434 protein-coding genes, 4 tRNA genes, 11 pseudogenes and 2 riboswitches (1 of these 451 only partly in view) are annotated in these 446,256 nt (G+C 68.7%); of the genes and pseudogenes, 193 read left to right on the top strand and 256 right to left on the bottom strand.

Features of this window, described 5'->3' with window-relative positions:
- Window positions 1-166: 166 nt before the first annotated feature.
- Window positions 167-248, bottom strand: a tRNA-Tyr gene (locus tag ACQPWU_RS03370).
- Window positions 249-521: 273 nt separating this feature from the next.
- Here ACQPWU_RS03370 and ACQPWU_RS03365 point away from each other — a divergent pair.
- Window positions 522-1,022, top strand: a complete 501-nt coding sequence (locus ACQPWU_RS03365; RefSeq protein WP_433436847.1) for a YajQ family cyclic di-GMP-binding protein — start codon at window positions 522-524, stop codon at window positions 1,020-1,022.
- A 76-nt stretch (window positions 1,023-1,098) separates the two neighbouring features.
- Window positions 1,099-1,647: an NUDIX hydrolase gene (locus ACQPWU_RS03360; RefSeq protein ID WP_433436846.1), complete on the top strand. Its 549-nt coding sequence runs from the start codon at window positions 1,099-1,101 to the stop codon at window positions 1,645-1,647.
- On the opposite strand, the gene ACQPWU_RS03355 is transcribed toward ACQPWU_RS03360, so the two are convergent.
- The 8 genes and pseudogenes from ACQPWU_RS03355 to ACQPWU_RS03320 form a co-directional block, all read right to left on the bottom strand.
- A complete protein-coding gene (locus ACQPWU_RS03355) occupies window positions 1,622-3,106 on the bottom strand; it encodes a hypothetical protein (RefSeq protein WP_433436845.1) in 1,485 nt (494 codons plus the stop codon). The genes ACQPWU_RS03360 and ACQPWU_RS03355 overlap by 26 nt on opposite strands.
- A gap of 4 nt (window positions 3,107-3,110) precedes the next feature.
- Window positions 3,111-3,962: a zinc metalloprotease HtpX gene (gene htpX, locus ACQPWU_RS03350; protein ID WP_433436844.1), complete on the bottom strand. Its 852-nt coding sequence runs from the start codon at window positions 3,960-3,962 to the stop codon at window positions 3,111-3,113.
- Window positions 3,963-4,154: 192 nt separating this feature from the next.
- A complete protein-coding gene (locus tag ACQPWU_RS03345; protein ID WP_433436843.1) occupies window positions 4,155-5,744 on the bottom strand; it encodes an NADH-quinone oxidoreductase subunit N in 1,590 nt (529 codons plus the stop codon).
- Window positions 5,741-7,558: a complex I subunit 4 family protein gene (locus ACQPWU_RS03340; RefSeq protein WP_433436842.1), complete on the bottom strand. Its 1,818-nt coding sequence runs from the start codon at window positions 7,556-7,558 to the stop codon at window positions 5,741-5,743. Before ACQPWU_RS03340 ends, ACQPWU_RS03345 begins: the two co-directional genes overlap by 4 nt.
- Window positions 7,555-9,450, bottom strand: a complete 1,896-nt coding sequence (locus ACQPWU_RS03335) for an NADH-quinone oxidoreductase subunit 5 family protein (RefSeq protein WP_433436841.1) — start codon at window positions 9,448-9,450, stop codon at window positions 7,555-7,557. Before ACQPWU_RS03335 ends, ACQPWU_RS03340 begins: the two co-directional genes overlap by 4 nt.
- Before the next feature lie 206 nt (window positions 9,451-9,656).
- Window positions 9,657-9,989 (bottom strand): annotated as a pseudogene (gene nuoK / locus ACQPWU_RS03330) (NADH-quinone oxidoreductase subunit NuoK); the annotation flags it as partial.
- Complete coding sequence (locus ACQPWU_RS03325; RefSeq protein WP_433436840.1) at window positions 9,989-10,684, bottom strand: NADH-quinone oxidoreductase subunit J family protein; 696 nt, start codon at window positions 10,682-10,684, stop codon at window positions 9,989-9,991. The pseudogene nuoK (ACQPWU_RS03330) and the gene ACQPWU_RS03325, both read right to left, overlap by 1 nt.
- Entirely contained in the window at window positions 10,681-11,859 is a 1,179-nt protein-coding gene (locus tag ACQPWU_RS03320; protein WP_433445148.1) for a 4Fe-4S binding protein, read from the bottom strand. The genes ACQPWU_RS03325 and ACQPWU_RS03320 overlap by 4 nt, the downstream gene beginning before the upstream one ends.
- A 160-nt stretch (window positions 11,860-12,019) precedes the next feature.
- Between ACQPWU_RS03320 and ACQPWU_RS03315 the strand changes: the two genes are divergently transcribed.
- Window positions 12,020-13,507: a serine/threonine-protein kinase gene (locus tag ACQPWU_RS03315; RefSeq protein ID WP_433436839.1), complete on the top strand. Its 1,488-nt coding sequence runs from the start codon at window positions 12,020-12,022 to the stop codon at window positions 13,505-13,507.
- 1,270 nt (window positions 13,508-14,777) lie between these two features.
- On the opposite strand, the gene nuoH (ACQPWU_RS03310) is transcribed toward ACQPWU_RS03315, so the two are convergent.
- Genes nuoH (ACQPWU_RS03310) through ACQPWU_RS03295 form a run of 4 tightly spaced genes read right to left on the bottom strand, consistent with a single transcriptional unit; the run spans window position 14,778 to window position 17,211 of the window.
- A complete protein-coding gene (gene nuoH, locus ACQPWU_RS03310; protein WP_433436838.1) occupies window positions 14,778-15,719 on the bottom strand; it encodes an NADH-quinone oxidoreductase subunit NuoH in 942 nt (313 codons plus the stop codon).
- Window positions 15,712-16,266, bottom strand: coding sequence for an NADH-quinone oxidoreductase subunit C (locus ACQPWU_RS03305; RefSeq protein ID WP_433436837.1), 555 nt, complete (start codon window positions 16,264-16,266; stop codon window positions 15,712-15,714). The genes nuoH (ACQPWU_RS03310) and ACQPWU_RS03305 overlap by 8 nt, the downstream gene beginning before the upstream one ends.
- Window positions 16,263-16,793, bottom strand: coding sequence for an NADH-quinone oxidoreductase subunit B (locus tag ACQPWU_RS03300; protein WP_425567235.1), 531 nt, complete (start codon window positions 16,791-16,793; stop codon window positions 16,263-16,265). The genes ACQPWU_RS03305 and ACQPWU_RS03300 overlap by 4 nt, the downstream gene beginning before the upstream one ends.
- 46 nt (window positions 16,794-16,839) lie before the next feature.
- The gene (locus ACQPWU_RS03295; RefSeq protein WP_344998413.1) at window positions 16,840-17,211 is read right to left on the bottom strand and encodes an NADH-quinone oxidoreductase subunit A; all 372 of its coding nucleotides are present in this window, start codon (window positions 17,209-17,211) and stop codon (window positions 16,840-16,842) included.
- Window positions 17,212-17,452: 241 nt separating this feature from the next.
- Between ACQPWU_RS03295 and ACQPWU_RS03290 the strand changes: the two genes are divergently transcribed.
- The 6 genes from ACQPWU_RS03290 (at window position 17,453) to ACQPWU_RS03265 (ending at window position 23,918) form a co-directional block, all read left to right on the top strand.
- The gene (locus tag ACQPWU_RS03290) at window positions 17,453-18,943 is read left to right on the top strand and encodes a polysaccharide deacetylase family protein (protein WP_433436836.1); all 1,491 of its coding nucleotides are present in this window, start codon (window positions 17,453-17,455) and stop codon (window positions 18,941-18,943) included.
- A gap of 33 nt (window positions 18,944-18,976) precedes the next feature.
- Window positions 18,977-19,066, top strand: a complete 90-nt coding sequence (locus tag ACQPWU_RS03285) for a putative leader peptide (protein WP_360687077.1) — start codon at window positions 18,977-18,979, stop codon at window positions 19,064-19,066.
- A gap of 191 nt (window positions 19,067-19,257) precedes the next feature.
- Window positions 19,258-21,102, top strand: a complete 1,845-nt coding sequence (locus ACQPWU_RS03280) for a 2-oxoacid:acceptor oxidoreductase subunit alpha (protein WP_433436835.1) — start codon at window positions 19,258-19,260, stop codon at window positions 21,100-21,102.
- Window positions 21,095-22,141 (top strand): 2-oxoacid:ferredoxin oxidoreductase subunit beta, encoded by a 1,047-nt coding sequence (locus ACQPWU_RS03275; protein WP_433436834.1) that lies wholly within the window; start codon window positions 21,095-21,097, stop codon window positions 22,139-22,141. The genes ACQPWU_RS03280 and ACQPWU_RS03275 overlap by 8 nt, the downstream gene beginning before the upstream one ends.
- Before the next feature lie 102 nt (window positions 22,142-22,243).
- Window positions 22,244-23,203 (top strand): NAD-dependent epimerase/dehydratase family protein, encoded by a 960-nt coding sequence (locus tag ACQPWU_RS03270; RefSeq protein WP_433436833.1) that lies wholly within the window; start codon window positions 22,244-22,246, stop codon window positions 23,201-23,203.
- A gap of 58 nt (window positions 23,204-23,261) precedes the next feature.
- Window positions 23,262-23,918, top strand: coding sequence for a hypothetical protein (locus ACQPWU_RS03265; protein WP_433436832.1), 657 nt, complete (start codon window positions 23,262-23,264; stop codon window positions 23,916-23,918).
- Here ACQPWU_RS03265 and ACQPWU_RS03260 read toward each other — a convergent pair.
- The 4 genes from ACQPWU_RS03260 to ACQPWU_RS03245 all read right to left on the bottom strand — a co-directional run bounded on the left by ACQPWU_RS03260 (window position 23,915) and on the right by ACQPWU_RS03245 (window position 27,235).
- Window positions 23,915-24,850, bottom strand: a complete 936-nt coding sequence (locus ACQPWU_RS03260) for a hypothetical protein (protein ID WP_433436831.1) — start codon at window positions 24,848-24,850, stop codon at window positions 23,915-23,917. The two genes, ACQPWU_RS03265 and ACQPWU_RS03260, sit on opposite strands and share 4 nt — an antisense overlap.
- Window positions 24,801-25,097: a hypothetical protein gene (locus ACQPWU_RS03255; protein WP_433436830.1), complete on the bottom strand. Its 297-nt coding sequence runs from the start codon at window positions 25,095-25,097 to the stop codon at window positions 24,801-24,803. Before ACQPWU_RS03255 ends, ACQPWU_RS03260 begins: the two co-directional genes overlap by 50 nt.
- Before the next feature lie 408 nt (window positions 25,098-25,505).
- Window positions 25,506-26,390 (bottom strand): hypothetical protein, encoded by an 885-nt coding sequence (locus ACQPWU_RS03250; RefSeq protein WP_433436829.1) that lies wholly within the window; start codon window positions 26,388-26,390, stop codon window positions 25,506-25,508.
- 29 nt (window positions 26,391-26,419) lie between these two features.
- Window positions 26,420-27,235 carry a 2OG-Fe(II) oxygenase gene (locus ACQPWU_RS03245; protein WP_433436828.1) on the bottom strand — a complete coding sequence of 272 codons (816 nt, stop codon included), beginning with the start codon at window positions 27,233-27,235 and terminating at the stop codon, window positions 26,420-26,422.
- 104 nt (window positions 27,236-27,339) lie between these two features.
- Here ACQPWU_RS03245 and ACQPWU_RS03240 point away from each other — a divergent pair, with 104 nt between their 5' ends.
- A complete protein-coding gene (locus tag ACQPWU_RS03240) occupies window positions 27,340-28,263 on the top strand; it encodes a glycosyltransferase family 2 protein (protein ID WP_433436827.1) in 924 nt (307 codons plus the stop codon).
- A 10-nt stretch (window positions 28,264-28,273) separates the two neighbouring features.
- A complete protein-coding gene (locus tag ACQPWU_RS03235; RefSeq protein WP_433436826.1) occupies window positions 28,274-28,822 on the top strand; it encodes a dTDP-4-dehydrorhamnose 3,5-epimerase family protein in 549 nt (182 codons plus the stop codon).
- On the opposite strand, the gene ACQPWU_RS03230 is transcribed toward ACQPWU_RS03235, so the two are convergent.
- From ACQPWU_RS03230 to ACQPWU_RS03220, 3 genes are read right to left on the bottom strand one after another with little or no spacing between them, the layout of a single operon-like run.
- Window positions 28,711-30,105, bottom strand: coding sequence for an O-antigen ligase family protein (locus ACQPWU_RS03230; protein WP_433436825.1), 1,395 nt, complete (start codon window positions 30,103-30,105; stop codon window positions 28,711-28,713). The genes ACQPWU_RS03235 and ACQPWU_RS03230 overlap by 112 nt on opposite strands.
- A complete protein-coding gene (locus tag ACQPWU_RS03225) occupies window positions 30,102-30,788 on the bottom strand; it encodes a hypothetical protein (RefSeq protein ID WP_433436824.1) in 687 nt (228 codons plus the stop codon). Before ACQPWU_RS03225 ends, ACQPWU_RS03230 begins: the two co-directional genes overlap by 4 nt.
- A gap of 53 nt (window positions 30,789-30,841) precedes the next feature.
- Window positions 30,842-31,606, bottom strand: coding sequence for a hypothetical protein (locus ACQPWU_RS03220; RefSeq protein WP_433436823.1), 765 nt, complete (start codon window positions 31,604-31,606; stop codon window positions 30,842-30,844).
- 218 nt (window positions 31,607-31,824) lie between these two features.
- On the opposite strand from ACQPWU_RS03220, the gene ACQPWU_RS03215 reads away from it, so the two are divergent.
- Window positions 31,825-32,955, top strand: a complete 1,131-nt coding sequence (locus tag ACQPWU_RS03215; protein WP_433436822.1) for an acyltransferase family protein — start codon at window positions 31,825-31,827, stop codon at window positions 32,953-32,955.
- Here ACQPWU_RS03215 and ACQPWU_RS03210 read toward each other — a convergent pair.
- The 10 genes from ACQPWU_RS03210 to ACQPWU_RS03165 form a co-directional block, all read right to left on the bottom strand.
- Window positions 32,948-33,739 (bottom strand): hypothetical protein, encoded by a 792-nt coding sequence (locus ACQPWU_RS03210; RefSeq protein ID WP_433436821.1) that lies wholly within the window; start codon window positions 33,737-33,739, stop codon window positions 32,948-32,950. The two genes, ACQPWU_RS03215 and ACQPWU_RS03210, sit on opposite strands and share 8 nt — an antisense overlap.
- A gap of 176 nt (window positions 33,740-33,915) precedes the next feature.
- Window positions 33,916-34,737, bottom strand: a complete 822-nt coding sequence (locus ACQPWU_RS03205; protein WP_433436820.1) for a hypothetical protein — start codon at window positions 34,735-34,737, stop codon at window positions 33,916-33,918.
- A 7-nt stretch (window positions 34,738-34,744) separates the two neighbouring features.
- Window positions 34,745-35,623: a glycosyltransferase family 2 protein gene (locus ACQPWU_RS03200; protein WP_433436819.1), complete on the bottom strand. Its 879-nt coding sequence runs from the start codon at window positions 35,621-35,623 to the stop codon at window positions 34,745-34,747.
- Between the two features lie 15 nt (window positions 35,624-35,638).
- Entirely contained in the window at window positions 35,639-37,114 is a 1,476-nt protein-coding gene (locus ACQPWU_RS03195) for an oligosaccharide flippase family protein (protein ID WP_433436818.1), read from the bottom strand.
- 6 nt (window positions 37,115-37,120) lie between these two features.
- Window positions 37,121-38,098 carry a hypothetical protein gene (locus ACQPWU_RS03190; RefSeq protein WP_433436817.1) on the bottom strand — a complete coding sequence of 326 codons (978 nt, stop codon included), beginning with the start codon at window positions 38,096-38,098 and terminating at the stop codon, window positions 37,121-37,123.
- The gene (locus tag ACQPWU_RS03185; RefSeq protein WP_433436816.1) at window positions 38,095-39,360 is read right to left on the bottom strand and encodes a DUF4910 domain-containing protein; all 1,266 of its coding nucleotides are present in this window, start codon (window positions 39,358-39,360) and stop codon (window positions 38,095-38,097) included. Before ACQPWU_RS03185 ends, ACQPWU_RS03190 begins: the two co-directional genes overlap by 4 nt.
- Window positions 39,357-40,373, bottom strand: a complete 1,017-nt coding sequence (locus tag ACQPWU_RS03180) for an NAD-dependent epimerase/dehydratase family protein (protein WP_433436815.1) — start codon at window positions 40,371-40,373, stop codon at window positions 39,357-39,359. Before ACQPWU_RS03180 ends, ACQPWU_RS03185 begins: the two co-directional genes overlap by 4 nt.
- Entirely contained in the window at window positions 40,373-41,020 is a 648-nt protein-coding gene (locus tag ACQPWU_RS03175; RefSeq protein ID WP_433436814.1) for a PIG-L deacetylase family protein, read from the bottom strand. Before ACQPWU_RS03175 ends, ACQPWU_RS03180 begins: the two co-directional genes overlap by 1 nt.
- The gene (locus tag ACQPWU_RS03170) at window positions 41,017-41,757 is read right to left on the bottom strand and encodes a glucose-1-phosphate cytidylyltransferase (protein ID WP_433436813.1); all 741 of its coding nucleotides are present in this window, start codon (window positions 41,755-41,757) and stop codon (window positions 41,017-41,019) included. The genes ACQPWU_RS03175 and ACQPWU_RS03170 overlap by 4 nt, the downstream gene beginning before the upstream one ends.
- Before the next feature lie 35 nt (window positions 41,758-41,792).
- Window positions 41,793-43,001 carry a class I SAM-dependent methyltransferase gene (locus ACQPWU_RS03165; protein WP_433445147.1) on the bottom strand — a complete coding sequence of 403 codons (1,209 nt, stop codon included), beginning with the start codon at window positions 42,999-43,001 and terminating at the stop codon, window positions 41,793-41,795.
- Window positions 43,002-43,094: 93 nt separating this feature from the next.
- Here ACQPWU_RS03165 and rfbC point away from each other — a divergent pair, with 93 nt between their 5' ends.
- Both rfbC and ACQPWU_RS03155 read left to right on the top strand, forming a co-directional pair.
- Complete coding sequence (gene rfbC / locus ACQPWU_RS03160; protein WP_433436812.1) at window positions 43,095-43,652, top strand: dTDP-4-dehydrorhamnose 3,5-epimerase; 558 nt, start codon at window positions 43,095-43,097, stop codon at window positions 43,650-43,652.
- Entirely contained in the window at window positions 43,646-44,479 is an 834-nt protein-coding gene (locus ACQPWU_RS03155) for a glycosyltransferase (RefSeq protein ID WP_433436811.1), read from the top strand. Before rfbC ends, ACQPWU_RS03155 begins: the two co-directional genes overlap by 7 nt.
- Here ACQPWU_RS03155 and ACQPWU_RS03150 read toward each other — a convergent pair.
- The 14 genes from ACQPWU_RS03150 to ACQPWU_RS03085 all read right to left on the bottom strand — a co-directional run bounded on the left by ACQPWU_RS03150 (window position 44,472) and on the right by ACQPWU_RS03085 (window position 59,089).
- Entirely contained in the window at window positions 44,472-48,239 is a 3,768-nt protein-coding gene (locus ACQPWU_RS03150) for a LamG-like jellyroll fold domain-containing protein (protein ID WP_433436810.1), read from the bottom strand. The two genes, ACQPWU_RS03155 and ACQPWU_RS03150, sit on opposite strands and share 8 nt — an antisense overlap.
- A 104-nt stretch (window positions 48,240-48,343) precedes the next feature.
- The gene (locus ACQPWU_RS03145) at window positions 48,344-49,459 is read right to left on the bottom strand and encodes a hypothetical protein (RefSeq protein ID WP_433436809.1); all 1,116 of its coding nucleotides are present in this window, start codon (window positions 49,457-49,459) and stop codon (window positions 48,344-48,346) included.
- Entirely contained in the window at window positions 49,456-50,235 is a 780-nt protein-coding gene (locus ACQPWU_RS03140; protein ID WP_433436808.1) for a WecB/TagA/CpsF family glycosyltransferase, read from the bottom strand. The genes ACQPWU_RS03145 and ACQPWU_RS03140 overlap by 4 nt, the downstream gene beginning before the upstream one ends.
- Window positions 50,236-50,287: 52 nt before the next feature.
- Window positions 50,288-51,223 carry an endonuclease/exonuclease/phosphatase family protein gene (locus ACQPWU_RS03135; RefSeq protein WP_433436807.1) on the bottom strand — a complete coding sequence of 312 codons (936 nt, stop codon included), beginning with the start codon at window positions 51,221-51,223 and terminating at the stop codon, window positions 50,288-50,290.
- 8 nt (window positions 51,224-51,231) lie between these two features.
- On the bottom strand, window positions 51,232-52,083 hold the full coding sequence (rfbD, locus tag ACQPWU_RS03130) for a dTDP-4-dehydrorhamnose reductase (RefSeq protein ID WP_433436806.1): 852 nt from the start codon (window positions 52,081-52,083) through the stop codon (window positions 51,232-51,234).
- A 13-nt stretch (window positions 52,084-52,096) separates the two neighbouring features.
- Window positions 52,097-53,023 (bottom strand): dTDP-glucose 4,6-dehydratase, encoded by a 927-nt coding sequence (gene rfbB / locus ACQPWU_RS03125; RefSeq protein WP_433436805.1) that lies wholly within the window; start codon window positions 53,021-53,023, stop codon window positions 52,097-52,099.
- The gene (locus ACQPWU_RS03120; protein ID WP_433436804.1) at window positions 53,020-54,087 is read right to left on the bottom strand and encodes a glucose-1-phosphate thymidylyltransferase; all 1,068 of its coding nucleotides are present in this window, start codon (window positions 54,085-54,087) and stop codon (window positions 53,020-53,022) included. The genes rfbB and ACQPWU_RS03120 overlap by 4 nt, the downstream gene beginning before the upstream one ends.
- Window positions 54,088-54,089: 2 nt before the next feature.
- Window positions 54,090-55,544 (bottom strand): sugar transferase, encoded by a 1,455-nt coding sequence (locus ACQPWU_RS03115; RefSeq protein ID WP_433436803.1) that lies wholly within the window; start codon window positions 55,542-55,544, stop codon window positions 54,090-54,092.
- A 268-nt stretch (window positions 55,545-55,812) separates the two neighbouring features.
- Window positions 55,813-56,163, bottom strand: a complete 351-nt coding sequence (locus tag ACQPWU_RS03110) for a hypothetical protein (RefSeq protein WP_433436802.1) — start codon at window positions 56,161-56,163, stop codon at window positions 55,813-55,815.
- A gap of 68 nt (window positions 56,164-56,231) precedes the next feature.
- Complete coding sequence (locus tag ACQPWU_RS03105) at window positions 56,232-56,855, bottom strand: GntR family transcriptional regulator (RefSeq protein WP_433436801.1); 624 nt, start codon at window positions 56,853-56,855, stop codon at window positions 56,232-56,234.
- On the bottom strand, window positions 56,852-57,739 hold the full coding sequence (locus ACQPWU_RS03100; RefSeq protein ID WP_433436800.1) for a DMT family transporter: 888 nt from the start codon (window positions 57,737-57,739) through the stop codon (window positions 56,852-56,854). The genes ACQPWU_RS03105 and ACQPWU_RS03100 overlap by 4 nt, the downstream gene beginning before the upstream one ends.
- A gap of 19 nt (window positions 57,740-57,758) precedes the next feature.
- Window positions 57,759-58,136, bottom strand: coding sequence for a hypothetical protein (locus ACQPWU_RS03095; protein WP_433436799.1), 378 nt, complete (start codon window positions 58,134-58,136; stop codon window positions 57,759-57,761).
- A 53-nt stretch (window positions 58,137-58,189) separates the two neighbouring features.
- Window positions 58,190-58,696 (bottom strand): GNAT family N-acetyltransferase, encoded by a 507-nt coding sequence (locus ACQPWU_RS03090; protein ID WP_433436798.1) that lies wholly within the window; start codon window positions 58,694-58,696, stop codon window positions 58,190-58,192.
- Window positions 58,697-58,723: 27 nt separating this feature from the next.
- The gene (locus ACQPWU_RS03085; RefSeq protein ID WP_433436797.1) at window positions 58,724-59,089 is read right to left on the bottom strand and encodes an MmcQ/YjbR family DNA-binding protein; all 366 of its coding nucleotides are present in this window, start codon (window positions 59,087-59,089) and stop codon (window positions 58,724-58,726) included.
- Between the two features lie 103 nt (window positions 59,090-59,192).
- On the opposite strand from ACQPWU_RS03085, the gene ACQPWU_RS03080 reads away from it, so the two are divergent.
- Genes ACQPWU_RS03080 through ACQPWU_RS03070 form a run of 3 tightly spaced genes read left to right on the top strand, consistent with a single transcriptional unit; the run spans window position 59,193 to window position 61,127 of the window.
- A complete protein-coding gene (locus ACQPWU_RS03080) occupies window positions 59,193-59,924 on the top strand; it encodes an SRPBCC family protein (RefSeq protein WP_433436796.1) in 732 nt (243 codons plus the stop codon).
- The gene (locus ACQPWU_RS03075) at window positions 59,819-60,487 is read left to right on the top strand and encodes a DUF4166 domain-containing protein (RefSeq protein WP_433436795.1); all 669 of its coding nucleotides are present in this window, start codon (window positions 59,819-59,821) and stop codon (window positions 60,485-60,487) included. Before ACQPWU_RS03080 ends, ACQPWU_RS03075 begins: the two co-directional genes overlap by 106 nt.
- 16 nt (window positions 60,488-60,503) lie before the next feature.
- Window positions 60,504-61,127 carry a TetR/AcrR family transcriptional regulator gene (locus ACQPWU_RS03070; protein ID WP_433436794.1) on the top strand — a complete coding sequence of 208 codons (624 nt, stop codon included), beginning with the start codon at window positions 60,504-60,506 and terminating at the stop codon, window positions 61,125-61,127.
- Here ACQPWU_RS03070 and ACQPWU_RS03065 read toward each other — a convergent pair.
- Window positions 61,118-61,537: a VOC family protein gene (locus ACQPWU_RS03065; protein ID WP_360698743.1), complete on the bottom strand. Its 420-nt coding sequence runs from the start codon at window positions 61,535-61,537 to the stop codon at window positions 61,118-61,120. The genes ACQPWU_RS03070 and ACQPWU_RS03065 overlap by 10 nt on opposite strands.
- Window positions 61,538-61,843: 306 nt before the next feature.
- Here ACQPWU_RS03065 and ACQPWU_RS03060 point away from each other — a divergent pair, with 306 nt between their 5' ends.
- Window positions 61,844-61,987, top strand: coding sequence for a hypothetical protein (locus ACQPWU_RS03060; protein ID WP_433436793.1), 144 nt, complete (start codon window positions 61,844-61,846; stop codon window positions 61,985-61,987).
- Window positions 61,988-62,072: 85 nt separating this feature from the next.
- Here the strand turns inward: ACQPWU_RS03060 and ACQPWU_RS03055 are convergent, their stop codons facing one another.
- From ACQPWU_RS03055 to ACQPWU_RS03025, 7 genes are all read right to left on the bottom strand, one after another.
- Window positions 62,073-62,984, bottom strand: a complete 912-nt coding sequence (locus tag ACQPWU_RS03055; RefSeq protein ID WP_433436792.1) for an RNA polymerase sigma-70 factor — start codon at window positions 62,982-62,984, stop codon at window positions 62,073-62,075.
- 5 nt (window positions 62,985-62,989) lie between these two features.
- Window positions 62,990-64,171 carry an NAD(P)/FAD-dependent oxidoreductase gene (locus tag ACQPWU_RS03050; protein WP_433436791.1) on the bottom strand — a complete coding sequence of 394 codons (1,182 nt, stop codon included), beginning with the start codon at window positions 64,169-64,171 and terminating at the stop codon, window positions 62,990-62,992.
- 115 nt (window positions 64,172-64,286) lie between these two features.
- Window positions 64,287-67,085: an FtsX-like permease family protein gene (locus ACQPWU_RS03045; RefSeq protein WP_433436790.1), complete on the bottom strand. Its 2,799-nt coding sequence runs from the start codon at window positions 67,083-67,085 to the stop codon at window positions 64,287-64,289.
- A gap of 29 nt (window positions 67,086-67,114) precedes the next feature.
- On the bottom strand, window positions 67,115-70,345 hold the full coding sequence (locus ACQPWU_RS03040; RefSeq protein ID WP_433436789.1) for an FtsX-like permease family protein: 3,231 nt from the start codon (window positions 70,343-70,345) through the stop codon (window positions 67,115-67,117).
- Complete coding sequence (locus ACQPWU_RS03035) at window positions 70,339-71,034, bottom strand: ABC transporter ATP-binding protein (RefSeq protein ID WP_433436788.1); 696 nt, start codon at window positions 71,032-71,034, stop codon at window positions 70,339-70,341. The genes ACQPWU_RS03040 and ACQPWU_RS03035 overlap by 7 nt, the downstream gene beginning before the upstream one ends.
- A complete protein-coding gene (locus ACQPWU_RS03030; RefSeq protein ID WP_433436787.1) occupies window positions 71,031-71,963 on the bottom strand; it encodes an ABC transporter ATP-binding protein in 933 nt (310 codons plus the stop codon). The genes ACQPWU_RS03035 and ACQPWU_RS03030 overlap by 4 nt, the downstream gene beginning before the upstream one ends.
- Window positions 71,964-72,241: 278 nt before the next feature.
- Complete coding sequence (locus ACQPWU_RS03025) at window positions 72,242-72,844, bottom strand: TetR/AcrR family transcriptional regulator (protein WP_433436786.1); 603 nt, start codon at window positions 72,842-72,844, stop codon at window positions 72,242-72,244.
- A 164-nt stretch (window positions 72,845-73,008) separates the two neighbouring features.
- On the opposite strand from ACQPWU_RS03025, the gene ACQPWU_RS03020 reads away from it, so the two are divergent.
- Together ACQPWU_RS03020 and ACQPWU_RS03015 are read left to right on the top strand one after the other, a co-directional pair.
- Window positions 73,009-74,460 (top strand): MFS transporter, encoded by a 1,452-nt coding sequence (locus ACQPWU_RS03020; protein ID WP_433436785.1) that lies wholly within the window; start codon window positions 73,009-73,011, stop codon window positions 74,458-74,460.
- 330 nt (window positions 74,461-74,790) lie between these two features.
- The gene (locus ACQPWU_RS03015; RefSeq protein WP_433436784.1) at window positions 74,791-76,026 is read left to right on the top strand and encodes an MFS transporter; all 1,236 of its coding nucleotides are present in this window, start codon (window positions 74,791-74,793) and stop codon (window positions 76,024-76,026) included.
- A 206-nt stretch (window positions 76,027-76,232) separates the two neighbouring features.
- Here the strand turns inward: ACQPWU_RS03015 and ACQPWU_RS03010 are convergent, their stop codons facing one another.
- From ACQPWU_RS03010 to ACQPWU_RS02990, 5 genes are all read right to left on the bottom strand, one after another.
- The gene (locus tag ACQPWU_RS03010; protein ID WP_433436783.1) at window positions 76,233-76,649 is read right to left on the bottom strand and encodes a PIN domain-containing protein; all 417 of its coding nucleotides are present in this window, start codon (window positions 76,647-76,649) and stop codon (window positions 76,233-76,235) included.
- Entirely contained in the window at window positions 76,625-76,936 is a 312-nt protein-coding gene (locus ACQPWU_RS03005; protein ID WP_433436782.1) for a hypothetical protein, read from the bottom strand. Before ACQPWU_RS03005 ends, ACQPWU_RS03010 begins: the two co-directional genes overlap by 25 nt.
- Before the next feature lie 194 nt (window positions 76,937-77,130).
- Window positions 77,131-78,063: a GNAT family N-acetyltransferase gene (locus ACQPWU_RS03000; RefSeq protein WP_433436781.1), complete on the bottom strand. Its 933-nt coding sequence runs from the start codon at window positions 78,061-78,063 to the stop codon at window positions 77,131-77,133.
- A gap of 212 nt (window positions 78,064-78,275) precedes the next feature.
- The gene (locus ACQPWU_RS02995; RefSeq protein ID WP_433436780.1) at window positions 78,276-79,280 is read right to left on the bottom strand and encodes a hypothetical protein; all 1,005 of its coding nucleotides are present in this window, start codon (window positions 79,278-79,280) and stop codon (window positions 78,276-78,278) included.
- Window positions 79,277-79,798, bottom strand: a complete 522-nt coding sequence (locus tag ACQPWU_RS02990) for an RNA polymerase sigma factor (protein ID WP_433436779.1) — start codon at window positions 79,796-79,798, stop codon at window positions 79,277-79,279. The genes ACQPWU_RS02995 and ACQPWU_RS02990 overlap by 4 nt, the downstream gene beginning before the upstream one ends.
- Before the next feature lie 388 nt (window positions 79,799-80,186).
- On the opposite strand from ACQPWU_RS02990, the gene ACQPWU_RS02985 reads away from it, so the two are divergent.
- Window positions 80,187-81,182 carry a methyltransferase gene (locus tag ACQPWU_RS02985; RefSeq protein WP_433436778.1) on the top strand — a complete coding sequence of 332 codons (996 nt, stop codon included), beginning with the start codon at window positions 80,187-80,189 and terminating at the stop codon, window positions 81,180-81,182.
- Between the two features lie 74 nt (window positions 81,183-81,256).
- Here the strand turns inward: ACQPWU_RS02985 and ACQPWU_RS02980 are convergent, their stop codons facing one another.
- The 6 genes and pseudogenes from ACQPWU_RS02980 to ACQPWU_RS02955 all read right to left on the bottom strand — a co-directional run bounded on the left by ACQPWU_RS02980 (window position 81,257) and on the right by ACQPWU_RS02955 (window position 84,124).
- Window positions 81,257-81,559 (bottom strand): hypothetical protein, encoded by a 303-nt coding sequence (locus ACQPWU_RS02980; protein WP_433436777.1) that lies wholly within the window; start codon window positions 81,557-81,559, stop codon window positions 81,257-81,259.
- A 46-nt stretch (window positions 81,560-81,605) separates the two neighbouring features.
- Window positions 81,606-81,881, bottom strand: coding sequence for a hypothetical protein (locus ACQPWU_RS02975; protein WP_433436776.1), 276 nt, complete (start codon window positions 81,879-81,881; stop codon window positions 81,606-81,608).
- Window positions 81,882-81,931: 50 nt separating this feature from the next.
- On the bottom strand, window positions 81,932-82,930 hold the full coding sequence (locus tag ACQPWU_RS02970; protein WP_433436775.1) for a Fic family protein: 999 nt from the start codon (window positions 82,928-82,930) through the stop codon (window positions 81,932-81,934).
- A gap of 338 nt (window positions 82,931-83,268) precedes the next feature.
- Window positions 83,269-83,376, bottom strand: a pseudogene (locus ACQPWU_RS02965) (peptide-methionine (S)-S-oxide reductase MsrA); the annotation flags it as partial.
- A gap of 44 nt (window positions 83,377-83,420) precedes the next feature.
- Window positions 83,421-83,837, bottom strand: coding sequence for a type II toxin-antitoxin system VapC family toxin (locus ACQPWU_RS02960; RefSeq protein ID WP_433436774.1), 417 nt, complete (start codon window positions 83,835-83,837; stop codon window positions 83,421-83,423).
- Window positions 83,813-84,124, bottom strand: a complete 312-nt coding sequence (locus ACQPWU_RS02955; protein ID WP_433436773.1) for a hypothetical protein — start codon at window positions 84,122-84,124, stop codon at window positions 83,813-83,815. The genes ACQPWU_RS02960 and ACQPWU_RS02955 overlap by 25 nt, the downstream gene beginning before the upstream one ends.
- Window positions 84,125-84,756: 632 nt before the next feature.
- On the opposite strand from ACQPWU_RS02955, the gene ACQPWU_RS02950 reads away from it, so the two are divergent.
- From ACQPWU_RS02950 to ACQPWU_RS02940, 3 genes are read left to right on the top strand one after another with little or no spacing between them, the layout of a single operon-like run.
- The gene (locus ACQPWU_RS02950) at window positions 84,757-85,341 is read left to right on the top strand and encodes a TetR family transcriptional regulator (protein ID WP_433436772.1); all 585 of its coding nucleotides are present in this window, start codon (window positions 84,757-84,759) and stop codon (window positions 85,339-85,341) included.
- The gene (locus ACQPWU_RS02945; protein ID WP_433436771.1) at window positions 85,338-85,916 is read left to right on the top strand and encodes a hypothetical protein; all 579 of its coding nucleotides are present in this window, start codon (window positions 85,338-85,340) and stop codon (window positions 85,914-85,916) included. Before ACQPWU_RS02950 ends, ACQPWU_RS02945 begins: the two co-directional genes overlap by 4 nt.
- Window positions 85,909-86,658 carry an alpha/beta fold hydrolase gene (locus ACQPWU_RS02940; RefSeq protein WP_433436770.1) on the top strand — a complete coding sequence of 250 codons (750 nt, stop codon included), beginning with the start codon at window positions 85,909-85,911 and terminating at the stop codon, window positions 86,656-86,658. The genes ACQPWU_RS02945 and ACQPWU_RS02940 overlap by 8 nt, the downstream gene beginning before the upstream one ends.
- Before the next feature lie 49 nt (window positions 86,659-86,707).
- On the opposite strand, the pseudogene msrA reads toward ACQPWU_RS02940, so the two are convergent.
- Window positions 86,708-87,363, bottom strand: a pseudogene (msrA, locus tag ACQPWU_RS02935) (peptide-methionine (S)-S-oxide reductase MsrA).
- Between the two features lie 123 nt (window positions 87,364-87,486).
- On the opposite strand from msrA, the gene rarD reads away from it, so the two are divergent.
- On the top strand, window positions 87,487-88,410 hold the full coding sequence (rarD, locus tag ACQPWU_RS02930) for an EamA family transporter RarD (protein ID WP_433436769.1): 924 nt from the start codon (window positions 87,487-87,489) through the stop codon (window positions 88,408-88,410).
- On the opposite strand, the gene ACQPWU_RS02925 is transcribed toward rarD, so the two are convergent.
- The 17 genes from ACQPWU_RS02925 to ACQPWU_RS02845 form a co-directional block, all read right to left on the bottom strand.
- Complete coding sequence (locus ACQPWU_RS02925) at window positions 88,378-89,367, bottom strand: polyprenyl synthetase family protein (protein ID WP_433436768.1); 990 nt, start codon at window positions 89,365-89,367, stop codon at window positions 88,378-88,380. The genes rarD and ACQPWU_RS02925 overlap by 33 nt on opposite strands.
- An 11-nt stretch (window positions 89,368-89,378) precedes the next feature.
- Window positions 89,379-90,962 carry an NADH-quinone oxidoreductase subunit NuoN gene (nuoN, locus tag ACQPWU_RS02920; protein WP_433436767.1) on the bottom strand — a complete coding sequence of 528 codons (1,584 nt, stop codon included), beginning with the start codon at window positions 90,960-90,962 and terminating at the stop codon, window positions 89,379-89,381.
- Window positions 90,959-92,518: an NADH-quinone oxidoreductase subunit M gene (locus tag ACQPWU_RS02915; RefSeq protein WP_360701337.1), complete on the bottom strand. Its 1,560-nt coding sequence runs from the start codon at window positions 92,516-92,518 to the stop codon at window positions 90,959-90,961. The genes nuoN and ACQPWU_RS02915 overlap by 4 nt, the downstream gene beginning before the upstream one ends.
- Complete coding sequence (gene nuoL, locus ACQPWU_RS02910) at window positions 92,518-94,362, bottom strand: NADH-quinone oxidoreductase subunit L (protein ID WP_433445146.1); 1,845 nt, start codon at window positions 94,360-94,362, stop codon at window positions 92,518-92,520. Before nuoL ends, ACQPWU_RS02915 begins: the two co-directional genes overlap by 1 nt.
- A 73-nt stretch (window positions 94,363-94,435) precedes the next feature.
- Window positions 94,436-94,732, bottom strand: coding sequence for an NADH-quinone oxidoreductase subunit NuoK (gene nuoK / locus ACQPWU_RS02905; RefSeq protein ID WP_344998565.1), 297 nt, complete (start codon window positions 94,730-94,732; stop codon window positions 94,436-94,438).
- Window positions 94,729-95,538, bottom strand: coding sequence for an NADH-quinone oxidoreductase subunit J (locus ACQPWU_RS02900; protein ID WP_360701335.1), 810 nt, complete (start codon window positions 95,536-95,538; stop codon window positions 94,729-94,731). Before ACQPWU_RS02900 ends, nuoK (ACQPWU_RS02905) begins: the two co-directional genes overlap by 4 nt.
- Window positions 95,531-96,046 carry an NADH-quinone oxidoreductase subunit NuoI gene (gene nuoI / locus ACQPWU_RS02895; RefSeq protein ID WP_360701332.1) on the bottom strand — a complete coding sequence of 172 codons (516 nt, stop codon included), beginning with the start codon at window positions 96,044-96,046 and terminating at the stop codon, window positions 95,531-95,533. The genes ACQPWU_RS02900 and nuoI overlap by 8 nt, the downstream gene beginning before the upstream one ends.
- Window positions 96,033-97,334, bottom strand: a complete 1,302-nt coding sequence (gene nuoH, locus ACQPWU_RS02890; protein ID WP_433436766.1) for an NADH-quinone oxidoreductase subunit NuoH — start codon at window positions 97,332-97,334, stop codon at window positions 96,033-96,035. The genes nuoI and nuoH (ACQPWU_RS02890) overlap by 14 nt, the downstream gene beginning before the upstream one ends.
- The gene (locus ACQPWU_RS02885) at window positions 97,331-99,706 is read right to left on the bottom strand and encodes an NADH-quinone oxidoreductase subunit G (RefSeq protein WP_433436765.1); all 2,376 of its coding nucleotides are present in this window, start codon (window positions 99,704-99,706) and stop codon (window positions 97,331-97,333) included. The genes nuoH (ACQPWU_RS02890) and ACQPWU_RS02885 overlap by 4 nt, the downstream gene beginning before the upstream one ends.
- Window positions 99,703-100,992, bottom strand: a complete 1,290-nt coding sequence (gene nuoF, locus ACQPWU_RS02880; RefSeq protein WP_360705144.1) for an NADH-quinone oxidoreductase subunit NuoF — start codon at window positions 100,990-100,992, stop codon at window positions 99,703-99,705. The genes ACQPWU_RS02885 and nuoF overlap by 4 nt, the downstream gene beginning before the upstream one ends.
- Window positions 100,989-101,645 carry an NADH-quinone oxidoreductase subunit NuoE gene (nuoE, locus tag ACQPWU_RS02875; RefSeq protein ID WP_360705147.1) on the bottom strand — a complete coding sequence of 219 codons (657 nt, stop codon included), beginning with the start codon at window positions 101,643-101,645 and terminating at the stop codon, window positions 100,989-100,991. Before nuoE ends, nuoF begins: the two co-directional genes overlap by 4 nt.
- On the bottom strand, window positions 101,642-102,967 hold the full coding sequence (locus ACQPWU_RS02870; protein WP_360705150.1) for an NADH-quinone oxidoreductase subunit D: 1,326 nt from the start codon (window positions 102,965-102,967) through the stop codon (window positions 101,642-101,644). The genes nuoE and ACQPWU_RS02870 overlap by 4 nt, the downstream gene beginning before the upstream one ends.
- A complete protein-coding gene (locus ACQPWU_RS02865) occupies window positions 102,964-103,668 on the bottom strand; it encodes an NADH-quinone oxidoreductase subunit C (protein WP_433436764.1) in 705 nt (234 codons plus the stop codon). The genes ACQPWU_RS02870 and ACQPWU_RS02865 overlap by 4 nt, the downstream gene beginning before the upstream one ends.
- Window positions 103,665-104,216, bottom strand: a complete 552-nt coding sequence (locus ACQPWU_RS02860; RefSeq protein ID WP_344998582.1) for a NuoB/complex I 20 kDa subunit family protein — start codon at window positions 104,214-104,216, stop codon at window positions 103,665-103,667. Before ACQPWU_RS02860 ends, ACQPWU_RS02865 begins: the two co-directional genes overlap by 4 nt.
- 2 nt (window positions 104,217-104,218) lie before the next feature.
- Complete coding sequence (locus ACQPWU_RS02855; RefSeq protein ID WP_360705153.1) at window positions 104,219-104,614, bottom strand: NADH-quinone oxidoreductase subunit A; 396 nt, start codon at window positions 104,612-104,614, stop codon at window positions 104,219-104,221.
- Window positions 104,615-104,678: 64 nt separating this feature from the next.
- Entirely contained in the window at window positions 104,679-105,932 is a 1,254-nt protein-coding gene (locus ACQPWU_RS02850; RefSeq protein ID WP_433436763.1) for a geranylgeranyl reductase family protein, read from the bottom strand.
- Between the two features lie 162 nt (window positions 105,933-106,094).
- The gene (locus ACQPWU_RS02845; protein WP_433436762.1) at window positions 106,095-106,811 is read right to left on the bottom strand and encodes a demethylmenaquinone methyltransferase; all 717 of its coding nucleotides are present in this window, start codon (window positions 106,809-106,811) and stop codon (window positions 106,095-106,097) included.
- Between the two features lie 98 nt (window positions 106,812-106,909).
- Between ACQPWU_RS02845 and ACQPWU_RS02840 the strand changes: the two genes are divergently transcribed.
- Window positions 106,910-108,115, top strand: a complete 1,206-nt coding sequence (locus ACQPWU_RS02840; RefSeq protein ID WP_433436761.1) for a delta-60 repeat domain-containing protein — start codon at window positions 106,910-106,912, stop codon at window positions 108,113-108,115.
- Here the strand turns inward: ACQPWU_RS02840 and ACQPWU_RS02835 are convergent.
- On the bottom strand, window positions 108,112-108,330 hold the full coding sequence (locus ACQPWU_RS02835) for a DUF4229 domain-containing protein (protein ID WP_433436760.1): 219 nt from the start codon (window positions 108,328-108,330) through the stop codon (window positions 108,112-108,114). The genes ACQPWU_RS02840 and ACQPWU_RS02835 overlap by 4 nt on opposite strands.
- 257 nt (window positions 108,331-108,587) lie before the next feature.
- On the opposite strand from ACQPWU_RS02835, the gene ACQPWU_RS02830 reads away from it, so the two are divergent.
- Complete coding sequence (locus tag ACQPWU_RS02830) at window positions 108,588-108,809, top strand: BldC family transcriptional regulator (RefSeq protein WP_026214226.1); 222 nt, start codon at window positions 108,588-108,590, stop codon at window positions 108,807-108,809.
- Window positions 108,810-108,950: 141 nt separating this feature from the next.
- Here ACQPWU_RS02830 and ACQPWU_RS02825 read toward each other — a convergent pair whose 3' ends face one another.
- Together ACQPWU_RS02825 and ACQPWU_RS02820 are read right to left on the bottom strand one after the other, a co-directional pair.
- Window positions 108,951-109,193 (bottom strand): hypothetical protein, encoded by a 243-nt coding sequence (locus ACQPWU_RS02825; protein ID WP_360704608.1) that lies wholly within the window; start codon window positions 109,191-109,193, stop codon window positions 108,951-108,953.
- A gap of 10 nt (window positions 109,194-109,203) precedes the next feature.
- Window positions 109,204-110,235 (bottom strand): hypothetical protein, encoded by a 1,032-nt coding sequence (locus ACQPWU_RS02820; RefSeq protein ID WP_433436759.1) that lies wholly within the window; start codon window positions 110,233-110,235, stop codon window positions 109,204-109,206.
- A gap of 135 nt (window positions 110,236-110,370) precedes the next feature.
- Between ACQPWU_RS02820 and ACQPWU_RS02815 the strand changes: the two genes are divergently transcribed.
- Complete coding sequence (locus ACQPWU_RS02815; protein ID WP_433436758.1) at window positions 110,371-110,679, top strand: PLD nuclease N-terminal domain-containing protein; 309 nt, start codon at window positions 110,371-110,373, stop codon at window positions 110,677-110,679.
- Between the two features lie 5 nt (window positions 110,680-110,684).
- On the opposite strand, the gene ccsB is transcribed toward ACQPWU_RS02815, so the two are convergent.
- The 6 genes from ccsB to ACQPWU_RS02785 all read right to left on the bottom strand — a co-directional run bounded on the left by ccsB (window position 110,685) and on the right by ACQPWU_RS02785 (window position 116,179).
- On the bottom strand, window positions 110,685-111,662 hold the full coding sequence (ccsB, locus tag ACQPWU_RS02810; RefSeq protein WP_433436757.1) for a c-type cytochrome biogenesis protein CcsB: 978 nt from the start codon (window positions 111,660-111,662) through the stop codon (window positions 110,685-110,687).
- Window positions 111,652-113,211, bottom strand: a complete 1,560-nt coding sequence (resB, locus tag ACQPWU_RS02805; RefSeq protein WP_433436756.1) for a cytochrome c biogenesis protein ResB — start codon at window positions 113,209-113,211, stop codon at window positions 111,652-111,654. The genes ccsB and resB overlap by 11 nt, the downstream gene beginning before the upstream one ends.
- Entirely contained in the window at window positions 113,211-113,933 is a 723-nt protein-coding gene (locus ACQPWU_RS02800; RefSeq protein ID WP_360704622.1) for a cytochrome c biogenesis CcdA family protein, read from the bottom strand. Before ACQPWU_RS02800 ends, resB begins: the two co-directional genes overlap by 1 nt.
- Window positions 113,926-114,492, bottom strand: a complete 567-nt coding sequence (locus ACQPWU_RS02795) for a TlpA family protein disulfide reductase (RefSeq protein WP_433436755.1) — start codon at window positions 114,490-114,492, stop codon at window positions 113,926-113,928. The genes ACQPWU_RS02800 and ACQPWU_RS02795 overlap by 8 nt, the downstream gene beginning before the upstream one ends.
- Window positions 114,493-114,563: 71 nt before the next feature.
- Entirely contained in the window at window positions 114,564-115,202 is a 639-nt protein-coding gene (locus ACQPWU_RS02790; protein ID WP_433436754.1) for a histidine phosphatase family protein, read from the bottom strand.
- A 56-nt stretch (window positions 115,203-115,258) separates the two neighbouring features.
- A complete protein-coding gene (locus tag ACQPWU_RS02785; protein WP_433436753.1) occupies window positions 115,259-116,179 on the bottom strand; it encodes a LysR family transcriptional regulator in 921 nt (306 codons plus the stop codon).
- A 184-nt stretch (window positions 116,180-116,363) separates the two neighbouring features.
- Between ACQPWU_RS02785 and ACQPWU_RS02780 the strand changes: the two genes are divergently transcribed.
- On the top strand, window positions 116,364-117,224 hold the full coding sequence (locus ACQPWU_RS02780) for an EamA family transporter (protein WP_433436752.1): 861 nt from the start codon (window positions 116,364-116,366) through the stop codon (window positions 117,222-117,224).
- A gap of 9 nt (window positions 117,225-117,233) precedes the next feature.
- On the opposite strand, the gene hemL is transcribed toward ACQPWU_RS02780, so the two are convergent.
- A complete protein-coding gene (gene hemL / locus ACQPWU_RS02775) occupies window positions 117,234-118,523 on the bottom strand; it encodes a glutamate-1-semialdehyde 2,1-aminomutase (RefSeq protein WP_433436751.1) in 1,290 nt (429 codons plus the stop codon).
- 106 nt (window positions 118,524-118,629) lie between these two features.
- Between hemL and ACQPWU_RS02770 the strand changes: the two genes are divergently transcribed.
- Window positions 118,630-118,863: a type II toxin-antitoxin system VapB family antitoxin gene (locus ACQPWU_RS02770; protein WP_360690456.1), complete on the top strand. Its 234-nt coding sequence runs from the start codon at window positions 118,630-118,632 to the stop codon at window positions 118,861-118,863.
- On the top strand, window positions 118,863-119,270 hold the full coding sequence (locus ACQPWU_RS02765; RefSeq protein WP_433436750.1) for a PIN domain-containing protein: 408 nt from the start codon (window positions 118,863-118,865) through the stop codon (window positions 119,268-119,270). The genes ACQPWU_RS02770 and ACQPWU_RS02765 overlap by 1 nt, the downstream gene beginning before the upstream one ends.
- A 2-nt stretch (window positions 119,271-119,272) precedes the next feature.
- Here the strand turns inward: ACQPWU_RS02765 and ACQPWU_RS02760 are convergent, their stop codons facing one another.
- From ACQPWU_RS02760 to ACQPWU_RS02735, 6 genes are all read right to left on the bottom strand, one after another.
- Complete coding sequence (locus ACQPWU_RS02760) at window positions 119,273-119,902, bottom strand: bifunctional DNA primase/polymerase (RefSeq protein ID WP_433436749.1); 630 nt, start codon at window positions 119,900-119,902, stop codon at window positions 119,273-119,275.
- A 134-nt stretch (window positions 119,903-120,036) separates the two neighbouring features.
- On the bottom strand, window positions 120,037-121,020 hold the full coding sequence (hemB, locus tag ACQPWU_RS02755) for a porphobilinogen synthase (protein WP_433436748.1): 984 nt from the start codon (window positions 121,018-121,020) through the stop codon (window positions 120,037-120,039).
- Window positions 121,017-122,522, bottom strand: coding sequence for a uroporphyrinogen-III synthase (locus ACQPWU_RS02750; RefSeq protein ID WP_433436747.1), 1,506 nt, complete (start codon window positions 122,520-122,522; stop codon window positions 121,017-121,019). Before ACQPWU_RS02750 ends, hemB begins: the two co-directional genes overlap by 4 nt.
- A 35-nt stretch (window positions 122,523-122,557) precedes the next feature.
- The gene (gene hemC / locus ACQPWU_RS02745) at window positions 122,558-123,472 is read right to left on the bottom strand and encodes a hydroxymethylbilane synthase (protein WP_433436746.1); all 915 of its coding nucleotides are present in this window, start codon (window positions 123,470-123,472) and stop codon (window positions 122,558-122,560) included.
- On the bottom strand, window positions 123,469-124,725 hold the full coding sequence (locus ACQPWU_RS02740) for a glutamyl-tRNA reductase (RefSeq protein WP_433436745.1): 1,257 nt from the start codon (window positions 124,723-124,725) through the stop codon (window positions 123,469-123,471). Before ACQPWU_RS02740 ends, hemC begins: the two co-directional genes overlap by 4 nt.
- On the bottom strand, window positions 124,722-125,399 hold the full coding sequence (locus tag ACQPWU_RS02735) for a redox-sensing transcriptional repressor Rex (RefSeq protein WP_433436744.1): 678 nt from the start codon (window positions 125,397-125,399) through the stop codon (window positions 124,722-124,724). The genes ACQPWU_RS02740 and ACQPWU_RS02735 overlap by 4 nt, the downstream gene beginning before the upstream one ends.
- Before the next feature lie 136 nt (window positions 125,400-125,535).
- Between ACQPWU_RS02735 and ACQPWU_RS02730 the strand changes: the two genes are divergently transcribed.
- Window positions 125,536-125,772, top strand: coding sequence for a glutaredoxin family protein (locus ACQPWU_RS02730; RefSeq protein ID WP_360690443.1), 237 nt, complete (start codon window positions 125,536-125,538; stop codon window positions 125,770-125,772).
- Here the strand turns inward: ACQPWU_RS02730 and ACQPWU_RS02725 are convergent.
- Window positions 125,762-127,240, bottom strand: a complete 1,479-nt coding sequence (locus ACQPWU_RS02725) for an antibiotic biosynthesis monooxygenase (RefSeq protein ID WP_433436743.1) — start codon at window positions 127,238-127,240, stop codon at window positions 125,762-125,764. The two genes, ACQPWU_RS02730 and ACQPWU_RS02725, sit on opposite strands and share 11 nt — an antisense overlap.
- Before the next feature lie 178 nt (window positions 127,241-127,418).
- On the opposite strand from ACQPWU_RS02725, the gene ACQPWU_RS02720 reads away from it, so the two are divergent.
- From ACQPWU_RS02720 to ACQPWU_RS02710, 3 genes are read left to right on the top strand one after another with little or no spacing between them, the layout of a single operon-like run.
- Window positions 127,419-128,081: a sigma-70 family RNA polymerase sigma factor gene (locus ACQPWU_RS02720; protein WP_433436742.1), complete on the top strand. Its 663-nt coding sequence runs from the start codon at window positions 127,419-127,421 to the stop codon at window positions 128,079-128,081.
- Between the two features lie 59 nt (window positions 128,082-128,140).
- Complete coding sequence (locus tag ACQPWU_RS02715) at window positions 128,141-128,776, top strand: DUF5667 domain-containing protein (protein WP_433436741.1); 636 nt, start codon at window positions 128,141-128,143, stop codon at window positions 128,774-128,776.
- Between the two features lie 19 nt (window positions 128,777-128,795).
- A complete protein-coding gene (locus tag ACQPWU_RS02710; protein ID WP_433436740.1) occupies window positions 128,796-129,665 on the top strand; it encodes an HAD family hydrolase in 870 nt (289 codons plus the stop codon).
- Between the two features lie 115 nt (window positions 129,666-129,780).
- Here the strand turns inward: ACQPWU_RS02710 and ACQPWU_RS02705 are convergent, their stop codons facing one another.
- From ACQPWU_RS02705 to ACQPWU_RS02665, 9 genes are all read right to left on the bottom strand, one after another.
- Complete coding sequence (locus tag ACQPWU_RS02705) at window positions 129,781-130,788, bottom strand: LCP family protein (protein WP_433436739.1); 1,008 nt, start codon at window positions 130,786-130,788, stop codon at window positions 129,781-129,783.
- A gap of 2 nt (window positions 130,789-130,790) precedes the next feature.
- On the bottom strand, window positions 130,791-131,369 hold the full coding sequence (locus ACQPWU_RS02700) for an RNA polymerase sigma factor (RefSeq protein WP_360690431.1): 579 nt from the start codon (window positions 131,367-131,369) through the stop codon (window positions 130,791-130,793).
- A gap of 72 nt (window positions 131,370-131,441) precedes the next feature.
- A complete protein-coding gene (locus ACQPWU_RS02695; RefSeq protein WP_433436738.1) occupies window positions 131,442-132,236 on the bottom strand; it encodes an SDR family NAD(P)-dependent oxidoreductase in 795 nt (264 codons plus the stop codon).
- A 63-nt stretch (window positions 132,237-132,299) separates the two neighbouring features.
- On the bottom strand, window positions 132,300-133,115 hold the full coding sequence (locus ACQPWU_RS02690) for a lysophospholipid acyltransferase family protein (RefSeq protein ID WP_433445145.1): 816 nt from the start codon (window positions 133,113-133,115) through the stop codon (window positions 132,300-132,302).
- Between the two features lie 77 nt (window positions 133,116-133,192).
- Entirely contained in the window at window positions 133,193-134,188 is a 996-nt protein-coding gene (locus tag ACQPWU_RS02685; RefSeq protein ID WP_433436737.1) for an NAD-dependent epimerase/dehydratase family protein, read from the bottom strand.
- A 24-nt stretch (window positions 134,189-134,212) separates the two neighbouring features.
- Window positions 134,213-134,311, bottom strand: a complete 99-nt coding sequence (locus ACQPWU_RS02680; protein WP_018654693.1) for a 30S ribosomal protein bS22 — start codon at window positions 134,309-134,311, stop codon at window positions 134,213-134,215.
- 175 nt (window positions 134,312-134,486) lie between these two features.
- The gene (locus ACQPWU_RS02675) at window positions 134,487-134,690 is read right to left on the bottom strand and encodes a helix-turn-helix domain-containing protein (RefSeq protein WP_026214222.1); all 204 of its coding nucleotides are present in this window, start codon (window positions 134,688-134,690) and stop codon (window positions 134,487-134,489) included.
- A gap of 312 nt (window positions 134,691-135,002) precedes the next feature.
- Entirely contained in the window at window positions 135,003-135,785 is a 783-nt protein-coding gene (locus ACQPWU_RS02670) for a phosphatase (RefSeq protein ID WP_433436736.1), read from the bottom strand.
- A gap of 13 nt (window positions 135,786-135,798) precedes the next feature.
- Window positions 135,799-136,962 carry an acetoin utilization protein AcuC gene (locus ACQPWU_RS02665; RefSeq protein ID WP_433436735.1) on the bottom strand — a complete coding sequence of 388 codons (1,164 nt, stop codon included), beginning with the start codon at window positions 136,960-136,962 and terminating at the stop codon, window positions 135,799-135,801.
- Window positions 136,963-137,061: 99 nt separating this feature from the next.
- Here ACQPWU_RS02665 and ACQPWU_RS02660 point away from each other — a divergent pair, with 99 nt between their 5' ends.
- The 4 genes from ACQPWU_RS02660 (at window position 137,062) to ACQPWU_RS02645 (ending at window position 140,556) form a co-directional block, all read left to right on the top strand.
- Window positions 137,062-138,183, top strand: coding sequence for a sensor histidine kinase (locus ACQPWU_RS02660; protein WP_433436734.1), 1,122 nt, complete (start codon window positions 137,062-137,064; stop codon window positions 138,181-138,183).
- Entirely contained in the window at window positions 138,180-138,848 is a 669-nt protein-coding gene (locus ACQPWU_RS02655; RefSeq protein ID WP_433436733.1) for a response regulator, read from the top strand. Before ACQPWU_RS02660 ends, ACQPWU_RS02655 begins: the two co-directional genes overlap by 4 nt.
- An 80-nt stretch (window positions 138,849-138,928) precedes the next feature.
- Window positions 138,929-139,819, top strand: coding sequence for an ABC transporter ATP-binding protein (locus ACQPWU_RS02650; protein ID WP_433436732.1), 891 nt, complete (start codon window positions 138,929-138,931; stop codon window positions 139,817-139,819).
- On the top strand, window positions 139,816-140,556 hold the full coding sequence (locus ACQPWU_RS02645; protein WP_433436731.1) for an ABC transporter permease subunit: 741 nt from the start codon (window positions 139,816-139,818) through the stop codon (window positions 140,554-140,556). Before ACQPWU_RS02650 ends, ACQPWU_RS02645 begins: the two co-directional genes overlap by 4 nt.
- A gap of 2 nt (window positions 140,557-140,558) precedes the next feature.
- On the opposite strand, the gene ACQPWU_RS02640 is transcribed toward ACQPWU_RS02645, so the two are convergent.
- Genes ACQPWU_RS02640 through ACQPWU_RS02620 form a run of 5 tightly spaced genes read right to left on the bottom strand, consistent with a single transcriptional unit; the run spans window position 140,559 to window position 145,563 of the window.
- On the bottom strand, window positions 140,559-141,740 hold the full coding sequence (locus ACQPWU_RS02640; protein ID WP_433436730.1) for an ABC transporter permease: 1,182 nt from the start codon (window positions 141,738-141,740) through the stop codon (window positions 140,559-140,561).
- A gap of 4 nt (window positions 141,741-141,744) precedes the next feature.
- On the bottom strand, window positions 141,745-142,446 hold the full coding sequence (locus tag ACQPWU_RS02635; RefSeq protein WP_433436729.1) for an ABC transporter ATP-binding protein: 702 nt from the start codon (window positions 142,444-142,446) through the stop codon (window positions 141,745-141,747).
- A complete protein-coding gene (locus ACQPWU_RS02630; protein ID WP_433436728.1) occupies window positions 142,443-143,792 on the bottom strand; it encodes an efflux RND transporter periplasmic adaptor subunit in 1,350 nt (449 codons plus the stop codon). Before ACQPWU_RS02630 ends, ACQPWU_RS02635 begins: the two co-directional genes overlap by 4 nt.
- Window positions 143,793-143,826: 34 nt before the next feature.
- The gene (proC, locus tag ACQPWU_RS02625) at window positions 143,827-144,621 is read right to left on the bottom strand and encodes a pyrroline-5-carboxylate reductase (protein ID WP_433436727.1); all 795 of its coding nucleotides are present in this window, start codon (window positions 144,619-144,621) and stop codon (window positions 143,827-143,829) included.
- Window positions 144,622-144,681: 60 nt separating this feature from the next.
- On the bottom strand, window positions 144,682-145,563 hold the full coding sequence (locus ACQPWU_RS02620) for a proline dehydrogenase family protein (protein WP_433436726.1): 882 nt from the start codon (window positions 145,561-145,563) through the stop codon (window positions 144,682-144,684).
- Window positions 145,564-145,631: 68 nt separating this feature from the next.
- Between ACQPWU_RS02620 and ACQPWU_RS02615 the strand changes: the two genes are divergently transcribed.
- The 7 genes and pseudogenes from ACQPWU_RS02615 (at window position 145,632) to ACQPWU_RS02585 (ending at window position 153,774) form a co-directional block, all read left to right on the top strand.
- Window positions 145,632-146,075, top strand: a complete 444-nt coding sequence (locus ACQPWU_RS02615; RefSeq protein ID WP_433436725.1) for a hypothetical protein — start codon at window positions 145,632-145,634, stop codon at window positions 146,073-146,075.
- Window positions 146,076-146,326: 251 nt separating this feature from the next.
- Complete coding sequence (gene dnaK / locus ACQPWU_RS02610) at window positions 146,327-148,195, top strand: molecular chaperone DnaK (RefSeq protein ID WP_360690401.1); 1,869 nt, start codon at window positions 146,327-146,329, stop codon at window positions 148,193-148,195.
- Window positions 148,195-148,791, top strand: coding sequence for a nucleotide exchange factor GrpE (grpE, locus tag ACQPWU_RS02605; RefSeq protein WP_433436724.1), 597 nt, complete (start codon window positions 148,195-148,197; stop codon window positions 148,789-148,791). Before dnaK (ACQPWU_RS02610) ends, grpE begins: the two co-directional genes overlap by 1 nt.
- A 21-nt stretch (window positions 148,792-148,812) precedes the next feature.
- Window positions 148,813-149,988, top strand: a complete 1,176-nt coding sequence (gene dnaJ / locus ACQPWU_RS02600; RefSeq protein ID WP_433436723.1) for a molecular chaperone DnaJ — start codon at window positions 148,813-148,815, stop codon at window positions 149,986-149,988.
- A gap of 3 nt (window positions 149,989-149,991) precedes the next feature.
- A pseudogene (locus ACQPWU_RS02595) lies at window positions 149,992-150,315 on the top strand (heat shock protein transcriptional repressor HspR); the annotation flags it as partial.
- A gap of 32 nt (window positions 150,316-150,347) precedes the next feature.
- Window positions 150,348-152,918, top strand: coding sequence for an ATP-dependent chaperone ClpB (gene clpB, locus ACQPWU_RS02590; RefSeq protein WP_433436722.1), 2,571 nt, complete (start codon window positions 150,348-150,350; stop codon window positions 152,916-152,918).
- A gap of 181 nt (window positions 152,919-153,099) precedes the next feature.
- Window positions 153,100-153,774: a hypothetical protein gene (locus ACQPWU_RS02585; protein WP_433436721.1), complete on the top strand. Its 675-nt coding sequence runs from the start codon at window positions 153,100-153,102 to the stop codon at window positions 153,772-153,774.
- Between the two features lie 601 nt (window positions 153,775-154,375).
- Here ACQPWU_RS02585 and ACQPWU_RS02580 read toward each other — a convergent pair.
- Window positions 154,376-154,906: a hypothetical protein gene (locus ACQPWU_RS02580; RefSeq protein WP_433436720.1), complete on the bottom strand. Its 531-nt coding sequence runs from the start codon at window positions 154,904-154,906 to the stop codon at window positions 154,376-154,378.
- A gap of 166 nt (window positions 154,907-155,072) precedes the next feature.
- Here ACQPWU_RS02580 and ACQPWU_RS02575 point away from each other — a divergent pair, with 166 nt between their 5' ends.
- Entirely contained in the window at window positions 155,073-155,396 is a 324-nt protein-coding gene (locus ACQPWU_RS02575; RefSeq protein WP_433436719.1) for a hypothetical protein, read from the top strand.
- On the opposite strand, the gene ACQPWU_RS02570 is transcribed toward ACQPWU_RS02575, so the two are convergent.
- The 4 genes from ACQPWU_RS02570 to ACQPWU_RS02555 form a co-directional block, all read right to left on the bottom strand.
- Window positions 155,393-156,049, bottom strand: coding sequence for a TetR family transcriptional regulator (locus tag ACQPWU_RS02570; protein WP_433436718.1), 657 nt, complete (start codon window positions 156,047-156,049; stop codon window positions 155,393-155,395). The genes ACQPWU_RS02575 and ACQPWU_RS02570 overlap by 4 nt on opposite strands.
- A gap of 29 nt (window positions 156,050-156,078) precedes the next feature.
- Window positions 156,079-156,924 carry an SDR family NAD(P)-dependent oxidoreductase gene (locus tag ACQPWU_RS02565; RefSeq protein ID WP_433436717.1) on the bottom strand — a complete coding sequence of 282 codons (846 nt, stop codon included), beginning with the start codon at window positions 156,922-156,924 and terminating at the stop codon, window positions 156,079-156,081.
- Between the two features lie 42 nt (window positions 156,925-156,966).
- On the bottom strand, window positions 156,967-158,040 hold the full coding sequence (locus tag ACQPWU_RS02560) for a CapA family protein (RefSeq protein WP_433436716.1): 1,074 nt from the start codon (window positions 158,038-158,040) through the stop codon (window positions 156,967-156,969).
- Window positions 158,041-158,116: 76 nt separating this feature from the next.
- Entirely contained in the window at window positions 158,117-158,929 is an 813-nt protein-coding gene (locus ACQPWU_RS02555; RefSeq protein WP_433436714.1) for a helix-turn-helix transcriptional regulator, read from the bottom strand.
- 109 nt (window positions 158,930-159,038) lie between these two features.
- On the opposite strand from ACQPWU_RS02555, the gene ACQPWU_RS02550 reads away from it, so the two are divergent.
- Window positions 159,039-160,454 (top strand): MFS transporter, encoded by a 1,416-nt coding sequence (locus tag ACQPWU_RS02550; RefSeq protein ID WP_433436712.1) that lies wholly within the window; start codon window positions 159,039-159,041, stop codon window positions 160,452-160,454.
- A 96-nt stretch (window positions 160,455-160,550) separates the two neighbouring features.
- Here the strand turns inward: ACQPWU_RS02550 and ACQPWU_RS02545 are convergent, their stop codons facing one another.
- The 3 genes from ACQPWU_RS02545 to ACQPWU_RS02535 all read right to left on the bottom strand — a co-directional run bounded on the left by ACQPWU_RS02545 (window position 160,551) and on the right by ACQPWU_RS02535 (window position 162,456).
- Window positions 160,551-161,036, bottom strand: coding sequence for a hypothetical protein (locus ACQPWU_RS02545; protein WP_433436710.1), 486 nt, complete (start codon window positions 161,034-161,036; stop codon window positions 160,551-160,553).
- 277 nt (window positions 161,037-161,313) lie between these two features.
- Window positions 161,314-161,568, bottom strand: a complete 255-nt coding sequence (locus ACQPWU_RS02540) for a DUF397 domain-containing protein (protein WP_433436708.1) — start codon at window positions 161,566-161,568, stop codon at window positions 161,314-161,316.
- Window positions 161,569-161,592: 24 nt separating this feature from the next.
- Complete coding sequence (locus ACQPWU_RS02535; protein ID WP_433436706.1) at window positions 161,593-162,456, bottom strand: helix-turn-helix domain-containing protein; 864 nt, start codon at window positions 162,454-162,456, stop codon at window positions 161,593-161,595.
- A gap of 865 nt (window positions 162,457-163,321) precedes the next feature.
- On the opposite strand from ACQPWU_RS02535, the gene ACQPWU_RS02530 reads away from it, so the two are divergent.
- From ACQPWU_RS02530 to ACQPWU_RS02510, 5 genes are all read left to right on the top strand, one after another.
- A complete protein-coding gene (locus ACQPWU_RS02530) occupies window positions 163,322-163,969 on the top strand; it encodes a hypothetical protein (protein ID WP_433436704.1) in 648 nt (215 codons plus the stop codon).
- Between the two features lie 124 nt (window positions 163,970-164,093).
- The gene (locus ACQPWU_RS02525) at window positions 164,094-166,274 is read left to right on the top strand and encodes a molybdopterin-dependent oxidoreductase (RefSeq protein WP_433436702.1); all 2,181 of its coding nucleotides are present in this window, start codon (window positions 164,094-164,096) and stop codon (window positions 166,272-166,274) included.
- 1 nt (window position 166,275) lies between these two features.
- A complete protein-coding gene (locus tag ACQPWU_RS02520) occupies window positions 166,276-166,887 on the top strand; it encodes an HD domain-containing protein (RefSeq protein ID WP_433436700.1) in 612 nt (203 codons plus the stop codon).
- Between the two features lie 42 nt (window positions 166,888-166,929).
- A complete protein-coding gene (locus ACQPWU_RS02515; protein ID WP_433436698.1) occupies window positions 166,930-167,829 on the top strand; it encodes a Rieske 2Fe-2S domain-containing protein in 900 nt (299 codons plus the stop codon).
- Window positions 167,830-167,858: 29 nt separating this feature from the next.
- Complete coding sequence (locus tag ACQPWU_RS02510; protein ID WP_433436696.1) at window positions 167,859-168,683, top strand: NAD(P)H-binding protein; 825 nt, start codon at window positions 167,859-167,861, stop codon at window positions 168,681-168,683.
- Here ACQPWU_RS02510 and ACQPWU_RS02505 read toward each other — a convergent pair.
- The 4 genes from ACQPWU_RS02505 to ACQPWU_RS02490 form a co-directional block, all read right to left on the bottom strand.
- The gene (locus tag ACQPWU_RS02505; RefSeq protein WP_349452626.1) at window positions 168,676-168,897 is read right to left on the bottom strand and encodes a hypothetical protein; all 222 of its coding nucleotides are present in this window, start codon (window positions 168,895-168,897) and stop codon (window positions 168,676-168,678) included. The two genes, ACQPWU_RS02510 and ACQPWU_RS02505, sit on opposite strands and share 8 nt — an antisense overlap.
- A 30-nt stretch (window positions 168,898-168,927) precedes the next feature.
- Window positions 168,928-169,683, bottom strand: a complete 756-nt coding sequence (locus ACQPWU_RS02500) for a sulfite exporter TauE/SafE family protein (protein WP_433436694.1) — start codon at window positions 169,681-169,683, stop codon at window positions 168,928-168,930.
- An 11-nt stretch (window positions 169,684-169,694) separates the two neighbouring features.
- Window positions 169,695-170,615 (bottom strand): SPFH domain-containing protein, encoded by a 921-nt coding sequence (locus ACQPWU_RS02495; RefSeq protein ID WP_360694185.1) that lies wholly within the window; start codon window positions 170,613-170,615, stop codon window positions 169,695-169,697.
- A gap of 86 nt (window positions 170,616-170,701) precedes the next feature.
- Entirely contained in the window at window positions 170,702-171,490 is a 789-nt protein-coding gene (locus ACQPWU_RS02490; RefSeq protein WP_433436691.1) for an ABC transporter ATP-binding protein, read from the bottom strand.
- A gap of 68 nt (window positions 171,491-171,558) precedes the next feature.
- On the opposite strand from ACQPWU_RS02490, the gene ACQPWU_RS02485 reads away from it, so the two are divergent.
- Window positions 171,559-172,275 carry a hypothetical protein gene (locus ACQPWU_RS02485; protein WP_360694180.1) on the top strand — a complete coding sequence of 239 codons (717 nt, stop codon included), beginning with the start codon at window positions 171,559-171,561 and terminating at the stop codon, window positions 172,273-172,275.
- Here ACQPWU_RS02485 and ACQPWU_RS02480 read toward each other — a convergent pair.
- Window positions 172,265-174,649 carry a protein kinase domain-containing protein gene (locus ACQPWU_RS02480; protein ID WP_433436689.1) on the bottom strand — a complete coding sequence of 795 codons (2,385 nt, stop codon included), beginning with the start codon at window positions 174,647-174,649 and terminating at the stop codon, window positions 172,265-172,267. The two genes, ACQPWU_RS02485 and ACQPWU_RS02480, sit on opposite strands and share 11 nt — an antisense overlap.
- Window positions 174,650-174,861: 212 nt before the next feature.
- Here ACQPWU_RS02480 and ACQPWU_RS02475 point away from each other — a divergent pair, with 212 nt between their 5' ends.
- A complete protein-coding gene (locus ACQPWU_RS02475) occupies window positions 174,862-175,509 on the top strand; it encodes a hypothetical protein (RefSeq protein ID WP_433436687.1) in 648 nt (215 codons plus the stop codon).
- Window positions 175,510-175,515: 6 nt separating this feature from the next.
- Here ACQPWU_RS02475 and ACQPWU_RS02470 read toward each other — a convergent pair whose 3' ends face one another.
- Both ACQPWU_RS02470 and ACQPWU_RS02465 read right to left on the bottom strand, forming a co-directional pair.
- The gene (locus ACQPWU_RS02470; RefSeq protein WP_360694173.1) at window positions 175,516-176,130 is read right to left on the bottom strand and encodes a response regulator transcription factor; all 615 of its coding nucleotides are present in this window, start codon (window positions 176,128-176,130) and stop codon (window positions 175,516-175,518) included.
- The gene (locus ACQPWU_RS02465) at window positions 176,127-177,242 is read right to left on the bottom strand and encodes a GAF domain-containing protein (RefSeq protein WP_433436685.1); all 1,116 of its coding nucleotides are present in this window, start codon (window positions 177,240-177,242) and stop codon (window positions 176,127-176,129) included. Before ACQPWU_RS02465 ends, ACQPWU_RS02470 begins: the two co-directional genes overlap by 4 nt.
- Window positions 177,243-177,336: 94 nt before the next feature.
- On the opposite strand from ACQPWU_RS02465, the gene ACQPWU_RS02460 reads away from it, so the two are divergent.
- The 4 genes from ACQPWU_RS02460 (at window position 177,337) to serB (ending at window position 181,030) form a co-directional block, all read left to right on the top strand.
- Window positions 177,337-177,993, top strand: a complete 657-nt coding sequence (locus ACQPWU_RS02460) for an SDR family oxidoreductase (protein WP_433436683.1) — start codon at window positions 177,337-177,339, stop codon at window positions 177,991-177,993.
- Complete coding sequence (locus ACQPWU_RS02455; protein WP_433436681.1) at window positions 177,990-179,000, top strand: S-adenosylmethionine:tRNA ribosyltransferase-isomerase; 1,011 nt, start codon at window positions 177,990-177,992, stop codon at window positions 178,998-179,000. Before ACQPWU_RS02460 ends, ACQPWU_RS02455 begins: the two co-directional genes overlap by 4 nt.
- Before the next feature lie 100 nt (window positions 179,001-179,100).
- Window positions 179,101-179,631, top strand: a complete 531-nt coding sequence (locus tag ACQPWU_RS02450) for a hypothetical protein (protein WP_433436679.1) — start codon at window positions 179,101-179,103, stop codon at window positions 179,629-179,631.
- Window positions 179,632-179,812: 181 nt separating this feature from the next.
- Complete coding sequence (gene serB / locus ACQPWU_RS02445; RefSeq protein ID WP_433436677.1) at window positions 179,813-181,030, top strand: phosphoserine phosphatase SerB; 1,218 nt, start codon at window positions 179,813-179,815, stop codon at window positions 181,028-181,030.
- Between the two features lie 9 nt (window positions 181,031-181,039).
- Here the strand turns inward: serB and ACQPWU_RS02440 are convergent, their stop codons facing one another.
- The 4 genes from ACQPWU_RS02440 to ACQPWU_RS02425 form a co-directional block, all read right to left on the bottom strand.
- Window positions 181,040-181,507, bottom strand: a complete 468-nt coding sequence (locus ACQPWU_RS02440; protein WP_433436675.1) for a SixA phosphatase family protein — start codon at window positions 181,505-181,507, stop codon at window positions 181,040-181,042.
- Between the two features lie 419 nt (window positions 181,508-181,926).
- Window positions 181,927-184,245 (bottom strand): sodium-translocating pyrophosphatase, encoded by a 2,319-nt coding sequence (locus tag ACQPWU_RS02435; RefSeq protein WP_433436673.1) that lies wholly within the window; start codon window positions 184,243-184,245, stop codon window positions 181,927-181,929.
- An 893-nt stretch (window positions 184,246-185,138) separates the two neighbouring features.
- Window positions 185,139-185,561, bottom strand: coding sequence for an ATP-binding protein (locus ACQPWU_RS02430; protein ID WP_360694150.1), 423 nt, complete (start codon window positions 185,559-185,561; stop codon window positions 185,139-185,141).
- A gap of 1 nt (window position 185,562) precedes the next feature.
- Window positions 185,563-185,913: an STAS domain-containing protein gene (locus tag ACQPWU_RS02425; protein WP_043629845.1), complete on the bottom strand. Its 351-nt coding sequence runs from the start codon at window positions 185,911-185,913 to the stop codon at window positions 185,563-185,565.
- A 409-nt stretch (window positions 185,914-186,322) separates the two neighbouring features.
- On the opposite strand from ACQPWU_RS02425, the gene ACQPWU_RS02420 reads away from it, so the two are divergent.
- Entirely contained in the window at window positions 186,323-189,013 is a 2,691-nt protein-coding gene (locus tag ACQPWU_RS02420) for a DEAD/DEAH box helicase (protein WP_433445144.1), read from the top strand.
- A gap of 246 nt (window positions 189,014-189,259) precedes the next feature.
- Here ACQPWU_RS02420 and ACQPWU_RS02415 read toward each other — a convergent pair whose 3' ends face one another.
- Complete coding sequence (locus ACQPWU_RS02415) at window positions 189,260-190,918, bottom strand: hypothetical protein (RefSeq protein WP_433436670.1); 1,659 nt, start codon at window positions 190,916-190,918, stop codon at window positions 189,260-189,262.
- Window positions 190,919-191,311: 393 nt separating this feature from the next.
- On the opposite strand from ACQPWU_RS02415, the gene ACQPWU_RS02410 reads away from it, so the two are divergent.
- Window positions 191,312-192,055 carry a class I SAM-dependent DNA methyltransferase gene (locus tag ACQPWU_RS02410; protein WP_433436668.1) on the top strand — a complete coding sequence of 248 codons (744 nt, stop codon included), beginning with the start codon at window positions 191,312-191,314 and terminating at the stop codon, window positions 192,053-192,055.
- Window positions 192,056-192,342: 287 nt separating this feature from the next.
- Here the strand turns inward: ACQPWU_RS02410 and ACQPWU_RS02405 are convergent, their stop codons facing one another.
- The 8 genes from ACQPWU_RS02405 to ACQPWU_RS02370 all read right to left on the bottom strand — a co-directional run bounded on the left by ACQPWU_RS02405 (window position 192,343) and on the right by ACQPWU_RS02370 (window position 200,157).
- The gene (locus tag ACQPWU_RS02405; RefSeq protein ID WP_433436666.1) at window positions 192,343-192,771 is read right to left on the bottom strand and encodes an Rv3654c family TadE-like protein; all 429 of its coding nucleotides are present in this window, start codon (window positions 192,769-192,771) and stop codon (window positions 192,343-192,345) included.
- A gap of 4 nt (window positions 192,772-192,775) precedes the next feature.
- Window positions 192,776-193,138: a TadE family type IV pilus minor pilin gene (locus tag ACQPWU_RS02400; protein WP_433445142.1), complete on the bottom strand. Its 363-nt coding sequence runs from the start codon at window positions 193,136-193,138 to the stop codon at window positions 192,776-192,778.
- Between the two features lie 23 nt (window positions 193,139-193,161).
- Window positions 193,162-193,599, bottom strand: a complete 438-nt coding sequence (locus ACQPWU_RS02395; RefSeq protein WP_433436664.1) for a DUF4244 domain-containing protein — start codon at window positions 193,597-193,599, stop codon at window positions 193,162-193,164.
- A 641-nt stretch (window positions 193,600-194,240) separates the two neighbouring features.
- Entirely contained in the window at window positions 194,241-195,026 is a 786-nt protein-coding gene (locus tag ACQPWU_RS02390; RefSeq protein ID WP_433436662.1) for a type II secretion system F family protein, read from the bottom strand.
- 43 nt (window positions 195,027-195,069) lie between these two features.
- Complete coding sequence (locus tag ACQPWU_RS02385) at window positions 195,070-195,777, bottom strand: type II secretion system F family protein (RefSeq protein WP_433436660.1); 708 nt, start codon at window positions 195,775-195,777, stop codon at window positions 195,070-195,072.
- A 393-nt stretch (window positions 195,778-196,170) separates the two neighbouring features.
- Window positions 196,171-197,349 carry a TadA family conjugal transfer-associated ATPase gene (locus ACQPWU_RS02380; protein WP_433436658.1) on the bottom strand — a complete coding sequence of 393 codons (1,179 nt, stop codon included), beginning with the start codon at window positions 197,347-197,349 and terminating at the stop codon, window positions 196,171-196,173.
- Entirely contained in the window at window positions 197,346-198,386 is a 1,041-nt protein-coding gene (gene ssd / locus ACQPWU_RS02375) for a septum site-determining protein Ssd (RefSeq protein ID WP_433436656.1), read from the bottom strand. Before ssd ends, ACQPWU_RS02380 begins: the two co-directional genes overlap by 4 nt.
- Window positions 198,387-199,377: 991 nt before the next feature.
- Window positions 199,378-200,157, bottom strand: a complete 780-nt coding sequence (locus tag ACQPWU_RS02370) for an oxidoreductase (protein WP_433436654.1) — start codon at window positions 200,155-200,157, stop codon at window positions 199,378-199,380.
- 269 nt (window positions 200,158-200,426) lie between these two features.
- Here ACQPWU_RS02370 and acs point away from each other — a divergent pair, with 269 nt between their 5' ends.
- From acs to ACQPWU_RS02345, 5 genes are all read left to right on the top strand, one after another.
- The gene (gene acs / locus ACQPWU_RS02365; protein WP_433436652.1) at window positions 200,427-202,400 is read left to right on the top strand and encodes an acetate--CoA ligase; all 1,974 of its coding nucleotides are present in this window, start codon (window positions 200,427-200,429) and stop codon (window positions 202,398-202,400) included.
- 124 nt (window positions 202,401-202,524) lie between these two features.
- The gene (gene nhaA / locus ACQPWU_RS02360; RefSeq protein ID WP_433436650.1) at window positions 202,525-203,691 is read left to right on the top strand and encodes a Na+/H+ antiporter NhaA; all 1,167 of its coding nucleotides are present in this window, start codon (window positions 202,525-202,527) and stop codon (window positions 203,689-203,691) included.
- Window positions 203,692-203,722: 31 nt separating this feature from the next.
- Entirely contained in the window at window positions 203,723-204,163 is a 441-nt protein-coding gene (locus tag ACQPWU_RS02355) for a phage holin family protein (RefSeq protein WP_433436648.1), read from the top strand.
- Window positions 204,153-205,073 (top strand): alpha/beta fold hydrolase, encoded by a 921-nt coding sequence (locus ACQPWU_RS02350; protein WP_433436646.1) that lies wholly within the window; start codon window positions 204,153-204,155, stop codon window positions 205,071-205,073. Before ACQPWU_RS02355 ends, ACQPWU_RS02350 begins: the two co-directional genes overlap by 11 nt.
- Complete coding sequence (locus ACQPWU_RS02345; protein WP_433436644.1) at window positions 205,070-205,513, top strand: DUF309 domain-containing protein; 444 nt, start codon at window positions 205,070-205,072, stop codon at window positions 205,511-205,513. Before ACQPWU_RS02350 ends, ACQPWU_RS02345 begins: the two co-directional genes overlap by 4 nt.
- Before the next feature lie 28 nt (window positions 205,514-205,541).
- Here ACQPWU_RS02345 and ACQPWU_RS02340 read toward each other — a convergent pair whose 3' ends face one another.
- Window positions 205,542-206,732: a MarP family serine protease gene (locus ACQPWU_RS02340; RefSeq protein WP_360690830.1), complete on the bottom strand. Its 1,191-nt coding sequence runs from the start codon at window positions 206,730-206,732 to the stop codon at window positions 205,542-205,544.
- An 81-nt stretch (window positions 206,733-206,813) separates the two neighbouring features.
- Between ACQPWU_RS02340 and ACQPWU_RS02335 the strand changes: the two genes are divergently transcribed.
- A complete protein-coding gene (locus ACQPWU_RS02335; protein WP_360690827.1) occupies window positions 206,814-207,326 on the top strand; it encodes a HEAT repeat domain-containing protein in 513 nt (170 codons plus the stop codon).
- On the opposite strand, the gene ACQPWU_RS02330 is transcribed toward ACQPWU_RS02335, so the two are convergent.
- Together ACQPWU_RS02330 and nth are read right to left on the bottom strand one after the other, a co-directional pair.
- Entirely contained in the window at window positions 207,294-207,959 is a 666-nt protein-coding gene (locus ACQPWU_RS02330; protein WP_433436641.1) for an NUDIX hydrolase, read from the bottom strand. The two genes, ACQPWU_RS02335 and ACQPWU_RS02330, sit on opposite strands and share 33 nt — an antisense overlap.
- Window positions 207,960-207,999: 40 nt before the next feature.
- Window positions 208,000-208,722 carry an endonuclease III gene (gene nth, locus ACQPWU_RS02325; protein WP_433436639.1) on the bottom strand — a complete coding sequence of 241 codons (723 nt, stop codon included), beginning with the start codon at window positions 208,720-208,722 and terminating at the stop codon, window positions 208,000-208,002.
- Window positions 208,723-208,807: 85 nt separating this feature from the next.
- Here nth and ACQPWU_RS02320 point away from each other — a divergent pair, with 85 nt between their 5' ends.
- Window positions 208,808-209,248 (top strand): hypothetical protein, encoded by a 441-nt coding sequence (locus tag ACQPWU_RS02320; protein WP_433436637.1) that lies wholly within the window; start codon window positions 208,808-208,810, stop codon window positions 209,246-209,248.
- A 157-nt stretch (window positions 209,249-209,405) separates the two neighbouring features.
- On the top strand, window positions 209,406-210,086 hold the full coding sequence (locus ACQPWU_RS02315) for a Crp/Fnr family transcriptional regulator (protein ID WP_185069893.1): 681 nt from the start codon (window positions 209,406-209,408) through the stop codon (window positions 210,084-210,086).
- Here ACQPWU_RS02315 and ACQPWU_RS02310 read toward each other — a convergent pair.
- From ACQPWU_RS02310 to ACQPWU_RS02295, 4 genes are read right to left on the bottom strand one after another with little or no spacing between them, the layout of a single operon-like run.
- Window positions 210,068-210,856, bottom strand: a complete 789-nt coding sequence (locus tag ACQPWU_RS02310; RefSeq protein WP_433436635.1) for an MBL fold metallo-hydrolase — start codon at window positions 210,854-210,856, stop codon at window positions 210,068-210,070. The two genes, ACQPWU_RS02315 and ACQPWU_RS02310, sit on opposite strands and share 19 nt — an antisense overlap.
- On the bottom strand, window positions 210,853-211,665 hold the full coding sequence (locus ACQPWU_RS02305; protein WP_433436633.1) for an NUDIX hydrolase: 813 nt from the start codon (window positions 211,663-211,665) through the stop codon (window positions 210,853-210,855). Before ACQPWU_RS02305 ends, ACQPWU_RS02310 begins: the two co-directional genes overlap by 4 nt.
- A 6-nt stretch (window positions 211,666-211,671) precedes the next feature.
- Window positions 211,672-212,130 carry a RidA family protein gene (locus ACQPWU_RS02300; RefSeq protein WP_433436631.1) on the bottom strand — a complete coding sequence of 153 codons (459 nt, stop codon included), beginning with the start codon at window positions 212,128-212,130 and terminating at the stop codon, window positions 211,672-211,674.
- Window positions 212,127-212,282 carry a DUF4177 domain-containing protein gene (locus ACQPWU_RS02295; RefSeq protein WP_242374205.1) on the bottom strand — a complete coding sequence of 52 codons (156 nt, stop codon included), beginning with the start codon at window positions 212,280-212,282 and terminating at the stop codon, window positions 212,127-212,129. The genes ACQPWU_RS02300 and ACQPWU_RS02295 overlap by 4 nt, the downstream gene beginning before the upstream one ends.
- Window positions 212,283-212,409: 127 nt before the next feature.
- Here ACQPWU_RS02295 and ACQPWU_RS02290 point away from each other — a divergent pair, with 127 nt between their 5' ends.
- A complete protein-coding gene (locus ACQPWU_RS02290; RefSeq protein ID WP_433436629.1) occupies window positions 212,410-213,411 on the top strand; it encodes an ArsA-related P-loop ATPase in 1,002 nt (333 codons plus the stop codon).
- Window positions 213,408-214,535, top strand: coding sequence for an ArsA family ATPase (locus tag ACQPWU_RS02285; RefSeq protein WP_433436627.1), 1,128 nt, complete (start codon window positions 213,408-213,410; stop codon window positions 214,533-214,535). The genes ACQPWU_RS02290 and ACQPWU_RS02285 overlap by 4 nt, the downstream gene beginning before the upstream one ends.
- A gap of 51 nt (window positions 214,536-214,586) precedes the next feature.
- Here ACQPWU_RS02285 and ACQPWU_RS02280 read toward each other — a convergent pair whose 3' ends face one another.
- Complete coding sequence (locus tag ACQPWU_RS02280) at window positions 214,587-214,883, bottom strand: WhiB family transcriptional regulator (protein ID WP_090771382.1); 297 nt, start codon at window positions 214,881-214,883, stop codon at window positions 214,587-214,589.
- A 244-nt stretch (window positions 214,884-215,127) separates the two neighbouring features.
- On the opposite strand from ACQPWU_RS02280, the gene ACQPWU_RS02275 reads away from it, so the two are divergent.
- Window positions 215,128-217,350 carry a transglycosylase domain-containing protein gene (locus ACQPWU_RS02275; RefSeq protein WP_433436624.1) on the top strand — a complete coding sequence of 741 codons (2,223 nt, stop codon included), beginning with the start codon at window positions 215,128-215,130 and terminating at the stop codon, window positions 217,348-217,350.
- 41 nt (window positions 217,351-217,391) lie between these two features.
- Here ACQPWU_RS02275 and ACQPWU_RS02270 read toward each other — a convergent pair whose 3' ends face one another.
- Window positions 217,392-217,850, bottom strand: coding sequence for a GatB/YqeY domain-containing protein (locus tag ACQPWU_RS02270; RefSeq protein WP_433436622.1), 459 nt, complete (start codon window positions 217,848-217,850; stop codon window positions 217,392-217,394).
- Window positions 217,851-217,949: 99 nt separating this feature from the next.
- Between ACQPWU_RS02270 and ACQPWU_RS02265 the strand changes: the two genes are divergently transcribed.
- The 11 genes from ACQPWU_RS02265 (at window position 217,950) to ACQPWU_RS02215 (ending at window position 226,986) form a co-directional block, all read left to right on the top strand.
- Entirely contained in the window at window positions 217,950-218,813 is an 864-nt protein-coding gene (locus ACQPWU_RS02265; protein WP_433445141.1) for a metallophosphoesterase, read from the top strand.
- A gap of 63 nt (window positions 218,814-218,876) precedes the next feature.
- A tRNA-Pro gene (locus ACQPWU_RS02260) sits at window positions 218,877-218,950 on the top strand.
- A gap of 457 nt (window positions 218,951-219,407) precedes the next feature.
- Window positions 219,408-219,671, top strand: coding sequence for a metal-sensitive transcriptional regulator (locus tag ACQPWU_RS02255; protein WP_433445140.1), 264 nt, complete (start codon window positions 219,408-219,410; stop codon window positions 219,669-219,671).
- Window positions 219,672-219,746: 75 nt separating this feature from the next.
- Window positions 219,747-221,153 carry an MBL fold metallo-hydrolase gene (locus ACQPWU_RS02250; RefSeq protein ID WP_433436620.1) on the top strand — a complete coding sequence of 469 codons (1,407 nt, stop codon included), beginning with the start codon at window positions 219,747-219,749 and terminating at the stop codon, window positions 221,151-221,153.
- Entirely contained in the window at window positions 221,150-221,722 is a 573-nt protein-coding gene (locus ACQPWU_RS02245) for a rhodanese-like domain-containing protein (protein WP_433436618.1), read from the top strand. The genes ACQPWU_RS02250 and ACQPWU_RS02245 overlap by 4 nt, the downstream gene beginning before the upstream one ends.
- Before the next feature lie 43 nt (window positions 221,723-221,765).
- Window positions 221,766-222,548 carry a sulfite exporter TauE/SafE family protein gene (locus ACQPWU_RS02240; protein ID WP_433436616.1) on the top strand — a complete coding sequence of 261 codons (783 nt, stop codon included), beginning with the start codon at window positions 221,766-221,768 and terminating at the stop codon, window positions 222,546-222,548.
- A 335-nt stretch (window positions 222,549-222,883) separates the two neighbouring features.
- Window positions 222,884-223,675 carry a transporter substrate-binding domain-containing protein gene (locus ACQPWU_RS02235; RefSeq protein ID WP_433436614.1) on the top strand — a complete coding sequence of 264 codons (792 nt, stop codon included), beginning with the start codon at window positions 222,884-222,886 and terminating at the stop codon, window positions 223,673-223,675.
- Window positions 223,675-224,322, top strand: coding sequence for an amino acid ABC transporter permease (locus ACQPWU_RS02230; RefSeq protein ID WP_433436612.1), 648 nt, complete (start codon window positions 223,675-223,677; stop codon window positions 224,320-224,322). Before ACQPWU_RS02235 ends, ACQPWU_RS02230 begins: the two co-directional genes overlap by 1 nt.
- Window positions 224,319-225,059 (top strand): amino acid ABC transporter ATP-binding protein, encoded by a 741-nt coding sequence (locus ACQPWU_RS02225; RefSeq protein ID WP_433436610.1) that lies wholly within the window; start codon window positions 224,319-224,321, stop codon window positions 225,057-225,059. Before ACQPWU_RS02230 ends, ACQPWU_RS02225 begins: the two co-directional genes overlap by 4 nt.
- Window positions 225,056-226,225, top strand: coding sequence for an aminotransferase class V-fold PLP-dependent enzyme (locus tag ACQPWU_RS02220; protein ID WP_433436608.1), 1,170 nt, complete (start codon window positions 225,056-225,058; stop codon window positions 226,223-226,225). Before ACQPWU_RS02225 ends, ACQPWU_RS02220 begins: the two co-directional genes overlap by 4 nt.
- A 200-nt stretch (window positions 226,226-226,425) precedes the next feature.
- A complete protein-coding gene (locus ACQPWU_RS02215; RefSeq protein ID WP_433436606.1) occupies window positions 226,426-226,986 on the top strand; it encodes a carboxymuconolactone decarboxylase family protein in 561 nt (186 codons plus the stop codon).
- A gap of 397 nt (window positions 226,987-227,383) precedes the next feature.
- Here ACQPWU_RS02215 and ACQPWU_RS02210 read toward each other — a convergent pair whose 3' ends face one another.
- The gene (locus tag ACQPWU_RS02210) at window positions 227,384-228,664 is read right to left on the bottom strand and encodes a flavin-dependent oxidoreductase (RefSeq protein ID WP_433436604.1); all 1,281 of its coding nucleotides are present in this window, start codon (window positions 228,662-228,664) and stop codon (window positions 227,384-227,386) included.
- Between the two features lie 237 nt (window positions 228,665-228,901).
- Here ACQPWU_RS02210 and ACQPWU_RS02205 point away from each other — a divergent pair, with 237 nt between their 5' ends.
- Entirely contained in the window at window positions 228,902-231,079 is a 2,178-nt protein-coding gene (locus ACQPWU_RS02205) for a copper-translocating P-type ATPase (protein WP_433436602.1), read from the top strand.
- Window positions 231,080-231,218: 139 nt separating this feature from the next.
- On the opposite strand, the gene ACQPWU_RS02200 is transcribed toward ACQPWU_RS02205, so the two are convergent.
- Window positions 231,219-231,869 carry a CHAP domain-containing protein gene (locus ACQPWU_RS02200; protein WP_433436600.1) on the bottom strand — a complete coding sequence of 217 codons (651 nt, stop codon included), beginning with the start codon at window positions 231,867-231,869 and terminating at the stop codon, window positions 231,219-231,221.
- Window positions 231,870-231,881: 12 nt separating this feature from the next.
- Window positions 231,882-232,024: riboswitch (cyclic di-AMP (ydaO/yuaA leader) on the bottom strand.
- 841 nt (window positions 232,025-232,865) lie between these two features.
- Between ACQPWU_RS02200 and ACQPWU_RS02195 the strand changes: the two genes are divergently transcribed.
- From ACQPWU_RS02195 to ACQPWU_RS02180, 4 genes are all read left to right on the top strand, one after another.
- A complete protein-coding gene (locus ACQPWU_RS02195; RefSeq protein WP_433436598.1) occupies window positions 232,866-233,108 on the top strand; it encodes a hypothetical protein in 243 nt (80 codons plus the stop codon).
- Window positions 233,109-233,152: 44 nt separating this feature from the next.
- A complete protein-coding gene (locus ACQPWU_RS02190; protein WP_433436596.1) occupies window positions 233,153-234,814 on the top strand; it encodes a VanW family protein in 1,662 nt (553 codons plus the stop codon).
- Window positions 234,815-235,298: 484 nt separating this feature from the next.
- Entirely contained in the window at window positions 235,299-236,387 is a 1,089-nt protein-coding gene (locus ACQPWU_RS02185; protein ID WP_433436594.1) for a PLP-dependent cysteine synthase family protein, read from the top strand.
- On the top strand, window positions 236,384-237,601 hold the full coding sequence (locus ACQPWU_RS02180; RefSeq protein ID WP_433436592.1) for an MFS transporter: 1,218 nt from the start codon (window positions 236,384-236,386) through the stop codon (window positions 237,599-237,601). The genes ACQPWU_RS02185 and ACQPWU_RS02180 overlap by 4 nt, the downstream gene beginning before the upstream one ends.
- 46 nt (window positions 237,602-237,647) lie before the next feature.
- On the opposite strand, the gene ACQPWU_RS02175 is transcribed toward ACQPWU_RS02180, so the two are convergent.
- Window positions 237,648-238,445: an alpha/beta fold hydrolase gene (locus ACQPWU_RS02175; protein ID WP_433436590.1), complete on the bottom strand. Its 798-nt coding sequence runs from the start codon at window positions 238,443-238,445 to the stop codon at window positions 237,648-237,650.
- Between the two features lie 124 nt (window positions 238,446-238,569).
- Between ACQPWU_RS02175 and ACQPWU_RS02170 the strand changes: the two genes are divergently transcribed.
- On the top strand, window positions 238,570-239,169 hold the full coding sequence (locus tag ACQPWU_RS02170) for a class I SAM-dependent methyltransferase (protein WP_433436588.1): 600 nt from the start codon (window positions 238,570-238,572) through the stop codon (window positions 239,167-239,169).
- Window positions 239,170-239,199: 30 nt separating this feature from the next.
- Window positions 239,200-239,790 (top strand): DUF2218 domain-containing protein, encoded by a 591-nt coding sequence (locus ACQPWU_RS02165; protein ID WP_433436586.1) that lies wholly within the window; start codon window positions 239,200-239,202, stop codon window positions 239,788-239,790.
- Between the two features lie 35 nt (window positions 239,791-239,825).
- On the opposite strand, the gene ACQPWU_RS02160 is transcribed toward ACQPWU_RS02165, so the two are convergent.
- The gene (locus tag ACQPWU_RS02160; RefSeq protein WP_433436584.1) at window positions 239,826-240,404 is read right to left on the bottom strand and encodes a TetR/AcrR family transcriptional regulator; all 579 of its coding nucleotides are present in this window, start codon (window positions 240,402-240,404) and stop codon (window positions 239,826-239,828) included.
- A 732-nt stretch (window positions 240,405-241,136) separates the two neighbouring features.
- On the opposite strand from ACQPWU_RS02160, the gene ACQPWU_RS02155 reads away from it, so the two are divergent.
- Window positions 241,137-242,066, top strand: a complete 930-nt coding sequence (locus ACQPWU_RS02155) for a hypothetical protein (RefSeq protein ID WP_433436582.1) — start codon at window positions 241,137-241,139, stop codon at window positions 242,064-242,066.
- Here the strand turns inward: ACQPWU_RS02155 and ACQPWU_RS02150 are convergent.
- Entirely contained in the window at window positions 242,020-242,229 is a 210-nt protein-coding gene (locus ACQPWU_RS02150) for a heavy-metal-associated domain-containing protein (protein WP_433436580.1), read from the bottom strand. The two genes, ACQPWU_RS02155 and ACQPWU_RS02150, sit on opposite strands and share 47 nt — an antisense overlap.
- 153 nt (window positions 242,230-242,382) lie before the next feature.
- Between ACQPWU_RS02150 and ACQPWU_RS02145 the strand changes: the two genes are divergently transcribed.
- From ACQPWU_RS02145 to ACQPWU_RS02130, 4 genes are read left to right on the top strand one after another with little or no spacing between them, the layout of a single operon-like run.
- On the top strand, window positions 242,383-243,525 hold the full coding sequence (locus tag ACQPWU_RS02145) for an NAD(P)/FAD-dependent oxidoreductase (protein ID WP_433436578.1): 1,143 nt from the start codon (window positions 242,383-242,385) through the stop codon (window positions 243,523-243,525).
- Between the two features lie 26 nt (window positions 243,526-243,551).
- Window positions 243,552-243,926, top strand: a complete 375-nt coding sequence (locus ACQPWU_RS02140) for a BlaI/MecI/CopY family transcriptional regulator (RefSeq protein WP_433436576.1) — start codon at window positions 243,552-243,554, stop codon at window positions 243,924-243,926.
- Window positions 243,923-244,873: a M56 family metallopeptidase gene (locus ACQPWU_RS02135; protein WP_433436574.1), complete on the top strand. Its 951-nt coding sequence runs from the start codon at window positions 243,923-243,925 to the stop codon at window positions 244,871-244,873. The genes ACQPWU_RS02140 and ACQPWU_RS02135 overlap by 4 nt, the downstream gene beginning before the upstream one ends.
- 29 nt (window positions 244,874-244,902) lie before the next feature.
- Window positions 244,903-245,754 carry a F510_1955 family glycosylhydrolase gene (locus tag ACQPWU_RS02130; RefSeq protein ID WP_433436572.1) on the top strand — a complete coding sequence of 284 codons (852 nt, stop codon included), beginning with the start codon at window positions 244,903-244,905 and terminating at the stop codon, window positions 245,752-245,754.
- A gap of 146 nt (window positions 245,755-245,900) precedes the next feature.
- Here ACQPWU_RS02130 and ACQPWU_RS02125 read toward each other — a convergent pair whose 3' ends face one another.
- On the bottom strand, window positions 245,901-246,500 hold the full coding sequence (locus tag ACQPWU_RS02125) for a MarC family protein (RefSeq protein WP_433445139.1): 600 nt from the start codon (window positions 246,498-246,500) through the stop codon (window positions 245,901-245,903).
- An 11-nt stretch (window positions 246,501-246,511) separates the two neighbouring features.
- On the bottom strand, window positions 246,512-247,324 hold the full coding sequence (locus ACQPWU_RS02120; protein ID WP_433436570.1) for a methyltransferase domain-containing protein: 813 nt from the start codon (window positions 247,322-247,324) through the stop codon (window positions 246,512-246,514).
- On the opposite strand from ACQPWU_RS02120, the gene ACQPWU_RS02115 reads away from it, so the two are divergent.
- Window positions 247,317-247,721, top strand: coding sequence for a MerR family transcriptional regulator (locus ACQPWU_RS02115; protein WP_433436568.1), 405 nt, complete (start codon window positions 247,317-247,319; stop codon window positions 247,719-247,721). The two genes, ACQPWU_RS02120 and ACQPWU_RS02115, sit on opposite strands and share 8 nt — an antisense overlap.
- 110 nt (window positions 247,722-247,831) lie before the next feature.
- The gene (locus ACQPWU_RS02110) at window positions 247,832-250,228 is read left to right on the top strand and encodes a heavy metal translocating P-type ATPase (RefSeq protein WP_433436566.1); all 2,397 of its coding nucleotides are present in this window, start codon (window positions 247,832-247,834) and stop codon (window positions 250,226-250,228) included.
- Between the two features lie 50 nt (window positions 250,229-250,278).
- Here the strand turns inward: ACQPWU_RS02110 and ACQPWU_RS02105 are convergent, their stop codons facing one another.
- A complete protein-coding gene (locus ACQPWU_RS02105) occupies window positions 250,279-250,839 on the bottom strand; it encodes a C40 family peptidase (RefSeq protein WP_433436564.1) in 561 nt (186 codons plus the stop codon).
- Between the two features lie 521 nt (window positions 250,840-251,360).
- On the opposite strand from ACQPWU_RS02105, the gene ACQPWU_RS02100 reads away from it, so the two are divergent.
- The 5 genes from ACQPWU_RS02100 (at window position 251,361) to ACQPWU_RS02080 (ending at window position 257,021) form a co-directional block, all read left to right on the top strand.
- Complete coding sequence (locus ACQPWU_RS02100) at window positions 251,361-252,968, top strand: ABC transporter substrate-binding protein (RefSeq protein ID WP_433436562.1); 1,608 nt, start codon at window positions 251,361-251,363, stop codon at window positions 252,966-252,968.
- The gene (locus ACQPWU_RS02095; protein ID WP_433436560.1) at window positions 252,968-253,966 is read left to right on the top strand and encodes an ABC transporter permease; all 999 of its coding nucleotides are present in this window, start codon (window positions 252,968-252,970) and stop codon (window positions 253,964-253,966) included. The genes ACQPWU_RS02100 and ACQPWU_RS02095 overlap by 1 nt, the downstream gene beginning before the upstream one ends.
- Window positions 253,963-254,814: an ABC transporter permease gene (locus ACQPWU_RS02090; RefSeq protein ID WP_433436558.1), complete on the top strand. Its 852-nt coding sequence runs from the start codon at window positions 253,963-253,965 to the stop codon at window positions 254,812-254,814. Before ACQPWU_RS02095 ends, ACQPWU_RS02090 begins: the two co-directional genes overlap by 4 nt.
- Window positions 254,811-256,520, top strand: a complete 1,710-nt coding sequence (locus tag ACQPWU_RS02085) for an ABC transporter ATP-binding protein (protein ID WP_433436556.1) — start codon at window positions 254,811-254,813, stop codon at window positions 256,518-256,520. Before ACQPWU_RS02090 ends, ACQPWU_RS02085 begins: the two co-directional genes overlap by 4 nt.
- Window positions 256,521-256,592: 72 nt before the next feature.
- The gene (locus tag ACQPWU_RS02080; RefSeq protein WP_433436554.1) at window positions 256,593-257,021 is read left to right on the top strand and encodes a hypothetical protein; all 429 of its coding nucleotides are present in this window, start codon (window positions 256,593-256,595) and stop codon (window positions 257,019-257,021) included.
- A gap of 119 nt (window positions 257,022-257,140) precedes the next feature.
- On the opposite strand, the gene ACQPWU_RS02075 is transcribed toward ACQPWU_RS02080, so the two are convergent.
- From ACQPWU_RS02075 to ACQPWU_RS02050, 6 genes are all read right to left on the bottom strand, one after another.
- Window positions 257,141-259,432 (bottom strand): xanthine dehydrogenase family protein molybdopterin-binding subunit, encoded by a 2,292-nt coding sequence (locus ACQPWU_RS02075; RefSeq protein WP_433436552.1) that lies wholly within the window; start codon window positions 259,430-259,432, stop codon window positions 257,141-257,143.
- Window positions 259,429-260,391 carry an FAD binding domain-containing protein gene (locus ACQPWU_RS02070; RefSeq protein ID WP_433436550.1) on the bottom strand — a complete coding sequence of 321 codons (963 nt, stop codon included), beginning with the start codon at window positions 260,389-260,391 and terminating at the stop codon, window positions 259,429-259,431. The genes ACQPWU_RS02075 and ACQPWU_RS02070 overlap by 4 nt, the downstream gene beginning before the upstream one ends.
- Window positions 260,388-260,882 (bottom strand): (2Fe-2S)-binding protein, encoded by a 495-nt coding sequence (locus ACQPWU_RS02065; RefSeq protein WP_433436548.1) that lies wholly within the window; start codon window positions 260,880-260,882, stop codon window positions 260,388-260,390. Before ACQPWU_RS02065 ends, ACQPWU_RS02070 begins: the two co-directional genes overlap by 4 nt.
- Window positions 260,883-261,395: 513 nt before the next feature.
- A complete protein-coding gene (locus ACQPWU_RS02060) occupies window positions 261,396-262,859 on the bottom strand; it encodes a multicopper oxidase family protein (protein WP_433436546.1) in 1,464 nt (487 codons plus the stop codon).
- Window positions 262,860-262,937: 78 nt separating this feature from the next.
- The gene (locus ACQPWU_RS02055) at window positions 262,938-263,312 is read right to left on the bottom strand and encodes a hypothetical protein (RefSeq protein WP_433436544.1); all 375 of its coding nucleotides are present in this window, start codon (window positions 263,310-263,312) and stop codon (window positions 262,938-262,940) included.
- A 141-nt stretch (window positions 263,313-263,453) separates the two neighbouring features.
- A complete protein-coding gene (locus tag ACQPWU_RS02050) occupies window positions 263,454-263,630 on the bottom strand; it encodes a hypothetical protein (protein ID WP_433436542.1) in 177 nt (58 codons plus the stop codon).
- Window positions 263,631-263,708: 78 nt separating this feature from the next.
- On the opposite strand from ACQPWU_RS02050, the gene ACQPWU_RS02045 reads away from it, so the two are divergent.
- Both ACQPWU_RS02045 and ACQPWU_RS02040 read left to right on the top strand, forming a co-directional pair.
- On the top strand, window positions 263,709-264,293 hold the full coding sequence (locus ACQPWU_RS02045; protein WP_433436540.1) for a TetR family transcriptional regulator: 585 nt from the start codon (window positions 263,709-263,711) through the stop codon (window positions 264,291-264,293).
- Window positions 264,294-264,517: 224 nt separating this feature from the next.
- Window positions 264,518-265,270 carry a (2Fe-2S)-binding protein gene (locus ACQPWU_RS02040; RefSeq protein ID WP_433436538.1) on the top strand — a complete coding sequence of 251 codons (753 nt, stop codon included), beginning with the start codon at window positions 264,518-264,520 and terminating at the stop codon, window positions 265,268-265,270.
- Between the two features lie 16 nt (window positions 265,271-265,286).
- Here the strand turns inward: ACQPWU_RS02040 and ACQPWU_RS02035 are convergent, their stop codons facing one another.
- From ACQPWU_RS02035 to ACQPWU_RS02025, 3 genes are all read right to left on the bottom strand, one after another.
- On the bottom strand, window positions 265,287-265,889 hold the full coding sequence (locus ACQPWU_RS02035) for a DUF305 domain-containing protein (RefSeq protein WP_433436536.1): 603 nt from the start codon (window positions 265,887-265,889) through the stop codon (window positions 265,287-265,289).
- 152 nt (window positions 265,890-266,041) lie between these two features.
- Window positions 266,042-266,677 carry a DUF305 domain-containing protein gene (locus tag ACQPWU_RS02030; protein ID WP_433436534.1) on the bottom strand — a complete coding sequence of 212 codons (636 nt, stop codon included), beginning with the start codon at window positions 266,675-266,677 and terminating at the stop codon, window positions 266,042-266,044.
- Window positions 266,678-266,752: 75 nt separating this feature from the next.
- Window positions 266,753-267,181, bottom strand: a complete 429-nt coding sequence (locus tag ACQPWU_RS02025) for a hypothetical protein (RefSeq protein WP_433436532.1) — start codon at window positions 267,179-267,181, stop codon at window positions 266,753-266,755.
- A 423-nt stretch (window positions 267,182-267,604) separates the two neighbouring features.
- Here ACQPWU_RS02025 and ACQPWU_RS02020 point away from each other — a divergent pair, with 423 nt between their 5' ends.
- The 3 genes and pseudogenes from ACQPWU_RS02020 to ACQPWU_RS02010 all read left to right on the top strand — a co-directional run.
- Window positions 267,605-269,035, top strand: coding sequence for an MFS transporter (locus tag ACQPWU_RS02020; protein ID WP_433436530.1), 1,431 nt, complete (start codon window positions 267,605-267,607; stop codon window positions 269,033-269,035).
- 384 nt (window positions 269,036-269,419) lie between these two features.
- Complete coding sequence (locus tag ACQPWU_RS02015; RefSeq protein ID WP_433436528.1) at window positions 269,420-270,340, top strand: NlpC/P60 family protein; 921 nt, start codon at window positions 269,420-269,422, stop codon at window positions 270,338-270,340.
- Window positions 270,341-270,972: 632 nt separating this feature from the next.
- Window positions 270,973-271,470 (top strand): annotated as a pseudogene (locus ACQPWU_RS02010) (hypothetical protein); the annotation flags it as partial.
- Window positions 271,471-271,543: 73 nt separating this feature from the next.
- Here ACQPWU_RS02010 and ACQPWU_RS02005 read toward each other — a convergent pair.
- The 4 genes from ACQPWU_RS02005 to ACQPWU_RS01990 form a co-directional block, all read right to left on the bottom strand.
- Complete coding sequence (locus tag ACQPWU_RS02005) at window positions 271,544-272,050, bottom strand: N-acetyltransferase family protein (protein ID WP_433436526.1); 507 nt, start codon at window positions 272,048-272,050, stop codon at window positions 271,544-271,546.
- A gap of 12 nt (window positions 272,051-272,062) precedes the next feature.
- The gene (locus tag ACQPWU_RS02000; RefSeq protein WP_433436524.1) at window positions 272,063-272,518 is read right to left on the bottom strand and encodes an N-acetyltransferase family protein; all 456 of its coding nucleotides are present in this window, start codon (window positions 272,516-272,518) and stop codon (window positions 272,063-272,065) included.
- Window positions 272,519-272,535: 17 nt separating this feature from the next.
- Window positions 272,536-274,065 carry an MFS transporter gene (locus tag ACQPWU_RS01995; protein WP_433436522.1) on the bottom strand — a complete coding sequence of 510 codons (1,530 nt, stop codon included), beginning with the start codon at window positions 274,063-274,065 and terminating at the stop codon, window positions 272,536-272,538.
- 135 nt (window positions 274,066-274,200) lie between these two features.
- Complete coding sequence (locus tag ACQPWU_RS01990) at window positions 274,201-276,906, bottom strand: AAA family ATPase (RefSeq protein WP_433436520.1); 2,706 nt, start codon at window positions 276,904-276,906, stop codon at window positions 274,201-274,203.
- Window positions 276,907-277,046: 140 nt separating this feature from the next.
- Here ACQPWU_RS01990 and ACQPWU_RS01985 point away from each other — a divergent pair, with 140 nt between their 5' ends.
- Entirely contained in the window at window positions 277,047-277,577 is a 531-nt protein-coding gene (locus ACQPWU_RS01985) for an SDR family NAD(P)-dependent oxidoreductase (protein ID WP_433436518.1), read from the top strand.
- A gap of 80 nt (window positions 277,578-277,657) precedes the next feature.
- Here the strand turns inward: ACQPWU_RS01985 and ACQPWU_RS01980 are convergent, their stop codons facing one another.
- Window positions 277,658-278,176 (bottom strand): carboxymuconolactone decarboxylase family protein, encoded by a 519-nt coding sequence (locus tag ACQPWU_RS01980; protein WP_433436516.1) that lies wholly within the window; start codon window positions 278,174-278,176, stop codon window positions 277,658-277,660.
- A gap of 57 nt (window positions 278,177-278,233) precedes the next feature.
- On the opposite strand from ACQPWU_RS01980, the gene ACQPWU_RS01975 reads away from it, so the two are divergent.
- Window positions 278,234-278,746: a hypothetical protein gene (locus ACQPWU_RS01975; RefSeq protein ID WP_433436514.1), complete on the top strand. Its 513-nt coding sequence runs from the start codon at window positions 278,234-278,236 to the stop codon at window positions 278,744-278,746.
- Window positions 278,747-279,015: 269 nt separating this feature from the next.
- Here ACQPWU_RS01975 and ACQPWU_RS01970 read toward each other — a convergent pair whose 3' ends face one another.
- The gene (locus tag ACQPWU_RS01970) at window positions 279,016-279,867 is read right to left on the bottom strand and encodes a helix-turn-helix transcriptional regulator (protein ID WP_433436512.1); all 852 of its coding nucleotides are present in this window, start codon (window positions 279,865-279,867) and stop codon (window positions 279,016-279,018) included.
- Between the two features lie 86 nt (window positions 279,868-279,953).
- Here ACQPWU_RS01970 and ACQPWU_RS01965 point away from each other — a divergent pair, with 86 nt between their 5' ends.
- Window positions 279,954-280,736, top strand: a complete 783-nt coding sequence (locus tag ACQPWU_RS01965) for an SDR family NAD(P)-dependent oxidoreductase (protein ID WP_433436510.1) — start codon at window positions 279,954-279,956, stop codon at window positions 280,734-280,736.
- A gap of 342 nt (window positions 280,737-281,078) precedes the next feature.
- Here the strand turns inward: ACQPWU_RS01965 and ACQPWU_RS01960 are convergent, their stop codons facing one another.
- Window positions 281,079-281,492 (bottom strand): VOC family protein, encoded by a 414-nt coding sequence (locus tag ACQPWU_RS01960; RefSeq protein WP_433436508.1) that lies wholly within the window; start codon window positions 281,490-281,492, stop codon window positions 281,079-281,081.
- A gap of 348 nt (window positions 281,493-281,840) precedes the next feature.
- Between ACQPWU_RS01960 and ACQPWU_RS01955 the strand changes: the two genes are divergently transcribed.
- Window positions 281,841-283,205, top strand: a complete 1,365-nt coding sequence (locus tag ACQPWU_RS01955; protein WP_433436506.1) for an ankyrin repeat domain-containing protein — start codon at window positions 281,841-281,843, stop codon at window positions 283,203-283,205.
- 155 nt (window positions 283,206-283,360) lie between these two features.
- Here ACQPWU_RS01955 and ACQPWU_RS01950 read toward each other — a convergent pair.
- The 3 genes and pseudogenes from ACQPWU_RS01950 to ACQPWU_RS01940 all read right to left on the bottom strand — a co-directional run.
- Window positions 283,361-283,846: pseudogene (locus ACQPWU_RS01950) on the bottom strand (IS5 family transposase); the annotation flags it as partial.
- Between the two features lie 99 nt (window positions 283,847-283,945).
- A complete protein-coding gene (locus tag ACQPWU_RS01945; protein ID WP_433433055.1) occupies window positions 283,946-285,283 on the bottom strand; it encodes an IS4 family transposase in 1,338 nt (445 codons plus the stop codon).
- 283 nt (window positions 285,284-285,566) lie between these two features.
- Window positions 285,567-286,481 (bottom strand): NmrA family NAD(P)-binding protein, encoded by a 915-nt coding sequence (locus ACQPWU_RS01940; RefSeq protein WP_433436504.1) that lies wholly within the window; start codon window positions 286,479-286,481, stop codon window positions 285,567-285,569.
- A gap of 94 nt (window positions 286,482-286,575) precedes the next feature.
- Here ACQPWU_RS01940 and ACQPWU_RS01935 point away from each other — a divergent pair, with 94 nt between their 5' ends.
- Window positions 286,576-287,010 (top strand): MerR family transcriptional regulator, encoded by a 435-nt coding sequence (locus ACQPWU_RS01935; protein ID WP_433436502.1) that lies wholly within the window; start codon window positions 286,576-286,578, stop codon window positions 287,008-287,010.
- A 303-nt stretch (window positions 287,011-287,313) separates the two neighbouring features.
- On the opposite strand, the gene ACQPWU_RS01930 is transcribed toward ACQPWU_RS01935, so the two are convergent.
- Window positions 287,314-287,559, bottom strand: a complete 246-nt coding sequence (locus ACQPWU_RS01930) for a hypothetical protein (RefSeq protein WP_433436500.1) — start codon at window positions 287,557-287,559, stop codon at window positions 287,314-287,316.
- Between the two features lie 307 nt (window positions 287,560-287,866).
- Between ACQPWU_RS01930 and ACQPWU_RS01925 the strand changes: the two are divergent.
- Window positions 287,867-288,553: pseudogene (locus tag ACQPWU_RS01925) on the top strand (phosphotransferase); the annotation flags it as partial.
- Between the two features lie 427 nt (window positions 288,554-288,980).
- Here ACQPWU_RS01925 and ACQPWU_RS01920 read toward each other — a convergent pair.
- Entirely contained in the window at window positions 288,981-290,801 is a 1,821-nt protein-coding gene (locus ACQPWU_RS01920; protein WP_433436498.1) for a serine/threonine-protein kinase, read from the bottom strand.
- A gap of 163 nt (window positions 290,802-290,964) precedes the next feature.
- Complete coding sequence (locus tag ACQPWU_RS01915; protein WP_433436496.1) at window positions 290,965-293,229, bottom strand: WD40 repeat domain-containing protein; 2,265 nt, start codon at window positions 293,227-293,229, stop codon at window positions 290,965-290,967.
- A 339-nt stretch (window positions 293,230-293,568) separates the two neighbouring features.
- A riboswitch (cyclic di-AMP (ydaO/yuaA leader) is annotated at window positions 293,569-293,711 on the top strand.
- A gap of 12 nt (window positions 293,712-293,723) precedes the next feature.
- Here ACQPWU_RS01915 and ACQPWU_RS01910 point away from each other — a divergent pair.
- Window positions 293,724-294,500 carry a glycoside hydrolase family 25 protein gene (locus ACQPWU_RS01910; protein WP_433436494.1) on the top strand — a complete coding sequence of 259 codons (777 nt, stop codon included), beginning with the start codon at window positions 293,724-293,726 and terminating at the stop codon, window positions 294,498-294,500.
- 57 nt (window positions 294,501-294,557) lie between these two features.
- Here ACQPWU_RS01910 and ACQPWU_RS01905 read toward each other — a convergent pair whose 3' ends face one another.
- Window positions 294,558-295,217: a glycosyltransferase family 2 protein gene (locus ACQPWU_RS01905; protein WP_433436492.1), complete on the bottom strand. Its 660-nt coding sequence runs from the start codon at window positions 295,215-295,217 to the stop codon at window positions 294,558-294,560.
- The gene (locus tag ACQPWU_RS01900) at window positions 295,214-296,185 is read right to left on the bottom strand and encodes an NAD-dependent epimerase/dehydratase family protein (RefSeq protein WP_433445138.1); all 972 of its coding nucleotides are present in this window, start codon (window positions 296,183-296,185) and stop codon (window positions 295,214-295,216) included. Before ACQPWU_RS01900 ends, ACQPWU_RS01905 begins: the two co-directional genes overlap by 4 nt.
- A gap of 138 nt (window positions 296,186-296,323) precedes the next feature.
- Between ACQPWU_RS01900 and ACQPWU_RS01895 the strand changes: the two genes are divergently transcribed.
- The 4 genes from ACQPWU_RS01895 to ACQPWU_RS01880 all read left to right on the top strand — a co-directional run bounded on the left by ACQPWU_RS01895 (window position 296,324) and on the right by ACQPWU_RS01880 (window position 299,799).
- Window positions 296,324-297,646, top strand: a complete 1,323-nt coding sequence (locus ACQPWU_RS01895) for a glycosyltransferase 87 family protein (RefSeq protein WP_433436490.1) — start codon at window positions 296,324-296,326, stop codon at window positions 297,644-297,646.
- Between the two features lie 90 nt (window positions 297,647-297,736).
- Window positions 297,737-298,351 (top strand): TIGR04282 family arsenosugar biosynthesis glycosyltransferase, encoded by a 615-nt coding sequence (locus ACQPWU_RS01890; RefSeq protein WP_433436488.1) that lies wholly within the window; start codon window positions 297,737-297,739, stop codon window positions 298,349-298,351.
- Window positions 298,348-298,959 carry a class I SAM-dependent methyltransferase gene (locus tag ACQPWU_RS01885; protein WP_433436486.1) on the top strand — a complete coding sequence of 204 codons (612 nt, stop codon included), beginning with the start codon at window positions 298,348-298,350 and terminating at the stop codon, window positions 298,957-298,959. The genes ACQPWU_RS01890 and ACQPWU_RS01885 overlap by 4 nt, the downstream gene beginning before the upstream one ends.
- Window positions 298,960-299,016: 57 nt before the next feature.
- Window positions 299,017-299,799, top strand: coding sequence for a glycerophosphodiester phosphodiesterase (locus ACQPWU_RS01880; RefSeq protein ID WP_433436484.1), 783 nt, complete (start codon window positions 299,017-299,019; stop codon window positions 299,797-299,799).
- Between the two features lie 66 nt (window positions 299,800-299,865).
- Here ACQPWU_RS01880 and ACQPWU_RS01875 read toward each other — a convergent pair whose 3' ends face one another.
- Window positions 299,866-300,843 (bottom strand): helix-turn-helix transcriptional regulator, encoded by a 978-nt coding sequence (locus ACQPWU_RS01875; RefSeq protein WP_433436482.1) that lies wholly within the window; start codon window positions 300,841-300,843, stop codon window positions 299,866-299,868.
- 81 nt (window positions 300,844-300,924) lie between these two features.
- Window positions 300,925-301,431 (bottom strand): sulfocyanin-like copper-binding protein, encoded by a 507-nt coding sequence (locus ACQPWU_RS01870; RefSeq protein ID WP_433436480.1) that lies wholly within the window; start codon window positions 301,429-301,431, stop codon window positions 300,925-300,927.
- Between the two features lie 250 nt (window positions 301,432-301,681).
- On the opposite strand from ACQPWU_RS01870, the gene ACQPWU_RS01865 reads away from it, so the two are divergent.
- Window positions 301,682-302,152 (top strand): VOC family protein, encoded by a 471-nt coding sequence (locus ACQPWU_RS01865; protein WP_433436478.1) that lies wholly within the window; start codon window positions 301,682-301,684, stop codon window positions 302,150-302,152.
- Window positions 302,153-302,276: 124 nt separating this feature from the next.
- Window positions 302,277-302,792, top strand: a complete 516-nt coding sequence (locus tag ACQPWU_RS01860; protein WP_433436476.1) for a DinB family protein — start codon at window positions 302,277-302,279, stop codon at window positions 302,790-302,792.
- A 153-nt stretch (window positions 302,793-302,945) separates the two neighbouring features.
- Here ACQPWU_RS01860 and ACQPWU_RS01855 read toward each other — a convergent pair whose 3' ends face one another.
- Window positions 302,946-304,091 (bottom strand): ROK family protein, encoded by a 1,146-nt coding sequence (locus ACQPWU_RS01855; protein WP_433436474.1) that lies wholly within the window; start codon window positions 304,089-304,091, stop codon window positions 302,946-302,948.
- A gap of 57 nt (window positions 304,092-304,148) precedes the next feature.
- Between ACQPWU_RS01855 and xylA (ACQPWU_RS01850) the strand changes: the two genes are divergently transcribed.
- From xylA (ACQPWU_RS01850) to ACQPWU_RS01820, 7 genes are all read left to right on the top strand, one after another.
- Window positions 304,149-305,300: a xylose isomerase gene (gene xylA, locus ACQPWU_RS01850; RefSeq protein WP_433436472.1), complete on the top strand. Its 1,152-nt coding sequence runs from the start codon at window positions 304,149-304,151 to the stop codon at window positions 305,298-305,300.
- Window positions 305,297-306,040, top strand: coding sequence for a sugar phosphate isomerase/epimerase family protein (locus tag ACQPWU_RS01845; protein ID WP_433436470.1), 744 nt, complete (start codon window positions 305,297-305,299; stop codon window positions 306,038-306,040). The genes xylA (ACQPWU_RS01850) and ACQPWU_RS01845 overlap by 4 nt, the downstream gene beginning before the upstream one ends.
- Window positions 306,037-307,137, top strand: a complete 1,101-nt coding sequence (locus ACQPWU_RS01840) for a Gfo/Idh/MocA family protein (protein WP_433436468.1) — start codon at window positions 306,037-306,039, stop codon at window positions 307,135-307,137. Before ACQPWU_RS01845 ends, ACQPWU_RS01840 begins: the two co-directional genes overlap by 4 nt.
- 154 nt (window positions 307,138-307,291) lie before the next feature.
- Window positions 307,292-308,893 (top strand): lysine--tRNA ligase, encoded by a 1,602-nt coding sequence (gene lysS, locus ACQPWU_RS01835; protein ID WP_433436466.1) that lies wholly within the window; start codon window positions 307,292-307,294, stop codon window positions 308,891-308,893.
- Window positions 308,890-309,420 carry an AAA family ATPase gene (locus tag ACQPWU_RS01830; protein ID WP_433436464.1) on the top strand — a complete coding sequence of 177 codons (531 nt, stop codon included), beginning with the start codon at window positions 308,890-308,892 and terminating at the stop codon, window positions 309,418-309,420. The genes lysS and ACQPWU_RS01830 overlap by 4 nt, the downstream gene beginning before the upstream one ends.
- A gap of 61 nt (window positions 309,421-309,481) precedes the next feature.
- A complete protein-coding gene (locus ACQPWU_RS01825; RefSeq protein ID WP_433436462.1) occupies window positions 309,482-310,210 on the top strand; it encodes a glycosyltransferase family 2 protein in 729 nt (242 codons plus the stop codon).
- Window positions 310,211-310,222: 12 nt separating this feature from the next.
- Entirely contained in the window at window positions 310,223-311,185 is a 963-nt protein-coding gene (locus ACQPWU_RS01820; protein WP_433436460.1) for a ketopantoate reductase family protein, read from the top strand.
- Here ACQPWU_RS01820 and ACQPWU_RS01815 read toward each other — a convergent pair.
- Window positions 311,160-311,687, bottom strand: coding sequence for a DUF6886 family protein (locus tag ACQPWU_RS01815; protein WP_433436458.1), 528 nt, complete (start codon window positions 311,685-311,687; stop codon window positions 311,160-311,162). The two genes, ACQPWU_RS01820 and ACQPWU_RS01815, sit on opposite strands and share 26 nt — an antisense overlap.
- A gap of 74 nt (window positions 311,688-311,761) precedes the next feature.
- Between ACQPWU_RS01815 and ACQPWU_RS01810 the strand changes: the two genes are divergently transcribed.
- Complete coding sequence (locus ACQPWU_RS01810; protein WP_433436456.1) at window positions 311,762-312,118, top strand: hypothetical protein; 357 nt, start codon at window positions 311,762-311,764, stop codon at window positions 312,116-312,118.
- A 1-nt stretch (window position 312,119) separates the two neighbouring features.
- On the opposite strand, the gene ACQPWU_RS01805 is transcribed toward ACQPWU_RS01810, so the two are convergent.
- Window positions 312,120-312,533, bottom strand: coding sequence for a hypothetical protein (locus tag ACQPWU_RS01805; RefSeq protein ID WP_360689537.1), 414 nt, complete (start codon window positions 312,531-312,533; stop codon window positions 312,120-312,122).
- Window positions 312,534-312,595: 62 nt separating this feature from the next.
- On the opposite strand from ACQPWU_RS01805, the gene ACQPWU_RS01800 reads away from it, so the two are divergent.
- Window positions 312,596-314,497 carry a sensor histidine kinase gene (locus ACQPWU_RS01800; protein WP_433436454.1) on the top strand — a complete coding sequence of 634 codons (1,902 nt, stop codon included), beginning with the start codon at window positions 312,596-312,598 and terminating at the stop codon, window positions 314,495-314,497.
- A 3-nt stretch (window positions 314,498-314,500) separates the two neighbouring features.
- On the opposite strand, the gene ACQPWU_RS01795 is transcribed toward ACQPWU_RS01800, so the two are convergent.
- The 3 genes from ACQPWU_RS01795 to ACQPWU_RS01785 are packed head-to-tail and all read right to left on the bottom strand — an operon-like array spanning window position 314,501 to window position 316,323.
- Window positions 314,501-315,403: a TolB family protein gene (locus tag ACQPWU_RS01795; protein WP_433436452.1), complete on the bottom strand. Its 903-nt coding sequence runs from the start codon at window positions 315,401-315,403 to the stop codon at window positions 314,501-314,503.
- 2 nt (window positions 315,404-315,405) lie between these two features.
- Window positions 315,406-316,170 (bottom strand): MBL fold metallo-hydrolase, encoded by a 765-nt coding sequence (locus ACQPWU_RS01790; RefSeq protein WP_433436450.1) that lies wholly within the window; start codon window positions 316,168-316,170, stop codon window positions 315,406-315,408.
- A 9-nt stretch (window positions 316,171-316,179) separates the two neighbouring features.
- Window positions 316,180-316,323 carry a hypothetical protein gene (locus tag ACQPWU_RS01785; protein ID WP_433436448.1) on the bottom strand — a complete coding sequence of 48 codons (144 nt, stop codon included), beginning with the start codon at window positions 316,321-316,323 and terminating at the stop codon, window positions 316,180-316,182.
- Window positions 316,324-316,750: 427 nt separating this feature from the next.
- Between ACQPWU_RS01785 and rho the strand changes: the two genes are divergently transcribed.
- The 3 genes from rho to ACQPWU_RS01770 all read left to right on the top strand — a co-directional run bounded on the left by rho (window position 316,751) and on the right by ACQPWU_RS01770 (window position 321,078).
- The gene (rho, locus tag ACQPWU_RS01780; RefSeq protein ID WP_433436446.1) at window positions 316,751-317,821 is read left to right on the top strand and encodes a transcription termination factor Rho; all 1,071 of its coding nucleotides are present in this window, start codon (window positions 316,751-316,753) and stop codon (window positions 317,819-317,821) included.
- A gap of 305 nt (window positions 317,822-318,126) precedes the next feature.
- On the top strand, window positions 318,127-319,149 hold the full coding sequence (locus ACQPWU_RS01775) for a putative RNA methyltransferase (RefSeq protein ID WP_433436444.1): 1,023 nt from the start codon (window positions 318,127-318,129) through the stop codon (window positions 319,147-319,149).
- 162 nt (window positions 319,150-319,311) lie between these two features.
- Complete coding sequence (locus ACQPWU_RS01770; RefSeq protein ID WP_433436442.1) at window positions 319,312-321,078, top strand: S9 family peptidase; 1,767 nt, start codon at window positions 319,312-319,314, stop codon at window positions 321,076-321,078.
- Window positions 321,079-321,186: 108 nt separating this feature from the next.
- Here ACQPWU_RS01770 and ACQPWU_RS01765 read toward each other — a convergent pair whose 3' ends face one another.
- Window positions 321,187-322,380 (bottom strand): PP2C family protein-serine/threonine phosphatase, encoded by a 1,194-nt coding sequence (locus ACQPWU_RS01765; RefSeq protein ID WP_433436440.1) that lies wholly within the window; start codon window positions 322,378-322,380, stop codon window positions 321,187-321,189.
- A gap of 36 nt (window positions 322,381-322,416) precedes the next feature.
- On the opposite strand from ACQPWU_RS01765, the gene ACQPWU_RS01760 reads away from it, so the two are divergent.
- The 3 genes from ACQPWU_RS01760 to ACQPWU_RS01750 all read left to right on the top strand — a co-directional run bounded on the left by ACQPWU_RS01760 (window position 322,417) and on the right by ACQPWU_RS01750 (window position 327,672).
- Window positions 322,417-322,770, top strand: coding sequence for a hypothetical protein (locus tag ACQPWU_RS01760; RefSeq protein ID WP_433436438.1), 354 nt, complete (start codon window positions 322,417-322,419; stop codon window positions 322,768-322,770).
- Window positions 322,771-322,851: 81 nt separating this feature from the next.
- The gene (locus ACQPWU_RS01755) at window positions 322,852-327,039 is read left to right on the top strand and encodes a HAMP domain-containing protein (RefSeq protein WP_433436436.1); all 4,188 of its coding nucleotides are present in this window, start codon (window positions 322,852-322,854) and stop codon (window positions 327,037-327,039) included.
- A 3-nt stretch (window positions 327,040-327,042) separates the two neighbouring features.
- Complete coding sequence (locus tag ACQPWU_RS01750; RefSeq protein ID WP_433436434.1) at window positions 327,043-327,672, top strand: response regulator; 630 nt, start codon at window positions 327,043-327,045, stop codon at window positions 327,670-327,672.
- 616 nt (window positions 327,673-328,288) lie between these two features.
- Here ACQPWU_RS01750 and ACQPWU_RS01745 read toward each other — a convergent pair.
- Window positions 328,289-329,497, bottom strand: coding sequence for an NYN domain-containing protein (locus ACQPWU_RS01745; protein ID WP_433445137.1), 1,209 nt, complete (start codon window positions 329,495-329,497; stop codon window positions 328,289-328,291).
- 186 nt (window positions 329,498-329,683) lie between these two features.
- The gene (locus tag ACQPWU_RS01740; RefSeq protein WP_433436432.1) at window positions 329,684-332,008 is read right to left on the bottom strand and encodes a sigma-70 family RNA polymerase sigma factor; all 2,325 of its coding nucleotides are present in this window, start codon (window positions 332,006-332,008) and stop codon (window positions 329,684-329,686) included.
- A 124-nt stretch (window positions 332,009-332,132) separates the two neighbouring features.
- Here ACQPWU_RS01740 and pyrE point away from each other — a divergent pair, with 124 nt between their 5' ends.
- Window positions 332,133-332,666 carry an orotate phosphoribosyltransferase gene (gene pyrE / locus ACQPWU_RS01735; RefSeq protein WP_433436430.1) on the top strand — a complete coding sequence of 178 codons (534 nt, stop codon included), beginning with the start codon at window positions 332,133-332,135 and terminating at the stop codon, window positions 332,664-332,666.
- Here the strand turns inward: pyrE and ACQPWU_RS01730 are convergent.
- Both ACQPWU_RS01730 and ACQPWU_RS01725 read right to left on the bottom strand, forming a co-directional pair.
- Window positions 332,663-333,070: a hypothetical protein gene (locus tag ACQPWU_RS01730; RefSeq protein WP_433436428.1), complete on the bottom strand. Its 408-nt coding sequence runs from the start codon at window positions 333,068-333,070 to the stop codon at window positions 332,663-332,665. The two genes, pyrE and ACQPWU_RS01730, sit on opposite strands and share 4 nt — an antisense overlap.
- A gap of 61 nt (window positions 333,071-333,131) precedes the next feature.
- Window positions 333,132-333,824 (bottom strand): DedA family protein, encoded by a 693-nt coding sequence (locus tag ACQPWU_RS01725; protein ID WP_433436426.1) that lies wholly within the window; start codon window positions 333,822-333,824, stop codon window positions 333,132-333,134.
- A gap of 108 nt (window positions 333,825-333,932) precedes the next feature.
- Between ACQPWU_RS01725 and fbaA the strand changes: the two genes are divergently transcribed.
- The 5 genes from fbaA to hisC all read left to right on the top strand — a co-directional run bounded on the left by fbaA (window position 333,933) and on the right by hisC (window position 339,508).
- Window positions 333,933-334,955 (top strand): class II fructose-bisphosphate aldolase, encoded by a 1,023-nt coding sequence (fbaA, locus tag ACQPWU_RS01720; RefSeq protein ID WP_433436424.1) that lies wholly within the window; start codon window positions 333,933-333,935, stop codon window positions 334,953-334,955.
- Between the two features lie 34 nt (window positions 334,956-334,989).
- A complete protein-coding gene (locus ACQPWU_RS01715) occupies window positions 334,990-335,400 on the top strand; it encodes a DUF3151 domain-containing protein (RefSeq protein ID WP_433436422.1) in 411 nt (136 codons plus the stop codon).
- Window positions 335,401-335,506: 106 nt separating this feature from the next.
- The gene (locus tag ACQPWU_RS01710; RefSeq protein WP_433436420.1) at window positions 335,507-336,790 is read left to right on the top strand and encodes an adenylosuccinate synthase; all 1,284 of its coding nucleotides are present in this window, start codon (window positions 335,507-335,509) and stop codon (window positions 336,788-336,790) included.
- A gap of 126 nt (window positions 336,791-336,916) precedes the next feature.
- The gene (locus tag ACQPWU_RS01705) at window positions 336,917-338,401 is read left to right on the top strand and encodes a serine/threonine-protein kinase (RefSeq protein ID WP_433436418.1); all 1,485 of its coding nucleotides are present in this window, start codon (window positions 336,917-336,919) and stop codon (window positions 338,399-338,401) included.
- 48 nt (window positions 338,402-338,449) lie between these two features.
- On the top strand, window positions 338,450-339,508 hold the full coding sequence (gene hisC / locus ACQPWU_RS01700; RefSeq protein ID WP_433436416.1) for a histidinol-phosphate transaminase: 1,059 nt from the start codon (window positions 338,450-338,452) through the stop codon (window positions 339,506-339,508).
- Here the strand turns inward: hisC and ACQPWU_RS01695 are convergent, their stop codons facing one another.
- From ACQPWU_RS01695 to ACQPWU_RS01685, 3 genes are read right to left on the bottom strand one after another with little or no spacing between them, the layout of a single operon-like run.
- Window positions 339,509-341,032, bottom strand: a complete 1,524-nt coding sequence (locus ACQPWU_RS01695) for a hypothetical protein (protein WP_433436414.1) — start codon at window positions 341,030-341,032, stop codon at window positions 339,509-339,511.
- A gap of 27 nt (window positions 341,033-341,059) precedes the next feature.
- Window positions 341,060-341,893 (bottom strand): carbohydrate ABC transporter permease, encoded by an 834-nt coding sequence (locus tag ACQPWU_RS01690; RefSeq protein WP_433436412.1) that lies wholly within the window; start codon window positions 341,891-341,893, stop codon window positions 341,060-341,062.
- Window positions 341,890-342,777: a carbohydrate ABC transporter permease gene (locus ACQPWU_RS01685; RefSeq protein WP_433436410.1), complete on the bottom strand. Its 888-nt coding sequence runs from the start codon at window positions 342,775-342,777 to the stop codon at window positions 341,890-341,892. Before ACQPWU_RS01685 ends, ACQPWU_RS01690 begins: the two co-directional genes overlap by 4 nt.
- Window positions 342,778-342,985: 208 nt before the next feature.
- Here ACQPWU_RS01685 and ACQPWU_RS01680 point away from each other — a divergent pair, with 208 nt between their 5' ends.
- Genes ACQPWU_RS01680 through ACQPWU_RS01655 form a run of 6 tightly spaced genes read left to right on the top strand, consistent with a single transcriptional unit; the run spans window position 342,986 to window position 349,677 of the window.
- Entirely contained in the window at window positions 342,986-344,263 is a 1,278-nt protein-coding gene (locus ACQPWU_RS01680) for an ABC transporter substrate-binding protein (protein WP_433445136.1), read from the top strand.
- Complete coding sequence (locus ACQPWU_RS01675) at window positions 344,247-345,248, top strand: Gfo/Idh/MocA family protein (RefSeq protein WP_433436408.1); 1,002 nt, start codon at window positions 344,247-344,249, stop codon at window positions 345,246-345,248. The genes ACQPWU_RS01680 and ACQPWU_RS01675 overlap by 17 nt, the downstream gene beginning before the upstream one ends.
- Before the next feature lie 29 nt (window positions 345,249-345,277).
- Window positions 345,278-346,831, top strand: a complete 1,554-nt coding sequence (locus ACQPWU_RS01670) for a heparinase II/III family protein (RefSeq protein ID WP_433436406.1) — start codon at window positions 345,278-345,280, stop codon at window positions 346,829-346,831.
- Entirely contained in the window at window positions 346,815-347,552 is a 738-nt protein-coding gene (locus ACQPWU_RS01665) for an amidohydrolase family protein (RefSeq protein ID WP_433436404.1), read from the top strand. Before ACQPWU_RS01670 ends, ACQPWU_RS01665 begins: the two co-directional genes overlap by 17 nt.
- A complete protein-coding gene (locus ACQPWU_RS01660; RefSeq protein ID WP_433436402.1) occupies window positions 347,549-348,355 on the top strand; it encodes an amidohydrolase family protein in 807 nt (268 codons plus the stop codon). Before ACQPWU_RS01665 ends, ACQPWU_RS01660 begins: the two co-directional genes overlap by 4 nt.
- Window positions 348,334-349,677 carry a GTP cyclohydrolase IIa gene (locus ACQPWU_RS01655; protein ID WP_433436400.1) on the top strand — a complete coding sequence of 448 codons (1,344 nt, stop codon included), beginning with the start codon at window positions 348,334-348,336 and terminating at the stop codon, window positions 349,675-349,677. Before ACQPWU_RS01660 ends, ACQPWU_RS01655 begins: the two co-directional genes overlap by 22 nt.
- On the opposite strand, the gene ACQPWU_RS01650 is transcribed toward ACQPWU_RS01655, so the two are convergent.
- The gene (locus ACQPWU_RS01650; RefSeq protein WP_433436398.1) at window positions 349,674-350,744 is read right to left on the bottom strand and encodes a helix-turn-helix domain-containing protein; all 1,071 of its coding nucleotides are present in this window, start codon (window positions 350,742-350,744) and stop codon (window positions 349,674-349,676) included. The genes ACQPWU_RS01655 and ACQPWU_RS01650 overlap by 4 nt on opposite strands.
- A 9-nt stretch (window positions 350,745-350,753) precedes the next feature.
- On the bottom strand, window positions 350,754-351,611 hold the full coding sequence (locus tag ACQPWU_RS01645; RefSeq protein ID WP_433436396.1) for a fumarylacetoacetate hydrolase family protein: 858 nt from the start codon (window positions 351,609-351,611) through the stop codon (window positions 350,754-350,756).
- Between ACQPWU_RS01645 and ACQPWU_RS01640 the strand changes: the two are divergent.
- Window positions 351,595-352,956: pseudogene (locus ACQPWU_RS01640) on the top strand (aspartate aminotransferase family protein); the annotation flags it as partial. The gene ACQPWU_RS01645 and the pseudogene ACQPWU_RS01640 overlap by 17 nt on opposite strands.
- Here the strand turns inward: ACQPWU_RS01640 and ACQPWU_RS01635 are convergent.
- The 5 genes from ACQPWU_RS01635 to purD all read right to left on the bottom strand — a co-directional run bounded on the left by ACQPWU_RS01635 (window position 352,891) and on the right by purD (window position 359,673).
- A complete protein-coding gene (locus ACQPWU_RS01635; protein ID WP_433436394.1) occupies window positions 352,891-353,907 on the bottom strand; it encodes an EamA family transporter in 1,017 nt (338 codons plus the stop codon). The pseudogene ACQPWU_RS01640 and the gene ACQPWU_RS01635 overlap by 66 nt on opposite strands.
- A gap of 883 nt (window positions 353,908-354,790) precedes the next feature.
- On the bottom strand, window positions 354,791-356,080 hold the full coding sequence (locus tag ACQPWU_RS01630; RefSeq protein WP_360688524.1) for a GTP cyclohydrolase IIa: 1,290 nt from the start codon (window positions 356,078-356,080) through the stop codon (window positions 354,791-354,793).
- A gap of 201 nt (window positions 356,081-356,281) precedes the next feature.
- Window positions 356,282-357,547 carry a UDP-N-acetylglucosamine 1-carboxyvinyltransferase gene (murA, locus tag ACQPWU_RS01625; RefSeq protein ID WP_433436392.1) on the bottom strand — a complete coding sequence of 422 codons (1,266 nt, stop codon included), beginning with the start codon at window positions 357,545-357,547 and terminating at the stop codon, window positions 356,282-356,284.
- A gap of 78 nt (window positions 357,548-357,625) precedes the next feature.
- A complete protein-coding gene (locus tag ACQPWU_RS01620; protein ID WP_433436390.1) occupies window positions 357,626-358,462 on the bottom strand; it encodes a phosphoribosylaminoimidazolesuccinocarboxamide synthase in 837 nt (278 codons plus the stop codon).
- Window positions 358,459-359,673: a phosphoribosylamine--glycine ligase gene (purD, locus tag ACQPWU_RS01615; protein ID WP_433436388.1), complete on the bottom strand. Its 1,215-nt coding sequence runs from the start codon at window positions 359,671-359,673 to the stop codon at window positions 358,459-358,461. Before purD ends, ACQPWU_RS01620 begins: the two co-directional genes overlap by 4 nt.
- Before the next feature lie 354 nt (window positions 359,674-360,027).
- Here purD and corA point away from each other — a divergent pair, with 354 nt between their 5' ends.
- A complete protein-coding gene (corA, locus tag ACQPWU_RS01610; protein ID WP_433436386.1) occupies window positions 360,028-361,137 on the top strand; it encodes a magnesium/cobalt transporter CorA in 1,110 nt (369 codons plus the stop codon).
- Here corA and ACQPWU_RS01605 read toward each other — a convergent pair.
- Entirely contained in the window at window positions 361,134-362,039 is a 906-nt protein-coding gene (locus ACQPWU_RS01605) for a glycerophosphodiester phosphodiesterase family protein (protein WP_433436384.1), read from the bottom strand. The genes corA and ACQPWU_RS01605 overlap by 4 nt on opposite strands.
- A gap of 109 nt (window positions 362,040-362,148) precedes the next feature.
- Here ACQPWU_RS01605 and ACQPWU_RS01600 point away from each other — a divergent pair, with 109 nt between their 5' ends.
- A complete protein-coding gene (locus ACQPWU_RS01600; protein ID WP_433436382.1) occupies window positions 362,149-362,796 on the top strand; it encodes a GNAT family N-acetyltransferase in 648 nt (215 codons plus the stop codon).
- A gap of 101 nt (window positions 362,797-362,897) precedes the next feature.
- On the opposite strand, the gene ACQPWU_RS01595 is transcribed toward ACQPWU_RS01600, so the two are convergent.
- The 5 genes from ACQPWU_RS01595 to ACQPWU_RS01575 all read right to left on the bottom strand — a co-directional run bounded on the left by ACQPWU_RS01595 (window position 362,898) and on the right by ACQPWU_RS01575 (window position 369,587).
- A complete protein-coding gene (locus ACQPWU_RS01595) occupies window positions 362,898-363,563 on the bottom strand; it encodes an NUDIX hydrolase (protein WP_433436380.1) in 666 nt (221 codons plus the stop codon).
- 53 nt (window positions 363,564-363,616) lie between these two features.
- Window positions 363,617-365,407 carry a DUF4434 domain-containing protein gene (locus ACQPWU_RS01590; RefSeq protein WP_433436378.1) on the bottom strand — a complete coding sequence of 597 codons (1,791 nt, stop codon included), beginning with the start codon at window positions 365,405-365,407 and terminating at the stop codon, window positions 363,617-363,619.
- 20 nt (window positions 365,408-365,427) lie between these two features.
- Entirely contained in the window at window positions 365,428-366,516 is a 1,089-nt protein-coding gene (locus ACQPWU_RS01585; RefSeq protein ID WP_360688495.1) for a glycosyltransferase, read from the bottom strand.
- A gap of 19 nt (window positions 366,517-366,535) precedes the next feature.
- Complete coding sequence (locus ACQPWU_RS01580) at window positions 366,536-367,798, bottom strand: nucleotide sugar dehydrogenase (protein ID WP_433436375.1); 1,263 nt, start codon at window positions 367,796-367,798, stop codon at window positions 366,536-366,538.
- A 121-nt stretch (window positions 367,799-367,919) separates the two neighbouring features.
- Complete coding sequence (locus tag ACQPWU_RS01575) at window positions 367,920-369,587, bottom strand: glycosyltransferase family 4 protein (RefSeq protein ID WP_433436373.1); 1,668 nt, start codon at window positions 369,585-369,587, stop codon at window positions 367,920-367,922.
- A gap of 56 nt (window positions 369,588-369,643) precedes the next feature.
- Between ACQPWU_RS01575 and wecB the strand changes: the two genes are divergently transcribed.
- Both wecB and ACQPWU_RS01565 read left to right on the top strand, forming a co-directional pair.
- A complete protein-coding gene (gene wecB, locus ACQPWU_RS01570) occupies window positions 369,644-370,774 on the top strand; it encodes a non-hydrolyzing UDP-N-acetylglucosamine 2-epimerase (protein ID WP_433436371.1) in 1,131 nt (376 codons plus the stop codon).
- 54 nt (window positions 370,775-370,828) lie between these two features.
- Complete coding sequence (locus tag ACQPWU_RS01565) at window positions 370,829-372,865, top strand: glycosyltransferase family protein (RefSeq protein ID WP_433436369.1); 2,037 nt, start codon at window positions 370,829-370,831, stop codon at window positions 372,863-372,865.
- A gap of 104 nt (window positions 372,866-372,969) precedes the next feature.
- Here ACQPWU_RS01565 and ACQPWU_RS01560 read toward each other — a convergent pair whose 3' ends face one another.
- The 5 genes from ACQPWU_RS01560 to ACQPWU_RS01540 form a co-directional block, all read right to left on the bottom strand.
- Window positions 372,970-374,121 carry an FAD-dependent monooxygenase gene (locus ACQPWU_RS01560; RefSeq protein ID WP_433436368.1) on the bottom strand — a complete coding sequence of 384 codons (1,152 nt, stop codon included), beginning with the start codon at window positions 374,119-374,121 and terminating at the stop codon, window positions 372,970-372,972.
- A gap of 83 nt (window positions 374,122-374,204) precedes the next feature.
- A complete protein-coding gene (locus ACQPWU_RS01555) occupies window positions 374,205-374,855 on the bottom strand; it encodes a hypothetical protein (protein WP_433436367.1) in 651 nt (216 codons plus the stop codon).
- 109 nt (window positions 374,856-374,964) lie between these two features.
- On the bottom strand, window positions 374,965-376,296 hold the full coding sequence (locus ACQPWU_RS01550; protein WP_433436365.1) for a flotillin family protein: 1,332 nt from the start codon (window positions 376,294-376,296) through the stop codon (window positions 374,965-374,967).
- Window positions 376,297-376,374: 78 nt separating this feature from the next.
- Complete coding sequence (locus ACQPWU_RS01545) at window positions 376,375-377,841, bottom strand: SPFH domain-containing protein (RefSeq protein ID WP_433436363.1); 1,467 nt, start codon at window positions 377,839-377,841, stop codon at window positions 376,375-376,377.
- A gap of 13 nt (window positions 377,842-377,854) precedes the next feature.
- Entirely contained in the window at window positions 377,855-378,055 is a 201-nt protein-coding gene (locus ACQPWU_RS01540) for a hypothetical protein (RefSeq protein WP_433436361.1), read from the bottom strand.
- Between the two features lie 133 nt (window positions 378,056-378,188).
- Between ACQPWU_RS01540 and ACQPWU_RS01535 the strand changes: the two genes are divergently transcribed.
- From ACQPWU_RS01535 to ACQPWU_RS01515, 5 genes are all read left to right on the top strand, one after another.
- Window positions 378,189-379,700 carry an NAD(P)-binding protein gene (locus ACQPWU_RS01535; protein ID WP_433436359.1) on the top strand — a complete coding sequence of 504 codons (1,512 nt, stop codon included), beginning with the start codon at window positions 378,189-378,191 and terminating at the stop codon, window positions 379,698-379,700.
- A 249-nt stretch (window positions 379,701-379,949) separates the two neighbouring features.
- Complete coding sequence (locus ACQPWU_RS01530; protein ID WP_433436357.1) at window positions 379,950-382,076, top strand: sensor histidine kinase; 2,127 nt, start codon at window positions 379,950-379,952, stop codon at window positions 382,074-382,076.
- A gap of 13 nt (window positions 382,077-382,089) precedes the next feature.
- On the top strand, window positions 382,090-382,497 hold the full coding sequence (locus ACQPWU_RS01525; RefSeq protein ID WP_360687840.1) for a roadblock/LC7 domain-containing protein: 408 nt from the start codon (window positions 382,090-382,092) through the stop codon (window positions 382,495-382,497).
- Complete coding sequence (locus ACQPWU_RS01520; protein WP_433436354.1) at window positions 382,494-382,856, top strand: DUF742 domain-containing protein; 363 nt, start codon at window positions 382,494-382,496, stop codon at window positions 382,854-382,856. Before ACQPWU_RS01525 ends, ACQPWU_RS01520 begins: the two co-directional genes overlap by 4 nt.
- Window positions 382,837-383,409: a GTP-binding protein gene (locus ACQPWU_RS01515; RefSeq protein WP_360687846.1), complete on the top strand. Its 573-nt coding sequence runs from the start codon at window positions 382,837-382,839 to the stop codon at window positions 383,407-383,409. The genes ACQPWU_RS01520 and ACQPWU_RS01515 overlap by 20 nt, the downstream gene beginning before the upstream one ends.
- Window positions 383,410-383,433: 24 nt before the next feature.
- On the opposite strand, the gene ACQPWU_RS01510 is transcribed toward ACQPWU_RS01515, so the two are convergent.
- The 6 genes from ACQPWU_RS01510 to ACQPWU_RS01485 all read right to left on the bottom strand — a co-directional run bounded on the left by ACQPWU_RS01510 (window position 383,434) and on the right by ACQPWU_RS01485 (window position 389,122).
- Window positions 383,434-383,811, bottom strand: a complete 378-nt coding sequence (locus tag ACQPWU_RS01510) for a DUF742 domain-containing protein (protein ID WP_433436352.1) — start codon at window positions 383,809-383,811, stop codon at window positions 383,434-383,436.
- A complete protein-coding gene (locus ACQPWU_RS01505) occupies window positions 383,808-386,084 on the bottom strand; it encodes a sensor histidine kinase (RefSeq protein WP_433436350.1) in 2,277 nt (758 codons plus the stop codon). The genes ACQPWU_RS01510 and ACQPWU_RS01505 overlap by 4 nt, the downstream gene beginning before the upstream one ends.
- Before the next feature lie 124 nt (window positions 386,085-386,208).
- Window positions 386,209-386,931, bottom strand: a complete 723-nt coding sequence (locus ACQPWU_RS01500; protein ID WP_433436348.1) for a DUF998 domain-containing protein — start codon at window positions 386,929-386,931, stop codon at window positions 386,209-386,211.
- 148 nt (window positions 386,932-387,079) lie between these two features.
- The gene (locus tag ACQPWU_RS01495; RefSeq protein WP_433436346.1) at window positions 387,080-387,448 is read right to left on the bottom strand and encodes a VOC family protein; all 369 of its coding nucleotides are present in this window, start codon (window positions 387,446-387,448) and stop codon (window positions 387,080-387,082) included.
- A 7-nt stretch (window positions 387,449-387,455) separates the two neighbouring features.
- On the bottom strand, window positions 387,456-387,833 hold the full coding sequence (locus ACQPWU_RS01490; RefSeq protein ID WP_360687861.1) for a VOC family protein: 378 nt from the start codon (window positions 387,831-387,833) through the stop codon (window positions 387,456-387,458).
- 161 nt (window positions 387,834-387,994) lie between these two features.
- A complete protein-coding gene (locus ACQPWU_RS01485) occupies window positions 387,995-389,122 on the bottom strand; it encodes a S1 family peptidase (protein WP_433436344.1) in 1,128 nt (375 codons plus the stop codon).
- A 183-nt stretch (window positions 389,123-389,305) separates the two neighbouring features.
- Between ACQPWU_RS01485 and ACQPWU_RS01480 the strand changes: the two genes are divergently transcribed.
- Complete coding sequence (locus ACQPWU_RS01480; RefSeq protein ID WP_433436342.1) at window positions 389,306-389,791, top strand: hypothetical protein; 486 nt, start codon at window positions 389,306-389,308, stop codon at window positions 389,789-389,791.
- Here ACQPWU_RS01480 and ACQPWU_RS01475 read toward each other — a convergent pair.
- Together ACQPWU_RS01475 and ACQPWU_RS01470 are read right to left on the bottom strand one after the other, a co-directional pair.
- Window positions 389,693-390,889, bottom strand: a complete 1,197-nt coding sequence (locus tag ACQPWU_RS01475; RefSeq protein WP_433436340.1) for an MFS transporter — start codon at window positions 390,887-390,889, stop codon at window positions 389,693-389,695. The genes ACQPWU_RS01480 and ACQPWU_RS01475 overlap by 99 nt on opposite strands.
- A gap of 99 nt (window positions 390,890-390,988) precedes the next feature.
- Window positions 390,989-391,456 carry a MarR family winged helix-turn-helix transcriptional regulator gene (locus ACQPWU_RS01470; protein ID WP_433436338.1) on the bottom strand — a complete coding sequence of 156 codons (468 nt, stop codon included), beginning with the start codon at window positions 391,454-391,456 and terminating at the stop codon, window positions 390,989-390,991.
- Between the two features lie 44 nt (window positions 391,457-391,500).
- On the opposite strand from ACQPWU_RS01470, the gene pip reads away from it, so the two are divergent.
- The gene (gene pip / locus ACQPWU_RS01465) at window positions 391,501-392,433 is read left to right on the top strand and encodes a prolyl aminopeptidase (protein ID WP_433436336.1); all 933 of its coding nucleotides are present in this window, start codon (window positions 391,501-391,503) and stop codon (window positions 392,431-392,433) included.
- On the opposite strand, the gene ACQPWU_RS01460 is transcribed toward pip, so the two are convergent.
- On the bottom strand, window positions 392,420-392,752 hold the full coding sequence (locus tag ACQPWU_RS01460; RefSeq protein ID WP_433436334.1) for a winged helix-turn-helix transcriptional regulator: 333 nt from the start codon (window positions 392,750-392,752) through the stop codon (window positions 392,420-392,422). The two genes, pip and ACQPWU_RS01460, sit on opposite strands and share 14 nt — an antisense overlap.
- An 83-nt stretch (window positions 392,753-392,835) precedes the next feature.
- On the opposite strand from ACQPWU_RS01460, the gene ACQPWU_RS01455 reads away from it, so the two are divergent.
- Window positions 392,836-393,408: an NADPH-dependent FMN reductase gene (locus ACQPWU_RS01455; RefSeq protein ID WP_433436332.1), complete on the top strand. Its 573-nt coding sequence runs from the start codon at window positions 392,836-392,838 to the stop codon at window positions 393,406-393,408.
- A gap of 15 nt (window positions 393,409-393,423) precedes the next feature.
- Entirely contained in the window at window positions 393,424-394,704 is a 1,281-nt protein-coding gene (locus ACQPWU_RS01450; RefSeq protein ID WP_433436330.1) for a TIGR04013 family B12-binding domain/radical SAM domain-containing protein, read from the top strand.
- Here ACQPWU_RS01450 and ACQPWU_RS01445 read toward each other — a convergent pair.
- Together ACQPWU_RS01445 and ACQPWU_RS01440 are read right to left on the bottom strand one after the other, a co-directional pair.
- Window positions 394,701-394,931, bottom strand: coding sequence for a hypothetical protein (locus ACQPWU_RS01445; RefSeq protein ID WP_360687885.1), 231 nt, complete (start codon window positions 394,929-394,931; stop codon window positions 394,701-394,703). The genes ACQPWU_RS01450 and ACQPWU_RS01445 overlap by 4 nt on opposite strands.
- Before the next feature lie 44 nt (window positions 394,932-394,975).
- Complete coding sequence (locus ACQPWU_RS01440) at window positions 394,976-395,485, bottom strand: VOC family protein (protein ID WP_433436327.1); 510 nt, start codon at window positions 395,483-395,485, stop codon at window positions 394,976-394,978.
- Window positions 395,486-395,546: 61 nt separating this feature from the next.
- On the opposite strand from ACQPWU_RS01440, the gene ACQPWU_RS01435 reads away from it, so the two are divergent.
- The 8 genes from ACQPWU_RS01435 to ACQPWU_RS01400 all read left to right on the top strand — a co-directional run bounded on the left by ACQPWU_RS01435 (window position 395,547) and on the right by ACQPWU_RS01400 (window position 400,853).
- A complete protein-coding gene (locus tag ACQPWU_RS01435) occupies window positions 395,547-395,996 on the top strand; it encodes a MarR family winged helix-turn-helix transcriptional regulator (protein ID WP_433436325.1) in 450 nt (149 codons plus the stop codon).
- A gap of 59 nt (window positions 395,997-396,055) precedes the next feature.
- Window positions 396,056-396,244 carry a hypothetical protein gene (locus ACQPWU_RS01430; RefSeq protein WP_350732537.1) on the top strand — a complete coding sequence of 63 codons (189 nt, stop codon included), beginning with the start codon at window positions 396,056-396,058 and terminating at the stop codon, window positions 396,242-396,244.
- Between the two features lie 29 nt (window positions 396,245-396,273).
- Window positions 396,274-397,419: a xylose isomerase gene (gene xylA, locus ACQPWU_RS01425; RefSeq protein ID WP_433436323.1), complete on the top strand. Its 1,146-nt coding sequence runs from the start codon at window positions 396,274-396,276 to the stop codon at window positions 397,417-397,419.
- On the top strand, window positions 397,416-398,819 hold the full coding sequence (gene xylB / locus ACQPWU_RS01420) for a xylulokinase (protein ID WP_433436321.1): 1,404 nt from the start codon (window positions 397,416-397,418) through the stop codon (window positions 398,817-398,819). The genes xylA (ACQPWU_RS01425) and xylB overlap by 4 nt, the downstream gene beginning before the upstream one ends.
- A gap of 368 nt (window positions 398,820-399,187) precedes the next feature.
- Window positions 399,188-399,793, top strand: a complete 606-nt coding sequence (locus ACQPWU_RS01415) for a TetR/AcrR family transcriptional regulator (RefSeq protein WP_433436319.1) — start codon at window positions 399,188-399,190, stop codon at window positions 399,791-399,793.
- Window positions 399,790-400,248 carry a GNAT family N-acetyltransferase gene (locus tag ACQPWU_RS01410; RefSeq protein WP_433436317.1) on the top strand — a complete coding sequence of 153 codons (459 nt, stop codon included), beginning with the start codon at window positions 399,790-399,792 and terminating at the stop codon, window positions 400,246-400,248. The genes ACQPWU_RS01415 and ACQPWU_RS01410 overlap by 4 nt, the downstream gene beginning before the upstream one ends.
- Before the next feature lie 141 nt (window positions 400,249-400,389).
- Complete coding sequence (locus ACQPWU_RS01405; RefSeq protein WP_433445605.1) at window positions 400,390-400,626, top strand: hypothetical protein; 237 nt, start codon at window positions 400,390-400,392, stop codon at window positions 400,624-400,626.
- The gene (locus tag ACQPWU_RS01400) at window positions 400,623-400,853 is read left to right on the top strand and encodes a hypothetical protein (protein WP_433436315.1); all 231 of its coding nucleotides are present in this window, start codon (window positions 400,623-400,625) and stop codon (window positions 400,851-400,853) included. Before ACQPWU_RS01405 ends, ACQPWU_RS01400 begins: the two co-directional genes overlap by 4 nt.
- Window positions 400,854-401,488: 635 nt before the next feature.
- Here ACQPWU_RS01400 and ACQPWU_RS01395 read toward each other — a convergent pair.
- On the bottom strand, window positions 401,489-402,043 hold the full coding sequence (locus ACQPWU_RS01395; RefSeq protein ID WP_433445135.1) for a shikimate kinase: 555 nt from the start codon (window positions 402,041-402,043) through the stop codon (window positions 401,489-401,491).
- A gap of 46 nt (window positions 402,044-402,089) precedes the next feature.
- Here ACQPWU_RS01395 and ACQPWU_RS01390 point away from each other — a divergent pair.
- Window positions 402,090-402,250 (top strand): annotated as a pseudogene (locus ACQPWU_RS01390) (IS5/IS1182 family transposase); the annotation flags it as partial.
- A gap of 192 nt (window positions 402,251-402,442) precedes the next feature.
- On the opposite strand, the gene ACQPWU_RS01385 reads toward ACQPWU_RS01390, so the two are convergent.
- Complete coding sequence (locus ACQPWU_RS01385) at window positions 402,443-403,282, bottom strand: SMP-30/gluconolactonase/LRE family protein (RefSeq protein ID WP_433436313.1); 840 nt, start codon at window positions 403,280-403,282, stop codon at window positions 402,443-402,445.
- A 289-nt stretch (window positions 403,283-403,571) separates the two neighbouring features.
- Between ACQPWU_RS01385 and ACQPWU_RS01380 the strand changes: the two genes are divergently transcribed.
- A complete protein-coding gene (locus ACQPWU_RS01380) occupies window positions 403,572-404,135 on the top strand; it encodes a TOPRIM nucleotidyl transferase/hydrolase domain-containing protein (protein WP_433436311.1) in 564 nt (187 codons plus the stop codon).
- 885 nt (window positions 404,136-405,020) lie between these two features.
- Here ACQPWU_RS01380 and ACQPWU_RS01375 read toward each other — a convergent pair.
- On the bottom strand, window positions 405,021-405,992 hold the full coding sequence (locus ACQPWU_RS01375) for an NAD(P)-dependent alcohol dehydrogenase (protein WP_433436309.1): 972 nt from the start codon (window positions 405,990-405,992) through the stop codon (window positions 405,021-405,023).
- 173 nt (window positions 405,993-406,165) lie between these two features.
- Window positions 406,166-406,666, bottom strand: coding sequence for a hypothetical protein (locus ACQPWU_RS01370; protein WP_433436307.1), 501 nt, complete (start codon window positions 406,664-406,666; stop codon window positions 406,166-406,168).
- Between the two features lie 532 nt (window positions 406,667-407,198).
- Here ACQPWU_RS01370 and ACQPWU_RS01365 point away from each other — a divergent pair.
- Window positions 407,199-407,396, top strand: a pseudogene (locus ACQPWU_RS01365) (tyrosine-type recombinase/integrase); the annotation flags it as partial.
- Window positions 407,397-407,714: 318 nt separating this feature from the next.
- Here ACQPWU_RS01365 and ACQPWU_RS01360 read toward each other — a convergent pair.
- Both ACQPWU_RS01360 and ACQPWU_RS01355 read right to left on the bottom strand, forming a co-directional pair.
- A complete protein-coding gene (locus ACQPWU_RS01360) occupies window positions 407,715-409,157 on the bottom strand; it encodes a P-loop ATPase, Sll1717 family (RefSeq protein ID WP_433436305.1) in 1,443 nt (480 codons plus the stop codon).
- A gap of 852 nt (window positions 409,158-410,009) precedes the next feature.
- Complete coding sequence (locus ACQPWU_RS01355) at window positions 410,010-410,591, bottom strand: hypothetical protein (RefSeq protein ID WP_433436303.1); 582 nt, start codon at window positions 410,589-410,591, stop codon at window positions 410,010-410,012.
- A gap of 188 nt (window positions 410,592-410,779) precedes the next feature.
- On the opposite strand from ACQPWU_RS01355, the pseudogene ACQPWU_RS01350 reads away from it, so the two are divergent.
- Together ACQPWU_RS01350 and ACQPWU_RS01345 are read left to right on the top strand one after the other, a co-directional pair.
- Window positions 410,780-411,082 (top strand): annotated as a pseudogene (locus ACQPWU_RS01350) (HNH endonuclease); the annotation flags it as partial.
- Window positions 411,083-411,343: 261 nt separating this feature from the next.
- The gene (locus tag ACQPWU_RS01345; RefSeq protein WP_433445603.1) at window positions 411,344-412,003 is read left to right on the top strand and encodes a hypothetical protein; all 660 of its coding nucleotides are present in this window, start codon (window positions 411,344-411,346) and stop codon (window positions 412,001-412,003) included.
- Between the two features lie 90 nt (window positions 412,004-412,093).
- On the opposite strand, the gene ACQPWU_RS01340 is transcribed toward ACQPWU_RS01345, so the two are convergent.
- A complete protein-coding gene (locus ACQPWU_RS01340) occupies window positions 412,094-413,338 on the bottom strand; it encodes an IS256 family transposase (RefSeq protein WP_433436301.1) in 1,245 nt (414 codons plus the stop codon).
- 239 nt (window positions 413,339-413,577) lie between these two features.
- Here ACQPWU_RS01340 and ACQPWU_RS01335 point away from each other — a divergent pair, with 239 nt between their 5' ends.
- Window positions 413,578-414,141 carry an NUDIX hydrolase gene (locus ACQPWU_RS01335; protein ID WP_433436299.1) on the top strand — a complete coding sequence of 188 codons (564 nt, stop codon included), beginning with the start codon at window positions 413,578-413,580 and terminating at the stop codon, window positions 414,139-414,141.
- Here the strand turns inward: ACQPWU_RS01335 and ACQPWU_RS01330 are convergent.
- Window positions 414,119-414,427, bottom strand: coding sequence for a hypothetical protein (locus tag ACQPWU_RS01330; protein WP_433436297.1), 309 nt, complete (start codon window positions 414,425-414,427; stop codon window positions 414,119-414,121). The two genes, ACQPWU_RS01335 and ACQPWU_RS01330, sit on opposite strands and share 23 nt — an antisense overlap.
- Entirely contained in the window at window positions 414,394-415,071 is a 678-nt protein-coding gene (locus ACQPWU_RS01325) for a hypothetical protein (RefSeq protein ID WP_433436295.1), read from the bottom strand. The genes ACQPWU_RS01330 and ACQPWU_RS01325 overlap by 34 nt, the downstream gene beginning before the upstream one ends.
- 384 nt (window positions 415,072-415,455) lie before the next feature.
- Between ACQPWU_RS01325 and ACQPWU_RS01320 the strand changes: the two genes are divergently transcribed.
- The 12 genes from ACQPWU_RS01320 to ACQPWU_RS01265 all read left to right on the top strand — a co-directional run bounded on the left by ACQPWU_RS01320 (window position 415,456) and on the right by ACQPWU_RS01265 (window position 423,327).
- Complete coding sequence (locus ACQPWU_RS01320; protein WP_433436293.1) at window positions 415,456-415,869, top strand: hypothetical protein; 414 nt, start codon at window positions 415,456-415,458, stop codon at window positions 415,867-415,869.
- Between the two features lie 14 nt (window positions 415,870-415,883).
- Window positions 415,884-416,213: a hypothetical protein gene (locus ACQPWU_RS01315; RefSeq protein ID WP_433436291.1), complete on the top strand. Its 330-nt coding sequence runs from the start codon at window positions 415,884-415,886 to the stop codon at window positions 416,211-416,213.
- A 29-nt stretch (window positions 416,214-416,242) separates the two neighbouring features.
- Entirely contained in the window at window positions 416,243-416,704 is a 462-nt protein-coding gene (locus ACQPWU_RS01310) for a hypothetical protein (RefSeq protein WP_433436289.1), read from the top strand.
- A gap of 64 nt (window positions 416,705-416,768) precedes the next feature.
- Window positions 416,769-417,485, top strand: coding sequence for a GntR family transcriptional regulator (locus ACQPWU_RS01305; protein WP_433436287.1), 717 nt, complete (start codon window positions 416,769-416,771; stop codon window positions 417,483-417,485).
- Between the two features lie 118 nt (window positions 417,486-417,603).
- Window positions 417,604-418,020, top strand: coding sequence for a plasmid replication, integration and excision activator (locus tag ACQPWU_RS01300; RefSeq protein ID WP_433436285.1), 417 nt, complete (start codon window positions 417,604-417,606; stop codon window positions 418,018-418,020).
- Window positions 418,017-418,334 (top strand): hypothetical protein, encoded by a 318-nt coding sequence (locus ACQPWU_RS01295; RefSeq protein ID WP_433436283.1) that lies wholly within the window; start codon window positions 418,017-418,019, stop codon window positions 418,332-418,334. Before ACQPWU_RS01300 ends, ACQPWU_RS01295 begins: the two co-directional genes overlap by 4 nt.
- A gap of 89 nt (window positions 418,335-418,423) precedes the next feature.
- The gene (locus ACQPWU_RS01290) at window positions 418,424-419,848 is read left to right on the top strand and encodes an FtsK/SpoIIIE domain-containing protein (protein ID WP_433436281.1); all 1,425 of its coding nucleotides are present in this window, start codon (window positions 418,424-418,426) and stop codon (window positions 419,846-419,848) included.
- Entirely contained in the window at window positions 419,848-420,048 is a 201-nt protein-coding gene (locus tag ACQPWU_RS01285) for a hypothetical protein (protein ID WP_433436279.1), read from the top strand. Before ACQPWU_RS01290 ends, ACQPWU_RS01285 begins: the two co-directional genes overlap by 1 nt.
- Window positions 420,041-420,193: a hypothetical protein gene (locus ACQPWU_RS01280; RefSeq protein WP_433436277.1), complete on the top strand. Its 153-nt coding sequence runs from the start codon at window positions 420,041-420,043 to the stop codon at window positions 420,191-420,193. Before ACQPWU_RS01285 ends, ACQPWU_RS01280 begins: the two co-directional genes overlap by 8 nt.
- 38 nt (window positions 420,194-420,231) lie before the next feature.
- A complete protein-coding gene (locus tag ACQPWU_RS01275) occupies window positions 420,232-421,797 on the top strand; it encodes a replication initiator (RefSeq protein WP_433445134.1) in 1,566 nt (521 codons plus the stop codon).
- Between the two features lies 1 nt (window position 421,798).
- Entirely contained in the window at window positions 421,799-421,990 is a 192-nt protein-coding gene (locus ACQPWU_RS01270) for a helix-turn-helix domain-containing protein (RefSeq protein ID WP_433436275.1), read from the top strand.
- Window positions 421,990-423,327, top strand: coding sequence for a tyrosine-type recombinase/integrase (locus ACQPWU_RS01265; RefSeq protein WP_433436273.1), 1,338 nt, complete (start codon window positions 421,990-421,992; stop codon window positions 423,325-423,327). Before ACQPWU_RS01270 ends, ACQPWU_RS01265 begins: the two co-directional genes overlap by 1 nt.
- Before the next feature lie 88 nt (window positions 423,328-423,415).
- Here the strand turns inward: ACQPWU_RS01265 and ACQPWU_RS01260 are convergent.
- Together ACQPWU_RS01260 and ACQPWU_RS01255 are read right to left on the bottom strand one after the other, a co-directional pair.
- Window positions 423,416-423,505 (bottom strand) — tRNA-Ser (locus ACQPWU_RS01260).
- A 184-nt stretch (window positions 423,506-423,689) separates the two neighbouring features.
- Window positions 423,690-424,253, bottom strand: a complete 564-nt coding sequence (locus tag ACQPWU_RS01255; RefSeq protein WP_360687921.1) for a YceI family protein — start codon at window positions 424,251-424,253, stop codon at window positions 423,690-423,692.
- 126 nt (window positions 424,254-424,379) lie between these two features.
- Here ACQPWU_RS01255 and ACQPWU_RS01250 point away from each other — a divergent pair, with 126 nt between their 5' ends.
- On the top strand, window positions 424,380-424,856 hold the full coding sequence (locus ACQPWU_RS01250) for a MarR family winged helix-turn-helix transcriptional regulator (protein WP_433436271.1): 477 nt from the start codon (window positions 424,380-424,382) through the stop codon (window positions 424,854-424,856).
- Here the strand turns inward: ACQPWU_RS01250 and ACQPWU_RS01245 are convergent, their stop codons facing one another.
- Complete coding sequence (locus ACQPWU_RS01245; protein ID WP_433436269.1) at window positions 424,857-425,354, bottom strand: SigE family RNA polymerase sigma factor; 498 nt, start codon at window positions 425,352-425,354, stop codon at window positions 424,857-424,859. It lies immediately after the preceding gene.
- Window positions 425,355-425,571: 217 nt separating this feature from the next.
- Here ACQPWU_RS01245 and ACQPWU_RS01240 point away from each other — a divergent pair, with 217 nt between their 5' ends.
- Entirely contained in the window at window positions 425,572-426,516 is a 945-nt protein-coding gene (locus ACQPWU_RS01240) for a hypothetical protein (protein WP_433436267.1), read from the top strand.
- A 7-nt stretch (window positions 426,517-426,523) separates the two neighbouring features.
- On the top strand, window positions 426,524-427,315 hold the full coding sequence (locus tag ACQPWU_RS01235) for a MauE/DoxX family redox-associated membrane protein (protein WP_433436265.1): 792 nt from the start codon (window positions 426,524-426,526) through the stop codon (window positions 427,313-427,315).
- Between the two features lie 103 nt (window positions 427,316-427,418).
- Here the strand turns inward: ACQPWU_RS01235 and ACQPWU_RS01230 are convergent, their stop codons facing one another.
- Complete coding sequence (locus ACQPWU_RS01230; RefSeq protein WP_360687933.1) at window positions 427,419-428,600, bottom strand: ATP-binding protein; 1,182 nt, start codon at window positions 428,598-428,600, stop codon at window positions 427,419-427,421.
- A 332-nt stretch (window positions 428,601-428,932) separates the two neighbouring features.
- Here ACQPWU_RS01230 and ACQPWU_RS01225 point away from each other — a divergent pair, with 332 nt between their 5' ends.
- On the top strand, window positions 428,933-429,391 hold the full coding sequence (locus ACQPWU_RS01225; protein WP_433436263.1) for a MaoC family dehydratase: 459 nt from the start codon (window positions 428,933-428,935) through the stop codon (window positions 429,389-429,391).
- 132 nt (window positions 429,392-429,523) lie between these two features.
- On the opposite strand, the gene ACQPWU_RS01220 is transcribed toward ACQPWU_RS01225, so the two are convergent.
- From ACQPWU_RS01220 to ACQPWU_RS01195, 6 genes are read right to left on the bottom strand one after another with little or no spacing between them, the layout of a single operon-like run.
- The gene (locus tag ACQPWU_RS01220) at window positions 429,524-429,802 is read right to left on the bottom strand and encodes a hypothetical protein (protein WP_433436261.1); all 279 of its coding nucleotides are present in this window, start codon (window positions 429,800-429,802) and stop codon (window positions 429,524-429,526) included.
- Window positions 429,799-431,301: a radical SAM protein gene (locus ACQPWU_RS01215; RefSeq protein WP_433436259.1), complete on the bottom strand. Its 1,503-nt coding sequence runs from the start codon at window positions 431,299-431,301 to the stop codon at window positions 429,799-429,801. Before ACQPWU_RS01215 ends, ACQPWU_RS01220 begins: the two co-directional genes overlap by 4 nt.
- The gene (locus tag ACQPWU_RS01210) at window positions 431,298-432,029 is read right to left on the bottom strand and encodes a prolipoprotein diacylglyceryl transferase (RefSeq protein WP_433436257.1); all 732 of its coding nucleotides are present in this window, start codon (window positions 432,027-432,029) and stop codon (window positions 431,298-431,300) included. The genes ACQPWU_RS01215 and ACQPWU_RS01210 overlap by 4 nt, the downstream gene beginning before the upstream one ends.
- Before the next feature lies 1 nt (window position 432,030).
- Window positions 432,031-432,435: a hypothetical protein gene (locus ACQPWU_RS01205; RefSeq protein ID WP_433436255.1), complete on the bottom strand. Its 405-nt coding sequence runs from the start codon at window positions 432,433-432,435 to the stop codon at window positions 432,031-432,033.
- 18 nt (window positions 432,436-432,453) lie between these two features.
- The gene (locus tag ACQPWU_RS01200; protein WP_433436253.1) at window positions 432,454-433,086 is read right to left on the bottom strand and encodes a response regulator; all 633 of its coding nucleotides are present in this window, start codon (window positions 433,084-433,086) and stop codon (window positions 432,454-432,456) included.
- A gap of 4 nt (window positions 433,087-433,090) precedes the next feature.
- Entirely contained in the window at window positions 433,091-434,326 is a 1,236-nt protein-coding gene (locus ACQPWU_RS01195; RefSeq protein WP_433436251.1) for a sensor histidine kinase, read from the bottom strand.
- Between the two features lie 342 nt (window positions 434,327-434,668).
- On the opposite strand from ACQPWU_RS01195, the gene ACQPWU_RS01190 reads away from it, so the two are divergent.
- Together ACQPWU_RS01190 and ACQPWU_RS01185 are read left to right on the top strand one after the other, a co-directional pair.
- Window positions 434,669-434,741: transfer RNA gene (locus ACQPWU_RS01190), tRNA-Arg, on the top strand.
- A 361-nt stretch (window positions 434,742-435,102) separates the two neighbouring features.
- Window positions 435,103-435,615 (top strand): topology modulation protein, encoded by a 513-nt coding sequence (locus ACQPWU_RS01185; protein ID WP_433436249.1) that lies wholly within the window; start codon window positions 435,103-435,105, stop codon window positions 435,613-435,615.
- Between the two features lie 163 nt (window positions 435,616-435,778).
- Here the strand turns inward: ACQPWU_RS01185 and ACQPWU_RS01180 are convergent, their stop codons facing one another.
- The 11 genes from ACQPWU_RS01180 to ACQPWU_RS01130 form a co-directional block, all read right to left on the bottom strand.
- Window positions 435,779-436,228, bottom strand: coding sequence for a DUF1931 family protein (locus tag ACQPWU_RS01180; protein WP_433436247.1), 450 nt, complete (start codon window positions 436,226-436,228; stop codon window positions 435,779-435,781).
- Window positions 436,229-436,233: 5 nt separating this feature from the next.
- Window positions 436,234-437,901 carry an FAD-dependent oxidoreductase gene (locus ACQPWU_RS01175; protein ID WP_433436245.1) on the bottom strand — a complete coding sequence of 556 codons (1,668 nt, stop codon included), beginning with the start codon at window positions 437,899-437,901 and terminating at the stop codon, window positions 436,234-436,236.
- Entirely contained in the window at window positions 437,898-438,329 is a 432-nt protein-coding gene (gene trxA, locus ACQPWU_RS01170) for a thioredoxin (protein WP_433436243.1), read from the bottom strand. Before trxA ends, ACQPWU_RS01175 begins: the two co-directional genes overlap by 4 nt.
- 1 nt (window position 438,330) lies before the next feature.
- Entirely contained in the window at window positions 438,331-440,934 is a 2,604-nt protein-coding gene (gene clpB, locus ACQPWU_RS01165) for an ATP-dependent chaperone ClpB (protein WP_433445133.1), read from the bottom strand.
- Between the two features lie 24 nt (window positions 440,935-440,958).
- The gene (locus ACQPWU_RS01160) at window positions 440,959-441,249 is read right to left on the bottom strand and encodes a chaperone modulator CbpM (protein WP_192791797.1); all 291 of its coding nucleotides are present in this window, start codon (window positions 441,247-441,249) and stop codon (window positions 440,959-440,961) included.
- The gene (locus tag ACQPWU_RS01155) at window positions 441,246-442,190 is read right to left on the bottom strand and encodes a DnaJ C-terminal domain-containing protein (protein WP_433436241.1); all 945 of its coding nucleotides are present in this window, start codon (window positions 442,188-442,190) and stop codon (window positions 441,246-441,248) included. Before ACQPWU_RS01155 ends, ACQPWU_RS01160 begins: the two co-directional genes overlap by 4 nt.
- On the bottom strand, window positions 442,190-442,693 hold the full coding sequence (locus ACQPWU_RS01150) for a nucleotide exchange factor GrpE (RefSeq protein WP_350740525.1): 504 nt from the start codon (window positions 442,691-442,693) through the stop codon (window positions 442,190-442,192). Before ACQPWU_RS01150 ends, ACQPWU_RS01155 begins: the two co-directional genes overlap by 1 nt.
- Window position 442,694: 1 nt before the next feature.
- Window positions 442,695-444,587 carry a molecular chaperone DnaK gene (gene dnaK, locus ACQPWU_RS01145; protein ID WP_433436238.1) on the bottom strand — a complete coding sequence of 631 codons (1,893 nt, stop codon included), beginning with the start codon at window positions 444,585-444,587 and terminating at the stop codon, window positions 442,695-442,697.
- A gap of 19 nt (window positions 444,588-444,606) precedes the next feature.
- On the bottom strand, window positions 444,607-445,080 hold the full coding sequence (locus ACQPWU_RS01140) for a general stress protein (protein WP_433436236.1): 474 nt from the start codon (window positions 445,078-445,080) through the stop codon (window positions 444,607-444,609).
- A 19-nt stretch (window positions 445,081-445,099) separates the two neighbouring features.
- Window positions 445,100-445,561 carry an Hsp20/alpha crystallin family protein gene (locus tag ACQPWU_RS01135; protein ID WP_360690275.1) on the bottom strand — a complete coding sequence of 154 codons (462 nt, stop codon included), beginning with the start codon at window positions 445,559-445,561 and terminating at the stop codon, window positions 445,100-445,102.
- A 131-nt stretch (window positions 445,562-445,692) separates the two neighbouring features.
- Window positions 445,693-446,256: the 3' end of an AAA family ATPase gene (locus tag ACQPWU_RS01130; protein WP_433436234.1), read on the bottom strand. It continues 2,007 nt past the right edge of the window; the window shows 564 of its 2,571 coding nt (coding positions 2,008-2,571); its start codon lies off the right edge, out of view; the stop codon is at window positions 445,693-445,695.

Below are 446,256 nucleotides of genomic sequence, written 5' to 3'. Positions count from 1 at the left end.
CGGCACCCGACCAGCGGAAACGCCGTCAAGATCGTTGCACGTATATTGGTGGGCCACCGACATACGGTCGCTCTCGATCATACGGTCGCTCTCGATGGCATCTGGCTGCGTACCCCAGAAACGCAGAAGAGGCCCCGTAGGGCCTCTGAGCTGCGCTAACTGCGTGTGGCAGGTGCAAGGTTCGAACTTGCGTAGGCTGAGCCGACGGTTTTACAGACCGCTCCCTTTGGCCACTCGGGCAACCTGCCTTGTCATCCGCTCTCGCGGCGACACACAGAAGAATAGCGGACTTCCGAGGTGTACGTGACACCGGTTTGTCCGGAGCCGGATCCCCGGTACGTGCCGTGCCGAAACGGGGGAGGTGGCGCAGGGGTGGGAGGGCGCAAAGCGGGACGGTCCTCCATACAAAGGGCGGTGTCCTGCACGGCGGGCCGATGCTGGCTAGGCTCGTTCGCTGGGTCCCTAGCGTTTCGCGTACGGCGGGGAAGCGGGATCCGGGTAGTGCTTTCGCAGCTGAGAGGATGGGTGTTTTGGCCGATTCATCTTTCGACATCGTCAGCAAGATCGACCGTCAAGAGGTCGACAACGCACTGAACCAGACGGTCAAAGAGATCGGGCACCGCTTCGACTTCAAGGGGACCGGGGCCGCGATCAGTTGGTCTGGACAGGACAACATCGAGATCAAGGCGAACAGTGAGGAGCGGGCGAATGCCGCGCTCGACGTGTTCAAGGAGAAGGTGGTCAAGCGGGGTCTGTCGCTGAAGATCCTGGACGCGGGCGAGCCCAAGCTGTCGGGCAAGGAGTACCGCATGGTGGTCAGCCTGAAGGAGGGCATTGACCAGGAGAACGCCAAGAAGATCTCCAAGCTGATCCGTGACGAGGGGCCGAAGGGGATCAAGGCGCAGATTCAGGGCGAGGAGCTTCGGGTCAGCTCGAAGAAGAAGGACGACCTCCAGGAGGTCATTTCAATGCTGAAGGGTAAGGATCTGGACATCGCCCTCCAGTTTGTGAACTACCGCTGACCGGCATGGAGCCGGAGCCGGGTGCGGGGCAGGTCCGGGGCACTTGGCCGGGTGCGTTGTCCACGAAACGTGGGCGATGCTGCTTACCGGTGCCTCGGCGTGCCATGTCGCGACCGTAAGCTCAGTAATCGTGACGAAGATCCCCCTGCGCCGCTTTACGGCACGTGCCCTGCCCATCGACGACCAAGACCGGGTTCTCCTGCTTTATGGCTTTGATCCGGCGAGGCCGGATCAGCCGTTCTGGTTCACGATCGGCGGGGCTACGGAGGATGGCGAGACGCTGCAGGAGGCGGCGGCGCGCGAGCTGTTCGAGGAGGTCGGGATCCGGGCGAATGCGGACGAGTTCAGCGGCCCGTACGGCAACAGCGTGATCGAGTTTTTCTGGGCTCAGTACGCCATCACGCAGGAGCAGACGTTCTTCGCGATCCGGGTGGGCGACGACGCGGTCGTGTCGTTCGACCACATGGAGCAGATCGAGAAGGACACGACGACGGCCTACCGGTGGTGGAGCGCGGATGAGCTCGAGGGCACCGAGGAGGTCTTCTTTCCCGAAGATCTTGCGTCGCTCTTGCGTAAGATCATCGCGGGCGGCTCCCCGATCACTGAGGGCGGAGGATCCGTGTAGCGCCCGCTATGAGGGCCGTCGCCAGGATCCAGCCGGAAACGATCAGTCCGTACGCGAGCCACTGCGTCCACCCGGCCGGGTCGAACAGCTCTCGTTGCCCGAATGCCGGGATCGGGAGCAGAAGGTCAAAGGTGTAGGCGAAGGCGTTGAAATCGGGGCTCTCGGAGGGTTTGAGCGCTCTGGGCGGGTTGAGGCCGAAGACGATCGTTCCGAGCGTCAGCAGCAGCGCGAACCACATGCCCGCCAGCCAGGGGCGGTAGCCGTACCCGACCGCGACGTCGAGCAGCCGCCCCCATGCCCGGCCCCCGACCCCCTGCGTCTGCCGCCTGGCGCGGAGCTTGGCGAGCTGGGCGCGACGGGCGAGCGCGTCGTTGCCATCGCTGAGGTACCAGGCGGCCAGTTGCTCGTACGGCTGCGGCCTGAACCCCTCCGGATCGCGACTTACCCAGTCGATTCGCTGGGTTACCCCCGAACCGCGCAGGCGGTGGTAGGTCAGGCCGTTGAGGCGTAGTTTCTCGGGCCAGGTGGCTGGATTGTCGTGCAGTGTGCCGACTGCGGTGTGTGCGAGGGTCACAACGCCTTCGATGGGCTTTGCGGGCTTGAGGTAGAGCTCGCGGATCTCCATGTGGCTCGCGTGGAAGGCGTAGCGGGTGTCCGGACTTCGTACGGTTCCGTCGAGCGAGAGCGTCCCGTTGATTCGCGCGCCGCGTAACCGTACACAGCCCAATGCCTGGAATCCGTCGGTGCAGCGCATGACGTTCTCGACGACCATGTTGTCGGCGGCGAGAGCCTCCTTGCCCGGGTTGCGGAGAGTTGCGCCTTGCAGGAAGAGTCCGCCATTGAGGCGGGAGCCGACCAAGCCGATTCCTCCGGTGAAGTCGGCGTTGCGCATGTACGTGCCGGAGTCCACGACTGCAGCGTTCGCGTAGAACGCCCAATCTTCGTCGTCGTCGGCCACCACTTTGGTGCCGCCCAGCCACAGGCCGCTCTCGAACTGGGCCCGGTTCAGGCGGACGGTGCCGGTGATGTTCGAGCCGGACAGGCTGAGGTGCCCGGCCACCCGCATGCCGCCGCCGCTGAGCCCCGGGAGGTGGCAATCGGTCAGGCGTACGGTGCGGGTGGTGGAGTCGGTCAATCGGATCGGTTCGTCCAGATGGCAGCCGCTCAGGTTGAGTTCGTGTGGGATCGTGCCGCCCACGATCGCGAGCTGGCCGATGATCCTGGCGCCGCGCAGACGTACCGCCGGGGCCGAGCCGCTGCCCGCGTCGCGGGCACCGAGCAGCAGCTGAGCGATCACCTCGGCCCTGATCGAGCGTTCGCGGCCCCAGGTGTGGCCGTCCGCGGGCGCGTTCGCCCCGGCAGTGCGGCTGGTCCCGATCTGGAACGGGCCCAGCTCGACGGTTTCGCCTGTGGGGAACGCGTTCCAGAGTCTCCGCTCCGCCTTGGTTAATCGGCGCATGTGATCAGCGGCGGTAGCCGGCCATGCGCTCGAGGCGGGCGACCCGCTCGGACGTGGGCGGGTGTGTGGAGAACAGGCGGCCGAAGCCGGAGCCGCTGAACGGGTTCGCGATCATCATGTGGGAGGCGGAGGTCAGGCGGCTGTTCTCGGGGAGCGGAAGCCTGCGGGCGCCCATCTCGATCTTGCGGAGCGCCGAGGCCAGGGCGAGCGGGTCGCCGGTGAGCCTGGCGCCCGATTCGTCGGCCTGGAACTCCCTTGTCCGGGAGATCGCCATCTGCACCATCCCAGCCGCCACCGGTCCGAGCACCATCATCAGCAGCGCACCCACGAAGCCCGGGCCCTCGTCGTCGTCCGAGCCGCCGAAGAACACGGCCACGTAGCTGAGCCAGGTGATCATCGTGGCCAGCGCGCCGGCCACAGAGGAGACGAGAATGTCCCGGTTGTACACGTGTGACAGCTCGTGCCCGATCACTCCGCGCAGCTCCGCCTCGTCGAGCAGCTTGGTCAGGCCGTACGTCACGCACACCGCGGCCTGGCGAGGGCTTCTACCCGTCGCGAACGCGTTCGGCTGCACCGTCGGCGAGATGTACAGGCGTGGCATCGGCTGGCGCGCCTCGGTGGAGAGCTCTCGCACGATCCGGTAGAGCGTGGGCTGCTCGACCTCGCTGACCGGCCTGGCACGCATGGCCGAAAGAGCGATGCGGTCGGAGAAGAAGTAGGCGATGCCGTTGCTCGCCAGAGCCAGCACGAGCGCGATCTGCACACCGGCGCCGCCGCCCAACCACGCGCCCGCCGCGACAATCAGCGCCGACAGGCCGCCGAGCAGAACGGCGGTGCGCAGACCGTTGTGGTGCAAGGCTCCCCCCTTCGTGGTCTGGGTTCACCTGGTCCAACGATGATGACCCGGTCCTTCGTTCCCCAACCGTCCCTCGCTCGTATCGCGCCGTGCTCGATCGGGGGCGCAGCGCGACCTCCGAGGCTCGGTTTCTCCTCCGGCTCGGGGGTCCCAGACGGGTGCGGCTTTCTCCTTCCGTGCCTGGTTCGGGCCCTAACCGAAGGCTGAGAAGGAGGTCATGTCCAGGACCAGCTGCGGGGCGATCGAGAACAGGACGGCCGCCACCAGGGCGAGACCGATGGCCAGCCACGTCGCCGGAGGCGCCCGGTGCTGGGTTGGTGCCGTCGCTCCTGCCGGGGTGAGGAGGCGTGCCGTCCAGACGGCGTAGTAGTAGAGGCCGATCACGGTGTTGACGGCCATGATCAGTGCCAGCCAGCCTGAGCCGCCTTCGATGATCTCGCGGAAGACGAACACCTTCGCGAAGAGCCCGGCCAGGCCCGGTGGAAGGCCTGCCAGGCAGACCAGGCAGAACGCCAGCGCAAGCCCTGCCGCCGGGCGCCGGAACGCCAGGCCGCGGTAGTCGTCGAGCTCGTTGCGGGTGGCGGTTCTGGAGACGAGCATGACCACCGCGAACGCGCCGAGGTTCATGGCGGCGTAGATGACCAGGTACGCCATGGAGGCGCCGATCGCCCCCGTTGCCACGGTCTCCGGGGGCACGGCCGAGGCGACCGCGGCGGCGGGCCCGGCCTGCGCTGTGGCCGTCACTGCCAGGGGCGCCAGGATGTAGCCGGACTGCGCGACGGAGGACCAGGCCAGCAGGCGTACGGCGGAGCGTTGACGCATGGCGAGCAGATTGCCCGCGGTCATGGTCAACGCGGCGATGATCCCCACGATGGGCGCCCAGGTGGCGGCCTGCCCGGACAGTCCGGTGACCAGTACGAGAATCAGGCCCGCGAACCCGGCCGCCTTGGAGATCACCGAGAGCAGAGCGGCCACCGGGACGGGAGCACCCTGGTAGACGTCGGCCGCCCAGGAGTGGAACGGCACCGCGGCGATCTTGAAGGCGAACCCCGCCACCACCAGAACGACGCCGACCGTGCCGACGGCGGGCAGGTCCTGGCCGGTCGCCAGCCCCGCGCTCTCCGCCACGCCGGGTGCCGGGGCCTGGCCGCTGAACACGGCCGCCTGGCGGGACAGGTAGACCGTGCCCGCGATGCCGTACAGAAGCGACACGCCGAACAGCATGACGGCCGTGGACACGACGGACACGACGAAGAGCTTCACGGCGGCCTCGGAGGAGCGACCGTCGTACCGCTTCATCGCGGTGAGGGCGAAGACCGGGAGCGAGACCAGTTCGAGCGCCACCACGAGCATGATCAAGTCTCGGGACGCGGGCAGTGTCACCGCGCCGACGAGGGTGCAGAGGAGCAGGAAGTACCACTCTCCGACCGGGATGCCGCCGGCCACCAGCTCGGTCATCGACATCAGTACGATCACCACGGCCGCGACGAGCACCATGCCCGCGAACACCAGCGAGAACCGGTCCGCCACGAACGAGCACAGCCGGGCAGGTCCAGCGAGGTCGGGCGGGACGCAGAAAGTCGACCGCGGCGGGCCGCCCTTGATCGCCTGGGTGACGACGAGTCCCAGGGAGACCAGGACGCCTGCCAGCGTGACCAATCCAAGCACGGTCTTCGTGCTGGGGCGAGCCGGGAGGAACGCGTCCAGCATCAGCACCAGGCCGGCCACCAGCACGAGCGCCAACGGAGGCGCGATCACGAAATAATCGATCTGCTGGATCATGAGGCGACTCCCAGCAGGGTCTGGACGGCCGGTGTGGTGAGCGACAGGAGGAGCCCGGGCCAGAGCCCGAAGAGCAGGATCAGGACGACCAGCGGCGTCCATGCCAGCAATTCGTAGCTCCTGATGTCATCGATCACCCGTCGCGCGCCGCCCAAGGGCCCGCCATCTCTCCCGGACCCGGTATCGCCCGAAAGAGCGCCGCCGCGCGCGGATCCGGCATCGCCTAGGGGCTCGCCGCCGGTTGCCGGCTCGTTCAAGGCGCCGGAGGGCACCGGCGCCGGGCTCGGCTCCAAGGTGGCCGTCGCCGAGCGCTTCTCCGGCGAGCCGAGAGGTACGACAGGGCGTTCGTCGGGGGTGATGCCCTCCCAAGGCCCCTCCCACGGCCCCTCGTCCGGCAGGACGTCCGCGCCTCCGCCAGGCGTTCGCACGCCGGCGTGTCCCCTGGTGGCTTCCTGGGGACGGCCATGGGTGACACGGGACAGCATGACGACGAAGTACGCGGCCGTCAGGACCGCACCCAGTCCCCCGATCACCATGTACGCCAGGAACAGCGCGCGCGGCAGCCCCTCCGCCGGTTGGAACGCCCCGAACAGCGCCAGCATCTCGCCCCAGAACCCGGCCAGCCCCGGCAGCCCCAGCGAGGCGATCGCCGCGAACGTGAGCACCGACCCCAGGCGCGGCAGCGTCCCCAGCATGCCGCCACCCAGGGAAGGCATGTCAGCGGTGTGGTAGCGGTCCTTGATCGCGCCGGCCAGGAAGAACAGCAGGCCGGTGATCAGGCCGTGGGCGACGTTCGCGAAGAGGGCGCCGTTGATGCCCACCGGAGTCAGCGTGGCGAACCCCAGCAGGACGAAGCCCATGTGACCGACCGACGAGTAGGCGATCATGCGTTTGAGGTCGCGCTGGGCGAGGCACGCCAGAGCGCCGTAGACGATGCCCACCACGGCGAACGCACCCAGCCACGGGGCCACCACCGCCGCCCCCTCGGGAAGGATGGGGATGGCGATCCTGGCGAAGCCGTACGTGCCCATCTTCAGCAGGACCCCGGCGAGCAGCACCGAGCCCGCGGTGGGAGCCTCCGTGTGGGCGTCGGGCAGCCATGTGTGCAGCGGCCACATGGGGGTCTTCACCGCCAGGCCGATGCCGATCGCCACGAACGCCAGGACCTGCACGGATCTGGGCATACCGGCGCCGTGGGCCGCGCTCAGCGCCTCGATGTCGAGTGTGCCGGTCTGGGCCCACACGAGCAGCAGGCCGAGGAGCATCACGACCGAGCCGAGCAGCGTGTACAGGATGAACTTGATCGACGCCGCCCTGCGCCCCTCGCCGCCCCAGATGCCGATCAGGAAGTACATCGGGACGAGGACGATCTCGAAGAACACGAAGAAGAGCAGCAGGTCGAGGGCGAGGAACGTACCGATCATGCCTACTTCGAGCACGAGCAGCGTGAACACCAGCGCCCTCGGCCTCGCCCTCACGAACTCCCGCCGCGCGCCGCCCCAGCACAGATAGACGAAGCACAGGAACGTCAGCAGGGCCGTCAGTGTGATCAGCGGCAGGGAGATCCCGTCGACGCCGAGGTGGAAGCGCAGGCCCAGTCCCGGGATCCACGGCCGGTCCACCTCGAACTGCGGCCGTGCGCCCTGGCCGTAGTCGAACGTCGCCGCCAGCAGGACGGCGAGCGCCAGCGTGAGGCCCGACAGGGCCAGCCCGTACGTGTGCAGCAGGGGGCGGAGCCGGTGCGGCGCGAGGAGGAGCACGAGCGCCCCGAGCAACGGCACGGCCAGCAGCGCGACAGTGAGCCAGCCCATCATGCGAACACCACCGCCCCCACCGCGATCAGCAGGACACCGGCCAGCACGCCGCTCACGTAGAGCTGAACGTTGCCGTTCTGGGCCAGTCGTAGCACTCCGGACAATCCGCGCGCCGACTTGCCGGACCCGCGCACCGCCCCGTCCACGACCACGTCGTCCGTTCTGACCACGAGCCTGGACAGCGCCAGGATCGGGCGTGCGAACAGCGTGGCGTAGAGGCCGTCCACGTAGAACGCTCGCTCGCACGGCGCCCTCAGCGGCCCAAGCAGCCGGGCCGGGTCCGCGACGGGGTCGCTGCGCCAGAACGCGTACACGATCCCGGCGCCCAGCACCGCCAGCACGATGCTGATGGCCGCCACGCCGAGGTCCAGGTGCGGCTCCCCGGCGAACCCCAGCAGCAGGGCGGGGACGGCGAGGATGATGACGGGCACGAGCATCGTGCGTGGAGCCTCGGTGATGTCCACGACATGGGCCATACCGGGCGCCGGCTCCGGTAGCGCCACGGCCCGCGCCTCGCCGAAGAACGTGCGCAGCCATGCCCTGGTGGCGTACGCGCCGGTGACGGCCACGGTGGCGAGCGCACTCCCGTACAGGAGGAGGGCGGCCGCGTCCGTCAGGCTCCCCTTGGACAGGGCGCCGTCCATGGCGAGCAGGATGCCGTCCTTGCTGAAGAAACCGCTGGCCGGAGGGATGCCCATCAACGCGGCGAAACCTATCGTCATCGTCACGAACGTCACCGGGAGCTCGCGGCGCAGGCCCCCCATCTGGGTCATCAGGTTGGAGCCGACGTGGTGGATCACCGCGCCCGCGCAGAGGAACAGCAGGGCCTTGAACGCGCCGTGCGTCAGCAGGTGGAAGATGGCCGCCGTGTCCGAGCCCGCGGCCAGACCGCCCGCCATGTACGCGAGCTGGCTGATCGTGGAGTAGGCGAGCACGCGTTTCAGGTCGTCCTGGGCCAGCGCGGCCAGGGCGGCGCCCAGCATGCCGAGGGCCGCGATGACGGCGAGCACGTCGAGCGTGGGCCTGGCGGCGAGGAACGCCGGGAACAGCCTGGCCACGATGAAGATCCCGGCGGCGACCATGGTGGCGGCATGGATCAGGGCGCTGATCGGCGTCGGGCCCGCCATCGCGTCGGGGAGCCACGTGTGCAGCGGGACCTGCGCGCTCTTGCCGGCCACCCCTGCCAGGAGGAGCATCGTGGCGGTCACGAGCGTGGTCGTGGACATGTCCGGCACCTTCTCCAGCACGTCGCTGACGCGGAAGCTGCCTGCCGCCAGGCCGAGTACGAAGATGCCGAAGAGGAAGCCGACGTCGCCCAGGCGGGTGACGAGGAACGCCTTGATCGCCGCGCGCGAATTGCTCCGTTCTTCCCACCAGTGGCCGATGAGGAGGTACGAACAGAGGCCCATGATCTCCCAGCCCACGTAGAGGACCAGGAGGTCGCCCGCGTAGACCACCAGGAGCATGGCGCTGGTGAACAGGCTGATGAACGCGCTGTAGGAGGGGTAGCGCGGGTCGTCTCTGAGGTAGCCGACCGAGTAGACCTGCACGGCCAGGGCGACGAGGGTCACCAGGACGCCGAGGATGCTCGACAGGTTGTCGGCCTGCAGGATGAGCGTGATCGGGATGCCGCCGGTGACGATCGTGCCGTACGTCTGCCCTGTGGGTGGGGAGGTGGTGACGCCGTTGAGGAAGGCGAAGCCAGGACCCCAGGCGAGCCAGGCGGCGAGGACCGCTGAGACGGCCGTCGGGAGGACGGCGATCCAGGCTGCCCTGGTGTTGGCCCGCTCGTCCGGGCCGGCGGGACGCCGGTGGGGCCGGCGTGAGAGCAGCAGGCCCGCGGCCGCGGCCACGAAGGGCAGGAGCACGGCGATGAGCGGGAATGTCGTCATAGCCTGCCACCTCGCTTGACGGGCTGCTCGCCGCCGCGGCCGCCTTCGCTCTGCGCCCGTTGTGATGGGGCTGTTGGGTCGTGGTGGTGCTCGTTGCGCTCGCCGGTGGCGCGCGGACGGCTCTCGATCGGCTCGCCCGCCTCGTCGAGCAGTCTGGCGGGCTCCGAGATACGTTCCGGGGCGTCGGCGTGGCCGCGTACCGGTGCCGTCGGAGAGGACGGGGGGTCGTCGGCGGGCTCGGCGAGGTCGCGGAGGTGGTCTATGTCGACGGTGCGGCGGTTGCGGAAGAGCGCCAGCACGATCGCCAGGCCCAGGCCCACTTCGGCGGCCGCGATGACGATGACGAAGAGGGTGAGGACCTGGCCGCTGTGCAGGCGGTCACCCAGCCACACGTCGAACGCGACCAGGTTGAGGTTGACGGCGTTGAGCATCAGCTCGACCGACATCAGGACGAGGATCGTGTTGCGCCGGGCGAGCACGCCGTAGACGCCGACAGAGAAGAGCAGCGCGGAGACGACCGCCGGGTAGACGATGTGCACTAATGACCCCCGGTGTGATCGGGCGGCGGATTACCCCCGGTCCCGTCGGGCACCGCGTCGCCGGACTGGCCGGCTGTCGAGCGGTGCCCTGTCTCGGGGGGTGGTGCGCTTGCTCCCGTTCGGTCGCCTGGCGAGTTGCCGCCGGTCCGGTCAGGTGGTGAGCCTCCAGGGATATCGGTGCGGGACAGTACGATGGCGCCGATCAGGGCGGCGAGCAGGAGCACCGACAGGGCCTCGAACGGCAGCACCCAGGTGGCGAACACGCTGGCGCCCAGCTCCTTTGCCGCCCCTGAGCCGGGGCGCAGCGGTGTGTACGCCGTGCGGAATCCGTCGATCACTACCGTGACGAGGGTCGCTGCCGTTGCCACTGCCACCACGGCTGAGACGAGGCGGTTGCCGCTGTCGAGGTCTGTGGACCGGCCGATGGGAGCGCGGGTGAGCATGATGCCGAACAGCAGCAGCACGACCACCGCGCCCACGTAGATCAGCACCTGGACCCAGGCGACGAACTCGGCGGTCAGAACGAGATAGCCGCCTGCCAGGGCGCCGAAGCAGACCACGAGCCAGAGGGCGGCGTGGACGAGTTGTCTGGTCGTGACGACAAGCAGCGCCGATCCAACCGCTACCGCGCCCAGCAGCAAGAACACGATCTCTTGCCCGGTGGGTGACAGGTAGGAGGGCACTGCCTCGGTCACGACTCCTCCTCGGACTCCCCTGTTTCGTCAGGACCGAGCCGCCCGGGTGGTCGGATGGACCGTGGATCGGCCATCCTGCGTCTGCGGGGGCTCGTGGCAGAAGTTTGCTGCCCTGGATCGGGCTCCGGTTGCGGTGCGCCCGAGGCTGTGGACAACTTTTCCGGGGACGGCTTGTCTGTGGATGAAGCCATGCCCGGGGATGGCTGCTCGCCGGAAGGGTCGGGGGTCGGCTCGCCATCCTCCCTCGTGGAGCTCGCCGTCGTCCCGCCATCCTCTCCAGAGGAGGCGCCGTCCTCCTCAGAAGAGGTCGTGGTCGCCTGACCGTCCTCCCCTGAGGGGGTCGTAGTCGGTCGGCCGTCCTCCGTGGAAAGGGTGGAGTCCGGCTCGGCCTCTGCGCCGGCGTTCGTCCCGCCTGGTGTGGCGGGGCGGCTGGGCGGCCCGCCCTCGGCGGAGGATGTGGGGGTCTCGTCCTCAGAGGGGGACGGGAGGGCGCCTGGGGGGCGGATTCCCCGTACGTTCTGCATCGGCCGGCGTGGGCGTCCGCCGACGCCCTGAGTGCGTGAAGGGGTGGCAGGACCTGCTTCGGGGGCGTTTGCGGCGGGCCCCGCATCCTGGGCAGCGGTCTCGGCAGGGCCGGACTTCGGCGTCGTCTCCTCAGTGCCCGCCGTGACCTGGATGTCCCTGGTGTCTGGGCTGGGCTGCGCGCCTTTGGCGCGTCGCGTTTCCGCTGACCCGGTCGTGCTTTCCCGCTCTTCCGCTTCTGGCCTGGGCTTCGGTTCTTGCGTGGTGCTTGTGGGAACCGAGGCCCTCGATCCCCCTGGCGTGCGGGCGGTCGCGGGACGGCGGGGGGCGGCGGTGAGTTCCTTGGGGGATTCGGCGCCTGGGTCGTGGGCCGGAGGCGGAGGGACCGTCTGGGTCCAGGCGGCCAGCTTGTCCTTTTCGTGGATGAGGTTGCGGATGTCCCCTTCCGCGTACTCGAACTCCGGCGACCAGAAGAGGGCGTCGAAGGGGCACACCTCGATGCAGATGCCGCAGTACATGCACAACGAGAAGTCGATGGCGAAGCGGTCGAGGACGTTGCGCTGGCGGGGGCGGCCGCCCTCAGGGGCCGGGATGGTCTCCTTGTGGGAATCGATGTAGATGCACCAGTCGGGGCACTCTCGGGCACAAAGCATGCAAGAGGTGCAGTTTTCCTCGACCAGGGCGATGACGCCTCGGCTACGGGGTGGGAGGGCAGGTTTGACCTCGGGATACTGCTGCGTCACAGATTTGCGCAGCATGTGGCGAAGGGTGATGGATAGCCCCTTTGCCAGTCCGACTCCCGGTATCCGCGCCATGTTCAACATCATGACCCAACTCGCCTCGCAGGTGAACGAGTGGGGGCGTTGTCCCCAGTTTTTCCACAGTCATCCACAGGTTAGCGGGAGGTTATCCACAAGCTGTGCGCATGCCCGGTATGAACCGTGGCGGGGCGATAGTCTCTCGGCCATGCAGCAGAGCCATCAGGTCCGTCCCGGTGGCGGGGCGTGGGCGGCCGCCGTCGTGTGGGCCTGTCTGCCCTTGTTCACATGCGGGCTGGCGACCCCGTTCACGATCGGGTTCGCGGCGTTCTGGCTGCGGAGCATCTGGCAGGTCTTCGCGGCTTCCGCTTATCTGGTCTGCATCGGGTCGTTCGTGATCGCGGTGCTGGCGTACGACACCTTCGAGGATATTCCTCAGCCGCTGTCCGGGCTGGCCTCGTTCGGGCTGTTGGTCAGCTGGTTCGGCGGGGTCATTCACTCGGGAATCCTGGTGCGCGCCATGGCGCGGGCGCGGCGTTGGGCGTCTCTCGGGGGGCCGACGCACCAGCCGCACATGGATCTGCACCAGCGGACCACGGCGCCCAATCAGCAGCGTCATCGGCAGTTCGAGTCCTACCAGCGGCGGCCCGGAGAGCCTGCGTCCCATCCGCGGCGGGCCGGGCAGCCCGAGTCCTATCTGCGGCGGCCCGGAGAGTCCGAGTCCTACCGGCGGCCTTCTGGAGAGCGCGGATCTCATCAGCGGCGTCCCGGGGAGCCTGAGTGGATCGGGCATTATCGGGTGCTCCAGTCGCTCGGGCGCGGGGGCCAAGGGGCGGTTTATCTGGCTGCCGCGCCCAATGGGGCGCGGGTGGCGGTCAAGGTGCTGCACGATCTCGTCGATGAGACGGCGCGGGCCAGGTTCGCGCGGGAGGTGGACGTGGCCCGGCGAGTGGCGACGTTTTCCACAGCCCGCGTGCTCGACGTGAACATCTCCGGGCAGCATGCCTACATCGTCAGCGAATACGTGGAGGGGCCCTCGCTGGAGCAGCTCGTCAAGAAGCACGGGCCGCGCGACGAGGACAGTCTGACCCGGCTGGCGTTATCCACAGCCGGGGCGCTGGCGGCCATCCACAAGGCGGGGATCGTGCATCGTGATTTCAAGCCGAGCAATGTACTGATCGGGAACGACGGGCCTCGCGTGATCGACTTCGGGATCGCCCGGGCGCTCGATCAGGTGACGATGATGACGTCGGGGAAGATGGTCGGGACGCCGCCGTACATGTCGCCTGAGCAGTTGACCGGGGAGGCCGTCGGCCCGGCTTCCGATGTGTTCAGCTGGGCTGTGACGATCATGTTCGCGGCCACAGGGAGACCGGCGTTCGGGGAGGACACCGTGCCTGCCGTGTTCAACCGGGTGCTCACCTTTCACCCGGACTTATCGCCGTTGCCGCCTGCGCTGCGGGGAGTTATGGGGACGTGCCTGAACAAGCGTCCCGAGGATCGGCCTTCCGCTTCTGATGTGATGCTGGCGATCGTGCATTGACCGGTTCCCGGAGTCCCGGGGTCTTGGGCGGCAGTCTGAGGACCTCCCCAGGAGCGGACCAGGTGCTCGCCCCGCGCGTTCGGAATCACATCCAGCAGTGGCAGAAGTCGGGTGACATCTCGCGGTCGGCGCCGCGCATCCGGATGCCGGTGGCGTCGGTAATCACCTGCCGGCCCGCCCTCGATCGACCGGGGACGGGCAGGCCTGCGGCCTCTTTCAACGCTCTTACGCGTTAAGGGGTGGCTTCGCCGGCGGCCTTGGTGAGGTTGAGGTACTCCTCGCGTGACACGCTGTGCACGGCCAGGAAGAGGTCGTGACGCTCTGCGAAGCGTTGTGCGGCTTCCGGGGACCACCGGCCCGGGAGATGGTGGAGGGGACGGCAGGGGCGGTCCAGGATGAACAGGCCGGTCAGGTCCTCGTATCGGTAGATAGAGGAGGCCGAAGGCTTCGCCCGGGGATTCGCCCATGGACAGGGTGGCCGTGAGTTCGAGGCCTTGGAATATCTGGAGTCTGTTGGAGGAGCCGCCTTTGATGGCTGAGCCGCTCGCTGAAAGCAGGAGTGTGCCTCTTCTTACCTGCAAGCGGCGGACCCTCGCGAAGACGGGGCGTAGGACCAGCAGCGCGGGGCTGAAGACCACCATCAGCCATTTGGCTTCGAGAATGTCCAGCAGAAATCGGCCTATTGAGGAGATGCCGCGCCAGGCGCTCCACATTCCCAGGGACGCCAGGTAGGCCATCAGCCCTATGCCGATGACTCCCGCGCAAATGGCCACCGGCTTGCGCCATTTGGCCGGTGAGAGTGGCGGGAGGCCGCGGACGCGCTGCCAGCCTGGGGCGCGGCCCGCCAGGACCGCACGTACGCGAGCCGGGAAGTGGGAGCGGGCGTCCACCAGCGGGATACCGGCCACATGGGCGAAGTGCGCCAGGTCAGGGCCGTACCAGTCGCCTGGCAGGTCGAGCAGGACCAGGCCGTCCGCGTCCAGGGCCGCCACGCCGTGGACAATCTGGGTTTCGCCCTTCTTGCCGCTGGTTGGCCGATGGCAGTCGTAGCGGTAGAGGCTGGCGGGTGTCACGCGTACGGAATGGCCCGAGGCGCCGTCGGTGACGGTAATGGTCCGGCCGTCCGACGTCAGGACGGTTTGCGGGCAGCGGCCGCCTTTTGTCGCGCCTGCTAATGGAACGAGTTGATTCAATGGTCATCCCCCCAGAGGCCCCCTGTGCAGGTATGACGAATAAGGGAAACGTAAAGTTTCCACACGCGACGCGGGGTCTAGATGAGGACCTTGATGACGCCGGTCAGCGCCAATTGAGCCAGGGCCAGGGGGACCAGGACGGCCCAGGCGAGTTTCTGGAGCTGGTCCTCGCGGAGCCGGGGGTACGTGACGCGCAGCCAGATCACGACGAACGACAGCAGGAAGACCTTGACCAGGGTCCACAGCCAGCCCGGGAGGAACGGGCCGTGCCAGCCGCCCAGGAACAGAACGGTGGTCAGGAACGACAGGACCACGATCCCGACGTACTCGGAGAGCATGAACAGCGCGAAGCGCATGCCTGTGTACTCGGTCATCGGGCCCATGATGATCTCGGACTCGGCGATCGGCATGTCGAACGGAGGACGGCGCAGCTCAGCCAGCCCGGCCAGGAAGAAGACGACGCCGCCGACCGCCTGCCACGGCAACCACCACCACTGCCATGCCTCCACGATGGCGGGGATCGACAGCGTGCCCGCGGCCATCGCGACGGAGGAGGCCGCCAGCACGAGCGGCAGCTCGTACGACATGAGCTGGGCGGCCGAGCGCATGCCGCCGAGCACCGAGTATTTGTTGCCCGAAGCCCAGCCGGCCATGATCGAGCCCAGGACGCCGATGCCCATGACGGCGAGGACGAAGAAGAGGCCGAGGTCGAGGTTCACGGCGACGAGGCCGCGGTCGATGGGGATGGCGATCAGCACGACCAGGTACGGGACGAGTGCCACGCCGGGGGCGATCATGAAGATGCGGCGGTCGGCCGCGGCCGGGATGACATCCTCCTTCTGCGCGAACTTGACCCCGTCGGCGATGAGCTGCGCCCAGCCGTGGAAGCGCCCCGCGTACATGGGGCCCAGCCGCGACTGCATGTGAGCCATGACCTTGTGCTCGGTCTGCCCGACGATCAGCGGCAGCACCAGGAACACGATGAGGATGACGACGAAGCTCAGCACCACTTCAAGCATCGGGCGGCCCCCAGTCGGCTGGGACTCCTGGTGGAAGCGTCTTGCGGCGGCTCGGGGCGCCATGTCCAGATTCGCCGGGCTCCTTGGCGCCGGGCCACGCCTTGGCCACGCGGGCGGCCAGGATGAAGTCCTTGCGGAGCGGGTGGCCCTCGAAGCCGTCGGGCAGGAGGAGCGGCACGAGATTGGGGTGGTCGTCGAAGATCACGCCGAACATCTCGTACGTCTCGCGCTCGTGCCAGTTCGCGCCCCGGTAGACGCCCACCGCGCTGGGGAGGTGGGGGTTCTCACGCGGGACGCGGGTGCGGAGCAGCAGGCGTTCGCCGGCGGCCGGGTTGTAGACGTGGGCCACGACGACGAAGGAGTCCGGTGGGTCGTCGACGCCGGTCAGCCAGTCGAAGAACGCGTAGCCGAGGTCGTCCCGGACGTAGGTCAGGAGCTCTGTCCAGTCGGTGGGCGCCACGTCGACCGTGGTGTCGCCGTACGACTCCGAGATCTCGGCGCGGTCGCCGCCGAACCGCTCCGAAAGCCGGGGGCCCGCGGGGTTCACGCGTCCTCCGCGTGAGAGCGGGACCACACGTAGCGGTCGCTGAGCTTCTCTCCGGCGATCTTCTCCTGGAGCTTCATGATGCCGTAAAGGAGAGCCTCGGGCCGGGGCGGACAGCCAGGAACATAGACGTCAACCGGGATGATCTGGTCAACCCCGTTGGTCACGCAATAGGAGTCCCAGTACGGGCCGCCGGTGTTGGAGCAGGCGCCGAACGAGATGACGTACTTCGGGTCGGGCATCTGCTCGTAGAGGCGCTTCACGGCCGGGGCCATCTTGTCGGTGACCGTGCCCGAGACGATCATCAGGTCGGCCTGGCGCGGGCCGTTCGCGAACGGGATCACGCCGAACCTGATGAAGTCGTGCCTGCTCGTCGAGGTCGCGATGAACTCGATGGCGCAGCAGGCCAGCCCGAAGTTGAACACCCACAGCGAATAGCGCCTCCCCCAGTTGAGCACGAAGCGCATCGGCTTGGGCGCCAACCTGGAGACGGGGCCCACCGTGGGCATCGGGAGATCCGTTGCTGCCATACTGTCCATTCTTACGCGAATCGCAGGTCAGGCAAAGGAAAGCACGCTAGGTCCAGGTGAGTACGCGCTTGCGCCAGGCGTACAGGATGCCCAGGGCGATGAAGCCCAGGAAGACGAACATCTCCACGAGCGTCGTCAGCCCGTAGCCCGGGGCGTCGAAGACCGTGGCCCACGGGAACAGGAAGACGGCGTCCACCGCGAACACCACGTACAGGTACGTGAAGACGTAGTAGCGGACCTGCGACTGCGCCCAGCCCTCACCGACCGGGTCGACCCCGCACTCGTACGTGGTCAGCTTCTCCGGGGTCGGACGGGTCGGGCGGAGGAGGCGGTTGGCCATCAGGGCTCCGGCCACGATGGCGACGCCTATGGCGAGTAGCGCGGCGACGAGTACATATGACCCGAAATAGCCGTCCATGCCGTGATCGTAACCCGACCCGCCATGGGCAAACACCCCACACGGAGTTACGCCCGCAAGCTGGGGCGGAGTCGGGGTTCCCGAGCACATGACCCGAGCCGGAAGCTATGGGCGGGATGGGGTCGTGAAGCGGTCAAAGTTTAAAGGCGTCTTGGCCTCGTTACCCAGCGCAGTCAAAGCCTCGGGAGTGATCATGCCAAGACGAGGTAAACAGGAAGATCGCCGACATACCCTGACATCCATGTACAAAAAGCGATTCTTCTCCGGAATCGCCCTGCTGGTCCTCTCGGCCTCCGGCTGCGGGCTGGCCACCTCCCCCGAGAGGAAAGTCGTGGTCCCGGCAGAGCCGACGATGATCGACTTTGTCGATCCCTCGTCCATCGCCGGCCTGTCCGCCAGAACGCTGACCGAGGGCCACTCCACCCGCGGCCGATACGTGCACATCAGCTACCCCGAGCTCAAGAACGCCCCCGCGCTGAACGAAACCCTGCGCACCCAGGCCGAGCAGCAGTGGCGCGAATTCCGCGGACGGACCCCGGACCCCTACGCCTACCCGCGGCCCGAGCTGAACGTGGAATGGCAGCTGGCCGCCGCATCCTCCCAGGCGATCGCGGTACGGCTGCGCACCGGCATGTTCCTGGGCGCGAGCTGGGGCAACTCCACCCGTACGTACTGGTTCGACCCTCGTGACGGCAAGGCCGTGGAGTCCAGCGGGCTGCTCGACGGCAAGAACGCCCTGAACCGCCTCGCGGGGCTGGTGAGGGAGCAGCTCAAGACACGCGGGTCGCAGGTCGAGCGGGACGGAGTGACGGCGCGGGGCGACCAGTTCGACTCGATGGCCTTCAACCGGGGCGGAGACCTGGTGGTCGAGTTCGACGACTGCCAGATCGGGCCGTGCTCGCTGGGACGGCTGGCCGTGGCGGTCCCGGAGCGGCAGGTACGGCCGCTGCTGTCCGTGTTCGGGCGGCGGGCCCAGTCAAGCGTGGAAGGGCGGACGCGGCTCGGCACGCCGGAGACGCCGTACACGCCGGGGACGATGCCTCCGTCGTCCGCGAGCATCCCGCCGGCTGCCAGCAACCGGGCCGGGACCGTTGACTGCGCCAAGGCCAAGTGCGTGGCGTTGACGTTCGACGACGGGCCTGGCTCATATACCGGCAGGTTGCTCGACATTCTGCGGGAAAGCCAGGCGAGGGCCACGTTCTTCACGGTCGGCGTCAATGCCGCCGCCCAACCCGAGCTGATCAGAAGGATGAGCGCCGAAGGGCACCTGGTCGGCAACCACAGCTGGGCGCACAAGGACCTGTCGAAGCAGGCGACCAGCAAGATCATCGACTCCGTCGGGCACACCGAGTCCGCGATCGAGGCCGCCATCGGGCAGAGACCGACGCTTCTGCGTCCGCCGTACGGGGCCGTGAGCCAGGCCCTGAGCGACGTCGCAGCCCAGAGGGGGATCTCGCTGGTCAACTGGGATGTCGACACCAAAGATCAGCTCGAAGAGAAAGCGGGCGACATCGTGGACCTTGCCGTGCGTCAGGCGCATCCAGGTGCGATCATTCTCATGCACGACATCCACCGGGAATCCGTTGACGCGGTTCCGGACATCCTCGAAAGGCTGCGCAGGAAGGGTTACAGCTTCGTCACCGTTCCTGAGTTGTACGGCTCGGCAGGGATGCAGGCCGGACGCCTGTACAGGTCGGGAAACGAGCTGCCGGGTAAGCAGCCCCTGACGTAACACACGTGTTGGGGGGACGTATAGTTGGCGTTCGTGACCCGAACCGCCCTCTTCGCCCGCCTGCATGTCGACCTCTGCAGGCTCGCGTCCGGGCTGTGTCGTCGTTCTCCCGCCTCAAACTGACGCCGACCGCGTTTACCCGCTCTTTGCGGGATACAAACGCGCGACCTTCCGAGGATCTAGCATGGAAACAGAGAACGCGCCCAAGGCAACGCGCATTGGCGCGTCGAGGAGGACTGAGCTGTGACCGAGCGTAGCGAGGGCGCCAATGAGCACAGTCGACCTTCGTTCATAGCGCCGGTGAAGGAGACGCTATGAACAAGCAGGTCCAGCAGCTCGACCGCGTGATCATCAGATTCGCCGGAGACTCCGGCGACGGCATGCAGCTCACCGGCGACCGCTTTACCGCGGGCACGGCGGAGTTCGGCAACGACCTGTCGACGCTCCCCAACTTCCCCGCCGAGATCCGCGCGCCCGCAGGCACTCTGCCCGGCGTGTCGAGCTTCCAGCTGCACTTCGCCGACCACGACATCCTCACGCCCGGCGACGCGCCGAACGTGCTCGTGGCCATGAACCCGGCGGCGCTCAAGGCCAACCTGGGCGACCTGCCCAGGGGCGCGGACATCATCGCGAACACCGACGAGTTCACCAAGCGCAACCTGCAGAAGGTCGGCTACGACGCCAACCCGCTGGAGGACGAGTCGCTCAGCGAGTGGCACGTGCACGCGGTGCCGCTGACCTCCCTCACCGTCAAGGCTCTCGAGGGCTTCGAGCTGTCCAAGAAGGACGCCGAGCGCTCGAAGAACATGTTCGCCCTGGGCCTGCTCAGCTGGCTGTACCACCGGCCGACCGAGCACACCATCACCTTCCTCGAGCAGAAGTTCGCGAAGAAGCCCGACATCGCCAAGGCCAACATCGCGGCCTTCCAGGCCGGGTGGAACTACGGCGAGACCACCGAGTCCTTCTCCGTCTCGTACGAGGTCAAGCCCGCCAGGCTCGCCCCCGGCGTCTATCGCAATATTTCCGGCAATCAGGCCTTGGCGTACGGTCTGATCGCCGCCAGCGTGCAGTCCAAGCTGCCGCTGTTCCTGGGCTCGTACCCGATCACCCCGGCCAGCGACATCCTGCACGAGCTGAGCAAGCACAAGCGGTTCGGCATCCGCACCTTCCAGGCCGAGGACGAGATCGCCGGCGTCGGCGCGGCGCTCGGGGCCGCGTTCGGCGGTGCGCTGGGCGTGACCACCACCTCCGGCCCCGGCGTGGCGCTGAAGGCCGAGACGGTCGGCCTCGCGGTCACCACCGAGCTGCCGCTGATCATCGTGGACGTGCAGCGGGCCGGGCCGAGCACCGGCATGCCCACCAAGACCGAGCAGACCGACCTGCTGATGGCCATGTTCGGCCGCAACGGCGAGTCGCCGGTGCCGATCGTGGCGCCGATGTCGCCGAGCGACTGCTTCGACGCTGCCGTCGAGGCCGCCAGGATCGCCATCAAGTACCGCACTCCGGTCATGCTGCTCTCGGATGGTTACCTGGCCAACGGCTCGGAGCCCTGGCGACTGCCTGAAGTTTCCGACTTGCCGGATATTTCGCAGCCTTTCACCAGCGCCCCGAACGGCGCCGACGGCGAGTTCCTGCCGTTCAAGCGCGACACCGAGACGCTCGCCCGCCCCTGGGCCATCCCCGGCACGCCGGGCCTCGAGCACCGCATCGGCGGCATCGAGAAGGCCGACGGCACCGGCAACATCTCCTACGACCCGAACAACCACGACCTGATGGTCCGCACGCGAGCCGCCAAGATCGCCGGGATCGACGTTCCCCCGCTGGAGGTCGACGACCCGGACGGCGACGCGAACGTGCTGGTCATCGGGTGGGGTTCGACGTACGGGCCGATCGCCGCGGCCGTCCGGCGGATCAGGAAGAGCGGCGGCAAGGTCGCCCAGGCCCACCTGCGCCACCTCAACCCGCTCCCCGCCAACACCGGCGAGGTACTCAAGCGCTACGACAGGGTGCTGCTGCCCGAGATCAACCTCGGCCAGCTCGCCCTGCTGCTGCGGGCCCGCTACCTCGTCGACGTGATCAGCTACAACCGTGTGCGCGGGCTCCCGTTCAAGGCGGAGGAGCTGGCCGGAGTCATCCAGGACGTGATCGACAATGACTGAGCTCCTGAACGGGAAGGGCCTGTCGCTCGTTCCCAAGACCGACGTGAAGCAGAGCCTGAAGGACTTCAAGTCCGACCAGGAAGTGCGCTGGTGCCCGGGCTGCGGCGACTACGCGATCCTGGCGGCGGTGCAGAGTTTCCTGCCGGAGCTGGGGCTCAAGCGCGAGAACATCGTGTTCGTCTCGGGCATCGGCTGCTCGTCGCGGTTCCCGTACTACCTCAACACGTACGGGTTCCACTCGATCCACGGTCGCGCGCCCGCCATCGCGACGGGGCTGGCCGCCTCCCGGCCCGACCTGAGCGTGTGGGTGATCACCGGTGACGGCGACGCGCTGTCGATCGGCGGCAACCACCTGATCCACGCGCTGCGGCGCAACGTCAACCTGAACATCCTGCTGTTCAACAACAGGATCTACGGGCTGACCAAGGGCCAGTACTCTCCCACCTCCGAGGTCGGCAAGATCACCAAGTCGACGCCGATGGGGTCGCTGGACAAGCCGTTCAACCCGATCTCGCTGGCCATCGGCGCCGAGGCGTCGTTCGTGGCCCGCACCATCGACTCCGACCGCAAGCACCTGCAGTCGGTGCTGCGCGAGGCCACCGCGCACCGCGGCACGTCGCTGGTGGAGATCTACCAAAACTGCAACATCTTCAACGACAACGCGTTCGAGCAGCTCAAGGACCCCGGCGTCCGCGACGACATCACGCTGCGCCTGGAGCACGACCAGCCGATCGTGAGCGCCTCCAAGGCCGTCGTGCGTGCGGCGAACGGCGGCATCGAGGTCGTGGCGCGTGACAGCGTGAGCGAGGACCAGATCCTCGTGCACGACGCGCACAACCCCGACCCGTCGGTGGCCTTCGCGCTCAGCAGGCTCGACGAGCCGGCGTTCGAGCACGTGCCGATCGGGATCTTCCGCCAGGTCGACCGGCCGGCGTACGACGTGCTGATGGCCGAGCAGCTCGAGGAGGCCGTCGCCCAGAAGGGTCCCGGCGACCTGAGCGAGCTGCTCATGGGTGGAGACACCTGGCGTATCGGCTAGTTGATGATTAGATGGAGCCGTCGGCCCGAACGGCTCCATCCACCACGGAGCGGCGAACGTTCAGGCCCGAGAGCGGTAGCTCGCGTGACCAGCGAGGGCCAAGTGAGCGCGACCATTCAACGCGGAGGTCAATCCACGATGTCGTATTGGCCGGAGACCGTGGTGCTGGTGACAGGGGCGGCCGGATTCATCGGCTCGCATCTGGTGACGCGCTTACGAGCGCTCGGCGCTCAGGTGCACGCCGTCAGCCGCCGCCCCCAGCAGGCTCGTCACGGCGAGATCTGGCACGTGGCGCATCTCAACGACGCCGGCGCGACGACCCGGCTTTTCCGGTCGGTACGGCCCAGCCTCCTCTTCCACCTCGCCGGCGAAGTCACTGGTTCGAGAGGTGATGAGGTCCTCCGCGCCACCCTGGAGAGCAACGTCATAGGCGGGGTCAACGTGCTGGCCGCCGCCCACGAATGCGGCGTCAAGACCGTCTTCACCGGCTCCATCGAGGAGCCGCGCCCGGGCAACGACCAGGCCCCGCCGTCGTCGGCCTACGCGATGTCCAAGTGGGCCGCCACCGGCTATGCGCAGCTCTACCATCGGCTCTGGGATCTGCCCGTCACCGTGCTGCGCCCCAGCATGGTCTACGGGCCGGCCCAGCCCGACATCACCAAGCTCGTGCCCTACGTGACGCTCTGCCTCCTGCAGGGCCGGCGTCCCCGGCTTACCAGGGCCACCAAGCTCGCCGACTGGATCTACGTCGACGATGTCGTCGACGCGTTCGTCCTGGCGGGAGAGTCGGACAAGGCGACCGGACACACTCTCGATATCGGGACGGGTCTCAAGACCCCGGCCCATGGGATCGTCGAGAGGCTTTATCGGATCATCGGTGCGAGCACGCCACCCGAATTCGGAACGGCCCCCGATCGCCCGCACGATATTATGCAGGTGGGCGACATCGCGCCTGCCGCGGACCGGCTCGGCTGGCGTCCTGTCACGGAATTGGACGAGGGGTTGCGCCGAACTGTCGATTGGTATCGATCGCAAGAATGTCACAAAGAATCGCACGCTTAGCCGCGTAGGCAGAATTCTGGGAGCATAGGGGTACTTATCTGGCCGGAGGAGCCCCTTTATGAGCCGTCTGAATGCCCTGCGCAGTCGTTTCGTGGACGCTCCGGACTCACTGGGAGCCAAGGCACGGGCGCGAAGGTGGCAGTGGTTCGCCGGCCGGTTCCCGGACCTCGACCAGATGAACGTCCTCGACCTCGGCGGTACGGCAGGGGCCTGGATGCGCGCTCCGGTGAGGCCGGCGCACGTACACATCGTCAACCTCGAGCAGCCGCCCACCGACCTGCCGACGTGGCTGCGAGCCGATGTCGCCGACGCCTGCGACCTGCCGCCCGCGATCCGTGGCACGCAGTACGACCTGGTGTTCTCCAACGCGGTGATCGAACATGTCGGCGGGCACCAGCGCCGGCAGCAGTTCGCCGACACCGTGCACGAGCTGGCCGAACGGCACTGGGTGCAGACGCCCTACCGCTACTTCCCGGTCGAGCCGCACTTCCTGTTCCCGGGGTTCCAGTTCCTGCCGCTCGCCGCACGGACGACGATCCTGCGCCGCTGGCCACTCGTCCACACCCCGACCTCCGACCGGGACGCCGCCCGCATGATCGCCATGGAGGTCGAGCTGCTCAGCGTGACCGAGATGCGACACTACTTCCCCAAATCCCAGATCCGCTTCGAACGGCTCGCCGGGCTGGTGAAGTCGGTCATCGCGATCCGCAGCTAGTCCGAGGCCGGCACGCTCGCGCCGCCGCTCTCCCAGGTGTTGCCTCGCCAGACGTTGCCCGGCCCGTCGGAGTCCCAGTACGACACCGGGCCGGCGGAGCCACCCTTCGGCCACACCCTCCGGCTGAAGACGTTGTCGATCACCTTGATATTCGACGACAGCCCCTTCGTGCCGGCGCCCGCGTAGAGCGACCAGCCGCCACCGGCCAGCAGGTTGCCCTCCACGGTGACGTTGCGGGTCACGCCGAAGTCCTGGAAGAGGGCGATCGCGCCCGTCTGGTCGAGCGTGTTGATCACGGTGTTGTGCCGGATGATCAGCGAGGTACCGGCGGCGGCGGTGCCGGTTGACATGATCATGTCGGTGTGGTCCCCGGAGTAGTACTTCGGGTCGTGCACATAGGAGTCCTCGACCAGTCCCTGGTCGGTGAGGATGCCGTTGGAGATCGTGTGGATGTCCACGCGGCGTACGGTGATCATCTTCCCCTGGTTGAGGATGCCGAACTGGGTGCGCTGCTTGCCGTTGCCGAAGATCTCGCTGTCCTCGACCTTGAGGCCCGAGAAGCCCTCGCGCTGGAGGATGCCCCAATAGTCGGTCTGCCCGCGCACTCGGGTGTTACGGATGGTCACATTGTCGGCCTCGACCGTGATGTCGCCGGTGATGTCCCAGCCGTCGATGACCTTGCCGTCTTCCTTGATGACGATCGAGCCGGTCTTCTTGACCAGCTCGGTGCCGGCGGGAACGCCGGTGTTACCGGTTCCGGGCCAGCCACCGCTCGGCGGCGGGGCAGTCGTGGACGTCTTGGTAGGCGTCGGCGTCGGGGTCTCGGTGGGCGTCTTCGTGGGGGTCGCCGTCGAAGTCTCGGTAGGCGTCTTCGTAGGAGTCTCAGACGGGCTCCTCGTCGGAGTCGCGGTCGGCGTCTTCGTAGGCGTCACGGTCGGCGTCACGCTGGGCGTCGTCGTCGGCGTCACGCTGGGCGTGGTCGTCGGCGTCGCGGTGCGCGTGGTCGTCGGCGTCGCGGTGCGCGTGGTCGTCGGCGTCGCGGTGGGCGGCATGGTCGGCGTCTTCGTGGACGTCTCGGTCGGAGTCGCGGAGGGGCTCGCGATCGGCGTCGCCGTACGGGTCGGTCTGCGCGTCGGCCGCGAGGTCGGCTTCTTGGTAGGCCGTCTGGGCCACCACCACGGACCCTTGGTCCGGACCTTCCCAGGCTGGGGTTTGTCGGTGGTGGGACGTGGCCGGGAACGCTGGCCACCCGCGGCGTGCGGTGAAGCCGCGACTCTCGCCCCGCTCGCGTCCGTCAGGACCGCCCGAGGCTCCAGCATGTCAGAGGCGACAATGCCGTATCCGCCGGCCAGCACCGCCACTGCGGAGACGCCGGCCAGGGATAACCACCCGATCCGCCTCTTACGCCTTCGATGCCTTGACACAGGCGACTCCTTCCGATCATGGCCACGCCGAGTCCCCCAAGGGGAGAGAGTAACCATGCCGGAAGCACCAAGAGGGGTTTTTAACGAAAAGGACTCGCTTTCCCCTCAATTCACAAGAAGCCCGACTTTCTCAGCTATCACCGAAAAAATCGACAAATGGTTGTCAGCCCGGTGTTACCGTCCCACCGTCTTCCCAGGTGTTACCCCGCCACAGGTTTCCGGGCCCGTCATTATCCCAATAAGAAACCGGCCCCGCAGATCCCCCCTTGGACCACACCCTGCGGCTGAAGACGTTGTCGATCACCTTGATATTCGACGACTTGCCCTTGACCCCGGCACCCGCGTACAGCGACCAGCCACCCCCGGCCAGCAGGTTGCCCTCCACCGTCACGTCCTTGACCACCCCGAAGTCCTGGAACAGCGCGATCGCACCCGTCTGGTCGAGCGTGTTGATCACCGTGTTGTGCCGGATGATCAGCTCGGTGCCGGCGGCGGGCGGCCCGGTCGACATGATCATGTCGGTGTGGTCGCCGGAGTAGTACTTCGGGTCGTGCACGTAGGAGTCCTCGACCACACCCTGCTGGGTCAGGATCCCGTTGGAGATCGTGTGGATGTCGACCCGGCGCACGTTGATCATCTTGCCCTGGTTGAGGATGCCGAACTGGGTGCGCTGCCTGCCGTTGCCGAAGATCTCACTGTCCTCGACCTTGAGCCCCGTGAAGCCCTCGCGCTGGAGGATCCCCCACCAGCCCTTGGTTCCCCGGACTCGGGTGTTGCGGATGGTCACGTTGTCGGCCTCGACCGTGATGTAGCCGGTCACCTCGACGCCGTCGATGACCGTGCCGCTCTTGGTCACCCGCATGGGCCCGGACTTGCGCAGTTCCAGGTCCTTGGGCACACCCGTGTTGTCAGGACCGGGCCAGGCGGGCGGCTTCGACGGCGGTGGAGAGCCGGGCTGGGACGCAGCCGTGGCGGGCTGCTGGGAGACGACCGGCTTCTCCTGGGCGCCGGAACTCTGGCACCCGCTCAGCAGCATGATCAGGCCCACGCCGAGACACCAGCCTCCGGCGTACGACCTCACTCGCCCTTGGTCTTCCGGCCGCCGACGAGGTCGGCCAGCGCGGGGGGCGTCCAGCGCTTGGCGACCTGGCGGAGGTTGCTCTTCCACGCCTCACCGGGCCGCTGCTTGAACAGCGTGGTGTGGTCGGCGGTGACCTCGTCGTCGGGCCTGCCGTTGGAGTAGTAGTAGAGCGCCATCGAGCGCCGTGCCCGGTCCTGCGGACAGGTGAGGGGGTCCGGGTGCCCGTGGTTGGCGTCATCGGTCGTGGCGAACAGCACGAACCGGTTGAAGACCGGGAGGATCTTGCCCTCGCACTCGGTCATGTCCTTGTTCCACAGCTGCAAGTGCCCGCCGTAGCTCTCTTCCCAGTCCTTGTTGAGGTAGAGCAGGCCGTTGAGCCGGCGGTCGAGGTTGAGCTTCCGGCTCTTGTTGAAGTCGGCGTGCACCTTGAGGAAGCCACCCGGCCGGATCTGGTGCAGGCCTCCGCCTTCGAAGTGCGGGTCGGAGACCAGTTGCGTGATGCCGGTCAGCCGCTCGAGGAACTCGACGAACACACCGCTGTTGAACTCCGCCAGCAGGTGCCTGGTGGCCGGTCCCATGCGCTCGGGATCGGCCAGCGCCAGCTTCACCTCGCGCGCGGTGTCGAACCGCTGCCAGGTGGCATCGCGCGGCTCGGGGAACTCCTCGAGCACGGGCTCCAGCACGTGGGGTGGCAGGAAGTCGTCGATGACCACGTGACGGAACGGCGAGGCCGTACGGAACTGCTCGGAATACTTGTCCGCCAGCGGGAACAGCTCATCCCGGCGAAAGGTGAAAGCCTGCAGATCCTGCATGAAATGTGTCTCCGTCTCTACGACACCGGCCCCTACCCCCTCATCGCCCCAGCTGTGTCATCTGTTACTTGTAACGATCCATTGCCGGGCCGCGATGGCGACATGTGACGTCCGGCCCTCCCCGAGTTGCGATCGTGATCGTGACCTACAACAGCGCGCCGGTCCTCGGCGGTTGCCTGGCCTCTCTGCCTGAGGGCGCTGAGGGGGTACGGCTGAGCGCCGTCGTCGTGGTGGACAACGCCTCCAAGGACGACTCGCTCCGCCTGGCGGAACAGGCCACCGGCCTGCCCGTCCATCCCGTGCAAGTGGGCAGGAACGCCGGTTACGCGGCTGGGGTCAACGCCGCGATCGCGGCGCTCGACCTCCATGAGCTCGATGCGATCTTCGTGATGAACCCCGACTGCCGCCTTCGCCCCGGTTCGCTGGCCGCGCTGAGCAAGGCCCTCGACCGTCCGGGCACCGGCATCGCCGTCCCCCGGCTGGTCAGCACCGATGGCGTGCTCCATCACTCGCTCCGTCGCGTGCCGGCCGTACGCCGTGCGCTGGCCGAGGCGCTGATCGGCGGGCGTCTGGCGGGCCGCATCGGCACGCTGGGCGAGATGATCGTCGATCCCGGCCACTACGAGCGGCCGGGCCCCGCGGACTGGGCCACCGGAGCCGCCATGCTCATCTCAGCCGCGGCGCTCACCGAAGTCGGCCCGTGGGACGAGTCCTTCCTGCTTTACAGCGAAGAGACCGAGTACGCGCTGCGGGCCGCGGACGAGGGCTGGACGCTCTGGTACGAACCCGCCGCGGTCGTCGAGCACATCGGCGGCGAGGCGAAGACCAGCCCGATGCTGGCCGCGCTGCTCACCGTCAACCGCGTGCGGCTGTTCCGGCGGCGCAGGGGCAGGATCGCGACTGCGGGCTTCTATCTCGCCGTTCTGCTCGGCGAGGCGATGCGGGCCGCCGCGGGCCGCCGCACGGCCAGGGCGTCGGTCGTGGCCCTGCTCAGACCCTCCCGCCGGCTGCGGACCCTACCTGGATGAGAGGAACACCATGAGAGTCGAGCATCTGGCGCTGGAGGGCGTGCTGCTGTTCGTGCCGACGCCGAGCCACGACGATCGAGGCTTCTTCACCAGGACCTTCGACGCCGCGGTCGCCGCGGAGCACGGGCTGGACCACACCGCGTTCGTCCAGGACAGCCAGTCACGCTCGCGCCTGGGCACGATCAGGGGGATGCACGGCCGCTCGGGCCGCGGCGAGGCCAAGCTGGTGCGGGCGGCGCACGGCGCCGTACTCGACATCCTGGTGGACGCGCGGCCGGCCTCACCGACGTTCGGCTCCCACATCACCATCCGGCTCGACGATGTGTGGTTCGCGAACCTCTACGTGCCGCCGGGGATCCTGCACGGCTACCAGGCGCTGACCGAGCATGCCGATGTCTGCTACCGCATCGACAGGGAGCACGACCCCGCCGAGGACCTGGCCGTCCGCTACGACGATCCCGACCTCGCGCTGCCCTGGCCGTTGCCGGTCGCCGCGATCAGCGAGCGCGACCGGTCGGCGGGCTCCTGGAAGGAGCTCAGGAGCAGCTTGTTCGCCTGATCTCCGCGCTCGAACCGCAGCAGCGCCCCGGCCGCGCCGACGAGCAGGAACATCACGCTGGTGATGCCGGGGAAGGAGAGCAGGTCGAAGGTGGCCGCACCCAGCAGCGGGATCACCAGGCAGGCGGCGATGGTCAGCCCCAGGTTGCGTACGTTCGGGTCGGTGCTCAGCCGGCGAACCCAGAGGGCGACGACGATCCCGCACACGATCACGCCGACGAAGCCCAGCACGCCGACCACCCCGGTCTCGACCAGTGACAGCAGGTACTGGTTGTCGAACACCTGATGCTTGAAGGGATACCAGGTGCCGAGCCCACGGCCGAAGATCGGGCTCTTGACGACCTCCCGCATCGCGAAGGGGTAGTCGTGGGTTCGGTAGATGATGCTGCTGTCCTCGCCGGCGCCGGCGAACAGGTTGTAGAACGTGCCAAGCAGGCCCGGCGCCAGGACCTTCATGAACCCCAGGAACACCACGAACGCGCCGATGGTGACGATCCGGCGCCGGTTGGACCAGCCGATCAGGAGTATCAGCCCCGCCCCCGCCAGGCCGAGCACGGCGGTCCTGGAGACCGAGAACATGAGGCCGGCCGCGATGATGACGGCGCAGATCCACCAGCGGGTCGCGGCCTGACCGCGGCTGCGCGCCTGGAAGCCGAGATGCGCGGCCAGAGGCAACAGCATCGCCGACACCGCGCCGAACTCGATCGGGTGCCCGAGCGTGCCGGCGACGCGGCGCAGGTCCGATCGGGAGATCACGGTCGGCACCTCCTCGACGGAGGAGTGGCGGAGCCCGGGGATCTGCATGTACTTGGTGAGGTCGAAGTCGAACCTGAACTGCAGCAGGGCGACGATCGCCGCGAACGTGCCACCGATCACGACCGCCTTGAGCACGAAGTCGAGGCGCTCGCGACTGCCGATCCCGTCGCAGGCCACCAGCAGCAGGCTCACGTAACCCAGGTAGAGCACGAACGTGTGGTCGGCGAGGTTGAGCTCGTCGGAGGGCAGGTACAGGTAGGTCGTGTACCCGTAGACGGCCAGCAGGAGCATGCCGTACACGAAGATCGAGGTGCGGACCGGATTGCCGCCCTTGGCCACCCCCGTCGTGCTGATCATCTGCGCGCACACCCACACCACGCCCAGCGCCAGAGCCATGATCTCGGCGGGCGTGAGCGACAGCGGAAGCCCGGCCACCGCCAGGCGGGCCGGGAGGATCAGCAGGAACAGGACGAACAAGCAGACCAACGTGGCGCCGTCGGCGCGGCGCGGGAGGACGGTCGCGCTCATCCTTCGAGTCCAGCCAGTGACCGCGTTCCGTTGCTGGTGACCGGCTCGAGCCGCATGGGCTCACCCATGGCCGGGCGGCGCGCCCGGCGATGGCGGGCGAAGCTCTCGGCTGCGAAGGCGGCGAACAGGCTCATGAAGAACGCCAGCGCCCCGGTGACCACCGCGGCGCGCATCCGGCTGCCCTTCTTCTCGTCGGGTTGGGTGGGCGGCACCACGACGGTGGCGCCCACGTAGGTGGTGGGCGGCGCCTTGACCTGCTGCTGCCGGTCACGAAGCTCCTGCTGGGCCAGCGCGGTGACCTTCACGACGATGCCATGGGCCAGCTCAGCGCTCGGCGCCTCGCAGGTGATGACGATGAAGGGGGTCGCCGGCATCATCTCGGGGTTGGTCCCGCCGCTGGTGATCTTGAGTGTGACGTCGCCACCGATCGGCGCGCCGACCTTGGCGGCGATCTGAGGGGTGTTCAGCGCCTGGATGAGGATCGACGAGGTCATGCTCAGCCCCTGGTCGAAGGAGACCAGGGGGTTGGTCCGCGGGTTGGGGAACTTGGGGTCGCTCGGCACGCTGCCGCCGGTGACCGGCAGGGTGAGAACGAGCGCCGAGCTGGAGATGAAGGTCTTGGGCGCCACGGCGAACACGCCGACGGCTCCTACGACCGTGAGCAGGAAGGCCGGAATCGTCACGTACCAACGCTTGAACAGAACTGTCGCCGTCGCCCAGAAGTCCATGGCGGGCCTCATCCCTCGCCGTCGTCCTGGTTCGCCTTCCTGGGCCCGGGCACGGGAGACAGGGGCTCCCCCCGGTAGGCGGGGAACTCCATGGTGGCGGAGCTGTCATCGTCGAGTTCCGGTAACTCGACTGGTTCGCCGACCGGCGCTTCCACCGGCGCCGAGGGTGCTGCCACGGGAGCTGAGGGTTCCGGCCGCTGCAGCGGCTTGGGCGCGCGCCTGACCACCACGCCGTAGGCGATGCCGAGGCCCAGGAACAGGCAGAGTACGGCGCCGCCGATCGCTCCCTGCCAGTTCACGCTGTAGTCGGCCTCGGGTGTGGACGGCGGCACGATGTCGGTGGAGGTGATGAAGGTGTTCGCCGGAGCGCCGAGCGTCTTCTGCCATTTGAACAACTCGGTAGCCACGCGCTGGCGTGCCGCCATGAGCACGGCCAAGGCCTGCCGCGGAGACTCGCTCTGGACCCTGATGTAGATGTAGGGCCCGTTGATGTCCAGGACGTTGGGGTTGGTGCGCCCGTCGTCGATCGTGATCTCCGTCGGGCCGTTCTTGGGCGCGCCGAGCTGCGTCCAGACGTCCTGTGTGTTCATCGCCAGGATGACGATGCTGGCCCCGGTCTTGAGCGCGTCGTTGAAGGAGAGGAAGGGGTTGGTGAGCCCTTGCTTGGTCTTGTCGGTGGAGACGGTGCCTCCGTTGACCGGCGTGGCCAGAACGAGGGAGACGTCGGTCGTGTAGTGCGCCGGGATGACGGCGTACACCACAACACCCACCAAGATCGAGAGAAGGATCAGCGGCGGGCCAATGAATTTTCGTCGGAGAAGACCAAGAAACGCCTTCCAGAACTCCATTTTGGTACGTTCCCCCGCATCAGCAATGCTTGCCCTATAGCGGACCATCGCCCAACCACGGGCAGACGTTACATCCCCACAGAACGGTTACATCGCCCGAAGTCGGAGCGATAGACCAACGACTACGGCGACGGGGGTTTCCAGTGGGGCTGACAGTAGAGCGTCCGGCAACGCGGGAAAGGCTCGCCGGACTCGACGGCTTACGGGGCCTGGCCGCGTTGTTCGTCGTCCTTCACCATTGCTGGTTGCTGTCCTTTCCCGGATTTCCGGTCAACGACGCGCCCGGGTGGACGGGATGGCTGCTCTACGGCCATTTCGCGGTCGTGGTGTTCATCGTCCTGTCCGGCTTCTCGCTGGCGGTCTCACCCGCCCGGTCCGGCTGGCGGCTGGGTGGCATCCCCACGTTCTTCAACCGCCGCGCCTGGCGCATCCTGCCGCCGTACTGGGCGGCGCTGCTGTTCAGCCTGGTGATCGCGTGGACGGTCATCCCGCAGCCCGGGCAGCAGACGCCCACCGGGCAGTCGGCCCTCATCTACGGGCTGCTTCTGCAGGACGTCTTCGGCTCCCCCAGCCCCAACGGGGCTCTGTGGTCGATCGCCGTCGAGGCGCAGCTCTACCTGGTGTTCCCGCTGATGCTGCTGGTCCTGCGCAAGATGGGCGCGGCGGTGATGCTCGGCATCGTTACCTTGATCGTCGTGGCGGTGGGCGCGCTGGCGCCTTCCGTACCGGCCGTGGATCTGCTGATGCGGCTGACTCCCCAGTTCGCCGCGCTCTTCGCCATGGGCGCGGTCTGCGCCGGCATCGTGCGCGCGCAGGAGCGTACGAGCCGCCGGGCCTGGCACTGGTTCGCGGCGGCCGCCGCGGTCCCGGTGCTCCTGATGATCGTGGTGGCCGGGCCGGAATGGGTGGTCGCGAACTTCTTCTGGGTTGATCTGGCGGTCGGCCCGGCCGCCGGGTTGTTGCTGACCGGTGTGGCGACGGGCAAGCCGGTGTGGCTCGTACGGCTGCTCGACACCGGTCCACTGCGGCGGCTGGGCTCCTTCTCCTACAGCCTCTACCTGATCCACTCGCCGCTCGTCGTCATGGTGAACCGGCTCGTCGTAGCCCCGCACGTGCCACGCGGCATGCCGGCGTTCCTCCTCACGCTCGCCCTGGCGGTGCCGGTGAGCGTGGGGGCTGCGTGGTTGTTCGCCTCGGTCTTCGAACTGCCCTTCCAACGGCACCGGAGCTGGAAGGGCCTACGCGACGCCGTACGTGCGCGGTTGGTCAGGTGAGCTTGGCCAGCGCTTCAGCCTCGTATTCCGCTGCGAGCTCCTCCGGGATGCGCGTCAGGTCGTCGGCGCGGTAGAAGTCACGCAGGGTGGTGCCACGACAGGTGGCGTCCACGTTGGGCGCCGCCGCGCGGGACCGGACGTCGTCGATGTGGACGGTGCGGAAGTCGATGCTGAAGCGGGTCCTGCCGGAGGTGTTGGCGACGGTGGAGTGCAGGTGCGCCCCGGAGAAGAGCATCATGCCACCCGGCTCCGGCACCAGCCGGAGCTCGGTCTCGAGGTCGAGCGCCTCCTCCGGCTTGGGCTGCTCCCGGGTGTCGCTGTAGATGTGCCGCGCGGCGGTGGGCCGGCTTACAGCGGTCCATTCCGCGTAGTCGTAGCGGCCGCTGCCGTTGCGTACGGGGCGGTCGAAGTACTGCGGGTGCAGGGCGAAGACGTTCTCCGGGACCACCTCGTAGACGGGCATCCACCAGTTGACCTGGCAGAACGGCGCGGCGTACCAGCAGTCGCGGTGCGCGTGGTAGGCGTAGGAGATGCCGGAGTCGAGGTAGTGATCGGCGGTGGAGGTACGCAACCTCGGCACGTCGAAGTAGGTCTTGTCCAGCGCCATGCCCAGCTCGTCCAGCAGCGCGGCGATGATCTTCTTGCTGGTGGGGTGGTGGATGAAGCGCGGCTTGAGGTCCGCGAGCAGCGCGGCGAACTCCTCGACCGGCATCTCGTGCTGGGCGGTCTGGGGGTCGCGGCCCTCGAACGCCTCCTCGATCAACTCGCGGGCGAACTCGATCAACTTGGTCGAGGCGGGCGTCGCGGAGTAGAGGAAGACGTCCCCCAGGAAGATCTTTTGACGCCGAACATCATCGTTAATTCGGCTATTGGCTAATATAACGGACATAGCGAGATATTCCCCCTCGCGTCGTTCTTTTACCTTCTCTCGCCGTAGCCCACTGGTTCGTTACAGGGGAATTACAGGGGGAGCTGTGTCTCTGTGTCCGGCCTGCCCACGTAGACCGAGTAGTCCGGGTGATCGAAGCGGTGCAGCGCCTGGATGTTGTCGTTCCAGGGGGCGGGAACCGCGCGCTTGTGCCGCAGACCGTTGATCGGGGCCAGCTTCATCAGCTTGTTGTCCTGGTTGAACTCCCGGATCGCGCTGAGCTCGCCGACATAGTCGTTGTGGATGATCTGGTCGTCGTCGCCGACGGTGTCGTCGAGGTAGCAGAACACGCGGGGCAGGAAGTACTTGTGGTCGCCCCTGAACAGCCTCAGCGCCGCCGCGGTCGAGGAGTAGAAGTCCACGTCTATGGAGACGAACCCGATCGGCGCCGGCCGCTCGTTGTCGAGGAACTCGCCCACGGTGTCCTCGATGTTCCCCAGGATCAGACTCGCCGTTCCCAGACGAGCCCGGAGGGCGACGACGTCCATGACGAAGTCGCCTTCGCGCCAGATGTAGGGCAGGTCCCGGTAGTCGGTGGGTTTGGGCAGCCCGGCACCGGTGTCGAAGCCGTAGACGTCGATCTTCACGCCCGAGGCGGCCGTCGCCAGCGCCGCCATGCGGTTGAGCTCGACCATGCCCGCGCCGCCCGCGACGCCGAACTCGACCACGCTGATCCGGCCGACGCCGAGGCGCCTGGCCAGTTCGGCCGCCTGCTGCACGCCGTACGCGTAGTGCGGCCTCGGGTAGAGGTCGAGCGCGCAGCGCAGCTCGTACGAGCCGAACGGCAGTCGCCGCATGATGGCCAGCAGGATCCGGCCCGGCTGCATGAGCAGCCGCACGATGCGAATCAACACGGGGAGATCACCCTTTCGAGGAGACGAGTCGGGTGGCCAACCCGGCGAGTTTGCGGCTGCGGTGCGCCAGCATCTGCTGCTGCCGGCGCCAATAGGTACGCAGCAGCACGGCGTTGGCGCGGCTGCGTTGCCCCGCCGACAGTTCCGTGATGCCCAGGGCCCGATGCATCGCCCGGAACTGCAGCGTGGTGGCGAAATGCGCGGTCCAGGCCGGGACGCCGAGCGCCGCGGCGATCCCTGACAGGCGCCGCTCGCGCAGGTTGCGGTGTGCGAGCACCTCCGGCACGTGACCCCAGGGCGCGGTCAGCGCGAGCATGGTCGCGTAGACCTCGTCCTCACGGATCATCAGCGGTCGCGGCACGGCGGTCACCCGCTCCCGCCGCATCAGGCCGTAGAGGGGATCGAGTCCGTGGTGCTGGGTGGTGACCACGTCCCACAACTCGTCCAGGCGGTCGATGGGATCGTCGGAGAGCATCCGGGTGCCGCGGTAGCGCGGCTCATGGACCGTCCCGTCCGCCCCGGTGTACCTGACGTCCGAGGTGACCAGGATGAGCCGCTCGTCGGCCAGGAAGGGCTCCAGGGTCCGGGAGACGTAGCCCGGTTCGAGGAGGTCGTCGTCGCCCATCCAGCGGAAGAACTCTCCCCGAGCGCGCCGGAGCACCTCCACGAAGTTCCCGACCACGTGCAGATCGCGTGGCTGCCGGTAGTAGGCGATCCGGCTGTCCTGCCTCGCCAGCTCGCGGCAGAGCTCCTCTGTGTCGTCGGTGGAGGCGTTGTCCGAGATCACCACCTCGAGCTCGGTGTGATCCTGGGCGAGCGCCGATCGCACGGCCGCCTCCAGGCGGTCCGCACCGTTGCGGACCGGAATTCCGATGGACACCAGCATCGCTTCTCCTCGAGGTCATCGCGCGCGGGCGGGAAGCAGCCGCACCAGGCGATCGCTCACAATGTGGAACTGGTCGCGGGTCACCACGACCAGCACGTACGCCAGCAGGCCGCCTCCACCCGCCACGACGAGCTGGATGAAGAAGCTCCCCTGGGTCAGCATCGCGAGGCCCAGCATGACGCCCGCGCAGATCAGCGCACCGACTGCCGGCCGGACGAGACCGGGCAGGACCGGCGCGAGCCGTACCCCGGCCCGCTGCACGGCGAGCATGGCGAGCGGAAGGGCGACCACCACCGCCGCGACCGCCTGCCCGATCGCGGCGCCCCGGATGCCGTCGAGATTCGTGCCGACGATGACCGCCGGGATCATCGCCGCCGCGTGCCCGAGGTTCATCCAGACCGTCGAGCGGGTGGCACCCTGACCGTTCAGGATGTCGAGGGCGAAGGCGGTGAGCATGCGCACCACCATCAGGACCGCCAGGAACCGCAGCACGCCGGCGGCCTGCTCCCACTCCGGGCCGTAGATGAAGATGATCAATGAGTGCGCGAGCACCGCCATGAAGACGGCCAGCGGCAGCACCATGGCGATGAGCAGCGGCACGGTTCTCTGGACGCCGAGCGACAGGGACTCCTCGTCACGCTCGGCCAGCCGGGAGAAGCCGGCGATCGACACCATGCGGATGGCGCTGCCGATGATGCCGGGCACCCAGCTCGAGACGTTGAACGCCATCAGGTAGAAGCCCAGCCACTCGTCGCCCATGATGTTGCCGACGATGATGTAGCCCACGTTGAGCAGCATGACCTCCAGCGCGATCCCCGCCGCCGAGGGGATGCCGAACCTCAGCAGCCGGGCCGCGATCTGCCGGTCGAACCCGAACCGGTAGGGCAGCCGCGCGTAGATCAGCATGAAGACGCCGGTGACCACGGCCCCCGCGAGCTGCCCCCAGGCGAAGCTGTACGCCCCCGCCCCGTTGACCGCCAGGATGATCGCCACCGGCGCGTTGACCAGGAAGCCCGCGAGGACCGCCTTGGCGTTCTTGCCCGTACGGAACCAGCGCAACAGGGCCGCGCTGCGCACCGCCGTGACCGCCTCGACGAGGATGACCGCGGTGAGGATCCGCACCACGGGCGTGGCCTCCTCGCTGCCCGCCAGCATCGAGAAGTACGGCGCGCCCGTCCAGAAGATCCCGTACAGGCCCAGCGCGGAGATCATCGTCAGGGTCGTGGCCGTGGGCGCGATGTCCTCCAGCCGCCCACGCCACTGCACGACGGCCGACATGACGCCGACGTCCTTGATCACCATGACGAACTGGGTGGCCGCGAGCGCGACGGCATAGGTGCCGAAGTCCGCCGGCGCGAGGAGCCTGGCCAGGATCAGGCCGAGGATGAACGAGCCCGCGCGGGTGACCAGTGTGCCGATAAGGCTCCACACCGCCCCCCGGCCCGCCTTGCGCCCGATGTCACTGATGTCTGGGCCCGTTTGCTCCACCATGCCCGCCTAACTCGGCTCGCTGATCCGCTCCAGCCAGATCTCCCGCCAGAACGGGACGAACGCGCGGGGGCAGTTGGATTTGTAGAAGCCGTCACAGACGATCCCCTCGAGCGCGATGCAGGGGTTCTTCATCTCCAGCATCTTGCCTGTCTTCTCGTCGATGCAGCGCTCGACGCGGGCGGTCACGCGGGCGACGCGCCCGCACGAACGCGCCATGTCCTCCTCGAATCCCAGACCGCGGTTGAACCCCTTGGTGCTCAGCGTGGCGACGATCTCTTCCTTGGACTTGATCCGGACCAGCTCACCCGGCTGAAGGTCGATCGTGCCCGTCGGGGTGGGGCCGGTGTGCGGACCCGGTCGCACGAAGCCCCACGCCAGGCCGCCCTTGATGCGCAGCGGTCGTGGGAACTTCCTGGAGAGTCTCTGGTAGCGGTTGAACAGCCCGAAGAAGAGCGTGCGGAGGGTCGATGCGATTCCGGCGTTCCCCACCTGGACGTCTGTGACGTACTGCCCCAGGTCACGGAACGGGAGGCGCTCGGGGGCGGCACGCAGCAGCTCCGTCGCCTGGCAGCGGAAGCGTTCCTCGCCGTCCGGCGCCGGTTCCTTCCGGGTGTTGACCTCCAGGATGGGCAGCAGCGGCCGTTCGACGCGGACCGGCTCCGAGGTGGGCGGCCCGTCCACCCGCCTGAGCCAGGCGGACTTCCAGTAGAGCAGACAGGCGGTCTGGCAGCCGCCATGGGCCGAACCGTCGCAACGGGCGGCCGTCAGGTGGACGGCGTCGTCCATCCGCCGCATCCCGGTCCCACTGATCGTGTCGCAGAGCTTGTTGGCCACCTTCTGCACGGTGAGCCGCTGCCCGCAGAACTTCAACATCTCCGGCATGAAAGGGAGGCTGTCCAGCTCGCCCTTCTCATCGAGGGTGGCGAGGATCTCCTCCGCGCTGAGGACCTCGACCACGTCGCCGACTTTCAGCGCCAGATTCAACCCATACACTCCTTCACCAGGCCCGCGTTCCGCAGGGCATGTGCCGCTTCCGCCAATGCCTGGAACGGCAGGTTCGACCGTTCCGCGATGTCCAGCAGGCTGTTCAGGCCGTCGGAAAGGTTCAGCACCCACAACATCGCCATCTGCGCCTGTTTCGTATCACTGCGCCCGCCAAGTGACCCGTACAGGCCGCGTGTCCCCAGCTGAGGCTCGCCGTACGGACTGAGGTTCTGGTAACGGCGGTTGCCCTCCAGGACCCGCACGGCCGTCCACAGCGTCTCCAGGGTGTCCTCCATCGCCTCGGGGCGCACGAAGTCGGGATTGTCAGCCGAGGTGTGATATTCCGGGTAGCTTCCGTAGGGCGTCCTGGTCAGCGAGCCGACGGCGAGGTTGAACCCCGGCGAGCAGTACTGCCGCTCGTCGTAGCCGTACGGGGAGAAGTCCAGGATGGTGTGCGGCCTGTCCTTCAGCACATGTGCGAAGACCTGGTCGATCTCGGCGTCGCCACGCCTGCTGCGCTTGTAGGTGATCGCGCCGCTGTCTCCCGCGCAGGCCAGGGTAACGCCGTGACTGATCCGGCCGGTGTTCTCCCGGTTCAGCGCGAGCCAGGTGATCGCGCCGATGGTGCCGGGCGCGAAGATGAACCGATAGGTGTACCAGGGATCGGTCAGCCGCCGCGCCAGCGCGACGGCCACCGCGACCCCGGCCAGGTTGTCGTTGGCCAGCGAGGGATGGCAGATGTGGCAGGAGATCAGCACCTCCTGGGAGCTGCTGCCGCGGATCACGTGCTCGCCGTAGGTCAGGTGCCCGTCGGCGAGCGTGGCGTCGATCTTGACCTTGTACGGCCCGTCCGTCAGCCGGTCCAAGGTGTTCTGGCTCAGGCAGAAGCCCCAGGTCTCGGCGTAGTAGCTGGTCCGGTACGGGATCAGATCCGGCTGGTCGGGCAGGGTGTGCAGGTGCGGGCGCAGCTCCTCCAGGGACATGGTCGCCTCGACCGGCACGCTGTATCCGACGACGTGCAGGTTGGAGTCCTGGAAGTCGACCACCTTGTTGCCCGCGGCGTCCATGATGTAGGCGTCGCGGATGTTCCATTCCCGGGGGATCGTCCAGTCGAGGACTCCGGTCCCTGTCGGCACCTCGGTGATCTCCAGCGGGATCGACTCGCCGATGATCTCCAGGGTGCGCCGCAGTCCGGCGCCGGTGATGCTCCGGCACAGCGGGTAGAGCCGCCGTACCAGGTTGTGCATCTCGCTTCCGGTCATGGTCGTAGGGTGTCGTCGACGGTGCCCGCCGCGCGCCGGTCGGCGAGCCGGGCCAGCCTGGTGAAGCGGCGTTCGAAGTCCTGCTTGGTCAGTCCATATTCGCGGTAGGCGTCGATCAGCTCCACCGCCCCCGCCTTGACCGTCCAGCGGGCCTCGTAGCCCAGCGCGGCCCTGAGCCGGGAGAAGTCGACGCGGTAGGAGCGCGGATCGGCTCCCGTCTCGCCGGTGATGGTGAGCGTCGATCCAGGCACCGCGGCGACGACCTCGGCCGCGATCTCGGCGACGGTCACGTTGTTGACCTCGGTGCCCACGTTGAAGGCCGTCGCGTGCACGGCTTCGCGAGGCGCGACGAGAGCGGCCGCGAACGCCTCGGCGATGTCCCTGGCGTGGACCAGCGGGCGCCAGGGGGTGCCGTCGGACAGCACCCGGACCTCGCCGGTCAGGTGCGCGTGGCCCACCAGGTTGTTCAGCACGATGTCGGCGCGCAGCCTCGGAGAGAAGCCGAAGGCGGTGGCGTTGCGCAGGAACACCGGCGTGAAGTGGTCGTCGGCCAGCTCGGCCAGGTCGTCTTCGACCCGCACCTTGGACTCGGCGTACGGCGTCACCGGGCGCAGCGGCGCGTCCTCGTCCAGCAGGTCCTCGCCTCCGGACGCACCGTAGACCGAGCAGGTGGAGGCGTACAGGAAGCGGCGCACGCCCGCCTCCTTGGCCAGCCGGGCCAGCCGGACGGAGGCGTGGTGGTTGATGTCGTAGGTGAGGTCGGGCGCGAGCGCGCCGAGCGGGTCGTTGGACAGCGCGGCCAGGTGGACCACCGCGTCGAACCCGGCCACGTGGTCAGGGCCCGCGTCACGCAGGTCCACGGCGTGCGCCTCGATCGTCTCGGGCGCTGGGCCGAGCAGGCAGTCGGCGAACAGGCCGGAGTCCAGGCCGACCACCTGGTGCCCGGCCTCGGCCAGCATGGGGGCCATCACGCTGCCCAGGTAGCCCTGGTGGCCGGTGAGAAGTACCCGCATCAGTTCTCCAGATCGACGGTCAGCTTGGATACGTGGAACGCCTCGGCATAGCGCGTGTGGCACTCGATGCCGCGGATGCGGGCCAGGCCCAGGAACGCCTCGCGGTCGTACCAGGGCCTGTGCCGCTGGGAGGCGTAGTGGCGCTGGAGCAGGTCCACCTTCAGCTCCGCCACCTCCTGCGTGAGTGGCTGGAACACGGCGGGCGCGGCGAGGTCGCCGTCCCATTTGACGATCTCGTAGCCGAGCGTCAGGTGGTCGCGGAAGGCCGTGGGCACGAGCTTGGCCAGCCCCCGGTGGTCCTGGTGGGCGTCACCCCGCCAGGGCGCGAAGATCAGGCCGGGCTCGGTACGGGCGCGCAGCTCCTCCACCGCGGCCTTGGCCTCCTCCCACCTGGCCGGCAGGTAGCCGTCGGGCAGCTTCAGCACGGTGACCCGGAGATCCGCGTCCGGGCAGAAGTCCGCCAGCGCGGCGCGCTCCTCGTACTCCCGCTCGGTGCCGCCGCCGGACAGCACCAGCGCGTCCACGCGGATGCCGGGGCGGGCGGCGCAGATCGTCAGCAGGCTGCCGCCCGCGCCGATCGCCAGGTCGTCACAGTGGGCGGCGAGCGCCACGATGCCGGTGAGCCGCCCTGGGCTCAGACCGATCACCGGGACCGTTCCCACAGGGCCCACGGGCGCTCACCGCGGGAGTAGGCCTCGTCCAGTTCCATCCGCTGGTTCACGGTGTCGGTCGGCCGCCAGTAGCCGCGGTGCGGGTAGGCCAGCAGGCGTCCGCGCTTGGCCAGCTCCACGCAGCCGTCGGCGACCAGGTCCCCGTTCTCCGGGATGTGCTCGAAGACCTCCTGGGTCAGCACGAAGTAGCCGCCGTTGACCCACACCGGCATCTCGCTGACCGGCGAGATCCCCCCGACCAGGCCGTCCTCACCCACGTCCACGCAGTGGAAGGTCTGGGACGGCGGCACGACCATCATCGAGGCGGCCGCGCCCGTTTCGACGAAGCGGTCGATGATGTCGGGCAGCGGCGCGTCGGTGAGCACGTCCGCGTAGTTGGCGAGGAACATCTCGTCGCCGTCCAGGTAAGGGCGGACGCGGCGCAGTCGTTCGCCGATCGGGGAGTTGGTCCCGGTCTGCACGAACGAAATGGACCAGTCGGAGATGTCGCTCGACAGCAGCTCGACCTTGCCGCCACGTAACACGAAATCGTTGGACGTGGCCTCCTGGTAACCGAGGAAGAAGTCCTTGATGTGGTGAGCGCCGTAGCCCAGGCACAGGATGAACTCGTTGTGCCCGAAGTGCGCGTAGTACCGCATGACGTGCCAGAGCAGCGGTCGCGGGCCGACGAGCGCCATCGGCTTGGGCACCTCGCCCGGCACCCCGGTCCTCATGCGCGTGCCAAAGCCTCCGCAGAACAGGACGACCTTCACACGACCTCCAGGTGTGGGATCGGGAAGACCAGACGGCCTCCCCATTCCTGCACATAAGAGAGCTGAGCGGTGAGCTCTTCGCGCAGGTTCCACGGCAGGACCAGCACATAGTCGGGACGATCTTGAGCGATGCGCTCCGGCGGAGCGATCGGGATCCGGGTGCCCGGAGTGAACCTGCCGTGCTTGTAGGGGTTGCGGTCGACCGTGTAGGCCAGCAGGTCCTGGCGGATGCCGCAGTGGTTGAGCAGCGTGTTGCCCTTCCCCGGGGCGCCGTACCCGACGACCGTCTTGCCTTCTTCCGCGGCGTTGATCAGGAAGCGGAGCAGGTCGCGGCGGACGCGTGCGACCCGGTCGGCGAAGTCGGCGTAGCCGGAGAGATCGTGAAGTCCGGCGGCCTTCTCCCGCGCGAGCACGTCGAGCACCCGCTCGGACGGGCTCCCCGACGGCCGCGCCCACAGCCGGATGGATCCGCCATGGGTGGGCAGCAGCTCGACGTCCACCAGCGTCAGCCCGCCACTGGCCAGCGCCCGCTGCGCGGAGGCGACCGTGTAGTACTGGAAGTGCTCGTGGTAGATCGTGTCGTACTGGTTCAGCTCCATGAGCGTCAGCAGGTGCTGGACCTCGATCGACACCCATCCGTCATCGGCCACCAGGGCGCGCAGCCCTTCGGTGAAGCCGATCACGTCGGGGATGTGCGCGTAGACGTTGTTGGCCACGACCAGGTCGGCGGGACCGTTCCCGGCCCGCACCGCGGCGCCCGTCTCCGGTGTCAGGAACGCGGTGAGCGTCGGCACGCCCTTGTCCTTGGCCGCCTGTCCCACGTTGGCCGACGGTTCGATGCCCAGGCATCTGATGCCGCGTTCGACCACGTGCTGCAGCAGGTAGCCGTCGTTGCTGGCCACCTCGACCACGAACGACGGCTTCAAACGTTCCACAGCGGCGTCGGCGAACTGCCGCGCGTGCTCCACCCAGGAGGCGGAAAAGGACGCGAAATAGGCGTATTCGGTGAATGTCTCTTCAGGCGTGATCAGCGGTGGTATCTGAGCCAGCCAGCAGCTGGTACAGACCCGCAGGTGAAGTGGATAGGTCAGCTCGGGCTGGTCGAGCTGCTCCTCGGTGAGGAAGAGTTCACAGGGCGGTGTCGCCCCGAGATCCACCACGCCGACCAGGTCAGCCGAGCCACACAGCCGGCACGATGTTTTCAACAATGGGCCCCACCCGAAAAAGACAAGATTTCCCCCTTTGGCAACCCACAGCCGTACTTCGGGTGAGCGCCTAGGAGTGTTACAAGTGTCTTCATGAAACGCCTGAGCATCGATGGAGCATTGCTCTACACCCCCCGCATCCACAGCGATCCACGGGGCGACTTCCTGGAAGCCTTCCGCGCCGCCGACCTGCGGGAGGCGCTGGGGCACTCGATCGAGCTCGCCCAGGCGAACTGCTCGGTCTCCAGACGTGGCGTGCTGCGCGGCGTCCACTTCGCCGACGTCCCGCCAGGTCAGGCCAAATACGTCATGTGCGTCTCGGGCGATGTGCTGGACGTCGTCGTGGACGTGCGCGTGGGCTCGCCCACCTTCGGCCAGTGGGAGGCGGTGCGGCTGGACGACATGTCGCGCTGCGGGATCTACCTCGCCGAGGGCTTAGGGCATGCCTTCCTGGCGCTCAGCGAATCGGCCACGGTCGTCTACTTCTGCTCCACCGCGTACGACCCGGCGCGTGAGCACGGCATCCACCCGCTGGATCCGGATCTCGGCATCGAATGGCCGCTCGACGTGGAGCCGCTCCTCTCGGCCAAGGACGCCGCGGCGCCGACGCTCAAGCAGGCTCTCGACGCAGGGATACTGCCATCGTGGTGAGCGTCGTGATACCGGCCCACAACGAGGCCAAGGTGATCGGCCGTCTGCTGGACGGCCTGCTCGGTGAGGCCGCGCCGGGCGAGTTCGATGTCGTGGTGGTGGCCAACGGCTGCACCGACGGCACGGTCGCCGTGGCGCAGCCGTACGATGTCCGCGTCCTGACGACGCCGGTCCCCTCCAAGCGCGAGGCGCTGCGGATGGGCGATGAGGCGGCGCGTGGATATCCCCGGCTGTACGTGGACGCCGACATCGAGCTGAGCACCGCCTCCGCTCGCGCGCTGGCGGCCGTGCTGGCCGCGCCGGACGGGCCGCTCGCCGCCGCACCCGAACGGGAGCTGGCGCTGGCCGATCGCCCATGGCCGATCCGCGCCTATTACGCGATCTGGACACGGCTGCCGCACGTGCGTGCCGGGCTGTTCGGCCGGGGCGTCATCGCGGTGAACGACGCGGGCAATGCACGCGTCCGTGCCCTGCCACCGGCGATGGCCGACGACCTGGCCGCCTCGCTCGCGTTCTCACCCGACGAGCGCGTGATCGTGACCGGCGCCCGTGCGATGATCCAGACTCCGCGTACGGTCGGCGATCTGCTGCGCCGCCGGGTGCGCGCCATGACCAGCGTGAGCGAGCTGGAACAGACCACGGCCACGGCCGGGGAGCGCACGGGTGTACGCGACCTGATGGCCATCGTGGCCAAAGAGCCACGCCTGGTGGGCGCGGCGGTCGTCTTCGCCATGGTGGCCGTGCTGGCCAGGCGGAGAGCCGCCCGCGCGATCCGCGCGGGCGACTACACCACCTGGCTGCGGGACGAGAGCAGCCGGGCTAACTGACCGGCGTGTTCATGTCGGTGGTGATCTGTGCCGCGGTGAGCGCCTTGTTGTAGACCCGCACCTCGTCGATGAGACCGCTGAAGTACTCACCCGAACCACTGTTGCCACCGATCCGCAACGGACTCGTCCCGGTACGCAGGTTGCCACCCGTCGGGTTGGTGGCCACCTGCGTACCGTTCACGAACATCCGCAACGTCGACCCGTCATACGTGGCCGCCACATGACTCCACGCATTCAACGGCAGATTGCTCGCAGCCGGCGCGTTCGCCCCCGACGACGTATAGATGAACGCCGCCGGACCACTACTCCCACTCCCCATGATCGCGTAAGCCAGATCGGCGCCGAACTCCTTCATCAACACCGTCCGCCACCCCGACACACTGGTCGGACGGACCCACGCCTCCAACGTCATCCCGCCGGTCAACCGCAACGAGCTCGAATCGGCCACCGTCACCCAACTCGACGTGCCGTTGAACGACAACGCCTGACCGTATTTGCCGGCCGACCAGGTCGCCGAGGTGGCCGTGCCGTTGTTTCCGTTGCCGGAGGTGTCGGCGACGGCGGTGCCGGTGCCCGCGTTCATTCCGTAGGCGGCCACCAGGCCGCTGACCGTGGGCGGCTGGGTCACGACGGCCGACGCCTCGTTGGACGACGGGCTGGTGTTGCTGGACCCGTCGAAGGCCACGACGCGGTAGTAATACGTGCCCGCCGCGACACCTGAGTCGGTGAAGGACGTGCTCGCGGTCGAGCCCACCTGGTTGGCGCCGGATGGGGTGAATCCGGCGGTGGCGGAGCGGTGGACGGTGTACCCGGTCACGCCCACGTTGTCGGTCGAGGCCGTCCAGCTCAGCTGGGCGCTGCCCTGGCCGCCGGTCGCCGCCAGCGAGCCCGGTGCGGTGGGCGCCTGAGTGTCGGGCGGTCCCTGCTGGCCGACGGGCGTGTTCATGTCGGTGGTGATCTGTGCCGCGGTGAGCGCCTTGTTGTAGACCCGCACCTCGTCGATGAGACCACTGAAGTACTCACCCGAACCACTGTTGCCACCGATCCGCAACGGACTCGTCCCGGTACGCAGGTTGCCACCCGTCGGGTTGGTGGCCACCTGCGTACCGTTCACGAACATCCGCAACGTCGACCCGTCATACGTGGCCGCCACATGACTCCACGCATTCAACGGCAGATTGCTCGCAGCCGGCGCGTTCGCCCCCGACGACGTATAGATGAACGCCGCCGGACCACTACTCCCACTCCCCATGATCGCGTAAGCCAGATCGGCGCCGAACTCCTTCATCAACACCGTCCGCCACCCCGACACGCTCGCCGGACGCACCCACGCCTCCAACGTCATCCCGCCGGTCAACCGCAACGAGCTCGAATCAGCCACCGTCACCCAACTCGACGTGCCGTTGAACGACAACGCCTGACCGTACTTGCCGGTGACGGCCCATGTGGTGTTCGCGACGGTGCCGTTGTTGCCCATGCCGGAGGCGTCGCTGACGGCCGTGCCGGTGCCCGTGTCCATCGCGTACGCGGCCACCAGGCCGTCCGGCGCCTGTGACCGCTGGTAGGTCGCGGAGTAGGTCGCCGCGGTGGCGGGCGCGGTGATGTTGTGGTTGGCCGCGCCGCCGTCGGACCAGGAGGTGAGCGTGTAGCTGAAGCCGTCGGCACTCTGCGGCGAGGGTGCGGAGATCGAGTTGTGCGAGCCCACGATCACCGTCCGGGTGAAGGGGGCGACGGTCTGCTCACTGTTGAAGCCGAGTTGCAGCCCGGCGGGCGCGGTCTGGAAGGTCAGGTTCACCGTCTTCGGCTGGAGTGTCACGCTCTTGGTGTCGGTGAGGCCGTGCGCGTCCGTCACGGTCAGCCTGAGCTCCAGGTGAGAGGGATATTCGTGGTCCGGTGGGGCGAAGGACCCGCTCGTGCCGGTGAATGTGGTGATCTCGTGCTCGTGGCAGGTGCTGGGGCAGTGATGCATGATCAGCTTCCACGACATCCGCGACCCGGGGATCGTGCCGTCCTGGGCGTCCGTGCCGGTGCCGGAGAACGAGATCGTGTCCCCGACTGCCCAGGTGAGGGAGGACGACGGGGAGTTGATGGTCGCGGTCGGCGGCGTGTTGTTCACGTTGATCGTGACGGTGGCGTCTCCCTGGCCGCCACGCCCGTCGTCGGCTCGCAGCTTCACCACGTAGGAGCCCGGCTGGGTGTAGGTGAAGGACGGGGTGGCCGAGGTCGAGTCGTCGAAGTCGCCGTCGCCGTCCAGGTCCCACCGGAAGGTGAGCGGGTCGCCGTCGGCGTCCGCGGATCCGGCGGAGGTGAAGTTCACCGCGAGCGGCGCGTTGCCCGACGTGGCGCTCGCGCCGATGACCGCGGTCGGCGGGACGTTGTTGTAGATGTAGCGGATGATCTGCCCGTTGGTGAAGTCGACCGCGAAGAGGTCTCCGCCGGGGCCGGTCTGCAACTCCACGGCGGGGATGCCCGAGTCGAACGTGGTGACGGTCGCCGGGTCGGGCAGGCCGCCCGCGCCCTTGGTCATGACCCAGACGCACGATCGGCTGTAGTCGGAGAAGAACATCGCGCCGTCGTAGGAGTCGGGGTAGGAGCCGCCGTTGTAGAAGGCCACGCCGCTGGAAGAGGAGCCGCCGGACGGGCACGGGTCGTTCGGCGCGGGCTTGGAACCGTGGTTCCAGGAGAAGTACGGCGGCGTGTGAGCCGCCGCCCCCGCCGCGTACAGGTTTTCGCAGAGGGTCAGGTTGAGATTGTCGTACCCTCCCTGCCGGGCGGAGCCCTCGTAGCAGGGCCAGCCGAAGTTGTTCACCTGACCGGTGGGGTCGGCGATCCGGTTGATCTCCTCCCACGTGTTCCAGCCGACTTCACCGGCCCAGACCTCGCTGGTGCCCGGCCGGATGGTGAAACGGAACGGGTTGCGCTGGCCGTAGGCGATGATCCTGGCCACGTTGGGATCGCTGCTGCCGGCGTTCGGGTTGCCAGGAGCGGCCGCGCCGGTGTCCGGGTCGATCCTGATGATGCTGCCGTTGAGGCCCGCGGGGTCACCGCCGGTGCGCAGGTCCTGCGAGCGCAGCGCGCCGCCCTCGGCCGCCGGCGGGGTGAGCGCCGTGCCGACCGGCGACGGCGGGTCGCCGCAGGGGTTGTCCGGGGTGACGTCCGAGCTGGTCAGGTTGTCCTGGCCGTAGTCGGCGAAGTTGAAGCTGGCACCGTCGCCGCCGCTGGCGTAGAGCATGCCGTCGGGGCCGAACTTGAGGTCGCCGACGGAGTGGCTGGGATGCTGCTGGCACCAGTCCGTGATCAACGGGGTCTCGGCGCCGGTCGGGGAGATCACCGACAGGCGTCCCGTGATGAGGCAGCCGTCACCGGTGGCGCCGGGCGGGGTCGGGCAGGGGTCACCGCTCACGCCTGCCGTCCCCCAGCGTGGCGCGGTGCCACCGGGCACCGCGTCGTAGGAGTACAGGACGTAGATGCGCGGGTCGGCCGGGAAATCGGGGTGCAGGGCCATGCCGAGGAGCCCGCGGTCCCAGAAGTTGTGCACCTGCGTACGCAGGTCGGCGTAGATCGTCGGCGTGGTGTCGGTGATGGAGCCGAAGACCTTGATCAGGCCGCTCTTCTCGGCGACGAACACCCGGCCGTCCGAGGCGAACTCGATGTTGGTCGGGTTGGTCAGTCCGCTGAAGACGACCTGTTTCTGGAAGCTGCCCGGCAGCGCCTGCGCGGCGGACGGCGCGATGAGTGCCAGGCCGGTGGTGAGCAGCAAGACAGATAGGAGCGCATGGCGAAGCCGCCTCAACACGAGAACCCCCTTGAGCCGAAACTCCCCCGAGCCCTGAACTCGATCTATCGCACTGATTCAGGCGGAAGTCACGAGGCCTGTCCACATGTGGCCAGCCAGGCGTAGAGCAACCACCCCAGCTCGTACGGCCGGCACTCCCGGTCAACGGCAACCGGCGGATAGACCCGGTCCAGCAGGCCGAGGCGGATTCCCCGATGCACTCCCGTCGCCGCCGCCCGCAGGCCGCGCACCAGTTTGCGCGGATCCGCCCTGGCCTCCTTACGCCACGTCAGGGCGAGCTCGTCGAGCACGAAGGCGGGCCGCTCGATCATCCAGTCGAGTCCCTTGGAGATCTCCGCCACGTAGGCGGTGCCCCCAGCGTCGGCCAGATCGAGCAATGCCATCGGCCCCATCGACAGCTGATGAACGCTGTAGACCGGATACCCCTCGACCACCGACCCGGTGCGGGCGTCGTAGTGCCACCACCACTCCCCCTGCGGCCCCTGGGCCTGGCAGATGCCCAGCGCCACCTGCTCGGCCGCGCGCAACGCCTCGGCGTCCCCGGCGGCGGCGTGCAGCCTGGCCAGCGCCTGCAGCGGGTAGACCTGATCGGCGAAGCAGCCCACGTGGGCACGATAGCGGGGGACCAGCGGCCCCTTCCCGAGCGCGTGCGGGTAGAGCCGGTTGCCCGCCAGCCCGCCGAGCAGCCGCTCACGGGCGCGCTCGACCCGGCCGTCGGTCACACCGGCCGCGACCAGAGCGGCCAGCACCCACGCCGCTTCCACGGTGTAGATCTGGGCACCCGCGTCCAGCTCCGCGAGACGGCTCAGCGCCAGATCGAGATCGGCGTGCCCGGCCTCCGCAGCGGCCCAGCAGGTCAGCGCGGCATCGCCAGGCCCCGTCACCTCCGGCAGCCGTTTCACCAGGTTGCCCACCAGGTCGAGGAGGGTGTCACCGGCCAGTGCCGCCCGCTGCCGCTCCTCCTCCAGGTGCGCCACGCCGAGCGCGACGATCGCCGAGTAACGGATGCTGCGCCCTTCAGGCACCGCCGTCCACGTCCCGTCGGCGTCCTGGCGGCCGCGGCGGGTGAACACGAACTCGCCGTCGGCGTATCCCGGCGGCAGCCCGCGCACCGCCAGGTCCACCATGCCCGTCACGAAGTCCTGATGTCCGGAGCTCAGCAGAGCGATCCGGTGATCCGTCACGTCGTCTCCTCGATCCTGCGTCTGACACCGGCCCACTCCCGGACGACCAGGAGCAGGAATCTGCCGTTGGTCCGCACGTAGCGCGGTCCGAGCCGCAGCGGCTCCTGCAGCATGCGGTAGAGCCATTCCAGGCCCAGGCGCTGCCAGCCCAGAGGCGCCCTGCGGGTGCGCCCGGCGAGCACGTCGAACGAGCCGCCCACGCCGTGGATGATCCGCGCCTGGGTGCTCTCGCCCCACTCGCGGATGAAGATCTCCTTCTTCGGCGAAGTGATGCCCAGGAACAGCAGGTCGGCCTGGGACTCGGCGATCTCGGCGGCGACCTCGGCCGAGTCCTCTGCCCGGAAATAGCCGTCACGCGAGCCGGCGATGCTCAGTCCGGGATAGCGCAGCCGTACCTCTGCCAGGACTCCGGCCAGCACCTCATCGGTCGCACCAAGGAAATAGGCGCGGTAGCCGCGCCGGCCTCCCTCGGCCATCAGCTCGGTGAACAGGTCGATGCCCGCCACCCGCTCGGGAAGCCGGTGACCGAGCATCCGCGCGGCCCAGACCACCGCCTGCCCGTCGGCCAGCACGAGATCGCTGTCGAGAACGGACTGCCGCAACGCGGCGTCCGTACGCATGTTGACCACCTTGGCGGCGTTCACCACGCCGATGGTGAGCCGCCTCTTCTCCGAGACCGCCGCCACGCACTGCGCGATCACCTGGCTCATGGTGAGGGCGTCCAGTGCGGTGCCGAACAACGTTTTCCTGGAAGCCTGCTCCGGCAACCTCGTCATCCATCCCCCTGGGTGTCCATGACATATCGGTCCCAGCTCCGGAAACGTGACATCACGGGAGAACCAGCTCGGTGAGCGTCGCGCGATGGTCCGTCCGGGGCATCCGCAGGGTCTGGAAGCTCCGGATCGCGATCCGGCGATCGGCCAGCACATGGTCGATGGCCACCTTCGGGAACAACCGCGGTTGCTCGTAGTAGGGCCAGGTCATGGACAGCCCCTTTCCGGTGACGTCGGCGGCGTCCCGGTAGCCGGTGGCGATCAGGTCACGGAGCACCGCGTGGTCCAGGGTGGAGTTGAAATCTCCGGCCAGCACCCGCAGCCGCCCGCCGGCGGGTGGCAGTGCCCGGATGCTCGACGCCCAGCACGCCGTACGCCAGCCCTCGGAGGGCGCGCACGCGTGGACCGCGACGAGGTCCACCTCCCGCCCGCCCGGCAGGGTGACAACGGCGGGCAGGTGGCGCGGACTCCCTTGGAAGGCGGGGGCCGCGATCGGCGCGTCCGCCGGCCGCAGCGGGTAGCGCGAGTAGATCGCCGCCCCCTCGGAGTCCGTCCCCGGCAGGACGATCTTGTACGGCAGCAGCCTCCCCAGCCCGAGCTCCTCCACCCGTTCCCTCATCAGGTCGGTGAACTCCAGCAGGTTCAGCACGTCCGGCCGATCGCGCTCGACCGCGTCGACCAGGACGGGCGGCAGCACGGAGGAGTGCAGCAGATTGACGGCCATCACCCGCAGCACCGGACCTGCGGCGGGCGGGTTGCGCGCCGGCACCGCGCGTGGCAGGACGGCCACCGCGAAGGCGCCGGTCACCATGAGGGCGGCCACCAGCAGCGTCCCGGCGCGCTGGAAGGCCGCGAAACCCAACGGCACCAGCGAGAGGGCAGCCGCGTAGGGAGTGAACGACACCAGCTGGGACCAGAAGAACTTCGGCTCCCATCCGCACAGGCGCAGGCTCGCCCACCCGGCGAGCGCGGCCACCATGAGCCACAGCACCGAGTCTCCTAGACGACGCTGCACTGGCGCCCACGCATCAGCACCGGCCAGGCCGCGTGCAGCGCCTGGCGCCAGTGCCGGATCGGCTCCCCCCGGGTGTGCGCGAGCACGCTGTTGGCCGGGCGCTTGGCCGGGAGAGGGTAGGCGGTACTGGGGATGGGGCGCACGCGCTCCGGGTCTGCGCCGAGCAGCTTGAAGATCTCCTTGGCGAACCCGCACCAGGTGGTCTCGCCCGCGCTGGTGCCGTGGTAAACGCCCGGGGAAAGATCAGACTGCGCCAACCGGACGAGGTAGTCCGCCAGGTCGGCCGTCCAGGTCGGTTGCCCGCGCTGGTCGTCCACCACGTCGACCGTGGGCCGCTCCCGCGCCAATCGGATCATGGTCTGCGCGAAGTTCCCGCCCTCGGCCCCGTACAACCAGGCGCTGCGCACCACATAGTGCCCGAGCTCCAGCGCGGCGCGCTCCCCCGCCAGCTTGGTCCGCCCGTACGCGTTGACCGGGCCCGTCAGGGCGTCCTCGCGGTATGGCTTCTTGGCGGTCCCGTCGAAGACGTAGTCGGTGGAGACGTGCACCAGCCGCGCCCCGGCCAGATGGCAGGCCTCGGCCAGCCAGCGCACCGCGTGCCCGTTGACCGCCAGCGCCTCGGCCTCGTGCGTCTCGGCGTCGTCCACGGCGGTCCAGGCGGCACAGTTGATCACGGCCCTGGGCCGGTAGGCGGACACGAAGTCGCGTACCGCGCGCCTGTCGCGCAGGTCCAGCTCGGCCCGCCCGAGCGCGAGCACCGGCTCGCCGGTCAGCGCCGCCCTGTCGAGGACGTCGGCGGCGAGCATGCCGCCCGCCCCCGTGATGAGCCATCTCACGCCGCCTCCCCAATCACGCGGTCCACCAGTCCTCGTGCTCGGCGTACCAGCGGACCGTGTCCTTCAGCCCCTGCTCGAACGAGATCTCGGGGCGGTAGCCGAGCCCTCGCAGCTTGGCGTCGTCCATCGAGTACCTCCGGTCGTGACCCTTGCGGTCCTCGACGTACTCGACCGCGTCCCAGTCCCTGCCGCAGGCTTGGAGCAGGCGGCCGGTCAGCTCCTTGTTGGTCAGCTCGGCCGTGCCCGCGATGTTGTAGACCTCGCCTGGCTCGCCCTTCTCGGCGACCAGCCGGATGCCGGCGCAGTGGTCCTCGACGTGGATCCAGTCGCGGATGTTGCCACCGTCGCCGTACAGGGGGACCTTCCGGCCGCGCAGCAGGTTCGTGACGAACAGCGGGATGAGCTTCTCCGGGTACTGTCTCGGACCGTAGTTGTTGCCGCACCTGGTGATCGAGACGTCCAGGCCATAGGTGATCGCGTAGGCGCGGGCGATCAGGTCGCCACCGGCCTTCGAGGCCGCGTACGGCGAGCGCGGCCGCAGCGGCGCGTCCTCGTCCCACGAGCCGATGTCGATGGAGCCGTACACCTCGTCGGTGGACACCTGGACCACCTTCGGGACCTCGGCCTCCAGGCACGCCTGGAGCAGGGTCTGGGTGCCCAGCGCGTTGGTGCGCATGAACTCGGCGGCGCCCTCGATCGACCGGTCGACGTGTGACTCGGCCGCGAAGTTCACCACCAGGTCGTGGCCGGGCACGACCTGGCTGAGCAACTCGGCGTCGCAGATGTCCCCGTGCACGAACTCGTGCCGCACCCCTTCGAGGTTGGCCCGGTTGCCGGCATAAGTGAGCTTGTCCAGCACCGTGACGTAGACATCGTGCAGATTGCGGACGAAGTGAGAGCCGATGAAGCCCGCACCGCCTGTCACCAGAATCCGTGTCATGAACTGATCTGTACCTTGCTGTGATCGCCCAGCACGAGACGGTGGGCTTTGGGGGTATTGGGCGCGGGAGTGACCTCGACGTCGTGGCCGATCAGCGACGACTCGATGCGGCCGACCCCGGCGATGGAAGCCCTGGGTAACACGATCGAATACTCGATCTCGCTGCCGGTGACGGCGCAGTCGGCGCCGATGGAGGTGAAGGGGCCGACGTAGCTGTCCCGGATCCGCGCGGCCTGGCCGATGATCACCGGGCCGACGATCCTGGACCGCTCGACCACGGCCCCCTTCTCGATGACCACCCGGCCCACCAGCTCGCTGACCTCGTCCACGTGTCCGCGTACCCTGGGCTCGACCGACTCCAGTACCAGCCGGTTGACCTCCAGCATGTCGGTGACGTTGCCGGTGTCCTTCCAGTAGCCGGAGATCACCGAGGACTCGACGCGCAGGCCGGCCTCGATCAGCCACTGGATGGCGTCGGTGATCTCCAGCTCGCCCCGCCAGGACGGCTTGAGCTCCGCCACCGCCGCGTGGATGTCCGGGCTGAACAGGTAGACGCCGACCAGCGCCAGGTCGCTCTTCGGCCGCGCGGGCTTCTCCTCCAGTCCGACCACGCGGCCCTTGGTGTCGAGCTCGGCCACCCCGAACTGGCGCGGGTCGCCGACCCTGGTGAGCATGATCTGGGCGGCGGGCCGCTCGCGGGCGAACCTGTCGACCAGGCCGTTGATGCCGCCCACGATGAAGTTGTCGCCCAGGTACATGACGAAGTCCTCGTCGCCGAGGAACTCTCGGGCGATCAGCACCCCGTGCGCCAGCCCGAGGGGTGCCTCCTGCCGCAGGTAGGTCACCTGCAGGCCGAACGCCGAGCCGTCACCCACGGCCGACTCGATCTCGGCCTGCGTGTCCCCGACCACCAGGCCGAGCTCCCTGATCCCCGCCGCGGCGATCGCCTCCAGCCCGTAGAACAGGACCGGCTTGTTCGCGACAGGGACCAGTTGCTTGGCCGACGTGTGGGTGATGGGTCGGAGCCGTGTGCCCGATCCCCCGGCGAGCACGAGTGCTTTCACCGCTAGTAAGCCCCTTCTCCACGGGTGACGACGGACCAGGTCTTCCAGAGGATCTGCAGGTCGAGGATGAGCGACCAGTTCTCCACATACCGCAGGTCGAGGCGTACGGACTCCTCCCACGTCAGGTTGGAGCGGCCGCTGACCTGCCAGAGCCCGGTCATGCCCGGCTTGACCACCAGGCGGCGGCGGACGTCGATGCCGTACTTGTCCACCTCTTCCGGCAGCGGTGGGCGCGGGCCGACGAGAGACATCTCGCCGCGTAGAACATTGAGCAGCTGGGGCAGCTCATCGAGCGAGTATTTCCGCAGGAAAGCGCCTACCCGAGTGATTCTTGGATCGTTCCTAATCTTGAAGAGCACCCCGTCGAACTCGTTCGCGTCGAGGAGTGCGTCCTTGAGCTGCTCGGCATCCGCCACCATCGTACGAAATTTCACGACCCGGAACTCTTTGCCGCCTTTTCCGACGCGAGTCTGGTGGAACAGCGCGGGCCCCCTGCTGGTGAGGCGGATCACCAGCGCGATGGCCAGCAGCGGCAGCGCCAGGAGCAACAGCGCCACCGTCGCGACCAGGCGGTCGAACACGGTCTTCACGACCTGCTTGGTGCCGTCGAACTCGGGATGCTCAAGGTGCAGGAGCGGCATCCCCGCGACCGGCCTGATGCTGATGCGCGGCCCGGCCACGTCCATGAGCGCGGGAGCCACGAAGAGATCGGTACGCGCGGTCTCCAGGCTCCAGGCCAGGCGCCGCAGCGTGGCCCCGTCCAGCTCCGGGCAGGCCAGCACGGCCACGGCGTCGGCCCGTTCGCGCTCGACCACCGCCGCCACGTCGCCGAAGGAGCCGAGCACGGGGATGCCGTCCAGATCGACGTCCATCGCGTGCTCAGGAAGGCAGGCTCCCACCACCTGCATTCCGTGATACGGCTGACGCCTGAACTGCATCACCAGGTCGAGAATCGACTCCCGATGCCCTACCGCGATCACCTGACGCATGTAGTCGCCCACCGCTCTCTTCCGGTGGAGACGTTTACGCATCCGGTAGCGGTAATAGAGCGTGGAAAGCAGCGCCAGCGGCAGCATCGCCATCACGAAACTACGCGCGATGACGGTCTGCGTGGCGTAGGCCATGATGGCGACCGTGGCCATCAGGCCGACGCCGCCGTTGAAGACGGCCTTGAACTCCTCCGTTCCCTCGCCGTGCGCGCGCTGGCGGTACGCCCCGCCCATCATGAGCGCGACGGGCCAGGCGACGATCAGGCCGAATCCGAGCATGAACTCGACCACCGGAATGAACACGCCGGCCATCAGCCGGATGCCGAGCACGCATACGCATGCCAGCAGAGCGCACATCGTGTCCCCACATAACAGGAGCCGTAGGTACGCGCGCGTCCAGATGCTCGACGCGTGACGCGGCACGGCCCCGAGGAGCACGACAGCGGACTCCCCAGTCCCCACCCTCATAGCACCACCCTGACAACTCTGTGCACCGCGATAACTGGACGTTCCTTGAACCACATGGGTTGACAGGTCCCACGCACAATCAAGGGCGGCGGCCCCCAATAAAGAGTAAAGATCCATTCCGACATGGGGAATAACGTCAAATGTCCACAACTGGACGAATGTCGGGTGGTCTTGGGGCTTGACGGAACGGTCCATAAGTGCAGCGGACCCGCTGAGAAAATGTGCGGTTTACGGCAACATTTCGCCAGGTTGTCGCGTTACGAGCCCGCTAGTCGTACTCCAGGTCCGGCAATGCGGTCGGCGGGTCCGGACTGCGCCAGACGACCACAACCCCGTCATGCGCGGAGTCGGCGGCCAGGGTCAGCCGTTCGAGGTCGAAATCCGGCAGATAGCGCAGGCGCGCCAGGAACGTGGCGTCCGTGGCCGAGCGCGGGACGACGCAGCCTTCGCCGTCGCGGTCGAGCAGAATGTAGAGGACGTCTTCTCCGGATTCGGTGACGACACGGACCTCGACCACGTCCTCCCATGCGAGAGCCTCGACGCTACCGTCCGCGTAGTGACGAGTGACGCCCTCTTCCGTGACATACACGTAGGAGTCCGGCATCGGATTGCCGTGCATGGCCGCGATTCTTGCGAGTTCCGGGGCTGTCCCGCAAGGGTTCGCGCGCAATGGTGCGCCTCGGCCCCTCAGGCGCCGCCCCATGAGTGGCTGAGGTGCGCCGCGACCGCCGCCCTGGCGGCGTCCTCCGGCCCGCCGGCGATCGCGTCGAGCAGCTCGCGGTGCTCGCGCACCAGCACGTCCCTGTCGGTGTAGACCTCGCGCAACCGCACCAGCCCGAGCCGCGTCTCGGCCGCCAGGACGCCGTAGAGGCGCTCCAGCCGCGGACTCCCCACGGCCTCGATCAGTGCCTGGTGCAGCGCCATGTGCTCGGCCACGCTCTCCGACCAGGGCGCGTCGGCAGGCAGCGCGGCCATGCGGTGCAGGGCGGACTCGGCCTCCGGCACCCGCCGCCCGGCCATGGCCCGCGCCATCAGGTCTTCGAGCGGGCGGCGTACGTACATGAGATCGTCGAGGTCCGAAAGCGTCACCTCTGGGACATAGGCGCTGCGGTTGCGCTCGCGCCTCAGCAGTCCTTCGTGGACGAGGCTCGCCAGCGCCTCCCGCACGGTCGGCCTGGCGACGCCGTACGACGCGGCGATCTCCTGCTCGGGCAGCGGGGTGCCGGGCGCGATCTCGCCGGAGAGCACCCTGCTGCGCAGGGCGTCGGCGAGCGCGCCGACGGTGGAGACGGGTCTGAGCGGCAACGTCACGGCTGCGACTCTAGCTCCCTTTCCGGTACGGCTTCCTCTCCCGCCTTCTCGGGTACGGCGACCGCCACGAGGCTGAGTGCCAGCATCACCAGCCCCGCGATCGAGACCGGGGTCAGCCGCTCGCCGAGCACCACCAGGCCCAGCAGCGCCGCGACGGCCGGCTCGGCGAGCGCCAGCGTGGCTGCCGTGGCCACCGGAGTGGCCCGCAGGCCCCGGCCGTACAGGAAGTAGGACAGGGCGGTGGTGCCGAGACCCAGATAGAGCACGGCGAGCAGCCCGCGCGGCTCCCCCATCCATCCGATCCCGCTCACCAGCAGCACCGGCAGCATGATCACGGCTGCCCCGCCGAACAGCACCCCCATCACCGCGTCGGACCGGGCCCCCTGGCCGATCGCCTGCGCCGCCATCACCGCGTAGAAGGCGTAGAGCACGCCGCCGAGCAGCGCGAACAGCACCCCGGACACCACCTGCCCACCCGCCTCGGCGCCGCCTCCGACGATCAGCGCCGCGCATCCGCAGATGGCCGCCGCTGTCGCCGCGGTCCAGCGCCCGCTCGGGCGGCGCCCGTGGAGGACCCAGGAGAGCAGTCCCGTGAAGACGGGACCGCTCCCGATCGCCACCACGGTCCCGATGGCGACTCCTGTGCGGCTGACGGCCGCGAAGAAGCAGAGCTGGTAGGCGGCCACCGCGACGGCGGCCAGCAGCAGACTCGGCCTGATCGCCTTCCTGACGCTCGCACCGGCCAGAAGAGCGAGCGCCGCACCCCCGATGACCAGCCGCGCGGCGGCCAGTGCGACGGAGTCGGCGGAGACGAGCAGTCCTGCCGTCCCGGCCGTGCCCCAGAGTACGGAGGCAGCGACAACCGCGAGGGGTCCATTTCTCATGGGCCTCATTGTCTGACAATTAGACAATCTCGTCCAGTAGCCGGTCGATCAGCCGTCCGGCCGGGGCGATCACCTCCCCCGCATAGTCGTCGAGCACGGCCAGGCCGTCATGGATGCTGGGAACGCTCTTGCGCGGCAGCTCGAGCAGCGTCTCGTCCTCCGCGGTGATCGATCCCTCGACGTGGAAGGCGCCGTTGGAGGCGCTGATGGCGACCTCGAATCGGACCACGCGGCCGTCGGGCAGCGTGAGGTCGGCGCCGATGCGGGCTCCCGCGGGCGGGAGGAAATAGGAGAAGGGCTCGCTTCTGACGAAGGGGTGGTGTAATTCGGCGAGCATCCCTGACGCCCGGCTCAGGGTCTCGAGGAGGCCGGCCGCGGCCAGACTCTCGCTGTCCACCAAGAAAGGGTAGATCACCGAATGGTCAGGAGGCCACCTACCGCTCATCGTGGTCAGCTGTGCGTGACGGTGGCAGGGGGATCGGTGGCCAGGCGGGCGTGCCGTTCGACGTCGTACCGGACGCCCTCGTAAGAGAGCTTGCCGCGCTCGATGCCCTCTGGCCGGAACCCCGCCTTCGTGGCGACCCTGCACGATGCCGGATTGTTCGTACGGTGCCCAAGCTCCAGCCGGTAAAGCCCCCGCTCGCCGAACGCCCACCGCGCCAGCTCCTCGGTGGCCGCCACGGCGATGCCCCGCCCCCTGGCCTCGGGCACGACCCAGTAGGACACCCACCCAGTGTCATGATCATCGATCCGGGAAACCGCGGCATTCCCGACAACTCGCCCGTCCACTGTCACGGCGAACGCGTGGCCGACGCCGGTCCACCCGGCGATCCATCCCATGGCGTCCTTGAGCGTGACAACGGGGAGGGGCGCCTGCGTACGGAGATCCGCGGACTGAAAGGCCCGCAGCACGACCGGGGCATCGTCCTCACGCCACTCCCGCAACCGAACGTCCACATTGTCGGAGATTACCCTTTGATGAGGCTATGAGGCCTGCTGCCCTATTTGATGAGCCGCCTCGAACTCGGCGACCATCCCCTTGGGCGCGGTCAGGCACCACGCCTCGGCCACCAGCTCGAACAACTCGTCAGAGTCGATCTTGTCGAGGTGCACCACCACCCAGCCGAACCGCCCGGCCGTGAACTGCACCTCGAACACCTCAGGCCGCTCGGCCACCAGCGCGATCTGCTCTTCGATCGTGGCCTTGAGCCCGACCGTCTCGGTGGCCTCCCACAGGTAGCCGAAGCCCTTGTCGCGCACCTTGAGGCCGATCCACTCGCCGCCATGGCCCATCCGGACCTCTGGCAGCTTCTCCAACATCTCGAGGAACTCATCGACGCTCACACCCATGCCGCCTGTGTACCAGACCCGGCCGACACTTCCCAGTGAGGGTTGAGCAGTCGCTCAAATCATGCCTATATTTGAGCAGTCGCTTAAAGGGGACGTGACGCACATGCGGCTCTACATCGAGACCCGGATCAAGGCGGACCTGGAAGACGTATGGCAGGCCACCCAGGACCCGTCCCGGCACCAGCGCTGGGACCTGCGGTTCGGCCGCATCGAATACCTCGCCCCAGGCAGCGGCGGACAGGCGTTCCGCTACTCCACGCTGGGCGTCAGCGGCGTGGGGGTCAGCACGGGCAACCGGCACGGGCCGGACGGAGGCCGGACGTCGGCGCTGCGATTCGGCTCGAGCCACCCGCTCTCGCCCATCCGCGCGGGTTCCGGCTACTGGCGCTACGTCCCGGTGGCGGACGGCGTGAGGTTCCTCACCTCGTACGACTACCGCCCGCGCGTGCTGCCCGGCCGGCTGATGTGGTGGGCCACCGCATGGTCGTTCGACCGGTTGCGCCTGTGGCTGGAGACCGGCAGGACACCGGAGCGTTCGCTGCGCCGGGCCCTGGCCGAGGCCGGGGCGAGAGCGGTCTCGGTGCTGCTCGCGGCCGCGGTCCTGCCGCCCCTGCTCGCGCTCGCCGTACTCGGGGCCGCCCTGGCCCTGCCTCCATTGCCGGGCACCCCAGCGGCCCGCCGCTGCCTGCGCCGGCCACCCGAACAAGACAGACGACGGATTGGAGCACCATGCCCTCGATCTTCCAGCGCGCGCTCGGCGGCGCGTTCGACCGCCTCCACCCCCAGCTCCAGCGCCGGTTCGGCGTCGGGCTCGACAGCGGCGAAGCGTGCATAGGCAGGGGTGTCATGAGCCGCATATGGAACGCCGGCCCCCACATCCGCCCGTTCCTGGCGCTCGGCAGCCGCAGAAACGTCCTCGTCCCGGATGTCGGAGCGGACATCCCCTTCCGGATCGAGAACTACCCCTACCTCGATTCGTACGGCCGTGAGACCGTCACGTTCGTCCGCACGTTCCCCCGCGGCCGGTTCGACGCCACCATGGTCTACGACGACGCCCGCGCCCGGGTCGTCGACTATTTAGGCACCCACCAGCACCTGGCCACCCCGCTCGACCTCTCCGTCGACGATCTGGGCGGGCTGGTCATCCGCTCGGGCCGCCAGCGTTTCCTCGAAGGCCCGCTCGCCGTCACCATCCCGCCGGCCGCCACGGGCACGGCGGTGGTCAGCGAGCACTTCGACGACCAGGCGGGGCGGTTCAGGATCGCGGTGACGGTGTCCAACCCGTGGCTGGGCCGGATCTTCGGCTACTGGGGCAGCTTCACGGCCGAGTACGTGGACGTCGCGGAGCACGGCGTTCCCGCTACGGTGAGGCCCAGGCGAGAGGACGCCCGCTGCTGACGCGTAAGGAACCCCGGTGGCCGACACACGTACCAAGCTGCTCGAAGCCGCGCTCGTGACGTTGAGGAAGCACGGCATGGCGGGCGTCTCCGCCCGTACGATCGCGGCCGAGGCGGGGGTGAACCAGGCCCTGGTCTTCTACCACTTCGGCAGCGTCGACCAGCTCCTCGCCGCCGCCTGCGAACACGGCGCGCAGCAGCGCATAGCCCTCTACCGCGCCCGCTTCGCCGCCGTTACCACCCTGCGCGAGCTCCTCGACCTCGGCCGCTCGCTGCACGCCGAGGAACGGGCGGAAGGGAGCGTGGCGGCGCTGGCCCAGCTCCTCGCAGGCAGCCAGACCGAGCCGAAACTCGTCCCGGCGACCGCCACCGGCCTCAACCTGTGGATCGAGGAGGTGGAACGGGCGCTGGGCAGGGTGCTGGCGACGTCGCCGCTGGCCGAGTTCGTGGACGTGCCGGGGCTGGCCAAGGCCACGGCGGCCGCGTTCGTGGGCCTGGAGCTCTACGAGGGCGTGGACCCGGAAGGCGCGAAGCACGCGTTCGACGCCCTGGAGGGGCTGGCCACGCTGGCGACGGCCCTGGACGACATGGGCCCCCTGGTACGCCGCGCCGCCCGGGCCCGCCTTCGCCGTCACTCGTAATAGCGGACTTCCAGGACGTTGCCGTCGGGATCGGGGAAGAAAATCGTCTCCGGCGCGATGCCCTGCGCGCCGAACGAGTTGGTCCCGGTGCCGCTGATCTCGACTCCGTGCTGCTTCAGCCTGACCTGGAGCGCGTCGAAGTCCTCCTTGCCGACGGCCAGGCAGAAATGGTTGATCGGATGCCCGGCGCTCCCCTTGATGCCGGTGCCCTCTTCCACGCCCCTGGAGGCGTCGTACGCCATCAGGTCGAGGATGGTCTCGGAGGAGACCCGCACGCTCGGAAAGGCCGCCTCTCCCTCACGAAACTCCTCAGCCCGCACCCCGGGCAGGCCGATCACCTGCTCGTAGAAGCGCAAGGAGCTGAGCTGGTCGGCGACCCAGCAGACGAGATGGTCCAGGCGTACGTCCATGCATACCTCCGCTCGCTCTGCCCCGAATCTCGCTGTCCACCTGCCGGTGCAAGCTGGTTGGACGCCGATTCGGCGGCTGACACCCGCCCCCCGCCGTAACTCGTACTTCAAATAATGAAAGAGCCGGATGACGGTGAAGTAAACACGACAGGTCGAGCGGAGCCGGATATCGATTGCGTGCACGCCTATTCGCCGTAGGCGGGTTGTCCGGCGGGAGCCAGAGAAATAGGTAGGGGTACTCATTCGCGCCGCCACGATCTGGACGACTATGAGGACTTCGAGGCAGCCGGAAGCGAGGACGGCGGGATGGCGAAGCAGAGGGTCGGTGAGATCCGCATCAGCAAGCGGGTCGTGAAGATCGGGCACGAGGTCTACCCGCTGGCGAACATCTCCCGAGCGCAGACCCTGCGGCTGGTCCCAGCCGGCAAGCAGGCGACGCGCACGCCCTGAGATCTTCCCGCCTCTCGCTCCCCGTCGAGGCACTCCGGCAAACGGTGCCTGATGACCAGGCGCCGGCCGTGCACCCGCGCAGGTCTCAGGGCGTGCCGACGTCGCGGGTGGTCCCGCCGGCAATGGCCCGGAGTTTGTCCGGGTTGGCAACGTTGTGGATGGTGGTGATGCGGCCGTCAGCGTCGAAATCGAAAGTGACAGTGGCGATCACGCGCCCCAGGCCGCTGAACACCATGCCTGGACCGCCGTTGATCTCGACCAGTTCGGCGTTCATGTCGGCAGGCTCGACGCCCTGGTAGGTGACCTTGCCGATGCCGGCGAACCAGGAGGCCACCGTTTGTGCGCCCACGACCGGACGCAGTGCCTGGCGGACCTTGCCCCCGCCGTCGGTCCACAGTGTGACGTCCGGGGACAGCAGTTCCATGAGGGTGTTGATGTCACCCCCGGTCGCGGCGGCGAGGAACCGCTCGGTGACGTCGCGCTGCCGCGACCGGTCCGCGGTGAAGCGCGGCCGCCGGGCCTGCACGTGCTCGCGAGCGCGGTGCGCGGCCTGGCGCACCGCGGCCTCGGAACGCTCCACCGCCTCCGCGATCTCGGCATGGCTGAAGTCGAAGACCTCCTTCAGCACGAACACCGCACGCTCAAGCGGGCTCAGGGTTTCCAGCACCACCAGCATCGCCGTCGATACCGACTCGGCGTTCGTGATGTCGTCGGCGGTGTCACCGCTGGTGAGGATGGGCTCCGGAAGCCACGGCCCCACATAGGTCTCGCGCTGGTGCTGAGTGGAGCGCAGCCGTTGCAGCGCCAGATTCGACACGATCCGCGCCAAATAGGCCTTGGGATCGGCCACCTGCGAACGCTCGTCGGCCGACCACCTGATCCAGGCGTCCTGGACCGCGTCCTCGGCGTCGGCAGCGGTGCCGAGGATGCGGTAGGCCACCGAGAACAGCAGGTTGCGATGCTGGTTGAACACCTGCTGGTCGTGGTCGGGGGACACGTGGGTCACCGCACACCCCGGATACGGGTGAAGCGGCCGCCGTGGGGCCAGAACGCGCCCGAGGCAGGCACCTTCTTCATGCGGCCATAGGTCGGCCAGGGCGAAGCAGTCACCGTCTCCTTATACCGTGCCGCCATGCGGCCGGTCAGATACACCCGTCGGGGGCTGTCGTCGGGGTGGGTGAACTGAACGACCGCATCGTGCCGTCCCAGGCTCACCGGCGTGTGGTAGTAGCCGAAGCGGAACGGCTTGGGCTGCTTGCCGTCCAGCGCGCGGACGATCGACACCGCGGCATGCACACCGGTCGGCATGCCGCCCTGGCAGGTGCCGTGCATGACGCCGTAGCCCTGGCGGATCGCGGCGGCGTCGCCCACGGCGTACACATCCGGGTGCGACACCGACCGCAGCGCGGCGTCGGTGACGACGCGGCCACGCTCGTCAACGGTCAGACCGGCGGCGGCCGCCAGCGGCGACACCCGCGTACCGCTCGTCCACAGGACGGCATCGGCGGCGATGCTCTCCCCGCCCGCCAGCTCGACCGAGTCGGGCAGCACCTTCACCACTTCGATCCCGGTCCGCACCCGGACACCCAGGCGCGCGAGCGCGGCCTGCAGGTACGCCTTCGGCTTGGGGCTCATGGCCGCGCCGGGCTCCTGCCGGCCCAGCAGCACGACGTTCAGTTCCGGGTGCCGTTCGGCGATCTCCGCGGCCGACTCGATGCCGGTCAACCCGCTGCCGCAGACCACGACCGTGCCGCTGTCGAGCCGAGCCAGCCGGTCGGCCAGCAACTCGGCGTCCTGGACACTGTTGAGGGTGTACGCGTGGTGCTCCACGCCCGGGACCGCCGCCGTGTCCGCCATGCTGCCCAGCCCGTAGACCAGCGTGTCGTAGTGCAGCACCCGGTTGTCGTCGATCCGTACGATCTTCGCGGTCGCGTCCACCGCCGTCACCCAGCCGCGTACGAACCCCGCACCCGTGCCCTCCAGCAACTCCGGAATGTTCATCTCGCCGACCTGCTGCCCGGTCGCCGACATGTGCAGCCGCAACCGCTCGGTGAACCGCTCCTGCGGGTTCACCAGGGTCACCTGCACGTCCTCGCGTCCCTTGGTCCGAGCTGCGAGCTGGATCGCCGCCGCGAGGCCCGCGTACCCCGCCCCCAGAATCAGAACGTGGTGTGTGGTCATCATTGTGCCTTTCTCCTCATGCGGACGACCACGTGATGCAAGCTGACCTCCGGCCCGTGACATGACATCGGTGTGACATACGACACAGCCGTCAGGGCCACCCGGCTTCGGGCACCGGCTATGCGTCGCCCGCGCGGAGCACCTCGCTCAGCCGCCGGCGGCGCCGCAGCGCCGACTCGATGGGCACCACGACAGCGACCGCTGCCGGCAACGCGACGGTCACCAGACCGAGCTGCCACCACGGCAGCACCAGGGCCGGATCGGCAGCCTGCCCGGTGAGCAGCCGCAGCGCGAGCGAACCGAGCGTCAGGCGTGCGAGCAGCACCCCGAGCAGTGGGCCACCCACGGCGGCGACCATCACCGGCGGCAGCAACTCCCCCGCGGCGATCCAACGGGCGTCCCGTGGCCGCAGTCCGAGGGTGCGCAGCCGGGTCAGCGTCTGCCACCGCTCCGGCGCGCTCGCGGCGGCGCCGAGAGCGAGCCCCAGCAGTCCCAGGGCCAGCAGGGTCGCGGCCGAGACCCACGCCAACCGCAGCAGCCCTGAGGTCAGCGGCGCCGCGCGGCGTGCGCGCAGCACCTCCTCGCGCAGCACGGTGTCCGCGGCGACGGAGCTCCCGGCGCTCGCGGCGACCGCCCGCGCCGCTCCGGGGCCGGTCACCCACACCGTGTTCGGGACGGAGGGCATGCCGGCGGCGGCGAGGGTCGCGGCGTCCACGAGGACGACGTCATCGGCGTCGCCGATGGCGGGTGCCGTACCGACGGTGGTGAGCCGGATGGCGGGGGCGCCGTCCCGGAGCAGTTGCAGCCGCATGCCTGACCGCAGGCCGCCGTCGCTCGAGCGCACCAGCGCAGGAACGTCGCCGTGACCGGCCGCCACGAGCCGGGCAAGCGCCGGCCCGTCCGGCAGCGGAGTGGAGGCCAGCAGCCGCTGGAAAGCGGAGGCGTCCACGATCACCAGGCGCGGAGCGACGACCAGCGAGTCGGCGACGACGCGCGCCCTGTCGGTCACCTGCGCGGCGACGGCCTGCCGTACTCCCGGCGCGGCGGCGATGCGCCGGGCGAGCACGGGTGTGGAGTTCGCGGCGGCGGGGACGACGTCGAGGCGGGCATCGGCGCCGACGGTGCGCCACGCGCCGTCCGCCAGGCCCTGACCGGCGGTGGCGTCCAGGGTGAGCGCGAACGACGCCAAAGCGGCGGAGGTCACCAAAACCAGAAGCGGCAGCACGCGCGCGGACGTCGCGGCAGCACGCGCGGTGCCGAACACCGCCAGCGGGCGGCGCGAGCGCAGGGCCTGCTTGAGTGCCAGACCCGTCCCTGCCGGTAGCAGCCGCAACAGGAGAAGCGTGCCGGCGAGAACGCCGAGGGTGGGCGCGCTCGCGGGCAGCACCCCGCCGTCGGCAGGCCCGGCCGCACCTCCGGAGGGGGCGGCAGGGAGGATCCCGCGCTGGTGCAGCGCCACGAAGCCGGCGACCGCGGCGATCAGGACCGCGGCCTCGAGGGCGGCGCGGCGCAGTTGGACGCTGTGGCGGGCCCAGCGACGCGCGGTCCGGTTGGCCGGGACACGCCGATCGCGGGTGGAACGGGCGGCGGCGAGCGTGCCGAAGGCCGGGCCGGCGACGGCAGCGGCGAGGACCACGGGGACCACCCACCCCCAGGAGGCGCCCGGGGCGACCGCACCGGCCAGCGCGAGCCCGGCCGCGGCGGCCGACAGCGCCACCGCGGCGGACTCGAGCAGCAGCTCGGCACCGAGTCCGGGCAGGGCCGCCCCCCGTTGCCGCGCGGCGGCCAGCGCCGGGGCGCGGCGGCGGACCAACAGGTCGGCGGCGAGCAGCAGGACCAGTACCGCGGCGGCCAGCACGCTGATGAGCAGCACCGACGCCTGCGCGGACGCGGCGCCGACCTGGGTCCGTACGTTCCGCAGCACGCCGTCGAGCTGCGTCTCCCACTTCAGGGAGCCGTCGAGAGCGCCGGAGGAGCCGGAGGTCGCCTTGAGCGCGACCACCTTCGCGGCGATGGCCTCGGCGGAATCCCAGGTGAGCAGGCTCGCGTCGGGGGTGAACCAGGCGGTGCGCTGCAGCTCGTCCTGCTCGAAGGCGAGGCGGGCATCGGGCAGGGAGTCGGGCGACAGCAGGCCGGCGAACCGGGTGGTGCCCACACCGTCCGCGCCGGAGACGGGATGCAGCAGCGAGGGCGCGAGCCGCCAGGCGGGATCGGCGCTGTCCCTCGCCCGGAAGATGCCGCTGACCTGCACCTTCTTGATGTTTCCCTGGTTGTCCGCGAGCGGTATGCGAGCGCCGGGACGCAGCTTGAGGGCGTCGGCGTCCGTTTCCGACAGACCGACCTGCACCGGCCGGGACGGCCCCTTGAAGGGAACCTCGGCGTGACTGTCCGCCGCCGAAACGGCGGGCCGGGGCGGGCCGCCCGCGATCCAGGTCACGTGCGGCCCACCGCCGGCGCCGTGGTCCTTCGCCAGGTAGGCGAGCTGGAAGGTGCGCAGCACGCTGCCATCAGTGATCTTGAGTGTGGGGCTGATGACGGCGGCGACGGGCGGACGCAGCGCGGCGCGCAGGCCGGGGCCGAGCGCGTCCGTGGCCCTGTCGCGGAAGTCGTCGACGTCCTCGGCGAGGCGGGGAGCGCGGACGCGTCCGCCGTTGGGCCCGTCGTCGCGTTCTATGCGGGCGTGGACCAGGACGTCGCCGTCGCCGCCGGCCCGGCGAACCGCGTCCTGGACGGCGTCGCCGGCGGTCGCGCGCAGCAGCGGCGCCACAGCGCCGGCGAGCAGGGTGACGACCGCCACGACGGCGGCGGCCAGGAGCAGGGGCCCGGCGTCGGCGCGGGCGCGGCCGCGGATGCTGGGCCAGTGCAGGGCGGGCAGCCACTGGCGACCGCCTTGCGACAGGGCGGTGCGCCACCTCACGCCGCCACCTCGCAGGGCGGTGCGCCACGTCACGACGCCACCCGCAGGTGCGCGGCGTCGACGCGGCGAGCCTGGACGATGACCACGACGGTCACCGCGAGCGTGCACCCCGCCAGCAGCAGGCCGAGCAGGGCGGCCTCGGCAGGCCACGGCCAGATGGGCAGGGCGGCCGGGACGGGCGCGGCGCCGGTGTCGGAGCGCACGAGCAAGGGCGCGACGACGCGGGTGGCGAGCGCGCCGACGGCCGCGCCCATGGCGAGCAGGGGCAGCAGGATGCCGACGTGCTGGCCGAGCAGTACGGCACGGACCTCGCGCCGGGTCATCCCCAGGCCCCGCAGCCGCGCCACCTCGAGCGCGCGGCTCTGGAGGTCGAAGGTCACATGCAGGACGACGCCGGCGAGCAGCAGCAGGGCCGCGGCCGGGACGAGCAGCCGGAGCGCGGCGGGCAGTCCGGCGCGCAGGGGGCCGCCGGTGAGGCGGGCGGTCTCGGCTGCGCGAGTGGTGACGGTGCCGAGGTGGAGGGCGTTGACGCGTAGGGCGGCGTCGACCCTGGTGGGACGGCCGACCCACCAGGCGTCCACGGGGAAGTCGAGGTTGCCGCTGACGACGAGGGCGCGGGAGAGGGCGTCCAGGTCGGCCAGGATGGCTGCGGCGCCGGGGGCGGAAGGAACGGTGGGCAGCACCTCGGTCACGATGACCGGTACGGCGGTGAGGCCGACCGTGAGGCTGAGCCGGGAGCCGCGACGGGCACCGACCTCGTCGGCGAAGCGGGTGGAGACGGCGACGGGCACCGGTCCTGGGGCCGGGAAGGCGGTGGCGACCAGGTCTCGGGCGGCGTCCGGGGGGCCCTTGAGCCTGACGGTCGTCGTCATCCTCAACTGGTTGCCGGCGAGGGCGACGGCGGGATCGACGAGTTGCCCGGGAGCGGGCGCGGCTGAGGTGGCGGTCCAGGGCGACCCGCCGGCGTCGACGGGAGCCCCGGGCACTGTGAGCGTGACGGCGACGCGGCTGTCGCCGGTCCCTGCCGGGAGCCCCGAGGCATCGGAGTAGCCGATGCCGACGTTCCCCGGTGCGGTCACGTCGCCCGCGAACGGGAGGGACACCGCGACCAGCCGCAGCCCTCCGGCCGTCGCGCATGCCGGCACGCGGTGCGCCCTGCCGTCCAGCGGAACGGGCGTTCCTGTGCAGGGAATCCGCAGGCCCGTGGCGTCCTGCAGCAGCAGCCGGGGGGTCACGGTGAGCGGGGTCGCACCTGTCGCCGTCCCCGTCAGGCTGAGCGCGGCGCCGGCCGGGACGGGGACGCCGACGGCGCGGGTCGGTGGCGCGAGGGCGGCGCCCACGTCCGTCCAACTGCGTCCGTCGTTCAGCCGGCCGCGCAGCAGAGCCTCGGCTCGGGTGGTGTCGACGGCGACCAGCCGCGGTGCGCCGCCGGCGCCGCCGAGCCACTGCCCGACCGCGATGCCGCGGTCGGTGGCCGGGCTCACCGCTCCTCCGGTAGCCGCGCCGACAGCCGCGCCCTGCCTGGCGTCCGGCGGGGCGGTGAGGGTGAGAGCGAGGTCGGTGCCGACGGACAGGTCGGCCTGGTCGTGCTGGGAGCGCTGCCATGTGGCGTCGAAGCCGATCCCGAACGTGGCCGCCGCGCAGGCCAGGCCGATCAGCAACCCCGCGGCGACCGCCTGCGGCCGGCGGGCGGCTTCGAACGCGGCCAGCGGGAGCACCAGCCCGCGAGCGCGGCGCGCCAGCCGCTCTGCGCCACGCAGCGCGGGCCACACCGGACGCAGAGCCAGCGCGGAGCCGGCGGTGAGGAGCAGCGCGGGAGCGAGCACGCGGACGGCGTCGGCGGGCGAGCCGGAGCCGGTGGGCTGATCGCGCAGTTGCCACCAGCCGACGGCGGCGAACGCCACGAGCAGCAGGTCGGCCCCGGAGCGGGCCAGCAGTTCGCGCCGGTGGCGCCGGTCGCCGGTATCGGGGGCGGGCCGCACCGAGAGGGCGACCAGCACCGCCGCGAGCGCCAGCGCGCTGCCGGCGACGGCGAGCGCATGGACGCCGGTCACGCCCGGTTGGACGGCGAGCCCGGCCCCCGCCATCGGCGGCAGGCGGGTCAGGCCGGCGTGCAGGACGGACGAGGCGGGGATCGCGAGCGCGGTGGCGAGGACGGCGAGTGCGCTGGCCTCGACGGTGGCGGCTGCGGCGAGCTGGCCGCGGCTGACGCCCAGCGCGGACAGCAGGGCGGTCTCGCCGGCGCGCACGCCCGCGGTGAGCCGGCCGGCGAGGGCGAGAGCGGTCGCGGTCAGGACGATGCCGGTGGCGGCGACGGCGAGCACCGCGGCGGCGGTGACCTGCTGCTGGTCGTGGGCGCCCAGCAGGGTCGACGGCAGCTGGGAGGCGACGCGTTCGATCCGTACCCGGTTGCCGAGGGTGCGCGCCAGCCTGCGGTCGGCGCCGAGCACGGCCTCGGCGGCGGTGTCGAGGTCGCGGCGGGTGGGGGTGGACAGGTCGGGGTGGGCAGTGATCTCCAGCCGGTCGATGGTGGAGCCGCCGGCGAGCAGGTCGGCGAGGTCGACGATGAACGGCCCGTAGGCGTGGACCGGCCGCACGGAGCGGCCGTCGTGGTAGGCGAGGTCGTAGCCGGCGCCGGCGAGGAGGTCGCGATCCCAGCCCCTGCCCGGCAGCGGGCGTACGACGCCGACGACGGTTACGTCGACCGCCTGGGCGGCGGGGTCGTCGGACAGCTCCACGCCGAGGTGGACGCGGCTGCCGAGGGTGAGGCCGAGCAGCCGCGCGGTGGGCTCGAGCACGACGGCCTCCAGCGGCCCGGCGGGGTGCGGGCCGCCGGCCGCTGCCCGCGCCCAGCGTCCAGCGGTCAACTGGGCGCGGGCAGGCAGGTCCTCCACACCCGACAGGTAGGTCTCGGCGGGGACGCCGTCTCCGCCGCCACGCCTCGCCGGCAGCGAGCGCATCACGGACGACGCGCGCGCGGCCGTCGTCGCGGCGAGCGGAGCGAGTGCCGAGGTCAGCACGCCGCGGGTGTCGTCGGCGACGGATCGCGCGTCCGGGCCGCGGACGGTGACGGCGTAGGCGGTGACGTCGATCTGGTCGGGGGTGGCGCGGGACGCGGCGACCTCCAGCGCCTGCTCGGCGGTGCGGGTGACGAGAAGGGCGCAGGTGCCCAGCAGGGTGGGACCGACCATGGCGACCACCAGGAGAGCTGCCAGCAGCGGCCACTGCGTGCGGGCTCGGTGGGCGAGCAGCCTCAGCACGAGGCTCCCTGCTGGTCGAGCCGCCCGTCGTTGATCTGGATCACCCGGTCCGCCAGCGCGACCATCGTAGGGTCGTGCGTGGACACCAGCGCCGTCACGCCCTCGGACTCCACCACCCCGCGCAGCAGCGCCATCACCGACAGACCCGTCTCGGCGTCCAGTTGCCCGGTCGGCTCGTCGGCGATCAGCAGCCGGGGCGAGGCCGCCAGTGCCCGGGCGATCGCCACCCGCTGCTGCTGGCCTCCGGACAGCTCGGCAGGACGCTGCTGGGCGTGGTCGGCCAGGCCTACCAGCTCCAGCAGCAGCTCGACACGGCGCTCGCGTTCGCCCGGTGAGACGCGCGCCAGCCGTAACGGGGCGCCGACGTTCTCCGCGGCCGACAGCACCGGGATCAGGCCGAATGTCTGGAACACATAGGAGACCTTCTCGCGCCGTAACCGGGACAGGCCGTCCTCGTCGAGGGCTGTGACGTCGGTGCCGTCGACGAGGACGGTACCGGAGTCCGGGCGGTCCAGGCCGCCGATGACGTTGAGCAGGGTGGTCTTACCGGAGCCGGACCGGCCGATGAGGGCGGCCATGGTGCCGGCGGCGAGGTCGAACGACACGTCCCGCAAGGCGTGGACGGCGGTCGGCCCGGTGCCGAAGCGCCGGTGGACGCCGCGCACGGTGAGCAGCGGCCCGGCGGTCATGGGTGCTCGCCGAGGTCGGGGCGGATCGCGACGTGGTCGGCCTCCAGCGCCAGCCGGACCCGCCTGGTCAGCGCCAGCGCCTCCCGGTAGTCGCGCGGCACCTGGACCCGCCCGGCACGATCCATCACGGCGTACTCCTCTGCGATCACGTGCGTGTCGCCGTCGGCGCCGGTGGAGGTACGGCGCAGCACCTCGCTGCTGGTGCGCCCGTCGCGGATCGCCACGGTCCGCTCGACCTGGCCGCTGACCGCAGGGTCGTGGGTCACGATGACGACGGTGACACCGAGTTGCCGGTTGACCTCCCGCAACGTCCCGAAGACCTCGGCAGAGGTGGCGGTGTCCAGCTCGCCGGTCGGCTCGTCGGCCAGCAGGACGCGGGGCTCGTTGGCGAGGGCCACCGCGATGGCGACCCGCATCTGCTGCCCGCCGGACAGCTGCGTCGGACGCCGGTCGGCGCAGTCGGCGACGCCGAGGGCGCCCAGCAGTTCGGCGGTCCGGGCGCGGCGGGTGCGGGCCGGCGTGCGGGCCACCGTCATCGGCAGGTCGACCATCTGCCGTGCGGTCAGGTACGGCACGAGGTTGCTGGCCGTCTGTTGCCGGACGAATCCGACGGTGTGCCGCCGGTAGTGCACGCGATCGGCACGGGACATCGCCAGCAGGTTCCACCGATCGACGCGAGCCCGCCCGGCGGTGGGCGCGTCGACCCCGGCGAGTATGGACAGCAACGTCGACTTGCCCGATCCTGACGCCCCGACGACGGCGACCATCTCGCCGCTGTCCACGACCAGGTCCAGGCCTTGCAGCGCCTGCACCTCGACCGATCCGGACTGGTAGATCCGCACCAGGCTCTCGCAGGCGATCAGCGCGTCCCGCCCGAACTCCGGCGCCCTTTCAGGCGGCTGCGGCAGCGACAGCGGCGTGATGGACATCCCCCTCCTCGGATCTGGCGTCACGCTGATCTCAAGCCAGACTCTATAGGCCCCGAATGCACCGGGACCAACGTCCCTTTTAGGGGATCACGCCACTGCGAAGGGCGTCACCGCAGGGCCGGCCGCCCTGGACTTCGTCACTGACGCCGATCGAGCGTGGCAACCTCCGCAACGTTCAGTCGCTCAGCGGGCGCGATCACAGAGGAGGTCGCCATCGGGTACGGCGAGGAGATGCGGGCCGTGCTGCGCCTGGCCCGGAGCGAGCCGGCGCCGCGTCGTCAGAGTGCTCCTGCTCGCGCGGCTGCGAGAGCAGCCGCGGCGGCACGGTCGGCGGCGCGTTCGTCGAGAGATTCGCCGGTGTTGAGGAAGGCGTAGTAGAGAGGGGCGGAGACGGCTGCGATGACCCGGTGGGGGCCGGTTCCGGCCGGGAGTTCGCCGCGTTCGACGGCGTCGGTGGCGCAGCCGGCCCATTCCTCTATGCGGACGGCGTAGAAGCGATGGAGGGCGGTCGCGGCCTGCTCGTTGCAGAGGGAGGCGGCGATGAGGGCTTTGAACAGGGGGCCCTGGCGTGGGTCGGTGAGGGTCTTGACGACCAGCCGGGCGTTGGCCCGCAGGTCGTCGCCGATGTTGCCGGTATGGGTGCGCGGGAGGGACTGGGCGGCCATGTCGTCGAGGAGGTCGGCGGCGAGGGCCCCTGGGGTGGCCCAGCGGCGGTAGACGGTGGTCTTGCCGACGCCCGCCGCTCGGGCGATCTCGGTGAGGTCCAAGGCGTGGAAGCCGTGTTCCGCGAGCGCGTCGCTCGCAGCTTTCAGTACGGCGTCGCGGACGCGTGCGGTGCGGCCGCCTGGGCGGACGCTGCCGGGCGGCGGTGAGGTCGTCATGGCTGACTCCTGGGAGCCTTAAACGGGAATCTAGTTCCATTAGATGGAGTTGTGGTGCTATGTTCTTCATCGTAACGGAACTAAAGACCCGTTTAGGCGGGTCGTTGGCTCCCTTGGATGCCCGCCACCGCGATGCGACGGCGAACCGAAAGGAATCCCCCGTCATGTCCATAACCAAGCCTGCGCCGGCACCGGAGGCCGACTCGTCCGCCGGAGTCCCTCCACAGCACCTCACCGGCCGCCTCAAGCTGGTCCTCGCGGTCCTTCTGGTCGCCCAGTTCATGCTGGCGGTCGACTTCTCGATCCTGAACGTCGCCTTGCCCGCGATCGGCGATGGCCTCGGCTTCTCCCTGGCCGACCTTCAGTGGATCGCCACCGCCTTCGCCCTGTCCGCCGCCGGCTTCACCCTCTTCTTCGGGCGGGTCGGCGACCTCGTCGGCCGTAAGCGGATCTTCCTCGGAAGTCTGGCGCTACTCGGCCTGTCCTCTTTGGCCGGCGGCCTGGCGGCCACTCCCGAGATCCTCATCGTCGCCCGCGTCGCCCAGGGCCTGGCGACGGCCGCGGCCACTCCGGCAGGGCTCGCCCTGCTCACCATCTCATTCCCCGAGGGCCCACTGCGGCGGAAGGCGCTCGGCCTGAACGGCGCCCTGATGTCCGCCGGCTTCACCGCGGGCGCCGTCCTCGGCGGCGTGCTGACCGACCTGCTCTCCTGGCGGTGGGCGTTCTTCATCAACGTCCCCGTCGCCCTGGCCGTCCTGCTGATCGCCCCCGCCGTCATCAAGGAGTTGCGTCCCACCACACGTCCCAAGGTCGACCTGCCCGGCGCCCTGGCCGTCACCCTCGGTCTGCTCGCCCTGGTCTTCGGCCTCACCCAGGCCGGCGAACACGGCTGGACCCACCCGGTCGCCCTGGCCTCCCTGCTGGCCGGCATCGTGCTGCTGATCACCTTCTACTTCATCGAGCGCAAGACCGCCCAGCCGCTCGTCCCCGTCCACGTGCTGAAGAAGCGCAATGTGGCCTGGGGCAACGTGCTCGGTCTGCTGGCCTTCGTCACCGAAACCTCGCTCGTCTACCTGCTCACCCTGTACTTGCAGAAGACCCTCGGCTTCTCCGCGCTCACCGCGGGGATCTCCTTCGGCGTACTGGGCGCGGGTACCGTCGTCGGCGGCATGATCGCACCGAAGGTCATGGCCCGGACCTCCACGCTGACCACACTGATCGCGGGCGGCCTGCTGCAGACGGTATTCACCGCCGTGCTGCTGTTCCTCGGCGACACCTCCGCCTCGATGGGGCTGCTGCTGCCCGCCACCTTCCTCGGCGGCGTCGGCAACATGCTGGTCATCGTCGGCTTCATGGTCACCGCCACCACCGGCCTGCCCGACCACGAGCAGGGGCTGGCCACCGGACTCGCCTCGATGTCCCAGCAGGTCGGCATCACCATGGGCACCCCGATCATGTCCGCGATCGTCACCGCCACCACCGCCGGAGCCGTCACCGCCGGAGCGATCCTGCACGGCGTCACCATCGCGATCGCCGCCAACGCCGCCCTCGTCCTGCTCGGCGTCCTCATCGCCGCCGTCGCCCTGCGCACCAAGCGGCACACGGCCCACGCCTGATCACTGTCCCCACCCGCGCGGCCCTGCCATACCCGCAGAAGAACCCCGGCGGGGGCAGCATCGTCCACGTCGCCAGCGAGGCGGCTCGGTCGCCCGACGCCTCGATCGCGGACTACGCCGCCTCCAAAGCCGCCCTGTTGCCGGTGTCGGAGTCCAGCCTTCCCACGGACGTAGCCGTAGACCACTCCGTCCGCAACGAGCGCCGCCTGCCCACCAGCCGAACAGGGCTTGCCAGACCCGGAGGCGGCGGTTCCAGCTGCCATGCCTAGGATTCCCCTTATCCCCATCGCGAGCATGTAAAGCGAGGTCAGCAAGGTGAGCCCCCGGCCAGTGTCGCTTGTCCGAGTCGCACCGGCCGTCTTCCTCCCCACACTGATCTTCGAAATCGGGGTGGGCGCGGTCACCCCCATGATTGCGCTCAGCGGGCGCGCCCTCGGCGCCTCCGTCGGCGCCGCCGGCCTGGTGCTGGCGTTGCTGGGGCTGGGGCAGATCTTGGCGGACGTGCCGGCCGGCGCCCTCGCCGCCCGGCTGGGCGACCGCAAGGCCATGCTCATCGCCGCCGGCGTCGCCGTACTCACCCTCCTAGGATGCGCGCTGGCCACCCAGCTCTGGCAACTGGCACTGGCCGTCGCAGCCACCGGTGCGACGAACTCGGTGTTCATGCTCGCACGCCAGTCATACCTGACAGAGATCATCCCTGAAGAGCTGCGGGCCAGAGCGCTGTCGACGCTCGGCGGAATGTCGCGAATCGGCGCGTTCATCGGGCCGTTCCTCGGCGCCGCGGTCGTGCACGCCCGCCCGATCCGCGACGTCTACTGGCTGGCACTGGCCTGCGCGCTGGTGGCGGGACTCGTCGTCCTGTTCGTACCCGAGGTGGCCCACCCGGATGCGGCGCGGCAGCGCCGGCACGCACCCGTCTCCATCCGTTCGGTCGTGACGCGGCACCGTCACGTGTTCCTGACCCTCGGTCTGACCGTCTTCCTCGTGTCGTCGGTGCGCGCCACCCGCCAGACGGTGCTGCCGCTGTGGGCCGACCATATCGGTCTAAGTCCCTCGACCATCGGCGTCGTCTTCGGGCTCGCCGGCTTGGTGGACACCATGATGTTCTACCCTTCCGGGAAGATCATGGACCGCGCGGGCAGGCTCTGGGTCGCCGTGCCGTCAATGCTCGTCCTGGGGCTGTCCCAGGCCGCGCTGCCGCTCTGCCACGGCCTGGTGCCGCTGGCCGTCGTCGCCATGCTGATGGGGTTCGGCAACGGGATGGGCAGCGGCCTCCTGATGACCCTCGGCGCGGACGTCGCACCGCCGAAGACCAGATCGCAGTTCCTGGGCGTGTGGCGGCTGTGCGCCGACTCCGGTGGCGCCAGCGGACCGCTGCTCGTCTCCACCGCCGCGGGGCTGGGCAGCCTGGCCTCAGGTATCGGGGCCATGGGCGTGATAGGCGTGCTGGCCGCCATCGCGCTGATCCGCTGGGTCCCGCGATATTCCGCCTTCGCCACCAGGGGCGCCAAAGCGCGCACCTCCCCGACGCCCCCGAACCTCGAAACGCCTGCACCCCGGTCGTGACAGGCGCGGCCGGAAACACGGATCGATCCGCGCGCGACCGAAGACGAGACGATCCCGGCAAGTGGCGTCGAATCGCCACCGTCTCGGCGCTCGAGATCAGCGATGAGTCACGCGACGCCATATCTCAGAGCGGCGGAAGGGAAACCGCGGAGCACGCCTACCGCAACAGTTCTGGACGCTCGCGCTCGGTCACCCTGCGAGCAGTCTCAGGCAGAGACCACCTGCACGGTTTTCCCGCACAGTTTGCTCATGTCGTCCTCATCAGATGTCAGAACGATGACCGGGCGCACCGAGCGCAGTGCGGTAGCCGCGACCACAGCGTCGATGGCGTACTTGTGACCATGCAGGCGGGCATCTCGAAGAAGCTCGATCGCCCGTGACGAGATGTCCTCGGTCACAGGTTCGATCTTCAGCCGGGAGAGATACCACCTGAGACGGTCGCTTTTGACGCGAACGTCTTGCGCCTCGATCGGCGTCATCGCACTGACCACAACCCGAAAGTCGTTGTCCTGCGCTTCTCGTACGAACGCAGTCACCCGCCGGTCTGCCTCGCACCACTTCACGAGCGCCTCACAGTCGAGAACCACGGTGCCCGCGCTCAGCCTGCTTCGTGCGCGCGCCATCCGTCCTCCTCATGGAGTTCCGGCGCCGACTTGACGTGGCGGAACAGCTCCGCCGCCTCGTCACGCAAAGCCTGCGGGATCGGCCCAGAAGCGGCCTCGTTCGCCTGCAGGGCCTCTTCCAAGAGATCCCGCTCGATCTGGCGCTCCACAGCGGCATCAACGTAAGCGGAAAATCCACGGGCCCCTACCCGCTCTCGGACAGCGCGAATGTTGCCCGCCCTCAGGGACACGCTGACCTTGGCCGCCGGCCCGTCACCCGGGGCGAACTCCCGCTCAGGCATGCTCATGGAACCAGTTTACTACCCGAAGTAGCAAAAAGACGGACCCTAGCTCTACGCAAGCCCGACCGCCACCGGGGCTACGCCTCGCCGGATGTCAGGCCCACCGGACATTCAACGCCTGTGCCACCGATCCCGAAGTACCCATTGGGCACTTTGTACAGGTGTCGCTGGTGGTAGCGGTTCGCTCCTGGTAGCAGTTCTCAGGGCCGGAGGTCGTTGGAGAGGTTGATCCGGATCTCCGTGTTGCGGAATCCGGCGCGCCGGAACGCGGCCGCCATCGGCTCGTTGCCCACGTCGGTGGTGGCGGTGACGCGCGACTCTCCGTTGGCCGCGTGGATGCGGGTGATCTCGGCGAGCACCTCGTCCACGTAACCGCGCCCCCGGAACTCCGGGACCACCCCGAGATACCCCACGTTCACGCTGTACGGCGTCGCCGAGGGGATCGCCATACCTGCCACCTCGCCCTCGTGCGTATAGGCGATCCGCCACCACTCCCGCTTGCCTGGCGCCCTGAGATAGAAGTCCAGCTCTTCGCGCGCGGTCACGTCCACGCCCTTGGCCGCCACGCTCGCCCGGGTCTGGGCATCCAGGCTGCCCTCGGCGATTCTCGTGAACACCGCCAGGAACTCCTCATCGGACGCCTCGGCGAACCGCAGTACGCCGGTCGCCGGGGGCACCCCGTCAGCCGGCTCCCACTCGAACTGCAGCCGCTCCACCTCCCGGGTGAGGCCGGCCGCGTGTGCTGCCGCTCGCCGCCATTCCACGGCCGCCGAGGTGTCCGCATCGTCACGCCAGCTGCCCGCCGCCTTGATCGCGTACTGCACCGGCCGCGGGAATCCGGCCAGCGCGGCCCTGATCAGCTCGGCGGCGACGACGGTGCGCTCACCCACGGTGGGATCCACGTCGAGGCAATCGAGCGCGACCGGGTACTCGCTGCCCCTCGGGCCCCACCACAGCGCCCGTCCCACGACCCGGTCGCCGACCTCGGCGATCCAGGTCCATTCCGGCCGGTACATGTCCTCGGCCAGTTCCGCGAGGTAACGGTCGGCGGGGATCCAGCCGACGGGCTCGGTCACGACCCAAGCGGTCACGCGGTGGAGGTCCGCAGGGACGATCGCACGGTAGGAGATCACGTAAAGAGGTTAGCGAACCTTTTGTCCATCACTGCACCTAACTGTCCGATGTCAGCCGGACTGGCACGGGTCAGGCCAGGCCGATCACGCCTCACCCGACGTCAGGCCGACCGGGCAGACCCGAGTCCCACCCATCGTGCTCGGCTACCCGCGAGGCGGCTTCCCCACAAGCAGAGTCCCGGATGCGCTCTACGTGCTCGCCGCCACACGTTCTAGAGCTGGGCTGTACAGCCATGGCACCTGGGAGGCACCACCGGCCGCACATCGCTCCAGCCCGCCTTCCTGACGATCTCGGCGCTCCACGCAACGCCATCGGGAGTCAGCCGTTGCCTCCCGAGCAACTGTCCAGTCCCGGGGTCGATCACCAGCTGACCTCCCGCGTATTGGAGGCCCAGCCCGTGGAGCCCGAACGTGCCGGGAACCCCGTCGACCACTTTGACGCCCGGCGACTTCGCCAGGAGAAGGTAAGCGGCAGCCCTGGTGCCGGGAGTCGCCGGTGAGTCGATGAGCCGCGAGGCGGCCCCCGTGAGCCATGGCTCGCGCTCAGCGGCCACCTGAGGGTCGTAGCTTTCCAGCAGCCGCGCCCTGAGCGCCGCCGGCTCCTTGGGCAGGTTCCGCAGTTCCGTCAGCGTCGGCTTCAACCCCTCGGCGAGCTCCAGTCCCAACCTCAGGTCCGTCGAGGAGTATGCGGGCATGTTCTTGTCGCACCCCTGCGCGGGGCACAGCTTGGGCGAGCCGTCCCGTCGCCACGCCTTCAGGCCCTCGGCCGTGTACGGCTTCGACGACATCGGCTCGCGCCAGCCGTAGATCTCGCGGTAGGGCCCGAAGGCGAGCACATCCATGGCCCGTTCCTCGACCTGGTAGCGATACCCGTTCTTCGTCCGCATGACCTCCTCGGTGTCTCGTCGCCAGAAACGACCCTTCGCCTCCGGTGCCGCCGCGAGCCTGGCGGCCGCACCCTCCAGCTTCTGCATGGGCGTGACCGCGACAGGCTCCACCGCAGGTCGAGGCACGAGAATCACTACAGCGCCGACCACGAGCGCGACGGCCGCCGCCACAAGCGCCATGCCCGTCCACGACTTCATGCCTATCCGTGCCCTGGACACAGGGGGAATCGGTGCGGCTGCGAGTACCCGCGCCCGCGCCGCCGTCAGCTGGTCGGCCGATGGGGGTGGCACGTCGGGCATCACCGAGTCGATGACCTGGAACTCGTTCATCCCAACCCCTCACGAAGCTTGGTCCTGGCCCTGCTCAACCGGGACGCGACCGTCCCCGAGGCGATTCCGAGCGCCGCCGCCACCTCGTCGTACCTCAGCCCGGCGTACGCGATGAGCAGCACCACGTCGCGCTCACCCTGCGACAGCCGCGCCAGCGCCCCCGCCAGCCGGTCGACCGTCACCCTCGCGCTGAGCCTGTCCACGATCCGCTGATCGTGTCCTTCATCGTCAGATGGCGGCCCCGTCCTGGCCATCGCGCGGTACCTACGCACCTCGGCGCGCCGATGCCTGCCGATGAGGTTGGTGGCGATGCCGTACAGCCACGGCCTGACCCCGCCTGCTGCCGCGTTGAAGCGGTCGCGCTGCCTGAAGGCGATGAGGAACGTCTCCGCCGCCAGGTCTTCGGCTACGTCGAGGTCGAGCCTGCGGCCGATGTAGCGCCGGATCTCCTCGTAATGGGCCTGGAAGACGGCCTCGAAGACGTCAGGAGCAGTGATCACACCCTTGTTTGCCCGCAAGCGTGCGATTCTTCCAGGAAATCTTGAGTAGTTGTCGTAGAGGGATGGCGTCCTGGACGAACAGGCCCAAGATCGTGCGGGACGTCCGCCAGGACCACGGTTGACCGCCCACCTGTGGTTTCCGTGGCCGCTGGCCAGGATGACATTGTCCGCTTACCAGGGCGGCGGTCAGCCGAGGTGAGGCAGGCATGTGCCGGACGCATCGCGCGACTCGCTAGCCTGAGTCACGATGAACCGTTTGAGGACGTCGCGAGATGAGTTCGGTCTCACCCGCTTCCCCGAAGATCCCCGTGACCCGCTACGCGCCTGGGACGCCGCCGACGAGTACCTGCTGCGGCATCTCGAGGGAATCGACGGCGAATCAATCGACCTGTCGGGCACCGTGGTCGTGCTGGGCGACCGCTGGGGTGCCCTGGTCACCGCGCTCGCCGATCACCGACCCGTACAGATCACCGACTCCTACCTCACCCAGCAGGCGACCCGAGCGAACCTGAGTCGCAACAAGATCGCCCAGGACACGGTGCGCCTCTGTACGACCATGGATGCGCCACCGCCCCGGATCGATGTGCTGCTGATCCGGGTGCCCAAGGGGCTCTCGCTCCTTGAGGACCAATTGCACCGTCTCGCACCGCACGTGCATGCGGGCACCGTGATCGTCGGCGCGGGAATGGTCACCGAGATCCACACCTCGACCCTGGAGCTGTTCGAACGTACTCTCGGGCCGACCAAGACGTCGCCGGCGGCGAAGAAGGCGCGGCTCATCTTCTGCTCGCCCGATTCTCAGATGCCGCGTCGTGCCAGCCCGTGGCCGCGAAGCTACACGCTCCCCACCGATGTCGGAGCGGTCTCAGGACTCACCGTGACCAATCACGCCGGCACCTTCTGCGCCGACCGCCTCGACATCGGCACCCGGTTCTTCCTGCAGAACCTGCCGCCTCTCCGGGGCCGTGAGCATGTCGTGGACCTGGGCTGCGGCAACGGGGTGATCGGGCTCGCTGCGACACTGACCGACAGCGAAGCCAAGGTGTCGTTCATCGACGAGTCCTACCAGGCGCTGGCTTCGGCGGAGGCCACTCTCCGAGCGAACGTCGATATGAGCAGCAACGCGACGTTCCTGGCGGCCGACGGCATGTCTGGTGTACCGGCAGGGACGGTGGATCTGGTCCTGACCAACCCGCCGTTCCACACGCACCGCGCGAGGACCGACGCGACGGCTTGGCGCATGTTCAACGGTTCACGCGCGGCACTTCGCCGCGGCGGCGAACTTTGGGTGATCGCCAACCGGCACCTCGGCTACCACGTGAAGCTGCGCAGGTTGTTCGGCAATTGCGAGGTCGCCGCGAGTAACGCCAAGTTCGTCGTCCTACGAGCTGTCAAGCGCTGACCGTGCTCCTCCATCGCAATGCCGACTGGCGCGCGCTGGGCACAAGCTCAGCCGCCGTCCGGTTTGCGCAGCGGCTATTCGGTGTCTTTGGGGTGTCGAGGCGATGCATAGATCACCCAGACAGTACGGGTGATGTCATCGATGGCATAGCGCACACGCCCGCCGCTGGTGACCTCGAATTCCCACTGCTCCAAGTCCTTGCCGTTGTGACGGTGAGTCGCGAGATCGCCGCGCAGGCGATGCTGACGGTCGTGGCTGGAGCGTGAACGGGGATCAACCCGCAGCACCTCGAAGCATCGGCGCGTATTGGCCAGGGCATGACGGCACAGCTCTTCCCAGCCCCTGACCGCGTCGCTGGAACCGAACCGGGCATCCACTCGTCATCCGGCGGTGGCACTGTAACGCGATCTCCGCGCTTCGGGCTCATGCCGAAACCTGCACCGGCCCGAAGTCGCCGCTCGTGGGCTTGCGAGCCTCGGCGTAGCGTGCAGGGTCGGCCTTGATTCTCGCAGTGGTCCGCCAGCCCGCGATGACCTCCTGGGTGGTGGCATCGACATCCAGTTCGGCCGCGTCGGAGAGCGCTTCAACCAGTTCCAGAGTGAAGGCACGCAGTTCGTCCGAGGACAGGTGGCGAACCCACGGGAAGACCTCCGGCATGGCTATGACCAGCGCACGCGCGGTGGGATCATGCTTGATCAAGGCTAGGAACAGCCGGGACGCGGTGGCCAGCGTCCGCTCAGAGCCCCCGGTCACGGTCGACGCTGCCTGGACTTGAGGTAGTCATCCACCCACTTCTTGCTGCTGCGCCACATACCGTCGTCCCCCTTGACCGCACGTAGCCGTCCCCTCGCTGCAGCGACCCGAAGTGCGTTCTCGGTCACGTCATGCGTCGAAAGAGCGGGTAGAGGGACAAGCTTGACAGGACCGGCCACCGCCGGCATGACGAAGCGGTACAGATTTGTTGTCACGCTACGGGCGATCAGTTCACCTAGCGGGCCGAACTCCTCACTGTCGGCTCGACGCATGGCTTGGAGGTACTTGTCTCGGTCACGCTTGTAGATGATCGCTGGAGGATACCCCGTTCGGCAGAGCATCAGGTTGAGCACCAACCGACCCGTACGTCCGTTGCCATCGAGAAACGGGTGTATCTGTTCGAACCGATTATGCACGCGGGCCAAACGTTCGGGAAGCGCCTCATCCGTATCGACGCGAAGGGCGTCGACCGCCTTCACCCAGTCCCGCATCTGAGGGTCGACCTCCGGCCACGGCGGCGGCTTCATGCCTCCGGGAAACTTGGCGATCTCGTGCTGCCGGAAATTACCTGGTTCTTCGGCAACGGTCGCATGCGGGTGGGGTGCCACAGCCCAGACGAGCGACATAGCCGTGTGGTGTATCTGACGGATCTCCTGAAGAGTGATGAGTTCGCCGTTCTGCCAGTCTCCCGGCTCCAGCGCCTGCCCGTATACCCACTTCGCGGCGTCGCCGTAACCTTTAACCTCCATGTAATCCCTGAGCGGCTTGGCGCCGACGGCTCGCCCCTCCTCCAGGAGCTTCTCCACCTCCTGCAGAACAAGGGTGTTGCCTTCGATCGCAGTGCTGTTGTGGGCCTCTTGATGCCAGATGTCGGACCAGATGTCCTCTGCCTCAGCTGGGGACGGTAGACCGCCCAAGCGGTCACGCAGCTCTCGAACGGCCTCCTCAAGGCGCTGATACACAGTTGCCCTCGACGGCCTGCCCGGTCCTGACACCTACACCTCCAAGATCTTGTTCGGCTGGACCAAATTAACCGTACCGAACAAAGTCATCCCGAGTTGTTCGTCTCAGCAAAAATAAGTGAACCGAACAACATGCGCTTGAACGAGGCAGGGAAAGTTCGGGACGCAGTCGCCAGCGCCCGATCGCGCTCGTCCTCACGGTCTGCCGCGGCGAGAGCCCTTCAGGGGGAACGTCTCCGATGATGCGATAGCTGCGAGATCCTCCAACTACCAGCCAGACAGCCGGCCATGCATCTCTCGCTTACATGGGGCGCATGGCCGGTCCCTTTCGCCGGGTGGGACTATACGCATCCTCCCGATACTCCGCTTGCTCACGCCTCACCGGAGGTCAGGCCGACCGGACACGCCACGCCGGTACCGCCGATGCCGCAGTACCCATTGGGCACTTTGTACAGATATTGCTGGTGGTAGTGGTTCGCCTCCCGCAATAGTTCGGCGACTCCCGCTTGACCCTCAAGCAGTCTTAGACAGGGACCACCTGCATTGCCTTCCCGCACAGCTTGCTCATGTCGTCCTCGTCAGACGTCAGAACGACGGCAGGGCGCACCGAGCGCAGTGCGGTGGCCGCGACCACAGCGTCGATGGCGTACTTGTGACCGTGCAGGCGAGCATCTCGAAGAAGCTCGATCGCTCGCGCCGATATGTCCTCGGTCACCGGCTCGATCTTCAGCCGGGACAGATACCACCTGAGACGATCGCTTCTGACACGGACGTCTTGCGCCTCGATCGGTGTCATGGCGCTGACCACAACCCGAAAGTCGTTGTCCTGCGCCTCCCGCACGAACGCCGTCACCCGCTGGTCGGCCTCGCACCACTTTACGAGCCCCTCGCAATCGAGAACGACAGTGCCCGCGCTCAACCGGCTTCGTGGGCGCGCCATCCGTCGTCCTCATGGAGCTCGGGTGCGGACTTGACGCGGCGGAACAACTCCGCCGCCTCATCACGCAAAGCCTGTGGGATCGGCCCAGAAGCGGCCTCGTTCGCCTGCAGAGCCTCCTCCAAGAGATCCCGCTCGATCTGGCGCTCCACAGCGGCATCAACGTAGGCGGAAAACCCACGGGCCCCGACTCGCTCTCGGACAGCGCGAATGTTGCCCGCTCTCAGAGACACACTGACCTTGGCGGCCGGGCCGTCTCCCGGGGCGAAGTCTCGCTCTGGCATGCTCATACACTCAGTTTACTACTCGAAGTAGCAAAATACTGCGGCCGACCACAAGCTTTCGGAAGCCAGCCAGCTCTCCTCCCCGCGGACAACCAGCCTCGGGGTTCTCCATCGCTGGGGCCGTGAAGGCGACGGCTGTCACGGATCACTCGTCGTCCGGGATAGCTGCCAGCGACTCGGGAGTGTGCCCGAAAGCATCCAGCACCTCATCAAGCGAGACTCGCTCACCCGTTTCCGTGACCGATCGGGCAAGCGCAAGCGCCAGGTCACGCAGGTAGCCGCCACTTCCTCCAGTTCGTCGAGCCGACGAATGCTCACCACGGCCGCCACCGGATGATGCCGGCGGGTGACTACTAGATCGGCCCCCCGCTCCGCATCGGCCACCAGCCGGGCAACCCCTCGCTGGGCGGCCTCTGTAACGCCCAGCTCAGTAGCGTCGTGCAGAACGGCCATCCCCAACTGTGCATCTTTCTGCACAGGATCGCGATCCTCGACCGGACATCGGCTCCCGCCTCGCCGGACGTCAGGCCTACCGGGCATGCGACTCCAGCGCCCAAGAGCGCACGGCATTTACCGCTATCAATCTTGCCGTTTAGGCAGTCATTGCCGAGTCGGCAAGTTTTAGATACTGTCGTTACGTGAACCTCAGAGAGCGCCAGAAGCAGATCACGCGCGAGGAGCTCGCGCAGACCGCCATGCGCCTCGTCCTGGAGAGGGGCTTCGATCAGGTACGAATCGCCGATATCGCGACGGCGGCCGGGGTCGCCGAGCGCACCTTCAGGAACTATTTCTCCAGCAAGGAGGAAGCAATCGTCGCTGTCGCCATCGAGCGCGCGAGCAACGCCGGACAGGCGCTGCGACAACGCCCGACCGGCGAACCGCTGTCAGCAGCAATCGCCGAGGCCGTCCTGGAGCAGTATCAGGCGGCGGCCCAACCGTCCTCGACGGGCACCTTGTGGCGCAACCGACGCCAGCTGATCATGTCCGTGCCATCGCTGCAGGCCGAGTACCTGAGGGCCACCCAGGCCATGGAGCGCACCATGGCCGAGGCCATCGCCGAACGGACCGGCGCCGACCTCGACAGGGACCTGGAGCCGTGGGTACTGGCCGCGGCCGTATCGGCGGCCGAGCGCAGGGCGGTCTTCTTCTGGCTCACCCGCGCCGTGGACAGACCACTGCCGGACCTCCTGCGCCAGGCACTCGCCCAGGTGCTGCCCGCATGAGCGTCGACCGGCCGCCGCTGCGGCCCCTGCTGATGAGCCTTGCTATCAACGCCGCGTTACCCCTCGTCGCCTTCCTGCTGATCCGCCCGCACGTCGGCAGCGACGCCCTCGCCCTGGCCCTGGGCGGTGCCATCGCGGCAGGCAGGACGGTGTTCCTCTTCGCCCGGCGGCGCCGGGTAGACGTCATCGGCCTGGTAGCCATCACAGCCTTCGCCATTTCGGCGCTGGCCTCGCTGGCGTTCGGCGGCAGCTCGCTCCCGCTGAAGCTGGACATGGCGCTCCTGGTCGGTCCGCTCGGATTGGCCTGCCTGGTGTCGGTCGCGGTCGGGCACCCACTCCACGACCTGGTCACGCGCATACGCCGGATGCCGAAAGCGAATCGCCGACACTCCTCCATCATCACGGCAATCGTGGGATGCACCCTCGTCGTGCACACCGTGGTCCATATCGTGCTGGCGCTGACTCTGCCGACCGCCACGTTCCTGGCCGCTTCCCGGCTGGCCGGCTGGGGCATCATCGCGGTCGGGGCCGCCGTGATGGCGGTCTACCTGCGTAGGGCGCGCGTCCATGACTGAGCTGCACCACCGCGTCATCGGCTCGGGACCGCCGCTACTGATGATCTCCCCGGGAGCCGGGCGGGCGAGCGCTCTGCGGACTATCGCGGAACAGTTGGCCGGAACCTTCACCGTGGTGACCTATGACCGCGACTCCACCCGGGAGCGGCCCAGCATCGCGGCCCACGCCGACGACGCCGGCCGTCTGCTGGAACCGTTCGCGCCCGCCTACGTCTTCGGCAGCTCCATCGGGGCGCTGATCGGGCTGGAGTTGGCCGTGCGACACGCGGGCAGCGTGCGCGCGCTGGTCGCCCACGAGCCTCCGCTGCTCCACCTGCTGCCCGCCGACGAGCGGCCACGGCTCGACCTGCATCAGGCCTTCCGCGCAGACGGCGCCGAGAGCGCGCTACGCGCCTTCGCCGCCCGCCTGGGGGTCGACCGCGGCCAACAGTCCTCGCCCGAGGCAGCCGAGTACTTCTTGGGAACAGAGGTGGGATCCGGCATGCTGGCCCGCTACCGAGCCGACCTCGACACACTGGCCGGGACCAGGGTCATCCCGGGCGGAGGGGCGGAGGGACGCGACTTCTTTCCTTTTCGGTGCGCGGCCGAGTTGGCTCGCCGCCTCGGCACGCCGCTGGCGGAGTTCCCCGGCAACCACACAGGGTTCGTCACCCACCCCGCCGCGTTCACCGCCAGGCTCGCCCACGTGCTCATCGAAGAAACGGGCGGCGGCCACAGGCACGAGCCCTGTGGAAACGACTGAGACCCCCGTACGGCGTGCTCGCCGTACCCGGAGGTCTCAAGATTCGGGACTACTCCCCTGAGGCCGTCAGACCCATCGGACAGGACACACCCGTGCCACCGAGGCCGCAGTAGCCGTTCGGCGCTTTAAAAGGTATTGCTGGTGATAATCCTCGGCGTAGTAGAACGGCCCCGCGGGGGCGATCTCCGTGGAGATCTCGCCATAGCCGGCCGCCTTCAGCACCCCCTGGTACGCATCCCGAGAGGCCTCAGCCGCCTTCTGCTGCTCCGGCGAGTGATAATAGATGGCCGAACGGTACTGCGTCCCCACGTCGTTGCCCTGGCGCATGCCCTGCGTCGGGTCGTGGGCCTCCCAGAAGACCTTCAGGAGCTCCTCGTACGACACCTTCGCCGGGTCGAACGCCACCCGGACGACCTCCGCGTGCCCCGTGAGGCCGCTGCAGACCTCCTCGTACGTCGGGTTGGGCGTGTACCCGCCCTGGTAACCGACCGCAGTCGTGACGACCCCGGGTGTCTGCCAGAACTTGCGCTCGGCGCCCCAGAAGCAGCCGAGGCCGAAGTCGGCGATCTCCAGGCCCGGGGGCGGGGTGAGGGGGGCGTCGAGGACCGCGTGGCGGGACGGGATCGGCATGGGGTCCGGGCGGCCCGGGAGGGCGTCCTCGGGTCGGACCATCGAGGTCTTGTTGCCGCCGAAAAGCCAGCCCATGGCACTACCTCCACTAGGTCTTGTCCCAGAGTACATAGGCGTGAACGCTTTAGAGTCACTACACAATTCCGTATAGTGAACGAAATTTGTGTTTAAAGGTGGTAATGGCCGAAGATGGGGTTCATGCCTGACCTTCGGCGTGGTGTCCTGTTCGGGATCGCCGCCTACACCATCTGGGGCCTGTTCCCCCTCTACTGGCCGCTGCTCAAGCCGTCCGGGGCCGTCGAGATCCTGGCCCACCGCATGGTGTGGTCGCTGGTCGTGGTCGCCGCCGTGCTGGTCGTCCGCCGGCATTGGTCGTGGTTTCGTCCCCTGATCAGGCAGCCCATGAAGCTGGGCCTGCTGGTGCTGGCCGCCGTGCTCGTCACCGTGAACTGGGGCGTCTACATCTACGCGGTCAACAGCGGGCACGTCGTCGAGAGCGCTCTGGGCTACTTCATCAACCCGCTCGTCAGCGTGCTGTTCGGGGTGGTGCTGCTGCGGGAGCGGCTGCGGCCGCTGCAGTGGGTGGCCGTCGGGTTCGGGGCGCTGGCGGTGCTGGTGCTGACGGTCGACTACGGGCGGCTGCCGTGGATCGCGCTCACGCTGGCCATCACCTTCGGCGTGTACGGGCTGGTCAAGAAGCAGGCCAACGTGGCGGCCACCGAGAGTCTCGCCATCGAGACCCTGGTTCTGTTCCTGCCCGCACTCGGCTACCTCTTCTTCCTGCAGACGGGCGGGCAGGGGACGTTCACCGGTGAAGGCCTCGGGCATGCCCTGTTGCTGATCGGCGGCGGGGTGGCCACCGCCATCCCGCTGATCTGCTTCGGGGCGGCGGCCATCCGGGTGCCGCTCAGCACCATCGGGCTTCTGCAGTACATCGCGCCGATCCTGCAGTTCGCCTGCGGCGTTCTGATCGCCAAGGAGACCATGCCGTCCAGCCGGTGGATCGGCTTCTCGATCGTCTGGGTGGCCTTGGCGATCTTCACGTACGACAGCTTCAGGACGGCCCGGGCCGCACGGCGAGTCCGGCAATCAGCCGGAACGCTCGACCACATAGTCACATAGCGCCAAAAATGCGGACCTGGCTGGGATGTCGGGGAGGCCGGAGATGTCGGTACGAGCCCGGTCCACCCACGATTCCAGCTCCGCCCGAGCCTGCCCCATGGCAGGGTGAGCGCGGAGCAAGGTCAATGCCTCGTCCACGTTCTCATCCGCCACCGGCCCCGACAGCAGCTCGCCCAGGCGGGAAGCCTCCCCCGGCGCCAGCGCGTACAGGACCGGCAGCGTCTTGATGCCCTCGCGCAGGTCCGTCCCCGGCGTCTTGCCCGACTCGGCACCGGAGGACGCCACGTCCAGCAGGTCGTCTCCGAGCTGCCAGGCCACGCCGATGGCCTCGCACGCCCGGCTGAGCCGCTCCTCGACGTCCGCGGGAGCACCGGACAGCAGCGCGCCGAACCGGCCGGACGCGGCGATCAGGGAGCCGGTCTTGTCGGCCAGCACGCCCAGGTAGTGAGCGATCGGGTCCTCACCGTCGCGGGGGCCGATGGTCTCGCGGATCTGCCCCTGCACGAGACGGGAGAACGTCTGCGCCTGGATGCGGATCAGCTCCGGACCGAGGTCCGCGAGGATGTCGGACGCCTGGGCGAACAGATAGTCGCCGGTGAGGATCGCCACGGTGTTGTCCCACCGGGCGTTGGCGGACGGTGAGCCCCGGCGTACCGGGGCCTCGTCCATGACGTCGTCGTGGTAGAGCGAGCCCAGGTGGGTCAGCTCGATCACCACCGCGCCGGGCACCACGCCCGGCGCGGACGGATCGCCGAACTGCGCGGCGAGCAGCAGCATCAACGTTCGGAACCGCTTGCCGCCGGCCTCGATGAGGTGCTTGGACGCCTCCGTGACGAAGGCGTCCTCGCTCTCCACCGACGAGCGCAGGAGCTTCTCGACCGCAGCCATTCCGGTGGCTAGGTCCTGCGCCAACCGCTCGTCCTCGATGGGAAGGTCAACCACGGGAGGCGCAGACATACGAGATCCCCTTATCTAATGAACAGGCTGTGAGCAGCGTCGTTGGCAACACCAAGCACGGACTCCGGGTAGAGCCCCACTCCTACGGTAACCAGCAGGGAGACGGCGATGACGGCCACGGTCCCCATACTGGGCACCGCGATCGCCGGGCCGTCGGCCGCGGGTTCGCTGAAGAACATCAGCACGATGACGCGGACGTAGAAGAACGCGGCGATGGCCGAGGCCACCACACCCACCACGACCAGGCCGGCCATCCAGCCGCCCATCGAGTCGCCGGGCTGCGTTCCGCTGTTCAGAGCGGCCGCGAAGACGGCGTACTTGCCGAAGAAGCCGCTCGTCATCGGGATGCCGGCGAAGGCCAGCAGGAAGAAGGCGAACACCCCGGCCAGCACCGGCGCGCGCTTGCCGAGCCCGGCCCAGCGCGACAGGTGCCCGGCCTCGCCGCCGGGGTCGCGCACGAGCGTGACCACCGCGAACGCGCCCACCGTGGTGATGCCGTAGACCGCCAGGTAGAACAGGATCGCCTTCAGGGACACGGCGTTCTGGGCCGCGGAGCCGAATGTGGCCATCACGCCGACGAGCAGGAAGCCCGCGTGGGCGATGGACGAGTACGCCAGCATCCGCTTGATCTCGGTCTGCGTGATCGCCAGGATCGAGCCGACGATCATCGTGAGCGCGGCGACGCCCCAGAAGATCGGCCGCCAGTTCCAGTCGAGGTTGCCCAGACCCACCCAGAACACCCGCAGCACGGCGCCCACGGCCGCGACCAGCGTGCCGGAGGCCATCAGAGCGGTGATCGGGGTGGGAGCGCCCTGGTAGACGTCCGGCTTCCAGGCCTGGAACGGCGCAGCGCCGATCTTGAACAGCAGGCCGACGCCGAGCAGCGCGAGCCCGAGCATCAGGATCGGGTCGAGCGACGCGCTCTTGCCCATGGCCGCGTTGATGCCGGGCAGCGAGACGGTGCCGGCGAAGCCGTACACCATCGCGGTGCCGTACAGGAAGAAGGCCGAGGAGAACGCGCCCAGCAGGAAGTACTTCATCGACGCCTCCTGCGACAGCAGGCGACGCCGGCGGGCCAGGCCGCACAGCAGGTAGAGCGGCAGCGACATGACCTCGAGGCCCACGAACATCATCAGCAGGTCGTGGGAGGCCGGGAAGAGCAGCATGCCGCCCACCGCGAAGAGCACCAGCGGGTACACCTCGGTGTGACCGCCGCCCGCCGCCTCGGCCTCCTCCTCGTCGCCGCTGCCGGGCACGGCCGCGGCCGAGGCGACGAAGTGGCCCTCGTCGTTGATCAGCAGCACGCACACGAACGACAGGACGAGGATGACGCCCCAGATGAACAGCGCGGGCCCGTCCACCGCGACCGCACCCATGGCGACCGGTGCGGTCGGCACGTTGCCCCGCATGACCTGCACGAGCACCAGCATGAACGCGCCGAACAGGCTCAGCAGGGTGAGTGGCACGTGGATCGACTTGCGCAGGTATCGCGGCGCGAACGCCTCTACGAGCACCCCGATGATGGCCGCGCCGAAAACCACCAGCAGCGGCGCCAGCGTGCCGTACTCGATCGTCGGCGCTGGGATGGAGTTCACTGACCTGTCCCCTTCTCAGCGATGGTGGAGGCCGGCACATGCACGTTGGTCAGCGTCTGCTGCACCGACGGGTTGATCACGTCGAGCAGCGGCTTGGGGAAGAAGCCGAACCCGATGATCAGAGCGACGAGCGGGGCCAGCACCCAGACCTCGCGGGCGTTCAGGTCCTTGAACGCCTTGACCGGCTCGGCGGTCGGCCCGTTCATGGCGCGCTGGACCATCCACAGGATGTAGACGGCGGCGAGGATCACGGCCACCGCGGAGATCACCGCGGCCACCGTCAGGGCCCCCGAGCCGTGGGCCTTGCTGGAGTACGTCCCGATCATGACCATGAACTCGCTCACGAACGACGACAGTCCGGGCAGCGAGAGACCGGCCAGACCGGCGACCAGGAAGAAGCCCGCGAGCAGCGGCGCGACCTTCTGCACGCCTCCGTAGTCCCCGATGAACGGCGAGCCGCGCCTGGCGATGAGGAAGCCCGCGGCCAGGAACAGCGCGCCGGTGGCGAAGCCGTGGTTGACCATGTAGAGGGCCGCACCGGACTGGGCGACGTCCGACATGGCGAACACGCCGAGCACGATGAACCCGAAGTGCGAGATCGACGTGTACGCGATGAGCCGCTTCATGTCGGTCTGCCCGATGGCCACGATGGCGCCGTAGATGATGCTGATGACCGCCAGTACGACGATCGGCATCGTGAACGCCTTGGCCGCGTCGGGGAAGAGCTCCAGGCAGAAGCGGAGCATCCCGAACGTGCCGACCTTGTCCAGCACGCCCACCAGCAGCACGGCGGCCCCGGCCGGAGCCTGCGCGGCCGCGTCGGGCAGCCAGGTGTGCACCGGCCAGAGCGGCGCCTTGATCGCGAAGGCGATGAAGAAGCCGCCGAACAGCCACTTCTGCATGGCCGGGTCCTTGATGGCCCCGATCAGCTCGGGGAACATGAACGTGGACTTGCCGGCCACGAAGTAGAGCCCGATGACCGCGACCAGCATGAGCAGGCCGCCGAACAGGGAGTACAGCAGGAACTTGACGGCCGCGTAGGACCGCTGGGCACCGCCGTACGACCCGATCATGAAGTACATCGGGATCAGCATGGCTTCGAAGAAGACGTAGAAGAGGAAGATGTCGGTCGCCGCGAAGACGCCGATCATCATCGTCTCGAGCACTAGCAGCAGCGAGAAGTACGTCTTCACCGACCGCTTGGGCGTGATGAGCGTGCCGTCGGCGGTCTTGACGCCGTCGGCATCGTGCCAGGAGGCCAGCACCACGATCGGCACCAGCACCACCGACAGGGCGATCAGCACGAGTGCGACGCCGTCGACGCCGACTCCGAACTTCACGCCGAAGCTCGGGATCCAGTTGTACTCGGCGGTGAACTGGAAGCGCGGGCCCGTCGGCTTGTACCCGGCGGCCATGACACCCGTGAGGACCAGCGTCAGCAGCGAGACCAGCAGCGTGACCTGCTTGGCCAGCTTGTCACTGCCCTTGGGAAGCAGGGCCACCACGATGGCGCCCACCACGGGCACCGCCATGAGTATCGGAAGCCAGGGTGACATCAGATGTTCCCAACGAGGAGCAGGGCGCCGGTCAGCAGGGCGGCACCGATGAAGATGGACAGCGCGTACGTTCTTGCGAAGCCCGTCTGGAGCCTCCGCAGGCGCCCGGAGCTGCCCCCGATGCCCGCGGCCAGGCCGTTGACCAGCCCGTCGACGCCGCGGTTGTCGAAGAACACCGCGATGCGGGTCAGCCACTGACCGGGGCGCATGAAGAGCGACTCGTTGAGGGCGTCACCGTACAGGTCGCGCCGGGCGAACGTGGTGACGAACGACCCGCGCGGCTGCACGGCCGGCACCTCGGCCCTGCCGTACTTCACCCAGGCGAAGCCGGCGCCGACCGCGACGAGCGCGAGCGTAACCAGGCCAGGCACGCTGGCGAAGTGGAAGGAGGGCAGCTCCTCCGGCCGGCCGACGGCCGGGGCGAGGAACAGCATGAGCCGGTTGCTCAGGATGAGGTAACCGCCCAGCCCGATCGAGCCGATCGACAGGATGATCAGCGGCCAGGTCATGACCGCCGGAGACTCGTGCGGGTGAGCGTCCTCCGCCCAGCGCTTCTCGCCGAAGAAGGTCATGAAGACCATCCGCGACATGTAGAAGCCGGTGATGCCGGCGCCCAGCACGGCCAGCCAGCCGAGAACCTGGTTGTGCTCGACCGCGGTCTCGATGATGCCGTCCTTGGTGAAGTAACCGGACAGCAGCGGGAAGCCGATGATCGCCAGGTAGCCGATGAAGAACGTGACGAAAGTGACCGGCATGTACTTGCGCAGCCCGCCGTACTTCCGCATGTTCACCTCGTCGTTCATGCCGTGCATGACCGAGCCGGCGCCGAGGAACATGTCGGCCTTGAAGAAGCCGTGCGTGATCAGGTGGCCGATCGCGAACGCGTACCCGGCAGGGCCGAGGCCAGCGCCGAGCATCATGTAGCCGATCTGCGACATCGTCGAACCGGCCAGGCCCTTCTTGATGTCGTCCTTGGCGCAACCGATGATCGCACCGGCGAGCAGCGTTGCCGCGCCGACGATGGACACCGCGAGCGCGGCGCCCGAGCCCTCGGGGAAGAAGAACGCCCCGGAGCGGACCACCAGGTAGACGCCGGCGGTCACCATGGTGGCCGCGTGGATCAGGGCCGACACGGGGGTCGGGCCCTCCATGGCGTCCAGGAGCCAGGACTGCAGCGGGAGCTGCGCGGACTTGCCGCACGCGCCGAGGAGCAGCAGCAGGCCGATGGCCAGCGTGGTGCCGTTCTCGACGCCGCTCACCTTGGCCCCGAGGTCCTTGAAGGCGAGGGTGCCGAACGACGTCCAGATGACGAACATGCCGACCAGCAGGCCGAAGTCACCGACGCGGTTGACGATGAACGCCTTCTTCGCCGCGACCGCCGCCGACGGCTTGAACTGCCAGAACCCGATCAGCAGGTACGAGGCCAGGCCGACGCCCTCCCAGCCGATGAACAGACCCACGTAGTTGTCGGCCAGCACCAGCAGGAGCATCGCGGCCACGAACAGGTTCAGGTAGGAGAAGAACCTGCGCCGGTGCTCGTCATGGGCCATGTAGCCGATGGAGTAGATGTGGATCAGCGAGCCCACACCGGTGATCAGCAGCGCGAAGCTGATCGACAAGGGGTCGATCAGCAGCCCCATCTTCACCAGGCCGGGGATGAAGTCGTAGAGCTCGACGGCCCGCCGGCGCTCCTCTTCCCCGAACCCTATGAGCTCGAAGAACGCCAGCACCGCCACGACGAACGAGGCGAGGGACATGGCCACGCCCAGCAGATGGCCCCAGCGGTTCGTGAACCGGTTGAACACCAGGAGGATGAGCGCTCCCACCAGGGGGAAGGCGATCATCAGCCAGGAGACTCCGATCACGCCGCCGGTGTGCTGGGTGATCTGAGCGATTTCAGATTGCACCAGTCACCTCTTAGTACTTCAGCAGGTTGGCGTCGTCGACCGACGCGGACCTGCGGGTTCGGAAGATCGTCACGATGATTGCCAGGCCGACCACGACCTCGGCCGCGGCCACCACCATCACGAAGAACGCGATGATCTGGCCTTCCAGGTTGCCGACCTGCCTGGAGAAGGTGACGAAGGCGAGGTTGCAGGCGTTGAGCATGAGCTCCACGCACATGAACACCACGATCGCGTTACGCCGGATCAGCACGCCCAGGGCGCCGATGCCGAACAGCAGGCCGGACAGTACGAGGTAGTGCGTCGTCACTTGGTCACCTCATTGTTCTGCTCGACGCCGCGCGGCTCGATGCCACGCTCCTCGGCGTCTTCCTCGGCCGTGTGCTGGATGGCCTCGGCGAGCCTCGGGTCCTCGGGGAGGTGGCCGTGCTCGACGTCGTAGCGCGCGATGTAGCGGTTGACCGAGGACTCGGCCGCCGTTCCGTCGGGCAGCAGCGCCGGCATGTCGATGGCGTTGCTCCTGGCGTAGGTGCCGGGGCCCGGCAGCGGCGACGGGCGGTCGCCGAGGAACCGGGCGCGGGCCAGGTCCTTCTGCGTGGGCTTCTCGACGAGCTTCTCGCGGTGCGCCAGCACCATCGCGCCCAGCGCCGCCGTGATCAGCAGCGCCGAGGTGATCTCGAACGCGAACACGTACCTGGTGAACAGCAGCAGCGCGATCGAGCGGATGTAGCCGCCCTGCGCCGTGGCCTGCGCCAGCCCGGCCTGGTTCGCGAAGATCGCGTTGCCGAAGGCGAGGATGATCAGGACCACGAAGCCGATGGCCGCGATGGCCGCCCAGAAGCGCTGGCCCTTGAGCGTCTCGACGAGGGAGTCGGAGGAGTCGACTCCCACCAGCATGAGCACGAACAGGAACAGCATCATGACCGCGCCGGTGTAGACGATGATCTGCACCGCGGCCAGGAAGGGCGCGTCCTGCGCGGCGTACAGGACCGCGAGGCAGAGCATCACCGTGCCGAGCATCAGCGCGGAGTACACGGCCTTCCTGTTGAAGACCATGCCGAGCGCGGCGCCGACGGACACGACGGCGAGCACCCAGAACGTGACCGTCTCACCCATTGGTCCGCCCCAGCCGGTAGTAGTCCTCTTCGGTCTCACCGAGCCGCATGGGGTGCGGCGGCTGCTCCATGCCCTGGGTCAGGGGCGCGAGGAGCATCTCCTTGGTGTAGATGAGGCTCTCGCGCGTGGTGTCGGCGAGCTCGTACTCGTTGGTCATGGTGAGCGCGCGAGTCGGGCAGGCCTCGATGCACAGGCCGCACAGGATGCACCGCAGATAGTTGATCTGGTACGTGCGTCCGTAACGCTCACCCGGCGAGAACCGCTCCTCCTCGGTGTTGTCCGCGCCCTCGACGAAGATCGCGTCGGCCGGACACGCCCAGGCGCAGAGCTCGCACCCGACGCACTTCTCCAGCCCGTCAGGCCAGCGGTTGAGCTGGTGACGCCCGTGGAAGCGAGGGGCCGTCGGCCTCTTCTCCTCCGGGTAGTTCACCGTGACGGGCTTCTTGAACATTGTGTGGAAGGTGACCCCGAAGCCCTTGACGGGGTTCAGCCAATCAGTTAGTCCCACTGGGAATCTCCTTGTGCTGCACCCCGTGGTAGTGCGGCAGATCGAGCGGCGGCACCGGGAAGCCGCCGGCCGTCGGCTCTTCGGACAGTTCCTGGAACTCGGCCTCGACCTGAGCCTTTCTGGCTTCCTTGCGCCGCTGGTTGACGGTGTCGAACCGCATCCAGATGGCCAGCGCCCCGATCACGATGACCACGCCGAGTCCGATGCCGAGCGTCTTGTTGCCGTCGTTGACCACCACGTTGCGCACGGCGGCCACCAGCAGGATCCACGCCAGGTTGACCGGGATCAGCACCTTCCAGCCCAGCGACATGAGCTGGTCGTAGCGAACCCGCGGCAGCGAGGCCCGCACCCAGATGACGAAGCAGAAGGTGAGCACGAACTTGATGAAGAACCACAGCACCGGCCAGTAGCCCTGGTTGGCGCCCTCCCACAGCGAGATCGGGAACGGCGCCCGCCAACCGCCGAGGAACAGCGTCACGGCGATGCCGGAGGCGGTGAAGGTGTGCAGGTACTCGCCCATCATGATCAGGGCGAACTTCAGCGACGAGGAGTATTCGGTCTGGAATCCGCCGACCAGCTCGCCCTCGCCCTCGGGCAGGTCGAACGGGATGCGCGCGGCCTCGCCGAACATGCAGATCACGTAGACCAGGAAGGACGGGATGAGCAGGACCACGAACCAGGTCTGCTCCTGCGCCTTGACGATCTCCGAGGTGGACAGCGTCCCGGCGAACAGGAAGATGGCCACGAACGACAGGCCCATCGCGATCTCGTACGAGACCACCTGCGCCGCCGACCGCAGACCGCCGAGCAGCGCGTACGGCGAGCGCGACGACCACCCGGCCAGCACCACGCCGTAGACCGACACGGCCCCCATGGCCAGCATGAACAGCACGGCCACGGGCAGGTCCACCAGCTGCAGCGGCGTCCGCACGCCGAACAGGTTGACCATCGGCGCGATCGGCACGATCGAGAAGGCCAGGAAGGCCGGCACCACCATGATGACCGGGGCCAGCAGGTAGAGCACCTTGTCGACGGTCCGCGGGAAGAGGTCCTCCTTCAGACCCATCTTCAGGCCGTCGGCCACCGACTGCAGCAGGCCGAACTTGCCGGCCCGGTTGGGACCGTACCGGTTCTGCATCCTGGAGATGAGCTTGCGCTCGAACCAGACGCCGAACAGGACGCCCAGCATCAGGAAGACGAAGAGCAGCACGGCCTTGATGATCGTGATCCACAGCGGGTCCTTGCCGAAGTCGGCGAGGGTGGGATCGGCCGCGAGAACGTGGGTCATGAGGCGCTCCCGATGGTGACGATATCGCCGGCCACCGCGCGCAGGTCGCGCGTGACCGAGCAGCCGCCGGAGTTCGTCGGCACCCAGACCACGCGGTCCGGCAGGTCGGCGACGCGCACGGGCAGCGTCACGTTGCCGCCGACGACGAGCTTGTCGCCGTCCGCGACCCCGAGCTCGGCTGCCGTGCTCTCGGAGACCAGTGCTTCGGCGGCGCGGGCGGTGCCCGCGAGGTACGGCTCGCCGTCCTGCAGCCTGCCCTCGTCGAGCAGCAGGTGCCAGGTCGCCAGCAGCGCCTCGCCGGTCGCCGGGGCGACCTGGGCGCGGGTGGCGGAGTGCGGCGCGGTGACGCGGCTGCCGCGCCACGCCCCCAGGCTGGACAGCTCGCGCCTGGCGGACTTGGCGTCCGGCAGGCCCAGGTGGACGTCCATCCGGTCGGCCAGGTTGCCGATCACGGCCAGGTCGCTCTGCAGCCCCGGCACCTTGAGCGGCGCCTCGAACGAGCGGCCCCTGCCCTCCCAGTTGACGAACGTGCCGCCCTTCTCCTGAACCGCGGCGACGGGCAGGACCACGTCGGCGCGGTCGGTGACGGCGCTGGCGCGGATCTCCAGGCTGACGATGAACGGCGTGTGCTCCAGGGCCTCGAGCGCCGCGGCAGGGTCGGCCAGGTCGTAGGGGTCGACACCGGCCACGATCAGCGCGTCCAGCTCGCCGGCGCGGGCGGCCTCCAGGATGCCGGAGGTGTCGCGGCCCGGCGTGGCGGGCAGCGAGGCCACGTCCCACGCCCTGGCGACCTCGGCCCTGGCGGTCTCGTCGTCGACCGGACGGCCGATCGGCAGCAGGTTGGGCAGCGCGCCGGCCTCGACCGCGCCGCGCTCGCCCGCCCTGCGCGGGATCCAGGCGACCCTGGCGTCGGAGGCGGTGGCGAGCCGTACGAGGGCGGACAGGGCGCCCGGCACAGTGGCGAGGCGCTCTCCCGCGAGCACGATCGTGCCCTCGGCCAGCGTGCCGACCAGGTCGCCGATGGCGTCGGCCTCGCCGCCCGGCGCGGTGCGGATGAGCGTGCCGCCCATCTTGGCCAGGCCGGGTGAGGCGAACGGGGCGATGGCGGAGACCTTGAGCCCCTTCTTCATCCACGCCTTGCGCAGGCGCAGGAAGACGATGGGCGACTCATCCTCGGGCTCGAACCCGACGAGCAGCACGTGGGGGGCGTTCTCGAGGTCGGTGTAGCTGATCTCGATGCCCTTGCCGGCCACCGCGTGGGCCAGGAACTGCGCCTCCTCGGCGGAGTGCGGCCTGGCGCGGAAGTCGACGTCGTTGCTGTGGAGGGCGACCCGGGCGAACTTGGCGTACGCGTACGCGTCCTCGACCGTGACCCGGCCACCGACCAGCACGCCGGCCTTGCCGCGCGCCTTGGCCAGGCCCTCGGCCGCCACCGTCAGCGCCTCCGGCCACGAGGCCGGCACCAGCACGCCCTCCTCGTTGCGGACCAGCGGCGTCTTGAGCCGGTCGGGCTGCTGGGCGTAGGCGAAGGCCCAGCGGCCCTTGTCGCAGTTCCACTCCTCGTTGACCTGCGGGTCGTTGCCCGCCAGGCGACGGGTGACCCGGCCGCGCCGGTGGTCGGTGCGCTGGGCGCAGCCGGAGGCGCAGTGCTCGCACGCGCTCGGCGTGGAGACCAGGTCGAACGGGCGGGCCCTGAACCGGTAGGCGGCGCCGGTGAGCGCGCCGACCGGGCAGATCTGCACCGTGTTGCCGGAGAAGTAGGAGTTGAACGGCTTGCCGTCCGCGACCCGCACCTGCTCCTTGGCCCCGCGCTCGAAGAACTCGATGAGCGGGTCACCGGCGATCTGGTCGGAGAAGCGGATGCACCGGGCGCACTGGACGCAGCGCTCGCGGTCGAGCAGCACCTGCGTGGACAGCGGCAGCGGCTTGGGGAAGGTCCGCTTCTGCTCCTGGAACCTGGACTCGCCCTGACCGTTGGACATGGCCTGGTTCTGCAGGGGGCACTCGCCGCCCTTGTCGCAGACCGGGCAGTCGAGCGGGTGGTTCATGAGCAGCAGCTCCATGGCCCCGCGCTGTGCCTTCTCGGCGACCGGCGAGGTGAGCTGCGTCTGCACGACCATGCCCTCGGCGACCTCGATCGCGCACGACGGCTGCGGCTTGGGGAAGCCGCGGCCGTTGCCCGCGTCGGGGATGTCGACCAGGCACTGGCGGCAGTTGGCCGCCGGGTCGAGCAGCGGGTGGTCGCAGAACCTGGGGATCTGGATGCCCAGCAGCTCGGCTGCCCTGATGATCAACGTGCCCTTGGGCACACTGACCTGGAACCCGTCGATGGTCAGGGTCACCAGGTTCGTCTCGGTCTCTACGACTGTCACTGCTCACCCCAGAGAGTGGACTTCTTCGGGTCGAACGGGCAGCCGCCGATCTCGAAGTGCTTGAGGTACTCGTCGCGGAAGTACTTCACGGAGGAGTGGATCGGGCTGGTCGCACCGTCGCCCAGGGCGCAGAACGAGCGGCCCAGGATGTTGTCCGCGATGTCGGTGATCGTGGACAGGTCCTCCTCGGTGCCCTGGCCCTTCTCCAGGCGCTTGAGCACCTGCTTGAGCCAGTACGTGCCCTCGCGGCAGGGCGTGCACTTGCCGCAGGACTCGTGGGCGTAGAACTCGGTCCAGCGCAGCACCGTGCGGACCACGCAGGTGGTCTCGTCGAAGATCTGCAGGGCGCGGGTGCCCAGCATGGACCCCTTGGCGCCGACCGCCTCGAAGTCGAGCGGCACGTCGAGGTGCTCGTCGGTGAAGATCGGCGTGGAGGAGCCGCCCGGGGTCCAGAACTTGATCTGGTGCCCGGCCCTGATGCCGCCCGCCATGTCGAGGAGCTCGCGCAGCGTGATGCCGAGTGGCGCCTCGTACTGGCCGGGCCTGGTGACGTGGCCGCTCAGCGAGAAGATGCCGAAGCCCTTGGACTTCTCGGTGCCCATGCCGGCGAACCAGTCGGCGCCGTTGCCGATGATCGAGGGAACACTGGCGATCGACTCGACGTTGTTCACGACAGTAGGCGAGGCGTACAGGCCCGCCACGGCCGGGAACGGGGGCTTGAGTCGCGGTTGACCTCTGAAGCCTTCCAGCGAGTCGAGCAGCGCCGTCTCCTCGCCGCAGATGTACGCGCCCGCGCCGCTGTGCACGACCAGCTCGAGGTCGAAGCCGGAGCCGAAGATGTCGGTGCCGAGGTAGCCCTTCTCGTACGCCTCCCGCACGGCCGCGTGCAGCCGCCGGATGACGTGGAGCACCTCGCCGCGCACGTAGATGAAGGCGTGCTTGGCCCGGATCGCGTAGGACGTGATGATGATGCCCTCGACCAGCGCGTGGGGGTTGGCCATCATCAGCGGGATGTCCTTGCAGGTGCCCGGCTCCGACTCGTCGGCGTTGACGACGAGATAGTGCGGCTTGCCGTCACCCTGCGGGATGAAGCCCCACTTCATGCCGGTCGGGAAGCCCGCGCCGCCGCGGCCGCGCAGGCCGGAGTCCTTGACGGCCTGGATGACGGCGTCCGGGTCCATGCCCAGCGCCTTCTTCGCCGCCTCGTACTCGCCGTAGACGTCGAGGGTGAAGGAGTTCGGCTGGTCCCAGTTCGCTGTCAGAACCGGTGTCAAAGTCGTGCTCATGCCTCGGGGGCCTTCCATCCGTTGGCCTTGGCGACCTTCAGGCCCTCGAGCGAGGGGCCGGCGGCCGAGGGGCCGTCACCCGCCAGGTCGTCGGGCAGGCCGGAGAGCACGCGCGAGGCCTCCTTGAAGGTGCACAGCTTCTTCGGACCGCGGGTCGGGCGCACCTCCTTGCCGTCGCGCAGGTCGTCCACGAGCTGCTTGGCCGACTCGGGGGTCTGGTTGTCGAAGAACTCCCAGTTGACCATCATGACCGGGGCGAAGTCGCAGGCCGCGTTGCACTCGATGCGCTCCAGCGAGACCTTGCCGTCGGAGGTCGCCTCTTCGTGACCGACGCCGACGTGCTCCGACAGCTCCTCCCAGATCTGGTCGCCGCCCATGACCGCGCACAGAGCGTTGATGCACACGCCGACGTGATAGTCGCCGGCGGGCTTGCGCTTGTACATGGTGTAGAAGGTCGCGACGCCCGTGACCTCGGCCTTGCTGATGCCGAGCAGCTCGGCACAGAACTCCTGCCCGTCGTCGGAGACGTAGCCGTCCTCCGACTGCACGAGGTGGAGCAGCGGCAGCAGGGCGGACCGCGTCTTCGGGTAGCGCCCGATGATCTCCTTGGCGTCCTTCTCCAGACGCTCACGGATCTCCGGTGAATAAGTCACCGGTCCACACCTCCCATGACGGGGTCGATTGAAGCCACCGCGGCGATCACGTCGGCGACCTGGCCGCCCTCTGCCATCGCGGGGAAACCCTGCAGGTTGCAGAAGGACGGCTCGCGGAAGTGCACGCGGTACGGGCGGGTGCCGCCGTCGCTGACCACGTGGGCGCCGAGCTCACCCTTGGGCGACTCGATGCTGGCGTACGCCTGCCCGGCCGGCACCCGGAAGCCCTCGGTCACCAGCTTGAAGTGGTGGATGAGCGCTTCCATCGAGGTGCCCATGATGTGGGCGATGTGGTCGGGCGAGTTGCCGAACCCGTCGGGGCCGAGCGCGAGCTGCGCGGGCCAGCCGATCTTCTTGTCCTCGATCATCACCGGGTCACCCTTGAGCGGGCCGGCGATGCGGTCCAGGGCCTGCTCAATGATCTTGAGGGACTCTTCCATCTCCCTCATGCGCACGAGGTAGCGCGAGTAGACGTCACAGCCGCGCTCGGTGGCGACGTCGAACTCGTACGTCTCGTAGCCGCAGTAGGGCTGCGACTTGCGCAGGTCCCACGGGAGCCCGGCGGCGCGCATGATCGGGCCTGTGATGCCTAGGGCCATGCAGCCGGTCAGGTCGAGGTAGCCCACGTCCCTGGTGCGGCGCACGTAGACCGGGTTCTCGTCGAGGAGCTTGCGGATGTCCTTGATCCGCTTGGGCATCTCCTTGAGGAACTCGCCGACCTTGTCGACCGCGCCCGCGGGCAGGTCGACACTCACGCCGCCAGGCCGGATGTAGGCGTGGTTCATGCGCAGGCCGGTGATGTACTCGAAGAGGTCCATCACCATCTCGCGGTCGCGGTAGCCGAACAGGAACGGCGTGGTCGCGCCCAGTTCCATGCCGAACGTACCCATCGCGACCAGGTGCGAGGAGATGCGGTTGAGCTCCATCATCATCACGCGGATGGCCTGCGCCCGGTCAGGGATGCGGTCCTCGATGCCGAGCAGCCTCTCCACGCCCAGGCAGTACGCGGTCTCGTTGAAGATCGGCGAGAGGTAGTCCATGCGGGTCACGAACGTGGTGCCCTGCGTCCACGTCCGGAATTCCATGTTCTTCTCGATGCCGGTGTGCAGGTAGCCGATGACGCTGCGCGCCTCGGTCACCGTCTCACCGTCGAGGGTCAGGACCAGGCGGAGCACGCCGTGCGTGGACGGGTGCTGCGGGCCCATGTTGATGACCAGGCGCTCTTCTTCGGTGTCGCGCGCCCCGGTGACGACCTGGTCCCAGTCGCCGCCGTTGACCGAGTAGACCTTGCCCTCGGTCGCCTCGTCATAAGCGGTGCTCACGAGTAGGACCTCCTCTGGTCCGGCGAGGGGATGGTGGCTCCCCGGTATTCGACCGGGATGCCGCCGAGCGGGTAGTCCTTCCGCTGGGGGTGTCCGTCCCAGTCGTCCGGCATCATGATCCGGGTGAGCGCGGGGTGACCGTCGAAGACGATCCCGAAAAAGTCGTACGCCTCGCGCTCATGCCAGTCGTGACCAGGGTAAACGCCGACAGTCGATGGAATGTGCGGGTCGGAGTCCGGTGCGCTGGCCTCGACGCGCACGCGCCGGTTGTGGGTGATCGAGCACAGGTGGATGACCGAGTGCAGCTCCTCGCCCGCCAGGTGCGGGTAGTGCACGCCGGACACGCCGAGCGAGAGCTCGAAACGCAGCGCCGGGTCGTCGCGCAGCTTCTGGCAGACCTCGACCAGCCGCTCGCGCTTGACGTGCAGGGTCAGCTCGCCGCGGTCGACCACCACGCGCTCGATGGCGTCGTCGAGCCCGAGGGCGTCGACGAGCTCGTCGAAGTAGCCGCCGTACGGGCGGGGCGTGGACAGCTGCGGCGCCCGGCGCACAACGAGTCCGCCGTAGCCGGAGGTGTCGCCGGAGTCCTCGGCGCCGAACATGCCGCGCCTGGCGATCGGCGCCTCTGGCACCGCGGGAACCGGAACTTCGGGGGTTTCCCCGCTGTCCGGGCTGCCGGGGAGGTTGTCGGGCGAGGTCACTTCACTGCCCCCTGGTCGATCAGCGGCAGCGGGCGCAGCGCCTGGAGCTCGAGCTCCTCGATCTGCTTGGCCCGGTGCGCGCCGAACTTCATGTTCTGGATCTTGTCGTGCAGCTTCACGATCGCGTCGATCAGCATCTCCGGCCGCGGCGGGCAGCCCGGCAGGTAGATGTCGACGGGCACGACGTGGTCGACGCCCTGCACGATCGCGTAGTTGTTGAACATGCCGCCGCTGGAGGCGCACACGCCCATGGAGATGACCCACTTCGGCTCGGCCATCTGGTCGTAGATCTGCCGCAGCACGGGGGCCATCTTCTGCGAGACGCGCCCGGCGACGATCATCAGGTCGGCCTGGCGGGGAGACGCCGAAGCGCGCTCCATGCCGAAGCGCGCGAGGTCGTAGTGGGGGCCACCAGTGGCCATCAGCTCGATGGCGCAGCACGCCAGGCCGAACGTGGCCGGCCACACGGAGTTCTTGCGCGCCCATCCGGCGGCCGCTTCGACCGTGCTGAGGATGAACCCGCTGGGGAGTTTCTCTTCAAGTCCCATTTTCAGTCCCAGTCCAGACCCTTGCGGCGCCACACGTACGCGTAGGCCACGAGCACGGTGACGATGAACAGCAGCATCTCCACGAGGCCGAACAGCCCCAGGCCGGAGGAGAGCACCTGGCCCGCGTCGTTCGTCTGCGGCGCGAACGAGACCGCCCACGGGTAAAGGAAGATGATCTCGATGTCGAACACGATGAAGAGCATCGCGGTGATCATGTATTTGAGCGGGAACCGTCCACCACCGACAGGCTGGGGCGTCGGCTCGATGCCGCATTCATAGGCGTCAAGCTTGGCGCGGTTCCAGCGCTTGGGACCGGTGAAGGGAGCGATGGCGACCGAGAAGATCGCGAAGCCCCCCGCGAGAACGGCGAGCACCAGGATGGGCACGTAAAGGTCCATCGCTACGCCTCCTCTGGAGTCGCCGCGCGCGCGGGCGCGCAGCCGGATCTGTTAGTTCTGAGGTTCATGCTGGTGGGGCGACCTTTGAGAGTGCGTTGATGATCATGTCTGACGCATCGCCTCGCCGGTCGGTGAGATTACCAAGGAGCTTGAGTGCGAAGCGCATCAGCCTGGGGTGAGGGAGCCCGTGCCTGGTGCCGAAGCTCATCACACCCGGCTTCCCAATTGCCTCGACGAACAACCTGCCCAGCGTGAAATATCCGCCGTAGGCGTCCTTCAGCACCTGAGGATATGTCCGCAGAGTACGTTCGCGCTGCGCGGGGGTGGTCCCCTTGAGGGCCTTGACGATGATCTCGGCGGCGATCTCGCCGGTCTCCATCGCGTAGGCGATGCCCTCGCCGTTGAACGGGTTGATCGACCCGCCCGAGTCGCCGACGAGCATCAGGCCGCGCGAGTAGTGGGGCTGCCGGTTGAAGGCCATCGGGAGCGCGGCGCCGCGAATGGGGGCCGTCATGTTCTCCTCGGTGAACTCCCACTCGGCGGGCATGGCCTTGCACCAGCGCCGCAGCAGGTCCCGGTAGTCGATGTTCTTGAACTGGGCGCTCGTGTTGAGCAGCCCGAGCCCCACGTTGGCGGTGCCGTCGCCGACGCCGAAGATCCAGCCGTAGCCGGGCAGCAGCTTGTCCTCGGCCCACAGCTCAAGCCAGATCTCGAGGTAGTCGTCGTCGTGGCGCGGGCTCTCGAAGTACGTCCGCACGGCCACGCCCATCGGCCGGTCCTCCCGCTTGTGCAGGCCCATGCCGACGGCCAGCCGGGTGCTGTTGCCGTCGGCGGCCACCACCAGGCGGCTGCGGTATTCGCGGCCGTCCTTGGTCGTCACGCCGACGATGTGGCCGCTGCGGTCGTCGAGGATGGGCGCCGTCACGGTGACGCCCTCCATCATCCGCACACCGTTCTTGACCGCGTTGGCGGCGAGGATCTCGTCGAAGTCCTGGCGGGTGCGGACCAGCCCGAAGTCGGGGAAGCTCTCAAGCTGGGGCCAGTCGAGGTCGAACCGGTGGCCGCCACCGACGACGCGCAGGCCCTTGTTCCTGATCCAGCCGGGGGCGTCGACGTCGATGCCCATGTTGAGCAGCTGCTTGACCGCGCGCGGAGTCAGGCCGTCGCCGCAGACCTTCTCTCGGGGGAACCTGGTCTTCTCCAGGAGCAGCACGTCAAGCCCGGATCGAGCGAGGTAAAAGGCGGTCGCGGAACCTGCGGGCCCGGCGCCGACGACGATGACGTCGGCGTCTACCTGCGTGGCTGTTGGCACCGTCACTGGACTGTCCTGTCCTTCGAAGGCCTCGGGGGTGTGCTGCCTTCGTTCCTTTGTGAACCCCTTCACAAACTTGTCGGCCTGCAGTCTACTGCTTTTCCAGTACATAGTGGCAGTCGGGGTGCCGTTCCGTGATCCAAGTGGAACGGCGTGTCGCGTGTGGTCTCACGCCGGCTTGAACCCTCTGTGCAGCGCCACGATCCCCATCGTGAGATTGCGCCACGCCGCCCGCTCCCAGCCGGCCTGCTGAATGATCCCGGCGAGCGTGCGCTGGTCGGGCCAATCCCTGATCGACTCCGCCAGATATTCGTAGGAATCGTCATTGGACCCGAACACCTTGGCCACTTTTGGCAGCAGCCTCATCAGATATTCGCGATAGACAAGATCGAACGGCGCGAAGGTGACATGCGAGAACTCCAGCACCACCAGCCGGCCGCCGGGCTTCGTCACGCGCAACATCTCGCGCAGCGCCTGCGAGGTGTCGTGCACGTTGCGCAGCGCCACCGAGATCGTCACCGCGTCGAAGGCGTCGTCGGCGAACGGCAGCCGCATCGCGTCGCCCGCGATGAACGGCACCCCGTCGCCCGACAGCGCGTTGCCGCCGTGACGCCGTACGCCGGTGCGGAGCATGCCCAGCGAGAAGTCGGACGCGATGGCCCGCGCGCCCAGCGTGGTGAACGCGTCGGTGGACGTGCCGGTGCCCGCGCCCAGGTCGAGCACGAGCTCACCTGGGCCCGCGTCGACGGCCGCGGCCACCGCCTTGCGCCAGAGCCTGACCTGCCCGAGGGAGATCACGTCGTTGACCAGGTCGTAGCGCCGGGCGGTGCGATCGAACATCGCGGCGACCTCGCCCGGCTGTTTGTCCAATTGAGCGCGCGTCATATGCAAAGCCTATTGGGACCCCTCCGCCACCAGCGAGCGAGCACTGTCGCGACGGAAAGTAGCAACGTGACTACCGAACGTCTGCTAACAATTGGCAAATGCTTGCCCGTGTCGCCCTTGCAGCGATCCTCGCCTGGTCCCCCACGCCGCATGTACGCGTGGTCTCCGCCGACCCGGTCGACAACACACCGCACGTACTCGACGGCATCGTCAACGCCATCACCGTTGTGGGACGGACCGTCGTGGTCGGCGGCTCGTTCAGCGAAGTGAGCGACGCCGCCCGCTCCACCACGTACCCGCGCGAGAACCTGTTCGCCTACGACCTGGCCACCGGCCGCGTCCTGGAGAACTTCGCGCCGATCGTCCCGGGCACCGTGTACGGCCTGGCCGCCGGCGACGGCGGCACCGTCTACGTCGGCGGAGAGTTCGCCGGCGTCAACGACACGGGCTCCAACGCGCTGGCCAGGCTCAAGCTCTCCGACGGCTCGCTCGTGACCGGCTTCACGCCCCGGATAGGCGGCGGCATGGTGAACGCGGTGGTCAGACAGGGCTCGAAGCTCTACGTCGGTGGCGACTTCATCAGCCCGCGCACCGCGCTGGCCAGGCTCGACGCGAGCACGGGCGATGCCGACCCTGCCTTCAACGTCACGCCGGGGAGGCCGCTCACGCCCAGCGTCAAGGTCTACGGGATCGCCGCCACCCGCTACCGGCTCGCCGTGGACGGCTCGTTCACCACGCTCGACGGCCACTCCAGGCCGCAGCTCGGTCTGATCGACATCGGCGGAGCCACCGCCAAGGTCGCCTCCTGGCGGACCGAGGCGTACGCGCGCCGATGCAGGGACGCATTCCCCTCGTACGTGCGCGGCCTGGATTTCTCGTCCGACGGACGCTATTTCGCGGTCGTCACCACGGGAGGCCCTGTAGGCGGCATGTGCGACACGGCCGCCAGATTCGAGACGTACGCCACGGGCTCCCGCATCAAGCCCACCTGGGTCAACGCCACGGGAGGCGACTCGCTCTACGCGGTTTGCGTGACGGGAGCGGCGATCTACGTCGGCGGGCATCAGCGCTGGCTGGACAATCCGCAGGGCCGCGACACGGCTGGCCCCGGAGCGGTGTCACGACCCGGCATCGGGGCCATTCATCCGACTACGGGAAAGGCGCTGAGTTGGAATCCGACGCGCGAGCGCGGCATCGGCGTGAAGGCATTTTACGCGCATGGCAGCGGACTACTTGTCGGTAGCGACACAACCCGACTCGGACGGGAGTACCATGCCCGGATTGGCATGTTCCCCCAGTCCTAGTCGTCCTGCGACTCCGGCCGGTCGATCTTGTTGCTGATGCGTTGGCTCACGGCGTCACGCTGCTTGCTGAGCAGGACATAGCTCGCTATGCCGCTGACCAAGAAAGCCGCCAAGATCAGCACGAGCGGGTTTTGCAGGCCGAGCAAGCGCAGCACACCGAGGGTCACGACAAACAGGACGATCCGCGACGCGGTGTAAACGAGAACGGGACGCACATGTTCGAGGTTACTCGGACCCGTGGACCGGTCGCTCTTCGCATCGGGCGCGAGCGCTGCTACTGTTCCCAGTCAGGGAGTTTCGTAAAGAAACACCCACGAGAGCCCCAAAGAGGCTCTATCATATAACAATCGGGCAGTCAGCTGATAACAACCCGTGATCTTTGTAGAAAACCACGGATAAATCAGGCTTCGCTCGACACACTGGTTACCTGTCCGCCCGCTGGCAGGAAGCGGGATGCGAGGGGGAGAGATTGGTGGAGAGTAGCAGCGAGCGTCTGCTGACCCCAGGAGAGGTTGCCGCCCTCTTCCGGGTAGACCCAAAGACGGTTACACGCTGGGCTGCGGCAGGCCGCATCAGCAGTATCCGCACCCCCGGAGGGCACCGGCGCTTCCGCGAGTCGGAAGTGCACGCCCTTCTCCGAGGCGAGGACGTTTTGACGGCCGACAGGCCGGCAGGTGAGTCCCCGCGCGTCTGACCGTGCAGACGGTGGTCCTGCGATGGCAGGATCACCGCCGGCGCAACGCACTGTTCGCGTGCTTCCCGGCCACACTTCCGTAGGGCAAGCATGGGGCGGCGCCAACCGCTGATCGTGGCTGGCGCCTGTCCGGCTGCCCGATCAGGCGTCCTCCTGCGCCGCCTTGAACTCCAGGAACTCGCGCTCGAGGTCGTCGTTCTCCTCTTCCCAGCGCTTGCGGCGCTCGGCCGCCTCCTCCTCCGTCAGCGCCTCGGGCAGCCACTGCTCGTAGTCGGGATCACCAGGCTGCACCTCCACGTACGCGTTGCCGATCAGACGCCCGTCTTCGCTGGTCAGGCTCTGCGGCACGCGCAGGGTCCCGTCCGCGAGCCGGATGACGTACATGTCCGATCACCTAGATTCCGTAGCGCCGGTTGAAGAAGAGCATGATGTCGAGCGCCATCCGCGTGTCTCCCCCGAGCATGTCCACGAGGGCCGGACGCTGGCGGGAGGCGATGGCGGCGAAGGCGTCGGCGAAGAACTCCTTGCGGCCCAGCCCGCCTCCCTGGCGGTGGAAGGTGGAGGCCAGCAGCGGCAGGGCCGTGTCGTACAGGCGCACGAACTCCGGCGAGTCGGAGACCCAGTCGCCGTAGGGCGAGTCGATGTCGTCGATGGCGTGGCCGACCTCGTGCATCATCACGTCCGGGGTCGGCGACGGGCGGTCGCCCACGACGATCTTGCGGTCGCCGTACGCGCCGGCGCAGATGTCCCACGTGGCGCGGCCCGACGGGAGCGGGGCGCCGCGTAGGTAGCCCATGTCGTCGAGGTCGGGGACGCCGCCGCGGCCGACGTAGATGCCCTCCAGGCCGGCCGCGAGCTTCTCCTTGAGCCGGTCCGGCAGCCTGGCGAGGCTCTCCACGGCACGTACGACGTCGACCGAGGGCGGGCCCTGTCTCGCGTCCCACTGGCGGTGCAGGATCGTCTCCAGCTTGCCGCAGTGGCGCAGGCCGTCTCCCATGGACGGCAGGTCCGGCCGGTTGGGCTGGGCCCTGGGCTGCTCGTCGAGCTCGAAGTCGTACCAGGTGTAGCGGGGGCGCTCGACCACGGCGGCGGGCAGTCTTTCGCGGCGTTCGCGTAACGCGAACGCATCCCAGCGGCGACCTGCCTCTTCTCCTGGCCATGCCATCCGCTCGGACTGCTCGGCGCCCGGCCACGTCACCCGCTCAGGACGCCCGCTGGGCACGTCTCCGGCCGCTCCGCGGCCCTTGCGTGCCTTGGCGCCCGGACGGGCCTCGTGGTGCTTCTCAAAGGCGCTGGACCAGAACGAGCGCTCGGCTTCAGGGGGCGCCTCCCTGCGGCGCGAGAAGAGATACGACCCGCGCCGCCACCAACGACCGCGCCGGTGTCTTCCCTTGTCGCCAGACACCTTGGAGTCAGAAAAGGCCATCGCACCTCTCAACGCCCGTGGAGTCCGGCGAGACCGCCGCATCGACTTCCACGGTACGACGCCGATCTTCCCCTAGTCACCCGAAATGGGACAACGGGAAGCACGATCACGTCGCGGATGGCTTACAGTTCGGGCATGGCAGGTGTACTGATCGGCCTGGCGCTGCTGGCCTTCTGGCTCTTCTCACTGTTTGACGTGGTCACCACACCCGAAGATGAGGTTCGGAACGTACCAAAGGCCCTGTGGATCCTGATCGTCGTACTGATCCCGTTGCTCGGCGGCCTGGTCTGGATGGCCCGCGGCCGGCCGCGGGCTCCGCGCGCCGCATGGCCCGTTCCCCCGGGTCCAGGCGTGCCGAAGGGGCCGGGCATGCCGAAGGGGCCGGACGACGACCCCGACTTCCTGCGCGACCTCGACCGCCGCATGCGCGGCGACGACACCTGAGCCGATCAGACGTCGGCGTAGCTGTGCAGCCCGCTGATGAAGATGTTGACGCCGATCAGGTTGAACATCAGGCAGCCGAACGCCACGAGCTGCACGATCGTCGCGGCCCTGCCCCGCCATCCGGCCGTCACCTTGGAGTGCAGGTAGGCCGCGTAGGCCACCCAGGTGATGAACGACCAGACCTCCTTGGGGTCCCAGCCCCAGTAGCGGCCCCACGCCCGGTCCGCCCAGAGCGCACCCGCGATCACCGCGAACGTCCACACCGGGAACGCCAGCACGATCGCGCGGTGCGCCACCCGCTCCAGGTCGGCGCGGGTCGGCAGGCGCGACACCCCGTCGCCGCGCACCAGGTAGAGGATGCCTGACACACCGGCCATCGTGAACAGACCGCTGGCGATGATCGCGGCGGTGACGTGGATGGCGATCCAGTACGAGTTCAGCGCGGGCACCACGGGCCCAGCGGCCGTGTAGAAGAACTTGACCGCCAGGCCGAGGCCCAGCGCGGCCGCCACCATCACGAAGGCGCCGAGGAAACGCACGTTGTAGCGGAGCTGGCTGCCGAGGAACGCCGTCACGGCGGCGAAGCAGATGGCGATCACGAACTCGTACATGTTGCCCCACGGCCACCTGCCCACGGACAGGCCGCGGGTGGCGATGGCGGCGAGGTGGGCGGCCCAGCCCAGCCAGGCGAGCGCCAGAGCCACCTTCCCGGCCCTGACCGCCCCGAGGCCCTTGGCAGCGGGCGTCTCGGCTTCGTCAGTGCCGTCGACGGGAAGCGTCCCGACCGCGCCGTCCGACCCGCCGGCACCCGCTCCGACCGCGACCGGCCGCTTGGCTTCCGACCGCTCGGCGACGGCCGCCTTGTCGGGCTGCCCCTTTCCGAGGGCGAGCTCGATCGCGAAGGCGACCATGGCGAAGACGTAGAGGAGGACGGCGGCGACGACGAAAAGGTCGCTCAGCCCGGCGAGTTGCTCAGCGGACATCCTTGTCTCCTGCTGATAGAACCTTGACGATCTCGGCGAACTCCTCGGCGAAGCCCGCCGCGGAGCCTTCTGTGCGGGTCAGGCCGCCCACGTCGACCACGCCCTTCCCTATCCGTACGAACACCCTGCGGCGGCGGATCTGCAGCGACAGCGCGATGGCGACGACCGCCGTGCCCGCGGCGATCAGTGCGGGCATGCGACCGGGGTCGTAGGCGGTCTGGAGCGTGACCCACTGCTTGACCCCGGTGAACTCGAGTTTGCCCGCGCCCTTCGGCAGGTCGACCGACTGCCCGACCGCGAGCGGCTTGGGCACGTTCTTGCCCATGAGGAGCGGAGTGAGCTTCTTCAGCACCTCGGGCGGCGCCAGCTCGTAGACCGACTGCGGCTTGCCGGAACGCAGGCCGAGGTCGCCGGTGAAGGCCCCGATGAGCTGCACCTCGGGGTTGAGCTCGCCGGGGAAGGCGGAGGCGTACGAGCCGTCCGTCAGCGGCACGCTGGTGGGCAGGAACTGCAGCAGGAACCCGAGCTGCGACGGCTGCGCGTCGGGTACCTTCACCACGCACCCCGAGGTCATCGTGGCCTTGGCCTCGATCAGGCAAGGCACCGGGCCCTCGAAGGCCACCTGCCCCTTGCCGTCGGTGACCTTGAAGACAGGGGCGTAGCCGTTGCCGATCAGGTACGTCTGCGTGCCGTCGATCTCGAGCGGGTCGTTGACCTTGAGGTCGTAGTCGCGGGTGGGCGAGCCGGGCGAGTCGTTGACCTTCAGGTGGGCGGTGTAGTCGAGCGCCTGGCCCTTCTTCTCGCCCGTGACCTGGTAGGCGACCTTGAAGTCGGTCAGCTGGAAGGAGAACGGCTCCAGCGACTCGGCCGAGACCTGGCTGCCGGGAATGAACCGGTCGTAGGCGGCCACGGTGTTGGCGAACCCGTCGCCCTCCACGATCAGGACGTTGCCGCGGTAGCCGAACAGGGAGCCGAAGCCGACCGCGAGCAGGATGCCCAGCAGGGCGACGTGGAAGAACAGGTTGCCGGTCTCGCGCAGGTAGCCCTTCTCCGCGGAGACCCAGCCGTCGCCGGTCACGACGCGGAAACGCATCTTACGCAGCCGCAGCGCGGCCCTCTCTACCTCCAGATCGCTCTCGAAAGAGGCGAAATGCGGCAGGCGGGACAGTTTCTTCGGCGCGGCGGGCGGTTTGCGGCGCAGCTCCCGCACGTACGTCGCGGTGCGCGGGAGGACACAGCCGATGAGCGAGGTGAACAGCAACAGGTAGATCGCCGCGAACCAGACCGAGGTGAACACCTCGAAGAGCTGGAACTTGTCGTACCACTCGGCCAGCGTGGGGCTCTGCTCGTAGAGCCGCGCCACCTTGTCGGGGTCGACACCGCGCTGGGGGACGAGCGAGCCCGGCACCGAGGCGAGCGCCAGCAGGAACAGCAGGATCAGCGCCGTCTTCATCGAAGTGAGCGTGCGCCAGCCCCACCGCAGCCAGCCGACCGGCCCGAGCTTGACCTGCTTGGGCTCCTGCTCTTTGGCCAGCTCCTGAACGCTCATCAGATCACCGGCTCGAAGGCGCCGATCAGACCCTGCATGGCAGCGATCATCTGTCCCCACAGCCCGGTCACGAGCAGCACTCCGACGGCCACCATCATGCCGCCGCCGATCCTGGTGATCAGGCGCGAGTGCTTGCGGATGGCCCGGAACGTGCGCAGGGCCTTGCTGTACGCGAGAGCCGCGCCCACGAACGGCAGCCCGAGGCCCAGGGCGTACGCGACGGCCAGGAGGGCGCCACGGGCGGCGCTGCCCTCGTTGAGCCCGAGCGCGAGCACGACGGCGAGCGTGGGCCCGATGCACGGCGTCCACCCCAGCCCGAACACCACCCCCAGCAGCGGCGCGCCCGCCAGCCCCGCGGCCGGCACCCGGTGGATGCGCACGTCACGCATCAGCCCGGGGATGATCCCCAGGAACGCCAGCCCGAGCAGGATGGTCAGCACGCCGAGCACCCGCGTGATGATCTCGGCGTGGCCCAGCATGACCGAGCCGAGCCCGCCGAACAGCGCCCCGCTGAGCACGAACACCAGCCCGAACCCGCTCACGAACAGCGCCGTGCCCAGCACCAGCCGCCCCCGCCTGGGGTCGGCGCTCATCCCGGTCACGTACGACAGGTAGCCGGGCACCAGCGGCAGCACGCACGGCGAAAGGAACGACACCACCCCGGCCAGCACCGCGATCGGCACGGCGACCAGCAGCGAGCCCGAGGCCACGAGGTCACTCATCGCGCACCTTGGTCACGGTGTTGAACAGGTCGGTGTACTTGACCGCGCCGAGCGCCCTGGCGGCGACCCTGCCCTGCTTGTCGATGATCAGCGTGGACGGGATGGCCGCGGGCGGCACCGTGCCCTGGAAGGCCAGCGCCACCTTGCCCGGCTGGTCGAAGATGTGCGGGTAGCCGGTCTTCTCGTTGCGCTCGAACGCCAGCGCGTCGGCCTGGCGGTCCTTGAAGTCGACGCCGATGAACTCCACGCCGCTGCTCTTGGTCTGGGCCGCGACCTCCTTGAGCACCGGCGCCTCCGCGCGGCACGGGCCGCACCAGGACGCCCAGAAGTTGAGCACCACGACCTTGCCCTTGTGCGCGGCGAGCGAGGCGGTGGCCCCGTCGAGGGTCGGCCCCTGGATCGCGGGCGCCGGCTTGCGGTCGCTCGCGCCGAACACCTGCATCTTCCCGTCGCCCGCGACGAACCGGGTGTCGCCCGCCTGCGGCTGGCCGCTCTGGTTGCCGGCGCAGCCCGCGACCAGCAGGCCCAGGAGAACGAGGAGGATGGACTTGGCGCGCACGGAGGAAGATCTCCTTGTACTACAAGCGGTAGAGCTTGCAACTCTACCGGTGAGGCCGGGCGCTCCGGACATCAGGCCCCGGGAACGGACGGACCCGTCTCAAGCGATCCCGCCGGCTCGCTGTAGCCGACGCTGACCAGGCGGTCGCCGTCGAAGGTGAACGTGGTGAGGCTGGCCAGCGCGCACTGCCTGCGCCGCGGGTCGTGCCAGAGCCTGCGGCCCTCGGCGGCCATCCTGATCGTCCAGATCGGGAGCTGGTGGCTGACGAGCACCACCTCGTGCCCGCGTGCCGCGGCCCTGGCGTCGTCGATCATCGACTTCATGCGCCGGACGATGGACGGGTACGGCTCACCCCAGGACGGACGCAGCGGATTCCAGAAATAGCGGTAGTTGCGAGGATTTCGCAGGATTTCCAGGCCCTGACCCACCGGGCGGCCCTGGAGCATGTTGCCCGCCTCGATCAGGCGCTCGTCCTGGACGATGCCGAGGCCGAGCTTGTCGGCGAGGGGTGCCGCGGTCTCCAGCGCGCGCTCGAGCGGCGAGCTGTAGAGGGCGACGATGTCACGGCCGCCCACGGCCTTGGCGACCGTCTCGGCCATGAGCCGACCCGTCTCGGACAGGTGGTAGCCGGGCAGCCTGCCGTACAGGACGCCGCTGGGATTGTGCACCTCTCCGTGGCGCAGCAGATGGACGACGGTGGTTTCAGCCATGGTGTGGCACAGCTTATCCGCTCCACCTCAGCACCCGGCCGGGGCCCCGCGTGGGCTCAGCTGACGGCCCAGGCGTTCTCCTGATTCCTGCTCGACTCGGCCAGCGCCTCGACCATGGCCCTGATCGCGGGACGGCGGGCCGCGTCCGTGCGCCACACCGCGTAGATGCGCCGCGTCTGGCGCGGCCTGATCGGCACGAGCCGCACACCGTCCGGCACGCAGTCCCGTCCCAGCCTCGGCACGATCGCGCAGCCCAGCCCGCCCGCCACCAGCGCGAGCTGGGTCGGGTACTCGTCGGCCATGCAGGCGATCACGGGCTCCACCGAGGCGTTGCGCAGCGTGAAGACCAGCCAGTCGTGGCAGACGGTGCCGGGAGACCCGCTGATCCACCGCTCGCCGCGCAACTGGGCCAGCTCCAGCTCCTTGCCGTCCGCCAGCGGGTGGTCGTCGGGCACCGCGATGTCGGCCACGTCGTCGAGCAGCGTGGCCTTGGACAGGCCGTCGGGCAGGGCCATGGGCCGGTTGAGCCAGTCCTGGATCACGCCCAGGTCCAGCTCGCCTCTGGACACCTCGCGTACCACCCGCTCGGGCTCACGCTCGTTGAGCTGGATCCACAGGTCGGGATGGCGATCCCTGAGCGAGGCGAGCGCGGTGGGCATGAGGCCCCGCACGGCGGTGGGAAAGGCTGCGATGTTCAGGCGGCCGACGACCTCGCCGCGCAGCGCCTCGAAGTCCGCCTCGGCGGTCTCGACCAGGGCGAGGATGCGCTCGGCGTGCTCGGCGAGCAGCCCGGCCGCGTCCGTCAGCCGCACGCCGCGCCCGTTGCGCTCCATGAGCCTGGCCCCGGTCTCGCGCTCCAGCTTGGCGATCTGCTGGGACACCGCCGACGGCGTGACCATGAGCGCGTCGGCCGCCGCTCCGACCGACCCATAGACGTGAACTGCGTGAAGGGCCTTGAGCCGGTTCAAGTCCAACATGTAAGCCAGCCTAAACGGTTTAGCGTAGAAAGTCTCGCTTGTCCTTCAATCTGTAGCGTTTGAAAATAGATGCATGAGAATCCTTAAGTCGAAGAAGCAGCAGTCCGGCTCCGTGTCGTACCTCAAGGTGCTCGCCGAGCAGGCCCGCGACCAGCGCATCCGCTACCAGAAGCCCGCTCGCTGAGTGCGCCCCCGCCACCTCGCCCTCGCCGTCGGCCTCGCGGCCGTCTGGGGCTTCAACTTCGTGGTCATGCAGGTGGGCCTGCGGCACTTCCCGCCCCTCCTGTACGCGGGAATCAGGTTCACGATGGCCGCGTTCCCCGCCCTGCTGTTCGTGGGGCGCCCAGGGGTCCCGTGGCGCTGGGTCGCCGGGGTGGCGGCGACCATCGGGGTCGGCCAGTTCGGTTTCCTGCTCGTGGGCATGCGAGCGGGCATGCCGGCCGGGCTGACCTCTCTCGTCCTGCAGATGCAGGCGCTGTTCACCGTGTTGTTCGCGGTGACGCTGCTCGGGGAGCGGCTCACCGCCCGCCGCGTCCTCGGACTGGCCGTCGCCTTCGGCGGCCTGGCCCTGGTCGCGCTCGACTTCGGCGTGTCGGGTCCGCTCGGCGCCTTCGCCCTCTGCGTGGCCGCCGCGGTCGCCTGGGGCCTCGGCAACGTGATCCAGCGCAGGGCCGCGCCGCCTGACTCGCTCCGCTTCATGGTGTGGGTCAGCGCCTTCTCCTCGCTCCCGCTCCTCCTTCTGTCGCTCTGGCTGGAGGGCGTGCCCACGTTGAGCCCGTCCGTGGAGGGCTGGCTGTCGCTCGTGTACGTGGCGTTCATCTCCACGCTGGGCGGCTTCGGCGTCTGGGGCTGGCTCCTGCGCCGGTACGACGCTTCGACGGTGGCGCCGTACACGCTGCTGGTGCCGGTGTTCGGCATGTCGTCGGCCGCCTTGATGACCGGCGAGCCGATCTCCTGGCAGAACCTGCTGGCGGCGGCCCTGATCGTCTCGGGCGTCCTGTACGCGGGCACCAAGCCCCGCCGCGCGCTCGTCACCGCGCGCTAGCCCGGACGGCTAGAGGACGGCGGCGGCGGCCTTCGCAGCAGCCGGAAGAGCGTCGGCGACGTGGTCGAGCGCCTCGTCGTCGTGGGCCGCCGACAGGAACCAGGCCTCGTACGCCGAGGGCGGCAGGTAGACGCCCTGGTCGAGCATGGCGTGGAAGAACGCGGTGAACGCGGCCGTGTTCTGTGTCTTGGCCTCGGTGAAGTTCGTCACCTCGGCGTCCGTGAAGAAGATCGAGAACAGGTTGCCCGCCCGCTGCAGCCGGTGCGGCACGCCCGCCGCGGAGAGCGCTTCGGAGGCGGCGTCGCCGACGGCGAGAGCGGCGGCGTCCACCCGCTCATATGCCTCGGCGTCAAGAGCACGCAGTGTGGCCAGCCCGGCCGCGCAGGCCAGCGGGTTACCGGACAGCGTCCCCGCCTGGTAGACCGGCCCCTCGGGCGCGAGCTGGGCCATGACGTCGGCCCGTCCCCCGAAGGCCGCGGCGGGCAGGCCGCCGCCCATGACCTTCCCGAACGTCATCAGGTCGGCTTCCACCGGGTCCAGGCCGTACCAGCCCGCGGACGAGACGCGGAAGCCCGTGAGCACCTCGTCGACGATGAGCAGCGCGCCGTTGGCCGTGCACAGCTCGCGCAGCCGCGCGTTGAAGCCTTCCTTCGGCGGGACGATCCCCATGTTCGCGGGGCAGGCCTCGGTGATCACACACGCGACCTCCACCTCCGCGAAGGCCGCCTCGACGGCCTCGATGGAGTTGTACGGCAGCACGATCGTGTCCACCGCCGACGCCCCCGTCACGCCTGGCGTGTCGGGCAGCCCGAACGTCGCCACCCCGGACCCTGCCGAGGCCAGCAGCGCGTCGACGTGCCCGTGGTAGCACCCCGCGAACTTGATCACCTTGGACCGCCCGGTGAACCCCCTGGCCAGGCGCACCGCGCTCATCGTCGCCTCGGTGCCCGAGCTGACCAGCCGTACCTTCTCCACCGGCGCCACCCTGGCGACGATCTCCTCGGCCAGCTCCACCTCGCCGGGCGTGGCGGTGCCGTACGAGAACCCGTTGGCGGCCGCCCCGGACACGGCCTCGACGACCGCGGGGTGGCGATGCCCGAGGATCATGGGGCCCCAGGAGCACACCAGATCGACGTACCGGTTGCCGTCCACATCGGTGATGTACGGCCCCTGGCCGGAGACCATGAAGCGCGGCGTCCCACCGACCGCGCCGAACGCGCGCACCGGGGAGTTGACGCCTCCGGGCACGATCTGGCGGGCGCGGGCGAACAGGTCCTCGGAATTCTGTGTACGGCTCACCCGACCCAGGTTAGCCGGATCAGCCACCGGTCCTCGGAGCGGGCGCATCGAAGGCTATAGTGATGATGTATGTAACCTTTAGTGGTTACCAACATCAGGAGGAAACGTGTCAGTCACTCAGATCGACATTGACGACGACGCCCTCAAAGAGGCCATGCGCATGATGGGGACGACGACCAAGAAGGAGACCGTCAACCTCGCCCTTCGGGAGTACGTCGCACGGGTCAAGCGGATCGAGGCGCTGGAGAAGCTGGCGGCCCGCGCCCAGCGCGGCGAGTTCGACGAGGTGTCCGCCGCGCGCCAGGCAGCGAAAGCAGCTTGGAAACAGGCCATCTCCTGATGACCTACCTCATCGACGCCTCCGCGCTGTGGTATCTCCTGCGGAACACCGAAGTGCTCGAGACGTGGGGTGAGCGGATCACCGCGCAACCGCTGCGGATCTGCGAGCCGACAAGGACGGAATTCCTCTATTCGGCCACAGGCCCTGCTCACAGGGACGAACTGGAGGACGAACTCAACACCCTCTGCGAACTCGCGCCCGTCCCCAAATCCGCCTGGCGATGGGTGGAGAACGCACAGTACAAGCTGACGCAGCGGGGACAGCACTGTTCTGCCGGAGTGGTCGATCTACTGCTGTGCGCCACGGCCGTCCACCACGGACTCACGGTGCTGCACGTTGACGACGACTTCGCCACAGTGGCGAAGGTCATGACAGAGGTGGACCAGCGCGACATCCGCCGGTTCTGACCTCAGTCGGCCAGCCACTCCAGGATGCGCAGCGGGTCGGGCAGCGGCCGGCCGTTCGGCGGGCGGAGCCAGGAGACGGGTTGGCCGGTGGGCAGGGTGGACGGCGGTGCGAGGACGTAGCTGTCGCGGCAGTGCCACCGCAGCCCGGGCGTGTCGTCGATCGTCGCCGGATCGCAGTCGAGGTGGCACGACCACCACTCGTCCTCGTCCTCGGGATTGCCGCGCGTGGCCACATAAAACAAGACCCGGTCGCCGTTGGCGGCGACCGGGCCGGGGTCCGCTCCCGCGTTGTCGATCCGGGTGAGGGCCGACAGGCCGAGGGCGAGCGGTACGTCGAAGATGTCGAAGACGCGACCAGTGGGCAGAATCACATTGGCCTCGGGCTCTGCCCGCCACCAGCGCGTCAGCTGGGCGGTGTCCGTCGTGGCCTGCATGTGCCAGGCAGGCGAGAGCGGATGGGCGCCCGGGTCTGGACAGCCGAGGCGGTCACAGGAACAGGCACGCGGCCCGTGTCGCAGCGGGTAGGCGCCCGGCACGACGGGCCAGCCCATGGCGGCGTATTCGAGCACGGCGCCGATGCGTGTCGGCCGCGCCCGCTTTCTGGTACGCCGAGCCAGTGGTACCCCCACCATGGTGTCTCCCGTCGAGTCCAGCGCCTGAGGAGGTCCCGGCTCCGGGGGCAGCAGCACTCACCACGCGGGACACACCAGCACTTGTTATCGCACTCTAACGCACACGCCTCACGAGTCGACGGGAAACCCCAAGGTTAGAGACGTCGTGCCACTTCCGTTGCCCAGTACGTGAGGATCAGATCGGCCCCGGCACGCTTGATCGCCACCAGCGATTCCATGATCATCCGATCCCGGTCGACCCAGCCGTTGGCCGCGGCCGCCTCGATCATGGAGTACTCGCCGCTCACCTGGTACGCCGCCACCGGCACGTCCACCTCGTCGCGGACGCGGGTGATGACGTCGAGGTAGGCCAGCGCGGGCTTGACCATGACGGCGTCGGCGCCCTCGGCGAGGTCGAGCCGGACCTCGCGCAGCGCCTCGTCCAGCGGCCCCGCGGGATCCTGCTGGTGGGTGCTGCGGTCGCCGAACTGCGGCGCGCACTCGGCGGCGTCGCGGAAGGGCCCGTAGAAGGCAGAGGCGTACTTGACCGAGTAGGACAAAATCGGGATATTTCCGTAACCGGCCCCGTCCAGAGCCGACCGGATCGCCCCGACCTGGCCGTCCATCATCCCGCTCGGCGCCACCATCTGCGACCCTGCGGCGGCCTGGGCCACCGCGATCGAGGCGTACCGCTCCAGCGTGGCGTCGTTGTCCACGTCGCCGGACGGGGTGAGAATCCCGCAGTGCCCGTTGTCGGTGAACTCGTCGAGGCACGTGTCGGCCATGACCACGATCGCGTCGCCGACCTCGGCGTTCACGTCACGGAGCGCCACCTGCAGGATCCCGTCGGGATCGTCGGCGGCCGAGCCCCAGGCGTCCTTCACCGCGGGGATGCCGAACAGTATGAGCCCGCCCACGCCCGCTTCCGCCGCCTCGCGCGCGGCCTTGCGCAGCGAGTCGCGAGTGTGCTGGAAGACGCCCGGCATCGAGGCCACGGGCTGCGGCTCGGCGATGCCTTCCTTGGCGAACAGGGGCAGGATCAGGTCGGCGGCGTGCAGCCTGGTGCCCGCCACCATCCGCCGCAGAGCGGGGCTGCGCCGCAGCCGCCGAGGCCGGGCGATGGGGAATTCAGCGCTCATTTGCCTCTCCTTCTGGCGCCCCGGCGGTTCTGCGAGGGCTTGCGCGGGCTGTCGCCCGCCGCCAGGGCCGCTTGACGCTGCTTGGCTCCGTACTCGGCCACGGCGGCCGCCAGAGCGGACGCGGACGGCTTGTCGGCCATGACGTCCACGCGGAGCCCGAACTCCTCGGCCGTCTTGGCGGTCTGCGGACCGATGACCGCGATCACGGTCACGTTGTGCGGCTTGCCCGCGATGCCCACCAGGTTGCGCACGGTGGACGACGACGTGAAGAGCACGGCGTCGAAGCCGCCACCCTTGATCGCCTCGCGGATGGGCGCGGGCGGCGGCGCGGCCCGCACGGTGCGGTACGCGGTGACGTCGTCGCACTCCCAGCCCAGCTCGGTGAGCCCGGCCACCAGCGTGTCCGTGGAGATGTCGGCCCGTGGCAGCAGCACGCGGTTGATCGGGTCGAGCATCGAGTCGTACGGCGGCCACTCGGCCACCAGCCCCTCGGAGGACTGCTCCCCCGACGGCAGCAGATCGGGCTTGACCCCGAACTCGACCAGGGCCCGCGCGGTCGCGTCGCCCACGGCCGCCACCTTGAGCCCCGCGAAGGCCCGCGCGTCGAGCCCGTATTCCTCGAACTTCTCACGCACGGCCTTGACCGCGTTGGCGCTGGTGAAGGCCACCCACTCGTAGCGGCCCGTGACGAGCCCCTTGATGGCGCGGTCCATTTGCTGCGGCGTGCGGGGCGGCTCGACCGAGATGGTCGGCACCTCCTCGGGCACCGCGCCGTACGCGACGAGCTGCTCGGACAGGCTCTGCGACTGCTCCTTCGTGCGGGGCACCAGCACCCGCCACCCGAACAGCGGCTTGGTCTCGAACCACGACAGCTTGTCACGCAGCCCCACGGCCTCGCCGACCACGATGAGCGCCGGCTCGGTGAACCCGGCGTGCTTGAGGTCGGCCTGGAGCCGGCCGAGCGAGGACACCACGGTGTACTGCTCGGTGGTGGTGCCGCCGCTGCTGACGGCGACGGGCGTGGTGTCGGGCTTGCCGCCCGAGATGAGGGCCTTGCCGATGACCACGGCGTCGGAGATGCCGTTGTAGATCACCAGCGTGCCGCGGCAGGCGGCGTGGACGGACCAGTCCTGCTCCTGCGCGGCGTCCACGACGCGGAACTCGGGCACGGAGGTCGCCGGGGGGATGCCCGCGTACGTGAGCACGGCGGTCGCGGGCGGCACGCCGGGCACGATCTCGAAGTCCACCTCCGCCGCGGTGCAGGCCGCGACCTCCTCGGTGATCGAGGAGAACAGCATGGGGTCGCCCTCGCACAGGCGCACCACGAGCTGCCCGCGCTTGGCGCGTTTGACCAGGTCGTTCTCGATGACCTCGACGTCTTCGCGGCAGTGGCGCAGCAGCGGGCGGTACGTTTCGTCGCCGAGCACCACGGCGTCGGCCTTGGAGAGCAACTCGGCGGCACGGAGCGTGAGCAGGTTGGGATCGCCGGGTCCCGCGCCCACGAACGCGACGAAACCGGAGGTTGGACTATCGGAGCTCAATGGGATTGCTCCCCCATCAATCTGTCGGCTCCTTCGGCGATCATCTCGGCTGCCAGGCGGCGGCCCAGGTTTACAGCCTCCGAAGGAGAGCCGGCGGCGGACTTGCGGACCGCCTCGCGGCCGTCGATGGAGACGACCACGGCGGTCAGGTTCAGAGTGTGCCCGTCATCGACCGCGAAAGCACCCACCGGAGCGGAGCAGCCGGCCTCTAGAGCCGACAGCACCGCTCGCTCGGCGGTCACCGCGGAGCGCGTGCGCGGGTCGTCGAGCACACTCAAGAACTCGATGAGGTCGGTCCTGTCGGACCTGCACTCCACGGCCAGCGCACCCTGACCGGGAGCGGGCAGCAACTCCTCCACCTCGAAGATCTGCGCGATGTCGGCGTCACGGCCGATCCTGGTCAGGCCGGCCGAGGCCAGCACGACCGCGTCGAGCTCACCTGAGGTTACCTTGCCGATACGGGTGTCGGCGTTGCCGCGGATCGGGACATACTCCAGGTCGGGGCGGAGCACGCTGAGCATGGCGATCCTGCGCGGCGAGCCGGTGCCGACCCTGGCGCCCGGCGCCAGGTCGGCGAACTTGCGCGGGCCGACCAGCGCGTCGCGGTGGTCGTGACGGGCGGGGATGGCGGCCAGCGTGAACTGGGGGTCCTGCGTGGTCGGCAGATCCTTCAGCGAGTGAACGGCGAAGTCGACCTCGTCCTCGAGGAGCTTGTCGCGCAGCGCGCTGACGAAGACGCCCGTGCCGCCGAGCTGTGCGAGGTGGGCCTTGGTGACGTCACCGAACGTCGTGACGCCGACCAGTTCGACCGCGCGTCCGGTGAGCCGGGTGTAGGCGTCGGCCACCATCTGCGACTGCGTGGTCGCCATCAGACTGCGGCGGGTCCCCAGCCGCAGAGCCCCCGACGTCACAGCTCCACCTCACTCACGGCCTCGGGCATCTTGGGATCGAGATTGAACAGCTCACGCAGCGCTTCCGCATAATGATCGCCTCCGGGGCAGGTGGCGAGCTGCTTGACACGCACAGTGGGCTCGTGAAGCAGTTTGTCAACGACCCGCTGAACGGTCATGGCGACCTCGTCCCGCGCCCGCTCGTCGAGGTTCGGCACGCGCATGAGGAGGCGCCCGAGCTCCGACTCGACCACGCTCGCCGCCTTGCTGCGCAGCGCCACCACGGTCGGGGTGACCTTGGCGGCCCGCTCGGCGTTGAGGTATGCGCGCAGCTCCTCGGCGACGAGCCCGCGTACGGAGGCCACGGAGTCGCCCTCGCGAGAGCCGATGCCGGACTGCTTGATCGTCTCCAGGTCCACCAGCGTGACGCCGGGCACGGCGCGCACGGCCGGGTCGATGTCGTGGGGAAGCGCCAGGTCCAGGAGGAACGCGGGCCCGTTCAGCATGTCGGGGGTGATGATGTGGCGACCGGCGCCGGTGCAGGTGATGACGATGTCGGCGTCGGGGAGTTCGTCGGCCACCGTGGAGAAGGTCACGGCCCTGCCGCCGACCGACTCGGCGAGCCGGGCGCCGCGCTCGAACGTACGGTTGGCCACCACGATGTCGGTGACCCCGGCGCGCGCCAGCGTGACGGCGGCCAGCGAGCTCATGGAGCCGGCCCCGATCACCAGCGCCCGCCGACCGGGCAGCTCGCCCGCCAGGGCCAGGCCGGCGGAGACGAGGGAGGGGCCGGCCTTGTCGATGCCGGTCTCGTGGTGCGCCCGCTTGCCGACCCGCAGCGCCTGCTGGACCAGCTCGTTGAGGGTGGCGCCGACGGTGCCGTGGCGCTGCGCCAGCTTGAACGCCTGGCGGACCTGACCGAGGACCTGGCCCTCGCCCACGACCATGGAGTCGAGCCCGCACACCACGGAGAACAGGTGCTCGACGGCCCGCTCCTCGTAGTGCACGTAGAGGTGCGGCGTCAGCTCCTCGACCGGGACGCCCGAGTGGACGCCCAGCAGGCCGGTGACGGCGGTCACGGCGGCGTGGAAGCGGTCGACCGTGACGTAGACCTCGACCCTGTTGCAGGACGAGACCACCATGGCCTCCGCGACGCATGGATCCTGCTGCACGTCGTGCAGCAGCTTGGCGAGCGCGTCGCCCGTGACCGAGACGCGCTCCAGCAGGGCCACCGGAGCAGTCCGGTGGCTGAGTCCGATAGCCAGAACACTCATTGACTGTCCATCGCCATGAGTGGCCCCCCAGCCTTGCGTTGCTCGTGGAACGCGAGAATCTGCAGTTCGATTGATAGGTCGACCTTACGGACATCGACACTTTCCGGCACAGAAAGCACAACCGGGGCGAAGTTTAGGATGCTGGTCACGCCCACGGAAATCACGCGATCGCACACTTCCTGCGCCGCTGCCGCCGGTGTCGCCAGAACCACGATCGAGACTCCACGCCGCTTGATGACGGCTTCCAGTTCGTCGATGTGTTCAACATTCAACCCCGCGATGGTGTCGCCCACCACTTCGGGGTCGGCGTCCACGAGGGCCGCCACCCGGAAGCCTCGGGAGACGAAGCCGCCGTAGTTGGCCAGCGCGCGGCCGAGGTTACCGACTCCGACGATCGCGACCGCCCAGTCTTGCGTCAGGCCGAGCTCACGGGAGATCTGGTAGACGAGGTACTCGACGTCATAGCCTACGCCTCGCGTGCCATATGAGCCCAGATGTGACAGATCCTTGCGCAATTTGGCGGAATTGACCCCGGCCGCCACGGCCAGGTCCTCGGAACTGACGGTCGCGACGCCCCGCTCGGCCATCCCGTGCAGCGCCCTGAGGTACAACGGAAGCCTGGCGACCGTCGCCTCGGGGATGCCGCGGTCACGGGATTGGGACGGGCTCTTCACGTGCCGGAGCTCCAGGGGACGGGCGGCTTGGGGACCGCGTGAACGGAATCGAACCGTCTTTCAGGTTAATCCCTTTGTGAACCGATGCACAAAGTCGTAGGGGGAGTAGGGGCAATACCAGGGGTACCGTGGGCGTATGCATCGCATCACCTTGCTCGGCAAGCCCGGCTGTCACCTGTGTGAGGACGCGCGCGCGGTCATCGCCAGGGTGGCGGGCGAGCTCGGCGTGCCGTGGGAGGAGGTCAGCATCGAGTCCTCCGAGGAGCTCCAGGAGAAGTACTGGGAGATGATCCCGGTCACACTGATCGACGGGGTGCAGCACGACTTCTGGCGGGTGGACGAGGCTCGGCTGAGGGCGGCCCTCAGTACATAGCCGTCGGCAGCGGCACCACCTTCGCGGCGTTGACGTTGAGCTCGATGACGTTGGTGGCCAGCACCATCGACTGCCGCTCGTTGACGAACCTCTCGACGTGCGGCTGGCGCTGGTGGTCGCGGTAGGCGACCTCGTCGCGGTAGAGCTCGTAGACGATGCGCTGCAGGTTGGCCGACTTGACCGCGTGGCAGGCGTACACGAGGGTGTCGGGCTCGCCGCGGCGCACGGCCTCGACGGTCGCCTCGGCCAGCCGGTCGAACGCCTCTCCGGCGCCGTCCATGAGCGTGAAGACGGTGAGCAGGCCGTAGATGCTCGGCGAGGGCTTGCTGGAGGCCGGCTGCTGCTGCGCCGCGGGCGAGAGCATCTCGGCGCCCGGATAGACCGCCCCCGTCGCCGGCATGGCGTAGTCGGGGCGCTGGGCCGGCGCCTGTCCCATGGGCGGCGCGCCGTTCATGATGTAGCCGGTCGCGGGCCCCGAGTCGGGCTGCGGCGCCATACGCGCGGCGTAGTCGACCTCCTGGTCGCCCGCGCGGTATTCGGCCACCAGGTCTCCCAGCCCCGATGCCCGGCGTGGCGGCGAGGGAGGCAGGCCGGGGGCGCCGGGCACGGGCTCGGGCATGCCCCTGTGACCCGGCTGAGGCTGCATGGGCCCCTGGTCGGGTCGCACAGGCCCTTGGTCGCGATACATGGGACGCTCCTCGTGGTGCTGCGCACGCTCGTCGCGGCGCTGAGAGCGATCGTCCCGGCGCGGGGACCTCTCGTCGTGGTCTGGACCGAAGTCGTCCTCGTCGTCGTCCTCGTACGGCGCCAGGGGCCGCAGCACGGTGTACCAGACGGCCGCCCCGGCGACGACGAGCAGCGCGGTGGTGAAGAGCGCGGCCACCGTGAACCTCATCGCGCCCACGAGCGCCAGCCCCGAGGGGACGATGACCAGGGCCGCGTGCATGTTGTCGGTGTCGTACTCGTCGCCCTGGCGCCACTTGAGCCCGGCGACCGCGAGCATGGCCAGCATGACCACCACGGCGATAGCGTGGACGCCGATCAGCAGGTAGTTCGGGAAGATCCCCCAGAAGTTGGAGCCCGCCGGCAGCGTCTTGCCCGTCACCTCGGCCTTGAGCGGGTCGAAGATCATGATCGTGCCGGCGACGATGGTCAGCGCGATGCCGAACAGCCATGCGAGGAACCTCGGCGGCACCTTCTCCGCCAGCAGCTGGATCAGGCCGACCGCCAGCCAGAGCGGCACCAGCATCGACCCCGTCACCTGGTAGAGACGGAACGTCACGCCGCCGAACCCGAAGATGTAGCCGATGCCGATCACACCGAGTGAAAGGCACAGCGCCACGACTGCAACGGTCCAGGCGATCAACCACCCCTCGGACTCGTCGCGAAGCCGTTGGATCAGGGCGCCGGCGGCGACCGCGGCCATGAGCGCACCGGCGAAAGCTATGACAGCAACGAGGATCTCCATGGTGACTCCAATGCTGCCGGACTATGCCTCCCAGCCGGTAGCCGAAGAGGGAAGGGGTCGGATGACACCGTATCCGGCGATTACGCCTAGTCATGCCAGCAAGCTGTGGATTGTGGAATTTCCGGATGATTTCTAGAGTGTTCGAGCACGCCGCACCCCTTACCCCTAGGGATACCGGATGCCTGACTCGTCACCGTTCGCCGGGCTGCTTGTGCCAGCGGTCGCTGTGCCTGCCCGGACGGGCGAGCCCGCCGTGCGCGAAGAAGTGCCGCCTGCCGTGCGCGAAGAAGTGCCCGACGACGTCCGCCTGCTGGTGCTGGATGCCAAGAGTGGATCCACGGATTCCTTTGGCACGCTCTATGACCGGTATGTGGACCTCGTCTACCGTTACATCTACTTCCGGGTGGGATCGCACCAATTAGCCGAGGACCTCACCAGCGAGACCTTCCTGCGCGCGCTGCGCAGGATCGGCGACTTCACGTGGCAGGGGCGCGACTTCGGCGCCTGGCTCGTGACCATCGCGAGGAACTTGGTCACCGACCACTTCAAGTCGGGGCGCTACCGGCTGGAGATCCCGACGGGCGAGATCATCGACGTGCCGCTCGACGGTTCGCACATTCCCGAGAACGCCGTGGTGAACGCCATCATCAACGACCGGATGCTGCGTGCCGTACGAGATCTCAATCCCGAACAGCAGGAATGCGTGGTCCTGCGCTTCCTGCACGGCCTCTCGCTCGCGGAAACCGCGCTGATCATGGGGAAGAAGAGTGGAGCGATCAAAGCGCTGCAGTTCCGCGCCATTCGGGCGCTGGCCAGGGCACTCAAGCACGACCTGGCGTAACCTCCCCCATCCGCGCGTCGTTAGTCAGATGTCACTACCGGAGCCGTCAGGGGGCTGTCATGGGTAGGGCGCGCAGTCGGCGGGAGCGCGTGCTCGAACACCTCACGGAGCTGCGCGACCTGCCTCTCGGCGGCGCCCCGGAGCCCGCCTTCCGCGAGCGCCTGCGGGCGCAGCTGGTTTCCGGCGTGCTCCTCGCCGAGGAGCCCGAGGCCGGGAAGCACACGCATCGCCGCCCGGCGCGCCGCCGGCCGCCGCTGTCGCAGCTGGCCACGTTAGGGCTGGCGGCGGCCATGATGGTCTCCGCCTTCGCCACGTACCAGTCGGTGCCGGGAGACTCCCTATATCCACTCAAGCGCGCGGCGGAGAGCACGCTCGTACGTCTCAGCAGCGACGACGCCGAACGCGGGGCGCGCGAGCTCGACTCGGCCCAGGCCCGGGCCAGGGAGGTCGCCAGCCTGCTCGGCTCGTCCGATGGAGGCCCGCTGGTCGACAAGACGCTGAAGGACATGGAGGAGTCCACGCGCGCGGGCATCAGCCGCCTCGAGCGGGCGGAGCCGCGCTCGACGAAGATCAAGAACTTCGCGCGGGACCAGAAGAAGGTGGTCGGGCCTATGCTCAAGCAGCTCGACGACTCCCAGCTGGCCCAAGCAGAGGGATACCTTGACTACATCAACGGTCTGGCCGCGCCTGACTAGGAAAGTAAGCTGGGGCCCTATGTGGCGGCTAATTCGACGACACCAGGTGGAGCCAGAGGCCGCAGGCGAGGCCGCGGCGCAGGCGGCGGCCACCGTCGCCCCTGTCGAGCCGGACCTCCAGGCGGCGGCCTTCTTCGACGTCGACAACACGATGATGCGCGGGGCCTCGATCTACCACTTCGCCAGGGGGCTGGCCACGCGTGGCATGTTCACGACCTCCGACCTGCTGAAGTTCGCCGTCGGGCAGGCGGTGTTCAGGCTGCGCGGCAACGAGAACCCCGAGCACATCGCGGTGGCCAGGGAGACGGCGCTGGCGTTCGTCGCGGGGGCCAAGGTCGATGACGTCGTACGCCTCGGCGAGGAGATCTACGACGAGGTCATGGCCGACCGCATCTGGGGCGGCACCAGAGCGCTCGCCCAGAGCCACCTGGACGCCGGCCAGCGCGTCTGGCTCGTGACCGCCACGCCCGTGGAGCTGGCCCGCGTCATCGCGCAACGGCTGGGCCTGACGGGCGCGCTCGGGACGGTCGCGGAGACCAACGACGGGGTCTACACGGGGCGGCTGGTGGGCGACCTGCTGCACGGGCCGGCCAAGGCGGAGGCGGTGCGCGCGCTGGCCCGCCGCGAGGGGCTCGACCTGACCCGCTGCACGGCCTACAGCGACTCGGCCAACGACCTGCCCATGCTCTCGCTGGTGGGTTCGGCGGTGGCCATCAACCCGGACAGCGAGCTGCGGGAGCACGCCAGGAAGCACGAGTGGCCGATCAAGGACTTCCGCACCGGCCGCAAGGCCACCCTCACGGCCCTGCCCATCGCCGCCGCCGCCGGCGCCGTAGCGGGCGGCGTCGCGGCGGGCATCGCCCTCCGCCGTCACTATCGGCGCCTCTAGCTGCTTTCCATCTTGTACGGCTGCGCACGGCCGGCCCACCCACCGCACGGGGCCGGGCTCTGTCCAGGGAGACGGTCGTGTGGTGTGCGGGGCCGGGCGCCGTTACGACGAACCGTTACCCGAGCCGTTTGAACAGCCGGCCGGCTTCCGGCTCCTTCCACTGCAACCGGTTCCGGTCCTCCGGATACGGCTCCCAGGGCACTGTCGTCAGGTCCACCTTGGTGTGGGACAGCTCAGTGGCCAGCTCGTACATGGATTCCAGGCTCAAATCCGTCTTGACCGCCTTGCGGACCTCCCCCAGGAAAGACTTGAGGCGGTCAGGCGAGGACATCCCCGACCGGACCTTCTTCAGCATCGACAACACGAGTGCCTGCTGCCGCTTGATCCGCGCGACGTCGGACCCGTCGCCGTAATGCCTCAGCCGGACATACCCGAGCGCCGCCTCCCCGTTGAGCAGCTGCTTGCCCGCGGGCAGCTTGAGCTTGGACGCCTTGTCGTCCACCGCCTCGGGCAGCGTGACCTCCACGCCCCCGAGCGCGTCGACCAGGCCCTTGAAGCCGGCGAAGTCCACCTCGACCGAGTGCTGGATCCGCAGCCCGGTCAGGGACTCCAGAGTGCGCTTGAGGCACTCGGCCCCGTCGGTGTCGTATGCCGAATTGATCATGCCGGTCCTGGCGGGCGACGAGCCGCAGCGTGGGATCGCGACCATGGAGTCACGCGGGATGCTCACCGCCGTGGCCAGGCCCCGGTCGGCGGGGACGTGGACGATCATGATGGTGTCGGAGCGCTTATCCCCGCCCTGCCTGGCCTGCATGGGCCCGTACTTGGCGTTCCCGGGCCCCTCTCGGATGTCCGAGCCGATCACCAGGACGTTCCTGGTCCCGCTCATGTCCACGGTCCGGCCCCCCGCGGGCGGTGCGGCAGTGTGGCGGTCGGCGATCAGGACGGTGGGCACGGCGACCGCGGCGGCCGTGGCGACGGCGACCAGCCCGGCCGTCCACCAGCCCGCCCAACGGCGCCGGGAACGGTCGCGCAGCAGGCGCTCGCGCTGGCGGACGAGCGTCGCGGGCGGCTCGTGCCCCAGCTCCCCTCCGAGGTCCCGGAGCAGCTTCAGGTCGTCCATCGTCACTCCTCCTCCATGGGGTTGGTGTCGCCGAGCGCGGCCCGCACCTTCCGCCTGCCCCTGTTGAGGCGGGAGCGCACGGTTCCGACGGGGATGCCGAGCGCCCGCCCGACCTCCTCATATGTGAGATCGCCCCAGGCGATCAGCAGCAGCACGTCGCGGTCCTTGGCGGGCAGTGCCGCGAGGGCCCCGGCCAGCTCGGCGCGGACGGCCTGGGCGGTCACCCCGGCGGCCACCCGGTCGGCGGGCGACTCGACGTCGGAGTCGACAGGGGCACGCAGGAGGGCGCGGTAGCGGGCGGCCTCCTTGCGGTGGTGCCGGGAGATGAGCTTGGTGAGGATGCCGAAGAGCCACGGCCGGGCGTCCGGGTACGCCAGGTCGTAGCTCTTCCTGCGTGAGAAGGCGATCAGGAACGTCTCTCCGACGAGGTCCTCGGCGGGCTCGGGGCCGAGGCGTTTGGAGACGTACCTGTAGAGCATGGCGGAGTAGCGGTCGAACAGCTCGGCGAACGCCTCGGGTTCGGTCCACGAGGCGTTCACGAGCTCCGAGTCCGCACCCCTGGTGGCGGGTTGCGTGATCATCTCCGCCCTTCTGTGGGGGATCGGTCACGGATGTCTTGCCGCAACCCGCCTCCAGGGTTCACGCGGCAGGAGTCAGAGCTCTTTGAGCTGGCCTCCGTCGATCACGAACGCGGCGCCGGTCGTGCTGCCCGAGCGCGGTGACACGAGCAGGGCGACCGCGTCGGCGATCTCCTGCGGGTGGACGAGCCGCCCGGTGGCGAGCTTCATCATGGCAGGAGCGACCTCGGAGATCACACTGTCCTTGTCCGAGCCGGCCATGCCCGCGATGACCTCGGCCGCGCCGCCCTCCTTGGTCCACCAGTCGGTGAGTACGGGGCCGGGCGTCACGGTGTTGACCCTGACGCCCTGGGGGCCGTACTCCTCGGAGACGGCCTTGCCGACGTGGCTCAGGGCCGCCTTCGCGGCGCCGTAGTCGACGTTCATGGCGCCGGGCTGCCTGGCCATGGTGGAGGAGACGTTGACGATCGAGCCGCCGCCCCGCTCGACCATGAGGGGCACGGCGGCGCGGATCATGCGTACGGCCGAGAACAGGTTGAACTCGAACATCGCGCGCCAGTCGTCGTCGCCGGGGGTCATGAACCCCACCTGCGGCAGCGTCACCCCGGGCGGCGGGCCGCCGGCGTTGTTGACCAGGATGTCCACCCCGCCGAACTCCTCCACGGCCCGTGCCACGACCCGCGCGGGCGCCTCGGGGTCCATCAGGTCGGCGGCCACGTGCACGACCTTGTCGGGCCATTCGTCCGTACGGGTCCGCGAGACGGCCACGACGTGGGCACCCTCCTCGGCCAGGGTGCGCGCCACGGCCAGTCCGATGCCCTTGGACGCGCCGGTGACGACGGCGACGCGGCCGGAGAGCTGAAGATCCATGGGATTCCTTCCGGTGTTCAATGAGCGAATCGCCCTATGAACACCGGAGGCCCCGCGCCGGTTTCACAGAAGGGGCGGGAACGCGTGTCCTCTGCGCAGCCGCAGCTCGTTCAGCATCTGCTGGATGACCTCGCGTACGTGGTCGGTGAGGTTGAACACCAGCATGGGGTCGTCGGCAGCCGACGGCTCGTACTCGTCGGTGCGGATCGGCTCGCCGAACTCGATCATCCACTTGGACGGCAGCGGCATCAGCCCGAGCGGCCCGAGCAGCGGGAAGAACGGCGTGATCGGCAGGTAGGGCAGCCCGAGCAGCCTGGCCAGGAACTTCAGGTCGCCGACCTTGGGATAGATCTCCTCCGCCCCGACGATCGCGGTCGGCACGATCGGCACCCCGGCGCGGATCGCCGAGGCCACGAAGCCGCCGCGGCCGAACCGCTGCAGCTTGTAACGCTCGGCGAACGGCTTGCCCACGCCCTTGAACCCCTCGGGGAACACCCCGACCAGCTCGCCCTTGCGCAGCAACCGGTCGGCGTCCTCGGGGCAGGCCAGCGTGTGGCCGGTCTTGCGGGCCAGGTGGCTGAGCACCGGGAGCTGGTAGACCAGGTCCGCCCCGAGCAGCCGCAGCGGCCTGCCTGCCTCGTCGTGCAGGGCCACCTGCAACATCAGCGCGTCGAGCGGCAGCGTGCCGGAGTGGTTGGCGACGACCAGCGCCCCGCTCTCGCCGGGGATGTTCTTCAGCTGGACCGTCTCCACCCTGAACCAGTCGGTGTAGAGAGGCCTGATCAGCTCGAGGATCACCTTGTCGGTCAGCTCGGCGTCGTAGCCGAACTCGTCGACCTCGTAGTCGCCCTCGACGCGCCGGCGAAGGAAGGCCAGCATCCTGGCCACGCGATCGGGCTTCTCGAAAGACGGCGCCGCGCTGATCGGGATCACGCGAGCGTCGTGATGCGCAACGCTCAACTCCGCACACCTCCGAACGGGTGGAGGCCGCGTGTGCGCAGGAAGTCGTCGAACGCCGCCCCGGTCGTGAACTTGGGCTTCCAGCCGAGCGCCGCCTCCAGCGCGGAGGTGTCGACCGCGCGGCCATGGCACAGCAGCCTGACCTGCTCGGGCGAGTATTCGACCAGCCCCATCCTGCGTGCGGTGTCGCCCAGCACCTTGAAGGCGGGCGAGGGCAGCGGCAACGACGGCCGCCCCGCACGCCTGGCGCACTGCGACAGCAGCAGCACTCCTGCCCCGGCCACGTTGAACGTGCCAGGGTGGTCTTCGGTCGCCATCCGGCGCAGCACCTCGACCGCGTCGTCCTCGTGGACGAACTGCAGCCGCGGGTCGAAGCCGAACACGGTCGGCAGCACCGGCTGGGTGAAGTAACGCGTCAACGGCGAGTCGACGCCAGGTCCCATGAAGTTGGCGAAGCGCAGCATCGACACCGTCACGTCGGGGCGACGGCGCGCGAAGCCCCGCACGTAGCCCTCGACCTCGGCCGCGTCCTTGGCGTAGCCGTGGGTGGGGCCGTCTTGGGGCTCCAGGTCCTCGGTGAACACCGCGGGATCCCGTGGCGACGAGCCGTAGACGGCGGTGGTGGAGCGCACCACCACGCGCCGCACGGTCGCCGACCGCTGGCAGGCACCGAGCAGCTGCATGGTGCCGATGACGTTGTGCTCTTTCATCGCAGCCCTGCCACTGCTCCGCGAAGGAGCACTGACCAGGCTCATGTGCACAACGGTGTCGATGTCGGCAGCCGCGATCACCTGAGCGATGTCAGGGCTGCGCAAATCCACGCGGACGAACTCAGTCCGGCCGAGAGAGATGCCGCCGTCCCGCATCAGCGAGGGGGGCGGCACGGTGTCAACTCCAATGACGCGGCTGATGTCCGGGTCGGAAGACAGAACGCTCGCCACCCGGGCGCCTATGTGGCGCGAGACCCCGGTGACAAGCACGGTGTGGGTCATCAGCGCGCCTCGCAGCTGCGTAGGTTACTTCTTGTTACGCCGCTGGATGCGCGTCTTCTTGAGCAGCTTGCGGTGCTTCTTCTTAGCCATCCGCTTGCGGCGCTTCTTGATCACAGAGCCCACGGGACCCCCAGGTCTGGTAGCAAGTCTTAACGGAGTGCGAGCGCACACCGGCTCACAGACTACCGGCGATGGACGGTAGATCGCCCCACCGGGGGGTGAGAGCCCGGTCGCGTCGTTATGACGGCCGGGCCCCTCCCGCGACAGCATTCACGACATGACGCGTCACGTCGCTACTTCAACCTGCCTCGATGTAGGCCTCCCGCAGATAGTCGTGTACCGCCTGCTCAGGCACTCTGAACGACCGGCCGACACGGATGGCCGGCAACTCGCCAGAGTGGACGAGCCGGTACACCGTCATCTTGGACACCCTCATGACCGTCGCCACTTCCGCTACGGTCAGGAACTTCACCTCGCTGAGAGGTCTTTCGCCTGCACCCATCGGACGCCTCTTCCGCACGTGTTTCCGGGTTATCCCCACTGGTGCCATTGCTCACGCACGTGTACTGCCGTCAGCGTAAGTCGGGACTCCGGGTGCGCAAACCCCCTAGTTTCTCAGTCGCCGGAGCCACCTGTCAGCCGAACCAGCGAAATCGCTGGCCAGCAGCCGGGCCGAGCACCTCACTTGGACGTTGGAACTGTCCAAGTTGTCACACATAAGAGTCGCCGGAGCCCCATCAAAAGTTGGCAAAGGGACAGCGAGCCTCTTGGAATGCAGGCGCGAAAAGACCGTATCGGGAGGACCGAATTCGACTCAAAGGGCTCGTGAGACCTGAGTGACGAGTCGCTCCGTCAGCGGAGCGTAAAAGCGCGGTAGCACGTTGTCATCAAGTGGTACGACCACGTCGATCTTGCCTTCGGCCTCGCCGAGGAACAGCCCGGGGTCGTTGCAGTCGGCGAACGCCACGGTGCGCGCACCAGCCTCTCCCGCCGCTCCCGCCCAGCCGTGGTCGGCGATCACGAGGTCGGGAAGCTCCCCGCCGAGCTCCTCGATCATGTGGCGCATGGGGGCCGCGTCGTGGGTGTGCACGAATGCGCCCCTGTCGTCGAGCATTGCGACGTCCTGCAAATAACGGACCTTGCGTCGGCGTCCGAAATTCGATCCGGAATAGGACCATCCCTCGCCCGGCGTGAGCAGCTCGGCCCCGCGCTCGGCGCACAGGCGCGCCAGCGGCAGGTGCACGGCGAGCAGCCCGGTCGGGTGGCCGGTGGCGAACAGGATGCGCGGGTTCTCTCGCGACAGCACCGCGGCGATGGCCTCGGCCATGGCGTCGAGCGCGTCGATCGTCAGATCGGGGTCGATGGTGTCCTGGCCCCAGCGGTGGCCGGCGTCGGAGACCACACCCGCGGACTTGGCCATCAGCGCCAGGATGTCGCGATACGGCCACGGCTGGTCGAAGGTCAGGCCCAGCCTGTAGTACGGGTCGCCGTTGGCGAGCGAGCTGAAGTGGTCGAGGTTGTTCTCGCGGGGAGTCGCGACGTCGCCGGCTATTCGAGTCTGGACAAGATGCTCTCGGAATTTGTCGCGGCTCAGCACAGCTTCTTCCTTGTCAGGGCATTGGATCGAGGCCGTGCAGGGGGAAGACCGCATGTCGGGTCGCCATGATCGCACGGTCAATGGGGTCCGCTGGGTCATAACCACCAGACAGGTCACTAAATTCCGGGCTGCGACCATCCGTCATCGTCAGCGGCGGCGTCTCGCCCGTGCGTTCCCTGACCAACTGGCGCCAGCTCTGGCTCGTGGGGGTGGCCGGATCGACCGGGTGACCCGCCAGTTCGGCGATGAGATGGGTCCACGCCCGCGGCACCACCTGCACCAGCTCGTAACCGCCGCCACCGGTGGCGATCCACCGGCCGCCGGCCGCCTCGTGGGCCAGGCGGTGCAGGGCGGCGTACGCGGCCCGCTGGCCGTCGACGCTGAGCATCAGGTTGGCCAGGGGGTCGAGCGCGTGGCTGTCGCAGCCGTGCTGAGTGACCAGGATCTCCGGCCGGAACTCGTGCAGCAGCGGCGGCACGACCGCGTGGAAGGCCCGCAGCCACCCCGAGTCGCCGGTCCCCGCCGGGAGCGCGACGTTGACGGCCGTGCCCTCCGCGCCGGTCTCCTCGGGGAACCCGGTGCCGGGGAACAGCGTGCGCGGGCTCTCGTGCAGGCTGATCGTCAGGACCCTGGGGTCGTCGTAGAAGGCGGCCTGCACGCCGTCGCCGTGGTGGACGTCCACGTCCACGTACGCGATGCGGCCGGCCCCCTGCCTCAGCAGCCACGCGATGGCCAGCGCGGGATCGTTGTAGACGCAGAAACCGCTGGCCGAGGCGGACATCGCGTGGTGCAGGCCGCCGGCGACGTTGACCGCGTGCTCGGCCGTGCCCTCCCAGACCGAGCGGGCGGCGGCCAGCGACGCGCCGGCGATCAGCGCGGAGGCCTCGTGCACGCCCTTGAACGAGGGGTTGTCCGCCGTGCCGAGCCCGGCGCCGAGGTCGGGCTGCCCCGAGGCGGACACGCGTTTGACGGCCTCGATGTATCCGGGCTCATGGACCATGAACAGCTCGGCGTCGGTCGCGGGCTCGCAGCCGGCCATCTCGACCTTGTCGAGCACGCCGAGCGCGCGGGCGAGGGCCATGGTCAGCTCCACCCGCACGGGGGCGAGCGGATGGCTCGGACCGAAGTTGTAGGAGGTGAGAGCGTCGTCCCAGATCACCCGTGCCGACCGGCTCATTGCTGTCCTCTCCCTCGCACCGTGGGGCCGACGTTACCGCAGCGCAGACGCCTCGTTGTAGGCGGTGATCCGCGAATTTCGTGGCTTAGTGTCGTGAGCGTGCGGCGAACCTTCCTCAAGATCGTCCGCTTCTTCAGGCGGCCGAGGGTCTTCGACACCACGTTGGTGATCGTCTTCTCCTCCCCCGCCCTGGTCGCGCTGCCGGTCATGATCGCTACGGGCCATACGTCGACAGCCCTGGGCTCGGTGCCCTACCTGGCGGGCATGGCGGCCCTGCTCATGCGCCGCCGGCGGCCCATAGTGACTCTCGGGCTGGTGACCGCGATCGACGCCGTGGCCATCGCGACTGAGGTGGTGAGCACCGCCAACGTGCCCGCGGCCATCGCGTTGTACAGCGTGGGCCGCTACACGGCAGGACGGACGACCGCGATCACGGCGACGGCGGCGTGCGCGGTGTACGCGGCGGCCCTCCAGCTGAGCAGGCCGGACACGAGCAATTGGGTAGCGGCGTTGTTCAACGTTGGCGTGCCTGTGGGGATCGGGCTGATTGTCCGGCTCAGGGCGGAGCTGGCCGAGCGCGGCAGGCGCGAGGCCGCCGACGCCGCCGTACGCGCCGAGCGGCGCCGCATCGCCAGGGAGTTGCACGACGTGGTCGCCCACCACATCACCGTCATCAACGCGCTGGTCGGCGGCGCGCGCGCCACGCTGCCGCCCGGGCAGGAGGTCACCAGGAACGCGCTGGAGAGCGCCGAGCAGACCGCCCGGCAGGCGATGTCCGAGATGCGCCGCCTGCTCGACGTGCTCAGGGCCGACGGCAGCGAGGGGCCGGACGCCGCGACGGGGGTGGGCGCGGACCGGCTACCCTCGCTGATCAAGGAGGCGAGGTCGGCGGGGCTGCCGGCCAGCCTGACCGTGACGGGCGAGCCCGTCGAGCTGCCCGCGGCCGTGGACCACGCCGTCTACCGGATCGTGCAGGAGGCGCTCACGAACACCCGCAAGCACGCGGTCAGCGCCAGGGCGAGCGTGCGGCTGGCGTACGAGCCCTCGGCGGTGGAGGTCGAGGTGGTGGACGACGGGATGGCGATGGTCGGCGGCGCGCCGGGGTTCGGGCTGGGCGGCATGGCCGAGCGGGTTGCGTTATGCGGCGGCCGGCTCTCGACCGGGCCGCGCCCGGAAGGCGGTTTCCGCGTGCATGCCCGCATCCCCCTGGAGACGACGTGATCCCTGACGAGAAGATCAAGGTATTGCTCGTGGACGACCACGCGCTGGTCCGCAAGGGCTTCAAGCTGATGCTCGACGCGCAGCCCGACCTCGGGGTGGTCGGCGAGGCCGCGGACGGCGCGGAGGCGGTGGAGCTGAGCAGGCGGCTGCGGCCGGACGTGGTGCTGATGGACCTGCACATGCCGGGCCTCGACGGGGTGCGCGCGACCGAGCTGATCACCGCGGAGCTGCCGGAGGTGCGGGTGCTCGCGCTGAGCACGTTCGACCTGGACGAGAACGTGGTCGCCGCGCTCAGGGCGGGCGCCGGCGGGTTCCTGCCCAAGGACGTCTCCCCCGAGGAACTCATCGAAGGCGTGCGCGTGGTGCACCGGGGCGAGTCGGCCGTCGCGCCGCGCCTGCTGAGCCGGCTGATCGGCACGTTCGTACGGGCGTCCCACCCGAAACCGGTTCCTGCGGAGCTGGCCGGGCTGACCGACCGCGAGGGGGAGATCCTCGTACTCATCGCACGCGGCCGGTCGAACCCCGAGATCGCCGCCGAGCTGTCCGTCTCCCCCTCGACCATCAAGAACCACGTGACGAGCCTGTTCGCCAAGATCGGCGCCAGGGACCGGGCGCAGGCCGTGATCGTGGCCTACGAGGCGGGGCTGATCCGCCCAGGAGAGTAGGAGCAGGCTCCTAGACCGCCTCCCGGGAAACGGTTCCCGGGCAGGAAGAAACCGGGCGCGGGCGACGGCACGCTGGGATCATGACCGCGATTCGCGCAACGAACCTGAGCAAACGCTACGGCGGCACCGCCGCCGTGTCGGACCTGTCGTTCGACGTCGAGCCCGGTCAGGTGACCGGTTTCCTCGGCCCGAACGGAGCCGGCAAATCGACGACCATGCGCATGATCCTCGGGCTCGACCGGCCGTCCGGTGGCTCGGTGCTCGTGGACGGGCGGCCGTACGCGGAGTTACGGCATCCCCTGCGCAAGGTGGGCGCGCTGCTGGACGCCAAGGCCGTGCACGGCGGGCGCAGCGCGTACAACCATCTGCTGGCCATCGCGCAGAGCAACGGCATCCCAGCGAGCCGCGTGGGCGAGGTGCTGGAGGCGGTGGGCCTGCGCGAGGTCAGCAAGCGGCGGGTCGGCGGGTTCTCGCTGGGCATGTCGCAACGGCTGGGCATCGCCGCGGCGCTGCTGGGAGACCCGGAGATCCTGATCTTCGACGAGCCCGTCAACGGGCTCGACCCCGACGGCATCCTGTGGATCCGCACGTTCATGCGCAAGCTGGCCGCGGAAGGTCGCACGGTGTTCGTCTCCAGCCACCTGATGAGCGAGATGGCGCAGACCGCCGACCACCTGATCGTGATCGGCAAGGGGCGGCTCATCGCCGACACGAGCGTGCAGGAGTTCATCGGGCGCAGCTCGCAGGGCTACGTACGGGTGCGCTCGCCCCGGCTGGCCGAGGTGGCGGAGCTGGTCAAGGTGGGCGAGCTGTACCCCGACCACCTGCGCGTGACCGCGATGAGCACGCTCGAGATCGGCACGCTCACCGCGCGGGCGGGGATCCCGCTGGAGGAGCTGACGTTCGTGCAGCCGTCGCTCGAGGCGGCCTACATGGAGCTGACCAAGGACAGCCTGGAGTTCTCGTCATGACCGACATCCTCAGGTCCGAATGGACCAAGATCCGCTCTGTCCGCTCGACGGTGTGGACGCTGGCCGTCACCGCACTCCTGATGCTGGGCATCGCCACGCTCATCAGCGCCTCCGCCAAGGGCTCGGCCGACGGGCCCATCCCCGCCGATGCCGCGATCGCGATGGGCCTGATCGGCACCATGTTCGCCTCGCTGTCCATGGCCACGCTGGGCGTCCTGGTGATCTCCAGCGAATACCGCACGGGCGGCATCCGCACGTCGCTGATGGCCGTGCCCAAGCGCATGAGCCTGCTGACCGGCAAGATCGTGGTGTTCACGGCGGTGTCCCTGGTCGTCTGCACGGTCGCCTCCGCCGCCTCGCTCCTCGTCGGCCTGACGATCACGCGGCCGCCGTCGCTCGAGACCGGCGCGGTGGTGCAGGCGGTGGTCGGGGGCGGCCTGTACCTGACCGCCTGCGGCCTGTTCGGGCTGGGGCTCGGCGCGGTCATACGTCACACGCCGGGCGCGATCGTCTCGGCCATCGCGATGATGCTGGTGCTGCCCCAGATGACGACCATGCTGCCCGGGCAGTGGGGCAAGACCGTGTCCGACTACTTCACCACCAACGCGGGCTCGCAGATCGTGATGCACCAAGGGAGCAATTCGCTCGGCCCGTGGAGCGGCTTCGGCGTCTACCTCGCCTGGATCGCGGTCGCCATGATCGCGGGGGCCGTCCTGATGCAGAAGCGGGACGCCTGAGGTCACTCGGCGCGGAGGGCGATGACGGGGTCCAGTCTGCCCGCCCTCCGCGCCGGTGCCACGCCGAAGAACACCCCGACCGCCACCGACACCCCGAACGCCAGCGCGATCGACCACCACGTGATCGACGCGGGCACCTCCGTGAACGCCGCGATGGCCACCGCCCCGCCCACTCCGAGCACGATCCCGGCGAGCCCGCCGATCGTGGTCAGCAGCACCGCCTCGAAGAGGAACTGGGCCAGGATGTCGCGCTGCCTGGCCCCCAGCGCCTTGCGCAGCCCGATCTCGCGGGTGCGCTCGCGCACGCTGACCAGCATGATGTTCGACACGCCGACGCCGCCGACCAGCAGCGAAATACCCGCGATGGCGGCCAGCACGCCGGTGAGCATGCCGAGCACGCTGCCGATCGTGCCGAGCAGCGCGGTTTGCGTGACCGCGGAGAACTGCTCGCCCGGATACCGCGCCCGCAGCGCCGCCGTCACCCTCTCCGAGAGCGGGTCGATCTCGTCGGGCCCGGACGCGCCGACCGCGAGCCCGTTGATCCGCTCGATTCCGAGCAGCCGCTGTGCCGTCGTCACCGGGATGTGGATCTCCTGGTCGCGCGAGAGCCCGAACGTCTGCCCGACCTCGGCGTACACGCCCACCACCCGGAACCTGGCCCCGGCCACCGTCACCTGCCGCCCGATCGGGTCCAGGTCGCCGAACAGCCGGTCGGCCACCTGCGATCCGAGCACCGCCACCCTGCGCCGGGTGTCCACGTCGGTCTCGCTCAGCGGGCGGCCCTTGTCGAGGGGGCGCTCGAAGATGTTGACGAGGTTCTGGTCGGTGCCGATCACCGTGACGAACGCCTCGGCCCTGCCGACGCGTACGGTCTCGCCCGACTGCAGCGAGACCGTCACCTTCGACGGGTCGCCCACCACGCGCCGCACATAGGCGACGTCGGCCAGGCCGAGTTTGCTCTGCGTCGGAGCGGCGCCCAGGCTGATGCGGCCGGGGACGACGAGGATGATGTTCGTGCCGAGGCCGGAGATCTGCTTCTCGATCTCGTCCTTGGCGCCCGTGCCGATGGCCACCAGGATCACCACGGCCAGCACGCCGATGATCACACCGAGCATGGTCAGCGCGCTTCGCAGCCGGTTCACGCGCAGGGCTTCGAGCGCCATGAACAGCGCTTCTGTGTTCATGGCCTCACTCGACCCCCGGGAGCCGTGCCGTGTCCCGCTCGATCAGCCCGTCGCGGACGTGGATCTGGCGCCGGGCGTGGGCGGCGATCTCCGCCTCGTGCGTCACGAGCACCACGGCCACGCCGCCCTCGCCGTTGAGCCGGTCGAGTATGGCCATGACCTCGGCCCCGTTGGCGGTGTCGAGGTTGCCCGTGGGCTCATCGGCGAGCAGCACCTTCGGCTCGCCGACCAGCGCCCTGGCGATGGCCACGCGCTGCTGCTCCCCGCCGGACATCTGGGACGGGCGGTGTTCCAGGCGGTGCCCGAGTCCGACCGCCTCCAGCGCCGCGCGGGCCTTGGATCGCCGCTCGGCCCGGCCGATTCCCCGGTAGACCAGCGGCAGCGCCACGTTGTCCAGCGCCGAGGTCCTGGCCAGCAGGTGGAACGACTGGAAGACGAACCCGATCGTCTTGTTGCGCAGCTCGGCCAGGTCGGTGTCGGACAATCCGGATATTTCCACGCCGTTGACCATGAGCACGCCCGAGCTGGGGCGGTCGAGGCAGCCGAGCAGGTGCATGAGCGTCGACTTGCCGGACCCCGACGGGCCCACGATGGCGGCGAACTCGCCCTGATCGATCCGGAGCGACACGCCGCGCAACGCCTCCACGGCCACGCCGTCGAGCTGGTACCGCCGGGTGAGGTCCACGGCCTCGATCGCGGGCGTCATGGGAGCTGCTGCCCTTGCCGTACGGAGTCCGCGCCCTTGACCACGATCCGGTCGCCCACGGACAGCCCGCTCAGCACCTCCACCACGGCGTCCCCCTGGGCCCCGAGCTTGACCACGCGCCGCTCGGCCACGCCGTTCCTGATCGCCCAGACCACGCTCTCGCGCCCGCTGGAGACGATGGCCGAGGCCGGCGCCGAGACGGCGGCCGGCGACTCGCGCACGGTCAGCCGCGTGACGGCGCTCATGCCCGGCTTGGGCGTGGGCGCCTTGGAGCCGTCGTCGAAGGCGCCGGGGCCGAGTGCGAGCCGCACCGGGTAGCTGACCCCGCCCGTGGTGCCCTCCGTGGGCGTGACGCCGATGCCGGTCACCACGGCCGTGTACGTGGCGCCGGGCACAGCGTCCAGCTCCACGGCGGCCCGCACGCCCTTCTTGACCAGCAGCACGTCCGTCTCGTCGACGTCGGCGTCCAGGGTGAGCTTGGAGACGTCGGTGACGGTGAGGATCGAGTCGCCCGCCGAGACGGGGACGCCGGTCGCGACCGGGCTGCCGGACGACGAACCCGTCGAGGGCAGGGACGGCACCTGCTGTCCGCCGCCGGGAAGCTGGCTGAGCAGTCCTTCCACGCCGCTCGGCACGCCACCGCCCGCCGAGGCGCGGCCCAGCGTGACGACGCCGCCGAACGGCGCCTTGATCGTGAGCGACTTGACCGTGCTCTCCGCCGCCTTGAGCGCCGCCTTGGCCTGCGACTTCGACGCGGCCTGCAGCGAGGCCATGGACCCGGCCAGGCCGCTGGTCACGCCGGACAGGATGCCGCTGATCGAGCGGTTGAGCTGGACGGTGATCGAGGCCAGGGCCCTGGTCTGCGCCTTGTGCTGGGCCTGCGCCAGGTCGATGGCGTTCAGGAGCTGCTTGCGCGCCCCGGCGTCCTCGACCTTCCTGGCCTCCTTGCGGGCCTTGGCGAAGTGGGCGGCCACTGTGCGGTCGAACGCCGTGGTGTCGAACGACGGCAGCCGCACGTCGGGGGTGAAGCTCGCGGGCGTGGCCGCCTTGGACGCCTGGCGGGCCTGCCGGAGGCGGCTCTGGGCCTCCGGCGAACTGATCTTGGCCAGGATCTCGCCCTTGCGCACGTGGTCGCCCTCGCGGACGTACAGCTTGGCGATCGTGCCCTGGGCGGGCGAGCGGAGCGTCGCGGACGCACGCGCGCCGATCGTGGCGGGAGCCTCGACGACCTCGGTGACCGGACCCCGCCTGACCTCACCGACCTGGACGCTCGGCGGTTTGTCGGAGGTGCAGCCGGTCAGTGCGAAAAGGACGAGCAGCGGCGTGATGCCGCGACGTAACGTCACCCGACCCATCGTAGGAGCGGGGCGGGCCGGTCTCTCAGCCGGAGGCGAGCTGGCGCCCCCGGTCGCGGGCGGCCTCGATGGCGGCCAGGAACGCGGCCCGAACGCTGTGCCGCTCAAGCTCGGCGATGGCGGCGATCGTCGTGCCGCCCGGCGAGGTGACGGCCTCGCGCAGGATCACCGGGTGCTCGCCCGAGTCGCGCAGCATCACGGCGGCACCGACGATGGACTGGATGACCATGTCGAGCGCGGCGGCCCGCGGCATGCCGAGCAGGATGCCCGCGTCGACCATGGCCTCGACCAGGTAGAAGAAGTAGGCCGGGCCGCTGCCGGAGAGCGCGGTGGCGGCGTCCTGCTGGGACTCGGGGATGCGCAGCACCTTGCCGACCGGGCTGAGCAGGCCCTCGGTGAGCTCGAGGTGCTCCTCGCCCGCGTGCGCGCCCGCCGAGATCACGCTCATCGCCTCGTCGAACCTGATCGGCGTGTTGGACATCACCCGCACCACGGGCACGTCCACCCCGAGCCGCTGCTCCACGAAGGCCGTCGTGATGCCGGCCGCGGCCGTGATCACCAGGCGGTCGGCGGGCACGTAGGGGGCGATCTCGGCCAGCAGCGTGGCCATGTCCTGCGGCTTGACGGCCAGGACGAGCGTGTCGGCCGACTTGGCGGCCTCGGAGTTGGAGACCGTGCGCACGCCGTACGTCTCGCGCAGCGCCTGCGCCCGCTCGGCCCTGCGGGTGGTCGCCATGATGTCGCCCGGCTTGAACCCGGCGCGCAGCAGCCCGGACAGCAGGGCCTCGCCCATCTTTCCCGTGCCCAGAATCGCAATCACGCTGGCAGCCTACTAACTGCGGGTAGGTGCCGGGTGTCGTCCCCCGAGGACAGGGCGGGGTCAGCGCCGTGAGAGCAGCGACCTGAGGAAGAAGGCCAGGTTGCGGGGGCGCTCGGCCAGGCGGCGCATGAGGTAGGCGTACCAGTCGGAGCCGTAGGGGACGTAGACGCGCATCCTCGCGCCCTGGCCCGCCAGGCGGAGCTGCTCGTCGGGGCGCACGCCGTACAGCATCTGGTGCTCGTAGCCGGTCACGTCGCGGCCCTCGAGCACGGCCAGCGTGGAGGCGATGCGCACCATCCTGGGGTCGTGGGTGGCGACCATGGGATAGGCGGTGCCCGCCATCAGGATCCTCAGGCACCGTACGAACGAGCGGTCGATGTCGCCGGGCTTGGTGTAGGCCCCAGGAGCGGTGTACGCCCCCTTGCACAGACGTACGCGGGCCCCGCCCAGGCTCTCACAGCGCTCCAGCGCGTCCGGAAGGTACGCCTGCACCACCACGCCCACGTCGGGATGGTCCGCGTGCAGGGCGGCGTGCACGGAGTGGAGCCCGCGGATCGTGTCGTGCTCCTCGGCGTCGAGCGTCACCGTGACGTCCCTGTCCGCGGCGGCCCGGCAGATCGTGGCGGCGTGGTCGAGCGCGAGCCCCTCCGACAGCCGCAAGCCGAGCGCGGTGAGCTTGACCGACACGTCGGCGCCCGCGGGCAGCAGCCCGAGCAGCCGCAGGTATTCGTCGACCGCCGCCTCGGCCTGGCCCCGCTCCGTCACCTCCTCGCCGAGATGGTCGACCGTGACAAGCAGCCCCTTGCGGGTCAGCTCGCCGATCACGGCGCCGACGTCGTCCGCGACGTAGCGCCTCACCACGTCGGCGGTCAGCCGCGAGGTGGAGATGACGCGCTCGGCGCGTTCGCTCTTGGAGATCCCGAGGAGAGCCTGACGGAGCACGCGAACCACACTAACTTCCGAGAAATGAACCGGGGACCCGTCCTGTTCGTCGAATAGGTATGCGTGCAATGACAGCGACTGCTCTGGCCGGATGTCTCGTGCTCGCGACGAGCTGCGGTGCGGCCCCGTCTGCCGAGCGGGCCGCCTCCACGCCCCTGCAACAACCACCCGTCGTGGCGAACCCGGCCACCACCACTCCAACAAAGGGCCCGGAGCCGACCAAACCAACCGGCAACGCCATCAACGTCCACAAGGTCCGCTGGACCAAGGCCAAGCCGGTGTCCAAGGGCATGAAGGTCCAGCTCACCTGGTGGTCGGGCGTCGCCCCGTGCACGGTCCTCGACCGGGTCAAGGTGAAGGAGACGGCCAAGAACGTCACGATCACCCTGTACGAGGGCACCTCACCCAAGGCCAGGAACGTGTCGTGCATCATGATCGCGATCGAGAAGACCACGACGGTCAAGCTCAAGAAGCCGATCGGCAAGCGCAAGATCGTGGACGGCGCCAAGTAACGCGTCCGCCAACGGACATCCCTCCGTAGGCGCCTGTCTGCTGACGCCATCACCCATGTGGACCCCGGTGCGCACCCACCGCGCCGGGGTCCGCTTTCGCGTCAGGAACCTTCCTGGAATTCGCGTCCGTTAGGAGGAATGCCCGCGCGCTCACGAGGGTTGAGTCGAGTAGGCTCAAGTCGTTTGACAAAGCCGACTGGCATTCGTAGCTTGAGTCCACAAGACTCAACTTTGACTACAAGGACGTACTCATGGCACGTGCGGTAGGTATCGACCTGGGGACGACCAACTCCGTCGTCTCGATCCTCGAGGGCGGTGAGCCCACCGTCATCGCCAACGCGCAGGGCTCGCGGACCACGCCGTCCGTGGTCGCCTTCGCGAAGAACGGCGAGGTCCTCGTCGGTGAGGTCGCCAAGCGGCAGGCCGTCACCAATGTGGACCGCACGATCCGCTCAGTCAAGCGGGAGATGGGCACCAACTGGTCCCAGGAGATCGACGGGAAGAAGTTCTCGCCCCAGCAGATCAGCGCCTTCGTCCTGCAGAAGCTGAAGCAGGACGCGGAGGCCTACCTCGGCGAGAAGATCACCGACGCGGTGGTCACCGTCCCGGCCTACTTCAACGACGCCCAGCGGCAGGCCACCAAGGAGGCCGGCACGGTGGCGGGCCTCAACGTGCTCCGCATCATCAACGAGCCGACCGCCGCGGCCCTCGCCTACGGGCTCGACAAGGAGCAGGACCAGACCATCCTGGTCTTCGACCTCGGTGGCGGCACCTTCGACGTGTCGCTGCTCGACGTCGGCCAGGAGGACGGCCACGGCTTCGTCGAGGTCAAGGCCACCTCCGGTGACAACCACCTCGGTGGTGACGACTGGGACCAGCGCATCGTCGACGAACTCGTCAAGCGCTTCCAGAACGCTCACGGCGTCGACCTGGCCAAGGACAAGATGGCGCTCCAGCGCCTGCGCGAGGCGGCCGAGAAGGCCAAGATCGAGCTGTCCAGCCAGTCCGAGACCAACATCAACCTGCCCTACATCACGGCCTCGTCCGAGGGCCCGCTGCACCTCGACGAGAAGCTGACCCGCTCCGAGTTCCAGCGGCTGACGGCCGACCTGCTCGAGCGGACCAAGGGCCCGTTCCACCAGGTCATCAAGGACGCCGGTATCAAGGTCTCCGACATCGCCCACGTGGTGCTCGTCGGCGGCTCGACCCGCATGCCCGCCGTGACCGAGCTGGTCAGGGAGCTGACCGGCGGCAAGGAGCCCAACAAGGGCGTCAACCCGGACGAGGTCGTCGCCATCGGCGCCGCCCTGCAGGCCGGTGTGCTCAAGGGTGAGGTCAAGGACGTCCTGCTGCTCGACGTGACCCCGCTGTCGCTGGGCATCGAGACCAAGGGCGGCATCTTCACCAAGATCATCGAGCGCAACACGACGATCCCGACCAAGCGCTCCGAGGTCTTCACCACGGCCGAGGACAACCAGCCGTCGGTGCAGATCCAGGTCTTCCAGGGTGAGCGCGAGATCGCCTCGTACAACAAGAAGCTGGCGACCTTCGAGCTGACCGGCATCGCGCCGGCTCCGCGCGGCATCCCGCAGATCGAGGTCACCTTCGACATCGACGCCAACGGCATCGTCAACGTCTCCGCCAAGGACCTGGGCACGGGCAAGGAGCAGTCGATGACGATCACCGGCGGCTCGGCGCTGCCGAAGGACGACATCGAGCGGATGATGCGCGAGGCCGAGTCGTACGCCGAGGAGGACAAGAAGCGCCGCGAGGAGGCCGAGGTCCGCAACAACGCGGACGGGCTCGCCTACCAGACGGAGAAGTTCCTCCGCGAGAACGACGACAAGGTTCCCGGCGACATCAAGACCGAGGTCAACGACGCCCTGTCCGAGCTGAAGAAGGCTCTGGAGGGCACCGACACCGACGTCATCCGCACCTCCGCGGAGAAGCTCGCCACGGTCAGCCAGAAGATGGGTTCGGCGATCTACGCCGCGAGCCAGGGCCAGCAGGCCGGTGGCGAGGGCGCCCCGCAGGACGCCGCCGCCGGTGACGGCCAGAAGGCCGACGAGGACGTGGTCGAGGCCGAGATCGTCGACGACGAGCCGAAGAAGGACAAGTGATGCCGCCGCGTGAAAACGGGCAAGACCAGCCGGTGATCCGCGACAACCGCAAGATCGACCCGGAGACGGGGCAGGTCAGGGATGTATCCGCCGCCGAGCAGGCTGCCGAGCAGCCGCCCGCGGCGGCCGCCGCCAACGGCGAGCTGGAGGCCCAGCTCGCCGAGCGGACCGCCGACCTGCAGCGACTCCAGGCCGAATATGTGAACTACCGCAGGCGGGTCGAGCGCGACCGCGCCGCGGTCAGGGAGCAGGCGGTCGCGGGCGCGCTGGCGGATCTCCTGCCCGTGCTCGACGACATCGGCAGAGCCCGCGACCACGGCGAGCTGACCGGGGGCTTCGCGAAGGTGGCGGAGTCGCTGGAGTCGGCGCTCACCAAGCTGGGCCTCAGCTCCTTCGGTCAGAAGGGCGAGCCGTTCGACCCGACCGTCCACGAGGCGCTGTTGCACAGCTACTCGCCGGACGTGACCGAGCCGACGGCGATCGAGGTGCTGCAGCCTGGATACCGGCTGGGTGACAGGGTGCTGCGTCCGGCGCGAGTGGCCGTCGCGGAGCCCGGGGACGCCACTCCCGCGTCCAATGACGACGACGAAAACTGACACGAGGACGAAGGGCCGTAGATGAGCACCAAGGACTACCTGGAGAAGGACTACTACGCCGTCCTTGGTGTGCCCAAGACCGCCACCGCCGAGGAGATCAAGAAGGCTTATCGGAAGCTGGCCAGGCAGTACCACCCCGACAGCAACCAGGGCGACCCGTCCAAAGAGGCCAAGTTCAAGGAGGTCTCCGAGGCGTACGACGTCCTGTCCGACACCAAGCGCCGCAAGGAGTACGACGAGGCGCGGACGCTGTTCGGATCCGGGGTGGGTGGCCAGCGCCCCGGCGGTGGCGGTTTCTCGTTCGACTTCGGTGACCTGTTCGGCGGCACCGGACAGGGCACGAGCGGCGGTGCGGGCGAGCGGCTCGGCGACCTGTTCGGCGGGCTGTTCAACCGGGGCGGCGGCACCACCCGCACCACCACCACGACCAGGCCGAGGCGCGGCCAGGACATCGAGTCCGAGGTCACGCTGACGTTCACCGAAGCGGCCGAGGGCACCACGGTGTCGCTCAGGCTGACCAGCTCGGCCGCCTGCGCCGCGTGCACCGGCACCGGCGCCAAGGCGGGCACGACCCCCAGGGTCTGCCCCACCTGTGACGGCACCGGCGCGGCCAGCCGCAACCTGGGCAACTTCGCCTTCTCCGAGCCCTGCCGCGACTGCAAGGGCCGCGGGCTGATCGTGGACGACCCCTGCCCCGTGTGCGAGGGCAGCGGCCGCGCCAAGAGCACCCGCACCATCCAGGCCCGCATCCCCGCCGGCGTGGCCGACGGCCAGCGGGTCAAGCTCAAGGCCAAGGGGGCGCCGGGCGAGAACGGCGGCCCCGCCGGCGACCTCTACATCCTGACGCACGTCAAGCCGCACGCCGTCTTCGGCAGGTCGGGCGAGAACCTGACGATCACCGTCCCGGTGACGTTCACGGAGGCCGCGCTCGGCGCGGAGATCAAGGTGCCGATCCTCAAGGGCATGCCGGTCACGCTGCGCATCCCCGCGGGCACGCCCAACGGGCGCACGTTCCGCGTGCGCGGCAGGGGCGTCACCCGCAAAGACGGCACCAAGGGTGACCTGCTCGCCAGCGTCGAGGTCGTGGTGCCGAAGACGCTCGACGACAAGTCACGCGAGCTCCTCAGCGAGTTCAACACCGCGACCGCGGGTGAGGACCCGCGCGCCGAGCTGATTCAGCGAGCCAGAAGCGAGTAGCCGATGGACGCCAACTACTTCGACCTGTCAGACGACACGCCTGTCTATGTGATTTCGGTGGCCGCGCAGCTGTCGGGGCTACACCCTCAGACCCTGCGCCAGTACGACCGGCTCGGCCTGGTCAGTCCTGGACGCACGGCAGGGCGCGGCCGCCTCTACTCCACGAGAGACATCATCCAGCTCCGCGAGGTTCAGCGGCTCTCCCAGGAGGAGGGCATCAACCTCGCGGGCATCAAGCGGATCCTCGAGCTCGAGAACGAAGCTCTGCGGCTGCGTGAGGAGGTTCACCGCCTGCGCGCCGAGATGCGCATGGTCAGAGCGCTGATCCGCTACGAGCTGCCACCGGGGGCCTAGAAAGAATGGACTACAAGCTCACCCAGAAGAGCCAGGAAGCGCTCTCAGGTGCCATGCGGCGTGCCGCCGCGGACGGCAACCCTGAGATCTCCCCGGTTCACCTCCTGACCACCCTGCTCTCCCAGACGGGCGGCACCGCCGTACCGCTGCTCGAGGCCGTCGGCGCCGACTGGCGCACGCTGCGGGCACGGGCGGAGGAGCTGCTCGCGGCGCTGCCCAAGGCACAGGGCGCGACGGTGGGGGCGCCGTCGAGCTCACGCCAGCTCCTCACGGTGATGAACACCGCCGCCCAGCACGCCAACCGGCTCGAGGACCTCTACGTCTCGACCGAGCACCTGCTCGTCGGCCTGGCCGCCGACGGCGGCCAGGCGGCCGAGCTGCTCAAGTCGCAGGGCGCGACGCCGCAGGCGCTGCTCGACGCGTTCGAGAAGGTACGCGGCCACGCCCGCGTCACCAGCGAGACCCCTGAGGACACCTACCAGGCGCTGGAGAAGTACGGCGTCGACCTGACCGAGCGGGCCCGCTCCGGCAAGCTCGACCCGGTCATCGGCCGCGACTCCGAGATCCGCCGCGTCGTCCAGGTGCTCAGCCGGCGCACCAAGAACAACCCCGTGCTCATCGGCGAGCCCGGCGTCGGCAAGACCGCGGTGGTCGAGGGCCTGGCCCAGCGCATCGTGGCCGGCGACGTGCCCGAGTCGCTGCGCAACAAGCGGCTGATCGCGCTCGACCTGGGCGCGATGGTGGCCGGCGCGAAATACCGCGGCGAGTTCGAGGAGCGGCTCAAGGCCGTGCTCTCCGAGATCAAGGAGAGCAACGGGCAGATCGTGACGTTCATCGACGAGCTGCACACCGTCGTCGGCGCGGGGGCCGCCGAGGGGGCGATGGACGCGGGCAACATGCTCAAGCCGATGCTGGCCCGCGGTGAGCTGCGCATGATCGGCGCGACCACGCTCGACGAATACCGCGAGCGCATCGAGAAGGATCCGGCGCTCGAGCGGCGCTTCCAGCAGGTCTACGTGGGTGAGCCCACGGTCGAGGACACCATCGCGATCCTGCGCGGGCTGAAGAGCCGCTACGAGGCCCACCACCAGGTGCAGATCGCCGACAGCGCGCTGGTGGCCGCCGCCGCGCTGTCCGACCGCTACATCACCAACCGCTTCCTCCCCGACAAGGCCATCGACCTGGTCGACGAGGCCGCCTCGCGGCTGCGCATGGAGATCGACTCCCGTCCCGTGGAGATCGACCAGCTCCAGCGCAGTGTCGACCGGCTGAAGATGGAGGAGCTGGCCCTGTCCAAGGAGACCGACGAGGCCTCCGTCCAGCGGCTCGAACGCCTCCGCCAGGAGCTGGCCGACCGCCAGGAGGAGCTCAACGCCCTCGTCGGCCGCTGGGAGCACGAGAAGGCCGGCCTCAACAAGGTCGGCGAGCTGAAGAAGCAGCTCGACGAGGCGCGCGGCGCCGCCGAGCGGGCTCAGCGCGACGGCGACTTCGAGACCGCGTCCAGGCTCATGTACGCCGACGTGCCCCGGCTGGAGCAGGCGCTGAAGGTGGCTTCCGACGCCGCGCCGCCGGACAACGCCATGGTCAAGGAGGAGGTCGGCGCCGACGACATCGCCGAGGTGATCTCGTCGTGGACCGGCATCCCCGCCGGGCGCCTCCTGGAGGCTGAGACGGCCAAGCTGCTGCGCATGGAGCAGGAGCTGGGCAAGCGGCTGATCGGGCAGCAGCAGGCCGTACAGGCCGTCTCCGACGCCGTACGCCGGAGCCGGGCCGGCATCGCCGACATCGATCGGCCCACGGGCTCGTTCCTCTTCCTCGGGCCCACGGGTGTGGGCAAGACCGAGCTGGCCAAGGCGCTGGCGGAGTTCCTGTTCGACGACGAGCGGGCGATGACCCGGATCGACATGAGCGAATACTCCGAGAAGCACAGCGTGGCCAGGCTCGTCGGCGCGCCTCCCGGCTACATCGGCTACGAGGAGGGCGGCCAGCTCACCGAGGCCGTCAGGCGGCGCCCGTACACGGTCGTGCTGCTGGACGAGGTGGAGAAGGCCCACCCCGAGGTCTTCGACATCCTCCTCCAGGTGCTCGACGACGGGCGGCTGACCGACGGGCAGGGGCGCACGGTCGACTTCCGCAACACGATCCTGATCCTCACCTCCAACATCGGCTCGCAGTTCCTCATCGACCCCAAGCTGGAGAACGGCGCCAAGCGCGACGCCGTCATGGCGGCGGTGCGGAGCTCGTTCAAGCCGGAGTTCCTCAACCGGCTCGACGAGGTGATCCTCTTCGACGCCCTGGGCACGGAGGAGCTGGCGCAGATCGTCGACCTGCAGGTCGACCGGCTGGCGCGGCGCCTGGCCGACCGCAGGCTGACGCTGGAGGTCACGGCCGCGGCCCGCGAGTGGCTGGCGTTGACGGGCTTCGACCCGCTGTACGGCGCCCGCCCGCTGCGCCGTCTGGTCCAGTCCGCCATCGGCGACAAGCTGGCCAAGGCGGTGCTGTCGGGGCAGGTCGTGGACGGCGACAAGGTCAAGGTCGATCTCGGGGACGACGAGCTCCTCGTCCAGCGCGCCTGACCACGTATCGGGAGCCCGGGACCCATGGGGTCTCCGGGCTCCTGGCGTGTCATGGCTCGGTCATCCCTGCTGGTCTTCGGTAAGGTCCGGTCCACTCTTCGGACAAGCCGCACTCTCGCGGCCGGTGGTGTGACTACGTTCAGCGTTCGTCAGATCACGGAACTCGATCAGGGGACCTGAAGTGTCATCTCAGAAGATCCGGAGCATCCTCGCGGTGGCCACGCTGACCGCCGGCGTCACCTGGCTGGCCGTGGGCCCCTCGGCGGCGGACTCCTGCAAGGCCGAGCGTGCTCAGCTGTCGTCCCAGGCGATCGCCTCGTACTGCGGCGAGCACGCGGTGAACGACGACGCGCTCGGCGGCGGCGGGACGGTCACCGACGAGAGCGACAAGCTGGCCATGGCGGCCGGGCGGATGGCCACGCAGCTCGGCCTGACCGGCCTGGCGACCGCGCGCGAGGTGCTGGGCGCGGCCGACATGGGCGGGGTGGCGGCGACCTGGGGGATGCCGTCCCCGGCGCTGTTCCCCAAGGTGCCCGGATCGGTGGGGATGCAGGATCTGTCCACGATGGCGGGGATCCCCGCGCTGCCCGCCCTCCCCGAGGTGCCGCCGAGGCCGGTGGGGGTCAAGCTGCCCGAACTGTCCCTCGGGCACACCCCCTACCGCGACCGCTTCGCGGGCTCCGGCATCGAGTCGGCGACGACTCTGAAGCGGCCGGTGGAGGAGGTCGGTGCCGAGGTGGTCGACGTCCTGCTGCCCAAGACGGTGGAGAGCATCGAGGACACCTCGCTGCTGGCAGGCGGCCAGACCACGATGGCGGGCTTCTCGGGGCTGGTGCCGGAGCTGGCGCTGCGCTGAGCCACCTTGTCCGGGCGCGGACCGTGCCTGCCGCGCCCGGCATCCCCCAACCGAAGAGGCCGCGACCGCCAGTGGTCGCGGCCTCTTCGCCCCTGACATCCCGCACCCGCGCCATCCCCGGCGCATGTGCACCGAGCGCATGGTCGGCGAATGCGCTGTGCTCGCGGCACCACCGTGCCGCCACGGCACGCCACCGCATGCCGACGGCCGCCGCACGGCAAATCGCCGCCGCACAGGCACACGACCCACGCCCTGCGACGTACGCGCGCCATCCGGGACGCGGTCGTTGCTCGCCTTGGGGATGGACGGCACGCCCCACGTGGAACGGCGCCGCCCGGGCAGCCGAGCCGCCGTGACAGGCGGCCATGAGGCGGTGCGCTCCGCAGACGCGTCCGGCCCCGAGGCCCGGCGGCCATGAGTTACGTCCTCGGGTCACGATGCCGTCCCCAGACGCGGCTGCATCGAGACGCGACCCTCACGCCAGGAGACGGTCCCGAGACGCGGCTGCCTCGAGACGCGCGCCCTCGGCCAGGAGGCCGTTCAGAGACGCGGTTGCCCTGAGAGGCGACCTCACATCAGGAGGCCGTCCCGAGCGGGCGGGTCAGTGGACGAGTTCGTCCAGTTCGTCCTCAGGGAGCCCGAGGTCGACCCGGATCCGGTAGCGGGTACGCAGGACCGCCACCTGCTCCGGATCGTTCTCGTCGCACCCCAGGACCGCCTGGGTGGCCCATTCGAGCCCTCCCTGGAGATCCCCGTAGGCGACCAGCGTCTCGGCGATCGTGTGAGCGGTCGCCGTGGAGACGCCGCCCTCCGCGCGTATCGTCTCGATGACCTCCCTGGCCTCATCGGGCCTGTCGAGCTCGAAGAGCGTGTCGGCGATGCCTGCACGCGGGTCGAAACCCGCCTCGCCACCGTCCTCGACCGCGAGCTGGAAACACTCCATAGCGCGCGCCGGCTGGCCGTCCGCCCGCCACTCCTCGGCGGCGAGGACCAGGATGGACGCCCGGGAGACGTCGCCGGACGAATAGCCGAGCGCGACGTCGTATAGCCGACTGGCCAGGGAACTGTGGTCGTCGGCCAATAGGGCCTGCTCAAGCAGACGATCAAGGTGCTCACGGGTCACATGCGCCACACCGCGAGACTACCGAGCCGCCCGGCCCTTTGCCCGGTCAATGCGCATCGCCGGTCAGACACAAATTCGGTAACCCCATGTCCATTAGTGGTCACAGTCAGCGTGTCCGCGCAGGTGGCAGGGCATATACCAGTCGCTTTGCTGCTACGCGAGCAAGGGGGCTGTGATGGGCATGTCCAAGCAGATGACCTTCACGCTGGCCTGTGTCGTCGTGTTGTCGGCCTTTGTTCCCGGTGTGGCGGGCTATCTGTCGGCCCGCCTGGAGGCCCTCGAAACAGCCGAACGCAACCTGCAAGCCCTGGAGGCCAGGCTCCATACGCGCGAGGCGAGAGACACGCGTCCTGTCTCGTTCCTCGGGCCGTGCCTGCGTACGCCGGCCACCCCGCGATTCCAGCAGGTGCCCGCGGCCGCGCTCGGCGAGCGCGGGAAGCGCCTGCCGGGCTGGCTGGCCGGGCTGGTCAGGGAAGTCGGGGACCTCGAGCGGGACTAACGCGGGGACCAGGATTTCAGCTGCCGGGCCAGGAAACCGCGGATCAGTTGTTTCGCGGCGTCGATGATCTCCGGTGCGCCCCTGGTGTCGTGGCGGAAGGCCAGCTTCAGCACGGCGTCGCCCGCCTCGACCGCCACCAGCACGGCCAGGTCGAGCTCGGGGCTGTCGGCCAGCCCGAACTCCTTGAGCAGCAGCCCGCGCAGCCGGCCCGCGATCACCGTGTTGTTGTCGGAGTCGGAGTCGAGCAGGTTGAGGTCCACGACGTCGCCGAAGTGGAGGCTCTTGAAGCCGGGAACGGTCCTGTGCATGTCGACGTACTCGTCGATGATCGCGTCGATGGCCTCCCACCAGCCGCGATATTCCTCGGTCAGGAACCTGCGGTCCACTCTGCGGACGAACTCCTCGACGTTGCGCCGGGTGAGCTCCTGGGTGATGGCTCGTTTGTCGGGAAAGAACTGGTAGATCGATCCGATCGCCACGCCGGCCCGCTCGGCTATGCGGGTGGTGGACAGCGCGTCGTATCCGGTCTCGTCGAGCAGCTGCGCGCACGCGTCGAGCATCCGCTCCACGCGCCGGGCGCTGCGGCGCTGCGCCGGCTGCCGCCTGAGTGCCTTGGGCTGGGCGCAATCATCATCTATTTGCGGCGAGGACACGGATTCATCTTCTCCCTTGGAGGCGATCCTTACCTCCCAATTCCTCGATTTCCCATGATCCCGCTCCATCGCGCGAGCCCGCGCATGGCCGCCGGCGAAATCCTGGACAGGGCATATCCGATTTTGCCTTCCAGGTTGACCGGCACAACGGCCTGATTTCTGTGTACGGCTCGCAGAATGTGCGCGGCCACCCGCTCGGCCGGATACCCGCGCCGCGCGAGCCCCCGCACGGCCGCCTCGCGCACGTCCGGACCCACGTACGTGGCGTGGCTCGCGATCGGTGTGGAGATGAATCCCGGGCAGATGACGCTGACCCCGATCCCGTGCCCGGCCAGCTCGGCCCTGAGACAGTCGCTGAGCATCTTCACGGCCGCCTTGGAGGTCGAGTACGCCGGCAGCAGCCGCGACGGCGCGAACGCGGCCAGGGAGGCGACGTTCACGATGTGCCCGCCCTCGCCGCGCTCGACCATGGCGCCGCCGAACAGCCGGCACCCATGGATGACACCCCACAGATTGACGTCGATGGTCCTGCGCCAGTCGTCCACCGTGTGATCAAGAAATGGCCCGGCGACGGCGATCCCCGCATTGTTCACGACAATGTCCGGCACGCCATATTCAGCGATGATATTTCGCGAAAAATCTTCCATTTGATCGCTGCTGGATACATCGACCTGCGCTGCGTGCCCCGTACCCCCGAGGTCCTTGGCAATGGCGTCGGCGACCCGCGCCGCGGCGTCGGCGTCGATGTCCGCGCACACCACCTCGGCCCCATGGGCCGCGAACGCCCGCGCGGTCGCCAGCCCGATCCCGGACCCCGCCCCCGTGACGACGACCAGCCGCCCCTCGAAGACCGCACCTGACTCAACTCGCCGCATCGCGACCTCCTATTGGACGTCTCGTCCAGGAGCATAGATCGATCAGGGTCGCGCGGCCAGCCCGGCGCAGGTACGCAGCGCCTTCCAGTCCACGATGGCCTGCGTCCGCGCGGGCCCCGTCATCGGAATGGGGAGACCACCCTGGATGGTGGCCGGGGTCCAGCTGTCCTTCAGCACCTTCCGCCCGTTGATGGTCAGCGTCAGCACGCCGGTCCTGCCGGTGGTGCCGGGGGTGGAGTTGTAGAAGACGAAGTTGCCCATGCCGTAATTGACGTACGCGTTGTCCAGATATCCCGACCCGAGCAGGATGTGCGCGTGCCCGCCGACCACCACGTCGGCGCCTGCCTGGACCAGCTTGGGAGCCAGCGAGAGCTGTGCCGGGTTGGGGCACTTCTGCATCTCGGTGCCCCAGTGCAGGTGGACGATCACGGTGTCGGAGTTCTTGCGCGCCTGCCGTACGGCCCGCAACAGGCTGGCCTCGTCCTTGGCCGAGGCGAGCCCGCCCTTGTCTGCGGTGGCCGTCCACGACTGGATGAACTCCGCGTCGAGCACCTGCGTGGCCCCGATGATGGCCACCCTGTTCCCGTTCACGATCTTGCGGAACGGCCTGTACGCCTGCGCCGCGTCCTTACCGATCCCCACCACGGGGAACTTGCTGCTCCTGATGGCCGCCAGCGAGTCCGCCAGCCCGGTCTCCATGTAGTCCATGCCGTGGTTGTTGGCCATGGACACGACGTCGACCCCGGCGGCCTTCAACGCGCCGAACGCGGTCGGCGGCGCCCGGAACGTGAACTGCTTCCCCGGCGCGGGCGTCCCCCCTGTGGTGATCGCCGTCTCGAGGTTCACCATCGATAAATCGGCCTTGCGGAGCACGCCGGCGATCGGCCCGAGCGCCGTGGCCGGGTTGGCCAGCCGCGCCCGCAACCCTCCCTCGAAGTGCACGTCCCCGCCGAAGGAGATCGTGTACGGGCGCCGCTCCCGCGTCGGCTTCGCCGTCGGCGACGCGGTCACCTGGTGGTCCACCTGCTTGCTCTGCGGCTCCTTCTCGGGCGCCGAGGAGCAGGCCGCCAGCGACACGCCGACAGCGAGCAACGGGAGGGCACGGGGGAATCTCATCTGCCGCCACTTCCGCTCGAATCCTGTCATTCAGGGATCGAGCATGCCATGAAGGGACGGAATACTGCACAGGCGGCTACTTCTCCATCAATCTACGCATCGCATCCCAAGTTTGATCGTCCATCGGCGTGTAGACGATCAGCCGGATCTCAGGGACAGCCGTGAGACTGGTTGTGCTGAAGCGCAGCTCCCCCAGCTCCGCATGCTTGAACGCCTTCTCCCTCGGCCCTGGCTCGGCCACGTCCTGCCTGGCCCACATCCGCGCGAACTCGGCGCTCTCGGAGCTGAGCCGGCGCACGAAGTCCTGCCAGCACGGGTCGTCCGCGTGGCGGCTGTACGCGCCCCTGAACACCGCAACGGCCCGCGAGAGCTCCTGGTCGCGGTTGAGCAGCAGGGTCGTGGGATTGGGAGTGAGGCAGGTGTGCCAGAGCGAGTTCCGCTCACCCTCGGGCGCGTTGACCATCTCGGGGAAGAGCGCGGCGTACGCGGCGTTCCAGGCCAGGGCGTCGCACCGGCTGTTGGCCACGCAGGCGGGCATGTCGCCGAGCCGGTCGAGGATCTGCTGCATCTCGGGCGTCACGTGGCCCGAATCGCCGGCGATCGTCTCCGCGTGCCCGGCCAGCCGGTAGAGGTGCTGGCGCTCGGCGCTGTCGAGCCGCAGCGTACGGGAGATGGCGTCCAGCACCTGAGCGCTGGCGTTGATCGGGCGGCCCTGCTCCAGCCACGTGTACCAGGTCACGCCCACGCCGGCGAGCTGGGCGACCTCCTCGCGCCGCAGGCCGGGAGTCCGCCTGCGCGGGCCGGGCGCGAGGTCGACCATCTCCGGGGTGATCCGCTCGCGACGAGTGCGCAGGAACGCCGACAGATCAGTACGCCTTGCTTCTGTCACGCTCATACCTCCGCTATGGAGCGAAGCGGCAGATATTAGCCAGTTAGCCTCAATACCAGTATAAAGGGGCTCTCGTTACTGGTACTGGATCCCCGGCAGACTGATCCACATGACGCAAACTGCCGCCATCACCCCTTCCGCGGGCACAACACCGAAGGAAGGGACCAGAGCCAGCGGCCTGCTCCTTGCGATCATCCTCGTGGGGCAGTTCCTGGCCATCCTGAACGTCAACATCGTCAACGTGGCCACCCCGACCATCGAGTCCGACCTGCACTCCTCGGGCGCCGGGCTGCAGATGATCGTCGCCGGATACACCATTGTCTATGCCGTCTTGCTGATCACCGGAGCCAGGGTCGGCGACCTGTTCGGCTACCGCAACGCGTTCTTGGGCGGGCTCACGCTTTTCACCGTCACCACGCTCGGCGCGGGCCTGGCGCCCTCGACGGGCTGGCTGGTGGTCTTCCGCTTGCTCCAGGGCGCCGGAGCGGCACTGATGATGCCGCAGGTCCTGACGTTGATCCAGCGTAACTACCAGGGCGCGGCCAGAGGCCGGGCGATCGGCCTGTGGTCCTTGGTGATCAGCGGCGGCATCGTGGTCGGCCAGGCGCTCGGCGGCATCCTGCTGGGCATCGGCGCGGGCTGGCGGATCGTGTTCCTGGTGCTCGTCCCGATCGGCGCGCTCCTGCTGGGCGCCGGATTGAAGGTGCTGCCGGCCGACAACGGCGGCGGCAGGGCGGGCCTCGACCCGTGGGGCCTGGTGAGCCTGTCGGCCGCCGTGCTCCTGCTCGTGGTGCCGATGGTGCTGGGCCGCGAGCTCGGGTGGCCGCTGTGGGGCTGGATCTCGATGGCGCTGAGCGTGGCGATGTTCGCGGCGTTCGTCCGCATCGAGCGCTGGGTGACCGCCCGCGGCGGCCGTCCGCTGGTGGACGCACGTGTGCTGCGCGCGCCCGGCATGCGGCCGGGGCTGGCGGTCCTGCTGTTCGGCCCGGCGACCTGGGGCGCGTTCCTGTTCACCTCCGCCCTGCACCTACAGGGCGAGCTGCACCTGACCCCGCTGGCCTCCGGCATGATGCTGGTGCCGTGCGCGCTGGCCTTCGGCCTCGTCGGGCTGGGCTGGCCGAAACTGCCCGCCCGCCTGCAGCGCCCGCTGGTGCCCTTCGGCTATGTGGTGGCCGCACCCGCCTACCTGGGCCTGGGGCTCGCCGCCGGCGGCGGTCTCCCGTACGCGATCATGAGCGCTCTCGTCGGCGCCGGGCTCGGCGTGCAGGTCGCGGTGACCAACATGGCGACCGAGCAGGTGGACGGCGCGTACGCGGCGGACGCGAGCGGCGCGCTGCTCACCGTGATGCAGCTCGGGCAGGTCATCGGCGTCTCCACGGTGGGAACGCTGTTCATCACGCTCAGCCAGGGCCACAGCACGGTCTCCGCCGCCCTGACGTCCTCCTACGCCATGGCCGGCCTGGCCGTGCTCGCGGGGCTGAGCTCGATCTTCCTCGTACGGCGCCGCGTACCGGCACATGCCTGAACTTGGACCTCGTGAGCAGTCGGACAGGGCCTGGGCGTCTCCTGGCAAGGTGGCGGCGTGTCCCCCTTCGCAGGGGAACGCGCCGCCACTTGAACGTCAGCCCTTCCAGCCGATCCACACCGTCAGCCCGGTTGCCACCACGATGACCATGACAGGGAGCACGAACTTGGCCCATACGTGGGAGCGGATCCAGCTTCCTAAGAGCCTGATCGGCGGGAATCGTTTCTTAGGCGTCTTGCAGTAGGGGTAGACCACTGCGGTCAACCCGTCCCACACGTCCTGCGGCACCTGACGGAATGCGCAGAGCTCGATTTCAGCCCTCCGCACGTCGCGAACCGCGTAGACCTGAATTTGCCAATCGCCGGCCGGGTGGCCATTGCCCGTCGGCCGTACGGTCAGCATGACGGTTCGCGCTTGATCGTCCGCGAGGGCGACAGACAGATTCGGAGACTGAATAACGCGTGGGCCATCGATTTCGATTTCCACGTCGAAGGACGTGTCCGGCACCGTGTCGAAAAACCGCGCGATCTGGAACAGGCACCGATTTTGCGATCTACGGTCGGGGGGAGACCACTTCTCCATCGCTATCTCCTGGATGAAACCGGAGGGTGATACGGAATGCGACGGCACGTGGACGCGGTCATGACAAGCTGTGGCAGACCCGCACTCCTGGGAGAGCGGGCCCAGACGCGACCTTGATCAAAGTCGCGTTAGAGCTTGCACATCCTGACTCCGTTTGCCATGATGTGCAGGTTTCTGTGCCCACGCTGGTGGGCGATGTGAGTGATGAGGCGCGTCCGATGCCTCTTCGATGAACGGCCCTGGTCAACTTGCTGGCACAAGGCGCCAGGGCCGTTTATCACGCACTGGCGGTCAGCGTGTCCGGATCGAATTCGCCCTCCCGGACCCCTGCGGTGAAGGCGGCCCACTCCGAAGGAGTGAACACGAGCACCGGACCGTCTTGCTCCTTGCTGTCACGCAACGCGATGTTGCCGTCGGCAAGGGGGGCGACCTCGACGCAGGCCGATGCGCCGTTGCAGAATCTGCTCTTCCGCCAGGCGGCCGCCGTAGTATGGATGTACATTTTCTCCCCAAATAAGTAAAGGGGCACCATTGCCCCTTCCTGAGGCTTTCGTCGCTATCGTCGCCAGAGCATGGCCTTGCGCTGAATAAGCACGCGAGATTCGTCCTCATCCAGGGCCTCCGACCTGATGTGGTCGAAAGCCGCTTCGTATCCGGCCACTCGTTCGAGATCATCGACGAAGTGAGCAGTATACAGCTGTTCTAGGTACACAACATCATCAAAAGCGGAAAACTTCAGATGGATAAACGCACCGGTGTTAACCGGATGAAGCGAGTCCAGAGTCAGGACATGAATACTGATGTGCGGCAGCATAGAGACCTCCAGGAGAAGCTCCATCTGCTCTCGCATCACCGAGGGCTCGCCGAAGCGGCGCATCAACGCCGACTCGTCGAGAACCACGGTCAGCTCGCAGGGATCCGCCCGGTGCAGAACCCGCTGCTGTCTGTCGAGGCGGGCCTCGACCCGGCTCCTGACGCCGCTGTGCGTGATGCGCGCGATGCCACGAGTAGCCAGGATTACCTCCCTGGCGTAGTCCTCGGTCTGCAGGATGCCCGGCACGATCTGGGGTTCCCAGTTGCGCTGGAAATTCGCCTCGGCCTCTAACCCGAGGAATCTTGTGTACTCCTCGGGCAGAGTGTCTTCGTAATCTTCCCACCACCCCCGCTGCTCCGCATCTCGCAACAGGCCGAAGAGTTCGTCAAGTTTCGCCCCGTCGAGGCGGTAGAGCCCGGCCATGGCCTTGATGTCGTCGGCGCTCGGCATGGTCTTGGCCGCCTCGATCCGACTCACCTTGCTCGCGGACCAGCCGAGCTCCCTGGCCGCCTTGGCACCGGTGAGCGCTCTTCGCTCCCGGAGAAGGCGCAGTTCCTGGCCTAGCCGGAGCCTGCGTACTGTCGGACTGCCCTGCTGCGATGGCACCGTCCACTCTCCTTGTCGGGAATGAAGGTGTAACGGGAAGGGGTCGTTTGGGGCCCGGCTTTCTGGGCCGTTCGCCCAATCTTACACTGCAAGTTGCACGTAGAGTGCCGCGCGGCCTTGCCTGAAGGCTTACATGAGACGAGCCTAGGGGCAAGACAAACTCCACGTAGGGGTGGGTGCAAGGCGGAAGTCCTCTCGCCCCCCGTCGGCCTGACAGTTCTCGTGCAAGTTGCACCGCAACTGTGAAGAAAATTAAATCTTCCCTTGCTGAATGTATTGCAGCATCGCGCACCTCGGGGGACGATCGGTTACAGGAGGGCTCTCGGGTGTGAGGAGGCCGCGAATGACGACACGGCCGTACGCATCGGGCCTTCCGTCGAAGATCGCGCGGCCCCGCTCGGGCCGCCTCGCCGGCAACGTCGCCGTCCCGGAAACGAAACTCTGCGCCAGGGAGGCCACTTGCCGGAAGGATCTCGGAATCGTCTGAAGAACTCAGCGACTGTCCGCTCATTCGAGCATGTAAAAAGCCGGGCCGAGGCCGATCACCAGCGCGCCGCATTTGGGCTGCCACCCTGCGGCGAGACCGGTCATCAGCCGTCGGACCGGCGAAGAAGCCACCTCTGAAAATGCCGCGAAAGGGGTCTTCTCATGTACTCACAAGGTACCAAGGGACTCGGCCGAATCAAGTCCCGGATCCGGGAACTCATCGCATGGGCCGATCGCGAAATCTGCATGGAGCCGGACGAATTCGCGCACCACGTCGGCTGGACCGTGACCAGGACGGGGTTCGGCTCCCGTCGCTACCGTGACCCACGCTTTGACCAGCTCAGCGTGCCACACCGCGTGACAGAGGAGGTGTCCTGACGTGCCGAGGAACCCGCGCAACCAGATGTACCCGGCCAACGAGGACCTTCCCGCCGCCGGGCACGGCGGGCCGCTGGTCAGGCTCTGGCGCATCCGTACCGAGCTGGTGCTGCTCTCCGCGCTGGCGCTGCTGACGCTGACCTTGCTCGGCGCCACGCAGGAGGGCCGGTGGTGGCCGTTCGTCCTGCTGACGAGCGCCGTCTCCGTCCCGGCCGCCACCAGGACGGGGCGCAACTGGGTGGCCGGCCACTTCTGGTGCGTGGTCTCCAGGCACCGCCTGCAGCGGGTGTGCCTGGAGACGACGATGCACACCAGGGCGGGGCGGATCCCGCTGATCCTGTGGATCACGCCGACGACCACGGGTGAGAAGGCACTGGTCATGACCAGGGCCGGGATCTGCGCCGAGGAGTTCGAGGCGTACAGCGAGGAGATCGCGGCGGCCTGCTGGGCCAGGAGCGCGAACGTCTACCGGCACCGCCGGCGGGCACAGTTCGTGATCGTGGAGATCGTCAGGCGCGACGAGGTCCCCGGAGCGGCCTCTCCCGGCCTGGAGCGGCTGTACGGCAGACGAGCCTGGGTCTCGGTGAGACCCGACCTCGAGGAGCCGCCTGATCTGCGGCCGAAGGTCGCGCTGTCGCAGGCGGGCTAGGGACCTAGGGGAATCCGGGACATTCCCCTGGGCGGGAAGCCCCGGAGGCCGCGGGGGCTCCGGGGCTTCCCCATGTGTCCGGCACGAGCCAAGATGAGTTCATCTGGCGAACTCAGGAGTCGTGATGACGTCGACCGTCCACCGGACTTGTCCCCTCTGCGAGGCCGTCTGCGGCCTCACGCTCACCCTCGACGAGGGCGGGCACGTGACCAGCGTCCGCGGCGACAAGAACGATCCGTTCAGCAAGGGGTTCATCTGCCCGAAGGGCGCCAGTCTCGGCCGGCTCGACGAGGACCCCGACCGGCTGCGCAAGCCGCTGATCAGGGAGGGCGACCTGTGGCGCGAGGTCGGCTGGGAGGAGGCGTTCGCCGCCGTGAAGGCGGGCCTCGATCGGGTCGCCGACCGCCGTTCGGTCGCGGTCTACCTCGGCAACCCGAACGCGCACACCATGGCGGGCGCCCTGTACAGCGCGCCGCTGATCAAGTCGCTCGGTACCCGCAACGTCTACACCGCCAGCACCGCCGACCAGATGCCCAAGCATGTCGCGAGCGGACTCATGTTCGGACATCCGCTGGCCATCGCGGTCCCCGACCTGGACAGGACCGACTACCTGCTGATGCTGGGGGCAAACCCGCTGGAGTCCAACGGCTCCGTGTGCACGGCGCCCGACTTCCCCGGACGGCTGAAGGCCCTGCGCCGGCGCGGCGGCCGGCTCGTGGTGGTCGACCCGCGCCGCACACGGACCGCCGCGCTGGCCGACGAGCACGTCTTCGTCCGCCCGGGGACGGACGCCCACCTGCTGTTCGGCATCGTCCATGTGCTGTTCGCCGAGGACCTGGTCACGCCTTCGCGGCAGGTCAACGGGCTGGCCGAGGTCCGCGAGGCGGCCAAGCACTTCCCGCCCGAGTCGGTCTCCCGGCGCACCGGAGTGCCGGCCGAGGTGATCGTGCGACTGGCCAGGGAACTGGCGGGAGCGCGTACGGCCGCCGTCTACGCCAGGATCGGCACCTGCACGGCCGAGTTCGGCACGCTGGCCCAGTGGCTCGTGGACGTGCTGAACGTGCTCACCGGCAACCTCGACCGGCCCGGCGGCGCCATGTTCCCCAAGCCCGCCACGGAGTTCGGGGCGCGGCGACGGCCGTACGAAGTGGGCAGGTGGAAGAGCCGCGTCCGAGGGTTGCCGGAGACCAACGGCGAGCTGCCGGTGGCCACGCTGGCCGACGAGATCGAGACACCCGGCGACGGGCAGGTCACGTTCCTGGTCACGGTCGCGGGCAACCCCGTGCTGTCGGCCCCCCACGGGGACAGGCTCGACGCGGCCTTCGCGCGGCTGGACTTCATGGTCAGCGTGGACCCGTACCTCAACGAGACCACCAGGCACGCGAACGTCATCCTGCCGCCGCCGCGCATGCTGCAGTCGGGCCACTACGACTTCGCGCTGCTCGGGTTCGCGGTACGCAACTACGCGCGGTACTCGCCGCCCCTGCTGCCGCTGGACGGGCAGCCCTCCGAGGCCGAGATCCTGGCCAGGCTGGCCATGATCGCCTCTGGCCTCGAAGGAGACCTGGACGAGTTCGTTATCGGCGAGACGCTGCGCAAGGCCGCCGAGACGCCCGGCTCGGGCATCGAGGGGCGGGACGTGGCGGAGTTGCGCGCCGCGCTGGACGGCGAGACGGGCAGTGAGCGCCGGCTCGACCTCATGCTCAGGCTCGGCCCCTACGGCGAGTGGGCCGGCAAGGGCGACCTGTCGCTGCGCAAGCTGCTCGACAACCCGCACGGCCTGGACCTGGGCCCGTTGGAGCCCAGGCTGGGCGAGGTGCTGAAGACCCGCTCCGGGCTGATCGAGCTGGCGCCGCCGCAGCTCATCGAGGACGTCGAACGGCTACGCGTCAAGCTGGACGAAGTGCCGCCGGAGATCGTCCTGATCGGGCGGCGCCACCTGCGTTCCAACAACAGCTGGCTGCACAACGTCGGCCCGCTGGTCGGCGGCAGCAACACCTGCACGCTGCAGATCAACCCGGCCGACGTGGCCAGGCTCGGACTCGACGGCGAGGCGGTGGTCCGCTCCGCGACAGGGGAGCTCACGGTGCCGCTCGAACCGACCGACACGATCATGCCGGGGGTGGTCAGCCTGCCGCACGGATGGGGGCACGCGGGCACCACACAGAGCGTGGCCGCCGAGCACGCGGGGGTCAGCGTCAACGCACTCACGGACGAATCCGCCATCGACGTTCCAAGTGGTAACGCGGTGTTCAACGGAGTTCCGGTCACGATTTCACCAACTGGGGTGATCATCGCACAATAGGGTGTCGCGCGTGACTATCGCGCCAGAAGAGGACCGCCTGAACGCCCAGATCGCCTTCGCCATCGAAATCGACAAGTTGAAGCGGATCATCCGCCGCAACCACCTGATAGACGGCTCGCGGCGGGAGAACACCGCAGAGCACTCCTGGTACGTGGGCACGCTGGCGATGGTCCTGGGCGAGCATGCCCCGCCGGGGACCGATCTCCAGCGGGTTGTCGCCATGTTGCTGGTGCACGACCTGGTCGAGATCGACGCCGGTGACACGTTCATCTACGACCCGGTGGAGGTGGCCGCGCAGGCCGACGCCGAGCGCGCCGCCGCCGACCGCATCTTCGGCCTGCTGCCCGCCGACCAGACCAGGTGGATACGGGAGCTTTGGGATGAGTTCGAGGCCAGGAAGACGCCGGAGGCCAGATTCGCCAAGGCGCTCGACCGCTTCGCCCCGATCCTGGCCAACCACCACACCGAGGGTGGCACGTGGCCGCTGTTCAAGGTCAAGGCCGCCCAGGTCAGGGAGAAGGTGCGGATCATCGAGGAGGGCTCGCCGTCGCTCGGCACGTACGCCCTCGAACTGGTCGAACTCTCCGTGGCCAGGGGACACCTGTCCGAGTGATCCCCACATGGGTGGGGTAGGGGACTTGTCGTGAAAGAGGAAGTGCGAGCGAAACGTCGGCAGCTGCGGGGTCTCGCCGGGCCGGTCGCCCTCGCCGATCGGCTCGAGAAAACCAAGACCTTCGACACGCCGGTCAGGGTGCTGGCCAAGGCCGTACGCCAGCGCATCCGCCCTGGCCTGCTACGCGACCTGCTGCACGGCGTTCCCACGGGCAAACCGCTGCACCCGCCGCTGGCCACGGTCAGCCTCGGCTGCTGGCTCTCCGCGGCCGTGCTCGACCTGGCCGGGGGCGAGCCGAAGGCCACGCGTGTGCTGCTCGCCACCGGCATCGCCAACGCGCTGCCGACGGCGGCGGCCGGGCTGACCGACTGGTCCTCTCTCCACCGCGAGCAGCAGCGGGTGGGCTTCGTCCACATGTTGTCCAACGTGACCGCGCTCGGCCTGTTCACCGCCTCCCTGCTGGCCCGGGTGCGCGGGCATGAGCGGACGGGCCGCACCCTGACCATGGCCGGGCTCGGGATGGCCGGGCTCGGCGGCTACCTCGGCGGCCACATGGCCTACCGGCAGGCGGCCGGAGCCAACCACGCCCCGCAGATCTCCCATCTCGTGCCGCTGGGCTGGCACGACCTGTGCCTGCTCAGGGACCTGCCGGAGGGCCGCCCCGTGGCGCGGCGGCTCGGCTACATCCAGCTCTTCGTGCTGCGCCAGGGCGAGGCCGTGACCGTGCTCGCCGACCGCTGCCCGCACCTGGCCGGCCCGCTGCACCAGGGCAGGCTGGTCATCGAGAACGGGGAGGCGTGCGTGGTCTGCCCGTGGCACGGCAGCACGTTCAGGCTGGACGACGGCTCGGTGCGGCACGGACCCGCGACGGCGCCCGCGCCCATGTTCGAGACGCGGATCCGGCGTGACGGCACGATCCAGGTACGGCCCGGCTTGACCTGAAGTTGGCTTGAGGTTTTACCGTCGGCCTCATGAGCACGATTCTTGTGACCGGCGCGACCGGCAATGTAGGCAGGCATGTGGTGTCCCAGCTCGCGGAGGCGGGGCTGGACGTGCGGGCGCTCGTCAGGGACCCGGAGCGCGCGCGACTGCCGGAACGGGTCGAGGTGGTGCGCGGCGACCTGACCGCGCCCGAGACGCTCGAGCCGGCGCTGAAAGACGTGGAGAGCGTGTTCCTGCTCTGGCCGGCTTTCACGGCGGACCATGCGGCGGACGTGGTCGCGGCCATCGCCGGACACGCGCGCCGCGCGGTGTACCTGTCGGCGAACGTGCCGGACGAGCCGGAGACGCACTACCACGAGGTCGAGCGGCTGATCCGGCATTCGGGGCTGAGCTGGACGTTCCTGCGGCCCGGCGGCTTCGCGGCCAACACGCTGGGCTGGGCGGGACAGATCAGGGAGGGCGTGGTGCACTGGCCGTACGGGCAGGCCTCGAGGTCCTTGATCCACGAGAAGGACATCGCGGCGGTGGCCGTGCACGTGCTCACCTCCGCGGGCCACAACGGCGCCACGTACGTGCTCAGCGGCCCCGAGCAGTTGACCCAGGCCGAGCAGGTACGCGTGATCGGTGAGGCGGTCGGGCGCGAGGTGCGCTGGGAGGACCTGCCGGCGGACGTGGCCCGCGAGCACCTCTTGGCGGCCTGGGGCGACGCGGGCTTCGTGGACAGCGCGCTGAAGGCGTGGGCGAGCCTCGTGACGGCTCCGGAGCCGGTCACCGACACCGTGGAGCGACTGCTCGGCCGGCCCGCGCTGACGTTCGAGGAGTGGGCGCGCGACCACGCCGCGGACTTCAGTTGATCTCGCCCGCGGGGTGCTCGACGAGGGCGAGGATGCGGCTGGACATGAACCTGGCCGTCCGCACCGGCGTGCCGCCACGGGTGACCTCACTCACCTCGACGAGCCCCCGCCTGGTGGTCACCTCGACCCGCCGACCGGCGCGGGTGGCCCTGATCTCGTAAGTACGCGGCGTTCCACCGGCATCGATGACGATCTCCACCCGATCACCCTTCATGTACGGATTCATACCCATATGAGTCTGGAATTATCCGTACACCAGTACGAAAATAGCTGCGACGCCCACACACACAATGACCCCTCGCAGTACGGACGCCGGGATGCGCCGCCCCAGCCTGGCACCCAGGAACCCGCCAGCCACCGACCCCAGCGCGACCCCTGCCACGGCGAGCCAGTCCACGTGCGCGACCGCCACGAACAGCACCGCGGCCACGGCGTTCACGATCAGCGCGAGCACGTTCTTGGCGGCGTTCACCCGCTGGAGATGGTCGTCGAGGAAGCTGCCGAGCAGCCCGATCAGCAGCACCCCCTGGGCCGCGCCGAAGTATCCGCCGTAGACGCCCGCGGCCAGCACCCCGAGCCACAGCGCCACGCCCCCGTGGGGGTGCGCGTGCCGGCGCCGCTCGGCCAGCCACCGGTTGAGCACGGGCTGCGCCAGGATCAGCACGCAGGCCAGCGCGATCAGCACGACGACGACCACGTGGAACACGCCGGGATCCAGGAACAGCAGCAGGATCCCGCCGATCAGCGCCCCGAGCGCCGAGGCCAGGCCCAGCCGCAGCAGGCGCTCGCGCTGCCCCTGGAGCTCGGGACGGTAGCCGTACGCGGCCGTGAACGAGCCCGGCACGAGCCCGATGGTGTTGGAGACGTTGGCGGTGACGGGATCGACGCCCACGGCGATCAGCGTGGGGAAGGTGATCAGCGAACCCGACCCGACGACGGCGTTGATCGCACCGGCCATCACACCGGCCGCGCAGACCGCGGCCAGCTCCCACCCCGTCACGAACCCTCCTTTTACGTGTCCGGGCTCTTGGGGGGTGTGAAGAGGCCGCCGAGGTTCTCCAGGACCTTGCCCATCTCCGACGGGACGATCCAGATCTTATTGGCGTCGCCCTTGGCGATCTCGGGCAGGGTCTGCAGGTACTGGTAGGCGAGGAGGTGCTGGTCCGGCCTTCCCTCGTGGATGGCCCTGAACACCATGCCGATCGCGTCCGCCTGGCCCTTGGCGCGCATGGCCTGGGCCTCGGCCTCCGCCTGGGCGCGCAGCACGGCCGCCTCCGCCTCTCCGCGGGCCCGCAGCACCGACGCCTGCTTCTCGCCCTCGGCCTGCAGGATCGCCGCCTGGCGCTGCCCCTCGGCGGTCAGCACGGCGGCGCGCTTGTCGCGGTCGGCGCGCATCTGCTTCTCCATCGAGTCCTGGATGGAGGCGGGCGGGTCGATGGCCTTGAGCTCGACCCTGTTGACTCGGATGCCCCACTTGCCGGTCGCCTCGTCGAGCACGCCGCGCAGCGCGGTGTTGATGTCCTCACGCGAGGTCAGCGTGCGCTCCAGGTCCATGCCGCCGACCACGTTGCGCAACGTCGTGACCGTGAGCTGCTCGACGCCGATCAGGAAGTTCGCGATCTCGTACGTGGCCGCCTTCGGATTGGTCACCTGGAAGTAGATGACGGTGTCGATGGACACGACGAGGTTGTCGGAGGTGATGACCGGCTGCGGCGGGAACGACACCACCTGCTCCCGCAGGTCGATCATGTCCTTGATGCGGTCGATGAACGGCACCACGAGGTTGAGCCCCGGGGTCAGCGTCCTGTGATAGCGGCCGAGACGCTCGATGATAGCGGCCGTGGCCTGCGGGATGATGCGGATCGTGCGGGCCACCCCGAAGCCCACCGCCGCGACCACGACCAGGGCGACGATGAGCTGCTCGACGGACATGGCGACGCTCCGAAGTCGAGGGGACCGACTCCGTAAATCCTATTTCGTTTCAGCCTTTGGCGGTCTTCATATACATAAATGGTGATCTAGTAGGCCCGGGCGTACCAGCGTCCCTCGGCGCTGCGGTCCAGCGTCAGCGGCACCCCGAACGTCTGCGACAGGTTGTCGGGCGTCATCACGTGCTCCAGCGGCCCCTGGGCCACCACCGAGCCGTGCTTCAGCAGCAGCCCATGGGTGAACCCGCTCGGCACCTCCTCGACGTGGTGCGTCACCAGCACGAGCGTCGGCGAGCGGTAGTCGCCCGCCAGCACCGACAGCCGGCGCACCAGGTCTTCGCGCCCGCCCAGGTCGAGCCCGGCCGCGGGCTCGTCGAGCAGGAGCATCTCGGGGTCGGGCATGAGCGCGCGGGCGATCTGCACCCGCTTGCGCTCCCCCTCCGACAGCGTCCCGAACCGCCGCCTGATCAGGTGGGCCGCGCCCATCATGTCGATCAGCTCGACGGCCCTGGTCACGTCGTTGGAGTCGTACTCCTCCGTCCAGCGGCCCATGATCCCGTACGAGGCGGTCAGCACGAGGTCGATGACCTTCTCCTCGGGCGGGATGCGCTCGGCCAGCGCGGCGCTCGCCAGCCCGATCCGCGGCCGCAGGTCGAACACGTCCGCCTGCCCGAGCCGCTCTCCGAGAACCTCGACCAAACCTTCACTCGGATACAGCAACGTGCCCGCGACCTGCAGCAACGTGGTCTTGCCCGCACCGTTGGGCCCGATGACGACCCATCGCTCGTCCGCGTTGACCGTCCAGTCGATGCCGCGCAGCAGGGCCGATCCGTCCCGCCTGACGGCGACGTCCTGTAGCCGCAGCACCTGACCACCCATCCCCGATCCCTCCTTAGGAGTCACGCTCGGGACAAACCTATTGCAGGGCGAGCGCTTATCGTGGACCGGTGCGCCCTGAATCGCCTGTCTGTCCCTCACTGGTCGCCTGGGGCAACGCGTGGCTCGCCGGTCACGTCGGCCTCGACGAGGCGGCTGACCACGTGGAAGCCACCGGCGGTCCCGCCGTCGCCGGCGACCTCCCGTTGCGTAAATACCTCGCAAACCTACGTGCCGACGGGCTGCGGGAGCTCCGGCTCGCCCTGCCCGCCCCCGGCGATCCGCTGGGTCTGTCCGGGCCCGCGCCGTTCAACTCGGCGGCGGTGGACGCCGGCCAGGCCGCCATCGCGGTGCTCGACGAACGCAACCTCGGTTTGGTGCCCACTCCGGATCTTCGCGGGTCTTCTTATGTCGGGGTACGCCTGGAGGTGCACGACTCCGGGCCCGTACGCCATGATCTGCCGTCTCTCGCGGAGGCCGAGCGGGAACTGTCGGACGCCATGCGCTCGGCCACCGAGGCACTGTCCTCCGTCGAAGGTCCCGCGCAGGCCCGTCCCTCGGCCGTGGGGCGCGGGGGCGGGGAACTGGCGCCCGGCTACCCCGCGCGGGCGCACCGCGTCGCCACCCTCGCCGCCCGGCTGGCCGGCGTGTTGCCGCTGGCCGACGAGCGCGGCCTCACGTCGGGGCAGATCGCCGCCCGCACCGCGGCTCTGCGCGAGCTGGACCGCGCGGTACGCCGTGCGCTCGTGGCGGCCCATCACGCGATCTTCGAACCGCTCAGGGACTGATCTTCCACAGCCTGACCACCTTGTCCTTGCCCGCGGACACGATGGCCGCGCCCCCGTCGAGGGGGACGATGCCCACGGCGTACACGCCCTTCTTGTGCGCCTTGACCGGCTTGCCGAGCGTCTTGTGGGTCTCGGGGTCCCAGAGTCTGATCGTGCCGTCGGTGCTGCCGGACAGCAGCACCGTCCGGCCGTCGAGGGTCCCGAAGGAGAGTGAGTAAACGATCTTCTTGTGGCCGGAGAGGGTGGCGATGGTCTTGCGGGTCTGCGGATCCCAGATCCGGATTTTTCCGTCTTTACCGCCCGACGCTATGACCGTCTTCCCGTCCACCTTGCCGACGGTGACCGAGTAGACGCCCCTGGAATGACCCTTGTACGCCTTCCCGTACACCTTGCGCCTGGCCATGTCCCACATCCGGACCGTCTCGTCCTCGCTGGCGGAGATGGCGACGGCCCGGTCACCGATATGGGTGGCGCTGAGCCAGTTGACCGGCTTGCGGTGGGCCCTGATGCTCTTGCCCGTGGCCTTGCGCTTCTTCAGGTCCCAGAACCGCAGATAGCCGTCGGCGTCGCCGGTGACCGCGACGTACTTGTCCTTCACCTTGGTCACCGCGACCGCGTAGACGGCCTCGCCGTGCCGGCCGAGGACCTTGCCCTTGTGGGTCTTGAGGTTCCACAGGCGCACGCTGCCGTCATAGCCGCCGGAGACGGCCATGGGGGTCTTGCCGACCATCACGCAGGCGACCGCGTACACCTCCTCGCTGTGGCCCTTCATGGTTGCCAGCGACTTGTGCCCGGCGAGGTCCCACAGGCGTACCCGGCCGTCCTGACCACCGGTGACCAGCCACGTCCTGCCTCTCGCCGACAGGGCGGAGAGCGTCTGCACGCCCTTGGTGTGGCCTTTGAACGCCTTCCCGTCCTGCTTGCCGAGCACGGGGACGACCGCCTGCGTGGGGGCGACGGTCGGGGTGGGGGTCGGCGTCGCGGTCGGGGCCTGGCTCGGGCTCTGGGTCTGGGCTGGTACGGGGCTCGTGCTGACGGAGGTGGTCGCCTGCGCCCCGTTCCCGCCGGTTTGCCGGCTGGTGCCGAACATCTTCGGCCCGAGGTACAGCACCCCTCCGGCCAGGGCGAGCGCCACGACGAGCGCGCCGGACACCATGGCCGCCCGCCTGCGCCTGACCCTGACCTCGTCCGGCTGCTCCACGACCGGCGCGTGCTTGAAGAACGCGTCGTTGTCCACCTGCCCGACGGGCTCCGGCACCCGCCCGGACGGCGCCTCACCGGCCCCCGGAGCTTTCGGCCGGGAAGCCGCTGAAGGAGGCGGAGGCGTATGGGGCGCTGCGTTCATCGGGTACGGCGGCGGCACCTGCCACTGCCCCGGCGGATTCGCCCACCCGGGCGACCCGCCAGGGCCGGTGGGAGGCGTACGACCATCGGGACTCGCCCAGCCACTCCCCGCGGAAGACACCGGCGCCCCAGGGGCCGCACCCGGACCGGAGGGGGGCGTTCGCCAGTTCACCGCAAGCGGGGGTGGGTCCGCGGGGGTGCGTTCGGCGGCGAGTTGAGACCCCGTGTTGAGTGCGACCACGTCGTCGGGCCCCGGCGACTCCCCCTCGTTCGCCAGCAGCGCGAACAGCGCCTCGGCCGCCGTAGGCCGCTCGTCGGCCCGCTTGCGAAGGCACGCCTGCACGATCGGCCGCAGGTCCTCGGGCAGCGTAGAGAGGTCAGGGTCGTCGTGCATCACCCGGTAGATGACCGCGGGCAGGCTGTCCTCGCCGAACGCGGGCCGCCCCGTGGCCGCGAACACCATGGTCAGGGCCCAGCTGAACATGTCGCCGGCCGGACCCACCCGCTCGCCCGAGACCTGCTCGGGCGACATGTACGCGGGCGTCCCCACGATCCCGCTGCTGAGCGTCATGGCCGAGTCCTGCGCCCGCGCGATGCCGAAGTCGATCACCCGCGGCCCGTCCGGCCCGAGCAGCACGTTGCTGGGTTTGAAGTCCCTGTGCACGACCCCGGCGCGGTGGATGGCTGCCAGGGCGGTGACCGTGCCGACGGCCAGGCGGTAGAGCGCGCCGCCCGTACGCGGTCCCACCCGCTGCACCACCGCCTGCAGCGAGATCCCGTCCACCAGCTCGCTGACGATGTACGGCTGCTCGCCGTCCATGTGAGCCCCCAGGACCTGGGCGGTGCAGAACTGGGCGACCCGGCGCGCGGCCGCCACCTCGCGCATGAATCGCTCGGCGTCCAGACCCGGCTTGTCCAGCCGGGTGTGGAGTAATTTGATCGCCACGCGCCGCCCGTCAGGCGACTCGGCTTCGAAAACGATCCCCTGCGCCCCCTTGCCCAGGCGGCCGATCAGCCGGTAATCGCCCAATGTCCGAGGATCGGTCGGCTGTAAGGGGTGCGTTTCCGGCACCTGGCCCTCCCCGTCGTGCTAGACCCCCGATCACAAGCGTGATGGGTCCCGGCGAAAACCCGCAAGCCATCCCAGGTCACGAAAGATCATCGCTCTTTGCGAAAAATTTGCCCTACGCAATAATCCTGGAGATGATCGGCAATTTCCAGCACCGTACGGGGAGCCGTCCCATGCGCAGAAGCGTCAGTCTGTTCTTAGCCGGCGGTCTGGCCGCCGCACCGCTGGCCGTGCCCGCCCAGGCGAGCGCCACCACCACGACCGTGCCCCCTGCCGCGACCGTCGCGCACGTGAAGCCGTTCTCGAAATTCAAGATCTCCGTCAAGCACACCACACGTACCAAGCGCGGCGGCAAGATCACGTACTACGTCCGGGCGAAGAACCTCGGCCCCTTCTACGCCGACTACTACTGGATGGGCGGCCAGGTGCCCAAGGGCGTCCGGCCCACCCTGCGCTGGGGCGGCCCGAAGGGCACCAAGTGCACCTGGGAGGGCCAGTGGTTCTGGTGCTGGGGGCCGCTTCGGCTGGAGAAGGGCAAGACCGACTGGCTCAACTTCCAGCTGACCCTGAAGCCGGGCACCAGGGGCACGGTCTCGGCGCGCGTCGGCGTGATGTCGTTCGACGTCGACCAGGGCATGGAGAACATCGACGAGGAAGAGCTCAAGCGCCTCGGCATCAAGGGCTACCTGTGGCTCAAGAAGGTCAAGACCCAGATCGTCACCCCGCCGCGGCCGGGCCGGACCTGGACGCCGCCGCCCCCGGTCAAGACCTACAACCCGCCGGCCAGCCACGAGGAAACGAACAAGAAGAAGGACACCTGACCTAAATCACCCCAGGCCGTGCCGTACCGCGTAGAGGGCGGCCTGGGTGCGGTCCTGAACGCCCAGCTTCATCAGCACGTTGGAGACGTGGGTCTTGACCGTCTTCTCGGCCACGGCGAGGCTCCTCGCGATCTCCCTGTTGGACCGGCCTGCCGCGATGAGCGCGAGCACCTCACGCTCGCGCTCGGTCAGCGGCACGGGCCCCGGCGGGTCGTTCTGCGGCGACAGCATCGCCTCGGCCGCCTCGGGGGCCAGGAGCACCTGCCCTCCGTGTACGGCGCGCACGGCCTGGACCAGCGCGGGCGGATCGACGTCCTTGTAGAGGAACCCCGACGCCCCCGCCCGCATCGCCGGGCCCACGTCTGAACGATCGCTCACCGACGTCAGCACGACCACCCTGGTCGCCGACCCGGCCAGCCGCTCGAGCGCGCCCAGCCCGTCGAGCACCGGCATCTTCAGATCCAGCAGCAGCACGTCGGGCGCCAGCTCCGCGACCAGCTCGACGGCCTGCGCCCCGTCGCCCGCCTCGCCGACGACCGTGATGTCGTCATGCAGGTCGAGGAACGTACGCAGGCCCTGCCGCACCACCGGATGATCGTCGGCGATCAGCACCCGGATCAAACGCCCACCTCCATGCGTACCGTGGTCCCCCTGTCGCGGGCCGACTCGACGGTCATGACCCCGCCCACGGACTCCGCCCTGTCGCGCATCGACACCAGACCCAGGCCGCGCGACTCCGCCTGCTCGAAGCCCCTGCCGTCATCGCGTACGGTCAACGCCAGCTTGCCGTCCTCGTATGCCAGGCGCACGGAGACGCTCACGCCCTCCGAGTGCCTCAGCGCGTTGTGCAGCGCCTCCTGGGCCACCCTCAGCACCGCCACCTCGACCACGGAGTCGACCTCCGGCAGCTCCGCGCACTCGAACGTGACCAGGGACGGGTGGAGCCGGTCGAGCAGGCGCACATGCTTGCGCAGTGTCTCGGCCAGGCCGTGCCGGTCGAGCTCGGCCGGTCGCAGCTCGACGATCACGGCCCGCAGCTCGGACAGCGCCTCCCCGGCAAGGCGCTGGACGCGTTCGAGCTCCTGAGCCGCCTTCTCGGGCGCCCGCTCGAGCATGGCGGAGGCGGCCTGCGCGGTGAGCCTGAGCGAGAACAGCTTCTGCGTCACCGCGTCGTGCAGCTCGCGGGCCATCCGGTTGCGCTCCTCCAGCATGGCCAGCTCGCGACCGCGCTCGTACAGCCTGGCGTTGATGAGCGCGATGGCGGCGTGCGCCGCGAACAGCGTGAGCAGATCCTCGTCCGCCTGCGTGAAGCCGCCGGGCGTGCGCTTGTTTGCCAGGAAGATGATGCCGAGCACCTGCTCGCCGTCGCGAATCGGCACCCCGAGGAAGTCCTTCATGACCGGGTGTGCCTTCGGCCACCACTCAAACCTCGGGTCCTTGCGCAGGTCGGGCAGCCTGGCAGGGGTGCCGTCGCGGAGCATCGCGCCGAGCATGCCGTGCTGTCTGGGCAGCGGCCCGATCGCGTCCCACTGCTTGTCGGTGAGGCCCTCGGCGACGAACTCGGCGAACGACCCGTCCTCGTCAGGCACGCCGAGCGCGGCGTAGCGGGCGTCGAGGAGCCGCTGCGCCGAGCGTACGATGACCTGCAGCACCTCGCGGACCGACAGGTGACGGGTGACGGCGAGCACCGCCGAGCTCACCGCCTGGAGTATCTCGTCTCGGTCGGAGGACACGGCACCCAGCTTATGGTCCTAGGACGATGTGCCCATGCGGCGGCGGGCCTTCAGCCCGATGTGCGCCGCCCGCCGTGTTTCTAGCGTCGGCATCATGACGAACACCGCACTCATCACCGGCGCTTCCCGCGGCCTCGGCCTCGCCCTGGCGAGGTCGCTGGCAGGTGCGGGCTGGAACCTCGTTCTCACCGCCCGCGGCGCGGACGACCTCGAGCGGGCCGCGGCCGAGCTGGGCGCCACCGCGATCCCCGGCGACGTGACCGAGCCCGAGCACGTTCGGCGGCTGGCCCGCGCGGTGCCCGAACTGGACCTCCTGGTGAACAACGCGAGCGACCTCGGGGTCACCCCGCTGCCGCCGCTGGCGGGCTATCCGTTGGAGGCGTTCAGGGTGCTGCTGGAGACCAACGTGACCGCTCCCCTCGCCCTCCTCCAGGCCACACTGCCCGCCCTCCGCACGGCGGGCGGGGCCGTCGTCAACATCACCTCGGACGCCGCCACGGGCGCGTACGAGGGCTGGGGCGGCTACGGCGCCACCAAGGCCGCACTCGAGCAGCTCTCCAACGTGCTCTCGGCCGAGGAGCCCGGGGTACGGGTCTGGTGGGTCGACCCGGGCGAGATGAACACCCGCATGCTCGCCGACGCCGTGGGCGCCGAGGAGGCCGCGGCCGCCGCCGACCCCGCCAAGGTTGCCGCCGCCCTGCACGACCTGGTCAAGGCCCGTCCGGCCAGCGGGAAAGTGAGCCTGCAATGACGCTCGCGCTCGACTTCGCGCTGCCGCCCGGGCTGTCCGCCGGCGAGCCTCCCGAGGCGAGGGGAATGTCCAGGGACGCGGTACGCCTCATGGTCTCCCGCGGCGACCTCGACCCCTCGCACCACCACTTCAGCGACCTGCCGAAGCTGCTCGACCCCGGGGACCTGATCGTGGTGAACAACTCGGCGACTCTCCCCGCGGCCGTCCGGCTCGACCGGCTGGCCGTGCACTTCTCCACCGCCAGAGAGGACGGCACCTGGCTGGTCGAGCTGCGCCGCCGTACCGCCACGGCCTCCGAGCCCTACGGCGGGGGCGAGCCGGGTGAATGGCTGCCGCTGCCCGGGCGGGCCACGTTGCGGCTGATCGAACGGGAGACGCCGCGGCTGTGGCGGGCGTCGCTCGACCGGGACGTGGAGGCGTACCTGCGGGTGCACGGGGCGCCGATCCGGTACTCGTACGTGAGCGGGGACTGGCCGATCGAGGCCTACCAGACCGTGTTCGCGACCGTGCCGGGGAGCGCGGAGATGCCGAGCGCCGCGCGGCCGTTCACCACGGAGCTGGTGACGGCTCTCGTGTCGCGTGGGGTCGGGATCGCGCCGATCACCCTGCACACGGGGGTGGCCTCGCCGGAGAAGGACGAGCCGCCCTACGCCGAGCGGTACGAGGTGCCGGCGACCACGGCGCGGCTGGTCAACCTGGCGATCGAGAGCGGCAACCGGGTGGTGGCCGCCGGGACGACCGCCGTACGGGCTCTGGAGACGGCCGCGGGCGAGGACGGGCGGGTGGCTCCCGCGGCCGGCTGGACCCGGCACGTCGTCACGCCTCAGAGCGGCGTACGGGCCGTCACGGGACTGATCACCGGGCTGCACGAGCCGCGATCCAGCCACCTGCTCATGCTGAGCGCGATAGCGGGCGAGAAAGCGCTGGCACGGGCATACGAGGAGGCGCTACGGAAGGGATATCTGTGGCATGAGTTCGGCGACACACACCTGATTCTGAAGAAATAGTCTTTACACAGATTTTGCCTTCATGATAGGAACAGCGGGCATTTAACGGGGGCTGAGTGCATCTGCGTCCCCGTGCCCACTTCCTCACCGGAGACGTTTAATGCGTAACCTGACCAAGGTCGTGTCGCTGGCATTGCTGGCGGGCGCCCTGCTTGTCCCGGCTGTTCCCGCTTCCGCCACAACTGTCGCTGACGATCCGTTCTCGGTCTTCGACGTCAAAGTGAAGGCGTCGAAGACGGCCAAGGCCGGCGGCAAGATCAAGTACTCCATCGTCGCCACCAACAAGGGGCCCTACGACGCTGACGCCTGGTTCGTCGGCGGCGAGTTCCCCAAGGGCGTCGATTTCAAGCGGATCATGTACACGACGAGTGTCAAGAAGACCGCCTGCGGCCTCGAAGGCCGTGCGTTCTTCTGCCTCCTGCCGAAGGTCCTCAAGAAGGGCGACTCCATCGAGATGACCTTCGAGGCCAAGCTGAAGAAGACCGCGACGGGCACGCAGACGGCCACGCTCGGCGTGGTCTCCTATGACGTCCAGACGGGCATGGACAACATGAGCAAGGAAGAGCTCGAGCGGCTCGGCATCCCCTCGCACGGCTATGGGAAGACGGTCAAGACCAAGGTCGTCCGCTAGCTCTGGAACGTTTCGGACCGCGTCCTCCGGGGCGCGGTCCGCTGCGTTCATCGGCCGTTCACCGCCCTTTCAGCTGGGATGATGCCGCCGCGTTCATTTACGGAACGTTCACCTCCGCCCTGCACCCGAATGCCCGACCTGCTTCGCGAGCATCGGGCCGGGCGCAGTACCGTGGCTCGATGTGGACCAGCGCACCCTCCTCATCACCCTGACCGGCCCCGACCGGCCTGGCGTGACTTCACGGCTTTTCTCCGTTTTGTCCGCCTTTCCTGTGACGGTGGCGGATATCGAGCAGGTCGTCATCCGCGGCCGGCTCACGCTCGGCGTGCTCGTCGCGTACGCGGGCGGCCCCTCGACCGGCACCGGCACCACCCTCGGCGCCATGTGGACCGCCGTCGAGCGCGTGGCCGAGGACCTCGGCATGGAGGTGGAGCTCTCCACCGGCTCCCAGACCAAGGAGCAGCGCCGCCGCGGCCGCCTGTCGGTCAGCGTGCTGGGCGCCACGCTCCAGCCCGCGGCCATCGCGGGCATCGCCGGACGCATCGCCGCCGCCGGCGCGAACATCGACCGCATCGAACGCCTCGCCCAGTGGCCCGTCACCTGCATCGAGCTGTCCGTCTCCGGCGCCGACCCCGACTCCATGCGGGTCGAGCTGGCGGCCGAGGCGGCGATCCAAGAGGTGGACGTGGCGGTGCAGCGCACCGGCCTGTCGCGGCGGGCCAAGCGGCTGATCGTCATGGACGTCGACTCGACGCTCATCCAGGGCGAGGTCATCGAGCTGCTGGCGGCCCACGCCGGGTGCCTGGAGGAGGTGGCCAGGGTCACCGAGCAGGCCATGCGCGGCGAGCTGGACTTCGCCGAGTCGCTGCGGCGCCGGGTGGCGCTGCTCGAAGGGCTGCCCGCCGAGGTGTTCGAGGAAGTGCGCAAGGAGGTCGTGCTCACGCCCGGCGCCCGTACGCTGGTGCGCACGTTGAAGCGGCTCGACTACCGCTTCGCCATCGTCAGCGGTGGGTTCACGCAGATCACCGACGGGCTGGTGGAGGAGCTCGGGATCGACTACTCGGCGGCGAACGTCCTCGAGGTCATCGACGGGCAGCTGACCGGCCGGGTCGTGGGCGAGATCGTGGACCGGCCGGGTAAGGCGCGGGCGCTGGAGAGGTTCGCGCGCGAGGCCGGCCTGCCGATCTCGCAGACGGTCGCCATCGGTGACGGGGCCAACGACCTGGACATGATCGCGGCCGCCGGGCTGGGGGTGGCCTTCAACGCCAAGCCCGTGGTGCGGCAGGCGGCCGACACGGCGGTCAACACGCCTTACCTGGACTCGATCCTTTACCTGCTGGGGATCTCGCGGGACGAGGTCGAGGCGGCGGACGCGGAGGACGGCGCACTGACGATATGACCCCCTGGGTCAGCTCTCCTTGGGGTCCCAGTGCGTGACCAGGCGTCCCTCACCCGGCCAGAGTTCCTCCCAGGCTGATTCCACCTCGATCACCGCGAACGCCCCCGGCCGGAAGACGTAGTCGCCTCCGGCGAGCCCCAGGGCCAGCTCGTGCACGCCCGGATTGTGCCCGCAGAGCACCACGGTGCTCAGCTCGGGATCGGCCCGGCGGACCAGCTCGAGCAGCTCCTCCGGGTACGCCTCGTAGATGTCCCGCTCGTAGCTGATCTCCACCTCGGGGAAGGCGATCTCGGCGGTGCGCTTGGTCCTGAGCGCCGGAGAGCAGAGCACGACGTCCGGGTCGAGCCCGGCCGCCCTGATCTCATCGCCTGCCCGCTTGGCGTCCCGCTCACCCCGTCCGGTCAGCGGCCGCTCCCGATCGGCCAGCCCGGGGACGTGGGCGGCTTTCGCGTGCCGCAGCACAATCAACGTCCGCACCAGATCACCCTGTCCTCGAGGCCCAGACGGCCAGCACGACTATCGCGGCCAGGATGACGAGCATCGCCAGCAGAATGAGGCCCAGGGTCTTTCCGCCGCTGGGCTGCTTGTCGCCTTTCACGCGCCCAGTTTCCCACCGAGGGGGCGCGCTTCCACGCCCGCCTTCAACCTCGGCGTCCCGAAGCAGCGCCACATGCCTCGCACGTGTCCGGCACCTCGTCCTGGCTGGGTGCCGCACCACAAGGGTCCGCGACACCGTGGATCTGCCCATACGCCGCCCCTGAGCGCCGTTCACGTTGCGCCCACCGGCCCCCACTCCACTTCACCACCGGGAACGAGGAAGCCGGCAAGCCGAACCCGGAAAGCGAGACGCCCGCCCCTACGCAGTGGGGCGGGCGTCTGGAGGGTGTGTTGCCGGGCTATGACGCGACCGGAGCGTGCTCCCGTTCGTCGTTGTTGGCCGGCTCGGTGGTCACGGAGCGCCGCTTCGACACCACGATGGCGCCCACCACCACGGCCACCGCCACCACCGTGACGCTGATGCGGACGGCCGGGTTGCCCGCGTACAGCACGACGGCCGGGGCGACCAGCAGCGCCACCAGGTTCATCACCTTGATCAGCGGGTTGATGGCAGGGCCGGCCGTGTCCTTGAACGGGTCGCCGACCGTGTCACCGATGACCGTGGCGGCGTGCGCCTCCGAGCCCTTGCCGCCGTGGTGACCGTCCTCCACCAGCTTCTTGGCGTTGTCCCAGGCACCACCCGAGTTCGCCAGGAAGACGGCCATCAGCGTGCCGCAGGCGATGGCGCCCGCGAGGTAGGCGCCCAGCGGCGCGTACCCGAGCGCGAACCCGACCGCGATCGGCGTCATGACCGCCAGCAGGCCGGGCGTGGCCAGCTCGCGGAGCGAGTCGCGGGTGCAGATGTCCACGACGCGGCCGTACTCCGGCTTCTCAGAGCCGTCCATGATGCCCGGCTTGTTGCGGAACTGGTCGCGTACCTCGAAGACCACGCGCATCGCGGCCCGTCCGACCGCCATGATCGCGAGCCCTGCGAAGAGGAACACGACCGCGGCGCCGATGATCAGGCCCACCAGGACGTTCGGCTGGTCGACGCCGAGGGTGAAGGTGGAGAAGCCGCCGAGCGCCGACTTGATGTCCGCGGTCGCCTTGGCCAGCTCGGTCTCCACCGCGGTGCGGAAGGCGCCGAACAGCGCGGTCGCCGCCAGCACGGCCGTGGCGATGGCGATGCCCTTGGTGATGGCCTTGGTCGTGTTGCCGACCGCGTCGAGGCTGGTGAGCACGCGGGCACCGTCGCCCTCGACGTCGCCCGACATCTCAGCGATGCCCTGGGCGTTGTCGGAGACCGGGCCGAACGTGTCCATGGACACGATGACGCCGACCGTGGTCAGCAGGCCGGTGCCCGCCAGGGCCACCGCGAACAGCGCGATCGTCACGTTCCCGAACCCGAGCAGGAACGCGCCGTAGACCGCGCCGCCGATGACCAGGGCCGAGTAGACGGCCGACTCCAGGCCGACGCTGATGCCGGACAGGATGACGGTGGCCGCGCCGGTGGCCGAGCTCTCGCCGATCTCGCGTACGGGACGGCGGGTGGTCTCGGTGAAGTAGCCGGTCAGCAGCTGGATGGCGCTGGCCAGCACGAGGCCGATGAGCACCGCGCCGATGGCGATGAGCCTCGGGTCGGCGTCGGACTGCACGGAGGCGCCGGTCAGGCCGCTGAAGCTGTCGGGCAGGTACAGGAACGCGGCCACCGCGACGAGGACCGCGGAGATCGCGGCCGAGATGAAGAAGCTGCGGTTGATCGCGGCCATGCCGCTGCGGTCGCGGTCGCGCATCCCGGTGACGAAGATGCCGATGATCGCGGTGATCACACCGACCATGGGGACGATCAGGGGGAAGATCAGTCCCTGCTCGCCGAAGGCCACCTTTCCCAGGATGAGGCTGGCGACCAGCATGACCGCGTACGACTCGAACAGGTCGGCCGCCATGCCGGCGCAGTCGCCGACGTTGTCGCCCACATTGTCGGCGATGGTGGCGGCGTTGCGCGGGTCGTCCTCCGGGATGCCCTGCTCGACCTTGCCGACCAGGTCGGCGCCGACGTCGGCGGCCTTGGTGAAGATGCCGCCGCCGACTCGCATGAACATCGCCAGCAGCGCCGCCCCGAATCCGAAGCCTTCGAGCACGCCGGGCGCGTTGCCCTGGTAGACGAACACGACCACGGCCGCGCCGAACAGGCCGAGGCCCACGGTGAACATCCCGGCCACGCCGCCGGTACGGAACGCGATGCGCATGGCGCGCTTCTCGCCCGCTTCGTTGGCCGCGGCGGCGACGCGGACGTTCCCGCGCACGGCCAGCCACATGCCCATGAACCCGGTCAGCGCGGAGAACACCGCCCCGACCACGAAGAAGATCGAACGTCCTATGCGGAGATCCGTCGTTTCCGCAGGTAGGAGGAGCAACAGGAAGGGAATCACGATGACGAAGATCGCCAACGTGCGGAATTGACGTGTGAGGTAGGCGGCGGCGCCTTCTTGTACGGCGCGCGCGATGTTCTGCATGCGTTCCGTGCCCTGGCCGGCGGCCAGCACTTCGCGCACCAGGCCGCCTGCGACGGCTAGTGCGATCAGTGCGACCGCGGCGACCACGATCACGATGGTGAGATTGTTTCCACTCAGGGCCAGATTGGACGCTGGCTCCGCTGCCAGCATGTGCCTGCTCATCGTTCTCCTCGGCAAGACCGGTCGTCCTGCCCGGGCGGTGCTGCAGTTTTCCTCGGCGGGTGTTGCGGCACCATCCGGGTTGTGGGTGCCGCTTCCGGTTGAATCCGCGTTCCGCCGGATCACCTTGGCCGGTGCCGGGAGTCTACGCAGGCACTCAACGGATATGAAGGCTCTCGAGGCGGCTATTTGTGCGTCCGTCTGGTAATCCCCTGACAGCGACCCGGTTTGCGGCCTGACAGGTGAAATTTCCCCGGGTTTACGGTCATGAAAACCTATCGATATGTCCGGACCGGAACCCGGGCCGCCAGCACCATGCCAGCACGGCCACCAACCTCACGCCCCCGCCGAAACCCCGCCGGCCCTCCACAGGCCGGCCCGACCCCATGTCCCAGGCTGCCACCGCGCACCTCTACTCGGGCCTGCCGTCCGCAGATCACCCGCGAGCCTGGCGTTTCATCCGCACCCGGACACCGGGGCTCGAACGTGCCGTCCGCACCTCATCCGAGAACCTGACGTCCCACCGGAACCTTCACCCACAGCGGCACCCAGCCGCACCGGAGTTCCTCGCCCCTGGTCCGCCGACGCTCGTCCGCCATCCGCTGCGGGGCAAGCCGAAGCCGGAAGGCGCCTCCGGATCAGCCGAAACGCAAGCGCTTCTGGTCAGCCGAAACGGAAGCCACGGTGTCTGGGCGCCGTGACGGTGGCCGGCCACGTGCGGGTCAGCCGGCGTCTCTCTGGAGGCCCCCAGCCACGTACGGCGGGTGGCGCCAAGTCGGCCCCGCCGTAACAAAAAGAAATCCACCCGCCACGTGCGAGCCGGCCATGGTCGGCATCGCCGGGCTGGGCGTCGAAAGGCGCGGCGCCCAGCGCGGCGAGCGAGGCATGAAGTGGGCTCAGCCCACGTTGCCGGCGGCGGGCCAGCTCATGCGGATGTTCGTGCCCTTCGGGCTGGGGAAGACCTCGACGTCGTCGGCCAGGCCTGCGATGACCGCGATGCCGAAGCCTGACATGAACGAGTCTGAGAGCATGCCCAGATCCAGGGGCTGCTCTTGCTTGATCTCATCGCTAGGGGCCTGATCGCTGACCGTGACTTCGAAACGCCCCGAATCGTCACGCAGCTCGATGCGGATGGGCTCGCCCGGACAGTGGACGCGGTGCGCCTCGACTGCCCGGGAGCACGCCTCACCCACGGCGAGCCTGACCTCGTCCAGCAGCGACTCCTCCACGCCGGTGCGGCGGGCTATCGCCGTCGCCACCAGCCGGGCGGTCCGCACGTGTGCGGGAAGTGCGCTGAACGTCAGCTCGACGGTAGCCATGCTACTTGTCTTTGCCGTGAGCTTCCTTGGCCTCGTCAACCGAAGCGTAGATCCCGAAGACCTTGGTCAGTCCGGTGATCCGGAAGATCTTGAGGATGCGCTCCTGCGTGCAGACCAGCTCGAGCGAGCCGTCGTGTGCACGAACCCGCTTGAGCCCCCCGACCAGGACACCGAGGCCCGTGGAGTCGAGGAAGTCCACCTTCTCCATGTTGACGAGAAGGTGGAAGTTGCCCTTGTTGACCAGGTCAATGAGGAGCTCACGCAATCTCGGCGCCGTGTAGACATCGATCTCACCCTCGACCTCCACGATGGTGAGTCGGTCTTCGGTGCGGTGATCCAACTTCAGATCCACAGATCCTCCAGCGCCTCGCCTGCGAAAGTACTCTCTTGGGGTTGGCAATCTGGAGCGTGGCCCCAGATCGTCCGACCCTGACGCGCGGCATTCAACCATGCGTCTGGCTTGTGTCTATACGAAATCACGATTCCCGGCGACTTTGCCCACAGATGCAAGACTGGAAACAGTGACTTCCTCCGCATCCTCCCCACAACAGGCAGGTCCACTCCTCCGCCACCTGCTTGGTGTTCCCGCACGTCATGAGCGTGTCACCCATATGGAGCATGTTCCAGCACGTCAGGCCGGTCAAGTCCAATGGCCCAAATGGACGCCAGAAGTCCTTGTTACGCGCTTGGCGAACCACGGGGTGACAGGACTCTGGCCTCACCAGTACGAGGCCGCCGACCTGGCATTCCGTGGCCGAAACGTGATCATCTCCACCGGCACGGCCTCGGGGAAGTCCCTCGCGTACCTGACTCCCGCGGTCGCCACCTGCCTCGACGGCGGCACGATCCTGTACCTCACGCCGACCAAGGCCCTGGCCGCCGACCAGTTGCGCAGTCTGCGCGAACTACGCATCACCCAGCTGCGCGCCGCCTGCTTCGACGGCGACACTCCGTTCGAGGAACGTACATGGGTGCGCCAGCACGCCAACTACGTCCTGACGAACCCGGACATGCTGCACCGAAGCATCCTCCCTCGTCACGCCCAATGGTCGTCGTTCTTCCGCCGGTTGCGCATGGTCGTCGTGGACGAGTGCCACGGCTACCGCGGCGTCTTCGGCTCCCACGTCGCCCAGATCCTGCGCCGCCTGCGTCGCGTCTGCGCCCGGTACGGCTCGCGCCCCACATTCCTGCTCGCGTCGGCGACGGCCAGCGAGCCGGGGGCGTTCGCGATGAGGCTGACGGGGCTTGAGATGGACGAGGTGACGGTGGACGCCTCGCCCAAGGGTGCGACCACCATCGCGCTGTGGGAGCCGCCTCTGACGGAGCTACGGGGCGAGGGAGGGGCACCTGTACGGCGGACGGCTACGGCGGAGGCGGCGGACCTGCTGGCGGATCTCGTCCTGGCGGACGTCCGCACGCTCGCCTTCGTCCGCTCCCGCCGCGGCGCCGAGACGGTCGCCCTGACGGCCCGCGCCAAACTCGCCGACGTGGCCTTCTCTCTCTCAGCCCGCTTCCCGAGTACGCCCACCCCGACCGACGCACCCCGGACGACACAAACTCCGACGAACATCCCAGCTGCCAACCAGACGGCAAGCACCCCAACGAACGCCCCCCATAGGACAGACGCTCCAGCGGATGTATCTGGCGCAACCCAGACGACGAACACCTCAACGGACCCCTCTGACGCAACCCCGGCAGGGGGCACCTCCACGGACCCGTCTGAGGCGACCCAGACAGCGGGGACTTCCACGGACTCGTCTGACGCGATCCGGACGACTGACACCTCCACCGATCCGTCTGACGCGGGCCAGACAGCAGGCACCTCCACCCGCCCGTCTGACGCGGCCCGGACGACTGACACCTCCACCGACCCGTCTGACGTGGGCCAGACAGCAGGCACCTCCACCCACCCGTCTGACGCGGGCCGGACGACTGTCACCTCAACGGACGCCCGAGGCGCAACCAAGGCAGACACTTCTGGCGCACTCCGGATGGTGGACAGCCTTACGGGGACGCCCAACGCAAGTCGCGCCACCGGCCACGGTGGTGAAGCGAGCGGACCAGTTCCGGAAAGCGCACTCACCTGGGCAATCCCAGACACCCCCACCCATCCGGACTGGTCCGACCTCCCCAACAAGATCGCCGCCTACCGGGCCGGTTACCTCGCGGAAGACCGCAGGGTCCTGGAAAAGGCCCTCCGCGCAGGAACGCTCATGGGCCTCGCCACCACGAACGCCCTCGAGCTGGGCGTGGATGTCTCAGGCCTGGACGCCGTGCTGATCGCAGGCTGGCCCGGCACCCGTGCCTCCCTCTGGCAGCAAGCGGGCCGGGCCGGCCGCGACGGCCGGGACGCACTCGCCGTGCTGATCGCCAGGGACGACCCATTGGACACCTACCTCGTACACCACCCCCAGGCCCTGTTCGGCCGGCCCGTCGAGACGATCGTCCTCGATCCCGACAACCCGTACGTGCTGGGCCCGCACCTCTGCGCCGCGGCCGCCGAGATCCCGCTGACCGACGACGACCTGCACATCTTCGGCGCCACCACCTCAACCGTCCTCGAGGACCTGGTCGCCCAGGGGTTGCTCAGAAGGCGTCCCGCGGGCTGGTTCTGGACCAGACGCGAGCGCGCCACCGATCTCGCCGACATCCGGGGCGGTGGAGGCGCCCCCATCCAGGTCGTGGAGTCGTCCACCGGCCGCCTCCTGGGCAGCGTGGACGAGCCGTCCGCCCACACCACGGTGCACACAGGCGCGGTCTATCTCCACCAGGGCGAGACCTTCCTGGTGGAGCTCCTCGATCTGGAGGCAGGAGTGGCCCTCGTCTCGAGCGCCAACCCCGACTTCACCACGTTCGCTCGCGACATAACCGACATTTCCATCCTCGCCACCCAACGCTCCCACCCACTGGGCCCCGGCACCCTGCACTTCGGCGAGGTGGAGGTGACCCGGCAAGTGGTCTCCTACCTCAAGAGACGCCTCCAATCAGGCGAAATGCTCGGCGATGAGCCCCTCGACCTGCCGCCACGCACCCTCCGCACCCGCGCCGTCTGGTGGACGCTCCCCGCCTCGGCCGTGGCATCTCTCGCGGAGGCCGGCATCGACCTCGGCGGAGCCGCCCACGCCGCCGAGCACGCCGCCATCGGCCTGCTCCCCCTCTTCGCCACCTGCGACCGCTGGGACATCGGCGGCGTCTCCACCGAACTCCACGCCGACACAGGGCTCCTCACGGTCTTCGTGTACGACGGCCACGAGGGCGGCGCGGGATTCGCCGAACGCGGCTACGCCCGGGCGGCGGACTGGCTGACCGCCACGCGCGAGGCCATAACGTCCTGCGAATGCGAACGGGGCTGCCCTTCCTGCATCCAGTCCCCGAAATGCGGCAACGGCAACGAACCTCTGGACAAACGAGGCGCCGTTCGCCTCCTCAACACGCTGCTGACACCTCAATAAAAGCTGCTGTGGCGCGCGCGGCAACGCCCACCACCCCCGCCAAGACCCTCTGAACTCATTTCATCCAGGCGGGTAACACTGTCACCCAAGCTCCAAGAGGGAGTGCCGCTCCACCTGCAACGTCGCGCGGCCATCCGAGCCGACGCCGCTCCCACGCCCAGCTTCGGCCGACCGACGTCCACGCTCTACACCTACGCCAGGACCCTTTTTGTAAGGGCCCTGACATAGCCGTTCTTCAAAATGAATTCAGCTCTCGCCGCCCGTGTGCCGCCGAAGGGCGTAAGCGCGTTCCTCGTCCGCTTCCTTATTGTCATCGTCGGCAGCCCAGAAATCGGCCGACCCAGGCTGTGGGCGCTCCCAGAAACCACTGTCCTCCATGGACCTGGGCGACGGCGGCAGGTAGTCGTCCCACCGATCTTCGATCCGTACGGCGGGCCGCGCGGGGGAGGCGTCGGACTCCGGAACGTCCGTGACCGCGGAACTGGGCAAGGCGATACGGACCGGCCCCTGACGGGTCTCCGCGATGCCTCGAACCTCTCCCACTTCAGCCTGGAGCGGAAGCACGGCGGGCACCTCCTTGCGCTTCTGATCGAGCGCGGGCGACGGCGTCCGGTCGGAATCCGCCGTGTCAGGCCGCTCCGCTGATAACGGCTGCTGGGCCTGCGACCGGTCGGGAACGCGAGTCTTGGCCACCGCCAGGATCACCGCGGGCCGTCGGCGGGGCACCGCCGTGGCGACAGGAACGCTGTCGCTCCCCTGATTGACCTGCGCCCCACCGGCCGACGACGTTCCCGCAGCCGCAGCGGTCGTACGGGATGCGGGGCCGCCTTCCGCGACCGCGGCGAGCGCGCGCCGACGCGCCCAGGCACCCGCGTGGGCGCCGACCAGCAACAGGAGGATGCCTCCCGCGACGTAGACGCCGTACTGGCCGAGGTTCCCGATCGGCGACTCACCCGACTGCGCCTTCGCGTCGACGGGCTGCACGGGAACGGACTGTGCGCCGTTCTTCGTATCGGCTGGGGTGAGACCTCCCGTCGGGTCGGCGGTCGGGATCGGGAGGTTGCCGTTGGGGTCGGTGTCGGGTATGGCCGGCAGCTTGCTGGTCGGCCTCTTGTGGGTCGTCGGCTTGCTCGTCGGCAGGGTCTGCTTCTTGGCCGGGAGAGTGGGCAGCGAATCGACGTTCTTGGTCTTGGGCGTCCGGGCATCGGCGGTCTTCTTGGGCTTGGGCGCCGCCGGGAAAGTGACGTATGCGGCGGCCGAATTGCCCGATCCGATCGAGCCGCCGTCACCGTCACCCCTGAACGCCTTGACCGTGAACCCCACCTTCTGCCCGTTGGCCTTGCTCGGCACGGCCAGTGCCGCCTGGCACGAGGATCCGGAGCACGCGCTGTCGGCGGGCAGTCTCCCCACGATGCCGGACTGGCTGTTGGAGACCTCATACGACTGCAGGTCCGGCTCGGAGCCCTTGCTCCAGGTCACGAGGACCTTGGTGGTGCCCTGCCTGGTCGCGTTCACGTTGCCCGGCACTTCGGGCGGCCGCCGCAGCTTGAACGTGCTGGTCGCGTACCCGGTGCCGGTGATCTCTCCCTTGAGGGTCACAGTGAAGGTGCCGTTGGGGGCGTTACCGGCGTCGAACGTCCCGGAGATCGTCTGGCTCGCTCCACCTCCGGCGACCTTCCGGCTGGGCGTGGAGGGGCCTTCGACGTACAGGCCCACATTCAGCTGCATCACGCCCGTATGCGCGGAAACTGTCACAGACGAGTTCGCAACCACCTGACCGTCTGAGGGCGAGGTGATCTGCCCGTCGGCCCGCAACGTCACCGCGGCGGCCTGAGCGGATCCGCCAAGTGCGATGGTTCCCGCCACGATCACGCCTGCGGCCACCACTCTGCCGACTACCGTCACGACGCTTCCTCCATCGAGAGCCTCGCGCCGCCTGACCGCCTGGGGGCGTTCACGCGACGACCGGAAGTGCAGTCCGCCCGGCCGATACGGTCACCGACCGCCCCCGGACCCGCACCCTAGCGACTTCGTCCCAGCTCTCCCAAGCGTCCTGTCGCATACGGCATGGACTGAGGGTAAGCGGAACCTTACGGGACATACACAACTCTTGGACACCACGTCTAAGTAGTCGTGACTGGATTGCGACCTAACCCCGTCAGCCTCAAGCGCCACATCGCTTTTCGCGCCATTCGAGTCATGTGCCGGGTCAGATCATGCTCTATCCCCCTGCCCTCATGGCCAGCGGATTTTGGGGGACGAGAGCCTTGGCGCATTTGTCTGTCTACACTCCTGGCCGTGACTGGAAGCGGACGTGGTGGCTCCTTCTATGACGTGCCTCATGTCTTCGAGCGGTACCTCGGTCTTCGGCACAGCGGCGTGTCGAGCCCCAACTACGTGATGGAGGAACCGGCTCTTCTGGAGGAGTTGGGCACGGTCGCGGGGCTTCGGGTGTTGGATCTCGGCTGCGGTGACGCGGCCATCGGGCAGGTCCTGTTGAACGCTGGTTGCCGTAGTTACCTGGGACTGGACGGCTCGGCGGCGATGGTCGAGGCGGGCAATGCGGCCTTGCACGGAACATCTGGCCGCGTGGAGATGGCCGACATCGAGGACTTCTCCGCTCCACCGTCGTCTTTCGATCTGATCGTTTCGCGGTTGGCTTTTCACTATGTCAATGACATCCAGCCCGTGCTGGCCGCCTGTCATGCGTGCCTGTCACCCGGCGGGCGCATCGTTTTCACCGTCGTTCATCCCGTTCTGACTTCGTACGACTCCGGGACTCGGGAGAAGCGCACTTCGTGGGTTGTCGATGACTACTTCGTCGACGGGCCGCGGGCGAGGAGCTGGATGGGCGGCACCGTCACCTGGTTTCATCGCACCGTTGAGGATTATGTGGCCGCCCTGATGAGGACGGGTTTTACCCTGACTTCTCTGCGGGAGTGCGCGCCCAGGGAGGATCGCTTCAACGGTGATGTCGCTGAACTGGCGCGTCGGCGTCGTGTTCCGCTCTTCCTGCTGCTTGCCGGTACGCGTACCGGATGAATGCTCTTTGCCGTTGAGGCCGGCCCTCCGTCCCGGAGATTCCTCTCTGCCTTCGAGGTCGCAACGCCGCACGGAGGCGGTTCCTCTCTGCCTTCGAGGCCGCGCCGCCGTACCCAGATGGTTCCTCTTTACCTCCGAGGCGCGGCGCCATATCGGGTGGTTCCTCTTTACCTCCGAGGTCGCGGCGCCATACCCGGCGGCTCCTCTCCCCTTCGAGGCCGCGATGCCGTACCCGGTGATTTCCGGTGCCTTCGAGGTCGCGATGCCTGGCTTGGCCGATTACTCGATCATGGTGTTGTCACAGCTGGGCCGGCGCGGGCTCTGCCTGTCAACGTGCGTGTACCTAATAGCGGTAGCGAGAACGGCAATGAGGTCCGGACGTCGGCGACCTCGTTGGTGATTTCGCATTGGGTGAGCTCGACGCCGTTCTGTGTGGCGAGGGCGGCGGCTCCGGCGCAGGCGCCTTCAGGGTTGATGATCGCTAGTTTGGCTGCTGCCAGGGCGCTGAGGTCGGCGGCGCCGTTCACGCGGTGGAGTGCCACGCGTACTGAGCCGACCGTGGCGAACGCGGTGGCGACCACCATCAAGAGGCCCATGAGGGCTACGCCCCAGAGTGTGGCTGAGCCTCTTTCCTTGGGATTGATCGGTGCCTCCCCTCTCCTGCTGAGTCTCGTTGCTTCGTGGCGCCCGCCCGTCGGCGGTGCCGCCTTCCTCACTGCATCAGGGATATCCGGGCTCGGTGTCGGCCGTAGCCGTTGCGGATATGCGGACCGCCGGTAGGGGCTGGGCCCAGGGCGGTCGTACTTCTACCGTGATCTCGACTCTTGTGGTCTTCGTTTCGCGGGTTACGGTCACCTGTGCGTCCGCGCGGCTGGCTGAGCGGGCTCGGGCGCTGACCTGCTCCAGTGGCTCGCCTCTGGCTGCGGCTCGCGCTGCCGCGCGGGCCGCGTCCACGCACTCGAACTGGGCGCCGACGGCTTGGATGGCCCACAACGCGGCTGCCAGGACGACCATGAGCGCGGGCAGCATCGCGGCGGTCTCGGCCGTGACCGACCCCCGCGATGCCGACCGCTTCGCGCCCATGGAGGTCCGCGGGTGGCGGAGGGTCATCCGTTGGCGGTTTTGAGTGCTCGGTCGATGAGCGATGTCAGCATTTCCTGGACCTCTGGGCTGCTCACTACCTTGAACAGGAGCGCGGCGAAGGCGCAGGCCGCGATGGTGCCCACCGCGTATTCGGCCGTCGACATGCCTCGCTGCCGGTTGACGGCCGCGAAGTGGAGCCATCTGTTGCTGCGCGAACGGCTGGGGCCGGATCGGGCACTCGTGGGTGATTCGTTTCGTGCGCCGGGCGGTGTGGGGATGTCCCTTGGCGGCTTGGCGGTTGGATGCGCTGATTCGGCGGTGTCGGGTGCTGTCGGGTTGTTTCGGGGTGTGTGGCTGCGGCTCTGAGGGATCTTGTCTGTTGTCTCTCTGCCTGGCGTCGTGTGGGGGCTCGGTTTCGAGGCGGCTTTGATGTCGTCTGGCGTGGTGGCGGGACTGTGCATCGTGCCTCCAGGTGGTGCTCGGAGCCGGGGTTTGTCCGGCGGGAGTCCTTAGGTTGGCGGAAGCGGGGTGGTGGCCGGTGGACCGAGCGGCGTTCTGTGGATTGACGATGGTCGGCAGTCCGTCCTTGTGGATAAGCGGTCCGTCCGCGCAGGCGAGTGCTCCTGCGGGAGGCGAACGGTCCTGCCGGTGGCGTCCTACGAAGGCGAATAGTCATGCCGGTGGCGAATCGTCCTACGGGAGACGAGTGGTCCATGCGGAAGCCGAATGATCTTGCGGGAGGCGTGTGGTCCTGCGGGAGGCGAATGGTCTTACGCGTGGCGAGTGGTCTCTCCTTGCCGGCGAGGAGTCCCTTCACGTGGGTGACCCTTGTCATGGGCGAGGAGTCCGTGCTCGTGGGCGAGAAGCCCGTGGGCGGTCCTCGTCGTGGGAAGTGTCTCGGGCGGCAAGCTGTCACGCCCTCGGAGCACCTCGGCGGGTGATCCGTCGCCGTCGCCAAGCCCGTCGGCAAGGGGCTTGCGGGTGATTTGCGAGATGCACTGCGATGGCGCGGCTCGTGAAAGACGGTCGCCTGTTGATCGGCAGCTCGGCTGGGAGCGGCGCGATCAGCTTGTCCTCTTCCAGGATTGGGTCGGCTGTGGCTCTACGGGATGACGATCGTGGCGGCCAGGCCGGCTATTACCGGGATGATTCCTAGCAGGACGAATGCCGGTAGGAAGCACAGGCCCAAGGGGGCCACCGCTTTTACGCCGACGCTTCTGGCGGAGGCTACGGAGGCGGCTCTGGCGGCGTCGCGGGCGTCGTCGGCCAGGCGAGTCAGGACATCCGCCACCGGGGCGCCGCTTTGAGCTGCTCGGCTCATGGCTCGGGAGAGCTGGGCCGTGGCCGGGTCCTTGGCGAGGGTGCCCCACGTGGGTTCGGGGTCGGCGCCGAGACGTAGCTGCGTGCTGACCCATTTCAACCGTTGGCCGAGTGGGCCGCCGATCGCTTCGGCGGCTATGTCTGTGGCGGCGCTCACCGGGCGGCCTGCGAGGAGGCATGCCGTCATCAGATCGGCGGCGAACGGAAGGTCGGCCGCGATTCGCCGGCAGTCACGGTGGGGCCGCTGAGCTTGCTTTTTGTGGAGGAATATCGCGACTGCTGGAGTGATCAAGATACCCGCGAGGGCTCCGGCGACGCCGCCGATCAGAAGGGCGAGGATCAGGCCTGTGCCTGCGGCGATGATGATCGTCTTGCGGGTGATGCGAGGTGGCGCCAAATCCAGCCAGGTCGGATGATGTGGCTCCTCGTTCTGGTTTTGCGCTCGTTGGTTCTCGGAGTGGAGTCTCTTCGGCGGGCGCAGGAGGGACAGGCGTTCCACTGGTGTTCTTGGTGAGAACCACAGCCAGGTGGACATGCCGGCGAACAATGCGGACAGCAACTGGAGCATCGGCCAGGTCCTATCAGGATTGGTACGTGACTCGGCTGTGGGTTCAGGCTTGTGCTTGAGCTGCCATGCGATTGGTCCACCACAGGCCGCAGGCGTCCAGGGCGATGCCTGCGATCACGCACATGAGGCCGGGCAGGCTGCCGAACAGGAAGTCCAGGGGGTGCATGTTCAGGGCCACGGCCATCAGGAGACCGAGGGCCGGGAGGACGGCGAGGAGCCTGGCCGTGGTGCGGGGGCCTGCCAACTGGGCGGCGACGTCCTGGCGATGAGCTTGGGCTGTGCGTAACGTGCTGCCGACTCGCTCGACCAGTGCGGCCAGGCCCGCGCCCACCGTGACACCCACCTCCCAGCAGGCTGCCAGTTGGCGTAGGCCCTCGCCTCCTTGGGGTGGGGCCGACGAGGTGAGGGCCGCGGAGACGTCGCCGCCGTCCCTTGCCGCCGCGATGACGGGACGCAGGGCTTCCGGGGCCGGGAGGTCCACGGCTGCTATTGCCCTGGTCAATGCCTCCCCCGGGGTGCGGCCGGCCGAGAGCTCCGCGGACAGGGCCTGGCATAGCTCTATTGACGCCCGGCGCCAGGACTCCGCTCGGCGTGCGGGCGTTGGGCGGGTGAGCAGCCTGCTCAGGGATCTCCGTTGGGGCTTCTGCCCGCCCACGGTCAGCCTGGCCAGGCGGGTTGTGGGAGTGTCGGGGGCTGTCCACAGCCATACGGCGCAAGCTGTGGACAACGCGGCTATCAGAGCGCTGGTCATCACGCTTCCTCCGGCGTGCACGCTGCGGCTATAAGGGGGCCGGTCATCGGGCTCCCTCCGGGCTGGACGCTGCGGCTATAAGGAGGCCGATCACCGCACCCCTCCCGGCTGGACGCTGCGGCTTTCAGCGTGCCGGTCATCGCCTGCTTCCGACGTGCGAACGGCGTTGCGTCTGGGACGACGGGACGATCCTGCTCGGCGTGGCGGCGGTGCACGATGGCAGGCGCCTCGAGGGCGCCTGAGCCGTGCTCGGGTGCATGGACATCGGCGCCCTGAGGACGCCGTCCGGTCCAGCCGAGCCGCCGCGCTCCGGCTGGGCCTTCATGGACGTGCTCTTTGCGACAAGGCCGCGTAGAGCCAGGCTGTCGCGCTCCGGCTGAGGTGGGTGGGCCCTCATGGATGTGCTCTTCGGGACAGGGCCTCGTAGGCCGGGCCGGGCCGGAAGTTTCCCTGGGTGTCGAAGGTGAGGGCGGGGATGGACTCGACGAAGCCGGTTGACGTTCTGGAGAGCAGGCAGATCTCAGCTATGCGGCGTCGGCCGTCCGGGCGGCCGCGGGTCAGGTGGATGACCGCGTCGAGCGCTGCGGCCAGCTGGCTGTGCACGGCTTCTCGGGTCAGGCCCGCCGCGCAACCCAGCGCCTCCAGGCGAGGTGGCACGTCGGCAGCAGTGTTCGCGTGAAGGGTGCCGCAGCCGCCCTCGTGACCCGTGTTCAGCGCGGCCAGCAGATCGACCACCTCACTGCCCCTCACCTCTCCCACCACCAGGCGGTCCGGGCGCATGCGCAGCGCCTGGCGTACCAGGTCGCGTAGGCCCACCCCGCCCGCGCCCTCCAGGTTGGCCGGGCGGGTTTCCAGGCGGACCACGTGGGGGTGGAGGGGGCGCAGCTCGGCGGAGTCCTCCACCAGGAGGAGGCGCTCTGCCGGGTCCGCCAGCGACAGCAACGCCGACAGGAGGGTGGTCTTGCCCGTGCCGGTGCCGCCTGTCACCAGGAACGCCAGCCTGGCTGTCACCATGGCGGTCAGCACCGAGATCGCGGACGGGGTGACCGTCCCCGCCGACACCAGATCTTCCAGGGTGAACGTGCGACGCGGCGGCAGGCGCAGCGACACACAGGTGCCGCCCGACGCCACCGGTGGGAGCACGGCGTGCAGACGGACGCCACCCGCGAGTCTGGCGTCCACGTACGGGGAGGCGTCGTCCAGCCTCCTGCCGGCGGCGGCCGCGAGGCGCTGGGCCAGCCTGCGGACGGCTCCGTCGTCCGTGAAGGTGACCTGGGTACGGCGTAGGCCGCCCCCGTCGTCTACCCACACCTCGCGGGGGCCGTTGACCAGGACGTCCGTTACGTCCGGTTTGGCCAGGAGCGGCTCCAGTGGTCCTGCGCCTATCAGGTCGGCGCAGAGCGCCCTGGCCACCGCGAGGATCTCCGCGTCGCCGTACACGGATTTCTCGGCTCTCAGAGCCACTGCCACCTGGGCGGCGCTGGGCTCGACACCCGCCCGGGCCAGACGTACGCGAACCGCTTCCACCAGCTCCGGCGAGACGGCGCCTTGGGATGAGGGCAGGATGGTCATGTCGGGAGGAGGTCTCGTAGGAGGGTGGTGCAGAGGGCACCCAGCACGGTGCGGGGGCCCAGTTTGGGGAGTTCGCCGCGGTTGAGGGTGGCGGTGAGCCTTGGCTGGTCAGGCAGGGTGCCGGCGGACGGGATGCCCAGCGAACCCGCGGCCGTGTCGTCATCCAGAACCCCTGGCCTGAGCACCGCGCGGATGTCGGAAGTGTGTTTGCGCGCTTCGCCCAGCACCTGGACGGTCGACAAGATGCCGCGTACGTCCGCCGTGGTCACCACCAACGTGGTTTTCGCTCTGGTCAGAGCCTCGATCGCGGCGGCGTCCAGGTGGCGTGGGAGGTCGACGACTATCAGGTCGAAGCCCCGCTGACCTGCCTCCAGGACTGAGCGCATGGCCTGGGCCGGGATCGCCGCCACCTCGCCTCTGTGGAAGGAGAGCACCGCCAGGTCGCCGAACGATGGCAGGGCCGCCTGAAGTGCGCTGGAGTTGATCCGGCCCTCGCGGGCCACCAGGTCTCCCCAGCGGGCGCCCGAAGCCTCCTCCTGGCCCAGGAGCGCGTCGATGCCTCCGCCGAGGGGGTCGGCGTCAACCAGCAGCGTGCGGAGATGATCCCCCGAGGCGCGCAGGGCCAGGCAAGCCGACAGGACGCTCGCGCCCGCTCCGCCACGTCCGCCGACCACGCAGATCACGGATCCCGAGCGGGGATCGGGCTCCATGGCGTCCGCCAACCGCTCCACCAGGTGGCGCTCGTCGTCGGGGAGCGCCACGACGGCCTGGGCGCCTACCGCCACGCATTTTCGCCAGCTGTCCGGGTCTTCGGCGGCTCGGGTGACGAGGAGGACCTGGTCTCGGGTGGGCGGTGAGGTCGCCGCCACGGCGTCTGCCTGGTCGGCGCCTACCGCGATCAGCGGGGCCAGGTTCCAGAACGGGCGGGCGTGAGCTGGGGCGTGCGCCACGTCGAGCTGGGCGCCTGCCGCGGCTGCTATGCGGACGAGGTCGTCGAGCAGGGCGTGGTCTTCGGTGATGACTAGCGGACGGTGCATTGCCGGGCTCCCTGGTGGCTGGGGTTGGGAGGCCAACGTTGCTGGAGGTGGATGGGATGGGGAGATGGTGAACGGGGTTCTGGGGATCGTGGGTTGCTGTTGTGGAGCGGCTGTGGATAACCGGCGCTTGCGGCCCGGGAATCTGCGAGGCGCCTCAGCGGGGTGTTGGTGCTGGAGTGATCGGGCGCGATCGCCGAAGGGCTCGGCGACGTGGGTAGTGGGTTAGTGCCGCTCTTTTGAAGACAGCGCGCTCCAAGCGATGGCCGGCGGCGGCCGAGGGCGATGGATGGGTCGCAACGGCGAATCTCCGGCTGAGGGCGACGGACGGCGCCACAACAGTGCCGTATCGGCGGCGCGGTGGCCCGGGGCGCCTTGGAGAAGGGCCAGGGGGTGGAAAAGGGGCGACCCCCGCCGGGGGGGAGAGCGGGGGTCGCCTCATCGGTCCGGCTCCGGGGGGGTAGAGCCGGTCCCGTTTCAGAAGAAAGCTTTCAACACTTCACCAGAGCCTGGCAAGGGACTGGCAAAGCCACCCGTGCACGGTCGCTCCAGTTTCGGGCGATACCAACGTATGCTGCCCGATCGACTCGAGTTTCGTCGAGGAGCAATCTCGCATTTTCGCCAAGTTTTTTGTCCACGGCATAACGATCACATAAAGGAGATCACTCTCCGTGATCGTCACGGGTTGGTAACCAGGTGGCCGGAGGTACTGGTGGAGGCATATGCCTGGCCTGGCCTCATAGGCGGGTAAAGGTCTTGCTCCAAGGGGTTCCCATCAGGGTGGATCCGGCATAGAAAGGAGTCACGGACCCCTTGTCCGGGTGCATCCACCGGGCACCCACGCGCGACCAGCCGCGGGAGGCGCGTCGTGACGGGCTTGACCCGCTCCGACGAATAGAGGTGCACGCTTGGTAACCCGGCGTGATGCACCGGCAGACGGCGTCTCTTGACTGAGACGCCGTCAGCTATGTCAGCACCCCCGCCCGCCGAGCGCTCAGCCCCTTTGCATGGCCTCGCAGATGGCGGTCGTCTCGCGCACTCCGAGGGTTACCGCGGAGGCACACTGCTGTACCCACTGCGCGACGCCCTCGGGGGTCCCGCTCAGGTACGCCCGCAGCCCGTCGGCATAGGCCACCTCCAGGTGCCCCACCTCCACGGCCACCAGGGACTTCGGGTCCAGCCCGTACTCCACCAGGGTCAGCCGCTCGGCCGAGCGCGCCACGATCCCGTCCGCCGTGCCGAAGGGCCGCAGTACGGCCAGCTCGGCGTGCACCACGGCGGCCAGCACGACCGCGGGCGCCTTGGTGGGCCGCTCCAGCAGGCCGAACAGCCCGTCTATGCGAGCCGCCGCCTCCGAGGCCCCCGGCGCGGGCCCCATGCCGAGCGGATCCGACGCCTCGTCCGTCAACCGCGGACGGCCCAGGGAAGGGTGCGGCGCGAGGCCGGCGGCCGCCACCGTGTGCAGGCGGGCGAGCACCTGTCTGGGCGCCGTACGCCAGGTCGAGCCCATCCGGCCCATCTCCGCCGACGCACGCAGCGCCCCCTGGACCAGGGGGTCGCGGACCTCGTCCCGGCGCAGGGCCTCGAGGGACACGTCCACGCCTTCCAAGCAGGCCGACGCCCGGGCGCCGCGCAGCGACGACTCCGCGGACACCGCCGGGCTGGCCCGGCGCAGGACGCGGTGGCGATACAGCCTGTCAACGGCCTGCCGCGCCGATTCCACGGCCTCGGCCACGCCGGGGAACTCCGCGATGACAGCCAATGGGTCACTCACGGGGACCGACCCTACCCGCGGGTACGGCCCGACCGTACCAGCCTCCCGAGAGCCGCGGCAGGGCCGAGAAAGCGGGGCAATCGAATATCGACAAGCCTTTATGGGTCCCCTCCCGATTTCAGGATGACAACATTTCAATAGCGTTTGTCATTCGACCTGATAAGCAGCGCCTGTCGGTACGGACCTGTCTAGACCTCTTGTGTGTGGAGCCTGTGAGCTGGTGAAGTGGGACACGACGTATCCAATCTGGCCATAGAAGGAGCAACGAAGTGGCCCCGGAGACCCCTGGCAACGAGACCCAGGCGCTGTCCAACCTGCTGCAGGAGAACCGCCGGTTCGCACCGCCGGCTGACCTGGCGGCGGCCGCGAACGTGACCGCCGCCGCATATGACGAGGCCGCCGCCGACCGTCTCGCTTTCTGGGAGCGCGCAGCCGAGCGGCTGACCTGGGCCAAACGGTGGGAGAAGACGCTCGAGTGGAATCCGCCGTTCGCCAAGTGGTTCACCGGCGGGCAGCTCAACGTGGCCTACAACTGCGTCGACCGCCACGTCGACGAGGGCCGCGGTGACAAGGTCGCCTACTACTGGGAGGGCGAGCCGGACGGCGACACCCGTACCCTCACCTACAACGACCTCAAGCGTGAGGTCAGCAAGGCCGCCAACGCCCTTCAGGAGCTGGGCGTCGCCAAGGGCGACCGTGTGGCCATCTACATGCCGATGATCCCCGAGCTGCCGGTCGCGATGCTGGCCTGCGCCCGCATCGGAGCGATCCACTCGGTCGTGTTCGGCGGGTTCTCGGCCTCAGCGCTGAAGAGCCGCATCGACGACGCCGACGCCAAGCTCGTCATCACCGCCGACGGCGGCTACCGCAGGGGCAACCCGTCGGCGCTCAAGCCCACGGTGGACGAGGCCGTCGCCGAGTGCCCCCAGGTCGAGCACGTCCTCGTCGTACGCCGTACCGGCCAGGACGTCGCCTTCGGCGACAAGGACGTGTGGTGGCACGACGCGGTCGAGCGCCAGAGCGACCAGCACACCGCCGAGCCCCACGACGCCGAGGACCCGCTGTACATCCTCTACACCAGCGGCACCACCGGAAACCCCAAGGGCATCCTGCACACCACCGGCGGCTACCTGACCCAGACCGCCTGGACCCACCACGCGGTCTTCGACCTCAAGCCCGACACCGACATCTACTGGTGCACGGCCGACATCGGCTGGGTGACGGGCCACTCCTACATCGTGTACGGCCCCCTGGCCAACGGCGCCACGAGCGTCATCTACGAGGGCACCCCCGACACCCCGCACCGCGGCAGGTTCTGGGAGATCGTGCAGAAGTACAAGATCACGATCCTCTACACCGCCCCCACGGCCATCAGGACGTTCATGAAGTGGGGAGACGACATCCCCGCGAAGTACGACATGTCCAGCCTGCGCATCCTGGGCTCCGTCGGCGAGCCGATCAACCCCGAGGCGTACGTCTGGTACCGCGAGCACATCGGCCACGAGCGCTGCCCCGTCGTGGACACCTGGTGGCAGACGGAAACGGGCGCCATCATGATCAGCCCGCTCCCTGGCGTCACCGCGGGCAAGCCGGGCGCCGCGATGCGCCCGCTCCCGGGCATCACCGCGGACGTGGTCGACGACCAGGGCAACAGCGTCCCGAACGGAGGCGGCGGCTTCCTCGTGGTCCGCGAGCCGTGGCCGTCGATGCTGCGCACGATCTGGGGTGACGACCAGCGCTACATCGACACGTACTGGAGCAGGTTCGACGGGATGTACTTCCCCGGCGACGGCGCCAAGAAGGACGAGGACGGCGACCTGTGGCTGCTCGGCCGCGTGGACGACGTCATGCTCGTCTCCGGCCACAACATCTCCACCACCGAGGTGGAGAGCGCGCTGGTCAGCCACCCGAAGGTGGCCGAGGCGGCCGTGGTCGGCGCGACCGACCCGGTGACGGGCCAGGCGATCGTGTCGTTCGTGATCCTGCGCGGCACTGCGGAGGAGAGCGACGACATCGCCGCCGACCTGCGCAACCACGTGGCCAAGACCCTGGGCCCGATCGCCAAGCCGCGCCAGATCCTGGTCGTGCCCGAGCTGCCCAAGACCCGCTCCGGCAAGATCATGCGCCGCCTCCTGCGCGACGTGGCGGAGAACCGCAGCATCGGCGACGTCACCACCCTGGCCGACAGCACGGTGATGAACCTGATCTCAGAGAAGCTCCCGTCGGCGAAGTCCGAGGACTGAGGCCGCGTAAAGGGCGTATGTCTCCATATAGGGACATACGCCCTTTACGGGTACGCTGATACCTAGGTGTGCCGGGAAGCCTGGTCGGCGTGACGACAGAGACATGCCGACAGAGAGACGTCCCATGCGTACCGCCACGAGCCGCCCTGCCCGCGCCCTCGCCGAAGCCCTCCGCACCGAGACCATCGGCGGAGTCATCATGCTCACCGCCACGGTCGCCGCCCTGGCCTGGGCGAACATGTCCCCCGACGGCTATGACGCGCTCCGCGAGACCCGGCTCGGCCCCATGGAGCTGTACAAGTGGGCCCAGAACGGCCTGCTGACGATCTTCTTCTTCGTGGCCGGCCTGGAGGTCAAGGAGGAACTGGTCCACGGCGAGCTGGCGAACGTCCGCAAGGCCGCCCTCCCGATCATCGCGTCCCTGGCCGGAATGGTCGTGCCGGCCATCGTCTACCTGCTGGTCAGCTGGGGTGCGCGCGACGCCGCCCGCGGCTGGGCGATCCCGACGGCCACCGACATCGCCTTCGCGCTCGCCGTGCTCGCCGTGACGGCCGGCGCGATGCCGGCGGCGCTCCGCGCGTTCCTGCTGACCTGCGCGGTCGTGGACGACCTGGGCGCGATCACGGTCATCGCCGTCTTCTACACCAGCCACGTCGACGTCCTCATGCTGCTCCTGGGGGCGGCCCTGCTGGCCGCGTACGGCCTGCTGCCGCACCAGAAGCTCACACTCGTGCCGCTGGGCGTGGCCGCCTGGTACGCCGTCGAGGCCAGTGGCGTGCACGCCACCGTGGCGGGAGTGGCACTGGGCCTGCTGACCCGTACGACCGCGAACCAGGGACGCTCCCCCGCGGAGGCGGCCGACCACTACTTCCGCCCGATTTCGGCCGGTCTGGCGGTGCCCGTGTTCGCATTCCTGTCGGCGGGGGTGAAGCTGGACGGATCCAGCCTGGGCGCTATCTTGTCCGATCGGGTAGTTCTGGGAGTGATAGCGGGACTCGTGCTCGGTAAGTTCCTCGGCGTGTTCGGCGGCGCCTGGCTGTCGGTGCGGCTCGGCCTGGCGAAACTGTCGGATGAGCTCCATTGGCGGGACATGGCGGCGGTGTCGTTGCTGGCCGGGATCGGGTTCACGGTTTCACTGCTGATCGGCGACCTGGCGTACGGCGACGACCGGCAGCGGGCCGAAGCCGTCACCACCGGGATCCTCGCGGCCAGCCTCGTCGCGTCGATCCTGGCGGCGGTGCTGCTTCACGTGAGGGTGCGCAAGCGTCGCATTGCACTGGATGATGTTTGACACGGCCGCCAGGCCTCGATAGGAGACGTTCATGCCGCAGACTCCCGAGGAAGAATCCCTGGGCTCGTTGGTCGCCCAGGCGAGCAGTCACATCTCGGACCTGGTCCGCTCGGAGATCGAGCTGGCCAAGTCCGAGCTCAGGTTCGACGCCAAGCGGGTCGGCACCGCCGGCGGCCTGTTCGCCGCGGCCGCCTTCATGGCGCACCTGTGCCTGATCCTCGCCTCTTTCGCGATCGCGTACGCGCTGGCCCTGGTGATGCCCATCTGGCTCGCCTTCCTCATCGTGACCGTGATCTACTTGCTGCTCGCGGGTCTGGGAGTGTTCCTCGGGATCAGGCGGCTCAAGGGGCTGGCCGGGATGAAGCGCACCGCAAGGTCGATCAAGGGGCTCAAGGAGATCGCCACGCCCGAGGACGAGGCGCTCCCCGCGCTCCGTCCCGATCGCGGGCCGGTGACACGCGATGGCACCTGACGAGTCGGTCGTACAGATCGAGGGGCCCTGGACGCATCGCGCGGTCCACGCGGGCGGCACCCGCTTCCACGTCGTCGAGGCGGGCGAGGGACCGCTGGTGCTGCTGCTGCACGGGTTCCCGCAGTTCTGGTGGACCTGGCGCAACCAGCTCGTCTCGCTACCGAAGGCCGGATACCGGGCGGTCGCGGCCGATCTGCGCGGCTACGGCGGCAGCGACAAGCCGCCGCGCGGCTACGACCTGCCCACGCTGGCCGCCGACGCGACCGGGCTGATCAGGGCGCTGGGCGAGACCGGGGCGATCGTGGTCGGGCACGACTGGGGCGGGTTGCTGGCCTGGACGATGGCCGTGCTCGACCCCAAGTGCGTGCGCCGGCTGGTCGCCGTGTCCGCCGCGCATCCGCTGCGGCTGCGCAGCGCGCTGCTCACCGATCTGTTCGGCCAGCTCAAGGCCAGCGGGCAGACGTTCGGCCACCAGTTGCCGCTGCTGCCGGAGCACCGGCTCAGGCGCCGCGAAGCGGCCCTGGTGGGCCGGCTGCTGGACGAGTGGTCGCGCCCTGGGTGGCCCGACCCTGAGACCGCGCGGATCTACCGCGAGGCGTTCCGCATCCCTGCCGTGGCACACTCGGCTCTGGAGTACCACCGCTGGTTCGGCCGCTCCCAGCTGCGCCCCGACGGCCGCCGCTACGCCAGGGCCATGCGCACCGAGATCGAGGCCCCCACGCTGCACCTGCACGGGGCGCTCGACCCGCGCCTCCTGCCACGTACGGCGCAGGGTTCGAGCCGCTATGTGGCGGCTCCGTACCGGTGGCGGCTGCTCGAAGGAGCCGGCCACTTCCCCCACGAGGAGATCCCCGACGTGTTCGACACCGAGTTGCTCGGCTGGCTGGCCGATCCGGAGCCCGACCGATGAGAGACCGCGATTCCGAGGGCAGGCCGCGTAGCGCCAGGCCGCGCGACGCGTACGGCAGGCCGCTCCCCTACGGCGAGCCCGGCGTGGCCAGGGTCCCCGACGACTACTCGCCCACCACAGAGCAGGCCCTGGCCGACGGCCGCCGCTTCCTGAGCGAGGGCCTGCCGTTCAACGCGCACGAGGTGTTCGAGGGCCGCTGGAAATGCGCTCCCGAGGAGGAGCGCGACCTGTGGCAGGGCCTCGCGCAGATCTGCGTCGGGCTGACGCACCTCCAGCGCGGCAACGGGCGCGGGGCGGTGACCCTCTTCAGCCGGGGCGCCGCCAAGGCCCAGGGGTACGGCGGCGCGTACGACCCGGTCGGCAAGGCGGCCTCCGGCCTGAGCCAGGACAGCGACCCCGACGAGGCCATCGCCCTGATCCTGGACAAGCTCCCCGGCTAGCCGGCAGGGAGCGGGCCCTACGGGACGGTCAGTCGCACTGCTGGGTGCTGGCCTGCGTGGTGTCGTTTCTGCCCTGGGCCGCGTCGGGGGCGACCTCCTCGGCCGTCAGGACGTAGCCGGTGTCGGCCTCGTTGGTCGCGGCGGCGAAGATCACGCCGTAGACGCGGCCGTCCACCGTGAGCAGCGGGCCGCCCGAGTTGCCGGGCAGCACCCGGCCGCGGATCGCGTAGACCTTGCGCCGGACCGTGGTGTCGCGGTAGATGTCGGGCCCCTCGGCGTCGAGCTGGCGGCCGATCCTGGCCGGCTCGGCGGTGAACCCCTTGCTCTTGGGGAACCCGGCGATGATCGCGTTGTCGCCCCGCCCGCCGTCGCCGTCGAAGGCGAGCTGCGGCAGGCTCAGCCCGGGCACGTACAGGATGGCGATGTCGCGCCGCGGGTTGTAGCGCACGACGGTGGCCGCGTGCGGCGTGTTGTTGGAGTCGATGACCTGTAGGTCGCGGGTGACGCCCGCCACCACGTGGGCGTTGGTCATGATCCGGTCAGGAGCGTAGACGAAGCCGGTGCCCTCGATGTGCTTGTTGCAGCTCTCGGCGTTGCCCTGGACCTTGACGATGCCCCGGCGGGCCCGGCTCAGCTTGGCGCCCTGCAGCACGCTCTGATCGGGCGGCGGCACGTCGATGAGCTGGTCCGCGCCGATCGCGTCGAAGACGGGCGGGAACTCCGAGCGGTCGATGAACTTCTTGAACGGCTGCTGCCAGTCGCGCGCGGCCTGCGGGATCGCCTCGTCGACCGTGGTCAGCAGCGCGGAGTTCTTCACCTGGTCGACGAGCGGGGTGAAGGCCGTGGAGACGATCAGCGAGCCGATCAGCCAGGCGATGACCAGCACGGACAGTGCGCTGGAGAACGTGCCCCCGACCGCGTCGGCCACCCTGGCGGGCTCCCAGGTCACGTGGCTGCGCACGACGGCGCCGAGGGTCGAGGAGGCGAACTGGCCGATGGTGGCGGCGAGGAAGACGATCACGATGGCCAGCAGCGCCTGCGGTGTGTCGCCGCTGACCACGGCCTTGGAGATGGGCGGCGCGATGAAGACGCCGAGCACGGCTCCGCCCACGAACCCCACGAAGCTCATCACTCCGATGATGAAGCCCTGCCGGTAACCCGAGATACCGAAGGCGATCACGAGGCCGATCAAGATGAGGTCAAGCAGATCACCGCGCACGCTTCAAAGGTAACCAGGGATACGGTCAAGTGTGCACGTCTTCGGCCAGGACCGCGCTACAGCGTGTCTACCTTGGGCGGTATGCCGCCGGCCGAGGGAACTGTGCGCGATCTCATCGAGGCCGCTCTGTGCGACCCCGATCCTGACGGCCCCCTGCGCTGGCACGTGATCTCCGTGCTGCGCCAGCGCGGCGACCTGGAGTCGTTCATCGAGGCCCGCCGGCTGTGCGCCGGGGAAACCGTGACCGAACGCCTGCTCGGCGTGGACATCATGGGGATGCTGCGGCCGTTCGTGGACCGTACGCTGCCGGTCCTGCGCTACCTTGCCGCCAGCGAGGACGACGCCATGGTCCTCTACTCGGTGCTGATCGCCTTCGGCCACCTGGCCGACCCGCGGTCGCTGCCGTCGGTGATCGAGCTGGCCGGCCACGACGACGCGAGGGTGCGGTACGGCGCCGCGTACGCGCTGCAGCACGTGCTCGGCGACCCCCCTGACCGGGCGGGCCTGGAGACGCTGCGCGCATTGGCGGCCGACAGCGACAAGGACGTGGCGGGCTGGGCCTCACTCGGCGTGGCGCTGAGATCGGCCCGCTAGCTCCTGATCGTTTCCTGCGGGAGGTCCTCCACCCCGCGTGGGATCCCACGGGCGTTCGAGCCCGCCCTCGCGCAGCACGGTGTCCAGGACCATGGCCGTGAACCCCCACACGAGCATCCCCCGCACCCGGAACGCCGGCCCCGCCATCCCGCTGGGATGCCGCAGCATGACCCGGTTGCCGGGATCGACCAGCTCGGCGATCGGCACCCGCTCCACGGACTCGACCTCGCGGGGTGAGGCCGCGTGCACGGCGGACGGCTCGCGCCACCAGGCGATCACGGGCGTGACCCGGTTGTCGCTGTGGTTGAGGTACAGCTCGGGCATGGTGCACAGCACGTGGACCCCGGAGGGGTCGACGCCCGTCTCCTCCTCGGCCTCGCGCAGCGCCGCCTCGACGGGCCCTCCGTCGTCGGGATCCACGCCGCCGCCGGGGAACGCGGGCTGGCCGGCGTGCCTGCGCCCATGCGTGCTGCGCTGGATGAGCAGGACATCGGGACCCAGCGGCCCCTCGCCGAACAACATCAGCACCGCCGCGACCCGCCCGGCCCCGTCCGGAGGGCGCAGGTATTTGGGCACTCTGATCCGCTGGGCCTGCGCCGCCAGTATGTCGAGCCAGTCGGGCACTTCGGTCACGCATCCTCCAACACGCCGGGCCTCCGGGGACTTCCCTTGATCAGGAGAAGGGTCCGGACCTGACGAGCTTCGCGGCCTCGGCCGTCGCCGTGGGGCCGGTGCCGTACGACGGGCAGAGCGCGGCCAGCGGGCACACGCCGCACGCGGGCCGACGGGCGTGGCACATGCGGCGGCCGTGCCAGATCACCCGGTGCGAGAAGATCGTCCACTCGCGCCTGGGCAGCAGCTCCCCCACGGCGTGCTCGATCTTGACGGGATCGGTCTCCTCGGTCCAGCCGAAGCGGCGCACCAGCCGTTGGAAGTGGGTGTCGACGGTGAGCCCCGGCACGTCGAACGCGTTGCCCAGCACCACGTTGGCGGTCTTGCGGCCCACGCCCGGCAGGGTGACCAGGTCCTTCAGCTTGCCGGGCACCTCTCCGCCGTAACGCTCGCACACCGTCCTGGCCATGCCGATGATGCTGTTGGTCTTCGCGCGGAAGAAGCCGGTCGAGCGGATGATCTCTTCCATCTCGGACGGATCCGCGGCGGCATAGTCGGTCACCGTCGGATATTTCGCGAAGAGGATGGGAGTGACCATGTTGACCCGCTTGTCCGTGCACTGCGCGGACAGGATGGTCGCGACCAGAAGTTCTAACGGGTTGCCGAAGTCGAGCTCGCAGTGGGCCTCTGGGTAGGTCTCCGCGAGGATGCGGTTCATCTTGCGCGCCCGACGTACCAGTGCGAGCTGGGTCTCCGGCTTGCGCCCCGCCGCGTTCGTGCCCATGCCGCAAGACTAGAAGCTCTCGCGAACGATTGAACCCAGGACGGCCCTGCTCGCGTACAACCTGGCGACACAGGAGGCGGTGGCCATGAGCGGTCAGGGTGCGGTGCTGTCGGAGTTCGTGCGTACATCGGGGCCGCTCAACGGGCAGGCGCTGCATCGCCTGGCCCTGGCCTGCGCCTCCGCCGTGGCCAGACTGCACGCGCGGGGCAACGTCGGGCTCGGGCTCAGCCATGAGAGCGTCGCGCTCGGCGGCAACGGCCAGGTGCTGATCGGCTGGCGGCCCGGCGTCACGCCGGGCTCCGCGGCCGAGGACATGTGGGCCTGGGCCGACCTGGTGGTCTTCGCGGGGACCGGCCGCACTGACGGCGACACCGCCGCTCTGCCTCCCGCCCTGCGCCTCGCGGTACGGCAGTGCCGCCGGCCCGACCCCACGACCCGCCCCCGGGCGGCCGACGTACTGCGCGTGCTGCTCGGCCAATCGGTGGCCGCGGCGGTGGCCTCGGTGGACGACCTTCTGGCTTCCTGACGCCTCAGGAGAGGGCCGATACGCCCTGAAATCAGGGCATCCGGTAACTTTCCCCTGGATGCGACTCATCCTAAAAGCGCAGAACACTCCGGCATTCCCATAACCTGTGTGTGCCACGCGGAGTGGGGTGAGTCACAATGGCAGCAGAGGAGGCAGAGTGAACACCGAAGATGTGCTGGGCAAGGCCCCCCTGTTCGCCGCGCTGGACCGCGAGAGCGCCGCGGCGCTGCGTACGAGCATCACTGAGGTCCAGCTCTCCAAGGGACAGACGCTTTTCCACGAGAACGAGACCGGCGACCGCCTCTACGTCGTGCTGGAAGGCAAGATCAAGCTGTCCCGCACCTCACCTGACGGACGGGAAAACCTGCTGAGCGTGCTCGGGCCGAGCGAGATGTTCGGCGAGCTGTCGCTGTTCGACCCGAGGCCGCGCACGGCCTCCGCGACGGCGCTGACCGACGTGCGTCTGGCCGGGCTCGGCCACGACGACCTGCGGCCCTGGCTGACCGGCCGCCCAGAGGTGGCGCTCCACCTGCTGCGCGCGCTCGCCCAGCGACTGCGCCGCACCAACGACGTGCTGGCCGACCTGGTCTTCACCGACGTGCCGGGGCGGGTGGCCAAGCAGCTGCTCGACCTGGCCGAGCGGTTCGGCACCAAGACCGACGACGGTCTGCGGGTCCACCACGACCTGACCCAGGAGGAGCTGGCCCAGCTCGTCGGCGCCTCGCGCGAGACGGTCAACAAGGCGCTGGCCGACTTCGCCCAGCGCGGCTGGCTGCGGATCGAGGCCAAGGCCGTGGTCATCCTCGACATGGACCGGCTCTACAACCGGTCGAGGTAGTCGAGCTGGGCCACGACGGACATCTCGGCGGCGGCCCAGAGTGAGCGGTCGACGTCGGCGTACACGACCTTGACGATCTCGCGCGGCGTGCGCGCGCCCTGCTCGCGCGCCGCCCTGATCTGGTCGAGCCGTTCGCGCCTGTGGGCGATGTAGCCGTCGAGCGCGCCGATCGGGTCGGGCAGCACCGGGCCGTGGCCGGGCAGCAGCGCCCGCGCCTCCAGGCTCTCCGCGGCCGCTCTCAGCCGGTCGAGGCTGCGGAGGTAGTCGGCCAGGCCGCCGTCGCGGGCGATGATCGTGGTGCCCCTGCCGAGCACGGTGTCGCCGGTCAGCATCGCGCGGTCCTGCGGCAGCCAGAAGCAGAGCGAGTCGAACGAGTGGCCCGGCGTGCCGTACACGTGGATCTCCAGGCCGTCCACGGTGACCACGTCGCCGTCGGCGAGTCCCTCGTCGCCGAGCCGGTGTCGCGGGTCGAGCGCCCGCACGGGGGCGCGCACCATCTCCGCGAACCGCTTGGCGCCGCCGCTGTGGTCGATGTGCCCGTGGGTGAGCAGGATCTCGGTGACGCGACGCTCCCCCAGATGGTCGCGTACGCGGCGCAGGTGCGACTCGTCGTCGGGCCCGGGATCGACGACGACCACCTCGTGCTCGCCGATGACCCAGGTGTTGGTTCCGTCGAGCGTCATGACGGAGGGGTTGGGGGCGAGCAGGTTCTCGGCGTGTCGCGTACGGGAGCCGTCGGGCGTGCCGATGGGGATGTGCAGTCCGCTCACCTGGTCACCAGCCGCATCTCGCCCTCGATCTCGACGGCCCTCGGCATGATCGGCACGATCTCCCGGCGCTCGGCCAGGACCCCCGCCACGCTGTCATGGGCCGACAGCTCGGTCAGCGTACGGTAAGTGGGCGGCATCAGGAAGATCTCGCCCTGGTGCGCCAGCTCGATCGCCTCCGCCGGGCGTTTCCAGGCCACGTGGTCGGCCTCACCGCCGACGTCACGGGTGCGCTGGCCCTCCGGCAGCACGGCGACGAAGAACCGCGTGTCGAAGCGTCTGTGCTCGATCTCCGGCGTGATCCAGTGGGCCCACGGCTTGAGCAGGTCGGACCGGAGCACCAGGCCCCGCCTGGCGAGGAAGTCGGCGAAGGACAGGCTCCTGTCGATCAGCGCCACCCGGTCCGACTCCCAGTCGTCCCCCGTCGTGTCGGCGACCACGGAGTCGGGCCCGGGACCGGCCAGCAGCACGCCCGACTCCTCGAACGTCTCGCGCACGGCCGCGCACACCAGGCCCCGCGCGACCTCCTCGCCGGCGTTGAAGACCGCGCCCCACTCCGCCGGTGACGGGCCGGCCCAGGCCACGGCCTGGTCGGTGTCGCGGACGTCCACCGAGCCGCCGGGGAAGACGTACGCGCCCGCCGCGAAGGCCATCGTGGACTTCCGCCGCAGCAGGTAGACCTCCAGTCCCTCTCGCAAGATGACGACTGTGGCGGCATCGCGTGTCGGGACCGGCTCGACCCGCCCCGCGAGGAGGTCCCGCGCCCGCGCGGCGAGCTCGGCTGGAAGCAGCAACCCGGTCACATCGGTCATAGTGCCTCAGGCTACTTCGGCGATAAGCTCCACTTCCACGGGTGCGTCCAGCGGAAGGGCCGCCACGCCCACCGCGCTGCGGGCATGCCTGCCCGGCTCGCCCAGCACCTCGGCGAGCAGCTCACTGGCGCCGTTGCCGACCTTGGGCTGCTCGGTGAAGGCCGGATCGCTGGCCACGAACACCACGACCTTGACGATGCGCACGACCTTCCGCAGGTCGCCCACCTCGGCCTTCAGCACGGCCAGGGCGTTGAGCGCGCAGATGCGGGCCTGCTCCGCGCCCTCCTCAGTGGTCAGGTCGGCCCCGACCTTGCCGGTCCTCTGCAGCTTGCCGTCGACGAACGGCACCTGCCCGGAGGTGTAGACGAGATTTCCCGTGCGCACGGCAGGCACGTAGGCCCCCGCCGGCGCCGGCACCTCGGGCAGCTTCAGGCCCAGATCCGCGATCTTCTGCTCCGGCGTCACTGCTTCTCCCGCTTGAAGTAGGCCACCAGCTGCTCGGGCGAGGCACCCTGCACGATCTGGACCAGCTCCCAGCCGTCGGAGCCGAAGTTGTCCAGGATCATCTTGGTGTTGTGGATCAGCAAGGGGGCCGTGAGGTACTCCCATTTCTTCATGAGGGCCAGAGTAGGCCCTGAGACCCGCAGCCTGTGGCGCACCGCTGAACGCGGCGCACCATAGTGTGAGCAATCTCAAAGGGTGGTCCTCGGCTCTCCGCAAGTGACCCTTCGGTAGCCTCGAGTCGTGGAGTCTCCGGACACGGATTGGGCCGGCGTGCGGCTGCATGTGGTCACAGGCAAGGGCGGCACCGGCAAGACGACCGTGGCCGCCGCTCTCGCGCTCGCCTTGGCCGCCGGCGGCCGCAAGGTGCTGCTCGTCGAGGTAGAGGGCAGGCAAGGCATCGCGCAGATCTTCGATCTGCCACCGCTGCCCTACGAGGAACGCAAGATCGCCGTCGCGCCCGCCGGCGGCGACGTGTACGCGCTGGCCATCGATCCCGAAGAGGCCATGCTCGACTACATGGAGATGTTCTACGGGATGCGCAGGGCGGGCCGGGCGCTGACCAAGATGGGCATCGTCGACTTCGCCACCACCGTGGCCCCCGGCTTTCGCGACGTGCTCGTCACCGGCAAGACGACCGAGGCCGTGCGCAGGCGGGGCAAGAACGGCCGCAGGGTCTATGACGCGGTCGTCCTCGACGCGCCGCCGACCGGTCGCATCACGCGCTTCCTGAACGTCACCCAGGAGGTGGCCGGCCTGGCCAAGGTCGGGCCGATCAAGAACCACTCCGACCTGGTCAACGGAGTCGTGAAATCTCCCGAAACGGCCGTGCACTTCGTGACACTGCTGGAGGAGATGCCCGTCCAGGAGACCCTTGACGGCATCTCCGAATTGCGATCAGCGGGGCTCCCCGCTGGTGGAATTTTCATCAATATGGTCCGCGAATCACTGCTCCCGCAGGCCGCTCTTGACACTGCTGTCAACGGCCGATTCGACACCGGGGAGCTCGTGCTCGGACTCAAGGCGGCCGGGGTGGCCGACGGCGCGGAGGCCTCGGCGTTCGCCGAGGCGCTCGCGGAAGAGATCGTCGAGCACGCCCGCCGCACCGAGCTGGAGAGCGCCGAGCGCGACTCGCTGGCCGAGGCGGGGCTGAAGAGCTACGAGCTGCCGCTGCTGGCCGACGGCGTGGACCTGGCCGGCCTCTACGAGCTGGCAGAGAGCATGCGCACCCAAGGAGCAGCGTGAAGAAGCCGGCAGCGCTCGACATCGACGCGATTCTCGACGACCAGGGCACCAGGATCATCGTCTGCTGCGGCTCCGGCGGCGTGGGCAAGACCACGACCGCGGCGGCGCTCGGGCTGCGGGCGGCCGAGCGCGGCAGGTGCGCGGTCGTACTCACCGTTGACCCCGCGCGGCGCCTGGCCCAGTCGATGGGGCTGACCGAGCTGGACAACACCCCGCGCCTGGTCACCTCGCCCGATGGCGGCGGCCAGCTCTACGCCATGATGCTCGACATGAAGCGCACGTTCGACGAGATCATCGAGGCGCACGCCGACCCCGAGCGGGCCCGCCAGATCCTGTCGAACCCCTTCTACCAGTCGCTTTCCTCCAGCTTCTCCGGCACGCAGGAGTACATGGCCATGGAGAAGCTGGGCCAGCTCCGCCGCTCGGACGAGTGGGACCTGATCATCGTGGACACGCCGCCATCGCGGTCCGCGCTCGACTTCCTCGACGCTCCCGAGCGGCTCGGGCGCTTCCTCGACGGGCGGTTCATCCGGCTGCTCACGGCGCCCGCCAAGGCCGGAGGACGCAGCGCGTTCCGGCTGCTCAACGCCGGGTTCGGGCTGATGGCAGGCGTGATGACCAAGCTGCTGGGCGCGCAGGTGATCAAGGATCTGCAGACGTTCGTGTCCGCCCTGGACGCCGTCTTCGGCGGGTTCAGGCAGCGGGCCGAGATGACGTACAAGCTGCTGCAGGCCCCCGGCACGGCCTTCCTGGTGGTGGCCGCGCCCGAGCGGGACGCCATGCGGGAGGCGTCCTACTTCGTCGAGCGGCTCGCCGAGGAGCGCATGCCGCTGGCCGGCCTGGTGGTCAACCGCGTGCACATGTCACCCGCCACGGTCCTCTCAGCCGCCCGTAGCGCCGCGGCCGCGGAAGCCCTGGAGTCGCGGGGTGAGCACGAGCTGACCGCCGCCGTGCTGCGGCTGCACGCCGGGCGTATGCAGCTCGCGGCCCGCGAAGGCCGTGAGCAGGAGCATTTCATCTCGGCCCACCCCACGGTGCCCGTGGTGCAGGTTCGCGCCATGTCCGAGGACGTCCACGATCTCACTGGTCTGCGGCAGATCGGGGCCCTGCTGGCGAGCGCATAAAAAGTACGGCCGGCGGACGGCGCCGGCCGTACTCGGCTCGCCGGGCTTGACTCAGCCCGCGATCAGCTCGTTGGTTCGTTCGTACTCTTCCTTGGCCGACTCGAGCAGGTCGCGCCACGAGTCCACGTCAGGCCGCCGTCGAAGCAGTGCACGCCGTTCGCGTTCGGTCATACCGCCCCACACCCCGAACTCGATGCGGTTGTCCAGTGCATCGGCGAGGCATTCAGTACGGACCGGGCAGCCACGGCAGATGAGCTTGGCCCTGTTCTGCGCGGCGCCCTGCACGAACAGGGCATCCGGATCCGCACCCTTACAGGCGGCACGGGAGGTCCAATCCGTGATCCACATTGTTCGACCCCACTCCCCTTAGGTGGTCAGTCGTCATTTGGGGCCGACGGGCGCGGGCGCCGAGCCTCCGTATTCAGTTGCCGCAGAGGAAGAACGTACGCAACTTCACGTTCGGGCCGACAGACCCCAGAGGACCAATTTCTCGCGGCAGTCTTGACCGGGAATGACTAGTCACCCCCATCAGTCAAGGTGAAATGGTGTCGTGCTACCGGAAAGGTCAGAGTTTCGACGTACCCTTGGTAGCGTGCAAGCGCAGCGCAAAGATCGCTCCAACCCTGTCCTCGGCATCCTGCGTCTGATCATCGCGGGAACCACTGCCGGGGTGCTCGCGGCCGCCGTGGCCCTTCCCGCGGTCGGCGGGGCGGGGATCTCCACGAAGAGCGCTGTGGAAAGCCTCAACCTCAAGCCCGAAGAGCTCGACGAACCCCCTCTGCCCGAGCGCACGCTCCTGAGGGACGCGAACGGCAAGCAGATCGCGCAGTTCTACTACGAGAACCGCCAGTCCGTGCCCCTCGACAAGGTCGCCCCGATCATGCAGACGGCCCTGATCGCGATCGAGGACTTCCGTTTCTACCAGCACGGGCCGATCGATGTTGAGGGAACGGCGAGAGCTCTCCTCAAGAATTTCTCGAGCGGCGGCGTGATGCAGGGCGGCTCGTCCATCACGCAGCAGTACGTCAAGCAGGTGCTGCTCAACAAGGCCGAGACGCCCGAGGAGCAGCAGGCCGCCATCGCCCCGACGCTCTCGCGCAAGCTGTCGGAGCTGCGCTATGCGATGGCCATCGAGAAGAAGTACACCAAGAACCAGATCCTCGAGAAATATCTGAACATCGCCTACTTCGGCGCCGGCGCCCACGGCGTCCAGGCCGCGGCCAGGCGCTTCTTCGACAAGCCGGCCTCCGAGCTCAACCTCGTAGAGGCGGCCACGCTCGCCGGCGCCGTACAGAACCCCGCCAGGACCGACCCGAGCGTCGGCCCCGAGTCGCGGGAGCGGCTCCTGCAGCGGCGCAACACCGTGCTCGACCGGATGGCCCAGATCGGCAAGATCTCGCTTCAGGAGGCCAACGAGGCCAAGGCGAAGAAGCTGGGCTGGAAGAACATCAAGGCGCCCGGCGGCTGCGAGGCCAGCAAATTCCCGTACTTCTGCCTCTACGTCCAGTACGAGATCCTCAACAACGAGGACTTCGGGAAGAACCAGGACGAGCGCAGGAAGCTGCTCCAGCGCGGCGGCCTGGAGATCAAGACCACGATCGACCCGAAGATGCAGGCCGCCGCCGAGAAGGCGATCAAGAAGTACGTCTCCAAGAAGGACAAGCCCGTGGCCTCGCAGGCCATGGTCGTTCCCGGCACCGGCGAGATCAAGGCGATGGCCGCCTCGCGGAAGTTCGGCGGGAGCAAGAAGAAGAACGAGATGAGCTACAACATCGTGGCCGACGCGGCGCACGGCGGCGGGCGCGGGTTCCAGCAGGGCTCGACGGCCAAGGTCTACACGCTGGCCACGGCGTTGGAGGAAGGGCTCAAGTACGGCGACGGCTTCCCCGCCCCCGCGGGCTACACGGCCGGCGGCTACAGCACGTTCAAGAACTGCAAGGGCGAGAACGTCGGCGACCCGTCCCACACCGTGCGCAACTCCAGCGAGGGCGGCGGCGGCTTCAAGACGCTCGAGACCGGCACCTGGGGCTCGGTGAACACGTTCTTCCTCAGGCTGGAGCAGGAGGTCGGGCTCTGCAGCGTGGTCAAGATGGCCAAGAAGCTCGGGGTCAAGCGGGCCGACGGTGACAAGCTGTCCGAGGTGGAGACGTTCACGTTGGGGGTCAACGAGGTCGACCCCGTGACGATCTCCAGCGCGTACGCGGTGTTCGCCTCGCGCGGGCAGTACTGCAAGCCGCTCGCGATCACGGAGATCAAGGACAGGAACGGCAAGGCCAAGCAGTACAAGCCGAAGTGCTCGCAGGTGCTGGAGGAGGAGGTCGCCGACGCGGTCAGCGGCATCCTGTCCGGGGTGTTCACCAAGGGCACGATGCGCGAGGTGGGCGGCATCGGGCGGGACGCGGCCGGCAAGACGGGCACGACCGACAACTACATGTCGGCCTGGTTCGCCGGCTACACCCCCAACCTGGCCTCAGCCGTCAGCCTGGGCGACCCGCGCGGCACCTCGTCCCACAAGCTGATCGGGATCACGATCGGGGGGCGGTACTACTCGTACGTGTACGGTGCCTCCATTTCCGGGCGGATCTGGAAAGACTCGATGATGTCCGCGCTGAAGGGGGTCGAGCCGACGGAGTTCACCCCGGTGGACAAGTCGCGGTTCGGCGGATGCACGGAGAACTGCGCGCCCAAGCCGCCCAAGAAGAAGGACAACAAGGACGGGCAGGGGCCTACGGACGGCGGTGACCCGTTCGACATCTTCAACCCGCCGAACGGGGACCAGCCGGGTAACGGGCAGGGCCACGGGCGCGGGCGGTAGGTCACCGGCCCCGTCGTCACGACCGGCCGCTGCCCAAACCGCTACTTGCCCGCCAGACGCGCGCGAACGGCCGCGGCGACGCGTCCGCCCTCGGCCCGTCCCGCGATCTTCGGGTTGACGACCTTCATGACCTGCCCCATGGCCTGCGGCCCGGCAGCGCCGGTCTCCGCGACGGCGGCGTCGACGATGGCCTCCAGCTCCTCGTCGGAGAGCTGCGCCGGAAGGTACTCCTCCAGCACCGCCTGCTCGTCCAACTCGGCCTGCGCCTGCTCGGCCCGCCCCGCGTTCCCGAACGCCTCGGCCGCCTCCCGGCGCTTCTTGGCCTCCTTGGTCAGCACCTTGATGATCTCGTCGTCGGTCAGCTCCCTGGCCTCCTTGCCGGCGACCTCCTCGACGTTCACCGCGGCCAGTGCCATCCGGATCGTCCGGAGACGTAGCTCGTCCCGGCTCTTCATGGAGGCCGTCAGGTCGGCCTTCAGCTTGTCCTTCATTGCGCTCATGCGGTCCATCTTGCCGTCTGCGCGGACCGGCGCGGACGCCTCGCGCCGGATGTCGGGCATCATGAGTACGTGAGAAAAGCCGTCGCAGTGCCACTGTCCATGCTTGGTCTCGGCCTCGCCGGGCTGGGTTACGCCTCTGTGGTGGAGCGCAACTGGTTCCGGCTGCGCCGCTTCGACGTGCCCGTGCTGGAGCGCGGCCAGCGTCCCGTACGCGTTCTCCACCTCTCCGACCTGCATCTGACGCCCCGCCGTACGATGCTCATCAACTGGGTGCGCTCCCTGGGCGCGCTGAAGCCGGACCTGGTCGTCAACACCGGCGACTCGATCGCCCACCCGGACGCCGTCCCCTCACTCCTGTACGCCCTGGAGCCCCTGCTCTCCCGCCCGGGCCTCTTCGTCTACGGCTCCAACGACCTTTACGCCCCGAAGCCCAAAAACCCGGCCCGCTACCTCTGGCGCACGTCCAAGAACGAGCGCCGCCAGCACATCCCCACCCTGCCCTGGGAGGAGCTGGGAGCGGGCATGGCCGCCGAGGGCTGGCTCGACATGAACAACACCACGGCCCGCATCAAGGTGGGCGACCTGGACGTGGCGGTGGCGGGCATCCACGACTCCCACATCTCCCGCGACCGCTACGATCTCGTGGCCGGTCCCGCCCCCGCGGACGCCGACCTCCGCCTGGGCGTCATGCACTCACCCGAGCCGCGCAACATGACCCGCTTCGCCGAGGACGGCTACCAGTTCCTGCTCGCCGGCCACACCCACGGCGGCCAGCTCTGCATCCCCTTCTACGGCGCCCTGGTCACCAACTGCGGCATCGACCGGGCCAGAGTCAAGGGCCTGAGCCGCCACGACAACGCCTGGCTCCACGTCTCCGCGGGCCTCGGCACCTCCCCGTACGCCCCGGCCCGCTTCGCCTGCTTCCCGGAGGCATCGTTGCTCACGCTCGTTCCCCGCCGCTGACACGGTCACAAGTACCTTGGGAGTCCGCTAGACTTTTCCAAGCACGCGCAAGACGGCGTGCACCGGGGTGTAGCGCAGCTTGGCAGCGCGCTTCGTTCGGGACGAAGAGGTCGTGGGTTCAAATCCCGCCACCCCGACAGAGTTGTCGCAGGTTAAGGGCCTGGTTCTCAAGATTGAGAGCCGGGCCCTTGATCATTTGACCGTCATTTGACCGTCCGTATGAACGCCTCTCCATGGCATTGGCGGGTTCAAATGGGTTTCCGGGGGCACCTGATCCATGCGCGTGCCGACGAGCAGCAGAAGCCCCGTTCAGACGCCCCATGGCCCCTCCCGACGTGTCGGGACAGCCGTCGAGGAGGCGGGATGGCGGGTGCTGGCGATGATGCGCGCGACCGCGGCAATGACAAGAGCCGTCGGCGCCACAGCCCCGCCGAGATCTTCAAACGGAACAAGCCGATTACGGGGTCAGGGTGGCCGTTTCCCACCCAACCGTGCTGCAGTTCCTCCACGACGAGGGCTACCGGCGGATGATCCGGCCCGTCGATGCCATGTACCCCTGGGGGTATCCTGGGCCCGGAGGTGGTTGGGGTGGAGATGGACGCGACCGTCCTGGGTGACGCGCTGACCCGGTTGAAGCGGGCTCATGGCCAGCTGGGCGGGGTGATCGCGATGATCGAGAACGCCGAGGACTGCGAGAAGGTGTTAACGCAGTTGGCGGCGGTGTCCAAGGCACTTGACCGGGCCGGGTTCAAGATCATATCGACCGGGTTGCAGCAGTGTCAGGTGGCGCGCGAGCGCGGCGAGACGCCGCCGATCAGTCCTGAGCGGTTGGAGAAGCTGTTCCTCGCTCTTTCGTGACCTCTTGATGGGGAAGGCGGGTGCGCTCGTCTGTCGTCAGGATACCCCCCCGGGTATTTGAAAGGAGTGTAAAAGATGACGATTCAGGTCGAGGTGATCGAGACCTCTTCCTTGGGCGATCGCAGTTACCTGGCCCACGACGGGCGGGTCGCGGTGGTGATCGACCCGCAGCGCGACATCGATCGCGTCCTCGCCCTGGCCGGACGGCTGGGCGTGCGTGTCACCCAGGTGGTGGAGACCCACCTGCACAACGATTACGTCTCCGGCGGTTTGGCGCTGGCCCGGGTGAGCGGAGCGGCGTACCTGGTCGCCGGGGCCGAGGAGGTCGCCTTCGACCGGGTGCCGGTCGCCGATGGCGATCGGATTGCCGTTTCCGGGCAAATGTGGCTGGAGGCGGTGGGTACGCCGGGGCACACCTTCCACCACCTGTCCTACGTGCTGGCCGGTCCAGGCGAGCCGGCGGGGGTGTTCACCGGGGGGTCGCTGCTGTTCGGCAGCACCGGGCGTACCGATCTCCTGGGCGCCGAGCACGCCCGGCCCCTGGCCCGCCACCAGCACGCCTCCGCGCGGCGACTGGCCGATCTGCTGCCCGACGGTGCGCGGATCTGGCCCACGCACGGGTTCGGCAGCTTCTGCGCGGCCACGCAGTCCGACGCGGTCGGCTCGACCATCGGCCGGGAGAAGGACGTCAACGCGGTGCTGCAGCTGGAGGCTGACGACTTCGTCGCCCACGTCCTGGACGAGCTGGACGCCTACCCGGCCTATTACGCCCATATGGGGGCGCACAACGCCGCCGGCGCGGAGCCGATCGACCTGACCCCGGTGCGGCCGGCCGACAGCGCGGAGTTGCGGGCCCGCGTCCAGGCCGGCGAGTGGGTGGTGGACCTGCGCTCTCGCAAGGCCTTCGCGCACCGGCACCTGGCCGGCACGCTCAGCTTCGGCCTGGACGGGCCGATGGCGACCTGGCTGGGCTGGCTGGCCCCCTGGGGCGCGCCCGTCACGCTGCTCGGCGATTCGGCCGAGCAGGTCGCCGCCGCCCAGCGCGAGCTGGCCCGCATCGGCGTCGACCGCCCGGCCGCCGTAGCGACCGGCACGGTCGAGCAGTGGGCCGGGCACGACCAGGATCTGCTCACTGGGTTGGCCACCGCGACCTTCGCGGACCTGGCCGCCGCCCACGCGGGCCGCCCGGCCGGTGATCTGCCCATGCCCGGTGTGGTGCTGGACGTGCGCATGGGCAAGGAATGGCGCGCTGGCCACGTGGACGGCGCCGTGCACATCCCGCTCCCAGCGCTGCCGGAACGCCTGGGCGAGGTGCCGGAAGGAACGGTGTGGGTGCACTGCGGCACCGGCTACCGGGCCGCGGCGGCCGCGAGCCTGCTGGCCCGCGCCGGCCGCCGCGTGGTGCACATCGACGACACCTACGCCCGAGCCGCCGACGCCGGGCTACCTATCACCACCACACCTGAACAGGAGACCTCTTGACCACCATCGACACCGCGGCGCTGGGGCACCTGCTGAACTCAGGCGACGCGCCACGGCTGATCGACGTGCGCACTCCCGGCGAGTACGAGGCCGCACACGTCCCCGGCTCTCGTAACGTCCCGCTGGACCTGCTGCGCGAGCACCGCGACGAGCTGCGGCCCCACCTGGACGAGCAAGCGGTGCTGATCTGCCGCTCCGGGCAGCGCGCCACCATCGCCGCCCAAGCCCTGACCGACGCGGGGCTACCCCACATTCGGGTCCTCGAAGGCGGGCTCGTCGCCTGGCAGGCCACCGGCGCGCCCGTGGAGACCGGGCGCCCCCGCTGGGATCTCGAACGCCAGGTCCGCCTGGTCGCCGGCTCCGTCGTGCTGGTCTCGATCCTGGCCAGCGTCGCCTTCCCGGCGGCCAAATGGTTCGCGGCGCTCATCGGCGGCGGCCTGGTCTTCGCCGCGGTCTCGGGTACGTGCGCCATGGGCATGGCCCTAGCCAGGTTGCCCTACAACCGCGGCCCGCGTACCGACTTGGCAAACGTGTTGAGCGGCCTGACCACAGAGAAAAGAGGCGCGTGAGCCGTCAGCACGGTGCCCCCGCGGCGGGCGGCGGAGACTGGCCGTGCTAGCCGCGCTCGGCCTGGGCCTGATGATCGGCGTGCTGCTCGGCCTGCTGGGCGGCGGCGGATCGATCCTCGCCATGCCCGCCCTGATCTACGGCGCGGGCATGCCACTGGCCTCCGCAGTCCCGGCATCACTGCTGGTCGTGGGAATCTCCTCGGCCGCCGCCGCGCTCCCCCGGATCCGCGCAGGGCAGGTGCGCTGGCGCATCACCGCGGTGTTCGGCGCCGCGGGCGCGACAGCGGCGTTCGGCGGCGCCGCCCTGAACCGGCTGCTGCCCGCCCAGGCCGTGCTGATCGGGTTCGCCGCGCTCATGATGGCGGCCGGCTGGCGGATGCTCGCCGAGCAGGCCGTACGTGGCGGGGCGTGCGCGCTGCCCGGCGGCGCGGTGAACTGGCGCGGCTGCCTGCCCAAGGCCGTCGCCGCCGGGGCGGCCGTGGGCCTGCTGACCGGCCTGTTCGGGGTCGGCGGCGGCTTCCTCGTCATCCCGGCGCTGGTGCTCGGGCTCGGGCTGCCGATGACGGCCGCGGTTGGCACATCCCTGCTCATCGTGCTGGTCAACTCGGTGGCCGGTTTCGTCGCCCACACCGCGGACGTCCGGCTGGACTACACCGTCACCGCGGCCTTCACGTTGGCCGCGGTGACGGGGGCACTGGCCACCGCCCGCCTGGCCCGTTTCCTCGACGCCGGACGACTGCGCCGATGGTTCGCCTATCTCGTCTTCGCCGTGGCCGCCTTCGTCGCCGCCCAAGCCCTGCTCAACCCTGTCACCGGCGTCGGATGACGTGCTGGTGTCGATGGACACGTCCCCGGGCCGAACGCGCAGGACTTCTGCTGGGTCGTGCACCACCCGCACCGGTCCGATGGCTGGCGGCCTGCCTGGCAAGGCACCTTGGACTCCGTACGCACGCCAGTGCCAGTGCACCGTCGCACACCGGCACCAAACTGGCGAGCCTGCCTCGCGACGGCGAAACACTGCCTTCCTGCGCGGACACGGCACAAATGGCACACTTCGGTTTGTCCGAAAGTTACCCCTTGGGGGTACTTGACGAAGTATGCGGGCCAGAGAGACCGTAGACCGGACGGCTGTACCCCCCAGAGGTATGAAGGGTCCACGCCATGATCCGCTCCTCACTCTCCATCGTCCTAATCGCCGCAGTCGCCGGATGCGGCTCCGGCCAAGCCCAGAGTGATCTCCTCCAACGAGTCAAGGCCGCAGGCGTCATCCGGGTGGCGCAGACCCAGGCCAACCCGCCATGGAACTTCCTGGAGAACGGCAAGCCCGCAGGCTATGACGTAGACGTGGCCAATGAACTGGCCAAGCGGCTCGGGATCGCCAAGGTCGAGTTCGTCCCCTCCAACTTTCAGAGCTTCATCGCCGGAGTCCAGGCGGGCAGGTTCGACGCGGTGATCTCGGGCCAGACCATCACCGACGAGCGGAAGAAACAGGTCGACTTCTCCCGCCCCTACGAGGTCAACGGCATCTCAATTTTCGTGGCGGCCGGGTCGAACATCGGCGGTCTGACCGATCTGAAAGGCAAGAAGGTCGCGGTCACCGCGGGCACGACCCAGGCCGCGTTCGCCAAGAAGTCGATCCCAGGCGCCGACATCAAGACCTACGACAACGCCACGCTGGGTCTGACCGAGGTGTCCAGGAGCCGAGCGGACGCCGCCCTGGTCTCCCGCTTCCAGGGCGCCTTCCTGGCTCAGAAGAACGGCCTCACGGTGAAGCCAGCGGGTCCTCTGCTGGAGTCGGAAGTCAACGGCATCTCCTTCGCCAAGGGTTCGACGACCTTCAAGCAGGCCGTGGACAAGGCCCTGGGCGACATGATCTCCGACGGGACGCTGAGCGCGATCTCGAAGAAGTGGCTCGGCGGCCTCGACATGGCCGAGCAGCTCAAGGGGGTCTGATGGACCTCCTGATCGACTTCCTGCCCGACCTGCTCACCGGTCTTGGCGTCACGCTCGTCCTGGGCGTGGTCTCGTTCGTCCTCGGTAGCGCGGTGGGCGCCCTGGTGACGCTCGCCCGCATCTCGTCCAGCCGTGTGCTGCGGGCGCTGGCCGCCGCCTACGTATCGGTGTTCCGGGGCACGCCTCTGCTCATCCAGGTAATGATCGTCTACTTCGGGCTCCCGCAGCTCGGGCTCGAGATCCCGCCCATCCCGTCCGCGATCATCGCCTTCACCTTGTTCAGCGCCGCCTACCTGAGCGAGAACTTCCGCGCCGGGGTGCTCGGCGTCGACAAGGGACAGTGGGAGGCGGCGGCCTCGATGGCCATGCCGTACTGGAAGACCCTGCGCAGGATCATCTTCCCGCAGGCGATCAGGATCGCGACCCCGGCCGTGGGGAGCAGGTTCGTCGCGCTGATGAAGGACACCTCGCTCGCCTCGGCGGTCACCGTCGTCGAGCTGACCCGGGTGGCCGAGGGCATCGGGACCTCGACCTTCCGCTATATGGAGGCGCTGTTGCTGGTCGGACTCCTGTACTGGGTGGTCAACACACTGCTGCAGATCGGCCAGCAGGCGCTGGAGCGGCGGATGAGGAGGGCGTACGCATGATCGTCAGCGTTCGCGGGTTGCGTAAGCGCTTCGGGGACCTGGAGGTGCTCAAGGGCGTCGACCTCGACGTGGGGCGGGGCGAGGTGGTCGTGGTCATGGGCCCGTCCGGCTCGGGCAAGACCACGCTGATCCGCTGCCTGAACCTGCTCGAGGAGCCGGAGGCCGGCACGGTCAGCGTCTGTGGCACCGAGCTGGCCTGCGGCGTGCGCCACCCGGCTGGGCAGCTCCGGGAGCTGCGCCGCCGTACCGCCATGGTCTTCCAGCAGTTCAACCTGTTCCCGCACCTGACTGCCCTGCAGAACGTCATGGAGGGCCCGGTTTCCGTACGGCGAGTCCCGCGTGCCCAGGCGGCGGCCCGAGGTCGGGAACTGTTGGCTCGGGTGGGACTGGCGGACAAGTGCGACTGCTACCCGGCGAAGCTGTCGGGCGGGCAGAAACAGCGGGTCGCCATCGCCCGGGCACTGGCCATGGAGCCCGAAGTGATCCTGTTCGACGAGCCCACCTCGGCGCTCGACCCCGAGCTGCACGCGGAGGTGCTCCAGGTTATGCGCGAGCTCGCGGGAGAGGGGATGACGATGGTGGTGGTGACGCACGAGACCGCGTTCGCGCGGGAGGTGGCCGACCGGGTCGTGTTCATGGACGGCGGTATGGTGATCGAGGAAGGGCCGCCGTCGCGGTTCTTCACCACGCCCGATCATCCGCGGGTCCGGGCCTTCCTGCGGCTGGTGGCCTCATGATCGACGTCGCTGCGGCCCGGGCGCTGACGCCCGGCGTCGGAAATGTCGCTCATTTCAACAACGCGGGATCCGCGTTGCCCTCGAGCGGTGTGCTGTCCACCGTCATCGACCACTTGCGGCTGGAAGCGGAAATAGGCGGATACGAGGCGGCGGCGAAGGTCGCCGATCAGCTCGCCGAGGTCCATGCCTCGGCGGCCCGTCTGCTGAACTGCGCGCCGGACGAGATCGCGGTCGTCGACAGCGCAACCCGCGCGTGGGATCTGGCCTTCTACGCGGTGCCGTGGCGGGCCGGCGACCGTATCCTCACCAGCAAGGCGGAGTACGCCAGCAACTTCATCGCCTACCTCCAGGTCGCCGAGCGTTTCGGGGTCCAGGTGGAGGTGGTGCCCAACGACGGGCTCGGCCAGATCTCCGTCGACGCTCTACGCCGGATGGCCGATGAGCGCGTCCGGCTCATCTCGCTCACGCACATCCCGACCAACGGCGGCCTGGTCAACCCGGCGGCACAGGTGGGCAAGGTGGCCGCGGAGGTCGGCGCGCTGTTCCTGCTGGACGCCTGCCAGTCTGTCGGCCAGCTCCCGATCGACGTCGCGCAGATCGGCTGCCATCTGCTGTCCACCACCGGCCGCAAGTACCTGCGCGCCCCCCGCGGCACGGGCCTGCTCTACGTACGCCGGGCGGCGCTCGACCGACTCGACCCGCCCTTCCTCGACCTCCACGGTGCCCGCTGGGTGGCGCCCGCACGCTACGAGGTGCAGCCGGGCGCGCGCCGCTTCGAGAACTGGGAGTACAGCGTGGCCGCCCGGCTCGGCCTGGGCGTGGCCATCGACGAGGCGCTCAGCTGGGGGCCGGAGAACATCCGGGACCGGGTCTACACGCTGGCGGACCACCTGCGGGAGCAGCTGACCGAACTGCCCGGCTGCCAGGTGCACGACCAAGGAGCCGAGCGGTGCGGCATCGTCACCTTCACCCTGGACGGCACGCCCGCCGACGAGGTCAAGGCACGGCTGGCCGCTCAGTCGATTAACGTCAGTGTGTCCCGCGCACCGTCGACGCGACTCGACATGACGGACCGCGGTCTGGAAGAGCTGGTACGCGCCTCCGTGCACTACTACAACACGGAGGAGGAGGTCGCCCAGCTCTGCGTGATTTTGCGCGAAGGGTAGGCCTCCTCTGTTAGGAAGGGGCGCGGGAGCCGGCAGCGTAAGCCGAGCGGGCTGCGTCCTGCGCGGGGCTCTCCCAGCCGGGCGCAGTCCCGCGGCCGCTGGCCGTGCCCCGACCGAAGCGCTCGGCCGGACAACAGATACCAAGGACATCCCCGGATCGAGGATTAGCCTCCCGCGGCAATACTATGCGGGGGTACAGTATGCATCGCTATAACCTGAAGAGGAGAAATGAAACGCGCCGACTGAACGCGCTCGCACCTGCTGAAGCGCCGGAGAAATCCCGGGAAGTGCTGAACGACATCATCAGCCGCAGGGGCGGAGTCGGCGAGATGGTCTCCACCATGGCGCACTCGCCAGCCCTGCTCCAGGGCTACCTGGAACTGTCGCGGGCCATGAAGCGCAGCAAGCTGCCGCGTGCCCTCAGCGAGAAGATCTCGCTCGCCCTGCAAGAGTGGATCGGTTGCGGGCTCTGCCTCGACGCACATGCCGCGGTGGGCCGGGCGGCAGGATTGAGCGAGGCCGACATCACCCTCGCCCGCCAGGGCACCTCCACTGACGCCCGGGAAGCAGCGCTGATCGCGGTGGCCACCCGTGTGCTGGCCGAACCGTCATCTCTGACAGACAAGGATGTCGCCGAGCTAAGGGCTCATGGCGGGAGCGGGCGGATCATCGCAGAGATCCCCGGCCTGGTTGCCCTTAACTTGCTGACCGGCTCCTTCAACCTGCTGGCCGGCCTGGAATCAGCTGACAAGACCGCGTAGGGCGTTCGCCATGGGACCGCCTGTCCGCATCCGGGCGACGCCGTTGAGCGTAGCTACTGGTAGCCGGTTTGTATTGCCTGATCGTGAACGCCCCCGTAGCTGGGTAGCTCGACGTTTTCTCATGCACGTGGCCGTACGAGCTTTCCTCGGAATGACTGCTTGACCCAGCCGCAGCCGCTGTCGGTAGACGCCCGACGGAGGCTCCAGGTCGACGAGAGATGCAGTCGCACCGAGCTCAAGCCCGGTGCCACCAGTGTGACAGCCAAGGTGAAGCTCGGGCGCAGCCGACAATTCCGTGGCCACCACGGAGCAGAGAAACTGCCCAGAGCGGAGACCTTCGTGCGTCACCGGGCCAAAGCCTCCAAGGTCGGAAGACACCTCGAGAACCAGGACACCGTCACTGGGGCGCCGTCCAAGACGGGCGTTCGTTCAGCATCTTGACGTCCACGTCGGCGACCGTCTTGTGGGCGTCCGCCATCCTGGACAGCTCCTGCACGGTGAGCACCTCCCTGATGTCGGAAAAACCGCCGGGCGCACGTTGTTCGACCAGCTTGACGGTTTCGTCCACCGGGAACCGCCGACTGGCCAGGACGAGGTCGATCGTCGCCGACCGGCGCCGCCTTTCGTATTCGGCCAAACCCTTGACCGGATCGCCGGCATACGCGAGCGCCATGGCCAAGAACCGCGCATCCAGAACCGCCTGCGAACCACCGTTGGAACCCACCGGATACATCGGATGCGCCGCATCTCCCACCAGCGTCACACGTCCGACACCCCAAAAAGGCAATGGATCCCTGTCCACCATCGGATATTCCAGGACTTGACCGGCCCCGGCGATCAGCGTCGGCACGTCCAGGAAAGGCAGACGCCACCCGGCGAAATGCGGGAGCACGTCATCAAGCCGCCCCTCACGCCGCCAGTCCGCCTTGGCCACCGCCGGCCCCGGCTCGGCCACCCGCACCTCGGCCACCCAGTTCACCAGCGCCCGCCCCCGCGCGCGGGTCTGCGCGCATATCGGATACGCCACGATCTTGGCCGCGTCGTCGGCCCCGGCGACCACCATGGAGGCCCCGTCGAGACATGACTCCAACTCCGTGATGCCCCGCCACATCGTGATTCCGCTCCATCGCAGCGGATCGCCGTCCGGATGCAGCCGTGCCCTGACCGTTGAGTGGAGGCCGTCAGCGCCGACCAGCACATCCGCCGTCCGCACCACCGTCCGGCCGGTGGCCACCTCGCGCAGCCGTACCCCCACCGGCTCCGCACCGGCTTCTCCCGCCCCGTACTCGAAGTCCTCAAAGGCCACGCCGAGGCTCACCGCGTCCGGGCCCAGCCGCTCCAGCACCGCATCCAGGAGGATCATCTGCAGACGGCCACGGTGAATGGAGTATTGCGGCCAGTGGTATCCCGCGTTCCGACCGCGCGGCAGTGTGAGAACCACGTCACCATGCCGGGTGGTGTAGATCAGGGCGTTCGTCGGTATCCCAGTCCCCTCCAGTGCTTCGCTGAAGCCCAGCTCCACCAGTTCCCGCACCGCGTGCGGCTGCAGGTTGATGCCGACCCCCAGCGGCCGCAGGTCCGATACCGCCTCCACGATCGCGCAGTCGATCCCTGCGGCGTGCAGACTGAGCGCCGTCGAAAGCCCTCCGATGCCGGCACCGATGACCAGTACGTTCATGCCAGCTCAGTGCCCTGGGGTAAGGAGGTCATGCCATGTCTCAGAGGCCCAGCCCACCCATAGCGGAGTACGAACAACGGAGTTCGAACAGCTCCAGGACGCATCGCCCTCACTATTGCCCACGGTCTAGCACTGACCGTCGCAGATCACACAGGTGGCCAGGCCGAAGACGACACTGAGGCCGCCGATCGGCGGGCGGAGATCCGGGACCTGTCGCGGCGAGTGCTGATCGGGGCGGTGCTGACAGCGCCGGTGGCGCCGACGGTGATGGCGCACGAGCTCTTCGGCGCTACCTGGGTGCCCGGCCTCCTGCTCGACCGCTGGGTGCAGCTCGCACTGATCACGCCGGTGATGTTCTACGCGGGCTGGCCGATCCACCGGGTGGGTTGGCTGAGCCTGCGCCACCGGGCCGCGGAGATGAACAGCCTCATCACGCTCGGCACGAGCGCCGCTTACGTCTACAGCCTGCTGGTCACCGCTGCCCCGGGGTTGCTGCCGGCTGAGCTGCGGGATGTGTACTACGAGGCCGTCGGCGTCATCCTGACCCTGATCCTGCTCGGCCGCCTTCTGGAATCGCGCGCCAAGGCCGGGGCCGGAGAGGCGATCCGCAAGCTGATCGGTCTGCAGGCCAGAACCGCTCGGGTACGCCGCGACGACACGGAGCGCGAGATTCCCATCGCCGAGGTGCTGCCCGGCGACCTGGTGATCGTCCGGCCGGGCGAGAAGGTGCCGGTGGACGGCGTGGTCGTCGACGGCCGTTCCACGCTGGACGAGTCCATGGTCACCGGCGAGTCGATCCCTGTGGAGAAACAGCCCGGCGACCAGGTGGTCGGGGCGACCGTCAACCAGACCGGCGCGTTCACCTTCCGCGCCGAGAAGGTCTGCGCACAGACCGTCCTGGCCCAGATCATCCGCCTCGTTCGGGCGGCGCAGGCGTCCAGGGCCCCCATCCAGCGTCTGGCTGACCTGGTGTCGGGCTACTTCGTCCCGGCGGTCATGGCCATCGCCGTGGTCACATTCGCGGCGTGGTACGTCGCGGGCCCCTCCCCCGCGTTCACGCTCGCCCTCGTGGCGGCGGTCTCGGTGCTCATCATCGCCTGCCCGTGCGCTCTCGGCCTGGCCACCCCCCTGTCCATCATGGTGGGCACCGGCAAGGCCGCTCAGGCCGGCGTCCTGATCCGCGATGCGGCGGCCCTGGAGACCGCGCACAAGCTGGACACGATCGTCCTGGACAAGACGGGCACCATCACCCGCGGCCGCCCGGCGCTCACCGACGTCGAGCCGCTCGCCTCCTGGACCGTCGATGATCTCCTGCGCCTGGCCGCTTCCGCCGAACGCTCCTCCGAGCACCCGCTCGGACAAGCCGTTGTCGCCGGCGCAATCGAACGCGGCCTGCCCTTGACCGACCCATCGGACTTCGACTCGGTCACCGGCGAGGGCCTCTCCGCCACCGTCGAGGCACGTCATCTGCTGATCGGCGGCCGACGCCTGCTGGCCGACGCGGGCGTGCCCGCCGTGAACCTCGAACCGGCCGCCGATCGGCTGGCCGCGGCGGGCCGTACCCCCATCATGGTGGCCGTAGACGGAGAGCCCGCCGGGGTGCTCGGCGTGGCCGACACCGTCAAGGACGACTCGCGCGTCGCCGTCGCCGCGCTCCAGCAACTCGGCCTGCAGGTCGTGATGATCACTGGCGACAACCGGCGCACCGCCGAGGCGATCGCCCGCCAGGTCGGCATCACCCGCGTGCTGGCAGAGGTGCTGCCCCAGCACAAAGCCGCCGAGATCGCCCGGCTCCAAAGCGAGGGCCGTCGGGTCGGCATGGTCGGCGACGGCATCAACGATGCTCCCGCCCTGGCCCAGGCTGACGTCGGCTTCGCCATCGGCACCGGCACGGACGTGGCGATCGAGGCCTCCGACATCACGCTGATCTCCGGCGCGCTCATCGGCATCCTCACCGCGGTGTGGCTCTCCCGCGCCACCCTGCGTAACATCCGCCAGAACCTGTTCCTGGCCTTCGTCTACAACGTGGTCGGCATTCCCATGGCCGCCGGCATCCTGTACCCATTCCTCGGCATCCGGCTCTCCCCCATCATCGCCGCCGCCGCGATGGCCCTGTCCTCGCTGTCAGTCGTCGCTAACGCCAACCGGCTGCGCCGCTTCACCCCGCCACCTCTCCAGCCCGCCGCGGAACCCCCGGCCGAACTGCCCGTCACCGTCGAGCCAGGCGCCGAGCCGGAGGAGACCATCGATCCGGTCTGCGGCATGCAGGTCGATCGCGCCACCGCCACCGCCTCACTCCAAACAAGGCGGCAGCACCTACTGGTTCTGCTCCAGCCACTGTCGGGACACCTTCACCGCACAGGGACCGCTGTCGCGCTCGAGGGGGCACGCCACTCGTCCCCACCCCATGCCTGAAGCCGATCACTCTCGCTATCGTCCTGCGCACCCTGCCTGCGGCGGGCCGACAGTTGACCCAGTAGGAGCGCTCATGGTGCTCATTGAAGGGACAGGTCGGGGCGGGACCTTCGTAGGTCCCGCCCCGGAATTTCGCCTGTCAGGCCTTGTACTGCGGGTAGCCGTACCCCACGACCTGCGACGTGGGGCGGATCCGCTCCTCCACCTTGCCGTTGCCGGTGTTGCCCTCGATCGTGGTGATCGTGCCGTCCCCGTTGTCCTTCTTGACCAGGCCCATGTGGTCAATGCTGTCGACGGTCTTGTCGTCCCAGGAGAAGTAGACGACGGCGCCTGGCTTGGCGACGGTGCCCCACCGGCCGTTGTTCTGGAACCACTTGGCCCAGGTGATGGTGTAGGCGTCCCACCCGACGGTAGGCCGAGCGCCGGCCTTATCGCCGACCCAGGAGACGAACATCGCACACCATGGAGCGTTCGCGTAGGCCTGGATGCTCCCGCCGTCACGGGCCACGGTCTCCTGCGCACGAGGCGAGGACATGTACCACTGGTGGAACGGCGTCCCGCCTCCTGCGGCGTTCTCGGTAACGCCCACCTGGGACTCCGCGATCTTGATTACCGCGTCCGCCGCGACCTGGCCGGGCTTCCGCTGGGCGACCTCTGCGGCGTGCGCACGGTCGTTCTGGTGCTCGGCGGCAAAGGCGGGGGTGCCAGTGATGAACGCGCCCGCGGTGACGGCGGCTGCGACCGCGATGTTCATCGGCTTCAGGGTGCGCGAAAGTACGGTCTTGGTCATGCTGGGGGTTGCTCCTTGCTTCCATGCCGCCTACCGGGTTAGCTGACGGGTTCGGGCCTGGAAGTGCCCTACGGAACGGCTCTGCGAGTGTTCCGATTCACCCCAAAGAATTGGGTCCCCGGTTCCGCTCTTCGCGGATTCGGCGGCCGCGCCTACCCGCTGGCATGCTGCTGGCGCAGGTAGAGCACGGTCTCGGCAATGAAGGACGCACACCTGTAAAGGGTCCTAGTCGTGCGCCCCAAGTACCCCCCTAAGGTAAGTATTCCCCATAGAGCAGTGCAAGACAGAACCATGCGATTCCGGGTAAAACTTACGAGCATCCCTTACCAGGCAAGGTTTTCAGTTGGGAATTCTTTACCTTCTTCCTGGACATTCTCCGCCCGATCAGGGGGCAGAGAGACTGGCCGTCGGACGGTGGTGGAGGACCCTCAGACAGTCGCGGCCCGGTGGCGTCCGGCGTGGCGCGCATGTCTGCCCGACGGCTGGCGCCGGCTCCTCACCGAGGTGAGCACAACGGCGATGCAGATTACGCTGACCAACGCAGCGCCGGGGACCATCACGCCCCTCCGGCGCCGCCCACACTCACCGGCGAGCCACCTGCGGGGGACACGCGGGATGACTCACATCTCAACGCGCAACCACCACAGGCAGCGATGCCCGCGCCAGAGCAGGCGAAGCTGGGGCATCAGATCTCCGCCGGGAAGATCGAGAACGCCAAGCGGCTGGGCATCAGTACGTGATCTACAAGCAGCGCATCTGGCACGTCCGCACGGGAACGTGAAAGGCGATGAGCGACCGCCGTGGCGTAACCGCCAACTACTACGACTACCCAAACATCTCTGTTCGCTAGGAACGGTGCGGTAGGGATGGCGTCGCAGTTGGTTGCCGTCATACCCGCAGGGGCGCGCGGCGGCGACGGCTCGCGTGTCAAGCGCCACTGAGCTCGACACTGGGCTCGCCACCTGGCCTACTACATGAACTAGTAGTATCTGCGCTATGCGCTATCCACGGCTTCGTGCAAGGGGTGTGCTGGTGGGCCCCGACGCCGGGGGACGGGTGCGCACCAGCCGGGATGAGGAGCGCACTTGGCGGGCGGGCGGCGCGCTGCCCGGTCAGGCCACCGCGTTCGCCGCCGTCGACAGCAACCGGATGCCGGCCGCAACGGAGGATGGAACTGTTTACGAGTCCCGGAACGGCGGTGTCGACTTCACCGTCGCGTTCCGACCCGCGGTCTCATGAGCGTCCGCGAGTTTAACCGTCGTCGCGCTCCATCTCGCGGCGCCGTGAGCGTGCTGCGTTCGCGGCGCATGCTCATTCCGACCGCCGTCGTGCTCGTGGCGGTGCTGGCCTATGCCGTGTCAGCAATCGCGCTGGCCGGGAAGATTCCGCCAGGCACACGGGTGGGCGACGTGGACATCGGCGGTCTGTCTCCGGAGGCTGCTCGCTCTCGCCTCGAAGCGGAGCTGGGCAAGCGGGTGAACCAGCCATTGACGCTGATCGCGGCGGGTAAGCGGAAGGAGGCTACGCCTGCGGAGCTGGGGCTGGGCTTCGATACCCAAGCGACAGTCGAGGCCGCGATGGCGGGCGCCGCCACTCCGATGGGCGTTGCCCGTTCCCTCTTCGGCAGTCGCCAGATCGCACCCGAGATCACAGTGGACGAGCAGCGTCTAACTGCCGGGCTCGCCGGTCTGGCCAAGAGCGTGGATACCAAACCGGTCGAGGGCGGCATCCGCTATCAGGGACTGGAACCGCGAGCGCTGCTGCCGAAGCCCGGACGCACGCTGGACCGCAACGGTGCGGCACAAGCCGTGCGGGCGGCCTTCGCGGCCGCACGCACCTCCGTCGAGTTGGACGTCCAGGCGACGTCTCCGAACGTCACCCCCGATGAAGTCCGCCGCATCGCCACGAGCACGGCACGCACGGCGATCGGGGCCCCGCTCACGCTGGCCAGCGGCGGCAAGCAGGCCACCGTGTCCCGGGAGCAACTGGCCGCCGGCCTCCGCTTCGTCTCTGACGGCCGGGGAAGTCTGCGCCCGTCCTACGACGCTGCCAAGATTTCCGCAGGCGTGGCCGAAACGCTGCTGATCACCCCGCCGAAAGACGCTTCCTTCAAGATCGTCAACGGCAGACCACAGGTCGTCCCATCCAGGGCAGGCCATGGCGTCGACATCAGGACACTCGGCCCGGCGATCTCCAAGGTCGTGGCGGCAGGCAGCCGCCGCGTCGATCTACCTGCCACCGAGCGGCAGCCCCGGGTTACCACGGGCGAGGCGAAGAAGCTCGGCGTGAAAGAGAAGGTCAGCTCGTTCACCACGCAATATCCGTGTTGCGCGCCTCGCGTGACCAACATCCACCGCATCGCCGACATCGTCGACGGTTACGTGGTTCAGCCTGGGGAGACGTTCTCGCTCAACGGCGTAGTCGGCAGGCGCGACAAGGCGCGTGGCTTCGTCGAGGCGCCAATGATTCTCAACAACCGGTTCGTCAACGACGTCGGTGGCGGGGTGTCGCAGTTCGCCACGACGATGTTCAACGCGGTGTTCTTCAGCGGCTTTCAGGACGTTCAGCACATGCCGCACCAGTACTACATCTCCCGCTATCCCGCCGGGCGGGAGTCCACGGTGTCCTACCCCCAGCCGGACTTCCGCTGGCGCAACGACTCCCCCTACGGTGTGCTGATCAAGACCTCGTACACGGCCACGTCGGCCACCGTGCAGTTCTGGAGCACCAAGCGCTACGACATCAAGTCGCAGAGCTCCGAGCGATATGACGTCAAGCCCATCCCGACCCTTACCGACTCCGGGTCCGAGTGCATCCCGATGGACGGCGTGGAAGGCTTCGCCATCGACGTGTGGCGCATCTTCGAGCAGAAGGGGAAGGTCGTGCGCAAGCAGCGCTTCCACACCGTCTACGATCCCGAACCCCGTCTCACGTGCAAAAAATGATTACTTAGAGCCAACCGTACATGTGCGGAGAGCGATATAGGCTGCTGCATGTGATCGTTGACATGCACCGGAGCGGCCGCGGACACGGCTGGTTGCTCGTGGTGTTCACGATCATCACCACGTTCCATCTCCTGCTCTGCGACATCGGGCCACACGCCCATGGCAGCCTGTCCAGCGCGCACCATCAGCTGATCTCACACGATCACGGAGGGGATGGCGACCACCACGCAGCAACGTGCGAGGATCCCACCATCGAGTCCGCTCCGGTGATGGCTCCGCCCCCTGGCGCGAGGATCACCACCGCCATGCCACATGGACCGGACGATCTTCCGGTCCCGGCGCCGGCGGGAGGCGCGCCGCGTTCGGGGACCGCCTTGCTCACAGCCGTTTGCGTGTCACGGGTATAGCCGTGCCCGGCGTGCGCCGGTTCGGCCGCGCCTGCCGTACATCCAGGCATCCGTGACTGTGGCGAGGACCCATCACCATGAACACCATCCATCGGCGTCAGCCTGCCCGCATATGGGCCGGCCGCTCTTCCCTTGCCGGTCTAGTCGGCGGGACACCCGTGCTGTGGATCCCCGAACTGTGGGACGAGCATGGGCGCGGCTTCTGGGCGAAGCTCGAAGGCCACAACCCCGGCGGCATCAAGGACCGCCCGGCACTGCACATGATCGGCCAGGCCCGCTGCCGCAGCGAGCTCCGCCCCGGAGCGCCGATCATCGAGTCCACTAGCGGCACGCTCGGCCTGGGGCTCGCTCTGGCCGGGATCGCCTACGGGCACCCTGTCATCCTGGTCAGCGACCCAGGCATGGAGCCGATCATGCACCGGCTGCTGAGCGCATACGGCGCCCAGGTCGAGCTGGTGGTCGAGCCGCTGCCCACCGGCGGGTGGCAGGAGGCCAGGCGGGAACGCGTACGCGCACTCCTCAAGGAGCATCCCGGCTCCTACTGCCCGGACCAGTACCACAACCCGGACAATGTCGGCGCCTACGACCTGCTCGCGCGGGAGCTGGCCGAGCAGCTCGGCCAGGTTGACGTGCTGGTGTGCAGCGTCGGCACGGGCGGGCACAGCGCGGGCGTCTACCGGACGCTCCGGCGGCTCAGCCCCGGCGTGCGCCTGGTCGGCGTGGACACGATCGGCTCCACCATCTTCGGCCAGCCCGCCCGTCCCCGCCTGATGCGCGGTCTGGGCAGCAGCATCTACCCGCGCAACGTGCGCTACGAGCATTTCAGCGAGGTCCATTGGGTGGCGCCCGCCGAGGCGGTGTGGGCCTGCCGCCGCCTCGCGGCCGGCCGTTACGCCACCGGCGGCTGGAGCGTGGGCGCCGTCGCGCTGGTCGCCTCCTGGCTCGCCAGAACGGAACCCCCCGACGCCAAGATCGTCGCTGTCTTCCCCGACGGCCCGCACCGCTACTTCGACACCATCTACAACGACGCCTACTGCGCCCGCCACGAGCTCCTCGATGGCGGACCACCACCCGACCCGGGTGTGCTCGTCCACCCGGCAGAGGCGGAGGCGCGAAGCTGGACCCGCTGCACCACGGTGACCGCGCCAGCCGAGGCTGCCCGATGAAAAGCACGCTCGCACAGGCCCGCTCGTTCAACCGGCCGGTCCGGCTGTTGCTGGTCAACCAGCTCACCATCAACATCGGCTTCTACATGCTGATGCCCTACCTCGCCACCTACCTCACCGACGACCTCGGGCTGGCAGTCTGGATGGCGGGGCTCATCCTCGGCGTACGCAACCTCAGCCAGCAGGGCATGTTCCTGCTGGGCGGCAGCCTCGCCGACAGACTCGGATACAAACCCATGATCCTCGCTGGGCTGGCGCTGCGAACGATCGGCTTCGGCCTGCTCGGGCTCGTTCACGCCGTCCCCGCGCTGATCGTCGCGTCCGCTCTCACCGGACTGGCCGGGGCACTGTTCAATCCGGCTGCGCGCGCCTACCTCGCGCAGGAGGCGGGCGAACGCAAAGTAGAGGCCTTCGCCGTCTTCAACGTCTTCTACCAGTGCGGCATCCTCATCGGCCCGATCATCGGCCTGCTCCTGCAAGCCACAGCCTTCCAGATCACGTGTCTGGTGGCCGCAGGGGTGTTCGCGCTGCTGGCCGCCGCCCAGGCCAAAGCTCTGCCCGCCCGGCCGGGGAACCCAAGAGCCGGTCTGCTCAAAGGCTGGCGCGAGGTCGCCCGCAACCGCCCGTTCCTGTTGTTCGCCGTGGTGATGACCGGCTCGTACGTGCTCAACTTCCAGATCTACCTGAGCCTGCCGATCGAGGCCCGCCGCGCCACGGGCGGAGAACTCGGCGTCGCCCTGATCTTCGCGCTCTCCGGCGGCCTGGCGGCGCTCGGGCAAGTACGGCTCACCCAGTGGATCAAGGAGCGATGGGAGCCTGAACAAGCGATGGGACGTGGCCTATGGCTGATGGGAGCAAGCTTTCTCCCGCTGGCCGTACCGCTTCCCCTCGCCGCCACGCTGGCCGCCGTGTTGCTGACCACGCTCCTGCTGACGCTGGGCACGATGATCCTCTACCCGTTCGAGATGACTACGATCGCCCGGTTCGGCGGCGATCACCGGGTCGGCACGTATTACGGCTGCTACAACACCATCTCCGGGCTGGGCATCGCGATAGGAAACCTGGCAATCGGCGCCGCGCTCGACGCCGCCCGGTCACTCACACTGCCCGCACTGCCCTGGTGGACGCTACTCAGCCTGGGCTGGGCTTGTGCGGCAGTCCTTTTCACGCTGATCAGAACGGGACGGTTCCGCACCGCGCCAGCCATCTCGTAAGGGGCGTCTCCCCGCCACACCTGGCCCATCAAGACAGAGGCAACATTCAGAACATTGTGCCTGCGAGGAGCCGGGCGAGCTCTGCGGCGAATCGGGAAGCGTCGGTGACGAAGCCGATATGGCCGCCTGGCAGCTCGACCACATCCTTGGCCAGGTACCTGGCCAGCCCCACCGCCGCCTGATAGCAGGGGTAGCCCTGCGATGCGCGACCAGCTGCGGGGACGATGCGATCGGCGTGTGCGGCGAGCGCGGTCAAATCGAGCGCGACGGGCGGATACTGACGTAGCTCATGCTCGAACCAGTAGGCGGCGTTGGCGTCGTTCCTCGGAGCGCGGGCCATGTGCTGCTGGTCCGACGGCGCGAACGTCCGCTCCCTGAACGTCTTCATCGCCGGCTCGATCCCTTCGCGCCGGTAGACGTCGTAGACCTCGGAAAAGAAGTCCGCCCACTTGCCCCCGTCGGGGAGCAGTCGCAGGGCGGGCGGCTCGTACGGGATGAGAGTGCGGACCACGGACGGGTGGCGGACGAGGAGCTCCAGGGCGACGGTGGCTCCGGAACTGGCACCGAAAACGATCGCCGGCCCGAGTCCAAGGTGCTTGATCAGGCGTTCCACGTCGTCGGCATCGGTCTCCAATCGGCGGTCGTAGTCCTGCGGGCCGTCGAGGCGGCTTCTGGAGAAGCCACGGCGATCGTAGACGGCGACGGTGTGATGCTCGCCCAGGTGCTGGACAACCGCCCGGTACACATCGGCCACACCCGGCGCTCCGCTAATCACGACCATCAGCGGGCCGCTGCCGTGGGTCTCGTAGTAGAGACGAGCTCCGTGCACTTCGAGTGTGCTCATATGCCTTGCACTCCTCACATGATTGGCGCTGTCGCGGCATTTTGAGATACATAGTGTATATCTTAGATACAGCTTGCTCGGAAAGAACCATATGTGTCGGTATCCCGGACAGAAGGGCATCTCCATGACAGACACGCCGCACGGGTCGGAGGAAGAGCTCTACAGCGGCCCCCTTCCCTGGGACATCGGTCGGCCCCAACAGGCGTTCCTCGACCTCGCCCGGGCCAACGCCATCCAGGGACGGGTGCTCGACATCGGCTGCGGCACGGGCGAACACACGCTCATGTGCGCCGCCCTGGGCCTGGACAGCACCGGCGTCGACCTCGCCCCGAGAGCCATCGGCCTCGCCCAGGACAAGGCACGCGAACGGGGACTGACCGCGCGGTTCCTCCGCCACGACGCGCTCCGGCTGGCCGAACTCGGCGAATCCTTCGACACCGTGCTCGACTCGCTGGTGTTCCACATCTTCAGTGACGACGACCGGGCCGCCTACGTCGAGAGCCTCGGCTCGGCGATCAAACCGGGTGGCCGGCTGTTCCTGCTGTGCTTCAGCGACAGGCAACCAGGCGAGGGCGAGTACGGGCCGCGGCGCGTGACCCGGGAGGAGATCACGGCCGCGTTCAACGACGGCTGGAAGATCGGCTCGATCGCGGCAACCACGATCGAGAACGCCGTCATCCCCGAAGGCGTCCTGGCCTGGCTCGCCGCAGTCACCCGAACCTGATCCCCTCACGAAATCCCCGAAAGGAATGCGATGCCAACCGTCGAAGCCCACATCACAACCGACCGCGCCGGCCGGTACCTCGTCCAGCTCTGCCGACACGCCGCCCAAATGGGCCACGGGTTCCCCACTCATCCCGGCCGGGGTCCCCATATGGGCGGCGAAAGGCCCAAAGACATCAAAGCCGAGTGGTCGGAAACCGAGGGGACCATCACTGCCGACGGGGCAACCTGCTTCCTGCAGGCTGCCCCGGGCGTGTTGACCTTGCGTATCGAGGCCGAGGACGAGGACCGGTTGCAACGCGTTCAGGCCCTCGTCACCAGGAACCTCACCAGAATGGGCAGGCGCGACAACCTGACCGTGGACTGGAGCCGACCCAGCGGAACCTCCGACGCGACCGTCACGAACCCCGCGCCCCGTCGAGGACGACACACCGTGCTCGGCCTCACCCTGGCCGCCGTCCTGGCCGTCGCCGTACACGTGGCCCTCGCCGCAGGCATACTGGCCATCCCACAGTGGGCGGGACTGGGCGCGGACGTCGTCCTGGTGGCCGTCCTGGTGAAGGTCGCCTTCGTAGCGGCCCACGTCTGGCGCCGCCGCCGCTCATCCACCAAGGCCGGCTGAAACAAAAGCATGCCGGCCAGGCCGCCGAAACCGGCTCAGCGAGCTCGCAACCCGCCCAGGGTGACCGCGACGAGCCGCTGGACGGCAACCTTCGAGGGAAGGACGGCAGCCGCGTGCAGCGCGTGCAAGCAGAACGTGGCGAGCTCCTCCGCCGCCACGTCGTCACGTACGGCACCGGCCCGCACGGCCTCGGCCAGCGCGTCGCGCAGCAAGGCGTGCAGCTGATGCTGGGCGTGACCGACGTCCCTCGACCGGTGCAGGAGCGCGACCAGATCGGGGCCGAAACCGTGCCGTGCCATCTGCTGATGGATGAGCGCGTACGTCTCCAGCATGGCCTCGAGCCGCTGCCCGGCATCGCCCTTATGCTGCCCTGCTCGGGAGAGGTGCTCCAGATGCCCGGCGATCTGGCGGCTGTGCCAGGCCACCAGAATCGTCTCGACGTCAGGGAAGTACTTGTAGAGCGTGGCCCGGCCGATGCCGGTCTTCTCGGCGATCTGCGACATCGTCACCGACAGCAACCCCCGCTCGCCCACCAACTCGACGGTGGCGTCCAGAATCGCGTCGTGCACGGTACGGCGGTGCGCCTCGATCGTCTCGTTCCACAGCTTTGGCACCCAGCCAGTGTACGAGGCGACATAAAGGATGCATTTGGCCGCAATATAGACACTTTGTCTCGAATTGATGATCAACCATGTGGCGCGGGGATGCGACGCCAGTCGCTCTCCGACCCACCGTCCATGCGCGTTGCGGCTTGCCGGCGGGCCGAACTTCGCCTTTTCGTAGTCGCCATGCGGCAGCCATGAGGGCGGTGCCCATCAGCGGCGACAGCGGAGGACCAGCCGCTACCGGCCGACTCGGCGCTTGGCTCGCCAGAGTGCATTCCTCCGCTTTGACTTCGGCAAGGCAATGGGGATTCTTGTACTAGCCGTCATAGGAGGGGCGACGATGCGGCGCCTTGCTCTGCTCGCAGCCAGTGCTGCTACGTTGGCCCTGCTCCTCCCGGCTCCCGCCCTGGCGCATGATCACCCAAACGGCATCAGCGACCTGGTCACACCTGTGGTCATCCGCGTCGAAGCGTTCGCTCACATCAAAATCACGTTGACCGATCACACCAACGGGCTGCGTCGGGTCGAGCGTAGCTACGACGTGCCGATCGCTTCCGGATCGGGCATAGCAGTCACCCCTGACGGGGCGATAGCGACGCTCAGCAGCGTGGTCAAGAGCGAGCGAAACACTTCCGTCCACGCCGCCAACAGGATCTTCGCCGAGCACTACAAGGTGAACATTCCCGGCGACTTCGCCAAGCACACGGTCAGCGACAAACGGCTCAACGAGCAGCTCCAGCAGTGTTACTCGCCAGAGAAGGCGACGTCGGCCTGCGCTGTGGACACCACGAGTACGGTGACGATATTGCGCAACACCCTGCCACCCATACACAAGGGGTCACGGCCGAGATCGTGCAGGTTGGCACGCCCGACAGCCCCGCGGTCCTCGCGATATCCGGGGGGACCGGCACCGAGCTTCCCACCGCGCCACTCGCAGCCCAGGCTCCGAGCGTGGAAGGCTCAGCGGTGAATGTCGCCGGGTTCCTGGGCCGTCCGTCCGCAGGCAAGGGGGATCACGTCGACGTAGCTCATTTGGGCAAAGGCGGCACCGGCGCGACGGGCCGAGGGTTCGCCGATCCGCAGAAGAAGGTCGACGAGCCGGTCAAGCTCGGCGGCTGGGTCGACCGAGGACTGCTCGGCGGGCCGGTGATCGGCGACAAGGACGGGCACGTCATAGGCCTGCTGACCGGCGGCGGTAAGGACGCGAGGATGATCGGCGTCCGCGAGATCACCTCGGCGCTGCAGCGCGCCGGCGTCACCGCACGCAGAGGCCCGATCGACACAGCCTTTGAGGCTTCGCTGACTCGCTTCCACAACCGCTACTACGGCCAGGCCGTTCCGGGATTCCAACGCGTTCTGGAACTCTCTCCGGGTCATGTCATGGCGGCCAAGCATCTGAAAACGGCGCTGGCCAGGAGAGGCGGGCCAGAAGATCAGGGTGCGGCCACGACCGAACCACCACGCGGCACGCCTTCTTGGCCGTTTGCCGTAGTGGTGGCCACGCGGTTATTGCGGTCACCCAAGCGGCACCTGATCTACGCCGAACGGTGTCCCTCGTTCATCGATCCGCCCGGTGCTGCCGGGCTGCCCACGTCGCTCGCTTGCCCGGCAGCACCTCGGCGGTTCAGCCGGCGACCACTTCGTAACCGACCTCTTCCACGACATCCCTGATCTCCGCGTCGTCGAGCGGACCGTCCGAAGTCACGGTCACCTGCCCCGTCGCCAGCTCGACATCCACGGAGGAGACCCCGGCGACCTTGCTGATCTCGGTCTTCACCTTGCCGGCGCACCCGCTGCAGGTCATCCCCGACACCTTGTACGTGCTCGTGCTCATCGCCACATCTCCTCTCATCCATACCCCTACCAGGTATAGGCAAAGGAGACGGTACGCCGTGATCACTTCCAAGGCAAGGCATACGGATGAGGGGTATATGAGACTCATGTCACATTGCTGGCTATATACCCCCTATAGGTATTGTGCGGAGGCATGAGAAGACTCAACAAGATCGCCGTCGTCGGCGCATCTCTGGCGGGGTTGCGGGCCGTGCAGGCACTGCGCCGGGAGGGCTTCGAGGGCGAGGTCACGCTCGTCGGAGCCGAGACGCATGTGCCGTACAACCGCCCGCCTCTGTCGAAGAGCGTGCTGCGCGGCGACGACGACGTCACGCTCCCGGGCGCTGAGGAACTCGGCGATCAGTGGCTGCGCGGCCGGCAGGCCGTACACCTTGACGTCCAAAGCCGGACGGTCACCCTCGACGACGGCACCGAGCTCGGCTACGACGGACTCGTCATCGCCACCGGCGCGCGCCCGCGGCGGCTCGACGGCGTGCACACCCTTCGCACCCTCGAAGACGCGCTGGCGTTGCGCGCGGAGCTCGAGTCGGGACACGAGCACGTGCTGGTCATCGGCGGCGGGTTCATCGGCGGTGAGGTGGCCTCCACCGCGCGGCAGCTCGGCCGGAAGGTCACCCTGGTCGAATCCGCGCCGTACCCGATGCATGCCGGGCTGGGCGAGGCGGCCTCGCGCTGGCTGGCCACGCACCATGAGCGCAACGGCGTTGAGCTCATCAGGAACGTCCGTGTCACCGCCGTGGGAGGCGGCCACGTCCGGCTCAGCGACGGCCGCTCCATCGCCGCGGACCTGGTGGTCGGCGGCATGGGCGTGGTGCCGAGCACCGAATGGCTGGACGGCAGCGGCCTGGCCGTGGACGACGGCGTGCTGTGCGAACCGACGCTCTTCGCGACGAACTCGACCGACATCGTGGCCGCCGGCGACGTGGCTCGCTGGCCGCATGGCCTCTTCGGCGGGGAGATGGTGCGTATCGAGCACTGGTCCAACGCCAACGAGCAGGGCGCGGTCGCCGCCCGCAACCTCCTGGCCGGGCCGGAGAACGCCCAGCCATTCCTGGACGTGCCGAACTTCGCCACCCATGTCCACGGCGCCCGCATCCAGACGGCCGGGCTGCCGCACCTCGGGGACACGGCGGGCATCACCGCAGGCAGTCCCGAAGAGGATCGCTTCGCCGTGGCCTTCACCCGGGGCGGCGTGCTGGTGGGCGCGGTCGCGGTCAACTCGCCCAAGGACCTGATCAAGCTCAAGCGAGCGATCACAGCACGCGAAACGGTCTGACTACGATCGCGGGTAGCATTGCCGGCATGATGCGCGGCCTCGGCGAACTCGAATCCACGATCATGGACCGGATGTGGGCCCGGCGCCGGCCCGCCTCCGTACGAGACGTCTTGGACGATCTCCGCCAGGAGCGGACCATCGCCTACACCACCGTGATGACCGTGATGGACAAGCTCCACACCAAGGGTCTGCTCAAGCGCCAGCCCGTGGGGCGGGCGTACGTCTACGAGCCGGTCGCCTCCAAAGAGGCGTACACCGCCGACCTGATGCGCAGCGCGCTGGCGGGCAGCGGCAACCAGGCCGCCACGCTGGTGCACTTCCTGGAGCGGCTGACGTCGGAGGAGGCCGCGGCGCTGGAGGCGGCGTTGCAGGTGTTCCCGCACCGAGGCAGTCGCGCATGATCGCCGCCATCGTCCTGCTGCTTTATACGGTCGTGGCCGCGATCTGGCTGCCCAGGCTGGGGCGGCAGGCGGCGCGCTGGGCCGACCGGGCGCCGCGGCTGGCCATCGCGCTCTGGCAGGCGGCGGCCGCTTCGGTGGTCGCCTCGGCGGTGTTGGCCGCGATGGCCTTCGCCGTACCCCCCGAGGTCGTGGGGCACGGCCTGGCCGGGCTGTTCGAGGCCTGCGCCGACATGCTGAACGACGGGTCCGGCCTGACGCGGGCGGGTGCCGGTGCGCTGCTGACGGCGGGCGCGGTGCTGGCCCGAGTCGCCTACTGCGGCGCGGCCGTCCTGGTCAGAGCCCGCGTGGAGCGTCGCGAGCACGCGGCGCTGCTCAGTCTCCTGGGTCGGCGCGACAGCGACCTCGGCGCGGTCGTGATCGACTACGACGAGCGGCTGGCCTATTGTGTGCCCGGCAGGCACGCCCAGATGGTCATCACCACGGGAGCGCTCCAAAGTCTGGCTCCTGAGCAGGTCGCCGCGGTCCTGGAGCACGAGCGGGCCCATCTGCGTGGCCGCCACCATCTCGTGCTCGCCGGCGCCGAGACTCTGGCCAGGGCGTTTCCGCGCATCCCACTGTTCGAGCGGGCCAGGACGGAGATCGCCAGGCTGATCGAGCTGCTGGCCGACGACGTCGCCGCCCGCCGCCACCCGCGCATACAGATCGCCGCCGCGCTGGTCCGCCTGGCCACCGGTCGCGTGCCTGCGTTCACGCTGGGGGCGGGCGGCGAAACCGCGCTCACCCGCGTGCGCCGCATGCTCAACCCCGAGGCGCCGCTCTGCCGCCGCGAGCGTCTGACCGGGCTGCTGGCGGTCGCCGTATTGCTGGGCGGCCCCGCGATGGTCGCGTTGGTGCCCGGTTTCAGCTCCTTCCTGGCCCATCACTGCCACTCGCTCCTGACTCTCTGACCTACGATGGCTGATAGTAGACTTGCGCCATGCGAGGAATTCACGCTGCCGCGCTGGCGCTCCTGGTGCTGGTGCTAGGGGCCTGCGGGCAGTCCGGCGAGCCGGCGCAGACCGAGGATCCGGGCGTCGGGCATATTCACGGCATCGGCGTCGATCCCGCCGACGGTGCCCTCTACCTCGCCGGCCACTACGGCTTGTTCAGGGTCACGTCCGCCAACACCGCTCAGCGTGTGGCTGGACGCGTACAGGACCACATGGGATTCACCGTGATCGGCCCCAAGACATTCCTCGCTAGCGGACATCCCGGTGAGGCTGACACCGACTCGCCGCCCCACCTCGGCTTGATCCGTACCACCGATGCCGGCACAACGTGGGCAACGATCTCCGAGCGCGGCGCCGCCGACTTCCACGCACTGCAGCCGGCTGGGAGCACCCTCTACGCCTACGACAGCCAGACCAGTCGTCTTCGAGCAAGCGTGGACGGGGGTGCGACCTGGCGGTTGGGCGCCGAGGGGGAGATCATCGACCTCGCCGCGAACGCCGCGCGGCCTGAACGCGTCTACGCGGCCACGACCAACGGCGTGCAAGTGAGCGAGAACGGCGGCATGGACTTCGAGCCGGTGAAGAACGCACCCCTGCTCGGCCAGATCGAAGCTCCCACAGCCGACCTCTTGATCGGAACGGACGCCGAAGGCCAGGTGCGCCTGAGCACCGACAGCGGCAAAACATGGCAGACGAGCGGCCGGCTCCCGGCCCCGGCTGCCGCGTTCACCGCCGTCGACCGGCAACGCCTCCTCTCCGCAACCGAGGACGGCACCGTGTACGAATCGACGAACGGCGGCACGGACTTCACCCTCATTTTCCGCCCCATCAGCGGCTGATTTACAGCGGCAGTCCTACTCAGTACGTCGAATCGCGCTACCACGTCATGCTCCGCTCACGTCGACATGGACGTTCTCCTTGGCCGCGGGCAGGTGACCGTCGGTGCAGGCCTGCTGGCGTTCACCAGCAGGCCCGATTTCGCCGGCTATGCGACGCCCCAGCGCATCCAGTGCTGGACGGCTCCCGCGACGAGCTGCACCGCCATCGCGGCGGCGAGCAGTCCCATGACGCGGGTGACCAGGTTGAGCCCGTTGTCCTTGAGCAGGCGGCCGATCACTGCCGAGAAGCGCAGCGTCAGCCAGGTCAACATGAGCGCCGCCACCAGCGCCAGCGCGACCTCCAGCACCGCGGAGACGCCGGTGGCCTTCTCCATGTAGAGCATGGTCGCGGCAATGGCGCCGGGCCCCGCCAGCGGGGGCGTGCCAAGGGGGACGAACGCGACGGCGCCGCTCTCAGCGCTGGCCCGGTTACGTGCGCAGTCTGCTTTTAAGAGATCGAGCGCGATGAGCGCGAGCAGCACACCGCCGGCCACCTGCAGCGCCTGCAACGAGATGCCCAGAGCGTCGAGCAACCCGTTGCCGAGCACCGCGAAGACGGCGACGATACCGGCGGCCACCAGCACGGAGATCCTGGCGGTACGGCGGCGTGCCGCCGGGTCCTGGCTCCTGGTGAGCGTGAGGAAGATCGGGATGGCCGCGAGCGGGTCGAAGATGACGAACAGCGTGACGAAGGCCTGGACGAACAGCGTCGCCTGCGCTATTCCCCTGATCGTGAGGCTGACGCCACGAAGATGGGCAGCGCCAGGAACATGCGTCCCGACCGGGCTCGCTCCGTCTGCTCGGTCACCCAGGCCGTTTCTTGTTCGGGCGTGATGGCTCCCGCGACGCGGGCGCCCTCCGCGATGCCGGTGAGCATGGGGAGCATGGCCGCGTCGGTGAAGACACCGACGTGTGCCTCCACCTGGACGTCCTGAAAGCCGGTGTCGAGCAGCAGGTTGCGGTAGCGGCGGGCCGCACGTGGGTTCGGGTTCATGTCAGCGCGTGCGTGCACGATGGTCCTGGTCAGTGCCGGGTCGTCGGAGTCGATGATGAAGGTGTCCCAGTCCTGCCCGATGAGCACGATGCGCCCGCCTGGAGCGAGCACCCGCTTGGCCTCCTCCAGCGCCTTGGCCGCGTCGGCGAGCTCGTGGTACACCTTGTCGGCCCGATACCCGGCGACCTCCCCGTCTTCTAGTGGCAGGTCGAAGGCATCGCCGATTCTGAAGTCGGCCTGCGGCCAGCGGTGGCGGGCTGCCGCGATCATCTCTTCGCTGACGTCCACGCCGATCGCTTTCATCCCACGTTCCTCTAGCTCGTCGACCGCGCGCCCAGCGCCGCAGCCGACATCTACCACGGCCGCGCCGTCGTGAAGGGTGAGCAGGTCGTACGAACGCGCGCGCAATGCGACAGCCCCGGGCAACGCGTCGGCGACGTCGAGCAGCCGGATGAGGGATTCCATCTGGTTGGTTTTGGACATGTGAGCCAGCATGCGACTTAATGTCGACATGAAGTCAAATGCGACCATGAGCATCGGCGACATCGCCGAGCGGTTCGGACTGGCCACGCATGTCCTGCGGCACTGGGAGGCAATGGGCCTGCTCAGGCCGGTCCGTATCGGTGGCGAGCGCCGCCGCTACGGGCCTGACGACCTCTACCGGGTGGCCGTGATCCTGCGCGCCAAAGAAGCCGGGTTCAGCCTGGAAGAGATCCACGAGATGACGGCCACCTCGGACGCAGCGGAACGGCGTGCTGTCCTGCTGCGACGCCGCGCAGAGCTCGCCCGGCACATCGCCGAGGCGCAGGCCTCGCTCGAGCTCATCGACTGCGCGCTGGACTGCGATCACGAGGACTTCACCAGTTGCCCTCATTTCCAGTCCATGGTCGCGGAGCGGATCTCTCTATCGCCTCCGCCACACGTACGGGTGTGAGCCAGGCTCTTCGAGGTCGGCATACGGCGCCTCAGGGCCGATGACTACTATTACTAATGGTAGATCGAGCGCTTCTACGAGCACGCCACCGGGCGGGTGTGGGGGGAACCATGACGACCGGGGATTCCAAGGATCGCAGCACGGCGGTTCTCGACGTGAGCGGGCTGCAGTGGGCCTCGGAGCAGCAGGTCGTGCGTGCTGCCCTGAGCCGCCGCCCTGGCGTGATCGAGGCCGAGGTGAACCCGGTCGGGCAGACCGCCACCGTGGTGTTCGATCCGAGGGCCACGTCCGTGGCCGAGCTTCGCCGCTGGATACAGGAATGCGGCTATCACTGCGCGGGGCAGTCCGTACCGTCGCACGTCTGCGATCCCATGGCAGAACCCGATCCGCCAGTCGGCGAGCATGCGCACCACACCGCTTCGGCCGTCCGGGAGGCACCTGCCGAGCATGGAGAACACGTCGGCCCTGCGGCGGGTCCGTCGCCGCACGAGATGATGGGGCACGGGGGCCACGGCGCCATGTCGATGGAGGCCATGGTGGCCGACATGCGTAACCGGTTCGTGGTGGCGGCCGTGCTGTCGGTCCCGATCCTGATCTGGTCGCCGATCGGCCGCGAGGTGCTGGGACTGGACGTGCCGGCGCCCTTCGGGCTGCGCGAGGACGTGTGGGCGCTGCTGCTCAGCCTGCCGGTGATCTTCTACTCGTCGTGGATCTTCTTCGACGGCGCCGTACGGGCGTTGCGGGCGCGCACGCTGGACATGATGGTGCTGGTCGCCGTGGCGATCGGGGCGGGATGGCTGTACTCGTTGTACATCACGCTGACCGGCGGCGGCGAGGTGTTCTACGAGGCGGCGACCGTGCTGGCGGCGTTCGTGCTGCTGGGGCACTGGTTCGAGATGCGGGCCAGAGGCGGCGCCAACGACGCGATCCGCGCGCTGCTCGACCTGGCCCCGCCTCAAGCGGTGGTGATCCGCGACGGAGAGCAGGTGGAGATCCCCACGGCCGAGGTCGTGGTCGGGGACGTACTGCTGATCCGTCCCGGCGCGAAGATCGCCGTCGACGGCGAGGTCGTGGAGGGCGAGAGCGAGGTCAACGAGTCGATGGTCACCGGCGAGAGCCTGCCGGTGCACAAGGCCCCAGGCTCCGCGGTGGTCGGCGCGACCATCAACAAGAACGGCACTCTACGGGTACGGGCCACCAAGGTTGGCGCGGACACCGCCCTGGCTCAGATCGTCAAGCTCGTCCAGCAGGCCCAGAACTCCAAGGCCCCCGGGCAGCGCCTGGCCGACCGGGCTGCGTTCTGGCTGGTCTTCGTCGCGCTCATCGGCGGCGCCCTGACCCTGGCGGTGTGGCTACTGGCGGGCGCGGCGGCCGGTACGGCGATGTTGTTCGCCATCACCGTCGTCGTGATCACCTGCCCGGACGCGCTCGGCCTGGCCACCCCAACCGCGATCATGGTGGGCACCGGTCTGGGCGCCAAGCGCGGCGTGCTGTTCAAGAACGCCATGGCACTGGAGACCGCGGCCCGCATCCAAACCGTGGTCATGGACAAGACCGGCACCCTGACCAGGGGCGAGCCCGAGGTCACCGATGTGATCGTCGACGGGCTGGAGGAGGCCGAACTGCTGCGGCTGGTCGCCGCCGTCGAGCGGGAGTCCGAGCACCCGCTGGCCGAGGCCGTGGTCCGCTACGCCGACTCGCACGCTCCCGGCGTCCTGCAGGCCACCAGGTTCGAGAACGTCCCTGGTCACGGTGCGACGGCTCAGGTCGACGGACGCCGGGTCGTGGTGGGCAACACGAAGCTGATGCAGGTCGAAGGCATCGACCTCGGCGTGCTGACCTCCCGGCGCGAGGAACTGGCCGCCGGCGGGCGCACCGCGGTCATCGCCGCCGTGGACGGCCACGCGTCCGGGGTGATCGGTATCGCCGACGCTGCCCGCGACAGCTCCGCGGCCGCGGTGGCAGCGCTGCACGAGGCCGGCGTGGAGATCGTCATGCTGACCGGCGACAGCGAGGCCACCGCCCGGCGGATCGCCGATCAGCTCGGCATCGACGCGGTGATCGCCGAGGTGTTGCCGGGCGACAAGGCCGACAAGATCACCGAGCTGCAGCGCGGCGGGCGCAAGGTCGCGATGGTCGGCGACGGCGTCAACGACGCACCAGCGCTCGCCCAGGCCGATCTCGGCATCGCGATCGGCGCCGGGACCGACGTCGCCATCGAGACCGCCGACGTCGTGCTCATGCGATCCGACCCGCTCGACGTGCCGACGGCGCTGGCCATCGGCCACGGCACACTGCGCAAGATGCGACAGAACCTGGGCTGGGCCATCGGCTACAACACCATCGCGCTGCCGATCGCGGCCGGCGTCTTCGAACCCGCCTTCGGCCTCGTACTGCGCCCAGAGATCGCCGCCCTGTCGATGTCCGGATCGAGCTTCATCGTCGCCGTCAACGCACTCGCCCTCAAAGGGCTCCGCCTGCCCCGCCCTACCACTGCCGGAGACTGAGCGCCGACTTGACCGTAACCCGCCGCTTGCGCACGCCAGGGGCCTCGCGATCAGCTTCTCACCCTCACCACCCCAGCGAGATTGCGCGTGTGGACGGGAACGATTTTGACGACGTCCCCCGTCCGCGGCGCTTGGATCATCTTCCCGTCTCCCCAGTAGATCGCGGCATGCGAGATGTAGCCGGGGTTGGTGGGGTCGAGCCGCCAGAAGATCAGGTCGCCTGGGCGCATCTGCGAGAAGGGAACCTTGGGTCCACTGGCGAACTGCCGGTGCGTCACGCGCGGCAGCCGCACTCCCGCCTGCCCGAAGGCCCACTGGATAAAGCCAGAGCAGTCGAAGGCGTCGGGCCCCTCAGCACCCCAGACGTACGGCGCGCCCAGTTTGCCGGCGGCCGCAGCCAGGGCCACGCTGATCCGGCTGGTCGGAACAGGCTGACGGCGGGACGAAGTGAAGGTGGGCTTGAGCACGACCACTTGGGTACCCCGAGGCAGCGCCTTCCGCAGCGCGTCCCGTATCTGGGTCGAATCTGCTTCGGGGGCATTGATCAAAAGCGCGTTGTCCCGGGGAAAGCCAAGTGTTCGGGCCATGCTCTGAGACACGACAGCATCCACGGCGTCCAACCCCATAGTGGCGTGCGCACCGACGCGTACGACCCGCCCTTGACTGTTCACCCTGCTCCCTGGCGTGAGACCTCCATCGGTGCCGAGACCGAACGAGACGGCCACCTCCCCGGCGGCCACGCGTTGCCAGAGGCCATCTGAGACCGCCGTCGGCTTAGGTGTGTAGGCCCGAAACGTAGAGGGGTTCACTGGGCTTCCCCGCCGCCATTCACGGATCCCAGATGCCCGGACTGGCCGAGCCCACGCAGGGCTATGCACGCATCATCACGGAGTACGCCGAGCAGGGCTAATCGCTGGAGTGAATATTAGGCGGCATAGTAGAGTCCGCATCCATCCCATACAAGAGCTCCGACCGAAGAAGTCCTGGCTGACGTATCATCCCAGCTCAACGTGAATCATGGTATTTACACAACGGACTCTTGCATCTACGTAACAGACCTATAGAGTCACGTGCAACGCGCGCCCTCCCCGATGGGGTCATCTTGTACCTCATATACCCCCCGGAGGTTTTGTTGTACCACCGAACCGCGGCTGCACTGCTCTCCCTCGCGCTCCTGACGGCATGTGGATCCAGCACCAGCACGACACCCACCGCGCCCGGCACCCAGCAGACGAAGAGCATCACGATCGCCATCTCCTCGGATGAGGGCACGCTCACGCCGTTCACCAACCAGACCGGTTACCCAGGCAACAACCTGGTGAAGCTGCTCTTCGACACGCTGGTCATCGTGCGGGGCGACGGCGTCACACCGCTCCTGGCCAAGGAGATCAAGACCTCTGACAACAAGACGTTCACCATGCCGCTCCGGCCAGGCGTCACCTGGCATGACGGCAAGCCGCTCACCGCCGACGACGTGCTGTTCAGCGTCGAGTTCTATCGCAAGAACATGGAGGGCGACTCCTCGATCGACGTCCGCCCGATCGAGGAGGTCAGCGCGAGCGGCGACACCGTGACCATGACGCTCAAGGCGCCCGATCCCGAGTTCCCCCGCCGAATCCTGGCCGACATGGCGATCCTGCCCAAGCACCTGTGGGATTCGGTGCAGAAGGTGAGCGCGGCTGGGGCGGACAAGGCCGTCGGCAGCGGGCCGTACAAGCTGAGCCAGTATGACAACGCCCGCGGCTACACCCTCACCGCCAACCCCGCCTACGTCCTGGGCAAACCGAAGGTGGACTCGATCAAGGTGGCGGTGATCCCCGAGGAGTCCACACAGTTCGCCGCCCTGCGGACCGGCGAGGTGCACATGTCGGCGCGCATCGTGCCCCCGCAGCAGCTCGCGACGCTGGAAAGGCAGCCGAACATCGGAGTGGTCAAGGGCACCGAATTCGCCTCCACGCTGCTGGTGTTCAACACGACCAGGCCGCCGTTCGACCGGCCCGAGGTACGACGGGCTCTGGCCAAGGCCATCGACACGGGAGATCTGGTCAAGACGGCGCTGCTCGGCCAGGGCACGCCTGGCAATCCTGGATTCATCCACGCGGAGTCGCCCATCAAGGGCGACCAGCTTCCGCCGATCTTCGACGCTGAGGCGGCCAAGCGCGAGCTCGACGCTCTCGGCGCCAAGCCTGGACCGGACGGGATCCGGGTGCTGGAAGGCAAGCCCATGTCGTACGAGCTGCTGGTGCAGAGCACCTCCACCGATCGGCTGCGCAGTGCTGAGCTGATCCGCGACATGCTGAAGAACGTGGGCGTCGCGGTCAAGGTCACCTCGCTCGACTCCGACTCCCTCGACGCCAAGGTGTGGCCCGACTACGACGTCCGCAAAGGTCGCAACTACGACATGTCCATGTGGGGCTGGTCCGCTCCCGTCATGCTCAGCAGCGGCACCATTGCCCAGCTCCTGGCCTCCGACCCGGACGACGGCAGCCTGAACGTCGTTGGCTTCAAGAACCCTGCCGTCGACGACACCATCACCACCATGACGGCCGCCCCCACTATGGAGGCCCGCACGGAGGCGGCCAAGAAGCTTCAGGCACAGATCGCAGAGCAGATGCCGTTCCTCACCCTGTACTACCGCAACGGCGCCTACGCCTTCCGCAAGGACATCTACAGCGGCTGGACCTGGCAGAACGGCGCCGCCGCGCTGAACAAGTTCTCCCTCGTCGACTACCGCCTCTGATGACGGCGATCCAAGCCGGCCGCCTCCGCTACCCCCGCTACCTCGCCGGCAGGCTGGCCGAGTACCTCACGGTGCTGCTGGTCGCGCTCACGCTCAACTTCGCGCTGCCCCGGGCGCTGCCCGGCGGCCCGCTCAAGCTGTTCGGCAGTCCGGAGGCGCTGGCCAGGCTGACGGCCGACGAGCGGGCGCAGATCGCCACGCAGTACGGCTTCGGCCGACCGCTCCCCCAGCAGTTCCTCGACTACCTGACCGGCGTGTTCACCCTGGACCTCGGCACCTCGCTGTCGGATGGCCGCTCGGTCACCCAGGCGCTGGCGGACGCGCTGCCGTGGACGCTCCTACTGGTAGGTACGAGCACCGCGGTCACCGCCGTCCTCGGGGTGACGCTGGGCGTGGCGGGCGCCCTGCGCCGGCGCCGGGGCAAGGGCTCCGGGCTGCTCGGTGCCGCCGTGGTCGCCGACTCGATCCCCCAGTTCTGGCTCGGCATGCTGCTGATCGTCCTGTTCGGGGTGAAGCTGCAGCTGCTGCCCACGTATGGCGTCTCCGGGCCCGAAGGGGTGACGCTCAGCGGGGTCCTGCAGCACCTGATCCTTCCGGTGACGACGCTGACCGTCACCGGCATGGGCTACCTGTTCCTGTACACGCGCTCGTCGCTGCTCACTGTGCTGACCAGTGAGCCGGTGCAGCACGCGCACGCCCGCGGGGTGCCGTACGGCAGGCTGGTGCGCAGGCACGCCCTGCGCCCGGCGCTGTTGCCGGTGCACACGATCCTCATGTTGGAGATCGGTTTTCTGGCCGCCGGGGCGATCGTGGTCGAGACCGTCTTCGCCTATCCCGGGCTCGGACGGCTCACGTTCGACGCGATCACCGCCCGCGACTACCCGCTCATGCAGGGCGCCTTCCTGGTGCTCACCGTGATGGTGGTCCTCATGAACGCGCTGGCCGACGCGACGTACCCGCTGCTGGATCCCCGCGCCAGAACCGGAGACCGGAGATGATGTTCCTCAAAGCGCCGCGCCGTAACCTGCTCGGCGCGCAAGGAATGATCGGCGTAGGCGTCCTCGTCGCGATAGTCGCCATCGCGACGTATGGAGTCACCTTGCCCGACGGCGCAGGGCGCGAGCGCGTGGCCGAGCCGTACGCGCCACCACGGGCAGGCTTGCCGCTGGGTTCCGACGATCTCGGCCGAGACCTGCTCGACCAGCTCATCGTGGGCGCCGGCACGTCCCTGGGCCTGGCCTTCATCGTCGCCGCTACCACCACCCTGCTGGCCGCGATCATCGGCGGCGCCGCCGGGATCGGGCCGCACTGGCTGTCGGTCACGCTGATGCGTGGCGCGGACGTCCTGCTGATCCTGCCCGAGCTGATCCTCTACATCCTGGCCGCCGCGTTCCTCGGCCAGTCGTTCGGCGTCAGGGCCGCGATCCTGGCCCTGATCCTGTGGCCGGTGCCCGCCCGCGTCCTGCGAGCCGGGGTGCTCACCGCCTGGTCGCGCGGCCATCTGGAAGTGTCGCGGGCCATGGGCGCACCTGCCTGGTGGCTGCTGGCCCGGCACGGCACGTACCTCATCGGGCCGCTGCTCATCCCGGTCTTCGTCCGCACCGCGAAGGTCGCGATCATCTACGACGCCACCCTGTCGTTCCTCGGCCTCGGCGACCCGACCTCGCCGAGCTGGGGCACCACGCTCTACTGGGTGCAGACCAACGGCGTCTTCCTCTCCGACGCCTGGCTGTGGTGGGCGCTGCCGCCGGGCGCCGCCATCACGCTCACGGTGCTCTCCCTAGCCCTGATCGGCGTCGCAGCGGAGGAACGGCTCAACCCGGCCCTGCGGGAGGCTGCCCGATGACCCTGAAAGTACGCGACCTGACCGTCCGCTACGGCGGCCTGGCAGCCGTGGAGAAGATCGACCTCGACATCACGGACGGCGAGATTCTGGCGCTGGTCGGCGAGAGCGGCTGCGGCAAGACCTCTCTGGCCCGCACGCTGCTCGGACTCCTCCCTGCCACAGCACAGGCCAGCGGGTCCGCGCTGCTGGGCGAGCACGAGTTGGTCGGGCGCATGGACTGGAGCGGGGTTCGCGGGACCCGCATCGCCACCGTTCCTCAGGGCGCGATGACCGGACTCAGCCCTGTGCACCGGATCGCCGCACAGTTAGCCGAGATGCTCACCCTGCACAGCGGCACGGCTCAACCTGCCGACCTGCTCGACCGGGTTGGACTGGCACGGGCAATGCTCAGGTCCTATCCTCACGAGCTGTCCGGCGGCCAGCGCCAGCGGGTAGCCATCGCGCTCGCCCTGGCAGGGGAGCCGGACCTCCTGGTCGCGGACGAGCCCACCACAGGACTGGACGCCATCACCCAGCGGCAGATCCTCGCCCTACTGGCCGAGCTCGGCACCAGCATGCTGATCGTCTCGCACGACCTGGCCGGGCTGCTGCCATACGCCGACCGCATCGCCATCATGTACGCGGGCCGCCTCGCTGAGATGCGTCCGGCCCGCACGCTCTCCCCCTACACCGCTCACCCCTACACCGCGGGGCTGCTCACCGCGACCCCGGTCGCCGACCGCCAGGTCGCGTGGGGCAGCATCCCTGGATCCGCCCCGGCTCTCGGCCACGCCCTGTCCGGCTGTGCCTTTACGACGCGCTGCCCGCTCGCCATCGACCGCTGCCGCCAGGAGACGCCCCCGCTGGTCGCACAGGGAGAGGCGCAGATCGCCTGCCACCGTCACACGGAACCGGAACGCCCCTCCTACCCGAAGGTGCCACGTGCTGACGGCACCTCAGGAAGCGCCGTCGTCACCGCCTCGGGAATCCGGCACACCTACCGGACTCGCTCCCGAGTCGTGGACGCACTTCGCGACGTCAACGTGGAGATCCGCGCCGGCGAGATCGTCGGCCTCGTGGGCGAAAGCGGATCCGGCAAAAGCACACTCGCCCGGATCCTGCTCGGCCTCATCAAACCGACCGCAGGTCGCGTCACCCTCGAAGGCCAGGAGCTGACGGCCCGCCGGGGCCGCGCCCTACGGCACCTGCGGCAGCGCGTCGGCTTCGTTCATCAGGACCCCTACGACGCACTCCACCCCGGGATGCGCGTCGCGGCGCTCGTGGCCGAGCCGATGGCGGTGGCCGGAGTGCCCCGTCGTGAGCGGCTCGCCCGCGTGCGGGAGTCGCTGGCCGCCGCCGGGCTGCCGGACGACCCCGAATTCCTCGCCCGCTTCCCTGGTCAGCTCTCCGGCGGCCAACGCCAGCGGGTGTCCATTGCCCGCGCCCTCGCCTCCGGTTCTGTACTGCTCATCGCGGACGAGGCCACCTCCATGCTCGACGTCTCCACCCGGGCGAGCATCGCCACCACGCTCCGCTCCCTGGCCACCGACCACGGCCTCGCCGTCCTGTTCGTCACCCACGACCTGGGCGAAGCCGTTCAGTCCTGCGACCGCATCCTGGTTCTCCAAGCAGGCGAGATCGTGGAGCACGGCCGCGCCGAAGAGGTTGCCCGATCCCCCGCCCACACCTACACGACCCAGCTCCTTCAAGCATCCATGCCCCTATGAACCGTGGGTTCGCCCGCAGGGGCGGACGGCATGGGGAGCCCACCCCATATCTCGTACACTAATGTACGAGATATGGGTGAGTTAGGGATCGATACAAGGGTCGTCGTACTGGCATCAGGGGCGATCTTCCTGTGGGCGCTGCTGCTGGGCGTCTGGAAATACCGGCAGATGATGACGAATACGGATCACCAGGCACACTTTTACGTCGACACCGCCCATCGGGCGGCCCTTCTGTACGCGTTCGCCACCCTGTTGGTCGCGGTCTTCGTCGAGTTCGGCGCGTGGAACGTCGTGGTCAACCTCATGGCGTCTGGCGCGATGATCCTGTTCTTCGTGGCCGCGATCGGCACGTATGTGTACCACGGCTGGCGGCGCGACACCGATAACCAACTGCGCGACCGCGCTCCGGGCACGAGCGTGTTCATGATCACGCTCATCGTCGCCGAGGTGGGCGGCTTCGCGGTCCTTCTGGCCGGGTTCGTCCGTGCCCAACTCTTGTGAGTCCATCCCCAACAGTCGTGTCAGGGATAATCGCCCCCGAAGCGCCCTATCTCCGGCGCACCAACACGACCCAACTCCTGCATGCGTCCATGCCACATGAGCGGCCTGGCGCTCGCACGCTACATCAGCTTGTCAGGTGTGATGGGCAGGGTTCGGACGCGTTTGCCGGTCGCGTGGTAGACAGCGTTGGCGATCGCGCCCGCCACGCCCACGATGCCGAGCTCGCCGATGCCCTTGGCGCCGAGTGGGGTCTGCGGGTCAGGCCGGTCGACGAAGCGGATCTCGATGTCGGGCACGTCGGCATGGGTCGGCACGTGGTATTCAGCCAGGCTGCGGTTGACGATCCGGCCCGTGCGCTCGTCGAGCAGCGTCTCCTCGGTCAACGCCATGCCGATGCCCATGATGATCCCGCCACGCATCTGGCTGGCGGCCTGCTTGGGGTTGACGATCCGGCCGCCGTCGAACGCCCCGACCCACCGCGTGACGCGTACCTCACCGGTGTCCTCGTCCACTCGTACCTCGCAGAAGTGCGCGCCGTAGGTGTAGGTGCCCCGCTTGATGGTCTGGAACGGCAACGCCGACCTTCCCTCCACCTCCACGGCCTCCAGGCCGGCCCTGGCCAGGATGCGCTCGTAGCTCTCGCCCCTGCGTGAGCTGATCAGGAACAGGCCGCCGTCGCGGGTCTCGACCTCGCTGGACGGTCGTCCCGCCAGCGGCGAGTCGGTGTCGCGTACCAGCTTGAGCAGCTCGCGTACGAGGTTGTCGCGGGCGGACCAGATGGCCGAGCTGAGCGTCGTCGTGGCGGCGGAGGCGCCGGGGATTCGCGTCTTGGCCACGTCGGAGTCGCCCTGTTCGAAGCGGATCCGGTCGAGGGGCAGTCCGAGGCGGTCCGCCGCGGCCTGGCTCTGCGCCGTCGAGGTGCCAGCGCCCAGCTCGTTGGTGCTGCTGTGGATGGTCACGGTGCCGTCGGTGGTCAGGCGCAGCTTCACTCCGGCGATGAGTACGGCGTCGGGATTGATCGCCGCGGCCATGCCGTACCCGACGAGCCAGTGGCCGTCGGGGACCGCGCGCGTCGTGGGTGGGCGCGATGACCACCCGAACGCGTCGGCACCGAGGGCGTACGCCTCGCGCAGGTGGCGGCTGGCGAAACGGATGCCGCTCGCCGGGTCGCGTTCCGGCTCGTTGCGGAGGCGGAGCTCGAGCGGATCTAGGCCGAGCCGCCAGGCCAGCTCGTCCATGGCCGACTCCAGGGCAAAGGATCCGGGTGCGACGCCCGGGCCGCGGAAGAAGGCGTTCTGGATGCGATCCAGGCGCACGACCTGCTGAGTGGCGTGCAGGTTGGGGCAGGCGTACAGGTGGCGGGAGGCGATGGCGGCCGCCTCGGCGAATTCGTCGGTGGTGCACGAGGACAAGGCGTGGTGTTCCAGTGCGGTGAGCCGGCCCTCGGCGTCGGCGCCGAGTGAGACGCGACTGCGTGTCGGGGCCCGCCCGCCGGTCATGGTGAAGACGTCGGCGCGCGAGAGGACAAGTTTGACGGGCCGGCCGGAGAGCTTAGCCGCCGCCACGGCGAGCGAGACGTGCGGCCAGGCGCACGTCTTGCCACCGAAACCACCGCCGATGAAGGGTGACAGCACTTGTACGCGTTCTTCTGGGAGGGAGAACTTCTTGGCCAGCATCTCTTTGACGCCGTATGGGTACTGCGAGGTGTCGTGGACCGTGAGCCGGTCACCCTCCCAGTGCGCGAGAGTGGCGTGCGGCTCCATCGCGTTGTGGTGTTCGAGCGGCGTGGTGTACTCGGCCTCGACCACGGCCGCGGCGCTGGCGAGCGCGGCGCGGGCGTCGCCGAGCTTGGTGACGGGCTCTTCCAGTACGGCGTGCGCGGGCGTGAACGGTTTCGCTCCGATCATCGAAAGAGTGGCCCGCTGCGGCCGGTAGTCGGCGTGGATCAGTGAGGCCGCGTACCTGGCCTGTTCCAGGGACTCGGCGACGACGACCGCAATGGGCTGGCCGTACCAGAAGATCTCGTCGGTGTTGAGCACGGGCAGGCTCATCGCGGCTGCGCCGAGCGGGCCCCGGAGGGTGGCGTAGGCGGAGGTGCGCTTCATCGCGGGCGCGTTGTGGTGCGTCATCACCAGCAGCACGCCGGGCGCCGGAGGGATGTGGATGGTGGTGATGCGGCCCTTGGCGACGGTGCTGCCGACCACGACGGCGTAGGCGAGGCCCGGCAGTCGGTGGTCTGCTGTGTACTGGACGGCGCCAGTAGCCTTGGCGTGGCCGTCCAGCCTGTCGGCGGGCCGGCCGATCTCGCCGAGACCGTGGGCCAGGGGGTCCGGCTTGCCATCGGGGAGGAGCCTGCCCAGTTTGCTCATCGCCTTGCTGGCGAGGGCGAAGCCGCGTGAGGCGAGGCTCATGAGACGGCTCCTTTCAGCGCTCGGTAGATCAGGCGTCTGGCCAGTTCGGGCTTGAACGCGTTGTGCTGGAGCGGGCGGGCGTCCGCGAGGGCCTGCTCGGCTGCCTGGTGGATGAGGTTGTCGTCGAGTGGCGTGCCGGTCAGCAACCGTTCGGCCTCGTACGCGCGCCACGGCTTGTGCGCGACGCCGCCGAGCGCGATGCGAACGGAGGCCGCCTGCCCGCCCTCCATCCGTACCAGTACGGCCACGCTGACCAGCGCGAAAGCGTAGCTCGCCCGATCTCGGACCTTGAGGTAGACCGAGTACCCGGGAAGGGCAGCCGGCAAGTCGACCGACGTGATCAACTCGCCGGGCCCGAGCACCGTCTCGACGTGCGGAGTGTCTGCGGGGAGGCGGTGGAAGTCCGCGAGCGGTACGGGGTCGCGGCCGGCGATGTTGACTTGGGCGTCCAGGGCGGCCAGGGCCACGCACATGTCCGACGGGTGCACGGCGATGCAGCTCTGGCTGGCGCCGAGGATGGCATGCATGCGGTTGAATCCGTCCAGGGCGTCACACCCGGCGCCCCGGTCGCGCTTGTTGCAGGCCGAGTGGCGATCGTAGAAGTAGCCGCAGCGGGTGCGCTGCAGGAGGTTACCGCCCACCGTCGCCCGGTTGCGCAGTTGCGGCGAGGCACCGTTCAGGATGGCCTGGGCCAGCACGGGGTAGCGATCGCCGATCCGGGCATCAGCGGCCACACGCGTATTCCGGGCCAGGGCGCCGATCCGCAGCCCGCCACCTGGCAGATCCTCGATCCCGGCCAGCGGCAACCGGCTGATGTCCACTAGACACTCCGGCGTCTCGATCCCCGCCCGCATCAGGTCGACGAGGTTGGTGCCGCCCGCCAGGTACTTGGATTCAGTGGTGGCCACGTCGATGACCGATGACATGTCGGTGGCGGTGACGTACGAGAAGGGCTTCACCGGCTGACCTCTCTCACGGCGGCGAGGATCCCGTTGTGGGCGCCGCACCGGCACAGGTTCCCTGCCAGCCGCTCCCTGATCTCGGCGTCCGTAAGGCTTGACGCGCCCACGGCGCTCGGCACTCCGGCCTCGTACTCAGCAAGCATGGCCACCACAGAGCAGATCTGACCCGGCGTGCAGTAGCCGCATTGCAAGGCGTCGTGACGCACGAACGCCTCCTGCATCGCCCGACCCGCCTCGGCGAGCCCCTCGATGGTCGTGATCTCTGCGTCCTCGCATTGGGCGGCGAGCACGAGGCAGGAGTTGACCCGCTCCCCGTCCAACAACACCGTGCAGGCACCGCAGGCGCCCTGGTCGCAGCCCTTCTTGGTGCCGGTCAGGCCGAGGTGCTCGCGTAGACAGTCGAGCAGGCTGACGCGGGTGTCGAGCTCCAGTTCGTGACGGTGGCCGTTCACCGACAACCGCACCTTTATGGACGTTTTGCTAGGCACTAGACCCTCCTTGGTATGGGCGGAACCCCTTGGTACGCAACCCCAGATGCGGTGGTGAGCCAGGCGCTCTCAGCCTTCGCATGGATCCGAGTCCGAGTAGGCGTCCGGCGGTGAGGTCGTTGACCAGCGCACCACGCAGGCCTGGCTGGGAAGCGGCACGCTCCAGTTCCTCGGCAGCGGCGTCCGGGCTTGGGGTGGGCAGCGCCATATTGATCACTGTGACGTCAAGGACCAGCATGAACTGGCCAATGCAGAGCAGCACCAGAGCGGTCAATCGCCGCGAATTTGGTGGCGCTTGGATGGCTGTGTCAGTCACGAGAGCCTTCTAACTCGAACATGCCTGTACGAGTTACTGTAGCCATTGATTGCCAAGGAGCCGAACATGCATGTACGAGTTCCTCCGCGACGAACGGCTCATCGTCCAAGGGATCGATATGTTCCTGTCGTACTACCGGACATGAGCGCCCGCCGCCCGGAGACAGACGGCGAACGCGTCGTGACCGCCTTGCTCTGTCAGAGCTGCTGGTAGCCGAGCAGCGTCATCATCCCCGACTCGGCGTGATAGATGTTGTGGCAGTGGATCATCCAGACGCCTGGATTGTCGGCGTTGAAGTCAACCTCCAGCGTCTCGTTGGGCAGCACGATGGCGGTGTCCTTACGGGCACCGCTCGGCAGGGCGAAGGTGTGGCCGTGCAGATGCATGGGATGCCACATCATCGTGCGGTTGACGAACGACAGCCGCACCCGCTCCCCAGACCGCACCGGGTAAATGCGGGCGGGATCATACTTCTTGCCGTTGATGGCCCAGTCGTAGGCCATCATGCTGCCGGAGAGCTCAAGCTTGATGGTGCGATCCGGTCGCTTGGGCGCGAGCCGTAGCGACTCCCGGGGCATGAGCTGGTCATAACTGACGACCTCGCCGTCCAATGTCCGAGGCCGGAGGCCGGGGCCGGGAGCAGCCGTCCGGCCGCTGGTGCGGATCAGGCCCCGAGCCACCGCCTCCTTCCCCTCGGCCAGCGCAACCAGGGGAAAGACTCCGTCCTTCAGCGTGACCAGCACGTCGTAACGCTCTCCCATACCGATCAACACCGCGTCGGATTCGACGGCCTGTACGGGGAAGCCGTCGGTGTGGGTGACCGTCAGCCGGTGCCCGGCCAGTGCGACGCGGAAGGCGGTGTCGCCGGCGGCGTTGATGAGGCGGATGCGCAGGCGAGCGCCCGGCCTGGAGCGAAAGGTCTGCGGCTGGGAAGGGATGCGCCCATTGAGGAGGAAATGCGGGTACCGTACATCGCCCGCGTCGCCACCCAGCAAGGGACTCGTGGCCCCCATGAGCATGTGCTCGCCCATGCCTGCGTGGTCCATACCCATGCCGCGTGAGAGCTCGGCGAGCACCTCGTCGGGGGTTCCGGTGACGCCGTCGAGCCAGTCATCCAGGACCACGATCCACTCCTCGTCGTAGTCCAGCCGCTCGAGCGGGTCGTCGACTATGAGCGGCGCATACAGCCCCCGGTCCAGCTGAGTTCCAGAGTGTGGGTGGAACCAGTACGTGCCGGGATGGGACGCAGTGAACTCGTAGACGAATTCGGATCCCGGCCTGATCGGCTGCTGGGTGACGCCCGGCACGCCGTCAGCGTCATTGCGCAGCGCCAGTCCGTGCCAGTGGATGGAGGTGTCGACGGGCAACCGGTTGACGAGCGTTGCCCGTACCCTCTCCCCCAAGGTGACACGGATGGGGGTGCCGGGGATCCGACCGTCGTAAGCCCACGTACGGACCACAGGGCCACCGAGGTCTGCCTGGCTTTCCGCTGCGGCCAGCCGGAAGCTTCTTATTGCGCCCGGACGCCGAGCCTGCTCGGCGGCACGCACTTCGGCGCCGCTCGGTCTGACGAAGGCGGGCGACGCATTCCCACCACACGCGGTGAGCGCCGCTCCACCGAGCAAGCCGATCCCAGCCTTCAGCAGGGTACGTCGATCCATGTCCATGATTGATGCCTCGCTTGATAGGTCGTGCCCAGGGATGACTGCGAACCCGGACCGGTAGGCCCGGGTTGCGCTCTAGATCCGGAGGACGACCATGCGCGTGAGCAGAGGTAGCGGCGGCCCGCGCCCCAGATCCGGCCAGAGGCGCACGCGCGAACCGACAGCGGTCAGGAAGTCGAAGACGGCGACGAAGAGGAGACGCAGCAGCCAGGCCATGCCCAGGCCCAGGACGGCCAGGCACATCCAAACCGACGTGGCGGGTTCGCTCGGGGCGTGTCCTGACTCGGCGCCGACGCTGAGGGACGTTTCTGCGGCGTGCACCAGGTGAACCCCATGGCTCGGGGAGGAGAGATGCCCGTCGAGGTGCCCCACCGTGTGCATTGCTGCGACGCCCGTAGCGAGAAGCATGAGCAGCAGCAGGCGCTGGGCTGCCTGCCACGCTCGTGTCATGCGACAGATACTACGGCAATGCCTACTATCACTCACCGGCGGATACCCATAGAGCGCCTTAACATGCTGGTCAAGGGCATATCGATCTCTACTAGGAAGAGTCGTAGAAGACTCTTGACAACTTCCGTCGATGAATCGAACTCATTCAGCGTGGTTGAGATGGAGATCAAGCCCATCCGCTCGAAGCGAGCAGAACGCAGGCGCCTCGGTGTGGCAAATCACCACCGTGGTGTCGACCGCGTCGAGCACCTGGGCCAGGCAGAGCGCGATCAGGGCGAACACATGTTCGCGCGTCCATACGAACTCTCGCGTCTCCATACCCCTCCCTAGAATGAACACTCGCTCATACAGTATGAGCGAGTGTTCATTCTGGCAAGGCGAGTAAAGTTCGGAGACATGTCACCGCGTGGCGTCACCATCCCCGAAGTACGGCAGCAGCTCTTCGACGCCGCCGAGCAAGTCCTGCTGCGCGAGGGCCCCTCCGGGCTGACCGGCAGAGCGATCACCCGCGAAGCGGGCGTCGCCACCGGGCTGCTTCACAACCACTTCGGCGACCTGGACAGCTTCCTGGCCGCGCTCTTCGTCGACCGGGCGCAGACAGCGACGCGGCGTCTGCAAGATCTGCCCACTCGGGCCGGAACGGCGACCGTGGCGGACAACCTGATGGCGGCGCTCGAGATGCTGTTCGCCGGAAACCTGTTGGCGCTGGCCGGACTCGCGCTGGCCAGGCCGTCCATCGTGCCCCGCCTGGGTGAGGCGCTCGGCGAGGGCACGCTGGAGCTGGACGCGGGCGAACGGCTGTTCGCCACCTACCTGGAGGCCGAACAGCGGCTCGGCCGTATCCCTGCCGACGCCGACACCGCCTCACTGGCCCTCGCCCTGGTCGGCGCGGCACACCAGCTACTTCTCACCCGCGGCCCGCACGCCCCGGACCTACGCGAACGCATGCGCTGCGTGGTCACCGCACTCATCGAGCGCTGAAGCGCGGCCTACGAGATCTCGGCCAGCTCGTAACCGGCTTCCTCGACGGCCCCCTCATCGCAGCGTCGTCGATAGGCGCTTCGCATTCCATATAGACCAGCCGGTGGCGAGGTCCTCCTGCATATCCGTAACGCCGGCGATCTGGCGACCCCAACGCTTCCTACGGTATACCCGTTACCGGTATGATCGCCTACTATGGCGATACGTAGTGCGGCTCCGCTGTGATGGATGTCTTTTCGCGGCTGGAGTCCTTCGGGGAGCGCTTCCGGCTTGCACGTGGCCTGGCGTCGCACGACGACTGGATCGCCTGCGACCGGCTGCTCGACTCCTCATCGGAGGAGCTTTCGCGCGTACTGGAGGCCGAGCGCGTGGCCAGCGGTCAGAAATCTGATCACGCCACCGCACTGACGGTCATGGCCGTGTACGCGGGAACGGTGACCGCGTCCGCGCTGCTTGCATGGGCGCTCGACAGGGCGGTCGTGGACATGCGGCCGCACAACGTCGCCATCCGGCTTTCCGAGCACCACGGGTTCGAGGCGGTCGCGCTACGCGAGCCGCGCACCGTGGAGGCGCCCGTTGAGACACTTGTCTCCTGGGTGCTCGGTGAGCATCTTCTCCCGCTCGCGCGCGCCATGCGTGCGCGGACCCGGGCGGGCTTGCGCCAGCTCTATGGCGGAGTGGCGCACGGGTGCGCGGCGGCATTCTGCATCGCCAGTCGGCGCGGCGGCGACGTCGACCTGCTGCAACGGGCCTACGAAGAGTTCCTCGCCGCCTCCACCGGTGGCCTCGAAAAGCTCGGCGAAGTGATCAGACTGCGAGAGGGTGATCGCGAAGGGCTGTTCTACCTGCGCAACACGTGCTGCCTGTACTACACCTCCGACGAGGCGGTGAAGTGCTCCAGTTGCTGCCTGGACAGCGTGGAGGACCGCGTGGCCGCCTACCGCCGGGTTCTGGCGGATGGAGTGGTCCCCCACTGAGGTCGAACCCGTCGCGCTACTGAAGCCGATCGAGGATCTTCCGCATCTGTTCCACTTCGGCCTGCTGGTCGGTCACGATCGTGCCGGCCAGCTGCTTCGCTTGCGGGTTCGTCCCTCGCGCCTGCTCGGCGCGGGCCATGGCGATCGCGCCCTTGTGATGACGGATCATCATCCGGAGGAACTCCTTGTCGAAGGCGGAGCCCGTGGACGCCTTCAGCCTCTCCATGTCCCTCTCGGACATGCCTCCTGGCATCCCAGGCTCCATCGTTCCTCCGGTCGGCATCGGCTTGCCCCAGGCCTTCAGCCAGCTCTGCATCGTTTGGATCTCCGGCTCCTGAGCAGCCTTGATCTTCGCCGCCAGGTCCTTGACCTCCTTGTCGGATGCCCGCGTACCGGCCAGGTCGGCCATCTCGACCGCTTGCCGGTGATGCTGGAGCATCATCTGCGCGAACATCACGTCCGCCTCGTTGAAGTCGGCGCTCGGCTGAGCGCTCGACGTCGTCATGACAGGGGCGGCGTTGGACACAGCAGTCGTATCCTGGCCCGCCGTCACGCTGCCACAAGCAGAGAGGACCAGCGTTCCCGTGACCAGTGCTACAGCACGCGGCTTGGTGATCATGGTCTCCGTACCCCCGACCGCAGGACGTCACCTGCGAGTAGACCTAAGCTGACCAGCCCACACCTTCCCTGGAACGGTCCTCGCTACCGTGCTCCCTCTCGCACCGACGGTCCCGGTCGGCTGCCCGGTGGCCGGGCAGCCGACAGTCATGCCTAGAGCCGCTTGAGGATCTTCCTCATCTGCTCCACCTCGGTCTGCTGGGCGGTCTCGATGGTCTTGGCCAGTTCCTTGGCCTCGGGATTGGCCCCCTGGGACTGCTCGGTACGCGCCATCTCGATCGCCCCGTTGTGGTGAGCGATCATGAGCTGGGCGAACTGCTTGTCGAACGCCGCGCCCTTGGCGTCCTCCAGCTTCTTCATGTCCTCCTCGGACATCATCCCGGGCATGTCATGCCCCATCCCGTCGTCCATGCCCCCGGACGGCATCGGCTTGCCCCACGCCGCGAGCCAGCCCTGCATGGTCTGGATCTCCGGATCCTGAGCCGCCTTGATCTTCGCCGCCAGGTCCTTGATCTCCTTGTCCGAGGCCCGCGTGTCAGCCAGCTCAGCCATCTCAACCGCCTGCTGATGGTGCGGGATCATCATCTGCGCGAACATCACGTCCGCGTCGGTGAACGTCGCGCTCGGCTGGGCACTCGCCGTCGTGGCGGCCGGAGCACTGCTGGACATGGTGGACATGTCGTGACCGCTCATGGAGTTGTTATCCGTGCCGCCGCAAGCGGTCAGCAGAGCCAGCGCAGCACCCGACGCGACGGCGGCGGGGGAGAATTTCCTGATATTCGTGAACATGGTTGTCTCTCTGGTAAATGGCGTACATGAGCCGACATCTCGGACGACCGGAAGGTCGTCCGAGGATGGTTCGGCCTATATACGCATCACCGAGAGCCCCGCCAGAGCCGGCGCCAGGCGACGCGGGGGCGGCCTGGCCACCCGACCAGCCCACGGCGCCCTGCCGGGCGAGCCGCCCAGCCACCGCCGCCCCGCGACCCACGTCACCACGATCAACAGGGCGACAACAGAGGACAGCACGGCCAGGCATACAGCGGTCGGATCGAGCCACGGCATGCTGGGCGTGTCCGCGGCTGGGACCGTCCCGACGAGCTCAGCGCGGCGCTCCGTGCCGCCGTGTGCACTCACGTCCAGGGACATGGTGTACGAGCCGAATGAGGCAGTCTCACTGTGGTGGGAGCTGAGGTGCCCGAGCGTGTGCATGCCCCAGACACCCAGCACCAGCATGACCGGCAACAGCCATCGCCGGCATGGGAGGGGCAACCGCTGAGCCCGCTTGCCCATACGCCCCCTCCTCAGAACATGCCGCCAGCAATCAACACCTGATAGCGCCACACAGGTTCGTCCGACTACGTCTGATAGTACCGAGATACGCAAAGCCGAACGCTCAGGTTCATTAGGGCCAGCCGCCGCCTGGGGCTGTCCAGCTCGCTGAATCGCCGCTTGTGCCTGCACCCTGCCTACCTGCACTGCACCGCTCAGAGCGGCATGCCACGATCCAACGCCCCACCCGGAGGGGACGAGGCATGTACAACGCAGCATCCGCCACGGAAAGTCCCTCTTGACACATACCCCCCGGGTGTATATATCTCTTCTCCTATACCCCCTATAGGTATAGAGGTGCGACATCCAGCCGCATGTCTCCCGTACGGGGCAAAGTTGATCTCTATACCCTACCCCGGTAGGGCAAAGCCCGGAGAGTGCTCAATGTCCCGACCATCACCGCGGCGCTGGACGGCCCTGGCCCTGATCGCCACGGCCCAGTTCATCGTCATCATGGACACGTCGATCATCGGCGTGGCCCTCCCCCACATCCAGGAAGACCTCGGCTTCTCCCAGCAGAGCCTGTCCTGGGTCTTCAACGCCTACGTCGTCGCCTTCGGCGGCCTCCTGCTGCTCGGCGGCCGCCTGTCGGACCTGTTCGGCGCCCGAAGACTGTTCGGCGCCGGCTGGCTCGTCCTGCTTGTCGGTTCCCTGGTCGCCGGCATCGCCCCCGAGGTTTGGGTCGAGCTGACCGGTCGCGCCGTGCAGGGCGTCGGCGCGGCCCTGATCGCACCGTCCGCGCTCACGCTGCTGATGATGCTGTTCGGCCACGACCCCAAGGAGCTCACCAAGGCCCTCGCCCTGTACGGCGCGGCCGCTCCGGCGGGCGGCACCGCAGGGGTGTTCCTCGGCGGCGTCATCACCGAGTACCTGAGCTGGCCGTGGGTCTTCTACATCAACATCCCCATCGCGCTCGCCGCGCTGCTGTCCACCGCACCCCTCATGCCCGCCGCCCAGCCTCAACGCGGCACCATCGACGTCACCGGCGCGCTGACCGTCACCGCCGGCCTGGGCGCCGCGGTCTACGCCATCGTCCGGGCCCCCGAGGTCGGCTGGGGCTCGGCACAGACATGGCTCGTACTGGCCGGCGCCGTGGTACTGCTGGGCGCGTTCGTCGCCATCCAGGCCCGCCGCCGCCAGCCGCTCATGCGACTGTCGATCTTCCGCACCCCGAACCTGGCCGCCGCCAACCTGACCCAGCTGTTGCTCGGCGGAGCCTGGATCCCGATGTGGTTCTTCCTCAACCTCTACCTGCAGCAGGTCCTCGGCTACAGCGCCTTCCCCAGCGGCGCCGCCCTGCTGCCCATGACCGTCCTCATCATGCTCGGCATGATCGTCCTGGCACCCCGGGCCATCAACCGGTTCGGCCCCAAGACGACCACCGTCACCGGCCTGATCCTGCTCGCCGCCGGGATGGCCTGGCTGTCGCTGATCAGCCCCCAGGGCAGCTTCGCCGCCGACGTCCTGCCCGCCAGCCTCGTCGCCGCACTCGGCATGTCGCTGGCCTTCATCCCCTCCCTGGGCACCGCCATCTCCTCAGCCCGTCCCGAGGAGGGCGGCCTCGCCTCCGGCATCGTCAACACCAGCTACCAGGTCGGCTCCGCCCTCGGACTGGCCGCCATGACCGCCGTCGCCGCCGCCAACGGCTCAGGCCAGCTGGGCAACCTCCCCGCGCTCACCGGCGGCTTCTCCGCCGCATTCGTCGGAGCCGCCGGTATCGCCGGCGTCGGCGCCCTGCTCGCCGCGGCAACCCTGCGCACGCGCAGGACTGTACACACCGAGCCCGCCGACGAAACCGCCGTCACGCAGAGCTAACCGTATGCGAACCGTCGGACGACTTTGCCGCCCGCTGGAAGACCATCCGCCCTGGAAGATGGGCCAGCCCAAGCTGATCATTCGAGACAACTCTCCGGCCGCCGCCCACCGCTGACGGACCGCGCCCGGCTCCCCGAGCATGGGAGCCGGGCGCCCGCACGTGAACGCTCTGGAGGCGACGCGCGTATCTCCACACGGGGCGACACGGCTATCTCAGATAGTACGTTCCGCCCACTGGTGCAAATTGGCGCGAACAGGCTAGCCACCCTCTTCGCTTCTGTACTATTTCGCCCCAGGTTCGGAGATTTACGAGGAGGCGTCGTAGTGGCCATGCCGACAAGGCTTGGGCAGGCAGCAGTGGCCGTAGCGCTGACATTAGCTGCATTGATCTCCAGCCCCGGCGCCGCCGTCGCCGAGCCCTCACCCGCCAAGGCCAGGGCCAAGCTGGTGAAACTGAACGAGCAGGCCGACCAGGTGGTCGAGCAGTACAACCAAGCCACCGAGGCCTACAAGAAGGCGAAGAAGAAGTACGACGCCCTCAACGCCGAACTCGGCCGCAAGGATGCCCGAGCCACCGCCCTGCGCGCGGACCTGGCCCGGCTGGCCGTCAGCGACTACCAGCTCGGCCCATACCGCGGCTTGGAGCGATTCGCCGGCCAGGGCGATCCCGGGGCGATCTTGAGCGGTATGGCCTCCGTCCAGCAGATGGCACAGGCCAGGGCGGCCAAGATACGTGCCTACGAGGCCACCACCAAGGAACTGCGCGACCAGCGTAACCAGGCCAAGACCGTCCTCGAAGAGGCTGAGACCGCCCGTGGCAAGGTTCGCGACGAGAAAGCCAAGATCGAGAAGCTGATCGCCGAGCAGACCAAGCTCCTGCGGAGACTCGGCGGCTTCACGACCGGCGACCCCAACAGCCCCGGCATCCCCTACACCGGGCCGGCCTCCGGCAACGCCCGCCTGGCGCTCCAGTTCGCCTTCGCCCAGGTGGGCAAGCCCTACCGTTACGGCGGCACCGGCCCCGGCTCCTACGACTGCTCCGGCCTCACCCAGGCCGCCTGGCGCCAGGCAGGCGTCGATCTGCCTCGCACAACCTGGACCCAGTGGAGCTGGGGAGCCGACCGCCGCGTCCCCCTGAACGCCTTGGAGCCCGGAGACCTGCTCTTCAGCAAAGGTCTGGGGCACATGGGCATGTACGCCGGCAACGGCAAGATGGTCCACGCACCCCAGACCGGAGACGTCATCAAGGTCGTCGACCTCGACGACTACTGGCGCACCCGCCTACTCGGCGCAGTCCGCCCATGAGAGGTTCGCTCCCCAGGGAGTCCTTCCGGCCCGGCTAACGCATCGACGAGAGGAAGCCGAGCAAGGCAAGAACGGTGGACGTCGATGAGGCGCGACCGGGCCCGGCTCGACGGACACCTGCCCATTACCAACCGCACCGCGCATCAGGTGGCGCGATCCTGCGCCACCTGGGCCAGCAGGACCGCCCCAATGCCACTGCGCCTTCCGAAAGGGGCCCTTCTACTGGTTGAGTGCCCGCCCGGCCTTGAGGTTGGCGCGATCGTCGCCGCGGGTCCACACCCATCGTGCGCAGCTCTTCCCGAGTGAACTGCTCCCCGCGGAGCGAGCGTCCCCCGGCCCGCAGGAGCACGCGGTAGACACCGGCCGCGGGAGTGTCGACGATGCCGGTGAACTCGCCGTCCGCCATCTCGGGCAATGGCAGCCTGTACGGTTTGGCGGCCGGCCCGTTGACGCCTCCGGCCGCATGATGTCCCGACCATAGAGGCTACGGTTCTCGAGAGTTGGCTGTGGGAAGACGGCTGTTCGCGGGGCGTGGGATCACCGCCACCGGCGGCTCGGATATAACGTCGTCAGGCACCAACCCGAGCCACGGCAGCGTACCGATCCAGACCATCATCCGTGACCGGTCTCCCATGTCCCGCCCACAACCGGATCGACGAACGCCACGTCAGCAGACGTCGCGTGAAGCACCAGGTCAGCTCCTCCTTGTTGATCTCGGGAAGCGAACACAGTTGCTCGGTATCGGCTGCTTCGCACGTAGGAGGATGTGCACGCTTTCCCTATCCGCGACGACGCGGTGCGCCCCCTCATCGACCCTCTCGGCCCGCTACCCCGCTTGCCCCTCGAGTCGAGGGCGGCCGCCGAGATCGAGCTGCATCGGGGCTGTACCCACGCCCCTACTCGGGTCGGCATCACCAGGGGCGGGGGTGTTCCGATCCAGGTGGACGCCGATTCGACACCCGTCCAGTCGGCCCCGCGCACGCGGGGGTGTTCCCGTGGGTCTTCGCGCGAGCGCCCCACTTGTCGCGTCGGCCCCGCGCGCCTACCTGGCGGGCCTGCCGCCCATCCGGCTCCACGACCTCCGCCATGGCGCGGCTTCGCTGATGTTGGCAGCCGGGGTGGAGATGAAGGTGATACAGGAAACCCTGGGCCACACCTCCAGTGCCTTCACCGCCGATACCTACACCTCTGAACCGCCTCCGATCAATCCGGTGATCGTGGAGTCACACCAGCAGGGTCTTGCTGGGGTTTCACGTAGCGGTGGGCCGGAACGACGATGGGTCCGGTCTCGCTCGGTGCGAGGTGGTCGAACAGGCCCTCGTCGACCCAGCCGTTCCGCTCGTAGAACCGGCGGGCGCGGGCGTTACCCGCGACGACCGCCAGCCAGGCCCGCTCGTGACCGTTCGCCGCGACAAGGCGTTCAGCCTCGGCGAGTAGGGCGGTCGCCACGGCGGTGCCGCGGTGCTGCCTGGCGACGTAAACCTGCTCCACCTCGTCCTCGACCACCATCACGAACCCGGCCACGGTGTCCTCGACGGTGGCAACGACCGTATCTGCGATCCGCTGCTCCGCGCGTTCGGCGAACGATTCCGGGGTCCGGGCCGCCGCGAGTGCGTCAGGGACGTTGCCGCGGTGCCCGTCGCCCCAGCCCTCGTGCCAGATCCTGGCAATCTCCTGCGCGTCTTCATCTCTCGCGGGACGCAGCTTCACAGTCTGGCTCCCTCACGACTCCGCGGCGGCGCCGGGCTCCACCTGCCACCGGCAGATTATCTTAGGGATCAGGTCGGCCCCGATACGCTGGTAGAAGCGCTGTGCCGCCACGTTGGCCGCGGCGACCTCCCAGCGGATCGCCCGGCCGGCCGCGGCTTCGGAGACCGCGCGCATCAGCCGCTCCCCCACCCCGTGGCCGCGCTCCCCAGCGCGGACGAAGAGGTCGTCCAGGGCGAGATAGTCGCCGCCCGACCACAGGCTGACCCGCACGAGCCAGGACACGTAGCCGATCGCCCGCCCGTCCCGCTCTGCGAGCAGATAGGTGATCTCTGGGCGTGCGAGCAGCTCTCGCATGCGTTCGACGCTCACGCTGACCGCGGACGGCTGGCCCTGATGCCCGGCCAGCTCGCACATCAACGCATGAACGGTCGCCGCGTCGGCCGCCGTCGCGCGACGGATCGACACCATGATGGATACCTGCTCTCTCAGCCGGTGGGTGGGATGTGACGGAGCTGGTGGAGCGCCAGGATCGCGGCGCCGGCCGCGATGACCGCCGCGACAACGGCCGCCACGTTGAGCCCGCCGGCGAATGCTTCACGGGCGGGGGCGAGCACCGCCGCGGCGAGGTCGGCTGGGAGCCCCTGGGCCGCCGACACCGCTCCGTCGAGGCTGTCGCGGCTGGCCGCGGCGGCCTCGGGTGGCAGGCTGGCGGGCAGCGTAGTGGCGGCCTGGGATCGGTAGACGACGGCGCCGATGCTGCCGATGACGGCGATGCCGAGCGAGATGCCGAGGTCGCTGCAGGTGGTGGCCAGTCCGGAGGCCGCCCCTGCCTTCTGCGGCGGCACCGAGCCGACGACGAGGTTGGTGGTCAGCGCCATGGACGGCGCGACGGCGGGATAGAGGACCATGAAGCCCGCGACCAGGAGCGGCAGCCCGCCTGCGACGTTGACCTGGGTGAGCATCAGGTAACCGATCACCTGTACGGCCAGCCCGGCGGCGATCAGGTGACCGGGGCGGATGCGCCGTACCAGGACGGGTGAGAGCGTGGAGACCACCACCAGCAGGGCCGCCCCGGGCAGCACCCACAGCCCCGCCTTCAGCGGCGAGAGCCCCTCGACGAGCTGCAGGTACTGGGTGAACAGCAGGTAGATGCCGCCGAGCGCGGTCGCGGCGAGTAGGAAGACGCCCAGCGCGCCGCTGACCGCGCGGTTGGTGAACAGCCGCACGTCGAGCAGCGGCTCGGGTAGGCGGAGCTGCCGGACGAGGAACCAGGCGCCGAACGCCAGCCCGAGCACGATGCCGGCCAGCGCGGGCAGGAGCGAGTCCGGCCTGGCCAGCTCCTTGACCCCGTAGACGATCGGCAGCAGGGTCGCCAGCGACAGCAGCACGCTGAACAGGTCGAGGCGGCCGGCGGCCGGGTTGCGGGGGTTGGGCAGCAGCAGCGGGGCGCCGATCGCCACGACGGCCATGATGGGCACCGCGACCAGGAAGGCCGCGCGCCAGGAGTACGCCTCCAGCAGCGCCCCGCCGATCACCGGGCCGAGCCCGGTGCCGACGGAGATGCCGCCCGACCAGATGCCGACCGCGATGCCGCGCTGCCGGGGGTCGGCGAACGTGCTGAAGATCAGCCCGAGGGTGGCGGGCATCTGGGTGGCCGCGGCGATGCCCAGGACCGCTCGCCAGACGATCATCAGCGCGGGGTCGGAGGTGTTGGCGGCAATCACCGACACGACGGCGAAGACGGCGGCGCCGGAAATCAGCAGCCGGCGGTGGCCGATGCGGTCCCCCAAGGTGCCCATGGTGACCAGGAGGCCGGCCATCAGGAAGCCGTAGATGTCGATGATCCACAGCGTTTGGGTGCTGCTCGGCTTCAGGTCCGCGGCCAGCTGGGGGATGGCCAGGAACAGGATGGTGAGCATCATGAACAGCAACATGGCGGGCAGGACCAGCACCCCCAGCCCCGCCCATTGTCTGAGGCCGGCGCGCTGGCCGTCGTCGATGTCCACGGGTGACATGAGGTGTTCCTTCGGTCGGGAGTGGTCCGGCGGGCGTGTCAGACCGCCGGACGTGACCGCGCCAACGTTAGGAAGGTCCGGGCGGTCGCCGAATCAGTGAAGTCGCTGGTCCCAGCGGATCTGGGCAGGTCCGTGTCAGTTCGGGCGCTCGGCGAGGACCAGCCGCATGAGCTCGGCGCGCGAGGTGATGTCGATCTTCTGGAAGACCTTGCGCAGGTGGTAGTCCACGGTTCGTGGGCTGAGGAAGAGCCGGGCGGCGATCTCCCGGTTGGTCAGGCCTTCGCCGACGGCCAGGGTGATGCGCAGCTCCTGCGGGGTGAGTGTGCTCAAGGCGCCCGTGTGGTGGGGCCGCGCGGACTCCCCCGCGGCGCGCAGCTCGCCCAGCACCCGATCCTCCCAGGCGAGCGTGCCAAGGCTGCGGAACGTCTCCGCCGCGGCGCGCAGGTGTTGCTGAGCCTGCGAACGTCGTCGGCCTCTGCGCAGTTGCTCGCCGAGCAGCAGTTGTGTCCTGGCGTGCTCCAGCGCGGAGTCGGACCTGGTGTGCAGGCGCAGGCTCTGCTCGAAGTGCCCGTCGGCGGCGCCGCCGGTGGACAGCAGCGCCCGGCAGCGCGCCGCGAGGGCGGCCTGCTCGGGTGAGGTAGTGTGCCGGCTCCACTGTTCGTAGCGAGCTGAGGCCGCGGCGGCCCGGTCCTGCTCACCGGCGCGGACCAGGGCCTCGACGAGGTCGGGGACGATTCCCATGACGAGGTCGGCGGGCGCGCTGACGTCCCAGTCGCCGACCGCCGTGAGGTGCCTTATGGCTTCGTGGTACCTGCCGGCGGCCAGCTCGATGAGGCCAAGTGCCCGCCAGGCGTAGACCATCGCATCGGGCAGCCTGCGCTCAGTCGCCTCGGCCAGCACGCCGGCGGCCAGCTCGGCGGCGTCCGGGCGGCCGCGCATGGCCGCACACAGGGCGAGAAGGCCGCGGTTGCGGCAGGCCGTGCTCGGCTGACCGACCTCGACGGCGAACTGGTAGCCCTCCTCCGCTTGGGCCTCAGCGAGCCCGAGCCTGCCGTGCGCGAGCTCGTCAGCGGCCTGATACTCCAGATTCCACGCCAGCGCGCCGAGTGATCCGCCGACGCGCGCGAGCTGCCCGGCATCGCGGTACAAGCGCCTGCCCAGCTCGTGGTCCCCGAGCCCGCGCGCCACAGCGCCGGCCATGGTCATCAGGATCGGATCGGTCAGCGCATCGAGCGCGGCGCCGTCCCATCGCGCGATCGCGAGGTCCTGGCCGGTACGGGCTTGGCTGGCGTGGCGCAGGAGCAGCAGCACCGCGTCTTCCGGGTCGTCGGGCTCCAGCGGGATTCCCTGGAGCCAGCCGGCGAGGTCGGCCCAGACCCCAGAGCGGCGGGTACGGGTGCCAAGATCGGCATACATCGCGACGGTCGGGGCGAAACGACGCCGGTCAAGGCGCAGCACGCGCGGGATCCAGGGCCGGATGAGGCTCAGCGCGTCCTCGGGAGATCCGGCGAACTCGGCCACGATGGCGCGCATCACCGCCAACGGGATCCGGTCGGCTTCGTCCAAGTTGGGTTCGCGCTCGGCGCGGTCGAGCAGTTCCATGGCCCTCGCGGTGAACCCGCCGTGCAGGGCAGCGTGCGCGGCAGTCCACAGCCGCCGTCCCCGGCGTCGGCCGTCTGCGGTGAGCTCGGCCGCTCGCGATAGCGCGGCCATGGCAGCAGCCGGGCCACCGCGCTCGGCCACCTGCTCGGCCGAGCGTTCGAGCTGCTCGGCGGTCCGTTCGTCGGGGCCGACCGCGGCCTGCCCGAGGTGCCAGGCACGGCGATGCTGGTCGGTCGGACCGTCGAAAGCCGCGGCGAGGGCACGGTGGATCGCCGCCCGCCGATCGGCGGGGGCGCTGTGATAGATCGCGGACCGGATCAGCGGGTGCCGGAACGCCAGCTGCGTCCCGTCGTAGGACAGCAGCTCGTCGAGCTCGGCGCGGTGCAGCGGGCCGGAGTCGACCCGCAGCAACGCGGCGGCCCGTTCGAAGCCGTCGAGGCTGCCGGAGCCGCCGGCGGCGATCAGCTGGAGCAGCGGCAACGATTCGGCGTGCCGCGCCTGGACCTTCGCCAGGAACGACCGCCGCAGCTCGTCGTGCAAGGCCGGCGGCTCGGGCGTGCCCTCCGGGGGCAACGGTTGTCCGGCGAGCTCGATCAGGGCCAACGGGTTGCCGCCGGTGACGGCCAGCAGGCGGTTCTGTTCGCTGCCGGTCATCCGCCGCTCGGTGAGCAGGGACTTGGCCGATTCCCGGTCCAGGCCCATGAGCGGGACGCGGCGCAGGTCGGGCAGATCGGCACCGTGCCCTTCGTCGGCCCGTGCGGCGAGCAGCAGCACGGCAGGCTCGTCGGTCAGGCGGCGGGCGACGAATGCCAGGGTCTTCAGCGTCGGCTGGTCCGCCCAATGCGCGTCGTCGACGACGCACAGCACCGGCCGATCGCCGGCCAGCAGAGACAGCACCGACAGGGTCGACAGGGCGACCAGGAACGGATCAGGTGGTGCTCCGTGGATGCGCCCGAACAGCACGTCCAGGGCCTGCGCCTGCGGGCCCGGCAGCCCGTCGACCTGGCCGAGCACGGGCAGCAGGAGCTGGTGCAACGTCGCATAGGCGAGGTCGGACTCCGGCTCGGCACCGACGGCGCGCAGCACCCGGAAGCCGACGGCCCGTTCCTCGGCGCAGGACAGCAGCGCGCTCTTGCCGATGCCGGGCTCGCCCTGCAGAATCACCCCGCCGCCGCGGCCCTGGGAGGCGTGCATGAGCAACGACTCGAGCAGCCGGAGCTCGTCGTCCCTGCCCAGCACACGCCGAGCGTGAGAAGCGTCGGCACGTGCGACGATGCGGGCACGATGCGCCGGGACCGGCGACTTCACCGATGCGGCTCCAGCCATGGCTCTCCTACCGTCGAACACCCTACAGCCGCGCAGACAAGGACGAGATCAACGTGACGCGAACAGCGTTGAGCGGTCGCACCGCCATCGTCGTCGGGTCCGACATCGGGGTCAGCGCCGCCGTGGCGTACGCGCTGAGCCGGGCCGGCGCCGGCGTGGTCATCGCGTCCCGCCCCGACCCCGCCCTGACGGCGCTGACCGCGGGCATCGTCGCGGCGGGAGGCCAAGCAGTGGCCGTCCCGGCGGACGTCACCAGCCGAGCCTCGATGCGGCGGCTCGTCGAGCAGACGCTCGGTGCGTTCGGCCGGCTCGACATCGCCGTCAATCATCTTCGGGCACGTGAGCTGCTCGTGGCGATGACCTACCAGCTCGCCGCGATGCGGCGCACGGGCGACGGCCACATCGTCAATCTGGCGACGAGCGTCGTCGCGCAGACCGCGGTGGCAGAGCTGACCGGCACGGCAGCACAGGACCACGCCTCCTCCTCCAGCATCCGGATCAACGCCATCGCGGGGGCGCCGTGCGGTAGCGCGGAACAGCTCGCCGACGCCGTCGTACGGTTGTGCTCCGACGACAGCCGATGAGCCACGCGGGAGACGTGCCACGGGCCACACGGCGTTACGGCGATTCCGCAGGGGGTGAACGCAGGGCATCGTGCCACCGCTCAGTTCACTGGTTGCAGGCCGGCCAGGAGGTTGAAGGCTCCGGTCAGCAGGTTGAGGGTGACCACGCCGACGATCTCCGCGATGATGCGGTCACTCCAGCCATGCGCCCGGAGGTCGGCGACATCCGCATCGGTGATGGATGACGGCTCCGCCAGCACCCGTATGGCCACGGCGATCAGGGCCGCCTCCCTGACGTCGGTGGACGTGCCCTGCCGGGCCAGCACGATGTCGGCCTCGCTGAGCCCGGCCGCGCGCCCCGCCTCGACGTGCGCCTGCAGGCAGGTGCCACATCCGATCCACTCCTGGACGGCGAGCGAGACCTTCTCGCTGAGGGCACGGGGCAGCTTGACCCGCTTCATGGCACGCGAGAAGTTCAGGTAGCCCTCAAGCAGCGCCGGCGAGTGCGCCATGGTGGCGATCATCTCCCCCACGCTGCCTCTCCTGTCGAGGATGTCATTCAGCAGTTCCTTGGACTTGGCCGGGGCGCCAGCGGGCTCAAGCGGGACGAGACGTCGCATATGTCCTCCTCAAGACACCCAATGTACTATACCCCCCTACCGTATAGTGGGGAAGGCATGGAGCGACTGCTCATTGACCATTTGTCCCACTGGCTCGGCGGCTGGCCCGCCGTGACCGAGCTGGACATCATCGGAGCGGACGAGCGAGGTCATCCCGGCTGGGACGGCAAGATCCATCCTGCGATCGGGATGTCCAGCCCCGAGGCAGGCGTGTTGTCGGTCCCGCCGCACGCCGTCACGGCCGTGGCCGAGCAGTACGCCGAGGACAAGGACCTCGCCGTGCTGGGGCCGCAGATTCCCGCCCTGGTGGGCTTCCCCGAGCGCGGCTGGTTCACCGCCGTCTACCGGTGGACCACCCGCCCCGAGCCCTTCCCCGACGACGGCACCTGGATGGCCGCGGACGCCCCCGGCGTACCGGACTGGCTGCTGCCCTTCGGCGGAGACGTCCTGGTGGCCACGGATCCCGAGACCGGCGAACATCTGGCCGGGGTGGGGATCAAGCGGCACGACACCTACGGGCACCTTTGTCTGGAACGCGAGCACCGCCGGGCCCGCGTTCCAGATCGATGATCTGGCAGTCCGTACCGGGGAGGCTTAAGCAAAGACCTGAAGAACATGAGCCCGGTGACGGCGCTCCGCCCGCCTTCCTGAAACGCTACGCGCAAACGAGCGGCTGCAACACGGAAAACATGTTGCAGCCGCTGTGATGGGAGCAACATCCCGAGAAGGCGCGTGAAGCACCCGCCTCGAGGTCCCAGCGAGTGACAAACTGCGTGACAATCACCGAGTCCCCGCAAGGGCCCTGCCGGCGAGGGTGTCCGCCGTGGCCGGCTGCGACGCTACCGCAGATAACCACTGGCCTCGGAGCCAAGGACGTTCAGAAGAGCCAGGGCTTCGGCGCCAGGTGATCCTGGCGGCGCACTGTAGAGGACGAGGTGCTGGTCGCGGTCCGTGAGTGAGAGCGAGTCGCAGTCGACGGTGATCTCCCCGACGACGGGGTGACGGAAAGTCTTCGTGAGCGTCGGCGCGGCCTGCACGTCGTGCCGCTCCCAAAGCCGGGCGAACTCGGGGCTGGCGTCGCGGAGTTCGTCGACGAGTTCGGTCACCGCGGGGTCGGACGGGTATCGGGCGAGGGTGGATCGCAGCTGCATGACGACCTGGTGCCGGAACTCCGCGGCGTCGGAGATTCCGTACAGCGTCGCGTCGGCGCGCGCCGGCCCGAGGAAAGCCCAGCGCGCGAGATTGCGGTCCCGCGGGGCGAGCTCGGCGAAGTCCTCCATGAGCGCGGCCGCGAGGTCGTTCCACGCGAGGACCTCGAACGTGGCGGAGATCACGAAAGCGGCCGTCTGCGGCAGCCGCTCGAGGAGCGTGAGGATGCTCGGGCGGACGTCGCGCCGGTGCAGTCCGGTACGGATCGGCGCAGTACCCGCGAGGACGTGGAGGTGGTCGGACTCGGCGTCCGTGAGCCGCAGTGCGCCTGCGATCCCGGCGAGGACCTCGCCCGACGGTCGCGGCGCCCTGCCCTGCTCGAGACGGACGTAGTACTCCGTGGAGATGTGTGCGAGGACCGCGACCTCCTCACGGCGAAGTCCCGGTGTCCGGCGTCGCGGGCCCGAGGGGAGGCCGACGTCCTGCGGCCGGAGCCGCTCGCGACGGGTGCGGAGGAACGCCCCGAGTTCCTGTTTGTCCATATCCCAAGTGTGCACGCTGCGCGGCGATGGATCCTGGTACCGCCTGTGCCTGCATCCGGCCTGGTGGCCGGCCTGACACTGTCGTCATGACGAACAACATCGACATCGCACCCATCGGCCTGCTCACCGGCAAGGTTGTGTTCATCACCGGCGCCAGCCGCGGCATCGGGGCGGCCGCGGCCCGGCTCTTCGCCTCCGAGGGTGCCGCCGTCGTGCTCGCCGCCCGCAGCACCGACGCCCTGCAGCGGATCGTCACCGAGGTCCGCGCCGACGGAGGCGTCGCCGACGCCGTCACCTTGGACCTCGCCGACCGTGCGAGCATCCGTGCGGCGGTCGACCGCGTCGAGGAGCTGCACGGGCGGCTCGACGGCGCGTTCAACAACGGCGGGGTGGGCCAGCAGCCCGGCCCCCTCGACACCACGAGCGACGAGGACGTCGAGCAGCAGTTCGCCGTGAACTTCCGGGCGCACTGGGCCGCCATGACGGCTGAGGCCGCACTCATGCGACGGAACGGTGGCGGGGCGATCGTCAACACCTCGAGCATCGGCAGCCGCCGCGCGAACCCCGCCCTCCCCGCATACGGCGCCATGAAGCGCGCGCTCAACAGCATCACCGAGACCGCCGCGGTGAGCTGGGCCCGTGATGGCATCCGGGTGAACGGCATCACCCCCGGCGGCACCGCCACGGAGATGATCGACGCATGGGAGGCGGCGACCCCCGGCATCGTCGAGCAAGTGACGGCATCGATCCCGCTCGGACGGATGGCCGAGCCCCACGAAATCGCCGAGGTGGCCGCGTGGCTGCTCAGCGACCGGGCATCGATGGTGACCGGCGCGATCGTGCCGGTGGATGGCGGCGCCGGCGCCTGAAAGGGAGATCCCCCTTAGCAGTCTGCGTACATTGCGGTTCCGAGGAAGAAGGGAGCCGGGATTCCGAGGCGTGATATTGCGAGACCTCAGGGCCGGCAGCAAAGCCGGGCACCAGGAGCAGTCCCGACGCATTTACCTGCAGGTCGAATGTCTGGGCGGCGCCTTCTTACAGAGCGTCTGGCCGATCAAGGGCAGGACCACCGAGGACTGGAACAAGGTCCTGGGATACGTCCGGGACGACAACGTCAAGCACTGGATCCGGGCCGGTTTCCGTACCGGCGACCCGGGGTCCTGCAACAGCTGGACGGCGCCCTCGTCGAAGGTGGGGCCTAGGTGGAACGGTCAGGCGGGCTGCCACAGCTCGATCCGATTTCCCTCGGGATCGGTGACCCAGCCGAATCGACCGACACCCTCCATGTCCTGCGTCTCTGCAGCCACGTCCGCTCCCTTGGCGCGCAGTTGCGCGAGCATCGCCTCCAGGTCGCGGACCCGGAAGTTGATCATTACGTGCTGGGCGCGGGACCCGAAGTAATCGGTCTCGGACTCAAACGTCGCGAACACCGTCGGCCCGGCTTCCTGACGCCACAGGCCGTTGTCATCGGCGTCCAGGCCTAGGCAATCGCGATACCACGCGCCCAGGGCCACCGGGTCGGCGGCCCGCATGAAGTATCCACCGATTCCAAACACACGTTCCATGTCGCTATCTTGCCAGGACGGCGATCGGGCGGGCTGCCACCACACCATCGCCCGCTTCACATCCCCACCTCAATCGCGGGGGAAGTCGGTACGGCGCTGATGGACCTCTCGACGGTCGACCGGCGCGGCGGACCCGGCCACCTCGCCTTCAGTTGTGCGGGGTCTGCTGCGGCTGACCCGCAAGTTCGTTTGACGACCCCAGATAACCGCCGGACCCCCGGAAGACTCTTCGACGCTTCCTAACGGTTGCCTCCACACAGAGCCGATCACTAATCTGAAAGGAGCGTGCGAGGGCGCTGCCAGTCCGCGGGCAGGGATTTTCCCACCTCGAGCAGCACGTCAACGCACTGGACAAGACCCACCTCTTTCCGGCCGGGCAAGCGGACCTCGGCGACGAAGGAGGTCGCGATGTCCGATCGTCATTTCGAGCTGCCGGCCCATCCGAACCTGGAGTACTACCGCAAGCAGGCCAAGCACCTGCTTCACGCGTACGCGGCGGGCGATGCGGCAGCCGAAGCCCGGGTTGCCGACGTGCTGGGCGAGCGGGCCGCCGAGCGGTTCCTGCTCAGCGACGCCCAGTTCGTGCTCGCTCAGGAACACGGATTCCGGACCTGGACCGAGTTCCGCGCCCACGTCGAAAGCCGCAGCACCACCGAAGAACGGCCGGTCTCCCGTCTCATGGGAATCAGGCCGGGCATCTACGTCTCGATGGCCGACACCCTCCTCGTCGAGTTGCGCAGCGACGATCCCGGCGCGCTGCAACGGTTGCGGGCCTACGTGCCCCGGCACGCCACCGCGACCTCCGCCGCGACCGCCGAGCTTCGCGACGCACTGCTGATCATCGCGCGGGAGCTAGGCTTCCCGACCTGGCAGGAGCTCGTGTCGTTCACCGAGAAATCCCGGCGCGATCTCGACGAACGTCGGCAGAAGTGGCGGCAGCTGCGCCGCGAGGCCGAAGCCCTGCTGGCCGGCGACACCGATCGGCTGGCCCATCTGACCGCCGAGCAGGCCGATACCCTGCTGCACATGCTCGCAGGCCCCGAGACGATCCCCGGTGTCCGGCTCGATAAGGAGCTCGGCGTGCCGCGCGCCGCAGTCGATGTCCTGCTCGGCAAGGCCACCAACCTGGATCTCCCGCTCACGAGGGCTGCCCGCTTCAACCGGGTCGAATACGTGCGCCTGCTGCTCGACGCCGGCGCCGACCCCGGCATCCGGAAATGGGGCATCACCCCGCTGGAGGACGCCATTTACCACGACAACACGGAGGTCGTCGACCTGCTCGCCGGGCACGGAATCGTCCCGCAGGCGCTCTGGACGTATGCCGCCTGCGGCCGGCTGGATCTGGTGCGGGCCTCTTTCGACGCGGACGGCAGGCTCCGGCCGGACGCCGCATGGGCGCGCCCCGACCTCGCCAACACCGGCGCGGGCTTTCCTTCCCGGTTGCCGCCGACCGATGATCCGGAGGAGATAGTGGGAGAGGCGTTCGTCCATGCCTGCCAGCACGGCCGGATCGAGGTCGTGCGCTGGTTCCTCGACCGCGGCGTCCATCCCGACGTCGCGCCCTACCTCGGGCGGACCGGCCTGCACTGGGCAATCCCGGGCGGTCGTCTCCAAGTCATCCGCCTGCTTCTGGAACGCGGTGCCGACCCATCCATCCGCGACGATCTCCTCCGAACCGACGCCGACGGCTGGCTGCACATATCCCACGCCGCTCGCCCGCACGATCCTGTGACTCAGCAGCTCCGCGATCTGATCGAGTCTCGATCGCGCTGAGTTACCGCTGCGGGCCCGGGCTGCGCGTTTCCGCAGGTCACAGTGGCCATCTGCACCGTGATCCAGCTCACCGCCAATGGCTGTCCCGTCGTTCCTCGACCCCGTCATCGCACACGGAGTCGGCCGCGACCGCCACCCCCACTGGGAGAGGAAACCTCGACGACGTTGCGACGTTTATGGATGCCGCGGTCGAAGCCTGGTGGGCGGCCGCCTCGGCTACCGCGCCGTTTGCGACCGGCGATCTGGTCGCTGCGTTCGGGGATGGTGTGGGCGATCCCTCGGCGGCGCAGGTAGGCGCGGATCGCCCGTGAGCTGTAGCCCTTGTCGGCCACCACGTGATCGGGACGGGCGCGTGGCCGTTCGCCCGCCGGACGGGGCACGCGGATGCCGGCCAGGACCTGCCCCAAGCGGGTGCAGTCGTTGACGTTGCCGCTGGTCAAGCAGAACGCCAGCGGGCGCCCGTCACCGTCGCAAGCCAGGTGGATCTTGCTGGTCAGTGCACCACGGGATCGGCCGAGGGCGTGATCCGGTGGCTCTCCTGGCCGGTGCCCCCTTTTTCGGGCGCCGGCCGCGTGCTGACGGGCGCGCACGATGGTGGAGTCGACCGCTACCAGCCAGTCGATATCCCCACGCGCGTAGCTTCTCCCACTCCTCATCAGTTAACTCATGACGGCGCATCACGCCAGAGACGGTCTCGGATCTAGATCCAATGCCAGAAAGTTAAGGGTTCGGGCTGTGGGTCAAGGGTCTGTGATGAGGATGTCGATGCTGATGGTGGCCTTGTAGCTGGTCCGGTCGACGGTACCCTTGGCGTTGTATTTGGAGATCGCACGTTTGACGACGCGTGGCCGGGTCCGGATGCGCCGGGCGGGCATGAGGTCGGCTAGAACGTGGCGGCCGATGGTGCCAACGAGGTCGATGACGGTGTCGGCGATGATGCCCGTGGCTTGGATGACGAGGTCGCGGGCGGTGTGCAGGGCGGTCGTGAAGCTGGCCCGGTCAGGGTCGATCTCGGGCTGGGTGCCGGTGGCGTCGGCCATCGCCAGGCGCAGGAGTTGGTAGGTGAGTAGCAGGGCGTAGATCTCCTGGTCGATGCCGTCGGGAGTGCGGGCGCGCAACACTCGACCGCCGAGGATGGTGGATTTGATCTCCAGGAAGGCTGTTTCGATCTCCCACCGCTCGTGGTAGAGCGTGACCAGTTCGGCGGCGGGGTGGGTGCGATGATCGGTCAGGGTGGTGACCAGCCGGTACAGGCTGGTGCGGCGGCCGGTGGCGGTGGCGATGGTGATCTCGCAGTCGATGACGCGGACCGCGACGGTGCCCAGCATCGACCGGTAGGAGCCGTCGGCCAGGCGGCGCAGCACGGGCAGCCGGCGGCTGTTCTTGATACGGACCAGTGTCTGGGCACCGGTTGCCACGATCGCCGCTATCAGGGACTGGTCGGCGAAGCTGCGGTCCAGCAGCACGATCATGCCCGCGTGCAGGCTGCGTAACAGACGCGGTGCATACGTGGTCTCTCCGTGCGCGGTCGTGCCGAACACCGCGTCCAGCAGGGCGCGGGTGCCGCAGGAGACCAGTACCAGCAGCCGGATCTGCGGATAGCCCGAGCCGCCGTTGTTGCAGCGATGCTTGGTGAACCTGCTCAGATTGGCCGCAGTGTCGGGCGCCGCCATGGTGGTGCCGTCGATCGCGCAGATGCGCAGTCCCCGCCACCACACGCCTGTGGTGGCGATCCCCGCGGCCGGGCCACGCAGCAGCTCCCACAGCCACCGCACCGGTTCGACACCCACCCGTCGGCGGGCCTGCACCAGCGCAGCCGCGGTCGGGACGGCGAGCTTCAGTCCGGTCAGCCCGGCTGTCAGCCGCTGCCAGACCTGCCGCCACCCCAACTCGGGGAACAAGCATCCGGCCAGCAGCAGATACACCACCACCCGCGAGGGCAGATCCCGCACCCGCACCTGCGTCCTGCCGGTGCGTGTCAGCGCCTCATCGACCATTTCGAACGGAATGAGCCGGGTCAGTTCACCCAGATGGCCGGGCGCGAACGCGCCTGCGGCCACCACAACATCACGACGCATGACAGACTGGACATCCAACGGAGCTCCCGCCGAACAGTGATCTTGGTCGACACCGTTCTAGCAGGAGCTCCGTTGTCGTCTTCACGAGCTTGACACGGCCGCCACCACGTTAACTAAGCGGCATTGGATCTAGATCACCTTAAGGCACGGCCTGGGGTATGAACCCCGCTCGCTATATGGTCGACTCGTTCACCAAGATGTTGACGCTGCGGTCACTCCCGGCGGCCAGCGTCCGCGGGCAAGAACAAAGGCGCCCAGGAGTGCCAGGACATCGGCTGCGGTATCAGGCCGCCGAGTCGGCATCGCGCACGAACCGCTCGACGGTGGTCGGCTTGACCTCCGGGTAGCGGTCGTTGTCGAGGGCGTCGAACTTGGCCTTCCCGGTCACCATGCACCACTGGTACTGCAGGGCCACATAGTCGAACGGGTTCTGGTTCTGTGCAGCCCGGCGCTCGATCTCGGCCCGCAGATCGTCAGCGGTGCCCAGGGTCCGCAGTTGCAGCCTGCGGCCGCTGCCGCGCTCGACCGCCTCGTGGAACCCGCGCATCGAGAGGACCTCGCCGGCGAACCGCACCGTCCCACCGTCCGCCAATGCGGGGTCCAAGACGGCGGCCGCGGTGTAGTCGGCGGTGTCCTGAACGGTGGTCACATCCAGCGGCTGGTCGAGGTCGCCCCAGTGCGAGAAGGTCCCACTGTCCCAGTCGACCAGCCCCATGAAGCCCACCATCACCTCGATGAAGGCGCCGTTGAGCACCGACAGCACACCCAGCGGGGACCCGGCGAACCGGGCCGCTGCCTGCCGCCGCCAATCGATCATGAAGTTGTCGCCGTCGTCGAGCCGGGTGATGTCGATGGCGAAGTCCGACGGGACGAACCGATCAGCCCCGGCCCGCTCCGCGGCCCTCAGCAGGTTCGCCTGGCCCTCCACGATCACCTCGGGTCCGCCCTGGACAGCCGAAACGACCGCCGACGCCTCGCCGACTGCTGCGGCCAACCGGTCGACGGGATCGGTGAGATCGCCCTCGACCAGCTGTACACCCCTGGCCCGCAGATCGTCGAGCACGCGCTGCTTCTCCCCGGCGGCCCCGGGCCGCACCAGGGCGCGCACGGTGGCTCCCCGATCCAGGAGGGCAGACGCAAGCCGGTTGCCGAGGAGTCCGGTCGAACCCACCAGAAGCACTTCCCGCCGTGTCGACATAGTGATGAATTCCCTTCAGTTCTATTGATCGGGTGGTTCATCGCAAAGGTAGGGTCTGTAACCGATTACAACGTCAAGGGGGAAGATGGTCCGCATGCGCATCGGGGAACTGTCCAGGCGCACCGGCGTCGACGAGCAGCTACTGCGCTACTACGAGAAGCAAGGGCTGCTGGCGCCCGAGCGCTCCCCGAACGGCTACCGCGAGTATGCCGAGACGGACGTCGGCACCGTGCTGAAGATCCGGACGCTGCTGGCCGCCGGGCTGTCCACCGCCACCATCGCCCAAGTCAGTTCGTGTCTACGGGAGGATGCGCTGCCCGCCCCGACCTGCTCGGGAGTCGTCGAACGACTGCGCGGCGAACGCGACCGCCTGGACCGGGCCATCGAGGAACTGCAGGACGCCCGTACCGCCCTCGACGACGTGATCCGCCGCGGGCATGACGCGGGACCCGGCGGCCGCCCGGGGGAGCAGCCACAGTGGGGCACCGCCGAAGGCGGGCCCGCCCTTCGCCTCCGCCGGTCCGCCTGACGCTACCGGGCGTCGGCCGCGGCCCCCGCCCGGTAGCGTCAGGGCGGAGCGACCCCGCGTCCAACCGCTGGAATCTAGATTCCTTTTTTCGCCCGGGCAGCTGACAGGTGGGAGAAACGGCTGCAGCTCTCCCCACTTAGCACCGCTTGGCTTGCGGGAACACCACCTGGAGCGCCCATCCGGGGATCACATCGGTGCCGGCGCACGGCTGTTCGGTCCCGTTCGGCCCAGCCAATGGCCAGGCGCGGGCCGGGCAGGGCGGCCCTGCACGTCAGAAGCCCCTTTCGCGTGTCGGCCGAGGTGTCACCTGCTGTGGCGGATCGCCGCCCGTACGGCGGTGTAGATGACGACCCAGAGAGCCGCCAGGGGGATGAGAAACATGAAGATGATCTCGATTAAACCGACGTTGGACATGCCCGCAACGTAAGGGACCGTGGTTGGAAAACGCTTAACGATCACTTGCCGGGAGCCGGCCGATCGGATCAAGGACGGCTGGATCGTCGAGAGCTCCCGGGCGTACAGCTCCGACACGATCGAGGTGACCGTCATCCCCGGTCCCGGGGCCGGGCCCGCGCCGACTCCGTCGCCCCGCCCGTAGCGATCAGGTACCTGGGATCGCACGCATGGTCTTGCACAGGGCAAGACGAAACGACTCGATGGTTTCTTCCGATGCCTGAAGCTGTCCTGCGAGTCCCTCGGTCCGACGGTTGGACATGGCGAGATCCTTGGACAGGCTCGAGCGCGGGATACTTCTCACGGCGGTCGCGTACGTTACTCGACGTGACCGACGACGCCCGGGATCACCCCCGACATCGCCGAGGACCTCCCTCTCATTCAGCAGGCGTTCGGCCTCGGCATGCTCAACGCCGAGGATCTGACGTATCTCCCTGACGGGATGATGAACCGTAACTGGCATGTACGCACTGGCCGCGGCACGTACGCGTTGAAGCAGATCCTGGACGTGCCGCTGGGCACGGCACGACGTAACCTGCGCGTTCAGGCCATGCTCGCCGCGGACGGAATTCCCGCATGCGTGCCCGAAATGAGTATTGATGGTGACGTCGTCGTGGAAGCGGCCGGCCGCGGCTACTGTCTCCTCCCCTGGGCCGAGGGCTCCCACCTGCCGGGTCCGGGGCTGTCGCTGGAGCAGGCCAGGCGATTCGGCCGGCTGGTCGGGCACATCCACCACCGGCTGAACGGCCTCCCACCAGAATCCGGCCTGGCCCGGGTGACGGCCGCTCCGCGTTCCAAGGTCACCGACCAGGATGCCGCCATCGCCGAAGCGGATCGCTACCTGCGGCTGATCTCCTCCCTTGAGGTCCGGGAGCCGTTCGACGTGACTGTGGCCGAGCTGCTGGAGCAGCGGAAGATCCTTCTCCAGGAGTACGGAGAGCGACGGCCCGCCGGCGACTCACCCGCCGGGCCGGCCGGATGGACACACGGCGACCTGCAGTACCGCAACCTTCTGTGGCACGACGGAGAGATCGCAACCGTGCTGGACTGGGACCGCATCCAGGTCCGGACATTCGCTGAAGAAGTCACCCGTACGGCGATGGTCCAGTTCACTTCCAAGGAAGGCCTCTTGGATCTGGAACGCGTCGGCGCGTTCGTCGGCCGGCTACCGCAGTCTCATACCGCTGCGGTCGGAGGAAGTGGCGGACGCTCTCGACCGGTTGTGGTGGAGACGCCTGACGAGTTTCTGGCAGTTGGACCACCACTACAACCGGGGCAACCACGGCGCTGCCGAGCTGGTCGTCCCGACGGAGCGATTGCTGGCGTGGTGTGCCGAGCGCCAGGAGGAAGTGGCAGCCGCCTTCACGGCGAGGTCCGGCCCCGCTGCCGCCGGCCGAAGCCGGGACCGTTCGCAGGGCCGGAACGTCCAGTGAACGACGCACCGGTCGTCCCGCTTGGGAGGCTGCCACTCAACGGTTCGCCTCCTTTGGTGGTGGTCGGATGCGCGGTCCCGGAGGTCACGATCCGCGGAGCTGGGCGGTGGCGGAGCGAGCGAGGTCGGTGGCCATCCGGCACAGCCGGTCCATGGGGCGTGAGCCGCCGACCACGATGCGTACCTTCTCGACCGCGGTCTTGCCACGCTGGTCGGCGTACGACCGGTAGACCACCTGGAGCAGGCAGGTCCCGCCGCCCTCGCCCTTCGGCGTGACGAAGGCCCGGTAGCCGTTGACGCGCGTGGGCGTCCCGTCGTCCTCGGTGTTCCGCAGCGACTCGCGGTCGAACCGCAGGTCCACCCACGTGTCGCTGGTGGTGCTGTCCCACGAGCACTGCCATCCGCCGAACCCGAGGTCGGGGTCAGCGGCGTCGACGCCTGGGACGACCTCGAGGGCGTTGCCGCGCAGCAGCGCGCAGGCGTCCTTCTGGGCCAGGGAGGCGGCGGGCAGTGGCGTGGAGCGGCGTTTGATCGGGCCGCCTGCGAGTGCCTGGGCCGCAGTGGTGGTAGCGGCGTCGGCGATGGCGCACAGGTCGGCCTTGCCGTCCTCCTCCATATCCACGACGACCTTCACGACGGTGTCGTCGACGCCGGGCAGCAAGAGCGTGCGCCAGCACACCTCGCTCCCGGCGGGGTTGTCGATGACCTCGATCGGGCCCACGGTCCTGGCCGGCCGGGCCTGCTCGGGCGGCGGGTCGCGGTCGAACCACACCTTGACGTCAACGGCGCCGCCCGTTGGCGGGAGCACGATGACGTCGCACCGGTCGAAGTTGCCGTAGTCGACGTCGAGCTCCGTCCTGCCGAACCGGCCGAGCGCGGTGGGGTCGGTCAGGGCGCACGGATCGGCGGTGCGCGGGTCACCGATCAGGGAAGCCGACGAGCTGACCGAAGGAGTAACCGTGCCGGCCGAGCTTGCCGTGAGCGCGTCCGGGTTCCTTTCGCCCGGCGGCCCGCTCAGCGTGCGGTATACCGCGTAAGCGGCGACGACAACGACCAACGCCGCGCCCGCCACGATGAACGGCCACCGCCGGGGACGGGGCGGCGCGGATCCCGCGATCTTCTCCAGCCGCCGCCGAACCTCAACGGCGCTCGGCCGCTTCACCGGCTCACGCTGCAGCATGTCCGCCAGCAGTCTCTCCAGCGGCCCGACGTCGGCCGTCATCTCGACGGCGCCACGCGCGGCCTCCCACGCCGTGACGTACGTGTCGGACTCCTCCTCACTCGCCCCCGGCCGCGGCGGGCGCCCGGCGACCAGCGCATACAGGGTGGCGCCGAGAGAGAACACATCCGAGACCGGCTCCGGCTGCCCCAGGACCACCTCGGGTGAGGCGTAGTCGGCGGTGTAGCTGATGGCGCCGTTGGGTGTGATCGTCTCTCTGCCGCCGACCCGGTACGCGGCGCCGAAGTCGGCCAGCTTGGCCACGCCGTCGTCGGTAAGGATGATGTTGCCCGGCTTGACGTCCAGATGCACGATGCCCTTGGCGTGCAGGGCGGCCAGCGCGCCGGCGATCTGCGCGCCGAGCCGAGCCGCCTGCTCCGGCGGCATGGGCGGGTGTTCGTCGAGGCTGCCGCCGGGCACGTGCTCCATCACCATCCACGACGCCGCCTCGTCCTCGTCCTGCACGGCGTCGTACAGGGTGACCACATGCGGGTGGTTGAAGGCGGCCAGGGCGCGGGCCTCGGCCTGTAAGCGGCTGAAGCCGGCGCTGTCCACGAGCATGCGTTTGAGCACGACATCCCGGTTCAGCCGCAGGTCGCGGGCCACCCAGACCTCCGTGGCGCGGCTGCTGACGAGGCAGGTCTCCTGGCGGTAGCGCCCGCCGACCGTCATGCCGTGGCGCACCACCCGTTCTCCCCTCGCCGATCGCCAGGAACCTCGAATCTACTGGGTGAGCAGGCAAATACACAGCGTTCTTCTCACACGTTCGGACGGCCCATATCACCCGGAGTCAGCCCCGTATGCCCAAGGCGCTCGAGCTTCCGCCGCTCCCCGTGACGGACCGGCCCGATCAGCCCGGTACGTCGACGTGCCAAGCGAGCACGCGGCCGTAGTGAGACTGGCCGTACACGTGCAGGTTCCCGCGGATGGCCGCCGCGGCGACGGAGCGTACCGGGCGGGCGAACGCGCCAAGGATGGCGAGGCGGCGCTGGGAGGCGGCGTCCCACAGCCCCACTGTGCCGTCCTCGGTCCCAGTCACCAGCAGGACCCGGTCACCGTGCTCGACCAGACTCAGGCAGGTGACGGTCGATGTATGCGGAATCCACTCCCGGCGTTCCCCGGTGGTGGCGTCCCACAGGTGCACGTACCTCCCGCTGCCGACGGCGAGTACGTCAAGATCGGCGATCCGGCCCATGGCCAGACCCTCGCCGGCGTCGTCCACGCCGAGCGCCCGGATGTGCCGGCCGGTCAGCGGGTTCCAGAGGTCCACCTTGCTGCCGCACCGTGTGGCCAGCACCGACTGGTCCCCGGCTTTGCCGAAGGCGCTCTCGCTCAGCGAGAACCCCCACCTGGGCAGCTTGGCCACGCGCTCCTGCGTGACCGGGTCCCACACGTCGGCGCCGGCTGCGAGCAGCGCCCGGCCGTCGGCCTCGCCGAAGGCGAGAGCGGTGGGTGAGGCGTGATCCATGCCGCCGAAGGTGACCTGGCCGTCCTTGGCATCTCCCTTCCTGGTGATCCCACGGATCTCGCTCAGCGGCTGCCACAGCATGGTGCCGTAGGCGGCACAGCCGCTGCTCGCGATGTACGGCCGACCGGCCACATTTCCGGCTGCCAGTCCTCGGCAGCAGTGGTCGTAAGGCGAGATGTCGCAGTCGTGCCCGCGGCCGCTCTGACGGCAACCCACCGAACCGATCTTCTTTCCACTCGCCGCGTCCACCAGGAGCACGGTGTCACTGTGCGTGCCGACGGCCAGCGCGGGCGCGCCCTGCACTGTGGTGAACACCGCCAGCCCCGACCCGCCGTAGCCGGTCCGCCGGTGTCTGTGAGGCGTCTGCGCGTCCCAGACCTGCACCGTCCCGTCGAGACCGGCCGTGGCCAGGCAGAGGCGTTCCTCCAGGCGCCCGAAGGCGGCGGCCGTGATCAGGCGGGTGTCGGCGTCCAGGTCGACGTCCGTCTCGTGGCCCGGGTGCCAGATCACGGCCTTGGCAGGCCGTTCCCACGCCCCGACGGCTCCGGTGTGGTTCGCCACGAGCATCACGTTCCGCCCGTCGTGAGTCGTCATGGTCACCGGCCCCTGGTCGCGGTCGAACCCCTGACTGGGGGTCCTTTCGCCGAGGTTCTCCAGTTTCAGGTAGACCACCTTGCGGCTTTGCACCGTGTAGCCCGGCGGGTGTTCGATCCGGACCACCACGCCGACTTCGGGCCGCCCACTCCCTACGCCCACGAGCAGGGGCGGAGCGAACCCGTCCTGCTCCATGTCCTCCCAGACATCGCTCAGTTCGGCGGTCCCCAACTGCTCGCCGGTGGCGACGTCCCACACGTACAGCTCGTAGGGGCTCAGAGAGGCGAGTACGGTCCGCTCGCCCAGCTTCGCCACCGCGAGGTCGAGTATCCCGTCCCTCTCCTCCGCACGCAGCTCTCGCACGAGCTCGCCGGTGGCCGGGTCCAGCAGGTCGACGCGCCCGTCCTCGTCTTCGGCCGGGATGCCGCGGTTGTCGAAGCCGATCGCCACGGCGAGCAGCATCCGCCCGCCCTCGGCCTCGACGAAGGCCATGGCTGTCGGGTGGCCTCCGGTCGTGTCACGGGTGAACCCGCTCGCTCCGGTGAGCGGGTCCCAGGTACGGATCGTGCCGTCGTGGTCGCCGCCGGCCAGCACCGGGCGGCCGTCCACCACGCCGAACGCCAGGGCACGGACACTCGCCGTATGGCCCTCCAGGTCCGGCCCTGACTGGTCGAACGCGTCGCGAAGCCGTACCACGTGGTCCTCGCCGCCACTGGCCACGAACGTGCGGCCCTCGAACTCGCCCATCGCCACCGCCCAGACCGGGCCGTCGTGCCGGGCCGTGCACACGTGGAAGGCCGTGGGCCGCTCGCCGGTTTCCCATGCCAGAGTCCATGTCCCCGGATCTACCGCATCGAATGCTGTCAGGGCTTCCGGTTCCTCGGCAGCGGCGGTCGCGCGCAGGTGCTCGAGCCGTTCGGGGCCGGGTAGAGCGAGAAGCCGCGGGAGCGCCCGGCGATAGGCCCGCAGCAGGGCCGGTGGGCACGATCCGCCGAGCGCGCCGCGCAGGAACGCCGGACCGGCCTCGTTCAATAAGGTGAGATCGAGCGTCATCGACTCGCGTCCCGATTACCCGTGGAATGATGCCAAGTCACAATAGCAACGTACGGGTGATTCGCCCCCGTATGTTGACAATCGTAGGTCTTCGCATCGCCTGAGCGGGGCCTGGAAGAGGCGGCCCTCAAACTTTACCGAGCCCGAAAACCCTTACAGGCACGGCACTTCAGCGCTATTCAGCGGCTGATATGCGGAAATCACATTTTGCCCTACTTGCACTATCTATGGGTAGATGTCTATCTTTTGCCTAATCAAGGCATAGATGGGACGACTTTCGCCGCATCGTTGCCGCTTCGTTGACCAGACCGTGCGCTGCCCTCAGAACTCTCCGGGGACAGCGTTCGGCCGCCGAATCCGCGCCCAGCGGAGCCGGGGACCCACCTCTTGGGGTGAATCGGACGCCAGCCCAGGCTGCGCTCGTAGGGCACTTCCAGGCCCGAACCCGTCAGCTAACCCGGTAGGCGGCATGGAAGCAAGGAGTCAATGCCGTCATGCCCAAGCCTCGGCTTGCCACAGTCGCCCACGCCCTCAAGCATCACTTCGATCCCCTCACCCAGCGCCTCAGCTTCGTCGTCGCCGGTGCGATCCTCGCCGGGACCGCCGCCGTCGCCAGCGTGGCCGGCATGGCGCTCGCATCCTCCACGGAGAACGGCCCGGAACACGCGGCTCAGCACGAGACCGGATCTCTCACCTACGGCCTGGACATCTCCAACTACGAGCCCCAGTACGACTGGAACGCCAGCACGGCCAAGTTCGGCATCATCAAGGCCACGGAAGGCACGAGCTACCGCGACGCCTCCTTCGCCAGGCACTGGCTCCAGCTGGGCAAGAAGGGGATCGTGCGCGGGGCCTACCACTACGGCCACCCCGGCAACGACCCCGTCGCGGAGGCCGAGCACTTCCTGTCCGTGGTGAACTCCCAGCCCGCCAAGCCCGGCGACCTGCTGGTCCTTGACCTGGAGACCACGGACGGCAAGTCCGTCACCGAGGTCAACGCCTGGGCCAAGACGTGGCTGTCGTACGTGAAGGACAAGACCGGGATCACCCCGATGTTCTACAGCGGCTGGAACTTCGCCAACACCTACGGCAGGGGCCTGGCCGAGTACCCACTGTGGGTCGCCCACTACAGCAAGGCCAAGGGAGCGATCACCCCACCCGCCGACTGGAAGTCCTGGACCATCCACCAGTACACCGAAACCCCCATCGACCAGAACGTCTCCGCACTGACCGCCGACCAACTGCGCAGCCTGGGCCGCCGCGCCGCCTGAGCAAGCAAGGCGCGAACGGCCGGCGCCCGCGTCCGTCCACGCCTACCTGTGGCTGCGTCACCTCATGTGTTCGGCCATGACCCGCCGCATGTCGGAGGCGGCCCGCAGGGTGCCCCGGACGGTGCCGGTGACCTTGGAACGGCCCGCTCGACGCAGGTAGTCCACCTCCACCTCCGCGATCCGCCAGCCGGAGGCGGCCGCGCGCAGCACCATTTCGAGCGGGTAGCCGAACCGGCGGTCGTTCAGCCCGAGCGCCAGCAGCCGGGACCGTCCGGCGGCCCGCATGGGCCCGAGGTCGTGCAGCGGCGCCCCGGTGCGGCGACGCAGGCCGCGGGCGATGACGGCGTTGCCGAGCCGGGCGTGCCAGGGCCAGGCGCCTGCCTCGCACGGCCGGCGGGCGCCGAGCACCAGGTCGGCGTGGCCGCCTATGACGGGTTCTGCGACTCTCGGGAGCTGGCGGGGGTCGAGGGAGGCGTCGGCGTCCATGAAGCAGACCACCTCCGCGCTCGCGGCCAGCAGCCCCGCATGGCAGGCGGCACCGAAGCCGCGGCGCGGCTCGTGCACCACACGGGCGCCGAGGTCGCGGGCGACCTCGGCGGAGCGGTCGGTGGAACCGTTGTCGACCACCAGGGCACGGTAGCCCTCGGGCATGCGACCGAGCACCCAGCCGAGCGCGGCCTCCTCGTTCAGGCAGGGCAGGATCACCTCGACGGTCATGACCACGCGAACTCCTTCATGCCCGCCTCGAACCCGATCTCGGCGTGGAAGCCGAGCTCGCGGCCTGCCCGCTCGGGAGAGGCGACGATGTGGCGGACGTCCCCGAGCCGGTAGCCGCCGGTGATCCGCGGGGCCGGCCCGCCCCGCTCGGCGGCCAGTGCGGCGGCCATCTCGCCGACGGTGTGCGGGGTGCCGCTGGCGATGTTGTAGGCGCGCGGCTCGCCGGGATGCGCGGGCGCGAGGGCGGCCGCCAGGTTCGCCCGGGCGACGTCGCGTACGTGCACGAAGTCGCGGAGCTGGCCGCCGTCTTCGAAGACCTTCGGCGGCCGTCCCGCCTCCAGCTCGGAACGGAAGATCGCGGCGACTCCGGCGTAGGGGGTGTCGCGGGGCATACGCGGGCCGTAGACGTTGTGGTACCGGAGTGCGACGACGCTGCCGCCGGTCTCCCTTGCCCAGTTGGCGGCCAGGTGCTCCTGGGCGAGCTTGCTGGTGGCGTAGGCGTTGCGCGGATCGAGCGGCGCGTCCTCGGCGATGGTGACGCAGCGGACCGGTATGCCGCAGTCAGGGCAGGCCGGGTCGAACCGGCCCCGCTCCAGGTCCCGTCTCGTGCGCGGGCCCGGGCGCACCCGGCCGTGCCCGGGGCACTCGTAGGAGCCCTCGCCGTAGACCACCATCGAGGAGGCCAGCACCAGCCGCTCGACCCGATGGCGCGCCATGGCCGCCAGCAGCACGGCCGTGCCGTACATGTTGATCGAGGCGTAGTCCGGCAGGTCGGAGACGTCCACGCCGAGACCGACCTTGGCGGCCTGGTGCACCACGAGGTCCACGCCCGGCAGCAGCCGATCCAGCACCGCAACGTCGCGCACGTCGGCACCGGTGCGCAGGTCGAGGCCGACGACCTCGTGCCCCTCGGCCTCGAGTGCCTCGACCACGTGACCACCGATGAATCCGGCCGAGCCGGTGACCATCACTCTCACCTGGCCGACGTTAGCCCCGCCTCGCGGCCGGTCTGTAGCGACGTTCGCACTTCGTAAGGGTTCTTATGGAGTGCGAACGTCTGGCTCTCCAGCGGCCACGAACCGCCTCCGGGATGTGAGGCTGCCGCCGTGAAGCTCATCGTCGTGCTCGTGGGCCTGGCCTTCGTTCTGGTGCGGACGGTGGCCGGGGCGCCCGGTCTGGGCTGGTACCTGCTCGCCTGGGCGCTGTTCGCCGTGGCGGTGTGGCTGGCGCGGCAGGCGCCGGACAGGCGGCTGGCCGTGCTGGTCGTCGTCGGCGGCATCGTGATGGTCACGACCGGGCTGTCGGCGCCGCCGAGCAGCAGCACCGACTCCTTCCGGTACGCCTGGGACGGCCGGGTCCAGGCCGCCGGCATCTCCCCGTACGACCATCCGCCGGCCGACCCGGCGCTCGCCGGGCTGCGCGACGCCTGGCTCTTCCCCTCCGGGTGCGAGGCCCGCGGCCTGTGGCCGCTCCCGGACGGAGGGTGCACCAGGATCAACCGCCCCACCGTGCCCACCATCTACCCGCCGGTCGCCCAGGGCTACTTCCTCCTGGTTCACTGGCTCTCGCCGGACGGCTCCCGGCACAAGGTCCTGCAGCTCGGCGGCTGGGTGATGGCCGTCGTCGCGTTGCTCGCACTGTGCAGGTGGAACGTCAGGACGGCCACCTACTGGGCGTGGTGCCCCGCCGTCCCCATCGAGGCCGTGAACAACGCGCACGTCGACATGCTCGCCGTGCTGCTGGTCGTGCTCGCCATGCGCGCCGCACGCGCCCGCGGGGCGCTGCTCGGCGCGGCCGTGGCGGCCAAGTTACTGCCCGCCGCGACGCTGCCCGGCGCGCTGTCGGGAGTCCTGGCGAACGGGGTGGACTGGCGGCGCCTCCTCAAGATCCTTGTGCCCGCCACCCTGGTCGTGGCGCTCGCCTACCTGCCCTACGCGCTGGTCTCACAGGCGTCCGTCGTGGGTTACCTGCCGGGCTACCTGCAGGAGGAGCGCTACGAGAGCCCTGCCGACGGCAACCGCTACGCCCTCGTACGGCTGGTGATGCCGGACTCCTGGGCGCCCTGGGCCGTGATCGTGCTGCTCGTCCTGGTCGCTCTCTACGTCCTGCGGTACGGCGAGCCCGAACGCCCGTGGCACGGCGCGCTCATCGTCAGCGGGTCGCTGCTGCTGCTCTTCACGCCGGGCTACTCCTGGTACGCGCTGCTGGTCGTCGCACTGGCCGCGATGGACGGCCGGTGGGAGTGGCTGGGGGTGGCCCTGGCGGGCGGGGTCGCCTATGTCGCGGGCCCGATGGCGCGCGACAGCCCCGCGACCGTTTTCTACGCCGCGGCGGCGCTGGCCGTGCTGGTCGGCTGGGCCGTACGCCGGCGATCCAACACAGGACCGGCAGCCCTTGGATCCTCCCGCTCGACCACGGCCTCAACTTAGCCCTCGACCTGGGCAGGATCACGTACGTCGCACTCGTCTGTCTCCGTCTCGTAAGGACCACGCATGTCGCCAAGTTGTACGGCGCAAATAATGATCATCGCCAAGGAACCTGTGGCCGGGCGGGTCAAGACCCGGCTGACCCCGCCGTTCAGGCCGGAGCAGGCCGCCGCGCTCGCCGAGGCCGCCCTCCGCGACAGCCTGCGCGCCGTGTCCGACACGCCTGCCAGCCAGCGGCTGCTCGCCCTGGACGGGCTGCCGGGCAGCTGGCTGCCCGCCGGATTCGCGGTCATCCCCCAGCGCGGCTCGGGCCTGGACGAGCGCCTCGCGGCGGCTTTCTCGGACGCCTACCGGCTCCGGCCGGACCCCGTCGTACTGATCGGCATGGACACCCCGCAGGTGACTCCCACCCTGCTCGGCGAGGCGGTCGATGCGCTGGAGCGTAACGACGCGGTCTACGGCCCGGCGGCCGACGGCGGCTTCTGGCTGCTCGGCCTGCGCCGGCCGGACCCCGCGCTGCTGCTGGGCGTGCCGATGTCGCATCCGGAGACCGGCAAGCTCCAGCTCGACCGGCTGGACCGGGCGGGCCTGGCCGTCCATCTGCTGCCCGAACTGATCGACGTCGACACCGCGGCCGACGCCGCCACCGTGGCCGCCCAGGCACCAGGCTCTCACTTCGCCGCCACGCTGCGGGAGCTGGGCCGATGATGGGGCAGCTCTACGCCGACGCGCTCGGCGGAGCGATCGCCGAGCTCGAGTACGTGGACGGCAGGCGCGTCGCGCTGGAGGCCGCGCGCTGGTTCGACCTGATCGACGGCGACGAGGCGCTGCTGGAGCGGTGCGCCAGCCCGACGCTCGACATCGGCTCCGGACCCGGCCGGCTCACGGTCGCGCTGACCCGCCGCGGCGTGCGAGCGCTCGGCATCGACATCACGCCTCGCGCCGTCGCCCTGACCCGCAGGGCGGGCGGCTTCGCCCTGCTCCGGGACGTCTTCGACGAGGTGCCGGGCAGCGGCCAGTGGACGACGGCGCTGCTGGCCGACGGCAACATCGGCATAGGCGGCCATCCGGAAGCGCTGCTGCGCCGGGTCAGGCAACTGGTCCGGCCGGGCGGCACCGTCCTGGCCGAGGTCGCGCCGCCCGACACGAAGAGCCGGGTGGACCGGGTACGGCTGCGCCGCGGCTCGCTCGTCGGGGACTGGTTCGGCTGGGCGACCGTGTCGATGAGCGACATCCAGCGCCTTGCCTACGCCGCCGGGTTTCCAGAGGTGGAGCGCTGGACGGCACACGGCCGCTGGCTGGCGCGCCTGAGCTAGGCGCGTCGCACCGGCTATGGCAGAGTTCGGGGACAACAAGATCGAAAGGTGTGAGCCTTGTCAGTCTCCCTCGCCGCATTGATGCTGGCCTCGTTACTCGCCTCTCCCTCCGCCGCCCTGCCCGCGTGCCCGCAGATCTTCGGGCACGGCGGCTATCCCACCGGCGCGAACGCCTGGGAGAGGGACCAGGTGCGTCAGCCCAACAATCCGACAGCCATCCGTCGCTACCAGGGCTGGGGCGCCTCAGGCGTCGAGGCCGATCTGCAGCTCACCAAGGACGGCACCAAGGCCGTCATGTGGCACAACACCTCTACATGGGGACTGACGGGCGTCAAGAAGAACATCACCGACATCTGGTGGGCAGCGGGTGACACCGCGCTCAAGGGGCGGACCATCAACCGCGGCCTGTTCCAGGGCGAGACCGTCTACACCTTCCGTGAGTGGCTGGCCGCGATGAAGTCCGCCGGCATGGTCGGGCTGGTCGAGATCAAGCCGGAGGCCCGGCAGTCGCTGCTCAGCTCCAACGCCACGATCAAGTCGCGGGCCTGGGCCGAGGTGCTCGACCCCGTCAGGGAGAACTACCAGTCGCAGGAGATCATCCTGTACTCCCACGACAGCGCACTGACCGCCGAGCTCAAGAACCGGGTGAGCGCCGCGGGCATGACAAAGGTGCTGAGTGGCGGGCCCATCTGGCCGGAGGTCACCAAGTGGGAGGAGCCGCCTCCCTCGTGGACTCTGAACGAGAACGCGTGGAAGGCGGCGCTCGAGAGCGGCGCCAAGCGGGTGGCCACCGACTACACACCCCAGTTCAGCGCCTGGCTCAAGGGCAAGTGCCAGTGACCATGCTTCCGGCGGAAGATGGTCTGCTCGTGGTGCGCACCGGTTTCTCCGCACCAGCAAGCGGGGCTACCCCGTTTCAGCTGAGTCGTGACTTTCGCCCGCCGCCAGCAGCCGCTGCCCGAGGTCGCGTGCGGCCTGCTGGACTTCGGGGCACCTGACGATCCGGTACGGCGCCGGGATCGCGGCGAGTTGCTCGGCGTACCACACCGGGTTGCTGGTGCTGCCGACCAGCCGGGAGGTCTTGGCATCGAGCGGCTGGAGCCGTCCTAGCGCGCGGGGAAGGCAACGGGCCACGGTGTCGGCAGGGGCGTCGATGACGACCTCGACGTCGTACTCCCATCCGACGGCGAGATGCTCCTCCAGCGTGGCGACCGGGTCGAGGTCGGCGGGTGGGCTGAAGGTGTCGTCGAGCACCTCCACTTCGCGGACGCGGTCGATCCGGTATGCCCGGCGGGCGTCGGCGGGATGGGACCGGCACAGCAGGTACCACCGGCCGTGACGTACGACGACGGCCCACGGGTCGACCTCGATGACCGACTCCGACCCGGCCTCGGAGCGGTAGCCGAGGCGCACCTGCCGGTGGTTCGAGCAGGCCTGCACGAGGGCGCTCGTGGTGGCGGGGTCGGGCCGGGCGGCGGCGCGGTCGGGGGCGGGCGCCGTGGTCCGGCGTACGGCCTCGACCTGGACGGCCACCGGCTCCGGGAGCGCCCGTACGATCTTGCCGAGCGCGCTGCCGACCGGGCCGGTGGGATCGCTCGCGTCGTGGTGGCCGTCGAGCACGGCCATGACCAGGCCGAGTGCCTCGGCGGCGCTGAACATCAAGGGCGGAGGCCGCAGGCCGCGCCCGATGCGGTAGCCGCCGTAGGGTCCGCGGAGGGACTCGATCGGGATGCCGGCCTCGCGGAGGATCTCGACGTACCGCCGGGCGGCCCGCTCCGAAACGCCTAGCTTGCCGGCGAGGCGGTCCGCGGTGATGCCCGGGCTGCCCTGGACCAGTTCGAGGGCCAGCAGCGCCCGTGCGGTGGGGCTCGTGTCGGGCTTCACAACATCCCCGCAATCCGGAAGCAGAACGTCCGGAACGGAACCTAACACGCGGAGCCTGCCCGGGGACCCCGAGAGTCGTACTCACTTGGTGACGTCGAATGCCGTGTGCATCCCCGAGGCGTAATGCCCGGGAAAGTTGCACACCAGTTCGTACCGTCCAGGGTGCAGCTTCAGCGTCACCCAGCCCGTGGAGCCCGGCGCGATGCCCGCACCCTTACCCTCTCCGCAGTTACGCGACGCCTCGCCGAGGCTGCCCGTCTCGCTCACGCGAGCATCGGATCCCACCTGCCGCTTCCCGATGACCTGTCCTTTCGCGAGCGGCAGTACGACGAGTTCGTGGGCCACTGTGCCCGTGTTGGACGTACGGAACGACACGGCGCCCGCCGGGACCTCGGCCGGGGTCACCGTCACGCGCATCGGCCCTGCCGTCGTGTCGGTCAGCTTCACGTCCACTACCTTGCCCGGCAGCGGCGGAGGGGTGCACTGCTGGGCCGCGTGTGCCGTGGCCGCTGGTGTGCCGGCGACCAGCGCGGCCGTCAACGCGGCCGTCGCGGTCCCCGTGAACCACACGTCGTGGAGCCCCATCATCCTCACCCCCGAGGGCACGAGTGCCGCGGGCGCGCGCGGTCGCGCTCGACCGGCGAGCGTCCCCTCTTCCAGACTACGAGCAGGACGGTCACCCCTTCTCATTCCGCGGCGAGGCCCGATGAGAGCTGCGTGGTGGATGCCGGGGACCGTACGCAGCGTCAGAAAAAAAGAAAAAACCGATGTCTGGTCTGTCGATCCGGCCCGGGCGAGGTCGACGCGTTGGTGAGAGAACTCACCGGAAGGAAACGCCATGCAGAAGATCACCACGTACCTCTGGTTCGACAACCAGGCCGAGGAGGCCGCCACGTTCTACACCTCGCTCTTCAAGGACTCGCGCGTCCTGGACGTCCAGCGCTACGGCGAGGGCGGGCCCGGCCCCGCCGGTACGGCGATGGTCGTGACGTTCGAGCTGGCCGGGCAGCGGTTCATCGCGCTGAACGGCGGCCCGGAGTTCAAGTTCACCGAGGCCATCTCGCTCTACGTCGACTGCGACTCGCAGGAGGAGGTCGACGAGCTGTGGGCGAAGCTCACCGAGGGCGGGGAGGAGTCGCAGTGCGGCTGGCTGAAGGACAAGTACGGCCTGTCCTGGCAGATCATCCCGCGCCGGCTCCAGGAGTTGCTCACCGACCCCGACCCGGCCAGGGCTCAGCGGGCCATGAAGGCCATGCTCGGCATGCAGAAGATCGAGCTCCAGGGTCTGGTGGACGCGGCCAACGGTTAGAGGCGGGGTAGCGCGCTGGGGCGGGCCGTCCTGGTCCGCCCAGCGCACCCGTACCTGCCGGTCCATCGGGGCCCCGCGGAAAATGCGGTGCGGTGCCGCCGCCCCTGAAGTAGCGTCGGCGCCCATGACCCTCCCCCGCGTACGCCCTCCCCTCGTGGCAGACGAACGTACCCAGCTCGTCGGCTGGCTCGACATGCAGCGCGCGATTGTCCAGTGGAAATGCGAGGGCCTGTCGGAGGAGGACGCCCACCGGCCGGTCCTGCCGACCTCGCCGCTCATGACGGTCGCGGGCCTCGTCTCTCACATGCGCTGGACCGAGCACTGCTGGTTCGAGGTGCTCTTCCTGGGCCGCCATCAGGACGAGAACCCGCAGTTCGACGAGACTGTGGAGGACGCCGACATGAAGGTCGACGGCGTCCCGCTGGCGCGGCTCCTCGACGAGTACGAGCGCCAGTGCCAGATCTCGAACGAGATCATTGCCGCCCACTCGCTGGACGACGTGGGCAAACACCCTGACTTCCGCTCCGGGTCCGCCTCCCTGCGCTGGATGCTGATCCACATGGTCGAGGAGACGGCCAGGCACGCCGGCCACCTGGACACGATCAGGGAGCTGCTCGACGGCGCCAAGGGCTACTACTGACCAGGCTCCCCGGCTCCCTGCGTTCCTCGGCCACCCGCCGCACTTCGGTGCGGTCCCTTGAGGAGGAGGGGATGGGACGTCGGTGCGGTTCCTTTAGGGCAAGCAGTGGGGCTTCGGTGCGGTCCCTTTAGGGCGAGTAGCCGTACGGCGGGGCTAGAGACCGAGCACCTGGGCGGGCTCGGCGATGACCTGCTGGATGATCAACCCCGCCGCGCCCAGCACGGCCGCGTCCGGGCCGATCTCCGACACCACGAGGGCGGGCGGCGTGCCGCGCATCTGCCCCAGCCTGGCCCCCAACCCCTCCGACACCGGCCCTTCGAGCCAGGGGAACAGCGGCGCGTAGATACCGCCCAGCACGATCCTGCCGGGGTCGAGGAGGTGGACAGCCGAGGTGAGCGCCACGCCGAGGGCGTGCCCGGCCCGCTCGCACGCCTCCAGCGCCCGCCGGTCGCCCGACTCCAGCCGCGCGACCAGCGAGGTGACCGAGGACAGCGCGCCGAGCAGGGCGTCCTGGCCGGCGTACACCTCCAGGCAGCCCCGCCCGCCGCACCGGCACGCCGGCCCGTCGGGCACGATGACGACGTGGCCCAGCTCGCCCGCCAGCCCGAACGTCCCCCTGAACACCGTCCCGCCCACCACGAGCCCGGCCCCGATGCCGATCTCGCCGGACACGTAGAGGAAGTCCGGCGCCCGCGAGCCGAACCACAGCTCGCCGAGCGCCGCCAGGTTCGCCTCGTTGTCGATCGCGAACGGCAGATCGACCAGGTCCGGCACGCGTACGTCCCGCCAGCCGAGGTGCGGCGCGTTACGCAGGACCTCGCCCTCGACCGTGCCGGGCACGGCCAGTGCCGCGCCGATGATCCGCAGCCCGCTCTGCTCGGCCTCGGCCGTCGTCTCCTTCACGAGGTCGCGCAGGCTCTCCAGGATCTCCACGGGGTCGGAGTTGCGGTTGTCGGCCCGCCGCGTACGGCGCAGCCGCACGGCCCGGGTGAGATCGACGACGCACGCGGCCAGATAGTCGATGTTGATCTCCAGCCCCAGCGTGGCCACCCGGTGCCCGCTCAGGCTCACCGCCACCCCCGGCCGCCCGCGCTCCCCGCCCCGCACGGCCCCGCTCTCGGTCACCACCCCCGCCTCCAGGAGGTCGGAGACCAGGCTGGACACGGTGGTCTTGGTCAGCCCCGTCATCTCAGCGAGCGCCGCCCTGGTGTGAGGTCCTGATCGGTGGATGGCACCCAGTACTACGGCCAGGTTACGGGCGCGCATGGAATCATGCCTGACCCCCCTTGACGCCACCATGCCCACCTCCTCAGGATTATGTACAGATTATGGACTAATCCTGAGGAGCGCATCCGAATGTCCGCATTCACCCCGACCCCTGACGACCGCTTCACCTTCGGCCTGTGGACGGTCGGCTGGCAGGCGCGCGACCCGTTCGGCGACGCCTCCCGCCCCGCTCTCGACCCGGTGGAGACCGTGCACCGCCTGGCCGAGCTGGGTGCCCACGGCGTCAGCTTCCACGACGACGACCTGCTCGCCGTCGAGCCCGACCGGGACAAAGCCATCGCCGCCTTCAGGAAGGCCCTGGACGAGACCGGCATGAAGGTCCCCGCGGCCACCACGAACCTGTTCACCCACCCGGTGTTCAAGGACGGCGCCTTCACCAGCAACGACCGCGACGTGCGCCGCTACGCCCTGCGCAAGGTCATGCGCAACCTCGACCTGGCCGCCTCGCTCGGCGCGAGGACGTACGTGTGCTGGGGCGGGCGCGAGGGCGCCGAGTCCGACGCCGCCAAGGACGTCAAGGCCGCGATGGACCGCTACAAGGAGGCCCTGGACCTCCTCTGCCAGTACGTCATCGACCAGGGCTACGACATCCGCTTCGCCATCGAGCCCAAGCCGAACGAGCCCCGCGGCGACATCCTCCTGCCCACGATCGGCCACGCCCTGGCCCTGATCAACGAGCTGGAGCGCCCCGAGATGGTGGGCGTCAACCCCGAGGTCGGCCATGAGCAGATGGCCGGGCTCAACTTCGTGCACGGCATCGCCCAGGCCCTGTGGCACGGCAAGCTCTTCCACATCGACCTCAACGGCCAGCACGGCCCGAAGTACGACCAGGACCTGATCTTCGGACACGGCGATCTGAAGAGCGCGTTCTTCCTGGTGGACCTGCTGGAGTCCGACGGTTACGACGGCCCGCTCGTCTTCGACTACAAGCCGCTGCGTACCGATGACCCCGAGGACGTGTGGGACTCGGCCGCGGCGAACATGCGCACCTACCTGATCCTCAAGGAGAAGTCGCGCGTCTTCCGCGCCGACCCCGAGGTGCAGGAGGCCCTGCGCGCCTCCCGCGTGGACGAGCTGGCGCAGCCTACGCTGGCGCCGGGCGAGACCTGGGCCGACCTGGCCAAGGACGACTTCGACCCGGAGGTGGCGGCCGCGCGCGGCTTCCACTTCACCCGGCTCAACCAGCTCGCACTCGAGCACCTCCTGGGGGTACGCGGATGACGAAACCCATCAGTGTCCAGCTCTACACCGTCAGGGACGCGCTGGCGGCCGACCGCGACACGGTGCTGAGCCAGATCGCGGAGATCGGCTACCGGGCCGTGGAGCCCTACGATCCCACGACCGATCCCAAGGGCTTCCGCGAGGTGATCGACGACCTCGGGTTGAGCGTGTCGAGCACGCACGCGTACGCGCTGCTGAGCAAGGAGCCCACCGAGGTCTTCGACGCCATCGCCACGATCGGCACCGACCTGGTGATCCTCCCTGGCGGCATCGCGCACGAGGAGTTCACCACGCGCGACGGCCTCTCGCGCACGGCCGACCTGCTGAACGGCCTGGCCGAGCAGGCGGCCCGGCACGGGATGCGGATCGGTTACCACAACCACTGGTGGGAGATCGAGCCGGAGATCGACGGCCGGCACGCCCTCGAGGCGCTGGCCGACCTGCTCGCCCCCGAGGTGTTCCTGGAGATCGACACGTACTGGGCAGCCGTGGGCGGCGCCGATGTGCCCGCCCTGCTCGGCCGCCTGGCCGAGCGCACACTGGCGCTGCACGTCAAGGACGGGCCGGTGGTCAAGGGCGAGCCGCACACCGCGGTGGGCAGGGGCGTCATGCCCGTGCCCGAGATCCTCGCCGCCGCCCCCGAGTCCTGGCGCATCGTCGAGCTCGACGAGTGCGCGACCGACGTCTTCGCCGCTCTCGCGGACAGCCACGCCTATCTCACCTCCCTGGAGAGCTCTTGAGCAACGGCCCCGTCGGCGTCGCCCTGGTCGGCGCCGGAAACATCAGTGGCCAGTACCTTCGCAACCTCACAGCCTTCCCCGACGTACGAGTGCTCGGCGTCGCGGACATCGACACCGAGCGGGCCGCCGCGGTCGCCGGCGAGTACGGCGTGCCCGTGTCGGGTGCCCTCGCCACCGTCCTGGAGGTGCCGGAGGTCGAGATCGTCGTCAACCTCACCATCCCGACCGCGCACGCCGCCGTCGCGCTGGAGTCCCTGCGCGCCGGCAAGCATGTGTACGGTGAGAAGCCGCTGGCCACGGACGTGGACCAGGCGACCAAGATCGTGGACGAGGCCGCCAACCTGGGCCTGCGGGTGGGCGGCGCGCCCGACACCTTCTTAGGGGCAGGGCTCCAGTCGGCCCTGCACGCCCTGCGTTCCGGCCTCATCGGCGAGCCGGTCGCCGTCACGGCGGCCACGCAGAGCCTCGGCCCGGAGTCCTGGCATCCCAACCCCGAGTTCTTCTACCAGCCGGGCGGCGGCCCGCTCTTCGACCTGGGCCCGTACTACCTGACCGCCCTGGTGTCGCTGCTCGGCCCCGTCGCCCGGGTGGCGGCCGGGACGCGCAGGGCACGCCTGCACCGCGTCGTCGGCTCAGGGCCCAAGGAGGGCAAGGTCTTCCCCGTGGACGTCCCGACGCATGTCAACGCGTTGCTGGACTTCCCGGGGGCGGCCACCGCCTCTGCCACCTTCAGTTTCGACTCGCCGATCAACCGGCGGGCCATCGAGATCATCGGCTCCGAGGGCGCCCTTTCGCTCCCCGACCCCAACACCTTCGAGGGGCCACTGCTGGCCCGAGGGCTGCATGACACGGACTGGCGTGAGCTGCCGGTCTCCGGCACCACGGCCGGGCGCGGCATCGGCGTGCTCGACCTGGCCAGGTCGCTCCGGTCGGGCGCGCCGCACCGCGCCTCGGGCGAGCTGGCGTTCCATGTGCTGGAGCTCATGTCCGCCATCTCGGAGTCGGGCGAACGCTCGGAGTTCCAGCCCATCACGTCCACCACCACAGCGCCGGAGCCGCTCCCGGCGGACTGGGACCCGTACGCGTCGACTCTTTGACCCGATCCGCGGCGCCCGCCGCCCATGGCGCCGGGCGCCGCACCATGACCTCCACCACGACGGTTGCACGCCTCCCGCCCTCAGTCGCGGGGCGCGACGGACGCAACCAGGTAACACGTTGGCTTGCGCAGCACCGAGCCGCGAGAATGGCACGATGGTGGAGAGTGGCGAGACCGACTGGGTCTCCAGGTTCGCGGACGAGGTCATCTCCGAGGCGGAGCGACGCGCGCCCGGCAAACCGGTCGTGTGCGCCTCGGGCCTGAGCCCGTCGGGCCCGATCCACCTGGGCAACCTGCGCGAGGTCATGACCCCTCACCTGGTCGCCGACGAGATCCGGCGGCGCGGCGTCGAGTGCGTGCACCTGCTGTCCTGGGACGACTACGACCGTTTCCGCAGGGTGCCCGCGGGCGTCGACCCCTCCTGGGCCGAGCACATCGGCAAGCCGCTGACCTCGGTCCCCGCGCCTCCGGGCAGCACGCACGCCAACTGGGCCGAGCACTTCAAGGCGCCCATGATCGCGGCGCTGGAGGAGCTGGGCGTCGAATACCTGGGCATCAGCCAGACGGAGCAGTACACGAAAGGCACCTACCGCGAGCAGATCCTGCTGGCCGTGCGCGAGCGCGTCAGGATCGACGCCGTGCTGTCGCGCTACCGCTCGAAGCAGGTGGAGGAGTACTTCCCGTACAAGCCGTACTGCGACCTGTGCGAGCGTGACCTGACCCGGGTCACCGCCTACGACGACGCGACCACCGAGCTGGCCTACACCTGCGAGTGCGGCTTCGGCGAGACCGTGCGGCTGGCCGAACACGACCGCGGCAAGCTGGTGTGGAAGGTCGACTGGCCGATGCGCTGGGCCTACGAGGGCGTGGTGTTCGAGCCGTCCGGGGTCGATCACCACTCTCCCGGGTCGGCGTGGATCGTCGGCGGCCAGCTCGTGGGCGAGGTGTTCGGCGGGCAGCAGCCGATCGGCCCCATGTACGCGTTCGTCGGCATCACCGGCATGGCCAAGATGAGCAGCTCCAAGGGCGACGTGCCGATCCCCGCCGACGCCCTGGAGATCATGGAGGCGCCGGTGCTGCGCTGGCTGTACGCCCGCCGCAAGCCGGCCCAGTCCTTCAAGATCGCCTTCGACCAGGAGATCCAGCGGCTCTACGACGAGTGGGACGCCCTGGGCCGCAAGGTCGCGGAAGGCCGGGCCCAGCCCGCCGAGCTGGCCGCGTACAACCGGGCCGTGAGCACGGCCGCGGGCCCGCTCCCAGCGACCCCTCACCCGGTCCCCTACCGCACGCTGGCCTCCATCGCCGACATCACGACCGGCGATGCCGAGCAGACCGTGCGCATCCTGCGCGACCTCGACGCCATCGAGACGCTCGACGAGGCCCGCCCCCGCCTGGACAGGGCCCAGCGCTGGATCGACGGCCACGTGCCCGCCGACCAGCGCACGCGCGTGCGCGAGGAGCCCGACGAGGAGCTGCTCGACTCGCTCGGCCCCGCCGAGCGCGAGTCGCTGCGGCTGCTGGCCGACGGCCTGGACGACTGGTCGCTGGCAGGCCTGACCACACTGGTGTACGGCGTGCCGAAGCTCCAGGCCGGGCTGCCGGCGGACGCCGAGGCGTCGCCGGAGCTGAAGGCGGCGCAGCGGGCCTTCTTCGCCCTGCTCTACAAGCTCCTGGTCGGCCGCGACACCGGTCCGAGGCTCCCCACGCTGCTGCTGGCCGTGGGCGCCGACCGGGTGCGGAAACTCGTGGGAGTGTGAACGGCGTCGTCCTGATCACCGGCATCTCGGCCGCCGGCAAGTCCACCGTGGCGCAGGCCCTGGCCGAACGGCTGCCGCGCTCCGCCCACGTGCGCGGCGACACGTTCAGGCGCATGGTCGTCGGCGGCCGCGCCGAGATGACCCCCGAATCCACCGACGAGGCCGTCCGCCAGCTCAACCTGCGTTACCGGATAGCGGCCAACACGGCGGACATGTATTTTGACGCCGGATTCACGCCAATAGTCCAGGACGTCATTCTCGGCGAGGACTTGGAACGGTTTACGGCACTTATTCGCACCCGCCCTCTTCGTGTAATCGTCCTGGCGCCCGACCCGGATGAAGTCGATCATCGTGAGCGGGCCCGAGCCAAGATCGGATATGGCGGCGGATGGACGATTGCCCAGCTTGACGCGGTGCTCCGCAGGGAAACCCCGCGCATCGGCCTGTGGCTCGACACCACCCGGCAAACACCCCAGGAGACCGTTGACGAGATCATCAAGAGGGCCGCGGAAGCGAAGATCTTGTAAAAACAGACCAATGCAAGGAAGCGTCAAGTGACTTGCATGTGCGCCGGGTGACCTTTAGCACATGAACAAGCAGCCTTTCGCCGCCAGCGTCAGTGTCATCGTCCCCGCGATGAACGAGGCCGAGAACCTCCCCCACGTCTTCGCCACGCTGCCCGAATGGATCGACGAGGTAATCCTCGTTGACGGCAACTCGACCGACGACACCGTCGCCGTCGCGCGCAGGCTGCGCCCCGACCTCCGGGTCGTCGTGCAGTCCCGGCGCGGCAAGGGCAACGCCCTGATCGAGGGCTTCCAGGCCGCCCGGGGCGACATCATCGTCATGATCGACGCCGACGGCTCGACCGACGGCCGGGAGATCCACTCCTTCGTCACCACGCTCGTCAACGGCGCCGACTTCGCCAAGGGCTCCAGGTACGCCCCTGGTGGCGGCTCGGACGACCTCAGTCCGATCCGCTCGTTCGGCAACAAGTTCCTCACCGGGCTGACGAACCTCCTCTACGGCACCCGCTACACCGACCTCTGCTACGGCTACAACGCCTTCTGGGCCTGCCACCTCGACGCCCTCGAGCTCGACTGCGACGGCTTCGAGATCGAGACGCTGATGAACGTCCGCGCCGCCCAGGCCGGCCTCGTCATCCGCGAGGTCCCCAGCCACGAGCGCTCACGCATCCACGGCGCGAGCAACCTGCACGCGGTGCGCGACGGCTGGCGCGTGCTCAAGACGATCATGCGGGAGCGTACGCGAGGGTCTGCCGTGACGGGGCAGACGCAAGTTGCGCTCGCAAAGTGACATCCTTGGACAATGCGCTACATAGTGATCGGAGCAGGAGCAGTCGGCGGCACCATCGGCGCCCGCCTCCACCAGGGCGGGCACGAGGTCGTCCTCATCGCCAGAGGCGCCCATTATGAGGCGCTCAAACGTGACGGCCTGCGCCTGATCACCCCCGAGTCATCCGAGACCCTCGACATCCCCACCGCCGACGGCCCCGTGCCGGCGCGCGACGACGACGTACTGATCGTGGCGACCAAGTCGCAGGACACGATCGCCGCACTCGACGGCTGGCCATCTGATCTGCCCGTGGTGTGCGCCCAGAACGGTGTGGACAATGAGCGCACCGTCCTGCGGCGCTTCGAGCGCGTTTACGGCATGTGCGTGTGGCTGCCCGCGCAGCACCTGGAGCCCGGCGTCGTGGCCGCGCACGCGCATCCGTACTCCGGCATGCTGCACGTCGGCCGCTATCCCCAGGGTGTGGACGAACTCGCCCAGCGGATCGCCGACGACCTGAGCAAGCACGGCCTGGTGGGCCTGGCCCAGACCGACGTCATGCGCTGGAAGTACGGCAAGCTGATCGGCAACCTGGGCAACGCCGTGGAGGCGCTCCTGGGCCACGTTCCCGGCATGGAGACGGTGCTCGAGCGGGCCAGAGCCGAGGCCATGACCGTGCTGGACCGGGCCGGGATCGCGTACTCGACGCCCGAGGAGGAGGCCCGCGTACGCGGCCGCAAGGTGGACGTCCAGCCCATCGAGGGCATCGCCCGCGGCGGCGGCTCGTCGTGGCAGAGCCTGGCAAGGAGCAGCGGCTCGATCGAGGCCGACTACCTCAACGGCGAGATCGTGCTGCTCGGCCGCCTGCACGGCGTGCCCACCCCGGTCAACGAGGTGCTGCGGCGCGAGGCCAACAGGTTCGCCAAGGAGAAGCGGCCGCCGGGCTCGATGCCGCTGGAGACCCTGCTGGCGCTCATCGACAGGCGTTCCGCAGCCTGATCCCGCTGAACTCCAGCGTGCTGGCGATCACCTCGTCCCAGAACGGCCACAGGCGGGGCAGCACCCTGAGCTGGATCCCCGCCTCCTCATGCAGCTCGAACAGGTCTCCCACGCGCTCCGGCGGGCCCAGCGGCGTCACGGGGGCCGTGGAGACCACGGCGGACGGCGGGTCACCGATGGGCTTGAAGTCGTTCGCGGGCAGGCGGTAGGCGTACAGCCGCACCTCCCGGATCGGCTTCAGCCAGCCGTACTCGATGGCGTGCACCCGCTCGCCGCACCCCGCGCCGATGATCCGGGCCGCGTCCTCCTCGATGGTGCGCGGCCCGACCCAGGCCATGGCCCGCGGGCAGGCGCGCGGGAACCAGTAGTCGGGGCAGCGGTCGTGACCGACCGCCCACACGTACGACTCCTTCAAGCTGGACGTCGGTGCCACGTGCGGCACGAACCGCTCGATCGTCGGGTCTTCGGAGAAGTGGAGCACCTGTCCCGGCTCGGGTCTCATGAACGCAATCATGGCGCATACCCCTGCGCCGTCGGGGCAGTGGAAGCGGGCTCTGACGACAAGGGGTGAGTTGGATGATCCTGCTTGGACTGATCTTGGTCCTGCTCGCCGGCGGCGCCTTCGCCTTGGTCCTGACCGAGGAGAGCGCCAGGTACATCCTGTTCGGATATACCTTCGAGCCCAATCAGGTGGAGATGTTCTTCGCGGGGGCGGCCGCTGGTGTCGTCCTGCTGCTGGGTCTCTGGCTGTTGGGCTCGGGCTCACGCAGGTCCGCAAAACGCCGCCGCGCGCTGCGCGGCGCAAAGGCCGAGGCCTCCAGCCGGATGGCCCGGCTGGAGGATGAGAAGCGAGAGCTGGAGCGGCGGCTGGAACGCAGCCCCGAACCCAGCGACCGCCTCGTCGCCCGCGGCTCCGAGGACACGAGGCCGTGACTCATTGGCGCGAGGGCACCAGGTTGCCCTCGCGCCAGAGCGCGAAGCCGGTGATGACCGCGCCGAGCCCCTCCCAGAGCCCGACGCCGAAGAACTTGCCCGGCGCCGCTCCGGTCACCACCAGCGTGGTGAAGACCGTGAACGTCACGAGCCTGAACGGCACAGTCCAGCGGAAGAACGGCGTGTAGTTCGCCGACGACGCGAAAATGTAATAGACGCCCATGTTCACCGCCGCCATCGATGAGGCGGCCATATAGACCAGCGTGTAGTCCCCGGCGGGCCGCACGTCGACCACCTCGAAACCCAGCATGGCCAGCAAGGTGTCGGGCGAGATCAACCCGAGCAGGCCGAGCACGAAGGAGAGGAGGCCGAAGACCGCGATGGTCCAGCCGGAGAAAGAACGCGGAAGACGCACAGAAATCCTTCCAAAGGGGGGTGTAATCTGCGAGGCGATCTCATCATGCACCCGGAGGTCGCATGCCCCCCACGCGTGGCCGTCCCATCGCAGTGAAACTCCTCGTCCTGCTTCTCGTCCCTCTGGTCTCCCTGGTGGGCCTGTGGGCGTTCGCCGCGGCCCTGACCGGCGGCGACGGCATGCGCCTGCTGGGCATCAACGACCTGGCGACCAAGCTGGCCAACCCTTCGGAGCGGGTCAACATCGAGCTGCAGGACGAACGGCTGGCCTCCGCGGAGTTCCTGGTCACCGGCCAGGGCGCGAACAAGGTGGCCAAGCAGCGCGGTGACACGGACAAGGCCGTGGCCACGTTCCGCACGCTGTCCAAGACCCTGCGCGACCTGTCACCCGAGATGACCGCGCAGCTGACCGCGCTGAACGCCAAGCTCGACCATCTCGCGGACGTCCGCCGCGACGTGGACGCCACCACCGTCGCGCCGCTCGACGTGATCAACGCCTACAGCCAGATCGTGGACGCGTCCTTCCGCCTCTACGACGCCATGGTCCTGGTGCCCGACATGGCCCTCTACAAGCAGGCCAGGGCCGTGACCATGCTGGGCGAGGCCAAGGACGTGCTGTCCAGGGAGCGGGCCATGGTCTCGATCGTGCTGGCCAAGGGCAGGGTCGAACCCCGGGAACACGAGGCGTTCACGGGCCTGGTGGCCACCAGGCGGCTGCTGTTCTCCCAGGCGCTCTCGCACCTGGACTCCGGCCTGCGCAGGCCGTACGAGCGGATGGCCGCGTCACCGGTCTACAAGGAGTTCCTGGACGCCGAGGACGCCATCCGGGGTCAGGCGGTCACGAACGGCCTGCCCGCCACGGCCGCCACCTGGCCCATCGACGGCCAGAACCTGTGGGCGGCGGTCGAGCGCAACCAGGCCCTGGCCGTGCAGAGCCTCGTGCGGCGGGTGACGCCGACGGCCATCGGCATGCTGATCAAGGTCGGCGTGGCCGGCGGCGTGGGCCTGATAGCCGTCATCGCCTCGATCCTGCTCTCGCTGCGTTTCCGCAAGCGGCTGGTGCGCGAGCTGGCCGGGCTCCGCGACGCCGCGACGGAGCTGGCCGAGGTGCGCCTGGCCGGCCTGGTCAGGCGGCTGCGCACGAACGCGGCCCCGCCCACCACCGAAGAGATCGCCCCGATCGAGGTCAAGACCCGCACGTCCGAGATCCGCGACATCGTCCAGGCATTCAACGACGTGCAGTCCACGGCGGTCGAGGCCGCGGTGAGCCAGGCCAGGCTCCGGCACGGCGTCAGCCAGGTCTTCGTGAACCTCGCGAGGCGCAACCAGTCGCTGCTCCACCGGCAGCTGCTCCAGCTCGACAGCATGGAGCGGGCGACGGAGGAGCCCGAGGCACTGGCGGACCTGTTCAAGCTCGACCACCTCACCACCCGCATGCGCAGGCACGCCGAGAGCCTCATCATCCTGTCGGACCAGGCTCCGGGCCGCGGCTGGCGCAACCCGGTGCCCATCCTCGACGTGCTGCGCGCCGCCGTGGCGGAGGTGGAGGAGTACGAGCGGATCGAGGTCATCCAGCCGCCGCCGATCGCACTGCTGGGCGCGGTGGTCACGGACGTGGCCCACCTGGTGGCCGAGCTGATCGAGAACGCCACGCTTTTCTCGCCACCCCAGACCCGGGTGGACGTGCGCAGCGCGACCACGCCGCACGGCCTCATGATCGAGATCGAGGACCGCGGCCTCGGCCTGCCCCGCGCGGAGCTGGACGAGCTCAACGAGCGGCTGGCCAAGATGCCGGAGTTCGACCTGGCGCAGAGCGACCGGCTCGGCCTGTTCGTGGTGGGCAGGCTCGCGGCCAGGCACGGCATCAAGGTCACTCTCGCGCCCTCCCCGTACGGCGGCCTGACCGCGATGGTCGCCCTGCCCGTGTCGATCCTGGCCGATCAGCCGGTCATGAGCGGGCGTTAGCCGCTACGGCAGCACCTGGAGCAGCGCCCGGTTCCTGGCCTTGGCCGGTTCGGCGATCCGCTGGACCGGCTGCCCTTCGCTGTCGAGCACGACCAGCGAGTTGTGCGCGGGGTCGCCGGTCCCGGACTGGCCGCGCGTGCCGGCCGTACGCACCACCAGGCGGCCGTCGGGCAGGTAGAAGGCGCCGAGCTGCTTGCCCTTGACCTCCGGCCGCTGCCTCTCGCCCGTCTCGATGTCGAGCACGACCGGCTTGAACGAGGCGGGCCAGGTCCCGTCGCCGAGCGTCTCCGGGCTGTCCGGGAACGCGACGACCGCCTTGCTGCCGTCGGGCGACAGGCTCTGCACGTGGTTGATGTACTTGACACCCTTGGCCGGGACGCTCTTGCCGGTCTTGGCGTTGAGCCGGTAGAGGCCGTCGCCCTGGGTGTTGTAGCCGGCGAGGTAGCGGCCGTTGGCCGACCAGGCGAGGTGGCAGACGCCCGGGGACGTGCCCAGCTTGTGCGGAGGAGCGCTGGCGTCGGCCTTGGCGGACATGATCGCGTCGCCCTGGGCCGGGTAGGCCACCCTGCTCGAGTCGGCGGACCAGACCGGGGTCAGGCACGGCGTGCCGCCCTGGAGCCCGCTCACGAGCGTGGTGGTCTTGCCGCCCTGCCTGACCTGGAGCTCACCGTTTTCGGTCACCCAGGCCGCCTTCGTGCCGTCGGGCGACGCGGCGAACTGCGGCGTGGCACCGATCTCGGCGAGCGTGCTCCACTCGCCGTTCGCGTACCGGGTGAGCTGATTTCCGATGCCGGCGTAGACGGCGCCCGACAGATCAGGCGTGGGCGCTGCCGACGCCGGCGACGCTGCCGACGAGAACACCAGAACGGCGCCAAGAGCGACGCCGGTCACGACGTGTGTCTTCATGGCTACACATCGTGCCTGGAACTCTCTTGAAGACGCAGGAACGGCTCGCCGAAATGAGCGGTGGCGAGAATTGCCCGCTCGGCCCTGAGCGCACTGAGCACCTCGGCTCGGGTGCGCGCGGCCGTCTCCTGGTCGTCGTCGTAGACGTACCGGATGGCCGGGTCGTCGAGCTGCACGGGGTGGAGCACGAGGTCTCCGGTCATGGCCACCTCGCCGACCCTGGCGATCTGGTGGCCGGGGGTGTGGCCGGGCGCGAGGCGCACGTGGACTCCCGGCGAGACCTCGGCATCGCCGTCGACCGCATGCAGCTGGCCCTTGATCGGGGTCACCAGCCGGTCGAGCACCGGACCGCGCGCGGCGTCCAGCTCGGCCTGCTGGAGCACGTATCGCGCGTTCTCGAACGCCGGCCTGCCGTCCGTCACCACGCCGCTGGCGTGGTCACTGTGCAGGTGGGTGAGTACGACGGTGCCGATCTCGGCGGGCGCGACACCCGCGGCTGCCAGCTCGCCGGCCAGCGTTCCGGGGACCGGCGCCCAGCTCGCGGCCGGCGAATCCGCGCCACCTATGCCGGTGTCGACGAGAGTCAGCCGACCGGCCGCGTCACGGATCAGATAGCAGTGGAAGTGCAGGACCCACTGCTCGTCCTGGAGCCCGGAACCGGGGAACATCTCGGCGAGCGGGCGGCGGATCGCCGCTCCCATGGGGCCCACGGCGTCGCAGAGCGGTGTCACCTCGACGCCGGAGACGGTTATAGGTCTGTGTGGCACTCGCCCAGATTAGGCGGCTACGGGCTGGAGCGGTACGAACTCGTTCTCGATGTCGGCGGCGTAGACGGCGCGGCAGCAGTGCGCGCACCTGTACATGATCGGGCCTTCGTCGAGCTCGTGGTGGCACTGCGGGCAGTGGTTGACGGTCTTCATGGTGCTCCCCCAAGGAGTGCTGTTTGTCCTATGGAACCCTCACCGGGTTGCAGGGGTCCTGCATGTCACTTGACACGATGACGCTGCGTCGATGGGGGTTCTGTGCCCTCGGCTACACCGGGCGCGGTAATTTTCCTCGCAGTACGGTGCCGAGAAGAACATTGTCACGCGCCCCGTCTCGTGTCCGTGGGAGAAACTCCGAGAACGGCCCGGGAATAGCCCAAGAGGGCTAGGCGTTTACTGGGCCAGATGGTGTGGTATCTTGCCACCAAGCGTTGAGCTTCCGCTCCGCTGGTTCTTCATCTGAGTCTCGTCCCGCCTTCTCGCGGGGCCCGGCTTCCTTTTCATCACCGCGCCCGGCCTGGCCCGGCGCGTCTCCCTCAAGGGGTTCACCATGTCTGTACACATTCCTGAACAGCGTGCGGATGTGCCTGTCCGCCAGGTTGAGGGCCTCCTGGACGTACGCGACAAGTCCGCGTTCATCCGGGCCGGCCACCTGCCCGGCCCCGGCGACGTCCGCCTTCCGCCCGACAAGGTACGGCAGTTCGACCTGCGGCCCGGCGACCACGTCGTCGCGTCGTTCGCCGGCAACAAGCTCGCCGGCGTCGCGTCCGTCAACGGCGCCGCGCAATGGCGCGATCGGCCCCGGTTCGCCGAGCTGACACCCGTACATCCGACCGAGCGGCTCAACATCGAGACCGAGTCGCTCAGCACGCGCGTCGTCGACCTCTTCGCTCCTATCGGCAAGGGTCAGCGCGGCCTCATCGTCGCGCCGCCCAAGGCCGGCAAGACCATGGTCCTGCAGGCCCTGGCCGCCGGGATCACCCGCAACCATCCCGAGGTGCACCTCATGGTGGTCCTCGTGGGCGAGCGGCCCGAGGAGGTCACCGAGATGCGCGCCACGATCTCCGGCGAGATCTTCTACTCGACCTTCGACCACCCCGACCGCGATCACGCCGCCGTCGCCGAGCTGGCCATCGAACGGGCCAAGCGGCTCGTGGAGTCCGGACAGGACGTCGTGCTGCTGCTCGACTCGCTGACGCGGCTGGGGCGGGCGTACAACAACCTCGCTCCCAGTGGCGGCCGGGTCCTCACGGGCGGCATCGACGCCGGGGCCCTCTACCCGCCCAAGCGCTTCTTCGGCGCCGCCCGCAACGTCGAGGGCGGCGGCTCCCTCACGATCCTCGCCACCGCGCTGGTCGACACGGGGTCGCGGATGGACAACAACCTGTACGAGGAGTTCAAGGGGACGGGGAACATGGAGCTGCACCTCGTCCGCGAGCTGGCCGAACGCCGGCTGTTCCCGGCCGTGGACCTGGACGCCTCCGGGACGCGGCGGGAGGAGATCCTGCTGCACTCCGAGGAACGGCAGGTGGTGTGGCGGCTGCGCCGGATGCTCACGGGGCTGGAGAAGCAGCAAGGGCTCGAGGTCCTCATCGGCAAGCTCCGCTCCACCCCCTCCAACGCCGCCTTCCTCCTCGAAGCCGCCGCCGCCTGACCCCCGTGCCCTGCTCCCCCTTACGGCCCCCGATTTCCCGCCCCACGATCTACGGCCCCCCGCTCACGGCCTTTAGCGCCCACGTCCGGCGGCTCCGGCTATCACGGCCTCCGCGCTCCCGACGAGCTTCGGTCCTCACGACGCCCACGGCCTCCGGCCTCTCGCACCGGCGCCTTACGATCTCCGCTCTCCGCCAATCGCCGTGCTCCTCACGGCGTGCACACCCAAGGCGGCGCCCGCACCGGGCCGAGGAGCCGTAACCCCCGTCGGGAAGGGTCCCCGGGTGGTGGACGAGAATGGGCGGCATGCTGGCCGACATCGTCGAATTCCTCGTCTGCCCCGTCTGCCGAGCCGATGTGCGGCTCGACGCCGACGCGCTGCGGTGCGCCAACGGGCATGCGTTCGACGTGGCCAAGCAGGGCTACGTCAGCCTCCTCATAGGCAACAAGCCCCCGGGAACGGCCGACAGCGCCGAGATGGTGGCCGCGAGGGCACGATTTCTCGACGCAGGTCACTACGCACCGCTGCAAGATGCAGTGGCAGAAACCGTACGAAAGTACGCATGCGACAAGAACGTTCCAGCCAAACGTGAGTACTCCACCGAAACGAATGACGGCGAGGAGTTGAGGGCGTACCGTGGGGCGGGAGTGGAGGCCGGTTACGGCGCAGGACCAGGAGGTCCCGCGTACGGGCCGGAAATAGCAGACGGTCGTCGCGCGGAGGGTAGGGCCGCGCCGTTGATCGTCGACGCGGGCGCGGGCACCGGACACTATCTGGCGGCCGCGCTCAATGCGGTCAACGATGGCATCGGGATGGCGTTCGATGTGTCGAAGCACGCTGTACGCCGGGCGGCGCGGGTGCATCCCAGGGCAGGGGCGTTCGTGGCCGACGTGTGGCGCCCGCTCCCCATCAGGGACGGGGTGGCCGACGTGGTGATCGACGTGTTCGCGCCCAGGAACGGGCCCGAGTTCGGGAGGATCCTGCGGCCCGGCGGCGTCGCTGTGGTCGTGACCCCGGCCGGGCGGCACCTGAGCCCGCTCGTCGAGGAGCTCGGCCTGCTCTCCGTGGATGAGGAGAAGGAACGCAGGCTGGCGCGCAGCCTGGAGGGCTTCGCCGAGTCGGCGCGGCGCTCGATCGAATTCGAGATGGAGCTGGGGCATGACGACATCGCGCAGGTAGTCGGGATGGGCCCAAGTGCGTGGCATACCGACCCGGGCGAGCTAACTGAGCGAATAGCGGCATTTGTCTCCCGGAATGTCGCGAAAAGACAGCAAAAAGTAGTTACGCAAGCGTCGTTTCATCTGTCTATCTTCGAGCCCGCAACCTGATCAAGGCCTGTTCCTTGACGGGCATGTGCGACTGGTGTTACTGATGGGGCATTTAGTCCGAAATTCCCCCACATTCCCTGAGTATTTCCCCGGCACAGGCGCAATACTGGACGACATCCCTCACCCGGACGTGGGGGCCATCAAAGGGAGGGGGCGCGCCGGATGAAGGCGGAGGAACGCTGGCAGGCCAGGTTCCGGGCGTCGCGCATGACACTGCCGTCCTGGGCGCGCCAGGCCCCGAACCGCTCCATCTACCGCTCCAACGCCACCGGTACGTGGGAGGTCTACGCCTGGGACCGCGTGACCGGCGGCACCCGGCAGGTCACCGACCGCCCCAAGGGCACCGCGTACGCGGCCATCGACCCCAACGGCCAGTGGATCTACTGGTTCGCCGACACCGACGGCGACGAGTTCGGCGTGTGGTGGCGCCAGCCGTTCAACGGCGGCCCCAACGAGCCGGTCGCCCCCGACCTGCCGCCGGGCCAGCCCGGCGGCATCGCCCTGGCCACGACGGGCATCGCGGCGATCACCCTGGCCAGCGAGGGCAGGTTCCGGGTCTATCTCGTACGCGACGGCGAGCCGGCAAGGCTCCTGTACGAGCACACCGAGGCCGCGTGGGTAGCCGACATGTCCCTCGACGGGTCACTTATCGCGATAAACCACGGCGAGTACGGCGACTTCCGTCACCCGGCCCTCCGCGTCGTCCGCCAGAACGGCAACACCGTGGGCGAGCTGTACGACGGCCCCACCAAGGGCGTCACCGGCCTCAGATTCGCCCCGGTCGTCGGCGACCGCCGCCTGCTCGCCCTGCACGAGCGCCGCGAGCGCCACGAGCCCCTGGTCTGGGACCCGGTGACCGGCGAGCAGCGCGAGATCTGGCTCAAGGACTCCGGCGACCTCGACGCCGACTGGTACGACGACGGCCGCGGCCTGCTCATCCTTCGCGACCACCGCGCCCGCAGCTACCTGCACCGCTACGACCTCGCGGGCGGCGGCCTGAGCCCCATCGAGACGCCGCACGGCGTGATCGACGAGGCGGCCCCCCGCCCCGGCGGCCACGTCGAGTACTCCTGGTCCAGCGCCTCGCGCCCGCCGATCATCCGGTCCACCAACGGCCAGGTCGTGGTCAATCCGAGCGGCCCACCCGCCCCGCCGAGCGTCCCCGTCGAGGACATCGACGTCGAGGGCGAGGGCGGCCGCATCCACGCGCTGGTCTCCAAGCCCGAGGTGGGCGTCACCCCGTACCCCACGGTCTTCCTGCTGCACGGCGGCCCGACGGCGCACGACCGCGACGCGTTCTCGCCCGAGGCCGCCGCGTGGGTGGACGCGGGGTTCGCGGTGGTGCGGGTCAACTACCGGGGCTCCACCGGGTACGGCTCCGCCTGGCGCGACGCGCTGCACGGCGACGTCGGGCACATCGAGCTGGCCGACGTGGCCGCCGTACGCCAGAGCGTGATCGATCGCGGCATCGCCGACGAGCACAAGATCGTGCTGGCCGGCTCGGGGTGGGGCGGCTACCTCACGCTGCTCGGCCTCGGCACGCAGCCGGACCTGTGGGCGGCCGGCGTCGCGGCGGCGCCGATCGCCTGCCATCAGACCGCGTACGAGGACGAGGCGGAGAGCCTGCGCGCCTACCACCGCGCGCTGCTCGGCGGCTCACCCGACGAGCAGCCCGAGCAGTACGCGGGCAGCTCCCCCATCACCTACGTCGACCAGGTCAAGAGCCCGCTGCTGATCATCGCGGGCGAGGACGACACGCGCTGCCCGCTGCGCCAGATCGAGAAGTACGTGGCCAAGCTCGCCGAGCATGGGCGCGACTACGAGCTCTACACCTACGACGCCATCCGCGGCTCACTCGTGGTCTCCGAGCGGATGGCGCAGCTCGCGCTCCAGCTCGATTTCGCCAGAAAGCACGTAAATCCACAGTGAGACTTGACACACTGTAAGAAGATGGCTGACCAGTTGACTTGACCGTCGGTCGATCCCGTTGACAGCATGCGCCCACGCAGTCACTGGGAGGCGTCATTGAGCAGGGCGCTAGCGGGCGCGCAACACCACGATCGCCAGGTCGTCCTGGCTCGGCTCCGAGGCGAAGTCGGCCGCGCCCCTGCGGATGCGCTCCGCCACCGCCCTGGCCGACAGCCCCGCGCACTCGGCCAGCAGCTTGGCCAGTCCGCCGTCGTCGTCGAGCAGCCGGCCGCCCGAGCGCCGCTCCGTCACCCCGTCGGTCACGGCCAGGAGCACGTCGCCGTGGTCAAGGTGCACGGTGTCGGCCTCGAACACGACCTCGTGGAAGACCCCCAGCAACGACTGCGGCGTGGTCACCGCCTCGACCTTGCCGCTGGGCTTGAGCCGCAGCGCCTCGGGGTGTCCGGCCGAGACCAGGCGCACCTCGAGGCCGGTCTCCACGGGCGTGATGTCGCCGTGCAGCAGCGTGAGGAACCTGGCGCGCTCGCCCTCCTCGAGGATCGCCTGGTTGAGCCGCCCGAGCACCGCCGCGACGCCGTACCCCTCGCGGGCCAGCAGCCGCAGCGTGTGGCGGGCCAGCCCGGTCACGGCGGCGGCCTCAGGGCCGGTGCCGCAGACGTCGCCGATCGCGAACCGCCACGAGTCGTCCCCCGACTTGAACAGATCGTAGAAGTCGCCGCCGACCTCGTTGAGCTCGCCGGCCGGCTCGTAGATGACGCCGTAGTCGAGCCCGGGGACCTCGGGCTCGTTGGGCGGCAGCAGGCTGCGCTGGAGCGCCCGGTTGGCGGCGGCCTGCTGGGCGTAGAGCCTGGCGTTGTCCATGGCCAGCGCGGCACGCCTGCCGATGTCCTCGGCGAACTGGATGACCTCGTCGGGGAAGCGGTCAGGCCGGCCCAGGCACATCATGCCGAGGCCGCGCCCGCGCGCCATGAGCGGCACGGCGAGCACCTGCGAGTCGGCCAGGTGGATGGCCGAGGTCACCCTGGTGTCGGCCGCGGAGACGTCCATGTCGGCGAGCTGCTCGCGCAGCCCGTCGATCCTGGCCTCGTCGGCGTGCCAGAGGTAGACCAGCCGCAGCGGCCCGAGGGAGTTGTCAGCGGTGTAGACGGCGCACCAGCTCGACAACCGCGGCACCACGACCTGGGCGATGATCGCCGGAACCATGTCGGGGTCGAGAGTGCCCGCGAGCAGGTCGCTGGCGTCGGCCAGGAACCCGAGCCAATGCGGCCCTCTGGAGCTCTCCTCCAGCCATTCGGCTGCCACTCTGTCCGCGGAGCCAGGTAGCGTGAGCCTAGCCCAGTGGACACGGGAATCGCCCGTGAAGGTGACACCCCACTCTTCGACATTCGCGGAAGGAGCTTTTGGATCACCCTGGGAAAGGTTTCGCTGCCTCAACTCAACCTGTACTGCATCTCCGAAATGCTTCCAAATCACCTCAAACGGCTCATCGGCGACCTGTTCGGCCAAGTCTCCCGCGACTTGCTCGGCGGTATGGAGCATGCCGCCGGTGGCCCACGCGGTCATCACCTCGCGCGTGAACCTCATCGCAGCCGTCACAGCGGTCTCGCCCGGCGCGAAGGTCGCAGCGAGCACCGCATGGGGAGAACCAGTCATCCCAACGTGCCTACCACACTTCCAGGTGAGTTGGGGTAAATCCAAGGACAGGACTACGAGCTACTCATCGTGACAGACTTGAATCACTCGCCGGAGCCCGCCGCGAGTGAAGGAGGCCCCATGACCACGGCCAAGGCCACGCCAACCCCGGAGGAGAGGACCTACACCGAGTCGGATCTTGTGCCCATCCTTGAGACACTTTTCTCTTGGCGTGATGGCGATTTCCGGCGTCGTGTTCCTCATGCGCCTCCCGGGATCCTCAGCGAGGTCCGGCTGCTGCTCAACGAAGTGGCCGACCGCCGGGAGCATCTGGCGAACGAGCTGGTGCGCGTTCGCAAAGAAGTCGTCAAAGAAGGCCGATTCGGGGAGCGGCTGACCCCTGGTCCCGGCGTCGGCGCGTGGGCGGAGAGCGTCGAGTCGGTCAACCAGCTGATCGACGCCCTGGTGAGCCCAGTGAGCGGCGCGGCCGACGTGATCGACGCGGTCGCCAAGGGCGACCTGTCGCGCCGGATCGACCTCGACCGATCGGCCAGGGGCGAGGTGCGGCGCCTGGGCAAGGCCATCAACGGCATGGTCGACCAGCTCGCGCTGTTCAACGGTGAGGTGACCAGGGTGGCGCGCGAGGCCGGCACGGAGGGCCGGCTGGGCGGCAGCGCCAACCTGCGCGGCATGTCGGGGAGCTGGCGCGATCTCACCGAGGCCGTCAACACGATGTCGTCCCGCGTGGCCGCGCAGGTTCGCGACATCGCCGTGGTGACCACCGCGGTGGCCAAGGGCGACCTGAGCCGCAAGGTGACGGTCGACGCCGTGGGCGAGATGTTCGAGCTGAAGAACACCGTCAACACGATGGTGGACCAGCTGTCCGGCTTCGCCGAGGAGGTGACCCGAGTCGCCCGCGAGGTGGGCACCGAAGGACAACTCGGCGGCCAGGCGCAGGTGACCGGCGTGTCGGGCGTCTGGAAGGACCTCACCGACAACGTCAACTTCATGGCCAACAACCTGACCTCCCAGGTGCGCAGCATCGCGACCGTGGCGACGGCGGTGGCCCAGGGCAACCTGTCGAAGAAGATCACCGTCGACGCGCAGGGCGAGATCCTGCAGCTCAAGGACACCCTCAACACGATGGTGGACCAGCTGTCCTCCTTCGCCGACGAGGTCACCCGAGTCGCCCGCGAGGTGGGCACCGAGGGCAAGCTGGGCGGCCGGGCCGAGGTGAAGGGCGTGTCCGGGGTCTGGAAGGACCTGACGGACAACGTCAACTCGATGGCCAACAATCTGACCTACCAGGTGCGCAACATCGCCCAGGTGACCACGGCCGTGGCCAACGGCGACCTCACCCGCAAGATCGACGTGGACGCCCAGGGCGAGATCCTCGAGCTCAAGTCGACCATGAACACGATGGTCGAGCAGCTGTCGTCGTTCGCCTCCGAGGTGACCCGAGTCGCCCGCGAGGTGGGCACCGAGGGCCAGTTGGGCGGCCAGGCGCAGGTGCGCGGCGTGTCCGGGGTCTGGAAGGACCTGACGGACAACGTCAACTCCATGGCCAACAACCTGACCTCTCAGGTGCGCCAGATCGCGGCCGTGTCGTCCGCGGTGGCCCAGGGCAACCTGTCGAAGAAGATCACCGTCGACGCGCAGGGCGAGATCCTGCAGCTCAAGGACACCCTCAACACGATGGTGGACCAGCTGTCCTCCTTCGCCGACGAGGTGACCCGAGTCGCCCGAGAGGTCGGCACGCAGGGGCAGCTCGGCGGCCAGGCCCGGGTGACCGGCGTGTCGGGCGTCTGGAAGGACCTCACCGACAACGTCAACTTCATGGCCAACAACCTGACCTCCCAGGTGCGTAACATCGCCGAGGTCACCACGGCCGTGGCCAACGGCGACCTCACCCGCAAGATCGACGTGGACGCCCAGGGCGAGATCCTGGCACTGAAGACCACCATCAACCGCATGGTGGACCAGCTGTCGTCGTTCGCCTCCGAGGTGACCCGAGTCGCCCGAGAGGTGGGCTCCGAGGGGCAGCTCGGCGGCCAGGCGCGGGTCGAGGGCGTCGAGGGCACGTGGAAGCGGCTCACCGAGAGCGTCAACGAGCTGGCCGGAAACCTCACCACCCAGGTGCGCGCCATCGCGACCGTGACCAGCGCCGTGGCCCGCGGTGACCTGACCCGCTCGATCGCCGTCGAGGCGAAGGGCGAGCTGGCGGAGCTGAAGGACAACATCAACTCGATGGTGGCCAACCTCCGCGAGACCACGCAGGCCAACCAGGAGCAAGACTGGCTCAAGTCCAACCTGGCCCGCATCTCCAGGCTGATGCAGGGCCACCGCGACCTGCTCGAGGTGGCCAAGCTGACGATGAGCGAGCTGACACCGCTGGTCTCGGCCCGCTACGGCGCCTTCTACAGCATCGATCCCGAGGGCGACCACGAGCTGTTGCTGATCGGCGGGTACGGCGTGCGCCCCGACCGGGGGCCGCGCCAGCGCTTCGCGATCGGCGAGGGCATCGTCGGTCAGGCGGCGGCCGAGGGCCGGCACATCATGCTCGACGACGTGCCGCCGCAGTTCATCACCATCGACAGCGGGCTCAGCCAGTCCACGCCCGCGCAGATCGTGGTGCTGCCGATCCTGTTCGAGAACCGGGTGCTCGGCGTGCTGGAGCTGGCCTCGTTCACGCCGTTCGGCGAGGTGCACCTCGACTTCCTGCGCCAGCTCGTCGAGACCATCGGTGTCACGATGAACACGATCATCGCCAACTCCCGCACCGAAGACCTGCTGACCGAGTCGCAGCGGCTCACCAGGGAGCTGCAGGAGCGCTCCGACGAGCTGCAGCGCCAGCAGGAGGAGCTGCGCAGGTCGAACGCCGAGCTGGAGGACAAGGCGGCCCTGCTGGCCAAGCAGAACCGCGCGATCGAGATCCAGAACTTCCAGATCGAGCAGGCCCGCCGCACGCTGGAGGAGCGCGCCGAGCAGCTCGCGGTGTCCTCGCGCTACAAGTCCGAGTTCCTCGCGAACATGTCCCACGAGCTGCGCACACCGCTCAACAGCCTGCTGGTGCTGGCCAAGCTGCTGACCGAGAACGCCGAGGGCAACCTGACCTCGCAGCAGGTGGAGTTCGCCCGTACGATCCACAGCGCGGGCTCGGCGCTGCTCCAGCTGATCAACGACATGCTCGACCTGTCCAAGGTCGAGGCGGGCCGGATGGACATCCACCCGATCCAGGTGTCGCTGCCGAAGATGGTCGACCTGCTGGAGGCCGCGTTCGCGCCGCTGGCGCAGGACAAGGGGCTGTCGTTCAACGTCGACGTCGAGTCCGACGTGCCGCAGGAGCTGCGCGCCGACGAGCAGCGCCTGCAGCAGGTGCTGCGTAACCTGCTCTCCAACGCGGTGAAGTTCACGCCTCGGGGCGAGGTGAAACTGCGCGTCTCGATGGCGCCGCCCGGCGTCGACTTCGACGACGACAGTCTGCACGAGGCCGACGACCTGCTGGCCTTCCAGGTGATCGACACCGGCATCGGCATCGCGCCCGACAAGCGGGACGTCATCTTCGAGGCGTTCAGGCAGGCCGACGGCACCACGAGCCGCAAGTACGGCGGCACGGGCCTGGGCCTCGCGATCTGCCGCGACATCGCCAGGCTGCTCGGCGGGGAGATCCACGTCGACAGCGAGCTGGGCAAGGGCAGCACGTTCGTCCTCTACCTGCCGGCCTCGTACACCGGCCCGCTGGCCGTAACCGAGAGCGGCGGGACACGGCGGCAGCTGCTGGCGGCGCCGGCGGAGGAGGCGGCCGCGACGGCCTCGGTCGAGCCGCCGCTGCCGCTCGACCTGCCGATGCCGGAGCTCGTCGAGCCGCCGGCGGAGACGCCGGTCCAGTGGCAGGGCGACGACCCGCTCAGCGGCGCCAAGATCCTCATCGTGGATGACGACATCCGAAACGTCTTCGCGTTGACCAGCGTCTTGGAGCGACACGGCTCCACAGTCGTCTACGCTGAAAATGGTCGGGAGGGGATCGAGCAGCTCGAACGGAACGAGGACGTCGCGCTCGTGCTGATGGACATCATGATGCCGGAGATGGACGGCTGGGCCACGACCTCGGCCATCCGGCGCATGCCCCAGTTCGCCGACCTGCCGATCATCGCGCTGACCGCCAAGGTCATGCGGGGCGACCGCGAGAAGAGCATCGCCTCGGGCGCGTCCGACTACGTACCCAAGCCGGTCGACGTGGACCGTCTGCTCGAACGGCTGCGTGGCTGGCTCAGCCGCGGGCGCGGGTCCACGCCCGACTCCACAGCCACAGCAGCCGAAGGGTCGTGATCGATGCCGGATCGAGCCAAGATCCTCCTCGTTGACGACCGCGAGGAGAACCTGATCGCTCTCGAAGCGATCCTCAGCTCGCTCGACCTGGTGCCGGTGCGCGCCCGGTCGGGCGAGGAGGCGCTCAAGGCGCTGCTCAACACCGAGTTCGCGCTGATCCTGCTGGACGTGCGCATGCCCGGCATGGACGGCTTCGAGACGGCCGCGCACATCAAGCGGCGAGAACGGACCAGGAACATCCCGATCATCTTCCTGACCGTCGTGGACAGCGCGCCCGACTACGCCTTCCGCGGCTACGCGGCCGGGGCGGTCGACTACCTGACCAAGCCCTTCGACCCCTGGGTGCTGCGGGCGAAGGTGTCGGTGTTCGCGGAGCTGTACAACATGAACAAGCGGCTGGCCGAGCAGGCGTCCATGCTCCGCGACCGCCTGAGCGGCGAACTGCCGCCCGGGGTCGGGGATCACGCGTCGGTGCTGCCCGAGCTGTCGCGGCGGCTCACGGCCGTGGAGGACGAGCTGGACCGGGTACGGGAGCTGGCCCGCAAGACCCAGGACCCGGCGCTCGCCGCACCCCTGTCCGACCTGGCCGACCGGCTCACCCACCTCCGCGCCGGCTTCGACGCCCTGTCCTGACCTCGCCCCACGCCCAGGCACCTGCGCGTCCGTACCGGCGCACCGTGTGCGAGGGCGTCGTCACGCGACGGCGCTGCAAGACGGCAGGTGCCCGGCGCCACGGCCCCACCCCCGCATAGGCAGCATGTGCTCGGAGAACGGCTCCACGCAGCCACACTGCCGCCGATCGAGCCCCGCACCCCCGAGGCGCGCCACGCCGCCGCGAGCGCCGGGTCGACGGTGTCCTGGGCAACGTGATCGACACGACGTAGTCACGCGTCGGCGCTCCAAGACGGCCCCAGCAGGCGCCGGATCGGCGAGACGGCGCGCGGCGGCACCCGGCGCAATGCGAACGGCGCCCGAGGTGGGCATCAAGGTGGCGGCACCGCCAGAGGGCGGCGTGGTCAAGGGGCGCCGTAGTCAGGAGGCGGCACACTGGGGAGGCGGCGTGATCAGGGGGCGCCATAGTCAGGAGGCGGCTTGGTCGGAATCGCCGTGGCGAGGGGGCGGCGTGCAGCCGGGAGTCGCCGTAACCGGGAAGCCGCGTAGCGAGGGGCCGCATGGGCCAGGAGTCCGCCATGGCGAGAAAAGCGGGAATCCGCGCAGCCGCGAGATGGTGAAGAGGGCCGAGAGCGGGTCAGTGGCGGGCGCGTTCCAAAGCATCCCAGAAGCCACGCCGCAGCGCGTGCCGTACCTCGTCGTGCAGCAGGAAGTCGATCGGCAGAGAAGACCCCTGCAGCAGCCGCGCCTCAAGATCGGAGGGCATGCGCGGCTTGCGCGCCAGCACGGCCTCCAGCCACAGCGCGGGCGCGTCGCGGGCGACGGACTCGCCGAAGTCGTGCCCCTCCCGATGGGCGGACTTGACCGCGTCCGCCAGCGTGGTGGCGCCGGCGGTGGCGGCGGGCGGCGGGTTGACGGGCGCGGGCTGCGGCCCCGTGTACGGCCCCAGTTGCGAAGGCTGGTACGCCCCGCTGGACGGCGCGGCGAACTGCCCGGTGCTGGCCGACTGCGACTGCGACTGGATGGACCCGGTGACGGGAGCCGACGACGGTGGCGTGGCCGGCGGCTGCTCGGGCTGGTAACTCGAGTACGTCGGGAGCACGGGCGGCGTGGACGACTGCCCGCGACCGGACGACGATCCGTTGGACGAGGGCTGGGACGGCGCGGCCGAGGTGGAGCCGGCGGCGTGGCTGCCGCTGGAGGACGGCATCTGGGGCAGCGACGGGGGAAGGGACGGCTGGGCGGGCGGCAGCGAGTGGGCGGCCTGACCGTTGCTGACCGGCTGGTGCCCGTTGGACGACTCGGTGGCCCCCGTGACCAGGTTGACGTAGGGGCGCAGGTGTACGACGCCCAGCTCGACCAGATCGTCGCACTCCTGCCGCAGCGAGCGAGACACGGCCCAGCCGCCCTCGGCCGCGACGTGGATCACGCTCACCCTGATGCCGAGATCCTGCGCGTCGCACACGACCTGCGCGAGATCCTCGTCGCCGCTCACGACCACCGCGTCGCAGATGGCGTTGTTGCGGGCGAGCGTCATCAGATCACGATGAACCTGGGCGTCGACGCCCTCGCGCCGGCCCGGCCGGATGCGCGACAGTCTCAGCTTGAGGCCCGGTATGTCGGCCAGCGCGTCATGCTCCGGCGTGCGGCGGCCTTCGACAGTCGCCTCGTACCAGTAGCACCGGAGCAGCGGCAGGCCGGTGCGCTCGCGCGACAGGCCGGTCATCAGCTGGAGCAGCCCCGGATAGTCCCAGGCAACCGCTTCGCGATGACGTGTGCCGTGGACGGCCATCGCTCCGTCAGCCAGCAGATAGCCAGCGTCCACGAACAGCGCACAGCGATCCACTAGCACCGCCCCTTTCCTGGTGGTCCGACCTTGCTGGCTCTGCACCGTCAGAGACCGGACTCGGCGGCCCTCTCTCAGGGTAATGAAAGCAGGTGATCGCGCGGGGGTTAATCCAGACGATTCGGCACCCACCCGCTAACCACCCGGGCCGACCAGGGAAACCGTACCAGTTTGTCCAGATTGTGGTCACGATCGCGCACGCACGCTCAACGCGGCGGCTCCGAACAGGACGACGTCCTTGTCCGTGGCGATCGTCAGCCCGGGATCCACCCCGAGCTCGGCGCTGACCGTATCGACGTCGACACCGAACGTCATCTCCGCCGCGCCACTCGACGATTCGTCGAAGATGTTCGCGGGATCTCGATCACCGTTCGCCGGGGTGAGCGCGCCGGACCCGAGGGAGACCTTGTCGCCCCCGAGATCGGCGTCCCCCTCCCACGTCACCAGCTCGACCCTCGCGGGCGTGGCGGCCGGGCTCAGCCCGCCGAGGGGGAGGCGCAGCCGCCTGGCCGCGCCTCCGACCACGGTGGCCGCGTCGAGCACCACGGCCTGGCTGTACGGCTCGGCGGGATCCGTGACGATCACCAGCAGGCTCCACCCGGCATGCCTGGACACCCCTTCCTCCAGCGGCGCGTCGGCCGCCCACCAGGTGCCGTTCCTGCGGGAGGCGGCGACCAGCTCGCTGATGTCGGCGTACGCCTGGTAGACGGGACCCAGCGGCAGCTCGCGGACCGCGACGTCACCGGGCTGGACCGTCACGTAGTCGCGCCGCCCCGGCGGCCGGATCTTGATGGGCCCGGCCTTCGCGGTGCTCGCGGACCAGTAGAGCCCGGCCCACACGACCTTGCTCCCCTTCGGCAGGGTCAGCTCGGCTCCGCTGGACGCGCCGGTGCGGGGGTTGTCGTCCCGGTCGAGCGCGGTCATCGGCCAGAGATCGTTGTCGCGCTGACCGCGTAGGCGCTTCCTGGCCTCCAGGCAGCCCGCGCGCTCCTCGGGGCAGCTCAGCAGCGAGTTGCCGATCGCCCTGACGGCCACCCTCCCGTCGGTGGCGAACCTGGCCGGCGCGCCCGTCAGCCGTACGCCCTCCTCGGCCTGCGCCTTGACGTGCAGCGCGCCCGCCTCGATCCGGACGGCGGGCACCGCGCCCTCCCGCGCCTCGCCGGACACCCGCACCCGCAGGAACAGCGCGGTGCCCTGCCCCGCAGCGAGCGGCGCCCTGGCGCACCGCGCGCCGCGTACCGCTGGGCGGCACGACCAGCCGTCCACGGTGCCCGCGGTGCCTTGGCGGCCGCGCCGCGCGGGCGGGATCAGCGTCACGCCCGCCGGCAGGTAGACCAACGCCGTCAGCTTCTCGCTCGCGGCCTCGCCGTAGTTGCGCAGCCGCATGCCGACGATGCCGGGCCGGGCCCGTACGAGCGATCCGAGCGCGTCGATCGTGGCGCTCAGCCGCGCCTGGGCCGGCGGCCTGCTCCTGGCCGGCGGCGGGGGGACCCGGGCGGGCTCCTCGCTCTGCGGCGGCACCGGCACCGGTTGCACCGAGGCCGGCGGCCCCATCATCGGAGCGGCGACGGGCTTCCTGATCGGCTTCTCGTCGGAGATCAGCAGCAGCCCGGCCGCCACGGCCACCGTCACGGCGACGCCGCCGACCATCGCGGCCTGCTGGTGCTTGGGAGCCCGCCACACCCGGCCGAGCAGCCGCAACAGCCCGCCCGCGCCGGCGCCCGCCGCGGCCGGCTTGGCCAGCGCAGCCGCGTAGCCGCCGAAGACCGGCCCTGCGATCAGCGGCCCGACCATGACGCGCAGCCCGCGGTTGACGTCGGTCAGCTCCAGCAGAACCCCGTGGCACTCCTCGCAGGCGCTCACATGCTCGTCGACCTCCTTGGCGTCGCGCCTGGTCAGCCCGCCTCGCACGTACGCGCCCATCTTGCCGAGCACGGGGCGGCAGTCGTGCCGCGGCGGCGAGCCCAGGTGTATCTGCAGGTACGCCTGCCGCAGCCCCTCCCGCGCCCGGTACGCGAGCGCCGCCAGGCCGTTGGCGGACAGTCCCAGCAGCGAGGCCACCTCGGCCGGCCTGCACCTCTCCACCTCGGTGTGCCAGAGCACCGCCCGCCACCGCTCGGGCAGCGACAGGAACGCCCTGGCGATCAGCGACTTCTCCAGCCCGACGAGCGACGGATCGACGAACGGCACCCCCGGGTCGTACTCTCCGATCTCTCCCGTGGTCATCTCGCCGCTCTCGAACCTGGAGCGGTCGTGGACCGTGTGCCGCACCACGGTCAGCAGGTAGGTGCGGAAGCCGGAGTCGGGCCCACCGCCCCTGCCGACCAGATCGAGGATCTTCGTGAACGACTCCGCGACCACGTCCTCGACCTCGGCGCGCCTGACGAGCTGCCTGGCCAGCGCGCGGGCGGCGGCGACGTGGCGCTCGTAGAGCTGCCCGTAGGCGGCGGCGTTGCCCTCCCTGACCGCCTGAAGAAGCTCTGCATCGCTTTGCGGCGATTCGACACTCATAGTGACCTCACGATTACGCGGGGTTGCCCCGCGCATTCATTCCGCACTCCCCGTCGTGACTAAACCGCGTCCGCGCCTTTGCCTCTGAGCCGTGACCTTCGAGCAGGCCCATAAGCTTGGACGCATGACGGATCGCGACAACCTGCTGGCCGAGATCGAGAGCAAGGCCGTCGTCCACGGCAAGGTCATCCTCTCCTCCGGCATGGAGGCCGACTTCTACCTCGACCTGCGCCGCATCACGCTCGACGGCGCGGCCGCGCCCCTCGTCGGCAGGGTGATGCTCGACCTCACGGCGGACCTGGAGTTCGACGCGGTGGGCGGGCTGACGCTGGGGGCCGACCCAGTGGCGGTCGCGATGCTGCACGCGGCGGCGGCGCGCGGGCGCACGCTCGACGCGTTCGTGGTGCGCAAGGCGCAGAAGCAGCACGGCATGCAGCGCAGGATCGAGGGGCCCGAGGTGAAGGGGCGGCGCGTGCTGGTCGTCGAGGACACCTCCACGACGGGGGGCTCGCCGCTGACGGCCGTGGAGGCGCTGCGGGAGGCGGGGGCCGAGGTCGTGGCCGTGGCGACGATCATCGACAGGGGCGCCAGGGAGCGCATCACCGGGGAGGGCCTGGAATATCGCTCGGTCTTCACCCTCGAAGACCTCGGGCTCTAGCCGCCCGGGCCCTTGACGGTGAACGCCTCGCGTTCGCCGTCCTTACCCTGCTCCCGGGGCTTGCCGTTCTCGGTGACGCGGACCGTGCCCGCGTCGCTGAGCACGACGTCGAGCTCCGGCTCGAAGTAGCTGACCTCCTCGCCCCTGCTCATGTCGCGGTACTGGAGCACGTCGCCGCCCGGCACGCGTACCGTGACGATGGGGCAGGTGTCGGCGACGCATTCGATGCGCACGGTCGGCACCCGCGCGGTGGCCTCCGTGACGGGGCCGGTCGTGGCGGCGACGGCACGCTCGCGCTCTTGCGTCGCGCCGGACGAGCCGAGCAGCGCACGAGCGCCGATGACCAGGAGCGTCACCACGGCGCCCGCTGCGAGGACGGCGAGCGCCAAGCGGGCGAGGCCCATCGGATCTGACCTGTGGCGTCCCACAGTCGGCAGCGTACCCCGGGTAACCCCGGTTTCCGGGTCAGTGCACGCGGTGGTGCTTGCCGTTGGGCTCGGGAAGGTGCTTGCGCTCCCTGCGCTTCTTGATCACCTCGACGATGATCGGGATCAGGGAGATCAACACGATGAGGAAGACGCCCGGCAGGATGTACTTGTCGATCTGCTTGGGCTCGACCTTGCTGCCGAGGAAGTGGCCGAGCAGGAGCAGGCCCTCGACCCAGACCACACCGCCGATGACGTTCCACAGGAAGAAGCGCCTGGCCGGCATCTCCAGCACGCCCGCGACGGGATTCATGAACGTGCGCACGATCGGCACGAACCTGGCCAGGATCACCGCTCTGGCCGGGCCGAACTTCTCGAAGAACTCCTCGGCCCTGTCGACGTGCTCCCTCTTGAACAGCCGCGAATCAGGTCTGTCGAACATTTTGCGGCCGAATCTGGCTCCCAGGAAATGCCCGAGTTGAGCGCCCGCAATGGCGCACAGCGGCGTGCCGATCAACAGCACGGGCCAGGAAAGGGGCTCGATGCCTATTCCCTTGGCCACCGCGGCTGAGCTGAAAATCCCCGCGGCCACCAGCAGTGAGTCGCCAGGCAGGAAGAACCCGAGCAGCAAACCGGTTTCGGCGAAGATGATCGCGAGAACGCCGATCGTCGCGAAAGCCCCGAACAAGGTCAGCCACCACGTCGGGTCGAGGAGATTCCAGAGCCAGTCCACGCCGAGAGCCTACCCGCAGCAGCGACGAGCGCGTTGTATCTACCACAGGGGGTAGTGACCCGGGATACTGGGCCTGGCGCGAAGCCGTAACTTCTCAGGGAGAGAATCATGCCTATTGCGACTCCAGAGGTCTACGCTGAGATGCTCGACCGGGCCAAGGCCGGCGGATTCGCCTACCCGGCGATCAATGTGACGTCATCACAGACGTTGAACGCCGCCCTGCGCGGCTTCGCCGAAGCCGAAAGCGACGGCATCATCCAGGTCTCCACGGGCGGCGCCGAGTTCCTCTCCGGCTCGACCGTAAAGGACATGGTCACGGGCGCGACGGCGCTTGCCGAGTACGCGCGGGTGGTGGCCGCCAAATATCCGGTCACGGTGGCGCTGCACACCGACCACTGCCCGAAGGACAAGCTCGACGGCTTCATGCGGCCGCTGATCGACATCTCCCTGGAGCGGGTCTCCAAGGGCCTCGACCCGCTCTTCCAGTCGCACATGTGGGACGGCTCGGCCGTGCCTCTCGACGAGAACCTGGAGATAGCCAAGGAGCTCATCGAGAAGTGCGCCAGGGCGCGGGTCATCATGGAGATGGAGATCGGGGTCGTCGGCGGCGAGGAGGACGGCGTCGTCGGCGAGATCAACGAGAAGCTCTACACGACCTCCGAGGACGCGCTGGCCACCGCGGAGGCCGTGGGCCTCGGCGAGAAGGGCCGCTACATGCTGGCCGCGACGTTCGGCAACGTGCACGGCGTCTACAAGCCGGGCCACGTCAAGCTGCGGCCGAGCGTGCTCAAGGAGATCCAGGACGCGGTCGGGGCCAAATACAGCAAGGAGAAGCCGTTCGACCTGGTCTTCCACGGCGGCTCCGGCTCGTCGCTCGAGGAGATCCACGAGGCGATCTCGTACGGCGTCGTCAAGATGAACATCGACACCGACACCCAGTACGCCTTCACCAGGCCGGTCGCGGACCACATGTTCCGCAACTACGACGGCGTGCTGAAGGTGGACGGCGAGGTGGGCAACAAGAAGGCGTACGACCCGCGCTCGTACGGCAAGGCCGCCGAGGCCGGGATGGCCGCGCGAGTCGTGGAGGCGTGCGAGAACCTGAAGTCGACTGGGACGAAGATCTCCTAGCCACTAAGGCGGCCCGGCGGGTATGACTTGTCGTATGGATAACCTTCTCGCCGGGCCGCCCCCGACTCACCTGCCGGATCTGCCCGAGGCCAGGGCGGCGCTCGAATCCGGCGCCAAGGCCGCCGACGTGGCCGCCCGCTTCCCCGCCCACCCGGCGGCGTGGGCGGTGCTCGCGGAGGAGTACTTCGCGCAGGGGCACGCTGTCACCTCCTACGCCTTCGCCCGCACTGGCTACCACCGCGGCCTCGACCAGCTGCGTCGCAACGGCTGGAAGGGACACGGGCCCATCCCGTGGGAGCACGAGCCCAACCGCGGCTTCCTGCGCTGCCTGTACGCCCTGTCCAGGGCCGCCCAGGCGATCGGCGAGAAGGACGAGGCCGAGCGGTGCCTGCAGTTCCTGAGGGACAGCACGGAGACCGGTTACGACGCGCTCACCAGGGGCTAGCAATCGCTGTCTTGGGACGAATAGGCACGTTCGGGTAGTCTCTCAACGCAAGAGCCCCTGTCGCGCTTGCGCCAGGGGTTTCGATTTGTGCACGGGAGACAGAACCATGCCGGCTGCCGTTCTCGTTGGCGCCCAGTGGGGCGATGAGGGCAAGGGCAAGGCCACCGACCTGCTCGGTGGCGACGTCGACTACGTCGTCCGCTATCAGGGTGGCAACAACGCGGGACACACCGTGGTCATCGGGGACCAGAAATACGCGCTTCACCTCCTACCCACGGGGATCCTGTCGCCTGACGTGGTTCCGGTGATAGGCAACGGCGTGGTCATCGACCCAGGGGTGCTGCTGAGCGAGATCGACGGGCTGGCCGCGCGCGGCATCTCCGCCGAGCGGCTGCTGATCTCCTCGAACGCGCACCTGATCATGCCTCACCACAAGGCCCTGGACAAGGTGACCGAGCGCTACCTCGGCAAGGCCAAGATCGGCACCACGGGGCGCGGTATCGGGCCGGCGTACGGCGACAAGATCGCCCGCATGGGCGTGCGCGTCCAGGACCTGCTCGACCCGGGCATCCTGGCGAAGAAGATCGAGGTCGCCCTGACCGAGAAGAACCAGGTGCTGACCAAGGTCTACAACCGGCGCGGCATCGAGCCCTCCGCCGTACTGGAGGAGTACCTCGCCTACGCCGAACGCCTCAAGCCACACATCGCCGACACCTCGCTGGTGCTGTCCAAGGCGCTGGACGAGGGCAAGTTCGTGCTGCTGGAGGGCGGCCAGGGCACGCTGCTGGACATCGACCACGGCACCTACCCCTTCGTCACGTCCTCCTCGCCCACCTCGGGCGGCGCCTGCGCCGGTGCAGGCATCCCGCCGAACCGCCTCACCAAGATCATCGGCATCCTCAAGGCGTACACCACCCGCGTCGGCTCCGGGCCCTTCCCCACCGAGCTGACCGACGAGATGGGCGACTGGCTGCGCCAGACGGGCGGCGAGTACGGCGTCACCACCGGCCGTAACCGGCGCTGCGGGTGGTTCGACGCGGTCATCGCCCGCTACGCGACCCGGATCAACGGGATCACCGACTACTTCCTCACCAAGCTCGACGTGCTGTCGGGGCTGGAGCGGATCCCGGTGTGCGTCGCCTACGAAGTGGACGGGGTTCGGCACGACGAGATCCCGATGACGCAGACGGACTTCCACCACGCCGTGCCGGTTTACGAGGAGTTGCCGGGGTGGCAGGAGGACATCACCAGCGCGAAGTCGTTCGACGACCTGCCGCCCAACGCGCAGGCGTACGTGCGGGCGCTTGAGGAGATGAGCGGCGCCCCGATCTCGGCCATCGGCGTCGGCCCCGGCCGCGACCAGACCGTGGTGGTGCGCTCGCTCGTTTGAGCGTTCGGGGTCCGCACGTATCGCGGCGGACCCCGATGTTCCCACCCGTTCTCCTTTACTACCTGATTTGCGCCTATCGGTCGTGATATTGACAGAGGGCCACGGATGGTCGGAGAGGGGGCGCGGGTGACGCTGCTCGCGGGTCGCTATCGGCTGCAGTCGCAGCTCGGCGAGGGCGGCATGGGTACGGTCTGGCGGGCGATGGACGAGCTGCTCCAGCAGGAGGTGGCCGTCAAAGAGGTGAAGTTACCGCCGGACCTCGACGAGGCCTCGCGGACCGAGCTGACCGAACGCACGCTCCGCGAGGCACGGGCCGCTGCGCGACTGCGTTCCCATCCCTCCATCGTCACCGTGCATGACGTCGTCCTCGACGGCGGGCGGCCGTGGATCGTCATGGAGCTGGTCCGCGGCCGCTCCCTCGACCAGGCCGTACGTGACGACGGCCCGCTGCCGCCGCGACAGGTCGCCGGGATCGGCCTGCGGGTGCTCGACGCCCTCGCGGCCGCCCACGCGTCGGGGGTCCTGCACCGGGACGTCAAACCCGCCAATGTCATGCTCACCGACGACGGGCGGGTGCTGCTGACCGACTTCGGCATCGCGACCATCGCCGGGGACTCCGCGCTCACCCAGTCCGGGTTCCTGACCGGCTCGCCCGGCTACATCGCCCCGGAGCGCCTGCGGGGTGAGACCGACGGCCCGCCAGCCGACCTGTGGTCGCTCGGCGCCACGCTCTTCACGGCGGTGGAGGGCGGCCCGCCGTTCGCCGGTCCGAACACGGCCGCCGTGCTGGCGGCCGTGCTGATGCAGGAGCCCGCCCCTTTCCGGCTGGCAGGGCCGCTCGCCCCCGTGCTGGCCGCGGTCCTGGAGAAGGACCCGGAACGGCGCTGCCTCCCGGACGAGGTGGCCGGCTCGCTGGATGCCATCTCCCGGGGAAACCCCGCGACCGCCCCGGCACCGAGACAGAAGCAGACCAGGCCGGTACGCCCGCCTCGACGCGGCCGGACCAAGCTCGTCGTGGGCGCCGTGCTGGCGATGGTGCTGGTCGTGGCGGCGTCGGTCGTGGTCGTGCCGTACCTGTTTCCGAACGTCATCCGCATGCTCGGCTTCGCGCTCTCACCCCGGATCACCTACTCCGTGCCGACATTCGGCCCGCCGACGGCGGCCACGCCGCAGATCAAACGCGACTTCGAGGCGTGTGACCTGCTGACCAGCGCCCAGGTGCGCTCGTTGCTGGGCGGCTCTGCCAAGCGCCAGTGGATGGCCGCCAGCAGTTGCATGTGGAACAAGGGGGACGGCACCGCACTGACCCTCATGGCCATGCGCTCCAACTGGGGCAGTACCGCCTACTTTGAGCAGTTGGTCAAGACCATGAAGGACGAGCCGAAGCGCGTCCCGGGGACCAAGGTGCGCAAGGGGCCGGACGTCGGTGACGAGGCGTACAGCTTCACCCAGAAGGCGATCAGCTTCGGGGCCCCGCGCTACCGGACGGAGATCTCCTTCCGCCTGTCGAACGCCTGGGTGATGCTCACCCTCACCCACCGGCAGCCCGGATTCGCCACCGCCGACCGGGCGGCCAAGCTGGTCGCGGCGGGCATCGGCAAGTATCGCTAGCGCGCCCTGGTTGATGCCTCATCCTGCCGGGCCTCATAAGGTTGGGTCATGCCTCGTTTCCGCCAGATCCTGGACACCATGGCCGCCTACAAGCCGGGCAAGGCCGTAGTGGCCCCCGACGGCCGGTCGTACAAGCTGTCCTCGAACGAATCCCCGTACGACCCGCTGCCGTCCGTGGTCGAGGCCATCGCCGAGGGAGCGCGGCAGATCAACCGCTATCCCGACCCCGGCGCGGTCAAGCTGACCGAGGCCATCGCCGAACGGTTCGGCGTGCCGTTCGAGCACATCGCTCTCGGAGCGGGGTCCGTCACGGTGGCGCAGCAGCTGTTCGAGTCGGTCGGGGATCCCGGGGTCGAGGTCGTGTACGCGTGGCGGTCGTTCGAGGCGTACCCGCTGCTGGCCGACCTGGCCGGGGTGAAGTCGGTCATGGTGCCGCTGGCCGGAGAGGACCACGACCTGGACGCCATGGCGGAGGCGATCAACGACAACACCCGCATGGTGTTCGTCTGCAACCCGAACAACCCCACCGGCACCGCCATCCGCCGGGCGCCGCTGGAGGCGTTCCTGGACCGGGTGCCCGAGCACGTGCTGGTGGTGCTGGACGAGGCCTACCGGGAGTACGTGCGCGACGAGGACGTCCCCGACGGCCTCACCCTCTACCGCGACCGTCCCAACGTCTGCGTCCTGCGCACGTTCTCCAAGGCGTACGGGCTGGCGGGCCTGCGGGTCGGCTACATGATCGCGCACGAGCCGGTGGCGACGGCCGTGCGCAAGACGATCATCCCGTTCGCGGTCAACCAGCTCGCCCAGGTGGCGGCCATCGCCTCGCTCAAGGCCGAGGACGAGCTGCTGGAGCGGGTCGAGCGGGTGGTCAAGGAGCGCACGCGGGTCCGCGAGTCGCTCATCGCCCAGGGCTGGACGGTGCCGCCCACCGAGGCGAACTTCGTCTGGCTCAGGCTCGGCGAGCGCACTCTCGACTTCGCCGCGGCATGCGCGGTCGAGGGGGTGGCCGTGCGGCCGTTCGCGGGGGAAGGCGCCCGCGTGTCGATCGGCGACCCGGAGGCCAACGACGCGTTCCTCGCGGCGGCGAGCGCCTTCCGCGGCTGATCAGCTGCGGCGGCCCTGCCAGTTGAGGTAGGCGACCGACAGCAGCGTGGAGCCGTACTGCGACTCGACGGCGTGGTCGGCGTAGACCGCCAGCGCGTGCGTGAACAGTGCCTCGTCCCACCGGGCCACCGGCATGAAGCGCGGCGCCTGGAGGTACTGCCCGGCGGGGGCCAGGCCTCCGCTGCCGTCCACCCTCAGGAAGGTCGTCGCGACGCCGCTGTCGGTCGTGGCCATGTTCTTGGTGTAGCTGCGGGCGAAGCGGGCCATGTCGCCGCCGCTGAAGCCGAGGCCCCACCGGTGCGCGACGGCGGCGAACTCGACGTCGATCCCGCCGTGGCTGAGGTCCTCCATCTGCTGCGCGCCCTTGGGCGGCGAGCCGTAGGACGGGGTCCACTCGGAGACGCCGTCGGCCTTGGTGTAGCCGCTGTAGAGCTTGCCGAAGCTCGGCCAGTACGGCCAGTAGTAGGCGTCCTTGTCGTTGATCTTGAGGTCGCGGGCGAACGTCGCGGCGAGCCGGCGGGTGCGGTCGCGGAAGAGCGATTCGCCGGTCGCCGCCGCCAGCTCCGCGTAGGTCTGGCCGAGGGAGACGCTCTGGTTGATCGGCTGTTCGACGCCGTCGTAGGGGACGGGCATGCCCTTGGGCCAGATGTAGTAGCCGTCCGCCACCCATTCGGGGTCGTGCACGGCTGCGGCGGCCCGGCAGGCCTCGAGGTACTCGGCGGCCTTGGCGCGGTAGCGGGCCGTGGCGCGCAGGCGCGGGTCGCGGCGGACGATCCGGACGAACGACGCGAGCGGGTAGGTGATCATGCCGGTGTGCACGGAGAAGATCACCGGCGCGGCGGCCAGCTTGAACGTCCCCAGCGCCGGCATCGCGGCCCCCGCGGGCGAGGGCCGCAGGTCCTTGGCCGTCGCCATGGTCGCCGACGGGTAGGCGTCGAGGATCCGCTTCACGGCGTAGCCGGGGCTTTCGGGGTCCATCGTCAGGTCGGCGAAGGTGGACACCTTGCTCTTGACGGGGTTGCTCACCTCCAACGTGAAACGCCCCTCCGAGGTGCCCGCCCGTACGGTGGCCACCGCGTCGTTGACGTTGGTCAGCGCGCTGCGCACCTCGAGGAGCGGATGCCCCGACGCGTCGAGCAGGCTCACGCCGCCCGCGCTGTAGACGAGGCTGCTCCAGGCGGGCAGCGACAGGCCTCGGTAGTCGGTGACGCCGCGCTCGGAGTCACGGTTGCCCAGCACGTGGTCGGCATAGTCGATGAGCCGGTCCAGGTAGGAGGTGTCGCGGTAGGCCTCGTACATCCTGATGTAGGCGGCCATCACGTAGGACGCGCCCCAGCCGAGACCGCCCGCCTCGTTGGTGTCGGTGGGCTGGCCGAGGGCGCCGCTCTCGCGGAACACCTTGTCGAACAGGTCGAACGTTTCGCGCGCGGTGTAGTCGTAGCCTGCCGCGGCGCGTGCCGTGCCGGGTAATGCCAGGACGCCGAGGGAGAGCGCGCCCAGACCGAATTGGCGGCGAGTAAGCATGGATGACCCTTTCACGAGCGGGCGGCGTCAGCTCTTGACCGCGCCGCGCATGCCTTCCAGGACGTGTCGTTGCATGATCATGAAAAAGACGACGACGGGCAGGATCGAGATGATCGTGCCGGCCGCCAGGCTGCGGACGTCGGTGCCGGTGATTCCGGCCAGGTAGGCGATCCCCAGCGAGACGGGATACAGCGAGGAGTCCTTCAGCACGACCATCGGCCAGATGAAGCTGTTCCAGACCGAGATGAAGCCGAAGACGGCGAGGATGGCCAGGGTGGGGCGGGCGGCGGGCAGCATGACGTGCCAGAAGATGCGTAGTTCGTGACAGCCGTCGGTCCTGGCGGCGTCCACCACCTCGCGTGGCACCCCGGCGAAGGTCTGCCGGAGCAGGAAGATCCCGAACGCCGAGAGCAGGCCGGGCAGGATCACTCCCAGGTAGCTGTCGGCCATCCCGATCTGGGAGACCACCAGGAACCTCGGCAGCAGCATGACCTCGCCGGGCATGAACATGGTGGCGAGGATCGCGAAGAAGATCAGGCTCCGGCCGCGGAAGGCCATCTGTGCCAGCGGGTACGCGCACAGCGCCGAGACCAGGATGTAGAGCGGCACCATCACCACGACGAGGAGCACCGAGTTGAACAGGTAGCGCGGGAACGGGATGGCCGTCCACGCCTCCTTGGCCCAGGTGAGCACAGGGGGCCGGGGGATGATGTCCGGCGGGAAGGAGAAGACGGGCTGGCCCGCCGGCTTCAACGCCGCCGACAGCAGAACGAGAAACGGGCCGACGAACACCAGGGCGATCGCGGTGAGCAGCACGTACATGCCTATGCGGCGCATCCACCAGCCGAGCCTGTGAGTCAACGCTCGTCCTTCTTTCCGCTGGTGAGCCGGTAGTTGAGCAGGGCCATCACGATCAGCAGGACCCACAGGACGAGGCCGACGGCGCTGGCGTAGCCCATGTCGTACTTCTCGAACGCCTCGGACCAGATGTAGTAACCGAGCATCAGGGTGGCGTCCTGCGGGCCGCCCTTGGTCATCACGAAGACGGTGGTGAACGCCTGCATCGCGTCGAGCATGACCATCGTGACGGCGACCGCGATGAAGGGGACCATCAGGGGGACGGTGATGCGCCGCATCCGGTGCCAGCCGTTGGCGCCGTCTATCTTGGCGGCCTCGTAGAGGTCCGACGGGATCGTCTGGAGGCCCGCGAGATAGATCATCATGTAGACGCCCATGTTCTTCCAGCCCTCGACCAGGGTCAGCGCGGGCAGCGCCCAGACGGGGTCGAGGAGGTACTGGATGGGCTGGTCCAGGATGCCGAAGCCGGTGAGCAGCCAGTTGACGACGCCCTGCTGGTGGAAGACGTAGTTCCAGGTCACCGCGACCGCGACCATCGAGGTCACGACCGGCAGGTAGTAGAGCATCCTGAACGTCCTGATGCCGGGCAGCTTCTGGTTGACCAGCACGGCCAGCGGCAGCGGGAACACGACGAGCAGCGGGAACAGCCCCACGAGGAACACCAGCGAGTTGCGCAGGGCGGTCCAGAACCGGGCGTCGTCGAGGATCTTGACGAAGTTGTCCAGCCCCGTGAAGACGGGCGGGCTGACGCCGTCGTAGTCGGTGAAGGAGAGCTGGAGCGCGGTGACGGCCGGCCAGGCGAAGAACACCCCGAACAGCACCAGGGCCGGTATCGGGAAGAGGTACGGCGTGTACCAGCGCTGCCCTGGAATCCGGCTGGTGGCCACCGGCCTCACATCCTTCGGTCTTAATAGTGACGTCCAAAGCCTCGATAAGAGTTGGCCGGAATTTTGACGCAGCCTATAGACGGCCCAAGAAGACCGTCAAGATCTGGCTCTTGACGCGCCAGGCCGAGGACTGACATCGTGCCGAAAGAATCATTAAGGACGGCCATAATTTGGCAGGAGGTCCCGGGTGTTGAGGAGAAGAGCCTTGGTGGGGGCAGGCGCGCTCGCGCTGGCTCTCATGTCGTCCGGCTGCGTCGCCGGAACCTCGGGGAGCACGTCCGGGGGGCAAGCGGATGACCAGCCGTTCGAGGGCGAGGTCGAATTCTGGACGATCAACCTGAAGAAGAACTTCGGCGCCTACGTCGACGGCCTGATCGCCCAGTACCAGAAGGACCACCCCAAGGTCACCGTCAAGTGGGTCGACGTGCCCGGGCAGGACATCGCGACCAAGCTGCTCGCGGCGGTCGCCAGCGGCGACGTGCCCGACGCGGTCAACATCGCCTCCCCCGACCTCGGCAGGTTCACCCCGTCGCTGGCCCCTCTCGACGAGCTGCTCAAACCCGCCGACCTCGCCGACTTCCAGCCGAACCTGGTCGAGCCGCTGCGCGTGTCGGGCAAGCTGTACGCCGTGCCGTGGTACAACGGCGGCACGCCCGTGGGCATCTACCGCAAGTCCGTCGTCAGCAAGGCGGGCTTCGACGAGAACGCCCCGCCGAAGTCGTACGCCGAGGCGCTCGCCCTGGCCGACAAGGTCCACGCCGAGACCAAGGTCTACGGCACCAACGACATCCCCGGCGTCAACGCGGCCTCGGTGCTGCGCTACTACGGCATCGACCTGCTGAGCGCCGACAAGAAGAAGGCGACGTTCAACACGCCCGAGGTCGCCGAGCTGCTGGACACGTTCAAGAAGAGCTACGACAAGCACGGCCTCGCACCGGGAACGGTCTCCAAGGACGTCAGGAACTTCCCGCAGACCCTGGAGAACGGCCAGCTCGCGATGGCCGCGAACGCGGCGGCGGCGACGCTGGTCAACATCCAGAAGAACGCCCCCGACGTCTACAAGGACCTGGTCGTCACCGAGGCCGTGCAGACCAAGACCGGCGGATACCTGCTGCTCGCCCAGCAGACCATGGCCATCCCCAAGGCGTCGAAGCATCAGCGGGCGGCGGCCGAGTTCATCAAGTTCTTCACCAACGGCGCCAATCAGCTCGCGTTCTGCAAGCTGGTGCCGATCTACCCCTCGACGATCTCCTCCACCAAGGACGCCTTCTTCACCGGCGCCGGCGGCGACGACCCGATGGACGTGGCCCGGCAGGTGATCGTCAAGGGTCTGCCGAAGCTGGAGTACGTCCCGCTGGGCACGGCCAAGGACGCCGAACTGGCGGAGTCGCTGGCCGAGGAGATCAGAGCCTTCCTCCAGGGATCGAAGAGCGCCAAGGAGGCGCTCGACGCCGCAGAGAAACAATGGAATGACGCACTTGCCTAAGCTCAGAGTCGGGATCGTCGGGGCCGGGATCATGGGTCGCGGCCACGCCGAGGTCCTGTCCGCCCACCCGGACGCCGAGGTCACAGCCGTCGCGCGGCACGCTCTTGACGCCGCCCCGCAGGCGGCCGTCTACCCCGGCTACCGCGAACTGCTCGCGTCCGGCACGGTCGACGCCGTGTCGATCACCACCCCCGACCACCTGCACGCGGACGTGATGGTGGCGGCGGCGGAGGCCGGGGTGCACATCCTGGTCGAGAAGCCGTTCACGACCACGGTCGAGGACGCCGACCGCTCCGTGGCCGCGATCCGGCAGGCAGGCGTCACCGCGATGTGCCTGTTCAACCACCGCTGGGTGCCCGCGTACGCGCAGGCCAAGCAGCAGATGGAGCTGATCGGTGAGCCGGTCGTGGGCTATGCCCGCAAGGACGACACGATCTACGTGCCCACCGAGATGATCGGCTGGGCCGACCGGACGACCTGCGCCTGGTTCCTGTCGAGCCACGACATCGACCTGGTCACCTGGCTCTACGACGACCACGTGGTGGAGGTGTTCGCCACCGCCCGCCACGGCAAGCTGCGCGGGATGGGCATCGACACCCCCGACGCGATGCAGATCCAGGCCCGCTTCAGCCGGGGCGCCGTCGCCACCTTCGAGTCGGCCTGGATCTACCCGAACACCTTCCCGACCATGGTCGACAGCTACATCACCGTGGCCGGCGAGTCGGGCGTCATCCAGCTCGACAGGCAGAAGGAGAACATCCAGCTCGCCACCGAGAAGTCCTACTCCTACCCGCGCAACATGCTCCAGCGGGTCGTGCACGGCATCCCCGCGGGCGCCTACCGCGACGCGATCCACCACTTCGTCGACTGCGCCCGCACCGGCACCGCGCCGCTGGTCAGCGTGGAGAGCTCGCGGCACGTGACCGCCGTGCTCGCCGCCGCGCACGAGTCCGCCCGCACCGGACGGCCGGTGCCATGTTCGTAGAGAAACCGCCGCACGTGCATCCCACGCGCATGCGGCACATCAGTGACGAGGCGCTCTTCGAAGCGCTCGGAACGAGCGACGTCTCCGAGGCCAGGGCCTGGCGACGGCGACGGCCGGTCCCCGCGGCCCTCGGCGCGGAGGGCGCGGACGCCCTGCTCGGGATCGAGGCCGACTTCCTCGACAAGGGCCACGGCCGCTCACTGCTGTACGGCTTCCACTACCTGCGCTGGATGTCCCCGCTGATCACGGCCTACGCCGAGACCGGGGACCCCCGCTACGCCGCCGAGTGGGACCGCCTGTTCCGCCAGTGGTACGACGACCGCGACCGGGTCAAGGGTGACTGGCCGGGGCTCGACGTGGTCTGGTATTCGCTCGGCGTCCGCGCCCGAGCCATGTACGTCACCGAGGCGCTGGCCGTCTTCGCGGACGAGCCGGCGCTGGGCGACGAGTGCTGGCTGCGAATGATGAAGACGGTCCTCGGCGGCGCCAGGTGGTCGGCCGAGGAGCACGACGAGTTCCGCCACGGCAACTGGCAGTTCGTCAACGCGTGCGAGCTGCTGCACACGGCCAGGGTGTTCGCCGACCTCCCCGAGGCGGGGCAGTGGGCCGAGGTCGCCACGGCACGCATCCTGGAGCACCTCGACCGGGACGTGCGCGCCGACGGCGGCCACCACGAGCGCTCGCCCAGCTACCACCTCATGTGCCTGGAGAACCTCGAACGCGCCGTGGCCGTCGAGCCCTCGCTCGCGCGGCACCCGCGCCGCCAGGCCATGTACCGCTGGCTGAGCGTCCTCACGACGTCCGGCGGCTGGGTGCCGCACCTACAGGACAGCGGCCTGATCTGGCCGGAGGGCGTCGAGCCGGTCGAGAGCTCCCACAACCTGGAGGCCAGCGGCTACGCGACCTTCCGCCACGGCGACTTCCACACCGTCGTCAACTACGGTCCGTACGTCGGGCACGAGCTCGAGCCGCACAGCCACCACGCGGCGCTCGACTTCGTGCTGTCGGGCTGGGGTGTGCCGCTGGCCTGGGAAGGGGGCGGTCCGCCGTCCTACGACGACCCCGGCTACTACGACTGGTACCAGGCGACCAGGGCGCACAACACGCTGCTCGTGCCGGGCGAGGACTACACCGAGGACCGCCGCGCCGCCTGTGACCTGTTCTCCGTCTCCGCGGAGGCCGACGTCTTCGCCGGGCACCACCACGGCTACAGCGTGCGGCATGACCGCGAGATCGTCTTCGTCAAGGGCGACGACCCGTACTGGATCGTCACCGACCGGATCGACGCGGAGGCGGTCTGGCAGGTCCACGGCCTGACGCCGTGGGTGGAGCGCGACGGCGGATTCGCGGGCACCCGTGGCCCGGGCATCCTCGTGGTGCCCCTGGAACCACCCGACGAGGTGCTGTACGGGACGGGTCCGGCCAGGATCCCGGACCCCGCCACCAGGACCGCCGAGTACGGCGAGATCCACTCGCTCGGGCTGAGGCGTGCCGACGGCAGGTTCACCGTCGGCATCTTCCCCTACCGAGACGAGCCCCCCTCTATCCCCGACGATTGGACGGTTCATGCTGATCGACGCTGACGCGATGCTCGGCCGCTACCCCCGCAGGGACGCGGGCACGGGCTCGATCACGGAGGCGCTGGACAGAATGGACCGCTTCGGCATCGCGGAGGCCGTGGTCAGCCACACCCTGTCGTGGCTGCACGACCCCGCCACGGGCAACAGGGAGCTGCTCCGCCTGGTCGCCGGCCGGCCCAGGCTGCGTCCCTGCTGGGTGATGCTCCCCGACACCTGCGGCGAGACCGGCACACCGGACGAGTTCGTGACCGCGGCGCTGGAGGGCGGGGTGTGCGCTGTCCGCGCCTACCCCGCCGACCACGGTTACGAGCTCGCGGGCGGCGACTGCGCGGCCATGCTCTCCGCCATCGCGGAGGCCGGGCTGCCGCTGCTCGTGGACGCGGCCCAAACCGGTTGGCCCGCCGTCGAGTCCGTCTCCACCGCGCACCCGGAGCTGAAGGTCGTGGTCGGAGCGCTCGGCTACCGCCAGCTGAGGCAGGCGGCGGGGGTGCTCTCCCGCACCGGCAACGTCTACCTGGGGCTGGCCAACCTGTCCTCGCACTGCGGGCTCGAATGGCTCGTCGAGCGGTACGGCGTCCGGCGCCTCGTCTTCGGCACGGGGGCACCGCTCAGGGATCCCGCCGAGGCGGTCACCCGGCTGCTGTGGGCGGAGCTCGACGACGACACCGTGGCCACCATCGGCGCCGGCACCCTGCTGGGACTGCTGCCCGTGGGGGCGGTGTGAACGCGATCACCGCAGCGCTGTGGCAGCGGCGCCCGCAGACCAGTGTCCGGATCGTCGACGCGCACGCGCACGCCGGCCCCTACAGCCTGTTCTTCATCCCCGAGTCCTCTTCCGACGCGATGGTCAGGGTGATGGACAGGTGCGGCGTGGCGCACGCCGTCATCTCCAGCCACCTGGCGATCCAGCTCGACGCGGCGGCGGGGAACGCCGCGACCGCCGAGGCGGTGGAACGCGCGCCGGATCGGTTCACCGGATACCTGACGATCAATCCCTGGCAGGATCCCGACGGCGAGCTGGACAAATGGAGCGCGGATCCGCGCTTCGGCGGCATCAAACTCCACCCCGACCTGCACGACTACCCGCTCACCGGCAGGCGCTACGCCCGCGTGTGGGAGTTCGCGCAGCGCACCGGCTGCCCGGTGCTCACCCACACCTACGACGGCTCCCCCTACAACGATCTGGCCGCGGTGGACGCCGTCGCGTCGGAGCACCCTGACGCGGTGATCGTCGCAGGGCACGCGGGCGCGACCCCGCTCGGTTTCGACAAGGCCATCGAGGTGGCACAGCGGCATCGAGGGGTCATTCTGGAGGTGTGCGGGTCCTTCAACACCGGGCCCGACATCGCCAGGATGGTGCGGGAGGTCGGTCACGACCGAGTCGTCTACGGATCCGACTTCCCCTTCATCGATCTTCGGATCTCCTTGGGGAGGGTAATCTTCAGTGGCCTCGCAGAGGGGGACCAGGCCGCGGTGCTCGGTGCGACGATGACCCGCTTGCTTCAGTGGAGATCTGGACTGGGGTGATCAAGATCATGGATCGGCTGCGTTCGGAGTCGCGGCCCAGGGTGACGATCGGGGTCGTAGGGCCGCACGATCTCGTCGAAGAGATCATGATGATCGGCGCCGACCTTCCGGCCGCCGCGGACTGGCGGCTGGTCGGCGCGCCGCATGCCGAGGAGCACGAGACCTACGAGAAGTTCTCGAGGATCGCCGACAGCATCGATGTGGTGCTGTTCACCGGGCCCCTCCAGCATGACCTGGCCAGGCAGGCGGGCGAACTGCCCGTCCCCGCCACGTTCGTGCCCATGAGCGGGGCCAGCCTGTACGCCAGCCTGCTGCGCGGGGTGCTCAGCCACGGGATCGACCCGTCCAGGGTGAGCATCGACTCGCTGCCCGCCGCGGACGTGGAGGAGGCGTACGGCGAGATCGGCGTGAGCACGGCCGGCGTGCACCTTTCCGAGTACGACCGGCCGGAGTCGGCACGCGGTTTCAGCGCCTTCCACGAGCAGCTCTACCGCCAGGGTGAGACCACCGCGGCGCTCACCACGATAAGGAGTGTCGCCAACAGGCTGAGCGCCGCCGGGGTGCCCGTGCTCCGCCTGCTGCCGACCTCTCACACGTTGCGCATCGCGCTCAACACCGCCGCCCTGCTCGGCACCGGCAGCAGGCTGGAGGACGCGCAGATCGCCATCCTGGTCGTCGAGATCGCCGCCTCCGCCAAGCCCAGTTACTCCGGGCCGGGCAACTACTGGCAGCAGGAGCTGAAGCTGTCACTGCACCGGTCGCTGCTCGCCGACGCGCGGCTGATGGGCGCCACCGTGGTGCCCCGGGACGACAACAGCTACGTCGTCACCGCCACAGTCGGCGCTCTCGGCCAGGCCACCGAGGGGTTCAGGATGGCGCCGTTCATGGACCGGATCCGCTCCGACGTGGGGGTCGACGTCGAGGTCGGCATCGGGCTCGGCAGCACGGCCCGCGACGCCGACGCCAACGCGCTGGCGGCCGTCGAGAAGGCGCGCAACGCGGGGGCCGCCGCCGCGTACCTGGTCAGTGGCGACGGCACCGTGCTGTCGCTGCCGGTGCGCAGGCGCCGGCGACAGGAGAGCGAGCCCGTCGTCACCACCAAGGCGGCCAAACTGCTCGAACGCCTGGTGGAGGGTCTCCACGACGGCGACACGATGGTGGTCGACGCCGAGGTCGTCGCGGACGTGCTGGCGATCTCTCCTCGCAGCGCCCGCCGGGTCCTCCAGAGCCTCGCGGAGGAGGGGCTGGCCTGGCCGATGCCCCCGGTCAAGGGCACCCAGGCAGGCAGGCCCCGTCAGCCGTACCGGCTCGTGCGGAGCTAGGCGCCGGGCCGGAATCCGGCCCGGCGGTACTCGGTGGGAGAGCAGCCGACGTACCGGCTGAACGCGGTCCGCAACGCCTTGGCGCTCGGGTAGCCGGTGTGCGCGGCGATCACGTCCACCGACAGGGTGGAGGTGGACAGCAGCCGGCGCGCATGCCGCAGGCGCAGGCCCGTCAGGTGGCGCAGGAACGTGGTGCGGCGCTCCTCCGCGAACAGGTGCGAGATGTAGAACGGGCTCGCGCTCACCGCCTCCGCCACCGTGGCCAGGCGGAGCCCGGCGTCGGTGTAATGCTCGGCCATGTACGACTCCGCGAGCGCGAGCACATCCCTGCGCGGCTGCTCGGGCATCAGCCGCCCGAGGGTCTCGCGCAGCCACATGTGCAGGTAGGAGCGCTCGTGGATGTCGCCGACCGTGATGATGTCCTCGATGGGCAGTCTGGCGCACGCCACGACCCAGTCGGTCGAGCCGTCGGCCAGCCTGGCCCGGTCGGCCACGTCCACGACGAACAGCAGCTGCCCGATGAGCCAGTTGCGCAGAGTCTGGGGGTCGGCATCGCGGGCGCACCTGTCGACCCAGCTCGCCAGCAGCCCGGCCGCGCCGTTGCTGTCGCCCGCGCGGACGCGCCTGGTCAGCTCCCGCTCGATCCTTACGGGCGGCGTCGTGGCCACACCGCCACCGGAGGGCGGTTCGATCACCCGGTCGCCACCGAGCACGAGCTTGTAGCCGTTGACCCGCCGGGCGTCCCGCTCGGCCGCGATCGCGCCCACGCTGGGGGAGCCCAGGCTGACGGTGGCGGTCCACGCCGTCTCGCGGACGATCCTCGCGCGTACCTCCTCCGCCAGCGCGGCCGCGTCTGACATCAGCGCGTCGGGATCGACGCCCGTCAGCAGGACGAGCCACTCCTCCGGCGGCTGCGAGCGGCAGGTCGCCCCCGGACGGCCGCTGGTGGCCGCGCGCACCGCCTGGTCGGCGTGCTGGAGCTGGCGATGCGCCCACGACCGCCCCCGAGCCTGCTCAGAAACCATGAAGTCGTCGATGTCCACCAGGGCGGCCACAGCGTAGGTCATGCCCCTACTTTAGGCGGACCGAAATTTGACCGTATTCGCCAGCGTCCCGATTTTCTCCACCGTGGCCCGCATGGTGTCGCCGTCCTTGAGCGGGGCGATCCCGGCGATGGTGCCGGTCGCGATGAGGTCGCCCGGCATCAGCGTCATCCCGTCGGACAGATCGGCGATGAGCCGCGGGAGGCCGAAGACCATCTGCCTGGTGTTGGCCCGCTGCCTGACCTGGCCGTCCACCTCCAGGGTCAGCTCGAGCGCCTGCGGGTCGGGCACTTCGTCCACCGTCGCCAGGTACGGGCCCGCGGGCGCGAAGGTGTCGAAGCCCTTCGACTGGTCCCACGGCACGTTGCGGGCGATGTTGGCCAGTTGCAGGTCGCGGGCCGTCATGTCGTTGATCACGGTGTATCCGGCGACCGCCTCGCGCCACCGCTCGGCCGGCAGATCCCTGGTCACCTTGCCGATGACCACGGCCAGCTCCACTTCGTGCTCCAGATGGCGGGTGCGGGCGGGGGCGATGACCGGGTGGTTGTGGCCCACGAGCGCGGACGGCGGCTTGAAGAACAGCACCGGCTCCGGCGGGACCTCCAGGCCGCTCTCCTCCGCGTGCTCCTGGTAGTTCAGCGCCAGGCAGCAGATCTTCGTGCAGGTGGCCACGGGCGGCTCGAAGATCACCGCGCTCTCGTCCAGCGTGGGGCCGTCGTGGCCGGCCACCAGCTCGGCCAGGCGGTCGAGCCCGTGCGTGTCCAGGGCCGCCACCGGGTCTGATCCGAGATCCGGTCCGAGGCCGGCCAGGCTCACCAGCTCGCCGGCCGCGCGCCGGGCCACCAGCTCGACGGGGCCGGAGGGGGTACGCCGAATGCGTCCAAGAAACATGTCCGTAAGCCCATCAAGGGCCAGTGACCTCCACAAGAACCGAAATTTGCGCTTACGACCCGCTTCTTGCTCTCTTTCTTGTCGTCAGGCGATATGCCACCGTTTGATGGTCGGCATGACCCGGACTCTGGATGTCACGCGCGACCTCTACACCACTGCCCAGCGTTACATCGCAGGCGGCGTCTCGAGCGACGCCCGCCGTACCGCGGGCGTGCCGCTCTACGTGGACAGGGCATCGGGAGCCAGGCTCTGGGACGTCGACGGCAACGCCTACATCGACTATGTGCTCGGCCAGGGCCCCGCGCTGCTCGGTCACTGCCCGCCCGCCGTGGTGGAGGCCGTCACCGCGCAGGTGGCACGCGGCATCGTCTACTCCGCCCAGCACGCGGCGGAGGCCCGCGTCGCCGAGCGGTTGTGCTCGATGGTGCCGTCGGCGGAACGCGTCCGCTTCAACACCGTCGGCTCCGAGGCCGCGCACGCCGCCTGGCGCCTGGCTCGCGGCTTCACGGGACGCCCCAAGATCCTCAAGTTCGAGGGCCATTACCACGGCTGGCTCGACCCGGTCCTCTACAGCGTGCACCCGTCCCTGGACGACGCGGGCCCGCAGGACCACCCTCGCGCCGTCCCCGGCACCGCGGGCCAGCCACCCGCCGCCGACCTGGTGATCTGCCCCTGGAACGACCTGGACGCGCTCACCCGCCTCATGGAGGAGCACGCGGGACAGATCGCCGCCATCGTCACGGAGCCGGTGCTCTGCAACACCGGCGCCATCGAGCCGGATCCCGGCTACCTCCAGGCGGTGCGCGAGCTGTGCGACCGCCACGGCAGCCTGCTGATCTTCGACGAGATCATCACCGGTTTCCGGCTCGCCCCCGGAGGCGCGCAGGAGTACCTCGGCGTCAGCCCCGACCTGTCGGTCTTCGGCAAGGCGATGGCGGGCGGCATGCAGGTGTCCGCGCTGGCGGGTCGGGCATTTGTGATGGACGCCATCTCCTCGGGCAAGGTCGCGCACGCGGGGACGTTCAACTCGCAGCCCGTCGGCATCGCCGCCGCCGAGGCCACCCTCCGCATCCTGGACGAGCAGCGCGAGGAGGTCTACGGCACCCTCTACGCCCGGGGCCGGCAGCTCATGAGCGGCCTGCGCGAGGCTGCGGCAAGGGTGGGTGTCCCGATGCTGGTGGACGGGCCCGGGCCGGTCTTCCAGACGTACTTCACCGACCAGTCCGCGGTGCGCGACTACCGCGACTTCGCCAAGACCGACCGCGCCATGATGGCCCGCCTACACGCCGCGCTGCTCGACCGCGGGGTCAACATGGTGCCGCGTGGGCTGTGGTTCCTGTCCACCGCTCACACCGAGGCGGACGTCGCCGCCACCGTCGAGGTCTTCGAGGGCGCGCTTCGGGCCCTTCCGCTCGGTTGAGATCACCAGTGCCACGCCGACCAGGATGACCAGGCCGCCGGCGACCACCTGGGTCGTGAGCGGCTCGTGCAGCACGAGCGTGCCGAGCGCGACCGCCACGGCCGGGTTGACGTAGGCGTAGGTGGACACCAGCGAGATGGGGGCGTTGCCCAGCAGCCACGAGAACGCGGTGAAACCGATCAGGGACCCCACCAGGACCAGGTAGGCCAGCGCCACCCAGGACCTGGTGGTGACGGCCGACACGTCGAGCCGCTCGCCGAACCCGGTGCCGAGCACCAGCAGCCCGGCACCGCCCACGACCATCTCGATCACGCTGGTGGCGAGCGCGTTGGCGGGCATCTCGATCCTGCTGGACAGGAACGAGCCCACGGCCCACGACACCGAGCCGAGCAGCACCACCACGATCCCGACGCCACTGCCGCCCTGGGCGCCGGTAAGCGACAGCGCCCCGACTCCGACGAGCCCGACCAGCACGCCCGCGAGCGTGAGCACCTTGGGACGGTCGCGCACGGCGAATCTGAACACGACCAGCCACAGCGGCACCGAGGCCACCAGGAGCGCGGACAGGCCCGTGGAGATGTACTGCTCGGCCACCGCCAGCAGCCCGTTGCCCGTGGTCAGCAGGAGCACGCCCGCGATCGCCGCGCCGAGGGCCTGCCTGCGCGACATCTTGAACGCCGCCGGCCCTGACCGCACCAGCAGGAAACCGGCGAGCAGGGCGGCGGCGGTGATGAACCGCACGGCCGCGCTGAGCATGGGCGGGATCGACTCGATCGCGATGCCGATGCCGAGATACGTCGAACCCCACACCACATAGACGATCGCCAAGGCGCCCCAGACCATGAGCGCACGACTGTCAGTGGTGTTCGCCTTCATGACTGATGACAATACAGGTCGGCACTGACGCATTCCGGCGGCTATCGGACTTGACTGTGACAATTCACCGACGCCGACAACGCCGCCGCCCTGCCCACTTCGACATCGGCCTGGACTTCGAGGCCAAGCGTCCACCGCGGCCGCTGGGGCCCCCGGCATCGCGGTCGTCGGCTCGCGCAGTCAGGAGAGCTGGGACCAGGGCCACATCGAGGGCGCCGTACACAACGGCGTCAACCGTGCCGCCCCGGTGCCCGACATCGTCCGCGCCTGCTGAGTGGGCCGCACAACGTCCTCAAAGGCCCGCTGGAGGGTCTTGCGGCAGTGTAGGTATACGGAGGGCGTCCCGACCTGCCAGCGGCCCGCACAGGCCCGCAAAGCGCGGCAAATCAGCCCGAAACCGGCCGGATCGCTACCACGGATGCTGCCTCCCGAGCGGCAAGGGCTCCCCGAGGCACATGGTGTTGGATGAAACCGCGCCACCGCGGCCAGAAACGCGCACACCGAACGAGCGACTCAACGCGCTCGAATAATTTGGCGCCCCCGTCCGAATCTTGTCGATCGGGGGCGTTCGAGAACATACCCGCATCTACACGGGTCAACCAATAACTTCACCGGAGTCAATGGGTGAGTTCGCAAAGATGACATTGGTTGTCAATATCATCGTCTGCCCCAGGTCACGACAAAGCCCTCAATCGCCTCACCAGGCGCCGTAACGGCGCTCAGCCCCGTGCGGGTCAGCGAGCGTCTCCCTGGAGGCCCTGAGCCTTGTGCGGCGGGTGGCGTCTCGTTGGCTCCGCCGTACAGGATGGGTGGGGTTTGAAGCCGAGAGCCTGTATAAAGCCGAGAGCCCGCCGTACAGAGACGACGGGCCCAAAGATGGCGCTCAGCGCGGGCCGAGCTTCTCGACAATCAGTCGATACAGCTGGCGCGGACGACCCGGCTGCGGGGTGCGGTTCGGCGGGAGCGGCCACGCGAGTCCCTCGTCAACCAGCGTGCGCAGCAACCGCCGAGCCGTGCGAGGCGTGACTCCCAGCATCTTGCCCGCCCCCTCGGCGTCGACCACAGTGTCTCCGCCCTCCAGCTTGGCCGCCAGCCGGGCCAGCACCTCCACTCCCTTCGGCTTCAGTGCGGCGGATCCGGTCGGTGGCATGCGCGGGGCGGGGATGAGCGCGCGCCCCTCGCGGTCCACCGCGAACCCCTGCGCCTGCTTGCCCGCCTGCGTGCGGGCCAGCGCCGCCCGGGCGTGCGACTCCGCGTCGTGCGTCGTGCGCCCCATGCCCACGCCGACCTCGACCGCCAGCCCCAGCTCGTCCCTGATCCTCGCCGCGAACGGCAGCACCCTGAACCCGTCCGTCGCCGCCACGATCGAGCCCCTGGTAGCGGTAACCAGGTAGCTGTGATCGTCGATGGGCCAGACGGTGGCGTTCATCCGGTTCGCCTCCTGGACCAGGAGCCGGTGCAGCGACAGCCGTAGCTCGTCGCGCCAGTAGCGGGGCGCGGCGCGGCGCACGGGTTCGCGCAGCGTCGGCACCTCCACCAGCACCACAGTCAGCTGCGACTCCTCCAGCCGGTGATGCGCGCCCAGCAGCGCGGCCGTGTGCAGCGCCGTGCGTACCGCGCCCGAGGTCGGCCTGATCCTGATGACCGGCACGCCCGCCGCGTGCAGGCGCTCGGCCACCGAGGGCAGGCACGTCAGCGCCCCCGAGGTGGCGCCCTGCCTGACCAGGCGCTCGTGGTAGGCCGCGATCGTGCCGGTGGCGCCCGGCTCGTCGCGGCTGTGCACGTCCGAGGCGGGGATGCCGAGGTCGGTGTACGCCTCCTCGACATCGGCCCTGCTCACCACGTCGATGCTGACCCGCTGGGGGTCGATGCGAGGGTCGAGCGCGGCCTTGGCCAGCGCCGCCACCAGTGCTGCTCCACCGAGTTGGACGTACGTCGCGGGCATGGTCAGCACGCCGGAACGCCTGGCCAGGTCATAGGGGACCGGGCTGGCGAACAGGCATGCGTCGACTCCGGGACCGAGCCGCGTCACCTTGTCGGGCGCCTCCTGCTCGTCGCGGTACGCGGCCGCGACCAGGCGACACGGCAGCGGCGCCGCGGCGTGACCCATCAGCATGACTCGCTCGACCAGGTCGTGGGGTCCGACCACGCCGATGGTGAGGTCCGGTGTCATAGCGCCCGGGCGTGACACTCGGGGAGTTTCTTCGGCCCTATCGACCAATGTTCGTCCCATCCTGCCGTCCGTTGCAATGCTCTCTTTTGGAACGATCGCTCGCGGGGGCCGTAATGTCACGCCCGACTTTTCCGGAAAGCCGTTGAGGTTGACCGCCCGACAAGATGTCCTAGCAGCTCAACGAGGTTTTTCTGGCGCCTTTTAGCGCTCTGAAATCTCTCGTGTAATGTCCGCGCCGAGCGCGCGCATTCGGGCGGCGAGATGCGCGTGCCCGCGATCGATGAGGTATCCGGAGTCGATCACGGTCTCCCCCTCGGCGGCGAGCCCGGCGAGCACCAGGGCGATGCCGGAGCGCAGGTCGTGGGCCGTCACCTGGGTCCCGGTCAGCGGCGTACTGCCGCGCACGACGGCCCGGCTGCCGTCGACCTCGACGTTCGCGCCCATCTTGTTCAGCTCTCCGGCCAGGGCGAACCTGCCGTCGAAGATGCGCTCGTGGATGTAGCTGGTGCCGTCGGCGAGCGCCGCGACGGTCATCATCGGGGACTGCAGGTCGGTGGCGAAGCCGGGGTAGGTGTCGGTGATGATGTTGATCGGCCGCAGAGGGCCCTCGCACCGCACGTGCAGCACGGCGCCCTGGCGGGCGAACTCGACGCCCATCTGCTCCAGCTTGTAGCGGACGACGCCGAGGTCGAGCCCCGTGCCCACGAGGCTCAGCTCGCCCCCGGTGATGGCCGCGGCCATCGCGAACACGCCGGCGTCGAGCCGGTCGGGCATCACCGTGTGCTCGACGGCGTGCAGTTCGTCCACGCCCTCCACGGTGATGAACCCCGTGCCGCCGCCGCGGATCCTCGCGCCCATTTTGGTGAGCATGTCGATGACGTCGAGCACCTCGGGTTCCAGCGCCGCGTTCTCGATCACCGTCGTGCCCTTGGCCAGGGCGGCGGCCATGATGAGGTTCTCGGTGCCGGTGTGTGACGGGGTGTCGAGATAGAGGGTCGCGCCGGTCAGGCCGGACGCCTTGACGTGGATGACGGTGTCGCCCTCGTCCACGATGGCGCCCAGCCGTTTGTAGCCGAGGTAGTGGAAGTCGAGGTTGCGGCTGCCGAGGTTGCAGCCGCCGACGCCCTCCACGATCGCCTCGCCCAGCCGGTGGAGCAGCGCGGGGGTGAACAGGACCGAACCGCGGAAACGCCTGGCGATGGCGGCCGGCAGCACGGGGCTGTCCACCCTGGAGGCGTCGATGACCAGCGTGCGCTCGGACTCGTGCAGCTCGACGTACGCGCCGACGGACTCGGCCAGCTCGACCGCGCGGCGGACGTCCTCGATGATCGGCACGTTGCGCAGGACGGTGCGGCCCTTGGCGGCGAGCAGAGCCGCACCGATCATGGGTAGCACGGCGTTCTTCGCGCCCTGGATGAACGCGGTTCCACGCAGTGCGTTGCCACCGCGCACGCGGTAACGGACCATTTCGTGCGGCTCCTTGAAATCAACGGTGAGGCTTGATCGGGCCAACAGTAGTCGCTAACACCACATGACCCAGCCGAATCATCCGCTAAAGGAAGCCCCCGTGACGCGCTCATATGCTTCTAGGTATCGCTGCCTCGTGCGCTCGATCACGTGGTCAGGAAGGGGAGGTGGGGGGTTTCCGGAGGATTTGTCCCATCCTGATTCGGGCGACAGCAACCAATCGCGTACAAATTGCTTGTCAAAAGAATGCTGCGCATGGCCGGGCTGCCACTGGTCGGCCGGCCAGAATCGCGACGAGTCGGGCGTAAGCACCTCGTCGCCCAGCGTCAGCACCCCGTCGGCGTCCCAGCCGAGCTCGATCTTGGTGTCGGCCACGATGATGCCGCGCTCTCGCGCGATCTCCGCGCCGCGCGCGTAGACGGCCAGAGTGACCCGCCGCAGCTCCCCGGCGGTCTCCTCGCCCACCTCCTGGATGACCTGCTCGTACGAGATCGGCTCGTCGTGCTGCCCCATGGGCGCCTTCGTGGACGGCGTGAAGATAGGCTCCGGCAGCCGGGAGCCGTCCTCGAGCCCCTCGGGCAGGCGGACACCCGAGACCGTGCCGTCGGCGCGGTATTCGTTCAGCCCGCCGCCCGCGAGGTAGCCCCGCGCCACGCACTCGACCTGCACCATCCGCAGCGGCCGGCACAGCACGCTGCGGGCGTCGTCGCCGGGCGCCACGACATGGTTGGGCACGACGTCCTTGAGCTGGTCGAACCACCACAGCGACATCTGCGTGAGGATGGCCCCCTTGTCGGGGATCTCGGTCTCCAGCACGTAGTCGAAGACCGAGATCCGGTCGGAGGCGACCATCAGCAGCAGGCCCTCGTCGGTCTCGTAGAGGTCGCGTACTTTGCCGGAGTGCACGTGCTTCATCGGGCGATGTCCGTCCTGTGGAAGGAGCCTCGCAGCTGGATCCTGCCGACGAGGTCATAGGCGGCCTGGCGCGCGCTCTCCTGGTCGGGTCCGTGGCCGACCACGTTGAGGACCCGCCCGCCGTTGGAGACCACGTCGTCGCCCTGCCGCCTGGTGCCGGCGTGGAGCACGTACGCGTTCCCGGTCTCCTGCAGCCCCGTGATCACGTCGCCCTTGACCGGCGCTTCAGGGTAGTTTTCCGATGCGATCACCACGGTCACGGCCGAGCCGTCCTTGAACACCGGGTCGAGCCCCAGCTCGCCCGTCGCGCTCGCCATCAGCAGCCCACCCAGCGGCGTCTCCAGCCGGTCGAGCAGCACCTCCGTCTCCGGATCGCCGAAGCGCGCGTTGAACTCGACGACCTTCGGCCCCTTCGAGGTCAGAGCCAATCCCACGTAGAGCACGCCTTGGTAAGGCAGCCCGCGCCGGGCCAACTCTCCGATCGTCGGGTGCACGACCTCCCGCATGACCTGGTCGGTGAGCCCCTCAGGCGCCCACGGGAGCGGTGTGTAGGCGCCCATGCCGCCGGTGTTGGGGCCCTCGTCGCCGTCGTAGGCCCGCTTGAAGTCCTGAGCGAGCTGCAGCGGCACGGCGGTGCTCCCGTCGCACAGCGCGAACAGCGACACCTCGGGCCCGTCGAGGAACTCCTCGATCACCACCCGCTCGCACGCCCGCGCGTGCGCCAGCGCCTTCTCCCTGTCCCCGGTGACGACCACGCCCTTGCCGGCGGCCAGCCCGTCGTCCTTGACCACATAGGGGGCCCCGAACTCGTCGAGGGCGGCGGCCGCCTCCTCCTCCGTGACACACGTCCTGGCCCGCGCAGTCGGCACGTCGGCCGCGTTCATGATCTCCTTGGCGAACGTCTTGGAGCCCTCGATCATGGCGGCGTCTCTCGACGGCCCGAAGCAGGCGATGCCCGCGTCGCGCACGGCGTCGGCCACCCCCGCCACGAGCGGCGCCTCCGGCCCCACCACCACGAGATCGACCCGCAGCCGCAGGGCCAGCTCGGCCACCTGCCCGGGGTCGAGCGGATCGACGGGGTGAACGGTCGCCACCTCCTCGATGCCCGCGTTGCCTGGGGCACAGTGGAGCTCGCTGACCTGGGGATCGAGCCTGAGTGAACGGCACAGGGCGTGCTCACGCCCTCCGGAACCAATGACTAGAACGCGCACGCGGTCCATTGTCGCAGGCCCGCCGCCCGGCACACGCGAGGGTGCGCGAGCACACCGATCGCCGGAATAGCACCGGAACTTTGTCGAGTTCTACCTGAGTCGAGAGCGTCCCTGCGAGTATCGTCAAGTAAGTTCACCCGCCTGTGGTAAGTTAGGGCGGCTTCGCGGCGTCCCAATGCGATTGGAGGTGGTCCGGGATGAATCCTGGTGATCCCAGCAGTACGTGCTCGCCCACGTACACCGTGCATACCCCCGACCACTCCAATCCGGCAGCCTGATCGTGCCTCCGCGCATTCTGTGAGGTGACTTTTCGTCGCGCGTGGAGCGTGCCAGGTCGGGCGGAAAGGGACTGCCATGCGCTCGTCCACGCTTTTCCGTCGCATCAACCGTCACCCTGTTCGTCCGCGTACCGCGCTCCAGCTCGCCGAGCCGATGCGTGAGGTCTGCGTGCCCCCCGGTGACTCCATCGTCGAGTACGGCGCCTACGTCCAGGGCAAGAAGGTCGCCGCCTCCGGCATCGTCGAGGCGCTCGACCTCGTACGCGAGCACAACAAGACCTCCGACGGCGCCAACGCGTTCGTCTGGGTGGGCCTGCACGAGCCGGAGGCTCCCGAGGTGGAGTGGCTCTCCGAGGTGTTCGGGCTGCACCCGCTGGCCGTAGAGGACGCCGTCAAGGCCCATCAGCGCCCCAAGGTGGAGCGGTTCGGCGAGTCGCTGTTCATGGTGCTCAAGACCGTCGCCTACCTCGACCACGACGAGCTGACCGCCAACAGCGAGATCATCGCCACCGGCGAGATCATGGTGTTCCTCGGTGTGGACTTCGTGGTGACGGTGCGCCACGGCAGGCACTGCCCCCTCACCGTGGTCCGCGAGCGCCTCGAGGACAAGCCCAAGCTGATGAACCGCGGCCCCGCCGGCGTCCTGCACGCCATCGCCGACCACGTCGTCGACCAGTACCTCCAGGTCGCCGACCTCATGCAGCTCGAGCTGGAAGAGGTCGAGGCCACGGTTTTCGCCGACGTCAGCTCCCGCGACATCAACCGGATCTACCAGCTCAAGCGGGAGATGCTGGAGATGAAGCGGGCCGTCACCCCACTGCTCTCCCCGCTGTCCGCATTGCCGCAGCGCCGTGTCATCCCCTCCGAGATGCGCGAGTACTTCCGCGACGTCGGCGACCACCTCTCGCGGGTCTGCGAGCAGGTCGAGTCCTCTAACGAACTGTGCAGCTCGATCCTGCAGGCCGCCCTCGCCCGTTCGAACGCGCTGGCCAACGAGGACATGCGCAAGATCTCCTCCTGGGTCGCCATCCTGGCCGTGCCCACGATGATCGCCGGGATCTACGGCATGAACTTCGACTTCATGCCGGAGATCCACCAGCCCTGGGGCTACCCCGCGGTGCTGGCCGTCATGGTCACCGCCTGCGTGCTCCTGCATCGGGGCTTCCGCAGGAACGGCTGGCTCTAGACCCCCACCGGCTTCAGCGGGCCCACGGGCTCAGGCAGCTCCAGCCCCCGCTCCCGCCAGAGCTCCCGCATCCGATCGGGGTAGTCGGTGACGATCCCGGCCACCCCCAGGTCCAGCATCCTCGCCGCCAGGCCGGTCTCGTTGACGGTCCAGACCGCCACGTCGAGCCCGGCGGCGTTCGCCTGGGCCATCAACGCCTCGTCCACCATGATGTGCTCGGGCGAGAGCGTGGTCGCTCCGGCTTCGCGGGCCGCGGCCGGTATGTCGTCGCCCAGGTCGTCGTGCCAGTGCAGGGTGTCCAGCTCGATCAGCGCGAACCGCCGCGTGCCCGGGGCGAGCCCGGCGGCATGAGTGATGATCCGCCAGTCGAAGCTGAGGATGGCGACGTTGCCGAGCCTGCCGTGCCGGTCGAGCTCCTCGACGACCAGCTCGGTGAAGAGCTCGGGGTCGGGCGTCAGCTCCGGCCTGGTGGGGTCGGACTTCAGCTCGACGTGCAGCCGTACGCCCTCCGCCTCGTAGGCGTTCACCAGCCCCAGCACCGCGCCGAACGTCGGCATCCTGGTCTCGGGCATGGGGACCTGCGTCAGCGCGAACGGGTCGTCGGGATGGCGCGGCAGCCGTACGCCCACGTCGAGCGTGCGCAGCTGCGCCAGTGTGAGTGCGTTGATCGGCTTTCCGACGTACGGGAACAGCGGATCGCCTGCCTTGATCGGCCGCCGGTCGGCACTGGTCACGGCGGAGACCGTGAGGTCGTGCGTGAGCACGAGGCGGCGATCGGCAGTAAGGGCGACGTCGAGCTCGAGCGCGTGGACGCCGAGCTCCATCGTGCGGCTCATCCCCGGCAGGGTGTTCTCCGGCCAGAGGCCCCGAGCTCCCCGGTGACCATGTATCTCAACGCGCACAACGGGGACACTACCTGGCGCGGGGCACGACTCGGCGATGCCACGCCGTGTCCTTTTTATCCTGCTACGCCCCGGTCGACAGTCAGGGGCAGACCATAAGCTGGGCATTATGACGGAGGTTCTCAAAACTGCCCATCCCGCAACAGTCCGGGCTTGGGTGGACGGCTGGGTGATCTCCCGCAACGCCCCTCGCCCCGTGCTCGAGCCGTGGGGCCTGCGGGTGGACGTGGGCCTCCCCGGCCATGTGGCCCGCCACATCGTCGCCGCTCCGACGCCTGGGATTCTCCACGATCTGACCAGCACCATCACCACGCCGGGCACATGGCTGAAGCTCTGCGCCTCCGCCTCCACCGTCGCCCCGCTCCTGCCGGCGCGGTGGGTCGTCCAGGATCCTGAGTTCATGATGACGGTGTCCCTGACCCGCAGGACGCCCCGGGTACCCTCCGGCTACACGCTCGCCGTCACGACCCGTGCCGGCGTCACGGCGGCCCGCCTGCTGACGGCGGCGGGCGAGATCGCGGCCAGAGGCCAGTTCGCGCTGGCGGGCCGCACGGCCGTCGTGGACCAGGTGGAGACGGCCGGCAACCACCGCCGCCGCGGGCTCGGCACGGTGGTCATGCAGACCCTGGCGTCCACGGCCGCGTCGATGGGGGGACGAACGGGCGTGCTGGTGGCCACGGCGGCCGGACAGGCCCTCTACGAGACCCTCGGCTGGACCCTCCACACCCCTATGACCGCCGCCGTCCTGAATCCCTGACTCCCGGCCGGCACAGGTCCTTCGAAGAACAAGCGGACGTTGCGGGGGCGGAGGTCCCTAAGACGCCCCATCGGCGGCGGCACGCTTGTCGGCCTGAGCGGTTACTCCTTGAGGCTGCGGAGCATCGGGGGGTGGAGGAGCTCGGCGGGGCCGCGGCGGAAGAGCTTGGCCGGGCGGCCACCGTCCCGGGTCGTCGTGCCGCCCGTCTCCACCAGGAAGCCCTCCGCCTTGGTGACCTTCCTGTGGAAGTTCCTGGGATCCAGCGGCCGGCCCCAGACTATTTCGTAGACGCGCCGCAGATCAGCCACCGTGAACTCCGGCGGACAGAAGGCCGCGCCCAGCGACGTGTACTCGAGCTTGGCCCGCGCGCGCTCGATGCCGTCCTGCATGATGCGGCGGTGGTCGAAGGCCATGACCGTGAGGGAGTCCACCGGCTGCCAGCTCATGTGGGCCTTCTCCGACGCCGGGAGGTCCGGGGCCAGGCCCAGGTAGGCGACGCTCAGGACCCTCTGGCGCGGGTCCCGGTCCGGGTAGCCGTACGTCTGGAGCTGCTCGAGGTGGACCGGCGCGCCCGGGAGGCCGGCTCGCTCCGCGAGGATGCGCTGGGCGGCGGCCGGGAGGTCCTCGTCCAGCTGGATGAAGCCCCCCGACAGGGACCAGCGGCGAAGGAACGGCGGGTTGTCACGGCGCCACACCAGAGCGCTCAGAGCCTGGTTTCGGACGGTGAGCACCACCAGGTCGACGCTGACCGGCACGCTCGGGACCATGCAGGCACGTTACACGCTGTCGCATGTACGGAGCGAACTGTGGGGAAGCGGCCCTACGTCACGATGCGTACGTGTAACGGCTCCGTCGTCGCCTGCCCCGACGGGGCCTTGACGGTGATCTCGACCCACTCGCCCGCGGGCACCTGCGTCCAGTCGAACGGCACCCACGCCGTGGACATCCCCTCGGGCAGCTCCTCGATCGGGTGCTCGTCCAGCCACCCCACCGCCGACACCACCAGATCCTTGGTGCCCCCGGACCACGTGATCGTGATGGTGCTGTCCTCGAAGTTGTAGCCGCGTACCTCCACCCCGTCCTGGACGTCACGGCCTCGCCTGATGGCGTCCACCGCGATCGGGCGCCGCCAGTCGGTGGTGATCTCCTTTTCGAGGGAGGGAGTCCCGCATGTCATGAAGTCGCTCCACATATAAGAGACGACCTTCTGTACATAACGCCCCGCCATCGTGACGGCCTGGTCCAGGCGTTTCTTGTCCGTCTTGCCCCGCGTGCCCTGCGGGGCGCACGGCTCCTTGCCCGACGGCTCGAACGCCTCGACGTTCGCCCACAGGTCCACCTGGTAGCCGGCCTTGACCATCTCCTCGCGGGCGACCGACATCTCCCGGTAGTAGTCGCGCGTGGAACCGTAGTACGCCGTCCCGTACGTCGACTCCCCCACCACCGGCCGCAGCCGCTCGTCCACCTCGTCGTCGCGCTGGTCAGGCCAGAACAGCCCCACCTTGCCGGTCCCCCGGCTGTCCTGCGGCGCGATGATGCCGACTCCCGTCTTGGCCAGCGCCTTGAACCCCTCGGCCACCTGCTTGGGCGTCTGCCCGAAGGGCACCCGCTTGCGCGCGTCCATGTAGGGGCTGATCAGGATGGGCTTGCCGGGAAGCTCCTGCTCGACGATCGTGTGCTGGTCGGCGTACACCTCCAGCGTCGGGTTCGTGGCCAGGGTGGCGGCCATCTGGACTTCGAACGGCTGGTAGACGCCTCCCAGCGACTTCCGGTCGGCGAAGCGCGCGCCGTAGTCCTGCAGGATGCGCCTGGTCAGCGTGGTCAGCGTGCCGAGATGCTTCTTGTACGCCCTGATCGGCATCGCGGGGTCGCGCGGCGCCAGCGGCAGCGCCGGGAAGATCTGCATGCCGAACTGCTCACCCAGGTCGAGCAGCTCCCTCAGGCTGTCCTTGTCCGAGCCGGCCACCAGGATCATGTCGTAGGAGGTGGCCTTGCTGGAGAAGTCGCACGTGGCGTCGTCCGAGCCGTCCGGCTGGGTGATGAGCCGGTAGTAGACCCGGTTGCCCGCCTTGATGGGGTGCTCCATCTGGGGGCAGCGGAACAGGCCGGAGCTGAACGACTCGTCCGTGCGGTAGACGTACGTGCGGCCGATCCTGTTGCCCGGGTTGGCCTCGCGCAGGTCGCGCTCGGCCGCGTCGTGGCAGGTCAGTCCGTCCTCCTGGCACGCCTTGTAGAGCGGGTCGAGCTCCCCGTCCCTGGTCAGGATCTCGCCCGAGTCCGAGACCGTGCGGAACTGCAGGCCGTACCCGATCCTGATGATCGTGTCGCCGCCGACGTTGTGGATCTCCTCCAGCTGGCTGCGCCAGGTGCAGGGGTTCGACCTGGGCGTGATCCAGTAGCCGGTCACGGCGTACGGAGCCCGCTCCTTGGTCTCGAACGTTCCACAGGGGTCGGTGAACTTCGTCACCTTCGGCGTCGGCGCGGTGCGGGTCGGCTTGGGCGTATGCGAAGCGGTGGCCGGAGGCTTGTCCGAAGAGGACGGCAGGACGATGATCACGGTGGCGGCCACGGCCAGGATGGCAAGGCCAGCGACCACTAAGAGCCAGCGCACGTTCAGACCGCTCCTGATGACTACCGCTTGACCCCGGCCCAGGACTCCAGCTGGGCCACGAAGCGCTTGGCCGAGTTGGGCCAGTGGTGGTTCGCGCGGGCGGCCGCGTAGCCGCGCGCGCCCTGCGCCCGCCGCTCGCGTACATCGTCGCGCAGGGTCAGCACGGCCTGGGCGACGGCCTTGGGGTCCTCCCAGGGCACCACGACGCCGCTGTCATAGCGTTCCACCAGCTCGACGGCGCGCGGTGACGGGGTCGTGATGACGGGGATGCCGTGCGCCATGTACTCCACGATCTTCGTGGGCATGGAGTGGCGGTAGTTGGGCTCGTCGTGCAGCAGCGACAGCCCGGCCAGCGCGCCGTCGAGCCGCTTGAGCGCCTCGTCGTTGGGCATGAAGTCGCGCCACTCCAGCAGGCCCTCGGAGACGGCCTGGTTGAGCATGGGACGGCTCTGCGGGTCGGCGTACCCGATCAGCTCCACGGCCACGCGGTACGGCTGCAGCAGCTTCGCCACCTCGACGGCCTCGATCACGCCCCGGGCCTTGGACAGCCAGCCGAGGTAGACCACCCGGTCGTCGCCGGGAGGCGTCACGGAGTCGGGCACCCAGGTCTCGTTGGGCACGATCAGGTGAGCGTCCTTGAACCGGCCCGCGTACGCCGTCTCGGCCAGCAGCAGGTGCATGCGGCGCTCGGCGGTGCCCTCCAGCATGCGGGCGAGGAACCGCGCGGGAGGCCGCAGCGGCGCGGGCAGCCACGGCTTGAGCGAGAGCGTGGCGGGGGTGTCCTCGTGCACGTCCCACACCACGGGCGGCCGGTTCCGCACGCCCCAGACGGCGAACAGCAGCTCGGGGTCGTGGATGAGGACGAGGTCGACCTTGTCGCGCATCCGCTTGAACAGCCGCCGTGCGGCCCACACGGCCGCCACCCGCTTACGCTGTGCGGCGCGAGGGAGGTCCACGCCGGTGACCCAGGGTCTCGGCACGACGCCGTGCGCGGTGAACGACGCGGCGTACGTGACCTCATGACCGGCATCCACAAGGGCACGAATCTGCCTGTGCAGAATTCGAGCGTCCTCGGGGTTATGCACCACCGTCATGACGAGCACGTTCACTGCGTGCAGCCCTCCGTCGCTAGAGCCGCTCGACCCGTTCACCCTCGGTGAGCACACCGCGGGTGTCCAGCACGAGCCTGGCCTGCGCCTGGACCATGTCGAGGTCGAACGCGGCGTGCTGCTGCATCAGCAGCGTCACGTCCGCGTTGATCACGGCCTCGGCCAGATCCTCCTCACGCGGCACCACAGTGCCGTCGACAGCCCACTCCTTGACGTACGGGTCCGCGAACGAGAGGTCGGCGCCCAGCTCCAGCAGCGCACGCGCCACAGGGAGCGCCGGGGTCTCGCGTTCGTCAGCGATATCCGGTTTGTAGGTGACGCCGAGCATAACGACTCTGGCGCCGTTTACGGGCTTTTTATGCCTATTCAGGAGACGCTGAACGCGGGCCACCACGTACGACGGCATCCGCTCGTTGATCTCCTGCGCCAGCTCCACGAACCTGAACGGGTAGCCCAGCTTGCGCACCGTGTACGACAGGTACGACGGGTCGACGGGGATGCAGTGCCCGCCGACGCCGGGACCCGGCAGGAACTTCTGGAAGCCGAACGGCTTGGTCGCCGCGGCCTCGATCGACTCCCACAGGTCGATCCCCAGCTCGTCGCAGAAGATCGCCATCTCGTTGACGAGAGCGATGTTGACGTGCCTGTAGGTGTTCTCGAGCAGCTTGGCCATCTCGGCCTCACGAGTGCCGCTGACCGGCACCACCTGCTCGATGAACTGCCCGTAGAACGCCGTGGCGCGGTCGCGGCAGACCGCCGTGTACCCGCCCACGACCTTGGGCGTGTTCCGCAGCCCGAACTTGGGGTTGCCCGGGTCGATGCGCTCAGGCGAGAAGGCGAGGTAGAAGCCCTCGCCCGCGACGAGCCCCGAGCTCTCCAGCAGCGGCCTGGCCACCTCGTCGGTGGTGCCCGGCCAGGTGGTGGACTCGAGCACGACGAGCGTGCCCTTGCTCAGGTTGCGGGCGACGGCCTTGGTGGCGCCCTCCACGGCGGACAGGTCCGGGCGGTGGTCCTCGTCCAGCGGGGTGGGCACGCATATGACGATCGTGTTGCTTCTGGCCAGCACGGTCTCGTCGAGCGTGGCGCTGAACCCGTTGGCCAGCATGTGCTCGAGGTCGGCGTCGGTCAGGTCATCGATGTACGACTGCCCGGCGTTGAGCGCGTCGACCTTGGCGGGGTCGACGTCCAGGCCGACGACCCGCAGGCCGGCGTTCACCGCCTCCTTGGCGAGGGGCATGCCGACGTAGCCGAGGCCGATGACAGCCAAGTCGATTTCTGTCACTGCAGTGCCTTTGGGAGCCGGAAACAACACTTCATGGTGGCAAAGGTTATCTCAAGTCCACCTAGCTCACGCCTAATGCGACCGAACCCGTCGGAAGTGACAGCCAACATGAAGGTCATCATTAGGTAAGCGATCGGTATAGAGCTTGGTAAGTCTCGGCAACGCGGCTCCAAGTCCGCTTGGCCGCCACTTCGGCCCGTCCTGCCTCACCCATCTCAGCGCGCCGGGACGGGTCCTCCCGGAGCCCGGCGATGGCCTTGGCGAGTTCGGCCGGATCCCCCGGCGGGACGAGGAGACCGGCGCCGTCGGAGCCGACGAGCTCGGACAGCGCGGGCAGGTCGCTGAGCACGACCGGCTTGCCGAGCGCCATCGCCTCGACGGGTTTCAATGGCGTAACAAGTCGGCACACCCGCAGGTCCTCGCGCGGGCACGCGAAGATGTCGATGGCGTCCTGTGCCTGCAGCGCCTCGTCAGGTCCGACCCGGCCCGGCAGGACGGCGTCGTCGAGGCCCAGCTCGCCGACCAGTTCCAGGAGGTTCTCGCGCTCGGCGCCGTCGCCCACGATGAGCACCCGCACCGGCGTGCCGTCGTCACGCAGCAGCGCCGCGGCCCGGAGCAGGGTGGCGAACCCCTCGTAGGCCACGATGCTGGACACGGAGCCGACGACGATCTCGCCGGGGGCGATCCCGTACGCGGCCCTGAACGACGCTCCGTCGTAGTGGGCTGTCAGCAGCGAGTCGTCCACGGCGTTGGGCGCCAGGTGGATCCGCTCCCGAGGCACGCCACGCTCGACGATCTCCGTGGCCATGGTCTCGGCCAGCGTGACCACGGCGTCGGCCTCGCGCATGAGGAACGCCTCGCGCTCGCGCTGGAGCACGTGCCGCTGGCTGCCCACGCGGATCGGGTCGCGCGAGGCCCAGGTCTCCTCCAGGAAGCCGCGTACCTCGTAGACGAACGGCGTGCCCGTCCTGTCGCGTACGGCGTGGGCCACGGAGCCGTTGCGGTGGTCGGTGGCGGCGTGCAGGACCTGCGGTCTGAGCTGGGTGACCAGCTTGGTGACCGCGTCGGCGCCCTTGATCATGCGCCCGCGCATCTCGAACGGCATCTCGCCGTGCCCGTCGGGCAGCAGCCGGTAGTAGGGGACGCCGTCGATCTCCTCGAACGGCGGCGCGCCCGCGTGCCCCTGCAGCATCGGCCAGCCCCAGCTCGAGACCACGTGCGGGTCGAGCCCCGCGGCCTTCTGCGAGGTGACGATGCGGTGGGTGCGGACGGTGTAACCGGCCTGCGTGTACGGCAGCGCGTTCGTGACCATGTGCAGCACCCGGCCCTCGACGCGCTCCGTGACGGCCACCTTGGGCCCGGGCGGGATCGGGTCGGGGCTGATCGCGGCCACCTCACCCCGGTAGTAGGCCGCCCTGCGCTTGACGAAGGGGTACTTGGTGTGGGTTTCGAGCACCTCGGCGGCCTCGCTCACCCGGCCGGCGTTCCACAGATCCTTGGCCTCGTTCCACGGCCCCTTGACCACGCGCATGCCGAACTTGCGCACGATCCGCCGGGCACGGCGCGCGGCGGGCCAGGCCACGCTGCCCACGACGGGGCGCAGCCGGGGCGGGAGCGCGTCGGCCGCGGCCTGAGCCACGCGGACGGGGTCGGACTTGACCTTCGTCACGACGACGCGGGAGACGATGATCGGGTGCTGGACGAAGCCTTTGAGAAGTCCACCGACGCCGGCACGGGCGGACTTCGCGGAAACCTTTGAGGAGTCTTGACGACTGGCGTCGGATGCCACGCGGTGACCGTACCATAGGCAACGTTTTTCCCCTTCCGCTATGAAAGGCGAGGTCAATGAGGGAGAACCCCCTGGTCCTGCACGTATTGGGTGCTCGTCCCAATTTCGTGAAAGCGGCCCCGGTGGTACGAGCACTCGGTGAACTCGGCGTGCGGCAGGGCATCATCCACACTGGTCAGCACTATGACGCGCTGATGTCGGACGTCTTCTTCGCCGATCTCGGGCTGCCGGAGCCCGTGGCGAACCTGGGGGTCGGCTCTGGCACCCACGCCAAGCAGACCGCGGCGCTGCTCGTCGGCCTGGAGGAGATCGTCCAGGAACAGGACCCCGACCTGGTCGTGGTCTACGGCGACGTGAACTCGACGCTGGCCGCGATCCTGGTCTGCGCCAAGCTGGGCGTCAGGACCGCGCACGTGGAGGCGGGGCTGCGCTCGTTCGACCGGGGCATGCCTGAAGAGGTCAACCGGGTCGTCACCGACGCGCTGGCCGACCTGCTCTTCGCCACCTCGCCCGAGGCCCTGGCCTACCTGGCGAACGAGGGCGTGCCCGCGTCCAAGGTGCACCTGGTGGGCAACCCCATGATCGACAGTCTGTACTCCGCGCTGCCGTCGCTGGACCCGGCGCCCGTGGTGGAGCGGCTGGGCATACCGGCTCCTTATGCCGTGGCGACCCTCCACAGGCCCGCCAACGTGGACACGCCGGAGGCCGCCAAGGAGCTGGTGGACGCCGTGCTGGAGGTCTCGCGGCAGATCCCGATCGTGGTGCCGGTCCACCCTCGCGGCAAGGCGCGCCTGGCCGAGGCCGGTCTGGTCGACGGCGAATCGATCAAGGTCGTCGACCCGCTGGGCTATGTGGACTTCCTCTCACTCGTACGCGGCGCCGCTCTGGTCGTCACGGACTCCGGCGGCGTCCAGGAGGAGACGACCGTGCTGGGCGTCCCCTGCCTGACCCTGCGCCCCAACACCGAGCGGCCGATCACGGTCACGCACGGCACGAACCGGCTGGTCACGCCCGCTCTGCTGCCCGCCGCCGCGGAGAAGGCGCTGGCCGACGGGGCCGCCACTCCGGCCGGCGAGTTGCCGGTGCTCTGGGACGGCCAGGCCGGGCCGCGAATCGCCAAGGTGATCTCCGCCTGGCTGAAGGGCGACAACCTCGCCCCCGCCTCTCAGGCCAAACGCCCCGAATAGCGGTCGTATCCGCCGTAATATGACAAACCTCCGCTAAGCGATAGGCGTATCACCATGGCCGAAACCCCCGAAGAGCCCACGTACCAGCGGCTCGGCCCCGTCAACTGGCTGCCCGAGGAGCGCAAGCTCGTCGAGCGGTTCGAGGCCGAGGTCAGGGAGCTCCGGAGGCGGCTGGAGATCGCCGAGGCCAAGGCCGCGTACGCGGGCTGGAAGCTGGAGGCCACGCAGGCGAAGCGGACGTTCAAGCTGGGTGAGGCCCTGGGCTCGAAGAGCCCGGGAAAGATCGTCCAGGCGGTCAGGTCGAAGGAGAAGGCGCCCAAGCCGCCCATCCCGGTCACCGAGGCGACCGAGATCGCCAACAACCGGCCGCCGCTGGTCGAGGTGCCGCCGGTGAAGTGGCCGAAGGGGCCGGTCGACAGGCCCGACCTGAAGGTCGCCGTGATCCTGGACGACTTCTCCAGGATGGCCTTCAAGTACGAGTGGGACCAGATCGAGTTCGGGCTCAAGGACTGGCCGGAGATCTTCGCCGAGAAGCGGCCCGACCTGCTGTTCTGTGAGTCGGCGTGGCACGGGAACCAGGGGCGCTGGCGCTACCAGATGACCGGCACCAACGCGCCCAAGGAGCCGCTGCGCGACCTGGTGGCCTGGTGCAAGCAGGAGGGCATCCCGACGGTCTTCTGGAACAAGGAGGACCCGCCGAACTTCGACTTCTTCATCGACACGGCCAAGCTGTTCGACTACGTGTTCACCTGCGACGGTGACATGCTCCCGAAATATCGGGAAACTTTGGGACACGACCGGGTTGATGTGCTGCAGTTCGCCGCCCAGCCCCGCGTGCACAACCCGATCCAGCAGCGGCAGGGCCGCCTGCACGACGTGGTCTTCGCCGGGATGTACTTCCGCGACAAGCACCCCGAGCGCCGCGAGCAGATGGAGACCGTGCTCGACCCGGTCAGGGAGCTGGGCCTGCACATCTTCGCGCGCAACGGCGAGGTGGACGAGAAGTACGCCTGGCCGGAGAAGTACCGGCCGCACATCGTGGGCGAGCTCCCGTACGACCAGATGCTGGCCGCGTACCGGATGTACAAGGTCTTCCTCAACGTCAACTCGGTGCTCGACTCGCCGACCATGTGCGCCCGCCGGGTCTTCGAGCTGTCCGCCTGCGCGACGCCGGTGGTCTCGGGATGGTCGCGCGCCATCGAGGAGACCTTCGGCGACCTCGTTCCCATCGCCCGGGAGCCGGTCGAGTCGTACAACCAGGTGCTGCACCTGATCAACAGCCCCGAGCTGCGGGCCAGGATGGGGCACCTCGCGATGCGCGAGGTCTTCGACAAGCACCTGTTCTCGCACCGGGTGGACCAGATCCTGCAGAACCTCGGGCACCAGGTGGGGTCCAGATCCCGCTCGATCTCGGTCGTGCTGCCCACCAACCGCGCCTCCCAGATCGAGCACGCCATCTCCTCGGTGGCCCGCCAGCTCCACCGGCCGCTCCAGCTCGTCATGGTGCTGCACGGGCTCGACATCGATCCCGTGGTGGTCGCCGACAAGGCCCGCATGGCGGGCATCACGGACGTCGTGGTCCTGCCCGCCGACGCCTCGCTGTCGCTCGGCGCGTGCATGAACCTCGGCATCGCCGCCGCCGAGGGCGGCCTGATCGCGAAGATGGACGACGACAACCTGTACGGGGACCATTACCTGTCGGACCTGGTGCGCGCGTTCGACTACTCGGATGCGGAGCTGGTCGGCAAGGGGGCGCACTACGCGTACTTCGAGGGGAGCAACACGACCATGCTCCGCCTGCCGGGACTGGAGCACCGCTACTCGTTCCTGGTCCAGGGCGGCACGTTCCTCGGCAAGGCCGACATGTTCCGCTCGTACGGCTTCGCGGACATCACGCGTGGCGAGGACACCCACCTCGTGCGGCGGCTGAAGGAGGACTCCGTCAAGATCTACTCGGCGGACCGCTTCAACTTCGTCTACTGGCGTAGTGCCGACACCTCGATGCACACGTGGCAGGCCGACCACATCAAACTGACCCGCAACGCGCAATTCTCCTTCGTCGGCCGCCCCGACGACCACGTCCTCATCTGACGGCCCTCCCCGACGCGGGTCGGCTGGGGTCCCATGGGGAGAGAGTCGGCCGCCCCGACGACCACGTCCTCATCTGACGACCCTTCCCGACGCAGGCGACCAGGTCAGGCGATCGGGTAGTCCTTGAGAGTGATGGAGTTCGCGGCCTTCGTGGTGAGCTTGTCCAGGTAGCGCGCGAACAGGCGCGAGGTCAGGATCCGGTGCGCGCCGTCGCGGAGCCGGATGCCACGGGCGGTCCTGGGCGCGAAGAAGGAGCCCGCGTTGCCCGCCAGGCGCTGGCACGCCTTGGCGTACGGGCGGATCACCCGCTCGTACGCCGCGAAGGCCCGTACGTGGTCCCCGTGGACGGCCAGCTCGCCCGTCAGCACGTACGAGGCGACCAGCGACATCCCGGCCCCCAACCCGCCCATCGTGGCCCCGTAGCCCGCGTCCCCGACCAGCGCGACCCGGCCCTTGGCGTAGCCGTCCATCTGCACCATGCCGATCGAGTCGAAGTAGAAGTCACGGGCGCCCTCGAGCCCTGCGAGGAAGCGGGAGGTCTCCCACCCCATCCCCGCGAACGCCTTGGCGACCAGCCGCTTCTGGGTGGCCACGTCCCGGCGGTGGTAGTCCAGGGGCTCGGAGGCGAACACGCACAAGACGTTCTCGTCGTCCACCATGACGCCCCTGCCCGGCTCGCTGTAGAGGACCGCCCCGCCCGGCCCGTCCGCGGCGTCGAAGAGCGCCACGTAATATCCGGACGGCCTGACGTAACCCGACTCGGGCCCGAACGCCAGCCGCCGCACGTTGGAGTGCAGCCCGTCCGCCCCCATCACCAGGTCGAACGTGCGCTGCCGCCCGCTGTCGAAGGTCACGTCCACAGCCCCGTCGTGCTCGGCCATCGAGGCGATCGAGTCGGAGAAGACGTACTCGGCCCGGTCCTTGCTCATGTCGTGCAGCAGCCGGCTCAGATCCCCCCGGCCGATCTCCACGGCACCGCCCGTGAAAGAGGCGGGCAGTGTGGCCCGCACCGCGCCCGACCCGTCAATGATCCGCAGTGGCCCCGGGTGTGTCCGCCGGCGGTGGATCTCCTCCAGGATGCCCATCCTGCGCAGCATGGTCAGGTGCGCCTCGCCGCGGAAGTCCACGTTCTGGCCGCCTTCGCGCAGAGCCGGGGCGCGCTCCACGACCGTGACCCGGTGGCCCGCCCGGGTCAGCCAGCAGGCGAGCGCGGGGCCGGCCAGACTGGCGCCGGAGATCAGGATGCTCTTGCTCATCGGTGCTCCTCGTCATCGTTCCGATGGCAGGAGCCTCGGCGCGGGCGCGCACCGCGTACGCACCGGCCGCGCACCGCGGGGTGCTAACTGGTGACCCGCTCCAGGTTCTGGTCGGCGAGGCGGGCCAGCTCGAACAGCCCCTGCGGCTTGACCCGCTGGCCGACCACCAGCATGCTCATGATCAGCGTCCCTCTCCTGATCACGACCGAGCCGATCTGCGCGTTCTTCTTGGCGCCCGCCGCCGTCGTGAGATAGGCCCGTGACTCGTCTCCCCTGGCCGGCATGGCGAGGGTGCGGGTCTTGTAGGTCACCTGCGTGCCGCCGACGTTCGCGGTGTACGAGGCGCACTGCTTGGGCAGCGGCGCGGGGAACGCCGTGGACGGCAGCGACACGACGGCCTGCGTGATGGAGCCGCGGTCGGCGGCGAAGGCGATCACCGCCGCGGGCGCCTGGGCGATGCCGGGCTTGGCGGCGTCGAGCTGGGCCGCCCCGGCGCACTCGGGCCGCTGCAGCTTCGCCTGACGCACCGCCGCCAGGCCCTGCTGGGTGGCCTTGAGCGAGCCGAACGCGCCCAGCTCGGGGCCGTACGCGACGCGCATGCCCTTGGGCACCGGCAGCAGGGCGGCGCGGAGCCTGGACGTGTCGGCGGACGGCTGCGGCCCGGGCGCCTGCGTGCCCGTGGGGATCGCCGACGGGGTGGTGTCGCCACCGGAACATCCGGCAATGGCCACCATACTCAGGAATATGCCGGAAATGGCCTTTATCATGGGCCTCTCCAATTCGCTCTAACGGCATTTTTCAAAACGCTAGAGGATGTGAAGAGGAAGGAGCCGGGTAACGTCGCTATTCGCGGGATTCAGCGGTTTTACGAACGATTTCCGGTTCAACGCCGTTTGGCGTTCCGCCGTTGAGCAGGGCCCTGGCCAGGCCCAATCCGGTGCCGCCGAGTGTGAGCGCCTTGGCGAGCATTTCCTCGACGCCCTGAGCGCCGTTCAGCACCACCATGTGGTCCACGTTCCCGAACGCCTTGGAAGCCGCCTCGACGATTTCCGGCCAGTGCTCGGCGAGTTGCTGCGCGACGACCGCCTCCTGGTTGCTCGCCAGCGCCTCCGCGCGGGCCTTGATGGCCTCCGCCTGCGCCAGCCCCTTGGCCCTGGCCGCGTCCGCCTCGGCCATGCCGCGCAGCCTGGTCGCCTCCGACTCCGCCTCGCCGCGCAGCCTGATGCCCTCGGCCTCGGCCTGCGCCTGGGCGACCGCCGCGCGCCGCGCCGCCTCCGCCAGCGTGACCTGCTCGTACGCCTTGGCGTCCGCGGGCCTGCGCACCTCGCCCTCCAGCCGCTTCTCCGCGAGCAGGGCCTCCCGCTCGGCGGCGGTCGTCTGCTGGACCACGACCTCCTGCCGGGCGGTGGCCTCGGCCAGCGGGCCCGCCTGCTTGGCCGCGGCCGCCGCCCGGTCGACCTCGGCCTGGTACCCGGCCTGCTGGATGCGGGCCTGGCGGACCGCGGCGGCCTTCTTGATGGCCGCCTCCTGCTCGGCGGCGTTGGCCTCCTGGTCGCTGTGCGCCTCGGCGATCCTGGCCGCCGAGGCCACGGCGGCCGCGTGCGGGCGTCCGAGGTTGACGATGTAGCCGGTGGCGTCCTCGATCTCCTGGATCTGCAGGGAGTCCACGTTCAGGCCGAGCTTGCTCATCTCGTCGGCCGACGACGTGCGGATCTCGTTGGTGAGCGCGTCGCGGTTGATGATCAGATCCTCGACCGTGAGGTTGCCGATGATCGAGCGCAGGTGGCCGGAGAAGAGCTGGTGCGTCTTGTCGTCCACGGTCTTCTGCTGGTCGAGGAAGCGCCGGGCGGCGTTGGCGATGGAGACGAAGTCGTCGCCCACCTTGTAGATCACCACGCCCCGCACGTGCACCGGGATGCCCTGCTTGGTCACGCAGTTGACCTCGAGCTGCGAGACCCGGCTGTCGAGAGACATGCGGCGCGCGGTCTGGAACCCCGGGATGACCAGCGCACCCTTACCGGTGACGATCTTGAAGCCGAGCGTCTCCCTGCCCCGCGCGCCGAGGCCCGAGATGAGGATCGCCTCGTTCGGTTCGGCGACCCGCCAGATCAGCTTGAACGCCACGACGCAGATGAGGGCGATTGCGGCGATGATGCCTGCGAGCATTAAGTCCATGATCCGCTCCGGGAGGACGTCGTCGTGTACATCGCCGACCAGACTTCCCGGCTCGCCCCGATTTGACGGTACGCCCGATCACGGCGCTTTACCAGACGGTTCCGCCCCATTGGGAGTGGCGCCATTGAGCAGCGCTCTGGCCAGGCCGATCCCGGCGCCGCCGAGTGTGAGGGCCTTGGCCAGAAGCTCCTCGACGCCCTCGGCGCCGTTCAGCACGACCATGTGGTCCACATTCCCGAACGCCTTCGCGCCCGCCTCCACGACCTCCGGCCATCGCTCGGCGAGCTGCTGGGCGATGACCGCCTCCTGGTTCTCCTTCAGCGCCTCGGCGCGCGCCCTGATCGCCTGGGCCTCCGCCAGGCCCTTGGCCTCCGACGCCTTGGCCTCGGCCAGGCCGAGCGCCTTGGCGGCCTCCGCCTGGGCCAGACCGCGGGCCTGCGCGGCCTGAGCCTCGGCCTCACCGGCGATCTTCGTGGCGGCTCCCGCGGCCTCGCCGCGCAGGCGTACCGACTCGGCCTCGGCCGCGGCGGCCAGCTTGACCTGCGAGGCCTGCGCGGCGGCGCGCAGCTCGGTCTCCTTCGCCTCCGCCTCCGCCTGCGCGATGCGGGCGTCCCGCTCGGCCTGGGAGAGCGTGACGGTCTCGTACGCCTTGGCGTCGGCGGGCTTGCGCACCTGCGACTGCAGCCGCTGCTCGGCGAGCTTGGCCTCCAGTTCGGCGGCCTTCGTCTCCTGGACGACCACCTCCTGGCGGGCGGTCGCCTCCGACAGCGGGCCCGCCTGGCGGGCGGTGGCCTGGGCCTGGTCGATCTCGGCCTGATAGGAGGCCTCCTTGATGCGGGAGTCCCGGCGGGCGGCGGCCATGTTGGCGGCGGCGATCTGCTCGGCCTCGGTGGCCTCCTGGTCCCGCTGGGCCTGGGCGATGCGCGCCGTGGCGGCGACCTTGGCGGCGTGCGGCTTGCCGAGGTTGACGATGTAGCCGGTCTCGTCGTCGATCTCCTGGATCTGCAGCGAGTCCACGATCAGGCCCAGCTTGCTCATCTCGTCGGCGGCCGACGCCCTGGTCTCGCTGGTCAGGCGCTCGCGGTTGAGTATGAGGTCCTCGATGGTGAGGTTGCCGATGATCGAGCGCAGATGGCCGGTGAACAGCTCGTGGATCGCGCTGGTCATGAAGTCCTGCTGGTCGAGGAAGCGGCGGGCGGCGTTGGCGATGGAGGACAGGTCGTCGCCGACCTTGTAGATCACCACGCCGCGGATGTGCACGGGGATGCCCTGCTGGGTGACGCACGAGACCTGGAGGTTGGCGGCCCTGGTGTCCAGCCGCAGCCGCCTGGCCGCCTGGAACCCCGGCAGCACCGCGGCACCCTTGCCAGTAATGATCTTGAAGCCCAGGCTGTCGACGCCCTCAGCGCGGCGGCGGGCGCCCAGCCCGGAGATGATCAGGGCCTCGTTGGGCTCCGCGACCCGCCACACGGCCTTGAACAGCAGGATGATGATGACGGCCGCGACGACGACACCGGCGGCGGCGATGTAGACCTCGGGGGACATCGGAGGGCCTCCCTCAGACGAGTGCTCTGGCCACGTAGACCGTCCGCGGAGGGAAGTACTCGACGACGATCACGATCGATCCGATGGTGAACTCCTCGTCGGGCACGCTGGGGTGGGCGTAGAAGGCCTCGACGCCACCCCTGACCGGGATCATGACCTCGCCGACGAGCCCTGGGCCGATCTTCCCCGTGACCCTGCCCTGCTTGCCGACCACCGGACTCCCCCCGCTCGCGATATTCCGGACGCTACTCCAAACGGGCATTCGCGGTAATAGCCCGCGCAAAATGTTTCCCGAGGCGCTGCGCGTCGCTCGCCCGGCTTTTCGCCCGTCTGCTGATGATCGCGCCATGAGCTCCACTCCGCGAGACCTCGTGATGAACCATCCCATTTCCCGCCGCGACTTCTTCGACGGGATGGCCCTGGGGTGCGTAGTGACTGAGAGGTCTCGTGAGACCGCATGCTCGCCGGAGCCATTCACTGTGCGCGGCGGGGCGGCGGAGGCGCTCAGCGTGCCGCACGCGCTGCGGGACGGCCGTTTCTGGCGGCACGCGGGCCGGCCGGAGCCGACCGGCGAGAGCTACGACCTGGTGGTGGTCGGCGGCGGGACGAGCGGGGTGAGCGCGGCGCGTGAGTGGCTGCGGCGGCGTCCCCGCGACGGCGTCCTCGTCCTCGACAACCACGACAGGATCTCGTCTCCCGGCCGGCCCCGCTTCGGGCCGCCGGAGGACGGCGTGATGTGCGACCGGGAGAGCTTCGGATCCGACACCCTGGTCAGGCTCACCTCCGGCTGGAGCGCCCGGCTGCCGATCGCCGAACGCGCCAGGCAGGACCTGCTCATGCTCCACCGCGACCCGCCCGACTGGCTCCCCGGGCTCTCGGCCGAGGAGAAGCAGGAGCGGCTGGCGGGGCTGACCTACTCGCGGTTCCTGCTGGAGGTCTGCGGGGCGCACCCCGACGTCGAGCGGTTCTGCCGGACCATGTCGTGCCGGGCGTGGGGGTACGACACGCGGGCGTTCGGGGCCATCGACGCCTGGGGCACCGGGTATCCGGGGTTCGAGGGCCTGGGGCTCGATCGGGACAAACCATCGCGGTTCAACTCGCCCACCGTGAAGGAGGGCCCGGTCGAGGCCGGCCCCTTGCCGCTGGACGGCCGCGTGCTGTTCCGCCCGTCCAGCCCGGTGGTGTCGGTACGCGACGGCGCCTCCTCGGCGACCGTGGGCTACTTCGACGGCCACCGGGTCATGACCGTCGAGGCCGGGGCGGTGGTCCTGGCCTGCTGGAGCGCCGTCATCCCGTACCTCGTGCCCGACCTCCCCCTCGACCAGCGGCGGGCGCTGAGCCTGGCCGTCAGGGTGCCGCTGCTGCACGCCACGGTACGGGTGCGCGACCGGGGCGCGTGGCGGCGGGTCGGCGTCCGCCGGGTCCGCTGGACCGGCGCGTACTGGTGCCTGTCAGAGCTCGCCCCGCCGTCCGAGGTGCGCCTGCTGGCCACGCCGTGCCGTTCGGAGCTGGGGCCGGACAAGGGCTCGGTCGCGGGCAGGCGGGAGCTGTTCAGGACGCCGTACAGCCAGCTGGAGCACACCGTGCGCGACCAGCTCGACCGGCTGCTCGGCCCCGGCGGCTTCGACCCGGCCCGGGACATCGAGGCGATCACGGTCGACCGCTGGGGCCACGGGAGAGCGCCCGAGTACTGCCGGCCCTGGCACACGTTCTATCCGGACGGGCCGTTCCCCGCGGACGTGGCGCGCAGGCGGTTCGGCCGGATCGCCATCGCGGGCTCCGACTCGGAGCCGGAGCCGGGCGGCGCCGTCACGGCCGCCCTGCGCGCGGTGGACGAGCTGGCGCCCGTGAGGCCGTGAGAGCGCGATCTCGCTGGTAGCGCTGGTCTGACTGCGAGCGATCATCGCCTCGGTCCGCCGAGGCCCCAAGATCTTGTCCCAATAATCACGGTAATGAACGTGTTCCTCCCACTGCGCCGGAAGCATAAACGGTGCTAGTCTCCTATGCGATCTTCCGGAGGTGTATTTACACAAGGTGTGGAAATGCCCCCGACTCGAGGTTGGGACATGGGTTCGCGAAACCGGTCAATTCGGTTCAAGATCTTCTTATTGCTGCTGCTACCGCTCCTGTCTCTGAGCGCGCTCTGGGGTTTCGTCCTCAACCTCACCATGGGCGACGCCCAGTCACTGCTTCGCGCGAACACCCTCTACCAGACTCTCGGCGTCACCTCCACCGACCTGGGATTACAGTTGCAGGCGGAGCGAGCCCGCTCGGCGGAGACGCTCACTACGCGTAAACTCACGACGGCCCTCAGCGCCCAGCGTGCCCGCACCAACAGGTCCGTCACCGACTTCAAACTGGCCGTCATGGAGGCCGGCAGCGCGGTCGGCGACGACCTGCGCCTGTCACTCGGCACCCTTGACTCCGCCCTCGACCGGCTCGGCCCGATCAGGGCCGACATCGACGGCGGCCTCGGCTCCCGCCTCGCCGGTCTGAACGAGTACAACCGCATCCTCGATGCGATCTTCACCCTCTACGACCACCTGGTCTCGGTCTCCGACCTGACGATCTTCCAGCAGGCCTCCTCGCTGCAGGCCATGGGCATGGCCAGGGAGTACGTCGCCAGGGAGCACGCGCTCATCATCGGGGCGCTGGCCGACCACCGGCTCACCCAGCCCGAGGTGGCCGCCTTCACCGAGTACGCGGCCTCCAGGAAGTTCCTGCACGCGCGCGGCCTCGCCGGGCTCGACGTGCAGTTGCGCAGGCCGTACGAGGAGGTCTTCGCCACCGAGCCGTTCCTCGGCTTCGCCACCATGGAGGCGCAGATCACCAAGACCGGCGCCCCGCCTCCGGTCGCCGACACCTGGAACCAGTCACTCGACAGACTCACCTCCCGGCTCGACCAGCTCGGCTCCGCCTCGGCGGAAGTCCTGGCCTCGCGTGCGTCCGAGGCCGCCACCTCCACCATCGTCAAGATCTCCATCGCGGGCGGCCTCGGCTTGATCGCGGTGCTCTCGTCGATCATCATCTCTGTACGCTTCGGTCGTCGCCTGGCCGGAGAGCTGGCCGGGCTGCGTTCCGCCGCGGTCGAGCTGTCGGGGACACGACTGCCCGACATCGTCGAGCGGCTGCGCAGGGGCGAGGACGTCGACGTGAAGAAGGAGGCCAAGGCGATCAAGGTGAGCGGTTCCGCTGAGATCACCGACGTGGCCAGGGCCTTCGGCTCCGTGCAGCGCACCGCCGTGACGGCGGCGGTCGGCCAGGCGGCCATGCGGCACGGGGTCGGCCAGGTCTTCCTCAATCTCGCCCGGCGCAAGCAGGGCCTGCTGCACCGCCAGCTCGCGCTGCTGGACGGCATGCAGCGCCGTACGCACGACCCTGACCGGCTGGAGGAGCTCTTCCGCCTCGACCACCTGACCACCCGCATGCGCCGGCACTCGGAGAGCCTGATGATCCTCTCCGGGGCCGCGCCCGGGCGGGCGTGGCGCAAGCCGGTGTCCGTGATCGACATCGTCAGGGCCGCCGTCGCGGAGGTCGAGGACTACACCAGGGTGGACGTCGAGACCATGCCGGCCAGCGCGATCGACGGGACGGCCGCGGCCGACGTCACCCATCTGCTGGCCGAGCTGGTCGAGAACGCCTCCCTCTACTCGCCGCCGGACACCACGGTCCAGGTGCGCGGCGACCTGGTGAGCAACGGTTACGTCATTGAGATCGAGGACAGAGGGCTCGGGCTGTCGACCGGCGAGTACTCTGCGTTCAACGCGCTGCTGGCCGCGCCGCCGGAGTTCGACCTGGCCGACAGTGACAGGCTGGGTCTGTTCGTGGTGGCCAGGCTGGCGGAACGGCACGGGATCAAGGTGCTGCTGCGGCGCTCGCCTTTCGGCGGGACGGCGGCGGTGGTGCTGGTGCCGCGTTCGATGGTGACCGAGCAGGCGGCGCTGGCCGCGGGCGACGGCGGCGGCAAGGCCGAGCTGCCGAGCCGTACGCGGAAGAAGGCGCTCGCCGTGGTGACCTCGGGCACCCACGCGGGGCTGCCCAGGCGGGTACGCCAGGCCAACCTGGCGCCGCAGCTCAAGGAGCAGCCCTCCGAGCCGGAGTCGCGTGGGCAGGAGCGGCCTGCCGAGCAGGAGCCTCGGCCCGAACGCTCTCCCGACGAGGTTAGGGACTTGTTCTCCGCCTTCCAGCGGGGAACCCAACGCGCCCGAGAAGAAGCCTCTGAGGAGGGGCCATGACTAAGGGGGATGCATGACTGCGCCGACCGCCAACACTGGTGAGCTGAACTGGCTGCTCGACGACCTGGCCACCAGGGTCGCCGCCGTACGCCAGGCGGTCCTGTTGTCGACCGACGGCCTGGCGGTGGGCTACTCCAAGGGGTTGTCCCGGGAGGATGCCGAGCATCTGTCGGCTGTGGCCGCCGGGTTCCAGAGTCTTGCGCGTGGCACCGGACGCCATTTCGGCGGCGGCGACGTGCGCCAGACCATTGTGGAGATGGAGACGGCGTTCCTGTTCGTCACCGCGGCGGGACAGGGCACGTGCCTGGCCGTGATCGCCGATGCGAACGTGGACGTCGGCCACATCGCCTATGAGATGGCGATGCTGGTCAAGCGGGTGGGCCAGCACATCACCACCAATCCGCGCGCTGGAGCGTCATGAGCGATAGCCCGCAGTGGTTCGATGAGGACGCGGGGCCCGTCGTCCGGCCCTATGCTCTCATCCGCGGTCGCACGCGCTCCTCAGGGGACGCGTTCGACCTCGTGGCATCCGTGCGCGCCATCGGCGACCCGCCTGGCGAGCTCGGTCCCGAACAACAACTCATCCTGCGGGCGGCTCGTGACGCGATCTCGGTGGCCGACCTGGCCGTCGAGCTCGACCTGCCCGTAGGCGTCGTCCGGGTCCTGCTGGGCGACCTGCGTGACCACGGCCTCATCTCGGTGACGTCGCCCTCCGCTAGAGGGTCGCGGTCGAATGAGCGCATTCTCAAGGAAGTGATCAATGGACTCCGTGCTCTCTGAGGACCCCGTTGCGCTGAAGATTCTCATCGCAGGAGGGTTCGGCGTCGGCAAGACCACACTGGTCGGGTCGATCAGCGAGATCAAGCCGCTGCGCACGGAGGAGGTGCTCTCCGACCGCGGGATCGGGGTCGACGACCTCGACGGCGTGGAGGGTAAGAACACCACGACCGTGGCGATGGACTTCGGCCGCATCACCATCCGCGACGGGCTGGTCGTGTACCTGTTCGGGACCCCTGGGCAGGAGCGGTTCTGGTTCATGTGGGACGAGCTGTCCTATGGCGCGCTGGGCGCGGTCGTGATCGCGGACACGCGGCGGCTGACCGACTGCTTCCCGTCCATCGACTACTTCGAGCAGCGCGGCACGCCGTTCGTGGTCGCCGTCAACTGCTTCGACGGGGCCTCCAGGCACAGCGTGGAGGACGTGCGCATCGCGCTGGACCTGGACGACGACGTGCCGATCATGCTGTGCGACGTGCGGCGGCGCGCGTCCGCCAAGGAAGTCATGATCACTCTGGTCGAGCACTCCCTGCGGACGCTGACCTCGGCGAACTAGCCGCCTGGAGAACCCCCGGGCGGCCTAGAGCGCTCTGAGGCCGTTGATCACCTCTCGGAGAAGGCTCTCCGTGGGCGTGGCGGCCTTGTCGCGCGGCGGGCGCACCGTGATCAGGCCGTGCTCGAGCAGGTCCCCCAGCAGCACCCTCACGACGGCGACGGGCAGGCCCAGATCCGAGGCGATCTCGGCGACGGGCCTGGTCTCGCCGGACGCGGCGCTCAGCAGCCGCCGGTGCTGAGCGCTGAGCTCCGCCTTCGCCGGGATGGGCAACCCCGTCGAGACGACGGTCGCCAGCAGGTCGAGCGTGGAGGAGGAGGCGGGCTTGGTGCGCCCGCGGGCGACCGCGTACGGCCGTACGACGGGACCTGCCTCCTCATCGACCCACTCGTGCTCGCGGCTCACGACTGAGATCCCCCATCCTGCTCGCTGTCCTGCCGCCCGCGCTGCCAGCCCGACTGAAGCGAGGAGAGCAGCGCCCTGGCCTCTTCGGGCGAGCGCTCCTCGGCCGGCGGCACCGGGGGCGGCGCCTGCTTGAGCCGCTGCGGCAGGCCGGCCTGCCGTTCACGCCGCGGCAGGCCCGTCTCCCTCTGCCGCTGGCGGCGGGGCAGCTCCGAGTCCTGCCGCTCATGCTGTTGCGGCAGCTGCTGAGGCTGTTGCGGCAACTGCTGGGGCAGCTCGTTCATCGCCGGAGCGCCGCCGCGCTTGCTGGTACGGACACGGCGCGGGAGCTCGCCGGGCCCTGTGGGCTCGGACCGTACGACCGACACGGAGACGGACTCGAACTCGAGCGGCTGCACCGGCGTCGCCATGGGCTCGACCAGCGAGCCCGGCAAGAGCACGATGGCGGTGGTGCCGCCGTACGGTGAGGGCTTGAGCGTCACCCTGACGCCGTGCCTGGCCGCGAGCATGCCGACCACCGCGAAGCCGAGTCGCTCCGTCTGCGCGGGATCGAATTCCGGCGGGCTGGCCAGGCGCTCGTTGATGGCCCTGCGGGTGGCCGGGTCCATGCCCAGGCCGCGGTCCTCGATCTCGACGGCGAAGCCCCTGCCGACCATCTCACCGCGTACGGAGACCTCGTTGCTGGGCGAGGAGAAGGAGGCGGCGTTCTCGATCAGCTCGGCGAACAGGTGCATGAGGTCGGCCACGGACGCGCCCGAGACGCCGCACTCGGACATCGGGTAGACGCGTACCCGGGTGTACTCCTCGACCTGGGCCGCCGCGCCGCTCAGCACGTCCTCGACGGGGATGACCCCGCGCCACCTGCGGCCCGCCGAGCCGCCCGACAGCAGCACCAGGCCCTCGGCGTGGCGGCGCATGCGCGTGGTCAGGTGGTCGAGCCTGAACAGCCGCTCGAGCGCCTCGGGCTCCTCCGTCTGGCGCTGCATCTCGTCCAGCATCTTGAGCTGGCGCTGCAGCAGCGACTGGCTGCGCCTGGCGAGGTTACGCAGCGCCTCGGACACGCCCTCGCGCAGCCTGGCCTGCTCGACGGCCGCGTCCACGGCCGTGCTCTGCACGCTGTCGAACGCCGCGGCCAGGTCGCTGACCTCGCTGGTCGCGTTCCGGCCCACCGTGATGGGCGGCGCCTCGGTCGCGATGTCCACGCTCTCGCCCTTGCGCAGCTTCGCCACGACGTCGGGCAGCCTGATCTCGGCCAGGTCCAACGCGGTACGGCGCAGCGCCCCCAGCTCGCGGGTGAGCCTGCGGCCGACCTTGATCGAGATGATGACGGAGAACACGACCGCGACCAGGCCGAGCAGGCCCGCTATGCCGGCCCGCACCAAGACGCCCACGCCCGCGGGCTCCATCCTGGCCAGCAGCTTGTCGCCGGTGCGCCAGACGGCGTCCCTGTACTCCTTCTGCACCTGCTCGGCCACGCCCCGCCAGAGCTCGACGTCCACCGGCTGGCCGGTGATGTAGCTCTCCAGCAGGTTCTCCATCGTGTTGTAGCGCGGAGAGTAGTACAGCTTCTCGAAGGGGGCCCGCAGCTCGGTGTCGAGGTTGGCCAGCGCCTTGGGGAACAGGTACGTCCTGGTGCTGTCGAGACCGGCCAGCATGTGGAGGTCGTGCATGCTGATTCGGCCGTTCGAGGCCACGATCAGCGCGTGCTCCCGGCTCAGGATCTCGCGTACCTCGTCGGCGGCGATCAGGCCCTGCGCCTGGAGCGCCAGCTCGAGGTCGGTGCTGACCGTCATCCGGGAGTAGAGCAGGTGGATCTCGTCGGAGATCTTCGCGTACTCGGTGACGAGAGTGCCGGGGGTGAGCTTGCGGTCGTCCACCTTGTGCCGGATGTCCGGTATCCGGTTGATCGCCTCGAACACTGTCTGGAGCTGGGTCTTCATGTCCTGCGTGAGCGCCGCCTGCGTGTCCTGGGCCATCGACTGCTCGCGCAGCGTCTTCCTGCTGTTGTCGACCTTGGCCCGCGCCTTGCTCAGCGCGTCGGGGGCCGTGATTGTGCCCGCCAGTTGCTCGGCGGAGGCCAGCCGTTCGGCCTGGAGGTTGGAGATCAGGCCGTCGGCGTGGTTGATGACGCCCGTCCAGATCGTCTCGACCTTGAGCAGGCTGAGCGCCTCCCCCAACGTGGTGCTCGCGGCGAAGCCCCAGAGCGCGATCAGGGAGATCAAGGGGATGACGAGCAGCGTCGAGATCTTGAATCTGATGGATCTGCCCGATGCCATGACACCTGCTCCCGGATAGAAGATCGCGGAGAGAATAGCACCCGAACAGATGGTTTTAAGATCGATTAGCGATAAATCTGTGATATGTCAGGAAATTCCTGCCTCCTGTGACTGCGAGGCGGGCCTAGGCCGCGCTCCTCCACGAGGCTCCCCCGAGGGCCGAACCAGCAGCTACACGATCTCCTTCACCGCCCCGGCCCCCGAACGGAACGAGCCGGCCGGCCGAGAGCCGCGGGCTCACCGTCGTCCAGAGCAGCCAGCCGGCCAGCACGCCCAGCAAGGCCACCTCGGCCCCGAGCAACAACCGCTCGACGAGCCCGATCATCACCCGCTCCCCCGGCATGGCCACGTACGTGATCGCCAGCAGCCCGAACCCCCCGGCCAGGGCCACCCACTCCACCACCCGCGCCACAGGCTTCCAGCGTTCGTCTGAGGCCAGCCGGGGCACCAGCAACGCCCCGGCGGCCGGCAGGCTGACGAACGCCACGACCGACACGTACCGGTGAACCTGAGCCGCCAGATCGAGGTCCGCCCCGATGGGCGTGGTCGGGACCAGAGCCGCCACCATGAGCGCCCCCGACCAAACCCCGAGCAACCACTCAGGCATCCCCCGCACCGGCGCCCCTGCCGCCCGCAGCCCCGCCAGCAGCGCCAGCGACCCGACCCCGAGCACTGCCATAGCGACCTCCGTGACGCCCCCGCGGTCAGACACGGCGTATTCGCTGATGGTCACATTGAGCGGGTCCAGGTAGGGGTCGGGCCCGAACTGCCCGGCCACGACGGCGACCACCGAGAACAGGATGGAGGCGCAGGCGATCAGGGGGTAGAGCCTCTTCACTGCGGTCATGAGCCCACTTTCCCGCCCGCGGGCCCCGTCCCACATCCGGCTCCACCCCGACCCACCCCTGACTCGACCCTGACCTCTGGCCGAAGCCGGGTGAGCCGCGCGGGGCGGCAGGCCTACGTGGAGGTGCCGCCCCGATACGACACCACCGCTACTGCTGGATGACCGACAGAATGTTGCCCGCCGGGTCCGTGAACCACGCGATGGGCGGCCCCTGGCCGCGGAGAACGCCCTTCGAGTCCACCGGGAACCCCTCGTAGCGCTCGAAGCGCACTCCCTGCGCCGTCAGCTCGTCCACCGCCTTGTCGATGTCCTCGACCGGGAAGTTGAGGATCGTGAACGTGGCCGGAGTGTGCGTGTCCTTCGGGTAGACGAGGATGTCGGTGCCGCCCGCGATGTGCAGGGTGAGCAGTCCGTGATCTTCCGAGACGCGCAGTCCCAGCGTCTCGCCGTAGAACCTCTTCGCCGCCGCGATGTCGTTCACCGAGAACCCGCTGAACGCCTTTGTGTTTTCGAACATGATCGCCTCACATGGCCGCGAGAGCGGCTTCACTGAGCTGGATGATCTGCACGTAGTTGCCGTCCGGGTCGATCGCGGTGGCGAACAGGCTGCCGTCACGGTCCTCGAGCGGCGCCAGCCACGACGCGCCCGCCTGCTCCATGCGGGCCGCGACGGCGCGGGCGTCGGCCACGTGGAAGTTCAATATCGTCCGGCCGGGCTCCGGATTCTTGTCGGTCACGTCCGACCGCGTGTCGATGAACAGGTAGAACTCACCGAACTTGAGCACTCCGTACTGCTGGACGTCGGTGTTCTCCTCCGGGTCGAGCGCGGTGACGTACCAGGTGCGCAGGCGCTCGGGGTTGGTGCTGGCGAGCAGCATGCCGCCGACGACGGGTCGCTTCATCGCGAACTCCTCTACTGGTGGATCCAGATCTCTTGCGGAGATGCAGACCAGGCGCGGCGCGAAAAGTCATCGGTGAGCCGGGCAAAAAATCGCCGCGCCGCGTGCCCGGGGTCTGCCAGGGCACGCGGCGCGGGGTTTCGGTCAGCAGAGCCGGTGGGGGCTCAGCCGGTGGTGAGCGTGAGGCCGTACACGCTCAAGATCTCATTTACGGGCTGGTGGTACGTCGTACCGCCGCTGGTGCAGTTGCCCGAGCCGCCCGAGGTCACGCCCTGGGCCTGGTTGCCCGAGATGAACGAGCCGCCCGAGTCGCCCGGCTCGGCGCACGCGCTGGTGCGGGTCAGGCCGGTGACGGTGCCCTGCGAGTACGTGACGGTGGCGTTGTGCTGCTGGATGGTTCCGCAGCGCCAGCCGGTGGTCGAACCGGAGCGGCAGATGGACGAGCCGACCGCGGCCTGGGTCGAGCCGCGGACGATCACGGTGGAGCCGCCCGAGCCGCGTACCCACGGCTGCGGGGTGTTGCCGGGGGCGGCGACCCAGGCGTAGTCGTTGCCCGGGAAGGACGCGCCCTGGAAGGTGCCCGTCGGGTTGGTGGTCCGGCTGCCGGCCAGGCGGCAGTGCCCGGCGGTGACGAAGCCGGGGGTGCTGCCCTTGGTGACGGAGAAGCCGACGCTGCAGCGGCTGGAGCCGATGTAGTACGGGGCGCCGCCGACGATGTTGATGTACGGCGTGGGCCGCTCGGCGGTCGCCGACACGCTGACCGCGTTACGATCCACGCGCGCGGCCGTGGCCAGCGCCTCCGCGGCCTCGACCGTGGGCGCCTGGACGGCGACGCTGTTGCTCTTCACGTCCACGTACCAGAGCGCGGCCGCGGCCCTGGCACGCCTCGGGGCCTGGTCGATCTGCCGCATGATCGCGTCGAGCTGGGCGAGGGACCGCGTGACCACGACCGGCTGCGCGCCCTGCGACTCGATGGTGGCGGTGGTGTTGGGGTCGGTGGTGGCGACCAGGAGCCTGGAGGCGTCGTCGTTCAGCCAGGCGCCGCCGTACGACGCGCCGAGCTGGGAGGTCAGCGTGGCCTCCGTGGCCGCGGCGCGTTCCTCGTTGGCCAGCCGGGTGAGCACCTGCTGCTCGGAGAGGCCGAGGTCCCGCTCCAACGCGTCGACCACGGCGGGAGGCGGGGTTGGGGAGGCGGATTGAGGTGCCGGGGCAGCTGCTGCGGGGCTGATGGGGGTGGCCAGGCAGGCGGCGAGGATGACGCCGCCCACCAGCGCACAGCGCTTACTCAACATGTGCACTCCTCGGGTGGGGGTGCTGTCAAGCTAACGTTTGCTACTGGCTCTGCCAGCATGCCAAAGAGCCTCTATTTCGGTGTTATGGGGGCTTTTTGGTCATGGGTCCGAATCGCGGATTTACCGCCTTAAAGGTGAGCGGATTGGTGGGTCGGTAGGGTCCCGTGGCTGGAGGTGTTCTCTGTGCGTAATGGTGTTCGTCATGTGCTCGGCGCCGGCGCAGGACTGCTGGCCACCCCGCTCATCGCGGCCGGTTTCATCGTCGGGATCGAGCGCTTTCGCGCCACGGCGGTCATGAGCGTCGATTGGACTGTGATGGCCGTGTTCATCGGCACATTGGTCCTCATCGGCGCTTTGGCGGGGTCGCGGATCTCACCGCTCGCCTCCTTGCTGCCGGGCCTCGCCTTCACCGGATTCATCGGGGCGGCCCTGGTGCGCATCGCCATGGGCGGCGACCACCGGATGGGATTCGACCAGGTGCCGAGCGAGTTTCTCGAGGGCTACATGTCCCTGCTCTACACCTGGTCGCTCCCCACGGGGTGCGTCCTGCTGGCCGCTTCGGCCTTCCCCTCACGCTGGCGGGGCGCCAGGACCGACCCGCCTCCGCCGCAGGAAGTCCCGGAGCCGCCGCCCCTGCCCAAGCGGATCCCGTCGTCGTCCCGCCACTGAGATCAGCAGGTACGGAAGGACCAGGATCGCGAACGTCGTGCCGTGCGACACGTACGACGAGGTCGCCCCGTAGACGACGTAGACCACCACCGTGACCAGATTCGTCCCCAACCCGGCGACAGAGGTCACTGTGGCCCGCGCCGTGCCCGTGATCCGCTCCTGGAGCCGCGCGCCGGCCAGAACCCCGGCCAGCTGGAACGCCCCGAACGCCACGGCGATCAGCCCGAAACCCGCCGGATGCCCCACGAGAGCCCCCGCGGCCATGGCCACCGCCCCCAGCGCGAGCAGGGGGGCGTACGCGGACACCACGCCGGACAGCAGGCCGCCCGCCGTGGCGCCGATCCAGACGAGCAGGATCAGCAGCGGAATGGTGGTCTTGGCCACGCCCGTCTCGGCCGCCAGGAAGGGGACGTACTCCTCCAAGGCCCCCCAGATCGCCGTCACGAGCGAGACCTGCAGGACGGCGTGCAACACCCCGGGGTCCGTGCGGGCCTCTGTGACACCCTCCCTCAATATCGCCAAATATCTGGACTTGGGCTGCTCAGTCCCCCGCGTCCTGCGCTCGGGCAGCGTCAGCGCCACAGCGGCGCACAGGGCGCAGGCCAGCACGCTGGCCGCCCCCACGGCGAGGTAACCCCCGGCGGCGAAGACGGGCACGGCCAGGCCGATGGCGAGCGCGTCCGCGACGAGGCCGACGGAGGTGGCCCGGCCCATGACGGTGACGTAGCGGGTCTCGAGCCCCCGACGCGAGAGCTCCTCGTACGACAGCGCCTCGAACGCGCCCGAGACGAGCGCCCCCTCGGCCCCCCACAACACGAACCCGAGCGCGAAGGCCCAGTACGAGGGGAACAGGACCCACAGCCCGAAGCCCAGGCCGGCCAGCAGCGGCCCCAGGCAGAGCAGCAGGCGCCTGGAGACCCTGTCGGCCCAGGCACCCGACGGGATCTCCAGCACCATGCCCGTCACCGACCAGATGACGAACAGGGACGAGGTCTCCGCTACCGATAACCCGGCGTCCGCGAACAGCAGCGTGTAAACCGGGTAGAGCAGGATGAACTCGCCGAGAAACGTGTAGACGTACAGCGAAGCGACAAGCATGAGGCCTTCCAGGGGACGAGTAGGGACTCCGAGTGCCTGAAAGCCTCGGAGGCCCGCGCGCCCCGCGCCGGCCCTTGGTTATGGATCAATGTCGCCAGGTCATGCCGACGAGTCTAGCCGCATGAGCCCTTCGACGCGGGTGCGGAACGGGCGGCGTTCCAGCGCCTCCACCATGGCCCGCAGCATGTCGGCCAGCGGCACCGGCAGCTCCTCGTCCAGCTCCCGCATCGCTCGCTCGGTCGCCGCCCACTCGGCCTCGATCGCGGGAAGCGCGGCGCGGGCCTTGGAGGTGAGGTGGACGATGCGGTGGCGGGCATCGGCGCCCTTCTCCAAGGTGACGAAGTCGTGGCGGCGCATCTGGATCACGGTCTGGCTGGCCGCCGAGTGCGTGACGCCGATGGCCTCGGCCAGGTCGCGGATGGCCATCGGGCCCCGCGCCACCAGCGTGCGCACGACCGGGGAGAAGCGGGGGCGGTATTCGGGCATGCCGAGGTCCGCGTAGATGTCCGCGATGGCGCCGTCCATCAGCTCGTGAACGTGGCGCATCAGCGTGCCCAGGGAAATCATAAGGGCTAATATAACAGCGCTGTTAGACAAGAAGGGATGAGCGCATGGATCCGTACGACAAGGGGATGCTCGACGTCGGCGACGGCAACCTCGTGTACTGGGAGGTGGCGGGCAATCCGGCGGGCAAGCCGGCCGTGGTCGTGCACGGCGGGCCCGGCTCAGGAGCGGGGCCCGGCTGGTACCGGCACTTCGACCTCGACACTTACAAGGTGGTGCTCTTCGACCAGCGGGGCTGCGGCAGGAGCACGCCGAACGTCGGCGACTGGGCGGTGAGCCTCGACGCCAACACCACGCATCACCTGGTCGCGGACATGGAGCTGCTGCGGGAGCACCTCGGGATCGGCAAGTGGATGCTGTTCGGCGGGTCGTGGGGCGCGACGCTGGGGCTGGCGTACGCCGTACGACATCCGGAGAGGGTCTCTGAGGTCGTGCTGTTCGGAGTCGGCACCACCACCAGGCGCGAGGTGGAGTGGATCACCCGCGAGATGGGCCGGGTCTTTCCCGAGGAGTGGGAGCGGTTCAGGGACGGCGTGCCCGAACAGGACAGGGACGGGAACCTGGCCGACGCCTACGCCAGGCTGATGGAGCATCCGGATCTCGCGGTGCGGGAGAAGGCGGCGGTCGACTGGTGCGAGTGGGAGGACCGGCACGTACAGCTGCGCTCAGCGCTCGAGCGGGATCCGAGGTACGACGACCGGGACTTCCGCGTCACGTTCGCACGCCTGGTCACCCACTACTGGCGGCACGCCGCCTGGCTGGGGGACGACGAGCTGCTGCGGGGCGTGGTGGGGCTGGGGCACGTTCCCGGAGTGCTGGTGCACGGGCGGCTGGACGTGAGCACGGCATTGGAGACCGCATGGAAGCTGTCGCGGGCGTGGCCCGGCTGCGAGCTGATCATGGTCGACGACGCCGGCCACGGCCCAGGGCTGGCCGACACGCTCGCGGCCGTGACCGGCAGGATGGCTAAGCAGACTTAGCCTCCGGCAGCGGGACCCACTTGTGCGCCCACGTCACGAGCTCGTCCAGCACGGGCCGCAGCTCCTGCCCCATCTCGGTCAGGTGGTATTCGACCCGCACGGGCGACGTGGCCAGCACGCGGCGCTCGATGAGCCCGGCGGCCTCCAGCTCGCGCAGCCGCCGGGCCAGCATCGTGTCGTTGATGCCGGGAATGGCCGCCTTGAGGTCGGCGTAGCGGTGGGCGCCCTTGAAGATCATGTGGATCAGCGCTCCCGACCAGCGGGCGCCGATCAGCTCCAGGGCGATGTGGAAGCGAGTGCACACCGAGTTGAGACTCACGAGAAGATCCTAGCATTTGCTCAGGAAGGTAAAGCTACTCAATAATGTTGAGCAGATGTCTTACCGAGCACAGGAGTTGAAAAATGAACAGGCCCGTTCTGCAGATCATCGTCGCGAGCACCCGTCCCGGTCGCGCCGGCCGTTCCATCGCCGACTGGTTCCAGGGCAAGGCCGTGGACTCGGGACTCTTCGAGGTGGAGCTGGTCGACCTGGCCGAGGTCGGGCTGCCGTTCCTGGACGAGCCCAACCACCCGCGGCTCAAGCAGTATGTGAACGCTCACACCAAGGAGTGGAGCGCCACCATCGACCGGGGTGACGCGTACGTCTTCGTGACCCCGGAGTACAACCACAGCTTCAACGCCGTGCTGAAGAACGCCCTCGACTACCTGCACCACGAGTGGCACCACAAGCCGGCCGGGTTCGTCAGCTACGGAGGGGTCTCCGGCGGCACCCGCGCCACGCACAGCCTGCGCCAGGTGGTCAGCACGCTGAAGATGGTCCCGGTGCTCGAGGCGGTGAACATCCCGTTCTACTCGCAATTCATCGGCGAGGACGGCAAGGTGCACGCCAACGAGGTCATGGAGTCCGCGGCCGACGACATGCTCGCCGAGCTGGCCAGGCTGGCCGGCGCGCTGCGCCCGGTACGTCAGGGCTGAGCTACGCTGCGGGACGTGGCGCTGGCTGTGAGTGTGGTGGTCCGATACCGCAAGGCGGTGACGTACGGCGTGCACGCGCTGCTCGCCGCCCTGGAGACCGCGGGGGTCGAGCACGAGCTGAGACTCGGGACGACCCCCGAGGAGACCGCCGAGCACATCTCCGCCAGCGGGGCCGACCGGGTGCTGGTGCTGTGGTCGTTCTACTCGCCGGACGCCGAGGCCATGGCAGCCGAGCTGGCCACGGTCAGGTCACTGAGCGGCGGCCGCGGGCTGCACATCGCCGGCGGCGTGCACGCCACGGCCGAGCCGCAGCAGGTCATCGACGCGGGCTGGGACCTGGCGGGGATCGGCGAGGGCGAGTCCACGATCATCTCCCTCGTCCGGGCTCTCCAGCGGGACGAGCCGCTCACCTCGGTCCCGGGCCTGGCGATCAAGGACGGTGACGGCGTCGCGCTGCGCACCAGGCCGGCGCCGCAACTCCCGCTCGACGCGTTCCCCTCGTTCCTGGGCAGGAAGGGACCGATCGAGATCACCCGCGGCTGCCGCTACACGTGCCGCTTCTGCCAGACGCCGTTCATGTTCGGCGGGCAGTTCCGCCACCGCTCGGTCGCCAGTGTGCGCGAGCACGTGCGCGGGATGGTCGCCAGGGGCCTGCGCGACATCCGGTTCATCACGCCGACCTCGCTCTCGTACGGCTCCCCAGGGCCCGATCCCGACCTCGGCAAGGTGGAGGAGCTGCTGGCCGGGGTCAAGGAGGAGCTGCCGCCGGACGGCCGGGTGTTCTTCGGGAGCTTTCCTTCAGAGGTACGCCCCGAGCACGTCACGCCCGAGGCCATGCGGCTGCTCAAGCGCTATGTGGCCAACGACAACCTGATCATCGGCGCCCAGTCGGGCTCCGACAAGGTGCTGGCCGCCTCCGGGCGCGGCCACGACACCTCGCCGGTGCGCGACGCCGTCAGGATCGCGATCGAGCACGGCTTCCGGCCGAACGTCGACTTCATCTTCGGCATGCCGGGCGAGACCGAGGAGGACCAGGGCCAGTCGCTGGAGCTGGCCGCCGACCTGGCAGAGCTGGGCGCCCGCATCCACACCCACACGTTCATGCCGCTGCCCGGCACGCCGTGGCGGGACGCCGAGCCCGCGTTCATCCCGCTGGCCACCATGAGCGAGCTCGACCGGCTGGCACAGCGCGGGGACGCCTACGGGCACTGGCGCAAGCAGGCCGAGCACGCCGCACGGCTGGCCGAGACGGCCAAGGCGTACCCGCGGCGGACGCGGCGGCGGCGCACCGGCTAGTCGTCCTCGTCAAAGGTGTGCAGCACCCGCTCGAACGCGTCGCTCACGGGCCGCAACGCCTGTGCGAAGGCATTGACCAGCGGACCGAAGATCTCCGTCATCTCGGTCATGAAATCGGGACTCTTGTCCTCGGGAGGCGCCCAGCGCATGGCGTCCGCGCTCAGCGTCTCCCACTCGTCGACGACGCCGTCGATGGCGTCGAGCACATGGTCAGGATCGGTTGGCATGACCGTTCTCCGTGGAAGAAGGGCCGTATACAACCCACGGTACTTCAGGCCTGGATCGAGACCCCCACTCCGCCACGAGTCTGCGCGCCGAACCTCTCCTTGTCGGCGCCCAGGTCGAGCGGACGGATGCCGGCGCGCGCGGCGAGGATCTCGTCGGTGAGCAGCGAGGCCGGCACCAGCCACGACACCTCGAACTCCAGCCCGTCGGGGTCCTTGGCGTACAGCGCCTTCGTGGTGCCGTGGTCGGACGCGCCCACCAGGGCGCCCAGCTCGGTCAGCTTGGCCGCGACGCGCTCCAGCTCGTCGAGGGTGTCGACCTCCCACGCCAGATGGTAGAGGCCGACGGACGTGCGCCCGGCCGGCGAGGGCTCCGCGCTCGCGCCGATCTCGAACAGGCCCAGGTCGTGGTCGTTCGTCGAGCCGGGAGCCTGCAGGAAGGCGGCGCCCCGCATGCCCATCACGATCTCGAAGCCGAGGGCCTCGCGGTAAAAGGCGACGCTGCGTTCCACGTCACGGACGTAAAGGACCGCGTGGTTGAGTCGCTGGACAGGCATGGTTTTCCCCTTTCAGCCGAGTCCCTCGCTAAGTATATGAGCGTTCAACTAAATTGACCCCGTGACGAGATGGCTGGATGCGGACGAACAGCACACCTGGCGGAACTTCCTGGCGGCGACCCAGCTCATCAACGAGACGCTCGACCGCCAGCTCCAGCGGGACGCGAGCATGCCGCACACTTACTACATGATCCTCGTTGCGCTCTCCGAGGCGCCCGAGCGGTCGATGCGGATGAGCGAACTGGCCGCCAGGGCGCAGAGCTCCCAGAGCCGTCTCTCGCACGCCGTCGCCCGCCTGGAGGAGCGCGGCTGGGTCCGCCGCGAACGCTGCCCCGCCGACCGGCGCGGCAACCTCGCCGTGCTCACGGACGACGGGTTCGCCGCGCTGGCCGCCGCGGCGCCCGGGCATGTGGAGGAGGTACGGCGGAGCCTGTTCGACGTGCTGACACCCGAACAGGTACGCCGGCTCGACGAGATTTGCGTCGCGGTGCGGAACACGCTGGAGGGATAGTGAGAAACTGTCGGGCCGAGGCCGTACCGTTCTCCGGGTACCCGACGAAGGAGAGGCCGATGCACGACACCGATGAGGCGCTGTTCAGGGCGGTCCACGGCATTGCCGGGCGGTTCGCCGGCCAGCCCGTGCCCGTGGTGATGGAGGCGCTGCTGCGCCACCTTCCCAAGGCCCCCGGCCTCGAGGTGGCGGAGATCCGCAAGATCGCCGAGGAGATCAGCGTCGGACGTGATCCCTCGGGCTTGTGAACAACTGATCAGCAGGGGAGCATCGAGACATGTACGAGCCAACCCCTGAAGATCGATTCACCTTCGGTCTGTGGACGGTCGGCTGGCAGGCGCGCGATCCGTTCGGGGACGCCGCTCGGGCGCCCCTCGACCCCGTCGAGAGCGTGCATCGGCTGGCCGAACTCGGGGCCTACGGCGTCACATTCCACGACGACGACCTGCTCGCCGTGCAGCCCGATCGCGACCGGGCGATCGCGGCCTTCCGGAAAGCGCTTGCCGAGACCGGGCTGAAAGTGCCCATGGCCACCACCAACCTGTTCACACACCCCGTCTTCCGCGACGGCGCCTTCACCAGCAACGACCGTGACGTGCGGCGACACGCCCTGCGCAAGGTCATGCGCAACCTCGACCTGGCCGCCTCCCTGGGCGCCACCACCTACGTGTGCTGGGGCGGCAGGGAGGGTGCCGAGTCCGATGCGGCCAAGGACGTACGCTCGGCGCTCGGGCGCTACAAGGAGGCCATCGACCTGCTCTGCGGCTATGTGCGCGAGCACGGCTACGGCATCCGCTTCGCTCTCGAGCCCAAGCCCAATGAGCCGCGCGGCGACATCCTGCTGCCGACGATCGGGCACGCGCTGGCCTTCATCGGCGAGCTGGAACATCCGGAAATGGTGGGGCTCAATCCCGAGGTCGGCCACGAGCAGATGGCCGGCCTCAACTTCGTGCACGGCATCGCGCAGGCGCTGTGGCACGGCAAGCTGTTCCACATCGACCTCAACGGCCAGCACGGGCCGCGGTTCGACCAGGACCTGGTCTTCGGCCACGGCGACGTGATGAGCGCGTTCTTCCTGGTCGACCTGCTGGAGCACGGCGGCTACGACGGGCCGCGCCACTTCGACTACAAGCCGTCGCGTACGGAGGACCCTTCGGACGTGTGGGTGTCGGCCGTCGCCAACATGCGGACGTACCTCATCCTCCGTGAGAAGGCACGGGCCTTCCGGGCCGACCCCGAGGTACGAGACGCACTCAGGGCCTCCCGCGTCGAGGAGCTCGGCCTGCCCACGCTCAACCGCGGCGAGACACTGGCCGATCTGGCCTACGACGACTTCGATCCTGAGGTCGCCGCCGCGCGCGGATACCATTTCACGCATCTCAACCAGCTTGCGCTGGAGCACTTGTTAGGAGTTCGTGGGTGACGCTGGTCGCTGGGGTCGATTCCTCGACACAAAGTTGCAAGGTCGTCATTCGTGACGCGGAGACGGGCGCGCTGGTGCGGCAGGGCCGCGCGCCGCATCCCGACGGCACGGAGGTCCATCCGTCGCACTGGTGGTCCGCGTTGCTGCGGGCCATCGAGGAGGCCGGCGGGCTCTCCGACGTGCTGGCCATCAGCGTGGCGGGGCAGCAGCATGGCATGGTCTGCCTGGACGAGTCCGGAAATGTCGTACGCGACGCTCTGCTCTGGAACGACACCCGCTCCGCCCAGGCAGCCACCGACCTGATCGCAGAGCTGGGCGGGCCGCAGGCCTGGGCCTCCGCGGTCGGCTCGGTGCCGGTCGCCTCGTTCACGGTGACCAAGCTGCGGTGGCTGGCCGAGAACGAGCCGGGCAACGCCGCCCGTACTGCCGCGGTCTGCCTGCCGCACGACTGGCTCACGTGGCGCCTGGCCGGCGCGCTCGCCTCGGGGACCTTCTCCCCCGACGCTCCTACGCCACCGATCGACCAGCTCACCACGGATCGGGGGGACGCCTCGGGGACGGGCTACTGGTCGCCGGCGACGGGGGCGTACCGCACGGATCTGCTGAAGCTGGCGTTCGGGGCGGTCCCGCTCCTCCCCCAGGTGCTGGGTCCGACGGACGCGGCCTTCGAGGGGGGCGCGGTCATGATCGCACCGGGGACGGGCGACAACATGGCGGCCGCACTCGGAGTGGGCGCCCGGCCTGGTGACGTCGTGGTTTCGCTGGGCACCTCCGGCACGGTGTTCGCGGTCGCGGAGTCGGCCAGCGCCGACCCCACGGGCGCGGTGGCCGGGTTCGCCGACGCGACCGGGCACTTCCTGCCGCTGGTGTGCACGCTCAACGCCGCCCGGGTGATGGACGCCGCCGCCCGCATCGCCGGTGTGAGCCTTGACGAGCTGAGTGATCTGGCCCTCCAGGCACCGCCGGGTGCGGGCGGGCTGACGCTCGTGCCGTACCTGGAGGGCGAGCGCACCCCCAACCGCCCCACCGCGACGGGCTCCGTCCACGGGCTGACCCTGGCCACCTCCACCCCCGCCCACCTGGCACGCGCGGCCATCGAAGGCATGCTGTGCGGCCTGGCCGACGCTCTCGACGCGCTGGGCACGAAGCCCGAGCGGGTGCTGCTGATCGGCGGCGCGGCCCGTTCGGAGGCGGTCCGCCGCATCGCCCCCACGATCTTCGGCGCCCCGATCACGGTGCCGCCCCCGGCCGAGTACGTCGCCAACGGCGCCGCGTACCAGGCCGCCACGCTGGTCACTTCGCCGGAGTGGCGGTCGGAGGAGACGGAGACGTACGAGGGGGAGGCCGTTCCGGAAATCCGCCACCGCTACGCCCGCGCCACCTCCCACATCCTCGACTGACAGCACCTTGTGGCCCCGACGCCCACCGGGCGCTCGGGGCCCTGAACCTGTCAGTAGATCCACAGTTCAAACGGTGAAACGTGGGGTGCGGACCCCTCGCTGCGCCAGTTCCAGTCACCGGCGCTCCGCTCCAGACCTACCAGCGACCGCGAGGCCCGGTACCTCCCCACCTCCGCCTGTGTCCGGAAACTTGGGCAGGTGGTCCGCGAGCAGCAGCCGAAGTCGATCCCTCCTGCCTCGGCGCGGCGGTCGGCCTGGGCCTGTCTCAGAGACTGGGCGAACTCGTCACGGGACGTCTCCGCCGGTAGTTCCGCGGGTGTAGCATCACGCTTGTTACGTAACAAACGTTTCGCATCCCGGAGAGGCATGTGCCCAAGCAGGTCGATCAGGCCGAGCGCCGTCAGGCGATGTCCGAAGCCGTGTGGCGGGTCGTCGCGGAGCGCGGCATGGACGGGCTGACCATGCGGGCGGTCGCCGACGCGGCCGGATGCACGACCGGCATGGTGACCCACTACTTCCGCGACAAGAAGGCGCTGATGGCCCACGCCAGATCCGTCATGCACGACCGCATGGCCCACCGCGTCGACGCGCTCGCCGCCGAGGGCACCGCCCGCGAGACACTGCGGTCGGTGTGCGAGCAGGCATTGCCGCTGGATGACGAACGGCGTCTGGAGACCGTCGTGTGGATGCACTTCCAGCTCTCCGCCCGCGCCGATGCCGAGCTGCTCAACCTGCATGCGTCGGCTCACGCCTCCTGGGTCCGCCGCCTCACCGGCCTCATGCGCGCCGCTCTCGGCCAGCCGGAGCCCACGGACCTGGAAGAGCGGGTCCAGAGTCTGGTCGCCTGCCTGGACGGCCTGGCGCTGAACGCCGTGGCCGATCCCAGCGCCTACCCGCCCGAGCTCCTGCGCCGCGTCCTTGCGACTCACCTCGACCTGGTCCTCGCAACCCCGGAAGGAACCGCGCACCCATGACAACCGCCGACTTGTCCATCACCTCTGCCACGAGCGACGATCCCAGGATCAGGCGGTTGGTCCGCGACCTGGACGCCGACCTCGCCAGTCGCTACCCCCACGACACCGGTGGCACCGGGGCCAACCTCGACCCGGCCATCCGCTTCCTGCTCGCCGAGTTCGACGGCCGGCCAGTCGGTTGCTGCGCCATCCAGCCCTTCCCCGACGGCGCCACTGAGCTCAAGCGCATGTATGTGACCCCCGCGGCCCGCGGCCGCGGTATCGCCAGACGGCTGCTGGACGAGGCCGAACGCATCGCCACCACCCTCGGCCACCCCGAGATCCGCCTGGAGACCGGTATCCACCAGCCCGAGGCCATCGCGCTGTACACCCGCGCCGGCTACACGATCATCCCCAACTATCCGCCCTACCAGCACGAACCGCTCAGTCGCTGCTATGCCAAGCTGCTGTCCTGACCCGGTCTCGTAGGCGCCCCGCCACCTGTCCGCGTCAGAACTGATCGTGAGTGCGCCAGTGACGGGTGACGAGATACTGGATCGCCCAAGACATGGAGCGACGGTGTGTTCGCGGCGCTTCAGGACCCTCGCAAGGAGGTCGTGAGCATCCGCAACCTGTTCTTCGACAAGATCGCGTCACGGCATTCCCCTTCTGAAATCCCGTTGAGAACGGTGCGCGCGACACGCTTTCATAAGATCAACGAGCAGAAGGAAAAAGACCGTGGTGAACTGTGCCGGAACATAAGGAGCCCAGGCCATCCAACACGCGCCAGGTCGGAGACCGCCTCAAACTTCATCGGCACCGTCTCCGAGCCGATGGCCGAGACTACAGAGTGATCACACTTCGCCCCGGCACCAGAGCCCGATTCTCCACGAACTTCTACCACGGGACCTGGCATATCCTCTCCGATCCGCACGGCGCGCTGCTCCTCAGCCGCCTGCTGTGGGCCTGTCCTTTCAACGGCAACCTGACACGGTTGTGGTCATTGATCGTCGATTCATCGACCCCAACCCATTCGACGCCGAACAAGGCGACCCCATCGCTCTCGTTCCAGCCGACCTGACGCATCTGCCGGCGCGGACCGCCCGGCACCTCGGCCGGCGCGCCGCCGTACCGGGGACCATGTCCGGAACTGTCCGGTGGCATACCTGGGGCCTCGACGTGGCAGTCAACGAGTGGCGCACTCAGCGGGCCGACGGCACTTGGTGGCGGCGATGGCGCCCAGAGGAAGATATTCGGGCCGCCGAGGTAACACGGCTGGATGGGCTGCTCAACGTACGGGCCTCATCTTCTTTGCTCCGCCGCTGGGCGGTCTACGTGGCCACGATGCATGACTATGTAGACGGGGGCATGTCGTACACCGAGTTGGACGGCCCAAAGTGGGAACCCTGCCGGAGCGACGGCGAGGTGCAGACCTTCCACGATTACCATCAGCGAGTGTCCGTCGCCAAGATCTCCCGTAGAGAGGTGCTTGCCGCCGAGAACACACCCTGCGAACCTGCGGAACTCCGGCCCCTGATCTGGAGTCGCAACGACGCCGTCCGAAGCCGTCGTTGATAGCCGCGAGGTGCTCAGAACTCTGGCATGAAGTCCGGCATCGGGTAATCAAAGAGCCCAGGCCACGTACGAAGATCAGCCATCGTCAGGCGTTCGTGAGGGTGGCATGAGTACGCGCGCGTCTGCTTCCAGCATTTGAGATCACTCGCACATGGTCAAGAGGCGACTGACGCTCTGCTCAGGTTCTTCTCCCTCTGTGTGGAGGACTGTCGTTGCGAGAACGCGGTTTCCAGGATCGTGCACCCACTGGCAGAGAAAGTCGTGCCCGTCCCTGCTGATCCAGTCGGTTCCCTTCGTCGCGAGACTGCGCTGCCGCAGAACCTGAACGGATCGTTCATGGTCAGGGGAGGGCAGCACAAGCACCACATGGTCGACAGGGCGAAGCGCGGCCCGAACACGCCGGAACAACTCCGGCTGCGTGTAGTGGCTGTGGCCGGCCCCCAGGGAAATGATCGTGCCTGGGTGGTCAGCCACGATGCGTTCCACAGCATGAGCACGCGCTGGTTCCCACTCATGTTCGGCTGCGACTCTGCCTACGGCCTGGATTCGGTCACGCAGCTTGTCCATGCTCCATCCCACCTCGGCGTAATAGCTCTCACCGAGTGCGTCCACGTCGACAAAGCTTCTTCCTGTCGCTGAGGCCAGTCCGTTCCCAAGAGTGCTCTTTCCTGCCGCGGCCGGACCGATGAGGATCATCCACGGGGCTGTCTGCATTCGTACATTCTCATCTGACGGGTCGATGAGGACGACTGACCGATCCCACGCCCGCATCCGGGCCATCGGCGAGCGTGTCATCGTGACGCTGAAGACCTGGAAGGTACTGACCAAGCTGCGCTGCCGCCCCGCCGCGCGACCGCGCTCGTGCAGGCCATCCTCGTCCTACGGTTCATCGAAGAAGACCGCTGCTCAAGACGAAAAGACTCCTTGACAAACAATGCGGTCGGGACTCGTTGTGTCGGGCAACCGTTCCAGAAGATGAGTCTCCAGATCCTCGCCGACGATCCCGTTGTCGCAAACGCCGGTCCATCACGACAGGACCGCTTCCCGCCGGCTCAACGAAGGTCGGTGGTGCGTGGAGTCGTGTGCTCGGACAGCCTAGGCGATGCCCGGTACGGCCACCCGGGTCGTGCGCACTTGGCCGGTCCGGTCAGGGCCGAACATGTTCTCGACCCCAAGCCACTGGGCCGCCATCACGAACAGTGTCCTACGGTCCGCGCCGCCCAGTGCGCAGGCGAAACAGCTCAGCCCCTCAGGGACCACGACCTGCCCCAGTATCTCGCCGCCCTCCCGGACCCGTACGCACCGGCCCATCGAGGCGGCCCAGACCGCGCCCTCGGCATCCAGGCAGATGCCATCCGGGCCGGTTTCCAGCTGAGCCCACACCCGCCGGTTGGACAGGCCGCCGTCGGCGGCGATGTCGAAGGCGGTCAGCCGGGAGGCGAACGACTCCGCCACGATCAGCGTGCCGCCGTCCGGCGTCACCACCATGCCGTTGCCGAACTCGATGCCGTCGGCCACCTGCCGGACCACCCCGTCCGGGGTGACCAGCGCGATCAGCCCGGGAACGAACGGCCCGCCGCCCATGAAATCGAAGTCGCTGCCGTTGACATAGGTGAAGCCGCGGCGATCCACCACGATCTCGTTCCAGCCCTTGGCGATCGGGCCCAGGTCCGCGTAAGGCACCAGCGCACCATCCCGCTCTTGGCGCAGCAGCAGCGCCTCGGGCCCCTGCACGACCAGCAAAGTGCCGTCCGGCAGCCAGTCGATGCTGAACGGAACAGTGGTCGGCACCCGCATCATCACTTCGCCGGCGCCGTCGGTGTCGAGGGCGATGATCTCCTGAGTCCCCCAGTTCGAGAACCACAGGCGGTCCTCGTGCCACCGCGGCGATTCGCCGATCGCAAGCCCGCTCAACAGGATGCTCGTGTCAGACATTGCTCTGCTCCTCCAGGTCGATCTCGCGGCTCGGCCGGCCTGTCCGGCCTTCTGCTCTCCATACGAGCCGCACCCCCGCAGATCGACACCTCGCAGAAAAATGACAGACATGCTTTCTGATCAGGAGGATGTCCCCGCCAGTCCCGCGAGGACCACACTGACGAATCGTCCCTCTCGTGCGACTGCACGGCGTCGGCCACATCACGCACGCCGATCGTGGTCTGCGGCCGGTCCCTTGCAGCGGGTAAAAGGGGATGAACCTCTCCAGGTTCAGTGCGAGGCTGGGCTCGTGAGCGACACGCAAACCGTGGTCCTGGTCGAGGGAGCCAGTGACAAGTCGGCCATCGAAGCGTTGGCCGAACGCCGCGGCCGGAACCTCGAGGCCGAAGGCATCTCCCTGGTGGCGATGGGCGGTGCCACGAACATCGGAACGTATATCGGCAGGTTCGGCCCTCCCGGTCGCAATCTCCGGCTGGCCGGTCTGGTCGACGTCGGGGAGGAAGGTGACTTCCGGAGGGGTCTCGAGCGCGCCGGCCTTGGATCCGATCTGGAGGCGCTCGGATTCTTCGTGTGCGTCGCTGACCTGGAAGACGAGCTGATCCGCGCCCTCGGCACCGCCGCGGTTGAGCGCGTTGTCGATGCCGAGGGCGACCTCCGCTCATTTCGCACGCTCCAGAAGCAACCCGCATGGCGCGGGGGCAGCACTCACGACCAGCTGCGCCGGTTCATGGGATCAGGCAGTGGCCGCAAGATCCGCTACTCTGGCCTGCTCGTAGCGGCACTCGATCTCGATCGCGTGCCGCGGCCGCTGGATATGCTGCTGGACCACCTATCAGGCAGTCGGAGACGGTGATTTTGTCATCGCCGGATGAGGCAGATTCGTTGGCGAACCAGCGGGCGCTTAGCTACGACGATCTTGAGTGACCTGCGTAGTTGCTGTTCAGGATGCTGATCGTGTCCCCTGTGACGCCCCACCATTCTCCCTGCTTTCCCATCCGATCGGGCACGCCATAGGCCCTCTCTTGTGGTCGTTTCGGGCGCTCAACTACTCTCATCCCACCTTGAGGGAGGGAGGCGGCAAGTGACCGTAAGGCGCGCGCGTTTCGTTCTGATGTGGATCGGCTGCCTGGTTCTCGTTCCCAGCGTCCTTCTAGAACGATACGCACAGGATGCCAGAGAGAAGGCCAGATATAGCGAATACTGGACACTCGTGCAAGAGAAACAGTATTTCGGAAGCACGCCGCACGCTGATGCGTCCCATGAGCCTCTGATAATTAGTGGATGGAAGGGCATTGGCCTTGGCGCTCTCTGGATTCTGGCCGCTATAACGTGTTTCTTCCTCGCTCGGCCTCCGATGGACCTCACGCCATCCATAAGGAAACCGAGGAAGTCCGGTACGGGCACACTTTCGCGGACGGTCTGCAAGCGTTTTCTGCTCACTAACGGCCTCCCATAAGGCCTGGAAGCCCCGTAGATTTCGGACGTTAGCCAATGAAACCCCGGACCCTGGCCGAGGCGGCGCAGATCATGGAACGCCTCGCCGACTCCTGAGCACCTTTCGAAATGATCTCTGACAGGAGAATCGGAGATTTTGGCCCCGGATGGGCGGTAAACCCAAACCGCATCAGCAGCTCGAATCTGCTGCGGGTCCGGCCACCACCTGGCAGCGGCCGAACCCGGGCGTTAGTACTCCGCCGCAGTTTGTGGCCCTGGAGTGCCATGGCCGCCAAGGGGTCGGTCAGCTCGGCGGTACGACGTCGATGATGACGTTGCCGATCTTCTTCCCGGTCTCCACGTAGCGGTAGGCGTCGACGATCTGGTCCAACGGGTACCGCCGGTCGATGACCGGCTTGAACTGTCCGGACTCGATCAGCTCCCGAAGATGCCACACCATCTCCCGGTCATTCCTCGGGATGGGGAACTTCACCTTCTTGCCGCCGAGCAACGGCGTGACCAGCGGCAGGATCACGTTCTGACACCAGGGCCCCAGCTCGGAGGACAGGTACGCCCCACCCGGCTTCAGCAGCCCCTTGCAGCGGCCGAACGTGCTCTTGCCGACCGCGTCGAATACCGCGTCGTAGGCCTGCGCGTCCCTGGTGAAGTCCTGGGCCGTGTAGTCGACGACCCGGTCGGCGCCCAGGCTCCGCACCAGCTCCAGGTTCGCCGTGTCACACACTGCGGTCACCGTGACGCCGAGGCTCTTCAGCAGTTGCACCGCCGCCGAGCCGATCGCACCGGTCGCCCCATGGACGAGAACGTCCTGCCCGGGCCGGATCCCGCTCGTCCTGATGAACGAGAGCGCATAATGCGAACCTTCGGTGCCGGGAGCGGCCTCGGCGAAGGTCGCGTCCGCCGGCATGGTCGCGATCATGCCGTCTTCGGGAACCGACAGGTACTCGGCGTGCGTTCCGAACGCGCCCTCGTTGTACCCGAATACCCGCTCGCCCACGGCGAACGACGTGACGCCGCTGCCGACCGCCTCCACCACCCCCGCGAACTCGGTTCCGAGGACCCTGCGCCGCGGCTGGGTAAGGCCGATGATCATCCGCATGAAGAAGGGCTTGGCCGCTCGGTAGGCACAGTCCGTCCGGTTCACCGTCGTTGCATGCACCCTGACCAGAACGTCCTTGTCCCCGACCGAGGGCTCATCCACCTCGGCGATCCGAACCACGTCCGGCGGGCCGTACCTGGAATGAACCGCTGCCTTCATGGACGAAACCTACCTAACCGAAACAGCGGCACCAAGGCCCATTTGTGCTGCTGTCGTGTCAGAGCCTCAGCACCTCCTCCACCACGGTCCTACACACGGTCCCCATTGCAGCCTTTAAGAGAGCAGAGCTCTACCACTCTCGTAGGGGACTCAACGGGACAGTGTGACGATCCCTACCGGTAAACGCGGCCGCCCCACCCGCTTCTCCACACTTTCGAGAAGAACACGCCGTGCCCGACCCCTGCGGCTGCGGCGCAAAGCATGCCGACGTTGTAATACCACTCCGCATTACGACAGGCGTAGAAGAAGAATGCGGCCGCCAAGAGGAACACGAAGGCATACCATCCGACGCGGGACCAGCCAAAGAACGGATGGTCTCGCTCGCGCCCGAATTTCACGTCCTTGTACGCCTTGACCATCACAAGGCCCAGTCTATAGAGCAGGGCAGCGAGGAGAAGACCGGCAAGTGGGTTCGCCCACCATACGTAAATAGAACCATCCAGTAATCCCAGATAGTAGTCGCGAAGGACGGCAGGAAGCGCTGAGACCCAAGGCACAGCCTGCTCTCGAATCCAGGGCCCGCTTACTGGGTCTGAAACGGTGAACTGAAAGACCGCTATCCCAAAGGCCAAGACACCTAAGACAAAGCCGACTACCTGCCACGTGCGCGACACATGGTCTCCCGATGCGGTCTACGTAGCTGCCCAGGCGGAGATCCTTATCAGCTATCGTAACGCCCCCAGCCGTGTCTCGGATGCTGCCCGAGCACTAACTGAATGAGACGATCGTAGGGCCGCCGACTGACGGCCCCCTACATATCCCATATGCCTCTTATGTACCGTTGACGCTTGGACGCACGAGCGCGCAGCGACCTTGTCGGAGTCTTGGACTGGGTCTGAACAGCCGCCGAGCGAGTCAATAACGACAAGCCGAGCTACGTCTGCTACAAGCGGCCCTGCTTCAAGGACTCCACCGGACACATGGAGAAGCGCCCCAAGCGCACAGGCGGCGGATTGATCTTCCGCCAACGCAAGGGCAAGCTCACCCTCCAGCGCCCACCCGAGCTGCTCGCCCAACTCGAGGCACACCGCGAGATACAGGACACCGGGCGCGACAAAGCTCAAGACCTGTGGGATGAACACGAATTGATGTTCGCCACCAAGCACGGCACTCCCATAGAGCGCACCGAGGACTGGACGCTGGAAGGCCATGCACAAGCAGGCCGGCGTCCGAGTGCACGACGCCCGGCACACGGCCGCAACGCTCCTCACCGAGCAGGGTGTGAACATCCGGGTGGTCCAGCAGGTCCTCGGTCACACGCGAGTGACCACCACCGAGCGCTACACCCACGTATCCACACCCTTGATGCGCGATGCAGGGGAGCGGCTCGCCTCCACTCTCTGAGGAAATCCCCAGCCGTTCCAACTACGACGCCCTCGAAGATCAAAAAGGCCCTCTCCCCGTTCAAGGGAGAGGGCCTTCCGCCTGCGGAGGATCGGGGATTTGAACCCCGGATGGGCGGTAAACCCAAACCGCATTAGCAGCTCGAAGGACGATCGTCCCAGGGCGTTCAACATGGACCGACACGACTGGACGCTCGTCCCGGGACGGGCTGGTACGGCGCGGAACTGCAAGCCAAACTGCAACCCGTGACATCCTTGTACGGACCAGCGAGTACACGCCGTCTACACGGCCCGACATACTTGCCGTCGTCGAATGCGATTAGCCACGACGAGGCCGCGGCTCGGTTAGCGATAGGCCGAGGAATAGCGCGGGATGTACCCAGACTGTGCTATCTCCCTCAATGGAGACGTTGTCGCCTTCACATCGGAACCTTATCTTTTGCCTGCGAACCTGGCGTGGAGCAGCGCCGAGAACGCTGATCTCGGTCAGCCAGTCGATCAAGTCATCAACGGATATGCGCCACTCTTTCAGGCTGTCACTGTCAATACGAGTGGCAAGCCTCTCCTCCACCGCCGCCCGAGATTCAAACTTGTTTGAACCCTGCTTCAGCGCATCCAACGCGGCGTCGATCCAAGGTGCGCCCCTCCGATACTCTTGCCGCAAGTCATCCACTTTGTCGCGACTGTATCTCGGTTCCGTCTTCTCAACCATTCTTTTAGTGATGCGCTCTTCGGAGGGGTGGTCACTACGGATCGCCTGGAAGAATTGAAGCAAATCCCGAGGCCGCATAAATGTCCGATTAACGAGATGACTCAGGGATCCCTTAGCGATTCTACCCTTATGGGTAGTGGCCTTCGATTCAAAAATCGAAGAAGCTGGAAGGCGTAGCCGGGACTCGAGCATCTTGCTCAGCTCTTCAAAACTCCAGCTTATCTCCTTCACCGTGTCTCTGAGCTTATCTTTGTCGTCAAAACTAAGGGCTTCGTAAATGTCGGTCCGCAAGAAGGCTACTGCTCGGGCGCCCTGAATGGGGTCACCACGCCACCCGAAGTCATCATTAATACGCTTCACCGCCTTTACCAGACCAACCAGCAACTGCTTCTTGTCCGCCGTTCCATCCCATGACTCATCGAGTTGATCGAGCATGAACAACCACGCGCTCTCATGCAGCGGGCCTTTAAGGTGCTGGCTAATCGTGTCAACAAGGCCAGGAACCAGTTCGCGTGCCGTATTTTCGTTGCGCCATTGTGCTTCCAATGCGGTGCCAAAGGCGCCCACCTTGAGCGCACTTATTTGCCCTATCATCTTGCTCGACTTGGCTAGGCTTGGCCGGATTTCACCGAAGTTATCGCGAATGAATTCACGAAGAACTTTGACGTCATCCCGAGCCGCCGCAGACCAACCGTGTTGCTGACTCCCGGACAGCGCAACCGCCAGTTGTAGAAGTAGCGCAAGTTGCCACGACACGGTTGCGGCGTGCTCCGTCGACAAGCCTAGCTCTTTAAAATCCTTGAAAGCTCCCCATGCATGGTCGTCCATGTTGAGACGAATGACAGACACGTGACCCAGGCCGAACTGCTGCAGAAGCTCTTCGCCTTGCCGAAAAAGCGCAGTCTTTCCTGAACCCTTCCGGCCGAGAACCAGACCGATCCGTTCCCGCACTATAGTTTCAGCGTCCGGCGTAACGACAAAGTAGGCGAAGAGTTCCTCATCGCTTTCGGCTGCAAGCGCGCCGATGCGTAGATCCTTCAGCTTGGGCATGTCCTCATGCTAGTCCTCGGTGCGGTCAGGGTGTCACCCATCGAGCCAATATTGACGGAGTTGATCACCGTCGCTTTGGCCTGACTAGCCGTGAACTGCTGAAACGGTCTCCGATAGCCGCTCGGACCGAGGCTGGCACTAGCCGCCCGATACGTGAAATGTCCACATTTGCCACAATCAACGACTAGCTGAGCTTCTTCGAAACATGACTGCGCACCGCACCAGTGCATCTGTGATGTAGCGGTGGATCTTGTTGTCGTATCCTCGTCGTCGCGTCCTGTAAGAGAGTCCCCTGGCACACGGGCTGATCACCAAATTTGGTCCGTCATAACCAGGCGCAGGCGCGATGCGTTCGTCGGACGCGGCGAGAGAGGTGGTGGTCACGGCGAGCGCCATGACCGCCTGATCATCCCGTCTGCCGTCAGCCGTCGACCCGCCCAAAGGGGAAGCGTGTCAGGGCCACGGGGACAAGGTGGAGCCCCCTACTGGAGGAACGACCTTGTGTCCGTGGCTCTGACACGCTCGGCTTGTCCCGGGTCGATGGCGGACGGGATGATCAGGTCTCACCTCAGCTACCTACGGACTTGGTCCTGCGACGGCGATCATCCCGGAGTTGGAGTGCCCCCGCCGGAGGCATCAGGACCTTAAGGATCTCGACACGTTGCCTCGGATTCGTCCCTCTCAGGGCGACGAGCACCACGATCAGACGTGAAACGATGTGAAGGCCCACGATCAGCGCGGTGGTCCACGACAAAGCGCCCATGACTGAATAGCCCTCCTGGGCTCCAGTCCGTGATGCCCAATTCACGGGGGCGGCGTTGCACGCACGGGCTCTCAACTTGTGACACGAGTCTAACGTGACTCCGGGTCTTTCGGGCGGGTGAAGGGGAAGCGTCCCAGCGGTGTGACGGGGATGCGTTCGAGCGAACGCCGGCCGACACCGAGCGCACGCCTCACCGCCACGACTTGCAAGCCGAGGATGTTGAGGCGGAAGTTCCGATGACAGCCACAGGTCACCCAACTGCGATCGAGAAGGCTAGTTGGCCGCCAGTCTGGTGGCTGGAAGATCTGTATGGGGTCGTCAAGCCCGGTGACGACCAACTTCGCGGCCCTATCCTCAGTCTCAAGTCGGACGTTCTCAGGAAGGTCTTCAAGACCGGCTTGCCGCACAGCATTCAGGAACTCTTCATCCCAATCGGGTTCGTCGTAGGCGGTGAGATACGGCGCCTCAATCTCTTGCCGACTCTGCCGCTTCGTGAGGCGGTTCCCGGCCTGCCAGATCCAATATCCGTCTGGAAGTTCCAAGGCTGCTGCCAGCAGTCGGCCGTCCCGCGGGCATCGCGATTCGGCCAGCATGATGTGCTTCTTGTGGCAGCTTCGAATCATGCGCCGTACAGACTCAGCTCGCTCTTGGAGGGCTTCCGGCTCGTTCATGTGGGCTCCATCGGTGCTTCAGTGACGCGGGCCGCGCGCGTCGCGCGCGAGAACGGCCCCCAGGCCGCACGCGCAGCGTGCGGGCGTGCGCGGGCCGCGTCGGCGGCGCACAGCGCCGCCTTGATCTTCACAAGAACAATCCTGCAAGAAGTGTCCATAGCACTTGGTGCAGAGGCACATCAAGCGCTATGGAGTGCGAGGTCGATTGTATGAGCGGGGAGCCGTGTCCGAGCTGGACACATGATCGTTTGGCCAGGAGACCCGATGTTGTCGGAGCTCTCCTATACCCTGCTGTCGTGTCTGATTCGCGGCCTGCCATCCCTCGGCCGATGGAGCGCATGATCCTCGTTGAAGCTGGGCACCGATGCGCCATCCCTACTTGCCGAGCAACCCAGCTAGAAATCGCTCACATCGATCCATGGGCCAAGGTTCGGGAGCATAAGCCCGAGAACCTCATCGCTCTCTGCCCCACCTGTCACGCTAGATATGATCGGGGCGAGATCGACAGGCAGGCCATGCTGCTATACAAACGGCAACTCCAACGACTTCAAGCGCGATCGGACGAGCAAAGATCGGCACCTCAGGCGGTTTCCACGCACTCCATTCCACCACCTCCTCGGACTCCAGTATTTTCACCTCCAGAGGAGAGCGCCCATTCTCAGGGCGACATAGATCTTGGCGACTATGAACTTATGTGGCCTCCCCATCTTTTCGTAGAGGAGGCCACGAAGATAATACGTGGCAGCCAACGCATGCGCGACAACCAGAGGGCAATCGATCTTCTCCTCAGAGAAGCATTTAGAGACTCAAACGTCGCAGATGATTTCAATGCACTCACTAACGGATTGGTATTTGGACTTGAAAACTCATCGGGACTGACTCCAGAAGATTTTATTCGGGAGCTCGTGGCACGAGCATACGAGATTCCGGTGCATAGCGTCCCGCGACAGTACTGGAACCGCAAGCGAGGTGAAGTCTCAACACCGTCCCATCCCGACATGGCCAAGGCTCGCGCAGCGTTTGCTTCACTCATTAGCGACTTCGAAGAGAACGGCTATCTGGCACAGAAGTTCCCTAAGGATTGCGTGGACGATTACGACCGCGTTCCCTCTAATCCCGCGCTGGAGATAGAAGAAAGGCTAGGAGCTCCGATCAGTTGGCCTCTGGAGCCAGACTCATGGGACGATGACACCTTCTTCGGACTTGTCGAAGTCTTTCATGACTTGGTGTCTAGGCCGCGCGAGTCTTGGTATCACAGCTTTGCAAACTGTGGGACGCACTATTCTTGCTTTGCAACAGAGTCCGGAAGAAGACTGTACCGCTGGCACATAAATCGAATCCTGGAAGAGGCAAACCTCCAGCACCGGCTTGCCGAGATTGGAGAACATGTTGGACGCATCGAAATGATATGACTGTCAAATCATGACTGGCCACCACACCAGCGGGGCCGCGTCCAAGATCGTGGTGTATGAGATTCGACCACTCTGCGATCTAATTCCTATTTAAGCAGCAATCGCATCGATAGTCACATTAGTGTCACTAGCGTCTTCTCTTTCCTTTCTCTCCGCGGCCTTGCGGCAGTCGGCGAGGATTTCCAGGCCGAGGTAGCGCCGGCCTTCGGTCCACTCATCGTGCTGCTCGGCCAGCACCGCGCCCACCAGCCGGATGATGGCATCACGGTTGGGGAAGATGCCGACCACGTCGGTGCGGCGGCGGATCTCCTTGTTCAGCCGCTCCTGGGGGTTGTTGGACCAGATCTGCCGCCACACGGCCTTGGGATAGACAGCGAAGGCCAAGATGTCCTCGCGTGCGTCATCCAGGTGCTCGGCGGCCTTGGGATACTTGTCCTCCAGCGCTTGGACGACCTGGCGGTGCTGCGCTCGCACCGAGGCCGTGTCGGGCTGCTCGAAGATGGTGCGCAGCATGGTGGCCACCCACGGCTGGGCCACCTTCGGAACAGTCGTCGAAAGATTACGCGCGTAGTGGGCGCGACACCTCTGCCAAGAGGCGCCAGGCAGCGTGGAGCCGATCGCGTCGCGCAGCCCGGCATGGCAATCGGAGATGACCAGACTGACCCCCGACAAGCCGCGGGCGACCAGGCCGCGCAGGAACGCCAGCCAGCCCGCGCCATCCTCGCTGGAGACGACGTCGATGCCGAGGATCTCGCGGTGGCCGTCGGCGTTGACGCCGGTCGCGACCAGGGCGTGCACGTTGACCGTCCGTCCGCCCTCACGCACCTTCTGCGTCAACGCGTCGATCCACACGAACGTGTACGGCCCGGCATCCAACGGCCGGTTACGGAACTCACTCACCATCTGATCCAGCTCCCGGGACATCACGCTGACCTGCGACTTGGACAGCTTGGTCACCCCGAGCTGCTCGGCCAGCCTCTCCACCCGCCGGGTCGAGACGCCCAGCAGGTACGAGGTCGCCACCACCGAGGCCAGCGCCCGTTCGGCCCGCCGCTGCCGCTCCAGCAGCCAGTCCGGGTAGTACGACCCCTGCCGCAGCTTGGGGATGGCAAGTTCGACCGTGCCCGCGCGGGTGTCCCACTCGCGCCGCCGGTAGCCGTTACGCGAGTTGACGCGCTGGTCCGATACCTCGCCGTAGCCGGCGCCGCAGCGCTGCTCGACCTCGGCGTCCATCATCATCTGCGCCATCCGCACGACCATCTCGCGCAGCACATCGGGCGATGCCTGCGCCAGGGTCTCGTCGAACCACTCACCCTCAGCAGGCAGAATGTCCATAGCGGCCACTTCTCGTTCTCCTTCTTATGCCTTCGACAGCTGTGAAGGATCGCGGAGTGGCCGCCCCCATGTCACATCGATCTTCCCTCACGGGCATCAAGGTGACGAGTAGGTTCAAACCCGTACACCACTCCCGTGGACGCTAACCACCAGCGGCCCGAGGCACGGTCAGCCCTTCGCTGGTGGTTCTTCGTTGGAAGGCATGTACCACACGATGTGGGAGACGGTAACTTCACGGTGTGGCTGATGACGCTGAGCTTACGCGCTGGGTTGTGCACGGCGAACGACTGATCTACGACAACCGGTGGATTCGGCTCGGGCTGGCCGATGTGGAAATCCCTGGCGGAGAGCGCTTCGAGCATCACGTAGTTCACCTGGATCGGGCGGCGATCGCGGTTGTGCTGGACGAGCAGGATCGCGTCTTGCTGATGTGGCGGCATCGGTTCGTGTTCGATCGCTGGGGGTGGGAGCTTCCCGGGGGCCTTGTCGATGCTGGCGAGGGCCCGATGGCGACCGCTATCCGGGAAGTTGAGGAGGAGACCGGGTATCGGCCCAAGAACGTTGAGCAACTGGTGAGCTATCAGCCGATGGCCGGCATGGTGGACTCCGAGCATCTCCTATTCGTGGCACGCGGGGCAGAGTTGATCGGCAAACCCATGGGTGAGGTGGAGGCCGATCGGATTGAGTGGGTTCCGATGGCGGAGATTCCCTCGATGATTGCCCGCGGAGACATCTGGACATCAGGGACCTTGATCGGGCTGCTTCAGGCTCAGGTGTGGCTCAACGGCCGAGGGCGCGGTTGACGGCTTTCGACAGTTCGTCGATGCGGCGGCGCTGTCGGCGACTGCCGGTCATGGTGGCGAGTTGCTGGGCGCGGTGGATGTGGGGTTGGGCGGCTTCGGGGTCGCCGGCGGCCAGGAGGGCGTGGCCGAGGTCGCAGCGGACGCCGGATTCGGCTCTGTTGTAGGTGCCGTCCATGCCCGCAAGAGCTGAGCGGAGGTCGTCGGCGGTGTCTGGGTCTCCGAAGCGTACGAGGCAGTTGCCGCGCCAGCGGGCTACGTGGTGGGCGTTGATGAACAGGTAGGGCATGTCCGGGTCGCTGTCGCCTTCGGGGAGGAGGGCGGTGGCTTGGTCGAGGGCTGCGCGGCAGGTGGTTTCGTCGCCGAGGATGGCGGCGGCTTCTGCCTCGGCGGCTGAGAGCCAGGTGCGCAGGCGGGCCGGTACGTGATGGCGGTGTTGGGCGTGGACGTGTTGGAGGAGTTCGGTAGCTTCGGCGGGTCGGCCGAGTCCATCAGGACGTATGCCTGTTCGCCGGAGACGTAGGCGAGTACGGCGGGGTCTTCGGCTTCGTAGGCGGCGGCCTTGGCGTGTTCGTAGTGGGTCCAGGCGTCGTTGAGCGCGAGAGTGTTGATCGCCTGCCATCCGGCCAGTGAGGCGGTCTCCGCCAGCAGGTGGGCGAGTTGGGCGCGGATGCCAGGACGTACGGCGTGACTGTGGGCGCGTTCGATCTGGGCTATCTGGGCTCGCATCTTGTCAGCGATGGCGGGGCCTCCGAGCTTGCGGTCCAGGTAGCGCAAGTTGTTGGTGTCGGTGCGCAGGATCATGACCGTGGTCGGGTCGATGGTGGCGGCGAAATCGAGGCGGCCGATCAGTTCGGTGGTTTGTTCCTCGTGTTCGTCGTTGTGGTCGCCAGTGGGTGAGGCGATGTCTTGTGGGGCCAGACCGAGCAGCATGCGGGCGTGGTCGGGGAGGTTGAAGCCGGTGGCTACGCGTTCGATGACGTGGAGTTCGGCGATTGATCGTTTGCCGTGCAGGATCGCGTTTACGGCGGGTTGTCCGAGTTCGGCGACTGCTCCGATGCGTACCTGACTGGCGCCATATTTGACGGCTATGGCGAAAAGTCCGGCGAAATCGCGTCTTCTGAGTATTCCCGGGTGTCGTCGGAGTCCCAGACGGATGCGGGTATATCGATCCGGCTGGCCACGCCCTTTTGCATTCTGGACCTCCAACTTGTGGGACCCGGGAATCATGCATTGAGGTATTGGCGAGCCTACATCTCATGTTGGGATACCAGCGTGGGATAGGTCTCAAACGGTATGGCTCCCATGCTGTCCGGCATGACAACGCCAGTCAGATGCACAGAATGCGAAGGACGCGGCTGGAAGATCATTACCCGGCGCGGCCATGTGACTGCCTCCGGGGTTGGCCTGGCGGTATCCGCCCGCGAGGAATGCCTGTACTGCCCCACTCCGGCCGAGACGCCGCACGAGCGGTTCGAGTGGGAAGTTCGTATCGCATCGGCGCAGGGTGAGGCGCTGGGGCCGTGTGGTTCCAGTGCTTTCCAGGCCACGGCCATGGACGAGCTGCGCAAGGCGATGCGAGGCATGTCGCGAGACGTCTCGATCCGGGGCGGCATCGCGCACATGGTCTTCGACTTCGGCGCGGGCGATGACGGCTGGTCCAAGCGCGAGATTTTCCGTGCGTTCGTCGATCCGGCGGGATCTGTGCGATTCGAGCGGGTAGTCAAGTGATCTACCCGGTTACGATGACGGTCGATCCGTGCTGGTCGGCCAGCCTTCTCCGGGAGGCTTTGCGGCGCGACGGAATCAACGCCGATGTTCATGACGGTTATGGCCTGGCGCTGGTTTCGGTCTGGGTGGGCCTGGTCGTCTGGTGCGATGGCGGGCGCTTTTGGTGGCGTACTGGGTGGAATGCCGGTCGTCGGCGTGTCATTTATGCGTGGCATCCGGCGACTGATCCATTTCGGGCGGCTCGCCGTATCGCCATGCGGTACGCCGAATTGCGTACTCAGCAAGGGGTCGACGACTTGCGTGCGGCGGGTCGACACGAGGCGTTCCCGGGAGATCCGCAGTGAGCGGGGTGTGGGCGCGAGTCGGATATCGCGTGACGATCGTGACCATGGAACATAGCCCCAGGTCCACGCGCACCTATGGTTCCATGCTGCTCCTTCGTGAAGGTGTCGTAGTGGCTTTGCTGCGCAACACCAAGGTCGCTCTCGTCAAACTCGACGACGAGTCCTATGAGTTGCCGCAGGGAGCGCGTCGCTGGCCTGTGGCCTGGGATGATCTGGTTTTGGGGGAGCGGGCGAGCATGCCAGATGTTTCTGCCCAGACGTACGTGGCGGGGTTCTCGAAAGCTGGCCGCACCTTGGAGCAGCACGCGGTGCTGCCTGGGACGGATGTAGCTGTGTGCTCGGCGCCGGTCAACCCATTGCCGTTCTGCGGGTGGTCTCTGTCCTTCTCCCCTACCGTTCCTCAGGCGTGCCCGAAGTGCGTCATGCTGGTTGACGGCTCCCGATTGGAAGGGCGTGAAGGGTCAGCTATGCCTGCACTTGGCGGGTCCTGACAGATGCGTTCTCAACCGGTACTGTACTTATGCGCACGAGTGCAAGAGTGAACGGGCGGTTGAGATGAGTATGGACTTCGCCCCACCTAAATACGCCCAGGTGATGCGGGCCATTCAAGAGCGGATCGAGTCGGGCGAGTATGCCCCGGGCGACATGCTGCCGTCCGAGACGCAGTTGGTGCGGGAGCTCGGCGTTGGCCGTACCACCGTGGTGCGGGCGCTTCAGACGTTGGCCATGCAGGGGTGGATCGAGCGCGAGCACGGGCGCGGCTCCTTCGTGAAGGGGCGTCCAGAGAGTGCCGCTGATCGGGTTCGGCCCAGCCAGTCGACGACCGAGCAGGGCGAGAGTTCTGATGCCGTGGTGGAAGCGGGGCGTGTTCCGGCTCCTCGGCATGTGGCGCGTCTGCTTGGTGTCGCTGAGCACACCCCAGTGATCATGCGGAAGCGTCTTGCCCGCCAGGGTGACGTGGTCTCGGCTGTGGAGGCGTTCTGGGTGCCCTTGGAGCACGCGCTGGGCACCGACCTGGACAAGCCCGAGCCGCTGCGACGCGGGATTCGCCAGCATCTCCAGGCGGTCAAGCACCTGCGCTTCGATCACATCACCGAGCGGGTGACCGCGCGCAAGCCGACCAAGGAGGAGGCCGAGTTGCTCGGCTCCTCCAACCCGGTGCTCGGTGTCCTGGCTACGGTGCACGATCCGGCCGGCGTGGTGTTGATGGTGGTTAGCGTGGCGCTTCCGGGGAGCCTGCACGAGCTTGAGGATGTCTTCAAGGTGAGCTAACTCTTACCCGCCGCGTCCGTCTTAACCACTTGTGCGGACGAGTGTGCTCGCTTACTCTCAACTCATGCGGACAAGTGGACGAGCGAACGAGGAGCGCGTCCTGAGTGAGAGGAACACCATGGCACTTCAAGGCCCCATTTCGATCACGTTCGAGCAGGCGTTCCCGCACGGCTGCTTCCTGGTCGGACAGGTGGAACAGGTCAAGAACTTCGAGGCATCCACCAACGGCAAGACCGTCTATGCCAAGGACAAGGCCACTGGCGAGCCGATCTGGCAGGTCCCGGTCATGGACGGCGACACCACCCTCAAGGCCGGCCAGAAGACGGTCGCAGTCAAGATCCTTTCCCAGACCCCGCCCGTCGCGCCGCCCCCGGTGTCCGGTCTGCCGATCGCGCCGGTCGAGTTCACCGGCATGACCGTAACCCCGTACGTCAACCCGGCCGGACGGCTCGCCTACTCCTACCGGGCCACCGGCATGCGCCCGGCCCGTCCTAAGCAGCAGGCGGCGCCTAGCAGCAGGGAGACGGCGGCATGAGCTCCGAGCCGTACACCTACGTCACGTTGTCAATGAGTCGGGACTCCACCCCGCACCTGGGCATCTCGTTCCACACGCCCGAGCTGCGGGTCAGGTCCGGCCTACTGCGCAGTGACGTCCGACCGTACCTGTCGCTCAGCTCCAGCGAGGCAGACGTGCACGTCTCCACCACCGCGGCCGGACCAGTCACCGACGCCGACCTGGACACCGCTCGCGACATCTTCAACGCTGCCGCTCGCTACCTGGCCGAGTGCGAGCGTCTCCACGCCGAACAGTCGGCCACCCCCAAGGACGCCCACAACCCGGCGGCCTGACACACCAAGGCGGGGCCGCCAGAAGCGGCAACTTCCGGCAGCCCCTTCGGTTCTCCCCTGACTTCCACATCACGAGAGGTACCAAGCTTATGTTCAGGCGGCTCCCTGGTGACCAGGCACGCGACCTGGTCACCACCACGCCGGACACGGCCGTCGTCTTCCGCCCGGCCGTGGTCACCACCCCAGCCATCCTCACCCTGATCATCCTCGCCGGACGCATCCTGGCCGGCCTCGTCCGGGTGACCTGGCGACACCCCATCGCCATGCTCGCCGCCGTCACGCCGGGCGTACTCACGCTGTTGTACGGCTGGCGCGTCGCCCTCCTGCTCAGCGCGCCGACTCCGGTCGGGCTGATCGCCTGGGCACTCACCAACCCCGTCTCGTTCGCCCGACTGGTCGGCTGGCGGCTGCTGGCCTGGTGGCGGCTGATCTGGGTCTACCGGCGACACTGGCAACCCGTCATGATCGTCTCCGGTCTCGGACGGCACATCCGCGGCCGCGACTACCTGCCACGACTGGCGAAGGTCACCTGTACGCCGTGGGCCGATCTGGTCAGCGTGCGCATGCTCAAGGGGCAAGCGGTTAAGGACTGGGCCGACCGCATCGATCATCTTGTCCAGGGCTTCGGCGCCACCTCCTGCCGTGTGGCGCTGGCACAGGCGGGCCGGATCACACTGACGTTCCCGCGCACCGATCCGCTGGCCACGCCGATCCCGGCCGTTCCTCTACCCGCTGAGCCGAGCGTGGGTGCGGTCGAGGTCGGCAAGCAGGAGGACGGGCGGCCATGGCGACTCAAGGTGCACGGCACACACGTCCTGATCGCCGGCGCCACCGGAGCGGGCAAGGGCTCAATCATCTGGTCTGTCATCCGGGGGCTCCTCCCGGCCGTGCGGGCAGGCCTCGTGGAGCTGTGGGCGCTGGATCCCAAGCTGATGGAGCTCTCCTATGGCCGCGCGCTCTTCGGCCCCCGCTACGCGGCCACCCCGGAAGACTGCGCCGACCTGCTTGAACTGGCGGTCCAGGTCATGCAGAAACGCGCGGCGCGCTTCGCCGGACGCCAGCGCAACCACGTCCCCACCGTCGATGACCCGTTCATTCTGGTCGTCGTCGACGAGGTGGCGTTCCTGACCGCCTACCAGTCCGACAAGGACCTCAGACGCCGCATCTCCGCTGCCCTGGCCACCCTGACCACCCAAGGGCGCGCGGTCGGCGTCGGCGTGCTCGCGGCGCTCCAGGACCCCCGCAAGGAGGTCATGAACATCCGCAACCTGTTCCCCGACAAGATCGCCCTCCGGCTCGACGAGTCCGAACAAGTGGACATGGTGCTCGGTGACGGCGCACGCGACCGTGGCGCGTTGGCCGATCACATCTCCCCTGTCCCTGAGCTCGGCGCGGGCGTCGGCTATGTCCGGCTGGAGATCAGCCCTGACCCGATCCGGGTCCGCGCGGCTTACGTCTCCGACGCTGACATCCGCGCCATGGCCAGCACTTTCGCCTTCGGCGGGGGTGCGTGATGCGGGTCTGCTTCCACGGCACCGCCGAGGAGATCGCTTTGGTCGCGGGCCGCCCGATGCTCGTCCTACTCACCGCCCGGGATCTGCCCCGGCTGCGGGTCTTCGAGATCTTTTACCCGCATGTGCTGCGCCACCCCTACCAGGAGCGCTACCAGCTGTGCGCCGACCTGGCGGAGACGGAGGTGAGCGACCATGCGTGAGCTGGCCTACCTCCTGGAGGGGCTGCGCTGCTCGTGCTGCCACGCCGAGAGCACTCTGTGGATCGACCTGGCGGCGGGCTTGGTCGAGTGCCCCGAGTGCGGCCAAGGCGCGCTCGTCCCCCTCGACGCACGGGAGGAGCTGTGACCTACGACCGTTCCCTACCTCGCGCCGAGCGCCAGCGCATGCCCCGGGCGCGCGATGTCGCCCGAGAGGTCGCTGAACAACACGGCGTCTGTATCCGCCCCATAGCCCTCCAACGGCTCGACACGCACACCGGCCAGCGCGAGATCATCGACGTCCCGTGCGGCGCCACCTTGGACGCCGCGTGCCCGCCATGCGCCAAGCGCAACCGACAACTCCGCATGGCCCAATGCCGGGAGGGCTGGCACCTCGACCACGAACCGACCATCACACCGGACGAGCCCAACGACGAGCAACGCTGGCTGATCGAATTCCGCGCCGACATACAAGCTAAGCGCGACCAGGTAGACCAAGCGCAGCAAGACACGACAGACCTGGACGCGGTCATCGCTGGTCTCGATGAAGAGATCAACACGGCAGGTATGCGCGGCAACCTGCTGGCGGGCGCTGGAGGCAAGCGGAACCGCTCGACCAGGAGGCGCCAGGACGCCCCAGACCTGCCCCAGCGCAAGATGGCGAACACGACGCTGGGCCGGACCTTCACCAGCTCGGACGGCAAGACCTACCGACCCTCGCTGTTCGTCACGCTGACCCTGCCCTCATACGGCAAGATCCGCGATGGCGTCCCCCTCGATCCCGACACCTACGACTACGCTCGAGCGGCCCGGGACGCCCTGCACTTCTCCAAGCTGGTGGACCGCTTCGTGCAGAACCTACGCCGCGTGGCCGACTACGACGTGCAGTACTTCGCCACCGTCGAACCACAGAAGCGGCTCGCCCCGCACCTGCACATGGCCATCCGAGGCACCCTGCCACGCGCCGAGATCAAGCAAATCGCCGCGGCCACCTACCATCAGGTGTGGTGGCCGCCCACCGATCGCGCCATCTACGACGGTGACCACCTGCCCGTGTGGGAGAACGGCGTCGGCTACCTCGATCCCGACACAGGCGAGGTACTGCCCACCTGGGACGAAGCACTCGATCAGCTCGACGCCAACGAAAGCGCCCAACCACTGCACGTGGTCCGCTTCGGTGCACAGGTGGACGTGAAAGGCGTCCTGGCCGGCACTCCAGACGCCGACCAGTGCATCCGGTACCTGTCGAAGTATCTGACCAAGTCCCTCGGCGGCGGCTGGAACCCTAACCGCCCAGCTCAGCGTCGGCACGCCGAACGCATGCTGGAGGCGCTGCGGCTCGAACCCTGCTCCCCCACGTGCGCCAACTGGCTGCGCTACGGGATCCAGCCCAAGGGTGCCAAGTCGCGCATGACCCCCGGCCGATGCCGCGGCAAGGCCCACAAGCCTGACCACCTGGGCTACGCCGGACGCCGCGTCCTGGTCTCCCGCAAGTGGTCCAACAAGACCCTCGCCGAACACAAGCAGGACCGCCGTACCTGGGTCCTGGAAGCCCTCGGCCAGACCGACCAACCCACTGACCCACACCGCTACGTCTGGAAACCCGTCCCGGCCGGAGACGCCAACGTGCCCCCACTGGCCGTGCGCCTCCTCCGCGCCGTCGCCGAACGTGAACGCTGGCGCGCCCACATGGCGGAACTCCAGGCCAGAGCAGACGGACAAGATCCTTCGGCAACTGGAGAGGCGGCCTGACATGGACAAGCTGTTCTACCGCCCGAAAGACGCCGCTTCCGTGCTTGGCATGAGCCGAACAGCCGTGTTCCGTCTGATCAAGTCGGGTGAACTTCGATCGATCAAGCACAACGGCTACCGGCTCATCCCCGGTGCCGCCCTCCTCGATTACGCCCGCGCTCTTGAGGCCCAAGCGTCCAAGGAGGTGGCCTGATGTCCGCCAGAAAGCCCAATGGACGCTCCTCGATCTTCCTCGGCAAGGACGGGCTGTGGCACGGCTGGGTGACGGTGGGGATCAAGCCGGACGGCTCGCCGGACCGACGCCACCGCAAGGGCAAGACCGAGACCGAGGTAACGCGCAAGGTCCGCGAATTGGAGAATCAGCGAGACTCGAGCCGAGTGAGCAAGGCCGGCCGTGCTCCAACCGTCGCGGAGTGGATGTCCGAGTTCCTCGACGTGATCTGCGAGCGCCTGGTCCTGTCGGAGAAGATGGCTCCTCGCACACTCACCGACTACCGGTCCAAGTCGAGAAACTGGATCGTGCCGCTCCTCGGCAAGCATCGCCTCGATCGACTCGCCCCTGAGCACCTGGACACCGCCTACACCACGATGCTCGAAGAGGGCCTCTCCTCCAGCAGCGTTCTCAAGGTCCACCGCATCCTGTCTCGTGCCCTCACGATCGCCGTACGGCGAGGCCGCATCGCACGAAACGTGGCCACGTTGGTGGACGCTCCTTCTGCCGCCACAACGGAGATCGAACCCCTGACAGGAGAGGAGGCGCGGCGCATCCTCGACGTCGCCAAGACCAGGAGGAACGGCGCACGCTGGTCGGTGGCTCTCGCGCTCGGCATCCGGCAAGGCGAGGCTCTCGGGCTCCGCTGGTCGTACATCGATCTGAACACGGGGGAGATCAGGGCGTGGTTCCAGATCCAGCGGTCAGAGTGGCAGCACGGCTGCAACGATCCGCACACCTGTGGAGAGAAGTGGCACCGCAAGGCGTGCAAGAAGAGCTGCAAAGAGCATAAGCATGATCGCGACTGCAAGAAGCGCTCCCACCGCTGCTACAGGCGCCCATGCCTCAAGGACTGTACGAGCCACGCAGACAAGTGCCCGAAGCGCACCGGCGGCGGGCTGATCTTTCGGCAACGCAAGGGCAAGAGCAAGCTCACCCTCCAATGCCCGCCAGCACTCCTGGCTCTCCTACGAACCCACAAGAAGCTCCAGGCCGCCGAACGGCTCAAGGCTGGGGAAAAGTGGACCGATCACGATCTGGTCTTCACAACGCAGCTCGCCGGCCCGATCGAGCGCACCGAGGACTGGAAGCAGTGGAAGTCCATCCTCAAGCAGGCCGGCGTACGCGACGCCCGCGTTCACGACGCCCGCCACACCGCGGCAACCCTGCTCATCGAACAGGGCGTCCACATCCGAGTCGTACAGGAGATCCTCGGCCACACCCGTGTGACCACCACAGAGCGCTATACACACGTGGCCACGCTCCAGATGAAGGACGCCAGCAACCGCATGGACCAGGCCCTCTGGGGACAGCTCTGACGGGCAACTGCAACCCAAACTGCAACCCTGGCCCCCATAGAAGATCGAAAGGCCCTCCCCCGGAGATCGGGAGAGGGCCTTCTACCTGCGGAGGATCGGGGATTTGAACCCCGGATGGGCGGTAAACCCAAACCGCATTAGCAGTGCGGCGCCATAGACCTGACTAGGCGAATCCTCCTGGAAGCCATCGCGGCTCAGCACAGCGTACCGGCCTTCGGGCGAGGCGGCAAAGCGATTGCTCCCCCGCCCTTCACCAAGAGTTATCAACAGCCTGTGGGTAACTGCCTGTGGATGAAGCCCGCCCAGAGCGTGGACGGGCTTCGGGGTTGTGGATAACGTCCATCGAACGCCGGTGTTCCGGGTTACGCGGCCGGGTTCGCCTCGCCCTCGATCTCGATCTTGACCTTCTTGCCCACCAGGACGCCGCCGGTCTCCAGGGCCTGGTTCCAGGTCAGGCCGAAGTCCTCGCGGTCGAACTCCGTGGTGATGGAGAAGCCCCAGACCGAGCCGCCCCACGGGTTGGTGCCCGCGCCGCCGTACTCGACCGTGAGCTCGACCTCCTTGGTCACGTCACGGATGGTCAGGTCGCCGACGACGGTGAACTCGTCGCCCGAGTGGCTGACCACGCGCGCGTTCCCGAAGGTGATCTGCGGGAACTTCTCCGCGGACAGGAAGTCGTCGCTGCGCAGGTGGCCGTCGCGGTCGGCCATGCCCGTGTCGATGCTGCCGGTCTCGATGGTGAGCTCGGCGGTGGACTCCAGCGGGTTCTCGGCGATCGTGACCGAGCCGCTGAAGGCGCCGAAGTGACCGCGGACCTTGCTGACCATCATGTGCTTGACCATGAAACCGATGCGGGTGTGGGCAACGTCCAGGTTGTAGGTCCCGGCGGCGGGGACGGTCAAGGACTCCCAGGTACGGGTGGTCATGGGGTTCTCCTCAAGGGATAGTTGCTGTGCGGATGTCTGCGGCAACAAATTTCTACACGAGGAATATTCCTCCAGTCAACTATCGTCGGCTACGCTATGGACGTGATGAATTTTGACGACCCTCGCTTGACGGCCGTTGGACTGCTGGCGGAGGCGCACGCCGGGCTGATGGCCAGGTTCCAGCCGGTGCTCGGCGCCGCGGGGTTGTCTGAGATCGATTTCGAGACCGTCATCAGGCTGGCCCGTTCGCCGGGGCAGCGGCTGCGGATGAGCGATCTGGCCGCGCAGACCGAGCTGTCGACGAGCGGGGTGACCAGGGTCGTCGACCGGCTGGAGCGGGAGGGACTGGTGACCAGGCAGGCGTGCGCCAGCGACCGGCGGGCCTCCTACGCAGTGCTCACCGAGGCCGGGCGGGCACGACTGGAGTCCGTGGTGCCGCAGCACTTGAAGGACATCGAAGACTGGTTCACCGGGTTGCTGAGCGCGGACGAGCTGGAGGCGTTCCTGGCCACGTTGCGGAAGATCAGGGACGTCGTACGACCCTGCGCCACCGCCGGCGCCCATGAGCCACATCAGGCGGAAGCCGCAGGCCAGGGCTCATAATCAGGAAGGGCGTCGTCCCAGTGCGTTCCTGAGCTTGGCCATGGCCCGCGACACCGTGCTCTTGACCGTGCCCACGCTGATCCCCAGCGTCCTCGCGATCTCCGGCTCGGTCATGTCCTCGTAGTACCGCAGCACGATCGCCGCCCGCATCCGCTCAGGCAGCTCGCCCAAGGCCTGCTCGAGCTGCTCGTGCACGTCCCCCTGCGGCTCTTCCGGAGAGGTGCCCACCTCGGGCAACTCGTCCGACGGGTACTCCTCCAGCTTGCGCCGCCGCCACTGCGAGATGTTGATGTTCACCATGGCCCGCCGCACATAGCCGTCCAGCGCCCCCCTGTCCTCGATCCGGTCCCAGGCCAGGTACGTCTTGGTCAGCGCGTTCTGCAGCAGATCCTCCGCGTCCAGCGGATGACCGGTGAGCTGGTGGGCGGTGCGCAGCAGGGCGGGACCGCGCGCCCTCACGTACTCGCGGAACTCGTCTTCCCAGCTGGTGGTCTGCATCGTGGCCAGAATCGCAGCCTGATGCCCTTTTGAGCCTGAACCAGAATTCAGGTTTCGGTCCGCCAACGACAAAGGTCGGTCAAGGTCGGTGGCGGTTTGTTCGTCGCCGGGTGTCAACTCACTTCCCCGGGGATGCGTATTTTGATCCCATCTGCGCCGGTACGGTGTGAGCTACGCCCAAGTCGTGTGAATCTAGTACCCGACGAGGGAGGGGCCGATGGGGTATCCGAGCGTTGAGCGCCGCAGGGTGCTCGCCGCGGCCGCGCTCGGTCGCGACTCCGGCGTTCCAGGCCCCGACCCGGACAACGGAGAGCCCTTACGCGCCGTCGCCGGCGAGATCCTGGACGTCAGCCCGCACCTGATCATCATCGAGACCCCCGCGGGCGCCGAGGAACGGCTCGTGATCGCCCCCTGGGCCACCGCCTGGCACGGGCAGGACGTCGCCCCCGCCGATCTCCCCGGGGGCTCCATGGTCACGATGCGGACGCGCGCGGGGCGCGTCGTCGAGCGGATCTGGGCCGACACCACCCGCATCACCGGAACGATCCTGTCGATCAGCGGACGCAGGGACCTGACGGTCGAGCTGGACTGCGGGCCCCACCGCGGCCATCGGACGATCACCATCCCCTACCGGGCGTCGGGGCGGCTGCAGGTGCGGCATCCCATGTTCGAGCCCGGGTACCTGTTCGACGCGATCGGGATCAGGAAGGAGGGGGCGGGCCTGGCCCTGCTGCCCGCGGCCTCGCAGCCGCCGTACCCGGCCCGCGCCGTGCCCGCCCCGCCGCCCGCGTACGCCGGGCTGCAGTCCCGCATCTCGGGCCCCGCGACCTGGTCGGACACGTTCGACCAGGAAGAGCGGGGCGCCGCGTACCCGATGCTGGAGCGACAGGACACCGGCTGCCCGGATGCCGGGGTGTCATGCACGGGGCTGCCGTACCTCGCGGTCGGGTCATTGCTGCAGGTCAGGAACCTGTGCTCGCAGCGGAACGCCAACGTCCCCGTGGTGGCGTGCGGATGCGTGGCCGGGCGTTTCTGCGACCGCTGCGTCGAGTGCGACACCTCGCCGCGCGGCCGGATCGTGGAGCTGTCGCCGTTCTCCTATGTGGAACTCGGCGGTGACTTGGTCAAAGGGTGCTTCAACGCTCAGATCGGATTGGGGTGACGCGGGCGTGCTCGAATCGCAGCTGCCGCTTCTGATCGTGCTGCTCCTCGCGGGCACGGTGGCCAAGGTGAGCACCGTACGCTCCGGGGGTGAACCTGGCGCGCTGTCCAGGCTCGGGCCCGCGGTCCTGGTGCCGGGCCGCATGCAGGCCCCCGCGCTGCTGATCTGCGCGAGTGGCGAGGTGACGCTGGCCACGGGGCTGCTGGTCACCACGCATCCGATCTTCAGGTGGGGTACGGTCGCCTTCTTCGCCATGTCCACGTACGTGCTGCTGGAGCTGCGCAGGCGGCGGCCGGACGCGGGCTGCGGCTGCTTCGGCGAGGTGAGCTCCGCGCCGGTCGGATTGCGCTCGATCGGCAGGACGATCGCCCTGACCGGGATGGCCGGGGTGTCGGTGTGGGCGCCGGTGCCGGGGTGGGCGGCCATGATGCACCCTTCCTGGCTGACGGCCGCGGGAGTCGTTGTGCTCGCGCTCCTCTCCCCCGAGCTCGAGGAACTGATCGATCGCGTACGGTTCCGCGCCCCCTGCGAGCAGCGCCGCGGCCCCGCCGAGTCGGCCACGCTCGCGCGCCTCAGGGCGAGCGGCACCTGGCGGGCCCACGAGGGCGAGCTGACCTCGGCCGAGCCGTACGACACCTGGCGCGAGCTGTGCTGGCGCTTCTTCGCCTTCCAGAACCGCGACCAGGACGACGTCGTCTTCGCCGTCTACCTCAGCGGCCGGCGCCCGGCGGTGCGGATGGCCGTGGTCAGCGGGGAGGGCAGCGGATCTCTGCCGGAATATACGCCAGTATCGGCCTGACGCTATAAAGCGTTAGATTCCGCTCGACAGGCACGACGATATAGCTCTATTGGGCTGTCTAGCTTCCCCACTAGACAGCCCAATAGAGGTCTAGGGGCGCGACTCAGACCGGCTGAGCGCGCAGGAACTTCCCGAAGTGCGGCACGGTGAACGCGATCAGACCACGCTCGGCGCTGTAGATGAGCCCTTTCTTGATGAGGCTGTCACGGGCCGGCGAGAGGCTGGACGGCTTTCGCCCGAGGGCGTCGGCCACCTCCGCGGTGGCGACCGGCTCGTCGCCGATCTGGGCCATGGCGTGCATGTAGTCGCGTTCGGCCGGGGTGGCCCGCTCGTAGCGGCTGCCGAAGAACCCGACCGCGAGCTCCTCCTCAGCCTCCGGCGCGGAGACCTTGACGTCGTCGAGGGTGATCGGGCTGCGCGGGGCGAGATCCCAGGCGACCTTGCCGTACGCCTGCACGAAGTAGGGATAGCCGTCGGCCGCCTCATAGAGGGCGTCGAGGGCATCCGGGGTGAACTCCACCTCTTCCTCGCGCGCCGGCAGGATCAGCGCGAGATCGGCCGCCTCCCGGTCGAGCTTGTCGATGCGCGCGTAGCGGAAAAGCCGCTCGGAATAGCTCTTGCTGGCCGACAGCACGCTCGGCAGGTGCGGCAGCCCGGCGCCCACGACGATCAGCGGCCCGCCCGACTGCGACAGCTCGTGGCAGGCGGCGCAGAGCGCGGAGACGTCGGCGGGCTGCACGTCCTGCATTTCGTCGATGAACAGCGCGATGCCCACCGCCAGGTCGGTGGCCACACTCGCCGCGTCGACGAAAAGCTCGGTGAGGTCGATCTCCAGGTCGCCGGAGTCGGCGCGCCCGCGACTGGCCGGCACCTCGATGCCGGGCGACCAGTGCGAGGTGCCCTTGGCCGCCGCCGGATCCCGCATGGCGAACGCCTTCAGCACCCCGAGGAACTCCTCGATGCGCTCGGGCGCGCGGTGGCGTGGGGCCAGCTCGCGGATGGCCATGTGCAGCGCGGCCGCCACGGGACGCCTGATCGACTGGTCGGGCCGGGCCTCGATCTTGCCCGTGCCCCACAGCCGCTGCATGGCCATGGACTTGAACGTGTTGAGCAGGACGGTCTTGCCGACGCCCCGCAGGCCGGTGACGACCATGCTGCGCTCGGGACGGCCACGGGCCACCCGCTCCAGCACGACTTCGAACTGCTGCAGCTCACGGTCACGCCCGGCGAGCTCCGGCGGACGCTGTCCGGCGCCGGGGGCGTAGGGGTTTCGCACAGGGTCCACGCTCTCGGACTTTATTGCCGGATATAGCGGCCGTCTTAGATTTGGGAAGAAAGTGCTACGGCGTGTCCGAGCAGGGGCGGTTGCGAGCACCGTCATCGGACACACCCCCTCTCACCAGGCCGAACCCTTGTTCGATTGCGGTACCTAGAACTGTAGCGCGGACTCGAACACCTATGCGATGGTTTCGAGTAAAGATCTTTGCAACAGGCCGAGCATCCTCGCGCGCATCGGTGTTGTGGGGTTCGAGGATTCGTCCGCGCGCGGGGCGCCGACCCTCGACCGCGGGTGCTGAACTTGGCAGCCGTCCCGCCCGCGCAATAGCGTTCGGATTCATGCGGACCTTCGCGAATGTTCAGGAGCTCAAGGCGGCCGTCGGCGAGAAGTTCGGCCCGACCGAGTGGCGCACCGTCACCCAGGACCAGGTCAACCTCTTCGCCGACGCCACCGACGACCACCAGTGGATCCACGTTGACGTGGAGCGGGCCAAGGAGGGGCCGTTCGGGGGCACGATCGCCCACGGCTACCTGAGCCTTTCGCTGCTGCCGTCGTTCATGTTCGAGCTGGTCAAGGTCGAGGGCATCGCGATGGGGGTCAACTACGGCCTCAACAAGGTCCGCTTCCCCCGGCCGATCCCCGTCGGCGCGCGGATCAGGGCCGTGGGCGAGCTGCTCGACGTCAAGGGCACGCCGGCCGGCTACCTGTCCAGCCTGAAGATGACGATCGAGGTCGAGGGCGAGAAGCGGCCGTCCTGCGTCGCCGAGACGCTCAGCCTGTACGTCCCCGCCGAATAGGCCGTCAACAGTAACGCGCCCTCGCCGATCCCTGGGTTCGTGGATGATTTCGACGAGTTCGTCCGAGCCCGGGGCGGTGGCAGGGTTCGGCGAGCGGATCCCCGGCACGCGCGTGGACTGTCCTTCTGGCTGTCAGAGGATGATCGCCACCACCGCCACGACGGCGAGGAGCCCGAGGTAGGCCAGGACGAGCCGGGTGTCCCTGAGCAGGCACTTGCTCCGGGTCAGCCCGGCTCGCCGCGCCTTCCAGTAACCGGCGAACCCCAGCACCGCGAACCCCAGCACCGCCCACGGCCCGAGCAGCCAGGCAAGTAGCGCGACGGTCGCGTACACGCACAACCGGAGCGGATCATACGGCTGGGCCTTCGCCGGGCCACCGCCAGCAGCCGGAGCGGATCCCGGCGCCGTCACGACGCCACCACCGACAGCCGCTGCCTGGAGAGCTGCGGCCAGGCCTGCACGGCGCAGAACGGCGCGCACTGGTCCTGCTCGGCCCGCGTCCCCACGTGCACGCAGCACTGCGTGAGCCGTTCCTCGATCATGGTGGAGATGTCCATGAACGGCTTGACAGTGATGCGCACCACCCGCTCCCCCAGCATTCTGCGCAGCTTCTTCCGCCGGACCGTCAGGGCGAGCAGCGTGGACATGCCGAGGTCGCAGTTCTCGCAGATGGTCCGCCACACGTCGCCGATCTGGGGATGCGACAACGACGACTGCTCCGACAGCAGACCGAGAAGGGACTCCTGTACGGCCAGGCGCAGCTCGCGCGGGAGCTCGGTGTCGGCGATGCGGTTGGAGACCAGGCCGAGGTTCTCCTTGAGGCGGTCGTGCCCGATCAGCGCAGTGAGCGAGCGCCACCTACTCGAGTCGTCGCGGAGGAGGTAGCCGACCGAGCAGCAGTGAGGGTGGGAGCAGGGCAGGGCGGTCAGGTCGCGCCAGGTCACGAGGCCTTCGGTCTGGGGGCCGAGGCGCTTGAGCACGCCGGTGTGCGTGAGCCTGTTCGTGGGGTCGACGGCGCCCGATCTGCCCGACGCGAACTGGGGCTGGATCGACACTCCTCCGACGTACGGGGTGTCGAGGGCGAGCCGTACGACTTCGCCGATCTCGCCGTCGTTGACCCCCAGCGCGGCGGTCATGACGAGGGTGGTGAAGATCTCACGCTCGGACAGCGCACTGATCGCCTGGGCCTTGACGCGGGTGAGGTCGCCTCCCCTGTGGTGTTTCGAGGCCTCGGCCGACGGGCCGTCGTACTGGAGGTAGACCTCCACCCGCTCCCTGTGTCCCGTGAGGAGGTCGAGGAGGGAGTCGTCCCTGGCTATGAGCACGCCGTTGGTGTTGATCAGGATGCGGGTGATCGGGCGCGCTTCGAGCTCGGTGAGGAGGGTTTTGAGCTCGGGATGGAGCGTGGGCTCGCCGCCGCTCAGCATGAGGACGTCGAGCTTGCCGTTCTCTCTTTCGAGGCGCTGGTCGACGTTCGCGAGGATGTCTTGTACGGGGACGATGCCGGTCAGGTCAGGGGAGCTGTCGGCGAAGCAGGTGGGGCAGCGGAGGTTGCAGGCTTCGGCTATGTCTTCCAGGAGGATGCAGGTGTGCTGGGTCTGCATCTCGGGGAGGCCGTGGAGGTAGGCGGAGGGTATCGGACGGAAGTTCCCGGAAATATCGGGTACGTGCTGCTTTGTCGGGGCGGTCCACTCTTCGAGATATTTCAGGATTTCTGGGTCTTCGTCGTACAACGTCCGGATTAGGCCGTGCTCGCGGCAGCCGCGCTCCAGCCACACCTTGCCGTCGCGCTCGGCCAGGTAGCCGCTCAGCCGTTCGACCCTGTCGAGTTCCTGACCGTGGCAGTGAGGGCAGAACGCGTTGACGTACCTGTGGATGCGATCGCCCCGCAAACCCATGCCTGCGCTCATGTCGTGACCTTTCGCTCGAAGAGGGGGTCGTAGTAGCCGCGCCGCCAGCCGTACCCGAGCCTGATGGCGAGCAGCAGCAGGCTCGGGATCAGGAACCACTGGGGCCTGGTCAGGTCGAGCCAGACCGTCTCATTCGCCCTGGTGAACTCCACGAAGAAGCGGAAGGCGGCGTACGCGGCCAAGTAGAGCGTGAACAGCTCGCCCGGCTGGATCAGCCGCTTGCGCGCCCACTGGAGTACGGCGAACGCCACCAGCTGGAAGACGATCTCGTAGACGAACGACGGATGCATGGCCTGGCCGGTGAGACAGCCGGGGCACTCGGGGGTGGTCGGGGGCGCGTGTACTCCCCACGGCAGATCGGTCGGCCTGCCCGGCGCCTCTGTCAGGTGACACCCGATCCTGCCGACCGCCATTCCGAGCGCGACCGCCGGGGCGAACAGGTCGCCCGTCCGCTCCTTGTAGCCGACGATCCTCTTGGCCACCAGCACACCCACGTACGCGCCGGTCAGGCCGCCGAGGATGCTGCGGGAGCCGTACAGCCAGAGGTCCTGCAGGTCGAGCGTCTCTAGCCAGCCCGCCAGCCGCATCCCGATGGCTCCCCCGACCAGGGCTCCGGCGACCGCCGTCAACGACTGCTCGTTGAGCGCGCCCCTCCTCCTCGCCTCCCGTACGAAGACGACGGAGGCCACGAGTACGCCCAGGCCGACGAAGATCTCGTGGTAGGGCATGTCAGCCGTACAGGCCCGGGTTGAGACCTGTGCAGTAGCCGGCGGACACGATGGACCAGAGGGCCCACCCGATCATGAGGCCGAGGCCGATGCCTTTGGTCCACGGCCTGCGTACGAAGAGCAGGCCGATGCCCGCGCCGAGACCGATTAGGGCGAGCACGACCGTGCCGGCGATCAGGTAAGGGGTGGCGTTGGCGTCGTCGGAGCCCATGCCGACGACCACGAGGACTCCGATGACGACGTTGAGGACGCTGTAGATGGCCAGGCCGGCGAACATCAACGCGATCAGCACGCCGGTGGAGGCGGGCGGCACCTGAGATGGCGGTACCCAGCCCGCCTGCCCTTCAGACGAGCCTTCCTGAGGCGGGGTGGGCTCTCCCGGCTGCGGGGGCGGCGGCGTGCTCACAACGCCCAGACTAAGCCTCTAGATCCCTTCTCCCGAGTAGTAAATCGCGGCCTGCACCCGGCTCTTCAACCCCAGCTTGTTCAGCACCCGGCTGACATGTGTCTTCGTCGTGGCCTCCGCCATATCGAGCTCCCTGGCGATCTCGGCATTGGACAGCCCCCGCCCGATGCACGCCAGCACCTCCCGTTCGCGAGGGGTCAGGCTCCCCGGATCGGCCGCCGGCTCCCTGCGCGGTAGTTGCCCGGCGAACGCCGCGATCAACTTGCGCGTAACCCCGGGTGAGATCAGTCCCTCTCCACGCGCCACCAACCGGACGGCCTCGATCAGCGAGTCGGCGTCCGTGTTCTTCAGCAAGAATCCGGCGGCTCCCGCCCGCAGCGCTCCGAAAACATATTCATCGAGGTCGAACGTGGTAAGGATCAGCACCTCACTGATGCCCGCCAACTCCCGGGTCGCGGAAATGCCGTCGAGGCGCGGCATGCGCACATCCATCAACACCACATCGGGCCGCATCTCCCGGGCCATGGTCACGGCCTGCTCCCCGTCCCCCGCCTCACCGACGACCTCGATATCGCCGGCCCCCTCCAGGATCAGCACGATCCCCACTCGGACGGCCGCATGATCGTCGGCAACCAGCACCCTGATGGTCATCGGCTCACGCCCCCTCCGGCCGTACTTCCAGAACGGACAGGGACCGTTCTCCTTCCCCACGAAAGCCCGGCACCAGATCCCGATCGGAGCCACCGACCGGCACGGCCTGATCATCGGCGGTGGGAAGCGCGGCCACCACCCGCCACACATCACCGTCGCCCGAAGACCCGGCCTCAAAAGATCCGCCGACCAACAAAGCCCGCTCCCGCATGCCGATCAGCCCGGCTCCGGCCCCGGGCAACCGCGCCCCACGCCCGCCGACCGCGTTCTCGACACTCACCAGGACCCGCCCCACCTCGTACGAAATGACGACCCGAACAGGCGAGTCGCCATGCTTGAGCGCGTTGGTGAGCGCCTCCTGCAGAATCCGATAACCGGCCAGATCAACAGAGGCGGGCAATTCCCGAAGCGCGCCAAGAACCCGCAGTTCGGCGACCAGTCCGGCGCGTGTGACCCTCTCCACCAATGTCTCCGCATCGGCCAGCCGAGGCCGAGTGGCTTCCGCGGGATCGTCACCCTCCTGACGCAGCAGCCCGATCATGGTTCGCATCTCGGCCAGCCCTTTCACGCTGTTCTCCCGTACGGACTCCATGACCTTCCGGACCGTCGCAGCATCCAGATCCTTGCGAGAAAGGGCGGCGGTGGACTGAATGGCGATGGCGCTGAAATGGTTCGCGATCATGTCGTGCAGCTCACGCGCCATCCGCGTGCGCTCGGCCGCGACGGCCGCCTGCCGATCGAGCTCGGCCAAATGAGCCACCTGCTCGGCGCGTACCCGCTCCACCGCGGCCCGATCCCGCTGCTCCCGCAGAACCAGCGCAGTGGTAACGGGGACGACCAGCACCAGCCCCGCCTGCACCCCCGTGACGGCGAGCATCCACCAGTCCTCGGCAAAGACCCCGGCCACGGCCCCGGCCGCAATCGCCAGCGCGGCGGTAATGAAGAGCAACCACCGAGCGAACCGAGCCGGCCCATAAAGCGCGGCCGCATAGAGGTTGTCGGTGAAAATCAAGACCGTCGCCAGCGACGGCCCCACAAAGGCGTCGATCGCGACCCCGGCAACCCCCAGCCCCAGCGAAGCCAGTGGCGCCCGCTGCCGCACCACAACCCCGGCACAGGTGATCGCCAGCGGCACGCACAAGACCCAGGTGGGCGCCCCACGTTGCAGAAAGGCCCCGCCCGCGATGAGCACCATCCCCATCGCGAAGGCCGCCCCAGCTCCCAGCGCCTCCCGCTTCATGCCCCCATCTCACCACCCCGCCCGGCCACTTCCCTCCTGCGAGGGACCCGCCTGTGGATACACCCTTCGATGTATCCACAACCCCCGTTTCCCCAGCGGACCAAAACCGGACTACTCGCTCGTCCCGGGCCTCGCGTACGGGACCTCCTCCACCCTCCCACCGGCCGTGACCCACCTCACCTGGCAGCCACGCCACGCCGACTGTGTGTCCGGCCCGCTCAAGACACCCATGACCACCCTCTCCCTGCCCCTCAACCACGCTGGACGGAGCGGACGAGCCCAAGATTGCGGTATCTGGTTCGAGGCACTCCCCAAAACCCGCTATGCTTGCTAACGCAGCAAGCGGCCGTAGCTCAATGGATAGAGCATCTGACTACGGATCAGAAGGTTACGGGTTCGACTCCTGTCGGCCGCGCACAGTTTGACCTGGGAGTTCCTTGATCTAAAGGGGCTCCCTGAGTCGTTTCTAGGGGTGTGCTGTAGCAGCGCCGGTTCGTTCACTGAGGTTCCCCCCGTTCGTAGTTGTCTCTTCGCTTCGTAGATGCCGGGCGATGTACTCGTCCACGGCCTTCGAGATGAGCCACGATCGACTCCGGTCCTCTCGCTCGCCAATGGCGTCGAGCCCCCGCCTTCTGCTCATCCGTCAGCCGGACAGTGGTCGGCTTGTTCGACACGACTACATCCGCCAGTTCCAGACGTTGGAGACAGTCCTGGACGCGTTCGACATCCTCCGCCCCCATACAGCTTGGAGGTGCGGATGAATATCGTGGAGCACCATGCAGATGAACCGGATCGCCATCGTCGGATCCGGCGGGAGCGGCAAATCCCACGTTGCCTGCGAACTGGGCCGGCTGCTCGAGGCGCCGGTCACCCATCTCGACGCGGTCTACTACGACGACGAATGGAACCCGCTGCCGCCGGAGAAGTTCGAGGCAGCCCAACGGGACTTGGTCGCGGCGCCGCGCTGGGTGATCGACGGCAACTACAACTCCTCGCTGCACGTCCGGCTGGAGGCGTGCGACACCGTGGTGATGATGGACGTGCCCACCTGGGCAGCCCTGTGGGGGATCTTCTCCCGCCAGCTCCAGCACGGCGCCGGGCAGCACGCCTCCGGCGTCTACAACCGCATCCACCGGGGTGTGATCACCTACGTGGCCACCTATCGGCGACGCATGCGGCCCAAAGTGCTGGCGAAGATCGACGAGCTTGCGGCGGGCAAGCAGGTGGTGGTCCTGACGAGCCGCGCCAAGACGCGTCGCTGGCTGGAGCAGGTGGCCGCCGGCCGCTGACCCGCCGTGACGGCGTGGACGGGTGGCGCCCATGACGTCGCTTCTGATGGCATGCGGGTTGCTTCCCAAGGTTGGGCGGCCGGATAGCGGCCCGCGTCGGTCGAAGTCGTGGCTAGAGCGGTAGGAGCCGGTGAAGGTGGTGCCACTGCACAGCCCGCGTTGATCACAACAGCAGGTTGAAGAGCCTGGTCAGCCGCTCCCACTGCTCGCTGGCCGGGTTCTTCAGCGTGGGATAGACGATGGTGAACGCCTTGCCGAGCACCATGGAGAGTCCCCCCGCCACGGCCGACAGCCGCGACTCGGTCTCCTCGCTGAGGGACAGGTCGAGTGGCGGCAGCGCCCGGAGCTCCGTCAGGATCGGGGCCAGATCCAGCTCCTCGTTCAGGTCCCGGAAGTCGTGCATGTTCTCCTGCAGCCCCTTGGTGATGGGCAGGTCCCAGAACTCGATGATGTCGCGCCTGTTCGACTTCGCCGCGGCCTCGGCGACGACGAGCATGTCGTACAGCTTCCGGTTGATGAAGTCGCTGTAGCGCTTGAGGTCGGACTTGTCCACGTCGAGTCCTGCGGCGGCGCGGAAGAAGTGCTCGAACCTGGAAATCGCGATCATCGGCATCCGGATCACCGTCCTCTCGGTCGATTCCCTGTCGTGGTGAACCTTTCGTGCACCAGGCGTACCGCCATGGCGCCCTCTCCGACGGCGGACGCGACCCGTTTGATCGATCCGCTGCGGACGTCGCCCACGGCGAAGACGCCCGGCCGCCCGGTCTCCAGGGGCAGGGCCTCCCAGTGTGACGACGAGCCCTCGCCTGTGATGACGAAGCCCCGGTCGTCCAGCGGGACGGCGCCCTCCAGCCATCCAGTGTGCGGATCCGCGCCGATGAAGACGAACATCGCGTTGGTCTCGATCTCGATGAACTGCCCGGTCTGGTTGTTCTGGGCGCGCACGGCCCGCAGAGAACTGTCGCCGAGGAGCTCGCGTACTTCGGTGTGGAACATGATTTCGATGGCGGGAGTCCTGGTGATCGCATCGGCGAGGTAGCGGGACATGCTCCCGCTGAGGTCGCCGCCGCGGACGAGCAGGCGCACCGACGAGGCGTTCCTGGCCAGGTACAGTGCCGCCTGGCCCGCGGAGTTGCCGCCGCCGACGATGACCACCGGCGCCTGGCGGCACATGCGCAGCTCGAACGGCGTCGCCGCGTAGTAGACGCCGCACCCTTCGTACTTCTCCAGATCGGGGACGTCGAGTTTGCGGTAGCGGGCGCCGGTGGCGATCAGCACGGCGTGGCCCCGCACGGCAGGCCCTCCAGCGACGTGGACGGTGTAGTGGCCGTCGTCCGCCTCCAGCCCGCTCGCCTCGGCCGGGACGGTCAGCCGGGCGCCGAACTTGGCCGCCTGGATGACGGCCCGCTCGGCGAGCTCGGCGCCCGAGATGCCCGACGGGAAGCCGAGGTAGTTGTCGATGCGGGACGAGGTACTCGCCTGGCCGCCCGCGGCAACCGCGTCGAGCACGACCGTGATCAGGCCCTCCGAGGCCCCGTACACGCTCGCGGCCAGGCCGGCGGGGCCCGCGCCCACGACGACCAGGTCGCACACGCCGTCGGCCGGCCGGGGCGCCGGCAGGCCGATGGTCTTCGCCAGCGTGGCGACGGACGGGTTGCGCAGCACCTGGTCTCCGCGCCAGATCACGACCGGGGTCTCCTGCGGGGAGATGCCGAGGTGGCGGAGCAGCGCATCCGTCTCCTCGTCCTCCTCCAGGTCGATCCATCGGTGCGGGAGCCTGTTGCGGGCGGCGAACTCGCGCAACCGGCGGGCGTCGGGAGAATAGCGGGAGCCGATGATGCGGAACCCGGCGTCCATCCCGATCAGCATGGTGCGGCGGGTCAGGTAGGCCCGCAGGACGAGGTCTCCGAACGCCGGGTCACCGGCCACCATCGTGCGCACCTGGTCGGCCGGAACAGCCAGGATCTCGCCGGGCTCCCGCACGACGGCGGTCAGGAATCCGGCCTGGCCGGTGAGGAGGCCGAGCTCGCCGAGAAAGCGTCCGGGGCCGTGGACGGCGATCGTCCGCTCCTCCTCGCCGCCGTACCCCTCGACCGTGGCCACCTTGCCCCGCAGGATCACGATGAACTCCGGGGCCGGCTCACCCTCCCGGTAGAGCACGTCGCCGGGCGACACGGTTCTGCGCTCGCCGCATTTCGACAGCTCGGCGACGCGCCGCTCGTCCAGACGGGGATAGGCCCCGTGCAGGTCCGGTGTCTCGGACAGGGAGGCCGCCGACTCCATCATGACGGTGTCCTCAACGTCTCCTCGACCCATTCGCGGAGCTGGGCCGGCGGGGCGCCGCCCGCGCGTTGTGCCACGACGCGGCCTTCGTTGAGCATCATGAGCGTCGGCACGGCCGTGATCGTGAACCGCTGCGAGAGGGCCGGGGCCCGGTCCACGTCGACCTTGACGAGCTTCACCCGTCCGGCCATCTCGTGGGCGAGTTGTTCGAGCGCGGGCGTGACCGCCCGGCACGGCGCGCACCACTGCGCCCAGAAGTCAACGAGGACGGGGAGGTGCACCCGTTCCGCGACCTCCGCGAAGGTGTCGTCCCCGGCGTCGGCGATCCACGGCAGCGGCTGGTGACAGTTCCCGCAGCGGGGCCGGCCGTCGGCCGCGGCCGGAACCCTGTTCTGCCTCCCGCAGTTCACGCAGGTCACGACGGTGTGCATGTCAGCTCCTCGGCGGGTGGAAGGTGACGTTGAGCTCCCCCTTGTCGGCGCCGACCGTGATGGTCGAGCCGTCGGGGACGTCGCCGGCCAGCAGGGCGCGGCCGATCCTGGTCTCGACCTCGCGGGCGATGAAGCGGCGCAGCGGCCTGGCGCCGTAGACGGGGTCGTACCCCTGGTTGGCGATGAGCTTGCGCGCGTCCTCGGTGACCTCCAGCGTGAGCCGCCGCTCGGCCAGGCGCTGCCTGATGTCGTTGAACATCAGCTCGACGATCCGCTCGATCTCCGCCTCGGTCAGCGGCTTGAACAGCACGACGTCGTCGATCCTGTTGAGGAACTCGGGGCGGAAGTGCCGGCGCAGTTCCGCCATCACCCCGTCGTGGGCCTCGGGCTTGATCTCGCCGTCGGGGGTGATCCCGTCGAGCAGGTGGTGTGAGCCGATGTTCGAGGTCATGATGATCACGGTGTTGCGGAAGTTGACCGTGCGGCCCTGCGCGTCGGTCAGCCGGCCGTCGTCGAGGACCTGCAGCAGCGTGTTGAAGACGTCCGCGTGGGCCTTTTCGATCTCGTCGAACAACACCACCGAGTACGGCTTGCGCCGCACCGACTCCGTGAGCTGCCCGCCCTCCTCGTAGCCGACGTAGCCGGGAGGGGCGCCGACGAGGCGGCTGACCGTGTGGCGTTCCTGGTACTCGCTCATGTCGATGCGGACCATGTTGTCCTCGGTGTCGAACAGGGCCGCCGCGAGTGACCTGGCCAGCTCGGTCTTGCCGACCCCGGTCGGCCCGAGGAAGAGGAACGACCCGATGGGGCGACGGGGATCCTTGATGCCGGAGCGGGCGCGGATGATGGCGTCGGCCACCAGTCGCACGGCCTCCTCCTGCCCGACGACCCGCTCGTGCAGGATCTGGTCGAGCTTGAGCAGCTTGTCCCGCTCGGCTTCCTGCAGCCGGGACACGGGAATGCCGGTCCAGCGCGAGACGATGTCCGCGATCTCGTTCTCGGTCACCACCTCGCGCAGCAGCCGCTGCCCGTGCTGCCGGCTGCTCAGCCGCTCCTCCTCGGCGCGCAGCCGGCGCTCCAGCTCAGGGAGCTTGCCGTGGCGCAGCTCGGCGGCGCGGTTGAGGTCGTAGTCGCGTTCGGCCTGCTCGGCCTCCCGCCGTACGTGCTCGATCTCCTGCCGCAGGCTCTGGACCTTGCGCAGGGCCGAGCGCTCGGCCTCCCACTGCGCCCGCATCGCGTCGGCCTCGGAACGCAGGGCGGAGAGCTCCGCGCGCAACTCGCCGAGCCTGGCCCGGCTGGCCGGGTCCTCCTCCTTCTCCAGGGCGGCCTCCTCGATCTCCAGCCGCCGCACCCGCCTGGTCAGGGCGTCCAGCTCGGCCGGCATGGAGTCGATCTCGGTCCTGATCATCGCGCACGCCTCGTCGACCAGGTCGATCGCCTTGTCGGGCAGGAACCGGTCGGAGATGTAGCGGTGGCTCAGCGTCACCGCGGCGACGAGAGCGCTGTCCTGGATCTTCACGCCGTGGAAGACCTCCAGCCGCTCGCGCAGGCCGCGCAGGATCGAGATGGTGTCCTCGACCGAGGGCTCGTCGATCAGCACCGGCTGGAACCTGCGCTCCAGGGCGGCGTCCTTCTCGATGTGCAGGCGATACTCCTCGACCGTGGTCGCGCCGATCATGTGCAGCTCGCCGCGGGCCAGCATCGGCTTGAGCATGTTGCCCGCGTCCATGGCTCCCTCGGTCGCCCCGGCTCCCACCACCGTGTGCATCTCGTCCACGAACAGCAGGATTCGGCCCTCCGCCGCCTTCACCTCGTTCAGCACGGCCTTGAGGCGTTCCTCGAACTCCCCGCGGTACTTGGCGCCCGCCACGAGCGCGCCCATGTCCAGGTTGAAGACGGTCTTGTCGTGCAGCCCCTCGGGGACGTCGCCGTTGGCGATGCGCTGGGCGAGCCCTTCGACGACGGCCGTTTTGCCGACGCCGGGGTCGCCGATCAGCACCGGGTTGTTCTTGGTCTTGCGGGAGAGGATCTGGATCACCCGCCGGATCTCCGTGTCGCGGCCGATCACCGGGTCGAGCTTGTCCGCCCGGGCGTCGGCGACCAGATCGCGTCCGTATTTCTCCAGCGCCTCGTACGCGACCTCGGGCATGGCCGAGGTGACGCGCTGGTGACCGCGTACGGAGGTGAGCGCCTCCAGGAACCGGTCCCTGGTCAGCCCCTGCTCGTGGAGCAGGCGACCGGACACGGTCGTGGGTCCCTCCTCGATCAGGGCCAGCAGCAGGTGCTCGACGGAGATGTACTCGTCCTTCAGCCGGCTCGCCTCCCGGTCGGCGGCGTCGAGCAGCCGCGACAGGCGCTGGGTGACGAACACCTGGCCCGGCGCGGCGCCCGGCCCGCTGACCTTGGGCCGCCGCGACAACTCGGCCTCCAGGTCGGCGTGCAGGCGCTGCGGATCGGCTCCGGCCTGCTCCACCAGCCTGGGTGCCAGCCCTTCTGGCTGGTCGAGCAGAGCCATCAGGAGATGCTCGCCGTCGACCTCGGTGTGGCCGAAGCGCAGGGCCTTGGTCTGGGCGTCGTGCAGGGCTTCCTGCGACTTCTGCGTCATCCTGTTCGGGTCCACTCCAGCCCCCTAGCGTCGTGAGAGGCCGCGCAGGGCGGCCTCCAGCTCCTCGATCCGGTCGAGGAGGTCGATCACCACGCCGATCGCGGCGTAGTTGATGGACAGTCCCTCGTGCAGCCGCTGGATCCGGGCCGCGGTTGCCACCTGGGAGGGGGCGAAGCACAACTCCCCCCTGGCGTCCCTGGTCGGCTCCAGCAGGCCGAGCGTCACCAGCCGGCGCACGGCCTGCGGGTGCAGGCCCGTGGCCCGCGCGTAGGAGTCCAGGTCGAGCCGGATCGGGCGGACGATCGCGTACGTCATGAACGCCCCCTCGGGTCGAAGTGAGAGACGGCGGCGAGCTGCTCGAACAGGCGTCGCTCCTCGTCCGTGAGCCTGGCCGGCACCATGATCCGGACCTCGGCGAAGAAGTCGCCGGGCGCCCCGCGCGGATTTGGCATACCGCGGCCCTTCAGCCGCAGGCGGCGGCCCGAGGACGTGCCCGGCGGCACCTTCACCTTCGCCTCGCCGCCCGGGGTGTCCAGCGCGACCGTGGCGCCCAGCGCCGCCTCCCACGGGGTGAGAGGCAGCGAGGCGTGGATGTCGCGGCCCTCCACGCGGTAGCGGGGATGGGGGGCGATCCGCATGATCAGTAGGAGGTCGCCGGCCGGCGCTCCGTCGCTTCCATGCCCGCCCTGGCCGGCCAGCCTGATCCGCTGACCGTTGGTGACCCCGGGCGGGATGTTGACCTCCAGTCGCCTCCCGCCGGGTAGCGTGATGGTGCGCCGCCCGCCGTGGTAGGCCTCCTCGACGGAAAGCGTCAGCTCCGCCTCCTGGTCGGCGCCGGGCACGGGGCCCCAGTGCCGTCTGCCCCGGCCGCCGAACATGCCGCCGAGCAGGTCCTCCAGATCGATCCCCTCGCCGAAGCCGAAGTCCTCGGGCCCGGCCTGGCGCCACTGGCCGCCCGCCCCGGCCCGCGCGCCGGCGCCCGCACGGGCACGGGCGCGGGCCCACTCGGCGGGGTCCACATCGGGCGGCACCTGACGGAAATCGTGTCCGAACGCGTCGTAGCGGCGGCGCGTCTCCGGATCGGAGAGCACGGAGTACGCCTCCGAGATCTCCTTGAACTTGTCCTCGGCGCCGGGATCCTTGTTGACATCAGGGTGATAGGCGCGCACAAGTTTGCGGTAGGCCCGCTGGATCTCGTCGGCGTCGGCGTTCCTGTCCACGCCGAGCACCTCGTAGTAGTCGCGCCGTGGGGCCATCACTCCACCTTCTTCGCGACGGCCACGATCGCCGGCCTGAGCTGCCGCTCGGCGTCGCCATAGCCGGGACGGAGCACCTCCACCACAGTGCCCGGGTCGGCATCGGCCCGCTCGACGGTGGCCACCGCCTCGTGGCGGGCGGGATCGAAGGGCACGTCCACCTCGTCGTGGCGGGGGTAGCCGAGCTTGGCCAGGAGGGCGACAGCCTGGTCACGCACGGCCCGTATCCCGTCGAGTACCGCGTCCGCGCCGCCGTCGCCTGCGTGGCTCAGCGCGAGCTCCAGGTTGTCCAGGATGGGCAGCCACTCGGCCGCCACCCTCGCCCGTTCCTCCGCCCTGATCCGCTCGGCGTCGCGGGAGATGCGCTTGCGCAGGTTGTCCAGGTCGGCGACGGCACGTAGCCAGCGGTCCTCCAGCTCCGCGAGCTTCGCGTCGGTCTCCGCGGGCGAGATGGCTTCCTCACCCTGCGCGCCGGCCTGGGCCTGGGGTGTGTGCTCGTTCATGTCACTCGGGCTCCGACGTCGTGAACTCGGCGTCGATCACGTCCTCCTCACCGCCAGGGACACCTTCCGTCCTGCCCTGCGGCGGCACGCTGGGCCCGCCGCCCGCGGCGGCTCCGAGGCTGTGATAGACCTGCTGCAGCTCGCCGCTGAGTGTGCGCAGCCGGTCGATCGGCGCATCTTCCTTGATCGCCTGCCGGGCCTCCTCCACGAGCTGCCCGGCCCTCGCCTTCTCGTGCACGGGAACCGCGTCGCCCAGTTCCTCCAGCCGGCGCTCCACCTGGTACGCGACCGAGTCCAGCTCGTTGCGCGCGTCTATGGTCTCGCGGAGTCTGGCGTCCTCCGCACGGTGCCGCTCGGCATCGGCGACCATCCGCTCGATCTCCGACTTGTCCAGGTTGGAGCTCTCGCTGATGGTGATCCGCTGCTCGGTGCCGGTGTCCTTGTCCCGTGCCGAGACGTTGAGTATGCCGTTGGCGTCGATGTCGAAGGTGACCTCGATCTGCGGCACCCCCCGCGGCGCGGGCCGGATGTTCTCCAGCCGGAAGCGCCCGAGCACCCGGTTGTCGGCGGCGCGCTCACGCTCGCCCTGCAGGACGACGATGTCGACGGCGTTCTGGTTGTCCTCGGCCGTGCTGAAGACCTCGGTACGGCGCGCGGGGATGGTCGTGTTGCGCTCGATCACCTTGGTCATGAGCCCGCCGAGCGTCTCGACGCCCAGCGACAGAGGCGTGACGTCGAGCAGGACGACGTCCTGCACCTCGCCCTTGATGATCCCCGCCTGGACAGCCGCGCCGATCGCGACGACCTCGTCCGGGTTCACCGTCATGTTGGGCTCCTTGCCCTCGGTGAGCCGGCGCACGAGATTCTGCACGGCGGGCATCCGGGTCGCCCCGCCGACGAGGATCACTTCGTCGACGTCCACGGGCCTGAGCTTCGCGTCCTCCATCGCCTGCTTGACGGGGGCGATGCAACGCTCGACCAGGTCGGCGGTGATCTGCTCGAACGTGGAGCGCATGAGCGTGGTGTTGAGGTGCTTCGGCCCCGAGGCGTCCGCCGTGATGAACGGCAGGCTGATCGTGGTCTGGGTGACCTCCGAGAGCTCCACCTTGGCCTTCTCGGCCGCCTCGAAGAGTCGCTGCAGGGCCTGCGGGTCGTTGCGCAGGTCGATGCCCTGGTCCCGCTGGAACTCGTCGGCCAGGTGGTCGACGATCCTGCGGTCGAAGTCGTCGCCGCCGAGGTGGCCATCGCCGGAGGTGGCGCGGACCTCGACCACGCCTTCGCCGATGTCCAGGATGCTGACGTCGAAGGTGCCGCCGCCCAGGTCGAACACCAGCACGGTCTCGTTCGTCTTCTTGTCCAGCCCGTACGCGAGCGCCGCCGCCGTCGGCTCGTTGATGATCCGCAGGACCTCGAGCCCCGCGATCCGCCCCGCGTCCTTGGTCGCCTGGCGCTGGGCGTCATTGAAGTACGCCGGAACGGTGATGACCGCCTCGGTCACCTTCTCACCGAGGTATTTCGCCGCATCGGCGGCCAGCTTCCGCAGGACGAGGCCGGAGACCTCCTCCGGCGCGTACTGCTTGCCGCCGACCTGGAAGCGCACGGCTCCCTGGGGTCCCTCGACCACGTCGAAGGAGACCGCGTGGATCTCGCTCTTGACCTCGTCGAAGCGGCGGCCGATGAATCGTTTCGAGGAATAGATCGTTCCCTTCGGGTTCAGTATGGCCTGGCGGCGGGCCATCTGGCCCACCAGCCGTTCGCCCTGATCGGTGAAGGCCACCACGGACGGCGTCGTCCGCGAGCCCTCCGCGTTGGGCAACACCGTGGGATGGCCGTCCACCGTGGCGGCGATCACCGAGTTCGTGGTGCCGAGATCGATGCCGACTGCTTTCGCCATTACTCGCTCCCTCGTACTGCTATCCGCTCATCGCCCGGAGCAGCTCATGGGCCCTGACCGCGTGTTCCGAATCGACGAGAACCTCGTACTTGTCGGCCACGAGGGTGCTCTCGGAGACAAAGTCCCGCCGGCCGCCCTGCAGGGCGTGCGAGACCAGCCCGAAGATCGTTCCCGCCACCGCGCCCCACACCAGCCCCCAGAGCACCAGAGGCAACGCTGCCGAGGCCGTGATCGAGAAAATCGCCAGGAACAGACCGATGAGCAGCCCGAACCAGGCTCCGGCGGCCGCGCCCCATCCGGCCGCGCGCAGAAGGGTCATCCGCGCGAGAACCCGCTCCACCGAGCGCAGCCCGGCGCCGACGATCAACGTCCCCTGCACGGGGAATCCATGGTCAGCCAGGTAGTCGACGACTTTCTGCGCCTCCTCGTAGCTGCGGTAGCTCCCGATCGGTTCCCGGTTGGTGGTGGCGGGGCCTGACGACGCGACGGGCACGACTCCTCCTCTCCCCGCCTCAGGCGGAAACCTCGATGTGCTTGGGCTTGGCGGCCTCCGCCTTGGGCACGGTGATGGTCAGCACACCGTCGGACAGGTGAGCCTCCACGCGGTCGGCGTCGACGTCTCCCGGGAGCGTCGTGCGCAGCTCGAACTGGCCGGTCCTGCGCATCTTGCGGTGCCGGCGCTGACGCTCCTGCTCCTCGATCTGCCCGGTGACGATCAGCTCGCGCTCGGACAGCTGGACGTCGATCTGGTCCTTGCGCGCTCCAGGGACATCGATCTCCACAACGTAGGAGTCCTCAGTCTCCGACACGTCCGCCATAGGCACCCAAGCCCCCATGCCGCCATCGCCGGGAAGAGCGCCCAGAGCCTCGCCCAGAGCCGCGTTCATGAGCTGTCCCAGCCTGTCGTAGGCGTCTTCGATCTCGCGGGCGGGGAACATCTCGCCGCCCCTGCGACGTACTGTGAGCAGTGCCATCTGGACCTCCTGGATGGGTTCCTGAACAGGCCGAAAAATGTAACGACCTACATTTCCGAACCTGGCCCAGGCGTCTCGCGGGCACATCCCCCAGCTGAGTAGTCATCGCCGCGACTCCGTGCGGCCGGGGCTCAGCCGCGGCCGCCGCCGGGCGAGGCGTCCCTCGACTGCTCCGCCGCGAGCCGCGCGAGCTCGACCCGGGATCTGATGCTCAGCTTGCGGAAGACGTGCCTCAGGTGGAACGCGACCGTGTGCACACTGATGAACATCTGTTCGGCTATCTGCGGGTTGGTCCATCCGTCCGCCGCGAGCAACGAGATGGCGTGCTCGGTCTCGGTCAGGCTGTCCCAGCCGGAGACCGGGCGTTCGGCATAGCTCCAGTGGCGATGGCGTACCCCCATTCCGCGCAGTCTCTGGCGGATGCGCGCGGAGTCCCGCAGGGCGCCGATGTCGTGATACAGGCCCAAGGCGCGGTCCAGGCTCTCGGCCGCCGCCACGCGCTGCCCGGCGGTGGAGAGCAACATGCCGAGATCCTCCTCGGCCGAGGCCCGCGCCCACACGTCCTCGGCCCGCCCGGCGGCCAGGGCCAGCGCGTCGCGATCCCCGTCGAGCAGGCCCCTGGCATGCGCCGCGGCGGCGGCAAGCGTGGGAAACTCATGGTTGGCCCGGCCGAGGGCCTCGGCGGCGGCCACCAC

This window comes from Nonomuraea sp. CA-141351 (genome assembly GCF_050944675.1).
Classification (GTDB): Bacteria; Actinomycetota; Actinomycetes; order Streptosporangiales; family Streptosporangiaceae; genus Nonomuraea.
This window is presented reverse-complemented; position numbering and strand designations above follow the sequence as displayed.

What these genes read in the sequence shown, in the direction of transcription:
- ACQPWU_RS03365 (WP_433436847.1), top strand. Translation starts at nt 522, where the DNA reads ATGGGTGTTTTGGCCGATTCATCTTTCGACATCGTCAGCAAGATCGAC.
- ACQPWU_RS03360 (WP_433436846.1), top strand. Translation starts at nt 1,099, where the DNA reads ATGCTGCTTACCGGTGCCTCGGCGTGCCATGTCGCGACCGTAAGCTCA.
- ACQPWU_RS03355 (WP_433436845.1), bottom strand. Translation starts at nt 3,106, where the DNA reads ATGCGCCGATTAACCAAGGCGGAGCGGAGACTCTGGAACGCGTTCCCC.
- ACQPWU_RS03345 (WP_433436843.1), bottom strand. Translation starts at nt 5,744, where the DNA reads ATGATCCAGCAGATCGATTATTTCGTGATCGCGCCTCCGTTGGCGCTC.
- ACQPWU_RS03340 (WP_433436842.1), bottom strand. Translation starts at nt 7,558, where the DNA reads ATGATGGGCTGGCTCACTGTCGCGCTGCTGGCCGTGCCGTTGCTCGGG.
- ACQPWU_RS03335 (WP_433436841.1), bottom strand. Translation starts at nt 9,450, where the DNA reads ATGACGACATTCCCGCTCATCGCCGTGCTCCTGCCCTTCGTGGCCGCG.
- ACQPWU_RS03320 (WP_433445148.1), bottom strand. Translation starts at nt 11,859, where the DNA reads ATGCTTTGTGCCCGAGAGTGCCCCGACTGGTGCATCTACATCGATTCC.
- ACQPWU_RS03315 (WP_433436839.1), top strand. Translation starts at nt 12,020, where the DNA reads ATGTTCAACATCATGACCCAACTCGCCTCGCAGGTGAACGAGTGGGGG.
- nuoH (WP_433436838.1), bottom strand. Translation starts at nt 15,719, where the DNA reads ATGCTTGAAGTGGTGCTGAGCTTCGTCGTCATCCTCATCGTGTTCCTG.
- ACQPWU_RS03300 (WP_425567235.1), bottom strand. Translation starts at nt 16,793, where the DNA reads ATGGCAGCAACGGATCTCCCGATGCCCACGGTGGGCCCCGTCTCCAGG.
- ACQPWU_RS03295 (WP_344998413.1), bottom strand. Translation starts at nt 17,211, where the DNA reads ATGGACGGCTATTTCGGGTCATATGTACTCGTCGCCGCGCTACTCGCC.
- ACQPWU_RS03290 (WP_433436836.1), top strand. Translation starts at nt 17,453, where the DNA reads ATGTACAAAAAGCGATTCTTCTCCGGAATCGCCCTGCTGGTCCTCTCG.
- ACQPWU_RS03280 (WP_433436835.1), top strand. Translation starts at nt 19,258, where the DNA reads ATGAACAAGCAGGTCCAGCAGCTCGACCGCGTGATCATCAGATTCGCC.
- ACQPWU_RS03275 (WP_433436834.1), top strand. Translation starts at nt 21,095, where the DNA reads ATGACTGAGCTCCTGAACGGGAAGGGCCTGTCGCTCGTTCCCAAGACC.
- ACQPWU_RS03265 (WP_433436832.1), top strand. Translation starts at nt 23,262, where the DNA reads ATGAGCCGTCTGAATGCCCTGCGCAGTCGTTTCGTGGACGCTCCGGAC.
- ACQPWU_RS03245 (WP_433436828.1), bottom strand. Translation starts at nt 27,235, where the DNA reads ATGCAGGATCTGCAGGCTTTCACCTTTCGCCGGGATGAGCTGTTCCCG.
- ACQPWU_RS03235 (WP_433436826.1), top strand. Translation starts at nt 28,274, where the DNA reads ATGAGAGTCGAGCATCTGGCGCTGGAGGGCGTGCTGCTGTTCGTGCCG.
- ACQPWU_RS03230 (WP_433436825.1), bottom strand. Translation starts at nt 30,105, where the DNA reads ATGAGCGCGACCGTCCTCCCGCGCCGCGCCGACGGCGCCACGTTGGTC.
- ACQPWU_RS03200 (WP_433436819.1), bottom strand. Translation starts at nt 35,623, where the DNA reads ATGCTGGTGTCCATCGGAATTCCGGTCCGCAACGGTGCGGACCGCCTG.
- ACQPWU_RS03195 (WP_433436818.1), bottom strand. Translation starts at nt 37,114, where the DNA reads ATGGTGGAGCAAACGGGCCCAGACATCAGTGACATCGGGCGCAAGGCG.
- ACQPWU_RS03185 (WP_433436816.1), bottom strand. Translation starts at nt 39,360, where the DNA reads ATGACCGGAAGCGAGATGCACAACCTGGTACGGCGGCTCTACCCGCTG.
- ACQPWU_RS03180 (WP_433436815.1), bottom strand. Translation starts at nt 40,373, where the DNA reads ATGCGGGTACTTCTCACCGGCCACCAGGGCTACCTGGGCAGCGTGATG.
- ACQPWU_RS03170 (WP_433436813.1), bottom strand. Translation starts at nt 41,757, where the DNA reads ATGAGGACCGGGGTGCCGGGCGAGGTGCCCAAGCCGATGGCGCTCGTC.
- rfbC (WP_433436812.1), top strand. Translation starts at nt 43,095, where the DNA reads ATGAAACGCCTGAGCATCGATGGAGCATTGCTCTACACCCCCCGCATC.
- ACQPWU_RS03140 (WP_433436808.1), bottom strand. Translation starts at nt 50,235, where the DNA reads ATGACGAGGTTGCCGGAGCAGGCTTCCAGGAAAACGTTGTTCGGCACC.
- rfbB (WP_433436805.1), bottom strand. Translation starts at nt 53,023, where the DNA reads ATGACACGGATTCTGGTGACAGGCGGTGCGGGCTTCATCGGCTCTCAC.
- ACQPWU_RS03115 (WP_433436803.1), bottom strand. Translation starts at nt 55,544, where the DNA reads ATGAGGGTGGGGACTGGGGAGTCCGCTGTCGTGCTCCTCGGGGCCGTG.
- ACQPWU_RS03110 (WP_433436802.1), bottom strand. Translation starts at nt 56,163, where the DNA reads ATGCACGGCAATCCGATGCCGGACTCCTACGTGTATGTCACGGAAGAG.
- ACQPWU_RS03100 (WP_433436800.1), bottom strand. Translation starts at nt 57,739, where the DNA reads ATGAGAAATGGACCCCTCGCGGTTGTCGCTGCCTCCGTACTCTGGGGC.
- ACQPWU_RS03085 (WP_433436797.1), bottom strand. Translation starts at nt 59,089, where the DNA reads ATGGGTGTGAGCGTCGATGAGTTCCTCGAGATGTTGGAGAAGCTGCCA.
- ACQPWU_RS03080 (WP_433436796.1), top strand. Translation starts at nt 59,193, where the DNA reads ATGCGGCTCTACATCGAGACCCGGATCAAGGCGGACCTGGAAGACGTA.
- ACQPWU_RS03075 (WP_433436795.1), top strand. Translation starts at nt 59,819, where the DNA reads ATGCCCTCGATCTTCCAGCGCGCGCTCGGCGGCGCGTTCGACCGCCTC.
- ACQPWU_RS03065 (WP_360698743.1), bottom strand. Translation starts at nt 61,537, where the DNA reads ATGGACGTACGCCTGGACCATCTCGTCTGCTGGGTCGCCGACCAGCTC.
- ACQPWU_RS03060 (WP_433436793.1), top strand. Translation starts at nt 61,844, where the DNA reads ATGGCGAAGCAGAGGGTCGGTGAGATCCGCATCAGCAAGCGGGTCGTG.
- ACQPWU_RS03050 (WP_433436791.1), bottom strand. Translation starts at nt 64,171, where the DNA reads ATGATGACCACACACCACGTTCTGATTCTGGGGGCGGGGTACGCGGGC.
- ACQPWU_RS03035 (WP_433436788.1), bottom strand. Translation starts at nt 71,034, where the DNA reads ATGACCGCCGGGCCGCTGCTCACCGTGCGCGGCGTCCACCGGCGCTTC.
- ACQPWU_RS03030 (WP_433436787.1), bottom strand. Translation starts at nt 71,963, where the DNA reads ATGTCCATCACGCCGCTGTCGCTGCCGCAGCCGCCTGAAAGGGCGCCG.
- ACQPWU_RS03025 (WP_433436786.1), bottom strand. Translation starts at nt 72,844, where the DNA reads ATGACGACCTCACCGCCGCCCGGCAGCGTCCGCCCAGGCGGCCGCACC.
- ACQPWU_RS03020 (WP_433436785.1), top strand. Translation starts at nt 73,009, where the DNA reads ATGTCCATAACCAAGCCTGCGCCGGCACCGGAGGCCGACTCGTCCGCC.
- ACQPWU_RS03010 (WP_433436783.1), bottom strand. Translation starts at nt 76,649, where the DNA reads ATGGCGCGCGCACGAAGCAGGCTGAGCGCGGGCACCGTGGTTCTCGAC.
- ACQPWU_RS03005 (WP_433436782.1), bottom strand. Translation starts at nt 76,936, where the DNA reads ATGAGCATGCCTGAGCGGGAGTTCGCCCCGGGTGACGGGCCGGCGGCC.
- ACQPWU_RS02995 (WP_433436780.1), bottom strand. Translation starts at nt 79,280, where the DNA reads ATGAACGAGTTCCAGGTCATCGACTCGGTGATGCCCGACGTGCCACCC.
- ACQPWU_RS02960 (WP_433436774.1), bottom strand. Translation starts at nt 83,837, where the DNA reads ATGGCGCGCCCACGAAGCCGGTTGAGCGCGGGCACTGTCGTTCTCGAT.
- ACQPWU_RS02955 (WP_433436773.1), bottom strand. Translation starts at nt 84,124, where the DNA reads ATGAGCATGCCAGAGCGAGACTTCGCCCCGGGAGACGGCCCGGCCGCC.
- ACQPWU_RS02945 (WP_433436771.1), top strand. Translation starts at nt 85,338, where the DNA reads ATGAGCGTCGACCGGCCGCCGCTGCGGCCCCTGCTGATGAGCCTTGCT.
- ACQPWU_RS02940 (WP_433436770.1), top strand. Translation starts at nt 85,909, where the DNA reads ATGACTGAGCTGCACCACCGCGTCATCGGCTCGGGACCGCCGCTACTG.
- rarD (WP_433436769.1), top strand. Translation starts at nt 87,487, where the DNA reads ATGCCTGACCTTCGGCGTGGTGTCCTGTTCGGGATCGCCGCCTACACC.
- ACQPWU_RS02925 (WP_433436768.1), bottom strand. Translation starts at nt 89,367, where the DNA reads ATGTCTGCGCCTCCCGTGGTTGACCTTCCCATCGAGGACGAGCGGTTG.
- ACQPWU_RS02915 (WP_360701337.1), bottom strand. Translation starts at nt 92,518, where the DNA reads ATGTCACCCTGGCTTCCGATACTCATGGCGGTGCCCGTGGTGGGCGCC.
- nuoL (WP_433445146.1), bottom strand. Translation starts at nt 94,362, where the DNA reads ATGATCGCCTTCCCCCTGGTGGGAGCGCTCATCCTCCTGGTGTTCAAC.
- ACQPWU_RS02900 (WP_360701335.1), bottom strand. Translation starts at nt 95,538, where the DNA reads ATGGGTGAGACGGTCACGTTCTGGGTGCTCGCCGTCGTGTCCGTCGGC.
- nuoH (WP_433436766.1), bottom strand. Translation starts at nt 97,334, where the DNA reads ATGACCCACGTTCTCGCGGCCGATCCCACCCTCGCCGACTTCGGCAAG.
- nuoF (WP_360705144.1), bottom strand. Translation starts at nt 100,992, where the DNA reads ATGAGCACGACTTTGACACCGGTTCTGACAGCGAACTGGGACCAGCCG.
- ACQPWU_RS02860 (WP_344998582.1), bottom strand. Translation starts at nt 104,216, where the DNA reads ATGGGACTTGAAGAGAAACTCCCCAGCGGGTTCATCCTCAGCACGGTC.
- ACQPWU_RS02855 (WP_360705153.1), bottom strand. Translation starts at nt 104,614, where the DNA reads ATGGACCTTTACGTGCCCATCCTGGTGCTCGCCGTTCTCGCGGGGGGC.
- ACQPWU_RS02845 (WP_433436762.1), bottom strand. Translation starts at nt 106,811, where the DNA reads ATGACGCGCGCTCAATTGGACAAACAGCCGGGCGAGGTCGCCGCGATG.
- ACQPWU_RS02840 (WP_433436761.1), top strand. Translation starts at nt 106,910, where the DNA reads ATGCTTGCCCGTGTCGCCCTTGCAGCGATCCTCGCCTGGTCCCCCACG.
- ACQPWU_RS02825 (WP_360704608.1), bottom strand. Translation starts at nt 109,193, where the DNA reads ATGTACGTCATCCGGCTCGCGGACGGGACCCTGCGCGTGCCGCAGAGC.
- ACQPWU_RS02820 (WP_433436759.1), bottom strand. Translation starts at nt 110,235, where the DNA reads ATGGCCTTTTCTGACTCCAAGGTGTCTGGCGACAAGGGAAGACACCGG.
- ACQPWU_RS02815 (WP_433436758.1), top strand. Translation starts at nt 110,371, where the DNA reads ATGGCAGGTGTACTGATCGGCCTGGCGCTGCTGGCCTTCTGGCTCTTC.
- ccsB (WP_433436757.1), bottom strand. Translation starts at nt 111,662, where the DNA reads ATGTCCGCTGAGCAACTCGCCGGGCTGAGCGACCTTTTCGTCGTCGCC.
- resB (WP_433436756.1), bottom strand. Translation starts at nt 113,211, where the DNA reads ATGAGCGTTCAGGAGCTGGCCAAAGAGCAGGAGCCCAAGCAGGTCAAG.
- ACQPWU_RS02800 (WP_360704622.1), bottom strand. Translation starts at nt 113,933, where the DNA reads ATGAGTGACCTCGTGGCCTCGGGCTCGCTGCTGGTCGCCGTGCCGATC.
- ACQPWU_RS02790 (WP_433436754.1), bottom strand. Translation starts at nt 115,202, where the DNA reads ATGGCTGAAACCACCGTCGTCCATCTGCTGCGCCACGGAGAGGTGCAC.
- ACQPWU_RS02785 (WP_433436753.1), bottom strand. Translation starts at nt 116,179, where the DNA reads ATGTTGGACTTGAACCGGCTCAAGGCCCTTCACGCAGTTCACGTCTAT.
- ACQPWU_RS02765 (WP_433436750.1), top strand. Translation starts at nt 118,863, where the DNA reads ATGACCTACCTCATCGACGCCTCCGCGCTGTGGTATCTCCTGCGGAAC.
- ACQPWU_RS02760 (WP_433436749.1), bottom strand. Translation starts at nt 119,902, where the DNA reads ATGGTGGGGGTACCACTGGCTCGGCGTACCAGAAAGCGGGCGCGGCCG.
- hemB (WP_433436748.1), bottom strand. Translation starts at nt 121,020, where the DNA reads ATGAGCGCTGAATTCCCCATCGCCCGGCCTCGGCGGCTGCGGCGCAGC.
- ACQPWU_RS02740 (WP_433436745.1), bottom strand. Translation starts at nt 124,725, where the DNA reads ATGAGTGTTCTGGCTATCGGACTCAGCCACCGGACTGCTCCGGTGGCC.
- ACQPWU_RS02730 (WP_360690443.1), top strand. Translation starts at nt 125,536, where the DNA reads ATGCATCGCATCACCTTGCTCGGCAAGCCCGGCTGTCACCTGTGTGAG.
- ACQPWU_RS02725 (WP_433436743.1), bottom strand. Translation starts at nt 127,240, where the DNA reads ATGGAGATCCTCGTTGCTGTCATAGCTTTCGCCGGTGCGCTCATGGCC.
- ACQPWU_RS02720 (WP_433436742.1), top strand. Translation starts at nt 127,419, where the DNA reads ATGCCTGACTCGTCACCGTTCGCCGGGCTGCTTGTGCCAGCGGTCGCT.
- ACQPWU_RS02715 (WP_433436741.1), top strand. Translation starts at nt 128,141, where the DNA reads ATGGGTAGGGCGCGCAGTCGGCGGGAGCGCGTGCTCGAACACCTCACG.
- ACQPWU_RS02710 (WP_433436740.1), top strand. Translation starts at nt 128,796, where the DNA reads ATGTGGCGGCTAATTCGACGACACCAGGTGGAGCCAGAGGCCGCAGGC.
- ACQPWU_RS02705 (WP_433436739.1), bottom strand. Translation starts at nt 130,788, where the DNA reads ATGGACGACCTGAAGCTGCTCCGGGACCTCGGAGGGGAGCTGGGGCAC.
- ACQPWU_RS02700 (WP_360690431.1), bottom strand. Translation starts at nt 131,369, where the DNA reads ATGATCACGCAACCCGCCACCAGGGGTGCGGACTCGGAGCTCGTGAAC.
- ACQPWU_RS02695 (WP_433436738.1), bottom strand. Translation starts at nt 132,236, where the DNA reads ATGGATCTTCAGCTCTCCGGCCGCGTCGCCGTCGTCACCGGCGCGTCC.
- ACQPWU_RS02690 (WP_433445145.1), bottom strand. Translation starts at nt 133,115, where the DNA reads ATGCTGGCCTTCCTTCGCCGGCGCGTCGAGGGCGACTACGAGGTCGAC.
- ACQPWU_RS02685 (WP_433436737.1), bottom strand. Translation starts at nt 134,188, where the DNA reads ATGACCCACACCGTGCTTGTCACCGGGGTCTCGCGCCACATAGGCGCC.
- ACQPWU_RS02675 (WP_026214222.1), bottom strand. Translation starts at nt 134,690, where the DNA reads ATGGGTGCAGGCGAAAGACCTCTCAGCGAGGTGAAGTTCCTGACCGTA.
- ACQPWU_RS02665 (WP_433436735.1), bottom strand. Translation starts at nt 136,962, where the DNA reads ATGAGCCGGTCGGCACGGGTGATCTGGGACGACGCTCTCACCTCCTAC.
- ACQPWU_RS02650 (WP_433436732.1), top strand. Translation starts at nt 138,929, where the DNA reads ATGACCGCGATTCGCGCAACGAACCTGAGCAAACGCTACGGCGGCACC.
- ACQPWU_RS02645 (WP_433436731.1), top strand. Translation starts at nt 139,816, where the DNA reads ATGACCGACATCCTCAGGTCCGAATGGACCAAGATCCGCTCTGTCCGC.
- ACQPWU_RS02640 (WP_433436730.1), bottom strand. Translation starts at nt 141,740, where the DNA reads ATGAACACAGAAGCGCTGTTCATGGCGCTCGAAGCCCTGCGCGTGAAC.
- ACQPWU_RS02635 (WP_433436729.1), bottom strand. Translation starts at nt 142,446, where the DNA reads ATGACGCCCGCGATCGAGGCCGTGGACCTCACCCGGCGGTACCAGCTC.
- ACQPWU_RS02615 (WP_433436725.1), top strand. Translation starts at nt 145,632, where the DNA reads ATGACAGCGACTGCTCTGGCCGGATGTCTCGTGCTCGCGACGAGCTGC.
- dnaK (WP_360690401.1), top strand. Translation starts at nt 146,327, where the DNA reads ATGGCACGTGCGGTAGGTATCGACCTGGGGACGACCAACTCCGTCGTC.
- grpE (WP_433436724.1), top strand. Translation starts at nt 148,195, where the DNA reads ATGCCGCCGCGTGAAAACGGGCAAGACCAGCCGGTGATCCGCGACAAC.
- dnaJ (WP_433436723.1), top strand. Translation starts at nt 148,813, where the DNA reads ATGAGCACCAAGGACTACCTGGAGAAGGACTACTACGCCGTCCTTGGT.
- clpB (WP_433436722.1), top strand. Translation starts at nt 150,348, where the DNA reads ATGGACTACAAGCTCACCCAGAAGAGCCAGGAAGCGCTCTCAGGTGCC.
- ACQPWU_RS02575 (WP_433436719.1), top strand. Translation starts at nt 155,073, where the DNA reads ATGGGCATGTCCAAGCAGATGACCTTCACGCTGGCCTGTGTCGTCGTG.
- ACQPWU_RS02565 (WP_433436717.1), bottom strand. Translation starts at nt 156,924, where the DNA reads ATGCGGCGAGTTGAGTCAGGTGCGGTCTTCGAGGGGCGGCTGGTCGTC.
- ACQPWU_RS02560 (WP_433436716.1), bottom strand. Translation starts at nt 158,040, where the DNA reads ATGAGATTCCCCCGTGCCCTCCCGTTGCTCGCTGTCGGCGTGTCGCTG.
- ACQPWU_RS02550 (WP_433436712.1), top strand. Translation starts at nt 159,039, where the DNA reads ATGACGCAAACTGCCGCCATCACCCCTTCCGCGGGCACAACACCGAAG.
- ACQPWU_RS02545 (WP_433436710.1), bottom strand. Translation starts at nt 161,036, where the DNA reads ATGGAGAAGTGGTCTCCCCCCGACCGTAGATCGCAAAATCGGTGCCTG.
- ACQPWU_RS02540 (WP_433436708.1), bottom strand. Translation starts at nt 161,568, where the DNA reads ATGGTGCCCCTTTACTTATTTGGGGAGAAAATGTACATCCATACTACG.
- ACQPWU_RS02525 (WP_433436702.1), top strand. Translation starts at nt 164,094, where the DNA reads ATGACGTCGACCGTCCACCGGACTTGTCCCCTCTGCGAGGCCGTCTGC.
- ACQPWU_RS02510 (WP_433436696.1), top strand. Translation starts at nt 167,859, where the DNA reads ATGAGCACGATTCTTGTGACCGGCGCGACCGGCAATGTAGGCAGGCAT.
- ACQPWU_RS02505 (WP_349452626.1), bottom strand. Translation starts at nt 168,897, where the DNA reads ATGAAGGGTGATCGGGTGGAGATCGTCATCGATGCCGGTGGAACGCCG.
- ACQPWU_RS02495 (WP_360694185.1), bottom strand. Translation starts at nt 170,615, where the DNA reads ATGTCCGTCGAGCAGCTCATCGTCGCCCTGGTCGTGGTCGCGGCGGTG.
- ACQPWU_RS02490 (WP_433436691.1), bottom strand. Translation starts at nt 171,490, where the DNA reads ATGGGTGGTCAGGTGCTGCGGCTACAGGACGTCGCCGTCAGGCGGGAC.
- ACQPWU_RS02475 (WP_433436687.1), top strand. Translation starts at nt 174,862, where the DNA reads ATGCGCAGAAGCGTCAGTCTGTTCTTAGCCGGCGGTCTGGCCGCCGCA.
- ACQPWU_RS02460 (WP_433436683.1), top strand. Translation starts at nt 177,337, where the DNA reads ATGACGAACACCGCACTCATCACCGGCGCTTCCCGCGGCCTCGGCCTC.
- ACQPWU_RS02455 (WP_433436681.1), top strand. Translation starts at nt 177,990, where the DNA reads ATGACGCTCGCGCTCGACTTCGCGCTGCCGCCCGGGCTGTCCGCCGGC.
- ACQPWU_RS02450 (WP_433436679.1), top strand. Translation starts at nt 179,101, where the DNA reads ATGCGTAACCTGACCAAGGTCGTGTCGCTGGCATTGCTGGCGGGCGCC.
- ACQPWU_RS02435 (WP_433436673.1), bottom strand. Translation starts at nt 184,245, where the DNA reads ATGAGCAGGCACATGCTGGCAGCGGAGCCAGCGTCCAATCTGGCCCTG.
- ACQPWU_RS02430 (WP_360694150.1), bottom strand. Translation starts at nt 185,561, where the DNA reads ATGGCTACCGTCGAGCTGACGTTCAGCGCACTTCCCGCACACGTGCGG.
- ACQPWU_RS02400 (WP_433445142.1), bottom strand. Translation starts at nt 193,138, where the DNA reads ATGGGCGCGAAGCGGTCGGCATCGCGGGGGTCGGTCACGGCCGAGACC.
- ACQPWU_RS02395 (WP_433436664.1), bottom strand. Translation starts at nt 193,599, where the DNA reads ATGCACAGTCCCGCCACCACGCCAGACGACATCAAAGCCGCCTCGAAA.
- ACQPWU_RS02390 (WP_433436662.1), bottom strand. Translation starts at nt 195,026, where the DNA reads ATGCTCCAGTTGCTGTCCGCATTGTTCGCCGGCATGTCCACCTGGCTG.
- ACQPWU_RS02385 (WP_433436660.1), bottom strand. Translation starts at nt 195,777, where the DNA reads ATGACCAGCGCTCTGATAGCCGCGTTGTCCACAGCTTGCGCCGTATGG.
- ACQPWU_RS02380 (WP_433436658.1), bottom strand. Translation starts at nt 197,349, where the DNA reads ATGACCATCCTGCCCTCATCCCAAGGCGCCGTCTCGCCGGAGCTGGTG.
- ssd (WP_433436656.1), bottom strand. Translation starts at nt 198,386, where the DNA reads ATGCACCGTCCGCTAGTCATCACCGAAGACCACGCCCTGCTCGACGAC.
- nhaA (WP_433436650.1), top strand. Translation starts at nt 202,525, where the DNA reads ATGCGTACCGCCACGAGCCGCCCTGCCCGCGCCCTCGCCGAAGCCCTC.
- ACQPWU_RS02355 (WP_433436648.1), top strand. Translation starts at nt 203,723, where the DNA reads ATGCCGCAGACTCCCGAGGAAGAATCCCTGGGCTCGTTGGTCGCCCAG.
- ACQPWU_RS02350 (WP_433436646.1), top strand. Translation starts at nt 204,153, where the DNA reads ATGGCACCTGACGAGTCGGTCGTACAGATCGAGGGGCCCTGGACGCAT.
- ACQPWU_RS02345 (WP_433436644.1), top strand. Translation starts at nt 205,070, where the DNA reads ATGAGAGACCGCGATTCCGAGGGCAGGCCGCGTAGCGCCAGGCCGCGC.
- ACQPWU_RS02335 (WP_360690827.1), top strand. Translation starts at nt 206,814, where the DNA reads ATGCCGCCGGCCGAGGGAACTGTGCGCGATCTCATCGAGGCCGCTCTG.
- nth (WP_433436639.1), bottom strand. Translation starts at nt 208,722, where the DNA reads ATGGGCACGAACGCGGCGGGGCGCAAGCCGGAGACCCAGCTCGCACTG.
- ACQPWU_RS02320 (WP_433436637.1), top strand. Translation starts at nt 208,808, where the DNA reads ATGAGCGGTCAGGGTGCGGTGCTGTCGGAGTTCGTGCGTACATCGGGG.
- ACQPWU_RS02305 (WP_433436633.1), bottom strand. Translation starts at nt 211,665, where the DNA reads ATGACCGATGTGACCGGGTTGCTGCTTCCAGCCGAGCTCGCCGCGCGG.
- ACQPWU_RS02295 (WP_242374205.1), bottom strand. Translation starts at nt 212,282, where the DNA reads ATGAAGAAATGGGAGTACCTCACGGCCCCCTTGCTGATCCACAACACC.
- ACQPWU_RS02280 (WP_090771382.1), bottom strand. Translation starts at nt 214,883, where the DNA reads ATGTGGATCACGGATTGGACCTCCCGTGCCGCCTGTAAGGGTGCGGAT.
- ACQPWU_RS02270 (WP_433436622.1), bottom strand. Translation starts at nt 217,850, where the DNA reads ATGAGCGCAATGAAGGACAAGCTGAAGGCCGACCTGACGGCCTCCATG.
- ACQPWU_RS02265 (WP_433445141.1), top strand. Translation starts at nt 217,950, where the DNA reads ATGCTTGGTCTCGGCCTCGCCGGGCTGGGTTACGCCTCTGTGGTGGAG.
- ACQPWU_RS02255 (WP_433445140.1), top strand. Translation starts at nt 219,408, where the DNA reads ATGGACGCGACCGTCCTGGGTGACGCGCTGACCCGGTTGAAGCGGGCT.
- ACQPWU_RS02250 (WP_433436620.1), top strand. Translation starts at nt 219,747, where the DNA reads ATGACGATTCAGGTCGAGGTGATCGAGACCTCTTCCTTGGGCGATCGC.
- ACQPWU_RS02235 (WP_433436614.1), top strand. Translation starts at nt 222,884, where the DNA reads ATGATCCGCTCCTCACTCTCCATCGTCCTAATCGCCGCAGTCGCCGGA.
- ACQPWU_RS02230 (WP_433436612.1), top strand. Translation starts at nt 223,675, where the DNA reads ATGGACCTCCTGATCGACTTCCTGCCCGACCTGCTCACCGGTCTTGGC.
- ACQPWU_RS02225 (WP_433436610.1), top strand. Translation starts at nt 224,319, where the DNA reads ATGATCGTCAGCGTTCGCGGGTTGCGTAAGCGCTTCGGGGACCTGGAG.
- ACQPWU_RS02220 (WP_433436608.1), top strand. Translation starts at nt 225,056, where the DNA reads ATGATCGACGTCGCTGCGGCCCGGGCGCTGACGCCCGGCGTCGGAAAT.
- ACQPWU_RS02215 (WP_433436606.1), top strand. Translation starts at nt 226,426, where the DNA reads ATGCATCGCTATAACCTGAAGAGGAGAAATGAAACGCGCCGACTGAAC.
- ACQPWU_RS02210 (WP_433436604.1), bottom strand. Translation starts at nt 228,664, where the DNA reads ATGAACGTACTGGTCATCGGTGCCGGCATCGGAGGGCTTTCGACGGCG.
- ACQPWU_RS02200 (WP_433436600.1), bottom strand. Translation starts at nt 231,869, where the DNA reads ATGACCAAGACCGTACTTTCGCGCACCCTGAAGCCGATGAACATCGCG.
- ACQPWU_RS02195 (WP_433436598.1), top strand. Translation starts at nt 232,866, where the DNA reads ATGCGCTATCCACGGCTTCGTGCAAGGGGTGTGCTGGTGGGCCCCGAC.
- ACQPWU_RS02185 (WP_433436594.1), top strand. Translation starts at nt 235,299, where the DNA reads ATGAACACCATCCATCGGCGTCAGCCTGCCCGCATATGGGCCGGCCGC.
- ACQPWU_RS02180 (WP_433436592.1), top strand. Translation starts at nt 236,384, where the DNA reads ATGAAAAGCACGCTCGCACAGGCCCGCTCGTTCAACCGGCCGGTCCGG.
- ACQPWU_RS02175 (WP_433436590.1), bottom strand. Translation starts at nt 238,445, where the DNA reads ATGAGCACACTCGAAGTGCACGGAGCTCGTCTCTACTACGAGACCCAC.
- ACQPWU_RS02170 (WP_433436588.1), top strand. Translation starts at nt 238,570, where the DNA reads ATGACAGACACGCCGCACGGGTCGGAGGAAGAGCTCTACAGCGGCCCC.
- ACQPWU_RS02165 (WP_433436586.1), top strand. Translation starts at nt 239,200, where the DNA reads ATGCCAACCGTCGAAGCCCACATCACAACCGACCGCGCCGGCCGGTAC.
- ACQPWU_RS02150 (WP_433436580.1), bottom strand. Translation starts at nt 242,229, where the DNA reads ATGAGCACGAGCACGTACAAGGTGTCGGGGATGACCTGCAGCGGGTGC.
- ACQPWU_RS02145 (WP_433436578.1), top strand. Translation starts at nt 242,383, where the DNA reads ATGAGAAGACTCAACAAGATCGCCGTCGTCGGCGCATCTCTGGCGGGG.
- ACQPWU_RS02140 (WP_433436576.1), top strand. Translation starts at nt 243,552, where the DNA reads ATGATGCGCGGCCTCGGCGAACTCGAATCCACGATCATGGACCGGATG.
- ACQPWU_RS02135 (WP_433436574.1), top strand. Translation starts at nt 243,923, where the DNA reads ATGATCGCCGCCATCGTCCTGCTGCTTTATACGGTCGTGGCCGCGATC.
- ACQPWU_RS02130 (WP_433436572.1), top strand. Translation starts at nt 244,903, where the DNA reads ATGCGAGGAATTCACGCTGCCGCGCTGGCGCTCCTGGTGCTGGTGCTA.
- ACQPWU_RS02115 (WP_433436568.1), top strand. Translation starts at nt 247,317, where the DNA reads ATGAGCATCGGCGACATCGCCGAGCGGTTCGGACTGGCCACGCATGTC.
- ACQPWU_RS02120 (WP_433436570.1), bottom strand. Translation starts at nt 247,324, where the DNA reads ATGCTCATGGTCGCATTTGACTTCATGTCGACATTAAGTCGCATGCTG.
- ACQPWU_RS02110 (WP_433436566.1), top strand. Translation starts at nt 247,832, where the DNA reads ATGACGACCGGGGATTCCAAGGATCGCAGCACGGCGGTTCTCGACGTG.
- ACQPWU_RS02095 (WP_433436560.1), top strand. Translation starts at nt 252,968, where the DNA reads ATGACGGCGATCCAAGCCGGCCGCCTCCGCTACCCCCGCTACCTCGCC.
- ACQPWU_RS02090 (WP_433436558.1), top strand. Translation starts at nt 253,963, where the DNA reads ATGATGTTCCTCAAAGCGCCGCGCCGTAACCTGCTCGGCGCGCAAGGA.
- ACQPWU_RS02085 (WP_433436556.1), top strand. Translation starts at nt 254,811, where the DNA reads ATGACCCTGAAAGTACGCGACCTGACCGTCCGCTACGGCGGCCTGGCA.
- ACQPWU_RS02080 (WP_433436554.1), top strand. Translation starts at nt 256,593, where the DNA reads ATGGGTGAGTTAGGGATCGATACAAGGGTCGTCGTACTGGCATCAGGG.
- ACQPWU_RS02075 (WP_433436552.1), bottom strand. Translation starts at nt 259,432, where the DNA reads ATGAGCCTCGCCTCACGCGGCTTCGCCCTCGCCAGCAAGGCGATGAGC.
- ACQPWU_RS02060 (WP_433436546.1), bottom strand. Translation starts at nt 262,859, where the DNA reads ATGGATCGACGTACCCTGCTGAAGGCTGGGATCGGCTTGCTCGGTGGA.
- ACQPWU_RS02055 (WP_433436544.1), bottom strand. Translation starts at nt 263,312, where the DNA reads ATGACACGAGCGTGGCAGGCAGCCCAGCGCCTGCTGCTGCTCATGCTT.
- ACQPWU_RS02050 (WP_433436542.1), bottom strand. Translation starts at nt 263,630, where the DNA reads ATGGAGACGCGAGAGTTCGTATGGACGCGCGAACATGTGTTCGCCCTG.
- ACQPWU_RS02045 (WP_433436540.1), top strand. Translation starts at nt 263,709, where the DNA reads ATGTCACCGCGTGGCGTCACCATCCCCGAAGTACGGCAGCAGCTCTTC.
- ACQPWU_RS02040 (WP_433436538.1), top strand. Translation starts at nt 264,518, where the DNA reads ATGGATGTCTTTTCGCGGCTGGAGTCCTTCGGGGAGCGCTTCCGGCTT.
- ACQPWU_RS02035 (WP_433436536.1), bottom strand. Translation starts at nt 265,889, where the DNA reads ATGATCACCAAGCCGCGTGCTGTAGCACTGGTCACGGGAACGCTGGTC.
- ACQPWU_RS02030 (WP_433436534.1), bottom strand. Translation starts at nt 266,677, where the DNA reads ATGTTCACGAATATCAGGAAATTCTCCCCCGCCGCCGTCGCGTCGGGT.
- ACQPWU_RS02025 (WP_433436532.1), bottom strand. Translation starts at nt 267,181, where the DNA reads ATGGGCAAGCGGGCTCAGCGGTTGCCCCTCCCATGCCGGCGATGGCTG.
- ACQPWU_RS02020 (WP_433436530.1), top strand. Translation starts at nt 267,605, where the DNA reads ATGTCCCGACCATCACCGCGGCGCTGGACGGCCCTGGCCCTGATCGCC.
- ACQPWU_RS02000 (WP_433436524.1), bottom strand. Translation starts at nt 272,518, where the DNA reads ATGGTGTCGATCCGTCGCGCGACGGCGGCCGACGCGGCGACCGTTCAT.
- ACQPWU_RS01995 (WP_433436522.1), bottom strand. Translation starts at nt 274,065, where the DNA reads ATGTCACCCGTGGACATCGACGACGGCCAGCGCGCCGGCCTCAGACAA.
- ACQPWU_RS01980 (WP_433436516.1), bottom strand. Translation starts at nt 278,176, where the DNA reads ATGCGACGTCTCGTCCCGCTTGAGCCCGCTGGCGCCCCGGCCAAGTCC.
- ACQPWU_RS01975 (WP_433436514.1), top strand. Translation starts at nt 278,234, where the DNA reads ATGGAGCGACTGCTCATTGACCATTTGTCCCACTGGCTCGGCGGCTGG.
- ACQPWU_RS01970 (WP_433436512.1), bottom strand. Translation starts at nt 279,867, where the DNA reads ATGGACAAACAGGAACTCGGGGCGTTCCTCCGCACCCGTCGCGAGCGG.
- ACQPWU_RS01965 (WP_433436510.1), top strand. Translation starts at nt 279,954, where the DNA reads ATGACGAACAACATCGACATCGCACCCATCGGCCTGCTCACCGGCAAG.
- ACQPWU_RS01955 (WP_433436506.1), top strand. Translation starts at nt 281,841, where the DNA reads ATGTCCGATCGTCATTTCGAGCTGCCGGCCCATCCGAACCTGGAGTAC.
- ACQPWU_RS01945 (WP_433433055.1), bottom strand. Translation starts at nt 285,283, where the DNA reads ATGCGTCGTGATGTTGTGGTGGCCGCAGGCGCGTTCGCGCCCGGCCAT.
- ACQPWU_RS01940 (WP_433436504.1), bottom strand. Translation starts at nt 286,481, where the DNA reads ATGTCGACACGGCGGGAAGTGCTTCTGGTGGGTTCGACCGGACTCCTC.
- ACQPWU_RS01935 (WP_433436502.1), top strand. Translation starts at nt 286,576, where the DNA reads ATGCGCATCGGGGAACTGTCCAGGCGCACCGGCGTCGACGAGCAGCTA.
- ACQPWU_RS01930 (WP_433436500.1), bottom strand. Translation starts at nt 287,559, where the DNA reads ATGACGGTCACCTCGATCGTGTCGGAGCTGTACGCCCGGGAGCTCTCG.
- ACQPWU_RS01915 (WP_433436496.1), bottom strand. Translation starts at nt 293,229, where the DNA reads ATGACGCTCGATCTCACCTTATTGAACGAGGCCGGTCCGGCGTTCCTG.
- ACQPWU_RS01910 (WP_433436494.1), top strand. Translation starts at nt 293,724, where the DNA reads ATGCCCAAGCCTCGGCTTGCCACAGTCGCCCACGCCCTCAAGCATCAC.
- ACQPWU_RS01905 (WP_433436492.1), bottom strand. Translation starts at nt 295,217, where the DNA reads ATGACCGTCGAGGTGATCCTGCCCTGCCTGAACGAGGAGGCCGCGCTC.
- ACQPWU_RS01900 (WP_433445138.1), bottom strand. Translation starts at nt 296,185, where the DNA reads ATGGTCACCGGCTCGGCCGGATTCATCGGTGGTCACGTGGTCGAGGCA.
- ACQPWU_RS01890 (WP_433436488.1), top strand. Translation starts at nt 297,737, where the DNA reads ATGATCATCGCCAAGGAACCTGTGGCCGGGCGGGTCAAGACCCGGCTG.
- ACQPWU_RS01885 (WP_433436486.1), top strand. Translation starts at nt 298,348, where the DNA reads ATGATGGGGCAGCTCTACGCCGACGCGCTCGGCGGAGCGATCGCCGAG.
- ACQPWU_RS01870 (WP_433436480.1), bottom strand. Translation starts at nt 301,431, where the DNA reads ATGATGGGGCTCCACGACGTGTGGTTCACGGGGACCGCGACGGCCGCG.
- ACQPWU_RS01865 (WP_433436478.1), top strand. Translation starts at nt 301,682, where the DNA reads ATGCAGAAGATCACCACGTACCTCTGGTTCGACAACCAGGCCGAGGAG.
- ACQPWU_RS01860 (WP_433436476.1), top strand. Translation starts at nt 302,277, where the DNA reads ATGACCCTCCCCCGCGTACGCCCTCCCCTCGTGGCAGACGAACGTACC.
- ACQPWU_RS01855 (WP_433436474.1), bottom strand. Translation starts at nt 304,091, where the DNA reads ATGGTGGCGTCAAGGGGGGTCAGGCATGATTCCATGCGCGCCCGTAAC.
- xylA (WP_433436472.1), top strand. Translation starts at nt 304,149, where the DNA reads ATGTCCGCATTCACCCCGACCCCTGACGACCGCTTCACCTTCGGCCTG.
- ACQPWU_RS01845 (WP_433436470.1), top strand. Translation starts at nt 305,297, where the DNA reads ATGACGAAACCCATCAGTGTCCAGCTCTACACCGTCAGGGACGCGCTG.
- lysS (WP_433436466.1), top strand. Translation starts at nt 307,292, where the DNA reads ATGGTGGAGAGTGGCGAGACCGACTGGGTCTCCAGGTTCGCGGACGAG.
- ACQPWU_RS01825 (WP_433436462.1), top strand. Translation starts at nt 309,482, where the DNA reads ATGAACAAGCAGCCTTTCGCCGCCAGCGTCAGTGTCATCGTCCCCGCG.
- ACQPWU_RS01820 (WP_433436460.1), top strand. Translation starts at nt 310,223, where the DNA reads ATGCGCTACATAGTGATCGGAGCAGGAGCAGTCGGCGGCACCATCGGC.
- ACQPWU_RS01815 (WP_433436458.1), bottom strand. Translation starts at nt 311,687, where the DNA reads ATGAGACCCGAGCCGGGACAGGTGCTCCACTTCTCCGAAGACCCGACG.
- ACQPWU_RS01810 (WP_433436456.1), top strand. Translation starts at nt 311,762, where the DNA reads ATGATCCTGCTTGGACTGATCTTGGTCCTGCTCGCCGGCGGCGCCTTC.
- ACQPWU_RS01800 (WP_433436454.1), top strand. Translation starts at nt 312,596, where the DNA reads ATGCCCCCCACGCGTGGCCGTCCCATCGCAGTGAAACTCCTCGTCCTG.
- ACQPWU_RS01795 (WP_433436452.1), bottom strand. Translation starts at nt 315,403, where the DNA reads ATGAAGACACACGTCGTGACCGGCGTCGCTCTTGGCGCCGTTCTGGTG.
- ACQPWU_RS01785 (WP_433436448.1), bottom strand. Translation starts at nt 316,323, where the DNA reads ATGAAGACCGTCAACCACTGCCCGCAGTGCCACCACGAGCTCGACGAA.
- ACQPWU_RS01775 (WP_433436444.1), top strand. Translation starts at nt 318,127, where the DNA reads ATGCTGGCCGACATCGTCGAATTCCTCGTCTGCCCCGTCTGCCGAGCC.
- ACQPWU_RS01770 (WP_433436442.1), top strand. Translation starts at nt 319,312, where the DNA reads ATGAAGGCGGAGGAACGCTGGCAGGCCAGGTTCCGGGCGTCGCGCATG.
- ACQPWU_RS01755 (WP_433436436.1), top strand. Translation starts at nt 322,852, where the DNA reads ATGACCACGGCCAAGGCCACGCCAACCCCGGAGGAGAGGACCTACACC.
- ACQPWU_RS01750 (WP_433436434.1), top strand. Translation starts at nt 327,043, where the DNA reads ATGCCGGATCGAGCCAAGATCCTCCTCGTTGACGACCGCGAGGAGAAC.
- ACQPWU_RS01740 (WP_433436432.1), bottom strand. Translation starts at nt 332,008, where the DNA reads ATGAGTGTCGAATCGCCGCAAAGCGATGCAGAGCTTCTTCAGGCGGTC.
- pyrE (WP_433436430.1), top strand. Translation starts at nt 332,133, where the DNA reads ATGACGGATCGCGACAACCTGCTGGCCGAGATCGAGAGCAAGGCCGTC.
- ACQPWU_RS01730 (WP_433436428.1), bottom strand. Translation starts at nt 333,070, where the DNA reads ATGGGCCTCGCCCGCTTGGCGCTCGCCGTCCTCGCAGCGGGCGCCGTG.
- fbaA (WP_433436424.1), top strand. Translation starts at nt 333,933, where the DNA reads ATGCCTATTGCGACTCCAGAGGTCTACGCTGAGATGCTCGACCGGGCC.
- ACQPWU_RS01715 (WP_433436422.1), top strand. Translation starts at nt 334,990, where the DNA reads ATGGATAACCTTCTCGCCGGGCCGCCCCCGACTCACCTGCCGGATCTG.
- ACQPWU_RS01710 (WP_433436420.1), top strand. Translation starts at nt 335,507, where the DNA reads ATGCCGGCTGCCGTTCTCGTTGGCGCCCAGTGGGGCGATGAGGGCAAG.
- hisC (WP_433436416.1), top strand. Translation starts at nt 338,450, where the DNA reads ATGCCTCGTTTCCGCCAGATCCTGGACACCATGGCCGCCTACAAGCCG.
- ACQPWU_RS01695 (WP_433436414.1), bottom strand. Translation starts at nt 341,032, where the DNA reads ATGCTTACTCGCCGCCAATTCGGTCTGGGCGCGCTCTCCCTCGGCGTC.
- ACQPWU_RS01675 (WP_433436408.1), top strand. Translation starts at nt 344,247, where the DNA reads ATGACGCACTTGCCTAAGCTCAGAGTCGGGATCGTCGGGGCCGGGATC.
- ACQPWU_RS01670 (WP_433436406.1), top strand. Translation starts at nt 345,278, where the DNA reads ATGCGGCACATCAGTGACGAGGCGCTCTTCGAAGCGCTCGGAACGAGC.
- ACQPWU_RS01665 (WP_433436404.1), top strand. Translation starts at nt 346,815, where the DNA reads ATGCTGATCGACGCTGACGCGATGCTCGGCCGCTACCCCCGCAGGGAC.
- ACQPWU_RS01650 (WP_433436398.1), bottom strand. Translation starts at nt 350,744, where the DNA reads ATGACCTACGCTGTGGCCGCCCTGGTGGACATCGACGACTTCATGGTT.
- ACQPWU_RS01645 (WP_433436396.1), bottom strand. Translation starts at nt 351,611, where the DNA reads ATGTTTCTTGGACGCATTCGGCGTACCCCCTCCGGCCCCGTCGAGCTG.
- ACQPWU_RS01635 (WP_433436394.1), bottom strand. Translation starts at nt 353,907, where the DNA reads ATGAAGGCGAACACCACTGACAGTCGTGCGCTCATGGTCTGGGGCGCC.
- ACQPWU_RS01630 (WP_360688524.1), bottom strand. Translation starts at nt 356,080, where the DNA reads ATGACACCGGACCTCACCATCGGCGTGGTCGGACCCCACGACCTGGTC.
- murA (WP_433436392.1), bottom strand. Translation starts at nt 357,547, where the DNA reads ATGGTCCGTTACCGCGTGCGCGGTGGCAACGCACTGCGTGGAACCGCG.
- ACQPWU_RS01620 (WP_433436390.1), bottom strand. Translation starts at nt 358,462, where the DNA reads ATGAAGCACGTGCACTCCGGCAAAGTACGCGACCTCTACGAGACCGAC.
- corA (WP_433436386.1), top strand. Translation starts at nt 360,028, where the DNA reads ATGCGCTCGTCCACGCTTTTCCGTCGCATCAACCGTCACCCTGTTCGT.
- ACQPWU_RS01600 (WP_433436382.1), top strand. Translation starts at nt 362,149, where the DNA reads ATGACGGAGGTTCTCAAAACTGCCCATCCCGCAACAGTCCGGGCTTGG.
- ACQPWU_RS01595 (WP_433436380.1), bottom strand. Translation starts at nt 363,563, where the DNA reads ATGGTCCCGAGCGTGCCGGTCAGCGTCGACCTGGTGGTGCTCACCGTC.
- wecB (WP_433436371.1), top strand. Translation starts at nt 369,644, where the DNA reads ATGAGGGAGAACCCCCTGGTCCTGCACGTATTGGGTGCTCGTCCCAAT.
- ACQPWU_RS01565 (WP_433436369.1), top strand. Translation starts at nt 370,829, where the DNA reads ATGGCCGAAACCCCCGAAGAGCCCACGTACCAGCGGCTCGGCCCCGTC.
- ACQPWU_RS01560 (WP_433436368.1), bottom strand. Translation starts at nt 374,121, where the DNA reads ATGAGCAAGAGCATCCTGATCTCCGGCGCCAGTCTGGCCGGCCCCGCG.
- ACQPWU_RS01555 (WP_433436367.1), bottom strand. Translation starts at nt 374,855, where the DNA reads ATGGTGGCCATTGCCGGATGTTCCGGTGGCGACACCACCCCGTCGGCG.
- ACQPWU_RS01550 (WP_433436365.1), bottom strand. Translation starts at nt 376,296, where the DNA reads ATGGACTTAATGCTCGCAGGCATCATCGCCGCAATCGCCCTCATCTGC.
- ACQPWU_RS01545 (WP_433436363.1), bottom strand. Translation starts at nt 377,841, where the DNA reads ATGTCCCCCGAGGTCTACATCGCCGCCGCCGGTGTCGTCGTCGCGGCC.
- ACQPWU_RS01535 (WP_433436359.1), top strand. Translation starts at nt 378,189, where the DNA reads ATGAGCTCCACTCCGCGAGACCTCGTGATGAACCATCCCATTTCCCGC.
- ACQPWU_RS01525 (WP_360687840.1), top strand. Translation starts at nt 382,090, where the DNA reads ATGACTGCGCCGACCGCCAACACTGGTGAGCTGAACTGGCTGCTCGAC.
- ACQPWU_RS01520 (WP_433436354.1), top strand. Translation starts at nt 382,494, where the DNA reads ATGAGCGATAGCCCGCAGTGGTTCGATGAGGACGCGGGGCCCGTCGTC.
- ACQPWU_RS01515 (WP_360687846.1), top strand. Translation starts at nt 382,837, where the DNA reads ATGGACTCCGTGCTCTCTGAGGACCCCGTTGCGCTGAAGATTCTCATC.
- ACQPWU_RS01505 (WP_433436350.1), bottom strand. Translation starts at nt 386,084, where the DNA reads ATGGCATCGGGCAGATCCATCAGATTCAAGATCTCGACGCTGCTCGTC.
- ACQPWU_RS01500 (WP_433436348.1), bottom strand. Translation starts at nt 386,931, where the DNA reads ATGACCGCAGTGAAGAGGCTCTACCCCCTGATCGCCTGCGCCTCCATC.
- ACQPWU_RS01495 (WP_433436346.1), bottom strand. Translation starts at nt 387,448, where the DNA reads ATGTTCGAAAACACAAAGGCGTTCAGCGGGTTCTCGGTGAACGACATC.
- ACQPWU_RS01490 (WP_360687861.1), bottom strand. Translation starts at nt 387,833, where the DNA reads ATGAAGCGACCCGTCGTCGGCGGCATGCTGCTCGCCAGCACCAACCCC.
- ACQPWU_RS01485 (WP_433436344.1), bottom strand. Translation starts at nt 389,122, where the DNA reads ATGTTGAGTAAGCGCTGTGCGCTGGTGGGCGGCGTCATCCTCGCCGCC.
- ACQPWU_RS01475 (WP_433436340.1), bottom strand. Translation starts at nt 390,889, where the DNA reads ATGCTTGTCGCTTCGCTGTACGTCTACACGTTTCTCGGCGAGTTCATC.
- ACQPWU_RS01470 (WP_433436338.1), bottom strand. Translation starts at nt 391,456, where the DNA reads ATGATTTCCCTGGGCACGCTGATGCGCCACGTTCACGAGCTGATGGAC.
- pip (WP_433436336.1), top strand. Translation starts at nt 391,501, where the DNA reads ATGGATCCGTACGACAAGGGGATGCTCGACGTCGGCGACGGCAACCTC.
- ACQPWU_RS01455 (WP_433436332.1), top strand. Translation starts at nt 392,836, where the DNA reads ATGAACAGGCCCGTTCTGCAGATCATCGTCGCGAGCACCCGTCCCGGT.
- ACQPWU_RS01445 (WP_360687885.1), bottom strand. Translation starts at nt 394,931, where the DNA reads ATGCCAACCGATCCTGACCATGTGCTCGACGCCATCGACGGCGTCGTC.
- ACQPWU_RS01440 (WP_433436327.1), bottom strand. Translation starts at nt 395,485, where the DNA reads ATGCCTGTCCAGCGACTCAACCACGCGGTCCTTTACGTCCGTGACGTG.
- ACQPWU_RS01430 (WP_350732537.1), top strand. Translation starts at nt 396,056, where the DNA reads ATGCACGACACCGATGAGGCGCTGTTCAGGGCGGTCCACGGCATTGCC.
- xylA (WP_433436323.1), top strand. Translation starts at nt 396,274, where the DNA reads ATGTACGAGCCAACCCCTGAAGATCGATTCACCTTCGGTCTGTGGACG.
- ACQPWU_RS01410 (WP_433436317.1), top strand. Translation starts at nt 399,790, where the DNA reads ATGACAACCGCCGACTTGTCCATCACCTCTGCCACGAGCGACGATCCC.
- ACQPWU_RS01395 (WP_433445135.1), bottom strand. Translation starts at nt 402,043, where the DNA reads ATGATCCTCATCGGTCCGGCCGCGGCAGGAAAGAGCACTCTTGGGAAC.
- ACQPWU_RS01385 (WP_433436313.1), bottom strand. Translation starts at nt 403,282, where the DNA reads ATGTCTGACACGAGCATCCTGTTGAGCGGGCTTGCGATCGGCGAATCG.
- ACQPWU_RS01375 (WP_433436309.1), bottom strand. Translation starts at nt 405,992, where the DNA reads ATGAAGGCAGCGGTTCATTCCAGGTACGGCCCGCCGGACGTGGTTCGG.
- ACQPWU_RS01360 (WP_433436305.1), bottom strand. Translation starts at nt 409,157, where the DNA reads ATGCCCAAGCTGAAGGATCTACGCATCGGCGCGCTTGCAGCCGAAAGC.
- ACQPWU_RS01355 (WP_433436303.1), bottom strand. Translation starts at nt 410,591, where the DNA reads ATGAACGAGCCGGAAGCCCTCCAAGAGCGAGCTGAGTCTGTACGGCGC.
- ACQPWU_RS01345 (WP_433445603.1), top strand. Translation starts at nt 411,344, where the DNA reads ATGCGCGACAACCAGAGGGCAATCGATCTTCTCCTCAGAGAAGCATTT.
- ACQPWU_RS01340 (WP_433436301.1), bottom strand. Translation starts at nt 413,338, where the DNA reads ATGGACATTCTGCCTGCTGAGGGTGAGTGGTTCGACGAGACCCTGGCG.
- ACQPWU_RS01330 (WP_433436297.1), bottom strand. Translation starts at nt 414,427, where the DNA reads ATGCCCTACCTGTTCATCAACGCCCACCACGTAGCCCGCTGGCGCGGC.
- ACQPWU_RS01325 (WP_433436295.1), bottom strand. Translation starts at nt 415,071, where the DNA reads ATGCTGCTCGGTCTGGCCCCACAAGACATCGCCTCACCCACTGGCGAC.
- ACQPWU_RS01320 (WP_433436293.1), top strand. Translation starts at nt 415,456, where the DNA reads ATGACAACGCCAGTCAGATGCACAGAATGCGAAGGACGCGGCTGGAAG.
- ACQPWU_RS01315 (WP_433436291.1), top strand. Translation starts at nt 415,884, where the DNA reads ATGACGGTCGATCCGTGCTGGTCGGCCAGCCTTCTCCGGGAGGCTTTG.
- ACQPWU_RS01305 (WP_433436287.1), top strand. Translation starts at nt 416,769, where the DNA reads ATGAGTATGGACTTCGCCCCACCTAAATACGCCCAGGTGATGCGGGCC.
- ACQPWU_RS01300 (WP_433436285.1), top strand. Translation starts at nt 417,604, where the DNA reads ATGGCACTTCAAGGCCCCATTTCGATCACGTTCGAGCAGGCGTTCCCG.
- ACQPWU_RS01295 (WP_433436283.1), top strand. Translation starts at nt 418,017, where the DNA reads ATGAGCTCCGAGCCGTACACCTACGTCACGTTGTCAATGAGTCGGGAC.
- ACQPWU_RS01290 (WP_433436281.1), top strand. Translation starts at nt 418,424, where the DNA reads ATGTTCAGGCGGCTCCCTGGTGACCAGGCACGCGACCTGGTCACCACC.
- ACQPWU_RS01285 (WP_433436279.1), top strand. Translation starts at nt 419,848, where the DNA reads ATGCGGGTCTGCTTCCACGGCACCGCCGAGGAGATCGCTTTGGTCGCG.
- ACQPWU_RS01280 (WP_433436277.1), top strand. Translation starts at nt 420,041, where the DNA reads ATGCGTGAGCTGGCCTACCTCCTGGAGGGGCTGCGCTGCTCGTGCTGC.
- ACQPWU_RS01275 (WP_433445134.1), top strand. Translation starts at nt 420,232, where the DNA reads ATGCCCCGGGCGCGCGATGTCGCCCGAGAGGTCGCTGAACAACACGGC.
- ACQPWU_RS01270 (WP_433436275.1), top strand. Translation starts at nt 421,799, where the DNA reads ATGGACAAGCTGTTCTACCGCCCGAAAGACGCCGCTTCCGTGCTTGGC.
- ACQPWU_RS01265 (WP_433436273.1), top strand. Translation starts at nt 421,990, where the DNA reads ATGTCCGCCAGAAAGCCCAATGGACGCTCCTCGATCTTCCTCGGCAAG.
- ACQPWU_RS01255 (WP_360687921.1), bottom strand. Translation starts at nt 424,253, where the DNA reads ATGACCACCCGTACCTGGGAGTCCTTGACCGTCCCCGCCGCCGGGACC.
- ACQPWU_RS01245 (WP_433436269.1), bottom strand. Translation starts at nt 425,354, where the DNA reads ATGCAGACCACCAGCTGGGAAGACGAGTTCCGCGAGTACGTGAGGGCG.
- ACQPWU_RS01240 (WP_433436267.1), top strand. Translation starts at nt 425,572, where the DNA reads ATGGGGTATCCGAGCGTTGAGCGCCGCAGGGTGCTCGCCGCGGCCGCG.
- ACQPWU_RS01225 (WP_433436263.1), top strand. Translation starts at nt 428,933, where the DNA reads ATGCGGACCTTCGCGAATGTTCAGGAGCTCAAGGCGGCCGTCGGCGAG.
- ACQPWU_RS01215 (WP_433436259.1), bottom strand. Translation starts at nt 431,301, where the DNA reads ATGAGCGCAGGCATGGGTTTGCGGGGCGATCGCATCCACAGGTACGTC.
- ACQPWU_RS01210 (WP_433436257.1), bottom strand. Translation starts at nt 432,029, where the DNA reads ATGCCCTACCACGAGATCTTCGTCGGCCTGGGCGTACTCGTGGCCTCC.
- ACQPWU_RS01200 (WP_433436253.1), bottom strand. Translation starts at nt 433,086, where the DNA reads ATGACCATCAGGGTGCTGGTTGCCGACGATCATGCGGCCGTCCGAGTG.
- ACQPWU_RS01195 (WP_433436251.1), bottom strand. Translation starts at nt 434,326, where the DNA reads ATGAAGCGGGAGGCGCTGGGAGCTGGGGCGGCCTTCGCGATGGGGATG.
- ACQPWU_RS01185 (WP_433436249.1), top strand. Translation starts at nt 435,103, where the DNA reads ATGCAGATGAACCGGATCGCCATCGTCGGATCCGGCGGGAGCGGCAAA.
- ACQPWU_RS01180 (WP_433436247.1), bottom strand. Translation starts at nt 436,228, where the DNA reads ATGCCGATGATCGCGATTTCCAGGTTCGAGCACTTCTTCCGCGCCGCC.
- ACQPWU_RS01175 (WP_433436245.1), bottom strand. Translation starts at nt 437,901, where the DNA reads ATGATGGAGTCGGCGGCCTCCCTGTCCGAGACACCGGACCTGCACGGG.
- trxA (WP_433436243.1), bottom strand. Translation starts at nt 438,329, where the DNA reads ATGCACACCGTCGTGACCTGCGTGAACTGCGGGAGGCAGAACAGGGTT.
- clpB (WP_433445133.1), bottom strand. Translation starts at nt 440,934, where the DNA reads ATGACGCAGAAGTCGCAGGAAGCCCTGCACGACGCCCAGACCAAGGCC.
- ACQPWU_RS01160 (WP_192791797.1), bottom strand. Translation starts at nt 441,249, where the DNA reads ATGACGTACGCGATCGTCCGCCCGATCCGGCTCGACCTGGACTCCTAC.
- ACQPWU_RS01155 (WP_433436241.1), bottom strand. Translation starts at nt 442,190, where the DNA reads ATGGCCCCACGGCGCGACTACTACGAGGTGCTCGGCGTGGACAGGAAC.
- ACQPWU_RS01150 (WP_350740525.1), bottom strand. Translation starts at nt 442,693, where the DNA reads ATGAACGAGCACACACCCCAGGCCCAGGCCGGCGCGCAGGGTGAGGAA.
- dnaK (WP_433436238.1), bottom strand. Translation starts at nt 444,587, where the DNA reads ATGGCGAAAGCAGTCGGCATCGATCTCGGCACCACGAACTCGGTGATC.
- ACQPWU_RS01135 (WP_360690275.1), bottom strand. Translation starts at nt 445,561, where the DNA reads ATGGCACTGCTCACAGTACGTCGCAGGGGCGGCGAGATGTTCCCCGCC.